At 56.1% G+C, this 458,878-nt stretch carries 447 protein-coding genes, 6 tRNA genes, 2 pseudogenes and 1 riboswitch (2 of these 456 running past the window's edge); of the genes and pseudogenes, 184 read left to right on the top strand and 271 right to left on the bottom strand.

Annotated elements, in window-relative coordinates; genetic code table 11:
* Nucleotides 1–1,966 carry the 3' portion of an efflux RND transporter permease subunit gene (locus OYT1_RS03555; RefSeq protein WP_062625301.1) on the top strand. 1,076 nt of this gene lie to the left of the window's left edge, so 1,966 of the gene's 3,042 nt are visible here — the last part of the coding sequence; its start codon lies beyond the left edge, outside the window; its stop codon occupies nt 1,964–1,966.
* Between the two features lie 9 nt (nt 1,967–1,975).
* On the opposite strand, the gene pth is transcribed toward OYT1_RS03555, so the two are convergent.
* From pth to OYT1_RS03540, 3 genes are all read right to left on the bottom strand, one after another.
* The gene (gene pth, locus OYT1_RS03550; RefSeq protein ID WP_062625302.1) at nt 1,976–2,548 is read right to left on the bottom strand and encodes an aminoacyl-tRNA hydrolase; all 573 of its coding nucleotides are present in this window, start codon (nt 2,546–2,548) and stop codon (nt 1,976–1,978) included.
* Between the two features lie 104 nt (nt 2,549–2,652).
* A complete protein-coding gene (locus OYT1_RS03545; protein ID WP_062625303.1) occupies nt 2,653–3,138 on the bottom strand; it encodes an FKBP-type peptidyl-prolyl cis-trans isomerase in 486 nt (161 codons plus the stop codon).
* Nucleotides 3,135–3,605, bottom strand: coding sequence for a peroxiredoxin (locus OYT1_RS03540; protein ID WP_062625304.1), 471 nt, complete (start codon nt 3,603–3,605; stop codon nt 3,135–3,137). The genes OYT1_RS03545 and OYT1_RS03540 overlap by 4 nt, the downstream gene beginning before the upstream one ends.
* A gap of 86 nt (nt 3,606–3,691) precedes the next feature.
* On the opposite strand from OYT1_RS03540, the gene OYT1_RS03535 reads away from it, so the two are divergent.
* Nucleotides 3,692–4,822, top strand: a complete 1,131-nt coding sequence (locus OYT1_RS03535; RefSeq protein ID WP_062625305.1) for a cupin domain-containing protein — start codon at nt 3,692–3,694, stop codon at nt 4,820–4,822.
* Here OYT1_RS03535 and OYT1_RS03530 read toward each other — a convergent pair.
* Nucleotides 4,796–6,175: a sensor histidine kinase gene (locus tag OYT1_RS03530; protein ID WP_172588505.1), complete on the bottom strand. Its 1,380-nt coding sequence runs from the start codon at nt 6,173–6,175 to the stop codon at nt 4,796–4,798. The genes OYT1_RS03535 and OYT1_RS03530 overlap by 27 nt on opposite strands.
* Before the next feature lie 63 nt (nt 6,176–6,238).
* Nucleotides 6,239–6,913 (bottom strand): response regulator, encoded by a 675-nt coding sequence (locus tag OYT1_RS03525; protein WP_062625307.1) that lies wholly within the window; start codon nt 6,911–6,913, stop codon nt 6,239–6,241.
* A 213-nt stretch (nt 6,914–7,126) separates the two neighbouring features.
* Between OYT1_RS03525 and OYT1_RS03520 the strand changes: the two genes are divergently transcribed.
* The 4 genes from OYT1_RS03520 (at nt 7,127) to OYT1_RS03500 (ending at nt 12,467) form a co-directional block, all read left to right on the top strand.
* Nucleotides 7,127–8,800: an MFS transporter gene (locus OYT1_RS03520; RefSeq protein WP_062625308.1), complete on the top strand. Its 1,674-nt coding sequence runs from the start codon at nt 7,127–7,129 to the stop codon at nt 8,798–8,800.
* An 828-nt stretch (nt 8,801–9,628) separates the two neighbouring features.
* Nucleotides 9,629–10,045, top strand: coding sequence for a hypothetical protein (locus OYT1_RS03510; protein WP_062625310.1), 417 nt, complete (start codon nt 9,629–9,631; stop codon nt 10,043–10,045).
* 101 nt (nt 10,046–10,146) lie between these two features.
* Nucleotides 10,147–10,404: a DUF4212 domain-containing protein gene (locus OYT1_RS03505; RefSeq protein WP_062625311.1), complete on the top strand. Its 258-nt coding sequence runs from the start codon at nt 10,147–10,149 to the stop codon at nt 10,402–10,404.
* A complete protein-coding gene (locus OYT1_RS03500; RefSeq protein ID WP_062625312.1) occupies nt 10,404–12,467 on the top strand; it encodes a sodium:solute symporter family protein in 2,064 nt (687 codons plus the stop codon). Before OYT1_RS03505 ends, OYT1_RS03500 begins: the two co-directional genes overlap by 1 nt.
* A gap of 2 nt (nt 12,468–12,469) precedes the next feature.
* Here OYT1_RS03500 and OYT1_RS03495 read toward each other — a convergent pair whose 3' ends face one another.
* Nucleotides 12,470–12,853, bottom strand: a complete 384-nt coding sequence (locus tag OYT1_RS03495; protein ID WP_062625313.1) for a rhodanese-like domain-containing protein — start codon at nt 12,851–12,853, stop codon at nt 12,470–12,472.
* A 196-nt stretch (nt 12,854–13,049) separates the two neighbouring features.
* Between OYT1_RS03495 and ppsA the strand changes: the two genes are divergently transcribed.
* The 3 genes from ppsA to OYT1_RS03480 all read left to right on the top strand — a co-directional run bounded on the left by ppsA (nt 13,050) and on the right by OYT1_RS03480 (nt 16,341).
* A complete protein-coding gene (ppsA, locus tag OYT1_RS03490; protein ID WP_062625314.1) occupies nt 13,050–15,422 on the top strand; it encodes a phosphoenolpyruvate synthase in 2,373 nt (790 codons plus the stop codon).
* Nucleotides 15,419–16,189, top strand: coding sequence for a hydroxyacylglutathione hydrolase (gloB, locus tag OYT1_RS03485; RefSeq protein WP_062625315.1), 771 nt, complete (start codon nt 15,419–15,421; stop codon nt 16,187–16,189). Before ppsA ends, gloB begins: the two co-directional genes overlap by 4 nt.
* Nucleotides 16,190–16,250: 61 nt before the next feature.
* Nucleotides 16,251–16,341 (top strand) — tRNA-Ser (locus OYT1_RS03480).
* 73 nt (nt 16,342–16,414) lie between these two features.
* Here the strand turns inward: OYT1_RS03480 and OYT1_RS03475 are convergent.
* The 8 genes from OYT1_RS03475 to OYT1_RS03440 form a co-directional block, all read right to left on the bottom strand.
* The gene (locus OYT1_RS03475) at nt 16,415–18,409 is read right to left on the bottom strand and encodes a UvrD-helicase domain-containing protein (RefSeq protein ID WP_062625316.1); all 1,995 of its coding nucleotides are present in this window, start codon (nt 18,407–18,409) and stop codon (nt 16,415–16,417) included.
* 120 nt (nt 18,410–18,529) lie between these two features.
* Nucleotides 18,530–19,204, bottom strand: a complete 675-nt coding sequence (locus OYT1_RS03470) for a hypothetical protein (RefSeq protein WP_062625317.1) — start codon at nt 19,202–19,204, stop codon at nt 18,530–18,532.
* A 16-nt stretch (nt 19,205–19,220) separates the two neighbouring features.
* Nucleotides 19,221–20,363, bottom strand: coding sequence for a 2-oxoglutarate dehydrogenase complex dihydrolipoyllysine-residue succinyltransferase (odhB, locus tag OYT1_RS03465; RefSeq protein ID WP_062625318.1), 1,143 nt, complete (start codon nt 20,361–20,363; stop codon nt 19,221–19,223).
* Entirely contained in the window at nt 20,353–23,223 is a 2,871-nt protein-coding gene (locus OYT1_RS03460) for a 2-oxoglutarate dehydrogenase E1 component (RefSeq protein ID WP_062625319.1), read from the bottom strand. Before OYT1_RS03460 ends, odhB begins: the two co-directional genes overlap by 11 nt.
* A gap of 12 nt (nt 23,224–23,235) precedes the next feature.
* Nucleotides 23,236–24,522 (bottom strand): citrate synthase, encoded by a 1,287-nt coding sequence (gene gltA / locus OYT1_RS03455; RefSeq protein WP_062625320.1) that lies wholly within the window; start codon nt 24,520–24,522, stop codon nt 23,236–23,238.
* Between the two features lie 38 nt (nt 24,523–24,560).
* Nucleotides 24,561–24,821 (bottom strand): FAD assembly factor SdhE, encoded by a 261-nt coding sequence (locus tag OYT1_RS03450; protein WP_232013223.1) that lies wholly within the window; start codon nt 24,819–24,821, stop codon nt 24,561–24,563.
* Nucleotides 24,818–25,513 (bottom strand): succinate dehydrogenase iron-sulfur subunit, encoded by a 696-nt coding sequence (locus OYT1_RS03445; RefSeq protein ID WP_062625321.1) that lies wholly within the window; start codon nt 25,511–25,513, stop codon nt 24,818–24,820. Before OYT1_RS03445 ends, OYT1_RS03450 begins: the two co-directional genes overlap by 4 nt.
* 6 nt (nt 25,514–25,519) lie before the next feature.
* Complete coding sequence (locus tag OYT1_RS03440) at nt 25,520–26,083, bottom strand: hypothetical protein (protein WP_062625322.1); 564 nt, start codon at nt 26,081–26,083, stop codon at nt 25,520–25,522.
* Between the two features lie 141 nt (nt 26,084–26,224).
* On the opposite strand from OYT1_RS03440, the gene OYT1_RS03435 reads away from it, so the two are divergent.
* Nucleotides 26,225–26,620: a bacteriohemerythrin gene (locus tag OYT1_RS03435; protein ID WP_062625323.1), complete on the top strand. Its 396-nt coding sequence runs from the start codon at nt 26,225–26,227 to the stop codon at nt 26,618–26,620.
* Between the two features lie 7 nt (nt 26,621–26,627).
* Here the strand turns inward: OYT1_RS03435 and OYT1_RS03430 are convergent, their stop codons facing one another.
* Entirely contained in the window at nt 26,628–27,635 is a 1,008-nt protein-coding gene (locus tag OYT1_RS03430) for a hypothetical protein (RefSeq protein WP_062625324.1), read from the bottom strand.
* 108 nt (nt 27,636–27,743) lie between these two features.
* Here OYT1_RS03430 and OYT1_RS03425 point away from each other — a divergent pair, with 108 nt between their 5' ends.
* The 5 genes from OYT1_RS03425 (at nt 27,744) to OYT1_RS03405 (ending at nt 31,645) form a co-directional block, all read left to right on the top strand.
* A complete protein-coding gene (locus OYT1_RS03425; protein WP_062625325.1) occupies nt 27,744–28,988 on the top strand; it encodes a lipoprotein-releasing ABC transporter permease subunit in 1,245 nt (414 codons plus the stop codon).
* Nucleotides 28,981–29,661, top strand: a complete 681-nt coding sequence (lolD, locus tag OYT1_RS03420) for a lipoprotein-releasing ABC transporter ATP-binding protein LolD (RefSeq protein WP_062625326.1) — start codon at nt 28,981–28,983, stop codon at nt 29,659–29,661. Before OYT1_RS03425 ends, lolD begins: the two co-directional genes overlap by 8 nt.
* A gap of 80 nt (nt 29,662–29,741) precedes the next feature.
* Nucleotides 29,742–30,332, top strand: coding sequence for a LemA family protein (locus OYT1_RS03415; protein WP_062625327.1), 591 nt, complete (start codon nt 29,742–29,744; stop codon nt 30,330–30,332).
* Nucleotides 30,333–31,148, top strand: coding sequence for a TPM domain-containing protein (locus tag OYT1_RS03410; RefSeq protein ID WP_062625328.1), 816 nt, complete (start codon nt 30,333–30,335; stop codon nt 31,146–31,148).
* A complete protein-coding gene (locus tag OYT1_RS03405) occupies nt 31,148–31,645 on the top strand; it encodes a TPM domain-containing protein (RefSeq protein ID WP_062625329.1) in 498 nt (165 codons plus the stop codon). Before OYT1_RS03410 ends, OYT1_RS03405 begins: the two co-directional genes overlap by 1 nt.
* Before the next feature lie 48 nt (nt 31,646–31,693).
* Here the strand turns inward: OYT1_RS03405 and OYT1_RS03400 are convergent, their stop codons facing one another.
* From OYT1_RS03400 to OYT1_RS03225, 36 genes are all read right to left on the bottom strand, one after another.
* Nucleotides 31,694–32,401 carry an HAD-IA family hydrolase gene (locus OYT1_RS03400; protein WP_062625330.1) on the bottom strand — a complete coding sequence of 236 codons (708 nt, stop codon included), beginning with the start codon at nt 32,399–32,401 and terminating at the stop codon, nt 31,694–31,696.
* Nucleotides 32,402–32,705: 304 nt separating this feature from the next.
* The gene (rplI, locus tag OYT1_RS03395; protein WP_062625331.1) at nt 32,706–33,155 is read right to left on the bottom strand and encodes a 50S ribosomal protein L9; all 450 of its coding nucleotides are present in this window, start codon (nt 33,153–33,155) and stop codon (nt 32,706–32,708) included.
* A gap of 10 nt (nt 33,156–33,165) precedes the next feature.
* Complete coding sequence (gene rpsR, locus OYT1_RS03390; RefSeq protein ID WP_062625332.1) at nt 33,166–33,435, bottom strand: 30S ribosomal protein S18; 270 nt, start codon at nt 33,433–33,435, stop codon at nt 33,166–33,168.
* Nucleotides 33,436–33,445: 10 nt separating this feature from the next.
* Nucleotides 33,446–33,742 carry a primosomal replication protein N gene (gene priB / locus OYT1_RS03385; RefSeq protein WP_062625333.1) on the bottom strand — a complete coding sequence of 99 codons (297 nt, stop codon included), beginning with the start codon at nt 33,740–33,742 and terminating at the stop codon, nt 33,446–33,448.
* Between the two features lie 4 nt (nt 33,743–33,746).
* Nucleotides 33,747–34,127, bottom strand: a complete 381-nt coding sequence (gene rpsF, locus OYT1_RS03380) for a 30S ribosomal protein S6 (RefSeq protein ID WP_062625334.1) — start codon at nt 34,125–34,127, stop codon at nt 33,747–33,749.
* A gap of 177 nt (nt 34,128–34,304) precedes the next feature.
* Nucleotides 34,305–35,324 carry an MraY family glycosyltransferase gene (locus tag OYT1_RS03375; protein ID WP_062625335.1) on the bottom strand — a complete coding sequence of 340 codons (1,020 nt, stop codon included), beginning with the start codon at nt 35,322–35,324 and terminating at the stop codon, nt 34,305–34,307.
* A gap of 127 nt (nt 35,325–35,451) precedes the next feature.
* Nucleotides 35,452–36,540, bottom strand: a complete 1,089-nt coding sequence (locus OYT1_RS03370; RefSeq protein WP_062625336.1) for a DUF1972 domain-containing protein — start codon at nt 36,538–36,540, stop codon at nt 35,452–35,454.
* Entirely contained in the window at nt 36,530–37,513 is a 984-nt protein-coding gene (locus OYT1_RS03365) for a family 20 glycosylhydrolase (RefSeq protein ID WP_172588504.1), read from the bottom strand. Before OYT1_RS03365 ends, OYT1_RS03370 begins: the two co-directional genes overlap by 11 nt.
* A 28-nt stretch (nt 37,514–37,541) precedes the next feature.
* Complete coding sequence (locus OYT1_RS03360) at nt 37,542–38,540, bottom strand: sulfotransferase family protein (protein ID WP_084611868.1); 999 nt, start codon at nt 38,538–38,540, stop codon at nt 37,542–37,544.
* Complete coding sequence (locus OYT1_RS03355; RefSeq protein WP_084611869.1) at nt 38,524–39,045, bottom strand: acyltransferase; 522 nt, start codon at nt 39,043–39,045, stop codon at nt 38,524–38,526. Before OYT1_RS03355 ends, OYT1_RS03360 begins: the two co-directional genes overlap by 17 nt.
* Complete coding sequence (locus OYT1_RS13965) at nt 39,042–39,653, bottom strand: serine O-acetyltransferase (RefSeq protein ID WP_062625339.1); 612 nt, start codon at nt 39,651–39,653, stop codon at nt 39,042–39,044. The genes OYT1_RS03355 and OYT1_RS13965 overlap by 4 nt, the downstream gene beginning before the upstream one ends.
* A 39-nt stretch (nt 39,654–39,692) precedes the next feature.
* A complete protein-coding gene (locus OYT1_RS03345) occupies nt 39,693–40,913 on the bottom strand; it encodes a glycosyltransferase family 4 protein (RefSeq protein WP_172588503.1) in 1,221 nt (406 codons plus the stop codon).
* On the bottom strand, nt 40,882–42,237 hold the full coding sequence (locus tag OYT1_RS03340) for an O-antigen ligase family protein (RefSeq protein ID WP_062625341.1): 1,356 nt from the start codon (nt 42,235–42,237) through the stop codon (nt 40,882–40,884). The genes OYT1_RS03345 and OYT1_RS03340 overlap by 32 nt, the downstream gene beginning before the upstream one ends.
* A 4-nt stretch (nt 42,238–42,241) precedes the next feature.
* Nucleotides 42,242–43,180 (bottom strand): glycosyltransferase, encoded by a 939-nt coding sequence (locus tag OYT1_RS03335; protein WP_172588502.1) that lies wholly within the window; start codon nt 43,178–43,180, stop codon nt 42,242–42,244.
* Between the two features lie 17 nt (nt 43,181–43,197).
* Nucleotides 43,198–43,803 (bottom strand): acyltransferase, encoded by a 606-nt coding sequence (locus OYT1_RS03330; protein WP_062625343.1) that lies wholly within the window; start codon nt 43,801–43,803, stop codon nt 43,198–43,200.
* Nucleotides 43,790–45,064 carry an O-antigen translocase gene (locus tag OYT1_RS03325; protein WP_062625344.1) on the bottom strand — a complete coding sequence of 425 codons (1,275 nt, stop codon included), beginning with the start codon at nt 45,062–45,064 and terminating at the stop codon, nt 43,790–43,792. Before OYT1_RS03325 ends, OYT1_RS03330 begins: the two co-directional genes overlap by 14 nt.
* A 6-nt stretch (nt 45,065–45,070) precedes the next feature.
* Nucleotides 45,071–46,168, bottom strand: coding sequence for a DegT/DnrJ/EryC1/StrS family aminotransferase (locus tag OYT1_RS03320; protein ID WP_062625345.1), 1,098 nt, complete (start codon nt 46,166–46,168; stop codon nt 45,071–45,073).
* Nucleotides 46,165–47,121, bottom strand: a complete 957-nt coding sequence (locus OYT1_RS13960) for a WxcM-like domain-containing protein (protein ID WP_062625346.1) — start codon at nt 47,119–47,121, stop codon at nt 46,165–46,167. The genes OYT1_RS03320 and OYT1_RS13960 overlap by 4 nt, the downstream gene beginning before the upstream one ends.
* A gap of 125 nt (nt 47,122–47,246) precedes the next feature.
* Nucleotides 47,247–48,071, bottom strand: a complete 825-nt coding sequence (locus tag OYT1_RS03310; protein WP_232013244.1) for a GNVR domain-containing protein — start codon at nt 48,069–48,071, stop codon at nt 47,247–47,249.
* 113 nt (nt 48,072–48,184) lie between these two features.
* A complete protein-coding gene (locus OYT1_RS03305; RefSeq protein ID WP_119283462.1) occupies nt 48,185–50,569 on the bottom strand; it encodes an SLBB domain-containing protein in 2,385 nt (794 codons plus the stop codon).
* Between the two features lie 175 nt (nt 50,570–50,744).
* Nucleotides 50,745–51,680, bottom strand: coding sequence for an NAD-dependent epimerase/dehydratase family protein (locus OYT1_RS03300; protein ID WP_062625349.1), 936 nt, complete (start codon nt 51,678–51,680; stop codon nt 50,745–50,747).
* Between the two features lie 27 nt (nt 51,681–51,707).
* Nucleotides 51,708–52,592: a dTDP-4-dehydrorhamnose reductase gene (gene rfbD, locus OYT1_RS03295; protein ID WP_062625350.1), complete on the bottom strand. Its 885-nt coding sequence runs from the start codon at nt 52,590–52,592 to the stop codon at nt 51,708–51,710.
* Nucleotides 52,589–53,137: a dTDP-4-dehydrorhamnose 3,5-epimerase gene (gene rfbC / locus OYT1_RS03290; RefSeq protein ID WP_062625351.1), complete on the bottom strand. Its 549-nt coding sequence runs from the start codon at nt 53,135–53,137 to the stop codon at nt 52,589–52,591. Before rfbC ends, rfbD begins: the two co-directional genes overlap by 4 nt.
* A complete protein-coding gene (gene rfbA, locus OYT1_RS03285) occupies nt 53,134–54,012 on the bottom strand; it encodes a glucose-1-phosphate thymidylyltransferase RfbA (RefSeq protein ID WP_062625352.1) in 879 nt (292 codons plus the stop codon). Before rfbA ends, rfbC begins: the two co-directional genes overlap by 4 nt.
* Nucleotides 54,009–55,076, bottom strand: a complete 1,068-nt coding sequence (rfbB, locus tag OYT1_RS03280) for a dTDP-glucose 4,6-dehydratase (RefSeq protein WP_062625353.1) — start codon at nt 55,074–55,076, stop codon at nt 54,009–54,011. Before rfbB ends, rfbA begins: the two co-directional genes overlap by 4 nt.
* Nucleotides 55,077–55,176: 100 nt before the next feature.
* Entirely contained in the window at nt 55,177–55,992 is an 816-nt protein-coding gene (locus tag OYT1_RS03275; RefSeq protein WP_062625354.1) for a class II glutamine amidotransferase, read from the bottom strand.
* Between the two features lie 7 nt (nt 55,993–55,999).
* Complete coding sequence (gene nadC / locus OYT1_RS03270; RefSeq protein ID WP_062625355.1) at nt 56,000–56,860, bottom strand: carboxylating nicotinate-nucleotide diphosphorylase; 861 nt, start codon at nt 56,858–56,860, stop codon at nt 56,000–56,002.
* 64 nt (nt 56,861–56,924) lie between these two features.
* Entirely contained in the window at nt 56,925–57,329 is a 405-nt protein-coding gene (locus tag OYT1_RS03265; RefSeq protein WP_062625356.1) for a ClpXP protease specificity-enhancing factor, read from the bottom strand.
* A complete protein-coding gene (locus OYT1_RS03260; RefSeq protein WP_062625357.1) occupies nt 57,330–57,929 on the bottom strand; it encodes a glutathione S-transferase N-terminal domain-containing protein in 600 nt (199 codons plus the stop codon).
* Between the two features lie 7 nt (nt 57,930–57,936).
* A complete protein-coding gene (locus OYT1_RS03255) occupies nt 57,937–58,944 on the bottom strand; it encodes a hypothetical protein (RefSeq protein WP_232013221.1) in 1,008 nt (335 codons plus the stop codon).
* A 15-nt stretch (nt 58,945–58,959) separates the two neighbouring features.
* Nucleotides 58,960–59,487, bottom strand: coding sequence for a c-type cytochrome (locus OYT1_RS03250; RefSeq protein WP_062625359.1), 528 nt, complete (start codon nt 59,485–59,487; stop codon nt 58,960–58,962).
* On the bottom strand, nt 59,484–60,011 hold the full coding sequence (locus OYT1_RS03245) for a DUF3341 domain-containing protein (protein ID WP_062625360.1): 528 nt from the start codon (nt 60,009–60,011) through the stop codon (nt 59,484–59,486). The genes OYT1_RS03250 and OYT1_RS03245 overlap by 4 nt, the downstream gene beginning before the upstream one ends.
* Nucleotides 60,012–61,370 (bottom strand): NrfD/PsrC family molybdoenzyme membrane anchor subunit, encoded by a 1,359-nt coding sequence (gene nrfD, locus OYT1_RS03240; protein WP_062625361.1) that lies wholly within the window; start codon nt 61,368–61,370, stop codon nt 60,012–60,014.
* A 17-nt stretch (nt 61,371–61,387) separates the two neighbouring features.
* Entirely contained in the window at nt 61,388–62,269 is an 882-nt protein-coding gene (locus tag OYT1_RS03235; RefSeq protein ID WP_062625362.1) for a 4Fe-4S dicluster domain-containing protein, read from the bottom strand.
* 2 nt (nt 62,270–62,271) lie between these two features.
* Entirely contained in the window at nt 62,272–64,470 is a 2,199-nt protein-coding gene (locus OYT1_RS03230; RefSeq protein WP_062625363.1) for a molybdopterin-dependent oxidoreductase, read from the bottom strand.
* Nucleotides 64,471–64,509: 39 nt separating this feature from the next.
* Nucleotides 64,510–65,100 (bottom strand): cytochrome c3 family protein, encoded by a 591-nt coding sequence (locus tag OYT1_RS03225; RefSeq protein ID WP_062625364.1) that lies wholly within the window; start codon nt 65,098–65,100, stop codon nt 64,510–64,512.
* Nucleotides 65,101–65,371: 271 nt separating this feature from the next.
* Between OYT1_RS03225 and OYT1_RS03220 the strand changes: the two genes are divergently transcribed.
* The 3 genes from OYT1_RS03220 to OYT1_RS03210 are packed head-to-tail and all read left to right on the top strand — an operon-like array spanning nt 65,372 to nt 67,336.
* Nucleotides 65,372–65,959 carry a GbsR/MarR family transcriptional regulator gene (locus tag OYT1_RS03220; protein WP_062625365.1) on the top strand — a complete coding sequence of 196 codons (588 nt, stop codon included), beginning with the start codon at nt 65,372–65,374 and terminating at the stop codon, nt 65,957–65,959.
* The gene (locus tag OYT1_RS03215) at nt 65,956–66,693 is read left to right on the top strand and encodes an MgtC/SapB family protein (protein WP_062625366.1); all 738 of its coding nucleotides are present in this window, start codon (nt 65,956–65,958) and stop codon (nt 66,691–66,693) included. The genes OYT1_RS03220 and OYT1_RS03215 overlap by 4 nt, the downstream gene beginning before the upstream one ends.
* Nucleotides 66,694–66,697: 4 nt before the next feature.
* Nucleotides 66,698–67,336, top strand: coding sequence for a glycosyltransferase family protein (locus tag OYT1_RS03210; protein ID WP_062625367.1), 639 nt, complete (start codon nt 66,698–66,700; stop codon nt 67,334–67,336).
* On the opposite strand, the gene OYT1_RS03205 is transcribed toward OYT1_RS03210, so the two are convergent.
* Complete coding sequence (locus tag OYT1_RS03205) at nt 67,333–68,079, bottom strand: Nif3-like dinuclear metal center hexameric protein (RefSeq protein ID WP_062625368.1); 747 nt, start codon at nt 68,077–68,079, stop codon at nt 67,333–67,335. The two genes, OYT1_RS03210 and OYT1_RS03205, sit on opposite strands and share 4 nt — an antisense overlap.
* Nucleotides 68,080–68,116: 37 nt before the next feature.
* Between OYT1_RS03205 and OYT1_RS03200 the strand changes: the two genes are divergently transcribed.
* From OYT1_RS03200 to hpnE, 9 genes are all read left to right on the top strand, one after another.
* Nucleotides 68,117–69,268 (top strand): Do family serine endopeptidase, encoded by a 1,152-nt coding sequence (locus OYT1_RS03200; protein ID WP_062625369.1) that lies wholly within the window; start codon nt 68,117–68,119, stop codon nt 69,266–69,268.
* A 141-nt stretch (nt 69,269–69,409) separates the two neighbouring features.
* Complete coding sequence (dapD, locus tag OYT1_RS03195) at nt 69,410–70,234, top strand: 2,3,4,5-tetrahydropyridine-2,6-dicarboxylate N-succinyltransferase (RefSeq protein WP_062625370.1); 825 nt, start codon at nt 69,410–69,412, stop codon at nt 70,232–70,234.
* 120 nt (nt 70,235–70,354) lie between these two features.
* A complete protein-coding gene (locus OYT1_RS03190) occupies nt 70,355–70,702 on the top strand; it encodes an ArsC family reductase (protein WP_062625371.1) in 348 nt (115 codons plus the stop codon).
* Nucleotides 70,699–71,838 carry a succinyl-diaminopimelate desuccinylase gene (gene dapE / locus OYT1_RS03185; RefSeq protein WP_062625372.1) on the top strand — a complete coding sequence of 380 codons (1,140 nt, stop codon included), beginning with the start codon at nt 70,699–70,701 and terminating at the stop codon, nt 71,836–71,838. The genes OYT1_RS03190 and dapE overlap by 4 nt, the downstream gene beginning before the upstream one ends.
* 5 nt (nt 71,839–71,843) lie before the next feature.
* Nucleotides 71,844–72,749 (top strand): 50S ribosomal protein L3 N(5)-glutamine methyltransferase, encoded by a 906-nt coding sequence (gene prmB, locus OYT1_RS03180; protein WP_062625860.1) that lies wholly within the window; start codon nt 71,844–71,846, stop codon nt 72,747–72,749.
* Nucleotides 72,750–72,761: 12 nt separating this feature from the next.
* Nucleotides 72,762–73,148 carry a hypothetical protein gene (locus OYT1_RS03175; protein ID WP_062625373.1) on the top strand — a complete coding sequence of 129 codons (387 nt, stop codon included), beginning with the start codon at nt 72,762–72,764 and terminating at the stop codon, nt 73,146–73,148.
* 2 nt (nt 73,149–73,150) lie between these two features.
* Nucleotides 73,151–73,966: a squalene synthase HpnC gene (gene hpnC, locus OYT1_RS03170; RefSeq protein ID WP_062625374.1), complete on the top strand. Its 816-nt coding sequence runs from the start codon at nt 73,151–73,153 to the stop codon at nt 73,964–73,966.
* A 1-nt stretch (nt 73,967) separates the two neighbouring features.
* Nucleotides 73,968–74,801, top strand: coding sequence for a presqualene diphosphate synthase HpnD (hpnD, locus tag OYT1_RS03165; RefSeq protein ID WP_062625375.1), 834 nt, complete (start codon nt 73,968–73,970; stop codon nt 74,799–74,801).
* Complete coding sequence (gene hpnE / locus OYT1_RS03160; protein ID WP_062625861.1) at nt 74,786–76,123, top strand: hydroxysqualene dehydroxylase HpnE; 1,338 nt, start codon at nt 74,786–74,788, stop codon at nt 76,121–76,123. The genes hpnD and hpnE overlap by 16 nt, the downstream gene beginning before the upstream one ends.
* Here the strand turns inward: hpnE and OYT1_RS03155 are convergent.
* From OYT1_RS03155 to OYT1_RS03025, 27 genes and pseudogenes are all read right to left on the bottom strand, one after another.
* On the bottom strand, nt 76,048–76,947 hold the full coding sequence (locus OYT1_RS03155) for a DUF3025 domain-containing protein (RefSeq protein WP_232013220.1): 900 nt from the start codon (nt 76,945–76,947) through the stop codon (nt 76,048–76,050). The genes hpnE and OYT1_RS03155 overlap by 76 nt on opposite strands.
* A 2-nt stretch (nt 76,948–76,949) precedes the next feature.
* On the bottom strand, nt 76,950–78,938 hold the full coding sequence (locus OYT1_RS03150; protein ID WP_084611875.1) for a site-specific recombinase: 1,989 nt from the start codon (nt 78,936–78,938) through the stop codon (nt 76,950–76,952).
* Between the two features lie 16 nt (nt 78,939–78,954).
* A complete protein-coding gene (locus OYT1_RS03145; protein ID WP_062625376.1) occupies nt 78,955–79,443 on the bottom strand; it encodes a low molecular weight protein-tyrosine-phosphatase in 489 nt (162 codons plus the stop codon).
* 48 nt (nt 79,444–79,491) lie between these two features.
* A complete protein-coding gene (gene flhB, locus OYT1_RS03140; RefSeq protein WP_062625377.1) occupies nt 79,492–80,643 on the bottom strand; it encodes a flagellar biosynthesis protein FlhB in 1,152 nt (383 codons plus the stop codon).
* Nucleotides 80,644–80,741: 98 nt separating this feature from the next.
* Entirely contained in the window at nt 80,742–82,454 is a 1,713-nt protein-coding gene (locus OYT1_RS03135; RefSeq protein ID WP_062625378.1) for a fused response regulator/phosphatase, read from the bottom strand.
* A 13-nt stretch (nt 82,455–82,467) separates the two neighbouring features.
* Nucleotides 82,468–82,776, bottom strand: a complete 309-nt coding sequence (locus tag OYT1_RS03130; protein WP_062625379.1) for an STAS domain-containing protein — start codon at nt 82,774–82,776, stop codon at nt 82,468–82,470.
* 15 nt (nt 82,777–82,791) lie between these two features.
* Nucleotides 82,792–83,880 (bottom strand): protein-glutamate methylesterase/protein-glutamine glutaminase, encoded by a 1,089-nt coding sequence (locus tag OYT1_RS03125; RefSeq protein WP_062625380.1) that lies wholly within the window; start codon nt 83,878–83,880, stop codon nt 82,792–82,794.
* Entirely contained in the window at nt 83,880–84,488 is a 609-nt protein-coding gene (gene cheD / locus OYT1_RS03120; RefSeq protein ID WP_062625381.1) for a chemoreceptor glutamine deamidase CheD, read from the bottom strand. The genes OYT1_RS03125 and cheD overlap by 1 nt, the downstream gene beginning before the upstream one ends.
* An 11-nt stretch (nt 84,489–84,499) precedes the next feature.
* Nucleotides 84,500–85,387, bottom strand: a complete 888-nt coding sequence (locus OYT1_RS03115) for a CheR family methyltransferase (RefSeq protein WP_062625382.1) — start codon at nt 85,385–85,387, stop codon at nt 84,500–84,502.
* Between the two features lie 17 nt (nt 85,388–85,404).
* Nucleotides 85,405–88,197 carry a methyl-accepting chemotaxis protein gene (locus OYT1_RS13955; protein ID WP_062625383.1) on the bottom strand — a complete coding sequence of 931 codons (2,793 nt, stop codon included), beginning with the start codon at nt 88,195–88,197 and terminating at the stop codon, nt 85,405–85,407.
* Nucleotides 88,198–88,234: 37 nt separating this feature from the next.
* Nucleotides 88,235–90,934, bottom strand: coding sequence for a methyl-accepting chemotaxis protein (locus OYT1_RS03105; RefSeq protein ID WP_232013219.1), 2,700 nt, complete (start codon nt 90,932–90,934; stop codon nt 88,235–88,237).
* Between the two features lie 18 nt (nt 90,935–90,952).
* Nucleotides 90,953–91,444: a chemotaxis protein CheW gene (locus OYT1_RS03100; protein WP_062625384.1), complete on the bottom strand. Its 492-nt coding sequence runs from the start codon at nt 91,442–91,444 to the stop codon at nt 90,953–90,955.
* 8 nt (nt 91,445–91,452) lie between these two features.
* Nucleotides 91,453–93,557: pseudogene (locus OYT1_RS03095) on the bottom strand (chemotaxis protein CheW).
* Nucleotides 93,558–93,751: 194 nt separating this feature from the next.
* Nucleotides 93,752–94,117, bottom strand: coding sequence for a response regulator (locus tag OYT1_RS03090; RefSeq protein WP_062625385.1), 366 nt, complete (start codon nt 94,115–94,117; stop codon nt 93,752–93,754).
* Between the two features lie 22 nt (nt 94,118–94,139).
* Nucleotides 94,140–95,336: a methyl-accepting chemotaxis protein gene (locus tag OYT1_RS13950; protein WP_062625386.1), complete on the bottom strand. Its 1,197-nt coding sequence runs from the start codon at nt 95,334–95,336 to the stop codon at nt 94,140–94,142.
* A gap of 10 nt (nt 95,337–95,346) precedes the next feature.
* A complete protein-coding gene (locus OYT1_RS03080; protein WP_062625387.1) occupies nt 95,347–97,197 on the bottom strand; it encodes a chemotaxis protein CheA in 1,851 nt (616 codons plus the stop codon).
* A gap of 1 nt (nt 97,198) precedes the next feature.
* Entirely contained in the window at nt 97,199–97,918 is a 720-nt protein-coding gene (gene cheZ, locus OYT1_RS03075; protein ID WP_062625388.1) for a protein phosphatase CheZ, read from the bottom strand.
* Nucleotides 97,919–97,925: 7 nt separating this feature from the next.
* Nucleotides 97,926–98,303 (bottom strand): chemotaxis response regulator CheY, encoded by a 378-nt coding sequence (cheY, locus tag OYT1_RS03070; protein ID WP_408608784.1) that lies wholly within the window; start codon nt 98,301–98,303, stop codon nt 97,926–97,928.
* Nucleotides 98,304–98,342: 39 nt separating this feature from the next.
* Entirely contained in the window at nt 98,343–99,206 is an 864-nt protein-coding gene (locus OYT1_RS03065; RefSeq protein WP_084611876.1) for a chemotaxis protein, read from the bottom strand.
* A gap of 127 nt (nt 99,207–99,333) precedes the next feature.
* Nucleotides 99,334–100,275, bottom strand: coding sequence for a chemotaxis protein (locus tag OYT1_RS03060; RefSeq protein WP_062625391.1), 942 nt, complete (start codon nt 100,273–100,275; stop codon nt 99,334–99,336).
* An 11-nt stretch (nt 100,276–100,286) separates the two neighbouring features.
* Nucleotides 100,287–101,909 (bottom strand): methyl-accepting chemotaxis protein, encoded by a 1,623-nt coding sequence (locus tag OYT1_RS03055; protein WP_062625392.1) that lies wholly within the window; start codon nt 101,907–101,909, stop codon nt 100,287–100,289.
* Between the two features lie 19 nt (nt 101,910–101,928).
* Nucleotides 101,929–103,551: a methyl-accepting chemotaxis protein gene (locus tag OYT1_RS03050; protein WP_062625864.1), complete on the bottom strand. Its 1,623-nt coding sequence runs from the start codon at nt 103,549–103,551 to the stop codon at nt 101,929–101,931.
* A 69-nt stretch (nt 103,552–103,620) separates the two neighbouring features.
* Nucleotides 103,621–104,601, bottom strand: coding sequence for a flagellar motor protein MotB (gene motB, locus OYT1_RS03045; RefSeq protein ID WP_062625393.1), 981 nt, complete (start codon nt 104,599–104,601; stop codon nt 103,621–103,623).
* 32 nt (nt 104,602–104,633) lie between these two features.
* Nucleotides 104,634–105,488, bottom strand: a complete 855-nt coding sequence (gene motA, locus OYT1_RS03040; protein WP_062625394.1) for a flagellar motor stator protein MotA — start codon at nt 105,486–105,488, stop codon at nt 104,634–104,636.
* A 207-nt stretch (nt 105,489–105,695) separates the two neighbouring features.
* Nucleotides 105,696–106,238 carry a flagellar transcriptional regulator FlhC gene (flhC, locus tag OYT1_RS03035; protein WP_062625395.1) on the bottom strand — a complete coding sequence of 181 codons (543 nt, stop codon included), beginning with the start codon at nt 106,236–106,238 and terminating at the stop codon, nt 105,696–105,698.
* A gap of 28 nt (nt 106,239–106,266) precedes the next feature.
* Nucleotides 106,267–106,587 (bottom strand): flagellar transcriptional regulator FlhD, encoded by a 321-nt coding sequence (gene flhD / locus OYT1_RS03030; protein WP_062625396.1) that lies wholly within the window; start codon nt 106,585–106,587, stop codon nt 106,267–106,269.
* 315 nt (nt 106,588–106,902) lie between these two features.
* Entirely contained in the window at nt 106,903–109,035 is a 2,133-nt protein-coding gene (locus tag OYT1_RS03025; protein WP_062625397.1) for a hypothetical protein, read from the bottom strand.
* A 104-nt stretch (nt 109,036–109,139) separates the two neighbouring features.
* On the opposite strand from OYT1_RS03025, the gene OYT1_RS13540 reads away from it, so the two are divergent.
* The 7 genes from OYT1_RS13540 to OYT1_RS02995 all read left to right on the top strand — a co-directional run bounded on the left by OYT1_RS13540 (nt 109,140) and on the right by OYT1_RS02995 (nt 117,784).
* Nucleotides 109,140–109,520: a hypothetical protein gene (locus tag OYT1_RS13540; RefSeq protein ID WP_145983661.1), complete on the top strand. Its 381-nt coding sequence runs from the start codon at nt 109,140–109,142 to the stop codon at nt 109,518–109,520.
* A gap of 59 nt (nt 109,521–109,579) precedes the next feature.
* Nucleotides 109,580–110,674: an efflux RND transporter periplasmic adaptor subunit gene (locus OYT1_RS03020; protein WP_062625398.1), complete on the top strand. Its 1,095-nt coding sequence runs from the start codon at nt 109,580–109,582 to the stop codon at nt 110,672–110,674.
* Entirely contained in the window at nt 110,674–113,748 is a 3,075-nt protein-coding gene (locus OYT1_RS03015) for an efflux RND transporter permease subunit (protein ID WP_062625399.1), read from the top strand. The genes OYT1_RS03020 and OYT1_RS03015 overlap by 1 nt, the downstream gene beginning before the upstream one ends.
* Nucleotides 113,745–114,059, top strand: a complete 315-nt coding sequence (locus tag OYT1_RS03010; protein WP_232013216.1) for a DUF3240 family protein — start codon at nt 113,745–113,747, stop codon at nt 114,057–114,059. The genes OYT1_RS03015 and OYT1_RS03010 overlap by 4 nt, the downstream gene beginning before the upstream one ends.
* Nucleotides 114,056–115,318 carry a TolC family protein gene (locus tag OYT1_RS03005; RefSeq protein WP_232013215.1) on the top strand — a complete coding sequence of 421 codons (1,263 nt, stop codon included), beginning with the start codon at nt 114,056–114,058 and terminating at the stop codon, nt 115,316–115,318. Before OYT1_RS03010 ends, OYT1_RS03005 begins: the two co-directional genes overlap by 4 nt.
* Nucleotides 115,296–115,574, top strand: coding sequence for a SemiSWEET transporter (locus OYT1_RS03000; protein WP_408608780.1), 279 nt, complete (start codon nt 115,296–115,298; stop codon nt 115,572–115,574). The genes OYT1_RS03005 and OYT1_RS03000 overlap by 23 nt, the downstream gene beginning before the upstream one ends.
* Before the next feature lie 89 nt (nt 115,575–115,663).
* On the top strand, nt 115,664–117,784 hold the full coding sequence (locus tag OYT1_RS02995) for a carboxy terminal-processing peptidase (protein ID WP_062625403.1): 2,121 nt from the start codon (nt 115,664–115,666) through the stop codon (nt 117,782–117,784).
* Between the two features lie 9 nt (nt 117,785–117,793).
* Here the strand turns inward: OYT1_RS02995 and OYT1_RS02990 are convergent, their stop codons facing one another.
* The 10 genes from OYT1_RS02990 to alr all read right to left on the bottom strand — a co-directional run bounded on the left by OYT1_RS02990 (nt 117,794) and on the right by alr (nt 128,777).
* Nucleotides 117,794–118,132 (bottom strand): P-II family nitrogen regulator, encoded by a 339-nt coding sequence (locus tag OYT1_RS02990; protein ID WP_062625404.1) that lies wholly within the window; start codon nt 118,130–118,132, stop codon nt 117,794–117,796.
* A gap of 80 nt (nt 118,133–118,212) precedes the next feature.
* Nucleotides 118,213–119,820: an NAD+ synthase gene (locus OYT1_RS02985; RefSeq protein ID WP_088178183.1), complete on the bottom strand. Its 1,608-nt coding sequence runs from the start codon at nt 119,818–119,820 to the stop codon at nt 118,213–118,215.
* A gap of 5 nt (nt 119,821–119,825) precedes the next feature.
* Nucleotides 119,826–121,115, bottom strand: coding sequence for a DNA recombination protein RmuC (locus tag OYT1_RS02980; protein ID WP_062625406.1), 1,290 nt, complete (start codon nt 121,113–121,115; stop codon nt 119,826–119,828).
* Nucleotides 121,116–121,178: 63 nt separating this feature from the next.
* Complete coding sequence (lon, locus tag OYT1_RS02975; RefSeq protein ID WP_062625407.1) at nt 121,179–123,581, bottom strand: endopeptidase La; 2,403 nt, start codon at nt 123,579–123,581, stop codon at nt 121,179–121,181.
* Nucleotides 123,582–123,670: 89 nt separating this feature from the next.
* Nucleotides 123,671–124,936 (bottom strand): ATP-dependent Clp protease ATP-binding subunit ClpX, encoded by a 1,266-nt coding sequence (clpX, locus tag OYT1_RS02970; protein WP_062625408.1) that lies wholly within the window; start codon nt 124,934–124,936, stop codon nt 123,671–123,673.
* Nucleotides 124,937–124,954: 18 nt separating this feature from the next.
* Nucleotides 124,955–125,581 (bottom strand): ATP-dependent Clp endopeptidase proteolytic subunit ClpP, encoded by a 627-nt coding sequence (clpP, locus tag OYT1_RS02965; RefSeq protein WP_062625409.1) that lies wholly within the window; start codon nt 125,579–125,581, stop codon nt 124,955–124,957.
* Nucleotides 125,581–126,879: a trigger factor gene (gene tig / locus OYT1_RS02960; RefSeq protein WP_062625410.1), complete on the bottom strand. Its 1,299-nt coding sequence runs from the start codon at nt 126,877–126,879 to the stop codon at nt 125,581–125,583. The genes clpP and tig overlap by 1 nt, the downstream gene beginning before the upstream one ends.
* A gap of 338 nt (nt 126,880–127,217) precedes the next feature.
* On the bottom strand, nt 127,218–127,385 hold the full coding sequence (gene rpmG, locus OYT1_RS02955) for a 50S ribosomal protein L33 (protein WP_035382890.1): 168 nt from the start codon (nt 127,383–127,385) through the stop codon (nt 127,218–127,220).
* Between the two features lie 13 nt (nt 127,386–127,398).
* Nucleotides 127,399–127,635, bottom strand: coding sequence for a 50S ribosomal protein L28 (gene rpmB, locus OYT1_RS02950; protein ID WP_062625411.1), 237 nt, complete (start codon nt 127,633–127,635; stop codon nt 127,399–127,401).
* A gap of 83 nt (nt 127,636–127,718) precedes the next feature.
* Nucleotides 127,719–128,777 carry an alanine racemase gene (gene alr / locus OYT1_RS02945; protein WP_119283456.1) on the bottom strand — a complete coding sequence of 353 codons (1,059 nt, stop codon included), beginning with the start codon at nt 128,775–128,777 and terminating at the stop codon, nt 127,719–127,721.
* A gap of 89 nt (nt 128,778–128,866) precedes the next feature.
* Here alr and lplT point away from each other — a divergent pair, with 89 nt between their 5' ends.
* Nucleotides 128,867–130,105, top strand: a complete 1,239-nt coding sequence (gene lplT, locus OYT1_RS02940; RefSeq protein ID WP_062625413.1) for a lysophospholipid transporter LplT — start codon at nt 128,867–128,869, stop codon at nt 130,103–130,105.
* 14 nt (nt 130,106–130,119) lie between these two features.
* Here the strand turns inward: lplT and OYT1_RS02935 are convergent, their stop codons facing one another.
* From OYT1_RS02935 to OYT1_RS02905, 7 genes are all read right to left on the bottom strand, one after another.
* Complete coding sequence (locus OYT1_RS02935; RefSeq protein WP_062625414.1) at nt 130,120–130,830, bottom strand: SAM-dependent methyltransferase; 711 nt, start codon at nt 130,828–130,830, stop codon at nt 130,120–130,122.
* Nucleotides 130,831–130,842: 12 nt separating this feature from the next.
* Nucleotides 130,843–131,250 (bottom strand): hypothetical protein, encoded by a 408-nt coding sequence (locus OYT1_RS02930; protein WP_062625415.1) that lies wholly within the window; start codon nt 131,248–131,250, stop codon nt 130,843–130,845.
* Between the two features lie 16 nt (nt 131,251–131,266).
* Nucleotides 131,267–131,704, bottom strand: coding sequence for a roadblock/LC7 domain-containing protein (locus OYT1_RS02925; protein ID WP_062625416.1), 438 nt, complete (start codon nt 131,702–131,704; stop codon nt 131,267–131,269).
* A 9-nt stretch (nt 131,705–131,713) separates the two neighbouring features.
* Nucleotides 131,714–132,232: a GTP-binding protein gene (locus OYT1_RS02920; RefSeq protein WP_062625417.1), complete on the bottom strand. Its 519-nt coding sequence runs from the start codon at nt 132,230–132,232 to the stop codon at nt 131,714–131,716.
* On the bottom strand, nt 132,229–133,134 hold the full coding sequence (locus OYT1_RS02915; protein ID WP_145983660.1) for a hypothetical protein: 906 nt from the start codon (nt 133,132–133,134) through the stop codon (nt 132,229–132,231). Before OYT1_RS02915 ends, OYT1_RS02920 begins: the two co-directional genes overlap by 4 nt.
* A gap of 143 nt (nt 133,135–133,277) precedes the next feature.
* Nucleotides 133,278–134,960, bottom strand: coding sequence for an ABC1 kinase family protein (locus tag OYT1_RS02910; protein ID WP_062625419.1), 1,683 nt, complete (start codon nt 134,958–134,960; stop codon nt 133,278–133,280).
* Between the two features lie 2 nt (nt 134,961–134,962).
* The gene (locus OYT1_RS02905; protein ID WP_062625420.1) at nt 134,963–135,604 is read right to left on the bottom strand and encodes a DUF6781 family protein; all 642 of its coding nucleotides are present in this window, start codon (nt 135,602–135,604) and stop codon (nt 134,963–134,965) included.
* A gap of 250 nt (nt 135,605–135,854) precedes the next feature.
* On the opposite strand from OYT1_RS02905, the gene OYT1_RS02900 reads away from it, so the two are divergent.
* Both OYT1_RS02900 and radA read left to right on the top strand, forming a co-directional pair.
* A complete protein-coding gene (locus tag OYT1_RS02900; RefSeq protein WP_062625421.1) occupies nt 135,855–136,577 on the top strand; it encodes a carbonic anhydrase in 723 nt (240 codons plus the stop codon).
* A gap of 98 nt (nt 136,578–136,675) precedes the next feature.
* Nucleotides 136,676–138,037, top strand: a complete 1,362-nt coding sequence (gene radA / locus OYT1_RS02895) for a DNA repair protein RadA (RefSeq protein ID WP_062625422.1) — start codon at nt 136,676–136,678, stop codon at nt 138,035–138,037.
* Between the two features lie 338 nt (nt 138,038–138,375).
* Here radA and OYT1_RS02890 read toward each other — a convergent pair whose 3' ends face one another.
* The 5 genes from OYT1_RS02890 to OYT1_RS02870 are packed head-to-tail and all read right to left on the bottom strand — an operon-like array spanning nt 138,376 to nt 142,313.
* A complete protein-coding gene (locus OYT1_RS02890; protein ID WP_062625423.1) occupies nt 138,376–138,630 on the bottom strand; it encodes a YfhL family 4Fe-4S dicluster ferredoxin in 255 nt (84 codons plus the stop codon).
* Nucleotides 138,631–138,640: 10 nt separating this feature from the next.
* On the bottom strand, nt 138,641–139,117 hold the full coding sequence (coaD, locus tag OYT1_RS02885; protein ID WP_062625424.1) for a pantetheine-phosphate adenylyltransferase: 477 nt from the start codon (nt 139,115–139,117) through the stop codon (nt 138,641–138,643).
* Nucleotides 139,110–139,604, bottom strand: a complete 495-nt coding sequence (gene rsmD / locus OYT1_RS02880) for a 16S rRNA (guanine(966)-N(2))-methyltransferase RsmD (protein WP_062625425.1) — start codon at nt 139,602–139,604, stop codon at nt 139,110–139,112. The genes coaD and rsmD overlap by 8 nt, the downstream gene beginning before the upstream one ends.
* 38 nt (nt 139,605–139,642) lie before the next feature.
* Nucleotides 139,643–140,959, bottom strand: a complete 1,317-nt coding sequence (locus tag OYT1_RS02875; protein WP_062625426.1) for a M16 family metallopeptidase — start codon at nt 140,957–140,959, stop codon at nt 139,643–139,645.
* Nucleotides 140,949–142,313: a M16 family metallopeptidase gene (locus OYT1_RS02870; RefSeq protein ID WP_062625427.1), complete on the bottom strand. Its 1,365-nt coding sequence runs from the start codon at nt 142,311–142,313 to the stop codon at nt 140,949–140,951. Before OYT1_RS02870 ends, OYT1_RS02875 begins: the two co-directional genes overlap by 11 nt.
* A 95-nt stretch (nt 142,314–142,408) precedes the next feature.
* Here OYT1_RS02870 and ftsY point away from each other — a divergent pair, with 95 nt between their 5' ends.
* The 4 genes from ftsY to rpoH all read left to right on the top strand — a co-directional run bounded on the left by ftsY (nt 142,409) and on the right by rpoH (nt 145,838).
* On the top strand, nt 142,409–143,371 hold the full coding sequence (gene ftsY / locus OYT1_RS02865; protein ID WP_062625428.1) for a signal recognition particle-docking protein FtsY: 963 nt from the start codon (nt 142,409–142,411) through the stop codon (nt 143,369–143,371).
* Nucleotides 143,368–144,021: a cell division ATP-binding protein FtsE gene (gene ftsE / locus OYT1_RS02860; protein WP_062625429.1), complete on the top strand. Its 654-nt coding sequence runs from the start codon at nt 143,368–143,370 to the stop codon at nt 144,019–144,021. The genes ftsY and ftsE overlap by 4 nt, the downstream gene beginning before the upstream one ends.
* Complete coding sequence (ftsX, locus tag OYT1_RS02855; protein WP_062625430.1) at nt 144,018–144,914, top strand: permease-like cell division protein FtsX; 897 nt, start codon at nt 144,018–144,020, stop codon at nt 144,912–144,914. The genes ftsE and ftsX overlap by 4 nt, the downstream gene beginning before the upstream one ends.
* 63 nt (nt 144,915–144,977) lie before the next feature.
* Nucleotides 144,978–145,838 carry an RNA polymerase sigma factor RpoH gene (gene rpoH, locus OYT1_RS02850; protein ID WP_062625431.1) on the top strand — a complete coding sequence of 287 codons (861 nt, stop codon included), beginning with the start codon at nt 144,978–144,980 and terminating at the stop codon, nt 145,836–145,838.
* Between the two features lie 23 nt (nt 145,839–145,861).
* On the opposite strand, the gene OYT1_RS02845 is transcribed toward rpoH, so the two are convergent.
* The 5 genes from OYT1_RS02845 to OYT1_RS02825 all read right to left on the bottom strand — a co-directional run bounded on the left by OYT1_RS02845 (nt 145,862) and on the right by OYT1_RS02825 (nt 154,359).
* The gene (locus tag OYT1_RS02845; RefSeq protein WP_145983659.1) at nt 145,862–146,959 is read right to left on the bottom strand and encodes a glycoside hydrolase family 113; all 1,098 of its coding nucleotides are present in this window, start codon (nt 146,957–146,959) and stop codon (nt 145,862–145,864) included.
* Nucleotides 146,960–146,973: 14 nt separating this feature from the next.
* Nucleotides 146,974–148,587, bottom strand: coding sequence for a hypothetical protein (locus tag OYT1_RS02840; protein WP_062625433.1), 1,614 nt, complete (start codon nt 148,585–148,587; stop codon nt 146,974–146,976).
* A 33-nt stretch (nt 148,588–148,620) separates the two neighbouring features.
* Nucleotides 148,621–150,504 carry a glycosyltransferase family 2 protein gene (locus OYT1_RS02835; RefSeq protein ID WP_062625434.1) on the bottom strand — a complete coding sequence of 628 codons (1,884 nt, stop codon included), beginning with the start codon at nt 150,502–150,504 and terminating at the stop codon, nt 148,621–148,623.
* A gap of 89 nt (nt 150,505–150,593) precedes the next feature.
* Nucleotides 150,594–152,846 (bottom strand): cellulose biosynthesis cyclic di-GMP-binding regulatory protein BcsB, encoded by a 2,253-nt coding sequence (locus OYT1_RS02830; RefSeq protein ID WP_172588498.1) that lies wholly within the window; start codon nt 152,844–152,846, stop codon nt 150,594–150,596.
* A gap of 283 nt (nt 152,847–153,129) precedes the next feature.
* Nucleotides 153,130–154,359, bottom strand: a complete 1,230-nt coding sequence (locus OYT1_RS02825; protein WP_062625436.1) for a hypothetical protein — start codon at nt 154,357–154,359, stop codon at nt 153,130–153,132.
* 378 nt (nt 154,360–154,737) lie between these two features.
* Between OYT1_RS02825 and OYT1_RS02820 the strand changes: the two genes are divergently transcribed.
* Nucleotides 154,738–155,418: a prepilin-type N-terminal cleavage/methylation domain-containing protein gene (locus OYT1_RS02820; RefSeq protein ID WP_062625437.1), complete on the top strand. Its 681-nt coding sequence runs from the start codon at nt 154,738–154,740 to the stop codon at nt 155,416–155,418.
* 36 nt (nt 155,419–155,454) lie between these two features.
* On the opposite strand, the gene OYT1_RS02815 is transcribed toward OYT1_RS02820, so the two are convergent.
* Nucleotides 155,455–157,428 carry a monovalent cation:proton antiporter family protein gene (locus OYT1_RS02815; protein WP_062625438.1) on the bottom strand — a complete coding sequence of 658 codons (1,974 nt, stop codon included), beginning with the start codon at nt 157,426–157,428 and terminating at the stop codon, nt 155,455–155,457.
* A 76-nt stretch (nt 157,429–157,504) separates the two neighbouring features.
* Between OYT1_RS02815 and OYT1_RS02810 the strand changes: the two genes are divergently transcribed.
* The 23 genes from OYT1_RS02810 (at nt 157,505) to OYT1_RS02700 (ending at nt 173,659) form a co-directional block, all read left to right on the top strand.
* The gene (locus tag OYT1_RS02810) at nt 157,505–158,491 is read left to right on the top strand and encodes a KpsF/GutQ family sugar-phosphate isomerase (RefSeq protein ID WP_062625439.1); all 987 of its coding nucleotides are present in this window, start codon (nt 157,505–157,507) and stop codon (nt 158,489–158,491) included.
* Entirely contained in the window at nt 158,491–159,009 is a 519-nt protein-coding gene (locus OYT1_RS02805) for a KdsC family phosphatase (RefSeq protein ID WP_062625440.1), read from the top strand. The genes OYT1_RS02810 and OYT1_RS02805 overlap by 1 nt, the downstream gene beginning before the upstream one ends.
* On the top strand, nt 158,952–159,575 hold the full coding sequence (lptC, locus tag OYT1_RS02800; RefSeq protein ID WP_084611878.1) for an LPS export ABC transporter periplasmic protein LptC: 624 nt from the start codon (nt 158,952–158,954) through the stop codon (nt 159,573–159,575). The genes OYT1_RS02805 and lptC overlap by 58 nt, the downstream gene beginning before the upstream one ends.
* Nucleotides 159,559–160,128 carry a lipopolysaccharide transport periplasmic protein LptA gene (gene lptA, locus OYT1_RS02795; protein WP_084611879.1) on the top strand — a complete coding sequence of 190 codons (570 nt, stop codon included), beginning with the start codon at nt 159,559–159,561 and terminating at the stop codon, nt 160,126–160,128. The genes lptC and lptA overlap by 17 nt, the downstream gene beginning before the upstream one ends.
* Nucleotides 160,125–160,847 (top strand): LPS export ABC transporter ATP-binding protein, encoded by a 723-nt coding sequence (gene lptB, locus OYT1_RS02790; protein ID WP_062625442.1) that lies wholly within the window; start codon nt 160,125–160,127, stop codon nt 160,845–160,847. The genes lptA and lptB overlap by 4 nt, the downstream gene beginning before the upstream one ends.
* A 28-nt stretch (nt 160,848–160,875) precedes the next feature.
* The gene (locus OYT1_RS02785) at nt 160,876–162,282 is read left to right on the top strand and encodes an RNA polymerase factor sigma-54 (RefSeq protein ID WP_062625443.1); all 1,407 of its coding nucleotides are present in this window, start codon (nt 160,876–160,878) and stop codon (nt 162,280–162,282) included.
* A gap of 13 nt (nt 162,283–162,295) precedes the next feature.
* The gene (hpf, locus tag OYT1_RS02780; protein WP_062625444.1) at nt 162,296–162,619 is read left to right on the top strand and encodes a ribosome hibernation-promoting factor, HPF/YfiA family; all 324 of its coding nucleotides are present in this window, start codon (nt 162,296–162,298) and stop codon (nt 162,617–162,619) included.
* Nucleotides 162,620–162,666: 47 nt separating this feature from the next.
* Nucleotides 162,667–163,122 carry a PTS sugar transporter subunit IIA gene (locus OYT1_RS02775; protein ID WP_062625445.1) on the top strand — a complete coding sequence of 152 codons (456 nt, stop codon included), beginning with the start codon at nt 162,667–162,669 and terminating at the stop codon, nt 163,120–163,122.
* 14 nt (nt 163,123–163,136) lie between these two features.
* Nucleotides 163,137–164,087, top strand: coding sequence for an HPr(Ser) kinase/phosphatase (gene hprK / locus OYT1_RS02770; RefSeq protein WP_062625446.1), 951 nt, complete (start codon nt 163,137–163,139; stop codon nt 164,085–164,087).
* Nucleotides 164,084–164,923, top strand: a complete 840-nt coding sequence (gene rapZ / locus OYT1_RS02765) for an RNase adapter RapZ (RefSeq protein ID WP_062625447.1) — start codon at nt 164,084–164,086, stop codon at nt 164,921–164,923. The genes hprK and rapZ overlap by 4 nt, the downstream gene beginning before the upstream one ends.
* 4 nt (nt 164,924–164,927) lie before the next feature.
* Entirely contained in the window at nt 164,928–165,296 is a 369-nt protein-coding gene (locus OYT1_RS02760; RefSeq protein ID WP_197714104.1) for a NusG domain II-containing protein, read from the top strand.
* 93 nt (nt 165,297–165,389) lie between these two features.
* Nucleotides 165,390–165,920 carry a Gx transporter family protein gene (locus tag OYT1_RS02755; RefSeq protein ID WP_062625448.1) on the top strand — a complete coding sequence of 177 codons (531 nt, stop codon included), beginning with the start codon at nt 165,390–165,392 and terminating at the stop codon, nt 165,918–165,920.
* A complete protein-coding gene (locus OYT1_RS02750; RefSeq protein ID WP_062625449.1) occupies nt 165,917–166,516 on the top strand; it encodes a flavin prenyltransferase UbiX in 600 nt (199 codons plus the stop codon). The genes OYT1_RS02755 and OYT1_RS02750 overlap by 4 nt, the downstream gene beginning before the upstream one ends.
* A 72-nt stretch (nt 166,517–166,588) precedes the next feature.
* Entirely contained in the window at nt 166,589–168,043 is a 1,455-nt protein-coding gene (mgtE, locus tag OYT1_RS02745) for a magnesium transporter (protein WP_062625450.1), read from the top strand.
* Nucleotides 168,044–168,223: 180 nt separating this feature from the next.
* The gene (locus OYT1_RS02740; protein WP_062625451.1) at nt 168,224–168,535 is read left to right on the top strand and encodes a c-type cytochrome; all 312 of its coding nucleotides are present in this window, start codon (nt 168,224–168,226) and stop codon (nt 168,533–168,535) included.
* A 295-nt stretch (nt 168,536–168,830) separates the two neighbouring features.
* Nucleotides 168,831–169,142 (top strand): c-type cytochrome, encoded by a 312-nt coding sequence (locus OYT1_RS02735; RefSeq protein ID WP_062625452.1) that lies wholly within the window; start codon nt 168,831–168,833, stop codon nt 169,140–169,142.
* 443 nt (nt 169,143–169,585) lie between these two features.
* Nucleotides 169,586–170,134, top strand: a complete 549-nt coding sequence (locus OYT1_RS02730; RefSeq protein WP_062625453.1) for a hypothetical protein — start codon at nt 169,586–169,588, stop codon at nt 170,132–170,134.
* Nucleotides 170,131–170,667 (top strand): response regulator transcription factor, encoded by a 537-nt coding sequence (locus OYT1_RS02725; RefSeq protein ID WP_062625454.1) that lies wholly within the window; start codon nt 170,131–170,133, stop codon nt 170,665–170,667. The genes OYT1_RS02730 and OYT1_RS02725 overlap by 4 nt, the downstream gene beginning before the upstream one ends.
* A gap of 207 nt (nt 170,668–170,874) precedes the next feature.
* Nucleotides 170,875–171,126, top strand: a complete 252-nt coding sequence (locus OYT1_RS02720; RefSeq protein WP_062625455.1) for a hypothetical protein — start codon at nt 170,875–170,877, stop codon at nt 171,124–171,126.
* Nucleotides 171,127–171,180: 54 nt separating this feature from the next.
* Nucleotides 171,181–171,807 carry an energy transducer TonB gene (locus OYT1_RS02715; RefSeq protein ID WP_062625456.1) on the top strand — a complete coding sequence of 209 codons (627 nt, stop codon included), beginning with the start codon at nt 171,181–171,183 and terminating at the stop codon, nt 171,805–171,807.
* The gene (locus OYT1_RS02710) at nt 171,807–172,490 is read left to right on the top strand and encodes a MotA/TolQ/ExbB proton channel family protein (RefSeq protein WP_062625457.1); all 684 of its coding nucleotides are present in this window, start codon (nt 171,807–171,809) and stop codon (nt 172,488–172,490) included. The genes OYT1_RS02715 and OYT1_RS02710 overlap by 1 nt, the downstream gene beginning before the upstream one ends.
* A 12-nt stretch (nt 172,491–172,502) precedes the next feature.
* The gene (locus OYT1_RS02705; RefSeq protein ID WP_062625458.1) at nt 172,503–172,919 is read left to right on the top strand and encodes an ExbD/TolR family protein; all 417 of its coding nucleotides are present in this window, start codon (nt 172,503–172,505) and stop codon (nt 172,917–172,919) included.
* Nucleotides 172,920–173,227: 308 nt separating this feature from the next.
* Nucleotides 173,228–173,659: a hypothetical protein gene (locus OYT1_RS02700; RefSeq protein WP_062625459.1), complete on the top strand. Its 432-nt coding sequence runs from the start codon at nt 173,228–173,230 to the stop codon at nt 173,657–173,659.
* Nucleotides 173,660–173,863: 204 nt separating this feature from the next.
* Here the strand turns inward: OYT1_RS02700 and OYT1_RS02695 are convergent, their stop codons facing one another.
* Genes OYT1_RS02695 through lptM form a run of 5 tightly spaced genes read right to left on the bottom strand, consistent with a single transcriptional unit; the run spans nt 173,864 to nt 180,880 of the window.
* Nucleotides 173,864–175,078: an HD-GYP domain-containing protein gene (locus OYT1_RS02695; protein ID WP_062625460.1), complete on the bottom strand. Its 1,215-nt coding sequence runs from the start codon at nt 175,076–175,078 to the stop codon at nt 173,864–173,866.
* 39 nt (nt 175,079–175,117) lie between these two features.
* Nucleotides 175,118–178,201: an efflux RND transporter permease subunit gene (locus OYT1_RS02690; RefSeq protein WP_062625461.1), complete on the bottom strand. Its 3,084-nt coding sequence runs from the start codon at nt 178,199–178,201 to the stop codon at nt 175,118–175,120.
* A gap of 54 nt (nt 178,202–178,255) precedes the next feature.
* Entirely contained in the window at nt 178,256–179,425 is a 1,170-nt protein-coding gene (locus OYT1_RS02685) for an efflux RND transporter periplasmic adaptor subunit (protein ID WP_062625462.1), read from the bottom strand.
* Nucleotides 179,426–179,465: 40 nt separating this feature from the next.
* Entirely contained in the window at nt 179,466–180,758 is a 1,293-nt protein-coding gene (gene lysA, locus OYT1_RS02680) for a diaminopimelate decarboxylase (RefSeq protein ID WP_062625463.1), read from the bottom strand.
* Between the two features lie 2 nt (nt 180,759–180,760).
* Nucleotides 180,761–180,880: an LPS translocon maturation chaperone LptM gene (lptM, locus tag OYT1_RS13615; RefSeq protein WP_197714103.1), complete on the bottom strand. Its 120-nt coding sequence runs from the start codon at nt 180,878–180,880 to the stop codon at nt 180,761–180,763.
* A 46-nt stretch (nt 180,881–180,926) separates the two neighbouring features.
* On the opposite strand from lptM, the gene cyaY reads away from it, so the two are divergent.
* Nucleotides 180,927–181,232, top strand: coding sequence for an iron donor protein CyaY (cyaY, locus tag OYT1_RS02675; RefSeq protein WP_062625464.1), 306 nt, complete (start codon nt 180,927–180,929; stop codon nt 181,230–181,232).
* Between the two features lie 1,131 nt (nt 181,233–182,363).
* On the opposite strand, the gene OYT1_RS02670 is transcribed toward cyaY, so the two are convergent.
* Nucleotides 182,364–183,017, bottom strand: a complete 654-nt coding sequence (locus tag OYT1_RS02670) for a thiopurine S-methyltransferase (protein ID WP_062625866.1) — start codon at nt 183,015–183,017, stop codon at nt 182,364–182,366.
* Between the two features lie 123 nt (nt 183,018–183,140).
* Here OYT1_RS02670 and OYT1_RS02665 point away from each other — a divergent pair, with 123 nt between their 5' ends.
* The 3 genes from OYT1_RS02665 (at nt 183,141) to OYT1_RS02655 (ending at nt 188,634) form a co-directional block, all read left to right on the top strand.
* Nucleotides 183,141–185,681, top strand: coding sequence for a cation-translocating P-type ATPase (locus tag OYT1_RS02665; protein ID WP_084611881.1), 2,541 nt, complete (start codon nt 183,141–183,143; stop codon nt 185,679–185,681).
* Nucleotides 185,682–185,750: 69 nt separating this feature from the next.
* Nucleotides 185,751–188,120 carry a DNA internalization-related competence protein ComEC/Rec2 gene (locus OYT1_RS02660; RefSeq protein WP_062625465.1) on the top strand — a complete coding sequence of 790 codons (2,370 nt, stop codon included), beginning with the start codon at nt 185,751–185,753 and terminating at the stop codon, nt 188,118–188,120.
* Nucleotides 188,121–188,160: 40 nt separating this feature from the next.
* Entirely contained in the window at nt 188,161–188,634 is a 474-nt protein-coding gene (locus tag OYT1_RS02655; RefSeq protein WP_062625868.1) for a DUF4149 domain-containing protein, read from the top strand.
* Here the strand turns inward: OYT1_RS02655 and greB are convergent.
* The 6 genes from greB to OYT1_RS02620 all read right to left on the bottom strand — a co-directional run bounded on the left by greB (nt 188,618) and on the right by OYT1_RS02620 (nt 198,148).
* Entirely contained in the window at nt 188,618–189,184 is a 567-nt protein-coding gene (greB, locus tag OYT1_RS02650) for a transcription elongation factor GreB (protein WP_062625466.1), read from the bottom strand. The two genes, OYT1_RS02655 and greB, sit on opposite strands and share 17 nt — an antisense overlap.
* 12 nt (nt 189,185–189,196) lie before the next feature.
* Complete coding sequence (locus tag OYT1_RS02645) at nt 189,197–192,115, bottom strand: bifunctional diguanylate cyclase/phosphodiesterase (protein WP_062625467.1); 2,919 nt, start codon at nt 192,113–192,115, stop codon at nt 189,197–189,199.
* 206 nt (nt 192,116–192,321) lie between these two features.
* On the bottom strand, nt 192,322–193,743 hold the full coding sequence (pntB, locus tag OYT1_RS02640; RefSeq protein WP_062625869.1) for a Re/Si-specific NAD(P)(+) transhydrogenase subunit beta: 1,422 nt from the start codon (nt 193,741–193,743) through the stop codon (nt 192,322–192,324).
* Nucleotides 193,744–193,755: 12 nt separating this feature from the next.
* Nucleotides 193,756–195,333, bottom strand: coding sequence for a Re/Si-specific NAD(P)(+) transhydrogenase subunit alpha (locus OYT1_RS02635; protein WP_062625468.1), 1,578 nt, complete (start codon nt 195,331–195,333; stop codon nt 193,756–193,758).
* Nucleotides 195,334–196,104: 771 nt separating this feature from the next.
* Nucleotides 196,105–197,550 (bottom strand): decarboxylating NADP(+)-dependent phosphogluconate dehydrogenase, encoded by a 1,446-nt coding sequence (gene gnd / locus OYT1_RS02625; protein WP_062625470.1) that lies wholly within the window; start codon nt 197,548–197,550, stop codon nt 196,105–196,107.
* 145 nt (nt 197,551–197,695) lie between these two features.
* Nucleotides 197,696–198,148 carry a four-helix bundle copper-binding protein gene (locus OYT1_RS02620; RefSeq protein WP_062625471.1) on the bottom strand — a complete coding sequence of 151 codons (453 nt, stop codon included), beginning with the start codon at nt 198,146–198,148 and terminating at the stop codon, nt 197,696–197,698.
* Nucleotides 198,149–198,334: 186 nt separating this feature from the next.
* Between OYT1_RS02620 and mutL the strand changes: the two genes are divergently transcribed.
* The 5 genes from mutL to OYT1_RS02595 all read left to right on the top strand — a co-directional run bounded on the left by mutL (nt 198,335) and on the right by OYT1_RS02595 (nt 203,012).
* Nucleotides 198,335–200,110 carry a DNA mismatch repair endonuclease MutL gene (gene mutL / locus OYT1_RS02615; protein WP_062625472.1) on the top strand — a complete coding sequence of 592 codons (1,776 nt, stop codon included), beginning with the start codon at nt 198,335–198,337 and terminating at the stop codon, nt 200,108–200,110.
* Nucleotides 200,111–200,117: 7 nt separating this feature from the next.
* Entirely contained in the window at nt 200,118–200,552 is a 435-nt protein-coding gene (trxC, locus tag OYT1_RS02610; RefSeq protein ID WP_062625473.1) for a thioredoxin TrxC, read from the top strand.
* Nucleotides 200,549–200,746: a hypothetical protein gene (locus OYT1_RS02605; protein WP_062625474.1), complete on the top strand. Its 198-nt coding sequence runs from the start codon at nt 200,549–200,551 to the stop codon at nt 200,744–200,746. Before trxC ends, OYT1_RS02605 begins: the two co-directional genes overlap by 4 nt.
* A 128-nt stretch (nt 200,747–200,874) precedes the next feature.
* Entirely contained in the window at nt 200,875–201,897 is a 1,023-nt protein-coding gene (locus OYT1_RS02600) for a diguanylate cyclase (RefSeq protein WP_062625475.1), read from the top strand.
* Nucleotides 201,898–201,956: 59 nt separating this feature from the next.
* Nucleotides 201,957–203,012 (top strand): hypothetical protein, encoded by a 1,056-nt coding sequence (locus tag OYT1_RS02595; protein ID WP_062625476.1) that lies wholly within the window; start codon nt 201,957–201,959, stop codon nt 203,010–203,012.
* On the opposite strand, the gene OYT1_RS02590 is transcribed toward OYT1_RS02595, so the two are convergent.
* From OYT1_RS02590 to OYT1_RS02570, 5 genes are all read right to left on the bottom strand, one after another.
* Nucleotides 203,009–203,614 carry an SAM-dependent methyltransferase gene (locus OYT1_RS02590; protein ID WP_062625477.1) on the bottom strand — a complete coding sequence of 202 codons (606 nt, stop codon included), beginning with the start codon at nt 203,612–203,614 and terminating at the stop codon, nt 203,009–203,011. The genes OYT1_RS02595 and OYT1_RS02590 overlap by 4 nt on opposite strands.
* The gene (locus OYT1_RS02585; protein WP_062625478.1) at nt 203,611–204,516 is read right to left on the bottom strand and encodes an AEC family transporter; all 906 of its coding nucleotides are present in this window, start codon (nt 204,514–204,516) and stop codon (nt 203,611–203,613) included. Before OYT1_RS02585 ends, OYT1_RS02590 begins: the two co-directional genes overlap by 4 nt.
* A gap of 106 nt (nt 204,517–204,622) precedes the next feature.
* Nucleotides 204,623–206,071 carry a threonine synthase gene (gene thrC, locus OYT1_RS02580; RefSeq protein WP_062625479.1) on the bottom strand — a complete coding sequence of 483 codons (1,449 nt, stop codon included), beginning with the start codon at nt 206,069–206,071 and terminating at the stop codon, nt 204,623–204,625.
* A 1-nt stretch (nt 206,072) separates the two neighbouring features.
* Nucleotides 206,073–207,449, bottom strand: a complete 1,377-nt coding sequence (locus OYT1_RS02575; RefSeq protein ID WP_232013214.1) for a homoserine dehydrogenase — start codon at nt 207,447–207,449, stop codon at nt 206,073–206,075.
* An 84-nt stretch (nt 207,450–207,533) separates the two neighbouring features.
* Nucleotides 207,534–208,787 (bottom strand): pyridoxal phosphate-dependent aminotransferase, encoded by a 1,254-nt coding sequence (locus tag OYT1_RS02570; RefSeq protein ID WP_062625871.1) that lies wholly within the window; start codon nt 208,785–208,787, stop codon nt 207,534–207,536.
* Between the two features lie 123 nt (nt 208,788–208,910).
* Here OYT1_RS02570 and OYT1_RS02565 point away from each other — a divergent pair, with 123 nt between their 5' ends.
* Both OYT1_RS02565 and OYT1_RS02560 read left to right on the top strand, forming a co-directional pair.
* Entirely contained in the window at nt 208,911–209,282 is a 372-nt protein-coding gene (locus OYT1_RS02565) for an Mth938-like domain-containing protein (RefSeq protein ID WP_062625480.1), read from the top strand.
* Nucleotides 209,283–209,351: 69 nt separating this feature from the next.
* Nucleotides 209,352–209,439 (top strand) — tRNA-Ser (locus OYT1_RS02560).
* A gap of 531 nt (nt 209,440–209,970) precedes the next feature.
* Here the strand turns inward: OYT1_RS02560 and OYT1_RS02555 are convergent.
* Genes OYT1_RS02555 through OYT1_RS02525 form a run of 7 tightly spaced genes read right to left on the bottom strand, consistent with a single transcriptional unit; the run spans nt 209,971 to nt 218,500 of the window.
* A complete protein-coding gene (locus OYT1_RS02555; RefSeq protein WP_232013213.1) occupies nt 209,971–211,212 on the bottom strand; it encodes an ATP-grasp domain-containing protein in 1,242 nt (413 codons plus the stop codon).
* Nucleotides 211,209–212,408: an acetyl-CoA C-acyltransferase gene (locus OYT1_RS02550; RefSeq protein ID WP_062625481.1), complete on the bottom strand. Its 1,200-nt coding sequence runs from the start codon at nt 212,406–212,408 to the stop codon at nt 211,209–211,211. Before OYT1_RS02550 ends, OYT1_RS02555 begins: the two co-directional genes overlap by 4 nt.
* Nucleotides 212,409–212,421: 13 nt before the next feature.
* A complete protein-coding gene (locus tag OYT1_RS02545; protein ID WP_062625482.1) occupies nt 212,422–212,928 on the bottom strand; it encodes a hypothetical protein in 507 nt (168 codons plus the stop codon).
* Nucleotides 212,929–212,930: 2 nt separating this feature from the next.
* On the bottom strand, nt 212,931–215,462 hold the full coding sequence (locus OYT1_RS02540) for a 3-hydroxyacyl-CoA dehydrogenase/enoyl-CoA hydratase family protein (protein ID WP_062625873.1): 2,532 nt from the start codon (nt 215,460–215,462) through the stop codon (nt 212,931–212,933).
* Nucleotides 215,463–215,513: 51 nt separating this feature from the next.
* Nucleotides 215,514–216,815: an OmpP1/FadL family transporter gene (locus OYT1_RS02535; RefSeq protein WP_062625874.1), complete on the bottom strand. Its 1,302-nt coding sequence runs from the start codon at nt 216,813–216,815 to the stop codon at nt 215,514–215,516.
* A gap of 53 nt (nt 216,816–216,868) precedes the next feature.
* Nucleotides 216,869–217,825, bottom strand: coding sequence for a S49 family peptidase (locus tag OYT1_RS02530; protein ID WP_062625483.1), 957 nt, complete (start codon nt 217,823–217,825; stop codon nt 216,869–216,871).
* An 18-nt stretch (nt 217,826–217,843) separates the two neighbouring features.
* Complete coding sequence (locus OYT1_RS02525; RefSeq protein ID WP_062625484.1) at nt 217,844–218,500, bottom strand: HAD-IA family hydrolase; 657 nt, start codon at nt 218,498–218,500, stop codon at nt 217,844–217,846.
* A 72-nt stretch (nt 218,501–218,572) separates the two neighbouring features.
* Between OYT1_RS02525 and rlmM the strand changes: the two genes are divergently transcribed.
* Nucleotides 218,573–219,628, top strand: coding sequence for a 23S rRNA (cytidine(2498)-2'-O)-methyltransferase RlmM (gene rlmM / locus OYT1_RS02520; protein WP_062625485.1), 1,056 nt, complete (start codon nt 218,573–218,575; stop codon nt 219,626–219,628).
* Nucleotides 219,625–220,563: a tRNA (adenosine(37)-N6)-dimethylallyltransferase MiaA gene (miaA, locus tag OYT1_RS02515; RefSeq protein WP_084611882.1), complete on the top strand. Its 939-nt coding sequence runs from the start codon at nt 219,625–219,627 to the stop codon at nt 220,561–220,563. The genes rlmM and miaA overlap by 4 nt, the downstream gene beginning before the upstream one ends.
* On the opposite strand, the gene OYT1_RS02510 is transcribed toward miaA, so the two are convergent.
* From OYT1_RS02510 to corA, 3 genes are read right to left on the bottom strand one after another with little or no spacing between them, the layout of a single operon-like run.
* Nucleotides 220,560–221,447: a TIGR01777 family oxidoreductase gene (locus OYT1_RS02510; RefSeq protein ID WP_062625486.1), complete on the bottom strand. Its 888-nt coding sequence runs from the start codon at nt 221,445–221,447 to the stop codon at nt 220,560–220,562. The genes miaA and OYT1_RS02510 overlap by 4 nt on opposite strands.
* 8 nt (nt 221,448–221,455) lie before the next feature.
* Complete coding sequence (locus tag OYT1_RS02505; protein WP_062625487.1) at nt 221,456–222,874, bottom strand: cryptochrome/photolyase family protein; 1,419 nt, start codon at nt 222,872–222,874, stop codon at nt 221,456–221,458.
* 13 nt (nt 222,875–222,887) lie between these two features.
* Nucleotides 222,888–223,853, bottom strand: a complete 966-nt coding sequence (gene corA, locus OYT1_RS02500; RefSeq protein ID WP_062625488.1) for a magnesium/cobalt transporter CorA — start codon at nt 223,851–223,853, stop codon at nt 222,888–222,890.
* Between the two features lie 234 nt (nt 223,854–224,087).
* Here corA and fliW point away from each other — a divergent pair, with 234 nt between their 5' ends.
* Nucleotides 224,088–224,528, top strand: a complete 441-nt coding sequence (gene fliW, locus OYT1_RS02495; RefSeq protein ID WP_062625489.1) for a flagellar assembly protein FliW — start codon at nt 224,088–224,090, stop codon at nt 224,526–224,528.
* 67 nt (nt 224,529–224,595) lie between these two features.
* On the opposite strand, the gene rplQ is transcribed toward fliW, so the two are convergent.
* The 55 genes from rplQ to OYT1_RS02220 all read right to left on the bottom strand — a co-directional run bounded on the left by rplQ (nt 224,596) and on the right by OYT1_RS02220 (nt 263,019).
* Entirely contained in the window at nt 224,596–224,988 is a 393-nt protein-coding gene (rplQ, locus tag OYT1_RS02490; protein WP_062625490.1) for a 50S ribosomal protein L17, read from the bottom strand.
* 12 nt (nt 224,989–225,000) lie between these two features.
* Entirely contained in the window at nt 225,001–225,975 is a 975-nt protein-coding gene (locus OYT1_RS02485; protein ID WP_062625491.1) for a DNA-directed RNA polymerase subunit alpha, read from the bottom strand.
* A 17-nt stretch (nt 225,976–225,992) separates the two neighbouring features.
* Entirely contained in the window at nt 225,993–226,622 is a 630-nt protein-coding gene (gene rpsD / locus OYT1_RS02480) for a 30S ribosomal protein S4 (RefSeq protein WP_062625492.1), read from the bottom strand.
* A 20-nt stretch (nt 226,623–226,642) separates the two neighbouring features.
* Complete coding sequence (rpsK, locus tag OYT1_RS02475; protein WP_035382813.1) at nt 226,643–227,035, bottom strand: 30S ribosomal protein S11; 393 nt, start codon at nt 227,033–227,035, stop codon at nt 226,643–226,645.
* 20 nt (nt 227,036–227,055) lie between these two features.
* A complete protein-coding gene (rpsM, locus tag OYT1_RS02470; RefSeq protein WP_062625493.1) occupies nt 227,056–227,421 on the bottom strand; it encodes a 30S ribosomal protein S13 in 366 nt (121 codons plus the stop codon).
* 59 nt (nt 227,422–227,480) lie between these two features.
* Nucleotides 227,481–227,594: a 50S ribosomal protein L36 gene (gene rpmJ, locus OYT1_RS02465; RefSeq protein WP_081908715.1), complete on the bottom strand. Its 114-nt coding sequence runs from the start codon at nt 227,592–227,594 to the stop codon at nt 227,481–227,483.
* Nucleotides 227,595–227,616: 22 nt separating this feature from the next.
* Nucleotides 227,617–227,835 (bottom strand): translation initiation factor IF-1, encoded by a 219-nt coding sequence (infA, locus tag OYT1_RS02460; protein ID WP_062625494.1) that lies wholly within the window; start codon nt 227,833–227,835, stop codon nt 227,617–227,619.
* Nucleotides 227,836–227,837: 2 nt separating this feature from the next.
* Complete coding sequence (secY, locus tag OYT1_RS02455; RefSeq protein ID WP_062625495.1) at nt 227,838–229,148, bottom strand: preprotein translocase subunit SecY; 1,311 nt, start codon at nt 229,146–229,148, stop codon at nt 227,838–227,840.
* 8 nt (nt 229,149–229,156) lie between these two features.
* Nucleotides 229,157–229,591, bottom strand: coding sequence for a 50S ribosomal protein L15 (rplO, locus tag OYT1_RS02450; RefSeq protein ID WP_062625496.1), 435 nt, complete (start codon nt 229,589–229,591; stop codon nt 229,157–229,159).
* A complete protein-coding gene (rpmD, locus tag OYT1_RS02445) occupies nt 229,592–229,777 on the bottom strand; it encodes a 50S ribosomal protein L30 (RefSeq protein ID WP_035382808.1) in 186 nt (61 codons plus the stop codon).
* Nucleotides 229,778–229,779: 2 nt separating this feature from the next.
* Complete coding sequence (rpsE, locus tag OYT1_RS02440; RefSeq protein WP_062625876.1) at nt 229,780–230,298, bottom strand: 30S ribosomal protein S5; 519 nt, start codon at nt 230,296–230,298, stop codon at nt 229,780–229,782.
* Nucleotides 230,299–230,311: 13 nt separating this feature from the next.
* Nucleotides 230,312–230,668, bottom strand: coding sequence for a 50S ribosomal protein L18 (rplR, locus tag OYT1_RS02435; protein WP_062625497.1), 357 nt, complete (start codon nt 230,666–230,668; stop codon nt 230,312–230,314).
* Between the two features lie 11 nt (nt 230,669–230,679).
* Complete coding sequence (gene rplF / locus OYT1_RS02430; RefSeq protein WP_062625498.1) at nt 230,680–231,213, bottom strand: 50S ribosomal protein L6; 534 nt, start codon at nt 231,211–231,213, stop codon at nt 230,680–230,682.
* Nucleotides 231,214–231,222: 9 nt separating this feature from the next.
* Nucleotides 231,223–231,621, bottom strand: coding sequence for a 30S ribosomal protein S8 (rpsH, locus tag OYT1_RS02425; RefSeq protein WP_062625499.1), 399 nt, complete (start codon nt 231,619–231,621; stop codon nt 231,223–231,225).
* 17 nt (nt 231,622–231,638) lie between these two features.
* Nucleotides 231,639–231,944, bottom strand: a complete 306-nt coding sequence (gene rpsN / locus OYT1_RS02420) for a 30S ribosomal protein S14 (protein WP_062625500.1) — start codon at nt 231,942–231,944, stop codon at nt 231,639–231,641.
* An 8-nt stretch (nt 231,945–231,952) separates the two neighbouring features.
* On the bottom strand, nt 231,953–232,492 hold the full coding sequence (gene rplE, locus OYT1_RS02415; protein WP_062625501.1) for a 50S ribosomal protein L5: 540 nt from the start codon (nt 232,490–232,492) through the stop codon (nt 231,953–231,955).
* 13 nt (nt 232,493–232,505) lie between these two features.
* Nucleotides 232,506–232,820: a 50S ribosomal protein L24 gene (gene rplX, locus OYT1_RS02410; protein ID WP_062625502.1), complete on the bottom strand. Its 315-nt coding sequence runs from the start codon at nt 232,818–232,820 to the stop codon at nt 232,506–232,508.
* A 24-nt stretch (nt 232,821–232,844) separates the two neighbouring features.
* Nucleotides 232,845–233,213, bottom strand: coding sequence for a 50S ribosomal protein L14 (gene rplN / locus OYT1_RS02405; protein WP_062625503.1), 369 nt, complete (start codon nt 233,211–233,213; stop codon nt 232,845–232,847).
* A gap of 139 nt (nt 233,214–233,352) precedes the next feature.
* Complete coding sequence (gene rpsQ / locus OYT1_RS02400; protein WP_062625504.1) at nt 233,353–233,616, bottom strand: 30S ribosomal protein S17; 264 nt, start codon at nt 233,614–233,616, stop codon at nt 233,353–233,355.
* Nucleotides 233,616–233,807 carry a 50S ribosomal protein L29 gene (gene rpmC / locus OYT1_RS02395; RefSeq protein ID WP_062625505.1) on the bottom strand — a complete coding sequence of 64 codons (192 nt, stop codon included), beginning with the start codon at nt 233,805–233,807 and terminating at the stop codon, nt 233,616–233,618. Before rpmC ends, rpsQ begins: the two co-directional genes overlap by 1 nt.
* Nucleotide 233,808: 1 nt before the next feature.
* Nucleotides 233,809–234,225 carry a 50S ribosomal protein L16 gene (gene rplP, locus OYT1_RS02390; protein ID WP_062625506.1) on the bottom strand — a complete coding sequence of 139 codons (417 nt, stop codon included), beginning with the start codon at nt 234,223–234,225 and terminating at the stop codon, nt 233,809–233,811.
* A complete protein-coding gene (gene rpsC / locus OYT1_RS02385) occupies nt 234,209–234,919 on the bottom strand; it encodes a 30S ribosomal protein S3 (RefSeq protein ID WP_062625507.1) in 711 nt (236 codons plus the stop codon). The genes rplP and rpsC overlap by 17 nt, the downstream gene beginning before the upstream one ends.
* A gap of 9 nt (nt 234,920–234,928) precedes the next feature.
* Nucleotides 234,929–235,258, bottom strand: a complete 330-nt coding sequence (gene rplV / locus OYT1_RS02380) for a 50S ribosomal protein L22 (protein WP_084611883.1) — start codon at nt 235,256–235,258, stop codon at nt 234,929–234,931.
* A gap of 9 nt (nt 235,259–235,267) precedes the next feature.
* The gene (gene rpsS, locus OYT1_RS02375; protein WP_062625509.1) at nt 235,268–235,543 is read right to left on the bottom strand and encodes a 30S ribosomal protein S19; all 276 of its coding nucleotides are present in this window, start codon (nt 235,541–235,543) and stop codon (nt 235,268–235,270) included.
* Nucleotides 235,544–235,556: 13 nt separating this feature from the next.
* Nucleotides 235,557–236,384 (bottom strand): 50S ribosomal protein L2, encoded by an 828-nt coding sequence (rplB, locus tag OYT1_RS02370; RefSeq protein WP_062625510.1) that lies wholly within the window; start codon nt 236,382–236,384, stop codon nt 235,557–235,559.
* Between the two features lie 5 nt (nt 236,385–236,389).
* The gene (rplW, locus tag OYT1_RS02365; protein WP_062625511.1) at nt 236,390–236,707 is read right to left on the bottom strand and encodes a 50S ribosomal protein L23; all 318 of its coding nucleotides are present in this window, start codon (nt 236,705–236,707) and stop codon (nt 236,390–236,392) included.
* Nucleotides 236,704–237,324, bottom strand: a complete 621-nt coding sequence (gene rplD / locus OYT1_RS02360; protein WP_062625512.1) for a 50S ribosomal protein L4 — start codon at nt 237,322–237,324, stop codon at nt 236,704–236,706. Before rplD ends, rplW begins: the two co-directional genes overlap by 4 nt.
* The gene (gene rplC, locus OYT1_RS02355) at nt 237,324–237,968 is read right to left on the bottom strand and encodes a 50S ribosomal protein L3 (RefSeq protein WP_062625513.1); all 645 of its coding nucleotides are present in this window, start codon (nt 237,966–237,968) and stop codon (nt 237,324–237,326) included. Before rplC ends, rplD begins: the two co-directional genes overlap by 1 nt.
* Nucleotides 237,969–238,031: 63 nt before the next feature.
* Nucleotides 238,032–238,343 (bottom strand): 30S ribosomal protein S10, encoded by a 312-nt coding sequence (gene rpsJ / locus OYT1_RS02350; RefSeq protein WP_035382791.1) that lies wholly within the window; start codon nt 238,341–238,343, stop codon nt 238,032–238,034.
* An 89-nt stretch (nt 238,344–238,432) separates the two neighbouring features.
* Nucleotides 238,433–239,623 (bottom strand): elongation factor Tu, encoded by a 1,191-nt coding sequence (gene tuf, locus OYT1_RS02345; RefSeq protein ID WP_062625514.1) that lies wholly within the window; start codon nt 239,621–239,623, stop codon nt 238,433–238,435.
* Between the two features lie 25 nt (nt 239,624–239,648).
* Entirely contained in the window at nt 239,649–241,745 is a 2,097-nt protein-coding gene (gene fusA, locus OYT1_RS02340; protein ID WP_062625515.1) for an elongation factor G, read from the bottom strand.
* Nucleotides 241,746–241,768: 23 nt separating this feature from the next.
* Nucleotides 241,769–242,239, bottom strand: a complete 471-nt coding sequence (rpsG, locus tag OYT1_RS02335; protein WP_035384667.1) for a 30S ribosomal protein S7 — start codon at nt 242,237–242,239, stop codon at nt 241,769–241,771.
* Between the two features lie 31 nt (nt 242,240–242,270).
* Nucleotides 242,271–242,645, bottom strand: coding sequence for a 30S ribosomal protein S12 (gene rpsL / locus OYT1_RS02330; protein WP_035384666.1), 375 nt, complete (start codon nt 242,643–242,645; stop codon nt 242,271–242,273).
* 138 nt (nt 242,646–242,783) lie between these two features.
* A complete protein-coding gene (gene rpoC / locus OYT1_RS02325) occupies nt 242,784–247,025 on the bottom strand; it encodes a DNA-directed RNA polymerase subunit beta' (protein ID WP_062625516.1) in 4,242 nt (1,413 codons plus the stop codon).
* Nucleotides 247,026–247,066: 41 nt separating this feature from the next.
* A complete protein-coding gene (gene rpoB, locus OYT1_RS02320) occupies nt 247,067–251,140 on the bottom strand; it encodes a DNA-directed RNA polymerase subunit beta (RefSeq protein WP_062625517.1) in 4,074 nt (1,357 codons plus the stop codon).
* 157 nt (nt 251,141–251,297) lie between these two features.
* Entirely contained in the window at nt 251,298–251,669 is a 372-nt protein-coding gene (gene rplL, locus OYT1_RS02315; protein ID WP_062625518.1) for a 50S ribosomal protein L7/L12, read from the bottom strand.
* 32 nt (nt 251,670–251,701) lie between these two features.
* Nucleotides 251,702–252,202 (bottom strand): 50S ribosomal protein L10, encoded by a 501-nt coding sequence (gene rplJ, locus OYT1_RS02310; protein WP_062625877.1) that lies wholly within the window; start codon nt 252,200–252,202, stop codon nt 251,702–251,704.
* Between the two features lie 260 nt (nt 252,203–252,462).
* Nucleotides 252,463–253,158 carry a 50S ribosomal protein L1 gene (rplA, locus tag OYT1_RS02305; protein ID WP_062625519.1) on the bottom strand — a complete coding sequence of 232 codons (696 nt, stop codon included), beginning with the start codon at nt 253,156–253,158 and terminating at the stop codon, nt 252,463–252,465.
* Nucleotide 253,159: 1 nt separating this feature from the next.
* The gene (gene rplK, locus OYT1_RS02300) at nt 253,160–253,591 is read right to left on the bottom strand and encodes a 50S ribosomal protein L11 (RefSeq protein WP_035384661.1); all 432 of its coding nucleotides are present in this window, start codon (nt 253,589–253,591) and stop codon (nt 253,160–253,162) included.
* 119 nt (nt 253,592–253,710) lie between these two features.
* Nucleotides 253,711–254,244, bottom strand: coding sequence for a transcription termination/antitermination protein NusG (nusG, locus tag OYT1_RS02295; RefSeq protein WP_062625520.1), 534 nt, complete (start codon nt 254,242–254,244; stop codon nt 253,711–253,713).
* Nucleotides 254,244–254,591, bottom strand: a complete 348-nt coding sequence (gene secE / locus OYT1_RS02290) for a preprotein translocase subunit SecE (protein WP_062625521.1) — start codon at nt 254,589–254,591, stop codon at nt 254,244–254,246. Before secE ends, nusG begins: the two co-directional genes overlap by 1 nt.
* Before the next feature lie 23 nt (nt 254,592–254,614).
* Nucleotides 254,615–254,690 (bottom strand) — tRNA-Trp (locus tag OYT1_RS02285).
* Between the two features lie 73 nt (nt 254,691–254,763).
* Nucleotides 254,764–255,954, bottom strand: a complete 1,191-nt coding sequence (tuf, locus tag OYT1_RS02280; protein WP_062625514.1) for an elongation factor Tu — start codon at nt 255,952–255,954, stop codon at nt 254,764–254,766.
* A 53-nt stretch (nt 255,955–256,007) separates the two neighbouring features.
* A tRNA-Thr gene (locus tag OYT1_RS02275) sits at nt 256,008–256,082 on the bottom strand.
* An 11-nt stretch (nt 256,083–256,093) separates the two neighbouring features.
* Nucleotides 256,094–256,167: transfer RNA gene (locus tag OYT1_RS02270), tRNA-Gly, on the bottom strand.
* 54 nt (nt 256,168–256,221) lie between these two features.
* Nucleotides 256,222–256,307 (bottom strand) — tRNA-Tyr (locus tag OYT1_RS02265).
* 50 nt (nt 256,308–256,357) lie between these two features.
* On the bottom strand, nt 256,358–257,656 hold the full coding sequence (gene hisD, locus OYT1_RS02260) for a histidinol dehydrogenase (RefSeq protein ID WP_062625522.1): 1,299 nt from the start codon (nt 257,654–257,656) through the stop codon (nt 256,358–256,360).
* 11 nt (nt 257,657–257,667) lie between these two features.
* Nucleotides 257,668–258,309, bottom strand: a complete 642-nt coding sequence (gene hisG, locus OYT1_RS02255) for an ATP phosphoribosyltransferase (RefSeq protein WP_062625523.1) — start codon at nt 258,307–258,309, stop codon at nt 257,668–257,670.
* A gap of 170 nt (nt 258,310–258,479) precedes the next feature.
* Nucleotides 258,480–259,730, bottom strand: coding sequence for a UDP-N-acetylglucosamine 1-carboxyvinyltransferase (gene murA / locus OYT1_RS02250; RefSeq protein ID WP_062625878.1), 1,251 nt, complete (start codon nt 259,728–259,730; stop codon nt 258,480–258,482).
* Nucleotides 259,731–259,785: 55 nt separating this feature from the next.
* Complete coding sequence (locus tag OYT1_RS02245; RefSeq protein ID WP_062625524.1) at nt 259,786–260,031, bottom strand: BolA family protein; 246 nt, start codon at nt 260,029–260,031, stop codon at nt 259,786–259,788.
* Nucleotides 260,032–260,033: 2 nt separating this feature from the next.
* Nucleotides 260,034–260,312, bottom strand: a complete 279-nt coding sequence (locus OYT1_RS02240; protein WP_062625525.1) for an STAS domain-containing protein — start codon at nt 260,310–260,312, stop codon at nt 260,034–260,036.
* Entirely contained in the window at nt 260,309–260,947 is a 639-nt protein-coding gene (locus OYT1_RS02235; protein ID WP_062625526.1) for an MlaC/ttg2D family ABC transporter substrate-binding protein, read from the bottom strand. Before OYT1_RS02235 ends, OYT1_RS02240 begins: the two co-directional genes overlap by 4 nt.
* Before the next feature lie 9 nt (nt 260,948–260,956).
* Nucleotides 260,957–261,424 carry an outer membrane lipid asymmetry maintenance protein MlaD gene (gene mlaD, locus OYT1_RS02230; protein ID WP_062625527.1) on the bottom strand — a complete coding sequence of 156 codons (468 nt, stop codon included), beginning with the start codon at nt 261,422–261,424 and terminating at the stop codon, nt 260,957–260,959.
* 1 nt (nt 261,425) lies between these two features.
* Entirely contained in the window at nt 261,426–262,214 is a 789-nt protein-coding gene (mlaE, locus tag OYT1_RS02225) for a lipid asymmetry maintenance ABC transporter permease subunit MlaE (RefSeq protein WP_062625528.1), read from the bottom strand.
* A gap of 1 nt (nt 262,215) precedes the next feature.
* Nucleotides 262,216–263,019, bottom strand: a complete 804-nt coding sequence (locus OYT1_RS02220) for an ABC transporter ATP-binding protein (RefSeq protein WP_062625529.1) — start codon at nt 263,017–263,019, stop codon at nt 262,216–262,218.
* A gap of 194 nt (nt 263,020–263,213) precedes the next feature.
* Here OYT1_RS02220 and OYT1_RS02215 point away from each other — a divergent pair, with 194 nt between their 5' ends.
* The 10 genes from OYT1_RS02215 (at nt 263,214) to OYT1_RS02175 (ending at nt 274,122) form a co-directional block, all read left to right on the top strand.
* A complete protein-coding gene (locus OYT1_RS02215; protein ID WP_062625530.1) occupies nt 263,214–264,239 on the top strand; it encodes a sigma 54-interacting transcriptional regulator in 1,026 nt (341 codons plus the stop codon).
* Nucleotides 264,240–264,385: 146 nt separating this feature from the next.
* Nucleotides 264,386–266,191 (top strand): pilus (MSHA type) biogenesis protein MshL, encoded by a 1,806-nt coding sequence (gene mshL / locus OYT1_RS02210; protein WP_084611884.1) that lies wholly within the window; start codon nt 264,386–264,388, stop codon nt 266,189–266,191.
* 44 nt (nt 266,192–266,235) lie between these two features.
* Nucleotides 266,236–266,877, top strand: a complete 642-nt coding sequence (locus OYT1_RS02205) for a tetratricopeptide repeat protein (protein WP_062625532.1) — start codon at nt 266,236–266,238, stop codon at nt 266,875–266,877.
* A complete protein-coding gene (locus OYT1_RS02200) occupies nt 266,864–268,558 on the top strand; it encodes a GspE/PulE family protein (RefSeq protein ID WP_062625533.1) in 1,695 nt (564 codons plus the stop codon). Before OYT1_RS02205 ends, OYT1_RS02200 begins: the two co-directional genes overlap by 14 nt.
* Entirely contained in the window at nt 268,558–269,754 is a 1,197-nt protein-coding gene (locus OYT1_RS02195) for a type II secretion system F family protein (protein ID WP_062625534.1), read from the top strand. Before OYT1_RS02200 ends, OYT1_RS02195 begins: the two co-directional genes overlap by 1 nt.
* Nucleotides 269,751–271,109 carry a hypothetical protein gene (locus OYT1_RS02190; RefSeq protein ID WP_062625535.1) on the top strand — a complete coding sequence of 453 codons (1,359 nt, stop codon included), beginning with the start codon at nt 269,751–269,753 and terminating at the stop codon, nt 271,107–271,109. Before OYT1_RS02195 ends, OYT1_RS02190 begins: the two co-directional genes overlap by 4 nt.
* On the top strand, nt 271,106–271,663 hold the full coding sequence (locus OYT1_RS02185; protein WP_062625536.1) for a hypothetical protein: 558 nt from the start codon (nt 271,106–271,108) through the stop codon (nt 271,661–271,663). The genes OYT1_RS02190 and OYT1_RS02185 overlap by 4 nt, the downstream gene beginning before the upstream one ends.
* Nucleotides 271,650–271,952, top strand: a complete 303-nt coding sequence (locus tag OYT1_RS13535) for a hypothetical protein (protein ID WP_062625537.1) — start codon at nt 271,650–271,652, stop codon at nt 271,950–271,952. The genes OYT1_RS02185 and OYT1_RS13535 overlap by 14 nt, the downstream gene beginning before the upstream one ends.
* Nucleotides 271,949–273,490 (top strand): hypothetical protein, encoded by a 1,542-nt coding sequence (locus OYT1_RS02180; protein ID WP_062625538.1) that lies wholly within the window; start codon nt 271,949–271,951, stop codon nt 273,488–273,490. Before OYT1_RS13535 ends, OYT1_RS02180 begins: the two co-directional genes overlap by 4 nt.
* Nucleotides 273,487–274,122: a PilW family protein gene (locus tag OYT1_RS02175; RefSeq protein ID WP_172588497.1), complete on the top strand. Its 636-nt coding sequence runs from the start codon at nt 273,487–273,489 to the stop codon at nt 274,120–274,122. Before OYT1_RS02180 ends, OYT1_RS02175 begins: the two co-directional genes overlap by 4 nt.
* Before the next feature lie 39 nt (nt 274,123–274,161).
* On the opposite strand, the gene OYT1_RS02170 is transcribed toward OYT1_RS02175, so the two are convergent.
* The 4 genes from OYT1_RS02170 to surE are packed head-to-tail and all read right to left on the bottom strand — an operon-like array spanning nt 274,162 to nt 277,428.
* A complete protein-coding gene (locus tag OYT1_RS02170; protein WP_062625540.1) occupies nt 274,162–275,013 on the bottom strand; it encodes a radical SAM protein in 852 nt (283 codons plus the stop codon).
* Nucleotides 275,010–276,011, bottom strand: coding sequence for a peptidoglycan DD-metalloendopeptidase family protein (locus tag OYT1_RS02165; RefSeq protein ID WP_062625541.1), 1,002 nt, complete (start codon nt 276,009–276,011; stop codon nt 275,010–275,012). The genes OYT1_RS02170 and OYT1_RS02165 overlap by 4 nt, the downstream gene beginning before the upstream one ends.
* Nucleotides 276,012–276,013: 2 nt before the next feature.
* Complete coding sequence (locus tag OYT1_RS02160; RefSeq protein WP_062625542.1) at nt 276,014–276,670, bottom strand: protein-L-isoaspartate(D-aspartate) O-methyltransferase; 657 nt, start codon at nt 276,668–276,670, stop codon at nt 276,014–276,016.
* The gene (surE, locus tag OYT1_RS02155; RefSeq protein ID WP_062625543.1) at nt 276,667–277,428 is read right to left on the bottom strand and encodes a 5'/3'-nucleotidase SurE; all 762 of its coding nucleotides are present in this window, start codon (nt 277,426–277,428) and stop codon (nt 276,667–276,669) included. Before surE ends, OYT1_RS02160 begins: the two co-directional genes overlap by 4 nt.
* Before the next feature lie 284 nt (nt 277,429–277,712).
* On the opposite strand from surE, the gene OYT1_RS02150 reads away from it, so the two are divergent.
* Nucleotides 277,713–277,985, top strand: a complete 273-nt coding sequence (locus OYT1_RS02150) for a hypothetical protein (RefSeq protein ID WP_145983657.1) — start codon at nt 277,713–277,715, stop codon at nt 277,983–277,985.
* 75 nt (nt 277,986–278,060) lie between these two features.
* Here OYT1_RS02150 and queA read toward each other — a convergent pair whose 3' ends face one another.
* From queA to OYT1_RS02125, 5 genes are all read right to left on the bottom strand, one after another.
* A complete protein-coding gene (gene queA, locus OYT1_RS02145) occupies nt 278,061–279,077 on the bottom strand; it encodes a tRNA preQ1(34) S-adenosylmethionine ribosyltransferase-isomerase QueA (RefSeq protein ID WP_062625545.1) in 1,017 nt (338 codons plus the stop codon).
* A 105-nt stretch (nt 279,078–279,182) separates the two neighbouring features.
* Nucleotides 279,183–283,220 carry a PAS domain S-box protein gene (locus OYT1_RS02140; protein ID WP_062625546.1) on the bottom strand — a complete coding sequence of 1,346 codons (4,038 nt, stop codon included), beginning with the start codon at nt 283,218–283,220 and terminating at the stop codon, nt 279,183–279,185.
* A gap of 117 nt (nt 283,221–283,337) precedes the next feature.
* On the bottom strand, nt 283,338–285,836 hold the full coding sequence (locus OYT1_RS02135; protein WP_062625547.1) for an ABC transporter permease: 2,499 nt from the start codon (nt 285,834–285,836) through the stop codon (nt 283,338–283,340).
* Nucleotides 285,833–286,222, bottom strand: coding sequence for an endonuclease domain-containing protein (locus OYT1_RS02130; RefSeq protein WP_062625548.1), 390 nt, complete (start codon nt 286,220–286,222; stop codon nt 285,833–285,835). Before OYT1_RS02130 ends, OYT1_RS02135 begins: the two co-directional genes overlap by 4 nt.
* A 12-nt stretch (nt 286,223–286,234) precedes the next feature.
* Nucleotides 286,235–286,927 carry an ABC transporter ATP-binding protein gene (locus OYT1_RS02125; RefSeq protein ID WP_232013212.1) on the bottom strand — a complete coding sequence of 231 codons (693 nt, stop codon included), beginning with the start codon at nt 286,925–286,927 and terminating at the stop codon, nt 286,235–286,237.
* Between OYT1_RS02125 and OYT1_RS02120 the strand changes: the two genes are divergently transcribed.
* The 19 genes from OYT1_RS02120 (at nt 286,926) to OYT1_RS02030 (ending at nt 305,923) form a co-directional block, all read left to right on the top strand.
* Nucleotides 286,926–287,525, top strand: a complete 600-nt coding sequence (locus OYT1_RS02120) for an arylesterase (RefSeq protein WP_062625550.1) — start codon at nt 286,926–286,928, stop codon at nt 287,523–287,525. The two genes, OYT1_RS02125 and OYT1_RS02120, sit on opposite strands and share 2 nt — an antisense overlap.
* Nucleotides 287,526–288,022: 497 nt before the next feature.
* Nucleotides 288,023–289,831: a PglL family O-oligosaccharyltransferase gene (locus OYT1_RS02115; protein WP_145983656.1), complete on the top strand. Its 1,809-nt coding sequence runs from the start codon at nt 288,023–288,025 to the stop codon at nt 289,829–289,831.
* 204 nt (nt 289,832–290,035) lie between these two features.
* Nucleotides 290,036–290,695, top strand: a complete 660-nt coding sequence (locus tag OYT1_RS13945) for a type II secretion system protein (RefSeq protein ID WP_062625552.1) — start codon at nt 290,036–290,038, stop codon at nt 290,693–290,695.
* 60 nt (nt 290,696–290,755) lie between these two features.
* On the top strand, nt 290,756–291,313 hold the full coding sequence (locus OYT1_RS13940) for a type II secretion system protein (protein WP_062625553.1): 558 nt from the start codon (nt 290,756–290,758) through the stop codon (nt 291,311–291,313).
* Nucleotides 291,307–291,762: a prepilin-type N-terminal cleavage/methylation domain-containing protein gene (locus tag OYT1_RS02100; protein ID WP_062625554.1), complete on the top strand. Its 456-nt coding sequence runs from the start codon at nt 291,307–291,309 to the stop codon at nt 291,760–291,762. Before OYT1_RS13940 ends, OYT1_RS02100 begins: the two co-directional genes overlap by 7 nt.
* Complete coding sequence (locus OYT1_RS02095) at nt 291,762–292,265, top strand: type II secretion system protein (RefSeq protein WP_062625555.1); 504 nt, start codon at nt 291,762–291,764, stop codon at nt 292,263–292,265. The genes OYT1_RS02100 and OYT1_RS02095 overlap by 1 nt, the downstream gene beginning before the upstream one ends.
* Complete coding sequence (locus tag OYT1_RS02090) at nt 292,262–292,771, top strand: hypothetical protein (RefSeq protein ID WP_145983655.1); 510 nt, start codon at nt 292,262–292,264, stop codon at nt 292,769–292,771. The genes OYT1_RS02095 and OYT1_RS02090 overlap by 4 nt, the downstream gene beginning before the upstream one ends.
* Nucleotides 292,772–292,786: 15 nt before the next feature.
* Nucleotides 292,787–293,734: a type IV pilus biogenesis protein PilM gene (locus OYT1_RS02085; RefSeq protein ID WP_062625557.1), complete on the top strand. Its 948-nt coding sequence runs from the start codon at nt 292,787–292,789 to the stop codon at nt 293,732–293,734.
* On the top strand, nt 293,731–294,285 hold the full coding sequence (locus tag OYT1_RS02080; RefSeq protein WP_062625558.1) for a PilN domain-containing protein: 555 nt from the start codon (nt 293,731–293,733) through the stop codon (nt 294,283–294,285). The genes OYT1_RS02085 and OYT1_RS02080 overlap by 4 nt, the downstream gene beginning before the upstream one ends.
* Complete coding sequence (locus OYT1_RS02075; protein WP_062625559.1) at nt 294,282–294,950, top strand: hypothetical protein; 669 nt, start codon at nt 294,282–294,284, stop codon at nt 294,948–294,950. Before OYT1_RS02080 ends, OYT1_RS02075 begins: the two co-directional genes overlap by 4 nt.
* On the top strand, nt 294,935–295,336 hold the full coding sequence (locus OYT1_RS02070; RefSeq protein ID WP_062625560.1) for a hypothetical protein: 402 nt from the start codon (nt 294,935–294,937) through the stop codon (nt 295,334–295,336). The genes OYT1_RS02075 and OYT1_RS02070 overlap by 16 nt, the downstream gene beginning before the upstream one ends.
* The gene (locus OYT1_RS02065; RefSeq protein ID WP_172588496.1) at nt 295,333–297,180 is read left to right on the top strand and encodes a secretin N-terminal domain-containing protein; all 1,848 of its coding nucleotides are present in this window, start codon (nt 295,333–295,335) and stop codon (nt 297,178–297,180) included. The genes OYT1_RS02070 and OYT1_RS02065 overlap by 4 nt, the downstream gene beginning before the upstream one ends.
* A gap of 2 nt (nt 297,181–297,182) precedes the next feature.
* Complete coding sequence (locus tag OYT1_RS02060) at nt 297,183–298,055, top strand: ExeA family protein (RefSeq protein WP_062625561.1); 873 nt, start codon at nt 297,183–297,185, stop codon at nt 298,053–298,055.
* 25 nt (nt 298,056–298,080) lie between these two features.
* Entirely contained in the window at nt 298,081–299,106 is a 1,026-nt protein-coding gene (locus OYT1_RS02055) for a tetratricopeptide repeat protein (protein WP_062625562.1), read from the top strand.
* A 3-nt stretch (nt 299,107–299,109) separates the two neighbouring features.
* The gene (locus tag OYT1_RS02050; protein ID WP_062625563.1) at nt 299,110–300,813 is read left to right on the top strand and encodes a GspE/PulE family protein; all 1,704 of its coding nucleotides are present in this window, start codon (nt 299,110–299,112) and stop codon (nt 300,811–300,813) included.
* Nucleotides 300,813–302,042: a type II secretion system F family protein gene (locus OYT1_RS02045; RefSeq protein WP_062625564.1), complete on the top strand. Its 1,230-nt coding sequence runs from the start codon at nt 300,813–300,815 to the stop codon at nt 302,040–302,042. The genes OYT1_RS02050 and OYT1_RS02045 overlap by 1 nt, the downstream gene beginning before the upstream one ends.
* A 36-nt stretch (nt 302,043–302,078) precedes the next feature.
* Nucleotides 302,079–302,996 (top strand): AAA family ATPase, encoded by a 918-nt coding sequence (locus OYT1_RS02040; protein ID WP_062625565.1) that lies wholly within the window; start codon nt 302,079–302,081, stop codon nt 302,994–302,996.
* A 6-nt stretch (nt 302,997–303,002) separates the two neighbouring features.
* Nucleotides 303,003–303,962: a DUF58 domain-containing protein gene (locus OYT1_RS02035; RefSeq protein WP_062625566.1), complete on the top strand. Its 960-nt coding sequence runs from the start codon at nt 303,003–303,005 to the stop codon at nt 303,960–303,962.
* Entirely contained in the window at nt 303,959–305,923 is a 1,965-nt protein-coding gene (locus tag OYT1_RS02030) for a transglutaminase TgpA family protein (protein WP_062625567.1), read from the top strand. The genes OYT1_RS02035 and OYT1_RS02030 overlap by 4 nt, the downstream gene beginning before the upstream one ends.
* Nucleotides 305,924–306,000: 77 nt before the next feature.
* Here OYT1_RS02030 and OYT1_RS02025 read toward each other — a convergent pair whose 3' ends face one another.
* Together OYT1_RS02025 and OYT1_RS02020 are read right to left on the bottom strand one after the other, a co-directional pair.
* Nucleotides 306,001–306,480 (bottom strand): single-stranded DNA-binding protein, encoded by a 480-nt coding sequence (locus OYT1_RS02025; protein WP_062625568.1) that lies wholly within the window; start codon nt 306,478–306,480, stop codon nt 306,001–306,003.
* Nucleotide 306,481: 1 nt separating this feature from the next.
* Nucleotides 306,482–307,858 (bottom strand): MFS transporter, encoded by a 1,377-nt coding sequence (locus tag OYT1_RS02020; protein WP_084611886.1) that lies wholly within the window; start codon nt 307,856–307,858, stop codon nt 306,482–306,484.
* Between the two features lie 181 nt (nt 307,859–308,039).
* On the opposite strand from OYT1_RS02020, the gene OYT1_RS02015 reads away from it, so the two are divergent.
* The 3 genes from OYT1_RS02015 to OYT1_RS02005 all read left to right on the top strand — a co-directional run bounded on the left by OYT1_RS02015 (nt 308,040) and on the right by OYT1_RS02005 (nt 309,735).
* Nucleotides 308,040–308,381, top strand: a complete 342-nt coding sequence (locus OYT1_RS02015) for an ATP-dependent DNA helicase (RefSeq protein ID WP_172588495.1) — start codon at nt 308,040–308,042, stop codon at nt 308,379–308,381.
* A 40-nt stretch (nt 308,382–308,421) separates the two neighbouring features.
* Nucleotides 308,422–309,033, top strand: coding sequence for a hypothetical protein (locus OYT1_RS13530; protein ID WP_145983654.1), 612 nt, complete (start codon nt 308,422–308,424; stop codon nt 309,031–309,033).
* Between the two features lie 162 nt (nt 309,034–309,195).
* Entirely contained in the window at nt 309,196–309,735 is a 540-nt protein-coding gene (locus OYT1_RS02005; protein WP_062625572.1) for a DUF1415 domain-containing protein, read from the top strand.
* A 176-nt stretch (nt 309,736–309,911) separates the two neighbouring features.
* Here OYT1_RS02005 and OYT1_RS02000 read toward each other — a convergent pair whose 3' ends face one another.
* Nucleotides 309,912–310,364: a hypothetical protein gene (locus OYT1_RS02000; RefSeq protein WP_119283450.1), complete on the bottom strand. Its 453-nt coding sequence runs from the start codon at nt 310,362–310,364 to the stop codon at nt 309,912–309,914.
* Nucleotides 310,365–310,634: 270 nt separating this feature from the next.
* On the opposite strand from OYT1_RS02000, the gene uvrA reads away from it, so the two are divergent.
* Nucleotides 310,635–313,454 (top strand): excinuclease ABC subunit UvrA, encoded by a 2,820-nt coding sequence (uvrA, locus tag OYT1_RS01995; RefSeq protein ID WP_062625574.1) that lies wholly within the window; start codon nt 310,635–310,637, stop codon nt 313,452–313,454.
* A 1-nt stretch (nt 313,455) separates the two neighbouring features.
* On the opposite strand, the gene OYT1_RS01990 is transcribed toward uvrA, so the two are convergent.
* The 24 genes from OYT1_RS01990 to hisC form a co-directional block, all read right to left on the bottom strand.
* Nucleotides 313,456–316,263 (bottom strand): EAL domain-containing protein, encoded by a 2,808-nt coding sequence (locus OYT1_RS01990; RefSeq protein ID WP_062625575.1) that lies wholly within the window; start codon nt 316,261–316,263, stop codon nt 313,456–313,458.
* Between the two features lie 2 nt (nt 316,264–316,265).
* Nucleotides 316,266–318,869, bottom strand: coding sequence for a putative bifunctional diguanylate cyclase/phosphodiesterase (locus tag OYT1_RS13935; RefSeq protein ID WP_062625576.1), 2,604 nt, complete (start codon nt 318,867–318,869; stop codon nt 316,266–316,268).
* A 32-nt stretch (nt 318,870–318,901) separates the two neighbouring features.
* The gene (locus OYT1_RS01980; RefSeq protein ID WP_062625577.1) at nt 318,902–320,056 is read right to left on the bottom strand and encodes an FIST signal transduction protein; all 1,155 of its coding nucleotides are present in this window, start codon (nt 320,054–320,056) and stop codon (nt 318,902–318,904) included.
* 80 nt (nt 320,057–320,136) lie between these two features.
* The gene (gene rfaD / locus OYT1_RS01975) at nt 320,137–321,135 is read right to left on the bottom strand and encodes an ADP-glyceromanno-heptose 6-epimerase (protein WP_062625578.1); all 999 of its coding nucleotides are present in this window, start codon (nt 321,133–321,135) and stop codon (nt 320,137–320,139) included.
* Between the two features lie 2 nt (nt 321,136–321,137).
* Nucleotides 321,138–322,067, bottom strand: a complete 930-nt coding sequence (gene rfaE1, locus OYT1_RS01970) for a D-glycero-beta-D-manno-heptose-7-phosphate kinase (RefSeq protein WP_062625579.1) — start codon at nt 322,065–322,067, stop codon at nt 321,138–321,140.
* Nucleotides 322,064–322,765, bottom strand: a complete 702-nt coding sequence (gene pyrF, locus OYT1_RS01965) for an orotidine-5'-phosphate decarboxylase (protein WP_062625580.1) — start codon at nt 322,763–322,765, stop codon at nt 322,064–322,066. Before pyrF ends, rfaE1 begins: the two co-directional genes overlap by 4 nt.
* The gene (lapB, locus tag OYT1_RS01960) at nt 322,762–323,937 is read right to left on the bottom strand and encodes a lipopolysaccharide assembly protein LapB (protein ID WP_062625581.1); all 1,176 of its coding nucleotides are present in this window, start codon (nt 323,935–323,937) and stop codon (nt 322,762–322,764) included. The genes pyrF and lapB overlap by 4 nt, the downstream gene beginning before the upstream one ends.
* Nucleotides 323,938–323,944: 7 nt before the next feature.
* Entirely contained in the window at nt 323,945–324,241 is a 297-nt protein-coding gene (locus tag OYT1_RS01955; RefSeq protein WP_062625582.1) for a LapA family protein, read from the bottom strand.
* 83 nt (nt 324,242–324,324) lie between these two features.
* Nucleotides 324,325–324,897 (bottom strand): hypothetical protein, encoded by a 573-nt coding sequence (locus tag OYT1_RS01950; protein WP_062625583.1) that lies wholly within the window; start codon nt 324,895–324,897, stop codon nt 324,325–324,327.
* Nucleotides 324,894–326,180, bottom strand: coding sequence for a sialidase family protein (locus tag OYT1_RS01945; RefSeq protein ID WP_062625584.1), 1,287 nt, complete (start codon nt 326,178–326,180; stop codon nt 324,894–324,896). The genes OYT1_RS01950 and OYT1_RS01945 overlap by 4 nt, the downstream gene beginning before the upstream one ends.
* Complete coding sequence (locus tag OYT1_RS01940; protein WP_062625585.1) at nt 326,180–327,895, bottom strand: ArnT family glycosyltransferase; 1,716 nt, start codon at nt 327,893–327,895, stop codon at nt 326,180–326,182. The genes OYT1_RS01945 and OYT1_RS01940 overlap by 1 nt, the downstream gene beginning before the upstream one ends.
* A gap of 8 nt (nt 327,896–327,903) precedes the next feature.
* Nucleotides 327,904–328,407 (bottom strand): GtrA family protein, encoded by a 504-nt coding sequence (locus OYT1_RS01935; RefSeq protein ID WP_062625586.1) that lies wholly within the window; start codon nt 328,405–328,407, stop codon nt 327,904–327,906.
* Complete coding sequence (locus tag OYT1_RS01930) at nt 328,404–329,621, bottom strand: glycosyltransferase family 9 protein (RefSeq protein WP_062625587.1); 1,218 nt, start codon at nt 329,619–329,621, stop codon at nt 328,404–328,406. The genes OYT1_RS01935 and OYT1_RS01930 overlap by 4 nt, the downstream gene beginning before the upstream one ends.
* A 100-nt stretch (nt 329,622–329,721) precedes the next feature.
* Nucleotides 329,722–330,447 carry a twin-arginine translocase subunit TatC gene (gene tatC / locus OYT1_RS01925; RefSeq protein ID WP_062625588.1) on the bottom strand — a complete coding sequence of 242 codons (726 nt, stop codon included), beginning with the start codon at nt 330,445–330,447 and terminating at the stop codon, nt 329,722–329,724.
* Nucleotides 330,447–330,821 (bottom strand): Sec-independent protein translocase protein TatB, encoded by a 375-nt coding sequence (gene tatB, locus OYT1_RS01920; RefSeq protein ID WP_062625589.1) that lies wholly within the window; start codon nt 330,819–330,821, stop codon nt 330,447–330,449. The genes tatC and tatB overlap by 1 nt, the downstream gene beginning before the upstream one ends.
* 15 nt (nt 330,822–330,836) lie before the next feature.
* Nucleotides 330,837–331,058 (bottom strand): Sec-independent protein translocase subunit TatA, encoded by a 222-nt coding sequence (gene tatA / locus OYT1_RS01915; protein WP_062625590.1) that lies wholly within the window; start codon nt 331,056–331,058, stop codon nt 330,837–330,839.
* A 14-nt stretch (nt 331,059–331,072) separates the two neighbouring features.
* On the bottom strand, nt 331,073–331,423 hold the full coding sequence (locus OYT1_RS01910; protein ID WP_062625591.1) for a histidine triad nucleotide-binding protein: 351 nt from the start codon (nt 331,421–331,423) through the stop codon (nt 331,073–331,075).
* Nucleotides 331,420–331,734: a phosphoribosyl-ATP diphosphatase gene (locus OYT1_RS01905; protein WP_062625592.1), complete on the bottom strand. Its 315-nt coding sequence runs from the start codon at nt 331,732–331,734 to the stop codon at nt 331,420–331,422. The genes OYT1_RS01910 and OYT1_RS01905 overlap by 4 nt, the downstream gene beginning before the upstream one ends.
* Nucleotides 331,731–332,120, bottom strand: a complete 390-nt coding sequence (gene hisI / locus OYT1_RS01900) for a phosphoribosyl-AMP cyclohydrolase (RefSeq protein ID WP_062625593.1) — start codon at nt 332,118–332,120, stop codon at nt 331,731–331,733. Before hisI ends, OYT1_RS01905 begins: the two co-directional genes overlap by 4 nt.
* A 97-nt stretch (nt 332,121–332,217) precedes the next feature.
* Entirely contained in the window at nt 332,218–332,979 is a 762-nt protein-coding gene (hisF, locus tag OYT1_RS01895) for an imidazole glycerol phosphate synthase subunit HisF (RefSeq protein ID WP_172588567.1), read from the bottom strand.
* Nucleotides 332,976–333,728 carry a 1-(5-phosphoribosyl)-5-[(5-phosphoribosylamino)methylideneamino]imidazole-4-carboxamide isomerase gene (hisA, locus tag OYT1_RS01890; protein WP_062625595.1) on the bottom strand — a complete coding sequence of 251 codons (753 nt, stop codon included), beginning with the start codon at nt 333,726–333,728 and terminating at the stop codon, nt 332,976–332,978. Before hisA ends, hisF begins: the two co-directional genes overlap by 4 nt.
* Before the next feature lie 14 nt (nt 333,729–333,742).
* The gene (gene hisH / locus OYT1_RS01885; protein WP_062625596.1) at nt 333,743–334,378 is read right to left on the bottom strand and encodes an imidazole glycerol phosphate synthase subunit HisH; all 636 of its coding nucleotides are present in this window, start codon (nt 334,376–334,378) and stop codon (nt 333,743–333,745) included.
* A gap of 4 nt (nt 334,379–334,382) precedes the next feature.
* Nucleotides 334,383–334,970: an imidazoleglycerol-phosphate dehydratase HisB gene (gene hisB, locus OYT1_RS01880; RefSeq protein WP_062625597.1), complete on the bottom strand. Its 588-nt coding sequence runs from the start codon at nt 334,968–334,970 to the stop codon at nt 334,383–334,385.
* Nucleotides 334,971–334,979: 9 nt separating this feature from the next.
* A complete protein-coding gene (hisC, locus tag OYT1_RS01875; RefSeq protein ID WP_062625598.1) occupies nt 334,980–336,074 on the bottom strand; it encodes a histidinol-phosphate transaminase in 1,095 nt (364 codons plus the stop codon).
* Nucleotides 336,075–336,497: 423 nt separating this feature from the next.
* Between hisC and OYT1_RS01870 the strand changes: the two genes are divergently transcribed.
* The 43 genes and pseudogenes from OYT1_RS01870 to OYT1_RS01670 all read left to right on the top strand — a co-directional run bounded on the left by OYT1_RS01870 (nt 336,498) and on the right by OYT1_RS01670 (nt 379,097).
* Nucleotides 336,498–337,604, top strand: a complete 1,107-nt coding sequence (locus OYT1_RS01870) for a DegT/DnrJ/EryC1/StrS family aminotransferase (RefSeq protein WP_062625880.1) — start codon at nt 336,498–336,500, stop codon at nt 337,602–337,604.
* A gap of 31 nt (nt 337,605–337,635) precedes the next feature.
* Nucleotides 337,636–338,319 carry a WbqC family protein gene (locus tag OYT1_RS01865; RefSeq protein ID WP_197714102.1) on the top strand — a complete coding sequence of 228 codons (684 nt, stop codon included), beginning with the start codon at nt 337,636–337,638 and terminating at the stop codon, nt 338,317–338,319.
* Between the two features lie 38 nt (nt 338,320–338,357).
* Entirely contained in the window at nt 338,358–340,370 is a 2,013-nt protein-coding gene (locus OYT1_RS01860; protein WP_062625600.1) for a tetratricopeptide repeat protein, read from the top strand.
* Between the two features lie 50 nt (nt 340,371–340,420).
* Nucleotides 340,421–341,590: a radical SAM protein gene (locus tag OYT1_RS01855; protein WP_062625601.1), complete on the top strand. Its 1,170-nt coding sequence runs from the start codon at nt 340,421–340,423 to the stop codon at nt 341,588–341,590.
* Entirely contained in the window at nt 341,583–342,551 is a 969-nt protein-coding gene (locus OYT1_RS01850) for a glycosyltransferase family 9 protein (RefSeq protein WP_062625602.1), read from the top strand. The genes OYT1_RS01855 and OYT1_RS01850 overlap by 8 nt, the downstream gene beginning before the upstream one ends.
* Entirely contained in the window at nt 342,552–343,502 is a 951-nt protein-coding gene (locus OYT1_RS01845) for a thiamine pyrophosphate-dependent dehydrogenase E1 component subunit alpha (RefSeq protein ID WP_197714101.1), read from the top strand.
* Nucleotides 343,495–344,556: an alpha-ketoacid dehydrogenase subunit beta gene (locus OYT1_RS01840; protein WP_062625603.1), complete on the top strand. Its 1,062-nt coding sequence runs from the start codon at nt 343,495–343,497 to the stop codon at nt 344,554–344,556. The genes OYT1_RS01845 and OYT1_RS01840 overlap by 8 nt, the downstream gene beginning before the upstream one ends.
* Before the next feature lie 10 nt (nt 344,557–344,566).
* Complete coding sequence (locus tag OYT1_RS01835; RefSeq protein ID WP_062625604.1) at nt 344,567–345,670, top strand: radical SAM protein; 1,104 nt, start codon at nt 344,567–344,569, stop codon at nt 345,668–345,670.
* 8 nt (nt 345,671–345,678) lie between these two features.
* Entirely contained in the window at nt 345,679–346,641 is a 963-nt protein-coding gene (locus OYT1_RS01830) for a glycoside hydrolase family protein (RefSeq protein ID WP_062625605.1), read from the top strand.
* A gap of 3 nt (nt 346,642–346,644) precedes the next feature.
* Nucleotides 346,645–347,601, top strand: coding sequence for a glycoside hydrolase family protein (locus tag OYT1_RS01825; protein WP_062625606.1), 957 nt, complete (start codon nt 346,645–346,647; stop codon nt 347,599–347,601).
* Nucleotides 347,598–348,056 carry a GNAT family N-acetyltransferase gene (locus OYT1_RS01820; RefSeq protein WP_062625607.1) on the top strand — a complete coding sequence of 153 codons (459 nt, stop codon included), beginning with the start codon at nt 347,598–347,600 and terminating at the stop codon, nt 348,054–348,056. The genes OYT1_RS01825 and OYT1_RS01820 overlap by 4 nt, the downstream gene beginning before the upstream one ends.
* On the top strand, nt 348,057–348,800 hold the full coding sequence (locus OYT1_RS01815) for a class I SAM-dependent methyltransferase (protein ID WP_062625608.1): 744 nt from the start codon (nt 348,057–348,059) through the stop codon (nt 348,798–348,800).
* Between the two features lie 195 nt (nt 348,801–348,995).
* A complete protein-coding gene (locus tag OYT1_RS01810) occupies nt 348,996–350,519 on the top strand; it encodes a hybrid sensor histidine kinase/response regulator (protein WP_062625609.1) in 1,524 nt (507 codons plus the stop codon).
* A gap of 8 nt (nt 350,520–350,527) precedes the next feature.
* On the top strand, nt 350,528–351,169 hold the full coding sequence (locus OYT1_RS01805) for a response regulator (protein ID WP_062625610.1): 642 nt from the start codon (nt 350,528–350,530) through the stop codon (nt 351,167–351,169).
* Between the two features lie 146 nt (nt 351,170–351,315).
* Nucleotides 351,316–353,622 (top strand): O-linked N-acetylglucosamine transferase family protein, encoded by a 2,307-nt coding sequence (locus OYT1_RS01800; protein WP_084611891.1) that lies wholly within the window; start codon nt 351,316–351,318, stop codon nt 353,620–353,622.
* Between the two features lie 84 nt (nt 353,623–353,706).
* Nucleotides 353,707–355,497 carry a GGDEF domain-containing protein gene (locus OYT1_RS01795; protein ID WP_062625612.1) on the top strand — a complete coding sequence of 597 codons (1,791 nt, stop codon included), beginning with the start codon at nt 353,707–353,709 and terminating at the stop codon, nt 355,495–355,497.
* A 169-nt stretch (nt 355,498–355,666) separates the two neighbouring features.
* On the top strand, nt 355,667–356,467 hold the full coding sequence (locus OYT1_RS01790; RefSeq protein ID WP_062625613.1) for a flagellin N-terminal helical domain-containing protein: 801 nt from the start codon (nt 355,667–355,669) through the stop codon (nt 356,465–356,467).
* 127 nt (nt 356,468–356,594) lie between these two features.
* A complete protein-coding gene (locus OYT1_RS01785; RefSeq protein WP_062625614.1) occupies nt 356,595–357,416 on the top strand; it encodes a flagellin N-terminal helical domain-containing protein in 822 nt (273 codons plus the stop codon).
* Between the two features lie 76 nt (nt 357,417–357,492).
* Nucleotides 357,493–357,858, top strand: a complete 366-nt coding sequence (locus tag OYT1_RS01780) for a flagellar protein FlaG (RefSeq protein ID WP_062625615.1) — start codon at nt 357,493–357,495, stop codon at nt 357,856–357,858.
* Nucleotides 357,859–357,882: 24 nt separating this feature from the next.
* A pseudogene (locus OYT1_RS14050) lies at nt 357,883–358,143 on the top strand (flagellar cap protein FliD N-terminal domain-containing protein); the annotation flags it as partial.
* Nucleotides 358,144–358,158: 15 nt separating this feature from the next.
* Nucleotides 358,159–359,865 (top strand): flagellar filament capping protein FliD, encoded by a 1,707-nt coding sequence (gene fliD / locus OYT1_RS01775; protein WP_232013210.1) that lies wholly within the window; start codon nt 358,159–358,161, stop codon nt 359,863–359,865.
* A gap of 11 nt (nt 359,866–359,876) precedes the next feature.
* On the top strand, nt 359,877–360,326 hold the full coding sequence (gene fliS / locus OYT1_RS01770) for a flagellar export chaperone FliS (RefSeq protein ID WP_062625617.1): 450 nt from the start codon (nt 359,877–359,879) through the stop codon (nt 360,324–360,326).
* Nucleotides 360,327–360,329: 3 nt separating this feature from the next.
* Nucleotides 360,330–360,650: a flagellar protein FliT gene (locus OYT1_RS01765; RefSeq protein WP_062625618.1), complete on the top strand. Its 321-nt coding sequence runs from the start codon at nt 360,330–360,332 to the stop codon at nt 360,648–360,650.
* A gap of 17 nt (nt 360,651–360,667) precedes the next feature.
* Nucleotides 360,668–361,681, top strand: a complete 1,014-nt coding sequence (fliK, locus tag OYT1_RS01760) for a flagellar hook-length control protein FliK (RefSeq protein ID WP_084611892.1) — start codon at nt 360,668–360,670, stop codon at nt 361,679–361,681.
* Nucleotides 361,665–361,988 carry an EscU/YscU/HrcU family type III secretion system export apparatus switch protein gene (locus tag OYT1_RS01755; protein WP_062625620.1) on the top strand — a complete coding sequence of 108 codons (324 nt, stop codon included), beginning with the start codon at nt 361,665–361,667 and terminating at the stop codon, nt 361,986–361,988. Before fliK ends, OYT1_RS01755 begins: the two co-directional genes overlap by 17 nt.
* Before the next feature lie 16 nt (nt 361,989–362,004).
* Nucleotides 362,005–362,763, top strand: a complete 759-nt coding sequence (locus OYT1_RS01750) for a flagellar brake protein (RefSeq protein WP_062625621.1) — start codon at nt 362,005–362,007, stop codon at nt 362,761–362,763.
* 211 nt (nt 362,764–362,974) lie between these two features.
* On the top strand, nt 362,975–363,703 hold the full coding sequence (gene rpsB, locus OYT1_RS01745) for a 30S ribosomal protein S2 (protein WP_062625622.1): 729 nt from the start codon (nt 362,975–362,977) through the stop codon (nt 363,701–363,703).
* Nucleotides 363,704–363,773: 70 nt separating this feature from the next.
* Complete coding sequence (gene tsf, locus OYT1_RS01740) at nt 363,774–364,676, top strand: translation elongation factor Ts (RefSeq protein WP_062625623.1); 903 nt, start codon at nt 363,774–363,776, stop codon at nt 364,674–364,676.
* Nucleotides 364,677–364,679: 3 nt separating this feature from the next.
* Nucleotides 364,680–365,402 carry a UMP kinase gene (gene pyrH, locus OYT1_RS01735; protein WP_062625624.1) on the top strand — a complete coding sequence of 241 codons (723 nt, stop codon included), beginning with the start codon at nt 364,680–364,682 and terminating at the stop codon, nt 365,400–365,402.
* Nucleotides 365,403–365,432: 30 nt separating this feature from the next.
* Nucleotides 365,433–365,990 carry a ribosome recycling factor gene (frr, locus tag OYT1_RS01730; protein ID WP_062625625.1) on the top strand — a complete coding sequence of 186 codons (558 nt, stop codon included), beginning with the start codon at nt 365,433–365,435 and terminating at the stop codon, nt 365,988–365,990.
* Between the two features lie 65 nt (nt 365,991–366,055).
* Complete coding sequence (locus tag OYT1_RS01725; protein WP_062625626.1) at nt 366,056–366,820, top strand: isoprenyl transferase; 765 nt, start codon at nt 366,056–366,058, stop codon at nt 366,818–366,820.
* Nucleotides 366,813–367,637 carry a phosphatidate cytidylyltransferase gene (locus OYT1_RS01720; protein WP_062625627.1) on the top strand — a complete coding sequence of 275 codons (825 nt, stop codon included), beginning with the start codon at nt 366,813–366,815 and terminating at the stop codon, nt 367,635–367,637. Before OYT1_RS01725 ends, OYT1_RS01720 begins: the two co-directional genes overlap by 8 nt.
* Nucleotides 367,634–368,821: a 1-deoxy-D-xylulose-5-phosphate reductoisomerase gene (gene ispC / locus OYT1_RS01715; RefSeq protein ID WP_062625628.1), complete on the top strand. Its 1,188-nt coding sequence runs from the start codon at nt 367,634–367,636 to the stop codon at nt 368,819–368,821. The genes OYT1_RS01720 and ispC overlap by 4 nt, the downstream gene beginning before the upstream one ends.
* Nucleotides 368,822–368,825: 4 nt before the next feature.
* A complete protein-coding gene (gene rseP, locus OYT1_RS01710) occupies nt 368,826–370,181 on the top strand; it encodes an RIP metalloprotease RseP (RefSeq protein WP_062625629.1) in 1,356 nt (451 codons plus the stop codon).
* Between the two features lie 4 nt (nt 370,182–370,185).
* Nucleotides 370,186–372,477, top strand: coding sequence for an outer membrane protein assembly factor BamA (gene bamA, locus OYT1_RS01705; protein WP_062625630.1), 2,292 nt, complete (start codon nt 370,186–370,188; stop codon nt 372,475–372,477).
* Nucleotides 372,478–372,498: 21 nt separating this feature from the next.
* Nucleotides 372,499–373,026, top strand: a complete 528-nt coding sequence (locus OYT1_RS01700; protein ID WP_062625631.1) for an OmpH family outer membrane protein — start codon at nt 372,499–372,501, stop codon at nt 373,024–373,026.
* Between the two features lie 12 nt (nt 373,027–373,038).
* Nucleotides 373,039–374,097 (top strand): UDP-3-O-(3-hydroxymyristoyl)glucosamine N-acyltransferase, encoded by a 1,059-nt coding sequence (lpxD, locus tag OYT1_RS01695; RefSeq protein ID WP_062625632.1) that lies wholly within the window; start codon nt 373,039–373,041, stop codon nt 374,095–374,097.
* Nucleotides 374,094–374,549: a 3-hydroxyacyl-ACP dehydratase FabZ gene (gene fabZ, locus OYT1_RS01690; protein WP_232013209.1), complete on the top strand. Its 456-nt coding sequence runs from the start codon at nt 374,094–374,096 to the stop codon at nt 374,547–374,549. Before lpxD ends, fabZ begins: the two co-directional genes overlap by 4 nt.
* Nucleotides 374,549–375,319 carry an acyl-ACP--UDP-N-acetylglucosamine O-acyltransferase gene (lpxA, locus tag OYT1_RS01685; protein ID WP_062625633.1) on the top strand — a complete coding sequence of 257 codons (771 nt, stop codon included), beginning with the start codon at nt 374,549–374,551 and terminating at the stop codon, nt 375,317–375,319. Before fabZ ends, lpxA begins: the two co-directional genes overlap by 1 nt.
* A 6-nt stretch (nt 375,320–375,325) precedes the next feature.
* A complete protein-coding gene (gene lpxB / locus OYT1_RS01680) occupies nt 375,326–376,477 on the top strand; it encodes a lipid-A-disaccharide synthase (RefSeq protein WP_062625634.1) in 1,152 nt (383 codons plus the stop codon).
* Complete coding sequence (gene rnhB, locus OYT1_RS01675) at nt 376,474–377,049, top strand: ribonuclease HII (RefSeq protein ID WP_062625635.1); 576 nt, start codon at nt 376,474–376,476, stop codon at nt 377,047–377,049. Before lpxB ends, rnhB begins: the two co-directional genes overlap by 4 nt.
* Before the next feature lie 10 nt (nt 377,050–377,059).
* On the top strand, nt 377,060–377,278 hold the full coding sequence (locus OYT1_RS13525) for a hypothetical protein (RefSeq protein ID WP_062625636.1): 219 nt from the start codon (nt 377,060–377,062) through the stop codon (nt 377,276–377,278).
* Between the two features lie 346 nt (nt 377,279–377,624).
* Nucleotides 377,625–379,097: a DEAD/DEAH box helicase gene (locus OYT1_RS01670; RefSeq protein WP_084611894.1), complete on the top strand. Its 1,473-nt coding sequence runs from the start codon at nt 377,625–377,627 to the stop codon at nt 379,095–379,097.
* A gap of 60 nt (nt 379,098–379,157) precedes the next feature.
* Here OYT1_RS01670 and OYT1_RS13520 read toward each other — a convergent pair whose 3' ends face one another.
* Together OYT1_RS13520 and OYT1_RS01665 are read right to left on the bottom strand one after the other, a co-directional pair.
* Nucleotides 379,158–379,454, bottom strand: a complete 297-nt coding sequence (locus OYT1_RS13520) for a hypothetical protein (protein ID WP_062625637.1) — start codon at nt 379,452–379,454, stop codon at nt 379,158–379,160.
* Nucleotides 379,455–379,466: 12 nt separating this feature from the next.
* Nucleotides 379,467–379,799 (bottom strand): hypothetical protein, encoded by a 333-nt coding sequence (locus OYT1_RS01665; protein ID WP_062625638.1) that lies wholly within the window; start codon nt 379,797–379,799, stop codon nt 379,467–379,469.
* A 224-nt stretch (nt 379,800–380,023) separates the two neighbouring features.
* Between OYT1_RS01665 and map the strand changes: the two genes are divergently transcribed.
* The gene (map, locus tag OYT1_RS01660; RefSeq protein WP_062625639.1) at nt 380,024–380,815 is read left to right on the top strand and encodes a type I methionyl aminopeptidase; all 792 of its coding nucleotides are present in this window, start codon (nt 380,024–380,026) and stop codon (nt 380,813–380,815) included.
* Between the two features lie 11 nt (nt 380,816–380,826).
* Complete coding sequence (locus OYT1_RS01655) at nt 380,827–383,364, top strand: [protein-PII] uridylyltransferase (RefSeq protein WP_062625640.1); 2,538 nt, start codon at nt 380,827–380,829, stop codon at nt 383,362–383,364.
* A 2-nt stretch (nt 383,365–383,366) separates the two neighbouring features.
* Here the strand turns inward: OYT1_RS01655 and OYT1_RS01650 are convergent, their stop codons facing one another.
* Both OYT1_RS01650 and OYT1_RS01645 read right to left on the bottom strand, forming a co-directional pair.
* Complete coding sequence (locus OYT1_RS01650; protein ID WP_232013208.1) at nt 383,367–383,969, bottom strand: response regulator; 603 nt, start codon at nt 383,967–383,969, stop codon at nt 383,367–383,369.
* Nucleotides 383,970–384,044: 75 nt separating this feature from the next.
* The gene (locus OYT1_RS01645) at nt 384,045–385,463 is read right to left on the bottom strand and encodes a sensor histidine kinase (protein ID WP_062625642.1); all 1,419 of its coding nucleotides are present in this window, start codon (nt 385,461–385,463) and stop codon (nt 384,045–384,047) included.
* Nucleotides 385,464–385,572: 109 nt separating this feature from the next.
* On the opposite strand from OYT1_RS01645, the gene OYT1_RS01640 reads away from it, so the two are divergent.
* From OYT1_RS01640 to OYT1_RS01630, 3 genes are all read left to right on the top strand, one after another.
* Nucleotides 385,573–386,019 (top strand): NUDIX hydrolase, encoded by a 447-nt coding sequence (locus OYT1_RS01640; protein WP_062625643.1) that lies wholly within the window; start codon nt 385,573–385,575, stop codon nt 386,017–386,019.
* Nucleotides 386,012–387,085, top strand: coding sequence for a tRNA 2-thiouridine(34) synthase MnmA (gene mnmA, locus OYT1_RS01635; protein WP_062625644.1), 1,074 nt, complete (start codon nt 386,012–386,014; stop codon nt 387,083–387,085). The genes OYT1_RS01640 and mnmA overlap by 8 nt, the downstream gene beginning before the upstream one ends.
* 63 nt (nt 387,086–387,148) lie before the next feature.
* Entirely contained in the window at nt 387,149–388,030 is an 882-nt protein-coding gene (locus OYT1_RS01630; RefSeq protein WP_062625645.1) for a pirin family protein, read from the top strand.
* Nucleotides 388,031–388,088: 58 nt separating this feature from the next.
* On the opposite strand, the gene OYT1_RS01625 is transcribed toward OYT1_RS01630, so the two are convergent.
* Both OYT1_RS01625 and hemN read right to left on the bottom strand, forming a co-directional pair.
* Nucleotides 388,089–389,336, bottom strand: coding sequence for a nitronate monooxygenase (locus OYT1_RS01625; protein ID WP_062625646.1), 1,248 nt, complete (start codon nt 389,334–389,336; stop codon nt 388,089–388,091).
* 80 nt (nt 389,337–389,416) lie between these two features.
* The gene (gene hemN, locus OYT1_RS01620) at nt 389,417–390,820 is read right to left on the bottom strand and encodes an oxygen-independent coproporphyrinogen III oxidase (protein WP_062625647.1); all 1,404 of its coding nucleotides are present in this window, start codon (nt 390,818–390,820) and stop codon (nt 389,417–389,419) included.
* Between the two features lie 125 nt (nt 390,821–390,945).
* On the opposite strand from hemN, the gene fnr reads away from it, so the two are divergent.
* The 3 genes from fnr (at nt 390,946) to OYT1_RS01605 (ending at nt 392,919) form a co-directional block, all read left to right on the top strand.
* Nucleotides 390,946–391,671 (top strand): fumarate/nitrate reduction transcriptional regulator Fnr, encoded by a 726-nt coding sequence (fnr, locus tag OYT1_RS01615; RefSeq protein WP_062625648.1) that lies wholly within the window; start codon nt 390,946–390,948, stop codon nt 391,669–391,671.
* Between the two features lie 66 nt (nt 391,672–391,737).
* A complete protein-coding gene (locus tag OYT1_RS01610) occupies nt 391,738–392,241 on the top strand; it encodes a hypothetical protein (protein WP_062625649.1) in 504 nt (167 codons plus the stop codon).
* A 6-nt stretch (nt 392,242–392,247) separates the two neighbouring features.
* Nucleotides 392,248–392,919, top strand: a complete 672-nt coding sequence (locus OYT1_RS01605; RefSeq protein WP_062625650.1) for a hypothetical protein — start codon at nt 392,248–392,250, stop codon at nt 392,917–392,919.
* 13 nt (nt 392,920–392,932) lie between these two features.
* Here the strand turns inward: OYT1_RS01605 and ccoS are convergent, their stop codons facing one another.
* From ccoS to OYT1_RS01560, 10 genes are all read right to left on the bottom strand, one after another.
* The gene (ccoS, locus tag OYT1_RS01600) at nt 392,933–393,142 is read right to left on the bottom strand and encodes a cbb3-type cytochrome oxidase assembly protein CcoS (protein WP_062625651.1); all 210 of its coding nucleotides are present in this window, start codon (nt 393,140–393,142) and stop codon (nt 392,933–392,935) included.
* Nucleotides 393,139–395,601: a heavy metal translocating P-type ATPase gene (locus tag OYT1_RS01595; RefSeq protein ID WP_062625652.1), complete on the bottom strand. Its 2,463-nt coding sequence runs from the start codon at nt 395,599–395,601 to the stop codon at nt 393,139–393,141. Before OYT1_RS01595 ends, ccoS begins: the two co-directional genes overlap by 4 nt.
* A gap of 11 nt (nt 395,602–395,612) precedes the next feature.
* Nucleotides 395,613–396,173, bottom strand: coding sequence for a FixH family protein (locus OYT1_RS01590; protein WP_062625653.1), 561 nt, complete (start codon nt 396,171–396,173; stop codon nt 395,613–395,615).
* A gap of 46 nt (nt 396,174–396,219) precedes the next feature.
* On the bottom strand, nt 396,220–397,659 hold the full coding sequence (ccoG, locus tag OYT1_RS01585; protein ID WP_062625654.1) for a cytochrome c oxidase accessory protein CcoG: 1,440 nt from the start codon (nt 397,657–397,659) through the stop codon (nt 396,220–396,222).
* Between the two features lie 160 nt (nt 397,660–397,819).
* Nucleotides 397,820–397,942 (bottom strand): hypothetical protein, encoded by a 123-nt coding sequence (locus OYT1_RS13930; RefSeq protein WP_269460708.1) that lies wholly within the window; start codon nt 397,940–397,942, stop codon nt 397,820–397,822.
* 61 nt (nt 397,943–398,003) lie between these two features.
* Nucleotides 398,004–398,978 carry a c-type cytochrome gene (locus tag OYT1_RS01580; RefSeq protein ID WP_062625655.1) on the bottom strand — a complete coding sequence of 325 codons (975 nt, stop codon included), beginning with the start codon at nt 398,976–398,978 and terminating at the stop codon, nt 398,004–398,006.
* Nucleotides 398,975–399,187 (bottom strand): cbb3-type cytochrome c oxidase subunit 3, encoded by a 213-nt coding sequence (locus OYT1_RS01575; protein WP_145983653.1) that lies wholly within the window; start codon nt 399,185–399,187, stop codon nt 398,975–398,977. Before OYT1_RS01575 ends, OYT1_RS01580 begins: the two co-directional genes overlap by 4 nt.
* Complete coding sequence (gene ccoO / locus OYT1_RS01570; RefSeq protein WP_062625657.1) at nt 399,180–399,977, bottom strand: cytochrome-c oxidase, cbb3-type subunit II; 798 nt, start codon at nt 399,975–399,977, stop codon at nt 399,180–399,182. Before ccoO ends, OYT1_RS01575 begins: the two co-directional genes overlap by 8 nt.
* A gap of 11 nt (nt 399,978–399,988) precedes the next feature.
* Entirely contained in the window at nt 399,989–401,422 is a 1,434-nt protein-coding gene (gene ccoN, locus OYT1_RS01565; RefSeq protein ID WP_197714100.1) for a cytochrome-c oxidase, cbb3-type subunit I, read from the bottom strand.
* Between the two features lie 284 nt (nt 401,423–401,706).
* Complete coding sequence (locus OYT1_RS01560; protein WP_062625659.1) at nt 401,707–402,426, bottom strand: pseudouridine synthase; 720 nt, start codon at nt 402,424–402,426, stop codon at nt 401,707–401,709.
* A gap of 144 nt (nt 402,427–402,570) precedes the next feature.
* Between OYT1_RS01560 and serB the strand changes: the two genes are divergently transcribed.
* Genes serB through OYT1_RS01545 form a run of 3 tightly spaced genes read left to right on the top strand, consistent with a single transcriptional unit; the run spans nt 402,571 to nt 405,504 of the window.
* Nucleotides 402,571–403,407, top strand: a complete 837-nt coding sequence (gene serB / locus OYT1_RS01555) for a phosphoserine phosphatase SerB (protein WP_062625660.1) — start codon at nt 402,571–402,573, stop codon at nt 403,405–403,407.
* The gene (locus OYT1_RS01550; protein ID WP_062625661.1) at nt 403,407–404,261 is read left to right on the top strand and encodes an ATP-binding protein; all 855 of its coding nucleotides are present in this window, start codon (nt 403,407–403,409) and stop codon (nt 404,259–404,261) included. The genes serB and OYT1_RS01550 overlap by 1 nt, the downstream gene beginning before the upstream one ends.
* Nucleotides 404,262–404,268: 7 nt before the next feature.
* A complete protein-coding gene (locus tag OYT1_RS01545) occupies nt 404,269–405,504 on the top strand; it encodes a TIGR03862 family flavoprotein (protein ID WP_062625662.1) in 1,236 nt (411 codons plus the stop codon).
* On the opposite strand, the gene hemF is transcribed toward OYT1_RS01545, so the two are convergent.
* Together hemF and OYT1_RS01535 are read right to left on the bottom strand one after the other, a co-directional pair.
* A complete protein-coding gene (gene hemF, locus OYT1_RS01540; protein WP_062625663.1) occupies nt 405,482–406,396 on the bottom strand; it encodes an oxygen-dependent coproporphyrinogen oxidase in 915 nt (304 codons plus the stop codon). The two genes, OYT1_RS01545 and hemF, sit on opposite strands and share 23 nt — an antisense overlap.
* 80 nt (nt 406,397–406,476) lie before the next feature.
* Nucleotides 406,477–407,025 (bottom strand): L-threonylcarbamoyladenylate synthase, encoded by a 549-nt coding sequence (locus OYT1_RS01535; protein WP_232013207.1) that lies wholly within the window; start codon nt 407,023–407,025, stop codon nt 406,477–406,479.
* 93 nt (nt 407,026–407,118) lie between these two features.
* Between OYT1_RS01535 and OYT1_RS01530 the strand changes: the two genes are divergently transcribed.
* Nucleotides 407,119–407,325, top strand: a complete 207-nt coding sequence (locus tag OYT1_RS01530) for a SlyX family protein (protein WP_062625885.1) — start codon at nt 407,119–407,121, stop codon at nt 407,323–407,325.
* A 61-nt stretch (nt 407,326–407,386) separates the two neighbouring features.
* Here the strand turns inward: OYT1_RS01530 and purD are convergent, their stop codons facing one another.
* The 5 genes from purD to dusB form a co-directional block, all read right to left on the bottom strand.
* Nucleotides 407,387–408,658, bottom strand: a complete 1,272-nt coding sequence (purD, locus tag OYT1_RS01525; RefSeq protein WP_062625664.1) for a phosphoribosylamine--glycine ligase — start codon at nt 408,656–408,658, stop codon at nt 407,387–407,389.
* An 82-nt stretch (nt 408,659–408,740) separates the two neighbouring features.
* Nucleotides 408,741–409,058 (bottom strand): hypothetical protein, encoded by a 318-nt coding sequence (locus OYT1_RS01520; protein ID WP_062625665.1) that lies wholly within the window; start codon nt 409,056–409,058, stop codon nt 408,741–408,743.
* A 47-nt stretch (nt 409,059–409,105) separates the two neighbouring features.
* On the bottom strand, nt 409,106–410,671 hold the full coding sequence (gene purH, locus OYT1_RS01515; RefSeq protein ID WP_062625666.1) for a bifunctional phosphoribosylaminoimidazolecarboxamide formyltransferase/IMP cyclohydrolase: 1,566 nt from the start codon (nt 410,669–410,671) through the stop codon (nt 409,106–409,108).
* 15 nt (nt 410,672–410,686) lie between these two features.
* A complete protein-coding gene (locus tag OYT1_RS01510) occupies nt 410,687–410,950 on the bottom strand; it encodes a helix-turn-helix domain-containing protein (protein ID WP_062625667.1) in 264 nt (87 codons plus the stop codon).
* On the bottom strand, nt 410,947–411,954 hold the full coding sequence (dusB, locus tag OYT1_RS01505; RefSeq protein ID WP_062625668.1) for a tRNA dihydrouridine synthase DusB: 1,008 nt from the start codon (nt 411,952–411,954) through the stop codon (nt 410,947–410,949). The genes OYT1_RS01510 and dusB overlap by 4 nt, the downstream gene beginning before the upstream one ends.
* A 184-nt stretch (nt 411,955–412,138) precedes the next feature.
* Here dusB and OYT1_RS13515 point away from each other — a divergent pair, with 184 nt between their 5' ends.
* The 5 genes from OYT1_RS13515 (at nt 412,139) to OYT1_RS01485 (ending at nt 418,249) form a co-directional block, all read left to right on the top strand.
* Nucleotides 412,139–412,348 carry a hypothetical protein gene (locus tag OYT1_RS13515; RefSeq protein WP_172588493.1) on the top strand — a complete coding sequence of 70 codons (210 nt, stop codon included), beginning with the start codon at nt 412,139–412,141 and terminating at the stop codon, nt 412,346–412,348.
* A gap of 78 nt (nt 412,349–412,426) precedes the next feature.
* Entirely contained in the window at nt 412,427–413,677 is a 1,251-nt protein-coding gene (locus OYT1_RS01500; protein WP_172588492.1) for a TolC family protein, read from the top strand.
* Complete coding sequence (locus tag OYT1_RS01495) at nt 413,674–414,810, top strand: efflux RND transporter periplasmic adaptor subunit (RefSeq protein WP_062625670.1); 1,137 nt, start codon at nt 413,674–413,676, stop codon at nt 414,808–414,810. The genes OYT1_RS01500 and OYT1_RS01495 overlap by 4 nt, the downstream gene beginning before the upstream one ends.
* 1 nt (nt 414,811) lies before the next feature.
* Nucleotides 414,812–417,913, top strand: coding sequence for an efflux RND transporter permease subunit (locus OYT1_RS01490; protein ID WP_062625671.1), 3,102 nt, complete (start codon nt 414,812–414,814; stop codon nt 417,911–417,913).
* A 9-nt stretch (nt 417,914–417,922) separates the two neighbouring features.
* Nucleotides 417,923–418,249, top strand: coding sequence for a P-II family nitrogen regulator (locus OYT1_RS01485; protein WP_062625672.1), 327 nt, complete (start codon nt 417,923–417,925; stop codon nt 418,247–418,249).
* Here OYT1_RS01485 and OYT1_RS01480 read toward each other — a convergent pair.
* The 15 genes from OYT1_RS01480 to OYT1_RS01410 form a co-directional block, all read right to left on the bottom strand.
* Complete coding sequence (locus OYT1_RS01480; RefSeq protein WP_062625673.1) at nt 418,246–418,641, bottom strand: response regulator transcription factor; 396 nt, start codon at nt 418,639–418,641, stop codon at nt 418,246–418,248. The genes OYT1_RS01485 and OYT1_RS01480 overlap by 4 nt on opposite strands.
* Before the next feature lie 101 nt (nt 418,642–418,742).
* Complete coding sequence (locus OYT1_RS01475; RefSeq protein WP_062625674.1) at nt 418,743–419,528, bottom strand: ABC transporter permease; 786 nt, start codon at nt 419,526–419,528, stop codon at nt 418,743–418,745.
* Between the two features lie 12 nt (nt 419,529–419,540).
* On the bottom strand, nt 419,541–420,455 hold the full coding sequence (locus OYT1_RS01470; RefSeq protein WP_084611897.1) for an ATP-binding cassette domain-containing protein: 915 nt from the start codon (nt 420,453–420,455) through the stop codon (nt 419,541–419,543).
* On the bottom strand, nt 420,452–421,093 hold the full coding sequence (locus OYT1_RS01465) for an alpha/beta hydrolase (protein WP_062625675.1): 642 nt from the start codon (nt 421,091–421,093) through the stop codon (nt 420,452–420,454). The genes OYT1_RS01470 and OYT1_RS01465 overlap by 4 nt, the downstream gene beginning before the upstream one ends.
* On the bottom strand, nt 421,093–421,392 hold the full coding sequence (locus OYT1_RS01460) for a (2Fe-2S) ferredoxin domain-containing protein (protein ID WP_062625676.1): 300 nt from the start codon (nt 421,390–421,392) through the stop codon (nt 421,093–421,095). The genes OYT1_RS01465 and OYT1_RS01460 overlap by 1 nt, the downstream gene beginning before the upstream one ends.
* 27 nt (nt 421,393–421,419) lie before the next feature.
* Nucleotides 421,420–422,523, bottom strand: coding sequence for a VanZ family protein (locus OYT1_RS01455; RefSeq protein ID WP_062625677.1), 1,104 nt, complete (start codon nt 422,521–422,523; stop codon nt 421,420–421,422).
* Nucleotides 422,520–423,206 (bottom strand): DsbC family protein, encoded by a 687-nt coding sequence (locus OYT1_RS01450; protein ID WP_119283448.1) that lies wholly within the window; start codon nt 423,204–423,206, stop codon nt 422,520–422,522. The genes OYT1_RS01455 and OYT1_RS01450 overlap by 4 nt, the downstream gene beginning before the upstream one ends.
* Nucleotides 423,207–423,220: 14 nt before the next feature.
* Nucleotides 423,221–424,378 carry a UbiH/UbiF family hydroxylase gene (locus OYT1_RS01445; RefSeq protein WP_062625678.1) on the bottom strand — a complete coding sequence of 386 codons (1,158 nt, stop codon included), beginning with the start codon at nt 424,376–424,378 and terminating at the stop codon, nt 423,221–423,223.
* Nucleotides 424,379–424,429: 51 nt separating this feature from the next.
* Nucleotides 424,430–425,629, bottom strand: a complete 1,200-nt coding sequence (locus OYT1_RS01440; protein WP_062625679.1) for an ABC transporter permease — start codon at nt 425,627–425,629, stop codon at nt 424,430–424,432.
* A gap of 2 nt (nt 425,630–425,631) precedes the next feature.
* A complete protein-coding gene (locus OYT1_RS01435) occupies nt 425,632–426,837 on the bottom strand; it encodes an ABC transporter permease (protein WP_062625680.1) in 1,206 nt (401 codons plus the stop codon).
* On the bottom strand, nt 426,834–427,517 hold the full coding sequence (locus OYT1_RS01430) for an ABC transporter ATP-binding protein (protein ID WP_062625681.1): 684 nt from the start codon (nt 427,515–427,517) through the stop codon (nt 426,834–426,836). Before OYT1_RS01430 ends, OYT1_RS01435 begins: the two co-directional genes overlap by 4 nt.
* Nucleotides 427,514–428,683 carry an efflux RND transporter periplasmic adaptor subunit gene (locus tag OYT1_RS01425; RefSeq protein WP_232013206.1) on the bottom strand — a complete coding sequence of 390 codons (1,170 nt, stop codon included), beginning with the start codon at nt 428,681–428,683 and terminating at the stop codon, nt 427,514–427,516. Before OYT1_RS01425 ends, OYT1_RS01430 begins: the two co-directional genes overlap by 4 nt.
* A gap of 1 nt (nt 428,684) precedes the next feature.
* On the bottom strand, nt 428,685–429,365 hold the full coding sequence (locus OYT1_RS01420) for a DUF4197 domain-containing protein (protein ID WP_062625682.1): 681 nt from the start codon (nt 429,363–429,365) through the stop codon (nt 428,685–428,687).
* 34 nt (nt 429,366–429,399) lie between these two features.
* Complete coding sequence (locus OYT1_RS01415) at nt 429,400–429,966, bottom strand: TMEM165/GDT1 family protein (protein ID WP_062625683.1); 567 nt, start codon at nt 429,964–429,966, stop codon at nt 429,400–429,402.
* 13 nt (nt 429,967–429,979) lie between these two features.
* Complete coding sequence (locus tag OYT1_RS01410; RefSeq protein ID WP_062625684.1) at nt 429,980–433,072, bottom strand: DUF748 domain-containing protein; 3,093 nt, start codon at nt 433,070–433,072, stop codon at nt 429,980–429,982.
* Nucleotides 433,073–433,340: 268 nt separating this feature from the next.
* On the opposite strand from OYT1_RS01410, the gene OYT1_RS01400 reads away from it, so the two are divergent.
* The 4 genes from OYT1_RS01400 (at nt 433,341) to OYT1_RS01385 (ending at nt 439,193) form a co-directional block, all read left to right on the top strand.
* On the top strand, nt 433,341–435,173 hold the full coding sequence (locus tag OYT1_RS01400; protein WP_062625686.1) for a sensor domain-containing diguanylate cyclase: 1,833 nt from the start codon (nt 433,341–433,343) through the stop codon (nt 435,171–435,173).
* A gap of 454 nt (nt 435,174–435,627) precedes the next feature.
* The gene (locus tag OYT1_RS01395) at nt 435,628–435,978 is read left to right on the top strand and encodes a hypothetical protein (protein ID WP_062625687.1); all 351 of its coding nucleotides are present in this window, start codon (nt 435,628–435,630) and stop codon (nt 435,976–435,978) included.
* A 75-nt stretch (nt 435,979–436,053) separates the two neighbouring features.
* Nucleotides 436,054–438,609 (top strand): toll/interleukin-1 receptor domain-containing protein, encoded by a 2,556-nt coding sequence (locus tag OYT1_RS01390; RefSeq protein ID WP_062625688.1) that lies wholly within the window; start codon nt 436,054–436,056, stop codon nt 438,607–438,609.
* An 83-nt stretch (nt 438,610–438,692) separates the two neighbouring features.
* Entirely contained in the window at nt 438,693–439,193 is a 501-nt protein-coding gene (locus tag OYT1_RS01385; protein WP_062625689.1) for a hypothetical protein, read from the top strand.
* Between the two features lie 74 nt (nt 439,194–439,267).
* Here OYT1_RS01385 and lipA read toward each other — a convergent pair whose 3' ends face one another.
* The 4 genes from lipA to OYT1_RS01365 are packed head-to-tail and all read right to left on the bottom strand — an operon-like array spanning nt 439,268 to nt 441,516.
* On the bottom strand, nt 439,268–440,212 hold the full coding sequence (gene lipA, locus OYT1_RS01380; protein WP_062625690.1) for a lipoyl synthase: 945 nt from the start codon (nt 440,210–440,212) through the stop codon (nt 439,268–439,270).
* On the bottom strand, nt 440,202–440,777 hold the full coding sequence (lipB, locus tag OYT1_RS01375) for a lipoyl(octanoyl) transferase LipB (RefSeq protein ID WP_062625888.1): 576 nt from the start codon (nt 440,775–440,777) through the stop codon (nt 440,202–440,204). Before lipB ends, lipA begins: the two co-directional genes overlap by 11 nt.
* A 53-nt stretch (nt 440,778–440,830) precedes the next feature.
* The gene (locus OYT1_RS01370; RefSeq protein WP_062625691.1) at nt 440,831–441,100 is read right to left on the bottom strand and encodes a YbeD family protein; all 270 of its coding nucleotides are present in this window, start codon (nt 441,098–441,100) and stop codon (nt 440,831–440,833) included.
* On the bottom strand, nt 441,097–441,516 hold the full coding sequence (locus OYT1_RS01365) for an OsmC family protein (protein ID WP_062625692.1): 420 nt from the start codon (nt 441,514–441,516) through the stop codon (nt 441,097–441,099). Before OYT1_RS01365 ends, OYT1_RS01370 begins: the two co-directional genes overlap by 4 nt.
* Nucleotides 441,517–441,603: 87 nt before the next feature.
* Here OYT1_RS01365 and OYT1_RS01360 point away from each other — a divergent pair, with 87 nt between their 5' ends.
* The 4 genes from OYT1_RS01360 (at nt 441,604) to OYT1_RS01345 (ending at nt 448,289) form a co-directional block, all read left to right on the top strand.
* The gene (locus OYT1_RS01360) at nt 441,604–443,547 is read left to right on the top strand and encodes a transglycosylase SLT domain-containing protein (protein ID WP_062625889.1); all 1,944 of its coding nucleotides are present in this window, start codon (nt 441,604–441,606) and stop codon (nt 443,545–443,547) included.
* On the top strand, nt 443,537–444,763 hold the full coding sequence (locus tag OYT1_RS01355; RefSeq protein ID WP_062625693.1) for a multifunctional CCA addition/repair protein: 1,227 nt from the start codon (nt 443,537–443,539) through the stop codon (nt 444,761–444,763). Before OYT1_RS01360 ends, OYT1_RS01355 begins: the two co-directional genes overlap by 11 nt.
* Before the next feature lie 2 nt (nt 444,764–444,765).
* Complete coding sequence (locus tag OYT1_RS01350; RefSeq protein ID WP_062625694.1) at nt 444,766–445,539, top strand: TatD family hydrolase; 774 nt, start codon at nt 444,766–444,768, stop codon at nt 445,537–445,539.
* A gap of 62 nt (nt 445,540–445,601) precedes the next feature.
* The gene (locus OYT1_RS01345) at nt 445,602–448,289 is read left to right on the top strand and encodes a putative bifunctional diguanylate cyclase/phosphodiesterase (RefSeq protein ID WP_062625695.1); all 2,688 of its coding nucleotides are present in this window, start codon (nt 445,602–445,604) and stop codon (nt 448,287–448,289) included.
* Nucleotides 448,290–448,397: 108 nt separating this feature from the next.
* Here OYT1_RS01345 and OYT1_RS01340 read toward each other — a convergent pair whose 3' ends face one another.
* Together OYT1_RS01340 and fliB are read right to left on the bottom strand one after the other, a co-directional pair.
* Nucleotides 448,398–452,246, bottom strand: a complete 3,849-nt coding sequence (locus tag OYT1_RS01340; protein ID WP_062625696.1) for a DUF3683 domain-containing protein — start codon at nt 452,244–452,246, stop codon at nt 448,398–448,400.
* A gap of 76 nt (nt 452,247–452,322) precedes the next feature.
* Complete coding sequence (gene fliB / locus OYT1_RS01335; protein WP_062625697.1) at nt 452,323–453,585, bottom strand: flagellin lysine-N-methylase; 1,263 nt, start codon at nt 453,583–453,585, stop codon at nt 452,323–452,325.
* 86 nt (nt 453,586–453,671) lie between these two features.
* Here fliB and thpR point away from each other — a divergent pair, with 86 nt between their 5' ends.
* On the top strand, nt 453,672–454,214 hold the full coding sequence (gene thpR, locus OYT1_RS01330; protein WP_062625698.1) for an RNA 2',3'-cyclic phosphodiesterase: 543 nt from the start codon (nt 453,672–453,674) through the stop codon (nt 454,212–454,214).
* 11 nt (nt 454,215–454,225) lie between these two features.
* Here the strand turns inward: thpR and msbA are convergent, their stop codons facing one another.
* Both msbA and OYT1_RS01320 read right to left on the bottom strand, forming a co-directional pair.
* Nucleotides 454,226–455,974, bottom strand: coding sequence for a lipid A export permease/ATP-binding protein MsbA (gene msbA, locus OYT1_RS01325; protein ID WP_062625890.1), 1,749 nt, complete (start codon nt 455,972–455,974; stop codon nt 454,226–454,228).
* Between the two features lie 73 nt (nt 455,975–456,047).
* Nucleotides 456,048–458,117 (bottom strand): TonB-dependent receptor, encoded by a 2,070-nt coding sequence (locus OYT1_RS01320; protein WP_062625699.1) that lies wholly within the window; start codon nt 458,115–458,117, stop codon nt 456,048–456,050.
* Between the two features lie 123 nt (nt 458,118–458,240).
* Nucleotides 458,241–458,442, bottom strand: a riboswitch (cobalamin riboswitch).
* 88 nt (nt 458,443–458,530) lie between these two features.
* On the opposite strand from OYT1_RS01320, the gene OYT1_RS01315 reads away from it, so the two are divergent.
* Complete coding sequence (locus OYT1_RS01315) at nt 458,531–458,728, top strand: hypothetical protein (RefSeq protein WP_062625700.1); 198 nt, start codon at nt 458,531–458,533, stop codon at nt 458,726–458,728.
* Nucleotides 458,725–458,878 carry the 5' portion of a cell division protein ZapA gene (locus OYT1_RS01310; protein ID WP_062625701.1) on the top strand. 161 nt of this gene lie beyond the right edge of the window, so 154 of the gene's 315 nt are visible here — the first part of the coding sequence; the start codon lies at nt 458,725–458,727; its stop codon lies off the right edge, out of view. The genes OYT1_RS01315 and OYT1_RS01310 overlap by 4 nt, the downstream gene beginning before the upstream one ends.

The raw sequence follows: 458,878 nt of genomic DNA, 5'->3' as shown, positions 1-458,878 counted from the left end.
CGCAGGGCTGGTGGTCGCCCTGTCCATTCCCATCGTACTGGCAGGCACGTTTCTGCTGATGAAAGTGTTCGGCATCGACTTGCAACGCGTCTCCATCGGCGCGCTCATCATCGCCATCGGCTTACTGGTGGATGACGCGATGATCGCCGTCGAGATGATGAAGGTGAAGCTAGAGCAAGGCTGGAGTCGCGCCAGCGCCGCCGTGTTCGCCTACCGCAGCACCGCCTTCCCCATGCTCACGGGCACGCTCATCACCGCCGCCGCCTTCTTGCCCGTGGGCTTGGCCAAATCTTCAGCGGGCGAATACACCTTCTCGATCTGTGCCGTGGTCACCATCGCCTTGCTGGTGTCCTGGCTGGTCGCCGTGGTGTTCACGCCCTTCATCGGCTTTCACTTACTGAGCGAGCATGCTGATCAGGAAACTCCGCAGTACCGCAGCCGCTTCTATGCGGGATTTCGCAACGTGGTGATTGCTTGTCTGCACTGGCGGAAAAGCGTCATCCTCGCCACGCTGGCCGCATTTATGCTGGCGCTCATCGGCTTCAGCAAGGTCGAGCAGCAATTCTTCCCGCCCTCTGAGCGCCCCGAGTTGCTGCTGGACATCTGGCTGCCGGAAAGTGCCAACTTCGCGCTCACCGAAATGGTCGTGGATGAAGTCGAGAAGTTGCTTAAGGACGATGCAGCCGTCGCTCAATACACCAGCTACGTCGGAGGCAGCTCGCCGCGCTTTTATTTGCCACTCGACCTGCAACCGCCCACGATCAACTACGCCCAGATCGTGATCGAAGCACACGACATCAAGGCTCGCGAAGAGGTGCTCAAGCGCATCCGCAGCACCATAGACAAGGAGTATCCAGATTCGGGTGTCCGCATCTCGCGATTGGAGAATGGGCCTCCGGTGGGTTATCCCATCCAATTCTGGATCATGGGTGACGATACCGAGCGCCTGCGTGCCATCGCCAGCGACGTGCTAGCCGTGGTCAAGGCGAATCCGAATACCAAGAACGCCAGTCAGGACTCGGATGAACCGTTGAAATCGCTGCGGGTAGAGATCGACGAAGATGCCGCACGCACGCTGGGCGTAAATACCAACGGCTTGGCCCGCCATCTGCAAGCCACGCTGTCGGGCTATCAAGTCACCACCCTGCGCGAGGGTGGGCAACAAATCGGCGTAATTCTGCGCAGTGTCGAGAGTGAGCGCACCGCCCCGAACATTCTGAGCCGACTCAGCGTCATCAGCGAAAACGGGCAGACGGTGCCGCTCGCCCGCTTCGCCAAGATTGAATCGAACACCGAAGCCGGCATCCTCTGGCGCATGAATCGCCAGCCCATCGTCACCGTGCGCGCTGACATCCCGGATGACATTCAAGCCCCCGACGTAAGCCAGACCATCGACCAGAAGCTGGCCGACATCCGCGCCAAACTGCCGCCGGGCTACCAGATCAAAGTTGCAGGCGCGATGGCCGACAGCGACAAGGCCACCGACTCGATCGTTGCCGTGCTGCCGCTCACCGGCTTTCTCATCCTGACGCTGTTGATGCTCCAGTTGCGCCGTTTCAGCGAAGTCGCACTGGTATTGCTCACCGCCCCGCTGGGCGTGATCGGCGTTGCTGCCGTCCTGCTCGCCTTCCACGTGCCGTTCGGTTTCGTCGCCATGCTGGGGATGATCTCGCTCGCTGGAATGATCATGCGCAACTCGGTGATCTTGGTGGATCAGATCGAACAGGACATGGCGCTGGGCCTGAGTCGCCACGATGCCATTATCGACTCCACCGTGCGCCGCGCTCGCCCCATCCTGCTCACCGCCGCCGCCGCCATCCTCGCCATGATCCCACTTACCGGCAGCGTATTCTGGGGACCGATGGCCATCGTCATCATGGGTGGATTGTTGGTTGCAACGCTATTGACCCTGCTTGCGCTACCTGCAATGTATGCGGCGTGGTTCCGAGTGAGTCCAGAGAAATAAACCGGAGCGTTAGGCCGTATGCAACTTCAGCATCGCGGCTTCCTGCTTGCCTTCGACGATCAGCTTAGCGACGTCTTGAGCACGCGATAGGGCGATGCCGATCAGCTCAGCCTCTTCGCGGCGCGGGTCGTTGAGTACGTAAGCGGATACCAGCGAGCGGTCGCCGGGATGGCCGATACCGATGCGCAGCCGCCAGTAGTTCGGACCGAGATGGGCGGCGATGTCCTTGAGCCCGTTGTGACCGCCATGCCCGCCGCCAAGCTTTAGCTTGACGCTACCCGGTGGCAGGTCAAGCTCATCATGCGCCACTAGTATCTGTGCCGGTTCAATCTTGTAGAACTGCGCCAACGCGCCCACTGCTCGGCCACTCAAGTTCATAAAGGTCTGCGGTTTCAACAGCCAGATTTCGTGCCCCTGCACCTGCCCGCGCGCCACAAAACCGTGAAACTTGGTTTCCATTTTGAACGTCAGACCGTGGATGCGCGCGAACTCATCCACCCACCAACATCCCACGTTATGACGGGTCGCTTCATATTCACGCCCCGGATTGCCGAGTCCGACGATTAGTTTGATTGCGCTCATGCGCTTGCCTCTGCTTCAATTACTCCATCACACCTATTCACGAAATGCCCAGACGGATGGCCAAAAAAAGCCCGCTTGCGCGGGCTTGGTCTCAAACGCAAAGCTTAGTGGTGATGACCACCTTCGCCATGTACATGACCATGCTCCAACTCTTCAGCTGTTGCCGGACGCACGCCGGTAACGGTGCAAGCGAAGGTCAGCGTCTTGCCAGCCAACGGGTGATTGCCGTCCAGTGTCACTTCCTTGTCGGTCACTTCTACCACCGTGAATAGCTCGAAATCTTCGTCATCGCCCTCTTCTTCGCCACCTTCGAACTGCATGCCGACAGCGATCTCCTTGGGAAACAGATCACGTGGCTCAACGCGCACCATGTCGTGCTCATATTCACCGAAGGCATCATCAGGCGTCAATGTAACGGTGACTTGGTCACCCACGGCCTTGCCATGTAGCGTTTCCTCAACCAGCGGGAAGATGCCGTCATAGCCGCCATGCAGGTAGCTGATGGGCTCGCCGATCTTTTCGATCATTTCGCCAGCGGCGTCGGTCAATTGGTAAGTCAGTGAGACGATGGTGTTTTTGGCGATGTTCATTCCAGTTCCTTAATCAGTTTGAGAATTTCTTGGGCGTGTCCACGCGCTTGTACGCCGTACAACGCATGGCGGAGTTTGCCCTGTTTATCGATCACGAAGGTGGAGCGTTGCAGGGCGATCTTCTTCTGCCCGTCCACGTCCTTTTCGTACAGCACACCGTATTTTTTACACACACGTGATTCGGTATCGGCCAGCAACTGCACGGACAGACCGTGTTTGTCGCGGAATGTCGCGTGACTCAAACAATCATCACGACTAACACCGACCAGCAAAGTGTCGTGCTTCGTAAATTCATCGACTAGGTCAGTGAACTCATTGGCTTCGATGGTGCAGCCCGGCGTGTCATCTTTGGGATAGAAGTACAGCACGACATTCTTCTTGCCCTGTTTGCGCGCCAAACTGAAGGTCTTCATATCAGCATCCGGCAATTCAAAATGCGGCGCTTCGGTTCCAGCTTGTAACTGCATAAATTACCTCCTGCGGGGCATTCTATCCGAATTCTTTCGAGCCAAAATTATTTTTGCGTGACGATGGCACGGCTATAATTCCGCCCATGAATACACCACTTTCTTTCCTCGGCGGGCTGACCGCCACTGAGTTCCTGCGTGATTACTGGCAAAAGAAACCGCTGCTGATCCGCCAGGCTTTTCCTGAGTTCAAGGGCTTGCTCGACCCACTCCAGCTACAAGAGTTGGCCTGCCTAGAGGATGCACAAGCGCGGCTGGTACAACAGACTCGCGGCAACTTCAAACTGGCTCACGGGCCGTTCGAGCGCGAGAAACTTTGGAAATTGCGTGGCCAGTGGACGGTGCTGGTGCAAGGTGTGAATCACTTCCTGCCCGAGGGTACGGAGTTGCTCAAGCACTTCAACTTCATCCCCCATGCGCGGCTGGATGACTTGATGGTGAGTTACGCCCCCAAGGGCGGCGGCGTGGGACCGCATTTCGATGCTTACGACGTGTTCCTACTACAAGGGTTGGGGCATAGACGCTGGCAGATCTCCACCCAAGAAGATCGCACGCTGATCGAAGGTGCGCCGTTGCGCATCTTGAAAGATTTCAAAGTGGAACAAGAGTGGGTGCTGGAAGCGGGCGACATGCTCTATCTGCCGCCACAATGCGCCCACAACGGCATCGCCGAAGACGACTGCATGACTTACTCCATCGGCTTCCGTACGCCAGCGTTTCAGGAGTTGGGTGAGCAGTTTCTGGTCTATCTGCAAGATCGCATCGAGGTCGAAGGCATCTACGCCGACCCTGCCTTGGAGTTGCAACAACATCCGTCTGAGATCGGCGATGCCATGCTGGATCAAGTGGCGGATGCCGTCAATCGTATCCGCTGGGACAAGGACGACATCGCCAATTTCCTTGGCTGCTACTTGTCCGAACCCAAGCCGCACATCTACTTCGAGCCACCCGAGCCGGCGCTTACTGAAAGCAAGTTCAAGCAAGCGGTGATCAAGCACGGCGTGAGCCTCAACTTAAAGACCCAGATGCTGTGCCGTGGCTCGACCGTGTTCATCAACGGCGAAGCCGAACCCGTCAGCGGCGAGCTTTACGAATTACTGCGCCAACTGGCCGACAACCGCGAGCTACCTGCGGCCGAGCCATCCGCCGCCCTGCTCGAACTGCTCCACCCTTGGTATCTGGACGGCTACCTAGCTCCGGGGGCCGCTAAGCTCTAACTGCTTCTCGGCTAACGGGAAACGGACCACAAAGCGGCAACCCGCCTCGCCGTTTCCCGACTCCAGACGCAGTTCGGCATCGTGGCGCTTGGCGACTTCGGCCACGATAGCCAAGCCCAGACCACTCCCGCTTTGCCCACTCCCTAGCACGCGATAGAAACGCTCGAACACCAAAGCATGATGCTCGAGCGGAATGCCGGGGCCGTCATCTTGCACGTGCAGGCACACGTGAGAGCCATCATGTTTGACGCTGACCGTAACCTGCCCGCCTCGGGGCGTGTAGCGAATGGCATTGTCGATCAAGTTGCCCAGCATCTCACCTAGGCTATCGGCATCGCCAAGAATGTCCGTTGAGGTATGCGCTTCTTCGAAGCCTAGGTCGATGTCCTTCTCCAGCGCGAACGGGACCCAGTGCATGGTGCATTCACGAGCGATTTGCTCCAAATCGAGCGGCAGAAAAGCCTCCACGCCCTGCCCGCCCGGCTCGTTACGCGCCAGCATCAACAACTGTTTGATGAGGTGACTAGAGCGTTTGGCGCTGGTCAACACGTATTCGAGGATGCGTTGCTGACGCACCGGATCGCTTTCCCTCAAAGCCAATTCGACCTGCGTCTTCAGCCCAGCCAAGGGAGTGCGCAGTTGGTGAGCGGCATCCGCCACAAATCGCTGCTGCGCCGACATCACTTGCTTGAGCCGTTCCAGCAGATCGTTCACCGCATCGATCAACGGGCGCACCTCGACAGGTGCACGCGCCTCGTCTAAGCGACTCAGATCGCCACGTGCTCGCGCCGCCACCTCACTGCGGAAGCGCTCCAAGGGCAGCAATCCTTTTTTCAGCCCGTACCACACCGCCGCCACAGCCAACAGGATCAACAACAGTTGCGGGATCACGATGTTGGCCAAAATGCCGCGTATCAGCGCCTGCCGCTGGTGCGTGGTCTCGGAAACATGGAGTTGCAGCACCCGCACGCCAGCGGGATCAGGATAGACCAAACTCACCGTGCGGGTCTTTTCGCCACCACGTTCGCCATTGCTGAACACCGCGCCGATCTTGCTGCGACGATAGGAAAGCGGCGTGGAGAGACTCGCCGTTCCCGCCAGCTTGCGCCCTTCGCTGTCACTCACGGTATAGACGATGCGATCCGGCATCACGGGGTCAGAGCCGTCGGGCAACTCCAAGACCTGCTCCAACTTTTCGTGGCCACTCCCTAACTTGAGCTGATCCGCCACCGCTTGGGCACGTTGCAGCAACACCATGTCGTAAGGCTGATTGGCATAATTGATGGTGGCGAAATACCCCACGACGGTGCTGACTAACCACAGCAGATACAAGGACGTCAGCAACCTGTTCATCAGGTAACTGCGCAAGGATGGGACGTAGCTCTCCATATTGCGTGGGATGGCGCTAGTCAGCGCTCAGGGCGGTGTTTGGTCGATGACATATCCCAATCCACGGATGGTGCGAATGGTGATGCCGGCCGCCTCGGTCTTTTTGCGCAACCGGTGGATATAGACCTCAATGGCATTGTTGCTGGCCTCTTCGGCATAACTGTATAGCCGTTCCAACAGTTGCTCCTTGCTGACCACCCAACCGGTCCGTTGCAACAGCGCTTCCAGGATACCCAACTCGCGGGTCGTCAATTCGATCAACTGATCGCCGATCAGCGCCCGGCGCGCGACCGTATCGAAGGTCAACTTTCCACAGGAAAGCATGGGATTCACGCCGCACAAACCACGACGTAACAACGCGCGCACCCGAGCCTCCAGCTCTTCCAGACTGAAAGGTTTGACCAGATAGTCATCTGCGCCCAAGTCCAAACCTTTGACTCGATCAGCGACATGATCACGGGCGGTGAGGATGATGACGGGCACGCGGCAATTACGCCCACGCAGATTGCGCAAGACCGTGAACCCATCCAGTATCGGCAAGCCCAGATCAAGGATGACCAGATCGAAAGGTTGCATCCCCTTGAGCAGTGAGTCGGCCTCCGCCCCATGCCGGGCGAGGTCAACGGCATAGCCCGACGAGCGCATGCAGCGGGAAAGTCCGTCGGCCAACACCTCGTCATCTTCAGCTATCAGTATGCGCATGATGAATGTAAGTTTCGCGTAAGTTAATGCCAGTAAGCTCGCGAGCCAGACGGAGTAGGCATATCGGCTAGGTCGAGGCGTTTGTCAGGGATTGATTGTAATTGCCTAGCGGAAAATATCCAAACGGCAAAGCATCCAAGACCGAACACCGCTCGACACACAAAAAGCGTGACCGATTTCCGTTTCTAATACCAAAACTGACAGGGGGAATAAATGACCACAGCAGCGAAACATCGCATCAGCAAGGAAGAGCGTAAGGTTATCTTCGCTTCTTCGCTCGGTACCGTCTTTGAATGGTACGACTTTTACCTATACGGCTCGCTCGCAGCTGTCATCAGTAAACAATTCTTCTCTGGCGTGAACGAAACTACCGCCTTCATCTTTGCCCTGATGGCATTCGCGGCAGGCTTCGCCGTGCGTCCGTTCGGTGCGCTGGTGTTCGGTCGCTTGGGCGATCTGGTCGGTCGTAAGTACACCTTCCTCGTCACCATCCTCATCATGGGCTTGTCCACCTTCGTGGTCGGCCTGTTGCCTAGCTACGAAAGCATCGGTATCGCAGCTCCGGTCATCCTAGTCTGCTTGCGCCTGTTGCAAGGCTTGGCACTGGGCGGCGAATACGGCGGCGCAGCGACTTACGTGGCAGAACACGCTCCGCAGAACAAGCGCGGCGCATACACTGCATGGATCCAGACCACAGCCACACTCGGTCTGTTCCTGTCGCTGATCGTGATTCTGGTCACCCGCAACATCACCGGCCCGGACTTCGACACTTGGGGCTGGCGCGTGCCGTTCCTAGTTTCCATCCTGCTGCTGGGCGTGTCGCTGTGGATCCGTTTGTCGCTGAGCGAATCGCCTGCCTTCCTGAAGATGAAATCCGAAGGTACGCAATCCAAGGCTCCGATCGCTGAATCCTTCGGCCAATGGAAGAACCTGAAGTTCGTCATCATCGCCCTGTTCGGTCTGGTCGTCGGCCAAGCCGTGGTTTGGTACACCGGCCAGTTCTACGCCTTGTTCTTCTTGACCAAGACGCTGATGGTGGACGCACAAACGGCCAACCTGTTGATCGCCGCATCGCTGATCATCGCCACTCCGTTCTTCGTGGTATTCGGCTCGCTGTCCGACAAGATCGGCCGCAAGCCCATCATCATGGCCGGTTGCTTGATCGCTGCGCTGACCTACTTCCCGATCTTCAAGGGTCTGACCCACTACGCCAACCCAGCGCTGGAAACCGCTCAGCAGACTTCACCGATCCACGTGATCGCTGATCCCGCAACCTGCACCTTCCAGTTCGACCCGATCGGCAAGGCCAAATTCCTGAGCTCCTGCGACATCGCCAAGGGCGCGCTGGTCAAGGCCGGTATCTCTTACGAGAACGAGATCGCACCGGCTGGCACTGTGGCTATGATCAAGGTCGGCGCGAAGGAAGTGCCGAGCTTTGAAGGCGCTGGTCTGGACAAGGACACCTTCAAGGCCAAGAGCAAGGAATTCGGCGATGCACTGAAAGCTGCGACCACCGAAGCCGGCTATCCGACCAAGGCTGATCCGAACCACATCGACCACGCCATGGTGCTGATCCTGTTGGTATTGCTAGTTGTGTACGTGACCATGGTCTATGGCCCGATCGCCGCCATGCTGGTGGAATTCTTCCCTACCCGCATCCGCTACACCTCCATGTCGCTGCCGTATCACATCGGTAACGGCTGGTTCGGCGGCTTCCTGCCCACCGTCTCGTTCGCGCTGGTGGCTTGGAAAGGCGACATCTACTTCGGTCTTTGGTACCCGATCTGCTTCGCCCTGATGACCTTCGTCATCGGCATGATCTTCGTGAAAGAAACTTCGCACGTGGACATCCACTCCAGCTCCGTTGGACTGGATCAAGTGCGCTAATTCAACGCACGACGCTGCGAAGCAAAGCCCCGCCGGAAACGGCGGGGCTTTTTTATTCGCCTCATAAGAAACCTCCAGAAGATTTATCTGCGACTCAGAGAAACCGCACCCGCTGTACGAGGCGGTGGGAAGTGATACGCTTACGCGCAAAGTGGTTGAGGTAGAAAGTGGGGAGTTATTTTGATGAAAACCGTGGTCTTCTAGGTGAATAAATGAGCATTCGAAAGTAAGGAGGGGGAAATTGTGCTGAGAAGGGGACTTATGCTCATGTATTTTTTGTTGTACATGGTGGGTGGCTCGGTTGCCATTACAATTAGAGGCGTGTGGATTGAAGGGATACTCGCACAGGTATTCGCTTTTTGTATTATTGGGGTGTATCTACACTTCTTCCCAAAAATCATAATCTTTCGGAGGCAGTACGTGATCTCTCAGGCCATTGGAGTGGCAGGGAGCTTGTTGGCGTATGTTTTTCCTGATTTGGATATACTGCTCGCGATGATTTATGTTGTGGCAGTTTTGGTTCTTATTATTCCGATTTCAAATGAATTAGGCCGAATATTGTCGAAGTAGATAGGGATCAGTAACACCGAGGAAATAACAGGGGATACAACACGGTATAGATCACGGTTTCCTGAAAATATTCCAGCATGAAATGCCTACCCTACCTAACCGCCCACCCAGAGCATCGTCCGCCTGTACTTCGATGCGCCTCCGTCGAAGATGCGATACGTCTAGCCGAGTCCCAAAACTATCGGGTGGTGTCATCGGATGAGTTTGCTCTGCCCTCGCGACGAAAAAGTCTCCTTCATTCCTTAGGCCAAAGAGATCATGCGTATCACGTTCATCATCATTCTTAGTGCCCTGCTTTTCGGGCTCTACGCGGTCTGGGACGAGGCCACGAAGGAAGAGCGTGCGCTTGCGACTCGGGCTGCCGAGTACATCGCGGCTCAATATGGCAATCTGCCGCTGCACAGTAATTCAGTTCCGGCGCCCGGTGGCAAGACCTATGCCTTCCGGCCAGCACGCCACGGTCTCGTCGTCTTCGTCACTTACGGGCTCACCAGCGAGAATGAAAGAAGAAAAGTCCGCGCGGCTGCCGAGCAGGCGCTTGCTCATGTCCCAGAACTTGAGGCTGTATCACTTGAGTCATATGAAGCCCATGTAACCTCCGGCAAAGCTCGCTTCCATTCAAGGGAAACCGTACTTCGCAAAGCGCCCCAACCCAAAGAAACTGGAGCAGTCTGAGCCTGATTTCCGCCGATTCGACTCAAGCCATACCCTCTGTAATCTGGTATCTTCCCGCCTCGGCGAGTGGCGCTTCAGCCGCTTGCCGCTACGGGGAAATCATGCCGCAATCCAACACACGCCACTGGCACACGAGTCGCACGCTGACAGCTTGGCTGTTGGCCGCATGGTTCGTCTCCACGTTTCTGGTGAGCGGGTTCGCGCGCGAGTTGCAAGACATCACCGTACTGGGCTTTCCGCTGCCGTTCTACATGGGCGCGCAAGGGGCGTTGCTGGTCTATGTGTTGCTGGTCGGCTACTACGCTTGGCGCATGGGCAAGCTGGATGCCGAGTGCGCTGCTGGGAGTGAGGACGATTGATGTCTGACGCAAACCAAGCCAACTTCGTGGCGCGACTCCGCCGCTATTATTCGCACTACGCGGGCGGCTTCATCGGTTTTGTGGTGATGCTCGCCATCCTCGAACAGATGGGTGTACCCAACAAAGTGTTGGGCTATATCTTCCTCGGTGCGACAGTGTTGATGTATGCGGGTATCGGCATCTTGTCGCGCACCTCCAACCTCACCGAATACTACGTCGCCGGACGGCGCGTGCCCGCGCTGTTCAACGGAATGGCGACAGCAGCGGATTGGATGTCGGCGGCGAGTTTCATCGGGCTGGCGGGTACCTTGTATCTTTCCGGCTACGACGGGCTGGCCTTCGTGATGGGCTGGACGGGCGGCTTTTGCCTAGTCGCCTTCCTGCTCGCGCCCTATCTGCGCCGCTTCGGCCAGTACTCCATTCCCGATTTCCTCGGTGAACGCTACGGAGGCAATCTGCCACGCGCCATCGGCGTATTCGCCGCCATTCTGTGCTCGTTCACCTACGTCATCGCCCAGATCTACGGCGTGGGGCTGATCGTCAGCCGTTTTACCGGGCTGGATTTCGGCATCGGCGTATTTGTCGGGCTGGGCAGCATTCTGCTGTGCTCCTTCCTCGGCGGGATGCGCGCCGTGACTTGGACGCAAGTGGCGCAATACGTCATCATCATCGTGGCTTATCTCATTCCGGTGGTGTGGCTGTCGGTCACGCACACTGGCAATCCAGTACCGCAGATCGCGTACAGCTACGCGCTGCAACAAGTCACGGCGCGCGAACAGGTGCTGAACGATCCAACCACGCCGGAAGGCGCACGCGAAGCGGAGGTGCGGACTATCCACCGGCAGACTCAGTCCGCAGCGGAAGACCGCTTGCGCGCGCTCGATGCAGGCGGCAAAGAATATCTGGCAATGGAGCGTCGTCGATTGGAGCAGCACATCGACCAACTCAAGCTCGCTTCCCCCCTCGATACGGAAGCACTAGCTGAAGCGCGCCGCAAGCTCGCCGAATTCCCTCCTGACATCGCCGCCGCCCGCAGTACTTGGCGCGCCGCTGCCGAATCCGCCCGAGCTAAAGCCGCGCCCATCACCGCACATGCCGAACCGTTTGCCGGAGCTAGCGAAGAGGCACGCGACGCCAAGCGCAACAATTTCCTCGCGCTAGTGTTGTGCCTGATGGTCGGCACCGCCGCCCTGCCCCATTTGCTGATGCGCTACTACACCACGCCTTCGGTGCAAGAGACCCGCGTCTCGGTGTTTTGGTCGTTGCTGTTCATCTCCATCCTGTACATCACCGCGCCCGCGCTGGCCGTGCTGGCCAAGTACGATGTCTATACCTTGCTGGTCGGTTCCAGTTTTTCCGAACTGCCCGGCTGGGTCTCAGCGTGGGCCTCGGTGGACAAGAGCCTGATGAACATCAACGACCTCAACCATGACGGCACGGTACAACTGGCCGAGATCAGCATCGGCGGTGACCTCATCATGCTGGCGACGCCCGAGATCGCCGGATTGCCTTACGTGGTGACGGCGCTGGTGGCGGCAGGCGGATTGGCGGCGGCGCTCTCCACTGCCGACGGGCTGATGCTGACCATCGCCAATGCACTCTCGCACGACGTGTATTTCAAGATGGTCGATCCCAGCGCCTCACCCAAACGTCGGCTGATCATCTCCAAAGGATTGTTGCTCATCGTCGCCCTGTGCGCGGCTTACGTCACCTCGCTCAAGCCGGGCGACATCCTGCTACTGGTCGGCGCGGCATTCTCTCTGGCTGCTTCGGCTTTCTTTCCTGCACTGGTGGCAGGCATCTTCTGGAAACGGGCCAACCGCAGCGGCGCGGTGCTGGGCATGACGATGGGCTTGCTGGTATGCGTAGGCTACATGCTCGCCACTTACCCACTGTTTGGCATTAACGCAGCGCTGTGGTGGGGCATCAATCCAATCTCGGCGGGCATCTTCGGGATGCCGGCGGGCATCGCTGGCGTGGTCATCGGCAGCCTGCTGACTGCCGCGCCGGATCAGTGCATGCGCGATTGGGTGGATGCCCTCCGCAGCCCCGAAAACGACTAGATTCAGCCGCCGTAACGGGTCGTGTCTTTCACCAGCGGCAGGCCTTGCTGCCCCCACGCCTCGACCCCGCCGGACATGGAAACCAGACTGGTAAAACCGATGCGTTGCAGATTGAGCACCGCCAGCGCAGAGCGTCCACCGGTCTTGCAATAGACCACCACTGGACGCGACTTATCCGCAAAGGCCGGATGCTCGCCGATGCGGAACTCGACCACGCCACGTGGCAAGTTGATCGCGCCGGGCAAACTTCCCGCTTCATATTCGGCAGGCTCGCGCACATCCAAGCAGAGCACGCCTTCGTTCAATAGCTTTGCAGCACCGGCCACATCGGTTTCGCGGATCTGCGCTTTGGCCTCGGCGACCAGTTGTTGCGGGGTAATCGTCATATGTCATCTCCTTGCAGTAGTTGATCCTCGCCAGCCGCGACCAACGCCGCGCCGACACAGGGGACGTAAACTACACCATCCACCCGCTCTCGTGCTATCCCCCTGATGGTTAGCGCGCAGGCGGGTATCATCACGATTGGGCGCATCGAGATGAGTTACGCTCGGCACCGACAGATCAACAGCACAGGAGAAGATCATGGTTGCGTACATCATTCCATTCCAGTCCCTGAGCATGGCCAATCTGCCCGAAGTAGGCGGCAAGAACGCTTCACTGGGCGAGATGATCGCCACGCTGAGTTCGTCCGGCGTATGCGTTCCCGGCGGCTTCGCGACGACGGCTCAGGCATATCGCGACTTTCTGGCTCACGACGGGCTGGATCAGCGTATCGCTCAACGATTGGCGAACCTGAATGTAGCCGACGTGACCGCACTATCAGATGCGGGAAAGCAGATACGCAGCTGGATCATCAGCGCACCACTGCCGCCGCGCCTGGAGGCGGAGATACGCGAGCATTACGCACATCTCGCGGGCTCGGACGAAGGCAGTTTCGCCGTACGTTCCTCGGCCACGGCAGAGGACTTACCCGATGCCTCCTTTGCCGGCCAGCAAGAGACTTTTCTGAACATCCACGGCATCGCCAACATCCTGCAAGCGATCCGCGCCGTATTCGCCTCGCTTTACAACGACCGAGCCATCTCCTACCGCGTCCACAAGGGGTTCAAACATGCCGAGGTCGCGCTATCGGCGGGCATCCAGCGCATGGTGCGCTCCGATCTGGGCAGCTCGGGCGTGATGTTCACGCTGGACACCGAGTCCGGTTTCCGCGACGCGGTATTCATCACGTCGGCCTATGGCTTAGGCGAGATGGTAGTGCAAGGCGAAGTGAACCCCGACGAGTTCTACGTCCACAAGCCGCAACTGGCGGCGGGATTCCCTGCGCTGATCCGCCGCAGTCTAGGCTCCAAGCAACAGCGCATGGTATTCGACGAGCAGCGCTCCACCAGTCGCTCCACCCGTATCGAGCCCGTACCGGCAGCCGAACAGTCGCGCTTTTCCCTGAGCGATGAGGACGTGCTGCAACTGGCGCGCTACGCTGTCGCCATCGAGCAGCATTACGGTCGCCCGATGGACATCGAATGGGGCAAGGACGGACTGGACGGCCAGCTGTACATCCTGCAAGCACGGCCAGAAACCGTGAAGTCGGTCATGCTGCGGGGCGGCGCAGAAAAGTACGTGCTGAAACAGCGCGGCAATGTGCTGATCGAAGGGCGTGCCATCGGTCAGAAGATCGGATCAGGCAAGGTGCGCATCGTCGCCCATGCCGCCGAAATGGATAAGGTGCGTGCCGGAGACATTCTAGTCACTGACATGACCGACCCAGACTGGGAGCCGGTGATGAAAAAGGCTGCCGCCATCGTCACCAATCGCGGTGGGCGCACCTGTCACGCCGCCATCATCGCTCGCGAACTAGGCATTCCCGCCATCGTCGGTTGCGGCCATGCCACCGACATGCTAAAGGATGGCGAATCCGTCACCGTCTCCTGCGTCGAGGGCGATACCGGCTATGTTTACGACGGCGAGCTGCCGTTCGAAATCGTCGCCCAGAGCAACGCCGAGTTGCCCACTATCCCAGTCAAGCTGATGCTCAATGTCGGCAATCCAACGCTGGCGTTCGAGTTCGCGCAACTGCCATCGGCGGGCGTAGGTCTGGCTCGACTGGAATTCATCATCAACAATCTGATCGGCATCCACCCCAAGGCCGTGCTGAATTTCAACGCGCTGTCCTCCGAATTACAGAGCGCCGTGACGGAACGCGCCGCCGGCTATTCCAGCCCAGAAGAGTTCTACGTGGAAAAGATCACCGAAGGCGTGGCTACGCTGGCGGCAGCGTTCTGGCCCAAGCCAGTGATCGTGCGCTTATCCGATTTCAAGTCCAACGAATACCGCAAACTGCTGGGCGGTGAAGGCTACGAGCCGGTCGAAGAGAACCCGATGATCGGCTTCCGGGGCGCGGGGCGCTATGTCGCCGCCGACTTCGCCGACTGTTTCGAGCTAGAGTGCCGCGCCATGAAGCGGGTACGCGAAAAGCTGGGCTATACCAACGTGGAAGTGATGATCCCGTTCGTGCGCACCGTCGGCGAAGCGCGCGAAGTCGTCGCCACGCTGGAACACCACGGCCTGAAGCGCGGCGAGCACGGCCTGCGCCTCATCATGATGTGCGAGATTCCGTCCAATGCGCTGTTAGCAGAAGACTTCTTGCAATACTTCGACGGCTTCTCCATCGGATCCAATGACCTCACTCAACTGACACTGGGCTTGGACCGCGACTCCAGCTTGGTAGCCGATCGTTTCGACGAACGCGATCCGGCAGTCAAAGCCTTGTTGTTGATGGCGATCAGCACCTGCAACCGCCTCGGCAAATACGTCGGCATCTGCGGCCAGGGGCCGTCGGATCACTTCGACTTCGCACAATGGCTGATGGAGATCGGCATCCAAACCATGTCGCTCAATCCAGATACGCTGGTGGATACCTGGCGGCGACTGGCAGAACACGGAAAATCTCGATGAGCCTCACCATCACGCCCCTGCCCGCTTTCCGCGACAACTACATTTGGACATTGCACGATGAGCGATACGCCGTTGTCGTCGATCCCGGCGATGCAGCGCCCGTGCTGGCCTTCCTGAAAGCGCGGCAACTGGAGCTCGTCGCCATTCTGGTCACACATCACCACCACGACCACACCGACGGCATCGCCGATCTGCTCGCCGCCATTCCCGTCTGCGTGGTGTACGGCCCGCGCCACGAAACCATCGCCGGTGTCAGCCATCCGGTAAGTGAGAACGAGGTCATCGAAATACCCGCATTGGATCTGAGCCTCACCGTGTGGGACATCCCCGGCCACACGCGCGGCCACATCGCCTATCTAGGCGCAGACGGCGTATTTTGCGGCGACACGCTGTTTGGCGCGGGCTGCGGCAGGCTATTCGAAGGTAGCTACGCCCAGCTCCACCACGCGCTGAACCGACTGGCCGCCCTGCCCGCCGAGACGCGCGTCTATTGCACCCACGAATACACGGAAGCCAACGTGCGCTTCGCCCTCGCCTGCGAACCGGACAATCCCGACATCCGCCGACGGCAGATCGCGACTGCCGCCCTGCGCGCCGCCGGCCAGCCCAGCCTGCCCTCGACCATCGCTCTGGAGAACGCCAGCAACCCCTTCCTGCGCTGCGCCGTCCCTGCCGTCATTCAACACGCCGAGGCACACGCCGGACACATCCTCTCGGACGAACTCGCTGTATTCACCGCATTACGGCAATGGCGGAACAACTTCTAGTCCCGCCGAGGGAATTTCGGTTGCAGTAATGGGTAATCTGGTTTATTCTGCGCGCCCTTTCGGAGAGGTGGATGAGCGGTTTAAGTCGCACGCCTGGAAAGCGTGTGTGGGGTAATACCCCACCGCGGGTTCGAATCCCGCCCTCTCCGCCAGAATCAAACGAACAAGCGCCTACCAAGGCGCTTGTTCGCTTTTGTGGTCCCGCAATCGCACACCCCGTGCGACTCAACCCTTCGCCAGCAGCGCCTTGAGATTGGCGAGTTTGGCTTTGCCTGCTTCCTTGGTGACGGCGGGTGCCGCGCCTTCCGGCATCAACCCAGCGAACTGGATGTCGCCTTGCGGCAGTTCGGCGATGAAGCGGCTGGGTTCGCACTTTTCCCATTCTTTGCCGCGACGGCGGCGAGCACAGTGGCTGATCTGCAAGGAGCGCTGGGCGCGGGTGATGCCGACATACATCAAACGGCGCTCTTCCTCGATCTGCGCGGGGGATTCGCTGTTGCGATGCGGCAGGATGCCCTCTTCCACGCCGACCAAGAATACGTGACCGAACTCCAATCCCTTGGCGGCGTGCAAGGTCGAGAGCGACACGGCATCGGTCTCTTGCTCACGCGATTCCAGCAGATTCATCAGCGCGATGGTCTGAGTCATGGCGATCAAGCTCTTGCCGTCGGCCTCGCCCTTGCGGTTGATCCAAGCGACGAAATCGCTGACGTTGCTCCAGCGCACCTCGGCCTGTCGCGGCTCTAAGCTATCGAACAACCAACCTTCGTAATCGATGGCGGTCAGCAGATCGTTCATCACCGGCGCGCAGTCTTCATTTTCGGCGCGTGATTGCATGCGGGCGATGAAGTTGCAGAACGTCAGCAGATCCTCATGCTGACGAGCGGTGAGTTGCTCAGTCAGCCCCGCCTCGAACACCGCGTCGAACAAGCTGATCTGACGCTTGCCGGCATGGCTGGCGAGCTTTTCCAGCGTGGCATTGCCGACACCGCGTTTGGGCGTGGTGATTGCGCGGATGAAGGCGGGATCGTCGTCGGGGTTGGCGATCAGGCGCAGGTAGGCGACGATGTCCTTAATCTCGGCGCGCTCGAAGAACGACGTGCCGCCGCTCACCGTGTAGGGGATATTCTGCGAGCGCAACTGCTCCTCGAACTCGCGTGACAAGTGATTGCTGCGGTACAGGATCGCGTAATCGGAGAACTTGGTCTTGTGCTCGAACTTATGCGCCGACAGTTGCAACACCACCGACTCCGCCTCGTTCTCGTCATCGCGCGCCGCGTACACCCGCACCTGATCGCCCAGCCCGTGCTCGCTCCACAGCTTCTTCTCAAACAGCTTGGTGTTGTTGGCGATTACCGCGTTGGCGCTGTGCAAAATGCGCTGCGACGAGCGGTAGTTCTGCTCCAGCTTGATGACTTTGAGGCGCGGATAGTCGTTGCGCAGGTTGTGCAGGTTCTCCACGCTGGCACCACGCCAAGCGTAAATGGCCTGATCGTCGTCGCCCACCGCCGTGAACTGCGCGCGATGCCCCGCCAGCAAGCGCGTCATCTGATACTGACAATCGTTGGTGTCCTGATACTCGTCGATCAGCAGATACAGAAAGCGGCTCTGCCAGCGTTGCAGCGCTTCGGAGTGAGTGCGAAACAGCTCCACCGGCAAGCGGATCAGGTCGTCAAAATCCACTGCCTGATAAGCGCGCAGCGTCTCTTGATAGCGGCCGTACAGCAGCGCCAGCCGCTGATCGGCCTCGGTCTCGACCAAGCTGGTCGCCTGCGCGGGGTCGATAAAGCCCGCCTTCCAGTTGGAGATCTGCGACTGCGCCTCGCGGATGTCCTGCTTGTCCGGCGAGCCCAGCAACTCGGAAATGATCTTGGCGCAATCCGCCGAGTCGAAGATGGAGAACGCCTTCTTGTACCCAAGCAACGGCGCTTCCTCGCGCAGAATGTGCATCCCCAACGAGTGGAATGTGCTGATGGTCAGCTCCTTGGCCTCGCGCGTATCCAGCAACTTAGCGACGCGCTCGCGCATCTCCTTAGCCGCCTTGTTGGTAAAAGTGATGGCGGCGATGTTGCGCGGCGCATAGCCGCACTGTCGCACCAGATACGCCAGCTTATGGGTGATCACGCCCGTCTTGCCGCTGCCCGCCCCCGCCAGCACCAACAAAGGGCCATCGAGATACTTGGCGGCTTCGCGCTGCGCCGGATTGAGTTTGTTTAACATTGAGTTCGGGAAATGGTTGGGCGAAGATTTAACGTAGGGTGCAATAAACGAAGTGCATTACACCGGATGATTCAGACATGCGGCGCAATGCACTTCGTTTATTGCGCCCTACCTTGCCGATTAGTCAGCATCAAGCGCAATCGATTTTATACGCCTATATAGTGGTGTGGTTTTCCCTTTACCACCCGTGTAGTCCCAATACGTACCGGTAAAAGTTTCATAGCAACCACTGCGATTCAAACGTAGAAGTATGGAATCAACCTCTTCTGAAGGTACACTGAGGGTTCGAGAAAGTTCTAAAACGAGAGAGTCCCAATAACGATTCGCTCGTTGCAACTCATTTTCACCGTCAATCTTTGGGTAGGCTGTTTCGTATCGATTGACGAGAATTAGTACTGTCAACTCCCGATTCGATAAGTCAATTAAGATGCCTAGAAGCTCTTCGTATTCATCGATATCTGAAAACATTCCTTGCTGCATCGATTCACTGAGGAGGCGGGCGAACATGCGGATTTTTTCAAACTGACTTGTACGGAGGGCTGCCTCAGATGTCGTATAGAAACAATGCAAGAATTCGTTGGATTCCAGCAACTCTGGGGTGAGCCTACTTTCGTTCTTGGCTAACTCATCGAAAAATTCCCTTGCTCGTTCAGCGCGCACCGTTTGAAGGCGGGTCAGCACTGCGGTATCAATCGCCGAACCCATATTAAATGGAATTAGTTGAACTAGAGCACGCAGCACCGCTTGTCTCTCATACCTTTGAGCTAAATTCTCAGCGGCCTGCGGTAGATACATTTCAGCATTCTCCAACTTACAAATCTAGCAACGCCCTACCCGGGAACTCCAACGCTTCCTTGATCGTGCCCAAGAACTGCACGGCTTCGCGCCCATCAATAATTCGATGGTCGTAGGAGACGGCGAGGTAGTTGATTGGGCGGATGACGATCTGGCCGTTCTCGACTACGGGGCGATCTTTGGTGGCGTGGATGCCGAGGATGGCGCTTTGCGGCGGGTTGATGATGGGGGTGGAGAGCATGGAGCCGAACACGCCGCCGTTGGAGATGGAGAAGGTGCCGCCGGAGAGTTCGTCTAGCGTGAGCTTGCCTTCCTTGGCGCGCGCGCCGAAATCGACGATCTGGCGCTCGATGTCGGCATACGATAGCTTATCCGCGTCACGGATGATGGGCACGACCAAGCCGCGCTCGCTGCCGATGGCCACGCCGATGTCGTAGTAGCCGTGGTAGATCACATCGGTGCCATCCACCGAGGCGTTGACGACCGGGAATTTCTGCAAAGCCAGCACCGCCGCCTTGACGAAGAACGAGCTGAAGCCCAGCTTCACGCCGTGTTTCTTCTCGAACGCATCCTTGTAGCGGTTGCGCAGGTCGATCACCGGCTGCATGTTGACTTCGTTGAAAGTGGTGAGGATGGCGGCATTGGCCTGCGATTGCAGCAGACGTTCGGCGATGCGCTGACGGATGCGGGTCATCGGGACGCGCTGTTCAATGCGGCCACCCGAAGCGGCTTGCGGCGCAGGCGCAGCAGCGGGCTGTTTCTCGATGACCGCCTTCACGTCGTCTTTGGTGATGCGACCGCCTCGACCGCTGCCTTCGATGTTGGAAACATCCACCCCAGCCTCATGCGCCAGCTTGCGGGCGGCGGGCGGCAACACCGGAGCGACAGCCGCCGCTTGCGCAGGAGCCGCGCTGGCTTGCGCCTCGGTGTCGATCAAGCCAATGACTTCGCCACTGGTGACCAGATCGCCTTCTTTTTTGAGTATCTTCGTCAGCACGCCGAATTTGATGGCGGGCAACTCCAGCACCACTTTGTCGGTCTCGACATCGATGAGGTTCTCGCCTTCGGCGACGGCATCACCCGCCTGCTTGTGCCAAGCCAGCAAGGTGGCTTCTGATACGGATTCGGACAGTTGCGGGACTTTGATCTCAACTTGCATGGCGGTTTGCTCCGGGGTTGTTGCGCTTAGTGATGTCGTCGCGGAAGGCGGCCTCGATCACGGCTTTCTGTTGTTCGTTGTGCAGCGCGAGGTAGCCCGCTGCCGGTGCAGCGGCGGAAGCGCGTAAGGCATAACCAAGCTGCATGCCGGAACGCAAATGGCGCGCCAGATAATGCTGGATGCGATGCCATGCGCCCTGATTGCCCGGTTCTTCCTGACACCACATCAGCTCGGTGGCGTTCGGATAAGCGGCGATCTGCGCGGAAAAATCCTCGTGCGGGAAAGGGTATAGCTGCTCGATACGGATGATCGCCATATCGGCTATCTCCTTGACTCGACGCGCGTTGAGCAGTTCGTAATACACCTTGCCGCTACAGGCGATGATGCGTTTGACCTTGGTCGCATCCAGCGTTTCTCGCTCGCCGATCACTGGCTGGAAGCGGCCTTCGGCCAGCTCGCTCAGCGGCGAAGCGGCATCCTTGTTACGCAGCAGACTCTTGGGCGTGAACACGATCAGCGGCTTGCGATACGGGCGTAGCATCTGGCGGCGCAGCAGGTGGAACATCTGCGCGGGCGACGACGGCACGACGACCTGAATGTTGTACTCCGCGCACAGTTGCAGATAGCGCTCGATACGTCCCGAGGAGTGCTCCGCACCCTGCCCTTCGTAGCCATGCGGCAACAGCAAGGTCAGGCCGCACAGACGTCCCCACTTGGCTTCGCCGGAAGCGATGAACTGGTCGATAACGACTTGCGCGCCGTTGGCGAAGTCGCCGAACTGCGCTTCCCACAGCACCAACGAATCGGGATCGGCGGTCGCGTAGCCATACTCGAAACCAAGCACCGCCTCTTCCGAAAGGATGGAGTCGATCACCGCGAAATCGGCCTGCTTGGGCGCGATGTGCTGCAAGGGAATGTGCGCGCCCAGCTTCCACTCGGTACGGTTCTGATCATGCAGGATGGCGTGTCGATGGAAGAAGGTGCCGCGCCCACAATCCTGCCCGGACAAACGCACCGGATAGCCGTCGTCCAACAAGCTAGCATAGGCCAGATTCTCGGCCATACCCCAATCCAGCGATAACTCCCCGCGTCCCATGGCGGAACGGTCGGCGAGGATCTTTTCGACGCGTGAATGCAGTTTAAATCGCGGCGGGATGTTCACTAGCCGCTCGGCGTAATGGCGCAGTTTCTCGGCAGGAACGGCGGTAATCACCGGCTCGTCCCAGCGCGCATCCAGCCGGAACTTACGCCAACTCACCGCATGCTCGACGCGGAAATCGCTGTCGGCAGCCTTGACCAGCTTGCCGCCACTTTCCAGCAGCTTGCGATAGTCCGCGATCATGGTATCGGGATCGGTGGCGGCGATCACGCCCTGCTCCACCAACGTCTGCGCGTAACGGGCGCGCGTGCCGGGATGCTGATTGATGTAGCGGTACATGAACGGCTGCGTGACCAGCGGCTCATCCTGCTCGTTGTGACCGAGCTTACGGAAGCACACCATGTCGATCACCACGTCCTTGTGGAACGCCATGCGGAATTCCAACGCCAGTTCGGTGACCAGCAACACTGCTTCGGGATCGTCGCCATTGACATGGAAGATGGGCGCTTCGACCATCTTAGCGATGTCGGTGCAGTAGGTCGAAGAGCGCGTATCGCGCGCATCCGAGGTGGTGAAGCCGATCTGATTGTTGATGACCACATGCACCGTACCGCCCGTGCGATAGCCTCGCGTCTGCGACAGGCTCAACGTCTCCATCACCACGCCTTGTCCGGCGAAAGCCGAATCCCCATGCAGCAAGATAGGTAAGACCTGATCACCGGCATGATCGGCACGACGATGCTGACGCGCGCGCACCGAGCCCTCTACCACCGGATCAACGATCTCCAGATGCGAGGGATTGAACGCCAACGTGACGTGCATCGGGCCGCCTGGCGTGGCGATGTCAGACGAGAATCCTTGGTGGTATTTCACATCGCCTGAGGTCAGATGGTCGTTATGGATGCCTTCGAATTCGGCGAACAACATCGACGGTTGCTTGCCGATGATGTTGACCAACACGTTGAGACGCCCACGATGCGCCATGCCGATCACGGACTCCTTCACCCCTGCCGCACCCGCGTGCTGCAACAAGTGATTCAGCAAGGGGATGACGGTTTCGCCGCCTTCCAGCGAGAATCGCTTCTGGCCGACGTATTTGGTATGCAGATAACGTTCCAGCGTCTCGGCGGCGGTCAGCTGCCATAACAATTCGCGCCGCTGCTCTTGGGTGCTCGCCCGCTGGCCACGCACACTCTCGATGCGCTGCTGTATCCAGCGTTTCTGCGTCATGTCCGAGATGTACATGTATTCCGCACCGATGCTGCTGCAATAGGTCTGGCGCAGTAGGCCGACGATCTCCCGCAAAGTCATACGTTGCGCGCTGACCAGCGAACCCGTCTCGAACGTGAGATCGAGATCCGCCTCGCTCAGGCCATAGAATGCCGGATCCAGCTCCGGCACCTCAGGCTTGACATGGCGCGCAAGCGGATCAAGATTGGCGCGACGGATGCCGAGAAAACGATGTGCATTGATGAGCTGCAATACGAACACCTGCTTGCGCGCGTGGTCGGCTTCCAGACTCACCGCAGGCTTGTTACCTGCCAGCGGAAGGGCCGCGAAGCTGCGTTGCACCGGCGAATGGGCGAGTTCGTGAGTCGCCCCCGGAGTGAGTTGCAGTCCGTCAAAATATCCACGCCAAGCTTCGGGAACACGGCTCGGATCGAGCAGATAGTCTTCGTACAAGCCTTCGATGAAACCAGCGTTCGCCCCGAACAGCCGCGAACTGTCCTGCATCGACTCAAGGTAGCTGCGCTCACCCATAGCCGCTAGGTTCTAACGCTCGGTCACGGGCATGAAATCCCGCTTGGTCGCGCCCTGATACAACTGACGCGGACGCCCGATGCGGCGTTCAGTATCGGCGATCATCTCGCTCCACTGCGAGATCCAGCCGATAGTGCGTGCCAAAGCGAAGATCACTGTGAACATATTGGTCGGGATACCCAATGCGCGCAGCACGATGCCGGAATAGAAATCCACATTCGGATACAGCTTACGCTCGATGAAATAGGGGTCGCGCAAAGCGATCTGCTCCAACTCCAGCGCCATCTTGAACATCGGATCGTCGGCCAGATTGAGTTCTTTCAGCACCTCGTAACAGGTCTCGCGCATCACAGCGGCACGCGGATCCATGTTGCGATAGACGCGGTGACCAAAACCCATCAAGCGGTATTTCTTCTCTTTCACACCCTTCATGAAATCAGCCACGCGCGACACGTCGCCGATCTCTTCCAACATCTTCAACACAGCCTCATTCGCACCACCGTGCGCCGGCCCCCACAAAGCGGCGATACCGGACGACACGCAGGCGAACGGGCTGGCACCGGACGAGCCAGCCAGACGCACGGTCGAGGTCGAAGCGTTCTGCTCGTGGTCGGCGTGCAAGATGAAGATACGCTCCAGCGCGCGCACCAGCACCGGGTTAGGCACATAGTCCTCGCACGGCGTAGCGAACATCATGTGCATGAAGTTCTCAACATAGCTGAACTTGTTCTTCGGGTACATGAACGGCTCGCCGATGTTGTATTTGTAGGCCATCGCCGCGATGGTCGGCACCTTGGAGATCAGCCGCAGGGCGGAGATCTCGCGATGTTCGGGGTTGGTGATGTCCAGCGAGTCGTGATAGAACGCCGACAGCGCGCCCACCACCCCCACCATCACCGCCATCGGATGGGCATCACGACGGAAGCCACTGAAGAAACGAGCCAACTGGTCATGCACCATCGTGTGCTGCCTGACCTTATCGACGAATTCGCTCTTCTGCTCCGCATTCGGCAAGTCACCATTGAGCAGCAGATAACACACTTCGAGGAAGTCGGAGTGCGCAGCCAATTGCTCAATGGGGTAGCCTCGGTAATAGAGCAAACCGGCTTCGCCATCGATGAAAGTGATCTTCGATTCGCAGCTGGCGGTGGCCATGAAGCCGGGATCGAAAGTGAACAGTCCCGCCTTAGCTAGATTACGGATGTCCAGCACATCCGGCCCCAGCGTCCCGTCTAGGATAGGCAATTCGATGACTCGACCATCGTCCAGTGTCAATGTCGCAACGCGCTTCTTTTCCATGTTCTTATCCTAGCCAATATTCTTAAAGCACCGCAGCATCAAGCGGCGATCAGCAAATCTAAAAGGGGACGGAATTCGTCCTTCGTTTCGATTTTACCTGTAATCATATCCAAAAGTTCGTTGTCGGGCAGATCAAGCAAAATCAGAAATTGCTCCTGCTGCTGCGCGCTCAACGTATCGAAGTGACGCACGACAAAGTGCTCCAGCACCAGATCCAGCTCTAACAATCCGCGCCGACAGCGCCACAAGAGCCGATTGTGACACGCACGCCCTATCGCAGACTCAGGCTTGCCGCTCACACCATCCTCTTGATCATCAAGTCCTTGATCTTTCCAATGGCCTCGGTGGGATTGAGCCCCTTGGGGCAGACTTCGACACAACTCATGATGGTATGGCAACGAAACAAGCGGTACGGATCTTCGAGGTAGTCAAGACGCTCGGCAGTCTCCTGATCGCGAGTGTCGGCGATAAAGCGGTAAGCTTGCAGCAATCCAGCGGGGCCGACGAATTTGTCTGGGTTCCACCAGAACGAGGGGCAAGAGGTCGAACAGCACGCGCACAGGATGCACTCATACAAGCCATCCAACTCGGCACGCGCAGCGGGCGACTGCAGCCGCTCAGTCTCCGGTGGCGGATCATTGTTGATGAGATAAGGTTTGATCGAGTGATATTGCTTGAAGAACTGCGTCATGTCCACGATGAGGTCGCGGATCACCGGCAGACCGGGCAGCGGGCGCAATTCGATGGGTTGTTTCAGGCTAGAGAGCGGCGTAATGCACGCCAAGCCATTGCGACCATTGATGTTGATAGCATCGGAACCGCACACACCTTCACGGCAGGATTTTCGAAAACCCAGACTATCGTCCTGCTCCCGCAACAACATCAGCGCATCCAGCAACATCTTGTCGCCAGACTCGAGCTCCAACTCATACTCCCGCATCGCAGGGCGATGGTCGGTCTCGGGGTTGTAACGGTAGATGCGAAACTTCATGCCAGATCAGAACAGCTCAACGTCCCCGCCCGCCTTTTCTTGCAGATTGGCGACGTATTTATTGATAGCCTCCTCAACAGGCACACCAAGCACCACCGCATCGAACATGTCCCTCTCTTCCGGCGTGGTGTACTTCGAGCGAATCAAGTCCTGCAAATTCATCCACTCCTCCGGAGAATAGATCTTGCTTCGGTCTGCAACGAGCTGACTGAGAGAGTGCAAGCTATGACAGACATGATCCAACCGCTGCCCCATGCGATCATAAAACTGGAAGGAGATGATAGCCTCATGCATCATACTCATCACATGAGAGCCCGTTTCTAGAACGCCCGCCTTCATGGCCTCACCCTCCTCCGTGGTCGGCAGCGAATGCAATGTTTCTTGCTGCGAACTGAGGAAATTCGCCATCGCGGTAAAGGTACTGGAAAGCACCTCAAAAGAAGATCGACTGTCGCGTAAGGCCGTGTCGATCTGCACCATCGACAACTCCAGCATCAGCACCGTTTCGCGCACCTGACTCCAATCCATGTCTGGATTATTCGCACGTGAGCCTAATTTGATGGTATCCATTTGCCACTCCCCAGTTCTCGATAATGACTAGACTGCTGCGCATCATATCACCGAAGACTAGCCGCAAAACTAGGAACAGGCGACGTTTTCTGCGTAAAATCGACGACACACCAACGACCTGACTAGGACGCGAAATCCGCCATGTTGAACTATCCACACGTCGCCTTAGACTTCATGAACCGTGACCATCAGGAATTTGACGCCCTTCGCGATCAGTTGCTTGAGTCATTGAACCAGTCGCCTCTCGACCTCGACAAGCTAGATGCACGGCTCGACGACTTGCTGGATCACACCCGCCACCACTTCGCCGAGGAAGAAAGCCGGATGCAGGCCGCACAGTTCCCACCCTACCCCATGCACAAGGGCGAACACGACCGCGTACTGGCCGACATGACTACACAGATGGAGGCTTGGAAACGGGGACGCGATGCAGAAGCGTTGAAAAATTGGCTGAAAAAGGATGTCGGCAACTGGTTCGTCAATCACGTCAACACGATGGATTTCATCACGGCCGCGTTCATCGCCAGCCGGAGTTAGTCACCCTCTAGCGGACAGCCTGCACCAAACCGCCGCGCCGCCAGAGCTTCCACACCGAAGCACGTTTCAACGTGTACATCCTTGCGTCACCGCCACTGCACAGCACCTGAATTTCCAGCCGAGCCAACTCGCCTCGGCGTAGCGCCGCCAATAAGGGCTGCGCGTAGCTGTACTCGAATGCCTGAATCCGCTCGCGCCACGCCTGCCAGTCACCCGCCCGCAACGCCTCACCCAAGCCGCCGTACACCAGTAACTGCGCGCCTTCGGCAGACTGCCAGCAATCCGGCCAAGCGTGCTCAGACTGCCCGGCAAGCTGGGCGAACTGTCCCGCCAGTGTCTCATCGGTAGCTACCGATTGGAGTGACTTGGACAGCGCCACCCCAGCAGCGCCTCCGCCCCACAGCCACACGCCGTTGACCGCGCGTAAGCCGCGCGCCTCCAGCGCCTCGTTGATTGGGTGTTGGTGCAGCAACATCTGAATCTCGTTGGTCAAACGATGCCAGCGAAGCGCGGCCTCACCTTGTGGCAACAGATGGCGAATGTCGCGCCCCAACACCTGAGACAGCGGTGTAGTCGTGATGCTGGGTGCCACCTCCAACCGCAGATACCAGCGCTGCGGATGAGGCGCATGGAACGTCAGTCCGTCCTCACGAAAATGCTGATTGAGGCTCCCGATCAAGGCCGCAACCTCATCCGAGGTTACGCCGCCGGTAGGCAGCGCCACGATCTTGTCTCGCTGCAATAAGAAATGCACCGGATCAGCGCGCAGCCAGTAACCACCTTGCGACAATCCATCCGCCTGCGCCGTGATCGCCGCCACCGGATCGCCGCCCTCTTCCACTGACACCCCAAAAGCGCGACACAACGCCGATTCCATCGTCGCCGACTCAGCAGCCGTCCGCTCACCCCGTACCAGCAAGGCATCCAGTGCAGGCACCGCCAAACCAGACAACAACTCCCCTGCCCAGTCCGGCGGCGGAAGCAAATCAGGAACGATCAACTGTACATTTTTCATGGCACGGAGTTTACCAGAGGGGCGCAGGATAGATTTCCGTCTCATTCCCACCGCACGCACGCCCCGCTTATGGCAAACTAGCGCCCGAACTTTTTGCCGGTCTTTCCCTTGCGTCCTTACGAACTCCTCATCGGTCTGCGTTACACCCGCGCCAAGCGCCGCAACCACTTCATTTCGTTCATCTCGCTGATCTCGATGCTGGGCATCGCGCTTGGCGTGGCGGCGTTGATCGTGGTGTTGTCGGTGATGAACGGCTTCCAGAAAGAGGTTCGCGCACGCATCCTAGGCGTGACGCCCCATCTGCAAGTCGTCAGTGAAACCGGTCAGTTACTGGACTGGCAACCGCTGTTGGCTGCGCTAGGAAAACAGTCGGAGTTGCGTGCCGCTGCGCCCTATGTGAGCGGCCAGGGCATGGTGTCGCTGAACGAGGTAGTGCAAGGCGTGATGGTGCGTGGCATCCTGCCGACGGACGAACAGCGCCTGACCGGCTTGGGCGACAAGATGAAATTGGGCAAGCTGGATGATCTGCGCCCCGGCGAGTTCGGCATCACGCTGGGTAGCGACCTCGCCCGTGCGATGGGCGCACGCTTGGGCGATTCGGTGCTGCTCATCACCCCGCAAGGTCAGATCACTCCCGCCGGGATGCTGCCGCGCCTGAAACAGTTCCGCGTAGTCGGCATTTTCGAGGTGGGCATGGCTCCCTTCGACAACGCTCTAGTGCTCATCCACCTGAACGACGCACAGAAACTGTTCCGTTTGGGTGAGGCAGTGAGCGGCATCAGCGGCAACTTGCACGATCTCGACCGCGCACCGGAAGTCGCACTCAAGCTCGGAGGCCAGTTGCCGCCCGGCATCTACGCCACCGACTGGACGCAGCAGAACGCTAACTACTTCGCCGTGGTGGCGATGGAGAAGAAGATGATGTTCATCATCCTTTCGCTGATCGTGCTAGTCGCCGCGTTCAACATCGTCTCCACGCTGGTGATGGCCGTGACCGACAAGCAGGCCGACATCGCCATCTTGCGCACCTTGGGCGCGTCGCCGTCCAGCATCATGAAGATCTTCATGGTGCAAGGCGTGCTGATCGGCCTGATCGGCATGGTGCTGGGCGTGGGCGGCGGCGTACTGATCGCGCTGAACATCGGCACCCTCATCCCGTTCATCGAACACCTGTTCGGCGTGCAGTTCCTGTCCAAGGAGTTCTACTACATCAGTGAGCTACCTTCCGATCTGCACAGCGCCGATGTGATCGTGGTCGCCTCGATGTCCTTCGTCATCAGTCTGCTGGCGACCCTTTACCCAAGTTGGCGCGCAGCCAAGGTTCAACCGGCGGAGGCGTTACGCTATGAGTGATCTGGTCATTGATTGCAAGGAACTGCGCAAGACTTACGCGCAGGGTAAGCTCAACGTCACGGTGCTGAGCGGGGTGGATTTGCAGGTAGCGCGCGGAGAGAGCCTCGCCATCCTCGGCGCATCCGGTTCCGGCAAGAGTACCCTGCTCCATCTGCTGGGCGGGCTGGACACCGCGAGCAGCGGCAGCGTGAAGATTCTGGGGCAGGATGTGCAAGCCATGAGTGAAGCGGCGCGCGGTGAGCTGCGCAACCGTCACCTTGGCTTCGTCTATCAGTTCCACCATCTGCTGGCCGAGTTCACTGCGCTGGAGAACGTCGCCATGCCACTGCTGATCCGTGGCATGAAACGCGAGGAAGCCGCGCCGCAAGCCGCCGCCATGCTGGAACACGTCGGCCTCGGCCATCGTTTGGAGCACTTGCCCGCCGAACTTTCCGGAGGTGAGCGCCAGCGCGTCGCCGTCGCCCGCGCTCTAGTCACTCAACCAGCCTGCGTGTTGGCCGACGAGCCGACCGGCAACCTCGACCGCGCCAGCGCTCAAGCACTGTTCACCTTGCTGCTAGAGCTCAACGCTCGCCTCAACACCAGCGTCATCATTGTCACCCACGACCTCGAACTCGCCAGCAAGATGCAGCGCCAGTTACGCTTGGTGGATGGAGTTTTGCAAGCTGCTTGAGTCATCACTCAGCGCGGCAGTCATTGAATTACAGCACACCGCCCCCATCTGGGCGGAAATCATTCACGAAAGGAATCACCATGCGCAATCTTCTCACCACATTGATCCTGCTTTCCACGCTCGCGCTCTCGGGCTGCGGCTACAACACCATCCAGTCACAGGACGAGGAAGTGACGGCGAAATGGAGTGAGGTGCTGAACCAGTACCAGCGCCGCGCCGATCTGGTGCCGAATCTGGTGAACGTGGTAAAGGGCTATGCTTCACATGAGAAAGAGGTGCTGGAAGCGGTGACCGTTGCTCGCGCTCAGGTCGGCTCGATCCAAGCCACACCGGAGTTAGTGAAGGACGAAGCCGCCTTCGCAAAGTTTCAGGCAGCACAGGGCGAACTGACTTCGGCGCTGTCGCGTCTGCTAGTCGTTTCGGAGAACTATCCACAGCTCAAGGCCGATGCCTCGTTCCGCGATCTGCAAGCGCAACTGGAAGGCACCGAGAACCGCGTCACCGTGGCACGTGACCGCTACATCAAGGCGGTGAAGGAGTACAACGTGACTATCCGCTCCTTCCCCAGCAATCTGACCGCAATGGTGTTCAGCTACCAGACCAAGCCCAGCTTCACGGTAGAGAACGAGAAAGCGATCTCGGCTGCGCCGAAAGTGGAGTTTGGCAAGTAAATGCGCCACTGGCTGCTGACCTTTCTGCTTGTCCTGTTACCTTGCGCTGCCACAGCGGAGGTAGCCGTACCGCCATTGACAGCACGAGTAACTGATCTCACAGGCACGCTTTCCGCCGAACAGCGCACTACGCTGGAAACCAAGCTGCAAGGCTACGAGGCACAGAAAGGTAGCCAGATCGCCGTATTGCTCGTCCCCTCGACTCAACCCGAAACCATCGAGCAGTATTCCGTCCGCGTGGTCGAGCAGTGGAAGCTAGGACGCGAGGAAGTGGATGACGGCGTGTTGCTGCTGGTCGCCAAGGATGATCGCGCGCTGCGCATCGAGGTCGGCTACGGGCTGGAAGGCGTGCTGCCGGACGTGATCGCCAAGCGCATCATCGCCGAGGTCATCACGCCACCATTCAAGCAAGGGGATTTTTACGGCGGTATCGATGCCGGGGTGACTCGCATCATGGCGGTGATCGAAGGTGAGCCGTTACCGGCTCCCGAACATCGGAGGAGTAACAACGGCTCCATTCAGGAAAATCTGTTACCGGCTCTATTCTTCGGTGCGCTCATCGGCGGCACGATCCTGCGCCGCATACTAGGAAAATTTCCCGGCGCACTGGTGAATGGCGGACTGATCGGTGGGGCAGCACTTCTGTTTGGAAGCGGGCTGATCTTCGCCATTTTCCTCGGCCTCATGGCGTTTGCAGTCGGATTAGGTGGCGGGCATCGCGGCATCGGCGGGCTGGGCGGAGGCAGCTTCGGCGGAGGTGGTTTCGGTGGTGGAGGCGGCGGCTTTGGCGGCGGCGGAGCCTCGGGGAGATGGTGATGAATATTCAACGCACACTCAACCATCTGCTGGCGGGACGCTGGCAAGTCAGGCGCCGCTTCCCTAAAGACAGCATGGCTCGCATTGAGGCCGCCATTGGCCAGTCTGAGCACACCCACATGGGCGAGCTACGCTTCGCGGTGGAAGCTGGGCTGGATTGGCCGGAACTGGTCACCGGAACCTCGGCACATCAACGTGCATTGCAAGTCTTTTCCGACCTGCGCGTGTGGGATACCGAACACAACTCCGGTGTGCTGATCTACCTGCTGCTGGCAGATCGCGATGTCGAGATCGTAGCTGATCGCGGCATCCATACCCGCGTAGGCGCAGCCAGCTGGGAAGCGATCTGCCACGACATGGAAGCTCACTTCCGCTCAGGTGCGTTCGAGCAAGGCGTACTGCACGGCATCGCCGCCATCGCCTCCCTGCTGCAACAGCACTTCCCTGCGCAAGGCAAAAACCCCAACGAATTACCGGATCATCCGGTAACGCTCTAACTCAAATGAAAAACGGCGGGAATTCCCACCGTTTTTCTTCTTGCCTCTCTAGGCCAAAGGCAATCCTGCCGTTCGATAGAAGCCAGGCAGGTCGCTCAGGTCGTCGAACACGCGCGCAGCTCCAGTGAAATCCTGATGGCGGGTGTAGTGATTGATGGTGATGTAAGTCTTAATCCCAGCAGCTAGACTAGAACGAAGACCGTTATTGGAATCCTCGAGTGCTATGCAGTCCTGCGGTGCCAGCTTCAGCTCATTCAGCACCCAGTTGTAAATATCCGGTGCCGGTTTTTTGAGCGGCACAATATCGCCACAACCGTTGGCAGAAAAATAATTCGCCCAGTCCTTGCCCAACCCTACCTCCAGCAACGCAGAAACATTTTCCGGCGTAGTGGTAGTCGCAATGGCGAGCGTGAGGCCTGCCGCATGCGCATCGACGATCAGTTGCTTGATGCCCGGACGCAAGGGGATGTGACCGCCTGCCAGCATGGTGGTGTAGTGTGCAGTCTTAACCTTGTGCAGATGCTTGACGAAATCGTCGAAATTCTCCGGCTTGGTATAGCCCGTCAGAAAATCTTCCACGAAGAATTTGATGCGCTCCTTGCCCCCCGTGACCTTGAGCAGCTTGTCATACAGAGCCGCATCCCAATTCCAGTCCAGACCGTTGTCGGCGAACGCCTTGTTGAAAGCAATACGGTGCGCGTCCTCAGTGTCAGCCAAGGTACCGTCCACGTCGAAAATGATGGCTTTAATGGTCATACTCGTATTCCTGTTACTCGTTGTTATTCCCGTTCAGGGCCCAGAAACAGAAAACCCCGCAGCAAGCTGCGGGGTTTGCCTGAGTGAATTATAACGGTATTAGAGCGGAACGGAGTGAGTCACGACTGTAAACCATTCGGCAATCGTCAGGCTAATCAGCACGAAATATTTCTTCACTTTGCATTCCTTTTCTCAATACGGGCAACATACCCGAGCAATCAGATAAGGAATATGCAGATTAGTTCCGCAAAAAATAAAAAAAGGGCTGTTGCCAGCCCTTCTTCTTTACCGAAGCAAAACAGGTTTAGTGTTCGCCCAGCACGGAAACGGTGATTTCCGCAACGACATCGGTGTGCAACGAGATGCTGATCGGGTAATCGCCGATCTGCTTCAGGTGGCCGGTGGGCAGGCGCACTTGCGATTTCTCGATAGCAAAACCAGCAGTTGCCAGTGCAGCAGCGATATCCGCATTGGTCACAGAGCCGAACAACTTGCCATCCACACCTGCCTTTTGCGAAATCTGTACGGTCAAACCGGACATCTTCTCGCCTTCGGCTTGAGCTGCCGCCAGCTTAGCAGCTTCAGCGGCGTGCAACTCGGCACGACGTGCATCGAACTCAGCCAGAGAAGCTGCAGTAGCACGCTTCGCCTTGCCTTGAGGGATCAGGAAGTTACGAGCATAGCCGTTCTTAACCTTAACCACGTCACCCAGTTGACCCAGGTTGATGACTTTTTCCATCAGAATGATTTGCATGTTCTACTCCTTAGTGCAGATCGGTGTAGGGCAACAACGCCAAGAAGCGTGCGCGCTTGACCGCTGTGCTCAGTTGACGCTGATAGCGAGTCTTGGTACCGGTGATACGTGCCGGGATCAGCTTACCGTTTTCGCTGACGAATTCCTTCAGGATGTTCACATCCTTGTAATCCACTTCAGCGATCTTTTCAGCAGTAAAGCGGCAGAACTTGCGACGCTTGAACAGTTGACGCGAAGAGTTACCCTTCTTGTCGTCTTTCTTGTTGGTGAAACGAGCCATTTGGTGCTCCTTATTCCAGAATAATGTTTTCGATATGCAGAACCAGTTGCGTACTGCGCAGACTACGCTGGGCGATGAATCCACCCGCTTTCACCTTCTGCCCGACTTGCAGCGTCGCTGCTTGCCTAGCTGTCTCACCCAAAGCCAGCGCAGTGATCTCACACTGCACCTGACGCTGTGATGCGGCTTGTTGCTGGGTCGAACTGTGCTGAATCTTCAGCTCCAGCCGCTCCAACCCTGCCGGGGTGTAGCGCAATTCATCTCGCGCCGCGATGTGTCCGCAAATAACGAACCGGTTACAACTCACTCAATCAGGCAGCAGCCGCTGCCGGTGCTGCGTCGGAAACCACGTCGCCAGCCAGCGAACGAGACTTCTCTTCCTTCATCATCGGAGAAGGCGCAGTCACAGCAGCCTTAGTCTTGATGGTCAGGTGGCGCAGAACAGCGTCGTTGAACTTGAATGCGTGTTCCAGCTCGTCCAGGGTCTCCTGATCGACTTCGATGTTCATCAGCACGTAGTGTGCTTTGTGGATCTTCTGGATCGGGTAAGCCAGTTGGCGACGGCCCCAGTCTTCCAGACGATGGATCTGGCCAGCCTTGCCGGTAACCAGTGTGCGATAGCGCTCGATCATGGCGGGCACTTGCTCGCTCTGATCGGGATGCACGATAAATACGATTTCGTAGTGACGCATTACATCTCCTTGTGGATTAAAGCCCCCCGCGAACGGCGGTGGAGCAAGGTAAACCCCGAAATCACCTAAAGGTAGATTTCGGGAGCGCGGATTATACGGGATTTACCATCGCCGTCAATCCGCAACCAACTGATTAATTTGCGAATCAAAAAACAACAGAAGAGGGTACGAACACAATCAGGCTTTGCTTTCGCGCAAACAAAGGGCCACAGAGACCACACCCAGCCAGAAGAGAACAAACATAAACCACTCAGGAACACCGTACATATTACAAACGATCGCAGTGGCAGCGAAAAATACCGCAGTTGCAAACAGCGCACCCACCACTTGATTCGTGGAATAGCCACGTCTCAGTAGAATATGGTGGATATGATTGCGATCCGCGACAAGTGGGGAGTCACCCTGACTTAATCGGCGGAAGATGACTGCACACATATCAAGTAGCGGAACTGCCAAGAGCCAAATCATCGTGATGGGCTTAATTTGCCCAGCAGATGCATCCAAAAGCCTAAGCATCAGAATAACCAGCAAAATACCGATGAACATGCTGCCTGAATCCCCAAGAAAGATAGCAGCGTGCTGCCTGAATCCATGCCGAAGATTAAATCCCAGAAATCCGATCAACGCCCCAGCAAGCGAAATCAAAATGGGAAGCTTCTCTAGATGCCCTGTCCACACAGCCAAGCCAACCATACCGGCCACTGCCACCAACATCAAGCTACCTGCCAAGCCATCCACACCGTCCACCATATTGACGGCGTTGATGATACCCAGCACGACAATCGCCGTGATGACAAAATCTATCACGCCATGCAGCTCGATTGCGCCCATGCCAAATATATTCCCTAAACCATGGATACTGGTACCTGATGAAAACACCACGCCCACGATAAGGACTTGAATTGCCAGTCTCAACTTTGCGCTTAAATGAAAGCGATCATCCAACGCCCCCACCAGCAAGAGTGCAGAGACAGCCCAGATCAGAATGGCGTCCACCCCAGCAGCCCACTGACTGAACATTGCTGGAATCAACGCCAAAAAGATAGCAATTCCCCCAATCAAGGGAATCTCACCTCGGTGCTGCTTACGCTCATTAGGCTTATCAATAAGCCTAATTCTACATGCCACAGGGGTAAGAACGTATACCCACATAACGCAGGCGAACAACGAACCAAGAAAGAAAATGCTCAATGACATCAATTTACCCAATACCTATCTACTCTACGCAGTTGACCGAACAGCTAACACTGGAAGGAATTATCTCATGCCATGCTTATTTCAAACATATGCCAATGGCCTATATCCCCCTCGGCAAAGGCATCCTCTAACCCGAAATACAGTCAAAATACTGCTTGGCAACAACCGTCCAAGTATATCGGCGCCGGGCTATTTCAAGCATTTCCTCTCCCACCTGATGAGCAACCCGATCAGAGAGCGTTTCTACAAGGCGCTGAAGTCCATTTCCATCCGAAAAAAATAGCGCCTTACCCTCTGTCGTACTGCGATTGAAATCACAATCAAATGCCAGAATCGACTTACCGAAGTGCATCGCTTCCACCAATGACGGATTTGTCCCTCCGGCAGAATGACCATGCACATACATAGCTGCCGACGACCGTAACGTCTTCAACTTGCCAATATCGTAAATCGGGTCCAGCAGAAACAAATTTGGACGCGATGCGAAGCGCCTACGCACCTCCCTGCCATACTCACTGTTATTCCAGTTACCAACCATCACCAACGGATGAGTTGGCAGTGTAGAGAATGCCTCCACGATGAGATGCACGTTGTTTTCAGGCTCGATGCGGCAAACTGAAAATGCATACCTCTCCGGCAACACATACTCATCCACATTAACCGCATCAACCGCTATCGCATGATCACCACCATACGCAATCACATGACTATCCACACCATAAGAAAGCAACACATATTCTGCAATGGCCGCATTATCCGCGACCACCTCATGCGAAAAACGCACCGCCATCCTCTCCGAGAAACGCAAAAACTGCTTCGCCAACCCCTGCCACTTCTCTCTACGCCACTCGATCCCATCAATGTTAGTGATGATGCGTGCGGAAGAGAAAAATCTAACCAAAGGCAACGCAATAGCCCCTGATACTCCAAGCAACAGAATCACATCACTTCGATTCCATACCGCCAATGCCAACGAAACGATGTCATAGGGAATACTCTGCGAGCCATTTGCATTGAGCGGAACATACTTGAGCTGCGCCGAAAGAAAAGTAGGCTCTCTGAATGGATAGCTTTTGCTGCTACAGTAAACAATGAGCGAATCCGGCAGCGAAACCGAAACATGGTATTTCACGAGATTCTCAGCCAGCGTCTCGAAGCCGCCGTAGTTGGCGGGGACACCGACAGTGCCGATGATGGAAATTAGCTTACTTTTCATCAGGAAAATCCCTATTGAATACAGCTCCAGACTCTCGGATTATTTGATAGGTCGTCTCCCAATCTTTACGCATCGGATAAACCCAAAGGGTTGCGATCATTCCATCACCTCCATTTTGTGAGGCGTATTGGCTAAAACCATGCATGGTGTTCTTGTCTAGATAAGTTGCGCCCAACACTCGAAAACCATCCGATCTCAATGCTCTCAACGAAGGGAAATCCGCTTGTTTATCCGCGTAATGCCAATCGCAAATAACAATATCTTTGGGCAGTCGGATTCGCAATTTCTTACCATAGCCCCCTGCCCCCCCATTCAGTGGACTACGCTCCATATCAGGAAACTCATCTGCTCCAAGCAGCATATCTCCCCACATCCAAGTCTCGACGCCCAGACTCCGCAAATGGGTGTAAATAACTAACACATCTTTTGTAAATAGCACTGCTGGCAACATCAATTTCCAACGACCTAACAAGGTTTTTGATTGATAGGCCCCATTCACCTCATCATGACCGATATGAATGGCAGATGGATGAAGCAACTCAACAAGCTCATCTAGAATTGGCAACACCTTCTTATACACTGCCGGATTGTTCGGATCATAAGTCTCATGATCGAACATAAGATCCGGAAAGTGTTCAGCAAAGAATAGTTTCTGATGCGAAAGTAATTTAACCTCAGGGATCACCTTGATACCAAGAGCGTTTGTGTATTTCGCCACATCACGCAACTCATCTTTGCTCCATGCCTTATCAATCACAGCGGGCAGTGAGTTAAGGGCCACCATCCCATTTATGGCGAGAATGATCGCGTTGAACTTAGCATCAGCAGCTTTCTTTATCAGTCGTTTAACTTCACTGGGCTGTAAGTATTGAAGCGGAATATGCAACACGCGCAACTTGAAAGATGGCGCAGCACCACTATTGTGCAAGGATACTTCTGCGGCAACGGCATATCTTGCACCTACCAATAGCATCAAAAACACACAAAAGCTAAACGCAGTCCTACTGAACATAATTTAGCTTGCGCATCGTTTCATTGAAAGCATTAACAATTAAAGGATGCAAAGTAAACGGCTTAACCTCACGTACTGGATGTAACGTTTTTATTCCATAGCCGAGAAATACTTTGTCCTTGGGTAGATTCAAGAACTCGCACAACTTACCAAGAGTCGATTCAGGCTCTCCGCTCAAATCCTCGAATCTCACCCCCATCACTGCGGAGGGATCACTCTCCATCAACGCCAGACCTTCGCGCATGGTCACGATCCACTCCACAGCTGCCATATCCGTTTGCTTAGTAAAACGCGCAATCTCAGCCTGATGCGGAGCCAAATCAGGATGCGCAGGAACTATCTGCTCGACCAACAACTTCCACTTGCGCTGATTCACACCCCACCAATCATGCACCTCACCATTTACCTGATCACCTAGGCGGCCCGACCAACTCTCAATTGAGTGACAAGTATCAAAACCATTGCGCATCAAAAATAGAAATTTAGCATCGGGGAAAAGTGCACGAACAAATGGCACCCTAAATATCAACTCTGGATATTTGTCCACCAAACGTCTACTGAAGGTAACTGCAAGATAAATACCATAAATCCGTTGAATCCACTTGAGCCTTATATCTGTAGCATCCGCCGCACCCAAACGATAGTGCGCAGCTTCTTGCGTATAGTTACCGATCAAATCTTCGCCCGAATAGATAGCGTGCCAAATCGCTTTGGGTTCGTTAAGGAACGCCACATCATGATGCATCGAAAGCACAATGCCCAATATCGTCGTACCGCTACGCCCAGTACCCAAAATAAATACTGGCTCGCGCACTTTCCTCAACACAGGAAGATGTTTTGCCAAACCAAACAAAGCAAACACCAAAGGGTTGATCCAGCGTCCCTTGGTGGTCAGCGGCCTTCCCTCAAACAAGGCATAACTCAACAGGCGACTATATAACTTGGTAGGTCGTGCCATAATATATGTCGAATCAATCTGTGCAACCATCACTATCCTTAGTGAGTTTTCGGTAACCGATTATTCGGGCTGGCGCACCAACCAAAATCGCCCCCGCTGGAACATCTTTTGTCACCACGGTATTAGCACCAATAATTGCCCAGTCACCAATAACTACAGGTTTAGCAATAACTGTATTCATCCCGATAAAAACATAATCCCCGATTACCACATCACCGGTATACATTCGAAACGGGCGGTTAGGCTCTGGGATAAATTGAGCATCAATAAAATGAGTTAATACCCTAACACCCGCAGTTATTCGGACAAATTTTCCAACTGATACTTTCTCCGGATGAATATCATCAAAGAAAACATCTTCACCTAGAAAAACGTGGGCTGGATCGGTAAATCTAACACCATGCCACATCTGTAATCGAACTCGCCATTTGGCAGACATAGGAAGATGTCTGCTCATAAGCTGAAATAACTTCCCCATCAAACGTCGTGTTGATCGTCGCCGCTGATTGCTGCCTTCGTTAGCATCATCTGTCATTTAGTATCCTCAATCACATTATTGCCAACTTCATTTTTTTTAGACAAATAACGTAATGTAAAGGCAAACCAGTTATCGTCTGGAGTGATAGTTTTAACCACTCGCCCGGGGACACCCACAACCACACTGCAATCTGGCACATCGTTAAGCACTACCGCCCCAGCACCAATAATCACATGATTGCCGACTGTCAAACATCCTCTCCCACGCACATTGCTGATAACGGCCGCACCGCCATTGATCGAGACGTAATCACCGATCACTACATTGGGCCCACCTATGGTGACACGCTGCAAAATTGAGCAATGGTGGCCTATGCGGGTATCAGGGTTCACCACCAAGCCACGTGGATGCCCCAACGACAATCCTGGCCCGGCGACCACCCTTGGGCCTATCCACACCCCCGTTATCAAATCGTTGAGCATGGTGCACAAATAAGCCAACGGTCGCGTAATACGCCAGTTAAAGAATAGTTGACTCAGTCGATAAATCATCACCGCCCGAAAATCAGGATAATATAAATACTTGAAAATCCCGCATTGAGGATGAGTGAGCCGAAAGACATTTATATCTTCACCCACCACTGCGAGCCATTCCTTTAATGCCATCTGCAATCCATTCTCATCGTTAATTTGGCGACAGAAATTTTAAAGCAACTCATGATAAATCGCGTTAATCTTCTCGTAGTGTGCTGCCTTGCTAAAATTTTGTTTAACAGAAGTCCAGCCTGCCAGCCCCATTTGCACTATACCTACAGAATTACAACGCATGGATTCCATTGCTGTGGCAAGCGCCTCATCTGAACCCGGCTCTACCAACATGCCTGTTTCATTGTCTCTAACCACCTCCGGCAAAGCCCCGATTCGCGATGCGATCACCGGCCTCCCCATGGCTTGCGCTTCCAATGCCGTAAGACCAAAGGTCTCATTCAACAAAGATGGATTAATGACGCACAGACAGTTTCGATATAGCTCAGTCAAGCCTAGTCCTTCTTGATGCCCCGTAAATACCACATCATTTTTCAGTCCCGCCTGCTCCACCTCGTGCTTGAATAGACCAGTGTCAATACCTTCACCAACCAAAACCAATTTAGGCCGAGGCTGCGCAAGGGATGCGTATGCACGAAGCAGAACCGGCACCCCCTTCTCCTTCACCATGCGTCCTACATACAGAAAATAATCGCCCACTACGCTTGGCGGCACAGCAATAGGTTGCGTAAAGTGGTGAACCACACTCAACTTTTCGGATGGCATCCCAAGACGAACCAATTGGTCGCGCTGATATTCACTGACTGCGATAAACCGATCTACTTTTGATTTATCGCCCATAGCTGTTGCAAGATAGCCTTCGATCGCAGACAGCGCAGAGCGCGGCACACTACCTCGGTTACACTGCTCGATCACCGCATGCCAATACGCATGTCCATGGCAACGATCACAGAATCGCCCTTGCGAATACAGCCCGTGCGTCGCACACACCGTTTTGTATTCATGTAAGGTTTGCACCACAGGAATGCCACGCTTGTGCAATGGCGACAAGACGCTGCTGGTCAGTTGCCCATAGTAGATATGCAGATGCGCTATGTCTGGTGCGAAACTGCTTAACCCAGCCTCTAATTTTCTTCTTGCCTCGATGGAATACAAAAAATGTACAAGATTTTGTATGCCCCCAGCTTCACTGGTATTCACACCATGCGGAAGGTCGCCGACCTTCCAACCGTTCAGAATATCCTGATCATGCTGACTGGCAAATGTCTTAGTTGCATGCCCGCGCTCAAGCAAGAGTCTTGTCAAATCAAAAAAATACTTATCTGACCCTCCTCTTACATAGTGAAAGTTATTTACCTGAAGGACAGATGGTCGCATCATCAATCTCCACATTGGGTACACTCGTCTGACCGGCGACCATTGCCCGCTCTAGCAACGGCAAAGTGTTTAATAATGCAATAAACATACTATTAAGTGTTGAATACAACACATGCCCCGCAGTTCCAGCAATGCCTAGCAGCAAGAGGTCAATAAACAATACAGACCTAGCAACTGATGAGTGGCGAGAGCCAATATACGCCTGAGCAAGATAAAACAACCAAAAAGCCCCTTGCAGTATCAAACCAACGAGGCCGTCAATCATGAATACATCAAAGTAATCGATTTCGACTAACTTCTCTCTACCATCATACAAGTTAGCCATCCCCTGTAAGTAAAGGGACCAGCCCCGTCCAAATAGTAAATCACCCAAACTGTAACTAGAGGTTATCAACTGAATGGCCATGCCAGCAAAATAATCCCGCCCAGTCAACACCGCAAACAAGAGCCCTTGCTGCGAATAGAAATAGAGGAATTTCTTAACAATGCCCATTTCTGCCGACACCAGCCACGACAACAAAGAAATAAGGGCGGTTAATACGAGCAGCACTATCATGAGTGGCTTTTTTCTGACCCTCAAATTAGGGAGCACCAAACCAGAGCACACCAAGGGTATAGCAGTCCACATAATGAGTATTCCTGCTATAACAGTCTTGGTCTGCAATAGTACCGCCAGCAATAATGAGACCACCCCCAAGAAAATATACTTGCCAATTTTCTTGCTCCGAGTCCAAGTCCAGAACATGGCCACTCCAGCAATCACAACAAAAGTTGAACCCACATCATTGCCAGCCTTAAAGAAACCGAGTCCACCAAAAGCGTCCTCTTCCTTACCTGCGAATTGTGCAACAGTTGAGTAGCCGACACCCATAACCCCCGCAACAATATTCGCGGCGATCACTACATAAGAAAACCAGAACAAGGAGTGTACGTAACTATTGAAACGCGTCCTACGCATCTCATGCTTTGCAATAATATTGATGTATGTTTTTAAGAAAATAAAAAAAATAAAGTGCAACATCAACCGCAATTGGAAATGCAAATCGAGAACGAGCCAAGAATTCTGACTGTAAAAGAAAGAATGGTAGGACACACATGCTAGAAGAATGAAAAAACCACCGGATAAAATCAACCAGCCATCACGTGAATGGCGAGCAAGCCAAATAAAAATCAAGCTCATAACGGAAATACGATATAACTGCGAGATACTTACCGCACTCGGCACCTCTCGAATCAGCCAACCATTCAGGGCATCGATGAGTAACGCCGGCATCATCAACCAAAGAATAATCCGAGCAATTTTCAGGCCGATGGAGTCAATGATCATTGAGTTATTTGAAATGCCAACGAACTGCTTGAGTGATCCGGAATATTCGTGGAAAAACATAGTTCAGGGACCGCTTAATCAAAAATAAGGTTACCGATGCTCGGTTTACCCACAACAAGAGTAATGGGTATTTAGTACACGCCAGCTCCTGCAATAACTCGTAGTCTTTAATCCTCACTTCCAGTCTTTTACTCAATGTAAGATCGGCGACTGGCGGCTTATTTACATCCAGCAAATGCTGCCGAGTCAACACAATCCATCTATACCAACGCCTATTTTTGCAATCATCTTTCTTTGTCGGAGATGAGGCTGAAAAGCCACCTATGCGATATTCAACCAATGGTTGATCAATAAAATATAGACCATCAGAAATCAAGGCCCTAAACCCAATTGCCTGATCCTCAATCATCAACTCAGGTTCTAGCTTACCAAATAGCTCAAACAGTTTCGTGGACCACCCATGAGATGCACCAATAATACCTTCCGGCAAGAACCCATCGCTTTTTAACGCTGGCTTTCTAATACCTAAATCGCGGCCAGATTCATCAATTTGCCGTACTGTGGTATGGATCGAAAGGGCTCCCCGCCCCATCTCCATCCACTTTCTAACTAGCACATCGGTCCTTTCAGCCTGCGAAATATCATCACCCGCCGCAATCACAACGAACTCCCCACTTGCTAAACTCATCACCTGATTGATATGCCCGCCAATACCTAGATTAGGTTTGTTGCAATTGAGCACTATCTGATGAGGGCCTTGGTATTGGCTTGCCATCTCCTGCATGATTTTAAATGTCTTATCTGGCGAACCATCGTCCGACAGAATAATTTGCAGCGGTGAATAGGTTTGCGCAAATGCACCTACAATTGCTTCGCGGATAAATTTCTCTTGCTGATAGGCGATTAAACCAAAAGTGACCAAAGGTTTTTCTTGTGCACTCAATTCAATAAGTCCTCAATTTATAAAGTGCTAATTACTTTGGCAGGAACGCCACCAGCAACTGCTCTAGCGGGGATGTCGCTAGCAACAACGGCACCAGCCGCAATGACAGCATCATCGCCGATAGTGACACCTTTCAACACCATAACTCGTGAGCCAATAAATACATTGCGTCCGATCTTAATCGGTTTACATTCGTGAGTACCTGCAACACGCCTAGCAGGGTGCAGGTCGTGGAAGTCCGAATCTGCCGCGCTAAATTCCGGCCCAATCAAAGTGTTTTCGCCAATGAAAATGGTCGTTCGCTCGGCAATAAGCACTGCATTGTTGTTGATCCTTACACCACTCTCTATCTCAATTACTGCTGAAGACTCACGTGCATCCATATGGATGTATCCACTCAAATAAAAGGGGGATGGCCAAAAACCAAGACTACATCTACCTAATTTAATTTTACCGTTTCCTGTCATCAGAATTGGCTGACGAACATTCGCGATGCTCTCGACAACAGTAACATCAGATAGCAGTATATATTTGATTATTCGTATTTTCTGAATAATCCTCATAGAAAGCCGCCCAACAAAACGAAGAAGGCGCTTAAATGTCGCAACCTTAAGATGCGGCATGACTCGCCCCCCCCATCTTGTGCATTTCCTTAATGCCAATGTATACCATCGCAAGCCAATGAATAAGATAAGTAAGCACATACGCCATCGGCACACCTTTCAAGCCATACATACCAACAAAAAGCCAGCTCAATATAACTAGGGAAATCGAGAAGAAAATTTCGGTAAATACAAAATATTTAACGAGCCCACGCCCAACCAATATGTAGCCTACGATCCACGATCCAATTTTGATCACATCACCCGTTAATTGCCACGGAAAAAGGTCGCGCATGGGTAAGAACTCTTGCGTGAATAAGCTCTGAATAATAAAGTCACGCAAGAAAAACATGCTCACTGCACCCACAATAACGAGGGGCAAGATAAATCGATAAACTTTAAAAATCTCAGCTTTAAGTTCGGTGGAGCTACGTATCTCTGCCAATCGCGGTAAGTAATATACGGAGAGTGTAGTTGTCACCAGCATAAGGTAAATCTCGCTGATTTTCCATGAGGCTTGCCAGTAGCCAGCAGCCTCCATCCCTAATTGGCTTACTAAATGATCACGAATAAACATAAAGGTGAGAGGCATAGCAATTGCAGAGGTGATACCCATTAGGCCGAAGCCCGATAGCTCGTGCAGCGCGGAGCGGTCCATTTTGCCCCAGAGAAATTGCGTTTTAAACCAATCACGCTTGGAAATCATCAAGGTCGTTGAAAGCAACACGACCGCTGGGTTTATGGTAAAAGCGACGAGCACACCATACAAGCCGAATTTATATGCAAGAATACCGGTGAGTGACATGACCAACAAGCTGCCGATGATATTGGCAGCAACATAGATGTGAACTTCTTTTTTTCCGTTGACAATAGCAAGTAGCAAAGTGTTCGCAGCCATCGCAGGCAATGATAAAGCAAGCCACACAAAGACACTCGACATCTCAGCACGGTGCAACAACCATTCAGATAGGTGGTTACCCAAAAGAAGCAGAACAAGACCAGCCACTAATGAAACCAACAGTGAAAAACGAATAGCGGTTTGCCAAATACGACGCTGTTTGGCTTCGTCATCAAAATTTTGCGCTGTGGATTTGGTGACCCCTGCCCCAAACAACCCCCCCGCCAAGCTAACAGCGATGGAAACCGCGTTCTGAAACTGACCAATAATAGCGTACCCCGCTGGCCCAACATAAACCGCCAAGATTTTGTTGAGTACCAGCGCACTTGCAACTTTGACAATGACGGAAATACCGTTGAGCAGGCTGGTTTTAACAAGGCTCATGAACAACTACGCGAGCTTGTTGCAGGCAGCAATGACTGCCGATGCACTAGCCTCATCCAAGTGCGGCCCAATCGGCAAGCTCAAGCAGTGGTTAGCAAATTGTTCAGCCAGCGGGAACTGACCATTAACGTAACCTGCATCTGCATATGCTTGTTGGAGATGTGGCGGAATAGGGTAGTGAATCAATGTCCCAATCCCTGCCTCACCCAATGCCTTTTGCAAAGCATCACGCTGTGGATGTTGAATGACAAATAAGTGCCATGCAGGCTCGGCCCATTGCGGCACGAAGGGAATGGTTAGCCCAAGACTGCTCAACTCTTTTTTGTAACGATTTGCAATTGCAGCGCGGCGCAAATTCCACTCATCCAACACCTTGAGCTTAACGCGCATGACTGCAGCTTGGATAGGGTCAAGACGGCTATTAAAGCCTCGGACATCGTTCACGTATTTAAAACGTGAACCATAGTTGCGTAGTACTCGAATACGCTCCGCCAACTCTGCATCATCTGTGGTGATTGCTCCGCCATCACCAAATGCGCCTAGATTCTTGCCAGGATAAAAACTCCACGCCACGATGTCGCCATGTGCTCCTAGACGCTTGCCTTTGTACTTCGCACCGTGCGCTTGCGCACCATCCTCCAACACTTTCAAGCCATGCTTGCGGGCAACAGCCAGAATGGCATCCATGTCGCAAGGCTGACCATACAGATGAACAGGCAAAACGACTTTGGTACGAGGTGTCAGAGCTGCCTCAATGCATGCAGGGTCTATGTTGTAAGTAGCGGCATCTGGCTCAACTGGAATAGGAGTTGCGCCACACTGGCTCACTGCCAGCCATGTGGCAATGTAGGTGTTGCTGGGTACAATGACTTCATCACCGACACCAACACCAAGAGCTAATAAAGCAAGGTGCAGGGCATCTAGACCGTTGGCAACGCTTACGCAATATTTAGATTCGCAGTAGTTAGCGTACTCATGCTCGAATGCTTCAACCTCACCACCCAAGACATACCAGCCCGAATTAAGAACTCGCTTGATAGCGGCATCTAATTCAGGCTGAAGTTCGGTGTAGGTTGCTTTTAAATCTAGGAATGAGATTGTCATTTTGCCAAGCTCTTCTCTTTCACGATATTGATAAAGTCTACGTAATTGCGAATGTAGTCTTTAGCATCATAGTGATGTGATGCAAAAACCAAGAGAACGGCATCATCAGTGTATTTGTATTGAACGCCCCACGTCATCGGTGGCAGATATATACCCTTATCTGAAGAGTCCAAAGTAATCTCAGTCCTATTATTACCATCATCGGCTAATACGCTGCAGCTTCCTCGAACACAAATCAGGAACTGATGGCAAGCGAAATGCGCGTGCTCTCCGCGGGTTTCCTTACTGGGCACGTCGAACACCATGAAGTAACGCTTCGGAGCGAAGGGAATGTGCTTCTCAAACTCCCCAACAGTTAAACTACCACGCAAATCTGGAATAAGCGGGAGCCTATGTACGGTTACTCCATTTACCGAAGTCTCGTCAGCGTAAGGCGGTTTACGCATGGCGCATGGCGTTTGCAGTGTTTCAGATATGCTATCCTTGGTATTGCTGTATCCAATAATTCGCGCCGGATTACCAACAACAATGGCATTGGGTGGTACTGATCTGGTCACCACGGCCCCAGCCCCCACCAACGCACCTTCCGCCACAATGACCCCTGGCAATATGGTTGCATTAGCACCAATTGATGCGCCTGCCTTAATCACCGTTTTTAAAAATTGATCTGGATAGACTTTAGAGCGTGGCATCAAGTCATTAGTGAAGGTTGCATTCGGCCCTATGAAAACATTGTCCTCAATGCGCACACCATCCCATAGTTGCACACCACTTTTGATCGTTACGTTGTCGCCAATAATCACATCATTTTCAATAAGAACATTTGCACAGATGTTACAGTTCCCACCAATGCGAGCACCTACAAAAACTACGCAAAATTGCCAGATTCGCGTCCCATCACCTATATTAGGCGACTTAACGTCTGCCTGCGTATGTATGAAATTATTCACCATAATGACTCTACAAAGAACCTTTGAAATTTAGACAATCTCGGAATACCCCTCTTAAGCTGAGTTACCAAAAAGCACACAAAGGAAGAGTGCGCTTCTCAGAGGAGAGCGAACTCCAACTAAGCCTCCTAACCATAAGGCTCACATGCCTTCCTATTTACTGATCGAACACCGTCACTTATAACAGCCAGAAGAACAGCAATAAAGCATCCCAGCAGTGAAGCCAACAGCACAATTAAAGCTCGCTTAGGTTTCACTTTCTGATCTGGCGTTGAGGATGCATCCAGCACTTTAAAGGCAAACTCACCATCAGCACTTGCTAGCATAGCCTTTTTTTGTTCCTTTGAAATCAGCTCAAAAAGCGATTGCCTCACTTCCTGAACTTGTGTTTTCCCCAGAGCTTCGTTCAAATATTGTAAGTTGCGTTGGCTACTTTGAACCGCACGCTGACGCAGATACTCATTCAATTGAACAATTAGAGTATTTGCTAATTTCGATGCCACCTCTGGATTTCCCCACTCGACAGAGACAGTAATCAAATCATCTTTCTTACCCCTATCAACCCCCAACACCCCATCCTTTGTAAGTAAGCGAAATGCGTCCCATAAGCTTGGCTGCTCCCTTGAATTTGTATTTTTCCACCCCTTTCGCACCGAATCCCACTCATCCACATACAAAATTGGCATCAATTCGTTATCTTGAATGAATTTCCACAAGAACGTCCTCGAGTTCAATACCGCGAGATTCTCCTCTACTGAGGATGAATTGCCGATGGATATTCCTGCCAATGATGCCAACCCACCAAATTGCGAAAGCGCAGACGAGGCGGCACTCTTCCCCGAATCAGCATCTGAAGCCGGCGCAATCAGAATCTCAGCTCGATAGATATTAGGCATCATTAACGAAATACCTGCAGCCAGAATCCCAGACATGAGAGTCGCACCAATAATCATCACTCGCCGCCTCCAGATTACAGCCCAAAGGGCGAGCAAATCAATCTCGTCGTCCCCGTCAGCCACAACGCTCACTCTAGACTCTCTCAGAGTAGTTTCAATATTTCGAGTCACTAGAGTACTCCCATAATCCTTAATGTAGCTATACTGACACCACTCTGCATCAGCACTTTAGACCATGCGATAGCACCATCCAGTACATTGACACGATTAATATCCTGCGGCACTACGATGGCATCACCGGGCTTAATTGGTGCTCCCTTGACCTTTTTCCCAGCAACAACCACTCCGCTAGCGCGAACTAAGAATATGGTGTCTTCTTTGGCAGCCTCGGTAACTCCTCCCGCCATCTCAATATAATCATCACGCTTAAGCTTGGTATCAAACGAAAGTGCAGCAGGGTTATAAACCTGCCCCATGACGATGACTTCAGCAGGAGTTTCTGGGATTTGTATTTTGTCACCATCATGCAGCACAACATCAGCACCACCCGCAATTTGCGTCATCCCTTCGGGAAACTCAATCAGCAGTCTTCCCACAGGCTCAGAGGACTCAAGTTCAGCCAAGAATCTACTTGTTTGATCGATTGTTTCTTTCTTTGCCTTAATCAAATCAGCGTCATTAAGCTTAGCGAGATCAGCTCCCAGTTGATTGAGCTGCCTACGGATCTGCCCAGCTAGGCGCTTATTATCTTCAGCCTGTTGCTTGCGAACAGACTCTCGCGTCAAGACCATCGCTGGCAAATAGGCATCCGAACTCAAGCCACCGGCACGCGCAATAAGCGATGATAAGCGATCCCCCTTAGCTACTGTATAGACACCAGGGAACCGCACTTCTCCACTTAGCGTGACCTTTTGCGACTCACCCCAGTTGGCAATCGTGCGCACCAACACCTCGTCATAGACTCGCAATGAAACATCAGCCTCAGCAACGCCCATCAGAAGCTTCTCTAAATCATGCTCATCACGAGATGTCTCGCGAATTTCGCCATCCACCACAGTATGATGAGTAACTTCAACTCGCTTCAGGTAACTCTCCGGCAGCAGACTGTCTTTAGATGCAATCAAATCCCGTAACATCATCCCCGGTTTAAAACCGTAGCGCCCGGGGCGCTTGACCGCTCCCGTAAGATCGACATAAGGCCCCGGATCCTCTGCATTCGCATGCAACAGAACTAGATCACCCGCCTGAATGGGTACGGCTTTGCCATTCAACCCCATATCTAGGTTGATTTTTTGACGACTACCGCCATTTTCTAACCGATCAATTTCGAACCGAGCTTTGTCGGCGGTATGCAAGGGGCGTCCCGCCAATTCAAGCAACTCGCGCAGACCTCGCTCGCGGCTCAACTCATAAATCCCCGGACGAGTCACCTCACCGGCAACAGCAACCACGTCACCAATGGGCGGAACAAACACCACATCGCCGGGCAACAATTGGCGGTCATTATGACCATCCCCCTTAAGCAAAAAATCGTACATGTCGATTTCGCCAACTTTTTTGCCGCCTCGTTTTAATTGCACATGTCGCAAGCTGCCGCGCTTGCTCGGACCACCCGAGGCGAACAGAGCGTAGGACAAGGTGGCCAAACTACTCACCTGATAGGCACCTGGATTTCGCACATCACCCAAGACAAAAACGCGCATTGAGCGCAAATGCCCCATAGTGATAGAGGCGGTCACTCCCGTCAGTTTTTTGCTAATCTGCTCCGCCAAGGTGGCTCGGGCGCTGTTATAGGAAATTCCGGTCAAGCCGATCTCCCCGAGATCAGGAACATTGACCATGCCATTGCGATCCACCGTCAAGGACAGCGAGTCATTGCGACTGCCGTAATACTGCACCCGCAGCTCATCGCCCGGCCCCAGCACATACTCGGGAGGAATCGGCACATCGGTCATGGGTGATAAGGTAGCCGCTGGATTCAAAAAGAGTTGATAACCATATTGCTTGAGTCGATCAGCAGACTCACCACCACTCCACAAGCCATTATTTTCAGGATTGAAGCCACCTTGGTTCATGCTTCCTTGGTTCATGCTTCCTTGGTTCATGCTTCCTTGGTTCATGCTTCCTTGGTTCATGCTTCCTTGGTTCATGCTTCCTTGGTTCATGCTTCCTTGGTTCATGCTTCCTTGGTTCATGCTTCCTTGGTTCATGCTTCCTTGGTTCATGCTTCCTTGGCCCACTCCTGAACCCCACACAGCTCCAGATAGTTGACCAACCGAAGTACGCATTCCAGACGTCATTAGACGATGATTGAATGACTTCTCAATCGCGCTGTTCTCTTCAGGCTGCGGCGGCAAAATAGTGGGCTGCGGCATCGGCTCATCAGAGTTACCCGTCGAAGTGGTTTGTTGCTGCCCCATTTTCGCAAACATACCGGCTTGACCTTTTTGCCCCAGCATAGCCGCCAAACCTGCCGAATCCTGTGCGAACGCTCCAGTCCCGATAGCCAATGCCATCAAGACAGCCGCACTCATTTTAATCAACTTATTAGTCATCACTTCTATCTCATTCCTTAGTCAACACACAAACAACCGACCAAATTCAACTTCTTCCCATGACACCGGAGCTAAGCACATACAGCTCACAGCAACGAGGCACCTATAATTTTTGCCCATTTTACCATAGCAACTCTCACGCTCCGATGCATCGACTCAGAAGACATCTACAAGTCTACAAGCGCTCCGCTACGAATTGCGCACGCATCCATTCGCTCATTTGTAATAGCCCATCGTTAAAATCAACCTGAGCCGCCCAACCCAGCTCCTCAGCGATACGCGAACAGTCCAAGTACAACTCAGGAACATCAAAATTACGGCCGGGTAGATACTTCACTTTCGCAATTTTCCCTGTAACCTCTTGCAATGCCGACAGCAGTTGATTGATGCTCAATCCGACACCACTACCGACGTTGTAAACACCGATCTTTTCGGAGTCGATCACAGCCACACAGGCTCGTGCGAAGTCAGATGCATGGATATAGTCACGCACAACCGAACCGTCCCCCCAGACCGTAATTTCCTCATTTCTCAGAATTCTGTTCATAAAGACCGTGACGGCACCTTGCTTGCCACGCGGATCTTGTCTAGCACCATATGGATTAGAAAGTCGCAATATGCTGTACTTTAGGCCATATAACACATAGAACAAGTGCAGGTAATGCTCAATCGTTAACTTTGTCACGCCATAAGAGCATAGAGGAAGCGTCGGGTGGTTTTCAGGGATCGGCTGCCGCTCAGGGATGCCGTAAACGGTTCCACCCGAGGATACAAACACAACCTTCTTAACTGCATATTTAACACACATCTCAAACAGGGCAATGGATTCCACGACATTCGACTGAACGTCAAAAATCGGATCCTCATTCGAGGTCTGAGGAACGGTGCTCGACACCAAGTGCACGACCACATCAACCCCCGCCTTGAGAATCTTCTCTAGCTCTCCTCGATTGCCGAAATCCGCTTGATAGAACTCAACTTCGTCGCGCAACGGTCTAAATCGCTCAGGATAGCGATCAAGCGACAAAACATGGTGCCCTGCTAAACATAACTCATCTACGACATAAGAGCCGAGAAAACCACTTCCTCCCAATACCAAAACTCTCTGCATATTAACTCCTCGCGCGCGCCAAGCTACTCAAGCAGCATTAGCGATACACATCGCCAACTCCACCTCCCATGCCGAGCTTTGCACGGCGAAGGTGTTTTGCAGCTTTTGATTCGACATCCTTGAGTTAGCCGGGCGGGGCGCGGGTAGCGGATATTGGTCGGTCGCGATCGGAGTCATCGTTACCTGCCGCTCGGGGAGGCCTTGCCGGACTACTTCAGCGGCGAAGCCGTGCCACGAAGTTTCACCGGCTGCAGTGAGGTGGTAAGTACCCGATCGGCTTGCCGCCAGCTCTGTGGAGATCATGGGCGAATGAAGCTGCGCCAAAATCTGCGCGGTGACTTCGGCGATGCCGCGACTCCAGGTCGGGGCACCGAACTGGTCGGCGACGATCTTGAGTTCGTCTCGCTCGTTGCCAAGCCGCAGCATGGTGAGCATGAAGTTGTGGCCGCGTGCGCCATACACCCAACTGGTGCGTAGAATGAGGTGTTTGCAGCCCACCGCACGGATGGCTTGCTCGCCAGCGAGCTTGGTCTGGCCATAGACGCTCTGTGGGTTGGGCTGATCGTCTTCGACGTAAGCTGTGGGCTTGCTTCCATCGAAGATGTAGTCGGTGGAGTAATGCACCAGCCAGGCATCCAATCGTTTGGCCTCTTCCGCGAAGACACCGGGGGCGATGCCATTGACCTGCATCGCTAGTTCCGGTTCGGCTTCAGCCTTGTCCACGGCGGTATAGGCGGCAGGGTTGACGATGATGGCGGGCTTGAGTTCGCGCACAAAGCTGCGCACCGCGTCGGTGTCGGTGATATTCAATTCGGACATATCGACCGCCACGACGTCACCTAAGGGGGCGAGCGTGCGTACCAGTTCCCAGCCAACTTGGCCTTTGGCACCGGTGACGAGTATCTTTCTCATGCGAACACCTCAGCATCCTTCAATAGTTTGGCGGCTTGGTCTTTGGCTGACAGCAAGGGGGGCGCGCCGTGGAGTTGCCAGTCGATGTTGAGCGCGGGGTCGTTCCATAGAATGGAGCGTTCGTATGCCGGCGCCCAGTAGTCGGTGGTCTTGTAGAGAAATTCGGCGGTGGCGCTGAGTACGACGAAGCCATGAGCAAAGCCCGGCGGTATCCACAGCATGCGCTTGTTCTCGGCCGAGAGGCGGAGGGCGACGGATTGACCAAAGGTGGCTGAGTTCTTGCGTATATCGACGGCAACATCAAGCACTTCACCTGCAATCACGCGCACCAGTTTGCCTTGTGGCTGTTGAATCTGGTAATGCAGTCCACGCAGTACGTGCTGGGCAGATTTGGAGTGGTTGTCTTGTACGAACGGGGTGGTGATGCCGGTCAGTTCGGCAAAGCGCTGTTGGTTGAAGCTCTCAAAGAAGAATCCACGCGCATCACCAAACACGGTCGGCTCGACGATCAGTAGGTCGGGAATGGCGGTGGCGACGATCTTCATGGGAAGTAGTCCTCTCGCAGAATGCGCTTGAGGTATTGGCCGTAGCCATTTTTAGCTAGCGGTACGATCAGCTTCTTGAGCTGTTCGGCATTGATGTAGCCCCGGGTGTAAGCGATCTCTTCGGGGCAGGCGATCTTGAGCCCTTGGCGCTTTTCCAAGGTCTCGATGAATAGGGAGGCTTCCAGCAGCGACTCGTGGGTGCCGGTATCCAGCCAAGCGTAGCCACGTCCCATCACTTGTACGTCGAGTTTGCCGCGTTCAAGGTAGATCTGGTTGACGGTGGTGATTTCCAACTCTCCGCGCGCGGAGGGTTTGATCGATTTGGCGATCTCGACGATGTCGTTGTCGTAAAAGTACAGGCCAGTGACGGCATAACTGGATTTGGGCTTGAGCGGCTTTTCTTCTAAGCTGATCGCTCGGCCTTGTGGGTCGAATTCGACCACGCCGTAACGTTCGGGGTCATGCACGTGGTAGGCGAAGACGGTGCCACCGTCAACGCCGCTGGCGGCCGCTTGTAGCTTCTTCTCAAAGCCATGGCCGTAGAAGATGTTGTCACCCAAGACGAGGGCACAGCTGTCATTGCCGATGAATTCTTCGCCGATGATGAAGGCTTGCGCTAAGCCATCCGGTGAGGGTTGTACGGCATAGCTAAGATTCAATCCCCATTGAGCGCCGTCGCCCAGCAGCTGCTGGAAGCGTGGGGTGTCTTGGGGAGTGGAGATGATGAGGATGTCCCGAATTCCCGCCAGCATGAGCGTTGACAGCGGGTAGTAGATCATCGGCTTGTCATACACGGGTAGCAGTTGCTTGGAGACGGCTTGGGTCACGGGATACAAGCGTGTGCCGGAACCGCCGGCTAGGATGATGCCTTTCATGCCTCACTCCTCTGAGAATAGTTCTGACTGATCCAGTTCTGGTAATCGCCGCTCAACACACCATTCACCCAGTCAGTATTAGAGAGATACCATTCGACGGTCTTGCGCAGGCCGGTCTCGAAGGTCTCTTGCGGCTTCCAACCCAGGTCGCGCTCAATCTTGCTGGCGTCGATGGCGTAGCGTTTGTCGTGACCAGGGCGGTCTTGTACGTAGGTCTTGAGGCGGGCATGCGGTGCGCCTTGGGGATGCAGCTCATCCAGGATGGCACAGATCGTGTCCACCACTTCTAGGTTGGTCTTTTCGTTCCAACCGCCGATGTTGTAGGTCTCGCCAAGTTTCCCGCGTTCGAGCACAAGGCGTAGGGCGCGGGCGTGATCGTCCACATAGAGCCAGTCGCGGATGTTGTCGCCTTTGCCATAGATCGGCAGCGGTTTGCCAGAGACGGCATTGAGGATCATCAGCGGGATGAGCTTTTCAGGGAAGTGGTAAGGGCCGTAGTTGTTGGAGCAGTTGGTGGTGACGACGGGGAGGCCATAGGTGTGATGCCAAGCACGAACCAAGTGATCCGAGGAGGCTTTGCTGGCGGAATAGGGTGAGTTGGGTTCGTAGGCGGTGTCTTCGGTGAAGAAGCCCTCGTCGCCCAAGCTGCCATAGACTTCGTCGGTGGAGATATGGTGGAATCGAAAGGCGGCTTTGCGCAGGCCATCCAGTCCATTCCAATAACTGCGTGCGGCTTCCAGCAGGGTGTAGGTGCCGACGATGTTGGTCTCGATGAAATCGGCTGGACCCGTGATGGAGCGATCCACGTGCGATTCGGCGGCCAGGTGCATGATGGCATCCGGCTGGTGCTCGCGGAATACCCGCGCCACTTCAGCCGCATCACAAATATCCACTTGCTCGAAACAGTAACGTGGGCTGTCCGACACCGATGCCAGCGAGGTCAGGTTGCCAGCATAGGTCAACTTGTCGAGGTTGATCACCGTGTGATCGGTCTCACCAATCAGTTGCCGCACTACCGCTGATCCAATAAAACCCGCGCCGCCAGTTACGATTATTTTTTTCATCAGTTTTCCAGTTAGTTCTATGAAACGGGCCTACTGCTGCACCATCACACCCGCCAAAATGCGGGCGAATGGTACACAACGACAACGATCTCCGAAAGGGCTATCCATCGACGCCCAGTGACTTTACAGGACTAGCCGTGGTCAGCCGCTGCGCAAGCACTTCGCCCTCATAGAATTGCCACAAACTCCCCGGCAGCATGATGATCCACGGCTCATTATCAGTCAGGGGTTGGGTAGCAATGATTGCCACACGGTCGTGCGGAGTCGTGACCTCGCTAAAATCCACCATCACGTCTTCGTCTTTCAGATGCGCCACATTGAAAGGTGCTCGGCGCACGATATAGCTTAACTCGGTGGAGCTATGAGCGAAAAGACTATCGCCATTTGAAAGCAGATAGTTGAAGATACCCATGGCCGCCAACGGATCACTCAACTGATGCAATGCATCGAATAACTCTGCTCGCTCCGGCATCACAGCACCAAAACGCTCACGCAAGCTTTGTAGTAGCCAGCAGAAGATACGCTCACTGTCCGTATTTCCCACAGGAACAAAACTGCCATCGAGTCTCGGCTGAAACTGGGGCAGGTTTCCATTATGAGCGAATATCCAATAGCGCCCCCACAGCTCACGCTGAAAGGGATGCGTATTTTCTAGTGTGACTACGCCTTGCGTCGCCTTGCGGATGTGGGCGATGACATTGAGCGAGCGGATCGGATAATTGCGCACCAACTCAGCAATAGGCGACTGCGCAGAAGGAAGAGGATCAAGGAACACGCGGACGGCTCGCCCTTCGAAGAAGGCTATCCCCCAGCCATCGGCATGTACATCGGTTGCCCCGCCACGCTTTTGAAAGCCAGTGAACGAAAAACAGATGTCCGTCGGGACATTGCAATTCATGCCAAGCAATTGACACATCAGCGCCCTACTCCTTGAATCGCATGGAAAGGTCGATCGCCTTCAAATCCTTGGTCAATCCCCCGATGGAAATGCGATCGACCCCCGTATCTGCGATGGCTCGCACGGTGGCTAAACTCACGCCACCGGAGGCTTCCAACTCTGCCCTCCCATTCGTGAGGGCGACCGCAGCTCGCATCCCAGCCAAATCAAAGTTATCGAGGAGAATCAACTGCGCACCCGCATCTAGAGCTACGCGAAGCTCATCCAAAGTCTCGACCTCAACCTGAATCGTCACGCCGGGTGATGCCAAACTGAATGCCTGAAGCAACGCCTGCTGGATACCACCGGCCGCTAGGATGTGATTTTCTTTGATTAAAATACCATCGAACAGGCCGATGCGCTGATTGCAACCGCCGCCGACGCGAACCGCGTATTTCTGCGCAATGCGCAATCCAGGCAGAGTCTTGCGTGTGTCGAGTATCTTTGCACGCGTACCCGCCACCTCATCGACATAGCGCCGCGTCTGTGTCGCCGTGGCTGATAACGTCTGCAAGAAATTGAGGGCCGCGCGCTCAGCCGTCAATAACGAACGAGCTGAGCCACGAATCTCGCAAATGGTTTGGCCAGCAGATAGAGACTCACCTTCCTGAACAAGCCAGTGAATCTCAATCGCACGATCAACAAACTGAAAGCACGCATCGAACCAAGCAACTCCGCAAAGCACCGCCGCCTCACGCGTAATGACCGAGGCATACCCCACAGCTTGCGCTGGGATCAATCTAGCCGTCAGATCACCGCCACGAACGTCCTCATCCATTGCGGCACGAACATTGGCCTGAATTTGTGCAGCAAGTGTTGGATCGAGCAGCATGAGGTCTTTCGGCATACGGAAACGACAATTAGCGGAGTCTATCACTCCAAGACTGCAATAAAAAAGCCGCTTACGCGGCTTATTTAACCACCCGCAGGTGCGGACGAGGGCTGGCTGGCGGCTCGGGCGGCTCGTCATCAGACGTCGCATCTTTGGATGCAGCACCTGCGGACTCACCACCTTGAAACACCAAACCGTTACCATTTTCCTTGGCATAGATGCCGATAACCGCATCCAAGGGCACGAACAACTGGTGCGGAGCTCCGCCGAAGCGACCACTGCACGTGATGTCATCGTTGCCAAGATGCAGGTTATTGACCGCCTGCAAGCTGATATTCAACACAATCTCGCCATTCTTGATATAGGCCAGCGGGACTCGCGTATTCCCATCCACACGAACATGTAAATAGGGAGTCAGTCCGCTGTCCGTGCACCAGTCATAAATCGCACGGATCAAGTAGGGCTTGGTTGACAGCTCGTCCACTTACTTGCGCATCGCCTTTTCAGAGGGAGTCATCGCTTCAAAATAGGCAGGGCGAGCGAATAAGCGCTCCGCATACTTCATCACCGGCACAGCTTCCTTGCCCAGCTTGACTCCATAGTGATCCAGACGCCACAACAATGGAGCAATCGCCACATCAAGCATAGAGTAGTCATCGCCCAGCATATATTTCTGCTTGGCGAAGATAGGGGCGATCTGAGTCAGTCCGTCCCGAATCGCGAGCCGCGCTTGATCAGCCTCTTTGTCCGAACCGTGCTCAATAGCGGGAATGTGGCTGAACAAATCCTGCTCGAAACGGTGCAAGAATAAACGCGCACGCGCACGAGCGACTGGATCTGCCGGCATCAGCTGTGGATGTGGGAAGCGCTCATCGATGTACTCATTGATGATATTGGCTTCATACAGGATCAGATCCCGCTCCACCAAAGCTGGCACTTTGCCATAAGGATTGATCACTGCGATGTCTTCTGGTTTGTTGAAAACATCTACATCTACGATCTGGAAGTCCATGCCCTTTTCAAACAGCACGATGCGGCAGCGCTGGCTGAATGGGCATGTCGTCCCTGAATACAACGTCATCATTAGTGGTTTATACCTTCAATAGCTGGTTCTTGCGCATGGCCGAACGAACCAAATGGTAGCCGATAGTGCTTACAACACCACCCACCACAAGAACAGCCAGCAAAGGCATCGTGCCCTTACCATCCATCCCCGCCACCCAGTTGAATCGCTCGAAAAGGGTGCCAATGATAATACAAACCGCTACGAAATTGATAGCAGATAAACTGTGACGTGGGCCGGGGAAGCAGAAAGTCACGAACGGAATGACAAACTTCAGGAAAATCATCGACCACCACAGGAAGGTGTAATTGCCATCTTGCATCGCATAGATACGGTCAGTTTCATCGGGCAAGTTACCGTACCAGATGGTCAGGTACTGTGCGAAGAAGGTATAGACCCACAGCAAAGTGAAGGCAAACAGCATCTGAGCGATGTAGTTAGGGATATGATCCTTGATGTTGACGCGCAGCTTACCGCTGGCATTCAGAAAGAACACCCACACCACCAAGAAGGACAGATACATACCGAAATTACTGACGATATTCTGCAAACCGTAAATCGCACTATGCCAGGAGGGCATCAGCGTCATTTCAAAGTCCCAAGAAACCATAGTTCCGTACAACACATAGAAGAATGGGATCCAAGTCGCGGTGTCATGGAAACGCTCTCTGTCCGCATCGCTACGATCAGCCACATCCTGACGCTTGATATACAAGGAGCAAAGATAGCCCATGAACAGCATGCCGATGATTTCACGTGCTGCCAGCAAAGGCAGAGTGTACCAACCCGGCATATGGACATTGGAACCTAAGTGGCCCAACCAAGGGAAGGTATTGGAACCGCCAGCCAACAGCACCAGCAAAAGCACAAAAGCCAGAGGGAACAAGGCAAACAAACTCTTGGCCAATCCACGAACCTCACACTGCCAACGAGCACCGACCAGATGCAGCGTCGCCGTTAGTGCGACACCCCCCAAGGACAGGGACAACACCACCAGAAAACTTACGGTCACAACTGACCAATTGTAATAGGACATAATCTCGCCTCCCCCTTACTTGGCAGCGGCTGTAGCCGCACCGCTTTGCAATGTCTTGCGGACATAGTTGACCACATGCCAACGCTCAGTGGCGCTCAAATCGTTCGCGTAGGACGGCATGATCGCACCGCCAAACGTCATATAGCCCCAGATGAAGCCATCACTGCGCGCCTTAGTCACATCAGCCGTCAAGTCGTACGGCGTGAGCACCAGCTTTGCACCGACCAAACCATCACCCTTACCCCCCGCACCATGGCAGGCAGAGCAATAGATTTCAAACAGGTGTTTACCCTGAGCGACAGACTTCTCGTCTGCTGCAATCGGGTTAGGCTTCTTGTCGGCCGCATCGGTATCTTTCACATAGGTGGAAGTTCCCGGTGCGGGTACCGAGCGCTTGGGAAAGGACTTCATGCCCCCAGCCTTGCCATCCACACTTTCTTGCGGCTTGATGCTGATCTGGTTCGCCATGTCATGATCCCACGGGAACGCTTGTGCCAGCGACGGCGCAAATAACAACGCAGTTATCAAGGATAGTTTTTTCATTTCCCAGCCTCTTCCTGAATTTCCAAAGCCTGATGCTTGGTGAACACTGCCTTGAGCGCGGCGATTGCCGAATCATCACCCTTCACCAAAATTGCAATTTGATCGACCTGCACCTTAGCGCTGTACAAAGGCGAACGCTTGGCCGGCAGACCCGCACACACCAAGAAGCCCAACACCGAGATGAACACGCCGCCCAAAATGAACATCTCGTAGGTCAGCACAAAGTTCGGGGGTAGCGGCACCAAAGGCTTGCCACCCTTGATTTGATGGTAGAAATTCGCCTGAGCTCCCGAAATCAGGAAGAAGCCCAGCAAGCCACCAAGAATCGATCCGACCAGCGTGAACCACTGCACATTGGCAGAGCGGCTTCCCAAGACTTCCTCAACATCATGATGCTCAATCGGCGACTTCATCGTCAAATCATCAAAGTTAAAGCCCTTGATGGGTGTCTCGCGCAACTCTTTGATGACCGCTTCCGCTTCATCAAAGTTATTGAATACGGCAAGTAAATGTCGTTGTGTCATTTAGTGACCTCCCTTTCCGCCCATTTTTGACGCCAAGCTGCGGTGATACACCATTTCCTTCACTTCATACATGGAGATGGAGGGGAACACCTTACAGAAAATCATGAACAACAGGGTGAACCAACCAAAGCTGCCGAACACCATGCCCCACTGCAAGAAACTGGGGAACTGATCGTGATCCCATGTCCAAGGATAGTAACCGTGCGAGAACGTTGGAGAAACAATCATCCAGCGTTCCAGCCACATGCCCATATTCAGCAACAGCGATACCGAGAACAACATTGGGATGTTGGTTTGCACCTTCTTGAAGGCAAGCGCCAGCGGAACCACCGAGCCGCAGATGATCATGCCCCACCATGCAAACGCGTAAGGGCCGGTCGCCTTCTGAATCAACACATCCTTGGACGCTTGATCATGGCTATACCACACCGAAGCGAATTCGATCGCATTCAGGTAAGTCCACACCATGGCGATCGCAAAGGTCAGACGCGCGGTCTTCTTCAGGATCGGCAGGGTCATGTATTCCTCGAACCTGAACACATAGCGCAAGATGATGAACAGCGTGATGATCGCGGCACAACCGGAATACAACGCACCCGCCACGAAGTAAGGAGGGAACGAGGTCACGTGCCAACCTGGTTGCTGTGACATCGCAAAGTCAGAAGCCACGATGGAGTGCACCGACACTGCCAATGGAATCAAATAACACGCCACAGTCAGATAGGTCACACGGAAGTTACGCCATTGACGATCCGTACCTTCCCAACCCAAAGCCAGAACGGTGTACAACTTCTTGCGCCAGCCCGGATGCAGGTGATCACGACAGATCGCCAAGTCGGGGATCATACCGATGAACAGGAAGATCACGGACGAACTCAGGTAAGTAAAGATCGCCATCGCATCCCACAGCAGCGGGGACTGGAAGTTCGGCCACAGACCACGCTCGTTCGGATAGGGAACGGAATAGTAAAACTGCCACAAACGCCCCAAGTGCACCATCACGAACAGACCCGCTGTCATCAGCGAGAAAGTCGTCATCGCTTCCGCGAAACGGTAGATCGGCTTACGCCAGTCTGCGTGCATCAAGTGCAGAATCGCTGACAACAGCGTGCCGGAGTGGCTCATACCGATCCAGAAGATGAAGGTGGCGATGTACAGCCCCCAAACGTGCGGATTGTTCTGACCCGACACCCACATCCCGTTACGGTATTGATAAATCTCGCCGCCGACAAACAAGCTGAACATAGCCAAGGCGATCGCGATGATCACCCAGTACATCGGACGCGGCGACTCCAAGCTCTTGAGCACGTCACTATTGATCTGTGCCCAAGAGATGTCTTCACGAATATCTTTTGCCATCTTATTTTCCTTTTCCCTTAAACCGCGCTCTCACGAACGCGTTCTAGGTACATCACTGATGGATAGGCACGCAGTTCTTCGAAGATACGATAACCGCGCAATTGAGTGCCACTGTGATGTTCACCTACCTCATGGCTTTCATCACCCGCATCCTTGACTTGCTTGTCTGCTGCCAAATCAACTTGTTGCGCCTTCCATTGCTTGCCAACTCTGGACTCGGGATCAACCATGTTGCCAAAGCTGATGGCATTAGTCGGACAGGACTGCTGGCACGCTGTTTGGACTTCGCCTTCTTGCACTAGACGACCCTCGTTTCGCGCATTGTGCTTGGCTACTGTCAGACGTTGTACGCAGAAAGTGCACTTCTCCATCACACCCTTGGTACGCACAGTCACATCTGGATTCAACTGCAGAGGCAGTGGATCAGCGAACACGTTTTCTTCCTTAGGGAAGTCCCACCAGTTGAAATAGCGGACCTTGAACGGGCAGTTCGCAGAGCAGTAACGCGAACCCACACAGCGGTTGTAAATCTGCGAGTTCAAGCCATCTGGAGTGTGGTTAGTCGCGCCGGCCGGACACACCGTTTCGCACGGAGCCGCTTCGCACTGCTGACACATCATCGGCAGGAATTGTGCGCCTTGATCAGGCATATCACGATTATCTTCATCCCAGTAACGCTCGACGCGCATCCAGTGCATGGCGTGGCCACGAGCATATCTATCCTTGCCCACCACTGGAATGTTGTTCTCGGCGTAACACGCAACGCTACACGCATTGCAGCCAGTACAAGCATCCAGGTCAATGGCCATCGCCCACTTGTATTCCTTGTGGAAGTCGCCCTCCGTAGGGTGAGCCTGGCGGAACTGAGACCAGTTAGCTAACAAATTTGATACAGACACGGTCAGACCTCCTTGGAAAGATCAATCTTGTTCGATGCAACGCGACCAGCAATCTTCTTGCCTGCCTGGCTACCGCCTGCGGCACCCTCATCCTTAATCACGATCACGCGTTGACCCACCTTGCTGATCTTGACGTGTGTCTCGTTGATGGCCAGTTCGCCAGTCTCTTGATCGAACACAGGATCAAGCATCTGGAACACATTGGCACCCACGCCATTGGCGTAACGACCCAAGGTCGTGTGGCCATTTCCGAACGGCACCGAGACCGCATCGGGATGAATGCCCGGGAAGATGTACGCTTGCGCTTTGATCGAACCGCTCTTGGATGCGACTTCGACGATGTCACCCTCAACGACACCCAACTTGGCAGCAGTTCTCGGATGCATCTCGACCCAGCTATCCCACACGATGGTGGTCAATGGATCGGGCGACTCTTGCAGCCAAGGCAGGTTGGCATGGCGACCGTCGCGGAAGGACGGCTGCACATACGGCAACAAACGCAAAGGGAATGCCGAGTCGGCAGCCACAGCCGCTGGCAGAGCCACCGCAGCAGCGCTTGCGCGCAACGAAGAAGACGCATTGCCAGTCTTAACGATGCCATTACTCAGCACCGTGTTCCAGAACTCGTCGTCATCCATGCCCGCGCCGCCCAACGCACCCTTGGCTTGCACCACGGCACCGCGCAGATAAGCGTAGTAGTCTTCGAAGGCCTTGTAATCATCAGCTTTTTGCTGCTTGACCAAGCTCAACAAAATATCCCCTGCGCTGCGGGTATTGTCATAGAGGCGTTCCATCAAGGGCTGCTGAATGCCGATCTGCGCGTCATCTGCCTGATATTCGGCCACCAAAGAACCCCAACTTTCCATTGCGGAGTCCAGCGGCAACACTAGATCGGCTTGCGCAGCGGTCTCGTCGATCGCATCCGTGAGAGCAACCTTGAAGGAGGCTTTCTTCAAATTATCGGACAGCTTCATAAATGCAGGCGCGGAATACACAGGGTTCGCACCCAGCGTGAACACGACCTTGAATTTACCAGCGGCCAGACCATCATTGAACGCCTTCAGACCTGTCGTACCGCCAGCGGTCGGAGCCAGTTGCGGGAACGGCACCACACTCGGAGCTTCGACAGTCTTGCCGACGTTGCCCAGCACTTGGTTGAGCAACGCAACAGCCGCAGCGTTCTGCGAGCCGTGCGCATAACCTTCAGCACCGCCACCTGCGATGACCAGACTTGGGCTACGCTCTTTCAGCACAGTCGCCAGCTTCTGGATCTGCTCGGCCGATACGCCAGTTTCCTTACTCACACGATCCACACCATATGCAGACACGGACGCAGCGATGTCGGATGGAACCGACACGCCGGCTGCGCCGAGCGCATTGATCAGACCCAGCGCCAGCACACCTTCCGTACCCGGATTAGCCGGGATCCATCGGTCAGCATTCGCGCCAGTCAGCGTCATCTTCGGTTCGATCTGCACCAACACGCCGCGACCGCCGTTGTTCACGCCCTTGCGGAACTGCGCATATTGCTGGGAGAAGTTCACCGGAGACACCCAAGAACCGAGGAAGTCCGCACCGAACGACACGATGACCTTGGCTTTATCCAAACGCAGCGCCGGCATCTCGCTGCCGTACGCCTTCTTGTTGGCAGCACGCACTACGGCCGGAGCCACTGCGTCATAAACGTAGTGGTTCTTACTTCCCAGAGCATCCATGTAGTTACCCAGCAACACCTTCAGATGCCCGCTGAGATTACCAGTCAGGAAGGCGATCTCGTCGCCGGAAACGCCAGTCAGCTTTTCCTTAACCTGCCCCAGCGCCTTTTCCCAGTCGAGCTTCTCGCCCTTACCAGTACGCGGCTCGGTCACGCGATCAGGGTTGTAGTGCGCTTGCACGCCCGCCTGCCCCAAGCCACACAAGCGACCACGATTGATGCTGGAAGCTGCATTACCCTCCAGTTTCAATACGCGACCTTCGCGCACCTTGCCGCTGATACCGCAGCCTGCGTCACACTGCGCACATGTGGAGTTGAAATACACCCCAATGCCAGGAACCATGTATTCATTGGCTTCCACATAAGAAACCACCGTTTCCGCACCATCCTGAACCGAAGTGAAGCCGCAGCCACTCACCGCAACTGCCGCACCACTCCATCCCAGAACTTTCAGGAAATCGCGTCGATTGAACTCGTTTTCGATCATCACACCCTCTCTAGCTTATTCTGTCCAAATGCCCACGACTTACTTGTGGCATTGCCAGCAATCGTTCGGCCCTTGGGCAGTCGCTTGCGCAGTCTTGTCCGTCGGATGAGCCTTCTCGTGACAAGAGACACACCAGCCCATGGAAAGTGGCTTCTGGCGGCGCGCCACCGTGCCTTCTTTCACATCACCATGACAGTAGCCGCAAACTTCCTGAACCGGCTTGTCCTGCTGCACGATGAAGCGCTTAACGTGACGTTCGTGGTTGAAACGAACATAGTCAGGCAGGTCGTGCACTTTTTTCCAGGCGATCGGCTTTTTCTCTTCCCAATGCTTGAACAGCTCCTTGATACGGGGCTTATCTTTCACGGATTCGATACCGTTGTGACATCCCATACATTTTTGCAAAGGCGGAATCCCGGCAACTGGGGCGCGACGTGCATAGGTATGGCAGTACATACAATTGATCCCCATATCCTTGGCGTGCCGGTTATGTGGGAACTCGATAGGCTGATCGACCTGAGGACCCAGGTCATCTGCCGTATTGACAGGCGGCAATGTATCGGCAGAAAAGCTTGCCGAGCTTGCAAACAGCCCGATAAGCAGAATGGACAAACGTAAAATATGCCGCATCTTAGGAGGCTCCTCCAAACAAAAAACAACAACAAAGCACTGACAGCATGGCCGCCAGCATCAATCGCAACGCACTACTGTGGAACAAATTGGAGCGCGCCACCCATTCTTATTGATCTGATTACTTTGGCAGCGACTATTTCGCCGACGCATCATCCCTGCTCCCCTTTTCAAAGTCAACACGCGCGACGTTGGCAAATTCAGACTCGAAGGAAAAAACCTTTCCGAGAAAGAGGTTGCACAAATTTCAAAAATCCCTGAAAGTTCGCAAATGGAACCAGAGAACATTTCTTGCACTGCCTGGCGCTTCATCCACCACTTCGGTGAAATGGGTAGTCGCTGGGGAATAAGCCGTACTGTCGGTCAGATTTATGCGCTGCTCTACATTGCGCCCGAACCCCTGAACGCAGATGATCTAGCGCATCTACTGACCTTTTCCCGCTCCAACGTCAGCATCGGATTGAAAGAGTTACAGAGCTGGCGACTACTCCGCTCCGAGTACCGCGCTGGGGATAGGCGCGAATATTTCCGTGCACCAGATGATGTGTGGGAAATCTTCCGCACACTGGCGGACGAGCGTAGGCGGCGCGAAGTTGAGCCCACACTGACCGTGTTACGAGAATGTCTGCTTGAGCCGGCCACCACGCCGCAAAATCAACACGTATCAAATCGCTTGCAAGCGATGTATGACCTTATCAGCTTGTCCAACGATTGGTTCCTCGACATTCAGAAGCTTTCTGCAGAAGACCTGACCTCGCTCATGCGCTTGGGATCTCAAGCGCAGAAGCTGTTGCAAGCCAAGAATCGCTTACTTTCTTTCATCCGCAGTGACGAGCAAGCTAACGACACAGCACCATGAGCGAGTCATTGCAAGGCTTTTGGACCCTTTCGGCACTTCATGCCAATCTGCTGATCATTCTTAACTTGATAGGTGCACTTGCACTTGGCTTGTTAGTTGGTTACGAACGGTCCTATCATGGTCGCGCCGCTGGGATGCGCACCTATGGCTTGGTCTGCATGGCCTCTGCCGCACTCACTGTTGCTGTTGGCCACCCCCATTTCTGGTACGGCGGCGGCAACACCTTGGCACTGGGCGCTGACCCAACTCGAACCATTCAAGGCATCGTGACCGGCATCGGTTTCTTAGGCGCGGGCGTCATCATGAGGGAAGGCTTAAACATCAGCGGCCTGACGACAGCAGCTTCAATCTGGGCGGCATCGGCCATTGGCATCATGGTTGGCCTTGGCTTCTACCTTGCGGCCATCTCCTTTGCCTTACTCTCCACATTCAGCATGATGTGGGGGTCACGACTGGAAGAGTGGCTACCTTCACGCAAAGCCATCGCCATCGTGTTGCACTTCAAAGCCGAACACAAACCGCATCGCGACAACCTACACCAATTGCTATTCGATTACGGCTACCAGATTGCCGAAGGCTCCCTCAGCGTCGCCCATCAAGATGGAAAAATAGAATGGCGATTCGTTGCCATCGCCACCTCGCACAGCAAAATGGCCGATCTCAACCTGCTCGCTCAACGACTCACTCAGAAAGAGGGTATTGAGGAGTTTCAACTCTCCCACGCCCGCAACTAGAACCATGAACGAAGAACAAGCTGTACTCGATTTTTTTGCCCAACCCGAAAATCTACCGCTAGCCCTAGCTGTCGCCGATCAAGTCGATAACATCCGCATGCGCCTCAACAACAACTTCTGGCTTGCCACTCGCGCCGGAGTTGATGAGCTGATCAATAGCCATGCCTTGACTTGGGAAAGCGAGCTGACCGAGGATCGCAACACCGAGAACTGTCTGGTCGGCGTGTATCTGCAACCTCTAGGTGGCGCGCGAATCTACCTGCGTCCTTTCATGGAGCAGCAACTGATGGGCGATGCCTTCCGCATCTACTGTGGATTGATGTGGAGCACCACGCCCACGCCCGAGCAACTCCGCTTGCCGGCCGTCGCCGATTTGCGAGATGCCATGCTCGCCCGAGGCTTTAAGAACAACGAAAGTTTTCTTGCTTGGCAATGGACAGGACTTTACCCGCGCCGCAAAAACTTCCTGATGCAACTGTCCGAACACAAGGACACTTTGCTGGAACAAGTCATGGAGTTATGGCAAGGCTTGCTGATCGAGCACGGTGCCGCGCTGCAAACAGCCAACTCGGCATTGAACGAACAGCCGCCGCTCGCCACTTTTTCGCTGGATCAACTACGCACCAGTTTGAAGAAATCCTAGACCGGCACGTCCATATCGAAGAAGTGATGCTCCAAGCCAAAGCGCTCGGCCAGATGGACGCCTAGCGCTTGTACGCCGTAACGCTCGGTCGCATGATGCCCAGCCGCGATGAATGCCACGCCCAATTCTTCCGCCAGATGCGCGTGGCGCTCAGATATCTCACCCGTCAGATAAGCATCCGCCCCCAACGCCGCCGCTTGTTCGAAATAATCTTGTGCCCCGCCGCTGCACCACGCGATTCGACGGATGGATCGGCTGCCATCACCGATCACCAGTGGCACACGCTGCAACGTATCGGCGACCTGTTGCGCCAAGGCATCCAAAGATTGAACCTGCACTAACTCCCCACTACAAGCCAACTCCTGCTCGCCGAATCTCGCATGCTCAACAAAACCAAGCCGCTGCGCCAGTTGCGCGTTATTGCCTAACACAGGATGCGCATCCAGCGGCAAATGATAGGCCAGCAGACTGACATCGGCTTGTAACAACTTGGCGATGCGCTGCTTCTTGATGCCAGTAAGCGTAGCGTCCTCCCCACGCCAGAAGTAGCCGTGATGTACGAGGATCGCATCCGCCCCCCATGCCAGCGCCGCATCGAGTAGGCGTTGCGAAGCCGTTACACCGGTAGCGATACGAAAAACCTCCGCCTTACCTTCGACCTGCACACCATTTGGGCTGTAATCGCGAAAACGGCTGACTTCCAGCAAGCTTCCGATATAATCGCGCAACTCGTTCAACAACATAATAAAACTCCTGAATCTCGGGTTACGTCATCATACCATGCGCAAATTCTGGCTCCTGTTCGCCCAAGCCACCACCATCGGCCTCGCCATGCTGTTTATCATCCACACGCTGCGACCGGAACTCCTGCCGAAAGCAGCCAGCAGCGGCGGCGTAGTCACGCTACGCGAAGATGCTTCGGAAAGCGGTAGCAGTCTGCCCGGCACCGGCTTCAGCGCCTCGGCGAAAAAAGTCATGCCTTCCGTGGTCAACATCTACACCAGCACCGAAGTCAAGGCCAACCCCTTGCTAGATGACCCGCGCTTCCGCTTCTTCTTTGGCGATCAATATGACGACGCTACCGAACGCAGCAACAGCTTGGGCTCGGGTGTCATCGTCAGCGAAGATGGCTACATCCTGACCAATCACCACGTCGTTGAATCCGCTGACCAGATCGAAGTCGCATTGGCTGACGGACGCAACGCTCGCGCTCGCATCATTGGCTCCGACCCCGAGACTGATCTGGCGGTCATCAAGATCGACCTGCCTGGCGGCCTGCCCGCCATCACCTTCGGCCACTCCGACAAAGCTCAGGTCGGCGATGTGGTGCTCGCCATCGGCAATCCTTTCGGCGTCGGCCAGACCGTTACCATGGGCATCGTCAGCGCACTCAAACGTAACCATCTCGGCCTGAACACCTTCGAGAATTTCATCCAGACCGATGCCGCCATCAACCCCGGCAATTCCGGCGGCGCATTGGTGGACGTGAATGGCAACTTGATCGGCATCAACAGCGCGATCTATTCGCCCAACGGCGGTTCGCTCGGCATCGGCTTCGCCATCCCCGTGAGCACCGCCAAAAAAGTGATGGAACAGATCATTCAAACTGGAACGGTCACGCGCGGCTGGATCGGCGTTGCCATTCAGGAAATCACTCCTGAACTGGCCGATTCGTTCAAGTTAGGCAACCGTAGCGGCGTATTGATCTCCGAAGTGGTCCGTGGTGGCCCCGCCGATCAAGCGGGCGTGCGCGCTGGCGACATCCTGTTTGCCGTGGGTGACAAGGAGCTGACCGATTCCACCTCCATGTTGGAAGCCATCGCCGCCTTGCCTCCAAGCAAGCTGGCCGTCCTGCACCTACTGCGCAACCAGAACGAACTGGTCGCACAAGTCAAGGTTGGGAAACGCCCTAAACCTCAAACTAAAAACTGATAGAGATACACCGCGCTGCACGTCAGGCAAGTTCAGCGCGGCTTGATTTTATGTGCTCAGCGGCGTGAGGCTATAATGCAGGCCATCGCTGAACCGAATAGCTTGTCGCAACCCGATTAATTCAACCATCAGGAATCCACCATGCAAGACTTACAGAACATCATCGAAGAAGCCTTTGAACGCCGCGCCGAGATCACCCCGCGCACTGTCGATTCCAAGCTCAAGGAAGCCATCAACACCGTCATCGCCGGGCTGGATTCCGGCAAGCTGCGTGTCGCCGAGCGCGTCAGCGTCGGCAACTGGATCACCCACCAGTGGATCAAGAAGGCCGTGCTGCTGTCGTTCCGCATCGAAGACAACGCCTTCATCAAGGGCGGTTTCACCAACTATTTCGACAAGGTGCCTTCCAAGTTCGCCGACTACAACAGCCGCGACTTCCGTGAAGGCGGCTTCCGCGTCGTGCCTCCGGCCGCTGCGCGCCGTGGTTCCTACATCGCTAAGAACGTGGTGCTGATGCCGTCTTACGTCAACATCGGCGGCTACGTGGATGAAGGCGCGATGGTGGATACTTGGGCCACCGTCGGCTCCTGCGCCCAGATCGGCAAGAACGTGCACCTGTCCGGCGGCGTCGGCATCGGCGGCGTGCTGGAACCCGTGCAGGCCAACCCCACCATCATCGAAGACAACTGCTTCATCGGCGCGCGCTCCGAAGTGGTCGAAGGCGTGATCGTGGAAGAAGGCTCAGTGATCTCCATGGGCGTGTACATCGGCCAATCCACCAAGATCTACGACCGCGAGACCGGCGAAGTCTTCTATGGCCGCGTGCCTGCTGGCTCGGTCGTGGTGTCCGGCAACCTGCCCTCCAAGGACGGCAGCTACAGCCTGTACTGCGCCGTGATCGTGAAGAAGGTGGATGCGAAGACACTGGGCAAAGTCGGCATCAACGAACTGCTGCGCGGGATTTGACACACCTCCCCTCTTCGTCATTCCGTGCTTGACCCGGAATCCAGCCATCAACAAACTGGCGAGCCTTGCTCGCCACTAGATTCCGGCCTTCGCCGGAATGACGAACACTTAGAGGAAACGATGAAACTCTACGGCATTCCCAACTGTGACACCGTGAAGAAGGCGCGCACCGAGCTGGCAGCGCGTGGTATCGCCTACGAATTCCACGACTTCAAAAAGCACGGCGTGACCGAGGCCATGCTGTCCGGCTGGCTGAAACAAGTCGGCTGGCAGAAGTTGCTAAAAAAGACCGGCCCAACTTGGGGCAAATTGCCGCAGGAAGTGAAAGACAGCATTCAGGATGATGCCTCCGCTCTTGCCCTGATGCTGCAACAGCCCAACGTCATCAAGCGCCCAGTGCTAGAACAAGACGGGCAGGTGCTGGCGACTGGCTTCAAACCTGAAGAATACGAATCGATCAAGCCATGAGCAAAACCCTAGAACTCACCCAACAACTCATCGCCCGCAAGTCGCTCACCCCTTGGGATGACGGCTGTCTGGACATCATCGGTGCGCGTCTCGCGCCGCTGGGTTTCGACCTTGAAAAGATGCGCCACAGCGAGGTGGACAATCTCTACGCGCGGCGCGGCCATACCTCGCCGGTGATTTGTTTCGCTGGACACACCGATGTGGTGCCGACCGGGCCGGTGAACCGCTGGGACAGCGATCCGTTCACGCCCACGGTGCGCGACGGCATGTTGTACGGACGCGGCGCGTCGGACATGAAAGGTTCGCTAGCGGCGTTTGTCACGGCCATCGAAGGCTTCGTCGCCGACCATCCTGAACACGCTGGCTCCATCGCGCTGTTGCTGACTTCAGACGAGGAAGGCATCGCCACGGATGGCACAGTGCGTGTGGTCGAGGCGCTAGCCGAACGCGACGAAAAGCTGGATTACTGCATCGTAGGTGAGCCGACCTCGGTCAGCAAGACCGGCGACACCATAAAGAATGGCCGTCGCGGCTCGCTCTCCGGCAAGCTCACCGTCAAGGGCGTGCAAGGCCACATCGCCTACCCGCATCTGGTGAAGAATCCCATCCATCTCGCTTCCCCCGCCATCGCCGAACTGGCCGCCACGGTGTGGGACGAGGGCAACGAGTACTTCCCGCCGACCTCATGGCAGATCTCCAACATCCACGGCGGCACCGGCGCGACCAACGTCGTGCCCGGCACGGTGGAGATGCTGTTCAATTTCCGCCACTCGACGGCGAGCACAGTGGACAGCCTGAAGTCGCGCTTCACCGCCATCCTCGACAAGCACGGGCTGGAATACGATCTGGAGTGGGAGAACTCCTCCGGCAAGCCCTACCTCACGCCACGCGGCGATCTAGTGGACGCGGTGGCGGCGGCGATCAAGCAGGTCACCGGCCTCGACACCGAGCTTTCCACCAGCGGCGGCACCTCGGATGGCCGCTTCATCGCTGACATCTGCGGCCAGATCATCGAACTCGGCCCGCTCAACGCCACCATCCATAAGGTGAACGAATGCGTGGCCGTGGCCGATCTGGATGCGCTTTCCGACATCTACCGGCTGACGTTGGAAGCCCTGCTGGTAAAGAAATCGTGAGCGCCCTGCACGCCTTCGACGACACCCACGAGCTGCGTACCCTGCGCGACTGGCTGCGCTTTTCCGTGAGCGCCTTCAACGAGGCCGAGCTGTCGTTCGGCCACGGCAGCGACAACGCCTACGACGAAGCAGTCTATCTTGCTCTGCACACGCTGCACCTGCCGCTGGATACGCTGGAGCCGTTTTTGGACGCACAACTCACAGCGCGCGAGCGCCAAGCTCTGCTCGATCTGTTGCGCCGCCGCGTCGAGCAGCGCGTCCCCGCCGCCTATCTGACCAATGAAGCTTGGCTGGGAGAATTCCACTTCTACGTGGACGAGCGCGTCATCGTGCCGCGCTCCTTCATCGCCGAACTGCTGCGCGACGGCCTCGCACCATGGGTGGACGATAGCGAACAGATCATCAGCGTGCTGGATATGTGCACCGGCAGCGGCTGCCTCGCCATCCTCGCTGCGCATGCGTTCCCGAATGCCGAAGTGGATGCGGTGGATTTATCAGCAGACGCGCTCGATGTCGCCGAACGCAACGTAGCCGACTACGGCCTGCAAGACCGCGTGCGACTGGTGCAATCCAACTTGTTCGAAGCGCTTGAGGGCGAACGCTACGACATCATTCTCAGCAACCCGCCTTACGTGGACGCCGAATCGGTGGATGCGCTGCCGCAAGAATACCTGCACGAGCCAGAACTGGCGCTGGGCAGCGGCGCAGACGGACTCGATGCCACCCGCGAAATACTCGCCCGCGCCGCCGACCACCTGCATCCCGGCGGCCTGCTCATCGTCGAGATCGGCCACAACCGCGAGGCGCTGGAAGCCGCCTATCCCGACTTGCCCTTCACCTGGCTGCAAGTCGCGGCGGGGGACGAATTCGTGTTCCTTCTGCGGCGCGAAGAACTGTTGGAAAAATATTGAATCCAGATAGACATGGAGCGACTAACACTTCGCATAGCCTTTGGATTGGCACTATCCATAGGCTTATTGGGATGCACACCGAACAATAAAGGCTCTAGGATCTATTGGGCATCATTACAACTCCCCGGAAAATCACTAGAACTAATTGACCCCTCAAGAATAGAGGCTTATCAATTTCTCGAAAACGGTTACATCGCAGCCTCAATCGGAAAGAAAGGAAGTGAAATAGCAGCCCCTCTCCTCTACTGGAAAATTGAGAACGAGAAATTGCTGATTGCCTCAGACCTAGGGTTTGAGAATTCTGAAACTTTTTCAGTGCCTTATTTCAAAGATTCTGTCATCACAGTAAAGCGGGGATGGTTTGAATGGGATCAGTTCAAACTAACAATCACTAATTAACCATGCCTGTCGATCACTACGAAAACTTCCCCGTCGCTTCCATCCTGCTGCCCAAGCGGCTGCGCAGGCCGGTGGAGATCATCTATAACTTTGCGCGCCAAGCGGATGATTTTGCCGATGAGGGCGATGTTCCAGACGCAGAGCGACTGGCCAAGCTGGATGACTTCCGCGCCGAGCTGAATCGTATCGGTTCCGGCGAAACGCCACTCACGCCGCTGTTCCGCGATCTGGCGGGCATCGTCAGCGAGTACGGCCTGCCGCTGCAACTATTCCACGATCTCCTCGATGCTTTTTCGCAGGACGTGGTGCAGAAGCGCTACGCCGATTACGCCGAGCTGCTGGATTACTGCCGCCGCTCGGCCAATCCGGTGGGGCGTTTACTGCTGCATCTGTACGAGGAAGCCACGCCGACCAACCTCGCCTATTCCGATGCCATCTGCACCAGTTTGCAGCTCATCAATTTCTGGCAGGACGTGGCCAAGGACATCGCCATCGGTCGCATCTACCTTCCGCTGGATGAGCTGGCGCGTTTCGGCATGATGGAATCTGACATCGCCCATGCCCCAAACTCCGAGGCTTGGCGCAAGCTGATGCGCTTTCAGGTGCAGCGCGCCCGTGAGCTGATGCAAAATGGCGCGCCGCTGGGCAGCATTCTGCGTGGCCGCATCGGGCTGGAGATGCGGCTCATCATCGCCGGTGGGCTGCGCATCCTGGACAAGCTGGACGCGGTGGACTACGACGTGTTCCGCAGCCGCCCAGTGTTGAAGCCGCTGGACTGGGTTATCATGCTAGCCAAAAGTGCGCCGTTCTCTTTCTGACATGACTCCCGACCAATATTGCCAAGACAAAACCGCCAGCAGCGGCTCCAGCTTCTACGCCAGCTTCCGCTTCCTGTCGCCCGAACGCCGCCGCGCGATGACGGCGCTGTATGCGTTCTGCCGTGAAGTGGACGATGTGGTGGACGAGTGCTCGGACGAGAACGTGGCGCGCATCACGCTGGCTTGGTGGCGCGGTCAGGTAGAGGAAATCTACACAGGTAAGCCGCAGCATCCTGTGTGTCAGGCGCTGGTTCCAGTGGTGCGGCAGTACAAGCTACCGCAGGAACATCTGCTGGAGATCATCGACGGTATGGAGATGGATCTCAACCGCCACAGCTACGACGATTTCAAGTCGCTGCAACTGTATTGCTACCGCGTCGCCTCGGTGGTCGGCCTGCTGGCGGCGGAGATCTTCGGCTACACCGATCGCAAGACACTGAAATATGCCCATGATCTGGGCATCGCTTTCCAGCTCACCAACATCATCCGCGACGTGGGCGAAGATGCACGGCGCGGTCGCATCTACCTGCCGCTGGACGAGCTGGCGCAGTTCGGTGTGCATACCAACGACATCCTCGACGCCAAGGAGACGCCGGAATTCCATAAGCTGATGGAGTTCCAGATCGAACGGGCCAAGCGCTATTACCAGCAGGCGTTCGACCAACTTCCCAAAGCTGACCGCAAGGCGCAGCGCGTCGGTCTGATCATGGCCGCCATCTATCGCGCTGTCCTCGACGAGATCGTCGCCAGCGGCTGCCACGTGCTGAAAGAGCGCGTGTCGCTCACGCCGCGATACAAACTGTGGCTGGCGTTCAAGGCGTGGCTGAAGAACTAAACCCGGCCATCATCGGCGGCGGCTATGCGGGTATGGCTGCGGCGGTAGAGTTGGCGCGACGCGGCATTCCCGTTACGGTATTCGAAAGCGCCAAACAGCTGGGCGGACGCGCGCGCGGCGTCAGTTACAACGACACTCAACTGGACAATGGCCAACACCTGCTACTGGGTTGCTACCACGACACACTGCGCCTAATCGAGCTGGTTGGCGGCAACATCGCGCAGGACTTCCTGCGACTGCCGTTGCAACTCGACCTGCATGGTCATTTCACGCTTCGCGCTCCGAAACTGCCCGCCCCGTTGCATCTGCTGGTCGCGCTGATGCGGGCGGATGGGCTGACTTGGAATGAACGACTGATGGCCGCTCGTTTCATGCTGGCGATGCGCAGCAACGCCTTCACTCTCCCCTCCCACGCTTTCGAGGGAGGAACTGGGGGAGAGGGTAAGGATTGCACAGTGCTCGAATTGCTGCGCGCCTACGGCCAAGATGCAAACCTGACACTCAAGCTGTGGGAACCGCTCACCCTCGCGGCGCTGAACACGCCCATCGCCCAAGCGTCGGCGCAGGTGCTGCTCAACGTGCTGCGCGACTCGCTCAATCAGGCGCGCGCTGATTCCGACATGCTGCTGCCTCGGCTGGATTTCACCGCGCTGTTCCCGCAACGCGCGGCGCGCTTTGTCGAACAGCGTGGCGGCATGGTGCATCTGTCCTGCGGCGTGGAACATATCACGCCGATTGAGGGCGGTTTCGAGCTGGAAACAGCGCTGGGCGTGCAACGCTACAGCCACGTCATCTGCGCCACGTCTCCGGTGGTCACCGCACGTTTGCTAAGCACTATCCCCGAACTGGCGGAAACCGTTGTGCAGATCGAGGCACTGGAGCATCAGCCGATCTACACAGTGTATCTACAATATCCGGCGGATGTCATCCTGCCCCATGCCATGCTCGGGCTGCACCAGCGCGTCAGCCAGTGGCTGTTCGACAAGGGACGAATCTCTGGGCAGCATGGGCTGATCGCCAGCGTCATCAGCGCGGAAGGCCTGCATCAGCAACTGGGGCAAGACGAGTTGGTGCACAAAGTCATCGCAGAACTGCGTGTAGAGTTCGGCATCGTGCAAGCGCCGCTCTGGTACAAAGTCATCGCGGAGAAGCGCGCCACCTTCTGCTGCGCACCCAACCTCAAACGCCCCAGCCAACGAACCGCCTTGACCGGTCTGTATTTGGCAGGCGACTACACGGCAGGCGATTATCCAGCGACGCTGGAAGGTGCGGTGCGCAGCGGTTTGCACTGCGCTGAACTCTGCCTGCCGGAGCGGAAGTAGTGGGTGTTGTCGTAATACGCAGCACACTCGTTTTCTGCCGCCCAGCCCGGCACACCCAACAGCGGCACCGGCGAGAGCTCGCGTGTACTCCGGCAATGCGCGGGTACGGACAGATACGCGGCCAACGACTCGTCCACGTACGCCAACTGTTGCTCCAGCGGCCAAGCAAAGAAATCGGGCTCGACGCGCAATAACCAGCCTTGGCCAGTCATACCCACATAGGGTTGCAGCGCCTTTTCGTACAGACCGTGGCCGAATAGGAAGAACCCCATACGACTGCGCACTTGCTCACGTCGCTGCCAAAACAGCTCTTTCCAGCGAAAATCACGCAACAATCTGGCCACGTCATCATCGGCATAGACGACGATCACACCGGACTCGTCCAACAAGGTATTGGTGTCGCGTATCGACCCGCGCTGGCTGCTGAGGTCGTTTTGCTGCGCTCCCTCGGTCAGCGCACGGTAATGGCGGTCATTGATCGCCGCTTTGGATTTTGGGAAGGTCAGCCACACCAGCGCGTTGAGCAGATCGTGCCAGTTGTCGGCGCGGGTCTGTACCTCGCCGGAAAGATGGCAACGCGGCTCGTACTGCGCCTCGAAGGCCAGTCTGCCACGTGCCTGCGGCACAAACTCAATCCGATGGCCATGACTGACAGTGATGGCAGGTTGCCGTACCGCTAACAGCGCGTTGAGATCGTCCAGCGTCGGGAATCGGCTCGCGGGCATCTGACGAATGACAGCAGCCAAAGCCGCGAACAAGGGCGATGCCAACAAGGACTGTGGCTCCCACGTGTGATCGGAGCTAGAGCGGCCCATTTTGGCCATGACTAATCTCTGCGCGGCGGCATCAGGAATTCACGAGGAGATTGCCAGAAGCGTTGCAGCACTTTGCGCAGCAAGTGCCAACCGCCTTGCTCAACACTGACCTGCCGTGCTTTGAGCGCTACGGTAAGTGCGAACCCAAAACTGACGGCCAAGTTCACGAAACCAATCATCAGGACGCCGACTAGCGCAACAATCACGGTCTGCCATTCCACAGCAAAATCTAAGGCAACCAACGAGAATCCCCAATATCCGCCCGAAATCGTGACGTGACGAACGTCAAACGGCAGGCCAAACAGTACGCCTATCGATGCCATGCCGCCCAGCAAAAAGCCGAAATAGAAGTTACCCGCTAAGGCACCCAGATTGCACTCGACATAGGCTGCCATGCGTCCTAAACGCTCCTCACCCAGCAAGCGGCTCAACCATCGCAATTGTTTTAGCCGCTCTGGAATGCGGTTATAAACGCAAAGATTGTCGTAATAGCCGGCGATTTGCCCCGCTAAGAACAAGCAAACACCGGCGATAGCGGCATAAAACAAATTCAAGCCCAATGGGCTGATACTTTCCAGCAAGTGATCGGCTTTTTCCGGCGGGATGAAATGCTCGCCCGCCACCCAATAGAACGCCGCTCCTATCAGCATGGCCATTGGAACCACCATGCCGACATTGCCTAGGGTGGCGACGATCTGGCTGCGCACGGTGCGTGCGATCAGGGTCACTAGGTTGTCCAGATTTCGCGCCCGACCGCCAGATTCATCGATACTGGCGGCAATCGCCGCCGCCGTCATCGCTGGCTGCTTGGTTGCCACGGTAAAGCCAAATATGTGTATCAACATGAACCCGATGCCATAGTCGAGCGAGAATGCGATGGCCTCGTTCAACGGTGCCATGTGCTGTTTGGCTAGGGTCAGCTTAAGCATGGCCATGAATGCAATGATTAAACCACCGCCGATCGCTGAGCGCAGCATGGAGAAATACTCGCTACGAGTCTCGGTGATGTAGTGCTCGCCTGTCCGGCTAGCATTCTCGGTAACGCGCAACGCTAGAAGATCCAGCGTCTGCCGGAAATGGTCGCGCAGGTTGTTCTTGCGATTTTCTTCGCGCACCAACTCACACAACAACGTCACCGAACGCATGAACAGGGATGCACCCTCCTCGGCGCGCCAATCGGAAAGCACGCCGATCAGCGACTCCATGCGTGCGATGTTCTGCTCCAATCGACGCAGTTTGTAAGTTAGCGTGATGCTGGTGCCGCGTTGCAAAGCGATACGTCGGACCTTGGTCAGCGCATCGCGGCATTGCCCCAGCAAGACATGGATATGCTTGTCATCCTGCGGTACATAGTTCGAGTCTAACAACCAGCACTTGTAGTCTTCCAAATAGTTACGAATCTCGCCGTTCTGGGTGAGGAACGGTGATTCGAACTCCTCCAGACTCGGCTCATTGCGCAGCAACTCAGGATCAAGGCCAATGGAGGCGATGCGAAACGACAGCACTTGCACGGCTTCCAGCATCTCGTAACGGGTACGCCCCAAGGCTGCGCTCACCTGCAAGCTGGGGAGACTGAGCGCAGCGTAAAGTACCTGCCACTGTTCGAGTGTGATGCTCTCCAACCACTGAAAGTCGTCGGAGCGGGCAAAAACCACGCTCAGCATATCCTTGAGGTAGCGACGATCGATCACATCCGGCAAGAAGAAGCGGCTAATGCGGCGCGACAGTTCAGAGAAAAAGCCCGTGTTGGGCAGGATGCCCGACTCCGCGTACAAGCTGATCTGGCGACCGTGCTCCAGCACGCTCATCAATACCTGCCGCAAGCCCTGACGGTAGTCAGCGCGCTCCTCCAGCAACCAGCACAGATCCTGCAAACGCAGCGCCAACTCCTCGTGATTGGTGGGCGAAGCTGGGCGAATCGCTGCGATCAGCGCAGCCAGCGCCATTTCCGGCACGACCTCAGCCTGAAGAGACGATCGCAAAGCCTGTTCGAGAGTCATCCCCAATTTATCCACCTCATCCCAAGCGCTGCCGGACGTGCGTCAGCAAACCTTCGGCAGCATCCTCGACCATATCCAACACCCGCTCAAAACCATCTGCACCGCCGTAGTAAGGGTCTGGAACTTCCCGTTCAGCGTGGCTGCGAGCAAATTCCAGGAACAATCCAAGATGGCTGTCAGCCTGCTCAGGACGCAAAGCGCGCAGGATGGAAAGGTTGGCGTGATCCATCGCCAACACATAGTCGAACTGAAGAAAATCGTCCCGCCCCACCTGTCGCCCGCGCAATCCGCTCATATCGTAGCCGCGCTGCCGCGCTGCACGCTGCGTGCGAGCATCCGGTTGCTCGCCGATGTGGTAATCATGCGTACCTGCTGAGTCGATAGCGATGTGCTTGGCCAGCCCTGCCGCCTCGACACGTGCACGAAACACGGCTTCAGCTGTCGGCGACCGGCAGATATTGCCCATGCAAACGAACAGCACGGACGTTTTGATGTTTTTTCCCATAAACCGAGTTGAATGATGCAGAGTGAATATCCTACCTTATCCGGCACGTCAGGCCGGAGAATTATCCAGCGCACCGGGGTCCATACCATCGGGAACCGGCAACTCGTGCGGCAACTCAGGAGCGGCTCCGCCCAGCTTCTTGTAGTTGCGCAGTTGATAGACGTAGGCCAGCACTTGCGCCACGGCGTTGTAGAGTGCTTCGGGGATCGACTGCTCCAACTCACAGTGCTTGTACAAAGCACGTGCTAACGGTGGCGCTTCGAGGATAGGGATGTTGTGCTCGGTGGCGACCTCGCGGATGCGAGCGGCCATCAGATGTGTGCCTTTGGCAACGACAATGGGGGCGCGCATCCCCTTCTCACTGTATTTCAAAGCGACAGAGAAGTGGGTCGGGTTGGTCACCACCACATCGGCGGTCGGGATCGCGGCCATCATGCGGCGGCGCGCCATCTCGCGCTGCATACTGCGAATACGTCCCTTGACCTCAGGATTGCCTTCGCTTTCCTTGGCTTCCTGACGCACCTCTTCCTTAGTCATCTTTAGCTTCTTGTGGTGCTCATAGAGCTGAAATGGCACGTCGATCATGGCGATGATCGCCAGTGCGCCCATGATGGCCAAAAAGCAACTCCACATCATCGTTGCCAGATGCGGAATAGCCACTTTCGGCGCTTCGGTGGAAAGTAACAGGTAAACCTCGCGGTTCTTCCAGATCACCCAAGTTGCGATCCCGCCGATCAGCAGCGCTTTGGCAAGCGCTTTGCCGAGTTCAATCAGGCCGTGACTGGAGAACATCCGAGCGATGCCGGAGAAGGGATTCATGCGAGAGAAATTTGGTTGCAGCGCTTTGGTACTGAATACCCAGCCATCCAACAACATCGGGGCAAATAACGCCACCACTAGCAGTAACAACAACAACGGTGCAAACGCCAGCAGTGCCGACGTAGCAAGGTCGAACAGGTGTGGCAACAACAGCTCAGGCTTGAACGCCAGCTCAGGAGTCACACTCAAACCATCATGCAGTAACTTCACCATGCTGGTGTTAAGCGAAGATCCCATCAGCCACAGCCCTGCCCCGCCCGCCATCATGACCGCAAAGGTATTCAGCTCGCGCGAACGCGCAAGCTGCCCCTCTTCGCGCGCTTGCTCTAATCGTCGTTCTGAGGGTGATTCTGTTTTTTCTAGGTCGCTATCTTCTGCCACTGCCTACTCCTTCAGTGGTGAGGATTGTCGCTGAATCCTATCAACTTAAAGCAGAGAACAAGGAGGGAAAGTTCAGCTAATTGAGTGCAGGGTCAGTATCAGCTCAAAGACAAGTTGACCTGAACTTCAGAACCGCTCCCTACAAAAGCCATATCGTTGCCGAGACTGCGCACGAGCGCGATGCCGCGACCATGACGTCGCTCATCGCTTTCGTCATTTTCGTGCTTCAGTAAGTGATGGTCGAATCCATCCCCACTATCCCGAATCGTCACGCGCACAAACAAGCCAGACTCGCTACGCACTTTTTCCAGCCCAATGAATACCTCGCCCGTTTCAAGCTGCTTTAAGCTAGAGATACGCTGTTCGTAGTAACGCTCCATCCCTGTCGAGTCATGTTTCAACGTCGAGTCTAGCTTAAGCAGACCGTGATCCAACGCATTATTGAACAGCTCTGACATGACCAAGAATAACTTGCCCGCAATTGATACATTATCTGGCTCGATCTGATTGACGAGACTAAGCAGCAGTGGCACAACATCAAGCCGCTTCAACTGCGGCGCAGTCAAAGTCAGATCAAACTGCCACTCGATGCTCTCAACCCCTCCCTGCTTATCCTCGACTAATGGCACAGGAGTGTTAGCCACTAACTCGACGCGCGCCTCAGCAGGGCAATCGACAAAGATGAGGGCGATGTCGTCACGCGACTCCATCTCTTCCAGCTGCTCTTCCAGCATCTCGAGCATGGCCTCCAGTCGATCAGCCGGGGCAGCCTCTCGAGCAGAGTGCAGCAAGCGCTCCATACCACGCTCCAAACTCGTGTGATCCGCACAGTCCACCGCGCCATCTGAGGACAACAATACCTGACACGGCATTTCTCCATAGCAATAGCGCTCGACCGTACCGTCAAACTGATCTGATGAGAGAATGCCCAAAGGTAGTTGAGTCGAGTTAAATTTCCACTCAACATCACCCACGGAGTTCATCAGGACTGCTGGCGGACAGCCACCATTCCAGACTTCGACCAGCCGATTCTCGATATCCAGCGAAAGCAAAATTGCTGCGACAAAACGATTCTGCGGTAGGTATTCTTTGACCTTGCGATTGATCTCGCCGGCAATCGCCGCAATGCTAAAGCCCTTTTGCGACATGACTTGAAAGGGCTGCAACACGGGCATCACTGCCAGCGCAGAAGTCAATCCGTGACCGGTACTATCGGCCAACATCACGTGCAACTGTCCTGCGGGGGTCCGGGCCACTGCAATCAAGTCGCCGCTAAAGTCTTCCGCAGGCAACAGATGCAACTTAATCAAGGGATCGTGAATTTTGTCGAGAGCCGCCAGTCGCCGCATGAACTCTTGCGCCAACTGCCCTTCTTCTTCCGTCTTAGCTTTATGCTCAATGAGTTGGCGATTCTGCTCCGCCAACTGCTCGGCCATACGGATACGCTGATGCAGCATCTCCAGTTTGACTTCAAGGATGCTGTAATTGACCGGTTTTATGAGGTAGTCGTCAGCACCAACCTGAATGCCGCGTACGATATGCTGGCTATCGCCCATGGCACTGACAAAAACAATGGGGATCCAAGTATCGGCGACCCGCCTCAACGCCCGCACCGTCTCATAACCATCCATGACCGGCATCATCACATCCACAAGCACTACATCTGGCTGATGCTCGCGGAACAGGGTTATGGCCTGCTCTCCGCTTTCGGCGACCATGGGCAGATGTCCCATTTTCTTGAGCATGGTTTCCATCAGCACGCGATTTGTTCGCGTATCGTCCACCACCAACACTCGCAATGCCTGACTCACAGTGATCTCGACTTTATTTAGAGATGGGAAACAGCTTGGCGAAATTAGCAATGTCTAGGATCTGCGACACAGTATGGTTGGGCCTGCTCAATGTCACTTTTTTATTCACTGCTTGAGCTCGCTCACGCAGCATAAGCAACATACCCAGCGCCGAGCTATCCATATAGTCCACCCCAGAAAGGTCAATGACAAAAGACGTTACACTTCCATCACTAAGTAAAGGATCGTAAGCTTCCTTGAAACCTCGATGCGCACTAAAATCGAACCTGCCCATGATATCCACGGTGGCTATTCCACCTGATACAAGCACACTTGTTTGCATTTGCCGCTCTCCTCGTCAAACCCTTGTTACCCCACCGCCCACCTGCGCTAGCTTGGCCAGCACTTTTTGCGCCATTTCGTGTATAGGTACGATCTCATCCACGGCGCCCACCGCAATCGCTTCACGCGGCATTCCGAATACTACACAAGTCGCCTCATTTTGAGCGAAGTTGTAAGCCCCAGCCTGACGCATCTCCAACATCGCCAACGCCCCATCCTTCCCCATACCCGTCAACATCACCCCAAGTACATTCTTACCCGCGTGCTGAGCACCAGAACGAAACAAGACTTCGACTGACGGTCGGTGATGATTCACAGGGGCAGCCTGACTCAGCTCAGTGACGTAGTTCGCACCACTACGTTTAATGAGCAGATGGGAATGGCCGGGTGCAATATACGCATGGCCGGGCAACACTCGCTCCCCATCTTCTGCCTCCTTCACTGTGATGCGACACAATCCATTCAAACGATCAGCGAATGATTTGGTAAATGCCTCCGGCATATGCTGAGTAATCAGGATCGCTGGGGAATCCGCAGGCATCGGCATCAGGAATGCCTTGATCGCTTCGGTGCCCCCCGTAGAAGCCCCCACTAATATGACTTTTTCCGTGGTAGAGAATTTGCTACCCAAAGATGGCAGCACTTTGGCACTCGGGGCTGTCGTCCGGCTATGGCGAGAAGGATTAGTCACATAAGCAGTGCGTATCTTTTCAGCGATCTCATCGGCATATCCACGCAAGCCATCAGCGATTCCCAACTTAGGTTTAGCGACAAAATCCACGGCCCCCAACTCCAAAGCCTTCAGCGCCGCCTCGGAGCTGCGCTCGGTCAAGCTGGAAATCATCAGCACTGGCATGGGGCGTAAACGCATCACCTTGTCGAGGAAAGTCAGCCCGTCCATCTGCGGCATCTCAACATCCAGAGTCATCACATCCGGGTTTAGCGTTTTGATCAACTCACGCGCCTGCAAGGGGTTGCTAGCAACGCCGATAGTTTGCATATCGGGGAAGCTATTGATGACCTCCTTTAGAATGCTACGCACCAATGCCGAGTCATCAACGATCAACACTTTGATTTTAGGTTTCGCTATTGCCTCTAAAGTCATCAGAACAACTCCACATCACCCTGAACATTCGCAGCTTTCAGCTTGGAGCTGTAGGACTGTTCGCGCTCAATGATGGTGTCATTATGAACGTTGCGCAGTTTCTTCATTTTCACCTTGCCGGTGCGCGGAAAGAAATAGACTTTACGTGGATAGATATCCAGTAAATCCTCGGCTACGATGGGGATACCTTCAGTTTGCAGGTACTCAAGCACGAACTCCACATTGCGGGCACCGACATTCGCCGTGGTAAATCCACGCAACACGCTACCACCACCAAATATCTTGGCCTCCAGATTTGAGCGACGCGCACCGATCTTCAGCAACTGATTGATCAACACCTCCATCGCATAAGCACCATAGCGTGCCGATGCTCCTGCAACCGGATTGGAGTCGAGCTTGTTATCCGGGAGCATGAAGTGATTCATTCCTCCTATGCCACTCACTTTGTCGCGGATGCAGGCTGCCACGCAAGATCCCAGTGTCGTAACCAACAACATGTCGCGCGAGGTGATGTAATACTCGCCCGGCAGTATCTTGACTGCCTCGGTATTAAAATTACCGTCGAAATACAGATTCGGCGATAGAACTTCCTCTACAGCTCTGTCCATGAAATCCCCTTTCAGCTGCGTTGTCGCGCCTCATCTACCCCATGCTGGGCTTTGTACTTTGGAGCCAACTCGTACACCGTTTTACCTCGTAACCTGAAGTAGTCTTCGGCGTGATGGAAACTTTCGGAATGCCCAGCGAATAGCAAACCATCACTGCGTAACTGCGGCACGAATTTCTTCAAGATGTCCAATTGTGTAGATTTGTCGAAATAAATCATTACATTGCGACAGAAAATCGCATCCAGCGGCCCCCGCACCGGCCAATCCTTCGCCAACAGATTGACCTGTCGAAAGGTGATCAGATTGCGCAACTCCTGCCGCACCCGCACATAACCTTCCTGCTTGCCTGTACCTCGCTGAAAATATTTTTTGATCAGATCTGGATTCATCTTGCTGATGCGTTCTTCCAAATAGACGCCCGCTCTGGCTTTTTCTAGCACATGAGTATCTAGATCGGTTGCGATGATTGTCACCGGAGGTGTCAATGTACCAAAGGTCTCTGCCGCTGTGATCGCCATCGAATACGGCTCCTCACCCGTTGACGAGGCCGAACACCATAAGCTGATCGGCCCTTTGCCCTTACGCGCCCGCAAATGTTCGGCCAGTAAGGGAAAATGATGCGGCTCGCGGAAGAATGCCGTGAGATTCGTGGTCAGCGAATTGGTGAATGCCTCCCACTCCTCTTCATTACCACTCTCCAAGAGCTTTAGATATTCGCCAAACGTCGTAAGCCCCGTAGCCCGCAAACGACGAGACAAACGGCTATACACCAACTCTTGTTTACTTTCGTTGAGTGAGATACCCGCATGCGCATAAATCAACTTGCGAATACGATCAAAATCCCGCTCCGTGAACTCGAACTCGCGCCCACTCTTGAGTGATGCTCCGACATCAGCCATGTTACCCACCTATCCGATCAAAATTCTTCCCACTCTTCTTCGCTGGACTGGCTGATCGCAGGCCGTGCCCGTGCGGCACCACGCCGCTCAGCAGAAGGAGGTGCAGACAGAGCCTTGGGAGCACGACTACGTTGAGCAGATTCGCCCGCCAGTTTGAACGTGGACATCATGGCCGCCAGCTGCTGTGCCTGTTCTTCCATCGATTCGGCTGCTGCCGCTGCTTGCTCGACCAATGCCGCATTCTGCTGGGTCACGTCATCCATCTGACTGATGGCCTGATTGACTTGCTCGATACCGGCGCTCTGCTCAGCCGAAGCAGCACTGATCTCAGCCATGATGTCGGTCACGCGCTTCACTGCGGTAACCACTTCTTCCATAGTTTTTCCGGCCTGATCCACCAGCGCCGTGCCCGTCTGGACTTTGTCCACTGAGTCGCCGATCAGTCCCTTGATCTCTTTCGCTGCTGCGGCCGAGCGCTGAGCCAAATTGCGCACTTCGCTCGCCACCACCGCAAAACCACGGCCTTGCTCACCCGCACGAGCCGCTTCCACTGCCGCATTCAGTGCCAGAATGTTGGTCTGGAACGCGATGCCGTCGATCACCGAGATGATGTCCACGATCTTCTTCGAGCTTTCGCTGATCGAGCTCATGGTGTGGACCACTTTACCTACCACTTCACCACCGCGCACAGCCACATCGGAGGCTCCTGCTGCTAGTTGATTAGCTTGGCGCGCGTTGTCGGCATTCTGCTTCACGGTGGAGGTGATCTCCTCCATGCTGGAAGCGGTTTCTTCTAGACTGGAAGCTTGTTCTTCGGTACGTTGCGACAGGTCGGTGTTGCCTGAAGCGATCTCCTTCGAAGCCGTGTTGATCGTTTCTGCTGCCTCCTTGATGCGGCTGATCGTTTCCGTCAACTGAGCTACCGTGGCATTCGAATCATCTTTCAACCTACCGAATGTGCCTTGATAATTACCACTGATGGTCTCTGTCAGATCGCCTCGGGCGAGCGCACCTAGCACGCGCACAACCTCATCCAAGCTCCGCGAAGTGGTGTCCAGCAAACGGTTCATATCTTCCGCCAGCTTGAGGAAGAAGCCCTCTTTACCTGCCACTTCAATGTGGCGGGTAAAATCCCCTTGAGACGCCGACTCGATGATTGCAGCGATCTCGCGTTCGACAGCGACCTCGGTGGTGCGGTCCATCCACTGAGTGACTCGCCCCAGATACGTGCGCTGGCTGTCGTAGATCGGGCTGGGCTGCAATCGCATATCGCGCCCGCCCATCGGCACATCGAACGTCTTGGGGGCATCCAATGGCGCAGCATAAGCCGTGCGTAGATCCTCACTTTCGAAGAAGACCCCCACTCGCTTCCCCATGATTCCATGTTCATTGAAATCAGGGAACTTCTTCGTCATTTCTGGCTGCATCCTGCGAATCTGCCCCCGCATGGCTTCGTTGAAGTAAATCACTTCATTGCGGTCATCAGACACCGTCACTGGCGACGAGACCGAGTCCAGAGCCATCTTCATGCGCAATGCATCCGAAGTTGTCTGCTGCGACTGTTTGATCGAGTACCCCATTTGAATCTGCATAGCCTTGAATGCGTCGAGCAGCACACCCAGCTCGTCACCGCGCCCTTCGGCATCGATACGATGTGCTAGATCCCCGCCACCCACCGCGGCAGCCGCACGCGTAGCCTTGCGTACTGGCACCAGTATATTCCTGACCATCAAAAAGGCTAGGAATGCCCCCAACAGGAAAGCAGTTATGACCACGACCAGCATATTACGATTACCCTCACCTATGCGATGATCGATCGTATCGGTACGCTGCTTACCCTGAACTCCGATGCCTTGATCCAAGACATCAATACCCGCTGCAATCGACTTGTCTGCCCCCTTGATCGCGCTATCGATCTCACCAATACTCTTGTTGAGTGATTTCAAATGCACCATATCATCCATGGCTTTCAAATAGTTGATGCGCCCCTCATTGATCTGCGCCAGTGCCTGCGACTCAGCCTCAGTCAAACCAGAGGTAGCCTTGAACTCAGCCACTGTCTTTTCCAGTGCAGCCATATCCGCAACAAACTTCTCTTTGTAGTCGCCACCTCGAATCAAGTAATTCTTGAAATGGTGGATACCGTCACCCAGTTCTATTCGAGCGTGATCCATCAGCACTCGCTTCTTAGAAACAGTGGCGCGATATTCATGCCACTGCTCTCCGAATTCCTGCATGTTGCGATAGGCCATAACACCCGTTATCGCTAACAGCACCAACACGGCCGCAAAAGCCGCTGAAAGACGTTGAGCAACCGTCAGATGGTTGAGCCAGACACGCACGCCTGCTATCACACCAGTCTTTACTACTTTCCCCTCTCTGATCGACAATCCTCTGGCCTGACCATTGCGGAAATTACGGTATGCACTTTCAGCTTGTGACACTTGATCATGGGTCGGCTTGCTGCGTACCGACATATAGCCGGTAATTTGACCATTCTGCTGCAACGGCGTGACATTAGCCAATACCCAGTAGAAGTCGCCATTTTTACGCCTATTCTTTACGACGCCCGTCCAAGTTTTGCCCAGCTTAAGCTGATGCCACATATCCGCGAATGCCTCAATAGGCATATCGGGATGACGAATCAGATTGTGCGGCTGCCCGATCAGCTCTTTTTCAAGATAGCCGCTCGCCTCAACGAAGTTCCTCTCACAAAAGGTAATCACGCCCTTGGTGTCAGTCCCTGACACCAACATAGCGTCCTCTGCAAGCACATATTCGTTGTTCGTCACTGGCAAATTTGTACGCATCTTCACTCTCCTCAGAGCTTAATTCATCCGTCTATTATTAAAACTCTTCCCAGTCTTCTACCTGAGCGCCTTGATTACTACGCGGCTTCGTCACAATTTCTGTCGATGCACCTGTAGTGACCCTAGATTGTAATGATTTGATAGCTTTAACCGTCTGATTGGAAAGCTGGAAGAACTCACCGCCCAATCGACTCATCGCTTCTTCCTGTTGATGGTCATGCACGCACTGTACGATGCCACCGACACAGCGATGGAACTCGGCATGGGATGCTTTCAAATCACCATACTCTGACAAATTGGCATGGGATTTGGCCGGGCCGTACAGCCACTTACCCAAGTCACACTTGTCATCGCAAGAGACTTTAGCCACCTCCAACTGTTCCTTACTTTGTCCCCGTATATAGTCAATCAGACGCGACTTCCATTTGATATGAGCGTTCACCGCATCATTGAATGAGAACTTGTCAGCCGATGGGGATGATTTCGACACAACTGCCAAGCCCCTAGCTTGGGAGCCGCTATGTAATCGAAAACTTTCCATCATGGCCGCCAACTGCTGCGCTTGCTCTTCCATGGATTCGGCAGCGGCCGCTGCTTGCTCGACCAGTGCCGCATTCTGCTGCGTCACGTCATCCATCTGACTGATGGCCTGATTGACTTGCTCGATACCGGTGCTTTGCTCAACCGAAGCGGCACTGATCTCAGCCATGATGTCGGTCACACGCTTCACAGCGGTGACGACTTCTTCCATGGTCTTGCCCGCCTGATCCACCAACTCGGTACCTACTTTGACTTTGTCCACTGAGTCACCGATTAGCCCCTTGATCTCTTTCGCTGCTGCGGCCGAGCGCTGAGCCAAATTGCGCACTTCGCTCGCCACCACCGCAAAACCACGGCCTTGCTCACCCGCACGAGCCGCTTCCACTGCCGCATTCAGTGCCAGAATGTTGGTCTGAAACGCGATGCCGTCGATCACCGAGATGATGTCCACGATCTTCTTCGAGCTTTCGCTGATCGAACTCATGGTATGGACAACTTTACCTACCACCTCTCCGCCACGCACCGCAACTTCAGAAGCACCAGCCGCCAGCTGATTGGCTTGACGCGCATTATCAGCATTCTGCTTCACCGTCGAAGTCAGCTCTTCCATACTAGAAGCCGTTTCTTCCAAACTAGATGCCTGCTCTTCAGTACGTTGTGATAAATCAGTATTCCCTGTTGCGATCTCTTTGGATGCAGTGTTGATTGCCCCCGCCGCCTCTTTGATGCGACTGATCGTCTCGGTCAATTGAGCGACCGTCGCATTGGAGTCATCCTTCAACTGCGCAAAGATGCCTTGGTAGTTCCCACTCATGCTTTCCGTCAGATCGCCCTTGGCAAGCGCCGCCAATACGCGCACCACTTCGTTCAAGCCGACGAAGTTAGTCTCCATCAGGGAGTTCATGGACTGAGCCAACTGCAAGAAAAATCCAGACTTTCCATTGACCGAAAGACGACCCGTGAAATCGCCTGAAGCTGCCGCTTGTACGATTTCACCCACCTCTTCCTCGGCGCGAATCTGATCCGTCAGGTCGATCCACTGGCCCACTGTGCCCAGTCGCTCACCATCGGATGAAATCACCGGCGTGGTGATCACATCATACTGACGCCCCCCCAATTGTAATCGTGCATGGGTCGTAGAACTCAAGCGGCGCAAGCGTTCAATGGCCGACTGGGGATCTGCGTAAAATATACCTATACTCCCCCCCACGACCTTATCTGCAGCAAAAGCAGGATTTTCTTGTTGGAAGGCTTTTTCGTATTTGTACAAAGTGTCGCGCAAGGCGTTATTGATGTAGATAACCTTGCCATCGTTGTCTGCCACGCGAACACACATGCTCACATTATCCAGCGCACATTTGAGTCGCAGCATCTCACGAGCGGTCTGCTGATCAGACTCCTTGCGCTCCCACAGTTTATCCTGCATAGCTTTCAGTGCCGCCATCATGCTGCTTGAGTCACCCTGAGCAACCTCAACATTCACAGTAAGATCATCATCTGCAATGCGGCGCGCAACCTCAACGGCAGCCCCCGGCTCCCCACCAAGCTGCTTGAGTAAACTTCGAGCGATCCACAGCCCAAACACCAATGCAATAGCACCACTGGAAAGCATAAGCCCTAACAGCCACAACGTTCTGCTCTGAATCACAACTGCTGTATCCCGCTCATCCAGACTCGTCTTTTCGTTGGCTTTGACAACCAGCGCATCAATCGCTTGACGATGAGCAAGATACTTTTGCTCCATCACCGGTAACAAATTTGCTGCTGCCTGCTTATCACCCCGCAATAGGGCTGGAATAAGCTGTTGATCACGCAAGTCCAGAAACTCCCTACCCGGCTGATAGGAGCTGACCAGCATCAACTCCTTAATCGCGCCATCGGTCAGATTCTCCGCCCAAAAACGATGGCGGCTTTCGTACTCCTCTCGGAGCTGCTTGCTCTTTGCGATCAACGCAGGAATATCTCTGGGCTCGGCACGCGCCAACTCCAGCGCATTAAGCTTCGCTTCGATCAAATACTCGGGAGGAGGAAGAATGTCCGCGACCAAGTCTTTTTGCAAAACGATATTGCTATAAATTGAGCCACCCACCTTGACCAGATTAAGGGTACTCATCGCAACCCAGCCTGCAGCTAAGAAACTGACGGTAAAGACAGACAGCAACAGGATGAATCGGGTATTCACACGAATATTGTTCATTTTTTTCTCACCTTTCTGTCAAGCAACGACTTCGTCAGTCAACGCCATCTCGGAGCTAACCATCAGCCGTTCGATCTCTACGAGGATCAGCATCCGCTCACTTACGGTCCCCAATCCCATGATGTAGCCGGTATCAATCGTCGCTGATAGTTCAGGCGCGGGTTTAATCTGCTCCACCGAAAGTGTCAGCACATCTGATACACCATCCACCACCACGCCGACTACGCGAGTGCCGATGTTAAGTATGATGACCACGGTGAACTGGTCATATTCGACAGTACCCAAGCCGAATTTGATGCGTAAATCGACGATAGGCACGATGGTGCCGCGTAGGTTGATGACCCCTTTGATGAATGCGGGGGTGTTCGCAATCGGAGTCACCGCATCGTAGCCACGTATCTCCTGCACCTTGAGGATGTCGATGCCATACTCCTCTTTACCCAAGGTAAAGGTCAGAAACTCCCGCCCGATCGCGTGACTATTCAAGCTTACTTCCTGTTGCGTCGCCATAGCTCCTCCTATCCTGCCATTGTCTGATGCTGCGCGACCAAAGCGCCCAGCGCATTCACATCGAGAATCAGCGCCACTCGCCCATCGCCCATGATGGTGGCGCCGGAAATACCGTGTACCCTGCGGAAATTGGATTCCAGACTCTTGATAACCACTTGTTGTTGGCCGAGCAACTCATCTACGAACAGTGCCGTTTTGCGACCTTGGTTCTCAACGATGATGACGATACCTTGCTCCAAGGAGGTCGCTTTCGGCGAAATATTGAACACCTCATGCAGAGGCAACAGCGGCAAATATTCGCCGCGCACCTTGAGTAAGCGCCCATCACGACCAACCGTCTTAAGATCAGCTTCGCTGACTTGCAACGATTCAATGATCGAATTCAGCGGTGCGATATAGACTTCTCCGCCAATAGATACGGAAGACCATCCAAAATCGCCAGCGTCAGTGGTAGGCGGATGGTAGTTCGCGTTCCAAGTCCTTCGTGGGAATCCAACTCGATACGCCCGCCCAGTTCGGCGATATTGCGCTTCACCACATCCATACCTACACCGCGCCCAGATACATCTGTCACCACCTCGGCGGTAGAAAATCCAGCCTCGAAGATAAGCATCCACACATCCGCGTCCGGCATATCGTCACTCACTTGAAAACCGCGCTCTCTGGCTTTACTTAATATTCGGGCGCGATTCAGTCCACCGCCATCATCCGACACTTCGATAACGATGCTGCCACCTTGATGGAAAGCATTCAGTGTGACCGTACCTTTGGGATTCTTGCCTGCGGCAATGCGTTTTTCCGGGATCTCGATGCCATGATCCAGACTGTTGCGGATCAAGTGGGTCAGCGGATCGGCGATCTTTTCGATCAGACCTTTGTCTAGCTCAGTGCTTTCACCCAAGGTCTTGAGTTCGATCTGCTTGCTAAGTTTGCCAGCCAGATCGCGCACTACGCGCGGGAAGCGACTGAACACAAAGGAGATCGGCAACATGCGAATAGACATCACGGCTTCTTGCAGATCCCGTGTATTGCGTTCGAGCTGGCGCAAGCTCTGCTCCAAGCGCTCCAACACCACGCCCTCGGCGGCAGTTGCAGCCTGCGTCAACATCGCTTGGGTGATCACCAACTCACCCATCAGATTGATAAGTTGATCTACTTTTTCCACACTGACGCGTATCGACGTGTCACTTTGGGCCGCCACCACTTTATCGGTAGCTCGTTTCCCTGCTCGAGCACCTTCAACCGGATGAGGTGTGTCGATCGAGCGCCGACCTTCGCTGGAGGTTTGGGATTGAGCCACTGCCTGCGCTTGAGCTTTAGCGACCAAGGCGTCTTCGTGCTCTTCATAGACACCATAGCCCTGTTTATTCTCTCGAGCCGAGCGCTGCGCGGGTGTCTCGCGAAAGAAACCGTAGCCACGACTATTCTCAACTTCTGCCACCACGCCTGGGGCATCTTCGAAAATACCGAAACTCTCACCTTGCGCGACCACATTGACTTCTGGAGTGGGTAAATCATCGAAAAATCCGTAGCCCGGATCTGCTATAGCTACCTCAGGGAGGTCATCGAAAAAACCATAACCCAGATCGGCAGGTGCAGGCTCCGCATCAAAGAAGCCATAACCTTGATCTGCAGTTGGCGTAGTCGGTTCTACATCGAAAAATCCGTAGTCTTCGCCGCTACTGGGGGCTGGCTCGGCTGCTACAGCAGTTGGTGGAGCTTTCGCTCCGGCCGCCAGCGCGTTCAGCTCAGCGCACACGGCCTGAACTTCGTCGGCATCCACCTCATTTTCACCACGATGTGCGGCAAGCTGCATGGAGAGCACATCCCCAGCCCGCAAAAAAGCATTGACCATCTCGTCGGTCAACGTCATCTCCTGCTTACGCAGCCGATCCAACAATGTTTCCAGAACATGGGTGACTTCGGTCATATCGGTAAAACCGAAGGTTCCGCTACCTCCCTTGATTGAGTGTGCCGCGCGAAAGACCGCATTGAGGTCATCCATGGACGGATCGCTCACATCCAACTCAAGCAACAGCGACTCCATCGCCGCCAGATGCTCGGCAGTCTCTTCGAAGAAGACTTGGTAAAACTGGCTTAGATCAAGGCTCATGGCAGCTCTTCAATAAGAATTAAGTAAGGAAGCTTTCCTCTTCATCTTCATGATTTCGGAGATGGCGAATCGGGATGCCTTGAAAGAAACACCGAAGCACAATCAGCCGCCCATCGGCGCCCCCCTCGTTGCCCGTGGCATGAGCATCAATCGCAGTTCCGAAACTCATGGCTATCATCTCGATGCCGCGATGGTCAGCCGATCACTTTCTTCACCACTTCTAGTAGTTTTGATGGGTCGAAAGGTTTGACCAACCAACCCGTTGCTCCAGCCGCTTTACCTTGCATCTTCATTGCATCACTGGACTCAGTGGTCAGCATCAAAATCGGCACGGTGCGATAGTTCGGCATCGAGCGCAGAGTGCGGATCAGTGTCAACCCATCCATGATCGGCATGTTCTGGTCAGTCAGCACAAGATCCACTGTCTTCATCTTCGCCTTATTCAAACCATCCTGCCCATCCGCAGCTTCGATCACGTCATACCCCGCACTTTTCAGGGTGAACGCCACCATCTGGCGAATGGAGCTGGAGTCATCAACACTTAGTACCGTCTTTGCCATGGCTATCTCCCACTAAAATAAATCAAAACAACTCAATATCGCCGGTGTCCATCTTTTGCTGGTTCACCGATTTGCTGATGATAGTACGACTGTGCTTGGAAAGCAGATCATCGATCTCGCTTTTCATCTGTTCAGTCTGCTGACGAGAAGGAACCTCTCCTCGGCTTGACTCACGTGCCCAACTGCCCAATTTAATCCATGCCTCTTGCATCGTATCGACGCGATCACGTGAGTGTTGCAATAACTGATTAACCATATCCTGGAACTGCAACGAAGTGACTGCGCGCCCGACCACTACATCAACCTCTCGTGAGATGGTTTGTTGCTGCTCGATTACGTGTGCCATCCCTGCATTCATTTTCTGAACATTGCCCAGAGTCAGCTCTAGTTGGTTCTTGGACTTGACGGCGAAATCCATATCTAAGGTCGCCATCAGCGTAATGGCGTGCTCGGCATCCGCGATCGCATCATGCACTTGATTCACATTGGCTCGAATCTGCTGGCTAAAATGTCCTGCCCGCCCAGATAGTTTGCGCACCTCATCGGCCACGACAGCGAAGCCTCGTCCAGCCTCGCCCGCACGCGCGGCTTCAATCGCGGCGTTCAGTGCGAGCAAGTTGGTCTGTTTGGAAATACCATCAATCTCTCCCAGCACGTTAAGAATACCCCGCACCTGAAGACTGACCGCATCCATCTTGTCCACCAACTCCATACCAACCTTGCTGTTATTGATAATGCTACCGACCAACTGTTTAAGGGTATTGGAGGTGTCGTCCAGAAAGCTTTCCATGGTTGTATCGCCAACTTGATTGCTCTGGGACTGTGTGACCGATATGGCTGCATCTCGCTGACTCTGAATCAATTGCTGCATCCCGCCAAAACTCTCCATCAGCTTACCAATCGCATCTGCCAGCAACACCTGAACCTGACTCATATCATCATTGGCACTCGAGAACTGGTTGGCAAATTGTGGATAGGTCTGCATCAGCACATTTTCGACAGCGCTCTCTCGAACGCTGTCGTGGCCGGCCTCAACCACCGAGTTCCGACTCCCGCCAGAAACCAGCATGATGAAAGCTGCGGCCAGTGTGATGACCGCATTGAGCACCACGGCCATATCCCCTAAACCCAGTGAGGCGATCCCCCAGTGCAGCAACAATGCAACCGCACCTAGCCCGAGCAGCACCCCAACACTATTTTTGCGTTTTTGCTGTTCCATGATGACTACCTCATATACTGGAGTAACCCAGCAACTCCTTGATGTCCAGAATCAACACGATTTCCCCTTCGCTCGACATGGTAACACCTGCTACACCTTTCGGACGGAAGGTATCCAGAGACTTGATGACTACATCGTCGTGCCCTGCAAAGCCGTCTGCGGACAGAATAAAGCTGTTCCCCCCCATCTGCATCAGTACGCCGACTTCGGGCTGTCCGTTGTCTTCCCAGCCAACCAAACGAGCTAGAGACATGACTGGTAGCACTTCACCGCGTACCACTAGAGTCGCCTTGCCCGCCACTTGCTGAATTTGATCTGGCATGATGGACAAGATTTCGCGCACCATCGATAGCGGTACCGCAAAGGGCTGATCACACAGGCGTAACAGCAACACCGGCAAAATCGCCAAAGTAAGCGGTAGCGCAATGGTGAACACGGAACCTTTGCCCGCTTCGGATTCGATGGTGATGGAACCATTCAGTCGCTGGATATTAGTTTTCACCACATCCATGCCCACGCCGCGACCAGACACGCTGGATATCTGATCCTTAGTGGAGAAGCCCGGCAGGAAAATCAACTCTAGGCTTTGAGTATCATCCAAACCATTGGCCTGCTCCACGCTGATCAGGCCTTTTTCCACAGCTTTACCCCGAATTACATCAGGGCGCATCCCTTTACCGTCATCCTGAATGGTAATCAGAATATGATCACCCTCTTGGCGTGCGCCAAGATTCACCATACTCTTCGTCGGCTTACCCACTGCAGTACGTTGCGCGGTGTCTTCGACACCATGATCGACGGCATTACGGATCAAGTGCACCAACGGATCATTGAGGTCTTCGATCATGGTCTTGTCGATTTCAGTTTCCTCTCCGGTCAGCACCAGCTCGACATCTTTACCCAACTGTCGCGCCAGATCGCGCGCCAAGCGTGGATATTTTTTGAACAAACGACCGATTGGCTGCATCCGCGTTTTCATCACTGCATTTTGCAGATTCACCACTAGCATATCCAACTGGCTGACCGCCTCGTCCAACGCCTTCAAGGTGCCAGGGTCTGAGCGGCCTTGCAAAATATCACTGCGTAGATGGGTGAGCCGATTCTTGGTCAGACCAATCTCACCGGAAAGATTAAGCACTTGATCCAAGCGATCCGTATCGACACGGATCGTATTGTCTTTTGCGGCATCGCCGTCACGACGCGCCGCAGCTGGGGTAGGCACCCCCCCAGGTACATCTGTAGTGCGACGACCGAATGCACTTGATTTTAGTTTTGCCTCATCTATCGCAGGGGCAGGGGCAGTCGTTGACTCAGCCGCGACGGGAGTGGGACCACTCGCAACCTCAGGCTCGGTCCCTGTAACGGCATGAAACAAACCGTCCCAATCCAATCCAGATGGCACAGGTGCCGACTGAGTAGCGGCGACTGAAGTCGCTTTCGCGGACACAGCCTTAACACTCTCAACGTCCTCGCCATTGAGGGCCGCTTGCAGGGCTGCAATCAACTCAGGAGGGGCTGCTTTTGGCTGAATGCTTTGTCCTAACACATCGAACATCCCTCGCACCTCGCCGGTTGCTGCCATGATGGCATCCATTAGGCCAGCGCTCATATCCAGCTCACCGTTGCGCAACTTATCAAACAGATTCTCTGTCAAGTGGCACAAAGTCACTAACTCCGTAGCATTAAGAAATCCTGCTCCTCCCTTGATGGTATGGAATCCGCGAAAAATATCATTGAGCAGGCGGTGGTCGCTGGGGGATTTTTCCAACTCCACCAGTTTGCCGTCCACATCGGACAACATTTCGGAGGCTTCCGTGAGAAAGTCCTGTAGCAACTCTTCCATGCCTGCAAAGTCGTTCATTTTAGAACCCCAAGCTATCCAGCAAATCGTCCACCTGATCCTGACTGGTGACCACATCGGTACGACCAGCAGGTTTTATAACAGGGCCATTGAGCAGCCCCGAATCCACTTTCAGTGCCGTAGCCGGAGCGTTCTGCACCAACAAGGTGACCAGTTGCTGCTCCAGCTGTTGCGTCACCTCCATGATCTTTTTGATGACTTGGCCAGTCAGATCCTGAAAATCTTGCGCCATCATGATTTCACGCAGATACGCGCTCGTCTGCTTGGTTTGCTTGGGCACCTCAATCAGGTAGGCATGGGTCTGTGTTGCCAAACTCTTGAATTGCTCTTGCGTCAACTGCTGGTCGAATAGCATCTGCCACTGCGCTGCCAGTCGATGCGCCTCATCCTCGATCTTGTTTACCACTGGCTGCGCAGCCTCAGTTGCGTTCAGCACACGTTCCGCCGCCTGCTCGGTCATCGCTGCGACATAGTTGAGGCGATCTCGTGCATCAGGAATGGCAGCTGCCGCCTTTTCCAGATTCTTGTCAAAACCTAGCTCGCGCAGACTGTCGTGGAGAGCACGCGTCATCTGACCGATCTGATTGATGACATTGTTATCCATTACCGGCTGATCGGCAGGATTGTCCTGAGCGTTAGTCGGGGCTTCGTCCTCATGGGTCGCTGACACGATGCTATCGAACAGCGCTTCCAAATCATCTGAATCTTGAGTGGCACTCATTTTGGCCTCACTTTTGTGGCATTTTTTCAAAAATCTTCTTCAGCTTTTCATCCAGTGTCGCAGCCGTGAACGGCTTAACGACATAACCGGAAGCGCCGGCTTGTGCTGCTTCGATAATGTTTTCGCGCTTGGCCTCGGCAGTCACCATCAACACTGGCAAATGCTTCAGGGCAGGGTCTTTTCGGATATTTTTCAGTAAGTCGATACCCGTCATGTTGGGCATATTCCAATCAGACACTACAAAATCGAAGCCCCCTGCACGGAGTTTATTCAAGGCATCCACGCCATCCTCTGCTTCTTGGACATTAGCGAATCCTAACTCCTTCAGCAGGTTGCGAACGATACGGCGCATGGTCGAAAAATCGTCCACCACCAAAAATTTCATATTCGTATCAACCACGATTGTTCTCCTTGTTACAACTTGTCATACCAGCAACGGGCGCAAGGTCTCCGCCAGCGCTCCGCCATCAAATTTAGGTACGTAGTAATCCACACCGACCCGTCTGCCCATCGCCCGATTCGCATCCGAAGATAGCGACGAATGCATCACTACCGGAATGCCATCAAAACGGCGATCTGATTTGATGTTTTGGGTCAACACATAACCATCCATTTCTGGCATTTCGGCATCCGCCAATACCACCTGAATCTGGTCGTGCAAACGTACCCCACTGCTTTCTGCACCATCCGCCAAGGTCTTCAGACGCTCCCATGCTTCCAGCCCGTTATGTGCCTGAATGCTCTTGACGCCCATCTTATCTAGCAGTTCCGCTATTTTCTTTCTTGCCACGCCCGAGTCATCCACGAAAAAGACACACATTTCATGGCCATTCTCGACCCGCTCAACAGAGCCCACCACCGCCTCACCAAATGCAGTCGCCAAAATCTGCTCCACATCTAGGATGGACACCAGTTTGCCATCGGGCAACTCCGTGATGGCTGTGATCAAGTTAGCATTGTTGGACAGCATGCCCTCGGTCGCACGGACCTTGTCCCAATCCACACGAATAATGTGTTCGACGTGATGCACTAAGAAACCCAAGATATGACGGCTGTACTCGGCCACCATCATGGTGCGCTGCTCACTCGCGATCGTTCCATCAAAACCGAGGAAGCTCGCTAGATTGAGCACGGGGATGATATGCCCACGCAAGCTGACGATCCCATCCACACCGTGCGGCATGTTCGGCGTGCGGGTGATTTTCATGGCGCGACACACTTCCTTCACCTTGAATACATTGATCCCAAACAACTCCTGAGATCCAAGAGAAAACAACAGAATCTCCATCTTATTGGAGCCAGCCAAGTTAGTTCGCGCATCTACTCGATCAAGCAGACTGCCGTTCCCCCCCCCCAGCGCTGAATCGGATGGTGACGAAGTGGAAGATAAGTCATCGTACATAGCATCTATCCTTTCAGGTCAACAGACGAGTCAGGGTCTGCGATAGTTTTTGCGGCTCGAATTTAGGTACATACTCATCCACACCGACTGCCTTTCCCAACTGCTGATTAGACATACTGGATAAGGACGAATGCATCAGCACTGGGATACCGATAAACCTTTTATCCTCCTTAATTTTGCGAGTCAGCATATAGCCATCCATTTCAGGCATCTCGACATCAGTCAGAATCAGCTGAATCATTTCTCGCAACGGAGTGTGGGATGCGTCCGCATAATCGGCCATGCGCTGCAACTCCTGCCAAGCCTGCCGTCCATTGACAGCCGAAATATGGCGAACTTGCATCGCATCCAGCGTGCGCTCAATTTGCTTGCGGGCTACAGCAGAATCATCAGCAAAGAACACCGTACGCCCTGAAACAGAGAGTGGCTTGACACTCTTAAACATGAATTCGTCATCGAAGTGCCCTGTTTCAGCGAGGACTTTTTCTACGTCCATCATCATCACCAGTTTGCCATCAGGAAGTTCGGTCACCGCAGTGACCAAACCGCCCATTTTGGCTGACAACATCGCCGGCGGCACTCTCATCGACGACCAGTCCAATCGCAGAATGGTATCCACCGCTTCGACCAAGAAGCCTTGAGTGTGGCCGTTGTACTCAGTAATGATCATGATCTCCGGCCTAGCCCCAGTCTGTATGCCTGCATATCTTGCCAAATCAATGACTGGCACCAGCACGCCACGCAAACTCACCATACCCTCAACTGCGCTAGGCATCTCAGGTGCGTGAGTAATTGGGGGCACCCGCATCACCTCTCGCACCTTGAACACATTGATGCCGAACACTTCGCGACGTTCAGTTTGGCTATTCTTGCCCAACGTGAACATCAGAATCTCCAGCTTATTGGTTCCCGCCAACTTGGTACGAGCATCGATATTTCTAAGTAGTTCGGACATGACGCCCTCCGTTACACTTTGAATCGGCTGACTGATGCCTGCAATTCGCTCGCCAGTTGCTCTAAGCGTTGAATGTCTTGCTCAGTATGCTCAATTGCAGCATGGTTCTCTTCCGTCATCTGAGCGATGCTCTCGACATGGCGCGCAATGTCATTGCTGGCCTTGCTCTGCTCGCTCACTGACGCGGTAATGTCACTCACTCCGTTGCTGGCACGCTCGACCGAATCTCCTGCATCCGCCAGCACAGCAGATACTTTACCGATATGTTGTTGAGTGGACTGTATCGACCGCAGGCCAGCTTCAATTGCATGCTCGACACGCTCCGACTGCTCACTCAACGCCAAGGTTGTCTGATCAATCTCATTCGCGGAATGCGCTGACTTCTCTGCCAGCTTGCGCACCTCATCTGCAACTACGGCGAATCCTCGCCCCTGCTCACCCGCCCGAGCCGCTTCAATAGCTGCATTCAAGGCCAACAGATTTGTTTGATCAGCAATATCTTTAACTTGCTGGGTCATCCCGGAGATGGTGTTGGCACTGACAATGAATGCCTTCACTGACTGCGCGATCTGGTTGACGGCCTGCTCGATGTGCATCACCTCGTCGATCATCTGAGCAGCACGCTCATTCCCCTCGCGCGTACGCGCCAAGCTTTGCTGCGAAAGACGGTGCACTTCAGCTGCGCTCTCTGCTACCGAGTTGATACTGACAGTCACTTCTTCTACTGCGGCCGCGGTAGAGGCAGCCGACTCACTCTGAGCCTGAGAACTCTGAGTAATTTGCAAAGATGCTGAAGATATCTGCTGAGCAGAAGCCGCCACATTGGAAGAGCCACTCACCACCATTGCAACACTTTGAGCAAAACTCTCCAACAAGGTATTTACCGCCGCTCCTGCTCTGCCTATCTCGTCGCCACTGCGCACTCGAACTCGGCGGGTCAGATCACCATCGGCGGCTGTATTGCCCAACACCGTGCACATTTCATTAGCAGGCCCAGACACGCTGCGATTGATGTTCCACGACAATATAAAGCCAATTAGCGAACCTATCACCAGCATCAGAATAATCGCCATACGCTGAGTTTCATGCGCGTGATCGTTTTTCTCATAAACTTGCTTTGCGGCACTAACCTGCATATTCATCAAGTTAAGCATGCTTGCATGTACCGCTGGATACAGCGATCTAACTTTTTCATCCAAAATACTACGTACTTTGGCGAAGTCACCTACTTTGGCTGCCTCTTTTGCTGGAATGATTGCCTCATTCAAATAACGACTGCGATCTTGATCTACTTTTTCAACTAAAGCTTTTTCATCATCAGAGAGATTTCTCGCTACAAAAGTAGCCCAAAGCTCCTTACTATCACTTAAATTATGCTCAATGGTTTGTACGTACTTGTCACGCTCATCAGGATGCAGTAGCAAGCCATTAACCATTGCACGATTCTCTGCCACTCGCCGCTCCAGCACCGCCAACTGACTTAAGGGAACCGCTCTGCTTTGATACAGCTCTTTGATAGCAGAATTACTTTTTTCCGCCATCACCAAACCTTGCACTGCCAAAACCACAGCAAGTAGCTGTAAAGTAAATGACATCAGATAAAGTCGATTCTTGATGCTCAAATTGTTCAACATATTACACTCCTACTCTGCTCTAAACCTTGAAGTGGCCGACCACCTGCTTTAGGTCAATCGCCAGTTGTTCGACATCCTTAATTGCTTGCACCGTGCGCAAAATGACATTGTTATTACTACCCGCCATCGCAGCGATGTGGTCAACGTTCTCGCTAATATGGCGACTAGCTACTTTCTGTTGATTGACTGACGTGGAAATCTCTTCCACTCCTGCATTTACCTTACTCACGGAATCATTCGACTGTGCCAATACATCGGCAACCGTTCCCATATGGCTTCGACTAGTTTTCAAGGACTGCAGGCCATTGGCAATGCTGACCTCCACCTGATCACTCTGCCCGCCTAGATCGCGAGTCACCACATCAATCTGACTCGCCGATTGGGCCGATTTTTCGGCCAACTTACGCACCTCATCTGCTACCACAGCAAAGCCTCTCCCTTGCTCACCGGCGCGCGCAGCCTCAATGGCGGCGTTCAGCGCCAGCAGATTGGTTTGCTCGGCGATGTCACGCACCTCTTTAGTCATATTGGTAATGGTTTGTGTGCTCTTTACAAAAGCCGCAACGGAACCCGCCATAAGTTTGACCGCAACCTCAACATGCTCAATTTCCGCCATCAACTCTTGCAAGCTCTTCTGCCCACTTTCCGCTTGTTGCAGACTCTCCAAAGACAGGAGGTGTACATTGCTCGAAGTATCTGCAACCAATCCGATACTACTGCTCATGGTATCCACTTCGTGCGCCGTATCGAGAGCTGCATCACTTTGTCGTTGCGAACTAGTTGCCACCATGTCTGCATTACTAGCCAATGCAGAAGCCGAACTTGAAACCTGCCCGGCATAACCATGTACTTGGCTGACAATACTTTGAAAGCTTTTCGCCAGTTCGTTGAAGGCCCTCCCCATTTGACCAACCTCATCATTACTACGCACAACTACTCGCAATGACAAATCACCTGCGCGCTGCATCTGCTGCATGACGTTCTTCAATTCACGGGTGGGAGCTGTTACTTGCTTGATGATGCCGCCAATCACAAAAAACAGCATGACCTGCAATACAACTTGCCCCGCCCATAGCGACATTTCCAAGCTTTTTAACTCAGCAAAAGCATCCTTTAGACCGATGCGAACACTAACCGCACCATTGATCGTGCCCTCATTACCCGCATGACACTCTAGGCAATTGACACCGTGATAATCGTGCTGCGATAAAAATGGAAACACCACGCGCATGGAAGGGGCACTTCCGGGCGAAAACTCCACTAATTCCTTGCCAGTACTTAACACCTGCCTTTCCAACTCATCTTTCGCCTGTTCATCCGGCAAACCTGGACCATACTGATCTATCAATGGCTTACCACGAAAGATGCGCAACTCATCCAATCCCTGAGTCGCGGCCATTCTCTTAACTAGGCCGACACGCTGCTCTTTATCGCTGATCAGACCAGAAACCATCATTGTATTTAGGCTATTGAACAATGCTTTAGCAGCGATTTCGGCTCTACTCTTCGCATCATGCTCAATGTTGGCCTCAAAGTGGCCGACCATCCAATTCTGCGCAAACACCAGAATAACCATCAGAATCACCTGAATTGGTATCTGCAATTTATTCTTAAGGGAAAGAGAACTCCACCAGCTATTCATGATCATTATTCTCGCTGTAAATAAGCATTGCCAAGCAACACTCCGTAGACCATCTAACGACAAACCCGCCTAATTCTTTAACATCCTAGGACGAGGTGCGCCTGGCATCTGGCTCACCTCCTCTTGAATCGTCAACTCGATCTCACTACTCCCTGCCTCTATCTCGACAGTGCCGCCATCATGGCGAGCCGCCTCTTCCGCCTTTTTATTCATCACGATTATGCTAATACGGCGATTGATCGGATTTTGAGGGTCATCCTTATCAAAGGGCACAGCCGAGGCCAAGCCAACGACGCGCACAATCTTGTCTTCACTCATTCCGCCGTTGATCAGCTCGCGGCGGGAGGCATTGGCGCGATCCGCTGATAACTCCCAGTTACTGTAGCCTTTGTCACCCATCGAATAGGCCTGCGCATCGGTATGACCGGACAGACTGACCATATTCGGCACTTCGTTTAGTGTCTTACCGATTTCGCGCAAAATATCGCGGGTATAGGGCTCAAGTTGCGCACGACCTGACTGAAACATAGGCCGATTCTTCTCGTCCACAATCTGCACCCTCAAACCTTCACTAGTTAGGTCGAGCAGAATCTGGCTCTTAAACTTCTTTAGCTTTTCATTAGCATCAACGGCCTGCTCGATATTCGCCTTCAATTGCTGAAGTGTGGCCATTTCCTTAGCTTGCTGTAAGCGCTTGAATTCCTCGTTGGTGGCCTTCAAATTGACGGTGCGCTTCTTGCTGTCCACATCGCCTTCTTTGACTTGGCCAGTAGAGCGAGTCAGATCTTTACCGCCACCCTTGATGACACTGGAACTGTCTCCACTACCAGAACCACCTTCCAGTGCGACTTTCAGGGGAGTCTTGAAATATTCAGAAATCCCGTTCAAGTCCCCCTTTGCTGTTGAGCCTAAAAGCCACATCAGCAGAAAGAACGCCATCATCGCAGTCACGAAGTCAGCGTATGCAATCTTCCAAGCGCCACCGTGGTGCCCCCCAGCGACCTTCTTGATACGCTTGACCACAATGGGTCGTTTATCGTCCCCTGCCATACCCTTGCTCCGCCGTAATTATTATTTGCCGATCAGCGTTTGGTTTTGACGTGCTCTTCCAGCTCAGCGAAGCCTGGACGCTCTGTGGAATTCAATACTTTGCGACCAAACTCAACCGCCATCGCCGGCGCATATCCGTTCAGATTAGCCAGCAAAGTTACTTTGATGGTCTGAAACATTTTGGTGGACTCATCTGCCTTTTGCTCTAACACAGAAGAAAGTGGGCCGACGAAACCATAAGCTAGCAAGATACCAAGAAAGGTCCCCACCAACGCGTGAGCAATCAACATCCCCAACTCTGCCGGAGGCGCCCCTACCGACTCCATGGTATGCACAACCCCCATAACCGCCGCCACGATACCAAAAGCCGGCATACCGTCACCGAGCTTGGCAATGGTGTGCGCGGGAACCAACTCTTCGTGATGATGGGTCTCAATCTCAACATCCATTAGATTTTCGATTTCCATGGCGTTGAGGTTGCCGCTGACCATGATGCGGAGATAATCGGTGATGAATTCAACTAGGTGATGATCAGACTGAATTTTGGGGTACTTAGAGAACAACGGGCTTTCGTCTGGCTTTTCGACATCACCTTCAATAGACATCAGACCTTCTTTGCGAATTTTCCCAAGCAATTCATAGAGTAGCGCCATCAGCTCCATGTATGTATCTTTAGTGTATTTCGCCCCCTTGAACACCAAGGGCAGTCCCTTGACTGTGGCTTTAACCGCCTTAGGTGTATTACCCACAAAGAAGGCACCTAGCGCACCTCCTCCAATCATCAATAATTCAAGTGGCTGAAAGAGTGCCGCTAAATGACCACCCGCCATCGCAAATCCGCCGAACACACTCCCCAGAACTACCACATACCCGATAATTACAAACATAACCGCCCCCTGCTTATCGTTTCTGTCTCACTGGCTAGCAAATTATCACCAGCCCGCTAAACTCAATCACCCAATTAACCGGATTTATTCTTACTTGTTCTTCCGTTGCCCCCAAGCCCGCCAAGAAGAAAGCCGTTACCACTCAAAACTTATATCGGTGGTAACGGCCAATGGGGTGAAAACTTTAGGGGATTCTCCTAGCCTGCATCAGACAACCAAAGCCAGTTCTTCAGCAGCTTTTTTGGTCTTGCCAGCACGAGAAGGTGGGCGACATATCCCACAGGTATAGTGACCACAGAGCTCATTCGTATGTACAACGAAGTTGCCGCCACATTCGACACAAGTCGTAAGCTGCAACATGTCGGCCTCAAAGAAGCGAATCAGGAACCACGCACGAGTAACACTCAGCACCGCATCTCCGCCGCTGAAGCCAATCTGCTCCAAATACAAGCGGTAGGCCTTAATCAGCGCCTCAACCCCTTTTATTCCAGCATTTTTTAGCAAGAACTGATGAATGCCGATGAACAACGACGAGTGAATGTTTGGCTGCCAACTCATAAACCAATCAGTCGAGTAGGGCAGCATACCTTTGGATGGGGATACGCCCTTCACTTCTTTGTATAGTTTAAGCAAGCGCTCACGGCTCAGTGCAGTCTCTTCCTGCAAAAGTTGCAAGCGGGCGCCCAGTTCGATCAACTCCACCGCAATATGAATCTCGCGCGCCTCTGTGACTACACTCTTGTTTCGCATGACACCCTCCAGACAGATGATGAATGAATCAGGCTGCCAGAGCCTCGACTGGACGTCCAGCCATCAGAATGGCTGCGTGCGCTTGCGACATCATCCTATCCTTGTTGTAGTCAGTCACCATATTCAACAACACATTCTCGTCCAAGCGGAAGCAGCACAGCAGCATATTAGCTGACGCCATCTTCAACAGCTGAGCCGGAGTCAATCCAGAGATAAGATCAGCAGTCTCTTCGCTGACACCCAAGCGAAAGATCGCAGATGCCTTATCTTCCTGAATCATTTGCTGAGCCAGCAACATGTAGGAAAGATTTGTTTCCTTAATTTCTTCGTGCAGTTGATGAGCGTTCATTTTCGTCCCCTTGGAAGTTGAACAACGTCTTTATCGACGACTGCATTCTGCGGGACGTGCATGTAGGAAAAAATCAGAGGGCTTCTGTATTTTTTGTAGTCAATGTTCCTACATGAAAGAAGGGAAGACTCCCTCATTATGGAGCAAGTCCATGAATTAGAAGAGGAAGCCTTCAAAGAACACGAATTTGCAAGGGGACAAACTCATGCTTACGACTGATGTATCGGCACCCACAAATAAAACTTTAGTGTTTTTTTAAAAAATTTAATCGTTTTTTTCGTTAGCTCAAATTCAACCAAAAATGTGCAGAATGGATCAACGGAACAATAATGCACTCCAGTGCCAGCTCGCCCAAGCCATCCCTATAAGCAACAATGCACCAACATAATACGGCCAGCGCTGTTTCTTTTCGGCAAAGGGATCAACCATATGCAGAGCTGAAGCGCCTTCTGGCAGTCTAGCCAAGCCAGTCAGTGACGTTCCAAACGGGATATTGATTCGAGCGCGCGCATTCACTGCCCAGCCATTGGCATCCAGCAGCGGCCCAAGATTGCGCTGTTTCAACTTGAACCAAGCAATCAGCATAGAAGGTCCTGACACTGCCAGCAATGCTCCAATCAACACCAGTGGCATCTGCCACCAGCGTAGGTCGAGCAAGCCCGTCAGCACCGAGGCTAGCGCCGTCCCCAACGCCCCCACCGCCAAGCCAATGGCCGCAAAAATACCGGCAAATTTACCCACATCGAACGGAGGAGGTGGAGCCTTGGGCGCTTCAGCAGGAGCCTTCCCAGCCTCAAGCGCTGAGGTCACCAACTTGGTTTCTGCCGCCTGAGAGCGAGCGGCAGCAAACTTCTGCAACTGCTCACCAATCATTTTCCCAGCACGCTTGTATGGTGACCAGAACGCCTGACGTATGCTAATCGGATGCTCTAGGATGCGGATGATGGTTGCATTCCAGTCCTGCCCCTTGCGGTCGTAGAAGATACCATTGCGCCCAACCATCAACTGATCCGAGTCGCCAGCAGTAAAAGCGGCGGCGATGGTCTGTTTAGCCGAGCCATTCACACACTCACAATAGACCAGACAGACACGACTCAGATTTGCCAGCGTGGAGTGCTTACCGGCATCATCAACCTTGATGCACAACTCGCAACTCCGACCATCCAAGTACAATGTCCCCGCCTGAAACACCGCTTTATCCACACCGGTGTAAAAATTACGGAAAGAGACAAAGTTATTGACCAACGCCCCCAAGTCGCGCACATAGTGAACCAGCCTATCCACCGAAGCGATCGCCTCAACTTCGGAGGCCAGCGCCGTATCCTGCGCAATCAGTTCAAGTAAAGCAAGCTCGTGGCCACCGCTCAGCACCATGCGCAAATGAGCCGAACCCAACGCTTCCACTTGCGTCTCTGGCTTATCTGCCAACCAGCCTTCGTAAGCAGCAAAACGACCAGAAATGTCAGCCCATTCCTCCGCACTTAACTGATCACGATTGCCCAATAGCGGCAACACGACTTGTTCGCGAAAGGCAACGATAGCGGCTGACCACGCTGGATTGATTCCGTTGCGCAACGGCAAGGATTGTCCCGCAGCCACCAAAGCCAAAGGAAATGCCGCCACCTCACTCGCCCCTGCACTCAACTCTTTCCCCGCCAGCTGCTGATAATCTTCGATAGATCGGCTCAGAGGCAGCGCTGCTCGCGCATCGTAAGCCGCCATCTGGCAACGAGTGAAGTAATCATCAACCTTGGTACGCACTGCCCGCCAAGCAGTGGCCGCCAACTGCGTATCTTCCTTTAGGCACAAGATGGCCTGATCTTGCTCAGCACGCAGACTCCACGTATCGAACTCCCTCGCTTGATCGAAGAAACGCTCAACCAGATCCTTGGTAACCCCCTTCTCTCCACCCGCATCGGTAACGGAGCCCAAACTAGCGATGATGCTTTCCAGCACGCTCTTCGTCACGGCATCTTCCACTGCAGCGGGGGCGATGATGCCGTCGCCATTAAAACGCAGTCCAGCCATCAGCCTTGCTGTATCGGTGGTGTCAGCCGCACTGACCGAGTCCGCTTCGGGTTTGCCTAGGCTAACGAGAATATGGCGAGCTGCCGCCAATAATTTGGCACCTTCATCCGTTGCCTCGTTGATCGCCACCAGCGGCAGTGTCGCCGACCCTTTGGCTAGCAGATCGCAATCTTTCAACAGCCTAGCTGCCCAATTCACCGCCGAGATGACTTCGGGTGCGCGCACATGCCCGTCATTATCGGAGTCGATCAGATCGAGCGTATGCGCATCAAATTCGATACCGCGTGTCGGGCAGCTCAATGCCACCCAAAGTTTCTGATCAAGATCGCCCAGCGCCAGCAAATCAGCACCGGTATCAATACGCACCTGATCGAAACCGCCTGCGCGAAAGAAACGCCATTCATGTGCCTTGCGATTCATGCCCTTATCCCTCGATTAATTGGTGATTGATTCTATCAGGGAATTATTTTTGCAGCTTGTTGTCTGACCGAGCCTCAGACACCAACCGTGCTACCATCGGTGCCATGAAACACTGGATCAGAATCCTACTCATCTGCCTGTTTGCCCTGCTACAAAGCGTGGCTCCCTTGGCACATGCACATATCAATGGCGACCACGCCAATGGCAGCGTCCATGCAGTAGAGTTGGAACACGCACTGTTCGGCGAACTCAACTTTGCTGAGCCAGCGTTCAGTACGCCAGACTCCCCTTCGATTGGAATGCCACATGAGTTACAGCGTGAGATTTCGCTAGACTTATGCGGCACTGCTTTATTTTCACCGACACCGCCCCCCGAGGCGAGCCGCCTCCTGTATCTCATTGGCGGGAATCACCACGCTCTACTCAATACCTCAGTAACTCCCTACGAAATACCTTTTTCGCACGCCCCTCCTGCATTAGCATAAGCACCCACCATGTGCGAGCCACCCGCTCGCACCGTCTAACTGTATCATGGAGTATCGCAATGAAGGTTTCCTATCTCACCGGATTGAGTTTGCTGGCGCTATCCACATTGGCTTTAGCCAATGACGAACTGATCTTATCTGCCAAGCAGATCACTACTTTAGGTATTCGCAGCGAAACCCTACCCACCAAACAAGCGGGTGAAGTTTCGGGACTGCCCGCTCAAGTCGTCGTCCCAGGCGGACAGTTGTTCATTATCAGCACCCCTCTACCTGCGATGGTCGAACAGACCTTGGTCGGCGTGGGCGACAGTGTCAAGCAGGGGCAGTTACTAGCCAAATTACAAAGTCCAGCGCTAGCAGAAGCCCAGCGTGGCTTACTGCAAACGAGCACGCAAGCGCAACTCGCCAAAGAAAACCTCAGTCGCGACGAGCAACTCTGGAAGGATGGCATCATCTCGGAAAGCCGCTACCGCACCACGCGCGGCTTGCAGATCGAAGCCGCCGCCGCATTAGCTGAACGCAAGCAGATGCTTCGTCTGTCTGGCATGTCGGAGGGCGCGATCAGCCAACTCCAATCTGGCAAAGCCTTGAGTAGCCTGCTGTCGATCACCTCACCGATAGACGGCGTCATTTTGGAAAAAAACGTCAGCGCAGGTCAACGTCTGGATGCTGCGGTGCCTATCCTAAAAGTTGCTCGACTGAATCCACTGGCGCTGGAAATCCAAGCTCCGCTGGCACACACATCCAAGCTGCAAATAGGCGCACTGGTGACCATCCCAAAATTCCAAGCCAGCGGTAAGCTTATTGCCGTCGGACGCAATTTGAGCGGCAACAATCAAACCATCCTGTTGCGCGCCGAGATTAACAAAGGCACAGAGAATCTACGCCCTGGTCAGTTCGTCGAAGCCAGCGTTGCCGTTTCTGGCAATCAGGCACAATGGAACCTGCCGAATAGCGCGCTGGCACGTGTCGCTGGAAAAACACTGATTTTCGTCACTTCCGAAAAGGGCTTTCGCCCCGTCAACGTCAGCGTGATGAACGAAGGTGCACAAACCAGCATGATCAGCGCCACCCTCAAGGGCGATGAGAAAGTCGTGGTTCATGGCGTCTCCTCGCTCAAAGCCCAAATGATGGGCATCGGCGGAGGCGAGTGATGCTGTCCAAACTCGTCGAATTCGCCCTCACCCAGCGATTGCTGGTACTGGTGCTCACCCTGCTCGTCATCGGTGCGGGGATCATCTCCTTCCGCGAGCTGCCCATTGACGCGTTTCCCGACGTTTCCACCACGCAGGTAAAACTCATCATGAAGGCGCCGGGCATGACGCCAGAGGAAGTCGAGGCACGCATCGTTGCGCCGATCGAACTAGAGATGCTGGGCATCCCCAATCAGCGCATCATGCGCTCGATCTCCAAGTACGCCATCGCCGACATCACCCTGAACTTCACCGATGGCACCGACATTTATTGGGCGCGGCAGCAAGTTGCGGAGCGCCTGAACAACGTGCTGCGCGATCTGCCCGCTGGGGTCGGTGGCGGCTTAGCGCCGATCACCACGCCACTGGGCGAAATGTTCATGTTTACCGTCGAGGGCGACAACTACACGCTGGAGCAGCGCCGCAGCGTGCTCGACTGGGTGATCCGCCCTGCCCTGCGCACTTTGCCGGGAGTCGCCGATGTCAATTCGCTGGGCGGCATGGCTCGTACCTTTGAGGTCATGCCCGACCATCTGGCACTGGCCGCTCGCGGCCTGACCATGGTGCAGTTGCAACAAGCATTGGAGATGAACAACCGAAACGACGGCGCAGGCCGCTTGACCGATGGCGACGAAGCGCTGCTGGTCCGAGCCGAAGGCAGCATCAAAACGCTAGACGACGTACGCAACATCGTCATCGCCAGCACCAATGGCAGCCCGACGCGCATCAGTGACGTAGCCGAAGTACGCATCGGCGCACTCACCCGCTACGGCACGGTCACCATGAACGGACAAGGAGAAGCGGTCGAAGGCTTAGTACTCGGCCTGCGTGGTGCCAATGCGCAGAAAGTGGTGGAAGGCGTGCATGACAAGCTGGCAGAACTCGCACCTAGCCTACCGCCAGGCATGACCACGAAGACGTTCTATGATCGCGGCAGTTTGGTTGAACGCGCCGTCGGCACGGTCTCCAAAGCCCTGACCGAAGCCATCGTGCTAGTCGTCATCTTGCTGGTGTTGTTCCTCGGCAACTTGCGCGCTGCGCTGGTGGTCGCGCTGGCACTTCCGCTGGCTGTGCTGATCACGTTCATCTTGATGCAGCAGTTCGGCATGTCGGCCAACCTGATGTCGCTGGGCGGATTGGCGATCGCCATCGGGATGCTGGTCGATGGCGCCGTGGTGGTGGTCGAAAACATCATCAATCATCTCGCCAATACGCGCCGCCATTTGCCGCACCTGCACGTCATCTACCGCGCAGTAAAAGAGGTCATCACGCCGGTAGCGGCGGGCGTCGCCATCATCATCATCGTGTTCCTGCCTTTGATGACGCTAGAAGGGCTGGAAGGCAAGCTGTTCATTCCAGTGGCGCTGACTATCGTATTCGCATTGGCAGCCTCTTTGATCCTGTCGCTCACCATCGTGCCGACGCTCGCCTCCTACCTGCTCAAGACCGCCAGCCATGACGAACCTTGGCTGGTGCGCAAATCGCTGGCGATCTACGAACCCATGCTCAAGCTGGCGCTGGAAAACGAACGCAAGGTGCTGATCACTGCCGTGGCCTCGCTGGTGCTTACTGCTGGCGTTTACACCCTGATCGGCAAGACCTTCATGCCAGAAATGGATGAAGGTGATCTGGTGATGCAGACCGCCAAGCTGCCCTCCATCAGCCTAGCTCAGACCGCCGACATCGACGAGCGCATCCAACGCGCCATCATCAAGGCCGTGCCTGAAGTACGCCAGATCATCTCGCGCGCCGGAGCCGACGAGCTCGGCCTTGATCCGATGGGACTGAATGAGGCCGACAACTTCATCGTGCTCGCCCCGCGTGAAGAATGGCGCAGCCCGAACAAGACTGCCATCATCGACGAGATCCGCAAGGTGATGGACGACTTTCCAGGTATCGAATACAGCTTCACCCAGCCCATCGCAATGCGCGTTTCCGAAATGCTCACCGGCTCGCGCGGCGACGTGACGGTGAAGATATTCGGTACCGACATCACCAAACTTAACGCTATGGCTGAGCAAATGGTGAAACTGCTCGAAGGCATTCAGGGCAGTGAAGATGTCTATACCGTCAAAAACAGCGGCGTGCAGTATTACCGCGTGGTGGTCGATCGGCTCGCTGCCGGTCGTTTCGGGCTGTCGGTGGATGAGATCAGCAATGCCCTGCGCGCCCAAGTTGAGGGCCAACGTGTCGGCACAGTGATCGAGGAAGGTCGCCGCACGCCGCTGCTGATCCGAGGCGAACCCGATGTACAGCAATCTCCAGCGCTGTTTTCCGCACTTACGTTACCGCTAGCCAACGGCCAGAGCGTACCGTTGTCGGTGGTGGCGCATATCGAGCGTAGCGACGGACCAGTCAGCGTCAACCGCGAGAACGGCACGCGCATGGTGGTGATCCAAACCAATGTACGTGACCGCGATCTGGTCGGTTTTGTCGATGAAGCCAAGGCTGCGGTCGCCCAGCAAATGAAACTCACGACCGGTTACAGCCTCACTTGGGGCGGACAGTTCGAGAACCAACAACGCGCTGCTGCTCGTTTGGCCGTAGTCGTGCCAGTCGCGCTCGGTCTGATCTTCATGCTGTTATTCGCCACCTTCGGTTCGGTGCGTCAAGCCGTGCTGGTGTTGACCAACATCCCATTCGCCTTGATCGGTGGTGTATTCGCCCTGTGGATATCGCGTGAGTATCTGTCGGTGCCCGCCTCGGTCGGCTTCATCGCCCTGCTCGGTATCGCCGTACTCAACGGGGTGGTGATGGTGAGTTATTTCAATCAGCTTTATGCCCAAGGCATGAGTTTGGCAGAGGTTATTCGTGAAGGTGCGAAACGCCGTCTGCGTCCGGTGCTGATGACGGCCAGTATCACTGCCTTCGGCCTACTGCCGCTTCTGTTCGCTCACGGCCCTGGCTCGGAAATTCAGAAACCGCTGGCTATCGTTGTCACCGGCGGCTTGATCAGTTCGACTCTGCTCACACTCATCATGCTGCCCATTCTATATCGCCGCTACGGCATTAAGATCGTGGAGAGTAAAAAGTGAGAAAACCACTCGATTGTTTGTTAACACTGGTTTGCCACCAGTCGATGGAGGAGCTCTTGGTCAGTTTGCTTTTGGAACACCCCGAGCTCGTCTCAGGCTTTTCCGTGCGCCACATCGAGGGCGGCAGCCAAAAAGAGATTCTGCACAGCATGCTGGAGCAAGTGCGTGGCCGCTCACGCCGTGTGGAGCTCTGCTCAGTGATGAACCTAGAGGATGCACACGAATTGATCGCCCACCTGAAGGCGACTGCATCCAACCCAGAAGTGGCCTATTGGATCACGCCGGTGATTGAATTCGGGAGACTCGCTTGAAACCTATCGTCTTAGCATTAGCCCTAGCATTCGCCGCGCCTATTATGGCTGAAGAGATTTCCTACCCCGACCTACCGCCTCCAGCGCAGGCCGAAGCGGCGATCAGTCGCAGCATCACTGTGCTGACCGCCGAAAGCGGCATCAAGTTCGAGCAAAGCAATCGCCGTCGTTGGAGTAGCGGCAATTACGAATTCAACGTGCGTGCAGGATCAGCACAGCGACGCATCGCCAGTACCGGCCAAGCCTTGAAGGAATGGGATGTAGCCATCGAGCGTCCTGTTCGCCTGCCCAACAAGATGCTGATCGATCAAGAGATCGGGGCAGAAGGCGTGCAGCGTGCCGAATTTACGCTCGGTGATGCGCGCCATGAAGCTGGTCGCCTCCTGTTACGTCTCTGGTTCACTTGGCAGCGAGAGCAGGCACAAGTCGCGCAATGGCAACAACAAGAATTGACGCTACAACGCTTGGCTGCGATGACGGAAAAACGTGTGAAAGCCGGAGACGCGCCCAAGATGGAGCATAACCAAGCGCTCGCCGCAGCCGCACAAGCAGGCGTATCGAGGCGTCAAGCCCTGATGCGCGCACAGCTAGCGGCCAACGAAATCGTGCGCCAATTCCCCGGGCTCGAATTACCTGAAAACGTACCTCGCAGTACGCCTCAAGCCATCCAAAATGATTTCACCTACTGGAAAGATCAAGTGTTCCAGCACAACCACGAATTGGGCATGGTGCGATCCGACCGGCATTTGCAGCAGTTATTGGCGCAACGCAGCCGAGCTGACCGCATTCCTGACCCGACCGTTGGCATGCGTTATTCCAGCGAAATGGCCGGTAACGAAAAGGTCACCGGTGTGTATGTATCCGTGCCGCTTTCTTTCGGATTGCGCAGCGCTCAAGCCGAGGGCATGCAACATCAAGCCGAGATCGCTACCAACCGCGAAGCGTTTGTGCAGCGACGCCTCGAAGGCGATGTTTATGCTACACATACCCAAGCAGTCAGTAGCTTCACGACTTGGCAACAAGCTGCTGATGCAGGTAACAGCATCCGGCAAAATGCAGAACTGGTCGCCCGAGCTTACGCACTGGGAGAGAGCAGCCTGTCAGATACACTCACCGCCCGCCGCATCGCACTGGAATCCACCTTAGCCGAAGCCACCGCACAACTAGATGCCAACGAAGCCCGTTACCGGTTGCTGCTCGACGCTCATCAACTCTGGCCGCTAGATAGCGACGAAGATGTCACCCACGACCACTATTGAGATGAGCACGTTGAACTGGGTCGGCAGCGCCGCTGCCACCTTGACCACCGTTGCTTTCGTACCGCAAGTCTGGCAAGTTTGGCGCACCCGCCATACTCAGGACATCTCGCTGGGCATGTATGCCACGTTCACATGCGGCGTGGCGATGTGGCTGGCCTATGGACTACTGCTCGGCGCTTGGCCGATCATCATTGCCAACTTGATCACTCTGCTCCTTGCCGGTGCGGTGTTGGTGATGAAACTAAGATTTGGCTGAGCCTCTGTGCAACAATGGTTAAGCATGGGATGCGTAAAGTGCTCGCGACTTTTCGCATCGCCTGATCATATAACTCCGTTGGGATCAAAATGAAAAACCGACTTCGGTGGCTTTTACTCGCTCTCGCCGTGTGTGTGCTCAATACCGGCGAGGCATTGCCGCAGCTCCACCCACAACCGGAACAGTCGCAAGCTGCGAATATCTCTGCCGCGCTGTTGACTCGCCACCATTACAAGAAGATTCCACTGAACGATGAGACTTCGGCGCAGATATTCGACAACTACCTAAAGTCGTTGGATAGCGAAAAGCTGTATTTCCTTCAATCAGATATCGACCAGCTCGTACGTGTGCGCAGCACGATGGATGACGTCCTGCTCAAAGGTGATCTGCGCATCCCCTTCGCTATCTATGATCTGTATCAACAGCGCATCGCCGAACGCATCAACTTTGCCCGCTCCCTGCTTACACACGGCTTCGACTTTACAGCACAGGAAAGCTACCAATATGTGCGCAAGAACGCACCTTGGGCTAGCTCTCAAGATGAGTTGAACGAGCTATGGCGTAAGCGAGTAAAGAATGACTGGCTTCGACTCAAATTGGCGGGTAAAGATGACGCGCTCATCTCGACCACCTTGAGCAAGCGCTACGACAATTTGCTAAATAGTCTCGCCAAGATCAAGAGCGAGGATGTATTCCAGAGCTTCATGAACGCCTACGCCACGTCGATCGATCCGCACACCAACTATCTAGGCGTACGCGCATCGCAAGACTTTGATATTTCGATGAAGCTATCGCTCGTCGGCATCGGTGCGGTACTACAAACCCGCGATGATTACATCACCATCCGCGAATTAATGGCCGGCGGACCTGCCGCACGCTCAGGGAAGCTGAGCGTCGGAGATCGGATCGTCGGTGTAGGTCAGGGGCCGAATAGCACGCCTACCGATGTCATGGGTTGGCGCATCGATGATGCCGTCGCCCTGATTCGCGGCGAGGAGAACTCGGTGGTGCTACTAGACGTTATTCCAGCCGCATCCGGCACGGATGGAGAACACAAGTACATACAGCTGGTACGCAAGAAGGTCAGTCTGGACAACCAAGCCGCCAACAAATCCATCATCGAAATCAAAAATGGCCAACCCCGTCGTATCGGGGTGATCTCCCTACCTGGTTTTTATCAGGATTTCGAGGCGCGCCAAAAAGGGAATAAGGACTTCAAGAGCGCAACGCGTGACGTAGCGCGCCTGCTGGCAGCGCTGAAAAAAGAGCAGGTCGATGGCGTGATTGTCGATCTGCGCAACAATGGCGGCGGCTCATTAAGCGAGGCAATTGAACTGACCGGTCTCTTCATCGACCAAGGCCCTGTCGTACAACAGCGAAATTCAGCAGGAAAAATAACGGTAGCTAGTGACGATCATGCTGGCGTGGCTTGGAGCGGCCCACTGGGTGTACTGATCAATCACGCATCCGCCTCGGCATCCGAGATATTTGCCGCAGCGATTCAGGATTATGGCCGTGGCATCGTGATCGGAGAGCCAAGCTTCGGCAAGGGCACCGTGCAAAGCGTGATCGATCTGGACCAACTGGTAAAGAGTCCTAACCATCAGTTCGGTGAACTGAAGATGACCATCGCGCAATTCTTCCGCATCAATGGTGGCACCACCCAGCTACGCGGTGTCACACCAGACATCAGCCTGCCCTCCTTCACTGACCTCGATGAATTTGGCGAATCAAGCTATGACAATGCCTTACCGTGGACACAGATCTCAGCTACAGATTACACGCCGGCTGGGAACGTAGCAGACATTCTGCCTTTGCTGAAAACTCGGCACGATGCACGCATCAGCACGGATGAGGAGTTCAAGTATCTGAGCGAAGATATTGCCGAACTGAACGCCCGACGCAAAAATAGCCGAATCTCACTGAACGAGGCCGAGCGTCGCAAGGATCGTGCAATGCAAGAAGCAAAATTGAAGGCACGCAAAGCCGACCAAGCGACAGCGGCGGACGTTTCCGCCGCGCTTCAAGATGATGGCTTGCAATCGAATGAGCGCAATCTGGCATCAGACTTGGCCATCGAGAGCGCGCGCAAAAAAGCCAAGGATGTGCTGCTCAACGAAGCTGCACACATACTCAGCGATGAGATTGAACTGCGGATAACCGATGCCAGACTTGTCTCTGGCGTAGTGCGGAAATCAGAGGTGCACTGAAACAGCGGCTTACAGCGCTGATTCGTCGGTCTCGCCAGTACGGATGCGGATGACTTGTTCGACTGAGGTGACGAAGATCTTGCCGTCGCCGATCTTGCCGGTGTGAGCCGCTTTCACAATAGCATCCACAGCGGTTTCCAGTTGTTCGCTGGAGACAACCACTTCCAACTTGATCTTGGGCAAGAAATCCACCACATACTCCGCACCGCGATACAGCTCGGTATGCCCCTTCTGCCGCCCGAAACCCTTGACCTCGGTCACGGTCAGGCCACTGACACCCAATTCAGACAGCGCTTCGCGTACTTCGTCGAGTTTGAACGGTTTGATGATGGCTTCGATCTTCTTCATTTTGGCTCCCGTAGGTTTAGCGATTCATGCTGCCATTATAGCTGTTCCAGTTTTTAGGCTCGACACACTCTTCTGTATTTTCAGAAATCGTCCTGATAACGTGCCGTGATCGGATAGCGCCAGTCCTTGCCGAAGCTGCGATCAGTGATGCGCACGCCGACAGGCGACTGGCGGCGTTTGTATTCATTGATGCGCACCAGCTTCACCACGCGACGGACATCGGCTTCGGCGTAGCCGCGCGCCACGATCTCGGGGATCGACAGGTTGCGCTCGACGTAGCAGGCCATAATGCCGTCTAGATCATCGTAGGAAGGCAGGCTGTCCTGATCGGTCTGATCGGGACGCAGCTCAGCGCTGGGAGGACGAGTGATGATGCGCTCGGGGATGGCGTAGCCCAGCGAATTCCGATAGTTCGACAGCCGATAGACCAGCGTCTTGCTCACATCCTTGAGCACCGCAAATCCGCCTGCCATGTCGCCATACAAGGTGGAGTAACCCACCGTCATTTCGGACTTGTTGCTGGTGACCAGCACCAGCGAGCCCGTCTTATTGGACAGCGCCATCAGCAAGGTGCCTCGAATGCGGGCTTGTAGATTCTCCTCAGTGGTGTCCGCCGCCCGCCCGATAAACAGCGGTGCCAGCGTCTGCTCGAAAGCGGCCAAGGTCGGCTGGATGTCCAACTCGTCATAGCGCACACCCAGTATCTGCGCCATCTCGCGCGCGTCATCCAAGCTGATCTGCGCAGTGTATGGCGAGGGCATCATCACCGCACGCACCTTATCGGCACCCAGCGCGTCCACGGCTACCGCCAGCGTCAGCGCTGAGTCGATACCGCCGGACAAACCCAGCAGCACGCCGGGGAAACGGTTCTTCAGGATGTAGTCGCGTACGCCTAGACACAGCGCCCGATAAACGCTGGCTTCAGTATCCAGCGGCGGCTGCAACTCGCCTGACTTGGGCTGTCCATGCTCGAACTCGACCAGCCCAAGCACTTCCTCGAACGCGGCAAATTGGTGAGTCAACTTGCCGTGCGCGTCCATCACGAAAGAGGCGCCGTCGAACACCAGTTCATCCTGTCCGCCCAACAGGTTGGCATACAACACAGGGATCCCATTCTCATGGGTACGTTCACGAATGACCGCATGACGTGCAAGCTGCTTGTCCAGATGATAGGGCGAAGCGTTCAGCACCAGCAGCACCTCGGCACCGGCCCCGCGCGCCGCCTGCGCAGCCCCCGCCTCCCAGATGTCGGCGCAGATGTTGATACCGATGCGCACGCCCTCATGTTCGAACACGCACGGCTGGTCGCCCGGCGTAAAGTAGCGCAACTCGTCGAACACGCTGTGATTGGGCAACTCGTGCTTATGATAGGTGGTGATGATCGCGCCGTCGCGCAACACCGAGGCGGCATTGAAACGCAAACCATCCACCTGATGTGGATGCCCCACCACCAGCGTCATCCCAGCAGGTGCTGCGCAGGCTAATTGCTGCAGCTCATCGTCACAGGCAGCATAGAAGCCATCACGCAACAGCAAGTCTTCCGGCGGATAGCCGCACAAACTTAATTCTGGGGTCAACAACAGCGAAGCACCTTGTGCATGTGCTCGTTCGGCCGCCTCTAATATCTTGGCGGCGTTGCTCGACAGGCAGCCCAGCGTGCAGTTGATTTGTGCGATGGCAAATTTCATGGGATTCATTCAGCAACCGTGTTGGCGGGGATACTACCATCGGCCAGTGCTTCCGTGCCAGCCAACTCCACCCGCTCGATGCTGGCGAAGCGCTGGCTGATCTTGCGGCTAGAAATCTCCACCTGCCCGGCTTCTTCATGAGCACGACGGATGTTGTCGGCCAGCTTCTTCATGCGCTCGTCGAAGCGTCCAAAATCCTTACCCAGCTTGCCGAGCTCATCCTTGATGATGTGAATCTGCTTACGCGTCTCAACATCCTTGATGACGGCACGAGCGGTGTTGAGCACCGCCATCAACGTGGTCGGCGAGACGATCCATACGCGGCGCTGCATGGCGTAATCCACCACTTCGGGGTGATGGGCGTGGATCTCGGCGAACACGGCTTCGGCGGGAATGAACATCACCGCCCCGTCGGAGGTCACCCCGGGCAGGATGTACTTGCCGCTGATGTCGTCGATATGCTTCTTCAGGTCGAGCTTGAACTGGCGGACGGCGACATCGCCGCCTTCACCGAACATTCGGTGATAGTTCTCCAAGGGGAACTTGGAATCCACCGCGACCATGCCGGTCGGCTCAGGCAGCATCAGCACACAGTCGGCACGGCTGCCGTTGGGCAAGGTGTATTGCATCTCGTAGGAATGCGGCGGCATGATGTTGCGCACCAGCCCTTCCAGTTGCACTTCGCCAAATGCCCCGCGCGAACGCTTGTCGCCAAGCAGCTCCTGCAAACTCACCATATTGGTAGTCAGGCCGTCGATCTTCTTCTGCGCTTCGTCGATGGTCGCCAAGCGCGTCATCACACTGACGAAGGTCTCGTTGGTCTTCTTGAAACCTTCGTCCAGCCGTTCGCTGACCTTGCCGCCGATCTGCTCTAGGCGCCCATCCACCGTCTTGGAGAGACCTTCCATGCTGTTCGCCAGATGCTGTGTAGCGTTGCGGAACGAGTTCTGGATCAATTCCTGATCGGCTCTGCCCTGCTCCGCCAGCTTCTCCAATGTCTGCGTCAACATCTCGCTGCGCAGCAGCTCCTGCTTGGCTTGCAGCGCGTGAATGGCATCGCGCGTAGCACGCAATTCCTCGGCAACCGCCGCGCGCAAACGCTCGGACTCGCTCGCCTGTGCCGCAATCAACCGGTCGCCCTGCTTGTTCAGACCGTCATGCAGATCAGTCAGCATGGCGCGATGCTGCTGCTCCAGCACGGCAGCGGTTTGCGCGGGCGAACGCCGCTGCGACAACACCATCACAATGACCAAAATTAACGTCAGCGCTGAAAGCGCCAATATTGCCATTTCCATTTCGTTCGAGTCCTATAACGCCAAAGGGCGCTTACGCGCCCCTTGGTGATTCTGCTTAGTTAATTAGTGAGTCACCGGTGCAGGCTCAACCACCACGGGCGCGACCGGCGTAACCACCACCTCAGGTTCCGGCAACGGTTCCGGCTTGCTTTCAAGTGCCACGCTCAACACTTGGTCTATCCATCTCACCGGATGGATGTCGAGCTTGCTCTTGATGTTGTCGGGAATCTCGACCAGATCCTTCACATTCTCGTGCGGTATCAACACAGTCTTGATACCGCCGCGATGCGCCGCCAGCAGTTTCTCTTTCAAGCCGCCGATGGGCAAAACTTCGCCACGCAAAGTGATCTCACCGGTCATCGCCACATCCGCACGCACTGGGATACCAGTCAGAGCGGACACCATCGCCGTCACGATACCTGCGCCCGCACTCGGGCCATCCTTAGGAGTTGCGCCTTCTGGCAGGTGGATGTGCAGGTCGTTCTTCTCGTAGAAATCAGGTTTGATACCCAACGACTTGGCACGGCTACGCACCACTGAGAGCGCAGCTTGAATAGACTCTTGCATCACCTCACCTAGCTTGCCAGTGGTGGTGGTCTTGCCCTTGCCGGGCAACACAGCAGTTTCAATAGTGAGCAATTCCCCGCCCACTTCCGTCCATGCCAAACCGGTAACCTGACCGACCTGATTGTTCTTCTCGGCCATACCGTAGCTGTAGCGACGCACGCCCAGATACTTATCCAGATTGCGCGCAGTGACCGTCACCTTGCCGCCCTTGGCTTCCTTGGTCAGCAACGCCTTCACCACCTTGCGGCAGATCTTGGAGATCTCGCGATCCAGCCCTCGCACGCCCGCTTCACGGGTGTAATAACGCAGAATATCGCGGATTGCGCTTTCCGAGATGCTTATCTCTTCCGCCTTTAGCCCGTTGTTTTTTAGAGACTTTGGAATCAAATAGCGCGTTGCGATATTGACCTTTTCGTCTTCGGTGTAGCTGGAGACGTTGATGATCTCCATCCGATCTAGCAATGGGCCGGGGATGTTGTAGCTATTCGAAGTGGCAACAAACATCACGTCGGACAAGTCGTACTCGACCTCGACGTAATGATCGACGAAGGTGTGGTTCTGCTCGGGATCGAGCACTTCCAGCAGCGCCGACGACGGGTCGCCCCGGAAGTCCTGCCCCATCTTGTCCACCTCGTCCAGCAGGAACAGCGGATTCTTCACGCCGACCTTGCTCATGTTCTGCAACACCTTGCCCGGCATGGAGCCGATGTAGGTGCGGCGGTGGCCACGGATCTCGGATTCGTCACGCACGCCACCGAGTGACATACGCACGAACTTGCGATTGGTGGCGCGAGCGATGGATTGCCCAAGCGAGGTCTTGCCCACGCCGGGAGGACCGACCAGACACAGTATGGGCGCTTTCAGTTTGTCCACGCGCTGTTGCACCGCCAGATATTCGACGATACGTTCCTTCACCTTGTCCAGACCATAATGATCGGCTTCGAGGATCTCTTCCGCTTTCTTCAGGTCACCGCTGATCTTGGTCTTTTTCTTCCAAGGCAGGCCGACCAGCACGTCGATGTAGTTGCGCACCACGGTCGCTTCGGCAGACATCGGCGACATCAGCTTAAGCTTCTTCAACTCAGCTTCAGCCTTGGCTAATGCCTCCTTAGGCATATGCGCAGCCTTGATCTTCTTTTCCAGCTCCTCGATGTCGGCACCTTCTTCGCCTTCACCCAGCTCTTTCTGGATCGCCTTGACCTGCTCGTTCAGGTAGTACTCGCGCTGGCTTTTCTCCATCTGGCGCTTGACGCGACCACGGATGCGCTTCTCGACTTGCAGAATATCCAACTCAGCTTCCAGCAAGCCCAGCAGATGCTCCAAGCGCTTTTGCACATCAAAGATCTCCAGCACTTCCTGCTTCTGCTCCAGCTTGAGCGGCAGGTGTGCGGCGATGGTGTCGGCCAGACGACCAGCATCATCGATGCCTGCCAGCGAAGTCAGAATCTCTGGCGGTATCTTTTTGTTCAGTTTCACGTACTGATCGAACTGCGACAGCAACGCGCGTCGCATCGCCTCAGCTTCGGGCGCCAACTTACCATCTGCCGGAACTAGCTCGATGCGAGCATCAAAATGTGACTTATCGTCCACCACGCCAACCACCTTGGTGCGCTGCGTACCCTCGACCAGCACCTTGACCGTGCCATCCGGCAGCTTCAGCATTTGCAAAATGTTAGCGAGACTACCGATGCGGTACAGATCTTCGATGGAAGGCTCGTCTTTGGCAGCAGATTTCTGTGCCACCAGCACAATACTCTTGCCCTCTTCCATCGCCGACTCCAATGCCTTGATAGACTTGGCGCGCCCGACGAAGAGCGGAATGACCATATGCGGAAAAACCACCACATCACGCAGCGGCAGCAGTGGATACAGGATTTCAGATTGGTCGCGTTCAGACATGGCAGTACTCTTCTGGTTGACAGTTGAAGCGGGAGGTGCGGGCGACAGCGCTATATTTCAAGGGCTGTCGCCGCAATTTGATGCAGATTCTACGCGGCTTTGTATTCGTCCGCATAGACGAGGATGGGCTTGAGTTCGCCTTCGACAGCGGTTTCTTCCAGCACCACCTTAGTCACATTGTCCATCGAAGGTAGATCGAACATGGTGTCAAGCAGCGCCTGTTCCAGAATCGAACGCAGGCCGCGAGCGCCAGTCTTGCGCGCCAAAGCCTTTTTGGCGATCGCGTGCAGCACCTTTTCACTGAACTCTAGTTCGGCACCCTCCATCGCGAACAGCTTCTGGTATTGCTTCACCAGCGCGTTCTTGGGTTCGGTGAGGATCTGGATCAGCGCCGCCTCATCCAGCTCAGTCAGCGTCGCCACAACAGGCAGACGGCCGACGAACTCAGGAATCAGGCCGAACTTGATCAAATCTTCGGGTTCCACGGTGCGGAACACTTCGCCCACGCTCTTGGTGTCATCGCGCTTGGCGAGATTCGCACCAAAACCGATGCTAGCCTTTTCCGAACGGTTGCGGATGACTTTTTCCAGACCGTCGAATGCACCGCCGCAAATGAACAGAATGTTGCTGGTGTCCACTTGCAGGAATTCAGTGTTCGGATGCTTGCGCCCGCCTTGTGGAGGTACCGATGCCTTAGTGCCCTCAATGAGCTTGAGCAGCGCTTGCTGCACGCCTTCGCCCGATACGTCACGGGTGATGGATGGGTTGTCCGACTTACGCGAGATCTTGTCGATCTCGTCGATATAGACGATGCCACGCTGCGCTTTGTCCACATCATATTCGCAAGCTTGCAGCAGCTTCTGGATGATGTTCTCGACATCCTCACCCACGTAACCGGCTTCGGTCAGCGTGGTCGCATCGGCCATCACAAACGGCACGTTGAGCAAACGCGCCAGCGTCTGCGCCAGCAATGTTTTGCCAGAACCAGTCGGACCGATCAGCAAGATGTTGCTCTTGGCCAGCTCGACACCGTCCTTCATGTCCACATTCTTAAGGCGTTTGTAGTGGTTGTACACCGCCACCGAAAGGATCTTCTTGGCTTTTTCCTGACCGATCACGTACTCGTCCAGCTTGGCGCAAATCTCTTTAGGCACTGGCAGATCACTAGTCGAATCGCCATTCTTCTTGCCAAGATCGGCCTGAATCTCTTCGCGGATGATGTCGTTGCACAGAGCCACGCACTCATCACAGACGAACACCGATGGCCCAGCGATCAACTTCTTCACTTCGTGCTGGCTCTTGCCGCAGAACGAGCAATAGAGCAGCTTCTCGCCCTTGTTTTTGTCTGATGGCATTGATTTTCCTTTAATTAATCAGCTGCGCTTATCCAGCACCTGATCCAGTAAGCCATATTCCTGCGCCTGTTGTGCGGTGAGGAAGTTGTCGCGCTCACTGTCGCGGGCGATCTCTTCGACCGTACGCCCCGTATGCTGCGCCATCAATGAGTACAGCTTCTCGCGCAGACTCAGGATGTACTTTGCATGGATCTCGATGTCGGTCGCCTGCCCCTGGAAACCACCCAACGGCTGGTGGATCATCACGGTCGAATTGGGCAAAGCAAAGCGCTTGCCCTTCTCGCCTGCTTGCAACAGGAACGCGCCCATTGAAGCGGCCATGCCGATACACAAAGTCGAGACGTTCGGCTTAATGAACTGCATGGTGTCGTAAATCGCCATGCCTGCCGAGATCGAGCCGCCGGGCGAGTTAATGTACAGATGGATGTCCTTGTCTGGATTTTCCGACTCTAGGAACAGCAGCTGCGCCACCACCAAGTTGGCAACTTGATCGTTGATCGGGCCGACCAAAAAGATCACGCGCTCCTTCAACAGGCGCGAATAGATGTCGAACGCCCGCTCGCCACGCCCGCTGGTCTCGATGACCATCGGGATCAGGCCGGAATTCTGTGGCTCCAAATTGCCAGACATGGCGGTGTGATTCATCAATTGTTCTCCATCAACTCTTTAAATTCGATGGCTTTGTCGGACACTTTTGCGTGCTTTAGCACATAAGCAACAACATTGTCCTCTAACGCCAAATTCTCCACTTCCTGAGTACGCGCTGGATCAGCCGCATACCACTTGACCACTTCTTCCGGCTGTTCGAAGCTCGCCGCATACTCTTGAACCAGTGCTTGAACCTGCTCAGGCTTAGCCGCCAAGCCATTTTGCTCAACAAGGACATTCAATATCACGCCCAACTTGACGCGCTTAACCGCACGCTCGGCAAACAACTCAACAGGAAGAGTGGCACCCTTTGGCACCTTGATGCCACGCCCTTCCATATCGCGCATTGCTTGCTGTTGCAAATTCTGTGCCTCCCAGTCCAACATAGTCTTGGGCACTTCCAGTTCGCCGATATTCAACAGGGCATCCATCGCAGCTTCTTTGTTGCGTACCTTCAGGCGACGCTGAATTTCACGATCAAGATTCGTACGAATCTCGGCCCTCAGTTCGGCGATGTCGCCGCTGGCCACTCCCAAGGATTTTGCAAACTCGGCATCCACCTCTGGAAGAACGGGCGCCTCAACCGCATTCACGGTAATAGCAAAGGTCACTTGTTTGCCCGCCACATCTTTCCCGTGGTAGTCCGCGGGGAAAGTCATGTCGAAAGATTTGGATTCACCTGCTTTCAAACCCAGCACCGCGCTCTCAAAGTCAGGCAACATGCGGCCTTGACCCAGCACGAATGGATAATCCTTGGCTTCGCCACCGGAGAATACTTCACCATCCAACGTGCCACGGAAATCAATCTTTACCTGATCGTCGTTCTGTGCTGCACGGTCAGCAGCCACATAGGTAGTACGCTGTTTACGCAGTGTGTCGATTGTATTGTCCACATCAGCATCGCTCAGCACATAGTTCACACGAGTCACTTCCTGAGCGGACAGATCACCCAACGTGGCTTCGGGATAAACCTCGAAGGTAGCGCTGTAGTCAACATTCTCAGCAGAAGCCTGCTTCACTTCAAAGTTAGGGTAACCCACTACCTTCAACTGCTCAGCCTCAGCCACATCGGCGAACGACTTTTGCAGGGCATCGCCCAACACTTCTTGATAAACCTCAGCGCCATACTGCTGCTCAAGAATCTTGAACGGCACTTTGCCTGGACGGAAGCCGGCCACTTTGGCGGTACGCCCGATACGCTTAATGCGCTTCTCAACTTCGCCGCGTATCAGTTGTTGTGGGATGGTGGCATTCAGACGGCGCTGCACGGCGCTCAGAGTTTCTACGCTAGACATTACGGTGTTCCTTGATTGAATTGACTAAAATGGTGGCGCATCACACTTCGCCTCAGCGCGGAATCGCGCCGATCTGCCTTGTCGGCCAAGCGGACAGCCAGAGACGCGGAGCATATCACGAAACCCCCGCCACCCAAAGGCAAGCAAGAAGGATAGTCATGATACATAGGCTGCTAACGACATAGACATCTAATGAGGCTGACCGATATATAGAGCATCTGCGCACCTGACTAAATCTTAAACGGGAAAATAAAACGCCTCACAAGTGAGGCGTTTTATTTGGGACTTTTTAGCATACACACTGCTTACAGTGTAAGCCTCAAGGGCGCACCGAGGAATTACTTCAGCTTAGTTTCCTTATAAGGAACGTGCTTACGCACCACTGGATCGAACTTATTGAACTCCATCTTACCTGGAGTGTTACGTTTGTTCTTGGTGGTGGTATAGAAGTGACCTGTACCCGCAGTGGATTCCAGCTTAATCTTTTCGCGAATCTTGCTTGCCATTTTCCATTACCCCTTAAACGTTTTCGCCACGAGCGCGCATTTCAAACAAAACCGCATCGATACCATTCTTGTCGATGGTACGCAGCGCGGCATTAGTCAGACGCAGAGAAACCCAACGGTTCTCACTCTCGACCCAAAAGCGGCGGCGTTGTAAATTCGGCAGAAAGCGGCGCTTGGTTTTGTTGTTCGCGTGGGAAACATTGTTTCCAACCATGGGGCCCTTCCCCGTAACCTGACATACACGTGCCATGACAATTACTCCAACCAATTTTCAAAGAGGCGCGATTCTACCCGAAAGTTCGCGCGCTGTTCAACTCATTTTGCAGTTTAGATTCACTTTAGGGGGACGCGTCGCGCCAAGGCACACAGCAACTCGTAACTTATGGTATCGGCGGCATGCGCCACATCATCCACCGACAACCCCTTGCCCCACAGGGTGACTCGACCTCCCACTTCGGCATCGGGATGTTCGCCCAGATCGACACTCAGCATGTCCATCGACACTCGCCCCAACGTACGGGTACGCCGACCATTAACAAGGATGGGCGTACCGGTTGGCGCGTGGCGCGGGTAACCATCAGCATAACCGCAAGCGACCGTGCCGATGCGCATCGCGCGCTCCGCCCGAAACGTTCCTCCGTAACCGATGCTATCGCCCGCCATTAACTCTGTCACGGAGATAATCTCGCTGGCCAGCGTCATCACCGGACGCAAACCAAGCTGTTCGGCGCCGACATCCGCAAATGGCGATGAGCCATATAAAGAGATGCCCGGGCGCACCCAGTCAGCGTGAGTCTGCGGATAGCGCAGCAAGGCCGCAGAGTTGGCCAATGATCGTGGCAGACGATACGCCGAGGTCATCGCATTGAATCGATCCAACTGCGCAACCACGCCGACGGGATCATCCGCATGGGCGAAATGCGTCATCAAGGTTACCTCACCCACTGCCGGATGGCGACGCACTGCCTCCAGCGCCTGCGCGAATTGATCCGGCGCAAAGCCAAGTCGATTCATCCCCGTATTGAGTTTAAGCCACACAGCAAGACTGCCACGACGTGGGTAAGCACTCAACATGGCCAACTGCTGATGACTATGAATAACGCTGGAAATTTCATACTCTGCCAGCAGCGGCAGATCACTCGCCGAAAAATAGCCTTCCAGCAGCAAAATAGGCTGCCGAAATCCCGCCTCACGCAGCTTCACAGCATCCTGAAGATCGAGTAAGGCGTAACCATCCGCATCTCTCAACGCCTCAGCAGAACGCAACAAACCATGTCCATAAGCCTCCGCCTTGATAACCGCCATCACACGCGCATCCGTGCGATGGCGAATCACGCGGAGGTTGTGCTCCAGCGCGGAGTAGTCAAGTTCGGCGTATATCGGACGAGGCATGGAGCTAATGGGTAATTGCTGGGGTGCGAATGATAGCAGGCCTCCCCTTTTCATGTTATAAAGCGCGCTCACTGAACAGCGGCTTTCGCATGAACTTCGGCTTCTACATCATCCTCGCGGCGCAATTTCTTTCCGCGCTTGCCGACAATGCTCTGCTGTTCGCTGCCATCGCCCTTCTGAAAGAGCTGCAATCCCCCACGTGGCACACGCCAGTATTACAGGAGGCTTTTGTACTCTCATATATAGTACTAGCTCCCTTCGTGGGCGCATTCGCCGACTCTCTCCCCAAGGGGCGCGTGATGTTCATCAGCAACGGCATCAAACTCACCGGCTGTCTCGCCATGCTAGCCGGAGTCAATCCGCTACTTGCCTACGGCATCGCCGGATTCGGCGCAGCTGCCTACTCTCCCGCCAAATACGGCATCCTCACCGAATACTTGCCCCCATCCAAACTGGTGATCGCGAATAGCTGGATGGAAGGTTTGACCGTGGCCGCCATCATCCTTGGCGCAGTGGTCGGTGGCTTGCTGGTCAAACCCTCCATTGCCATCCCAATGCTGGAATGGTGGAACTCATCCGTTTCCGGCCTCCACCTCAATTCAGCACCAGAACTAGCCATCTCCGCAGTGGTGCTCATTTATATTCTGGCGGCGGCTTTCAACCTCTACATACCGCGCGTACCCATTGATCACAAGCCCCTAAGCCGCAGCCCGTCATTCTTATTAAAAGACTTCATCCATTGCTTCAAGTTGCTGTGGAAAGATCCACTGGGACAGGTTTCGCTAGGTGTGACCACCTTATTCTGGGGGGCTGGCGCGACGTTGCGCTTGATCGTGCTAGCTTGGGCGGCCGTGGCATTGAACTTCGAGTTTGATAAAGCGGCGCAACTCACCGCTTGGGTCGCCGTCGGCATCGCCATCGGTTCGGTACTCGCGGCTAAGTTCGTCAAACTAGAGCATTCGGTGAAAGTGCTGCCAGTCGGCATCGCGATGGGGCTGGCAGTTCTAGCAATGATTCCAGTGTCCAGTCCGGTAGTCGCCACCCTACTGTTGATTGCCATTGGCGCGATGGGCGGCTTCTTCGTGGTACCGATGAATGCCCTACTGCAACATCGTGGCCATCTGCTGATGGGCGCAGGTAGCTCGATTGCCGTGCAGAATTTCAATGAGAATCTGAGTATTCTGGCAATGCTGTCGCTCTACGCCGTAATGGAAAAACTGGAATTCAGCATCTATGCGATCACGCTGGTATTTGGCCTACTGCTCTCCAGCATCATGACTTTGCTATACAAGAAACACGGGCACGACCAAGACAACGGTCGAATCTGATCTTTAGAGGCCATTCAGGCCTGAAGCAGAAAGATGCTCGGTCGCTTGTTCAGGTCGGGAATCGAACTAGACTTCCACTCGGAAACCTTACAGGTACGCACCCACTCAGTCGGCAGCGTCAGATCGGTCGCCACACAAATGCGCGTACCTGGCCGGCATTGCGCCAGTAGCGCCGTCAGCAACTTGTGATTACGGTAAGGCGTTTCGATAAAAATCTGCGTCTGTTTTAGCCGAGCCGAGTCCACCTCCAAAGCAGCAATCGACTTGCCGCGCGCCACCTCATCCACTGGCAGATAGCCGCGAAATGCGAAGCCCTGTCCGTTCAGGCCGGAAGCCATCAGCGCCAACAGGATCGAGGACGGGCCGACCAGCGGCACTACGCGCACGCCACGTTGATGCGCCAGCGCCACCAGCTCGGCACCAGGATCAGCCACGCCAGGACAACCCGCCTCCGACAGCAATCCGGCATCACGCCCCGCCAACAGCGGCGCGAGCAAAACGGGTAACTCCGTTACTGCCGTGTGCTCGCTCAATTCAGCCATTTCGAGTGACTGGAGCGGCGTTTCAGTTTGGATTTGGGAAAGGAATCGACGCGCCGACTTGGCGTGCTCAACCACAAAGTAGTCGAGCTTACGTGCAGTTTCTATGGTGTGAACAGGTAGTACGTCCGCTGGAGGAGCCTCCCCCAGCGTGTTGGGGATGAGATACAGGATGCCGGTCGCCATACGCAAAGCGACTTATGGACAGTGCGGAGCGATCTCCGACAGCGCTCCACGCAATGCTACCCAGCCCATACCAAGATTGGTTTTACGAGCGGTAACCATTACCAGCAACATGTGGGGCTTGCCAGGCACGGGTGCCATAAAGATATAAGTGCTATTGGTGCTAATTTGCACTTCATTGATGAGGTTGCTTACTTGCTCACCACGCTGATCCGACAACAATTTTTCAATAGTCACCACCGTGCGACCGCGGAAAATATCCACCGCCGCTGCCGCTGCCGACTCGACAAAGTATTCGTCAAGATAGGAAACATTGTGCGCTACCGAGATCAACAAGCCAGACTCGATCTCAACCACGCCCACGCCCATACAGCCGCTGACTTGTTTGAGCAGACGCTGGGTCACTCCGTTGAGGTCAGACATGGTTTCTCCTTGCAGATCAGTTAGTAGAATCGGAAGTCAGATTGAGGCGTTTCTGGATGCGGTGCGCGCACTGGCGACCATTCATCAGCAACATGCCGAACGGTGTGCTGTTGTCAGCAATCACCAGCAGCACCAAGCGGCCATCGGTACCGGGCAGGCTCATCATGATGGTCTTTCCGCCGGAGCTTTCCACGATCAAGCTGCCACAGTCAGGATAATCGGCCTCTTTCGCTACCGCACCGGCCAATGCCATCATGCTGCTCGCCATAGCGGAAAGACGAGCGGGTGAGTAACGCTTGTCCGAACACACATCGGCAACATCGAAACCGTCTGCTGTAGCGATAATCGCAGCCTGTACACTAGGCGTACTAGCGCGCAGCTCATCCATCTCAGCGCGGCACACTGCCTTGAAAACGGGACTTTCGCGCCAAACGCGCAGGGAATCGTCGTGCATATTTTCTCCTTAGCAGACCGTCAACAACACATCAAGCACAGTCAGCACATCGTCTTTCTTACGTGGATCACACGCCATCACCGGCAACGGAGTGCCGCGATCCATCAACATCTTCACATAATCCTCTTCGGCGGGATGCGGGTGGGTTTCCAGTCGATTGACCACGACTACCGCAGCGCCACGCTTGACGAAGGAATCAAAACCTTCGAGATAAAACTGCAACTCCGCCATCGGATCTTCGAGCGTATTATCCGCGATCAGAATCACGCCCAACGCCCCCCGCGCAGCAATCTCCCAGATGAATGAGAAGCGATGCTGACCGGGAACCCCATACAAACGCAGTTTCTCTCCACCATCAAGAGCCAACTCACCAAAATCGATAGCAACCGTGGTCGTCGCCTTGCCATAACGCAAGTCGGAGTTGGCGACATCGGTACTAACTGGGGGCTTCTCGGAAATCTGTGCGATTGCTGTAGTTTTGCCCGCGCCGGTCGGGCCGGCAAAGATAATTTTATGTTCGCGACTCATAGCAGTCCGAGTTTGCGGCGGATAAGGGAAATCAAGCCCAATTTAGCCGGTTTAGCTTCCGCAGCCGCTGCTGCGCCGCTACTGACTTGAGCACTCGTTGCGCCAATCAAGAATTCAGCCATCACGCTGGCATTAACAAACTCGATCGCAGCAGCGCGATTGCCACCACAAAAAGCTATCAGATCATCCAGTGTCATTGGTTGCTTCATCGCAGCAGCAGCCATGCGGGGAAAAGTTGGGTAGTGTGGCAACTTGAAAAAACTAGGCCAAGTCTTAAGCTTCCAAGGCGTAGCAACATCTAGCCAAGGCAGAAGCTTGCCGCGTCCCGACAACATGCCACTGATCCAATACAGTCGAAACAAAGGCTGCGCTTCGCGCTCAGACTGCAAACGCTGCAGCTGTTCGCGTGGCTCTTGCCTCCACTCCAGATGGGAGATTTCTTGATCGAGCTTAGTCAATAGATTATCGCCACCATCTAGCCAGTAGCTATTGCGTTTGGTACAAACCCACAATCTATCGTTAGCCTCAGGCAAACCCAAGCTCCACACCGCCTCGCTATGTGCCAAATCGTTGCGCAACTGCACCAGCGATGCCGCCAAGCTACCCGAGAGGGAGGCCTGATTCGCCAATGCACTCGCAGCCGCGTTCAGTGCCTTGATGAAGTCAATATGCTGAAAAGGGCGCTTCAACTGAAGTAGATTGGGATTGATGCTTGCCGCACTATTCCCTGGACGCATCAGCAACAGGCTAGCGCCATCGCTATTAGCCATCAACACAGCATCAGAATCGCCGCCACTATTGAGCCGCCATTTAGATGACAGCTGCACCTCTGCCAGCGTAAATAACGCTGACAACACCAGCCGATCATTGTCGGGCAGTCCACTGAAAGATAAAGTAAGCACGGTTCCCATTTTATTGTAATTTTATTGTAATTATATAAGTTTCATTTCCCCTGAACTCGGCGTGATGCTATCACAAATCCCCTCTCACAAAACATAGGCTAAAACCCTAAGGTGGGAATATTTTCAGACCACGATGCTGAGACTCATTCCTTGTTGGAGTGCCAGATGGAAAGAACGATCACCACACTATTGAAGAATGCGATTAGATAGCCGATCAAACCAAACAAAGGAAGTCCGAACAGCGTCGGGCCGCTCTGCACCGTCATCACGATGGACGAACCGATGAACAATGCGGCTGTCAACACCCCCATCGTCAAGCGGTTAGCACTGTGATCGATCTGATGACCAAAATGATCCAACCGCTTGATATCCAGATCAATCTTGACCCGTCCCCGCCTTGCTTCCTTGATCAGCCGAGCGGCATCACGCGGCAATCCACTGAGAATCGACATGACCTCGTGCAGATTTTGCTTACCCCTGCGCATTAACACATCCGGACGATAGCGGTTTGCAATCGCCACCTTAAGGAAGGGGGAGACCTGATCGGCCATACGCAAGGTCGGGTCGAGCTGACTAGCCAAACCCTCGAGGGTAATCAACGCCTTGAACAGCAGCACCAGATCCGAGGGCAGCACGATATGGTGCTCTCGCATGATAGAAGTGATATCGCCTAGCACAGCTCCCAGTCGAATATCGCTAAGCGGCACATACTCAAAATTAAAGATCAGCTCATTCACATCATGGACAAGTCTCGCCTCATCCACATCACTGTCGTCCGTCCAGTCCAACAGCACGTCCAACAACAACTGCTCATCGCGCTGCACCAGCGCCATCAACATATCCACAATCTGCTTGCGGCGCACATCCGACAATCGCCCCACCATACCAAAATCCAGCATGGCGATACGATTCCCCGGCAAGTAAAACACATTACCTGGATGTGGATCTGCATGGAAGTAGCCATCAATAAGGATCATCTTCAGCACGGCATCAGCACCTCGCCGCGCAAGCAAAGCACGATCCAATCCGGCAGCTTCTACTCTAGCCAACTGATTACCGGGGATGCCATCGATAAATTGCTGCACGTTCATCCCTTGGCTCGACCACTCCCAATAAATAGTCGGGATAATGATATGCGGGTCGCCAGCAAAATTCTTACTGAAACGCTCTTGCGAACTAGCCTCCTGCGCCAGATCGAGTTCGCGCTGCAAGGAACGTCCAAACTCCTTCACCAATTGCACCGGTTGGTAGCGACGAGACTCTGGGATTTCCAGCTCCAGCAAGCTGGCGATACTTTTCAGAATACGAAGGTCGGCCTCGATCTTCGTTTGAATGCCCGGACGACGTATTTTCAGAACCACATCGGTACCGTCAGCCAACTTGGCGCGATGCACTTGCGCGATGGAGGCAGAACCGCAAGGAATTTGATTCAGCTCGCTAAACACCTCGAACGGCGATTTTCCGAGCGCTCGTTCGATATCAGGGAGCAGCACCTCGAACGGTAGCGGCGGAACACTGCTCTGCAATTTTTCGAACTCAGCGATCCAGTCAGGTGGAAAGATGTCCACTCGAGTCGCCATCACCTGCCCCAGCTTAACGAAGGTCGGCCCAAGCTCTTCCATTGCTAAGCGAATACGCTGCGGAGTCTCCAGCTCCACCCGGGACTCTGGCGGCGAAGGACGATGCAAAATCTGCCCTGCCCGCTCCAGCATAGATACCACGCCGATGCGGCGCATCACATCACCGAAGCCGTAATGGAACATCACGGCGGTGATCTCGCGTAAACGCGGCAAGTCCCGCATCGCACTAACAGCTTCGATGAGCATAGTTACTTACTGTTCGTCTCTTTGATCGCTTCGGTAATACCGGCCAAGATGCCGCTCGCCACCTGCACGAAACGCGAACTCAGCTGACGCACTGCGCCGCCCCCAATCACCTTGGTATCTTGCGCAACGCTACCGATACGCTGTGAGAATTCGCTCACCGTATCCGCCACCTGTCGACCGGTATCCGTACCGGCACGAGCGGCATGGGTGACTAACTCATGCCAGTCGGCTTTCACTCGTTCGCTGGCAGCACCCGCCACTTCACTGATCGTTGTCAGAAACTCTCTTTCTGTCTGCTTGAGATTTTCGATTGCGATGGTCAACTCGACATCACTGAACTCTTTGCCATGATCACTAAGTTGCCGCAGCGCCAGATGGGTCGCTTCAGCCGATTTTTGTAGGGCATCATCCAACCCAGCAAAGGCTTCGCTCATCGCCTCTTTAGAGTCTTGCGCCCGCTTTTCCAAGCCAAAGTTGACACCCGCCGTCAGCGCCTTGACGACCTCGCGCACTCCTACCGCCTCCAGATGACGTTGCTTGATCGCACTCAGCGTGAGATCACGAACTCGACTACGAATATCCGTCGCCTCAGCAACGGTTTCTGTAGCTACTCGCGTGATTATTTCGTTGGTCAGTTCGCTCATGATGCCCTCCTTGTATTGGTAAAGCTGCTCAACTAGGCAGCGGGTCTGGTATGAAATCACTGCGTCACAATGTTAGCGCGAAGCGGTTAGCAATGCAGCGCTTTCGTGAGCGATATCGACAGGAAATTCAGCGTGGGAGGCCCCACACAACTCATAAATATCCCCCCCACTAGAACAAAGTTTTCTGCTACATTTTCGCCCGCGTTCAATAAGTCACGCGAACAATTAAGTTAAAACTCAGGGAGAAACCATGTTCAAGAAGCAACTCGCATCCATCATTGCCGCCGCCTTCATCGCAGCTCCAGCATTCGCCGACGGGCACTCTCATGGTGATGCTGCTGTAGCACAAGCATTCATCAAGGAAATCTCGAAAACTGAAGCGGCATATGCCAAGCAGCACGGCGCAAAGTTTTTTGCCGAGCTAGCCAAAGGCCAACATCCTCGCGCCACCGTGGTAACCTGCTCGGACTCCCGTGTCCACACCAACATGCTGGATACGACACCAGAAGGTGATCTATTCATGATCCGCGATATCGGCAACCAGATCGCCACTGCGACGGGCTCCGTTCAATATGGCGTGAATCACCTAGCTTCCTCCCTGCTGATCATCATCGGCCACTCCAAGTGTGGCGCCATCTCTGCAGCTGCACTCAACGATGCCGACAAAGCCAAGCTGGAGGTCCCAGTCCAGAAGGAACTGGCCACTATCGGCAAAGTGACTGGCGACATCGACGGCGTGAAGCTGAACGTGAACAACCAAGTCAAACAAGCCATGGAACTGTTCGGTGACAAGGTTGCCGAAGGCCACCTGATGATTGTCGGCGGCGTGTATGACTTTGCGGATGACATGAAGCAAGGCCCGGGCAAGCTGAATGTGATCAACGTAAACGGCGAAACCGATGCAGCCAAGGTGACCGCCGCTCTGGCCGCCGCCCCTGCAGGTAGCCATGGCGAACACGAGCACCATCACTAAGTCGCAAGACTGAAGTATGTAAAAGGCGGCGCAAGCCGCCTTTTTTGTTGCCCGTCGTTTCCCGCTGCGCTATCGTGCCGGACAACTCAGAGGACACCATGGCAAAAGCTAAAACGATCTATTCCTGCACCGAATGCGGTGGACAAACGCCCAAGTGGCAAGGGCAATGCCCGCACTGCATGGCGTGGAACACGCTGGTTGAATCAGTGGCGGAGGCACTACCTACGGCAGGCAAGAACCGCTACAGCGCGCTCGCCGCTTCCGGCCAGTTGCAGAAACTGGCCGAAGTGGAAGCCGCCGAAGTGGCGCGCACGCCCACCGGCATCAGCGAATTCGACCGCGTACTGGGCGGCGGCCTGGTGGAGGGCGGCGTGGTGCTGATCGGCGGCGATCCCGGCATTGGCAAATCCACCTTGTTGCTGCAGACGCTAGCGCATCTCTCGCAGACAAAAAAAGTGCTCTACGTCAGCGGCGAAGAGTCGGCCCAGCAGATCGCCCTGCGCGCGGTGCGACTGGCGCTGGATGCGCGCTCGGTCAACCTGCTGCCCGAGATCCAGCTCGAAAAGATCCAGTCCACCGTCGCCCACGAAAAGCCGGACGTGGTAGTGATCGACTCTATCCAAACCGTATATTCCGAGCAGCTCACCAGCGCGCCCGGCTCGGTGGCGCAGGTGCGCGAGTGCGCAGCCCAACTCACCCGGCTGGCCAAGAGCAGCGGCGTGACCATGATCCTGGTCGGCCACGTCACCAAGGAAGGCGCGCTGGCCGGACCAAGAGTACTGGAACACATCGTGGACACCGTGCTGTATTTCGAGGGCGACACCCATTCCAGCTTCCGCCTGATACGCGCCTTCAAGAACCGCTTCGGTGCGGTGAACGAGCTCGGCGTGTTCGCCATGACCGAGAAGGGATTGCGCGAAGTCAGCAACCCGTCGGCACTGTTCCTGTCGCAACACGGCACGCAGGTCGCCGGCTCCTGCGTGATGGTGACGCAGGAAGGCACGCGACCCTTGCTAGTGGAAGTGCAGGCCCTGCTCGACGAAGCCCACTCGCCCAGCCCACGCCGCCTGTCGCTGGGCTTGGAGCAGAACCGCCTCGCCATGCTGCTTGCCGTGCTGCACCGCCACGCGGGCATCGCCTGCTTCGATCAGGACGTATTCATCAACGCCGTCGGCGGCGTGAAGATCACCGAACCGGGCGCGGACCTAGCGGTACTGCTCGCCATCGTCTCCAGCCTGCGCAACCGACCGCTACCGGAAAAACTCGTCGTATTCGGCGAAGTCGGTCTGGCGGGCGAAGTCCGCCCCGTTCAGCGCGGCCAGGAACGACTGAAAGAAGCCGCCAAACTCGGCTTCACTCACGCCATTATCCCCAAAGCCAACGCTCCCAAACACATGATCGAAGGCATGACCATCATTGCCGTGGAGCGGGTGGAAGAGGCGGTGGAAAAGGCGCGATAAAGATGATAAGTATCGCTGTGCTCCAGCTATCCTACGAGAATGGCACTACGTTTATTGAGTGAGGACCGGACGACCGTGCATCTCGGCATCAACATTTTAGAGTCAAGAAATCGGAATCATCGCATCCTAACAATGACGACACTAGGTTATTGAGGAACCTAAACCGCCGGCACTTAACGCAAGTCGTAGGTGAAGAATTTACAATCCCTAGTGCGCCGTTCGGTGCATATCTCCAGCGACATGAGGTGCTTTACTCTGCCCGAGGCAATCGATGGCACAGCAACAAGTCATGAAAAAAGCCGGGCAAGCCCGGCTTTAAACTTTTGACGAATTCCAAATCAGCCTTTGGCCGCGATCAGCTTTTCGTATTTGGCCTGCAACTGCTCTTTGCTTTCGACGTGATCAGGGTCGTGAGGAATGCAATCCACCGGACATACTTCCACGCATTGCGGCGTGTCATAGTGACCGACGCACTCAGTACATTTGCTCGGATCGATGATGTAGATGCTGTCGCCTTGGGAAATCGCCTCGTTCGGGCATTCCGGCTCGCACACGTCGCAGTTGATACATTCGTCGGTAATTAACAGTGCCATGCTTCTCTCCTCAGTTTAGTTTCTTGCTTTCCAATCTTGCCGCCACCACGGGCGAAACGAATTTTCCCACGTCACCGCCAAAGCGCGATATCTCGCGCACCATGGTCGCGGAAATGAACGTGTATTGCTCTGCTGGGGTAAGGAACACTGTCTCCACCTCAGGGTCCAGCTTGCGGTTCATACCCGCCATCTGAAACTCATACTCAAAATCCGATACCGCGCGCAATCCACGCAGCACCACGCGCGCATTCTGCGCTTGCACGAACTGCATCAACAGGCCAGAGAATCCTTGCACCGAGACATTAGGAAGCTCAGCAAACACTTCGCGTGCCATGTCCACTCGCTCTTCCAACGTGAACGCGGTTTGCACTCGGCTCTGCGCCACCGCCACCACGACTTGATCGAACAAACCTGCGGCACGGCGCACCACATCTTCATGTCCGCGCGTGATCGGGTCGAACGTTCCGGGGTAAATCACTTTAATCATCACGTTCCAACAACTGGTAATTCACTTGTCCGGCGCGTTTGCTCTTAAGCACTCGCCAACCCTGTGGTGGCTCATACGCCACCCCGGTCTCCACATACACCCGCCCGCCTTCGTTCAGCTTTTCCTTCAACAATTCCAGCGCCTTGGGCAGATAATCGCTCTGAAACGGCGGATCGAGAAACACCACGTCGTAACGCCCTGTTTCGCTGCGCGCGAATTCTAGCCCATCTGCCCAGTGCAGCGCCACATTAGCGAGGCGCAATTTTGCGACATTCGTTGCCAAGGCTTGATGAACTTGGCGATTTTTCTCCACCATCACCACCTGATCTGCTCCGCGCGAAGCCGCTTCGCAACCCAATGCGCCGCTGCCTGCGAATAGATCGAGGCAGCGCAAACCATACAAATCCTGCCCCAGCCAGTTGAACAGAGTCTCGCGTACGCGATCCGGCGTAGGACGCAAGCCGGGCGCATCCGGAAAATCCAGCATCCGGCTGCGGTGGATGCCGCCGATGATCCTGACCTGATTTATTTTGGCTCTCCCACACCACCGCCCACAATCACCGTAGCCATCTTACTGGGATCGAGATGACGTGCGAATGCCGCACGGATCTGCGCCGTCGTGACTTGCTCTACTCGGAGGGTAAAGTCATCCAGATAACTCAAGGGCAAGTGATAGAAACCGATCACGCTGAGATATTCCAAAATCTTGCGATTGCTATCCACGCGCAGCGGGAAACCGCCGACGATGTTCTGCTTCGCAGCGACCAGCTCCTTTTCGGTCGGCCCATTCGCGATAAAATCCGCCACCACTTTTCGCACCAGTTCTAGCGCCTGATCCGCCTGCTCGCCCTTGGTCTGCAAGCCGATCTGGAACGCACCTGCTTGCTGCATCGGCACGAAGTAGCTATGCACGTCATAGGCTAAGCCGCGCTTCTCGCGCACCTCCTCCATCAACCTTGACACGAAACCGCCGCCGCCCAGCACGTAATTACCGACGTATAGTGCAAAATAGTCCGGATCGGTGCGCGACATGCCGGGCGCTCCGATCAATAGATGGCTTTGCGTAGCTGGATGGGTGATGCGCTGCTCACTGGCTGCGGCGAGCGGCAGCACCTGTGGCACGGTGAACACAGAGCCAGATTTCGGCAGGCGCTCAGTCAAACGCTGGGCGATCGCTTCAGCTTCGGCGCGGGTCACATCGCCCATCAGCGTCACCACAGAGGTTTGCGCGACATAATGAGCCCGATAGAACGCCTCGATCTCAGGGCGACTCAGCCTGCTCACCGTCACCACCTCCCCTGAACCAGACAAGGCATAGGGATGCGCGCCGAACACCGCAGTACGGAACGCCTTGTCAGCCAGATGTTCGGGATGCGTCTCGGCCTCTTTCAATCCGGCAATGATGCGCGCTTTCTCGCGCTCGACCACGGTTTCAGGGAACACCGGCTGCTGCACCACCTGCGCCAGAATGGACAAAGCCTGTTCGCGCTCAACCGGATGGCTCAAGGTACGCAAAGAAATGGCTGCGCGATCCGAGTCAAAACCACCGCCAAGTTGCGCCCCCACATCGGCCAAGCGCTTGGCCACTTCGTCTTCACTCAAATCCGCCGAACCGTGATCCAACAAGCCATGTGTCAACGCTGCCAAACCGGAATTCTCTATCGAGTCGTGCGCGCTACCAGCCGCAAAGTTCACCGCCACATCGAGCATCGGCAGATCATGATTCTCGACGAACAGCACCTGCGCGCCGCTGGGCGCCTGCCAAGTTTGGATCTGCGGGCCTGCCCACGCGCTAGCCGCGCTGAACAGCCCGATCAAAGTGATGAGAATCTTAGTGCGCATGGAAACCTCCTGCCGGAGCGGCGCGCTTCGGCTTGCCGGAAAGCGGCTGCGGATCAAGTGTCGCCACCGTCAGGTTATCGTCCTTGAGAAATTCCTTAGCCACTTCAACTACCTGCTCCGCTGTCACCGCCTGTAGCTTCTTCAACATCACCGGAATGTCTTTGTGCGACAGACCAATGCTTTCGAGCTGACCGATCTGCATCGCCTGATAGAACACGGAATCGCGCTGATAGACTTCGTTCGCCAACACCTGCGCCTTGACGCGCTGCAACTCCTCCGCGCTCACGCCCTCCGCCACCAACTGGGCGATCTGCACACGCAACGCCGTTTCCAGCTCAACGACTGATTTTCCCTCGGTCGGCGTACCTTCCAGCACGAATACGGACGGGCCACGGGCGATGCTGTCATAGCCCGCACCCACGCTACTGGCCAAAGCCTGTTCACGCACCAGCGCCTTGTTCAAACGCGCCGACTCGTTGCCATCCAGCACGCCCGCCAACACTTCCAGCGCGTAGGGCTGCCAATCTTTAGCCACATCACGTATCACTGGCGTGTGGTACGCCATCACCAAATAAGGAAGCTCGGCTGGAGCCTTCACCACCAGACGTTTAATGCCAGTCTGAGGTGGCTCGGTAAATACCCGCCTCTGTGGCAGCGTCCGCGCAGAAATTTTGCCGTAAGTCTGTTTGGCCAGCGCAAACACTGTACTGGCCTTAACATCGCCCGCGATCACCAGCGTGGCATTATTTGGCACATACCAGCGCCGATACCAATCGCGCGCATCCGCGCCTTTCATGGCTTCGAGGTCGCTCATCCAGCCGACCACCGGATGCTGGTAGGGGTGCTCCAGATAAATGGCCGCGCCCAGCTTCTCTTCCATCAAGGCACGTGGCTGGTCGTCGGTGCGCATCCGCCGCTCCTCCATCACCACTTGGATCTCCTTGGCGAACTCGGCATCGGTCAGATTGAGATTGTGCATCCGGTCAGACTCCAGCTTCATCGCCAACGGCAATTTGGACTTATGCAGCTGCTGGAAATACGCCGTGTAGTCGTTGCTGGTAAACGCATTCTCGCGCCCGCCCGCTGCGGCGATGCGCCGCGAGAATTCGCCCGCCGGAACGGATTTCGTGCCTTTGAACATCATGTGCTCTAGCACATGCGCCACGCCGGTCGTACCGGTCTTTTCGTCCATACTGCCCGCGCGGTACCATATCTGCTGCACCACCACAGGCGCACGATGGTCTTCCTTGACCACGACTTTCAAACCGTTCGGCAGAGTTTGCTCAAAAACCTCGGCGGCCACCGGTGTTCCTGCCATCAACACCGCGCAAGCAATCAATAATCGCAAGTTCATTCTTCTGGCTCTACTCCATCAATCCGAATAAAATGCGCAGCGGCATCCCGCCTGCATGAGGCGCGCATTATGCGCCATTTCACTACGGTTCGACTATGTTTGGCTTCCTGAAAAAAACCCCTTCCAACAGCACGGAAAAGCCCGTCAGCACTGGCTGGCTGGGCAAACTGAAACGTGGATTGGCGCGTACCGGCAACCAGTTAGTCGATCTATTCAGTGGGGGCGGTAAGATTGATGACGAGCTGTACGAAGAGCTGGAAACCATACTCATCACCAGCGACGTCGGCATGGATGCTACGCGCCATCTACTGGCCGATCTGCGCCGCGAAGTAAAAGAACAACGACTGACCGAAGCCAGTCAGATGAAGGAAGCGCTGGCACATTGCCTATTGAAATTGCTCAAGCCGCTGGCTCAGCCACTGGATACCGGCACACATCAGCCTTTCGTCATCATGCTGTGCGGCGTGAACGGCGCAGGCAAGACCACCTCCATCGGCAAGCTGGCCAAGCATTTCCAATCTCAAGGCAAATCGGTACTACTGGCAGCAGGCGACACCTTCCGCGCCGCCGCACGCGAACAACTAATGACCTGGGGCGAGCGCAACAACGTCACCGTTATCGCCCAGCAAAGTGGTGACGCCGCCGCCGTGATCTACGATGCCGTGCAAGCGGCCCAGGCGCGCAAAATCGATGTGGTACTTGCCGATACCGCCGGTCGTTTGACCACCCAAGCACACCTGATGGAGGAGATCAAAAAGGTCAAACGCGTCATCGACAAAGCCCTGCCCGGCGCGCCGCACGAAGTGTTGCTGGTGCTGGATGCCAACACCGGCCAGAACGCGCTGTCGCAGACCAAGGCTTTCGATGATGCGTTAGGCGTGACCGGGCTGGTACTGACCAAGCTCGATGGCACGGCCAAGGGCGGCGTGATCGCCGCCATCGCTAAAGCTCACCCGATTCCCGTACGCTTCATCGGCGTCGGCGAAGGACTAGACGATTTACGCCCCTTTGTGGCCGAAGAATTTGTTTCTGCTTTGCTGGGATTCGACGAAGAATGATCCGCTTCAATCAGGTCAGCAAACGCTACCCCGGTGGCCATCAGGCGCTCAGCAACGTCTCGTTCGATATCGCCGAGGGCGAGATGGTGTTCCTCACCGGGCACTCTGGCGCAGGCAAAAGCACACTTCTGAAACTCATCGCCGCCATCGAGCGCCCCAATGGTGGCAGTGTGATAGTGAACGGTCAAAACGTCGGCGCACTCAAGCCCGCCGCCATTCCCTATCTGCGCCGCAATCTGGGCCTGATCTTTCAGGGACAGAAGCTGCTGTTCGACCGCAACGTGTTCGACAATGTGCTGCTGCCCTTGCAGATCTGCGGCTTCAACCATCGCGAGAGCGCACAGCGCGTGCGTGCTGCGCTGGACAAGGTCGGCCTACTCAATCGCGAGAAGATCAACCCCATCGCGCTTTCCGGCGGCGAGCAGCAGCGCCTGTGCATCGCACGCGCCATCGTCAACCGCCCGAGTATCTTGTTGGCGGATGAGCCGACCGCCAATCTGGACACGGAGTACGCCGGCGAGATCATGAACATCTTTCGCTCCTTCCATCAGGTCGGTTCGACGCTGCTGATTTCGACTCACGACGAGTCACTGATCCGTCAAGGCGACGGGCGCACGATTGCACTCAAACACGGGGAGCTGGCGGCATGAGTCAATTTTTGTCGCAACTGAGCGCCACCTTCCGGCGTTTCTTCGCCACGCCGGTCAGTAGCCTGCTCAATGTCCTGGTGATCGGCATTGCACTTAGCCTGCCCACCGGCCTGTATGTGTTGCTACAGAATGCGCAGGGAGTAATCGAAAGATTCGCCGCTGCGCCGCAACTGAGCGTGTTCTTGACGGTGGACACCAAAGCTGACGAAGTGGGGCAACTGCGTAAGCGACTGGAGCAGCACCCTGCCATTGCCAGCATCGAGTATGTTTCGCGCGCGCAGGCGCTAGAGCAACTCAAGCAAGGCAGCGGCTTGGGAGATGTGATCGGAGGATTGGAGAACAACCCCTTGCCCGACACGTTCATTGTCCACCCCAAGACCAGTAGCGTGCAGGCACTGGAAACGCTGCGCGACGAGCTGAAAGGTTGGAAAAAGCTGGAACGAGTACAACTCGACTCGGACTGGGCGCGCCGCCTAGAAGCCCTGCTCGATTTTGCCCGCACCGCCCTATTGCTGCTGGCTGCCCTGCTAGCACTCTCGCTAGTCGCCATCACATTTAACACCATCCGGTTGCAGATCTTGACTCGCCGCGACGAGATTGAGGTCTCCAAGCTAATCGGCGCCAGCAGTGGCTTCATCCGCCGCCCTTTCCTCCAGTTCGGCCTGCTTCAAGGACTGCTCGGTGGTTGCGCCGCATGGGGCATCATCGGCGGAGCCTTGATGCTACTGAATCTGAGCTTGGCCGACCTAGCCAAACTCTACGACAGCAGCTTCATCCTCAGTCACTTGAGCCTAGCGGATGGCTGCACTTTACTCGCCTTCTCCGCGTTCCTCGGCTGGTTGGGCGCGTGGATGTCGGTGACTCAGCACCTCCGAAAAATAGAACCTCGCTAAACTTTTTCGACTATTGGCACTCATAGGCAGCGAGTGCTAATATCCGCATCAGGAGGAACCACCATGAGCCATAGCCTAACCTTACCGATGCCATCTGCCGTAGGCAGTCTGGATAGCTACATCCATTCGGTGAATACCATCCCCATGCTAACGCAGGAGGAGGAATTCGACTTGGCCACACGTTTCCGCCGCGAAAACGATCTGGAGGCTGCGCGCGGCTTGGTGTTATCGCATTTGCGCCTAGTCGTCAGCGTTGCCCGTGGATACGCAGGATACGGCCTGCCGCAAGCCGATTTGATTCAGGAGGGGAATATCGGCCTGATGAAGGCGGTAAAACGCTATGACCCGGATCGTGGAGTGCGTCTAGTGTCGTTCGCCTTGCATTGGATCAAGGCTGAGATGCACGAGTACATCCTGAAGAACTGGCGCTTGGTGAAGATCGCCACCACCAAGGCGCAACGCAAGCTGTTCTTCAATCTGCGTAGTATGAAGAATGGGCTGGACACCTTGCGCCCTCAGGAAATCGCCAACATCGCCAAGGAGCTGAACGTCAGCGAGCACGACGTGGTGGAGATGGAGACGCGCTTCAGCGGCCACGATATGGCGCTGGATCCGACCTCCCAAGACGATGAAGATAGCTATTCGCCAATCTCATGGTTGGCCGCCAATGAAAATGACGAACCTTCGCACCTGCTAGAACACAGCCAAACTGAACAGCGCAAAACTGAAGGATTAAGTGCGGCACTGGCAGCCTTGGATGAGCGCAGCCGCCGTATCATTGAGGCTCGCTGGCTGTGCGAGAATGATGCAGCCACGCTGCACGAGTTGGCTGCAGAATTCAATGTCTCAGCAGAGCGGATCCGCCAGATCGAACAAAAAGCGCTGAGCAAGATGCAGGCTCTGCTCGCCCCCACTGTCGCTTAACTTCCGATAAAGCCCGGCGGGCTTTAGCCCGCCGGAGTCAGTGAATCTTTGCAAGAAATCCCCCAGCGGCAGCGTAACACGGCCTCAGCAGGCTTGTTCTGAACCGTGTAATCAGTATCGAAACGCCCTCCTGCATAAGGGTCGCTGTACCAATTCCACACCAGCACACCACTGATCCATGATTTATTGAGCGCCTCCAGCCATAAATCCAACACCATAGCTTGTAGGTCAACGTCGGCTGGAGCATCACACTTCTTTTTTGAGTAATCCCACGGCATCGTCTGCGCACCATACACCGAGGGAATGCCAACTTCCGTCACCAATACGAGCTTACCATGTTGCTCATGGAGTTTATTCAGCCCGATAACGACCTGCAGCATGGCGTCGCGCATCACCTCACGGTTAACCGTGTTACCTAACGGTGGGTAAAGCGTCACCCCCATCATGTCGAGCAGATCCCAATGAGCATATTGCTCTATACCATCAAGGTTATGCGCCGCATAAGTTATCTTGCCGGTGTACACCTTACGCACCTCTGCAATCAGGCCACGCCAGTAAGGGAGTTTATCGGCTTGTTTGAGTTCAGTACCAATGACAAACAGCTCAACCTTATTGGCCTGAGCTATCTCAGCGTAATGGATGATCTTTGTTTGATAACTTGCGAACCAGCGCTCCCAGCCTTGTGGGTTGCCTGGGTTGACGGCCCCCGCCCAAGATCCAGCAATTAGAATCTGCGGCTTGAGGATAACCTGCATTCCTGCCGCATGGATGCTCTGGATACCAGTGATTAACTGCGTATCGGTGACTTCCCCGCTAAAATCCACATGATCCGTCTGAGGTTTTTCTTGGCGCAGGAATGGCACAAGCACCGCCGAGTTGGCTCCTAACAACTTGAGCTGCTCGAATGACTCACGCGCCAACCCCGAATCAAGCTTGACTTCATTAGTTTGCAGAACCGTAGCGCCATACAGTGCTGGCAATGGACGGGCCAACTTAGACTGACTCTGCTCGGACGGGGCGGCAGCCTTACTGGGATCGGTTTGCTTTCCACTGGGCTCACATGCAGACAGCAGGAAGCTAAACACCAGCATCCAACATAACGACGCAGGATGCATCGCCATGAATCGACTCAAGATCATTTGATTCTCAACGACTCAGCCTGAGTTAGAGTAAAACTATCACTACCATCAAGCGGCGAAGCCTCATTGCGTCGATAGACTCGCCAATGACCTTGATCGTAAACCAGATGGTAGCCATCCATGCCATGACTGTACATGTCGTGATAACGCTGCGTCACGCCATCGGGTAAGCGCTGAGTGAACACTTCGCTGCCATACGATGTGCGGTCGCCATGGATATACTGAGGATCTCTCACGACCACTTGATCTGCCGTGGGCACATCTTTTTGCAGCATCTTCTTAAAGTCTTGAGTAAAAGAGAGCATCAAGCCATCAGAATCACCACGCGTCACCAAAGCACGGAATGCTGCATGCTCATCAACCATAGTGGGCATCCGATTTTTATCTAACCAGTGTCCTAATGCGACATCCTCTGGAAAATAAGAGGGGAGGACTTCCCCACTCATCGCCTTAGTCCAGCGTTGCATTTCAACCGTTGGCTTCCAAGACAAACTGACCCAGCCTCCGATTGCGCTGATCAACAACATCAGAAATAGTCCGCCCCGGTACCATCTGATCTCACGTGGCAGCAACACGATGGCGGCCATCACTCCAGCCGCTGTCAGATATAGCATGTCGGCAGGGTGAGCCAAGAAGAAGGTCGCGGTTGCCAATGCTGTTGCTGTACTTAAATGAACCAGCAATGCCTCAATGTCTCGCAACAACTTAATGTGACGTCGTGCACGCCATACCAACCATAAGACAACTGGATAAGAAATCAGACCGACAACAATGCTGGCTAACAACGAGGAGAAGAATGATCCGCCGTAATCACGCAACCACTCGATCTCTGCCACCTGGTGCCATGCGCCACGGAAGGACTCACCCGGTGAGCTCATGTAATGCCATGCGCCCTCATCAAGCACAAAGCTTAGATAGACCACCCAAGAGACCACAGACAACACCAAGGGCATCGCGATGATCAGATAGACAGAAGATGGAGATGCCTTCAACATGTTGCGCGGCGCAATCAGCGGCAACAGAGGCAAGAACGCAACAAAAATGAACAGGGTTCGCTCATCCACAAAGAAATACACCCCAAACACCACACCCAACATAATGAAGGAGCGCGCATCGGCCTCTTTGATCAGCCGCACGGATGACAAATACAAGAGATAGAACATCAACAAACTCAGGCCACCGAGTAACCCGTCAGTGACGCCCCATAAAAAATAGGGGTGTATGGCGACCAACGCCATCAAGATGATGCGGTCACGCAAAGTATAGTTCTTCTCACGCAAGTGAAAGTTCCACAGCGCTAACAGTCCTGCCCCAAAGATGCACGAGATGAGATAGGGTGCAGCGAACTTGATCAGCCCCGTGGTGGGATAAAACAACAGCAACAGCAGATTGGTCAGATGCGGGTAAAGCAGCCGAATATCCTCAACTCGAAAGTCTTCACTAGCATAGGCCTCGATAATCTTCGACCAACGATCAATCGCCAGCTCACTCACAAAGTTATGATAGATCGGCCACCACGATGCGATACCCAACGCCGCCAGCGCGAACATGAACACCAGTCCAGTTTGCGGATTGATAAAGAATGACTCTTTTTCTTGCTGTTTACGCATGTCTTTTCGTTAACTAATAGCGGACAGTTTTCATCACAAAGGAGCAGACTGCGCTGCGGTCGGCTCTTCCGTCACATCCTGATGACTAGAGATTCCATGCACCGTCTTTTCCCAATAGAACGGATTGTAAATGAGCTGCCAAAGCGCCTTATACGAGGCAAAAGACATCAACAACCAGTAAAACGGAACGGTCAACGCATAAGGAATAAGCTTGAAGTTGTTACGCTTGAACGCTCCTACCATCAGCAAATAGATAAGATAGCCATTACCCAAAGTGAGGTTGAAGATTGAAATCGCCAGCACGATGGGGGGGAAGATTGGATTGAGAAGCTCTGCGCCGCCAATCAGCCAAATCACAAATGTGGCATAGAGGAAAGGAGCAATCAGGTAGCTAATAATTGCACCTGCAAAGAAGAACTGAAATCCCCAGAAGCCGACTCCACCAATCGCTCGGTACAACTCAACCGGATCGCGCATATGCACCAGGTAGGTTTGCATATAACCTTTGATCCAGCGCGAGCGTTGGCGAATCCAGTTCGGGATGTGGTTATTGGCCTCTTCGAATGTGGTTGAATTCATAACTGCCACATTGAATCCGCATTGGGTGAATCGGACGCCCAAGTCGGCATCTTCAGCCACATTGTAGGGGTCCCATCCATCGAACTGGATCAGAGGTTCAATCTTGAAATGGTTTGAAGTTCCGCCAAGAGGAATGGGAATACGCAATGCCTCAAGTGCTGGCAAGAAGAAATCAAACCACAGCGAATATTCCAAAGTGAACATTCTAGTCAACCAGTTCTCATATGCGTTGAAGTAGTTCAATCGCCCTTGAATGCAAACGACGTTCTCGGCAGCGTGCTGGAATGCCACCACTGCTTTCTTCAACTGGTCTGGCTCGGGTCGATCTTCCCCGTCATAGATAGTCACAAACTTGCCGCGCGCAAAGTTCAGCGCGTAGTTACATGCCTTGGGCTTAGTCTTCGGAAAACTGGTTGGCACACGAATGATCTCGAAAATCGCCTCAAGACCGAGTGCTTTAGCAGCATTGATCGTACCTTCGTCGTCTTCTTCCAGCACCAGCTTAATGTCAAGCTTTGAAAGTGGATAATCCAGACTTCGCATCGCCTTAGCCAAATAAGGCAGAATCGCTTCCTCTTTGTACATCGGCATCAATACCGTGTAGATAGGGAGATCGATATCTCTCAGCATCTTGACCTGATGATCAGTCACCTTGATGTCAATATGGCGGTCACTGCCAACCCATGCCAAGGTGGCACGAAAAGCAAAAGTCAGCATCAACAACGAGGCAACCACCAGATTCAAAGAAACCACGGTGTACATCGGCCAAATTGTCAACGCGATTAGGAACAGCATAATCACCGTTGCAAAAGCAATAATCTGTGGACGTGTAAACACCACACTCGCAGAGTGCTCGGGCATCTGCTCCGCCAGTTTGCGGATCGCGTTGTGAGTAAAGTAATCGTCGTTACTGTTTTGCAATAACCACAACACGTCAAACTTTGAGGTAATCACGAAATCAACAATGCCAAAACGCTCACGGGCGTGACGCATAGCTGCCTCGCTTGGGTCAGCAATTGCGATATACGTTACGCCATCCCGGACTTGCCACGGAAGATAAAGAAGCGAGTTGTAATAGGTAATGTCGTTTGTATCGATCAGTGCAGGATCGGGGGGTTGCTTCAGGAGATCGACGAAAGGCTTGTGAAAGTGATCGGCCAGCATGCGATAGAAATCTAAAGGCTTGACCCAGCCTTTGGCCAATACAATATCGCCGACCCGCGTACCCCATTGCTTCTGTAACTGAAGTGCGGCTTCTAGTTGCTCCCGCGTAATCAAGCCGCGCTCAATCAGCATTTCGCCAACTAGCACTCTGGGGATTGCATTTTCACCGGTCATATCGTCTTCCTGATGGTAGTTCAGAAGGCGCAATCGCCGTGCTGCACCAACTCTGGCTCAACACGGCGCGCGCAACCCCTATCCGACAATTATTCGCCGCTTGGAGCACCCGACTGACGAGTACGGCGGAACAAGAACACCACGAGCAGCGTTAGAGCTACCCAAGCGGCTAGCAACAGCCAGTATCTATATTCCTCAATCCACTCCAACAGAGACCGCTGCCCCGGGTAGTACAAGCGCACACCACCCGGATGGCGAGAGTTCAAAGTCAACAAGACGCCAGATCCATCTATAAAGGACACATCATCATGATCAAACTGAAAATTGCTCGCTGTCAGGGTAAGACTATCCTGTCCTGGCGCAACCCACAGACCGGATACACTGCTAGTTCTTACAATCTGAGCGATGGCAACTCCCGGCAAGCGATCCACATCCAGCAACTTAGCACCATTCTCACCTAATACCTGAATATGGCCTTTATCGAAGCGAACCGGCTGATAGTCCAAATCAATATTGGCACGACCAAGCACAAGGAAAGGTTTCTCAGGCTTAATTGCCGCACCCGCCTCATAAAACTGAACTCGCTTCACATCGACGGCTAGCGCCTGATCAATGACTAGACGTGTCAGGAGATTGAGCACTTGCGCTGGGTTTTGCAGGTAACTCTTTGGTAGATAGGTATCAAAACCCTCTCGAAAGTAAGTACCCAACTCCAAGAACTCCTTGGGAGCCTCGCTTGCTTGTCGCGTCACGACCATCGAGCTGGTAGGCATGATTTGCACGGGGAAGCGCGGCAAGTCACCACGACAGTCGCCCTCAAGGTACTCACGTTGTGTTACCAGACGAATCGCATTATGTCTTGCCAAACCCTCTTTTGGAACAGAGACACTTACGCGATGAGTCTTACCGTCATTTTCCAGACGTATCGCTTGTTGCAGCACGTCATTCAGATAGACATAAAACATCGCCGGATGCTCGACACTTGCCGGCGTGGCCGTAACATCAAACTCAAGGCTTTGCGGCGCATAACCAGCTGGAAGTTTATCGGCGGAATATACAAAATTCCACTCGACGATTCGATCAACATAGTGAGTCTCGGTACTCAGACCCATATCACCCAGCAGCATGCGATACTTATCGTCGCTACCAACCTTACCTTGCTCTAACGGGAAGATTTGATACTGTGAACCCGAAGCCAAACTGCGCCATTTCGAAGACAACAAATAAAACGGCGTCACATCAAATGGCTCAGAAAGTGCAATTGCATTTCTACGTCCATCACCCACGCCGATCAATGAAACATTGGAGCCAGCAGCCACTTGATGAAATACCGACTGAATCTCAGCATCAGGTGCAATTACGATATCACCAACCTCCGGCAGGCGCACAAATGACACTTTTTTATTTTGGCGCGCCAACAATTCATCCAACGCCCAAGCCGCCGAGAATACTTCTTGCGTAACTGCACCGGAAGGCAAACCGACCTTAACCTCTTGCGGGAGCAAATCCCAAGCACCGCGCAAGGAGGATGCCTCATCACGCAAAGTTACCAGCAGCGAAGTTTCGGGCTTAACGTAGAAATAACCACCATTAATACGCTCATCCAAACAGCGATCATCAGAGAACAACATCGAAACTTTTATTTCAACACGAACAAATCCGTCCTTAGTTACCAGGTCACTTTTTCTGACCGGCACATCGAGAACCTGATCGCCATCACTTGACAAGCTAGAAGCGACCATAGGAACGTGATTCACATAGACACGAACATTGGATTGTTTATGCAGCATCGCCGAAGCGCGATAGTGCAAACGCACTCGACCAGACTGGATATTGGCATCCTTGGGGACAGGGAAAAATACCGCCTCGTCGTGTATGGACTGAACACCATCAAACTGAAAACCGTTCCGATAACCAAGGTCAGACAAAGAAGTCTCGATTTCGACTTGACGAACACCCGACTCAGGAGCCTTCTTTTCCGCAGTCTTCTTTTCCGCAGCAGCCTTCACTTCCAGCTTCTTGGAAGCCACCTTAGCCACTACTGTCTTTTTTGCAGGGGACACAACCGACTTAGCCACCGAAGCCTTCGCCGCAGCTGGCGCACTCACCACCTCGACTTTACCTCCGGGTGCAACGATGGTCACAGTAGACAAAGATGACTTATCTTTAGGCACACCCTTCGCAGGAGTCGAGACCTTGGCAGGAGACTGCGCAGCAACAGCAGGAAGCGAAACATCGATACCCTTCACATCGGCAGCCAACGACTGCCCTATATGAACGAGCAGAAGCGCAACTGGCACTCCAAGTGCCATCACAAACCCAGTCCGACTGATTTTCGCCAATTGATTCCCCTTTATTGCAAATATTCCTGCCACTCTGACAGCTGCGCTCACGCCAAAACGGCGGAGCATCCCTCAATCTTACCTACGGATTTGGACTAGAAATGTCCATTAAAGCTTGTAGGAATTATTCTATAGTTGACTCAAAACTGCAACAACATTAATTCAAATAAACAAAGGGTAATTCGACTTACCAATAAAAAAGGGGAAGTTTCCCTCCCCTTTTTACATCACCCTATCATTTCAGACAGATTCGTCGAAACTCTGAAAAATCCGTCTGTCGTGATTAGAACAGGGTTTCGAGCAGCAAGGTAACTGCATTCTTGCCAATCGGATTTGCATTCCATGCAGAACCGGATTGGGTAGTGTAGTGCAGTGTCAACTCTTGATTCATGGACAGCTCGTAAGTTGCGCCGATCATGAATGCATTGTCACCATCAACACCTGCGCCAGCACCATTCTTACCGGAACGAATCGCAGCTTGAACAGTTGCATGACCTGGCAGAACGCCCAATTCAGCGGCAATGTTGAAGGAGCTTCTTGTAGCAATGCCAAGGTTGAAGTTGTTAGGATTGATAGCATCTGCACCGGCAGTACCGTAAGAAGCATACAAGCCTAGTGGCATACCAGCTACTTCACCTTGCATCTGCGCATCAATCACAGTTGCCTTTTCAGTTGCTGCGCCAGCCAGTGCACTTGCCTTACCGCTCCAATTTTGGATGCCGAAACCAGTTTCGAAACCAGCCACATCGACGATACCAGCAGCACGGATATAGGTGAATGGCAGGCCAACACCATTAGTACCACCAGCAACGCCGTTACCCACGTTGATGTAACGGGAGATATTCACGAAACCGTTCGGGTGCGCAACAACAGCTGCGGCACCAGTTGCGCCAGCCTCAGCAGCAACGTATTGACGCGCCGAGTAAGCCATGATGTGCTGACCACCCATACCGCCATTACCCATCAGACGATGGATGGAAGTAGCGCCAGTATTCAGCAGTTCAAACGCACCAGCTGCATCTTGACCGATGGAGTACAGCACCAGACCGCCACGGATGTCGCCAGTGATTTCAGGCAACATCAGAATCTTGCCGCTACCAGCGGAAGCAGCACCAGCGGTACCGAATTCGGACAGGAAACCAGCGAAGTCATTGATACGACCACCCCAGAACAATTGCATTTCGCCACCAGTACCTGGAACGAAGATATTTTGATTGGATGCAACCGCACCAGCAGCCTTGGATTGATCTTCATAGCCAGCAGTCACCAAAGCACCGAAGTTCAGGTTTGCCGGGATGGACAGATGTTCGCCTTCCACTTGAGCTTGAGAGATTTGGGTGTAACCCGATGCCTTGAACGAACGGCCAAAAGCATTCAACAAAGGAAAGTGTTGGAAGTGACATGCGGAACATGCTGCGCCAGTTTGGCGAGCGAATACTGGCAATGCGGATGCTTCTGGAGCAAACGCTGCAGCGGCCAGAACACCAGCCAGAGTCAGAGCTACTTTTTTCATAATTTCTCCTCGAGAAAAAGTTTATTTGGACAACCCACTTGGGATAACTGCGAAAACCCCTCTGCAGCTACGGAGCGCACCTTAACGATATGCATACAACCCTGTCAAAACTTTCGCCTTAAAGTGTTTCATTTTTGCAACAAAGCCACCCCCTAGGTAAATTGAGATCCAACCCGCTACCGCCAACCCAACAAAGTTACCCTAACCAACTTTCGCCACTTCGTTAACGAGATATCGTTAACTTCGGTCATTTCCCACAGCTCTAGTTTTACTAATTTCCTTTAAATACAAGGTGTCGCACAACTCAACAAAGACCGGCATAAGTTTTGCAATCTGTGTGAGTGCAACCAGTTCGGTTGCGCTCACAAGGAGAACATCATGAATCGCAATCAATCCGGCTTCACCCTGATCGAAATCGCTATCGTGCTAGTCATCATCGGCTTACTACTCGGCGGCGTGCTTAAAGGCGAAGAGCTCATCAGTAGCGCCAAGGTAAAGAATCTGGCGGGGGATTTTCGCAATACTCCACTCTTCATCTACAGCTATCAGGACAAATACCGCGCTCTGCCCGGCGACGATGCGGCGGCCAGCACACACCTAACCGGAGGAACAGCCGCCACCACGCCCACCAATTCAATAGGTAATGGCGTAATCAACGGCAACTGGAACAGCACAACAGTAACTGACGAGTCATATTTGTTCTGGCAGCACATTCGACTAGCCAATCTGGTTGCCGGAGCCACATCAACATCCGCCGCCGAATACCTCCCCACCAACGCTACGGGCGGCACGATTGGCATCCAAAGTGGCACAAGCACAGCCGCCAACTCACCGATCAAGGACGGCTCAAGCAATGCCATCCGTGGGAGTTACGTCATCTGCTCTAGCAATATTTCAGGTAAATACGTCAAACAACTGGATTTGCAGATCGACGATGGCAATACGGCGACCGGCGCAATGTTAGCCACGCCAACCAGCGGCTACGCCATCGGCAATGCAGCAACCGCTACGAATAGCGTGGAGGACACAACTAGCTACACCGTTTGCATGGGAGTCTGAACTGACCGAACTCCTCTCTCTGAATGGGAGAGGAATTTACTTGCCGCTGCGCAATAATTGCTCGGCCTCTGCCAAAGCAACCGTCTGACCCAATAGAACAAGCACATCACCAGCTCGCAACACCATATCGCCCGAAGGCCGACTGCCCAACACTCCATGACGACGAACGGCATTCACTTCAACCTCCAGCGCTTCCAGATTGATTTGCTCCAATGACATTCCCACAGCACTGTCCAGCACATCCAACAACACACTGTGCAAACGCAACTGCAAATCTTCATCCACATCATCCGTCTCACCGTCGGATGAACGCAAAAAACCATCGAATGCTCGATAGCTACGCGCCCGACTCTCGCGCAAGCGCCGCATCACACGATTCAGCGGCACACCAGACATCAGCAAGGCCTGCGTCGCCAACATCACGCTGCCTTCGTGTATTTCCGCCACCACCTCTGCCGCGCCAGCCCGCCTGAATACATCAATCTGACTTTCATCATGGGCACGCACCACCACCGGCAAACCTGGTCGCAGCTCTTGCGCCAAATGCAAAATCTTAAGCGCCGAAGGCTTATCGTTGTAACTCACGACCAGCGTTTTAGCGCGCATCAAGCCTGCTGCCAGCAGCGCTTCTCGCTTAGACGCATCACCAAACACCACTTCACCGCCTTCAGCATCGGCGCTGCGCACTCGACTGGAGTCAGTATCCAACGCAATAAAACGGATGCCTTCATCGCGCAAAAATTTAGCCAGCGTCTGACCGCTACGCCCATAGCCGCAAATGATCACATGTCCCTGTGAACTCATGCTACGCACCGCAATTTGATGCATCTGCATGGCGCTATACATCCAAGCATCTGGCGACAGACGACGCACAATGCGGTCAGCATACATAAGCAGGAATGGCGCAATCAGCATGGACAGCAACATCGCCGCCAAGACGATCTGCCCCACCCATTCGCTCATCAAGTGTGCGTTAGCTGCATCCGTGAGCAACACAAAACCAAATTCACCAGCTTGCGCCAAGCCCAAACCGGTATGCAATGCCACCCCCCAGCCTACCCCAAAAATGCGAGCCAAACCTGCCACGATCACCGCTTTGAATATCAGCAAGGCCAACAACACCAAGAGTATCCAGCCAATATCCGAAATCATCTCGCGCACGTTCAGCATCATGCCTATGGTGATGAAGAACAAACCCATCAACACATCACGGAATGGGCGAATATCCTCTTCAACCTGCAAGCGATACTCAGTCTCCGCAATCAAGATGCCCGCAACGAATGCCCCCAGTGCCATCGACAACCCAGCCAGATCGGTCAGGTAGGCCAATCCCAACGTGATGAGCAACACGTTGAGCATGAACAACTCAGGGGACTTTTGACGTGCAACCACATGAAACCACGGACGCATCAGTCGCTGACCGAATAATAGTAGCGCCGACAGCGCCAGCGCCCCCTTGATCAAGGCCGCCACTAATGTATAGGTCAAATCACCGCTCGCGCTCGCCAGCGCTGGGATGACAATCAGCAGCGGCACAACTGCCAAATCTTGAAACAGCAACACGCCCATAATCTGCTGCCCGAATGGCGCATTCAGCTCTGCGCGCTCAGCCAGCATCTTGCTTACGATGGCGGTCGAAGACATCGCCAACACCCCTCCCAGCGCCACGCCGGTACGCCAATCCAATCCAAACAGCACCGCCACCCCAAGCACTACCGAGAGTGTGACTATGACTTGCGCGCTACCCAGACCGAATACGATGCGGCGCATCGCACGAAGTTTTGCCAGACTGAATTCCAGCCCGATACTGAACATCAAAAACACCACACCAAACTCAGCCAGATGTCGAGCCTGCGGGGCATCAGCAACCCATCCCAGCGCATGCGGACCAATCAAAATACCGACCGCGATGTAACCCAATACCACCGGCAAATGAAGTACGCGACACAGCACGACCACCATGACAGCGACCGCCAACAACACCAATACGACTTGCAATCCATGATCCATGCCCCGATGATGCCGGAATTACGGGATATTTTCAAAACTTCACCACTAAAAACCCCCGCTGCTATAATTCCCCACCATGAACCCTCCGCTTTCCGCCGCACCGCACGCTCTTACTCTCGCGCGCGAAGTGCTCCAAATCGAAGCTGCCGCAGTGCAAGCACTCTCCGAGCGCCTAGATGAGAATTTCGTCAGTGCGGTAAACACCATTCTCGGCTGCCATGGGCGCGTCATCGTCAGCGGCATGGGCAAGAGCGGCCATATCGCGCGCAAGATCGCAGCGACACTCTCCAGCACGGGTACACCAGCTTACTTTGTGCATCCGGGCGAGGCCAGCCATGGCGATCTAGGCATGATCACCTCGCAGGATGTTTTCATCGCACTATCCTACTCAGGCGAAAGTTCCGAGCTGCAAACCATCATTCCGGTTATCAAACGACAAGGTGCCAAGCTCATCAGCTTGACCGGCAATCCACGATCCAGCCTAGCGTTAGCCGCCGATGTACATCTAGATGGCGCCATCACCAAAGAAGCCTGCCCGATGGGTCTTGCACCAACGGCGAGTACCACGGCCGCATTGGCTTTGGGCGACGCGCTGGCGGTCGTGCTACTCGATGCCAAGGGCTTCGGTAAAGAAGACTTCGCCCGATCTCACCCCGGCGGCAGCTTGGGGCGGCGCTTGCTCACCCACGTCCGCGACATCATGCACACGGACGCACAAATTCCTGCGGTTGGCGAAGCCGCCACATTAGCCGATGCTGTATTGGAGATGTCACGTAAAGGCTTAGGCATGACCGCCATCGTAGATGGACAACAACACGTCCTCGGCATCTACACCGACGGTGATCTGCGCCGCACTCTGGAAAAGCAATTCGACTTCAAGGCCACACCCATCGCCAGCGTGATGTCGCACAATCCGCGCAGCATTCACCCAGACGACTTAGCGGTCGCCGCAGTGGAACTGATGGAGCGCCACAACATCAGCCAGATGCTCGTAGTGAACACAGACAATGTACTGGTTGGTGCACTCAACATGCACGATCTACTGAAAGCGAAAGTCATCTGATGTCCATAGCAATCGCCAAACAGATCCGTCTCATCGCCTTTGACATTGACGGCATCATGACTGACGGCGGCCTCTATCTATCGGACTCCGGTGAGGAGTTCAAGCGCTTCAACTCGCTCGATGGCCACGGCTTGAAAATGCTAAAAACTTCCGGCGTCGAGCTGGCCATCATCACCGGGCGCACCTCGCATTGCGTCGAACTGCGCGCCAAAAATCTCGGCATCACCAACGTCTATCAAGGCGTACATGACAAACGCGCCGCCATTAAAACACTGCTGGCCGAATTGAATATTGCGCCTGAGCATGCCGCGTTCATGGGCGATGACGTGGTCGATCTACCCGCCATGCGCCACGTCGGATTAGCGATCAGCGTTCCCGCCGCGCCCCAGATCGTGCAGAGTCACGCTCAATACGTCACGCAACGCCAAGCAGGGCACGGCGCAGTACGCGAAGTCTGCGAATGGCTAATGTCAGCGCAAGGCACGCTGGACGCACAACTCGCCCCCTACCTCGCATGATCGAAAAACTGCGCAACTGGTTGCCGCTACTGCCTCTGCTTCTGGTATTGGCTGGCACCTACTGGCTGGACCAGCAAGTGGGGCCACTGCTCGCCCAAGCCGACAGCAGCAAGCGGCACGATCCCGATTTCATCGTCAATAACTTCCGAGCCACCGCACTGGACGAACAAGGCAAGCCTCATCATCGCATCAACGCCCACGAGATGAGACATTACCCCGATGATGACTCGCTGCATCTAGAGCAGCCCGAGATCATCGCCCTTACACCTAATCGCCCGACACTACACACCACCGCTCAAACTGGCACGACTTTCCATCGCGACGAAACCATCTTGCGTGGCGATGTGCGCATCGTGCGCGCTGCTAGCACAGCCGCCAGTGAGCGCGTCTTCACCACCACGTATCTGCGAGCTCTGCCGAGCGAAGACTACGCGGAGACCGACCGCCCCGTCACCATGCGCGATGCTCACAATCTCGTGAGTGCCATCGGCATGACCTTAGATAACAAGACGCAGACCATCAAGCTGCTGTCACACGTAAGAAGCGAACATGTTGCTGCGAATTGATGCTCTCTTGCTCTGCCTCCTACTACTTGGCGCATCGTCGGCTTGGGCGGAGCGTGCTGATCGCAACCAACCGATGTATTTGGATGCCAACACCGTCAACATTGACGATGCGAAGCAGATCAGCATCTTTGAAGGCAACGTCAGACTCATCCAAGGCACGCTAATGATCACGGGCGACAAGATCGTAGTCACAGAAACCGCCGCTGGTGACAAGCATGGCACCGTCACAGGCAAACCCGCTCAGTTCAGACAGAAGCGCGAAGGCGTGGATGAAATCATCGAAGGTAACGGACAGCGCATCGAGTACGACACGCAGAATGAATTCCTAGAACTCTTCGGCGAAGCCAGCATGAAGCGCAGTAACGACGAAGTTCATGGCGATCACATCACCTATGACTCCAAGACCGAGATATTCCATGTGGACAGCTCGCGAACTCCGAATTCCGGCCAGCGAGGCCGAGTTCGCGCAGTCATTCAGCCTAGGAACGAGAGCATCCCAGCCCCCACGGATCCAGTGTCCATCCGGCCTTCGACCAGTTTAGGTAAGCCATGAGTGAATTGCGCACCACCTCGCTGAGGAAGCAGTACCGCGCCCGCACTGTGGTGCAAGACGTATCTCTATCCGTGCACAGCGGCGAAGTGGTCGGCCTGCTCGGCCCTAACGGTGCAGGAAAAACCACCAGCTTCTATATGATCGTAGGCTTGGTTGCAGCAGATGGCGGAGACATCTACATCGACCAGCACAAGATCACTCATGCGCCCATTCATCGCCGTGCCCAATTAGGACTAGGCTATCTGCCACAAGAGGCCTCGATTTTCCGTCGCTTGACGGTGGCCGAAAACATTCGCGCCGTACTGGAGTTGCGCGGACTCCCTCTCGCCCAACAGGAATCGACGCTAGAAACCTTGCTAGACGAGTTACATATCAGCCACATACGCGACAATCCCGCCATGAGTCTCTCTGGAGGCGAACGACGGCGCTGCGAGATCGCACGCGCGCTGGCCACCGATCCGCGTTTTATTCTGCTGGATGAACCCTTTGCCGGCGTTGACCCCATCGCCGTGCTAGATATCCAGAAGATCATCCGTTTTCTCAAAGAACGCGGCATCGGTGTGCTGATTACCGACCATAACGTGCGGGAAACCTTGGGCATCTGCGACCGCGCCTACATCATCAACGCTGGCGCAGTGATGGCGGAAGGCAAGCCCGAGGAAATCATCTATAATGAAGCCGTGAGGAAAGTGTATCTCGGCGAGCACTTCAAACTATAAAAGTGACGCCCACCTAATAATCGTTGGCATGAAAGCATCACTACAACTCAGGCAATCCCAGCAACTGACGCTCACACCGCAGTTGCAGCAATCTATCCGCTTACTGCAACTCTCTACCTTGGAGATCAATCAGGAAACTGCGCGACTGCTGGATGAGAATCCGTTCTTGGAGCGCGAGGAAGACGAGATCACCTCGTTTGCCACGAGTACGGCAAGCACCACCTCCACCAGCCCCGAGCAGCCTGAAAGAGAATCATCCAAGGCCGAGGAAGACTGGAGCGAGCTGTCTTATAGCCCTAGCTCAGCCAGCTCTGATGACGAAGATGACCACTATCCCGAGACAGCCGCCAGCTCCCCAAGTCTGCGCGAGCATCTCCTGACCCAACTCAGCCTCAGCCAACTCGACCACCATGACCGCCAACTGATTGCACTGCTAATTGACGCGCTAGATGATGGCGGCTTTCTGGCACAGTCATTGGAAGACATCTTCGAGATGCTACCGGAAGAGTTAGATGTCACGCTAGATGATCTAGAAACTGCACTCGTCCAGTTGCAACATCTAGATGAGCCTGGCATCGCGGCACGCGATTTATCTGAGTGTTTGTCCTTGCAGCTGCGCGCCCTGCCAGCCACCACCCCGAGTCGGCAACTAGCGATACAACTCACGGACAAGCATCTCGATCTCCTGGCTGCTCACGACTACACCCGCCTCAAACGGCTGCTACACTGTGACGAAGATGGTCTGCGTGCGGCTCAAGCCCTCATTCTGCAACTCAATCCGCGCCCAGCCGCGCGTTACGAGCAACGGGTCAGCGATTACGTCGTGCCCGACGTCATCGTCGAGCGCCAGCGTGGTCGCTGGGCGGCCCGCCTCAACCCAGAAGCTATGCCACGTTTACGCGTGAACCAACTTTACGCCAACATCATGCAGCGCCGTGATGAGCAAAGTTCGCAACAGATGACTGGGCAGTTACAGGAAGCACGTTGGTACATCAAGAATCTGCAACAGCGCTTCGACACCATCTTGCGCGTATCGCAAGCCATCGTGGAGCGGCAGCGTATGTTCCTTGAGCATGGCGAAGTCGCCATGCGCCCGCTCGTGCTGCGCGAGATCGCTGAACAGCTTGAATTACACGAATCGACCATTTCACGAGTCACCACACAGAAGTTCATGCTAACTCCACGTGGTATCTTTGAACTCAAATATTTTTTCGGCAGCGGCGTCTCCACCGACAGCGGCGGGGCATGTTCCTCCACCGCCATCCGCGCCTTAATCAAGCAACTGGTCTCTCAGGAAGATGCTCATCATCCGCTGAGCGACAGCCGTTTGGCAGAAATCCTCGTGTCGCAGGGCATACAAGTCGCTCGGCGCACTGTGGCAAAATACCGGGAATCGCTAAATATCCTCCCGGTCAATCTTCGTAAATCACTCTAACAAAGGAGCAACCATGAACCTCAACCTCAGCGGACATCATCTAGACATCACTCCCGCCATTCGTGAGCATGTGGTCAGCAAACTGGGCAAGATCAAGAAACACTTCGACAACGTGCTGGATGTCACCGTAATCCTATCGGTGGACAAGCTCGAACAAAAGGCAGAAGCCACCGTCCATATCAGCGGCAAAACAATCTTCGTGGAATGCCAAGATGCCAACCTGTACGTCGCCATCGACGAGCTGATCGAGAAGTTGGATCGCCAAGTGTTGAAGCACAAGGAAAAGAACACCGCGCGTCGTCATGACGACTCCGGCAAGATCGTTGAAGCAGAATAACCTTTAGTGGGCGGTCTAATGGCCGCCCTTTTTCATGGGAACAAACCATGGGTTTAATTAGTAACCTCCTGCCGCCCGAAAATGTCATGGTGGATGCCGAATCCACCAGCAAGAAGCGTGTGTTCGAACGAGTCGGCATCTTATTTGAGAACACTCGCAACATCGGGCGCAGTCAGGTATTCGACAGTCTGTTCGCGCGCGAGAAACTCGGCTCGACCGGGCTGGGGCAAGGCGTTGCCATTCCACATGGCCGCGTCAAGGGACTGCGCGATCCAATCGCCTGTTTCATCCGAACCACCACCCCGATCCCCTTCGATTCACCGGATGGGCTGCCGGTGAGCCTGATCTTTGTCCTGCTGGTACCGGAACGGGCGACCGATCTGCACCTACAGCTGTTAGGCGAACTAGCACAGATGTTCTGCGAAAAATCCTTCCGAGATCAACTGCTCGCCAGCGATGACCCAGCCGTTCTTTACCAACTGTTCGCCAACTGGCAAGCCTAGGCGGAGGCTTTGATATGGCTCAGGTAGATATTCGGCGGCTGTTCGAAGACAAGCAAGAGCGACTAGGTTTGGTATGGGTCGCTGGAGAAGGTGGCGCCGACAAGATCCTCGACAGCGAGCTCGTCAATGCGTCGAACAAAGGCTTGATCGGCCACATGAATCTGATCCACCCGAACTGGGTGCAAGTATTCAGTAGCATCGAACTGGACTATCTACACAGCTTAGATGCCGAGGCGATGCAAGCCTCGCTGCAACTACTCGATCATGGCAGCACACTGTGCCTGATCATCGCCGGCACGGACGAGATTCCGCAAGCGCTGGTCGCCTACGCCGACCAGACGCACACGCCGCTGTTCCATTCGCCCAAGAACAGCGTCCACCTGATGTGGCTGGTGCGCCACTACATCGTTGCCGCATTGGCTGAATCGACCACGCGCCACGGCGTATTCCTCGACGTGATGGGCATCGGCGTACTCATCACCGGCGACAGTGGCGTGGGCAAAAGTGAACTCGGCTTGGAACTCATCACGCGCGGCAGCAGCCTAGTTGCCGACGACATCACTGAGTTCTATCGCACCTCGCCGGACACACTCGAAGGAAAATGCCCTGATCTGCTACGCGATTTTCTTGAAGTGCGCGGTCTAGGCATGCTGAACATCCGCACCATGTTCGGTGAAACTGCCGTGCGCCTACGCAAATCACTCAAGCTCATCGTCCACCTCCACCGCCCGCCCGGTGGAGACCTGTCCAAGCTGGAGCGGCTGCCTCTCAATGCCAGCCACCAAGAGATTCTTGGCATACAGATCAACACCGTCAGCATTCCGGTGACGGCCGGACGCAACTTGGCTGTACTGGTCGAAGCGGCCGCACGCAACTACGTGCTGCAAGAGCGTGGTATCGACACCATGAAGGAATTCTTCGATCGCCATCAAGCCGAAATGGAACGCGATCTGGAAGACCGATGACCCAGTTATTCCTCATCAGCGGCCTGTCTGGCTCCGGCAAGAGCATCGCCATCAAACTATTGGAAGATAACGGGTTCTACTGCGTGGACAATCTGCCCGCCGAATTGCTACCCACATTGATCGCCAATCTGCAGCAGGCCGGAAATCGGCAGATCGCCGTAGCGGTCGATGTGCGCAGCGGAGGCAGCGTGCGCGAACTGCCCGCACTGATCGAACAGTTTCGCGAGCAAGGCATCGACGTCCGACTGTTGTTCCTAGACGCCAACAACGACGAACTCGTCAAACGCTACTCGGAGACTCGGCGGCGCCATCCTTTAAGCAACGATACGCTGACGCTCCCGGAATGCGTACAGCAGGAACGCGACCTGCTGGCGGACATCGGCAGCATCGGCCATCGCATTGACACCAGCGACCTCAATCCGAACGCCCTGCGTGCTTGGGTCAAATCGTTCATTCAGCTCGACCGCGCCCGACTCACGCTGCTATTCCAGTCTTTTGGCTTCAAGCATGGCATCCCGCTCGATGCCGATATGGTGTTTGATGTACGTTGCTTGCCCAACCCGCATTACAACCCGTTCCTGCGCCCGCTGACCGGACGCGATGCTCCGGTCATCCAATTCCTCGAACCGCTACCTGCCGTACAACAGATGTACGACGACATCCGCAGCTTCGTTGAACGCTGGTTGCCCGCGTACGTCGCCGACAATCGCAGCTACCTGACGGTCGCCGTCGGCTGCACCGGCGGGCAGCATCGTTCGGTCTATCTGACCGAGCGGTTGGCTCACCACTTCGCCCCGCAGCAACAGGTGCTGGTGCGCCACCGCGAGTTGGGCTGAGGCCGTGCTGAACGCCATCCGCCTCGGCGATTGGCTGACGATGCTGGCAGGTGCGCTATTCACGGCATGGCTAGTGCTGGTGTGCTGGAATGGCGGAGCAGCAGATCGCGCCATCGTGCGCAGTGGCGGAAAGATATTCCGCGAACTACCGCTTTCCCCTGACACCAAACTGCACGTCCCCGGCCCGCTGGGTGTCAGCATCATCACCATCCACAACCGCCAAGCCCGCATCGAATCCGATCCCAGCCCGCGCCAATATTGCGTGCGCCAAGGCTGGCTCAAGCAGGCGGGTGAGATCGCTATCTGCCTGCCGAACGAAATCAGTGTAGAAATGGCTGGACGAAGTAAAAACTATGACAGCCTCAACTATTAAGTCAGTTGTACGTGCTAAGTACCGAGTGCTGAGTAAACTCCCAGCCACCGGATTTGCTCAGCACTCAGCCCTCGATACTCAGCACTCGTAAACATGAGTACGATAAAACTAGAGACTTCGACCGAAGATCACCATCTGGCGCGCATGGCAGCGGCAGCATTTGGACTATCGGTGCTGGAAGCGGCGATTCCATCGCCGTTGCCGGGAGTTAAACCAGGGCTGGCGAACATCGTCACCTTGATCGTGCTGACTCGGTATGGTTGGCGCGCGGCGGCATGGGTCTCGCTGTTGCGCGTCATTGCTGGCAGCTTGTTGTTCGGCAACTTCCTCGCACCGGGCTTCTTTCTCAGCCTATCCGGCGCAGTATGCAGCTTGCTTGTACTGGCTGCGAGTCGTCATCTGCCACACCGTGTCTTCGGCCCAGTCAGTCAAAGCATCCTCGCCGCATTCGCGCACATTAGCGGCCAAATGGTCGTGGTCTATGTCTGGCTGATCCCACACGCTGGGCTGGCTTGGCTGTTACCCATCTTTGCGGCGGCGGCACTGTTGTTCGGCACGGTGAACGGTATAATCGCCACCCGCTTCCTGTCTCCGGACTCCGCCCCCGCGACACATCCGACATGAAAACCATCACCCTAGCCCTCACTGGTGCATCTGGCCTGCCTTATGCTTTTCGCTTGCTTGAGTGCTTGCTGCACAGCGGTCATCGCGTCCAGCTGGTCTATACACAAGCCGCACAGATCGTTGCCACTCAGGAGATGGGCTTCACGCTCCCCTCGCGCCCGCAGGAAGCCCAGCTATTGCTGCTGGAGCGGCTGGGTACATTCACTGGAGAGTTGGCGGTGTATGGGCGTGACGACTGGTTCGCACCGATGGCTTCCGGCTCGAACCCGGGAGATGCGATGGTGATCTGCCCATGCACCATGGGGATGCTCGCCGCCGTAGCGACTGGAATGTCCGACGACCTCATCGCCCGCGCCGCTGACGTGATGCTCAAGGAAAGACGCACGCTGATTCTGGTACCCCGCGAAACCCCGTTCTCTGCCATTCACCTAGAGAACATGCTCAAATTGACGCACGCTGGCGCCGTCATCCTGCCGCCCAATCCCGGCTTTTATCACCATCCGCAATCGGTGCAGGACATCGTCGATTTCGTCGTCGCACGCATCCTCGACCATTTAGGTGTCGCACAGAATCTAGTCACCCCTTGGGGTAAGTAGCATCGAGTGCATTTTTCGCACGGCCTAAGTGCATTTTCATTAGAATAGCCGCCACTTTGGAGCGGGCGCGCAATGACCGAGAACCACGAACACCACTACACTGAGGATGTACAGCATCACCTGAAACAGGTCGAGGCGCTGTTGCATCGTCACGAACTGGTGGCAACGTTGGTTCACAAACAAGAAATGCCGCGCGAAGAGCGCCATGAGTTGGTCGAAACCATCCTGCACAAACGCCATTTGGCCGAACTCAGCGATAAGCTGGAGACGCTACACCCCGCCGACATCGCCTACATCCTTGAAGCGCTGCCAATTGAGCAACGTTTGATCGTCTGGGATCTAGTCAAAGCCAACCGCGACGGCGAAATCCTGATCGAAGTCTCAGATGCGGTGCGCGAATCGCTGATTGCGACCATGAGCCGCGAGGAGCTGTTTGAAGCGACCGAGCAACTCGATACCGATGAGATCGCCGACTTAGCGCCCGACCTACCGCAAGCGGTGATGCGTGACGTATTCAAGTCATTGCCAGTGGAAGAGCGCGAACAACTGCGCGCAGCCATGTCGTATCCCGAGGACTGCGTAGGTGCGTTGATGGATTTCGACATGGTCACCATCCGCGAGGACGTGACCCTCGAAGTGGTGTCGCGCTACCTGCGCCGCTTCGACGAATTGCCCGACCACACCGACCAATTATTCGTCGTTGACCGCGAAGATCGCTTCAAAGGCGTGCTGCCACTCAACCTCTTGCTGGTGAACGAGCCGGAGTTGGATGTCGCAACCCTAGTCAAGCATGAGACAGTTACGCTGCACCCTGACGATCAGGCCGAACAAGCTGCACAGGCCTTCGAGCGTTATGACCTAGTCTCAGCTCCTGTCGTGGATGAAGATGGCAAACTGGTCGGCCGCGTTACTGTGAACGCGGTGGTGGACTTCATCCGTGAGGAGTCCGAAACAGACTTACTGAATCAGGCCGGTCTGCGCGAAGAGGAAGACATCTTCGCCTCGGTATGGAAATCGGCGCAAAACCGCTGGATGTGGCTAGCGCTCAATCTGTGCACCGCCTTCTTCGCCTCGCGCGTCATCGGCAGCTTCGAAGACACTATCGAAAAATTCGTCGCTTTGGCTACGCTGATGCCCATCGTCGCAGGCATCGCAGGCAACTCCGGCAACCAAACCACCACCATCATCATCCGCTCGCTCGCCTTAGGGCAAATCACTCAGGCCAGTGCTCGCCACTTGCTCATCAAAGAGTTAGCCATCAGCGGCTTGAACGGCTTGGTATGGGGCAGTGTCGCAGGACTATTTGCCTATGCGCTCTACCACAGCATTCCGCTGGGTTTAGTCATGGCCAGCGCCATGCTACTCAACCTGCTACTCGGCGCCATCGTCGGTTTGGTCGTCCCACTTGCCATGCAACGGTTTGGACGTGATCCGGCCATAGGCTCCAGCGTCTTACTCACGGCCATCACGGACAGCGGCGGTTTCTTCATCTTCCTTGGCTTAGCGACGATCTTTTTGATCCACTGATCACCCACCAAAAGGTGAAGCGAATTATCGGAAATTTTCCGAATTTTTTGTCAACCCATCATATTCTGTTTGCGTTAATATCCCGTCGTCTAGTTTTTTGCATAAGCTGAAACTGGCGAAATGGTAGCAAGGGACGGGGGACATCCTCCACTGACAATGTTGATTTTCACGGAGAAGAATATGAAATCTATTTTCGCAGCAGTAGCAGTTGCAGGTTTGATGGTAGCTGGCAATGCAATGGCAACTGATATGCCTGCTGATGGCAAGGCCAAGTGTGGCGCTTGCCACAAGATCGACACCAAGTTGGTCGGCCCAGCATGGAAAGATGTTGCAGCTAAGTACAAGGGTAACAAAGATGCTGAAGCAACTCTGGTAGCCAACATCACCAAGGGTGGTCAGTTTGGCTGGAAGATGGGTCAAATGCCAGCTAAGGGCATGGGTGCCAACGAAGCTCAGATCAAAGATCTGGCCAAGTTCATCATGACTCTGTAATTTCGTTACAGCATCAACAAAAAAGCCAGCGTATGCTGGCTTTTTTGTTGCCCAACTCAAAGCCTAGTATTTTACGTGCGACAAAATGCCGCATTCCAACGTTAGATATATTTAGGTAGATTACGCCCTGCCCAGTCGGTGGTGGCTTATCAATATCTCATCCCAGAATCTTCCCTGACTTCATCGACTGGAATATCTAATCGTCTGGTTCTTATCCTAGTCTCGAACTGGCGACTTAGTAGCAAGGAACGGAGGAATCCCCTCCACTGACAATGTTGATAACACGGAGAAGAATATGAAGTCTATTTTCGCTACAGTAGCAGTAGTTGGTTTGATGTTTGCAGGCAATGCAATGGCTGTTGATATGCCTGCTGATGGCAAGGCCAAATGTGGCGCATGCCACAAGATCGACACCAAGTTGGTCGGGCCAAGCTGGAAGGATGTAGCCACGAAATACAAGGGCCAGAAGGATGCAGAAGCAACGCTGGTAGCCAATATCACCAAAGGTGGTCAGTTTGGCTGGAAGATGGGTCAAATGCCAGCTAAGGGCATGGGTGCCAACGAAGCGCAGATCAAGGACCTAGCCAAGTTCATCATGACCCTGTAACTCGATCTCGGATCGAAACAATAAAGCCGACGCAAGTCGGCTTTATTGTTTGCCCCATTTCTGGGGTGCGACATTTTGTCGCGCGACAAAATGCCACATTCCGCACATCTGGGTTTTTCTGTAGATTACGCTCTGCCTAGTCGGTGGCAGATCGATAAGGTCTCCTCCCAGAATCCGTAAAACCTCCTGCCATCGACGGGTACTGATCAACACCATCTTCGGAGTAGATATGCGGCTTCCCCATAGGCTAGGGCACTCAAGATTACTGATCATTGCAATCACTCTGATCGGCTTTGCAGGACTTTCCTATGGAGCGAGGTATTACTTTCCCGCACTCTCCACCAGTAAACCTCACTCCGAAATGTGTCGAGCCAAAGGTTAAATTAGTTGAACAAACCCCCCTCGAACCGCTTAAAGAGGCCGCGTTGAAACAAGGATGAGCCATGCCAACAATACAACCAGAAAACATCGCTCCAAGTCCGTCAAAAACCGGCTTACCTACTCAGCAGCTACTATTCCAAAGTGCCTACTCTGAGATTGAGAATGCCCTAGATTCGCGACAATTCGCTGAAGCTATCGCCTTGAGCGAAACGGTCATGTCGTACTACCTTGCTGCGCGAAAAGCCAGTCTGCAATCCCAAGATGCAAGTCGAATCCGACTTACCTGCATAGGAGCACTTGTGTTCGAACTATCAGGCATCAAACTCCATGGCGTGCGTGAAACTAATAAGATTGCCCTGTCCCTATATTTGAAAGTAATGGATTGGAGCGAGGAAAAGAATCGCTTACTGCACGAATTACTGACAGCGAACGATTCCGCACCGTGGAGCGAACGCTATGCAAATCTTGAGGATGTCGCGACGCGAGGTGCGGCCTTAGTCGCCGATCTGCTTGTCATTCAGGCTGATGAATGGTCAGCAAATGGGAGCCTATTTGACGCACCCATCCCAAATACCAATGCAACAGCAACTTCCAGCATCGAAACCGTATGACCATGCAAGCCACCACTGAAAAAGTACTACTTCTGGTGGACAACGATGTCTCGCAATCACGCACATTGGCACAATCGTTGAAACGCCAAGGATACAGCGTACACCACGCCATCAGCGCCGAAGAAGCACTGCCGTTGATCTTAGAGCTGCGTCCCGATTTCGGCGTATTCAACCTGAAGCTGCCCGGTGCCAGCGGCATGGTATTAGTCGATCTACTGCATCGCAGCAAGCCCCAATCTCGCGTAGTCGTGCTCACTCACAATAGCACGCTCCCGCCAACACTCAGCGCCATCCACTGCGGTTCGGTGCAGTTCCTCGCCAAATCCTCCTCTGCCGAACAAATCTCAGCTACTCTCTCTGGCACCACTTCATCTGAGCCCGCACTCCCCCTAAACTCCCAACCGACTAATGAAGCTGAATTCCTGCATCGCAAGTTGGGTGAGCATCACGGAAATATCACGGAAACTGCGCGCGCGCTGAAAATGCATCGTCGCACTTTGCAGCGAAAGTTAGCGAAAATCCCTGCGGCTTAGGTACCCTCACCGAGCCCCATCGGCTACGACAATTTGTCACCTTCTCACCGTATCAGCTATTGTTTATCGAGTGTGTTCAACTCGTCGAGTCGCGAGATACATCTGATCTGAAACTATCTCCATCCGATCAAACAGAAAACTCCGGCTCCCACCTTAATCTCTGTCACGCCAACCACCACGTCCGAACAGAGTCCCGATCATCTTGAAATGCAATTCGTACAGAACATCGTGACTACCCGCATCGATTTTTGGCTCAAGATCGCTGCGCTGCTCACCAGCGAGACCTATGCCCAAGCGATCCAACTCTATCTCGAATACGATCCGCAACCGCCCTTCGATGCAGGCTCGCCAGAGAAAGCGCCTCCAGTTGCCGTGCAATTCCTGAACGATATGTTTGCAGGCATGGTGCAAACTGCTACTGTTACGGCACGGCGAGCAAAAGCAAGGCTCTCCAAGTGAACAAAGGCTACAAAGCTAGGTTTCAAATCGACTTGCTCTACCTGTAAAGATTGAATGTTCGACGCACTGCGCAAATTGACTCCAGAACAGTGGTTCGGATTGACCTTAGTGATCGTGCTGCATGGTGCGGCGCTGTTTGTGCTTTGGAGCTACCGCATCCTGCCCACACCGGATGCTGCGGTGACGCTGATAGTCAACCTCATCAATCCGCCCGCGCTGGAAAAACCCCAACCCGAACCACCGAGACCGCAACCCAAGCCGCGTCCGATCGAGCCGCCCAAACCGCAGCAGCTCGTCGCACATGCACCCGTGTTGGCCGATGAGCCAGTCGCCCCTCCTCCTCCGCCCGCACCGATAGTCATCGAAGCTCCGCCGTTGCCGCCACAGCCGGTGATGTTGAGTGGCGAGTTGTCCGTGAGTTGCCCAGAGCGCAGCCCGCCCAGCTATCCTGCCCATTCCATGCGAATGAATGAGCAAGGACGTGTGGTGCTGCTGGTCGAGTTGAGCACGGAGGGGCGCGTCTCCAACGTGCACGTCAAAACCACGTCCGGCTATCGTCTTCTTGACGAGGCTGCTGTGAGTGCGGTGAAAGGTTGGCGTTGCAAGCCAGCCATCCGCGATGGGGTCGCCGTCATCACAGCTGCGATCCAACCCTTTGTTTTTGTACTGGAAGGAAGATAATGGAACAGAGTCTGGGCTTTGCCCATTTCCTCGCACAATCAGATATGTTGGGCAAGATCGTGCTCGCCTTGCTACTACTGCTATCGATGGCAAGCTGGTATCTGATCATCACCAAGGCGCTGGCCAACCGTAGCGAGCGTCAACGGGCCGACGCCTTCCTCAAGCGCTTCTGGGAAGCGCCCTCCTTGCAGGCGATGCAAGTCTCGCTGGGCACAGCACCCACCGACAACGCCTTCGCCGAACTTGCACGGCAGGCGCTACTGGTCAACGCAGAAAATCAGAGTGGCGTGCAAAAGCTCTCCGCAGCGGGCGGCATGTCGGAATACCTCACGCGCGTGCTGCGCAATAGCATCGACCAAGAGTCAGCCAAGGTTGAATACGGACTGACGGTGCTCGCCTCGGCAGGCTCTGCTGCCCCCTTCGTCGGCCTGTTCGGTACGGTTTGGGGCATCTACCACGCGCTGGTGCAGATCGGTATGAGCGGCCAGGGTACGCTGGACAAGGTGGCCGGGCCGGTGGGCGAGGCTCTCATCATGACGGCGGTCGGCTTGGCCGTGGCGATCCCGGCGGTGCTGGCCTACAACTCGTTCACCCGTCGCAATCGGCTATGGTTAGCCAAACTCGATAATTTCGCCCACGACGTGTACGCCTTGATCACGCTCGGCGACAAGCACGCCGAGTGACAGGAGAATCGCATGGCATTCGGAAGTTTTGATTCAAAGCGGCATCAAGGGCCCATGGCCGAGATCAACGTCGTGCCCTTGGTGGATGTGATGCTGGTGCTGCTGGTGGTGTTCATCATCACCGCGCCACTGCTCACCAACGCGGTCAAGATCGACCTGCCCAAGGCCTCCAGTACGGCCAACCTCACCCAGCCGGAGCATATCGAATTCGGTATCCGTGAAGACGGCAGTCTGTTCTGGAATGGCGAGAAGGTGGAAGAGGCGAACCTGCACCAACGCTTCCTCAAAGAAGCCAGCAAGCAGCCACAGCCGGAGTTACACCTACGCGCCGATCGCTACGCTCACTACGAATTAGTCGCCAAGGTAATGTCCGAGGCTGCTAAAGCAGGCATGATACGGATAGGGTTTGTGACCGATCCTCGGCCGTGAGCCGTCGGAAATCCCGATAGCGAGTATTCAACGGACGGACAGTTGACCGCTGAGCGCCAGAAGCGGAAATTTTCATTTAGTAAAGGAGACCCTAGATCGAGTATCTAGATACTTCGGTCTATGTGCCAAATCAAGGCAATATGGTTCAATACGCATCGGGCTTTGCGTCTCCTTACTAATAGTGTAATAAAGAAACGCAGGAATTCATAAATGCAAATTATTCATAAGGGTAGGTGCGGAAAATGTCTGCCTCTATATTAAAAAATGTCCGGGCCCATGGGTCTCTACAATAACTGTTAGCCCGCACTATGGACGATCCGCGCAAGTACTACAAAGACACAACCATGCGCTTGCTTGGCAGCTTTCAGTTGCTTGATCTTGCGCTAAAGGTCTACGTCGGCCTCAACTACAAAGTCATACAAACCCGCGTAGAGGGCCTACTCGACTTTGGGTACACCGAAGATGACCTGAGTGATCTTCCACTCGGAAGGCTGCTCACTCTCTTCAAAAAGTTCAATACAAACGCGGAGCTTCACGCCCGCCTTCAGAAGTTGCAAACCGAGCGCAATCACATTGCTCATCGCTCCTTGCTAATCACAATGGTGTCTCTGTACGACAGAGGAACCGTCGAAGACAAATACATCGAGTATTCGATGCTTGAAGACGAACTGACTGAGTGCCTCCAGGCTGTGAATGCCGAAAGCACGCAACTCATGAAACGAGTGCAAGGTGCGGCCTAACCCTTCCATAGAGAGGAATGTCCAACGTTGAAAGTCCGCCCTGGGTCTAAGTCGGAAGTAAAGCGCCGTAGCCCCACGGTTGATCCTGCGCGAGCCTTAATCAACTCTAGATTTCCGATGTCCGCATGGAGAACTGCTCTATCCGTTGCTGCGGGAGATTCGCTACATCAAAAAAGATGTCGATGAGTTTGAGAGGGGACGCGGCTATATCCCAGTGAGTTTCTTGATGTCAGCGGCCCACTGCGTGGAGTCTTCCATGCCGGCGATGCTTTCAGCTGACTTGGCCAGATCGACTATTTCGACGGGGATGCGGGTGTTAGAGCGTGTGGAGAAGAATACTTTGACCACGGGCGTGAGCAGGCTCTTGTCGGACTGGTCCAGCACCACGGCTAGGCGCCCCGATTTGAGTTTCACCACGGTATTGGTCGGATAGATACCCACGGTCTTGACGAAGGCGTGGAACACTGCCTCGTCGAAATGGCCGTTGCGCCATTCGGCCATCTTACGCAACGCCTCGCCTGGCTCCCAGCCACTCTTATAACAGCGGTTCGAGGTCAACGCGTCATACACATCGCACACTGCGCCCATGCGTGACACCAACGTCAGCGCCTCGCCCGATAGGTGATCGGGATAACCTGAGCCATCTACTTTTTCGTGGTGATGCAAACAAACTTCCTGCGCGATGGCGCATACGTTTTTCGAAGCTTTGAGCAGCTCCCAACCCTTGACCGGATGCTGCTTGACCTGCTCGAACTCCTCGTCGGTCAAACGCCCCGGCTTGTTGAGCACTTCTTCTGGGATCAGCATCTTGCCCACGTCATGCAGCAAGCCAGCCATGCCGACATCGCGCAATTGCTCACCCTTCAAGCCGAGCTGTCGCCCCAGCGCCACCATCAACGCGCATACGGCCACCGAGTGTAGATAAGTGTAATCGTCCTTACCTTTCAGCCGCGCCAAGCTGAGTAATGCGCTCGAATTACGTGCGATGGACTGATTGATCTCGTCCACCAACTCACCCGCACCCGCCACATCCACCGCCCGTCCTAGCCTAGCCTCGCCAAACATGGAAACGACGGCTTCACGAGCCTTTGCGTGGATCTTACGCGCTCTAGCTACTTCGTCATTCAAGCTGACGCGATGAACCTCTCGAGTTGGCTCACTCGCGATCTGTTCCAGTTCAGATTCGATCTTTTGCTCTTCGTCCTGCTCAGAGGAGACCTCCGCACCCGCTGAGACATCCAGCCCCTTTTTAGTGTCGATCCAAACATCGGTGACCCCGCACGTCTGCAAGGTCTTTAGATCAGCCGCATCTTCGAGCAAGAACGACTTGCGCCAGAACGGATGATCCATCCAACTGGCGCAAATCTCCTGGAGGTACATGCCCAGGCGCACATCGGGAACTTTGATCTTCTTCAGCATGAGGCACTACGCTTTGAATGAGGTGATCATCATAGCAAATCAAATAGCAGTTGCCGACTCTGCCGCCAGCCGTTTTGCTCGGCGACGTTCAATTGCCCCCTCGACCAGCGAGTACACCGACGGCACCACCACCAACGTCAACAAAGTGGAAGAGATCATGCCGCCGATCACCGCGACAGCCAGCGGGCCGTTGGTCTCAGCACCGGCACCTAAGCCCAACGCGGCGGGGAACAGGGCCAGAATGATGGTCGCGGAAGTCATCAGCACCGGACGCAAGCGGATCGGGCAAGCATTACGCAGCGCGTCGTCGATGGCTAGGCCTTCGACACGGCGCTGGTTGGTCAGATCGATGAGCAGGATGGAGTTCTTCGCCACCAGACCGATCAGCAGCACCAAGCCGATCATCGAGTAGATGTTCAGCGTATGGCCGATCAGCCACAGCGACATCACGCCGCCGATAATGGCCAGCGGTTGCGCCACCATAATGATGAAGGGCTGCACAAAGGAGTTGAACTGGCTGGCCAGCACCATGTACAGCAGCACGATAGCCAGCGAGAAGGCGAAGATCATGTAGCCGACCGTCTTACCGAACTCCTCCGCCTGCCCGATCAACTTGACCTGATACCCAGCGGGCATCATGGACGCGCCGATCTCTTTCACCTTGTTCGCCGCATCGCCCAGCGGCATGATCGGCGTGGCGTAGAAGATGCCGGAGTACTTGAGATCGTAACGTCCCACCACCGCTGGCCCCAACTCCTGCTCGAAGCTGGCTACGCTATCCATGCGCACCATACTGCCGTCGCGAGCGCGCAGGAAGATACGCTTCAGATCATCCGGCTTGGTCAGCGCACCTTCCGCCGCCTTCAGGCGCACGTCGTAACGCTCACCGTCGCCCGGCTCGTCGCTGTACGCCGCCACATTGACGCCGCCGGTCATCACGTTCAACGTCATCGCCACGTCTTGGGCAGACAAGCCCAGCACCGCCGCCTTGGCGCGATCAAGGTGCATGGAAAGCTGCGGCAGATCCAGTTGCAGATCGGTATCGACGCGCCCCAATCCCGGCACTTCCTTGTTCAACTTGCGCTGCAACTCAGCCGAGAGTCGAGCCACCTCGCCCAGATTCGGCCCAGTCACCACGAACTGCAAAGGATCGCCGCGCTGGCCCTGCATCATCGACACCGGCGCGGGGAAAGCACGGATGCCGGGAATCGCCGCCAGCTCTATGCGCAGCTGTGCCAGCAATTCCTGCTGACGCACCTTGCGCTCGTGACGCGGTGTCATGCGCACATACGAGAACGCCTGATTCACCTGCCCCGCCGAACCGATGCCGATACCGGAGAAATTGCTCAACACTTCGGGATGGCTAGCCAACACACGTTCCACCTCGGCCAATTTTCCGCTGGTGTACTCAATGGATGAGCCGAGCGGCGCTTTGGTAAGCACCATGAAGCGCCCTTGATCTTCGTCCGGCGAGAACGCCTTGCCCACGTTGGCAAAGAAGAAACCACTAGAGAACACCGCAACCACGGTGAAGCCGACCACTTTCCAGCGATGCTGCAAGGCCCAGCCCAGCAGCTTGCGGTAGAAATTGTCCAGCCAAGTGAACGCCGCTTCCAACCGGTAATAGAACTTTCCATGCTGCTTCTGCACCTTGAGGTAGCGCGAGCACAACATCGGCGTGAGCGTGAGCGAGACAAACAACGACACCAGCACGCCGAACGTCACCACCACCGCGAACGACTTGAAGAACATGCCGATGATTCCGCTCATGAAGATCACCGGTGCGAAGATGGACACCAGCGACAAGGTGGCCGCAATCACTGCAAACACCACTTCGCGACTGCCGTTCAACGCCGCATTGATCGGATCAGGATCGATCTCTTCGCGGTGGCGGAAGATGTTCTCCAGCACCACGATAGCATCATCCACCACCACACCGATGAGCAACAGCAGCGCCAGCATGGTCATCGAATTCAGCGTGTAGCCAGCGAAATAAATCACCGCGATCGCCCCCAGCAAAGACACCGGAATAGCGACCGAAATAATGAGAGTCGAACGCACGCTGCGCAGGAACAACCAGACGACCAGCCCGGCCAGCAAGGTGCCTTCGATCAAGTGTTCTTTCAACGCACCGATCATTTCCATGATGTAGGCCGCGTCGTTGGTAGCGACTTTCAGTGTCATGCCGGGCGGCAGTGACGGCACGATGTCTTTCGCCAGACGGCGCTGCACTTCATCGGCGATAGCCACGGTGTTGGCTCCCGACACCTTGACGATGCCGATGCCGACGGCAGGCGCAACATTGAAACGGGCCATCTGGCGATTGTCGGCCAGCCCGTCTTCGATCTCGGCCACATCCGCCAGACGGATAGCCGAACCATCGCGGTAGGCGACCACCAGCTTGCCCAGATCGTCGATGTGATGGAATTCCATGTCCAGCTTGAGCAGGAACTCACGTTGATCGCTGACTAGGAATCCACCCGGCAATTGCAGATGCTCGCGATTGAAGGCGGCCATCAAGTCTTGCGTAGTGAGGTTGCGCGAGGCTAGCGCCGCCGGTTTCAGATTGATGCGGATGGTGCGGTCACGCCGTCCGCCCAAGCGCACTTCGCCCACGCCACTGATCGTCTCCAGTTTCTTTTTGATGACGTTGGCGGCGTACTGGTTAAGCTGCTGCGATGTGCGGTCACCCTGCAAAGCCAGCCACATGATGGGGCTGGAGCCGGTATCCATCTTGGCCACCACGGGCGGATCGGTGCCGCTAGGCAAACGACGCAAGGCCTGATTGATCTTGGCCTGCACCTCGTTGAACGCGATGTCGGTGTTCTTTTCCAGACTGAAGGTGATCGCCACCACCGACATGCCCGGCGACGAGGTGGACATGACGTGCTCGATGCCCGGCACGCTATTCACCGCCGACTCGATCACGTTGGTCACGCTCATGTCCACATTGTCTGGGTTCGCGCCCTTGATGCTGGTGCTCACCGAGATGATGGGAAATTCGATGTACGGGAACTGGTCCACGCCGACGCGCTGGTAGCCGATCAGGCCGACCAGCATCAGCACGCCGCTGAGCATGAAGGCGAAGACGTGACGTTTGATGGATAACTCTGGCAGATTCATGGGACGATTCCGTGGTTGCAGCTACGCTTCCCCGTTAGCGGGGAAGCCATGACATCATTTCTTGGGAGCAGCAAAAACGGCACTAACCGGCGCAGCTACAGCACTCGCAGGTACGACCGCACTCGCCGGAGCCACCGCCGATTTGCCCGGCGTTTTCTCCTGATGCGACACGACCACCGGTGCCTGATCGGTAAGGAAGCCCGCGCCATCCACCACGACCGTCTCGCCCGCCTTTAGGCCGGAGACGATCTCCAGCATACCGTCGGCCTGCTTGGTGCCGACCTGCACCACACGTTGCGCGACCTGTTCGCCCGCCAGCACATACACCACCTTGCCAGCCGGACGCAGCACCACGCTTTGCTCAGGCACCACCACCGCATTCGCATGGCGGCCCAGCACCACCGCGCCAGTGACGGTCGCACCCGGCTTCCAGCCAGGATTGTCAAACACGGCAAAGGCATCGAAGGAGCGCGTGGTCGCACCCGACATCGGACGCACTTCGTCGATCTTGCCATTCCGTACCCCGACCACACCGGGGCTGGACACGTGCACTTCCATACCGGGAAGAATGCGCCCCGCCAGCTCCTCGGGGAACGGCAAGCGCGCACGCAGCTTCTTCATATAGACCAGACGGAAGGCAGGATCGCCGACTTTGAGATATTGGCCGGGCACGATGAATTGGCGTTCCAGACGACCATCGAACGGCGAAACGATGCGCGTCTTGCCGACGTTGCGCTCGGCCAGCGCCAGTTGCGCCTTGGCTGAAGCGAGCTGGTTCTGCGCCGAGGTCGCTTGGGCAGTCACGTCGTCCAAGCCAGACTGGGAGATGAAACCTTGCTCACGCAGTTGCTTCATCCGCTCAAGACGACGCGTCTCGTTCGCACTCACGCTTTCCATGCGACGCACCTCGGCCTGCGCTGACTGACGCAGCAGACTGGTGTCCTGCGGATCCAGTTCAGCCAGCACCTGTCCGGCCTTGATCTCGGCACCTTCCATCACCTTGAGCGTCAGCACCTTGCCCGCCACTTCGGCCGCGACCACCGGGTCAGCCGGACTATCCAGCGTACCTACCGACTCCTCGACCTGCTCCACCGTGCGCTGCTCGGCCACGACCACCGACACCGGCGTACCACTCGGTCCGGCCTTTTTCGCTTCCTCTTTTTTGCCGCAGGCGGACAGCCCCAGCAAGCCCAGCAACAGCAAACTCAATCGAACTTTGTTCATGTCAGTCCCAGAATCAATGCCAGATAACGGCAGGCTTAGATCAAACCACCCGCTCGTTCGCAAACAGCGAACGTATCGTTTCGCGCTCACGAATAAGATGCGCATCGCCCTCGCGCACCAGCACCTCGGCTGCGCGTGGGCGAGTGTTGTAGTTGGAGCTCATGCTCATGCCATACGCGCCCGCCGACATCACGGCTAGCACATCGCCCGCCGCCACGGCCAGTTCGCGGTCGTGGCCGATGAAATCGCCAGTCTCGCAGACGGGGCCGACAACCTCGTAATTCAAAAGTTGCCTCTCACGTTCGCCTCCTCCCCCGCTCGCGGGGGAGGATTGAGGAGAGGGCTCAAATCGGATTACCGGCAAAATTTCGTGATATGCGTCATACAGCGCAGGCCGCATCAAGTCGTTCATCGCCGCATCGACCAGCGCGAAGCTCTTCTCTTCGCCCTGTTTTAGGTATTCGATCGTCGTCAGCAGCACGCCCGCGTTGCCGACCAAGCGGCGACCCGGTTCGACGATCAACTTTTCGCGACGCCCCGCCAGCGCACCCAACAATGCCTCGGCATACTCGGCGACGGACGGCGGCGTTTCGTCTTTGTAACGGATGCCCAATCCGCCGCCCAGATCGAGATGTTCCAGCACGATACCGTCTTCTGCCAGTTGGTCAGCCAGTGCCAGCACCTTTTCCGCCGCTGCCACGAAGGGACTCACTTCGGTGAGCTGCGAGCCGATGTGGCAATCCATGCCGGTGACTCGAATGTGCGGCATCGCCGCCGCGCGACGGTACAGCGCCCGTGCTTCGTCGTAGGCCACGCCGAACTTGTTCTTCTTCAGCCCGGTGGAAATATAGGGATGCGTCTTGGCATCCACGTTCGGGTTCACGCGCAGGCTGATCGGCGCGATCTTGCCCAAGCTGCCCGCCACCTCGTTCAGCCGCTCCAGCTCCGCCGCCGATTCCACGTTAAAACACAGAATCTCCGCCTCCAGCGCCAGCTTCATCTCAGCCACCGTCTTGCCCACGCCGGAGAACACCACCTTGTTCGCCGCTCCGCCCGCCGCCAGCACGCGCTGCAGTTCGCCACCGGACACGATGTCGAAACCCGCACCCAAACGTGCGAACAGATTGAGAATGGCAAGGCTAGGATTCGCTTTCACCGCATAGCAGATCAAATGTTCGCGCGACTTGAACGCCTCAGCGAACTCGCGATAACCGTCTGCCAGCGCCACCTGCGAATACACGTAACACGGCGTTCCGAAGCGCTTGGCAAGCTCGGCCAAGGGCATAGTTTCGACACAAAGCTGGTCTTGCTGGTAACTGAAATACGAAGTCATGGTCAACGATTCTGGCTGAGTTGGGCGGGCTGGCTTTGCGGTAGATACAACGCACCTTTATGACCGCAGCCTTGCAGCAACAAGGCCAACAGCAACATAATGCCGGTCAATACACGCATCATCCATCCGATAGAAAATTCAAGAAGCGCGATTATAAAGGCTAACGACATGACCGAAAGCGAATTTAACCAACTGGCCGACTCGGTCTTTCAACGCATCGAGCAAGCCGCCGACAACGCCGGCATCGACGCCACGCTCAATGGCAACGTACTCGAACTGGAACTCGACGATGGCCAGAAGATCATCGTCAACCGCCACGTACCAACGCAGGAAATCTGGGTCGCCGCCAAGTCCGGCGGATTCCACTACGCCTGGGTGGACGGACGCTGGTTCAGCCAGCGCGATGGCAGCGAGTTGTTTGGGAAACTGACGGAAGTCACCGCTAGCACGGACGGAGATGCGCTCGCGTTCTAATCAACTTCCGCGCTCTGTCGGCTTTCGACCCAGAGCGGACTTAACCCACTAGCATAGAGCAACACATGTGCATATCGAATTATTCGATTGGTACATCATTAATTTTGAGTTGCAAATCAACATCAACAACTTTCGTTTCATAATTTGGTCTAGTTGATGATTTGAATGTACGCCTATTGCCCTTTGATGATTTCAGCCAGTATGGCTCATTATTAATGGTTATCAGTTTATCACTTAGCGTTAATCGTCCATTTCTCACCATAGACCGGCAATCTGGGACAGGAAATTCAACTTGACCAAGTCTACTATCTGAAGTCGAGAATATGCTTGTTTGTGATTCGTGATCCTTCCCTACCTCACGTAACGACCAGTAGTTTCCTCTCTCGTTACACATGGCCTCGTAATACTCCTCGCATCTAACATTCATACTCATCGATTTACCGTTCAGTATGAGTTGAATATTGAAGTCTTTGTTTACTGGTTTTGTCGGCCTCACTATCTTTGAGTCAAGACATTCTGATATGCCACATCCACCCAAGGTAATAATTGTCAGAATGGTGAGTAGATTTCTTACGCTGTTGATTATCATTTATCAGAATCCATATTGATGAATGTCAGAGATCGACCCAGAGCGGACTCTACAATGTTTGAACTAAGGTGCGCCGTCATGCGTCCCGCATGATTGAGGGGCCGCGGGGAATCCATGGCACAAGTAATTCTCATATTTCCTTACCGCAATGTGGACAATTGTCTCCGATAAGCTTTCGAAAAGGGGTTGTGGAATTAGGAGTTGTTTCCATGCCACAATGAGGACAAATAAACAAACCGCCACGAAGAGCAACGTACACAATTACTACAATACATAGCAATGTAATGGCGATGGGCATCAAATAGCCAGATATATACTCGAAAGAAAAAATAACGCATATAAACAGTATGGTAGAGGTAAAGTGGTAAAGCTGCCATCTATGTTTATGCCTCATGGATACTTGCTCCCATAACGTTTAACGTAACCAGTTCATCGCAATTTCATCGTGCAGTGTAACTGCGTACCATCAACCGTCTGCTTTTGGCACTAAGCCGATGTAATCACATCCTAGCTCAACCCTATGAACTGCTACTTTATGGGGCTTATAAAAGCTTCAATACGAAGATATTCTCATGCAACCGACTCATGCCGCGCGTTTGAAAGCGTGGGTTCTGTGCCAGCACATCCAGCCGCGCCAGGAGTTTGATCTCGGCATAAGGCCGGTACAGGGCTTCGACTTCTTCTACGGTGACGGCGAATGGTGGGCCGGACATTTCTTCTTGCGGATAATCGACGGTGACCAGCAATATCTGCGTGCCCGAGGGCAAGATATTGACCAAGTGCCGAGCGTAGCGTTCGCGCATTTCAGGTGGCAGAGCAATCAGCGAGGCGCGGTCATACACCGCTGTCACCTGCGTCATGTCGGCTGGGGTCAAGTCAAAGAAATCGCCGCACAGTAGGCGGATACCGTTCGCCTCGCAGCGCTTGAAACGGCCATCGTCGGTGTGTTGCGGGGTGTAGCCGTTCTCGGCAAAGAATTCCTGCACGGCCAGCGGACTCAGCTCCACACCCAGCACGTTATGCCCTTGCTCGCGCAGCCAGACCATGTCCAGACTCTTGCCGCACAGTGGCACGAACAGCTCGCCACCCGCTGCTTGAAATTCCGGCCAATGCTCGCGCAGATAGGGATTGATCTCGTCTTGATGAAAACCGATCTCTTTGCGCTCCCAGCGCTCCAGCCAAAACTCTTGCTTCATGCCCTTCCCCCTTTGAGTCGCTAACAAAAATGCCTCCGGCTTCGCCGCAGCCAACTTGATCTGTTGTGAGTGTATAGTAGCCACGCACTTCAAGAAACCCATCCACCACCCGGCCCTCCAATAATGATGACCATCGACCGCCCCGCCGAGCCACGTGGCCTGTCACACGCTGAAGCTAAGGCACGGTTGCATCAGGAAGGTGCGAACGAGTTGGCGATGACTGGGCAGCGCAATATTCAAGCGATTGCGCTGGAAGTATTGCGCGAGCCGATGTTTTTGCTACTGGTCGGCGCGGGGGCGATCTATCTGCTGTTGGGCGATGTCAGCGATGCGCTGATGCTGCTCGGCTTTGTGTTCGTGGTGATGGGCATCACCATCTATCAGGAGTACAAGACTGAACGCGTTCTGGAAGCGCTGCGCGACCTGACCAGCCCGCGCGCGCTGGTGATCCGCGATGGCGTCGAGCAACGCATCGCCGGACGTGAAGTGGTGCGTGGCGATGTGTTGATTCTGGCCGAAGGCGACCGCGTTCCGGCGGATGCGGCGTTGCTTTCCTGCAACGATTTTGCCGCCGATGAATCGCTACTCACTGGCGAATCGGTAGCGGTGCGCAAGCTGGCACAGGCAGAGATCGGGGAATTGCAGCCGCCCGGCGGCGACGATCTGCCCTTCGTCTATTCCGGCACCTTGGTGGTGCAAGGTCGCGGCGTGGCACAGGTATTGGCAACTGGCGCGCACACCGAGATCGGCAAGATCGGTCGCGCCTTGCAGGAGCAGGAGACCGAGGCCACGCCCTTGCAACGGGAGATCGCCAAACTGGTGCGTAAGCTGGCTATCCTCGGAGTGCTGCTGAGCCTGTCGCTGCTGCTTATTTACGGCCTGTCTCGCGGCGATTGGCTGCGCGGACTGCTTTCCGGCATCACACTGGCGATGTCCATCCTGCCGGAAGAATACCCGGTGGTGCTGACCATCTTCATGGCGATGGGCGCTTGGCGCATCTCGCGCCATCGTGTGCTGACCCGCCGCGTGCCCACCGTCGAAGCGCTGGGTTCCGCCACCGTGCTGTGCGTGGACAAGACCGGCACGCTGACGCAGAACCGCATGGTGGTGCAGCAACTCATCGCCGCAGAAGCCAGTTTCAGCATCCATGCTGACACCACGCCGCTACCCGAAGCCTTCCATGAGCTAGTCGAATTCGGCATTCTGTCCAGCGAGACCGAGCCGTTCGATCCGATGGAAAAGTCCATCCACGCGTGTGGCACGCGCTATCTGGCGAATACCGAACATCTGCATGGCGACTGGGCGCTGGCACACGAGTATTCGCTGTCGCCCGAGTTGCTCGCCTTGTCGCACGTGTGGAAAGCCAAGGATCGTAAAGAGTTCGTCGTCGCCAGCAAAGGTGCGCCCGAAGCCGTCGCCGATCTCTGCCATCTGGATGCAGCGCAATTGGCGCAACTCGCTGAGCAGGTGAACAGCCTAGCCGCACAAGGGATGCGTGTACTGGGTGTCGCCCGCGCCCGCTGGCAAGGTGACGCATGGCCGGACATCCAGCATGATTTCGAGTTCGAGTTCCTCGGTTTGATCGGGCTGGCCGATCCGGTGCGCCCCACCGTCACTGCGGCACTCAAGGAATGCAAGGCGGCGGGCATCCGCGTGGTGATGATCACCGGCGACTACCCCGCCACCGCAGCCGCCATCGCGCAGCAGATCGGTCTAGATGCGGGCAGCGGTGGAGTCATCAGCGGTAGTGAACTCAACTTGATGGACGAGTCCACGCTGCGAGCGCGCATCGTCCACAGCAATATCTACGCACGCATGGTGCCGGAGCAAAAGCTGCGACTGGTGAATGCGCTCAAAGCTAACGGCGAGATCGTGGCGATGACCGGCGACGGCGTAAACGATGCACCCGCGCTGAAAGCTGCCCACATCGGCATCGCGATGGGCGCACGCGGCACCGACGTGGCACGCGAAGCCGCCGCGTTAGTGCTGCTCGACGATGACTTCGCTTCCATCGTCCATGCTGTGCGTATCGGACGCGGCATCTTCGACAATCTGCGCAAAGCGATGGCCTACATCTTCGCCGTCCACCTCCCCATCGCTGGCCTCTCACTGATTCCATTGCTGCTCGGCTGGCCGCCCGTGTTCGCCCCCGTCCACATCGTGTTTCTGGAAATGATCATCAACCCCGCCTGCTCTATCGCCTTCGAGGCCGAACCTGCCGAACGCGGCGTGATGCACCGCCCGCCGCGCTCCCCGCAAGAACCCCTGTTCGGCCAGCGCATCGTCCTGCTCAGCTTGCTGCAAGGCGTGTTCGTTCTGCTCGCCGCCCTCGCTGTACTCGGCTATTCGCTCGGACAAGGCGTGTCAGAAAACGAAGCTCGCGCACTGACTTTCAGTACGCTGGTGGTTGGAAGTTTGGGCTTGATCCTGACCAATCGTTCATGGCAACACAGCCTGCTGCACACCTTCGACAGCCCTAACCCTGCGCTGTGGTGGGTCATCGGCGGCGCGTTCAGCTTCTTACTGCTGGCGCTCTCCGTACCCTTCTTACGCGACGTGTTCCACTTCGCCCCGCTCACCCCGCCGCAATTTCTACTCAGCTTCGCCTCCGGAGCCGCCAGCATAGTTTGGTTCGAGTTATACAAACTCCTGCATCGACACTAACAACTCGAACATTCCGGTTTTTTTCATTCTGGTCTTACCTTGTAAGCCATTCAGCGCTACGCTACGCGCATGATTTCCTTCGTGCTTTTCTTCGCCGCCGGCGTCTGGTGGCTACAACAGCAGGCTGTCTTACCGGAGCCAGCGGTCGGCTGGTTGGCGGCAGCGCTAGCACCGGCGTGGCTGCTGTCGCGTGATGGATGGCAACGCTTCCTGCGCTGGCCGCTGATGGCGGCGTTCGCATTTTCCCTAGGCATCTTTCACGCAGCCTTCTTCGCCGGGCAACGGCTGGACGATGCCCTACCTACCGACTGGCAAGGGCGCGACATCGAGCTAGTCGGCGTGGTGTCTGAGCTGCCACGTCAGCACGAACGCGGCTTGCGTTTCGCCTTCGATGTCGAGAAAGTGCTGACACCCGCTGCACACGTGCCCGCACACATCCAGCTCGCCACTTACGAATCCGACAAAGATGCTCCTCTGGCTCTGCATGCAGGTGAACGCTGGCAACTGACTGTGCGCCTCAAACAACCTCACGGCAGCGCCAATCCTTACGGTTTCGACTACGAAGGCTGGTTACTGGAACGCAAGCTGCGCGCCACCGGCTATGTGTATCGCAAGGGCGTGAATGCGCGCGTGGATGAGCGGGCGGCGGGCTGGGGCTATCAGATCGAGCGTTGGCGTGAAGCTGTCAGATTACGCTTCGAGCGGCTACAGCCGCTCCTCTATCTCGGCGTGCTTACCGCGCTGGCCATCGGCGATCAGGACAGCATCCCCGCCGCACAGTGGCAGGTATTCACCCGCACGGGCGTGAATCATCTGATGTCGATTTCCGGCTTGCACATCACCATGCTGGGTGGACTGGCATTCGCCGTCGCATACTGGCTGTGGCGGCGCAGTCATAGGCTCACGCTGCACTTCCCGGCGCGCAAAGCGGCAGCCATCGCCGGTCTGCTGGTAGCGCTGGCTTACGCGCTACTCTCAGGTTTCGCCGTGCCCGCACAACGCACGGTCTATATGCTGGCGACAGTGGCTGCGGCGCTCCTGCTTTCGCGCAATGTCGCCCCTTCACAACTGCTGGCGGCAGCGCTATTGACCGTCCTGATCGCCGATCCGTGGGCGGTGCTGGCACCCGGATTCTGGCTCTCGTTCGGCGCAGTCGGCCTGATCCTGTATGTCACCGCCAACCGCCTCGGCCATCGCGGCGATCAGGCCTCGCGCCGGATGCGTCTGTTGATCGCCTTGCGTGAATACGCTGTCGTACAGTGGGCGATGCTGATCGGCCTCATCCCAGCGCTGCTGGCGCTGTTCCAGCAAGTCTCGCTGGTCTCGCCCATCGCCAACGCTTTTGCCATCCCGCTGGTCAGCTTCATCGTGGTGCCGCTCACGCTACTGAGCGCAGCGCTGCCGTTCGACTGGCCTCTGTGGCTGGCGCACTGGGTAATGAGCGGCATCGGTGCTGCGCTGTCATGGCTGGCAGCACAACCCGCTGCCGTGTGGGCGCAACACGCACCGCCAGTCTGGACTGTCGGGCTCGGATTCTTCGGCGTGTTGTGGACGCTGCTGCCACGCGGTTTCCCATCACGTTGGCTGGGGCTGCTCATGCTGCTGCCTATGTTCCTCATCCGCCCAGAGCCGCCACCAATCGGCACCATGAAGGTGATCGTGTTCGATGTCGGCCAAGGCACGGCGGTCGCGGTGCAGACACACAACCACGCCCTGCTCTATGACGCCGGTCCCGATTACTCCGGCGAGGCCGACAGCGGCAACCGCATCCTCGTACCTACCCTGCGAGCGCTGGGCATCAGCCAGCTCGACACGCTCGTGCTCAGCCACGACGACATCGACCACACCGGCGGTGCGGCCTCGGTGATGCAAGCGATGCCGGTCGGCAGAGTAGATTCGTCCCTGCCTCTAGGCCATGCGCTACTACCCTCCCACTCCAGTCGCTGCGCCGATGGCCAGAACTGGGCATGGGACGGCATCGAGTTCCAATTCCTACATCCGGCAACGAACGCGCAGCTTGGCAAAAAAACCCACGACAACGACATGAGTTGCGTGCTGCGCATCCGTACTGGGACACAGAGCGTGCTACTCACTGGCGACATCGAACAAAACTCTGAATGGCGCTTACTGAACGAACATGCCGCTGAGCTGCCCGCCACGCTATTGGTCGTGCCTCATCACGGTAGCAAAACCTCTTCCCACGCCGAGTGGCTGGCTGCCGTACATCCCAAGTACGCCGCGTTCACCGTCGGCTACCGCAACCGTTTCGGCCACCCCAAAGAGGAAGTCGTCGAACGCTACCGCGCCGTAGGCAGCGAACTGCTGCGTTCAGACCAAGACGGCGCGATCATCGCCACGATGGATGGGAAGCAGGTGAGGATCGAACGATGGCGGCAGGAACATGCGAGGTATTGGTGGAACGATTCAAATGGCTATTGATTCCGCTACAATCTGGCCCTTCCAAATCTCCACTACAGCCATGTCTCGAATCACTGAAACACTCGCTTTGCTTGCCATCACCGCTTGGGTCGGTGCGTTGTGGGCGGTCGGCTATCTGGCGGTGCCGGTGTTGTTCTACTCGCAACCGGATCGGCAATTGGCGGGAATGTTGGCGGGCGTGATGTTCAGCCGAGTGGCGTGGCTGGGGCTGGCTTGTGGGGGATATCTGCTGGCGTACTGGCTATTCACGGCGGGAGCGGCGGTTTGGCGACAGACGGGGTTCCGACTGGTGACTGCGATGCTGTTGCTGACGCTGGTCGCGCATTTCGGGCTGCAACCGATGATGAACGACCTCAAGCTACAGGCGCTGCCGCTAGAAGTGATGAAGAGTCCACTCGCCCACCAGTTCGGCCTATTACATGGCATTTCCAGCATTCTGTACTTGCTGCAAGGGCTGCTCGGCGCAGCGCTGGTGATCTACGCCCGTTCCCGCACCTTCACCCGCCGAGGATGATCTCTCGGTATTCGACCACCAGCACCACCAATTCCTCCACCCCCGCTGGGCCACGTAGCGTCACCACGTCATCCTCGCGCGCCTTGAACAAGGTCTGCGCCAGCGGCGAAACCCAGCTGATCAAGCCGCGACCGGCATTGGCCTCATCCACGCCAACGATACTGTAAGTCGCTTCCACGCCATCGCCACGCTCCACCGTAACAGTCGCGCCGAAGAATATCTGCTCACAATCGCCACGCGTGGCGGGATCCACCACGAGCGCGTTTTCCAGCCGCTTGCGCAGAAAGCGCACACGCCGGTCGATCTCACGCAGACGTTTCTTGCCGTAGATGTAGTCGCCGTTCTCGGAGCGGTCGCCGTTGGAAGCCGCCCAAGTGATGGTCTTCACTAACTCTGGACGCTCGCGCTTCCACAGATGATCCAACTCATCCTGCAAACGCTGGTAGCCCGCTGGGGTGATGTAGTTCTTGGTGCCGACCGGCAGTTTCAGCGCGGGGTCGAGATCGTCGTCCTCATCGCCATCGGACTCTTTGGTAAAGGCTTTGCTCATGCCTGCATTGTACTAGGCCAGACGAGGATTACTGTGAATGAAGCGCTCAAATTCGTCGGCAGGTAGCGGGCGACTGAAGTAGTAACCTTGGATCTCGTCACAGCCGCGCATGCGCAGGAAGTCCAGCTCGGCCAGCGTCTCCACACCTTCAGCGATGACGCGCAGGTCAAGTCGATGGCCAAGGCTGATGATGGAGCGAACGATGGCGGCATCGCTGCTGTCAATCTCGATGTCGCGCACAAAGGATTGATCGACCTTGAGCTTATCGACCGGTAGATTTTTGAGGTAGTTCAAACTGGAATAGCCCGTACCGAAATCATCGATGGAGAGTTGCACGCCCATCTCGTGCATGGTCGAGAGGAATTCCAACGCAGCTTTTGCATCGCCCATCATGATGCCTTCAGTGATCTCCAGCTCCAGATCGACAGGTGCCAAGTTGTTCTCGGCCAGCACCTCTCGTACCAGATCGACCAGCGATGGCTGCAATAACTGGCGGATCGACAAGTTCACCGCCACAGGAAACACCGCCATCCCGTTCTTCCGCCAATAAGCCAGCTGCGCGCAGGCAGTACGTAGTACCCACTCACCCATCGCCACGATCTGACCGGTCTCTTCCGCCACGGGAATGAATTCGGCTGGCGAGACACGCCCACGTTCAGGGTGATTCCAGCGAATCAGCGCCTCTGCGCCGCATGCACGGCCACTGGTAAGGTCAGCCTGCGGCTGGTAATGCAGTTCGAACTCTCCGTTTGCTAGAGCATTGTGCAGGTCGCGCTCCATGCCAAAGATGCGGTTTGCGCGGAAATTCATCTCCGGTTCGAAGAATTGGAAGTTGTTGCGACCGTCCTCCTTGGCGCGATACATCGCCACATCGGCATTCTTCACTAAAGTATCGCGATCTCTAGCGTCGTCTGGATACAGACTGATGCCGATGCTGGCGTGAGTAGAAATCTGCACACCATCGATGTGATAAGGATCGCCAATAGTCTTGATGAGTTTTTCCGCAACCTTGGTCGCGCCGCTGCTATCGGCCTCGCGCAGCAACACCACGAACTCGTCTCCGCCCAAACGCGCTACCGTATCGCCTTCACGCACACAATCAAGAATGCGCTGAGCGACTGACTGCAACAGTTTGTCGCCGATGGTATGCCCCATCGAGTCGTTCACATACTTGAAGCGATCAAGATCCATGAACAACAGCGCGAAATGGCCTCCATCTCGGTGAGCCGCCGCAAACATCTGCTCAAGGCGATCACGCAACAACGTGCGATTGGGCAAGCCCGTCAAGACATCAAAGAAAGCCAGCTGCTGAATCTCCTGCTCCGCTTTCTTGCGGTCGCTGATGTCGCTGGCGATGGAGACATAATGCGTGATCTCGCCATCTTTGCCACGCACGGCATTGATCGACATCCACTTCGGGTAGATTTCACCGTCTTTGCTTTTGTCCCAGATCTCGCCCTGCCAGTGGCCGTGAACATGGATGGCATCCCACATCGCATGGTAGAACGATTCGTCCTGGCGACCCGACGAAAGCAGATTGGGATTACGCCCCAACACCTCTTCGGGCAAGTAGCCGGTGATACGGCAGAATGCTTGATTCACTGCCACAATATTCGTGTTAACGTCAGTAATCAGAATCGCCTCGCTGCTGCACTCGAATACCTTTGAGGCGAGTAACAATTGTTCTTCCGACGTTTTCTGCGCCGACATATCCTGCACCACACCAACTGCGCGTAAGGGCGTTCCGGTCGGCGAAAAATCTATCTCCGCCGTTTCTCGCACCCAGCACGTCTTGCCCCTAACAACGATACGGTGTTCGATGTCGTAAGGCTCCCCCTTCAGTACCGCTTGCCAAGCCTCGCGCACTCGTACCAAATCGTCTGGGTGGATGGAGTCAAAGAACATTTGCAAAGTCAGCGGGGTATGTAAGGGCAGACCAAAGATGCGATACGTCTCGTCCGACCACTCAAGCTTTTCGCTGCCGATGTCCAACATCCAACTCCCCATGCCCGCCACTGACTGGGCACGTTTGAGGCTGGCCTCACTTTTGAGCAGCGATTCACTGGCCAGAGTGCGTTGGTAATTGAACACTGCCAAGAACAGCGCCGACACACCCATCACAAGGTTGTAGATCCAGAGCTCACGGATGGTCTCTAACGAAACCGGAGAGAACACCCCCTGCTCGAACACCATGCCCAGAATCGAGAACAGGAACACCATCGACGATGACATCATGGTGTAGCGCATATTGAAGCGCAGAGCTGCCCACACAATTAAAGGCAGTAGGATGAAGGGGCCGACCGCCGTCTCGAGCAACAAACGGGAAAGATCGCTGAATACCAGCGCGCTGAACAGCGACAACAACAAGATATGAAGCGTTGCCTCACGGAGCAGTAAGAGAGTCGAGTGCATGGGTTTGTGCTTGACCCAAGCCAGCAACTGCGACGTGAATAAGATGATGCCTAGCGTATCGCCCATCCACCAGTAGGTCACGGTGGAAAGAAAATCACTCCACGGCAAGAATCCGCTCACCGCCAGCCAAGAGACCCCATTGAGTCCGCTGATCAAGGCGCTGAATGTAGCGGCAATCAGCAACAGGAAAATGTCCCGATTCTGCTGCAACTCGACGTTGAAGCGCAGTCTCCGCAACAAGGAAGCGGCGAGCACCGCAGCAAGCGTCGCTCCCAGCGAAATCTCGGTCGAGACGAGCCAACCGGAAGCTAAGTTACCCAGCAGCGCACCGAAAAACACGCCCGGCCACATCCGGTTTCCGTACAGTAACAAGGCAGCCAGTGCGATGCCGGAAGGCATCCAGAACAACGTCACTGCGTCGCCTACCAGCGCGAACAACAGCCCGATTTTGGCACCGACGAAATATAGCGAGGCGGTCGTTAGCAACCGCTGCCAGTCTTTCCCTGTGTAGTGAAGCATGTGGCTCAAACAATCTCCGAAAAACGAAGGTTAAGGGTTCTCGCACCTATCGGCAGAACCCTCAGGAACTTTACCTGAATTGTCATATTTCTCGAACATAACAACGCCCGCTGAAGCGGGCGTTGTGCTTAGCCATGAAGGCCAAGTGAAATAGGCGTTGATCAGACCGGCGAACCTGCATGTCGAACAAGATGCCGGTTGTTTCGTTATGACTTCAACGCAGTGAGAACTTCTTCCAGCATCTTCTTGGCATCGCCGAACAACATGCGATTGTTCTCTTTATAGAACAATGGATTATCCACACCCGCATAGCCGGTCGCCATGCTGCGTTTCATCATGATGGAGGTCTTGGCTTTCCATACTTCCAGCACCGGCATACCGGCGATGGGGCTGCTTGGGTCTTCTTGGGCTGCTGGGTTCACAATGTCGTTGGCACCGATCACGATGGCGACATCGGTATCCGAGAAGTCGGCATTGAGCTCGTCCATCTCCATCACGATGTCGTAAGGCACTTTAGCCTCAGCCAGCAACACGTTCATGTGACCGGGCATACGGCCCGCTACCGGATGGATGCCGAAGCGCACGTTGACACCTTTTTCGCGCAACAGCTGGGTGATCTCGTTGACCGTGTGCTGCGCCTGCGCTACGGCCATGCCGTAACCGGGCACGATGATGACGCTCTTGGCTTCGCGCAGCAATTCTGCCGTTTCAACGGCATTGATCGCGACCACTTCGCCTGCTGGTTGTGCATCACCGTCAGCCTTCTTGGCCGGTTTGCCAGCGCCGCTACCGAATCCACCCGCGATGACGCTGATGAAATTGCGGTTCATCGCGCGGCACATGATGTAGGACAGGATCGCGCCGCTGGAACCGACCAGCGCGCCGGTGACGATCAGCAGGTCGTTGTTCAACATGAAGCCCGTCGCTGCCGCCGCCCAACCAGAGTAGCTGTTCAGCATGGACACCACCACAGGCATATCCGCACCGCCGATGGCCATCACCATGTGGATGCCGAACAGCAGGGCGATCACGGTCATCACCGTCAAAGCGGTCATGCCCGCACTGATCGTTTCAGCGTGCATGAACTGCCAGCCGAAGGCGATGACGATCAACAGACCGGCCAGATTCAAGAGGTGCCGTCCCGGCAGCAATAGCGTCTTACCGCCGATCTTGCCCGACAGTTTGCCGAACGCGACCAGCGAGCCGGAGAAAGTCACCGCCCCGATCAAGATGCCGACATAGACTTCGATCTCGTGGATGGCTTTTTCAGCACTGGACAGATTCAATGCCGCCATCGGGTCAATGTAATTGGCGAAACCGACCAGACACGCGGCCAGACCGACCAAGCTGTGCATCAGCGCGACCAGTTCTGGCATCTGCGTCATTTGTACCTTGCGCGCGGCGTAAAGCCCGATGCTGCCACCCACCACCATCGCACCGATGATCCACGGAATGCCCGCCGCCGAAACGCGCGGCCCGAACACCGTCGCCAGCACGGCGAGAGTCATGCCTATCATGCCGTAGAGATTGCCGCGACGCGAAGACTCAGGGTTGGACAGCCCGCCTAGGCTCAGAATGAACAGAATAGTCGCGCCGATGTACGAGACGGTCGCCAGACTTGAAGACATCATGATTTATCCTTATTTGCGGAACATCGACAACATGCGCTTGGTCACCGCAAAGCCGCCGAACATATTGACCGCAGTGAGCACGATACCCACTACCGCTAAGCCGAGTATCCAGCCATCCGGCCGATCCAGCCCCAGCGCCATCGGTGGCGCGACCTGCACCAGCGCGCCAATGGCGATGATGCTGGAGATCGCATTGGTGACACTCATCAGCGGCGTGTGCAGCGCCGGAGTGACGTTCCACACCACCATGTAGCCGACGAAACACGCAAGCACGAACACGGTGAAGTGGCCCAAGAAGGCCGCAGGCGCATACGCACCGATGAGCAGGAACAGCAGCGCGGCTGCGCCGAAGATGGCCGCCGTCTTGCCCGCCGAAGCCGGTGCGCCACCACCGCCATGACCATGCACAGCAGGTGCAGCCATCGGCTTCGCCGCTGGTTTAGCCGCAGCAGCGGGCAATTTAGGCGCAGGTGCAGGCCAAGTGATCTCTCCATCCTTGATGACCGTCAGTCCACGGATCGCATCGTCGTCCATATTGACGTTGATGATGCCGTCCTTGGTCTTGCACAGCTCTTCGGCCAGACGGAACAGATTGGTGGAATACAGCGTAGAGGACTGCTTGGCCAGACGCGAATTCAGGTCGGTGTAGCCAACGATGGTCACGCCATGCTTCACCACCACCTGACCCGGCTCGGTCAGCTCACAATTGCCGCCGCGCTCCGCCGCCATATCGACGATGACGCTACCCGGCTTCATGCTCTGCACCATCTCAGCGGTGATCAGCCGAGGCGCAGGTTTGCCCGGAATCAGCGCAGTAGTGATGATAATGTCCACTTCCCTCGCCTGCTTGGCGTACATCTCGCGCTGCGCCTGCTGAAAGCCTTCCGACATCACTTTGGCGTAACCGCCGCCGCCGCCGCCCTCTTCTTCATATTCGACTTTGACGAACTCGCCGCCCAGCGATTTGACCTGATCGGCCACTTCAGCACGGGTGTCGTTGGCGCGCACGATCGCACCCAAGCCTGCCGCCGCACCGATCGCCGCCAAGCCAGCCACGCCAGCACCCGCGATGAACACCTTGGCCGGAGGAACCTTGCCCGCCGCCGTGATCTGACCATTGAAAAAGCGTCCGAACACGTTGGCAGCTTCGATCACAGCGCGGTAACCGGCCACACCCGCCTGCGAGGTCAGCGCATCCATCTTCTGAGCGCGACTCAACATCCGTGGCAGGCAGTCGATAGCCAACACGGTGACCTTCTTCGCCGCCAGTTGCTGCATCAGCTCGGGATTCTGCGCAGGCCATACGAATCCGATCAACACGCCACCTTCGCGCATCAAATCAACCTCTTCGCTGGTCGGGACAGTCACCTTGAACACGATATCGGACTCAGCCCACAGCTGAGCCGCGCCAACGATGATCTCAGCGCCTGCGGCGCGATAACTGTCGTCACTGAAATTGGCTGCGTCACCCGCGCCTGATTCGACCGCGACACTGAAACCCAGCTTGATGAGTTTCTCAACGATCTCGGGAACTGTCGCGACGCGCTTCTCGCCTGCACGCGTTTCCGCAGGTATGCCTATGCGCATGAAGCCTCTCCTCTGGTATTTGGAAAAACGCCCGGAAGACCCGGGCGGATTTAGTTTTTATGGCGCGGGATTATACGACCTTTTTTGGGGGATGGGCGGGTGGTATGCGGCGGTCTAGGCGGCGCGAACAACGCCCATGTCTAATTTCACTTGATTGGCAAAACACTCACTTTCCACAAACCGACTAGAAACATGTCAGCTAAAACCCACCGGCCAATTCGATTCTGAGGGGACTCGCCGTGGGAAAAGGCTAGCGGGGGAATGGGTGGTTGCAAGATCCCATTGCATTCTTTACTTAAAGTTATTAAAGACAGGGGGATTCGGTGCACTATCGAATGCGTCCTACCTTGCTTACACCTTTACATTCAATAAAAAATAGATATAGAACCCAAGAGCTGCAATATCAGAGATTGTCTGAATCACAACATTAAGGTCCCTGATCCCTGGATTAAGAAAGAATAGTTTCCCCCCAAGATATCTCAACTGAAAATAGTATGTTGCCCATATCATCCAAAATATCGAAACCATGTTCTCAGGTAAAAAGATTGCCGCCGCATTTACACTCTTAATTTCAAAGTACCCAACGATAGTGATGAGTGCTATCCACAACAAAACAATTGGAAACCTTCTCTTGCAGACATTCATTTTGCTTTACCCTGGAAAACGAGGTCTTGCATTCACGCATATCTCCTCGCTTAACTGCCCTGCTGACCGTGACGTAATGTACGCCGAAGGCGTGGAATCGGGGACAGGCTGCCCCCTATTCTTCCATTAAACCGTATAAGTCGTCGAAGCCACTTTGCCACCCGTTCCCGTCCAGTCAGTGTGGAAAAACTCGCCGCGCGGTTTGTCGAGACGCTCGTAGGTGTGCGCGCCGAAGTAATCGCGCTGGGCTTGCAGCAGGTTGGCGGGCAGGCGGGCGGTGCGGTAGCCGTCGAAATAGGCCAGCGCTGCCGAGAACGCCGGGGTGGCGATGCCAAGTTCCACGCCTAGGATGATCGCCTTGCGCCATCCAGCTTCGGCCTGACGCATCGCGTTGGTGAAGTAATCGGCCAGCAGCAGGTTGTCCAGCTCGGGGTTCTTTTCGTAGGCGGCTTTGATGTCGCCGAGGAACTGGCTGCGGATGATGCAGCCGCCGCGCCACATCAGCGCGATCTCGCCGTAGTTGAGTTTCCAGCCGTATTCCGCCGCCGCTTCCTTTAGCAGGCGGAAGCCTTGCGCGTAGGAAATGATCTTGGCCGCATACAGGGCATCGCCGATGGCGGCGATCATCGCCTGCTTGTCGCCGGAGAACGCGACTTGGGTTTTCGGCAAGACGGCCGCCGCTTTCACACGCTCGTCCTTCTGCGCCGACAGGCAGCGCGCGAACACCGATTCCGCGATCAGCGTCAGCGGCATACCCAAGTCCAGCGCGTTGATGGCCGTCCACTTGCCCGTGCCTTTTTGCCCGGCAGTGTCGAGGATCTTGTCCACCAGCGGCGCGCCGTCGGTGTCCTTGTAGCCCAGAATATTGGCGGTGATCTCGATCAGGTAGGAACTCAACTGCCCCTGATTCCACTGCGCGAACGCCGCCTGCATTTCGTCCGCGCTCAGACCCAAGCCTTCGGATAGCAACTGGTAAGCTTCGCAGATCAGCTGCATGTCGCCATATTCGATGCCGTTGTGCACCATCTTCACGTAGTGCCCCGCCCCCTGCTGCCCTACCCATTCGCAGCACGGCGCGCCGTCGGCCTTGGCGCTGATGGCTTGGAAGATCGGCTTCACCGCCGCCCACGCATCGGGATTACCGCCCGGCATGATGGACGGGCCGTTGCGCGCGCCTTCTTCGCCACCGGACACACCGGTACCGATGAACAAGATGCCCTTTTCCTTCAACGCGTCGGTGCGACGATTACTGTCGGTGAACAGCGAATTGCCGCCGTCGATGATGATGTCGCCCGGCGACAGCAGCGGTACGAGCTGGGCGATGTAGTCATCCACCACCGAACCCGCCTTGACCATCAGCATCACCTTGCGCGGAGATGCCAGCAGGCCGACCAATTCTTGCAGCGTCGCCGCGCCGACCACTTGCGTGCCCTTGGCCGCATCCGCCAGAAATTCGTCCGTCTTGCTTTTGCTGCGGTTGAACACCGCCACCTTGAAGCCGTGGTCGTTCATGTTCAAAACGAGGTTTTGCCCCATCACCGCCAAACCGATCAAACCGATATCTGCCTTCATTTCGACCTTCGTAGGGAGTTAAGTTGCGAGGGATACTATCACGACAAGCGATGGGGAAAATTAGCGCAGGTCAAAGGAAGACAAAGTTTGCTGAGCCAATAAAAAACCGCCGAGATTGCTCGGCGGCTCTTTACGGGTATAGCAATCACCCCACCAATTTCTTGCATTCCTTGTAGCAAGCTGCGCACGCTTCCATACATGCCTTGCACTCGGGGTGCTTCTCAGTCTTTTTACATTCCTCTTCGCAGTCCTTGCAAATATCCATCGCCACTTTGGCGTAGGCAGCGAGGCGCTTGGAATTGAGGGCGGCGAGTTTTTGCAAGGTCGCGCATGTCGCCTCGACTTGGCTGGCGCTGTTGGCACACGCAGCCAGATCGGTCTCGCCCTTGCCCATAGAAACGATGCAGTGGCTCAAACAAAGCTGCGCCTTGCTCACGCAGTCCGCCGCCGCATCGATCAATTTCTGATTGGGATTGCTGACGTGGTCATGCGCCATGTGGGTATGATCCATGTGCTCATGGCTTTCAGCAAAAGCACGGCCTGTGGTGATCGTCGCTGCCGCAGCTGCGACGCCCATCAACATTTCCCTACGATTCATATCGTTCTCCTTCTCGTGATTTGATTTACATGGACACTTTGCCTCATGGGGCATGAACCATTGCCTCCGTGACAGTACGTGAGTTTACCCACTCCAGCGTTTTGTGCAATTGCCACGCACTTGTCGTGATGGGCGCGTCGTCTCGTCTAGGCTGGCAGAGCGCAGGCTTCCGCTATAATCGCGGCCATGTCCACCATCCGCCCCCTGCCCGAACTGCTCATCAATCAAATCGCCGCTGGCGAGGTGATCGACCGCCCTGCTTCCGCACTTAAAGAGTTGATGGAGAACAGTCTGGATGCGGGCGCAACCGACATCGCGGTGCAACTAGAAAGCGGCGGCATCAAGTTGCTGCGCGTGCGCGACAACGGCGGCGGCATCGCCAAGGATGAACTGGCACTGGCCTTGCAGCGCCACGCCACCAGCAAGATCGCCACGCTGGACGATCTGCAATGCGTCTCCAGCATGGGATTTCGCGGCGAGGCACTGGCCAGCATGGCGGCAGTAGCACAGCTATCGCTGAGCAGCCGCACCGCGCAGGAAGCACACGGCTGGAAGGTCGAGACGATGGACGGACATCTCTCCGAACCCGCGCCCGCCGCGCATCCGCACGGAACCAGCATCGAGCTACGCGAGCTGTATTTCAACACCCCGGCACGGCGCAAGTTCCTCAAGTCGGAACCGACCGAGTTCGCCTGGTGCGAAGAGGTGTTCCGCCGCGTCGCGCTGTCGCATCCCGAGATCAGCTTCAGCCTGACGCACAACGGCAAGACTATCTGGCAGTTGCCTCCACACACGCCCGCCGGACGCGTTGCCGCGATTCTGGGCGATGAGTTTGGCCTAGCTGCCGTGGCGGTAGAACGTCAGGCGGCGGGATTCACTCTGACCGGCCTCGCCGCCCTGCCCGCTTATTCGCGCAGCAGCCGCGACGCGCAGTATTTTTTCGTCAACGGCCGATTCATCCGCGACAAGGTGTCCAGCCACGCGCTGCGCCAAGCGTATCAGGACATTCTGCACGGCCAGCGCCATCCGGCTTTCGTGCTATTCCTCGAACTGCCGCCGGAGCGGGTGGACGTGAACGTACATCCGGCCAAGAGCGAAGTCCGCTTCCGCGACAGTCAGGCGATCCACTCCTTCTTGTTCCACACAGTACAGGACGCGCTGGCTGCGCCGAATGCCGAGGTCGCCGCACCGCAACCAGCCGTTGTGCAAAGCCCTGCACCCAACTCGGCCAGTTCGTGGCTGCCGCCGCGCCAGCAGACCATGCCACTGCAAGCTGCCGAGCCGCTGGCTTTTTACGACGCGCTGTTCGGTCGCCGCGACACCGCGCCTCAAGCCAAACCCCAGATCACCCCGCCCAACGAGCCCGTCGAACACGGCGCGCCTCCGCTGGGTTTCGCCCTAGCTCAACTTTCCGGCATCTACATACTGGCGCAGAACGCACACGGGCTAATCGTGGTCGATATGCACGCCGCGCACGAGCGCATCGTCTATGAGCGACTGAAGACCGCCTTCGACGCGCAGGGCATTCCCACCCAGCCGCTGTTGATTCCGGTGACGTTCGCCGCCGAAGCGTTGGACATCGCCACCGTGGAAGAAGCGCAGGATGCGTTGCGCCAGCTCGGTTTTGACCTCGCCCCGATCTCGCCCACCGTGCTGGCAGTACGCGCCATGCCCGCGCTGCTCAAGCAGGCGCAAGCCGAAGCCGCCGCACGCGAAGTGCTGCACGAATTGCGCGAATTCGGCGTCAGCCGTGCGCTGACCGAGCGCCGCAATGAACTTCTGGCGACGCTAGCCTGTCACAGCGCCGTACGCGCCAACCGCCAGCTGACCCTGCCCGAAATGAACGGCCTGCTGCGTGACATGGAACAGACCGAGCGTGCCGATCAGTGCAATCATGGTCGCCCGACTTGGTTCCAGTTGACCATAGCCGAGTTGGACGCGATGTTCATGCGAGGAAAGTGAGGAAATCATGAGTAACGGAATCCATATCGTTTGCCCCCATTGCGAGGCGATCAACCGCGTTCCAGCCGACAAGCTGGGCGATCAGCCGACTTGCGGCAAGTGCAAGTACCTGCTGTTCTCCGGACATCCGCTGGAGCTGAACGAAAGCAACTTCGAGCGCCACATCAGCCGCAACGACATTCCAGTGCTGGTGGATTTCTGGGCACCTTGGTGCGGCCCATGCCAGATGATGGCGCCCGCCTTCGCCCAAGCCGCACAACGTCTGGAGCCCAATTTCCGCGTCGCCAAACTGAATACCGAAGAAGCCCAGATGCTGGCTGGCCGCTTCAATATCCGCAGTATTCCCACACTGGCCTTGTTCAAAGGTGGCCGTGAAGTGGCACGCCAAACCGGTGCAATGGATGCCAACGGCATCGTCAACTGGAGCAGATCTAAATCATGAGAACTGCACTTGGCATCGCACTCCTCGCCCTCCTCATCGGCTGCGCCGAAGATCCCTATCGTGCCGTCTATGATGGCGTGAAGAATCGCAATGAAGCGCTCAAAACACCGAGCGACCGAGCCATGTCATCTCCTGCGCCCAGTTACGATGCCTACCGAAAAGAGCGCGAGCAACGCGAAAAATCAAGCGAATAACCCTGAAGTTCCCCTAAGTATTGTCGATACCACGTATTCGGAGTAGGGTTCAGTCCACTTTGATTCTTCACGAGTAGCGCATCGATTCGTTTTGCGCGCCTTGACGAACATTTCCCGGGGAGGGAGTCATGAAGTACGCACAGGAACGCACCGCCAGCGGCGAGATTTTGCGCTTGGTCATCCAAAAGATGGCCGCGCAACCCGCCGCTTTTGCACCGCTGAACTATACCGTCTGGTACGAACATCTGGCGGGCATCAACCCCGAGTTGTCAATGGCAATGGAGCGACTGCTCAGTGCGGACAAAAAGCTGGATGATGCTGTAATTGAAAAGCTCTACGCCCAGTTCATTTCCGAGTCTGATCTCAAAGCTGAACTTGCATTCCAAGATGGCATGAAGCAGCTACTAGGAAAAGTCGCCAGTTTTGCAGAGCAAGCTGACCAACAGGTCAGCCAATTCGGCAACAGCCTGCAAAACTATAATGATGCGTTGCGCCCCGACATCGATCTGAGCAAATTAGAAGCCATGATCGGCAATATGAGCCAAGATACCCAGAAGATGCACGGCTCCATGCAACATCTGCAATCGCAACTGGAGGCCAGCAAGCAAGAAGTCGAGAAACTGAATAAGGAACTTAAGTCAGCGCAAGGTGAGGCATTGACCGATCCACTCACAGGCGTGGCCAACCGCCGAGGTTACGAAACCAAAGCCAAGGCCATCCTCGCCGACTCCGCCGTTGTCGCCAAAGGCATTTCCATGCTGATGCTGGATATTGACCACTTCAAAAAGGTGAACGACACCTTCGGCCACTTGTTCGGTGATAAAGTGATTCAGGCCGTCGCCTCCATGCTCAAGACCAAGGTCAAAGGGCAAGACATCGTTGCCCGACTCGGCGGTGAAGAGTTCGGCGTGCTCTTGCCAGAGACTGACATCAAAGGCGCGTTTGTAGTTGCCGAGCAGATTCGGCAAGGCATAGAGAAAAGCAAGATACGCCGTCAAGATGCGCAAGACCCCATCGGTGGCGTCACCATTTCCATCGGTGTAGCATGCTTTAGTGGCGATCTCACGCTACTGATGGATCAGGCCGACAAAGCACTTTATGCCTCCAAGCAGGGTGGACGGAATCGCACCACTGTTTTTGGTCAAAAATAAGCTCAAGCCAGACTAGCGACTGCCGATAATCAGGCGTATCTCTCTACGTGGAGGCCGCCATGAAAATCTCCAATTCGACTCTGGACTTACAGTCTAGCCATGCCCAGTCCAGCCGACTGGAAGTCAAAGAATCCCTGCGCATGTGGGTCGGACAGCGACCGCCACAACGCGGAGAATCGGCTCCACCTCCCCCTCCACCAAGAAGTACCGTGAACATTTCGGATGCTGCACGAGCACGCCAAGCTGGAGATGCGAGCGCGATCGAGAATGCGGCCCAAGATGCCCAAAGCCAACCCGAGATGCAGCTATTGATCTCGCTGGTCGAAGCCCTGACTGGTCATAAGGTCACGCTGTATAAACCCGAGAGCCAAGGAACCACAACCGCTAGCGATACGCCCGTCGCCGCTGCCGCATCCAATGAACAACAGCCGCAGCGTCCCGCCGGATACGGCGTGGAATATGACCACAGCGAGACCTACAGTGAGTCGGAATCGACCACTATGCACGCCAGCGGCACGGTCAAGACCAGCGACGGCAAGGAGATTTCTTTCCAGATTGATTTATCCATGCAGCGCCAATACACCGAAACCAGCAGCGAGAGCATCCGACTCGGTGATGCCGTACGCAAGACCGACCCGCTGGTCATCAATTTCAACGGAACCGCTGCGCAACTGCAAGACCAACGCTTCGCTTTCGACCTCAACAGCGACGGACAGAACGAGCAGATCAACATCCTCGCTTCCGGCAGCGGCTATCTGGCTCTGGACAAGAATGCCGACGGCAAGGTCAACAATGGCAACGAACTGTTCGGCACCCTCAGCGGTAACGGCTTTGCCGACCTCGCCAAATACGACAGCGACCAGAACGGCTGGATCGACGAAAGTGACCCCGTGTTCAAACAACTCAAGGTAATGACGCAGGATGCCAAGGGTGTAGCGACACTGAGCTCACTCGCTGAGAAAGGCGTAGGTGCAATCTCGCTCGGCTCTATCGCCACTCCGTTCGACATCAAGAACACATCCAACCAGTTGCTGGGCAGTGTGCGTAGCAGCGGCGTGGTGTTGAATGAGAACGCCACCGCAGGCACGGTGCAGCAGATCGACCTGACGGCTTAGGCCAGCGGTTTCCTCGCCACCAAGTCGATCAGCGCCGACATGCCGTCGTGCCCTGCGCCTTCGTGGATGATGCTGTCGTGTTCCCGCAAAAGCAGAATTTCCATGTCGGAAAACTCGGCGCGCAACATCGCTTCGGTGTAAAGATTCTCGGCCTGTGACGGCCCGCCAGTGCGGTATTCGAGCTGGCGCGGCGTGTAACCTTGCAGCAACAACAGCCCGCCAGATTTCAGGCAGCGCTTAATATTGGCAAACATCTGCTCACGCAAACCGGGCGGGGTGAACTGAATGAAAATCGCCACCACCACGTCGAAGCGGGCGACTCCCCAATCCCATTGCATCAGGTCAGCCTGCTCGAAAGCCACCGCCACGCCACGCTCTCCGGCCAGCTTCTGCGCCTTGGCGATGGCGACCGGCGAGCTGTCCACCGACAATACATTCAGTCCGTGCTCAGCCAGCCAGACTCCGTTGCGGCCTTCGCCATCAGCCACCGCCAAACAACTCATGCCCGAATGTAGCCGCTCATGCTGCGATTGTAGAAATGCGTTCGGCTCGGTACCAAAATGGTAATCCTCGCCAGCATAACGCTCGTTCCACACACTCATACGCCCCCCAACAGGTACCACCACGCACTGAGCGTGAAAAAAGAAAGGATCAATCCGACCGCCACCATCAGCGTTGCCAGCGGCGGATCGAGATCGTGTTCGCTGGCCACGATGGCGGCAGTGATCATCGGCGGCATGGCAGCCTCGAACAGCGTCACTTGAATACTTTGCCCGTGTGCGCCCAGCAGCGGAACGTAAAGCAGATAGATCGCCAGCGGCGCAAGAATGAGTTTGAAGCCCAGCCCAAGGGCGAGGTTGCGACGATGCTCGGCAATATGCCCGAGGCGCAGTTGCAGGCCGACCGACAGCAAAGCAAGTGGTGCTAAGGTATCGCCCAGCCGCTTGAGCAAAGCGCTGAACCAGTCCGCATATTCCACGGGGATCAGCAACAAAGCCAACAGCAGCGAGATGAACGGCGGGAACAGCACGATGCGCTTGACGATCTGCGCCGCCGTCGGTCGCCCTGAGGAATAGATGCCCGCGAAGGTGATGCCCAATACGGACAGCGCGAAGAATGAACCCAACTGGTCGGCGATGATGGCCGTGGTCAGCCCCTCCTTGCCATAGAACGCCTCGACCATCGGCAGCCCGAAGAACGAGGTGTTACCCAGCCCGCCAACTAGGATCAGCGCCCCCACCGTCGCGCGCGGCAAGTTGAGCCAGCGCCCTACCAGCCAGAAGAACCCCGCCGACAAGCCGAACTCCAGCCAGGCCATCATGCCCGTGAGCAGCACGTCGCCGGAAAGTTTGAGTTGATGGATGTAGAGCAGCGTCAGCGCGGGCAGCGAAACGTGGATGATGAAACTGTTCAGCGTCGCCGGCGCGTTGTCGGGCATCCGCCGGAATCGCTTCAACAACATCCCGGCGATAAAACAGAGAATGAGCAGGAGGAGGTTGTTCAACCCTCTCCCCTTCCCCCTCTCCCGCAAGCGTGAGAGGGGTATGAGCGGCTACGACCCCTCGCCCCGAGAGGAGAGGGAGCAGGGAGAGGGTGCATCATATTGCGTGTTACGCCGGCACGTTCGCCGAAATGAACGCCTTCAGTATCGCCACGTCCGCATCCATTTTCACACAGCGTTGCGGCAGGTCTTCGATGCCTTCCAGTGCGGCGGGACGTTCGGGCTGACGACCCAAGGCTTCGACGATGGTTTCTTCGAATTTAGCGGGCAGCGCGGTTTCCAAGCAGATCAGTGGCAAGCTGGGGCGGCGTTGCTCTAGGCCGACCTTGAGGCCATCGGCCGTATGCGTATCAACCATTACGCCGTATTCCTCCCACATCTCGCGGATGGTCTTGAGGCGATCTTCGTGCGTGCTCTTGCCGGAAGAAAAGTGGAACTTCGGCAACGCGTGCCAATAATCCGTGCCCTTGATGGTGAACGCGGCTGCGTCAGGTGCCGCACCCGCATCTACCTTGCTCCAGAATTCGCGTACTTTCGCGCCGTCGCGCCCGACCAGATCGAACACGAAGCGCTCGAAGTTGGATGCCTTGGAAATATCCATCGACGGACTGCTGGTCTCATAAGTGTGCGCCGTGCCGCGTGGACGATACACACCGGTGCGAAAGAACTCGTCCAGCACGTCGTTCTCGTTGGTCGCCAAGATCAACTGGCCGATAGGCAAACCCATCATGCGCGCGATGTGGCCTGCGCAGATGTTGCCGAAGTTGCCGGACGGCACCGAGAACGCCACCTGCTCATCGTTGGACTTCGTCGCAGCGAAATAGCCCTTGAAGTAGTACACGATCTGCGCCGACACGCGCCCCCAGTTAATGGAGTTCACCGTACCGATCTTGTGCGCAGCTTTGTAAGCATGGTCATTCGACACCGCCTTCACCAGATCCTGCGCATCGTCGAACATGCCGTTGACAGCGATGTTGAAGATGTTCGGATCTTGCAGCGAATACATCTGCGCACGTTGAAACGACGACATTTTGCCGTTCGGCGACAGCATGAACACGCGGATGCCGCGCTTGCCGCGCATCGCGTATTCCGCCGCAGAACCGGTGTCACCCGAAGTCGCACCGAGGATGTTCAACTCAGCATGGTCTTTCGCCAACGCGTACTCGAACAGATTGCCCAGCAACTGCATCGCCATGTCTTTGAACGCCAGCGTCGGACCGTTGGACAGCTCCAGAATGTACACACCGTCCGTCACCTTGCGCAGCGGCGTGACATCGGCAGCATTGCTGTCGGCACGGCCATTGCAATACACCTCGGCGGTGTAGGTCTTGCTGATGATGGCGCGCAGGTCATCCACCGGAATGTCGGTAGCGAACTTGGACAGCACCTCGAACGCGAGATCGGCATAGGACAGATTGCGCCAAGCATCCAACTCAGCTCGCGTCACCTGCGGATAGTGCTCCGGCAGATACAGCCCGCCATCCGGTGCGAGCCCGCCGAGCAGAATTTCGGTAAAGGTTTTGGCGGGGCTATTGCCGCGTGTGGAGATGTATTTCATCTTACTTTCCCAGCTCTTCCAGCCTCAACTTCGTCACTTTCCCTGCCACCACACCCAGCGCTTCAATCTTAACAATCGCTGCATTTATACGTTTCTCGCGGGTCTGGTGGGTCAGCATGATGAGGTCGGTCTGGGTTTCGCCTTCGCCGGGTTCTTTTTGGATCACGGCGTCGATGGAGATTTGCTCGTCGGCCAAGATGCGGGTGATGTCGGCCAACACGCCGGGCTGGTCTTGCACACGCAGGCGCAGGTAGTAGCTGGTCGTCACGTCGTCCATCGCCAGAATCGGCAGATCGGCCATGGCATTGGGCTGGAAGGCCAGATGCGGCACGCGATTCTCTGGGTCGGCGGTGTGCATGCGGGTCACGTCCACCAAGTCAGCAATGACAGCGCTGGCGGTCGGTTCGGCCCCTGCTCCTTTGCCGTAATACAGTGTCGCGCCGACGGCGTCGCCCTGCACCAGCACGGCGTTCATCGCGCCTTCGACATTGGCGATCAGGCGCTTGGCCGGGATCAGCGTCGGATGCACGCGCAGCTCCACCCCTTCCGGCGTGCGTTTGGTGATGCCCAGCAGCTTGATTCGGTAGCCCAGTTGTTCGGCGTACTTGATGTCGGCGGCGTCCAGCTTGGAGATGCCTTCGATGTAAGCCTTGTTGAACTGCACCGGCGTGCCGAAGGCGAGCGCGGACAGAATGGTGATCTTGTGCGCGGCGTCCACGCCTTCGATATCGAAGGTCGGATCAGCTTCGGCGTAACCCAGACGTTGCGCTTCTTTCAGCACGGTGTCGAAGCTCAGGCCCTTGTCGCGCATCTCGGACAAGATGAAGTTGGTGGTGCCGTTGATGATGCCGGCGATCCACTCGATGCGATTGGCGGTCAGCCCTTCGCGCACCGCCTTGATGATGGGGATGCCGCCCGCGACCGCCGCCTCGAACGCGACCATCACGTTCTTGTCTTGCGCCGCCTTGAATATCTCGTTGCCGTGCGTCGCCAGCAGCGCCTTATTCGCCGTGACGACATGCTTGCCATTCGCAATCGCCTTCATCACCAGCTCTTTGGCCACACCGTAGCCGCCGATCAGTTCGATGACGATGTCCACTTCAGGGTCGGCCACCACAGAAAAAGCATCATCCGTCACGCGGCAAGCGCCACCAGTCACCTTGTTGGCCAGCTCCAGATTGCGATCCGCCACCACGGTGATGCGGATGGGACGACCGGCACGGCGAGTGATCTCTTCCGCGTTGCGCTGCAATACGGTGAATGTGCCACCACCGACGGTGCCGATGCCTAACAGGCCTACATTGATTGGTTTGGTTGCGGCATAACCTTCGCTATGCTCAGGTGAGCCTTCACCGAAACTCGCTTTGCTCGTTTTCATTTTGATGCCTTTAGTTGTAGGGTGGGCACGTATTCGTGCCCACCGTTAATCCGCGTGAGCACGAAGCGTGCCCACCCTACTTTCTTAATTTGAACCGTGACGCTTGCGATAGCTTTCCAGAAAGCGTGCGATGCGGCTGATCGCATCGGTCAAGTCATCTGAATTGGGCAAGAACACAATGCGCAAATGATCGGGGCTCTTCCAATTGAAACCGCTACCCTGCACCACCAGCACCTTCTCGGTTTCCAAGAGTTCGAGGATGAACTTCTGGTCGTCTTCGATGGGGTACATCTTGGGGTCGAGCTTGGGGAACAGATACAGCGCCGCCTTCGGTTTGACGCAGGTCACGCCGGGAATCTCGGTCAGAAGCTTGTACGCGAGATCGCGCTGTTTGGCTAGACGTCCGCCGGGCGCGACCAGATCGTTGATGCTCTGATAACCGCCCAGCGCCGTCTGGATCGCGTACTGCCCCGGCACGTTGGAGCACAGGCGCATCGAAGCAAGTATGGTCAACCCGTCGATGTAGTCTTGCGCCGGTTTCTTGTTGCCGGAGACCACCATCCAGCCCGAGCGGTAGCCGCAAGCGCGGTAGTTCTTGGACAGGCCGTTGAGCGTGACGAACAGCACGTCGTCCGCCAGCGAGGCGATGGAAGTGTGCATCGCTGCGTCGTACAACATCTTGTCGTAGATCTCGTCGGCGAAGATGATGAGATTGTGCTCGCGGGCGATCTGGATGATGTCGTGCAGCAGCGCGTCGGAATACAACGCGCCGGTCGGATTGTTCGGGTTGATGATGACGATGGCGCGTGTGTTCGGCGTGATCTTGCTGCGGATGTCAGCCAGATCCGGCATCCACTCGTTCGCCTCGTCGCAGATGTAATGACGCGCCGTACCACCGGCCAGCGTCACTGCCGCCGTCCACAGCGGATAGTCAGGCGCAGGCACCAGCACTTCGTCGCCGGTATTGAGTAAGCCCTGCATCGCCATCACGATCAGCTCGGATGCGCCGTTGCCGATGAAAATATCTTCCAGACCCACACCCTTGATGCCCTTCTGCTGGGTGTAGTGCATGATGGCCTTGCGTGCAGCGAACAGCCCTTTGGAATCGGAATAGCCAGAGGAATTCGGCAGATTGAAGATCACATCCTGCTGGATCTCTTCCGGCGCATCAAAGCCGAACGGCGCCAGATTCCCGATGTTCAGCTTGATGATGCGATGACCTTCTTCCTCCATCTGCTTGGCTCGCGCCATGACAGGGCCGCGAATGTCGTAGCAGACGTTGGCCAGCTTGGCAGATTTCAGCACTGGGCGCGAGACGGGATCGTTATTGGCTTGCATGACTTCTTTCATTCAAACGCAGCCCGAGAACACGGTGGTAAAATCCGCCGCAATCAAAAACGGGAACTGCAAAGGTCGCGATTTTACCGCGCCAGAACCCCGCACAGCAAATGGAGTCAGCAGATGAAGCTACATCTCACCAAAACCGGCAATCAAAACACCTTCACCGGACACGGCCCAGGCTACGTTGCCGTCAACGGCCTGCACTACGAACAAGCACTGGTGGTCATGGCTGGACAGGTGCGTACAGACTGGAACGTGAGCGACTTCGACGCACTCACCGAAGCCCATTTCGACTACTTTCTGGAACTAAAACCGGAAGTCCTGCTGCTCGGCACCGGCAACCAACAACGCTTCCCGCACCCGCGTCTGTATCGCCGCCTGATCGAGGCGGGCATCGGCATCGAGTGCATGGACACCGCAGCCGTCTGCCGCACCTACAGCATCCTCGTCGCCGAAGACCGCCACGTCATCGCCGCCGTTCTGATGCGTTAATCGCCAGTTTCGGTTACCATACGCGCCCGCTGCAAGTTCACCCCAGCAGCGGCACACCTGAAACACCTCGGAAGCTTGGCAGAGTGGTCGATTGCACTAGTCTTGAAAACTAGCATACCGAAAGGTATCCAGGGTTCGAATCCCTGAGCTTCCGCCAGAATCTGGCTCAAAACAGAACGGTTCCCACAGCCTCACGTCAGACTGGGCAACAACCGAGCCCACCAAGTTGCCCCCCATATCGCCCTCGCAATTAACCTTACTTATCCTTTTTGCGGTGTACTACTCTCACATTCATTAGAACAGAGCGTAGGCGAACCCAATGAGCAATGCTCCGGCCAGAATATCGGACCACACTTGCATCCACAAAGGCGGATTAGACATAGAAATTGGACCAAACATGTAATTGACACCACGAATCCGACTTGAGTAATAGTCCACGCACAACAATACTGCCAAAATTTTACCTACATTATCAAACATGTAGACATACCCAGATTGTGGCGACAGTGCCCATGCCAAACCAAATAGAAAAAAATTGCACACCATAAAGCAATCAATAAGTAAGTTTGAAAAGATAGTTTAATTGTCACTTTCATTCACAATGATCAAGAAACACCCGAGGTATCCAGGGTTCGAATCCCTGAGCTTCCGCCAGAATCTGGCTCAAAACTGAGCCGCTATATCCGCCTCACGTCAGACTACGCACACAACCGAACCCACCTCCCGGCGTGCGGAAATTGGTGGTCTGGCCCTGATAGAGCCGCGCCGCGACCAACTGGATCTGGCCGTCATAGACGTAACAACGCACATCGTATTTGAGCGCGGCATCGCCCTCCGCTTGCGGGACAAGGCGCTCACCGGGCACAGCCAGCCGCTGCGCGACGTAGTCGCCTTGCAATATCTCAGCGAACACCCGCTTAGTCAGCTTGTCGCCACGATACGCGCCCTTACTACCGTAGCCACTATTGGGCTTGAAGAACCACTGCTTGCGCTCGGCCCAGAGCTGCTCCTCCATCTCAGGTTTTACCATCAATGTCTGCGGCACACCTGCTTGCAGCATGGCGATGTCAGCAACATCCGCACCCAGCGCGTGCAACGCAACCGCATCTGTTAGCCGCGCCAGATTACGCTTATCGGCATAGCGGGCATACGCCTCGGGATGGGGTGTCAGCACCACGCGCCCAGCCGACATCGCCTCGAGCAAGTTGGGGGTGCTTGCCAGCGAGAAATCGGTCAGCCGGTTGTAGATCAGATCGATCTTAGCGGCCCCGAGATACAGACCGTCGCTGCGCAACTCAAAGGCCGACGGATCAGCGATCATCGCTGTGATGCCCGCCCGCTCGAACATCGCCTTAGCCAGCAAGAATTCGGGATAGAGGTATTGCGACTCAGGCTGTTCGTCCACAATGGCCACCGTCTTGAGCGGCACATCACCCCGCGCCCGCCGCCACTCGTTCAGAAACATCTCAAGGAAAACCTGCTCGGGGTGAGGCACTGCCAGCGACGTACCGGGAAGCACCGGTGCCTGCTGGCTCTCAAGCAACAAGGCATTCAGAAAACCGCCGCCCGCATTGGTGTTGATCTCGATCAAGTGCGCGCCGTCGGCATTGAGGTGAAAGTCGTAACCGAAGAACACGCCTTGAGCGCCGCTCGAAGACGCCACCGCCGACCACCCCGGCAAGCTCACCACGCGCTCCACGGCCGCAATCACCGCGCGCATCTGCTCCACCTGAGTTGCCGAGGCAAACACCATCACATCTGAGTACAAATGTGGGCAGCGTTCAGCGACCAACTCCGCGATCCCCGCCTGTTGCAACTGCGACTCCAGCGCCGCCCGATCGATCAGCGCCGACCGACTCTCGGCATTCAACGACATCACCTGCATCTCATCCACCACGTCTTCACCCAAAATCCACTCGCTACTTATCAAAGTGACTCGAAAATCCCCGCCGCGCCCATGCCCGTGCCGATGCACATGGTCACCATGCCATAGCGCTGTTGGCGACGGCGCAGGCCGTGCAGCAAGGTCGCAGTGCGGATCGCGCCAGTCGCGCCCAGCGGATGACCCAGCGCGATCGCCCCACCCAGCGGATTGACTTTGGCGGGATCAAGACTGACCTCCTGCATCACCGCCAGCGCCTGCGCGGCGAACGCCTCGTTCAGCTCGATCCAGTCCATATCGCCAAGTGCCAACCCAGCCTGCGCCAATGCACGCGGGATCGCCTCTTTCGGGCCGATGCCCATGATCGAAGGTTCCACGCCCGCTACGCTATAGCTGACGAAGCGCGCCAGCGGCGTCAGATCATAGCGCTTCAGCGCCGCTTCCGAACACAGCAGCACCGCCGCTGCGCCGTCCGACATCTGCGAGCTATTGCCCGCCGTCACGGAACCCTCGCGAGCAAACGCCGGTTTAAGTTTTGCCAAGGCTTCCAGCGAGGTATCGGCGCGCGGACCTTCGTCCTGCGCCACGTCACGCACCTTGAGCGAGGCTAGCCGGGTCAGCAGATCAGCCGTTCTTTCTTCGATGCGAAAGGGTGAAATCTCGGCGACAAACTCGCCGTTGGCCTGCGCTGCCAAGGCACGCTGATGGCTGCACAGCGCGAATTCGTCTTGCGCCTCGCGCGACACCTGCCAGCGCGCCGCCACTTTTTCCGCCGTCAGCCCCATTCCGTAGGCGATGCCGAGATGCTCGCTACCCGCAAACACCGCAGGATTGTAAGACGGCTGGTGGCCGCCCATCGGCACCAGACTCATGCTTTCGACCCCGCCCGCCAGCACCACCTCCGCTTCACCCAAGCGGATACGATTGGCCGCCTGCGCCACCGCCTCCAGCCCAGACGCGCAGAAGCGATTCACCGTCACGCCCGGCACGCTATTCGGCAACCCAGCCAGCAACAACGCCATGCGCGCCACGTTCAAACCTTGCTCCGCTTCCGGCATGGCGCAGCCAACCACCACATCGGCGATCGCCGCAGGATCAAGTGACGGCGCTTGCGCCAACACGCTGCGCAACACATGCGCCAGCAAGTCGTCTGGACGAGTCGCGTGGAACATCCCGCGCGGCGCTTTACCCACCGGCGTGCGCGTTGCGGCAACGATGTAGGCTTCCTGAATCTGTCTGTTCATGCTCGCCCCCGCATCACTTTGCCCGTATCTCGTTCAAACCCCAGATCCAGTCTGACAAGCGCATCTTGCCTTGCAAGGCCAACTGCTCTTTTTGCGGCCACAGCAGGATGAACGGGCCTTTGTCGGCATAGCTGATGGGACGGCCATTCAAGCGAGTCGCCAATATCGCCGGGCTGGACTCGATGTCCGATGCGGACAGATTGTCGCGGTAGCCGTCGAGGGCGACGAGAGAGAGCGGCCGCCCGATGAGCTTTTGTGCCTTGAGTAAGTCCGTCAGCAACACGCCCTGAAACGTGCCGCGCTGCCCCCAATGCGTCGTCAGCGTGGTCTGGTAGATCGGCAGGCGCTCGATCTCTGCTTGTGTCAGCTTGACCGGCTTGCTCCCTCCAGAAATCAATAGTTCGGCGACGGAACCGGTCAACGATGCGAGCGGGTTTTTTAGCGCCGCATAGTCAGCCGCGCTAGCCGACGGTAACCAAGCAAGTAGTGACAGTGCAAACAGTGTGCGCAGAAAAGTCATGCTCAATTCCTCAACGGTTTGCTGTGTTTCAGCATGTGTTCGATACGCGCCTGAGTCTTGTCGGTGGCGAGCAGCTCCATGAAATGGCGGCGTTCGAGGTCGAGCAGCCATTGTTCATCCACCCGCGTGCCCGCATCCACGTCGCCGCCACACATCACTTCGGCGATGCGGCTGGCGATGTCGTGGTCGTGCTCGGAGATGAAGCCACCTTCGAGCATGTTCACGATGCCCACCTTGAGCGTCGCCAATGCACTGCGCCCTGCGACGGGGAACAGCTCGGCTTGTGGCGGACGGTAAGCCGTAGCGGCAAGCGCGGCAATCTCTTGCTTGGCGACGTGCAGCAGCTCGTAACGATTCATCACGATGTGATCGCCGGGACGCAGATAGCCCAGTTCGCGCGCCATTTCGGCACTTTTTGAAACGTCGCTCATGGCGATCTGCGTGAAATTACGTTTGAGGAAATGAAACACGTCGCCACCTTGGGCAGCCTGCGCAGCGCGCAGCGCCATTTCTTTACAGCCGCCGCCCGCTGGCAGCAAGCCGACGCCGATCTCGACCAGCCCGATATAGCTTTCCAGCGTGGCAACGATGCGCGCGCAGTGAATAGCCACTTCGCAGCCACCGCCCATCGCCAGGCCATCCACTGCCGCGATCACCGGCACCTGCGCGTACTTGAGGCGCATCGTGGTGCGCTGGAATTGGGCGACGACTTCTTCCACGCGCGGCACGTTGCCGACAGCTGCATCAAGCAGCTCACCCACCCCACCGCCACCCGCCACGGTGTATTTGACTCGGCTGGCGACTTGCTTGAGCTTACCGAGCAGACCGGCTTCGGGCGGATCCTCGCGCACGCCTTGCATCACTTGCAACAGATTCGCGCCCACCGAGAACGGCGGCTCGGCCTGCCAGATCACCAGCCCGCTGAAATGCGCCTCGGCCTCGTCCACCGCACGCTGAATGGCGTCCAATACGCCACTGCCGATGGTGTGCATCTTGGAATGAAAGCTGAGAATGGCGATGTCGTCGCCCATGTGCCACAGCCGCGCATCCTCCGTCTCGAAGATGGTTTCGCCGTACTGGCTCGTCTCGCCATAGAGTTGGGCGGGGAAAAGCTGGCGGCGATAGACGGGGAGCGTAGAACGAGGCTGCTGACTGGCGTCCACAGGCGCATAGGATCCTTCTTGTGTATGCACGCCCGTCCGATCCGCTTCCAGCGCCCAGCCCGGCAATGGCACGTTAGCCAGTGCACGGCCTGCGGCGATGTCCTCGGAAATCCAGCCGGCCACTTGCTGCCAGCCCGCCGCCTGCCATATCTCGAATGGCCCTCTATCCCAGCCAAAGCCCCAGCGCATGGCGAAATCAAGGTCACGGGCGTTGTCGGCGATGTGTTCGAGCTGCCAGGCGCAATAGTGAAACACGTCGCGGAACACCGCCCACAGGAACTGCGCCTGCGGATGGTTACTGGCATGCAGCGCGGACAATTTCCGAGTCCAGTCGCGCTCGCGCAGAATGTTCTGCACCTCGTCCGCCGCTTTGCCTGCGGACAGCCGATACTCGCCGCTGTGTCGGTCGAGCACGTGGATATCCTTGCCAACCTTGAGATAGACGCCGCGCTTGCTCTTCTGCCCCAGCGCGCCTTCCGCCACCAGCCGCTCGAACCAGTCCGGCAGCGCGAACATCGCATGCCAAGGATCGTCGCGCAGCGTCTCACGCATCATGGCGACAACGTGAGCGAAGATATCGAGGCCAACCACATCCAGTGTGCGGAAGGTGGCACTCTTGGGACGACCAAGGTAGCGCCCGGTCAGCGCATCCACAGTGTCGAAGCTCAGCCCGAACGTCTGCGCGTGATGCTGGGTGGCGCGCATGGAAAATACGCCAATGCGATTGGCGATGAAGCTAGGCGTGTCCTTGGCGCGCACCACGCCCTTGCCCAACGAGGAAACAAGGAAGGTTTCGAGCTGGTCGAGCATCGCTGCTTCCGTGTCACGGCTGGCGATCAGCTCGACCAGATGCATGTAACGCGGCGGGTTGAAGAAATGGATGCCGCAAAAACGGTGGCGAAGCTGTTCAGGGAATGCCTGCGCCAGCGTGTTGATGGACAAGCCAGAGGTATTGCTGGCGAAGATGGCACGTTCGCCGAGGTAAGGTGCGACCTTGCGGTAGAGATCGGACTTCCACTCCAGCTTCTCGGCGATGGCCTCGATCACCAGATCGCAGCCGCGCAACTTGTCCAGATGGTCGGCATAGTTAGCTGGCTGGATGATAGCCAGCTTGGCAGGACTAGCCAGCGGCGCGGGGTCGAGATTTTTCAAGACATCCAATGCCTTGACCACATTGGCATTCGAATCGCCCTCGGCAGCACCCGCAAGGAGTACGCCGGTGGGTTCCCCGCCGCTACGCAGCGAACCTTCCGCAGGAAGCTCGAACAGCAGCGTCTGCACACCGGCATTGGCCAGATGCGCCGCGATCTGCGCGCCCATCACTCCCGCTCCCAGCACCGCCGCACGGCGAATAAAGAAACCTGATTTCATCTGCAACGCTTTCAATAGCGCCCTCCCGTGATCGGGCGGGCGAAAGTACGATCAGAAACCGTGACTGTATTGCATTCCCAGAATGTTCGACGACAGCGAAGTGAACGTTCCCACCAGATTACCCGATGCTGTAGCGGTTTTATTGTCGGCGATCGGCGCATTGGCCATGAACAAATGGGCGTAACTCACATCCAGCGCATTATTCTGATCAAACTTGTATTGGCCACCCAGCGCCAGCCAGATGCGATTTTGATCGGGCATACGAGCAGTGCGGAACGTATCAGATACAGGCGTCTGATCGTAAGCCACCCCGATACGGGCGGTGCGCTGTGTGTCGTAGTGGTAGTTGGCTCCGACCGCCACTCGCGTGGTATCACGCCAATTTTCCGGTGTTGTGGAGAGTGCTACTCCATTCGCACCCCGCACGACCAGACTCTGCACAGAACTCCAGCCAGTACGGGTGATGTCAGCCATCACATCCCAGTGATCGTTCATCTGGTGAAACAAGCTAAGCGACAGCGTATCAGGCACTTTGAGCGCCAGCGTCGCGGGAGCGTTACTCACTAAACCTGCCAGCGCGGGCGGCACAGCAGTAAAACTGACCGTGCCACTGAGGGTGTACTTGATGGCGGAGCGATAAGCCAAGCCGAATCGGGTCTGCGGTGTGACGTCCAGCATCAAGCCAAAGTTGTATCCCCAAGCGTTGTCGCTGCCACTCATGGTAGTTATACCTTGCAAGTTTGGTCCCAATCCACCGCCAGCCAGTGCGCTGTAATTCACCTGATTGCTCAACTCGCCCTTAATGCTCTGGTAATTCAATCCAGCCGCCAGCGTCAATGCATCGGTTGCCCGCCAAGATAGGGCCGGGTTTAGATTCATGGTGGAGATCGCAGATTTGGTCGCCTGAAAGCGCCCCACCCAAGTATCGCCATAATCCGTCTGCAAGCCAAAGGGGACGTTCACCCCGAAACCGGCGTGCCAAGTCGGGGAAAGCTCGCTCGATAAGAACAGGGCGGGGATGTAGTTCATTCCACCGGGATCACCGCCATTACCACCCACCGTTTGCAATGGCGCGTAATTCGCTGCGGTCATGTTGGGTGTGAACGAAGCGGAAGGTCGCACGGCGCTCGCCATCACCACGAACTGGCTACCATGCAAATGACTCATACCCGCCGGGTTGGAGTAAATCGTGCTGGCATCTTCGGCACTGGCCGTACCTGCGTAGGCCGTACCTAAACCACTAACGCTGGATTCAGACACGGCGAACCCACCTGAACCAGCGACTGCCGAAGGTATAGCTAACACCCATGCCAAACTCACCAGCAAGATCGAACTTTTTGATGTGTGTCGCATCATCCCTCCATTCTCAATGACAGACGGAGATAGTCTGCCTGCGCGCATCACCGCTACTGCAATCCAGTCTTGCCTAGCTTGGTCATAAAGCCTGGAATCGCACTCGCCACACCTGCGCCAAAGCGCTGCGCCAAACGGTCAGCCAGACCCTCATGCACGGTGAAATCGACGATGTTCTCCGCCTTGATGATGTCGCGCGCCACAAAATCCAAACTACCCACAGCATCAGCCAAGCCCAGTTCGATGCTACGCTCGCCCGTCCACACCAAGCCGCTGAACATCTCGGGGGATTGCTTCAGCCGGCTGCCTCGCCCCTGCCGCACCACATCGATGAATTGCTGATGGATCTCGCCCACCATCTGCTGGGCGTACTCCTTATGCGCTGGACTCGCTGGTGAGAAAGGGTCAAGAAAGCCCTTGTTATCGCCCGCCGTGATCAAACGCCGCTCCACGCCCAACTTCTCCATCGTGCCGGTAAAACCGAAACCGTCCATCAACACGCCGATGGAACCGACCATGCTCGCCTTATTGACGAAGATCTTGTCCGCCGCTGCTGCGACGAAATAGCCGCCGGAAGCACAAATGTCCTCGACCACTACGTACAAGGGGATATTGGGATACTTGGCGCGCAGACGACGAATCTCGTCGTTGATGTAACCGGCCTGCACCGGACTGCCGCCAGGACTATTGATACGCAACACCACGCCCTGCGTGTGCGCATCCTCGAAGGCATTTTGCAGGCTGCTGATGATGTCGTCGGCATTCGCCGCCGTATCCGAAGCGATCACGCCATGCAGATTGACCAAGGCTGTGTGATTGCTACCGCCGATGCCCGCCTCTTTCTTGGTTTCGCCCCAACCCATGAGCAGATAGAGCAGGATGAACAGATAGCCGAAGGTCAGCACCTTGAACAAGATGCTCCAGTGCCGTGACCGACGCTGCTCCTGAATCGCCGACATCGCCAGTTTCTCCAGCACACCACGTTCCCAATTATTGTTTTGCTCAGACATACTCACCTCATTTCGCCGCTAGGCATTCTCGCGCAACCAGATGCGCAACGCCACAAAATCATCCACCAACGCCAAGGGCTCAAGCGCACGTAGAGTCTCTTCGGGATGCGCGCCATGCGTCATGCCTAGCGCATCCACTCCGGCATTGAGCGCCAGTTGCAGATCGTGCGTGGTATCGCCGATCATCAGCACGCGCTCGGGTTGCACCTTCAACTCATCCATCAGCTCGATCAACATCGCCGGATGCGGTTTGGACTGCGTTTCATCGGCAGTGCGAGTGGCGTGAAAATAGTGGCGTAAACCGCTGGAATCCAACACCCGATCCAGCCCGTTGCGATTCTTGCCGGTCGCCACAGCTAGCAGATAGTTCGCCGCCTGCAACTCCTGCAAGGTCTGCTGCGCACCTGCGTACAGCGGGATCGCATCGCCCCTGAGTAAATAGTGGTGACGATAGCGCAATGCCAGATCACCATACTGATGCTCCGGCAAGGTCGGCACCGCCTGACGCAGGGCCTCGTTCAAACCCAGTCCGATCACATGACGCGCCGTCGCGTCATCCGGCTCGGCCACCCCCAGATCGCGGCAAGCCGCTTGGATGGAATCGGCGATGACGGCCGTGGAATCCATCAGCGTGCCGTCCCAATCGAACACTATCAAATCGTATCGTTTGCTCATTGCTATCCTTCAAAACAGGCGTGGATATTAACACGTAGCTCAAAATCGCCGCCCCTGTGCGACAATCCGCGCATGAACTCTACCCATGCCCCCACCACTTTTTTGCTGTATTGCCGTCCCGGTTTTGAGCGCGACTGCGCTGAAGAGGCGCAACGCCACGCACCGCGTAGCGAGATCGTCGAAGCCACTGAGAACAGCGGCTTCGTGCGTCTGCGCACCGCAGGCAAGCCGGATTACAACGCGCTGATCTTTGCCCGCCAGGTGATACGCGAGCTAGGCCATGTCGAAACCCTGCCCGAGCGCGATCGGCTCACGCCCATCCTTGCCGCACTCCCGGTAGCGCCGGAGAAGTTCAGCGCACTGTGGCTAGAAACACCGGATACCAACGAAGGCAAGGAGCTGTCGAGCTTCACCCGCCGATTTGCCCCGCTACTGGAAGAGGCGCTGAAATCCGCTGGACGGCTGGCTGAGTCCGCCAGCTTGCCGCGCTTGCACCTGTTCTTCCCCAATCGCCAGCGCGTCATCGTCGGCAGTACCGAACCCAGCAAGAGCGCAGCTTGGCAGATGGGCATCTTGCGCCAGAAGATGCCGCCGGAAGCGCCCAGCCGCTCCACCCTAAAACTCTCGGAAGCGTTCGAAGTGCTGCTGGGCGCAGACCAGACACGCTTGCTGCGTACCGGCATGACGGCGGTGGATTTAGGAGCAGCACCCGGAGGCTGGAGCTGGCAGTTGATCCGGCGCGGCATCAAGGTCATCGCCATCGACAACGGCCCGCTCAAAGGTGCGGTGCTCGGCCATCCGCTGGTCGAGCATCTGCGTGTCGATGGCTTCCGCTACCGCCCGCGCCGTCCGGTCGATTGGCTGGTGTGCGACATGATCGAACGCCCGCAGCGCGTTGCCACCTTGATGGCGGACTGGATAGGCAGCGGCACAGCGCAACACGCCATCTTCAACCTGAAGCTGCCGATGAAGAAGCGCGTCGAAACGGTCTATACCGCCCTCGCCGACTTGCGCAAACAACTGGACGAAGCTGGCGTGCGCTACCGACTGGTCGCACGCCAGCTCTACCACGACCGCGAAGAGATCACGGTGTATCTGGGACGAGCAGGCGGAGGACGCAAGAAGTGAGTTCGCTGCCACCTGCCATCTTTCTGATGGGCCCCACCGCCAGCGGCAAGACCGCCGTGGCGGTGGAGTTGGCGCAACGCTTGCCGGTGGAGCTCATCAGCGTCGATTCCGCCTTGGTCTATCGCGGCATGGACATCGGCACGGCCAAGCCGGATGCCGCGACGTTGGCACATGCTCCACACCATCTGATCGACATCATCGCCCCCACCGAAAGCTATTCCGCTGCCGCCTTTCGCCATGACGCGCTGCGGTTGATGACCGACATCACCTCGCGCGGCAAGATACCGCTGCTAGTCGGCGGCACCATGTTGTACTTCAAGGCGTTGCGCGAAGGACTGAGCGAGTTGCCGCAGGCCGATCCGGCGATACGCGCCCAACTCGATGCCGAGATCGCCGCACACGGCATCGAGCAGATGCATCAAAAACTGGCCGAGATCGACCCCGAGACCGCCGCCCGTCTGCACAACACCGACACCCAGCGCATCCAGCGCGCGATGGAGATCTATCTCATTTCCGGGCAATCGATGTCGTCGCTGTTCGCCCGCCAGACCAGCTACGCACTTCCCTACTCCGTCACGTCCATCGCCCTGATTCCCAGCGACCGCGCCGTGCTGCACGCCCGCATCGCTACGCGTTTTGAAACCATGCTGAAGCACGGATTGCTGGAGGAATTGAGCCAACTGCGCAAGGATTACCCCGCGCTGCATCCCGACCTGCCGTCCATGCGCTGCGTCGGCTACCGGCAAGCTTGGCAATTTCAGCAAGGTGAGATCGACGAACAAGGCTTGCAGGAAACTGGCATCGCCGCTACCCGTCAACTGGCGAAGCGGCAACTTACCTGGCTGCGAGGCATGGATGACGTGATTGGAGTTGATTGTCTGCAAGCCGACCTCACTCAGCAAGTGTTCAAAACCGTGCTGAATCAGCCAAACTAGAATAAAGCGCGTAAAGCATCGGTCAAGTGGCGATAGTGAAATGCGTAGCCAGTCGCCTCGATACGCCTAGGCAGCACTCGCTGCCCGTCGAGTAACAAGCTGGCGCGCTCGCCCAAGGCAATACGCAACAGCGGTGCTGGCGCGGAAAACACTACGCGACCTCCCGTCAACTGGCTCAAGGTGCGCACAAATTCAGCGTTGCTGACCGGCTCTGGGGCAGTCAAGTTGTAAGCCCCGTGCGCTTGAGCATCGTTCAACAGACGCAGCACGATCTGCACATAATCGTCGATATGTATCCAACTCATCCACTGCTCACCGTGCCCGAAGCGCACGCCGATGCCAAAGGGCAAACGCATTTTGGCTAGCAAACCGCCATCATCACTCAGCACCAAACCGGTACGCAGCAAACACACCCGCACGCCTAAGGTGGAGGCCGCAAGCGCAGCGTGCTCCCACGCAGCACACAATTCTGCCGAGTAACCGCTGCCGCCTGCAGCCGCCTCATCCAGCGTGAGTGCCTGCCGATTGCCGTAGTAGCCTATCGCCGATCCACTCAACAGCACGCTCGGTCGCACGTGTGCGGCCGCGATCTTTTGCACCAACTGCTGGGTGAGTGTGACGCGGCTATCCCACAGAGTTTGCTTGCGCTTGGCCGTCCACGCAGCATCCGCGATCGGCTCACCCGCTAGGTTGATCACGGCATCGAATGCCTGCTCCGGCAACCATTCATCCAGCGAGGCCATCGCTGCCACCGCTGCACCACAGAGACGCGCCACAGTCTCAGGATGCCGACTCAATACCGTCAACTGATGGCCTTGCGCCAGCAAGGTACGACACAGGCTACGTCCAATCAAGCCCGTGCCGCCGGTCAGTAAAATTCGCATAGAACTCCTTAGGCCAATTTGAACATCGCCAAAGTCAATTCGCGTGCTACAGCGTGATCGACGATGGGCGGCGGGTAATCCTGCCCCAATACGACACCGCTGCGCCATTGCTCATCCGCACTCATTTCCCACGGTGCATGCAAGTAGCGAGCGGGACAACCAGCGAGTTCAAGTATATAGCGGCGGATGAATTTTCCGTCGGGGTCGAAGTTCTTCGACTGAGTGACCGGATTGAAGATGCGAAACCAAGGTTGGGCATCGCAGCCGGTCGAAGCCGCCCACTGCCAGCCGCCGTTATTCGCCGCCAGATCGAAATCCAGCAGATTCTCTGCGAACCACGCCTCGCCCCAGCGCCAGTCGATCTGAAGATCCTTGACCAGGAACGAGGCCGTCACCATGCGCAAGCGGTTGTGCATGAAGCCGGTCTGCGCGAGCTGGCGCATTCCGGCATCGACCAGCGGATAGCCCGTCTGCCCAGCTTTCCAAGCGGCGAACCACTCCACATTGTTGGTGAACGCCAGATGCTCGAACTGCGGCTTGAACGCGTGGCCAACCACGCGCGGGTGGTGGTAGAGCAGCATCTGGTAGAAATCGCGCCAGATCAGTTCGGACAGCCAAGTTTGTGCGCCCTGACCGCCTCGGCAGTACGCCTCGCGTGCCAGACTGCGGATGGAAATCGTACCGAAGCGCAGATGCGGCGCGAGGTAGGACACGCCCTTCACCGCCGGAAAGTCACGCTGCTCATGGTAACGCGCCATCCGCTGCTGGAAATCCTCAAACAAGCGCATCGCGCCAGACATGCCGATCGGCATCTTCAGTTGCGATAGATTGGTCGGCTGAAAGCCTAGTTCGGCCAAACTAGGCAAGCGTAGCGGCGGCACCTGAGCCAGCGCAGCGAAATACTGCTCGGTCGGATAAGCGCGCAGATGATAGTCCGTCAGCCGTTTCAGCCAAGCATTCTTGTACGGCGTGAATACATTGAACGGCGTACCGCCGCCGGTCAGCACCTCGTCGCGCTCGAAGATCACTTGATCCTTGAAATCAAGCAGACCAATCCCCGCAGACTGTAAACGCTCCCGTACTGCCTCGTCCCGCGCAATCGCCTCCGGCTCGTAGTCGTGGTTCACATACACCGTCTGAGCGCCCAGCTGCACAGCCAGTTGCGGAATGAGTACTCGCGGATCACCGTGCAAAACGTGCAAGGCACTGCCCTGCGCGTGCAAGGCCTCGGACAGCTCGCGCACCGCCTGCCAGATAAACTCCACCCGCCGATCAGATTTATAGGGCAGCGTGTCTAGGATCGTCGTATCGAACACGAATACACAATGTGTCGCATCGCTGGATTTCAGCGCATGGTAAAGCGCGGCGTGGTCATGCAAGCGCAGGTCGCGCCGGAACCAGCATAACGAGATTCGCGAGTCTGGCATGGAAGCTCTCTGACTAGAGCCAGCCAGAGCGTTTGAAGCGGTAGTATAGAAAACCGCAGGTAGCAGAGATGATTAACAGCGCGTACAGGTAGCCATAATCCCACGCCAGCTCAGGCATGTGTTGGAAGTTCATGCCCCAGATGCCGACAAAGGCGGTCGCAACCGCAAAGATACCCGCCCAAGCGGCGAGTTTCTTGTTAACGTCGTTCTGCTCGATACTGACAGTGGACTGGCACACGAGAATGGCGGTGCTGATGGTGTCACGCACGATGTCCAGCGATGTGTTGATGCGCATCAGATGGTCATACACATCGCGGAAGTATTCCTGCGTATTTACACACGGCGGAGGTACGCGCCCGCCATGCAACTTTCCAGCGACCTCCATCAGCGGGGCAACCGCATGTTTGAGCAGTACCACCTTGCGCTTGAGTTGGTACAGATGTTCGATGTTGGCTAGCGCACTATCCTTTTCAAACAGATGATCCTCGATAGCTTCGAACTGCGACTCCAACTCATCCACCAGTGGAAAATAGCGATCAACTACAGCATCCATCAGCGCATACAGCACAAAACCTGAACCGAGTCCCAACAATTCTGGCTCACGTTCGCAACGCTCACGCACACTCTGAAAGCTCTGCTCGCTACGATTGCGCACCGACAATACGAAATTGCGGCCAACGAAGATGCTGAACTCGCCCACCGACAGCCCCACCTCTTCTAGTTCGGGCAGATGTATGACCACGAACAATTCATCGCCGTACTCTTCGATCTTGGGACGCTGGTGACCGTGCTTAGCATCTTCGACTGCGAGATCGTGTAGGCCAAACTCTTCCTGCATTTCATCAATCTCAGCATCCGTAGCATCACGCAGCTCAACCCAGACAAAACACTCAGGGCGCTCCATGTAGTCACTAATGTCAGCGACTGGAAGGTCGGCGAGTTTGACACCCTCATGGTAGGCAGCGCAGTTGATCAGCATAGGGACGTAGTTAAGAAGGTAGCTTAGTTCGTTTTGATAGTGTCAGTCATCGAAATGATACAGTAGAAACAAACCAGCGCTTGCACTGCCGTGCTGGGAGCAAGTCGATGTGCAGCATTGAACAGATGATCAAGCCGATTGAATAAGCTAAAAAAACCTGTCATTTCACTGTATTGTCCTGCGCATTCAGGCGTAAGATAAACCCCTCAATAACCACAATACTAGGAGGCCGCCATGAAACTCACCCTTCCACGCTTCGGTTCCCAAGAAGTGTCATTCTCGCAAGATTCCATCATCGAATTCCCCAATGGCTTGCCAGGATTTGAGGACTGCAAGCGCTTCAAGCTGCTGCACCGCGATGATGGTCACGAGCCGCGTGTGTTCTGGCTGCAATCGATCGACGAACCTGAAGTTGTGTTCTCTATCACCGATCCTTCTCAGCTCAAGCTGGCCTACAACGTAACTCTGAGCGATGACGAAGCTAGCACGCTGCATGTCGGTGAGAATGATGATATCTGCCTAGCTGTGATGCTCTCTCACCCACTCGAAGAGAGCGGTGAAGTGGCAATGGACAAGATTGCCGCGCTGACCCGCTCGCCGATCGCCATCAACATCACTAAGCGTCGTGCCATTCAAAAATCACTGGTCAATCCAGAGTTGACGATACACGGCTGATTTAACATACGCCAAAACAAAAAAGCCGGGATTACCCGGCTTTTTTGTTTGGTGCATCTAGCTACGATTACTCGTCAGCCACTTCCACCGCTTCAGTCACTTCTGGACGATCCACTAGCTCGATCAGAGCCATCGGAGCATTGTCGCCCTGACGGAAACCGAACTTGAGGGTACGAGTGTAACCGCCGTTACGGGTAGCGTAACGTGGGCCGATTTCATCAAACAGCTTGCCGACGATCTCACGGTCACGCAGACGGGAGAATGCCAAACGACGATTCGCCAAGCTGGGGTTCTTGCCCAAAGTGATCAGCGGCTCTACCACACGGCGCAGTTCTTTGGCCTTGGGCAGGGTGGTCTTGATCGCTTCGTGACGCAGCAGCGAAACGCTCATGTTGCGCAACATTGCCAGACGGTGGCTGCTGGTGCGGTTAAGTTTTCTCAATCCTAAACGGTGACGCATGATTTTCCTCTCTTACTTCTCGGCGGCGACAGGCCAGTTTTCCAGCTTCATGCCCAGCGACAAGCCATGTTCGGCCAGCACTTGCTTGATTTCGTTCAACGACTTGCGACCCAGATTAGGGGTACGCAGGAGGTCGGTTTCGGTGTACTGGATCAAATCACCGATGTAATGGATGCTTTGTGCCTTCAGGCAGTTGGACGAACGCGGTGTGAGTTCCAGATCATCGACTGGACGCAACAGCATAGGATCGACCTTCGGTGCCTTGGGCTTCTCGACCGGAGCCGGAGTGCCTTCCAGCGCAGCGAATACGCTGAACTGCTCGACTAGAATACGAGCTGCAGAGCGAATCGCCTCTTCTGGATCAATCGCGCCATTGGTCTCGATGTCGATCACCAGTTTATCCAAGTCGGTACGCTGCTCAACGCGGGCACTTTCGACTGCGTAGCTGACGCGGCTGACCGGACTGAACGAAGCGTCCAGAACGATGTTACCAACCGAACGTGTCTCGCCAGGAACCTGACGGGAGATCGCAGAAACGTAACCACGGCCTTGTTCGACCTTGATTTCCATATCCAACTTGCCGCCCGCTGTCAGGTGAGCGATAACGTGAGATGGGTTCAGCACTTCAGTGTCAGCATCCACTTCGATGTCACCGGCAGTTACTACGCCCTGACCTTCTTTCTTCAGGTGCAGTGTCACTTCGCGGTTGGTACCATGCTGCTTGAGTACCACACCTTTGAGGTTCAGGATCAAGTCAACGACATCTTCCTGTACACCATCAATGGTGGAGTATTCGTGCAGAACATCAGCGATCTTGACCTCGGTCGGCGCAGAGCCAGGCATCGAGGACAACAGGATACGACGAAGGGCATTGCCCAGCGTGTGTCCATAGCCACGCTCGAACGGCTCCATCACAACTTTGGCCTTAGTGGCCGAGATGTTTTGGACGTCGATGATGCGTGGTTTCAGAAATTCGTTATTTGCCATGTCCAGCTCCGCGTGGATTACTTGGAATACAACTCGACGACGAGGTGCTCGTTGATTGTGGCAGGCAATTCAGAGCGCTGTGGCTTAGCCTTGAAGGTACCCTTCAGTGCCTTGGTGTCCACTTCGATCCACTCCGGGAAGCCGCGCTGTTCAGCCGCTGCCACCGATGCCTTGACGCGCAACTGAGACTTGGCACGATCAGCCACCTCAACCACGTCGCCAGTGCGCACTTGGTAGGAAGGGATGTTGACACGCTTGCCATTCACGAGAATACCGTTGTGACGAACCACCTGACGCGATTCAGCGCGGGAAGCTCCGAAACCCATGCGATAGGTAACATTGTCCAAACGGGATTCCAGACGTTGCAACAGGTTTTCACCGGTGATGCCACGTTCGCTTTCAGCTGCTGCGTAAGTCAGACGGAACTGATGCTCAAGCATGCCGTAGATACGGCGAACTTTTTGCTTCTCACGCAACTGACCGGCGTAGTCGGAAACACGTTGATTCTTCTTTTGACCGTGCTGGCCGGGTGGATAAGCGCGACGTTCAACCGAACATTTGTCAGTGAAGCACTTCTCGCCCTTCAGGAACAGCTTTTCGCCTTCACGGCGGCACTTACGGCACTTTGCATCAAGATTTCTAGCCAAGATCTATACTCCTACAATAATTAGATACGGCGCTTCTTGGGCGGACGGCAGCCGTTGTGCGGTACTGGGGTGATATCAGAGATGCTGGTGATCTTGAAACCCGCAGCATTCAGAGCACGCACAGCGGACTCGCGGCCTGGGCCTGGACCCTTGATACGCACTTCCAGATTCTTCACACCAAATTCCTGAGCAGCCTTGCCAGCAGCCTCAGCTGCGATCTGAGCTGCAAACGGTGTGCTCTTACGCGAACCCTTGAAACCTTGACCGCCGCTGGTGGACCAGGACAGCGCATTACCCTGACGATCAGTGATCGTCACGATGGTGTTGTTGAAGGAAGCGTGAACGTGAGCGATACCTTCCGCAACGTTCTTCTTGACTTTCTTGCGCACGCGAGTGCTGCTGGGCTTAGCCATGTCTCTATCCTCTTAACGAATTACTTCTTGGCGCCGGCGATAGCCTTGCGCGGTCCCTTACGGGTGCGTGCATTAGTGCGAGTGCGCTGACCACGGCACGGCAAGCCGCGACGATGACGCAAACCACGATAGCAGCCCAAGTCCATCAAGCGCTTGATGCTCATAGTCACTTCACGACGGAGGTCTCCCTCAACCGTGAACTTGCCTACTTCTTCACGCAACTTGTCCATCTCAGCATCGGTGAGGTCCTTGATCTTAGTGGACTCAGCGATACCTAGCGCCGCACAAATTCCTTTAGCGCGCGTGTCTCCGATGCCGTAAATCGCGGTCAACGCGATGACGGTGTGTTGATGATTCGGAATGTTTACCCCTGCAATACGTGCCATGCAGCTACCCTATCACTTGAAAAGTCTAAAATTAACCATACAGTTTTGATTGTTTCCAATCAACCCTGACGCTGCTTGTGACGCGGATCAGTGCAGATCACGCGCACGATGCGATTGCGCCGAATAACCTTGCAGTTACGGCAAATCTTTTTTACAGATGCTTGCACTCTCATGATGCTCTCCTTAAAACCAAATCTACTTGGAACGGAAGGTAATCCGCGCCTTGCTTAAATCATAGGGCGTCAACTCAACCATTACCTTGTCGCCCGGCAAAATACGAATGTAGTGCATCCGCATCTTTCCTGAAATGTGTCCCAGAACTATGTGGCCATTTTCCAACTTAACGCGAAAGGTCGCGTTCGGCAGGGATTCAATTACTTCGCCCTGCATTTGAATCGCATCTGCCTTACTCATCTTTATCGCGCCAATCCACCTTTGAAGTTCGCCTTCTTCAGCAGGCTTTCGTACTGGTGTGTCATCAAGTAGGACTGCACTTGAGCCATAAAGTCCATGGTCACGACTACCAGAATCAACAACGAGGTACCACCAAAATAGAACGGTACGTTCCATTTAACGACCAAGAACTCAGGCAGCAAACACACCAAAGTGATGTAGAACGCACCCACCAGCGTCAAACGCAGCATGATCTTCTCAATGTACTTCGCAGTCTGCTCTCCTGGACGAATACCCGGCAAAAATGCGCCGCTCTTCTTCAGGTTGTCTGCCGTCTCCTTCGGGCTGAATACCAGCGCTGTATAGAAGAAACAGAAGAACACAATTGCTGCTGCGTAGAACAACACATAGATCGGCTGCCCTGGAGACAACTTCTCGCTGATGTCCTTCAACCACCCCATACCCGAGCCGCTACCGAACCAGCCTGCCAGCGTCGCTGGAAACAGGATGATAGAAGAAGCGAAGATCGGTGGGATCACGCCAGCCATATTCAGTTTCAATGGCAAGTGTGAAGCTTGACCACCGTAGATCTTGTTACCCACCTGACGCTTAGCGTAATTCACTAGCACCTTGCGCTGGCCGCGCTCAACGAATACGACCAAAGCAGTGACAGCGAACGCACCGATCAGCAGGAACAGCACCAACGGGATCGAGAACGCACCAGTACGAGCTAACTCCAGCGTGCTACCAATAGCAGTAGGCAGACCCGCTGCGATACCCGCGAAGATAATCAGAGAGATCCCGTTACCCAAACCGCGCTCAGTGATCTGCTCGCCCAGCCACATCAGAAACATCGTACCCGTCACCAAAGTCACCATCGTGGTCACTTGGAACATATAACCTGGATTGATCACCAACCCTGCCTGAGCCTGCAAAGCTACCGCAATACCAAATGCTTGGAACACCGCCAGAGCCAGCGTCCCGTAACGGGTGTACTGGGTGATCTTGCGACGACCGGCCTCACCTTCCTTCTTCAACTGCTCCAACTGCGGTACAGCGATAGTCGCCAACTGCATGATGATGGAGGCTGAAATGTAAGGCATGATACCGAGCGCAAAGATGGTGAAACGCGAAAGCGCTCCTCCCGAGAACATGTTGAACATGCCCAAGATTCCACCTTTTTGCTGCTTGAACAAATCCGCCAAGACGACTGGATCGATCCCAGGTACCGGAATATGCGCACCGATACGATAGACCACCAGCGCCCCAAGCAGGAACCATAGTCGTTGACTAAGGTCACCGTACTTGTTATTGCTCTTGACCGGTGCGCTCACGAACTTCCTTACTCAGCGAAGCTGCCGCCCGCTGCTTCAACAGCAGCACGTGCACCCTTGGTTGCAGTCAGACCTTGCAGAGTGACTGCACGAGTCAGCTCGCCACACAGAATCACCTTGGCAGCCAATGCAATCGCAGGAACGATGCCGGCTTGCTTCAACGCCAACAGATCAATGGTGTCAACCGGCAACGCCTGCAAGTCAGACAGACGCACTTCGGCAGTGTCATTGCGAGTCAGCGAAACGAAACCACGCTTCGGCAGGCGACGTTGCAAAGGCATCTGTCCGCCTTCAAAACCAACTTTATGGAAGCCACCAGAACGAGACTTCTGACCTTTGTGACCACGACCAGCCGTCTTACCCAAACCAGAGCCGATACCACGACCGACACGACGTTTGGAATGCTTGGAGCCTTCGCCAGGCTTGATGTCATTCAGTTCCATTTACGCCTCGCACTTAACCAAGTAATACACTTTGTTGATCATACCGCGCACAGCTGGAGTGTCTTCCACTTCAACGGTGTGATTCATGCGGCGCAGACCCAGACCACGCACGCAATCGCGATGCGACTGCTTTGTGCCGATAACGCTCTTGACCAGCGTCACTTTCAGTTTTTTTGCTTCAGCCATGATTACCCCTGAACTTCTTCAACGCTCTTGCCGCGCTTAGCAGCGATCTCGCTAGGCGAATTGAGCTGCATCAAGCCATTCAGCGTAGCGCGAACCACGTTGTACGGGTTGCTAGAGCCAATACACTTGGCCAACACGTTATGCACACCAACTGCCTCGAACACAGCACGCATTGCACCGCCTGCGATAATGCCGGTACCCTCAGAAGCGGGCATCATGAACACTTTTGCTGCACCATGACGACCGATCACTGCGTGATGCAACGTGCCGTTCTTCAGATTAACCTTAACCATCTTACGGCGGGATTCATCCATCGCCTTTTGCACAGCCACCGGCACTTCTTTCGACTTGCCCTTACCCATGCCGATACGTCCATCAGCATCACCGACTACGGTCAGCGCGGCGAAACCCATGATGCGACCACCCTTGACCACTTTGGTCACGCGATTCACATGGATCATCTTCTCGATGAAATCGTCGCTACGCTCTTCCTGCTGTGCCCTACCTTGCGCTTTAGCCATCATCTACCTCGACTTAGAACTGCAGACCGTTTTCACGCGCGGCATCTGCCAGCGCCTTGACACGGCCATGGTATTTAAAACCGGAACGGTCGAATGCAACCTGAGAAACTCCAGCAGCCTTCGCCTTTTCAGCGATGAGTTTGCCGACAACGGCTGCAGCAGCAGCGTTACCACCGTTCGACAGATCCTTGCGCACCTCAACCTCGATGGTCGAGGCAGATGCGAGAATCTTGCCGCCGCAAGCGGAGATCACTTGTGCGTAAATGTGCTGATTGGTGCGATGAATCGCCAGACGCACAGCTTTTTGTTCAGCGATTCTGGCACGGGTTTTACGTGACCGGCGCTGACGTGCTTCAATCTTATTAGACATATCCGCCTCGATTATTTCTTCTTGGTTTCTTTCAGGATCACCACTTCGTCGCTATAGCGCACGCCCTTGCCCTTGTAAGGCTCAGGAGAACGGAAGGCGCGAATCTCTGCGGCAACCTGACCAACTTGCTGCTTATCAGCACCGGTCAACACAACTTCGGTTTGCGTAGGTGTCGCCACCTTCACACCTGCTGGCATTTTATATGCCACCGGATGCGAGAAACCGAGAGTCAGATTCAGCGTATCACCAGCTGCTTGGGCTCGATAACCCACACCAACCAGATTCAGCTTACGCTCAAAACCCTTAGTAACACCCACCACCATGTTGGCTAGCAGCGCACGAATGGTGCCGGACATAGCATTGGACTGACGCGATTCGCTGTTTGCCTTGCTCAACAGCGCATCACCTTCGCGAACAACAGACACATCGCCGTTCAACGCTTGCGTCAACGAACCTTGCGGCCCCTTGATAACGATTTGATCTGCGCTGATGGTTACTTCCACGCCCGCTGGAACAACTACTGGATTCTTGGCTACTCTAGACATGCCTACCCCTTACGCGACGATACACAACACTTCGCCACCGATACCATTGGCGCGTGCTTTGCGATCAGTCATCAAACCCTTGGAGGTAGAAACAATGGCAATACCCAAACCATTCATCACCTTAGGAATATCATTGCTGCCCTTATACATACGCAGGCCTGGGCGGCTGACTCGCTGAATTGTCTCAATAACGGGACGACCAGCGTAGTATTTCAGAGCGATTTCCATCGCAGCCTTACCGCCTTCAGACGCAGCAACACTGAAATCATCAATGTAACCTTCGTCCTTCAAAACCTGTGCAATAGCTGACTTCAGCTTGGAGGAAGGCATCTTAACTACAGCCTTTTCCGCCATCTGCGCATTACGGATGCGCGTCAGCATATCGGAGATTGGATCACTCATGCTCATAACTTACTCCTACCTGCTTACCAGCTTGCCTTGACGACACCGGGGATTTCGCCACGCATCGCGTACTCACGCACCTTGATGCGACCCAGACCAAACTTCCTGAACGTGCCACGTGGACGACCAGTCAGTGCACAACGATTACGCAAACGAACCGGGCTAGCATCGCGCGGCAAAGCTTGCAACTTCAAACGAGCTTCAAAACGCTGCTCATCGCTCGACTTTACATCCTCGATGATCGCCAGCAAGGCAGCGCGCTTGGCAGCGAACTTCTTGACGATTTCGCGGCGCTTCAAGTCGCGGTTAATCACGGATAACTTAGCCATCTCGTTCCTCAGTTCTTGAAAGGGAATTTGAACGCAGCCAGCAAGGCACGCGCTTCATCGTCGGTCTTAGCTGTAGTGGTGATAGTAATATTCATACCACGCAGCGCGTCGATCTTGTCGTACTCGATCTCAGGGAAAATGATCTGCTCTTTGACACCCATGTTGTAATTTCCACGACCATCAAACGACTTGGCAGAAATCCCACGGAAGTCACGAATACGTGGAATAGCCACGGTCACTAGACGATCCAAGAACTCATACATGCGCTCTTTGCGGAGCGTAACTTTACAGCCCACTGGATAGCCTTCCCGAATCTTGAAGCCAGCAATGGATTTTTTGGAGTTGGTCACAATAGGTTTCTGACCTGCAATCTTCTGCATATCACCAACTGCATGCTCCATTACTTTCTTATCCGCCACCGCTTCGCCCACACCCATATTCAAGGTGATCTTCTCAATGCGAGGAACTTCCATCACAGACTTGTAACCGAACTTAGCCATCAGTTCAGGCGCTACGGAGTCTTTGTAAACATCATACAAACGTGCCATGTTTCATCACCCCTTAAGCGTCAATCTGTTCGCCACTGGATTTGAACACGCGCACCTTGCGACCGTCTTCCAGCACCTTAATCCCAACACGATCACCCTTCTTCGCAGCGGCATTGAAAATTGCCACATTGGAGATATGAATCGGCTTTTCCATCTCAACGATACCGCCAGACACACCCTTCACCGGATTCGGTTTTTGATGCTTCTTGACCTTGTTGATTCCACCAACCAACAGGAACTCACCAAGTACGCGCTGCACGCTGCCGCGATTACCTTTGTCCTTGCCAGCGATGACGATCACATCGTCGTTCTTTTTAATCTTTTGCATGATTTATCCTTGCAATTGCGGCGGTTACAGCACTTCCGGCGCCAGGGACACGATCTTCATGAACTTCTCAGTACGCAATTCACGCGTAACTGGCCCGAAGATGCGAGTACCGATTGGCTCCAGCTTGTTATTCAGCAACACCGCAGCATTGCTATCGAACTTGACCAGCGATCCATCCGAACGACGAACACCCTTGGCAGTACGCACCACCACAGCATTGTATACATCGCCCTTCTTGACGCGACCACGAGGAGCAGCATCACGAATGCTGACCTTGATCACATCACCAATGGCTGCGTAACGACGCTTGGAACCGCCCAGCACCTTGATGCACATGACGGAACGCGCGCCGGTATTGTCGGCCACTTCCAAAACTGACTGCATTTGTATCATTATCAATCTCCAACTTTGTCCGCTCAGAAGCGGCTAGTTTTGGAACCCGTTCGGGTTAGGTCGCCACTTAGAGCGGCGATTTACGAAGCCGCGCATTCTATTCAAACTTGCGCCGTAGCGCAAGCTGAATTTGAAATTATTATGCAGCCTCTGATTTTTCCACCAGCTTTGCCACGCGCCACGCCTTGGTTTTAGCCAAAGGACGGCACTCTTCGATCACCACAACATCGCCTTGACGGAACTCGTTGTTCTCGTCGTGAGCGTGGTATTTCTTAGAAACGCGGATAATCTTGCCCAGCAGCGGATGCTTGACCTTACGTTCGATCAGAACAGTCACGGTCTTATCCATCTTGTCGCTGGTCACAGTGCCGGTCAGAGTACGCTTCAGATTAGTCGTAGTCATTACTTAGCACCCTTCTCAGTCAAAACAGTTTTCGCACGAGCGATGTCGCGGCGAACCTTACGCATCTGGCTGGTATTGCTCAGTTGCTGGGTAGCCTTCTGCATACGCAGGCCGAATTGAGCCTTGGTCAGGGACAACACTTCCTGATTCAACTCTTCTGCGGACTTTGCTCTCAGTTCACTTGCCTTCATGTTAAGCCCCTACTTGTCTAATCACGAACGAAGTCGCGATTGGCAACTTGGCAGATGCCAGGCGGAATGCCTCGCGCGCCAACTCTTCTGCAACACCATCCATTTCGTACAGCATTTTGCCCGGCTGGATCTCGGCTACGTAGTACTCCGGATTACCCTTACCGTTACCCATACGCACTTCAGCTGGCTTCTTGGAAATCGGCTTATCTGGGAATACACGGATCCAGATGCGTCCACCACGCTTGATGTGACGGGTCATCGCACGACGTGCCGCCTCAATCTGACGCGCCGTCAGACGACCACGACCCATGGCCTTCAGACCAAACTCACCGAAACTCACTTTGTTGCCGCGAGTCGCCAAGCCAGTGTTTCGGCCCTTCTGCTCTTTGCGGTATTTTCTTCTAGCTGGCTGTAGCATGTTTAGCTCCCGACTTTCTTACTTTCTTTTCCGGTTCAGCGGCAGGTGCAGCCACTTCTTCCAGGCCAGTATGCTCGCCCTTGAATACCCAGACCTTGACACCAATGATGCCGTAAGTGGTCTTAGCTTCCGAGGTACCGTAATCAATATTCGCACGCAGGGTGTGTAGTGGCACACGACCTTCGCGATACCATTCGGTACGTGCGATTTCGATGCCATTCAAACGACCCGAGCTCATGATCTTGATGCCTTGAGCACCCAGACGCATTGCATTCTGCATCGCACGCTTCATGGCGCGACGGAACATGATGCGCTTTTCCAGTTGCGAGGTAATGCTGTCAGCGATCAACTGAGCATCGATTTCAGGCTTGCGCACTTCTTCGATGTTCAATGCCACGTCAGGCAGACCCATACGCTTCTTCAGCTCAGCACGCAGAGCGCCGATATCTTCGCCCTTCTTGCCAATCACTACGCCCGGACGAGCCGTGTAGATAGTTACCTTGGCATTCTTGGCCGGACGCTCGATTACCACCTTGGAGATGCCAGCATTAGTCAGCTTCTTCTTGAGGTAGTCACGAACTTCGATGTCCTTGTGCAACTGCTCGGCAAAGTGCTTGCTGTTAGCAAACCACTTGGACGACCAGTCCTTGCGCACGCTCAACCGAAAACCGGTTGGATGAATTTTCTGTCCCATAATCTATCCTCAGTTCCCGACGGTGATCGTGATGTGACTGGTCTGCTTTTCGATGCGATTGCCGCGACCCTTAGCACGGGGCGACATACGCTTCAGAGAAGCTGCCTTATCCACATAAATAGAAGCGACCTTCAATTCGTCGATGTCGGCACCGTCATTGTGCTCGGCATTGGCGATTGCGGACTCCAGCGCCTTCTTGATGATGACGGCGCCTTTCTTCGGGCTAAAAGTCAGGATATTCAGTGCTTGACCGACTGGCAGACCGCGAATCTGGTCAGCGACCAGACGTCCTTTCTGCGCCGACAGGCGAACACCCTTCACTTGTGCTGTTGTGTTCATCATGTCTCCTTATCTCTTCGCCTTCTTGTCCGCTGCGTGACCCTTGAAGGTGCGCGTCAGCGAAAACTCGCCAAGCTTGTGACCCACCATATTCTCGGAGATGTACACCGGAATATGCTGCTTGCCATTATGAATGGCGATGGTCAGGCCGACGAAATCAGGCAACACTGTGGAACGACGCGACCAAGTCTTCAATGGACGCTTGTCGTTGGTTGCACGCACCGTTTCAACTTTCTTCAACAGGTGAGCGTCAACAAACGGGCCTTTTTTAATGGAACGTGCCATGTTTATCTACCCCTTATTTCTGAAAGCGACGGCGCACGATCATCGTATCGGTACGCTTATTGTTACGGGTGCGGAAGCCCTTAGCCGGAGTACCCCATGGGCTTACCGGATGACGGCCAGCTGCGGTCTTACCTTCACCACCACCGTGCGGGTGATCGACCGGGTTCATCACTACACCGCGAACGGTAGGACGAACACCGCGCCAGCGCATCGCACCAGCCTTACCGATAGAACGCAGCGAATGTTCGCCGTTACCGACTTCGCCCAGGGTTGCGCGACAATCAACGTGCACCTTGCGAATTTCACCAGAGCGCAGACGCAGCTGAGCGTAAGCCCCTTCGCGAGCCAGCAACTGAACCGAAGTACCAGCGGAGCGTGCCAATTGCGCACCCTTGCCAGCCAGCATCTCGATACAGTGAATAGTGGAACCGACTGGGATATTACGCAGTGGCAAGCAGTTACCCGACTTGATCGGCGCTTCCGAGCCATTCATCAGGGTTGCGCCAGCAGCAACACCCTTGGGGGCGATGATGTAAGCGCGTTCGCCATCGGCGTAGCACAACAGAGCCAAGTGAGCACTGCGGTTCGGATCATATTCGATACGTTCGACAGTCGCCGGCACGCCATCCTTATTGCGACGGAAATCGACCAGACGATAGTGCTGCTTGTGTCCACCACCCATGTGACGGGTTGTGATGTGACCGTTATGGTTACGACCAGCGGTCTTGGTTTTCTTCTCGACCAGCGCAGCAACGGGACGACCCTTGTGCAAGCCAGGGGTGACCACGCGCACAACAGCGCGCTGACCAGGAGTAGTTGGTTTTAGTTTGATGAGTGCCATGATAATTATCCTTGCTCACCTACGGCGAAATTGATCTCCTGACCCGGAGTTAGGCACACATAGGCCTTCTTCCAGTCATTGCGGCGACCCATGAAACGGCCAAAACGCTTTTGCTTACCCTTCACATTGGCGATCTGCACACTATCCACGGTGACTTTAAACATCATCTCGACCGCAGCCTTGACTTCAGGCTTGGTAGCATCAGTCGCAACACGGAAGATCACCTGCTCATTTTTCTCGGCAACGAAGGTCGCTTTTTCAGAGATCTGTGGTGCCAACAGCACTTTCATCAGACGCTCTTCACTGAACTTTAGTGTGCTCATGCCAGCATCTCCTCAATTTTCACCACAGCACCGCGAGTCACCAGCACGCTGGGGAAACGAACCAGACTGACTGGGTCAGCTTGATGCGGCTCCAGAACCAGCACGTTCGGCAGGTTGCGGGAAGATAAGAACAGATTCTCATCAAGGTTGTCGGTGATGATCAGCACGCGATCCAAGCCCATCGCCTTGACCTTATCGGCCAACAGCTTAGTCTTAGGTGCATCCACATTCAGACTGTCAACTACGGTCAAGCGGCCTTCAGCAACCAGACGGGAGAAAATAGAAGCCAGACCTGCGCGATACATCTTGCGATTGACCTTGTGGGTGTAGTTCTCTTCACCAGTGTTCGGGAATATCTTGCCACCACCACGCCACAGCGGGCTGGATGCCATACCGGCACGCGCACGACCAGTACCCTTTTGGGCGAACGGCTTGCGAGTGGACTTGGCGATCTCACTACGACCCTTTTGCTTGCTGTTCGCAGCACGGGCATTCGACTGATACGCCGTCACCACTTGGTGAACCAACGCCTCATTGTATTCACGACCGAACAGCTCATCAGAAGCACTAATGCTTGCTGCAGCCTGACCGTTTTCGTTAATGACCTTCAGTTCCATCATGCACCTGCCTTCACTGCCGGACGCACGACAACATCACCACCCTTGGCACCAGGAACTGCTCCCAGAACCAACAGCAACTGACGCTCGGCATCGATACGGACGATTTCAAGATTCTGAACGGTGCGCTGCACATCACCCAGATGACCGGTCATGCGCTTACCAGGGAATACGCGACCTGGATCCTGCGCCATACCGATAGAACCCGGCACATTGTGCGACTTGGAGTTACCGTGAGTAGCTCGACCCGACTTGAAGTGGTGGCGCTTGATGGTACCGGCATAACCCTTACCAATCGTCACGCCTGTCACATCAACTTTTTGGCCGACCTGGAACACATCAACACTCACCACCGAACCAGCCTGGAAGCCAGCCAACTGCTCAGCATCAACGGTAAATTCTTTGAGTACACTACCCGCCTCAACGCCCGCCTTTGCGAAATGACCCGCTGCAGCCTTGGTCACTCGACCAGGACGGCGCTCGCCATAAGCAACCTGAACAGCAGTGTAGCCGTCAGTTTCTGCGGATTTGATCTGGGTAACGCGATTATTAGACACGTCCAGCACAGTCACCGGCAACGAAGAACCGTCTTCAGTGAACACGCGGGTCATGCCAATCTTGCGACCGACAAGTCCTAAGCTCATTTTCTATCCTTATTTAAGGGGCTGACTACAATTGGCCAGCCGATCCAATACTACAAACTACGATTACTGCAACTTAATTTCAACATCCACGCCAGCAGGCAGATCCAGCTTCATCAATGCATCCACAGTCTTATCTGTAGGATCGACAATATCCATCAAACGCAGATGGGTACGGATTTCAAACTGATCTCGCGATGTCTTATTAACGTGCGGGGAACGCAACACGTCGAAACGCTCAATACGGGTGGGCAACGGAACCGGGCCCTTGACCACAGCGCCGGTGCGCTTGGCAGTATCAACGATCTGCAAAGCAGACTGGTCGATCAAACGATAGTCAAACGCCTTCAGGCGGATGCGAATTTTCTGACTTGCCATAATTTTCTCTTGCAATGAGCGGCGAACCGCTACGTTAAAGAACGAAAGCGCGGCAGTATACACTGCCGCGCTGATTTATCAAGTGCTTATTACTCGATAACCTTAGCAACCACACCGGCGCCGACGGTACGACCGCCTTCACGGATGGCGAAACGCAGACCTTCTTCCATCGCGATCGGAGCGATCAGTGCCACAGTAATGGAGACGTTGTCGCCTGGCATCACCATTTCGGTACCCGCTGGCAGTTCGATCGCACCAGTCACGTCCGTAGTACGGAAGTAGAACTGAGGACGATAGCCGTTGAAGAACGGGGTGTGACGACCGCCTTCATCCTTGCCCAGTACGTAGATCTCGGCAGTGAACTTGGTGTGCGGCTTGATGGAACCGGGCTTGCACAGAACTTGGCCACGCTCGACATCTTCACGCTTGGTGCCACGCAGCAGTACGCCGACGTTGTCACCTGCTTGACCTTGGTCGAGCAGTTTGCGGAACATTTCCACGCCAGTACAGGTGGTCTTGACGGTGGGCTTGATGCCGACGATTTCGATTTCTTCGCCAACCTTGACGATTCCGCGCTCGATACGACCCGTCACAACGGTGCCACGACCAGAGATGGAGAATACGTCTTCCACTGGCATCAGGAAGGCGCCGTCGATGGCACGCTCAGGAGTCGGGATGTAGGTGTCCAGTGCTTCAGCCAGGCGCATGATGGCGCCTTCGCCCAAATCACCTGCGTCGCCTTCGACAGCCTTCAGTGCAGAACCCTTGATGATGGGGATGTCGTCGCCAGGGAAGTCGTACTTGGACAGTAGCTCACGCACTTCCATTTCGACCAGCTCCAGCAGCTCTTCATCATCAACCATGTCGCACTTGTTCAGGAACACGATGATGTAAGGTACGCCCACTTGGCGTGCCAGCAGGATGTGCTCGCGAGTCTGTGGCATCGGGCCGTCAGCTGCGGAACAAACCAGAATCGCGCCGTCCATCTGTGCTGCACCGGTGATCATGTTCTTCACATAGTCGGCGTGGCCTGGGCAGTCAACGTGTGCGTAGTGACGGTTGGCTGTTTCGTATTCAACGTGGGCGGTGTTGATGGTGATGCCGCGCGCCTTTTCTTCTGGCGCTGCGTCAATTTGGTCATACGCCTTTGCTTCGCCGCCAAACTTCTTCGACAATACGGTCGTGATCGCCGCTGTCAGCGTCGTCTTACCGTGGTCAACGTGACCAATCGTGCCTACGTTTACGTGCGGCTTGGTCCGCTCAAATTTGCTCTTTGCCATATCAGTTCTCCAAAGATTAAGTTAATTATTTCTTGCTGTTCATCACGGCTTCAGCGACGTTACGCGGAGCCTCGGCATAGTGCTTGAATTCCATCGAATAAGTCGCACGACCTTGAGTCGCGGAACGCAGCGCAGTGGAGTAGCCGAACATCTCGGACAGCGGAACTTCAGCCTTAATCGCCTTTCCGCCGCCCATCATGTCATCCATACCCTGCACCATACCACGACGCGAGGACAGATCACCCATCACGGTACCAGCATAGTCCTCAGGCGTTTCCACCTCAACCGACATCATCGGCTCCAGCAACACTGGATTAGCCTTGCGCATACCGTCCTTGAACGCCATCGAGGCAGCCATCTTGAAGGCATTTTCGTTGGAGTCAACATCATGGTAAGAACCGTCGAACAAAGTAACCTTCACATCGACAACCGGGAAACCGGCCAACACGCCATTCGGCAGCGACTCACGCAAGCCCTTTTCCACAGCAGGAATGAATTCACGCGGAACAGTACCACCCTTGATCGCATCAACGAATTCAAAACCCTTGCCAGCCTCGCTCGGCTCCATCTTGATCCACACATGACCGTACTGACCGCGACCACCAGTCTGCTTGGCATACTTACCTTCGACCTCGACCAGCTTACGAATCGCTTCGCGGTAGGCCACTTGAGGTGCGCCCACATTAGCTTCGACGCCAAATTCGCGCTTCATGCGATCGACCAGAATTTCCAAGTGCAACTCGCCCATACCAGACATGATGGTCTGACCAGACTCTTCGTCAGTTCGCACGCGGAACGACGGATCTTCTGCAGCCAAACGTCCTAGCGCGATGCCCATTTTCTCTTGGTCAACTTTGGTCTTTGGCTCAACAGCAACGTGAATCACTGGCTCAGGGAAAACCATGCGCTCAAGAATGATGGCCTTGTTTGGGTCACACAAAGATTCACCAGTGGTGACCTCCTTCAAACCGATACATGCCGCGATGTCGCCTGCCAGAATCTCGTCGATCTCTTCACGATTATTGGCGTGCATCTGCACGATACGACCGATACGCTCTTTTCTGCCACGAATCGGGTTGTAAACGGTATCGCCTTTTTTCAACACACCGGAATAGACGCGCACGAAGGTCAACTGACCCACGAACGGATCGGTCATCAGCTTGAATGCCAATGCAGAGAAATTCTCATTATCATCAGCCTTACGACTTGCAGGCTCACCTTCTTCGGTTTCACCTGTCACATCAGGAATATCCACGGGTGAAGGCAAGAACTGAATCACCGCATCCAGCATACGCTGCACACCCTTGTTCTTGAACGCAGTACCGCACAACATCGGCTGAATCTCACAAGCGATGGTACGTGTACGAATGCCCAAGATGACTTCTTCTTCGGTCAGATCGCCATTTTCCAGATATTGATTCATCAACTCTTCGGAAGCCTCGGCAGCCGACTCGACCATCTTTTCGCGCCATTCGGCAGCGGTGTCCGCCAATTCAGCTGGAATATCACGATAGTCGAACTTCATACCTTGCGAAGCCTCGTCCCAGTAGATCGCCTTCATCTTGATGAGATCGACCACACCAGCAAAACCTTCTTCGGCACCGATAGGAATCACCGTAGCCACAGGATTGGCCTTTAGGCGAGTCTTCATCTGATCATAGACCTTGAAGAAATCCGCACCCTGACGATCCATCTTGTTCACAAAAGCCAGACGTGGCACCTTGTACTTGTTCGCTTGACGCCAAACAGTCTCGGATTGTGGCTGCACACCACCCACAGCGCAGTACACCATGCAAGCGCCATCCAACACGCGCATAGAGCGCTCCACTTCGATCGTGAAGTCAACGTGACCCGGAGTGTCGATGATGTTGAAACGATGCTCAGGGAAGTTGTTCTCCATACCCTTCCAGAAACAGGTGGTCGCAGCAGAAGTGATGGTAATACCACGCTCCTGCTCCTGCTCCATCCAGTCCATGGTGGCTGCGCCGTCATGCACCTCACCAATCTTGTGATTCACACCTGTATAGAACAGGATGCGCTCGGTGGTAGTTGTCTTGCCTGCGTCGATGTGCGCGCTAATACCGATATTACGATAGCGCTCGATGGGTGTTTTACGTGCCACGGTGTACCTAACCTATCTGAGAATTAGAAACGGAAGTGCGAGAATGCCTTGTTGGCTTCTGCCATGCGATGAACTTCTTCACGCTTCTTCACTGCACCACCACGACCCTCGGAAGCATCAATCAACTCACCGGCCAAACGCATCCCCATAGACTTCTCACCGCGCTTACGTGCAGCTTCTTTCAACCAACGCATGGACAGAGCCATACGACGGGATGGACGCACTTCAACTGGCACCTGATAGTTAGCACCACCCACGCGGCGACTCTTAACTTCAACCATCGGCTTGGCATTATTCAAAGCAGTGTTAAACACTTCGATCGGGTCCTTGCCAGACTTCTTGCCCACTTGCTCCAGCGCGCCATACAGGATGCGCTCGGCCACGGACTTCTTGCCGGCTGTCATCAACACGTTAACAAACTTGGACAAGTCCTGGTTACCGAACTTTGGATCCGGCAGAACTTCGCGCTTGGGTACTTCTCTACGTCTTGGCATGGTTAAACCCTCTCAACTCTAAATTCTGAAATTACTTCTTAGGACGCTTCGCGCCGTACTTGGAACGCGATTGCTTACGATCCTTAACGCCCGCCGTATCTAGCGAACCGCGAACCATGTGATAACGCACACCTGGCAAATCCTTTACACGACCACCGCGAATCAACACAACGCTGTGCTCTTGCAAGTTGTGACCCTCACCACCAATGTACGAGATCACCTCGAAACCGTTGGTCAGGCGCACCTTAGCCACTTTACGCAGCGCAGAGTTCGGCTTCTTCGGAGTAGTGGTGTACACGCGGGTACATACGCCGCGCTTTTGCGGGCAATTGGCCAGTGCTGGCACCTTGCTCTTTTCCGGGGTGGCAGCACGAGGCTTGCGCACTAACTGGTTAATCGTTGGCATTCTAGTGTCCTAAAAAAATGTTTTCTGTCAAACCGTTAAAACATCCATCCCGGCCATAACGGATTCTGCCCGCCGAGGTGGCTATAAAAAGACCGCGCATTCTAGTGACGAAGCGCGACCCTGTCAAGCGAACGAAAATCAAACCGTCTGTTCGCTGCCCGATTCGCTGCTTGCGCCCCCACTGGTTTCAGCCAGTAGTTCGCCCAGCAATTCGCGTCCTTCCGCCATATCAATACCCAAACGCTGCTTGCGACGGGTATTGTGGTAGGCCATCCCGGTACCCGCTGGGATCAGGCGACCAACAATGACGTTCTCTTTCAAGCCACGTAGTTCGTCACGCTTGCCCATGATCGCCGCTTCGGTCAATACGCGGGTAGTTTCCTGGAAGGAAGCCGCCGAGATGAACGAGTCGGTGGACAAGGAGGCCTTGGTGATACCCAACAGCATGAAGTCATACACTGCAGGCAGCTTACCTGCGGCATCGACACGCTCATTCTCGATCAGCACATCAGCGCGTTCAACTTGCTCACCCGTGATGAAGTTCGTCTCACCTGCATCACGAATTTGTACACGGCGCAGCATCTGACGCACGATCACTTCGATGTGCTTGTCGTTGATCTTCACGCCTTGCAAGCGATACACGTCCTGCACTTCGTCGGTGATGTAGCGAGCCAACGCATCCACGCCCAACAGACGGAGGATGTCATGCGGATCAGCGGGGCCATCCACGATCATTTCGCCCTGATTCACCACTTGACCATCGTGTACCAACACATGCTTATCCTTCGGAATCAGGAACTCGTGAGCGATGCCGTCCACGTCGGTAATGACCAGACGCTGCTTGCCCTTGGTATCCTTACCGAACGAAGCTGTACCGGTAACTTCTGCCAACATGCCAGCATCCTTAGGCGAACGAGCTTCAAACAATTCAGCCACACGTGGCAGACCGCCGGTAATGTCGCGTGTCTTAGAAGACTCTTGTGGAATACGTGCAAGCACATCACCCACACCCACATGTAGTCCGTCTTCGACAGTGATAATGGAGCCGGTCTGGAATGCAACGGAAATCGCTGTATCAGTACCTGCCAGCTTGATCTCGACGCCTTCATCGTCCAGCAGACGCACCAAGGGACGCAAGCCCTTGCCGGTCGTGGAACGCTTAGGATCAATAACCACCAAAGTGGATAGACCGGTCACTTCATCGATCTGCTTAGCAACGGTGACGCCCTCTTCGACATTCTCGAAGCGGACTTTACCTGCGTACTCGGTAATGATCGGACGAGTGTGCGGATCCCACGTGGACAGGACTTCACCTGCACGTACCGGAGCACCTTCGCGCAGGGTCAGCAACGCGCCGTAAGGCACCTTGTGACGCTCACGCTCACGGCCATGATCATCGGTCACCAAAACTTCGCCGGATCGCGCCACCACGACCAGCTCGTTACGCGCCGTGGTCACCGTACGCATGTTCGGGCTGTACTTGACGATACCGTTAGACTTACTTTCTACCTGACTTGCCACCACGGTACGCGAAGCCGCACCGCCGATGTGGAAGGTACGCATAGTCAACTGAGTACCAGGTTCGCCGATGGACTGGGCAGCGATCACGCCGACGGCTTCGCCCACATTGACCAGACCACCACGGCCCAAGTCGCGGCCATAACACTTAGCGCACAAACCAAAACGAGTCTCGCAATTCAGCGGGGTGCGCACGCGCACTTCATCGATACCAAGTGCTTCGATGTTCTCCACCGCAGCTTCATCTAGCAACGAGCCGGCTTCATAGACGGTTTCACCAGTCTCAGGATTGACGACATCTGCAACAGTCGAGCGACCCAAGATGCGCTCACGCAGCGCCTCGATCACTTCACCGCCTTCGACCAGCGCCTTCATCGCAGTACCATTCAAGGTACCGCAATCATCCTCAGTCACCACCAAGTCCTGTGTCACATCCACCAAACGACGCGTCAAGTAACCCGAGTTAGCTGTCTTCAACGCCGTATCCGCCAGACCCTTACGAGCACCGTGGGTGGAGATGAAGTATTGCAACATGTTCAGACCTTCGCGGAAGTTCGCGGTGATCGGTGTCTCGATGATGGAACCATCCGGTTTCGCCATCAGACCGCGCATACCGGCCAACTGACGGATCTGGGCGGCAGAACCACGCGCACCAGAATCGGCCATCATGTAGATGGAGTTGAACGATTCCTGCGTGACTGGCTTCTTGCCTTCCATGCGCATCTTGCCAGTCGCATGATCGATCACCGGCTCACTACCCAGTTGTTCCATCATGGCCTTGGCAACCAGTTCACCGGTACGCCCCCAGATATCCACCACCTTGTTGTAGCGCTCGCCCTGAGTCACCAGACCCGAAGTGTACTGAACGTCGATCTCTTGTACTTCCTTCTCAGCAGCAGCGATCAACAGATCTTTCTGCGGCGGCACCAACATATCATCCACCGCAATGGAGATACCAGCACGGGTCGCATAGGTGAAGCCGGTGTACATCAACTTGTCCGCCATGATCACCGTATCGCGGGTACCGCAACGACGGAAGCTGGCATTGATCAAACGCGAGATCTCCTTCTTCTTCATCGATTTATTGATGCTTGAGAAAGGCAGATTCGCAGGCAGTACTTCCGACAGCAGCGCACGACCAACAGTCGTTTCGTAGCGAGTCAGCTTTTCCTGCACGGCATTGTTCTCGTCGGTGTACAACTCCTTGATGCGCACAGTCACCTTAGCTTGCAACTCAACTTGCTTCGCATCGTAAGCACGGCTCATTTCGGCGATGCTGGAGAACATAGAACCCTCGCCGATCGCACCGACGCATTCGCGGGTCATGTAGTACAGACCCAGCACGATATCCTGCGACGGAACAATGATCGGCTCGCCGTTGGCAGGCGACAGCACGTTGTTCGATGCCAGCATCAGGGTACGCGCTTCCATCTGCGCTTCCAGCGACAGCGGAACGTGGACGGCCATTTGGTCACCGTCGAAGTCGGCGTTGAATGCCGAGCAGACCAGCGGATGCAATTGGATGGCCTTACCTTCGATCAAAATAGGCTCGAACGCCTGAATACCCAAACGGTGCAGCGTTGGTGCGCGGTTCAGCATCACCGGATGCTCGCGAATGACCTCTTCTAGAATGTCCCAAACCACAGGCTCTTCTGCTTCCACCATGCGCTTGCCCGCCTTGATGGTCGATGCCAGACCCATCATTTCCAGACGGTTGAAGATGAACGGTTTGAACAGTTCCAGCGCCATCTTTTTGGGCAGACCACATTGATGCAGCTTGAGCTGCGGGCCCACCACGATCACGGAACGACCCGAGTAGTCCACGCGCTTACCCAACAAGTTCTGGCGGAAGCGACCGCTCTTGCCCTTGATCATGTCAGCCAGCGACTTCAGCGGACGCTTATTGGCACCGGTCATGGCCTTTCCGCGACGACCGTTATCCAACAGCGAGTCAACGGACTCTTGCAGCATGCGCTTCTCGTTGCGCACGATGATGTCCGGTGCCTTCAGCTCCAGCAAACGCTTCAGACGGTTGTTACGGTTGATGACGCGACGATACAGATCGTTCAGATCGGACGTGGCGAAACGGCCACCATCCAACGGCACCAATGGACGCAACTCTGGTGGCAACACAGGCAACACCTCCATCACCATCCAGTCAGGCTTGATGCCCGACTGTTGGAACGCTTCCAACACCTTCAGACGCTTGGAGTATTTCTTGATCTTGGTTTCGGAACCCGTTGCGGCCAAATCGGCTCGTAGGCGTTCAACTTCAGAAGGAACGTCTAGATTGCGCAACAGTGCACGCACACCTTCCGCACCCATCAACGCGGAGAATTCGTCACCGTACTCTTCGACCTTGGCGATGTAATCATCTTCAGTCAGCAACTGACCACGGTTCAGCGGAGTCAGGCCAGGCTCGGTCACCACGAAGGCTTCGAAATACAGCACGCGCTCGATGTCACGCAGCGTCATGTCCAACACCATGCCCAGACGCGACGGCAGCGACTTCAGGAACCAAATGTGTGCAACCGGCGAAGCCAGTTCGATGTGGCCCATGCGCTCACGACGCACTTTAGACAGCGTGACTTCAACGCCGCACTTTTCGCAGATCACGCCGCGATGCTTGAGGCGCTTGTACTTGCCGCACAAGCACTCGTAATCTTTCACTGGGCCAAAGATCTTGGCGCAGAACAAGCCATCACGCTCCGGCTTGAAGGTACGGTAGTTGATGGTTTCCGGCTTTTTAACTTCGCCGTAGGACCAGGAACGAATCTTCTCGGGAGAAGCCAGACCGATCTTGATCGCGTCAAACTCTTCCTTTTGCGTTACCTGCTTGAACAGATCCAGCAATGCTTTCATCTCAAACTCCTTAATCGCCTAATTCGGTCAGATGTGCGCGCTTAGTTGCGCTCCAGATCCATATCAATGCCCAAGGAACGGATTTCCTTGATAACCACGTTGAACGACTCCGGCATACCGGCGTCGATCTTGTGATCGCCCTTGACGATGTTCTCGTACACCTTGGTACGGCCATTTACGTCATCCGACTTCACGGTCAGCATTTCTTGCAGGGTATAAGCCGCGCCGTACGCTTCCAGCGCCCACACTTCCATTTCACCGAAGCGCTGACCACCGAACTGTGCCTTACCGCCGAGTGGCTGCTGTGTCACCAGCGAGTACGGGCCAGTCGAACGGGCGTGCATCTTGTCGTCCACCAAGTGATGCAGCTTCAGTACGTGCATGTAGCCCACGGTCACCTTACGATCGAATGCATCACCGGTACGACCATCGTGCAGTTGAATCTGACCGGAAGTCGGCAGACCTGCCAACTCCAGCATGGCCTTGATCTCACTCTCATCGGCACCGTCGAACACCGGAGTGGCGAACGGCACACCTGCGCGCAGGTTGCGGCACAGCTCGATAATCTCGTTGTCATCGAGAGACTTCAGATCAATGGTTTCGCCGCTGCGGTTGTAGATCTTATCGAGGAACTCGCGCACCTCAGCGATCTTCACCTGCTGTTCCAGCATCGTAGCGATCTTCTGACCCAAGCCCTTTGCGGCCCAACCCAGATGCACTTCCAGCACCTGACCGATGTTCATACGCGACGGCACGCCCAGCGGGTTCAACACGATATCGACCGGCATACCATCAGCGCTGTACGGCATATCTTCCACCGGCACGATGCGGGAAACCACACCCTTGTTACCGTGACGACCGGCCATCTTATCGCCAGGTTGCAAACGACGCTTCACGGCCACATAGACCTTGACCATCTTCTGCACGCCAGCTTGCAGCTCATCGCCTTGCGTCAGTTTCTTCTTCTTCAGTTCGAACGCGGCATCAAAGTCGATGCGCTTCTGTGCCAGACCGTCCTTGACCGATTCCATTTGCGCGGCGACTTCGTCGTCGGACAGACGAATATCGAACCACTGGTGATGCTCTACCGAAGCCAGATACTCAGCAGTCAACTTCGCGCCCTTGGCCAGCTTCTTAGGGCCGCCATTGACAGTCTTGTCCAGCAGCAGCTTTTCCAGACGGGTAAAGGCATCCGCCTCCACGATACGCATCTGGTCAGCCAAGTCTTTCTTGTAACGATTCAGCTCATCATCAATGATCTGCTGAGCACGGGCATCACGTTGCAAGCCTTCACGAGTGAACACTTGCACATCGATCACCGTACCGGAGCTACCGGCAGGCACACGCAGAGAAGTGTCCTTCACATCGGAAGCCTTCTCACCGAAGATGGCGCGCAGCAGCTTCTCTTCTGGAGTCAACTGAGTCTCGCCCTTAGGTGTGACTTTACCCACCAGCACGTCGCCGACCACCACTTCTGCACCGATGTGTACGATGCCGCACTCATCCAGACGGGCGATCTGCGCTTCAGCCAGATTCGGGATGTCGCGGGTGATCTCTTCTGGACCCAGCTTGGTATCACGCGCCACCACGGTCAATTCTTCGATGTGAATGGAGGTAAAACGGTCTTCCGCAACCACGCGCTCGGAGATCAGAATCGAGTCTTCGAAGTTGTAGCCGTTCCACGGCATGAACGCAACCAGCATATTCTGGCCCAACGCCAATTCGCCCATATCGGTCGAAGCACCGTCAGCGATCACGTCGCCGCGTGCCAACTGATCGCCCACCTTCACCAACGGACGCTGGTTGATGTTGGTGTTCTGGTTGGAACGGGTGTATTTGGTCAGGTTGTAGATGTCCACACCGACTTCACCGTGCGTAGTTTCATCGTCATTGACGCGAATCACGATACGACCCGCATCCACGTAATCGACACGACCGCCACGCTTGGCTTGAACCGCAGTACCCGAGTCAACTGCGACGGTACGCTCAATGCCAGTACCCACTAACGCCTTTTCAGCGCGCAAGCAAGGCACTGCCTGACGTTGCATGTTGGCACCCATCAACGCACGGTTCGCATCGTCGTGTTCCAAGAACGGAATCAGCGAAGCCGCAACGGACACCACCTGCGACGGTGCCACGTCCATGTATTGAATCTTGTCCGGGCCAGCCAGCACGAATTCATTGTGTTGACGTGAAGAGATGATGTCGCTTGTGAATTTGCCATCAGCATCTAAATCAGCGTTTGCCTGAGCGATGGTGTACTTGCCTTCTTCGATCGCGGACAGGTAATCGACCTCAGTCGCAGCTTGACCATCGGCCACGCGGCGGTACGGCGTTTCGATGAAACCGTATTCGTTGGTGCGTGCATACAGCGCCAGCGAGTTGATCAGACCGATGTTCGGACCTTCCGGGGTTTCGATCGGGCACACACGGCCATAGTGGGTCGGGTGCACGTCGCGCACTTCGAAGCCGGCACGTTCGCGGGTCAAACCGCCTGGGCCCAGCGCAGAGATGCGACGCTTGTGGGTCACTTCGGACAGTGGATTGGTCTGATCCATGAACTGCGACAACTGCGACGAACCGAAGAACTCCTTCACCGCCGCCGAGATCGGCTTGGCGTTGATCAGGTCATGCGGCATCAGGTTGTCGGTCTCGGCCTGACCCAGACGTTCCTTGACAGCGCGCTCGACGCGAGCCAGACCAGCTCGGAACTGGTTCTCAGCCAGTTCACCCACCGCACGAACGCGGCGATTACCCAAGTGATCGATGTCGTCAATCTCGCCTCGGCCATTACGCAGCTCGACCATGATCTTGATGACGGCAGCGATGTCCTCGTTGGACAGCGTACCCGAGCCAGTCAACTCATCGCGGCCCACACGGCGATTGAACTTCATGCGGCCTACACGCGACAGATCGTAAGCATCGCTGTTGAAGAACAAGCGCTGGAACAAAGTCTCGACCGCTTCTTCGGTGGGCGGTTCGCCAGGACGCATCATGCGATAGATCGCAACACGCGCCGTCCACATATCCACGGTTTCGTCGATGCGCAGAGTCTGCGACATGAACGCGCCGTGATCCAAGTCGTTGGTGTACAGCGTCTGAATGCTGCTCACGCTAGAAATACTTAGCTTCTTCAACAGAGCTTCAGTGATCTCGTCGTTGGCATTGGCGATGATCTCGCCGCTATCGGTGTCGATCACGTTCTTAGCCAGCACGCGTCCAAGCAAGAAGTCATCACCCACGGCCAGACGATCGATGCCGGCTTCAGTGATTTCACGGACGTGACGCACCGTGATGCGCTTATCCTTAGCAACGATGACCTTGCCCGCTGCGCCAACGATGTCGAAGCGCGCTGTCTCACCACGCAAACGCTCAGGAATCACAGCAAACTGGATGCTGCCATTGTTCAGATGGAATGTATCGAAGTCGAAATATTCGGCCAAGATCTGCTCAGGCGTATAGCCCAAGGAGCGCAGCAGAATGGTGACGGGCATCTTACGGCGACGGTCAATACGGAAATATACGTAGTCCTTGGCATCGAATTCGAAATCCAGCCATGAGCCACGATAAGGAATGATACGAGCGGAGAACAGCAACTTGCCGGAGCTGTGGGTTTTACCGCGATCATGCTCAAAGAACACGCCTGGCGAACGGTGCAGCTGCGACACGATGACGCGCTCAGTACCGTTGATGACGAACGAACCGTTGTCTGTCATCAGTGGGATTTCACCCATATAAACTTCTTGTTCCTTGACTTCCTTTACAGTCGGCTTGGAGGCTTCGCGATCCATCAACTTCAGGCGCACGCGAGCACGCAAAGGTGCAGCGAAAGTCAGGCCGCGCTGTTGGCATTCCTTCACATCGAAGGGAGGCGTGCCCAAGGTGTAGCTGACGAAATCCAGATAGGCATTCTTGCTGTGGCTCTCGATCGGGAAGATCGAGTGGAAAGCCGCTTGCAGACCTTCAGTTTTACGCTGGTCGGGAGCCGTGTGCTCTTGCAAAAAAGCTGCAAACGACTCTAACTGAGTGGACAACAGAAAGGGAACCGGCAAAGCACCAACGCGCTTGGCGAAGTTCTTGCGGAAGCGTTTTTTTTCTGTAAACGAGTAGCTCATGGTATCTCCACAACAGAGGAAAAAGACAGGGGACAGATCACGACAGCAGTCTGTCCGCTGGCTTCTTCAGTTCAACACGGGTTCCTGAAAACTCAGGAGTTATCCAGCGCCAAAAGGCTGACGGGGTTTCCGTCAGCCTTTTGAACAGCACTAATGCTTACTTGATTTCAGCAGTTGCGCCCGCTTCGATCAGTTGCTTAGCAACTGCATCAGCGTCAGCCTTGGAAATGCCTTCCTTGACTGGCTTCGGTGCGCCGTCAACCAGGTCCTTAGCTTCTTTCAAGCCCAGACCGGTGATTGCACGAACAACCTTAATCACGTTGACCTTGGCTTCGCCAGCGGCCTTCAGGATCACGGTGAATTCGGTTTGCTCAGCAGCGGCAGCAGGAGCAGCGCCAGCAGCAGCTGGGCCAGCCATTGCAGCAGCGGATACGCCGAACTTTTCTTCGATTGCCTTGACCAGGTCGTTCAGTTCCAGAACGGACATTGCGTCCAGGGATGCCAAAAATGCGTCTTTATCAAATGCCATTTTGTTCTTCCTAATTTAAGAGTTTGTTAAGGTTAAGCAGCGACCGCTTCAGACTTCTGAGCGGACACGGCAGCAACTGCACGTGCCAAGCCAGACATCGGCGATTGCAGCAAGCCGCACAGTTGTGCCAGCAGAACTTCCTTGGAAGGTACGGTAGCCAGCGCGTTAACGCCTGCCGCATCCAGAACCTTGCCATTGTAGGAGCCTGCCTTTACGACCAGCTTGTCGTTCGTCTTGGCAAATTCGTACACCACCTTTGCAGCTGCGACGGGGTCAGCACTGATGCTATACACCAGTGGGCCAACCATGCTATCCGCCAAAGTTTCAAAGGCAGTGCCCTGTACCGCGCGACGAGCCAGCGTGTTCTTCAACACGTGGAAGTAAACACCTGCATCACGTGCATTCGCACGCAATTTGGTGACGTCGCTGACTTTGATGCCACGGTACTCTGCCAGAACGACAGTCTGAGCCTGCGCCACTTGTGCGCTGACTTCGGCGACTACCGCCTGTTTTTCTTGCAGATTCAGACTCAAGTCTTTCTCCATCCAGAATCGAAACACCTTGCGATGTCTCTTGGTTAACAACAGCGACCTTAAGTCAGGATGAACCTAAATACGTCCGCCCTGCTTGCGGGCACACCATCTACGTGGGCAGGTGAATCACTCCACCGATTAAGCCGCCAGTCCTGCGACTGTTGGCACCAACGGTCTTTGATGCTGCCATTCCTGCAGCAGTACAAAGCCTGAAAGCGACAGGGTACGCCCACGCACCCTGTCGCCGAATTTGAAACTAGTTACGCAACCAGACTGGCTTGTTCGACGCGGATACCGACGCCCATAGTGCTGGACACGGAGATCTTGCGCAGATACACACCCTTGGAAGCTGCTGGCTTAGCCTTGTTCAGCGCGTCAATCAGCGCCAACAAGTTTTCACGCAGCGCTTCAGGCGCGAAAGATGCACGACCGATAGTGCACTGGATGATACCGTTCTTGTCAGTACGGTACTGAACCTGACCAGCCTTGGCATTGCGCACAGCGCCCGCCACATCAGGAGTAACAGTGCCGACCTTAGGGTTAGGCATCAAACCACGTGGACCTAGGATCTGACCCAGTTGGCCTACGATACGCATCGCATCAGGAGAAGCAATCACCACGTCGAAGTCCAGATTGCCCGCTTTGATGGTTTCAGCCAGATCGTCAAAACCAACGATCTCTGCACCCGCAGCCTTAGCTTCTTCAGCCTTGGCGCCTTGTGCAAACACAGCCACGCGCACGCTCTTGCCAGTGCCCTTAGGCAACACAACAGAACCACGAACTAGCTGGTCAGACTTACGTGCATCCACGCCCAGATTCACAGCAACGTCGATGGATTCATCGAACTTGGCCACGGCAGTTTCTTTTGCCAGAGCCAGTGCATCGTTGAGCGGGTACAGCTTGTTACGATCAACCTTGGCAGCCGCTGCCTTGTAACGCTTGGAAACTTTAGCCATGTTATACGCCCTCCACGGTGATGCCCATGCTGCGCGCGCTACCAGCGATGGTACGCACTGCTGCATCCATGTCAGCCGCTGTCAGGTCGGGCTGCTTGGTCTTGGCGATTTCTTCAGCCTGAGCGCGAGTCAGCTTACCCACCTTGTCGGTGTGTGGCTTCGGGCTACCCTTCTGAATACCGGCGGCTTTCTTGATCAGAATAGTCGCAGGAGGAGTCTTCATCACGAAGGTGAAGCTCTTGTCTGCAAACGCAGTGATCACCACTGGAATCGGCAGACCTGGCTCTACGCCTTGAGTCTGGGCGTTGAACGCCTTACAGAATTCCATGATATTAAGACCGCGCTGACCCAGTGCTGGGCCAATGGGAGGACTTGGGTTCGCCTTACCGGCGGGAACTTGCAGCTTGATATAGCCGACAATTTTCTTTGCCATTTTACTACTCCTGATTATGGGTCATACGCACACCGCTATTGCGGCACGCTCCCCGGTTAATACTGAGCAGGAAAAAGAGGGAAAGGCAAACACCTTTCTCCCTACCCCCTCCTCCGCGTTTAGGCCTTTTCGACTTGGCCGAAATCCAGCTCTACCGGTGTGGCGCGACCAAAGATTGCCACCGACACCCGCAGTTTATTCTTGTCGTAATTGACGTCTTCCACCATGCCATTGAAGTCAGTAAATGGGCCTTCTTTGACACGCACAGACTCGCCAACCTCAAACAGCACCTTGGGACGCGGCTTCTCTACCCCAGCCTGCATCTGCTGCATGATGTTGTCCACTTCCTTCTGGGTGATCGGAGTCGGCTTCATCGCGGTACCACCGATGAACCCAGTGACCTTCGGCGTATTCTTGACCAAGTGCCAAGAATCGTCGGTCATCTCCATCTCGACGAGCACATAGCCGGGGAAGAATTTTCGCTCAGAAATACTCTTCTGACCCATCTTCAACTCAACCACTTCTTCGACTGGAACCAGAATTTGACCGAATTGCTCCTGCATTCCGGCGCGTGCGATGCGCTCTACCAGCGCACGCTGCACACTCTTCTCGAACTGCGAGTAGGTGTGAACCACATACCAACGCATAGCCATCACTCGCTCCGTCCCATCAATTTATTGACCATCATCAACAGACTAGCATCCACCGCCCACAAGAACAGCGCCATAGTCACAGCAAATGCCACGACCACCCCTGTAGTCTGCAAGGTTTCCTTGCGCGAGGGCCACACGACGCGCTTGGCCTCAGCCACCGACTCCTTAAAGAAGACAGCGAATTGCTTACCTTGCTCGCTAGTCAGTGCAACGGCCACACCCGCAGCGACGCCCACCAGCACAGACAGCGCCCGTAGAACTGAGGCGCTTTCTTGCAGTACGTAGAACCCCGCCACCCCTGCTGCAACCAGCAGAAATGCCGCGACTAATTTCAGCTTATCCGACATGCGTGATTGTCCGTGTTAAAACTTGGCAGGCCAGGAGGGTCTCGAACCCCCAACCCTCGGTTTTGGAGACCGATACTCTACCAATTGAGCTACTGGCCTAAAACTCAGGAACAGCAAAGAGAGAAGGGAGAAGGTCAACCCTTCCCACTTCCCTCTTTTGCTTTCATATTTATTACTCGATAACCTTAGCAACCACACCGGCGCCGACGGTACGACCGCCTTCACGGATGGCGAAACGCAGACCTTCTTCCATCGCGATCGGAGCGATCAGTGCCACAGTAATGGAGACGTTGTCGCCTGGCATCACCATTTCGGTACCCGCTGGCAGTTCGATCGCACCAGTCACGTCCGTAGTCCGGAAGTAGAACTGAGGACGATAGCCGTTGAAGAACGGGGTGTGACGACCGCCTTCATCCTTGCCCAGTACGTAGATCTCGGCAGTGAACTTGGTGTGCGGCTTGATGGAACCGGGCTTGCACAGAACTTGGCCACGCTCGACATCTTCACGCTTGGTGCCACGCAGCAGTACGCCGACGTTGTCACCTGCTTGACCTTGGTCGAGCAGTTTGCGGAACATTTCCACGCCAGTACAGGTGGTCTTGACGGTGGGCTTGATGCCGACGATTTCGATTTCTTCGCCAACCTTGACGATTCCGCGCTCGATACGACCCGTCACAACGGTGCCACGACCAGAGATGGAGAATACGTCTTCCACTGGCATCAGGAAGGCGCCGTCGATGGCACGCTCAGGAGTCGGGATGTAGGTGTCCAGTGCTTCAGCCAGGCGCATGATGGCGCCTTCGCCCAAATCACCTGCGTCGCCTTCGACAGCCTTCAGTGCAGAACCCTTGATGATGGGGATGTCGTCGCCAGGGAAGTCGTACTTGGACAGTAGCTCACGCACTTCCATTTCGACCAGCTCCAGCAGCTCTTCATCATCAACCATGTCGCACTTGTTCAGGAACACGATGATGTAAGGTACGCCCACTTGGCGTGCCAGCAGGATGTGCTCGCGAGTCTGTGGCATCGGGCCGTCAGCTGCGGAACAAACCAGAATCGCGCCGTCCATCTGTGCTGCACCGGTGATCATGTTCTTCACATAGTCGGCGTGGCCTGGGCAGTCAACGTGTGCGTAGTGACGGTTGGCTGTTTCGTATTCAACGTGGGCGGTGTTGATGGTGATGCCGCGCGCCTTTTCTTCTGGCGCTGCGTCAATTTGGTCATACGCCTTTGCTTCGCCGCCAAACTTCTTCGACAATACGGTCGTGATCGCCGCTGTCAGCGTCGTCTTACCGTGGTCAACGTGACCAATCGTGCCTACGTTTACGTGCGGCTTGGTCCGCTCAAATTTGCTCTTTGCCATGATTTTTCCTCATCAACAACCGAATTAACGAAAGAACCACTATCCAATAAAACTGGTGCCCATGGCGAGAATCGGACTCGCGACCTCTCCCTTACCAAGGGAGTGCTCTACCACTGAGCCACATGGGCATAACCTAAACTGGAGCGGGTGAAGGGAATCGAACCCTCGTCGTAAGCTTGGAAGGCTTCTGCTCTACCATTGAGCTACACCCGCATATCCTGCTTTCAACTTCAGGCGACTCAACACCTGCTCGTACAACTTAAATTCTGGTGGAGGGGGACGGATTCGAACCATCGTACTCATAAGAGGGCAGATTTACAGTCTGCTGCCATTAACCACTCGGCCACCCCTCCGTGAAGAGGGCGGGATTATCCTGAAACCCCCGCCCCCTGTCAAACACTAATTACGCATTTTTCCTGAATAGCGCCGACTGTGCGTGAGCTTGCAGACCCTCACCAAATGCTAGCTCGGCAGCGATCGCGCCCAGCGTCTGTGCGCCTTGCGCTGACACCTGAATCAGACTGCTACGCTTTTGGAAGTCATACACACCCAGCGGCGAGGAGAAACGTGCCGTACCGGAGGTCGGCAGCACGTGATTTGGCCCGGCACAATAGTCGCCGAGCGATTCGGAGGTATAGCGCCCCATGAAGATCGCACCCGCATGCTTCAATTTGGGCAGCATAGATTGCGGATCAGCCACCGACAGCTCCAAGTGTTCTGGTGCGATGCGATTGCTGATATCGCACGCCTCGTCCAGATCAGCGACATGGATTAGCGCGCCGCGATTTTCCAGCGCTGTCTTGATGATCTCTTTGCGCGGCATCTGTTCCAGCAGCTTGTCGGCACTGGCGGCGACCGCCTCGATGAACGCCGCGTCCGGTGACAACAAGATCGCCTGCGCCAATTCGTCGTGCTCGGCCTGCGAAAATAAGTCCATCGCCACCCAATCTGGATTAGTTTGGCCGTCGCAGATCACCAGAATCTCGGAAGGCCCCGCAATCATATCGATGCCGCAGGCGCCGAATACGCGCCGTTTGGCCGAAGCAACATACGCATTGCCGGGGCCGACGATCTTATCCACCGTGGGAATGCTCGCCGTACCGTAAGCCAACGCCGCCACCGCTTGCGCGCCGCCGATGGTGAACACGCGATCCACGCCGGACAGATGCGCCGCCGCCAGCACCAACTGGTTCTTCACACCATCCGGCGTAGGCACGACCATGATGAGTTCGGCCACGCCCGCCACTTTAGCCGGCAGCGCATTCATCAGCACAGAAGATGGATAGGCCGCCTTGCCGCCCGGCACATACAGACCGACGCGATCCAGCGGAGTGACTTGCTGGCCAAGCATCGTGCCGTCGTCATCCAGATAAGTCCAGGATGACTGCACTTGTTTCTGGTGATAGGACGTGACGCGCTGCGCTGCACGTTCCAAGGCAGTACGCTGCGCGGCGGGCAACCCCTCGAAGGCCGCTTGCAATTCCGACTTGGGCAGCTCCATCGCTGCCGCATCGGCCAAGGGCAAACGGTCAAACTTGCGGGTGTAGTCCAGCACCGCCGCATCGCCACGTTTCTTCACATCGGAAAGTATCGCCGCGACAGTCGCTTCCAGCTTCTCATCGGCAGTCTCTTCAAACGCCAGCAGCTTGCTCAGCTTGGCATCGAAATCAGTATCGCGGGTAGAAAGACGGGTGATATTCATAGCCTGACCTCTTACTTGTTCACAGCTTGCGCGAACGCATCCAGCATCGGCTGGATCGCACTGCGCTTTAATTTGAGCGATGCCTGATTCACGACCAGACGTGATGAGACATGACTGATCTCTTCTACCGCCTTGAGATTATTGGCCTTCAAGGTACCGCCGCTACTCACCAGATCGACGATGGCATCAGACAACCCAACCAGCGGCGCCAACTCCATCGAACCATAGAGTTTGATCAGATCGACGTACACCCCCTTGGACGCAAAGTGTTCACGCGCCGCCCGCACATACTTGGTTGCCACGCGCAAACGCGCACCTTGCTGCACGGCGGACGCGTAATCAAAATCATTGCGCACCGCCACCATCATGCGACACTTGGCGATATTCAGGTCGAGCGGCTGATACAGCCCTTCCCCGCCATGCTCGTTCAACACATCCTTGCCCGCCACGCCGATGTCCGCCGCGCCGTATTGCACATAGGTCGGCACATCCGTCGCACGCACGATAATCAAGCGCACATCGTCACGATTCGTCGGCAAGATCAGCTTGCGCGAAGACTCCGGGTCTTCCAGCGGTGTAATGCCCGCTGCCGCCAACAGCGGCAAAGTCTCTTCAAAGATACGGCCTTTGGATAGGGCGATGGTGATAGTCATGCTGGTTCGCTTGTTTTTGCAAAGGTGCGCATTCTACCGTTAAATACAATGCGACGTGAAACTCACCCACGCCCTTAACCAGAGGAAAGGCATCGTCCGCCTGAGTCGGCAACTGTAGACGGGACCCTGTCGCGAGCCCTGCAAGCGCATCCGGTAGTGTGCCTAGACCCTCACTTGATCCTGCGTATCTGCGCGCCCAGTTTCGACAGTTTTGCTTCGATGTGTTCGTAACCGCGATCCAGATGGTAGATGCGGTCGATGACGGTTTCGCCCTGGGCAACCAGAGCGGCGATCACCAGCGAGGCGGAGGCGCGCAGGTCGGTGGCCATCACGGCGGCACCCTCCAGTCGCTCGACACCGCGCACTAGGGCGGTGTTGCCTTCCACGTCGATCTGCGCGCCGAGGCGGCGTAGTTCTTGCACGTGCATGAAGCGGTTCTCGAAGATGGTTTCCACCACCATCGCAGTGCCGTCGGCGATGCAGTTCAGCGCCATGAATTGCGCCTGCATGTCGGTGGGGAACGCGGGATGTGGGGCGGTGCGCACATTGACCGATTTTGGACGCGCGCTCATGTCCAGACGTATCATATCCGCATTCACTTCGATCTTGGCACCTGCCTCAGCGAGCTTTTCCAGCACGGTTTCCAGAATGTCGGCGCGGGTGTTGGTCAGTGTGATACTGCCCCCCGTGGCCGCAGCCGCGACCAGGAAGGTGCCGCTCTCGATACGATCCGGCATGATGCGATGGCTTGCGCCGTTTAACTTCTCGACGCCGGTGATGGTGATGGTATCCGTGCCATCGCCCGTGATCTTTGCACCCATAGCGCGCAAGCAGTCAGCAAGGTCGATGACTTCCGGCTCACGTGCGGAGTTTTCCAGCACAGTCACGCCGTCGGCCAGAGCCGCAGCCATCATCAGGTTTTCCGTGCCGGTGACGCTGACGATATCGAAGAATATCCGCGCGCCTTTGAGACGCTTGGCTTTTGCGTGGATATAGCCGTGTTCGATGGAGATCTCGGCACCCATCGCTTCCAAGCCTTTGATGTGCAGGTTGACTGGACGCGAACCGATGGCGCAGCCCCCGGGCAGGGAAACCTTGGCCTCGCCGAAACGCGCGACCAGCGGCCCCAGCACCAGAATCGCGGCTCGCATGGTTTTCACCATATCGTAGGGCGCCTCCAGCTTATTCACGTGTGTACCGTTGAGCGTGATCTCGCTCTCGCCCAGCGTTGCAACGATGCCCATCTGTTCCAGCAATCGCCGCATGGTGATGACATCATGCAAATCTGGCAGATTGGTCAAATGCAGGTCGTCCGCCGTCAGCAGGCCCGCGCACAAAATCGGCAGCGCCGCATTCTTAGCGCCAGAGATGCGAACTTCCCCACGTAGCGGCGTGCCGCCGATGATTGCTAGTTTTTGCATAAATTCGGTGATAGCTAGAGCCACTAATCGTGGGTGAGCCGCGCTCAACCACGCATTAACGACTTGCGGCCAATTCCCATTCCTGTGGAGTAAATGTTTTCATGGACAGAGCGTGGATTTCTTCGCGCATCCGGTCGCCCAAGGTTTGATAGACGCGCTGATGCCGTTGCACTCGACTTTTACCGGCAAACTCTTCGCTCACCACCACCGCCTCAAAATGCTGACCGTCACCGACCACGGTCAAGTGGCTGGTCACCATACCGGCAGCAATGCCCTGCTGGATGCTTTCTGGGGTGACCATGTTCAGACGGGTAGGAGTTCAGCAACGCCGTACATCTGCGCCAAACTGACCAGATTCGAAGGAAGATTCGTGTAGCTCAGGGTCATGCCGCGCTCTTGCGCTTGGCGCAACCAAGCGAGCAGTAGGCCAACAGCAGCGGAATCGACCGTTTCAACCTTAGCCAAGTCGATCACCAAGGCTGAAGTCTCGTCAACGGACACATCCAAGTCGCGCAAGGCGGCAACCGTCTCCATGGTCAATGCGCCGGAAACATAGAGCAGATTGCCCTCCCGCTCAATCATTTCTCAACTGCCTTCTTAGCTGTAGCGGCGGTCTGATTGTTATCTTTCAACCACTGAATCAAACCATCAATGCTGGATTGATCGATCTTTTCGGCGAACTGCTTCTTATAGGTGCCGACCAAGCTGATCTCTTGAATAGATACGTCATATACCTTCCATCCGGTAGCAGTCTTGTACAGATCGTAATCCACCTGAACTGGCTGAGCACCAGCCTTGGTAATGACGCTCTTGACCGTGACCTCATCATCGACAGGTGCTTGTTTGAGTGGCTTCACTTCCACCTTCTGTTCCTTATAGGAAGTGAAGGCTTTGGTATAGAAACGTACCAAGAAGTTGCGGTACTCGCTAGTCAGAGCAGTGCGCTGCTCCGGTGTGGCAGCACGCCAATTCTTGCCGCCGACGGTCTTTTGCGTCAAACGGGTGAAATCGAATTGCGGCAGTATCTTGGCCTCGACCAAAGCCTGTACTTTCTGCTGATCGCCATCGTGCAGCGCCTTGTCCTTGGCAACTGCATCCAGCACCTCATTGACCACATCGCGGATTAACGCATCTGGCGCTTTCAACTCTTCGGCCTGCGCCAATACGCTCGCACCCGCCAACCAGACACCCAACAACATCGACACAATCTTGTTCATATAATTTCCTTATTCAGAGCTACTACTTGCTTTGCTGTATAAAAACCTGCCAATCAGGTCTTCCAGCACCACAGCGGATTGAGTCCTACGTACCTCATCACCATTCGCCAGCATTTTCTCATCTTCACCCGGCTCAAACCCAATGTACTGTTCGCCAAGCAGGCCAGCGGTCAGAATCTTAGGCACGGTGTCCTTGGGAAATTGATAACGTTTATCCAGACTCATCGTCACTTTCGCTTGATACTCATGCTGGGGATCCAGCCGGATGTCCGTCACCCGCCCAATCAACACGCCTGCGCTCTTGATCGAGGCTTTAGGTTTTAATCCCCCGATGTTGGTGAAGTAGGCTTGCAATTGGTAGGACTCGGACACGTTGTACGTGCTTAGGTTCCCAACCTTCAAGGCCAACACCACCAGTGCGCCGATACCAGCCACAACGAATGCGCCAACCCAAAGGTCTAAAGTAGTGCGCTCCATCTCAATTACTCCCAAACATTAGTGCGGTCAAAATAAAATCCAGAATCAGAATCGCCAGTGACGATTCCACGACGGTGCGGGTCGTCGCGCCAGAAACACCTTCTGCCGTGGGCGGCGCATCGTAACCCTCGAATAGGGAGATTGCCGTCACTGCCAAGCCGAACACGAAACTCTTGATGACACCGTTCATCACGTCATGACGGAAGTCCACCGCGCCCTGCATCTGCGACCAGAACGAACCTTCATCCACGCCGATCAGCACAACGCCGACCACATAGCCACCCAGCACGCCCATCGCTGAAAACAGTGCCGCAAGCAAGGGCATCGAGAACACGCCCGCCCAAAAGCGCGGCGCAACCACGCGGGCGATGGGGTTCACCGCCATCAGTTCCATCGCAGCGATCTGCTCTGTGGCTTTCATCAAGCCGATCTCAGCGGTCATCGCTGAGCCAGCGCGGCTGGCAAACAGCAGTGCGGCCAGCACCGGCCCAAGTTCCCGCACCAGTGACAAGGCCACCAGCGACCCCAGTGCCGACTCCGAACCATAGCGTTTCAGTGTTTCATAACCTTGCAAGCCCAACACCATGCCGACGAACATGCCCGCCACCAGAATAATGATGAGCGACATCACGCCAGAGAAAAACATCTCCTTGATGGTCAGATGGAAGCGACGGAAGCTGGTGCCCGAGTAGAACAGCGTCATCGCAAAGAAACGTGTCGCGAAGCCAATGCGCCAGACCGCGTTGATGGTGCGATGCCCGATGGTTCTTAAACTTGAGGGAATGGACATATCAGGCTCTGAGATTCAGGTCTTGGGAATAGTCCCCGCCCGGGTAATGGAACGGAATCGGCCCATCGGTCTCGCCGTGAACAAACTGGCGCACAAAGGGCACCTCGGAGGCACGAATCTCATCTGCCGTGCCTTCGGCAATGATCGCACCATCCGAAATAAAATAGACGTAATCGACGATCTTCAGTGACTCCTGAATATCGTGAGTCACCACGATCGAGGTCGCGCCCAACGCATCATTCAGCTGGCGGATCAGATTCCCCACCACCGACAACGAAATCGGGTCCAGCCCGGCAAACGGCTCGTCATACATGATGAGCATAGGATCAAGCGCCACGGTGCGCGCCAGTGCCACGCGCCGCGCCATCCCGCCAGAAAGCTCCGCCGGCATCAGCTTGTGTGTACCGCGCAACCCAACGGCGTGCAGCTTCATCAGCACCAGATCGTGGATGATGTCTTCCGGCAGATCAGTGTGTTCACGCATCTGGAACGCTACGTTGTCGAACACCGACATATCGGTGAACAGCGCGCCGAACTGAAATAGCATGCCCATCTTGCGCCGCATCGCATACAGCCCTTCCTGATCCAGCTCGTGAATGATCTTACCATCCACTTTGACGTGCCCCTTGGTGGGCTTCAGCACGCCACCGATGTGACGCAGCAACGTCGTCTTACCGCAACCGCTCAAGCCCATGATGGCGATCAGCTTGCCCTTAGGAAAGGACATGTTGATGCCTTTCAGAATGGCACGATTGTCGTAGGCGAAGTTAAGGTCGCAAATTTCGACCAACGGTTGTGAGGGCACGTAACGGCACCTTAAGGTGAAGGGGCGCTGATTCTAAACTACGGGGGCGATACACCACAAGCGAACTTCCTGTCCGGCAAACATCGACAGGCCTAGCCGACAAGCAGCTCTGGCACGTCCGGCTAGTTCTATCGACATATTGAATCCATTGATTCTGCGTTCTATTCTTTGGCTTAACTGACGCACGAGTCGCCATGACCAAGCACACCTCCAGCTCCGCCCTCAACTCTATGGGCACCACAGAAGCCGATGCCGAATTTGGCATCGTCGGCCAAAGCCTAGCTATCCAATCACTGCGCCAGCAAATCAGATGCTACGCCCATAGCCACCACACCGTGTTGATCGAGGGCGAAACGGGCAGTGGCAAAGAATTGGTCGCTACCGCACTTCATCACGCAGAGCACGATGGCAGCACTTTTTATCCGGTCAATTGCGCTGCCATTCCCGCGTCCCTACTCGAAGCTACACTATTTGGACATACTCGCGGCGCGTTCACTGGCGCACAGCATGATCGCTGCGGCTTGTTTGAGAAAGCAGGGAGCGGCACATTATTTCTGGATGAAATCACCGAACTCCCGCTGGAGCTTCAAGCCAAATTGCTGCGGGTTCTGGAAAATGGCGAATTCCGCCGTATCGGCGAAACCACGTTACGACATAGCCATGCTCGGATTCTGGCCGCCAGCAACCTTGATCTGCAACATGAAGTAGCCTCCGGACGCTTCCGCGCCGACCTCTTTCATCGTCTCAACATCCTCTCCATTCGCATACCGCCCTTGCGTGAACTGGGGTCAGACAAACAGTTACTGCTCAATCATTTCCGACATCTCTTTGCAGCCCAAGCGGGTCAAGCGCCTTTCGAACTAGATACGCTGGCGCTGCAATACTGGGACAGCTATCCGTTCCCTGGCAACATCCGTGAGCTGCGCAGTCTGGTCATTCGACTACTCACCAACTACTCAGGAAAAGTCGTGAGTGCGGAACAATTAAAAGCCGAGTTACCACAGCTACGCACCAATGCCCAGCTCCTCTGGCCACAACTTCACGAACAAGCCGCCTCCATGCTCAGCTTTGATGAAGTCATGACCCGCCACGCACGGCAATACATCGCCTCAGCTCTGGCTAAGACCGAAGGCAACATCAGCACTGCTGCTCGCCTACTCGGAATCCCTCGCTCCACATTATGCAGTCGAATGACAGCGCTAGACATACCCCGAAGATAGTCTATATCTAATACCTGATCGGCTAGCCCAGCCCGAAGATAACCTAGCCTTAACGGCTAAGCCTAAGAGATCATTATCTATATATTTCAGCATATTGAATGCGACCCATAGCTGGCGTACCCTGCCTGCGTGACTCAGGAGGGCATATGAGACCGACCCACCCATACTTGATTTTTCTCAGCTTAGCGGGACTAACTGGGTGCGCGACACTGGCAGTCGCCCCTTCGACGCAGCATTTGCAACGCTCAGCATCCGAGACCAACATCGTCGAGACTAGCGACATCCCGCCGCTGGCCACTCGCTCACTTCCGCTACCTCCTCCTCAGCCCAGCCGCAAACCGGAAACCTACAGCGTGGTGGTCACTCAAGTTCCAGCACAGGAAATCCTGTTTGCTCTGGCGCGTGATGCCAAAATCAATCTCGACATCTATCCTGGCATCACGGGCAACATCACTATGAATGCGCTGGATCAGACCTTGCCTCAGCTGCTCGACCGCATCGCCCGCCAAGTTGATATGCGCTACGAGCTGCACGGCAACAGCCTGCTCGTACTGCCCGACTCACCTTATTTGCACCACTACAAGATCGACTACGTCAACATGTCGCGCGATGCTGAAAGTGCCATTGCCAATGCCACGCAAGTCAGCGCTAGTGCGGCTCCCGCAACTACCAGCACTCCCTCGCTGCCGAACAACAACTCGTCGATCACGATCCGCAATACCTCGCATAACCGCTTCTGGGAAACCTTGACTCAGAACATCAAGGATTTGTTGCATGAGACCGACAAAATCCTGCCCGAAGGTTCAAGTGAAACGGTCGTGGAAGAAAAAAGCTCCATCAGCACCACAGGAACCGGCTCGCCCAACGCGCAGTCCTCTGGCAAGAAGGCTGCGCTCAAATCCAATGGCATCGAAGCCAGCCCCAATCCCGCCTCGCTACAGGAGGGTGGCACCACAATCACCCGGCGCAGCACTTTCCGCGAGGCCGCCTCGGTCATCGCCAATGCCGAGACCGGCTTGCTCACCGTGCGCGCCACTCGCAAACAGCACGAGAAGGTGCAGGAGTTCGTTGATCGAGTGATGAATAGCGCGCGGCGGCAGGTGCTGATCGAAGCAACGGTGGTTGAGGTGAGGCTCAGTGACCAATACAAGCAAGGCATCAACTGGTCGATTCTGCAACGCAATGGCACCGGCTTCCAGTTGCGGCAAATGGGTACGCAGAATCTGCCTACTGCCAACAACAGCGGATTGTTCATCTTAGACTATCTCAATCCAACTTCACCGCTGGGTAATCTGAGTGCCCAAGTGTCGTTGCTGGAATCCTTCGGCAACGTGAAAGTGCTATCCAGCCCAAAACTGAGCGTACTGAACAACCAGACCGCCATGCTGCGCGTCGTGGACAATTTGGTGTATTTCACCGTCAAGGCTGACACGACCACCAACCAGACCAACTCGATCACGACTTACACCACCACACCGAATACGCTGCCCATCGGCTTCACCATGAGCGTGACACCACAGATCGACGACAGCGATACGGTGCTACTTAACCTCAAGCCGTCCATCTCACGGGTCATCGGCTTCGTCAACGACCCCAATCCCGATCTGGCTAGGATGGGCGTCATCAGTCGCATCCCACAGACCCAAACACGCGAGATGGAGTCTGTACTCAAGATCGACAGCCAGCAGATCGCCGTCATGGGTGGTTTGATGCAGGATCAAATCAACAATCTGACCGATGCTGTACCTGGGCTATCACGGCTACCCGTGCTAGGAAATCTCTTTACCCACAAAAACGACACCAGCGAAAAGACCGAGCTAGTGATATTCCTGCGTCCCCTAGTCATCCACAATGCTAGCCTGAACGGCGACTACCTCACCTTTGGCCAAGCGCTCCCTGATGCTGATTTCTTCAAACATGACATCTCCCCATCCGCTCCGATACGGCCATGAGACACCTAGCCAAACTACTCTCGATCGGGATATGCGCGCTCGCAATGACGCCAACGCCAATCGCTGCTAGCGAAAGAGCCTCGATCCACATCGAGCGCCGCCCCAGCAGCCTAGTGCTGCACACTCGACTATCCAGCGCTTGGCAAACTTGGCACCAAGGTGATTTAGCCAGTGCCCAACGACAATACCTTGATGTACTACACACTGAGCCTCGCAACCGTGACGCTCTGCTCGGCCTCGCCGCCATCGCCCTACAGCAGAATGATGATCGCCTCGCCAGCAACTATTTCGGACGCACATTGGCGCTAGATCCACGCGATCCCATCGCTCACTCAGGATTGACGCTAATAGGCAACGATGAGTCTGCGGAAAGTCCGCTCAAGCTACTACTGGAGCAACACCCCGATAGTGCCGCACTGTATTTCGCCTTAGGTAAGCTGTACGGCGAACAGTCGCGCTGGAGTGAGGCGCGAGATGCCTTCAAGCACGCCCATCGCCTCGCCCCCGACGAAGCCGCACCTTTGCTCGATCTCGCCATTTGCCTCGACCATCTGAATCAGCCGCGTGCGGCGACAGAGAATTACCTGCGCGCCTTGCAATTGGATAAGTCGGGCAACACCTTCAACCACGGGGCCATCACGCTGCGACTCCAGCAACTGAATCCTGAACGCCATGACTCCCACTGAGCCACTAGGGCATTTACTACGGCAACTCGGTCACATCAGCGACGACCAGTTGCACATCGCCATGCAGGAGCAAGGCAAACACCACCAATTGCTAGGCAGTCTGCTCGTACAGCTCGGCTTCGTTTCGGAAAGTATCCTGCGTGACGTGCTGGCAGAAAAACTGGGGCAGGAAAGCGTCGATCTCACTTGCATCGTGATCTCTCCGGCGGCACTACGACTGATCCCACGCGAACTGGCGGTACGCCATCACCTACTGCCACTGGCCGTGAATCTGGACAGCAAGCATCTATCGCTGGCAGTGAGCGACCCCAATGATGTCGTGGCGCTCGACCAGTTGCGCGCCTATCTACATAACGAATTCCGTCTCAGCACGCGCATCGCCAGCCCGTCCGACCTTCAGCGCGCCATCGCACAGCATTACGGCGCAACACATTCCATCGACGGCCTGCTACATGAGATCGAGCCGGAGACCTCGGCGACTCAGACATCGGTCGCAGTCAGTCACGACTCCGCCCAACCGCTCGTGAAGCTGATCGATGCGATGCTCAACGAGGCGGTACAACAAGGAGCTTCCGATATCCATTTCGAGCCGGAAAGCAGTTTTCTGCGCATCCGTTACCGGCTGGATGGCGTGCTGCGCCAGATGCACAACGTCCACCGCAGTTTTTGGCCGACCATGCTGGTGCGACTGAAAGTGATGAGTGGCATGAACATCGCCGAAACGCGCGCGCCGCAGGATGGGCATTTCTCACTGAATTTATCTGGCCGCGCCATCGACTTCCGCGCAGCCACTCACCCCACCCTGCACGGCGAGAATCTGGTGCTGCGCATCCTCGACCGGCAAAAAGGCATCGTGCCACTGGATCAGCTCGACCTAAATGTCGCCGCGCTGACTACCTTGCAGCAGATCATCGCCAAGCCGGAAGGTATCGTGCTGGTCACCGGCCCTACCGGCAGCGGCAAGACCACCACGCTGTACTCCATCCTCAGCCACATCAATCGTGCGTCACTCAACATCATGACGCTGGAAGACCCGGTGGAATACCCCATCGCGCAGATACGCCAGACCTCGCTGAACGAGACCGCCAAACTGGATTTTGCCAATGGCATCCGCTCGATCATGCGGCAAGACCCTGACATCATCTTGGTCGGTGAGATCCGCGACCACGCCACCGCCGAGATGGCCTTCCGCGCCGCCATGACCGGCCATCAGGTGTATGCAACCCTGCACTCCAACTCCGCCATCGGTGCACTTCCGCGCTTGCTCGACCTAGGCATCCTGCCCGACATCCTAACGGGGAATCTGATCGGCATCCTCGCCCAGCGGCTGGTGCGAGTGCTGTGCCCGCATTGCAAACAGCCGTACTCGCCCAATGCTGAAGAAAATCGCTTGCTGGGTTTGCCCGCCGAGCAACAGGCCATCGTGTTTCGTCCGACAGGATGCGAGCATTGCCAGCAACAAGGCTATTCAGGGCGGCGAGCGTTGATGGAATTGCTCAAGCTGGATGGGGAATTGGATGAGCTGATCGCACAGCGCGCCAGCCCGCGCACTATCAAGCGTCTAGCGCAAGAGCATGGCTTTCGCCCACTGGCACAGGATGCCCGCCAGCAAGTTTTGGCAGGCATCACCTCACTCGAAGAGGTGATGCGCGTGGTCGATCTCACCGAACGAGGCGTGTGATGGCGCACTACGCCTACAAAGCGATGGATGCGAACGGCCAACTGAGTCGAGGCTGGCTGGAGGCCGCCGATTTGGGCGAACTGGATCGGCGCTTGCGCGACCTTGGCCTGCAACTCATCCGCGCCCGCCACAACCCACTCAGTTTTCTCCGCCCCAAGGTCAAGCGCAGTGAACTCATCACTTTTTTTCTCACGCTGGAACAGCTCAGCCGCGCCGGTGTGCCGCTATTGGATGCGCTGGGTGGACTGCGTGACAGCGTGGATGGCCCACTGCGCTTAGTCGTGGCAGACGTGCTGGAAGGCGTAACCAACGGCAAACCTCTGTCGCAAGCCTTGGCACGACATACGACCACCTTCGATCCGGTCTGCATCAGTCTGATCCACGCAGGCGAAGAGAGCGGGCGCTTACCTGAGGTGTTCCGCCAACTCGCTGATACGCTGAAATGGCAAGACGAACTCTCAGCTCACACCCGCAACTTGCTGCTCTACCCTACCTTCGTCGCCATCATCGTGGGCGCCATCACCCTGTTCCTGCTGATCTGGCTGGTGCCGCAACTAGCGAGCGTCATCCAAAGCTTCGGCCAAACGTTACCGTTGCAGACTCGCCTTTTGCTGACCGCCTCCGAATGGCTCCGCCAGTTCTGGTTCGTGCCGCCCATTACTCTCGTGGTGCTAGTCGTACTGCTCAGATTTCAGTGGTCACGCCATGCTGATTGGCATGTGCGGTTGGATGCGATGAAGCTGCGCCTATGGCTGCTCGGCGGCATTCTGCGCAAGATCATTCTGGCGCGCTTCGCCAATACCTTCGCCCTGCTCTATGCCGCCGGCATCAGCGTATTGGATTGCCTCGCCCTGTGCCGCGATCTGGCGGGTAATCGCGTCATCGCCAACGGACTGAAGCGCATCGCCGACGAAGTCGAATCCGGCCAAACGCTGACGCAAAGCTTCCAGCACACTGGCCTGTTTCCGCCGCTCGTGTTGCAGATGCTCAAGGTGGGCGAAGCCACCGGCAACTTGGATCAGGCACTGCTCAACGTCAGCTATTTCTACGGACGCGAAGTCCACGATTCCATCCGCCGCCTGCAAACCCTGCTCGAGCCGGCGCTGACGGTGTTCCTCGGTCTGATCCTAGGCTGGGTCATGCTCGCCATGCTGCTGCCCATCTACGACATCATCAGCCAAGTGAACATCCGATGAAACGCAAGACGCTACTTCTACTCACCGACCACCAGCTCACCGCATGGCCATGGACGCCGGAGGGCTGTGCCGCACCGACCCCCTTCAGCACAGTGGCTGAGTTTGACACCTACTTGACGCAGCATCGCCATCCGATCTGGATGCTGGTCGATCTGACCGAGGAAGAGTTCCACTACGAAGGTTTGCCGCACATCAACGATCAGGATCATTACGCCGCCGCGATACAGCGCCTCGCCAGCCACTTTCCCGACACGCCGTTGCGCATGGTGGTGAAGCAGTTCAAGCAGACTCAGATCGGTAAAGATGACGAGATGCTGTATTCGGCGCTGACACAGCCGACGCGCTTGGCGCCTTGGCTGGAGGTCATCGAAGCTCGCCGCATTCCCTTGGCGGGCATCTACTCGGCAGCGCACCTGACCAGCCTCCTAATGAAAGGCAGCGAGTTGGAACGCCAACTATTGGTCACGCTGGACGCCGATGCGGGACTGCGCACCAGCTACTTCTATAAAGGCAGACTGCGCTTCTCGCGCCTAGCTCCCGGTAACAGCCTAACCGAACGAGCGAAAGCGGAAGCCTGGCAGACTCGCCCTTATCTACTCAACCGCCGTCTGCTACCACGCGACCAAGCACTGCCATTGACAGTGCTGTGCCGCGACGACGTCTGGCAGGAGCTGATAACCAGCGCGCCCCCCGATCCCGACTTACCCTTGCTGCATCTGGACATCACCGAGGTCGCACAACGATTGGGGCTCTCGACCCCGTTAGCAAGTTCGGATGCCACGCCACTGTTCCTGCATCTGCTCGCCACCCAAGCGCCCACGCGCCAATATGCTCCCGATCCGCTGACCCTGCGTTTTCGCCAACGCAACACCCGTCGAACCTTGCAGGTGTTAGCCGCTCTGCTCGCTGCCGCCGGGATCCTCTGGGGAGCATCCAATCTGTGGCACGCTCAACGGCAAAATGGCGAGATCGCAACTCTGCGGCAACAGGCGCAGCGCTTGCAGTCTCAGGCAGCCCAGATCGAACAGAGCATCGGCGCGTTACCCTCTTCCGCCGCAGACATCCGAACCACGATCACGCTACTGCAATCACTGGATCAAGCGCCACCGCAGGTCATATTGACCGGCCTCGCGCAAACACTGACCGAATTCCCCGCGCTGCAACTGAATACACTGGAATGGCAGAACGATGCGCGAATTTCGACCCTGATGCTCTATCTGATGACTGAGGCCGAAGCCACCGAACAACTGAGCCAATTTCGAATTACTTTGACGAGTCGCGGCTACCAAGTCACCGAGTTGCAGCGTGGTGATACGACTGCCGTACTGCAACTACGCTGGAATATGGACGGATGATGTCGCGCCTGCCTAGACTTACCGATTTGCGCGGCAGTTTGCTCGCCGTGTCGCTGGCTGTGGTCATCGCAGCTACCAGTGTCGTGCTCAGTCAACGGCAACTTGAACACGCTCGACGACAACTTCAGTCGGCACACCAGCAACTCAGCGCCGCCCACCACGCTCTCGCCACCGCCCGCAACGATGCTCTCGTCTTGCCCGCCTACGCGGCGCTCTATCGCAGCTTACAAGAGAGGCATGTCCTCGGCGAAATCTCCCCGAACTTTGGCATCGTCATCGAACAGCAACGCCCTTTCGCAATCGATATGCACTACAACCTGTCCGCGCCACATCCCTACTCAGCACAAGCAAGCACACCCTTCGAACTGACGCTGCTCCCCGTGAATCTTCAGCTCGAACTGTTACACGAAGGTCGCTTGCTGGACTTACTCGATGGGCTGCGTGCGCATGGCTGGTTCATGCTGGAACGCTGTTCCATTGAGCCTGCCGACGATGCTCTGCATGCCGACTGCTCCGGTGGCTGGCTCACGGTGAAATCCCATGCGAACCATTGAGTGCGTCTGTATCAGTCTCGGCATCTGCATAGCGAGCCACTCGCATGCCCAAGAACTTGGACGCCTGCTCTATACCCCAGAGCAACGCCAACAACTTGAACGAGGCAAAGCGACCACCTCATCCTCGCCCATGCTCAACGGTATCGTACAAAAGCACGGCAGCGGGCGCACGATCTGGCTCGATAACCAAGCCGAACTACACGCCAGCGATGTTCAACCAGACAGTCAGCCTTTCGCACAGTCGGGGCATCCCGCCGTGCGCATTAAGGTCGGCGAACGTGTGCCATGAGGCAGCGTGGCATGGTGCTGATGGTCTTGCTGTGCTGTTTGGTGCTGGGCAGCATGAGCGCACTGCTCGCCACACTCGGTCATGCTGCCCAAGCCAGCCAGCGACAGCAGCGCAGTGCTGCGATGCTCGCTGAGGTCAAACGTGTATTGCTAGGACGCGCGGCTGCGGATGCCAGCCTGCCCGGCAGTTTGCCCTGCCCCGATGCGAATGGGGATGGTAGCGCCGACCTACTTTCCGGCAACGACTGTCCGTATTACATAGGCCGAGTACCGTACAAGACGCTAGGCATCCCCGAGCCTCTGGACGGTGATAACGAGCCCTTGTGGTATGCGCTCTCCCGCAATTTTCGTGACGACAACTCGAACGCCATCAACAGCGACAGGATCGGCGATCTGACCTTGAGCGGCTGGCCTAGCGATAACGCGCTGGCCGCCGTACTGTTCGCCGCCGGTCACGCGCAGTCCGGCCAAAGTCGTTCTGCGAGCAACTCCGCCGCATGCGTGACCACGGGTAGCACACTGGCAGAAACCTTGTGTGCCGCCAACTATCTCGACGCTGGCAACGCGGCACTCAACACCAAGAGCAGCCGCAATCTGAGTTTTCAATCCCTCATCCACGATGCTGACTATAACGATCAAGTCCTACCGATCTCCAGCCAAGAACTGCTAGCACTCACCGCCCAGCGCATCGCCCGCGAGGTCAAAGCCTGCCTCGACAGTTACGCCGCCGTCTCATCGGCACGTTACCCGTGGGCAGCCTCGATCACCGATACTTTGAGTTATCGCGCCACAGTGAGTAAGCACTATGGCCGCATCCCATCCCAGCCGAGACCGCTCAAGGCCGAGATCTCCGATAGCAATGTGAACGCCCTGCTCGATGCGCTAGCCACACTACAATTCGCTCTGGATCGCTACGCCACCAGCAACACCATTGCCAGTCGCAGCGCGCTACAAGCGGCTGGACTCTCGCTAGTAGGCAGTGCCCTCGCCATCAGCACCAGTTCATCGCCCGCCCTTCCCAGCAGCGTTACCACCCTCGCCAACGACACGGGCATCGCCACACAAGCGCTCGCACTCTCACCGCCGAGCAGCACGATCGCCACCGTTCGCGCACTTCTGCAATCCACCATCAACGGTTTGATCGTCAACGGCATACCACTCGACAGCGGCATGTCGATCGGCTGGCCGACCAGTTGTAGCCATGTCGGCAGCAGCTATTGGAACCACTGGCGCAACGAAGTGTTCTATCAAGTCGCCGAAGGGGCTCATCCTGATGGCAGCGGCTGTGTCGCGGGTGCGACCTGCCTGCGCCTCAATGGCGACGGCGAATATCGTGCGATGGTGGTGGTCGGTGGATCAGCGCTGGCAGGACAAACGCCACGCCAACCCAGTGCCGAACCGCCCGTGACTTGGCTGGAGGGCACCAATCTACACACCTCGCCCGCCCTTAGCTTTGAGAGTTACCGTCGCATCGATACGGAAAGTGGGCGGGTCAATGACTTGGTTGTGTGTCTGGATGGGAAGAATTTATGCCGATGAGACCAATTCGCGGCTTCAGCTTGGTCGAGTTATCGATCGTGCTACTCATCGTCGCCCTCCTCGGTGCCAGCTTGCTTCTGCCGCTGGCCGCACAACGGGAGCAACAGCACCTCAACGAGAGCCGCTTAGCCTTGGAAGATATCCGCCATGCGCTACTGGGCCACGCGGTGATCTACGGTTTTCTCCCCTGCCCCAGCACCGTGAGCGATCCGGCCAATAGCAGCTACGGAGTTGCTCCCACCAGTTGCAACAGCGCCCCCAGCACAGAAGGGCGACTGCCGTGGAAGACGCTAGGCGTTACGGAAACCGATGGGTGGGGCAACTACTGGCGCTACCGAGTGGATCGTAACTTCGCCGGTGCGGCCATCACACTCAGCACCAATTTCTCGGCTGACGCTCTGAGCATCCTCGATAGCGCTGGCAACATTCAGACCACCACGACCGAACGCCCACTCGCCATCATCTACTCTGCCGGCCAGAACTCACAGCCAGATGGCCACAATTCGAACTTCGAGCCCAGCAGCGGCATCTACCAGAACGATGATGTGTCACCTGACTTTGACGACCAGCTGATCTGGCTATCCCGCCCGCAACTGTATGAGCGACTGGTCGCAGCGGGGCGCTTACCGTAAAGCCCTAATAACCAAAGCGATGCAGCCCACCAACACGGACTAAGCGCTGACTTGACAGCCGACTCCGACAGAACGGATACGCTCCGCGAACCGTTCCAGATGCGCCAACGACAACGCCGAGAGGCGCGCTGCTTCCGGTTGCAGCGAAGGGCGCGCCAAACCATAGAGCAAGACGCCTTGTGGGCGGATGCCGTCGCTCAACAGGCCGAAAAGAAAGTCCAGATAGGCATCCTCTTCTTCCGCCGCAGGTGCATTCCCATCGCAAGCGAACCAGCAAGTTTGTATCCAAGTCGGGCAAAGTGAGATGGCCGTGCTGAGGTTTTCGCGGACTTTAGTCAGCGTGGTGCGGGTGTCGTTGATGGCGAGCATTCCGGCTTCGTTGGCGCGGTCAAGTTTGAACCAGACTGCGCCATTGCATTCGGCCATGCGCCGCAAGCCTTGCTGCACATTGTCGCGATGGATCAGGCTGCCATTGGTGATGAGCACCAGCTTCTGCTCGGCCAGCCCGAATTCGGTTTTCAACTTACCGACCAACGCGATGACCTCAGCGAATTCCGCTGCACTGGTTGGCTCACCGTTACCGGACAGCGCGATGTCGTTGATACGGCGCATGCCTTCCGGCACACGGCTTGCCATGAAATCGCCGTGCAGCAACTCGTGCAGAAAACCACGCAGTTCCTGTTCCAGCAACGGCAGATCCACCGGTGGTGCGCTACCTAAGCTGAGATTTGGAACTTGGCAATATAGGCAGCGCCAGTTGCAGGCATTGTTGGGATTGAGGTTGATGCCGACCGAAACGCCGCCCGCGCGACGCGAGATGACGGGATAGACGTAACGCAGTCCGGCGCTATCGCGGTCGTGATCGGTAGTGGAAAGCGCTTGCTCGCTCAAGGCTTGATCGGCGGCAGCAGTTTGGACGGGTCGATCGGTTTGCCGAACTTGCGAATTTCAAAGTGTAGCTTCACCTGCTCGGAATCGGAATTACCCATCTCGGCGATCTTGTCGCCCTTGGCCACCTGCTGGCGTTCCTTGACCAGAATCTTGTCGTTGTGGGCGTAAGCGCTGATGTAAGTCTTGTTGTGCTTGATGATGATGAGCTTGCCGTAGCCGCGCAGTCCGCTGCCGCTATACACCACTTTGCCCGCCGCGCTGGCATACACCGGCTGCCCCGCTTTGCCCGCGATGTCCACACCTTTGCGGTTAGCACTTTCCGAGTATTCGCCGATGACCTTGCCGCTGGTCGGTGCCAGCCAAACGAGCTCATCGCCAGAGCCAGAATCCTCGGCCACTGGCGCAGCTTCGGACTTAGGCAAGGTCGCCGCAGGAACGGCGACTACGGGCGGAGTTTCCGGCTTAGCTTCAACCGCAGGCTTGGCGACGCTCACGGGCGCGACTTGGGCAGACTTACTCCAATCCGGCATAGCTTCGAGTTGCGCCAGCGCTTGTTCGGAATACGGCAACTTGATCGCCTTAGGCGAGGTCTTCACCAAGATCTCCGCCGCAACCGGCTTCGTGACCGGTTCGCCCCCCGCTGGCGACTCCTCGCCCGCCTTGGCTAGTGCACCCTTGCCTTCTGGGAACAAGCGTATCTCTTGTCCAATGTTGATCTTGGATGGGTTTTCGATGCCGTTCAGCTCAGCCAATTCGCGGTAATCGAGGCCGTAGTTGAAGGCGATGCTGTACATGGTGTCGCCCTTCTTGACCACATGCACGTTCGGACGCCAGTCGCTAGCGGCAGGGTTGGCTTTTTTCGGCATAACGGAAGACACAGGCGAACTCGGCTTCGCAGCCTCGGTGCGATCGACCACCACCGCACGCTGTTTGCTGCTACCGCAGGCGCTCAACGCCAATGCACTCAACAGAGTCAAAGCGATCAGTCTGATTTTCATACTCACGATTTCCCTGCCAGCAAAGGAACGAACTTCACCGGTTCCAGCGCGGTCTGGCGGAAGCCTTGCTCCTCGCGCTCGATCAAATACAACATCTGTTCCTGCGAGCCGAGCGGCAACACCATGCGCCCGCCCACAGCCAGTTGAGCCAACAGTTCGCGCGGCACATGGGTGGCCGCCGCCGCCATGATGATGGCATCGAAGGGCGCGATCTCCGGCAAACCCATGCCGCCATCGGCATAACGCAAACTGACGTTACGCGCGCCCAGCTCGCGCAGACACAGCACGGCGATGTCATGCAGCGGTTTGATGCGCTCGACCGAAAACACCTCGCGCGCCACTTGTCCCAGCACCGCCGCCTGATAGCCGCGCCCAGTACCGATCTCCAACACGCGATTGAGCGAACGACCGTTGCGTAGCACTTCGATCATGCGCGCCACGATGTAAGGCTGGGAAATGGTCTGGCCGTGACCGATGGGCAGGGAGACATCTTCATACACCCGCGTCGCCAAGGCTTCGTCCACGAACATGTGGCGCGGCACCGAGTTCATCGCGGCTAGCACCACCTCGTCGGTGATGCCCTGCGTGCGCAGACGCTCGATCATACGATTGCGCGTGCGCGCGGAAGTCATCCCTATGCCGCTGTGGCGCACGTTCATGCGACATCCTTTCCAGCATTCATCCAGTGACGCACGGCATCGAGTTGGCTGTAATGCGTCAAATCGATCTGCAACGGCGTGATGGAAGCGAACCCATGCTCGACCGCGAAGAAATCGGTGTCCGGCCCAGCGTCCTGCGCCTGTCCTGCTGCGCCTACCCAGAACATCGCCTCACCGCTCGGACTGTGACATTTGACCGCCGATTCGGCCTGATGGCGCTTGCCCAGCCGGGTCACTTGCATGCCGTGCAGTTGTTCGTAAGGTACATCGGGCACATTGACGTTGAGCAGCCAAGGCACGCTATGCGTATTCAGCTTGACCCGATGCACCAGTTCGACCACCACGCGCGCGGCAGTTTCGTAATGATTCAGCTTGCGCCCACCCACCAGCGACACCGCAATGGACGGCACGCCAAGCAGATAGCCCTCGGTCGCTGCCGCAACTGTGCCGGAATAGATCGTGTCATCGCCCATGTTGGCACCGGCATTGATACCCGAGATCACCATGTCCGGCTTCCTTTCCAGCATCCCGGTCACGGCCAGATGCACGCAGTCGGTCGGCGTGCCATTGACGTAGTTGAAACCATTGAAGGCGCGGCGCAGCACCAGCGGGCGATCCAGCGTCAGCGAGTTGGACGCTCCCGAGCGATTCTGCTCCGGCGCCACCACCGTCACCTCGGCGATCTCGGATAGGAAATCCGCCAGACACTCCAGTCCGGGCGCGAAATAACCGTCGTCGTTGCTAATCAGAATGTGCATCGGAAAAGTGCAGGATTGCCGCTGTTTTTATTGCGCGCCATTGTACACGGTCGCGCGTGCGCCACGGAACTTATGCCGTGCGAACTTGCCGCTCGATCAGCATGGCATCGCCGCGGTAGGCGACCAGAAACAAGGTTGCTGCATAGGCCACTGGTGACGATACAATGCAGAAAATGGTGAATCACTTCGGCGTACCGTGCGCCACGGTCAGCTGGGCAATTAAGCGGGGAGACGGGCGTGAATGTAAGACTTGCCTCCAATTTTTTCTCCTGAGAGGAGGTGCTATGAACAAGCAAAAGATAGTTTACCTGCTAAATTACTTGAGTGACCTTAAGGCGTTCTTATTTGTTTTTGTCATGTGGGTGCTTGGACTGGGCATAACTGCGAAGCTTGATATACCAGCGCCTGTACTGGCATTCAAAATTGTATTTATTATTTGCTTTACAGCATTTCTATTAAGGCTGTTTATTCAGAACGGATGGGGTGGGAGAGTGATGCTTTTAATATTCATCACATTTGTGATACTGGATTTATCTAAAAAGGCTGGCTTGCTATAACCTGAATCCTGAGCAGCAGGGGCAGTTCTTACATCCCAACATTCCCATGCCGGTGTGTATCAGCACGTTCCAAACTCACCGTTCGATCAGCATGGCATCGCCGTAGCTGAAGAAGTGATAGCCCTGCGCCACAGCCTCAAGGTAGGCGGCCAGCAGGTTGTCCATGCCGCCGAAAGCGCACACCAGCATCAGCAAGGTGGAGCGCGGCAGGTGGAAGTTGGTCAGCAGCACGTCCACCACTTGGAACTGGTAGCCGGGGGTGATGAAGATGTTGGTCTCGCGCTCGCCCGCTTGCAATTCGGCCTGAGCCGCTGCGCTTTCCAGCGCACGCAAGCTGGTCGTGCCCACCGCCACCACTCGCCCGCCACGGGCGCGGGTTTCGCGGATGGTGTCCACCGTGGCTTGTGGAATGGAATAGCGTTCGCTGTGCATCACGTGCTCGCTGACGTTTTCGGCACGCACCGGCTTGAACGTGCCCGCGCCCACATGCAGGGTGACGTGGGCGCTGCGCACGCCTTGAGCGCGCAGCTTCGCCAGCATCGCGTCATCGAAATGCAGTCCGGCGGTGGGCGCGGCCACCGCGCCGGGTTCACGGGCGAACACCGTCTGGTAACGCGACTCATCCTCCTCGCCCGCCGCGTGGGTGATGTAGGGAGGCAGTGGCAGCTTGCCATAACGCTCCAACAATTCGTAGGCCGAATCGTCGCTCAAGAAGCGCAAGCAGAAGAACTCGCCCTCGCGCCCCAGCACTTCCACCTCCAATTCGCCTGCCAGTACGATGCGACTGCCCAGCTTGGGCGACTTGCTCGCGCGCACCTGCGCCAATACCTCATGCTCGCCCGTGACCCGTTCCACCAACACCTCCACCTGCCCGCCGCTCGACTTCTGTCCGAACAGCCGCGCCTTGAGCACGCGCGTGTCGTTCAGCACCAGCAAGTCATCGGGACGTAGCAAAGTCGGCAGATCGGCGAACTGCCGATGCGTCAGCGCCGCCCCCGCCACATGCAGCAAACGGCTGCCGCCGCGCTGCGCCGGGGGGTGCTGGGCAATGAGTTCTTCGGGAAGGTGAAAGTCAAACAGGTCGGTGCGCATCACTACAAAGCCAGCGCGAAGCTGGCTGGAAAAAAGTGGCCGTATGTTATCAAATCAAACCGGAAGCCGCCGATGCAAATATCCCTCGCGCGCCGTCATTCATAGTCACGGTCTGTTATCGAGTAACCAGCTTTTGAAATCGGCTTCAGGCAATGGCCGAGCAAAGAAGTAGCCCTGAGCAAAATCACAGCCGCAGGCTTTCAGAATTTGCAATTGCGTGCTTGTTTCCACGCCTTCCGCAATGGTCTTGATGTCTAGCTTATGAGCCATCGCAATGATGGCCTCGGTCAGTGCCAGATCGCTGTTGTCTTGCCCAAGATTGCGGACGAAGGACTGGTCGATCTTCAAGTAGTCGATGTCGAATTTCTTGATGTAGGCTAGGGATGAGAATCCCGTGCCGAAGTCGTCGATGGAAACCTGCACACCCGCATCACGGAATTGGTGCAAGCGGTCTTGGACCACGTTATCGGAATTCAGGATCAGGCCTTCCGTGATCTCTACTGCGACAATTTCCCCCGAAACAGCCTGTGCTTCAAGGAATTTCAAAAAATCGAACTCTTCTGGGTGGCGACTGAACTGAATCGGCGATTTGTTCACGCTGATCTGCACTGCAATACCCAGCTCTTGCTGTATGCGACTCGCCGTAGAAACAGCCTGCTTGAACACCCAATTCCCAATCGAGTGAATCATTCCCGTTTCTTCTGCCAAAGGAATGAACTCGACCGGACTCACCATGCCGAGACGCGGATGCTTCCAGCGTAGCAGGGCCTCTGCCTTGAAGGTACGGCCAGTGGCGATCTCGACGATAGGCTGAAAATACACTTCCAATTCGTTCTTAGCTAAAGCCAGACGCAGGTCGTTGCTAAGCCCCTGACGCTCAAGCACGAACTCCTGCATCGACGGGGTAAAGTAAGAGTATGCGTTGCGACCGCTATCTTTAGCTGCATACATGGCCTGATCAGCACACTTCAGTAGGCCCTCTACATTCTGCGTATCGTTCGGATAGATAGTGATGCCGATGCTGGCCGAGACATAAGCGATGTCCGCCCCCAACTCGAACGACTTCGACAGCTCGTCAATAATGGCGCTGGCTACACGTTCGACACGACTACTCTCGTTCAGATCAGGCAAGATGACGGTGAACTCGTCGCCCCCCAGACGCGCCACGGTATCCGACTCCCTCACACACAGGCTGATACGTCGTGCGGCCTCGATCAGCAACAAATCGCCAGCCTGATGTCCGAGCGTGTCATTGATCTGCTTGAAGCGATCCAAGTCGATAAAGAACAAGGCTAAGGTACTGCCGTTGCGATGTGCTTTGCGGATGTCTTGCTCTAAGCGATCGATGAACAATCGCCGATTAGGCAGCTGGGTCAAGGCATCGATATTGGCCTGATGCCAGATCACCTGGTCAGATTTCTTTTTCTCAGTGATGTCGGAAAACAATGCGATGTAGCGACTGATCTTGCCCGACTTGTCACGGATGGTATTGATCGTCAGTTGTTTGGCGTAGGTCTCACCGTTCTTGCGCTTATCCCAAAGCTCGCCGAACCAAGTGCCCCGTGTTAGCAGCGTCTCCCACATCGCGCGATAGAACGCCTGATCGTGCACTCCTGAACGGAACATACGGGGATTCCTCCCCTTCACCTCGTCCAGCGTGTAACCAGAGATTTTGGAAAATGCCGGATTGACATCGATGATATTGTTGTCTGCATCCGTGACCAGCATCGCTTCGCTACTGGCCTGATACACCAAGCTGGATATCTTCAACGACTCTTCTATACGCTTGCGCTCAGTGATATCACGCGCCACACCCGTAGTACCGATCAACTCCCCATCTTCATTGATAATCGGCGACTTGAATGCCTCAAGCCATATCTCGTTACCATTGCTGACGCTCTTCACCTCCAGCATGAGTTGCTTGCGGGTCGAGATCACTTCCAAATCATCCAAGTGGTAACGGGCCGATAGTTCATTTGGCCACACCTCTGTATCCACCTTACCTATCAATTCATCGATACTTGCCAGACCTGCGGCTTCGGCGAACAAGCGATTCGCCGCGACATAACGCCCCGACATATCCTTCAGCCAGACCATATAAGGCATGTTATCGAGAATCGCTCTGAGCTTGGCCTCGCGGTCGCGCAATTGAGCCTCTGCCTGTTTACGCAGCGTGATGTCCTGCGCGGAGCAGTAGATCATTTGTTGATCGTCGATGACCAGCCGAACGGCGGAGATCTCGGCATCAATGACCTCGCCATTCTTTCGACGCTGCTGAGTTTCAAAGGTAGCGCCTTCCAAGGGAAAGCTGCTGACCTTATCGACAAAATCTTCGAGGGATTTCAGCTCAACATCCCAGCTCAGCACGTTTGCGCCCTTAAGTTCATCAGCCTGGTAGCCCAATAAGCGGCAAAATGAGTCACTGGCCTGAATCAAATAGCCGCGACTATCGAGGATATGTAACCCATCGCTCGCTGCCTTGAGTAACGCAGCATTCTTTTGACTCTCGCTCAACAGCGACATCTCGGTCTGCTTACGCTGCGTGATGTTGGTGTTGATTCCGATGATGCGCAGAGCTTGGCCATGCTCATCGCGCTTAACCACCTTGGCCTTACCCAATACCCATATCCACTCGCCACTCTTATGACGCAACCGATGCTCGAATTCGTAATGAGGTAGCTCACCCTTGAAATGGGCTTCCAGTAAGCGCTTGGCCTCAGGCATATCTGCTGGATGGCAAAGAGATTCCCACACCGAGATATTCTGCGGCAACTCTCCCGGCTGATAGCCCAACATGGCCGACCATTGCAGTGAGGTGAGCAGCTCACCGGTGACGATATCCCAGTCCCATGTCCCCGCCTCGGCGCTTTCCAGCGCCAGCTCAAGCCGTTCCTCGACTTGCAACATGTAGGCTTCCCACTGTTTGTGTTCAGTGATGTCGTGGAACACACACTGGAAGATTGGCTCGCCCCCCGGCAGCTCGACGATCACCACCGAAGCATCGATATCGATGATGCTGCCATCACGTTTGCGATGCTGCGTGATAAACCGATCTCGGCCAGTCTTCATGATCTGGCGTTTATGTTGCTCGACTCGCGCAGGATCTTCCTTAGCCTCGAAATCAGGGACATGCAGCTCGAGCATCTCGGATTCGCTAAAGCCATATTCACGCAAGGCGGCTTGATTGCAACCAATGACCTTCCCTGAAATATCGATCAGCACCACACTATCAGGCAGCTCATCGAACAACAATTGATAGCGTTGGCTCAATGACTGGATGCGTGCGGCATCTTTCACACGGTCGCTAATATCCTCGATCAATGACCACGTGTAATTCACCCCATCGCGCTTTAGCTGGAACCCACTCAAGCGCACCGGCAACAGACTGCCATCTTTACGGATCAGCTGTTTCTCGTAGGGGCCATAACGGCCGGTCTGCCACAGAACATCGAGTTGAAGTATGTCCTGCACTTGGAAGTCAGGGGGTGTCAGCGCCCAGAAATCGCCCTCTTTGAGTTCTTCCTCGCTATAGCCAGTCAGGCGCAGGAACGCCTCGTTGAACTCGATGTACTTCCCATTTGGATCAGTGAGTGTGATGCCCAAAGGCGATAAGGCATACAGCTCACTGAGGATATTTTCTCGCTCGTGGATACCCGCTTCATCATGAACGATGGATGTCACATTGGATACTTCGACAAAGAATCCCTGCACCTCTCCCGCCACCACATCGGGGATATAGTGCACCAGTGAATACCGCTTGATGCCATCCGGTGACGGTATCTCCCGCTCGAACTCTTGGGTTTCGCCACGTAATGCGCCCTGGATATAGGGCAAATTGAATTGATAACGCTCGTGGCCGATGACTTGGATCATGTGCTGCCCAATGACCTGCTCGGGCCTGAGACCGAACCAGTCCATATACGTCTGGTTCGCATAGTGGTTGATCAGATGCTTGTCCCAATAGCCGATCATGGACGGCATGTGGTCGAGGATCTTACGCAGATCGTGATTCTGGATGAAATCCAGCGCCGCATCGTTCGTCTGCGGGGAACGCGCCTTATGTTGCTCGATCTGTGCGAGTAGCCATTGATTCTCGCGCTCTAACTCGCGGAGTCTGCGCTCAAGATCATACGCATCAGTCATTTTCGAAGTTGGGTCAGATGCCTAGCTGCAAGCAGAACCTGAACCCGTAGCCCTTTCAGCTCAATCAATTCAACGCGACCGTGTCAGTATCGGACAAAAACCCCCGCATCCGCAAGCTCAATCAGCCAATAAACGACGCGGGGAATAATTGATCAATTTTCTCGAATTAAGCCACCCAGCCAGCATCACGATCACCATACCACCGAGCACTCCCAGCAAAAAGACGTGTCCGTCTAGCTCATACGGCAGATCGAGCACTTGCCGAGCCAGCACGTAACCTAGCAACTCCGCGCCCGCCGCTGCGAATGCGCCGCTCAGTCCGCCCAGCACAGCGAATTCGGTCAGATGCAGCCGCCGCAGGTAACGACTGTCCGCGCCCAGCGTGCGCAGGATGGCGGCTTGCTGGATGCGCTCGTCCTGCGTCGCCAGTAGCGCGGCGTACAGCACCGACAGTCCGGCCAGCAAAGTGAACAGGAACACCGCGCCCAGCGTCTGCGTGATCTGGTCGATGATGGCGCGCACTTGGGCGAGCACCGCGCCGGTATCGATTACCAGCACATTGGGGAAGCGCTCCAGCAGTGCGACTTCGGCGGCCAATTTGACCGGCGGCAGATGGAAGCTGGTGATGTAACTGGCGGGGAAGTTTTCCAACAAGCCGGGTGCGGCGATGACGAAGAAATTCACCCGCATCGAATCCCACTGCACTCGGCGCAGATTCACCACCTGCGCCTTGAACGACTCGCCCGCCACATCGTAAGTGAGCGTATCGCCGAGGCGGATGTTGAGCGTTTTGGCGATGCCTTCTTCGACGGAGAGTTGGCCACCCGTGGCAGGTGGATTGGTCCACCACGCGCCACTCACCATCTCGCTGCCCACCGGCAATGTGTCGGCCCAAGACAGATTGAATTCGCGCTCGACCAAGCTGCGCGCACGCGGCTCGGGGTAGTCGTCGCCTGTCACCGGACGCTGATTGATCGCCACCAAACGTCCGCGCACCATAGGAAACAAATCCGGTATAGCTAAGCCTTGCTGTACGAACAGCTCACGCAGACCATCGGTTTGATCTGACTGAATGTTGACCAGAAAACGGTTCGGCGCGTCCGGCGGTAGCCGTCCCTGCCAGCTTTGCAGCAAGTCGTCGCGCACCAGCGTCAAACTCAGCAGCGCCATGCCGCCCAGACTCAGCGCCACGATCTGCACCGCATTGCTGCGCCCGTGACGGGCGAGGTTGGCGAAAGCGTGGTGTCCAGCCAGTGGCAATTTCGCCAACCCGCGCAACAGCAGCCAAGCCAGCGCACCAAATCCCAGCAGCCCGACCACCAGCCCGCCCAGCACCGAAAACCCCAGTTTCAGCGAACCGGCCTGCCACAAGAACAGCGCACTCAGCACCGCCGCACCGGAGAGGTAGAGTAAAGTCGTGCTGCCGCTCGGCGCACCGAGTTCACGACGGATGACGCGTAGCGGCGGCACTTGTTTCAACTGCCACAGCGGCAAGAAGGTGAAGCCCAGCAGCAGCGCCATGCCGCTGGCGGAAGCTTGCGCCAAGGGCAAGCCGCCGGGCGCGGGCAAGGCCGCTTCGCGCATCGAAGGAATGGCTTGCACCAGCGCCGCCTGCGCCGCATAACCGAGCAGATTGCCCAACAGCACTGCGCCCAGTCCGAGCAACAGGAATTGCAGCAAAAAGATGCCCAGCACCTGCGACTGACTGGCGCCGAGGCAGCGCATCACCGCGCAGGTATCAAGGTGGCGGGTGATGAAGCGGCGCGCCGCCAGCGCCAACGCGACGCCGGCCAGCACCACAGCGGTGAGCGCGGCCAGCCCAAGGAAATGCTCTGCGCGTTCCAGCGCGATGCGGATCTCGGGGCGTGCATCGCGCACATCCTCCAGCTTCTCGCCTACGCCCAGCCGCGTTTCCAACCAAGCGCGCAACGCTGACACCTGCGCCGCGTCACCCGCGAACAGCAGTCGATGACTGATGCGACTGCCTTCCTGCACCAGACCGCTGGCAGGCAAGTCGGCGGCGTTCAGCGTCACGCGCGGCGCAAAACTGGCAAAGCCTACCGACTGATCCACATCGCGCACCACGCGCGCCGAAAGACGCAGATGCAGCGCCCCAACGTCCAACGTATCACCCAGCTGCAAACCTAGACGACGCAGCAAACGCTCGTCCGCCCAAGCCGTGCCGGGCTGGGGAATAATGCTGTCGCTCCCTCTCCCATTGGGAGAGGGCTGGGGTGAGGGCGCAGCCATACCGTTGCCCGCATCAATCACAATATTGCCGCGCAACGGATACCCAGCCTCCACCGCCAGCAATTCGGCCAGCACGCTCTGCTGCCCATGCCTCACCACGCTGGGGAACGTCGCCGTCGCCACCACTCGCAAGCCGCGCCGCAGCGCCTCATCCCGATACGCCGCCGGAATCTCCCGCGTCGAACTCAGCCGCAGATCAGCTCCCAGCAAGGCATGCGCCTCGGACTGCAAAGCCTGCCGTACCCGATCAGCGAACAAACCGACCGTAGCGATGCTGGCCACGGCAAGCACCAGCGCAACCAGCAGCACGCGCCATTCGCCAGCACGAAAGTCACGGCGGAGGAGATTGAGGGAAAGTACTATCATTCGGAGTGCGCCTCCCCTCTCACACTTGTGGGAGAGGGGCTGGGGGAGAGGGTACTACTTTCCACCACCAACCGAATGCGCTCCAACACGGCTTCCATCTCATTCACCAACTGGTTATTCCAAAATCGCAACACCGTAAATCCCTGGCTTTTCAACCACGCATCTCTCACCCGATCGTAGCCAACCTGCTCCATGTGTTGCCCTCCATCGAGCTCAATCACCAGTCTTGCCTCCAAGCACACAAAATCGACCACATAGCGCCCGAGAGGCTTCTGCCGCTTGAACTTCAAGTCCATAAAGCGATGGGCGCGCAGGTGATACCAGAGCCGTTGCTCGGTATCCGTCTGGTTACTGCGTAGTGATTTAGCATTATCCAGCAGACTCATCGCCCCTCTCCCCTACCCCTCTCCCGTAAACGGGCGAGGGGAAACTACCCGCCCCGCTTCCAGTCGCAATTGTCGGCCGCAGCGTTGGGCCAATGCTTCGTCGTGAGTCACTAAGATCAGCGTAGTCCCCTGCGCGCGATTGAGTTCCAGCAGCAGTTCGATGATCTGTGCGCCTGTGTTGGCGTCGAGGTTGCCGGTGGGTTCGTCGGCGAACAGGATCTTGGGTTGGACGACGAAGGCGCGGGCGATGGCGACGCGTTGCTGTTCGCCGCCGGAGAGGTGCTTGGGCAGATGATGTAAGCGGTGCGCGAGGCCAACGCGTTGCAGCACGGCTTCGGCTTGTTGACGAGCGTCGCGCTGGCCGCGTAGTTCCAGTGGCAACATGACGTTCTCCAGCGCGGTGAGTGCAGGCAGCAGTTGGAAGGACTGGAACACGAAGCCGGAAAGTCGGCCACGCAAACGGGCGCGCTGATCTTCGCCGTAGGCGAAGATGTCTTCGCCGTCCAATTCCACCGTGCCGCTGCTAGGGACATCCAGCCCGGCCAACAATCCCAACAAGGTGGACTTGCCGGAGCCGGAGGCACCCAAGATCGCCAGACTTTCGCCCGCCTCGATGCTGAAACTAACCTTATTCAGGGTGACCAGCGGCTGTCCGCCACTTTCCACTTGCTTACCTAGATTGTCTGCCCGCACAATCGTCGCCATGAGACTCCCCATCTTCAAATTACTGCTGTTTTTCGTCGTGTGCCTGCCGACGCTCGGCGCCGCGCAAACCCTTCTCGTCTTCGGCGACAGCCTTTCCGCAGCTTACGGCATTCCGCGCGAAAAGGGGTGGGTGGCCTTGCTGCAACAAGCGCGACCGGATCTTCAGGTGATCAACGCCAGCGTCGGCGGCGAAACCACGGCGGGTGGGCTGCGCAGGCTGGATGCAGCGCTGCGCCAACATCGCCCCGACATCGTGATCTTGGAGCTGGGTGCGAATGATGGACTGCGCGGTCGGCCCATCGCCGAGATCGAAACTGATCTTGCCGAACTCATCCGCCGCTCACAACGCGCCAAAGCCAAGGTCATGCTACTGGGTATGCAGCTACCGCCAAACTACGGCGTGGACTACACCGGCGCCTTCCGTCAGCTTTATCCGACACTAGCGGAACGATACCACGCTGCGCGCGTTCCATATTTGTTGGAAGGCGTACCGCCAGAGCAATTCCAAGCCGACAATCTGCACCCGACCGCCGCCGCGCAAGCGCAGATAATGCGCAATGTTCTGAAGGAACTTCGCACGCCGACCGCCACACATTAAGCATTTGAGTGGGTGCGACAATATGCCGCATTCCCAAAAGGATTTTCTACCCGTATAGTTCACCCCACTCGCAGACGGCAGATGATTTTAGTAGTCTCCTCCTGACCTCATCTGCTCGAATGGATGCCGTCTGCGAGTTTTCTCCTGTAGTTTGTTATACCGTGCCTAAGCGTCCGTTATCACCGGGGGCGGACGCTGAAGCACCCCATTAGCCGAGTCGTCGAACGACGACTTAGCCCAACGAGTCGGCGCAGCCAATACCAAGCCGCCGAATCTCGACCAGCCCGCTCCTCGATTCCGCCGTTAAGGCAACAGCCACTGAATCAAGTGGCTGTCATTTTTTCGTCGCCTGCGACAATTTGCCGCATTCCCAAACGCCGAAGTTACAGTTAAAGTCCACACCGCCAAGTCGCCGTCAACCCCCTAAGGTCTCCTCCCGACTCCCTTTCTGGCGACAGACTTGGCTTTTCCAACTCTCTTGCTGAATCTCGACCAACTTGAACATCCAACGCCTCCGCTCCCTTACGCTGTTTTCCTCGCTGCAAACCTTTAGCTTACTGTGCGTCGGATTGATGTGGGTGTTGCCGGGACTGGATTTCCGCCACTTCCGCCCACGCGCCTCGTTCTATCCCGAGTGGGATGCGTTTGCGCTCGGGTTGGCGGCACTGGTGCTTCTGCTATTGCCCAAGAGTTGGGACAAACAAGACATTCCACGTAGTGTGTTCCTGCCTGCTGGGCTGATCTTGCTAGTGTTCTTGCAACGTTGGCTGGGACTGATCCCGTACACTGGACATGCGCTCACCGTCGCGCTCTATCTGCTGTGGGCGATCCTGCTGATACTGCTGGGACGCCGCCTGCGCGAAGCCTTGGGCTTGTCCGCACTAGTCAATACGTTGGCGATATTTTTGCTGGTCGGCGCTGAATTGCAGGCAGCAACTGGCCTCTTCCAGCATTTCCACTGGAACACACCGCTGAACCGCTTCGTACTGTGGGGCGAAGCAACCGGCACCGTGAACGGCAATTTCGGCCAAGCCAACTCCTTCAGCGATTACCTTGCGCTCGGCTTAGTTTCGCTGGGATTGCTGCATAGCCGCCCCCTGCTCAAGCCTTGGCTGACCACCCCTCTAGCCTTGCCCTTGCTCTACGGCATGGTGCTTTCCGGTTCGCGCAGTGGTTGGCTCTATTTAGCCGCGCTTGCATGTGCTGCTTACCTTTGGCAGCGACGCGATCAAGCCTTGCGCCCGCTGTTCATCTACTCCGCCTTACTGCTTCCCATCTTTGCGCTGCTGCACGGCGCGGTGCAACTCGAAGGCGGGCTGACCACCCCGTTAGCCAAAATGAGCCAAACCGACGGTTACTCGGTGCGCCTCTATCTCTGGCGCGAGGCGGCAACCATCTTCATGCACTATCCGTGGTTCGGAGCAGGCTTCGGGCAATTCGCATGGCAACACTTCTTGCTAGGTGCGCAACTACACAATCCCACTCCTGACGAAATGGGCAGCAACGCCCACAACTTCGTGATGCAACTGGCGGCTGAGACGGGTTTGGTTGGATTGGCTTTGCTCGTGATCGCCCTCTTCTTCTGGTGGCAAGGCCAGCGCAAACAGCCCACCACACTCGACCACGCTTGGGGCTACGGCCTGCTGCTGGTACTCGGCATCCATTCCTTGCTCGAATACCCGCTGTGGTACGCCCCTTTCCTCGGCATCGCCGCCATCCTCTTGGGCGTGTTCGACAACGCCAGCTTCAAGTTCGAGATGAAACGCATCGGCGCAGCGATGGCCGTGGTGATTTTACTGGGTGGAAGCTGGGCGCTGTACCAGACCCAACTCGGTTACGGTCATCTGGTACACCTGACCGAACCCAAGATCGAAGGCCATCCCGAAGAATACGAACAACGTGTCGAAGCCGCGATGAAAGTCATGGATGCCGACCTGCTGATGCGTCCCTATGCCGACCTGTTCATGTCCTCGTCCGCCCCCTTCGGCATCAACGACCCCGCCGTGCGACTGCACTACAGCGAACCGGCCTTGCGCTTCGCGCCCGTGGACACGCTGGGCTATCGGGTCGCCGTATTGCTCGCGGTGCAAGGACGCATGGACGAAGCCCGCGCCATGATGGAACGCGCCATCTGGGCGCACCCCAAACGCTACCCAGTCGTGCGCAACGCCTTGCCGTTCCTGATCTTCCAAGACCCGGAGCACCTCGTCCCTCTACGCGAATTCGCCGATGCCAAGTTCATCGAACGCCAGCGCCTCATCGGAGCACCCAAACAAACAGCGCCGACCGAGCAGTCAGCCAAGTGAGGCACCAATCCGCAAGAAATGCCTAATTTCGCGCCCACCCACCAAAAGAATCAACAAGTTAAACAGGGTGCGACAATATGTCACATTCCCAGCCAAAAAAAGTTTAGCTATATTCGGTCCGCCTGACGCTGGCAGTTCCTGTGCAAGGGGGTTCTTACGCTGGAGCGGCAATAACAAATCCAAGACTAAATTAGGAGATTAAAGATGCAAATGCAACGCAAACAACAAGGTTTCACCCTGATCGAACTGGTCGCCGTGATCGTCGTTCTGGGCATTCTGGCTTCGGTCGCTTTGCCTAAGTTCTTTGGCATCCAAGGCGAAGCCCGTGCTGCCGCAGTGAATGCAGCCAAGGCCAATCTGGCGGGTTCGGCAAACATGGCGCACGCCAAGATGTTGGTAACGAATACCATGCCATCTACGTTTGACGGCGTGGGTCCGATCCAATGGAGTGCTCACAACCCAACTGGCGAATCCGCTGGTCTGATCGCTGGCCTGAACACCGTTTCCGGGACGCCAGGCATGATGTCAATCAGTGCATCCTTCACCGGTGTACCGAGTGCCGATTGGGAATACATCGCCCCAGGCGCTACTTTTGGTAAGGCAGGAACTGTTGGTGGAGTTACAACTGCAACCGTTACTTTGGTAAGTACTGGTGATGTAGCTGGCGGTAATGGCAACGAGCACGCATGGGTGCCACGCTCTGCTGCAGGCGCGCAAGGTACAGGCGCACTTTCCTACAATGCTTCCGGCTGTTATGTGAAGTACACTGACGCGACTCTGTCCGGCACAATGGGCGGTACGCAAGTGGTTAACGGTCCATTCGTGACCGCAGTCACCTCCGGCTGCTCGGCAACTGGCATGTAATCTAAGCTAATCCCAAACGGGCAGAGTGACCTCTGCCCGTTTTTGTGTTTCAGGAACCCGATGAAAATAGCTCGTTTCGCGCCGCTACAGCGCGGATTCACTCTGATCGAACTGATCGCCGTGTTGGTGATCCTTGGCGTGCTGGCGGCACTGGTTTTGCCGCGCGCTTCAGTCGAGCGCAGTGATGTCGATGCCCGCGTTTTCTACGATCAAGTCATTAGCAGTTTGCGTTACGCACAGAGAGCCGCTGTCACCCAACAGCGCTTTGTGTGCGTCGCGTTCACTCAAACGAACACCCAGACTCAACTGGTTTACAGCTTCGGCGACTCCAACCTTTGCGGAACGAATTTGCCCGCACCGGACAATGCACTGGCGCAGTATTCCGTAAGCACGCCAGCCTCTGATGCTCCGCTAGGCAGTTCGCCTTTGGCCAGATTTTCGGTAAGTCCGACCCCATTTTATTTTTCCAAAGAGGGCAGTTCCAGTTACGTCGGCTCACTCAACATCTGCGGCGTAGATGTGGAAAGCAATGCCACGAACGGCGCGTGCCGCACTCTGTGCATCGCCCCTGAAACCGGGCTGATCTACCCCCTGCCAACAGGAGCAAGTGCATGCTAAACATGGCGCAACACCAGCGTGGCCTCACACTGATCGAGCTTATTGCTGCCATTGTCATCTTAGGTGGCGCGATGGTCAGCATGGCGGCGGTGATGCAGGCCAACGCGCACAGTAGCGCCAACGCCACCCGCCACACGCAAGCAGTCGCTTTGGCGCGTGGCGTGCTGACTCGGCTCGAATCCCTGCCTTTCGCCAACTTGCCTGCCTGTGATCCAACACCTGTCGTTCAAGCCCTGAATGATGGCGCTGGCAATGCAATTCCCGGCTACTCGGCTTCATTGTTGGTCAGTTGCCCGACCTGGCCGAATGTCGCTACGGCTAACGACATCAAGCAATTGACCCTGACCGTCAATATCCTTGCAGCAGATGACGGCGGGACGCTGGGTCGCGTGCAGTTGGATAGCTACCGCGCCAACTATCCTGCTGGCAAAGTGACGAGGTTGCCCTGATGCGCCAGCGCGGATTCACTCTGATCGAACTCATCGCCGTGATCGTCATCCTCGGCGTGCTGGCGGCGATCACGCCGAACTTCATTTCTCTGCCCGCCCAAAGTTACGCCAACGCAGCTAGCCGCGCCGAGTTGAGCTACGCAGGTACGACCGCGCTGAGCTGGCTCAAGGCCGATCTGTCACAGGCATCAGGTGTACCGATAGTCACGGGGACAAGCAGCCTGAGCATCCCAAAGCCCACAGGCGCAACAGTGACCTACAGTTTTACTGGCAATCAGTTACTGCGCAGTGACAGTTCGCTTTCGGGAGCCAATAAATTGCTAGTCGCAGGCGTTTGCCCAAGTGCGGAAGTAAACACTAACCCAGCCTTCTTTCTGGACTCCGCCAGCCAGTCGATCAAAGTCGATTTGCCGCTGATCGCTCGCTCCAATTGCTCGGACACCAGTGTCGGCAACGAGACGATGGAATTCCACGACACGATTTCGTACCGGGGGACGTGGTGAACCTAACTTCACATAAGCAGCGCGGCTTTGCGCTGGTGATCGAAATCTTCGCACTGGTGCTGATCGCAGCTTTGGCGGTGGCGGGGCTGAGCTTGGCAGTTTCGCAGCAGGCGGGAGTCACGCAGGATGTACGCGCCACTGAGGCAGAGTTAGCCGCCCGCGCTGGGCTGGAATGGGCAACGTATCAAACGCTCAAGAACGACTGTGGTAATTTCGCCATCGGTGCTCGATCAGCCCCGGTTTCGGCAGTAGCGCCGCTGGCGGGTAGCTTGGCTGATTTTCAGGTGGTGGTCACAGCCAGCGCCGTGACCGCCGCTAGCGCAGTCGATTGCACGCCCCCAGCCAGCGGCGTTGCACCAGCGAGTGCAGTCGGTTGGGCGTATGCGGTATCGGCAGTCGCAACAACGGTGACCGTGGGTAGCGGCGTAGCTGAAGCGGCCAGCACCCAAGCGGGACGCGCGGAATATGCCGAGCGTACTTTGCGGGTGCGGATAGATAGAAACTAATCAGGGATAAATGGAATGGCTATCGGTTTCTTAACTAGACTCTTCAGTCGCGCCGACACCGGATGGGTTGCCATCGGGATCAGCGGCGGGGGCGTGAGTCTGGCGCAGGTGGAATTCACGGGGGGGATGCCACGCGTGGTGCAGTGCAGTTATCACCCCATGCCCAAGGTAAGCAGCGGCGCGTTGGAAAAACTCGCGGGGGAGTTCCGCTTGAGTAGGCAGCGCGTGACCACCTTGCTGGCTGCGAACGAGTACCAGATCATGCCGGTGGAAGCACCCGCCGTGCCTGCCGACGAGTTGAATTCAGCCATCCGTTGGCTGATCAAAGACGGGCTAAATTTCGACGTGGATGCGGTGACGCTGGATGTGATCCGCATCCCGTCTGGGCATAGCCGCGAGGGTCAGGGGCAATCGTATTACGCCGTGGCCGCGCCCAACGACACGATACGCAAACGCACCACTTTGCTGGAAAGCGCGCGGATTCCCTTGCGCGTGATCGACGTGCCGGAGATGGCGCAGCGTAATCTGGCGACCTTGTATGAGAGCGCGGGCGAGGCGGTGATGATGCTGGTCGCCGATAACAGCGGCACGGCGCTGACGGTGAGCAGCGACGGCGAGCTGTATCTGTCGCGGCATGTCGATATCGGAGTTTATAAACTCGACGATGGCAATACGTATCAGCGGCAACAGGCGTGGGATGGGTTGGCCCGCGAAGCCCAGCGTTCGCTGGAGTACTTCGAGCGCCAGTTCGAGTTGAAAGTGGGCAAGCTGGTGATCTCGCTGCGCGGCGAGATGTATGGGCGCGAGATGCTGGAGGAGCAGTTAGGCATTCCCGTGGAACGAGTGCGGCTGGCCGATGTATTGGATATTTCCGCCGTACCGCGCTTGGCTGATCCCGACTTCGCTTCGACGATGTTGTTGCTGATCGGCGCTGCGCTGCGTCAAGAAAGGCGGGCGCTATGAGTCAGCAGATCAATCTATTCAACCCGGTCTTTACTCGGCAGGGCAAGTATTTCTCCACCGTGATGATGGTGCAAGGGCTGGGCATGTTGGCGCTCGTGTCGGCACTGGGCTGCGGCTTTTTGTATTACCAGACTGAGCAGGCGAAGGCGCGGTTCGAGATCGCCAAGCAACAGCACGACAAACTCCAAAAGATGGGCGGAGATCAGCTAGGCAGCAAAACCAAAGCCCAGCTACAAGCGGAGTTCGACCGATTGCAGGCAGAAAGCAAACAACAGGGGATGCAATTCTCGGCCTACCTGCGTGCGTTCGCCCGTCAGGGTATGGACGGCGTGTGGCTAAGCGGCATCGAACTGAAAAACTCGCCGATCAGCTTGGTCGTCACCGGCAATGCGCTCTATCCCGCACTGGTGACACATTACCTTCAGCAGTTGGGGCAAGAGCCTTTGTTCCAAGCGGTGCAGGTTGAGATGCCGAGTCTGAATAAGGTGGATGGCATGGCCACTCAGGATTACGTGACCTTCAAGCTGAACATCACGGGGAAGGAAAAATGAAGCAGAATTGGGATAGGTTCACCGACAAAGTCGATGGTCTGGAGCTGCACTGGCGCGCGCTGATCTTCGCTACGCTGGCAGGTCTGCTGATATGGGGAGTGATGAGATTCGGGGCAAACCCCATGTTGGAGCAACAACACAGTTTGACGCAGCAGCAAGAGGCGCTGACAGCAACGGCCACCAGCATACAAAATGACGGACGCCGCGAGCTGGAAGACAAGATCAACGGTCTCAAGCAACAACTGGCGCAGCGCAATCAGGGCATCAACGCACTGATCACCCAAGAGGTGAATGGGCAGCAGATGGTGCAATTACTGGATCAGTTGTTAAGCAAAAGTCAGGGATTGACGCTGGTCAAGCTGGAAAAAGACCCAGCAGATGTCGTGCTCGGACTGTCGGTAGCAAGTACCGCCACCTCCGCGCCCGCTGCCGCTTCATCGGTCGCCAGTACGGAAACCCTCCCCTCGCTCGGATCACACAAACACGTTATCCGCATCACCTTGCGCGGCAACTATTTCGATCTACTCAGTTATCTGGAGCGCGCCGAACAGCTACCTTACAAGATCAACTGGGTCAAACTCGACTATGCGGTGGAGCACTATCCGACCGCGCTGCTGACTTTGACGCTCTACACTTTAGGAGATACATCATGGCTAGCCGTCTGATCGCGTTGACGCTAGGCGTGGGACTAGCGATTAGCGCGATGTCAGTCAACGCGCAAGAACTACGCGACCCGACCCGCCCACCTGCCGGCATGAGCGCACCCAGCGCGGATTTCCGAGCCGATGGAGGCGGTCTGCAAGCCGTGATGATCTCGCCCACTCGCCGCGCCGCCATCATCAACGGCCAGACCGTCGTCTTGGGCGGCAACTATGGCAACGAACGTCTGATCGAGGTCAGCGAAGGTCGCGCCGTGCTTGAGAACGAGCACGGTCGGCGCGAGCTGCGCGTGTTCTCGAATCTGGGCATGCAGCGCCGCGCCGCTGCACCCGCAAAACAGCATCTACGAATCAAACCGGCGGGAGTAGCCGCCGACAAGGGGAAACCATGAATAAGTCACTTGCAAGCATCGCACTCATCGGCCTGACGGCCTGTACCGCGCCGAATGGCCCCGGCGCGACACCACGTGAATCCATCCGTCAGGAAATGAATGCTGCTATCGCTGCCCCTGCTCCCGCACCGGAAGCGATCAACGCCGCGCTGATGCCGCGACTGGAATCTACCGCCCCCGCCAAACCACGCGAACCGCGCTTCAGTCTAGAACTGAACGACACGCCCGCTGCGCAAGTGTTCTACGCCATCGCTGCCGATAGCCGCTACAGCATGCTGGTTCATCCCGAAGTCTCCGGCAACATCTCCATCCGGCTCAAGGATGTGACCGTACTCGAAGCCCTAGACGCGATCCGCGATATGTTCGGCTACGACTACAAACTGGATGGACGGCGCATCTCGATCATGCCCAAAGAGATGCAGACGCGGATGTACAAGGTTAATTATTTGACGGGCATTCGCAATGGAACATCGAATCTGCGGGTAACCTCTAACTCTCTGGCTAGTGGCGTAGCAGGAACCCAAACTCAAACTGCAGGCCAAAGTGCAGGCGGGGGAGGAACTGCAGTAGCTGGCATGGGGATTGGAATGGAGTCCGCCCGAGTGAATACCACCTCAACTAGCGATTTCTGGAAAGAGTTGAAGGAAAGTTTAACGGCCATAGTTGGGGATGAAAATGGGCGCAGTATCATGGTCAGCCCGATGACTGGCGTGATCGTAGTCAAGGGCATGATGGACGATCAGAGAGCTGTTTCAGCCTACCTGAAGGCTGCTCAAATAGCGATTGAACGCCAAGTGATACTTGAAGCCAAGATCATGGAAGTGCAATTGAGCGACAGCTTTCAGTCTGGGGTGAATTGGGGTTTATTTGGTCAAAATAATATTGGTCAGCTTTCACCAAACTCCAGTCTGGCGCCACGACTCAACAACAATCTGGCAACAGGAACATTGCTACCCTCCGGACAATATGTCCCCAACGTGAATATAACTGGAGGACCAGCCACCTTCAGTTATACCAATGCAAATAACGGGGTGACCTTCAATAACCTCACCGGAACCGTAGCAAATCCAAACGGCGCTGCAACCACCCTCACCAACGGAAGCATTACCTCTCTAGCTGGCGCCGCCATGTCTGCGGGAGGGAACTTAGGCACCATGATAGGCATGGCCTTTCAGACTGGCAATTTTGCGGCCATGCTGAATTTCCTTGAAACGCAGGGAGAGGTGCATGTGTTATCCAGCCCACGTATCGCCACGCTCAACAATCAAAAAGCCGTCTTGAAAGTGGGCACCGAAGAAACCTATTTCTCGGGTGCCAATCCGCAAGTAGTACCGAGCAGCGTCGTAGGCATGGCCCCGTATGTCACCAGTGGCGTGACTATGCAAAATCTGTTTGCTGGCATTCAACTCGATGTATTGCCGAACATCGACGAGCACAACAACGTGACTCTGCACGTTCACCCCATGGTGAACAGCATCAATACCGTAGTCAAAACTGCACAGGTCAGCGGTACATCGATTAGTTTGCCACTTGCCACCATGAGCATCTCCGAAACCGACAGTATCGTGCGTGCAAAAGACGGCCAGATTATCGCCATCGGTGGTTTGATGCGGCAGGCTTCGACAGATGATCGTTCTGGCTTGCCGGGGATGCCAAAAAGCATCTTTGGGCAAACCAGTAAGGCAACCCAAAAACGTGAGCTTGTAATTCTCATCAAGCCAACCATCGTGGATACCGACTCCGATTGGTCTGAAGATATCCGCAAGAGCCGCGACAGAATTGAAAAACTGGAGCGCTCCGATGCTAAGGCAAGCACCAACGAAACCGCACCGTCGCAGCCCTGAGCATGTATCTCAAACACTTCGCCCTCGCTGAGCTGCCGTTCAGCCTGACACCGGACACCGGCTTTTTCTTTGCCGGAGCGAGTTACCAGCAGGCGCTGAACATGCTGCGCGTGGCGGCATTGGGCGGCGAAGGGTTCATCAAAGTGGTGGGCGAAGTGGGCAACGGCAAGACGTTGCTGTGCCGCCAGTTTCTGGACGAGCTGGAGCAGGCGAACGCCGCCGCGCCGAAGTTCGTTTCCGCCTACCTGCCCAATCCCTACCTTGATCCGCGCAGTCTGCTACTCGCGCTGGCGGGAGAGTTGGGCCTTGAGTTGGCCAGCGATGCCCCGCAACACCTGCTAGTGAACCGACTCAACGAGGCGCTGCTGAGTTTCGCCGCCCGCGACATGCAAGTGGTGGTATGTCTGGACGAAGCACAAGCCTTGCCGCTGGAGACACTGGAAGTGCTGCGTTTGCTGACCAATCTGGAAACGGGCAAGCGCAAATTGCTGCAAGTGGTGCTGTTCGGTCAGCCGGAGTTGGATGCTCATCTGAATCAACATTCGGTACGGCAATTGCGCCAGCGCATCACGTTCCAGTGTGAGTTGGGCGGTTTGCAAGCGAGTGAACTGGCGAACTATCTGGATTTTCGCTTACGGGCTGCGGGGTCGAACGCTGAACGTGTGTTCGAACGCAGTGCGGTGAGTGCGCTGTACCGCGTCACACGCGGCACGCCCAGACTAGTCAACATCGTGGCGCACAAAGCGCTGATGCTGGCTTACGGCACGGGCCAAAAAACAGTCTCGGCGAAGCAGGTACGGCTGGCGGCAAACGACACGCCGCAAACACTCAGCGACTGGTTCGGCTGGATGCAGCCAGCGGCATGGTGGGGGTGAGTCCAATGGACAAATTAGGTTAAAAATGAGCGTAATCAATCAGGTGTTGCAGGATTTAGACCGACGCGGCGTGGCGGTGAATGTGGGCGAGCAGACGCTGGCCAGCGTCCCAGCGCGGTCGAGTCGTTGGCCGTGGCTTGTCGGTGCGCTAGCAGTCACCCTCTCTGCGGTATGGGTGATGCGTCCGCCCATGAGTGTGCCATCCCCCGCACCCGTGGTGAGTGCGCCTGTGGCTGCAAGTGCGCCCGCTCCGATAAGCCCAAAGCCAGCGGTGACGCGGGTAGTCGCCCCAGCCACCAGCGCAGTTGCGGCAGTCAAGGTACAGGCGGCAAGTTCGGTCGAGAAGGCCAAGGTTGAGCCGGCGAAATCCGACGTACCTATCTCCGTCCCCTCACTCTCGCAACAGATCGTGGCACCGGCATCGTTGCCGGCGACGCTAGCACCCGCTTCCGGCAAGAAGATGAACGCGCAGAATCAGGCCGATGCCGAGTATGCACGGGCGGTGATGCTGGTCGAGCAAGGACGCAACGACGAGGCGCAAACTGCACTGACTACAACGCTGAAGCTGGATAACGGACATCGAGAAGCGCGCACCTTGCTGGCACGACTGTTGATTCAGGCGCGGCGCTCGACTGAGGCCGAACGGCTGTTGCAAGACGGGCTGAGTCTGCATCCCGATGCGAGTGCCGATGCAATGTTGCTAGCGCGGCTGCGCGTGGAGCGCGGCGAGGTGAATGCTGCGCTGGAAACCTTGCTCGCCGGTGCACCGCACGCGCAACAGAAACCGGACTATCGCGCGTTCATGGGCACGTTGGCACAGCGTTTGGGCAGACACGAGGAAGCCGTCACCGACTATCAAGCGGCACTGCAACTCGCACCGGATAGCGCTGGTTGGTGGGTAGGTTTGGGTATCTCGTTGCAAGCAGCGGGACGCGAAGCCGAGGCGAAGACAGCATATCAACGCGCGCTGACGCTGGGCACGTTGACACCGGAGATGCAGCGCTTCGCCGAACAGCGTTTGAACGGCGCACAGAAACGGCAGGGAGAGTAAGCAATGGCACGTTACGGAAAAGCTCGCTTGGGCGATATGCTGGTGCAGTTGGGCCACTTGCTGCAAGACAATCTGGGGCAGGCGCTAGAGCAGCAACGGCAGAGCGGCGAGCGGCTGGGCAAGGTGTTGGTCGAGCGTAAATTCGCCACCGAAGTGCAAGTGGCTCAGGCATTGTCCGCCCAGCTTAGCCTGCCCTTCATCGACTTGCGCCATTTTCATCTGCGGCCAGAGATAAGCCGCCGCTTGTCCGAATATCAATCGCGCCGACTCCATGCCATCGTACTGGAGGAACACGATGGCGGGCTACTGGTCGGCATGGTCGATCCGACCGACTTGCTGCTTTACGACGAGCTGAAGCGCTTGCTGCGTAGCGAATTGACGCTGGCCGTGGTGGCCGAAAGTCAGTTCATCGAAACGCTGGATCGCGTTTATCGCCGCACTGAAGAGATCAGCGGCTTAGCGCAAGAGTTGTCGGACGACATGGGCGAGGCCATCGTCGATCTGCACGAGATGGACGAAGCGGCCAGTCTGGAAGCCGCGCCGGTGGTGAAACTGTTGCAGACCATTTTCGACGATGCCATGCGCATCCGCGCGTCCGACGTACACATCGAACCGATGGAACGGCAGTTGCGCATCCGCTTTCGTATCGACGGCGCGCTGCACTTGCAGACCGAGGCCGACCCCAACATCGCGCCCGCCTTGGTGCTGCGCCTCAAGCTGATGTCCGGGCTGGATATTTCCGAGAAGCGCCTGCCGCAGGATGGCCGCTTCCACATGCGCGCCCGCGATCAAGTGGTGGACGTGCGCGTCTCGTCCATGCCCACGCAGTACGGCGAATCGGTGGTGTTGCGTCTGCTCAATCGCAGTGGCAATTTCCTGTCGCTGGAAAAGCTAGGGATGCCGCCGGAGATGCTCAAGGAGTTCCGCAAGATCATCCATCGCAGTGAAGGCATGGTGCTGGTGACGGGCCCGACCGGTAGCGGCAAGACCACCACGCTGTATGCCGCGCTGGACGAGATCAACAGTATCGAGCAAAAGATCGTCACCGTGGAAGACCCGGTGGAATACCGCTTGCCCGGCATCAATCAGGTGCAGGTGAACGAGAAGATCGACCTGACTTTTGCGCGGGTGCTGCGTTCGGTGTTGCGGCAAGACCCGGACATCATCCTAGTCGGCGAGATGCGCGACCCAGAAACGGCGCAGATCGGCCTGCGCGCGGCGATCACCGGCCACCTGGTGTTTTCCACCTTGCATACACGCGATGCGGCAGGCACGCTGGCGCGGTTGGTGGATATGGACGTGCCGCGCTACATGGTCGCCTCGTCCGTGCAAGTATTGCTGGCGCAACGTCTGCTGCGCCGCGTCTGCGAAAGTTGCAGCCAGCCGCATACGCCCAGTGCCATCGAAGCGGAATGGCTGTTGCAGGCGGGCGTGGCCGAAGTCGAATGGAGTCAACTGCGCACCGGAAACGGCTGTTCATATTGCAACAAGACTGGCTACAACGGACGGCAAGCCATCTATGAAATGTTAGTGATGAACCGAGAACTGATCGACCTCGCCGCCCATCACGACTCGACGCGTTTTATCCAAGCGGCTCGCCAACAATTGGTCGGCCGCACCTTGCTCGACGATGCCATCTCCCGCATGAAGAGCGGCGGCACCTCAGTCGCCGAGGTGATGCGCATCAGCAATCAGGTGGATGACTGATGGCGGAATTCCACTACAAGGGGCGCAACGAGCGCGGCGAGTTGGTGAAGGGCACGCTGGAAGGTGCCGACAGCAATGCCGTCGCAAGCCAGTTGTTCGGGGTCGGCATCATTCCTGTGGATATTCGGCCAGCGCGTCAGCTCATCCAGTGGAAGCGATGGTGGGACAAGGCAGAGCGCGCATTGCGTCACGTTTCCCCGTCCGAAATGATGCTGTTCAGCCGCCAAATGTACAGCCTGCTCAAGGCGGGCGTGCCCATCATGCGGGCGCTGACCGGCTTGCAGGAGTCCACCAACAACGCTTCGCTGCGCCGCATCCTCAGCGAAGTGCGCGACGACCTCGACAGCGGACGCGATCTCAGTACCGCGATGCGTGCGCACCCCAAAGCGTTCAGCCCGTTCTACATCAGCATGGTACAGGCGGGCGAAGCGACCGGCACGCTGGATACGACGTTCCTGAGCCTGTTCGGCCATATCGAATTCGACAAACGCACGCGTGACAGCATCAAGGCAGCGATGCGCTACCCCAGCTTCGTGATCGTGGCGATGTCGGCGGCGGTCGTGATCGTCAACATCTACGTCATCCCATCGTTTGCCAACGTGTTCAAAAGCATGGGCGCAAAACTGCCGCTGATGACGCAATACCTGATCGCCTTCTCCGATTTCATGGTGCATCACTGGCCGGTGATGCTGGGCGTGCTGGTCGGTGTGTTCGTGGCCGTTCAGATATTCATCGCCACGCGGCAGGGGAAATACCTGTGGGATCGTTACAAGATACGCATCCCCATCATCGGCAAGATCGTGCTGAAGTCCACCGCCGCCCGTTTTGCGCGTAGCCTCGGCCTGTCGTTCAGGAGCGGCGTGCCCGTAGTACAAGGCATGGACGTGGTCAGCGTGGTGGTCGATAACGGCTATTTCCGCGAAAAGATCGAGCAGATGCGCGGCGGCATCGAGCGTGGCGAAAGCATCTTGCGCGTCGCCAGCGCCGCGAAGATCTTCGACCCCATCATGCTTCAGATGATTGCGGTGGGCGAAGAGACCGGCGACCTCGATGGCATGATGTTCGAGATCGCTGACATGTACGAGCGCGAAGTCGAGTATTCGGTGAAGAACCTGAGCCAGCAGATCGAGCCGGTGCTGATCGTGGTTTTAGCGGGCTTCGTCCTCGTGTTCGCCCTCGCCATCTTCCTACCGATGTGGGATTACAGTCAGGCGGCCTTGCATCATTGATGCGAGACTCAGTAAATTCGTGAATCGGAAAATGCGATGAATCCATCTCTGCAAGCAGTCGTTTCCCAAGTCGAACAATTCATTCTGGGCAAGCCGCATCAGATACGTCTGGTGTTGGCCTGCCTGCTAGCACGCGGCCATGTGCTGATCGAAGATCTACCGGGGGTGGGCAAGACCACGCTGGCTCAGGTATTGGCGCGTTCGCTGGGGCTGCAATTCCAGCGCATCCAGTTCACCAGCGACATGCTACCGGGCGATATTCTGGGCGTGTCCGTGTATCAGCGCGACAGCGGAAAATTCGAGTTCCACCCCGGCCCGCTGTTCACCCAGATGTTGTTGGCCGATGAGGTGAATCGAACTACGCCCAAGACGCAAAGCGCCTTGCTCGAAGCGATGGAGGAACAGCAGGTGACCAGTGAGGGCGTGACCCGCATGTTGCCCACACCATTCTTTGTGATCGCCACGCAAAATCCTGCCAGCCAGATCGGCACCTATCCGCTGCCCGAATCACAACTGGATCGCTTTCTGATGCGCATTCGGCTGGGCTACCCAGATAGTCAGGCAGAACGGCAGTTGCTGTCTGGCGTGGAGCGGCGTGAGCTGATGTCGGCGATCAAACCACAGATCGAACTGGAGGAGCTGCTAGCCTTGCAACAGCAGGTCAAGGAAGTCATTGTTGCCCCCCCTTTGCTCGATTACGTGCAGGCGATCTTGCGCCACTCGCGCGAATCCGGGCGCTATGTGCATGGCTTGTCGCCGCGCGCCGGTATCGCATTGCTGACGGCGGCACGTGCTTGGGCGCTACTGGACGGGCGCAATGCCGTGGTGCCCGAGGATATACAAACTGTACTGATGGGCGTGGCCAGTCACCGCCTGCAAGCCGTCCACGAGCAGCACTCAGGCAACTCGGATCGACTGGTGATGGAGCTGATCCGGGCCGTCCCGATCTACTGATCCGACATGTTCGACTGGCTCCAGCGTCGCAGCCATGCCTGGTCGATCCGTCGTCAGGGGGCAACGGACAACGTGGCGCGACTGACCGCAGGACGCATCTTCGTCTTGCCCACCCGCCAAAGCTTGGTGCTGGGCGCGACCTTGCTGATACTCTGGATCGGAGATATCAACTACAACCTCAATCTCGGTTTCATGCTGACCTTCCTGCTGCTGGCCGTGGCCTTGCTCAGCCTATTCCACACCTACCGAAATCTGGCTGGACTGGAGGTTCGGGCAAGCCGTATCGAGCCGATATTCGCGGGCGACACCGCCGAATTCGTGTTCCATGTGCGCAACCCATATCCGATCGCGCGCTACCGAATCACCTTGAGCGAAGTGCTGGGCCACACGGCCACCTTCGATGTGGCTGCGCAGACCGAAACCGAGGTTCGCTTACAACTACCCAGTTCGCAACGGGGCTGGCTGGAAGCGCAACGTCTGGAGTTGCGCTGCAATTTTCCGCTGGGATTGTTCCACGCTTGGGCTTATCTGCCTCTGGAAACCTTTTGCCTGGTCTATCCACGCCCTGCGGAGTCGTGTCCGCTGCCGACCCTACTGACCGACGAGGACGGGGAACGCACGCATCCGAACGGAGTGGAGGATTTCGCCGGTTTGCGCGGCTATGTGCCGGGTGACGGCATGAGCCGGATCGCTTGGAAGACGCTGGCACGCGAACAGGGCTTGCAGGTAAAACAGTTCGAGTCCCCCAAAGGTACCCTAGTCTGGTTGGACTGGGATGCCTTGCCCCGCACCTCGGAAGAGCGCTGCCTAGAGCAACTTACGCGCTGGGTGCTGGACGCCGACCAAGCCGGTTTAGCCTATGGTTTACGCCTGCCGGGACAGGAGTGCGGCATCGCACAGGGCGAGGGACATCGTGCCGAATGTTTGCAGATGCTGGCGTTATTCGACCACCGGGAGCTGTTTTGAAAGAGCCGCTGCCTCTGGCTTTTCTATTAGTCGCGTGGGTGTTCGCGGTCATCCCGCATTTAGGGAACCTCCCACTCTGGATCACGGTCGCCTGTCTGGGCATGGTGATTTGGTGGATACCTAGATTGCGGCGCACGTCCTACCAAGCGCTTTCGCGCTGGGTCGTGCTGGCGATGTTGCTAGTGGCGCTGGTCGGTGTCTGGTGGGAATACCGAACGCTCTTTGGACAAGCGCCCGGCGTCGCCATGCTGAGCCTGTTCACCGGCCTCAAACTATTCGAAGTCAAATCTCGCCGCGATGCGCTAGTGCAGATCTATTTGACTGGCTTTCTGCTATTCACAGCGGTTCTGTTCTCGCAAACGATGCTGATGGCGATGCTGCTCTTGCTGGGGCTATGGGTGATCTTGCTCGCTTGGTTGACACTCATCAACCCGAGTACACCTCGGCGAGAGATGACGCACTTTGCTGGCCGGATGTTGTTGCAAGCGTTGCCGCTGGCGTTACTTTTGTTCCTGCTGTTCCCGCGCATCTCCGGCCCGTTGTGGGGTAGTGCTGCGCAAGAAGCTCCGCCCACGCGCAGTGGCCTTTCCGACACGATGACGCCGGGCAGCCTGAGTGAACTGTCCTTGTCGGATGACATCGCCTTCCGCATCAACTTCAGCAGTCCCGCACCGGCAGCCGCAGAAATGTACTGGCGCGGCCCCGTGCTCACGGCGTTCGATGGCCATACTTGGCAGTCCCGTGGCTCATTCCGCGCGGGGCAAGCAGATGTGCAGTTCTCCGGCAAAGCGGTTGACTACACCGTGACACTGGAGCCGCATCAGCGCATGTGGCTGTTTGCGCTTGAGTTGCCCGAGCAGTTATCGATCCCCGTACTGATGAGCAGCCGCTTCGAGTTACTCAACCCGACTCCGGTGACTTCAAAGCTGGTGTACACAGCACACTCCAGGCTCCAATATCGTGCCAATGTCGAAGAGTCGCCGCGCCGTTTACAACGCGCGCTGGAGTTGCCGGAAGGGGTCAATCCTCAAGCGCGTGAACTGGCTCAGGGTTGGCGGCAAAAAAGTGCCAGTGATGCTGCCATCGTCGATGCGGCAATGCAGTATTTCCACACACACCCCTTCCGCTATACCCTCAAGCCCGTGCCACTGGGAGCGAATGAAGTGGATGACTTTCTTTTCCAGAGCAGGCAAGGCTTCTGCGAACACTACGCTTCCGCCTTCGTCTTCCTGATGCGAGCGGCAGGCGTGCCCGCGCGGGTGGTGACGGGCTATCAGGGCGGAGAATTCAATGCGACCGGCGGCTATTGGATCGTGCGTCAATCCGATGCGCACGCATGGGCTGAGGTCTGGCTGCAAGGCCGAGGCTGGCAACGCATAGACCCGATCACCGTGGTCGCCCCCGAACGTTCGCAACATGGTCTCGAAGCGGCCCTTCCGCAGGAAGATAGCGCGATGTTGTCTCATGCGGCCAAAGCTGCTTGGATGCACGATGTTCAATTACATTGGGATGCGTTGAGCAATTACTGGGATAGCCGAGTCTTGGCTTATTCAACAGAACAGCAGAAGCAATTGCTCTCCCGTTTTACGGGTGTCTCTGGGATATCGCAAAGCCTAGGGGCGATGTTGACCTTGCTGCTCGCCATCGGGCTATTGGCGCTGGCCATCCTCTATCGTTTGAAACAATGCACAGCAGATCCAACACAGGCGGCTTGGCTGAGATTTTGCGACAAACTGGCTAGCCTCAAGCTGCCACGTGCCGACCATGAAGGTGCCAGTGACTACGCTGAACGCCTAGCTAAGGTGCGCCCAGATCTAGCCGCTCCCATTCAGTCGATCTGCCAGCAATACCAAACGCTGCGCTACGGCCCCGCCCCAGCAACAGCAGACATCCAGCGATTTGAAGCGGCGGTACGTTCATTCAAACCAGCGATACGAAGCATCAATCAGCAGGCTCAATAAAAACATACAAACAATAAAAAACCCTGTCTATACAACGATAGACAGGGTTTTGTTTACAAAATTACTCTAGGTACACCTCAAAAAGGAATGTCGTCGTCGAAGTTGTCGAAGCCGCTGCTCTTGGCTGGAGCGGGTTTGCTTGCGGCGGGTGCAGGCGCTGCGGCGGCGCGTGGCGCGTAGGACGGCTGATTATTGTCCACCACTTCGAAGTTTCCGGTGCCGCTCTTCTTGTCGCCCAGCATCTGCATCTGGTCAACGATGATCTCGGTGGTGTAGCGGTCTTGACCGCTGGTCTTGTCCTGCCACTTGCGAGTCTGAATCTTGCCTTCGATATAGACCTGCGCACCTTTTTTCAGGTACTGCCCGGCGATCTCGGCTAGCTTGCGGTAGAACACGAGGTTATGCCACTCTGTCTTTTCCTGCTTCTCGCCGCTCTTGTCCTTCCAGTTCTCCGAAGTCGCCAGCGTGGCGTTAGTCACGGCCTCGCCGCTGGTCATGTAACGGGTCTCTGGGTCTTTGCCCAGACGGCCTACCAAAATCACTTTGTTCACTGACATCTCATTCTCCCTTTACCAAATTCTCGACCGTGGCTTCATCGAACCCGGCCATTTCCACCTTGAGGCAGGCGATCCCCTCCGCCGCCACGACCAATACTTCGCGCACTCCAGCCAGCTGCGACAACTGCTGCTGCAATACCGCGCCCTGCGCCTCGTTCAACGAGGGCAGATGATACAGTTTTGTGCGCACGGCTGCAGGCGGCTTCATGCCGCTGGCGACTAGCAGCCATAGCAACAGCAGTCCGATGGCGAAAGCAAACACGGCGTTGCCGCCCGCGTTCTGCATCAACATGCCGCCCATCGCCGCGCCGAAGAATGCACCGAGGAACTGCACGCTGCTATACACCCCCATCGCCGTGCCCTTGGCTGATAGTGGCGCGATCTTGCTGATGAGAGAGGGCAGAGTCGCTTCCAGCACATTGAACGCGGTGAAGAACAACAGCAGTGCGATCGCCACGCCCCACACGCTGCCTTGCAATAGCAGCAGCGACAACTGCGCCAGCGCCGCCAGCCCGACTGCGCCCATGAACACTTGTTTCATCTTGGCCTTCTTCTCGGCGATGATGATGGGCGGCACCATCAGACCAAAAGCCAGCAACATCACCGGCAGATAGATTTGCCAATGCTGCTCGGCTTCCAGCCCGTTGTTACGCAAGACGAACGGCACTTGCATGAACACCGACATCAGAATGGCGTGCAGCGAGAAGATGCCAAAATCCAAGCGCAGCAGATCAGGATTGCGCAGCACTTCGCCCAGCTTACTGGTGCTGGCCTCGGTATCGGTGTGGAAGCGGGTAATCTTGGGTTGCGGGATGAACCACAGCACCACCGCGATGGCCACCAGCGACAGCACGCCAGTCAGCGCGAAGATGCCGGGGACGCCGATGTGCTGGTACAGCAGCGGCGACAGGATCAGCGAAATGGAGAAGGTGATGCCGATGGTCATGCCTATCATCGCCATCGCCTTGGTGCGATGCTCTTCGCGCGTCAGATCGGCGGTCAGCGCCATCACGGCGGCGTTGATCGCGCCCGCACCTTGGATCACACGGCCAGCGATGATCCAGTAGATGTCGTCCGCCGAGGCTGCGATAAAACTGCCCAGCGCGAACAACAGCAAACCGATCACGATCACCGGCTTGCGCCCGAAACGGTCAGACAGCCAGCCCGCCGGAATCTGCAAGATCGCCTGCGTCAGCCCATATGCACCGAGCGCGATGCCGATCAGCAAATGACTTTCGCCACCCGGCAGATGCTCGGCGTAGAGCGCGAAGATCGGCAAGATGATGAACAGGCCGAGCATCCGCAGGCCATAGACACTCGCCAAACCCATACTGGCACGGCGTTCGGCGGGATTCATCTTTTCAGGTGTAGTTTGCATCGAAAGGTATCTTGACTGATTAACTCGCGCATTTTAGCAGGCCGACACTCCAACCGACAGACTTGTTCACCCTTACCAAGCAGCCCAAGCCTCAACTCGCATCGAATCGATATAGCCACTCGCCATGCTCTCAGGCATACTCCCACCCCGCCTCAAACAATCTTTTGACCTAGGTTTTTCCATGAAGAGATTTTTACTTGCCATTGCCATAGTCAGCTCGCTCTCAGCTTGCTCATTGATTCCCTCCCAAGTGCCGCCAAAGCAAGACCCAGGCCGCGTCGATCGTGACCGTGCAGAGCGCGCACGTGCCGAGCAAAAACGCATCGAGCAAAAACGCGCAGATCAAGAGCGCATCGAACGTGAACGCGCTGAACAAGAGCGGCTAGAGCGTGAACGCTTGGAGCGGGAACGCAATGAACGCGAACGGATAGAACGTGAACGCGTTGAACAAGAGCGTCAAGCCGCAGAGAAGCGGCTCATAGAAAAGAAGATCGAGGATGCGCGCGATCGATTGCATCAATAACACGCCAACCGCTGGAACCCATTGCTGACCGGAGATCACCATGAAAAGATTGCTCATTTCTGTAGCCGTAGCCACCGCACTTTCAGGTTGTTTGTCTGGCGGGGAGCAAGTTCAACGAAGAGTCCCCGACTACCGCCAAAATCAAGACCGGAACCACGCCGAATATGATCGCTTGGAATATCAGCGCATGGAGCGTGAACGGATGCAACATGAACGGATGGAGCTCGAACGCGAACGGCTACAGCACGAAAGAATGGAGCATGAGCGGGAGAGGCTACAACACGAACGGATGGAACGCGAGCACGAACGTATCGAACGTGAGCGAGAACGTGAGGCTGAAGAGCATAGGCGCATGGAAGATCGCCGTGAATATGGTCGCCCACAAACACCGCAGCAACAGGTTCGTCCGTTAGCACCGCAGCAACACGGTCGCCCACTAGCGCCCCAACAACAGATGCGCCCACAAGCACCACATCAACAAGTTCGCCCAATGGCACCGCATCAACAACCTCGTCCGCTAGCACCCCATCAACAGGTTCGCCCACGCGAAGCCCAACGTCCAGTACCTCCGCACCAACCAGAGTCCCGCCCACGGCCAGCTCCGACTAAACCCGCAGCGCAACCTGCCCGCCGCCCCGCTGATCGAGACTAGCAACACCCGATGTACATCCCATCCTAAATTCACCGGGATGGGATGTTTTGTACCTCCCTCAAGCAGCACCACCAACCAGCACTCCACCCGACTTAAGCTTCCTTACTAGTTTGAATCCATTAAAACTGGCAAGCAGCCTCTCAACCTGACCGGAAAGTCACCATGCCCAAAGAAACCATCATCGCCGCCACCCAACTCTGGTTGGAAAAAGCCGTCATCGGCCTCAACCTCTGTCCCTTCGCCAAAGCCGTGCATGTAAAAAAGCAGATACGCTATGTCGTCAGTTCAGCGACCACGCCGGAATCGCTGCTGGAAGAACTGATCGCCGAGTTGCGCACCTTGCAGGACACCGATCCCGAGCAGATCGACACCACCTTGCTGATTCACCCTGACGTGCTCACCGACTTCCTCGACTACAACGATTTCCTCGACACGGTGGATCTCGCCACCGCCGAACCGGAGTTCAACGACGAATTCCAGGTCGCCAGCCTGCACCCGCACTACCAATTCGCCGGAACCAAGTTCGACGATATCGAGAACTACACCAACCGCTCGCCCTACCCCACCCTGCACCTGCTACGCGAAGCCAGCGTCGATCGCGCCGTCGATGCCTTCCCCGATGCCGACCACATCGCAGACGTGAACATCGAAACGATGAACAAACTGGGACATGAGGGATGGGAGAAACTAGGACTGAAGTAACCCTAGCGCTTGCCTTGCTGCTAATAAGGGAACTCGCCGTGGGGAAAGACTAGAGGTGAAGCTGGATTGCAAGACCTAACCCCATAGTAGGCGGTGCCGCAAACTCCAGTTTGCTGAGCTGATGCCATAACAGAAGAAAACCCCGTTTACAAAATTTGGGGGACATCTCTTAAAACTTAACAGGCTTGGTCACTCTTGTACTGCTTAACTGAAAACTCAAGCCCCAAAAATCCAACTTCACGGGCAGTGAATACACTAGCACGATATTTATCTTTACAAAGCGAAACGCTCGTTTTCACCGACGATAAAGATAAAAGTTTCCAACCGTTATGATGCAAAGATTTGACTACTGCTTCTTCATAACCCGTTTTCTCCAAATACGGAGTCAGTTCGGCCGATACAACTAGTGAGTTACGCTTCCGAAGAGTTTCACTAACTTGCCACACCCCGATATCATCAGTTGAGCTGACAATTAATGCTAATTCCTTTTCCAAAAATTGTTGATCACGCCAAGAAGCGGGCTCTATTGGTCGAAAAACTGTCTGATCTAGAATTAACAGTACCAAGATGCACAGCGTAACCAGTATGTATGCGACTAGCCGAATTTCATTTTTACTTTCAATAGACATATACACCTGCGAACAACTCAAGCCAAGCAAGGCAATTAGCGTCATCGAGGAAAGTATCCTCGCACCTGTCGCCGCGTGTAGTCACATGATAAAGCCCACCGGTCAATTCGACCCTAAGGGGACGCGCCATAAGAAAAGGCTAGCATGGGAAATGCTCAGATACACGGCCAGACCTCTTTGCCGTACCCACTAGTCCAGTCGCTTTAAGCGGTTGGGATTCCAACAAAACTCGCGTATATTCTCAGGTCGTTTTCACCTCCTACGGCCAGCATGGAATACATCAAGATTCGCGGTGCGCGCACCCACAACCTGAAGAACATCGACCTCGATCTGCCGCGCAATCAGTTGGTGGTCATCACCGGCTTGTCGGGGTCGGGCAAGTCTTCGTTGGCGTTCGATACGCTTTATGCCGAGGGGCAGCGGCGCTACGTGGAGTCGCTGTCGGCGTATGCGCGGCAGTTCCTGCAACTGATGGAAAAGCCGGATGTGGACTTGATCGAGGGCTTGTCGCCCGCCATCGCCATCGAGCAGAAGGCCACTTCGCACAATCCGCGTTCCACTGTCGGCACCGTCACCGAGATCCACGATTATCTGCGCCTGTTGTTCGCCCGCGCGGGCGATCCGTATTGCCCGGAGCATGATCTGGTGTTGCAGGCGCAGTCGGTCGGCCAGATGGTGGACACGGTGCTGGCGCTGCCGGAAGGTACGCGGGTGATGATCCTGTCGCCGCTGGTGGTGGATCGCAAGGGCGAGCAGTTGGATTTGTTCGACGAATTGCGCGCCCAAGGTTTCGTGCGCCTGCGCGTGAACGGCGAGGTCTATGACATCAACGAGCTACCTAAGCTGGAGAAGAACAAAAAGCACACTGTCGAGATCGTGGTGGATAGGCTGAAGGTCAGCCCTGAGGCTAAGCAGCGGCTGGCGGAATCGTTCGAGACGGCGTTGCGCCACGCGGAAGGACGCGCACTGGCGGTGGAGATGGATTCCGCCAAGGAGCACTTGTTCTCCGCCAAGTTCGCCTGCCCAGTGTGTAGCTATGCGTTGCCAGAGCTGGAGCCGCGATTGTTCTCATTCAACAATCCGATGGGCGCCTGCCCGCGTTGTGACGGGCTGGGCAACATCAATTTCTTCGATCCCAAGCGCATCGTCGCCTTCCCTACTCTGTCGCTAAGTTCTGGCGCGATCAAAGGCTGGGACAGGCGTAACCAGTTCTATTTCCAAATGCTGTCTTCGCTGGCGAAGCACTACGATTTCGACCTGGAAGTCGCTTTCGAGAGCTTGCCGGAAAAGATACAGAACGTGCTGCTCTACGGCAGCGGCAAAGAGGCCATCGGCTTCACCCATTTCAACGAGTTCGGCAAGCCCACCCTGCGCGAACACCCGTTCGAGGGCATCGTCCACAATCTGGAGCGGCGCTACAAAGAGACCGATTCGCCCACGGTGCGCGAAGAACTGGCGAAATATCTCAACGGCTGCGTGTGCCCAGAGTGCAAGGGTGCGCGTTTGCGGCTAGAAGCGCGTAACGTGCGCGTGGCCGACCGAACTTTGCATGATCTGAGTCACTTACCGCTGAAGCAGGCACTCGCTTTCTTCCAGCAAGTGAGCCTGCCGGGACACAAGCAGGCCATCGCGGAAAAGATCGTGCATGAGATCGCCAGCCGCCTCACCTTCCTCAACAATGTCGGACTGGATTACCTGTCGCTGGAACGCTCCGCAGAGACCTTATCGGGCGGCGAAGCCCAGCGTATCCGGCTGGCTTCGCAGATCGGCTCCGGCTTGACCGGCGTGATGTACGTGCTGGACGAGCCTTCGATCGGCCTGCACCAGCGCGACAACGACCGCCTGCTGGAAACGCTCAAGCGCCTGCGCGACATGGGCAACAGCGTGATCGTAGTGGAGCATGACGAAGACGCTATCCAGACCGCCGACTACGTGGTCGATATGGGGCCGGGAGCGGGCGAGCATGGCGGCGTAGTCGTCGCGCAAGGTACGCCAGCCGAGATCTGCGCCAACACCAACTCGCTCACCGGCGATTATCTGGTGGGGCGCCGCCGCATCGAAGCGCCGTCCGCACCGCGTCTGCCCGACCCGGAACGGATGCTGCGCATCATCGGTGCGTCCGGCAATAATCTGAAAGATGTCACGCTGGAGCTGCCGGTCGGCCTGCTAACGTGCGTCACCGGCGTGTCCGGCTCGGGCAAGTCCACGCTGGTCAACGACACGCTGTACCACGCCGTCTCCAAGCACTTGTACGCCAGCCACGCCGAGCCGTCGCCGTATGCCGATATCCACGGACTGGAATTCTTCGACAAGGTCATCAACGTCGATCAGTCGCCCATCGGACGCACGCCGCGTTCCAATCCGGCGACCTACACCGGCCTGTTCACGCCCATTCGTGACCTGTTCGCCAGCGTGCCATCGGCGCGCGAGCGCGGCTACGGGCCGGGGCGCTTCTCCTTCAACGTCAAAGGTGGACGCTGCGAATCCTGCCAAGGCGACGGGGTGATCAAGGTCGAGATGCACTTTTTGCCGGACGTGTATGTGCCGTGCGACGTGTGCCACGGCCACCGCTACAACCGCGAAACGCTGGAGGTGCAATACAAGGGCAAGAACATCCACCAGATTCTGGAGATGACGGTGGAGCAAGCACACGAGTTCTTCCAGCCGGTGCCCATCATCGCGCGCAAGCTGCAAACCTTGCTGGATGTGGGCTTGGGCTACATCACGCTGGGACAGAGCGCCACCACGTTATCCGGCGGTGAGGCGCAACGGGTGAAACTGTCGCTGGAGCTGTCGAAGCGCGACACTGGCCGCACGCTGTACATTCTGGATGAGCCGACCACCGGCCTGCACTTCCACGACATTGCCCTGCTGCTGAAGGTCATCCACAAACTTCGCGATCAAGGCAACACGCTGGTGGTGATCGAACACAATCTGGATGTCATCAAAACGGCGGACTGGCTGATCGACTTGGGGCCGGAAGGCGGCGATGGCGGCGGGAGGATCATCGCCTGCGGTAGCCCGCAAGCCGCGGCCGACGATCCGGCCAGCGTCACCGGAAAATATCTGAAGCAGGTGATGAGTAAGTAAGTTAGGGCAACAACGACCGCTCCAGCTCTTCCACGGGCTGGGGTCTGCCGAACAGATAACCCTGATAGGCGCGGCAGCCACGCTGTTCAAGGAACGCGCGTTGCACTTCAGTCTCCACCCCCTCGGCGATCACCTCTAGACCGAGGTTGTGTGCCATGGCGATGATGGTCTGCACAATGGCCGCATCGTTCTGGTCGGTGGCGATGTCACGCACGAAGGACTGGTCGATCTTGATCTGATCCAGCGGCAAGCGCTTGAGGTAACTCAGGGAAGAGTAGCCGGTACCAAAGTCATCCATCGAGAAGCGCACGCCCAAGGCTTTCAGCTCGGTCATCTTGCGTATCGTCTCTTCGACATTCTCCAGCACCATGCTTTCCGTTAGCTCCAACTCCAGCTTGGCGGGATCTGCACCTGTGCGCAACAACTCGGCCTGCACTTGCGCAACGAAGTCCGGCTGGCGGAACTGTCGGGCACTGACGTTGATCGCCAGCCGCAGGTTGCGCGTCGCCGGATTCTCTTGCCATGCTACCAATTGCCGACAAGCCGTTTCCAGCACCCAAAGGCCGATGAAAATAATCATACCGTTCTCTTCCGCCAAGGGAATGAACTGAAGTGGTGAGACCATACCGCGCGTTGGATGCACCCAACGCGACAACGCCTCCACCCCTTGCGGTCGCCCAGCGACATCTACCTGCAACTGGTAGTACAACTTGAATTGATGCTGCTCCAAGGCGATACGCAGGTCTTTTTCGATAGCAGCGCGCGTCTCGATGGAAGTTTGCATCTTGGGATCGAAGAAACGGATGACGTTGCGCCCAGCCTCCTTGGCCTGATACATCGCCATGTCCGTCCAGCGCAACAACTCTTCTAGGGCGTCATCCTGACCACGGAACACGGTCACGCCGATGCTGGATGAGCAGTGGTGCTCAATGAGCTCAGCCTCGCCGGTCACTCCAGAACGATTCAGCAGATAAGGCTCGGACAGTGCGGCGCGGATCTTTTCCGCCACCAGCTCGGCCTGCAACACGGCAGCTTCGAGATTCTCAGACAACCCCTCCAGCATCACCACGAACTCATCGCCGCCCAAACGGGCAACGTTATCCTCTTCGCGTATGCATGCAAGCAGACGCTTCGACACTTCGATCAACAACAGATCACCGATATCGTGGCCATGTAAATCATTGAGTCGCTTGAAATGATCCAGATCAAGAAACATCAACGCGCCATGCCGATGACTACGGGTCGAGGAAGCCAGCAGCTTACCTAGACGATCAACCAACATGCGGCGGTTAGGGAGCCTAGTCAAAGCATCGTAAAACGCCAGATCATGCATCTGCGCTTCCATCTGTTTGCGCTCGGTAATGTCATGCATGATGGAGAACAGCAGTTCCTTGCCGCCCACCTCGACCGGCGAAGCATAGACTTCGACGGTGCGCATCTCTCCATTCGACAAGCGATGATTGCAGATGAAATAGTTACGCTCATTGCGACGCGCCATCTCACGCTCCTCCTCATCATGCTGGGGAGAATCCACGTTGATTTGCGTGATGTGCATGGTGCGCATCGCTGGCGACGTATAACCGTAGAACTCGGCAGCCGCATTATTTCCATCCACGATATCGCCACTCTGCGGATCGACCAACATCATGGGAGAAGCATGGTGCTCGAACATGTAACGGAAACGCGCCTCACTACTTTGCAATTCGCTGGTACGTTGGGCAACCTTATCTTCCAGCGTAGCGTTGGCCTGTTGCAAAGCGCGGGATAGATCCTCTCTGTCGATAAGACTGGCTTGCAGGCGCGAGCGGGTACGCACCAAATGCATTGCCACTCCCAACGCTGCCAGCAACGATACCAGCGCACCACTCAACAAAGGCACGGCATATTTGCGAGAAACATCGAGCAGATCGAACTCATACGCGCGCTCAGGATTGACTTTCAATCGCGCCATTATGGCTTCGACCTGAGCATAGTTCCCCGCCGGAGAGAAACCATAATACTTACCCTGCCGTGCAGCTTGATCCTGTGGCTGGATGTTCAACAAAGTCAGTGTGATTTGCTTTACCAAGGAGTCAGGCACCGTAGGCATCGACGCGATTGGCCACTCTGGATATAACTCGCTCGAAAGCATCTGTGGATACATCCCCACAGGTTGCAGGTTAAGCACTTTGATTTGATCTAGACGGACTTTTCCCTCTCGGGCCATACCTTCTAAAATACCCGTACGCACAAAACCGACGTCTGCTTGACCATTTAACACCTCCAGCACGACTTTATCGTGAGGCATCCCCGTATAGCGAACTCCCGCCAAGTCCCTCAATCCGATGCCTTGCTTGTATAGTTCCCAGCGTTGCATCAAATAGCCGCCCAACGACTGTTCCGCAGGAGATGCCACCACCTTGCCTCGCACATTTTTCAGGGAATTTATATCGTCTCGATCAGCCCGAGTAATAATCACGCCGCCGAAGGTGGTCACTGGTCGCCCTTCCGCCAAGGGCATCACGGTAGCCAGCGCTCGAATACCAAAGTCTGCGCGTATCGTAATGTAATGCTCAGGATTGGTCAGTACGAGATCGAACTCGCGGCGATTCACCGCAAGATCGAGTTCCTTGTAATACATGGGAATGACGGTAAAACGGTAGCCCGATACATGAGCACTCAAATAGTCGGCCGTCGCCTGCCATTGCTGTTGGGTTTGCTCTAGAGGTCGGAAAGAAAGCACGCCGATACGGACCTCCTGCACTGCCTGCGCTTGCGCGCCCCCAACCAGCAGCGCGAACCACACGATCCACGTCAGTAATTTACGCATCGCTATTTCTCCCGTTGCAGCAGTGCCGCCTCGAAGTCTTGAACCTCGACGGGTCTGCCGAAAAAGTAGCCCTGATATGCACGGCAACCACGCAGTTCGAGGAACTCGCATTGTGCCTGAGTTTCAACGCCCTCGGCGATCACATCCAGCCCCAAGTTTTGCGCCATAGCGATGATGGTCTGCACGATGGCCGCATCGTTCTGGTCAGTGGTGATGTCGCGCACGAAGGATTGGTCGATTTTGATCTGGTCCAGCGGCAAGCGCTTGAGATAGGTCAAAGAAGAGTAGCCTGTACCAAAATCGTCCATCGAAAAGCGTACACCCAGCGCCTTGAGTTCACCCATCTTTCGGATAGTATCCTCGACATTGTCCAGCACCAAACTTTCCGTCAACTCCAGCTTCAAACGAGAGGCCGTAACGCCACTGGTCAGCAAAATTGAATGCACCTGCGACACAAAGTCTGCCTGACGGAACTGTCGGGCGCTGACATTGACTGCAATGGTCAGCTCGGAAAACTCAGGCTGAAACTGCCAGCACGCCAGTTGCGCACATGCCGTCTCCAACACCCATTGCCCCAACGATAGGATCAGACCACTTTCTTCTGCGACAGGAATGAAACGTGCTGGCGATACCATACCTAAAACCGGATGCTTCCAGCGCAGCAAAGCCTCTGCTCCAATGTGCCGCCCCTGCTCTGCCACTTGAACTTGATAGAACAATTGAAGCTCATTACGCACCACCGCCCCGCGTAACGCAGACTCCAACTCACTGCGAGCCTCTAGCACGGCCTGCATATCAGGATCATAGAAGCGGATAGTGTTGCGACCACCCGCCTTGGCCTGATACATAGCCATATCGGCATGGACGAACAGCGCTTCCATCGGTTGCTCGTGGCCATTGAATAACACGATGCCGATACTGGCCGAGGTATGGTAATCACTGCCCTCGATCGAGTAAGGGCATCCCAATTCGCTCCGCACCTTTTCGGCCACCAACTCGGCTTGCTCTGTGGCCTCAGCCTCATCAGCGCTCAGGTCTCCCAACACAACAACGAACTCATCCCCGCCTAAACGGGCCACACTGTCACCCTCGCGTACGCAGTAATGTAAACGCCGTGCGACTTCGACTAATAGCTTGTCACCAACGGTATGGCCACGCGTATCGTTCACGGTCTTGAATTGATCCAGATCCAGCAGCACCAACGCTCCATAGCGACCGCTGCGAGTGCTATTTGCAAGCGCTTGTTGAACCCGATCATGCAACAAGCGTCGATTGGGCAGCCCTGTGAGCGGATCGAAAAATGCCAACTTGTGGATCTGAGCTTCCGCCTGTTTTTGCTCAGTGATGTCATCGTAGATACCGAGCACGCCGATGACCGTGCCATCGCTTCCATGAAGCGGCACTTTGGAGGTTCGCAGCCATATCTCTTGACCATCGGGTGTGCTTTGCGGCTCTTCAAATCCCAGCTTAGGCGCATCTGCCGCCATCACGCGTGCATCATCTGCACGATAAAGCTCGGCCTGAGCACGCCAACCCATCGAGTAATCGTCTTTACCAATCAATTCGTCTGGACTCTTTAGGCCCGCATCTTGGGCGAACAAGGTATTGCAGCCCAGATAACGCGACGCGACATCTTTCCAGAAGACGCGCAATGGCACATTTTCCAGCACGGAATGCAACATCTCGTTCGCCGTCCGCAATTCGTATTCGGTCTGTTTCTGACCGGTCAAGTCGATGAAGAAGGTAAAGGTCAGCGGGCCTTCCGGCAACTCCACGCGCTGCGCAGACACCAGAAACGGAAACTTCGATCCATCCTTGCGTAGCCCCACCGTCTCGTAAACGCTCTCCACTGGCCGGCCGGTGGCACGCCGCCTGATCTTTTCCAGAATCTGAGAGTGACGCTCAGGAGCGACCTGCTCCAGCAAGGGGCGCCCTTGCAACTCCGCCACATCGTCATAACCGAACATGTGCAGATAGGCAGCATTCGCATCGACCGTGATGCCGTCGCGCGAAAACGCCACGCCGATGGGGCTAAGTTCGATCAGCGCACGAAAGCTGAGTTCACTCCGTCGCAGCATCTGCTCTAACTGCCCGCGCTGCGCTGCTACCGCAGCATTATGCTCATCGTTCTGGCGGCATAGTTGAATTGCGTTGGCGAGGTTCGCCATCACCGGCTGGAACATCTGGGTCAACGGCAATTCACTTTCCGGCATCTGCGGTGCCAGCAAAATGATGACGCCGCTATCACCGATCGGCAAACGCAAGAATGCGCGGTAACGTCCGGCCACGATAGGCAGCATTTCCAACAGCGCGCTGGCATCCTCTTGACGCTGGCCGTAGCCACTTAGCAACGCCGCCGGAAAGTGCAGCGTCTGACCACTCATCTGTGCCAGTTCGTAGTCACCCACGACGGCATCCAGCCGAACGGCTAACATCTCATCCGGCGCAGCCTCCTTGGGCAGATCGAGACAGGCGAAACCAGCGGGGTAGGACGTGTAGTAAAGCAGACGCTGCAAGGTGCGCAGCAACAAGGGATTCAGGCTAGTCTCGCCCCCGATGACCAGCGCCATTTCGTACAGGATGGGGAGGACTTGTTCGCGCTGCATCTAGTGAGTGATGAACCGTGGCGTTGGCAACATCACCACAGCGCAGCGACCAGCGTCGCGTTGTGGAACAGCGGATAGCCCCATAGCGTGGAGCCACCAATCTCACCCAGCGACAAGGCTCCAGCCACTTGCGCCGCCCCCGTGCGGCGGGCGAACTCTTCCACTTCGGTCGTGGCGGCCTCGACTCCCATGTGCAACCGACGTCCGGCACAGTAGAACAGCATCACGTCCTCATCAATGGAGCCGTCGTTCAAATCGGCCAGACCTTTGGTTAATGCTTCGAGTGTCTGCACGGAATCGACTTTCGGCGCTTCCAGCAGCGCCAGCACCGCGTGCGCCGGAACTTCGCCCACGCAGAACAGCGAGCCGTCATCGCCCAGCGCGACCGGGATGCGCACCACTACATTGTGGTTAGCGCGAATGATACCGAAGGGAAAATGTACACCGTACTGGTAGAAGTTCTCGCGAGTGATCTCGACCCCGAACTGCGCCCGCACCAACTCCTGATAGACCTCGAATGCGGGTCGCCAATCGATCTGTAGAATGCGGTTGCCATCCGTGGTGGTGGCCGTGATGTTCTTGGGTGGCACACAATAGCCATGTTCGAGGATAGCGCCGTGATGAGGGGTAAGCAACATCACCAGCACGCCGTTCTGAATCAGCCGCTCGTTATTGAACAAGCAGGGCATAGGCTGAAAGGTCTCGCTACCCGCATTGGCTCCAGCGTAATGCACGCGGTTAGCCAACTGTAGATAGATCTCATCGAGCATCGTAGCGATGTTGGGGACTAGCGCATCGAACAGCATGAACAGGGTGGCGGATTTTGAGCTGTCGCTCAACTGGGGACGCAGCCCAGCAACGATCTCCACTGAAGCCCGTATCGCACCGGCACGCCCAGCTTCAAGATCTTCATATAGCGCTACGTAAGGCATCTCATCGAAGCGTAGTAGCCAGACACCCTCACGAGTGAAGCCATTGTCCGCGATCAACTCTGGGAAGATGCCCCCCGCCAGCGGAATCTTGCGCTGACGACATAGGGATTGCAGAACCGACACCGATTCCCGACAGGCTTCGGGAAACAAGGCAAGGATGCCCACCGAGGGATTAGCTGACTGCCACTCGTCGAGTGTGTGTGCCAACTCGACCACATCTATCGTCGCAAAGTAGCGCATGTACGGCTGCACCATCGAAATCTCTCCCGTCAATTTCTAAGCCCTGCTCATTATGCGGTCTTGCGCCAGCTGCGGCAACCTCGGTGTGCCGTCGCTTAGCCTGCCGATTTCAGCATATGTGCCACATAACGCGACACGCCCTGGTCAACATTCAGGAACTCGTCGGCATAGCCGATCTTGCGCAGCGCCGCCATATCGGCTTGGGTGTAGCTCTGATACTTGCCCTTGAGCGCATCGGGGAACGGGATGTAGCGGATCAGTTCGCGGCTGTGCATTTCTTCTAGCGTCAGCGGTGCTTCGCCCTCGGAGGTTCTCAGGGCATTGAGTGTCGCCACCGCCACATCATTGAAACTCTGCGCGCGCCCTGTGCCCAAGTTAAAGATGCCGGATTTATCTGGATTCTCCAAAAAGAACATGTTCACGTTGACCACATCTTCCACCGATACGAAGTCGCGCAACTGGCCGCCGTTGGCGTAGCCTTCGCAACCCTCGAACAGCTTCACGTAACCGTCAGCGCGATACTGGTTGAAGAAATGGAACGCCACCGAAGCCATGCGCCCCTTATGCTGTTCGCGTGGGCCATAGACATTGAAGTAGCGCAGACCGACGACTTGCGCGCTGCGCTTGTCCCAGCGGCGGCGCACCACCTGATCGAACAGAAACTTGGAATAGGCATACACGTTCAGCGGCGACTCGAACTCGCGTGATTCGGTGAAGTTCGGCCCCATGCCATAGACCGACGCAGACGAGGCGTACAGGAAGGGAATGTCCTCGTTCTGGCAATGGTTCAACAGCTCCAGCGAATACTGGTAGTTGTTGTGCATCATGTAGCGACCATCGGTTTCCATGGTGTCCGAGCACGCGCCCTCATGCAGCACGGCATCCACCACGCCATCGAAATAGCCGGTCTCCAGCTTGGCCATAAACTCTTCCTTATCGAGGAAGTCGGCGATCTCACAATCCACCAGATTGCGAAACTTGTCCGCCTTCTTCAGATTGTCCACCGCGATGATGTCAGTGACGCCGCGCTCGTTCAGCGCCTTGACCAGGTTGGAACCAATGAATCCGGCTGCGCCGGTAACGATGTGATACATGCTCAAACTCCTTCCAATTCATCCCGGCTGACCACTGCCGTACCCAATTTACCCACGACGATACCACCGGCGCAATTCGCCACGTGCACCGACGATGCCATATCCGCACCGCTGGCCAGCATCACCGCCAGCGTAGCGATCACCGTGTCGCCTGCCCCGCTGACATCGAACACTTCGCGCGCCTGCGCCGCCTCGTGATAGACATCGCCGTCGCGGAACAACGTCATACCTTCTTCGCTGCGCGTCACCAGCAATGCCTCCAAACCCAGTTCGACACGCAGTTTTTGCGCCTTGGCCGTCAGCTCGTCGTTGCTCTTCCAGCCGCCTGCTACCTCGCGGAACTCGCTACGATTCGGCGTGAGCAAGGTCGCGCCGTGATAGCGCGCATAGTCGTCGCCCTTGGGATCGACCAACACCGGCTTGCCCGCCGCACGCGCCAGCCGGATCATCTCGGCGATATGGGCCAGCCCGCCCTTGCCGTAATCCGACAACAGCACCACGTCGGCATCGACCAGCCGTGCCCGATATTCCACCAGCTTGGCGTTCAACACCTCATGGCTAGGGGCCGTCTCGAAGTCGATACGCAACAACTGCTGCTGCCGCGCCACCGCACGCAACTTGACCGTGGTGGAGATACCCGCGTCGCGGTGCAACAGCGCATTCACGCAGCCCTGCTCCACCAGCAATTTCTCCAGACAGCGTCCCGCCTCATCGTCGCCCACCACCGATAGCAGCGTCGCTTGCGCGCCCAAGGCCGCGATGTTTCGTGCCACGTTAGCCGCACCGCCGGGACGCTCCTCGACGCGCGATACCTTCAACACCGGCACCGGTGCTTCCGGCGAGATGCGTTCGACATCGCCGAACCAGTAACGGTCCAGCATCACATCGCCCACGACCAGCACACGGGCGTTCTTGAATGATGGCAGCTTCATGCCAGCCCCTCGATATCTCTGGAAATGATTTGCAGCGCGGCCAGTGGATCTGCCGCTTGGGTGATCGGACGCCCGATGACCAGATAGCTGGAACCCGCTGCCAGTGCGGCGCGCGGGGTCATGATGCGAGTCTGGTCGTTGGCGGCGGCGTCTGCCGGACGGATGCCGGGGGTGACGAGACAGAAATCTTTACCGCGCTGCTGGCGCAATAGCGCGGCTTCCTGCGCGGAACAGACCACACCGTCTAGTCCGCTATCTGCCGCCAGTGCGGCTAAGCGCTGCACCATCTCGGCGGGGGTGGCGCTGAGGCCGATGCCGTTCAAGTCGTCCTGCCCCATGCTGGTGAGCACAGTAACGGCAATCAATTTGGGGCGATGGGCGACATGTTCCAGTGCCTCACGCGCAGTCTCCATCATCTTGCGTCCGCCCAAGGCGTGGACGTTGACCATCCACACGCCCAAGCTCGCCGCCGCTTTGCAGGCGTGCGCCGTGGTGTTGGGGATGTCGTGGAATTTGAGATCGAGAAATACGTCGAAACCGCGCTGTTGCAAGGTTTCCACGAGTTGCGGCCCAGCGCTGGTGAACAGTTCTTTGCCGACCTTCAAGCGGCACAGCGCAGGTTCGAGGCGCGCGACCAATTCCAGTGCGGGCGCGGCGGCGGGGTAATCAAGGGCGACGATGATCTTGGGGTCGTTCATAAGGGGAATCCTGCTTCTTCGGTACGGCGCGGCGGATACGTGTCCCATCCGTGACAGGCTGGGCAATGCCAATAGAATTGACGGGCTTTGAAGCCACATTGGGTGCATCGATACATGGCCAGTGAACGGGTGCGCTGATGCACTAGGTTTTTGACCAGCTCGACATCGGCTCGGCGATCATCGGGCGCATCCAGCAAACGCGCTTCCAATAATTTTTCCAACCCGAGCAAGCTGGGGTTGCGATGCAACTCTTCACGCAGCAGGGCGTAAGCCGCTTCTAATCCCTGACGCTTGAGCGTGGCATCGAACAATACATTCATCAGATCGAGTGAGGGGTAACTTTGCTGGTAGCGCTGCAACAAGGCTAGCACTTCGTCTTCACGCCCGACCGCGCGATACGCGTTGAGCAAGCGTTCAGCCACCAGCGGAAGGTACTGCGCATCCTGTTGCTCGATGCGCTGCCAAGCGTCAATGGCTTGCTCCGTGCGAGCGCAGGACAACTCAAGGTCGCCCAACATCAGAGAGGCATGCACCGCTAACGGCCATGTGACCAAGGCTTTTTCCAGATGCTGACGAGCAAGCTCAGTCTGCTGCTGAGCCACGGCCTCTGCCGCCAGTTCGCAATAGAAAGCCGCAGCTTCGCGCCCTTGCTGCTGCCCCGTGAGCAACCCCATACGTTGCGTGACCACGATGGCTTTCTGCCAATCTTTTTCCTTCTGGTAGATTTCCAGCAGGAAATCTAGCGCCTGTTTGGCATAAGGCGAGTCATGCAAGTCTTGGAAGGTCTTTTCGGCGCGGTCCAAAATCCCAGCGCGGAGGTAGTCCTGTGCCAGCTCGAACAGTGCCTGCTGTTTCTTGTCCTTGTCCAGATCGGCGCGCTCGACAAGATTCAGGTGCATGCGCAAGGCGCGATCCACTTCGCCACGACGACGGAACAAGCTGCCTAGTGCGAAGTGCAACTCGATGGTCTGCGGATCGACCTTGACCACTTCGATGAAGGCATCGATGGCCTTGTCCTGCTGCTCGTTGAGCAGGAAGTTCAAGCCCTCGAAATACGAGCGCGGCAAGGCACTGGATTCATCTACCAGTTGCTTGATGTCGATACGTGCCGCCAACCACCCCATGCCGAAGAACAGGGGGAAGATCAACAGCATCCAAAGTTCAAATTCCATAATTCATTCAAGAAGGCTGAACGTGCGATCGTTGCATCTGCTCCACGTCCGCCAGAGTATTTTTCAGGCGCAGCTCGCGCTCCAGCCGCAATATCTCACGTCGCTGCCGCAACAATTTACCCAACAGCGCCAGCATGCCCACAATCACACCGGCAACGAAGAACACCAGTAGCGCCACCACCAGCGAGGCGCTCCATTCGTAACCCATGAAATACCGCAAGACCACGGCTTGGTCGTTCTTGACTGCGAATCCCAGCACCAGCAGAAAGATCGCCGCCCGTAGCGGCCACAGCAGAAATCGCATGATTCACCCGCTCCAAAAACCGACAGCAAAGATAGCACGAAAGCCGCTGAATCGCCTCAATTACCTTACGCTGCAACGCCGCTTCACCTGCGTTGCAGCGGCCGCCCCCGCCTAATGATCAGCTGCAACATGGCATAGATGGAAACCCAAGGATCGAGCAGATAGTCCCAAAGATTAGCGGATTCGTAGCCGCCGACCGCCCAAGCCAATACGGCCAGTGCGATCACCAACACCAGCAACGTGTAGTGACGTATCCAACTCAGCAAGGTGAGCAACAGCATGCCAATCAAAAAGTAATGGTCGCCATAACCTAGTCGATACGGATCGAAGCTACCGATTCCAAGCGCGAAAGGATAAAGAGCCACCGCCGCCACAAGCACCATCAACAACACACCCTGCTGCTGCGATTCGACTTTTTTCCTGCGCAGCACCATACCGAGCAACAGCAAGGACGTGACACTCAAGTCGCCCGACACGCCGCGCACATACCCTGCGATGGATAAACCAGAGATCGGCATCAAGGCCAGCGCCATGATAGCCGCGACCAGCCAAAATCTCGCCACCGCGAGCCGCGCAACCACGGGCAGACCACTGAGCATCACGCCGAGTGCGAAGGCCACGCCCGCCAGTCCGGTGATGTCGGTGTATGCGATCATGGTCTAGCCTCGCTCAGACGTTGTGCGATCCAAGCTTGATCGAAGCGCAGATGTTTGATGAGCACGCGATTCCAAGTGTAAAGCAGATGGAAATCGCCGCCCTGAGTCTGGATTAAGTAGGGGTAAGAGAATTCAAAATTGCACGCACCGCCGCCCCGTACCTTGACCTTGGCCGATTCTCGATATTCAGCGAACACGGTGGGCGCGGCATTCGCCACCGCCGCATCCGACTGCGTCAGCGCGGAGTCGATGCGCCGTTCGCAATCTGTCGCACCTTGCCCGCGCTGGTCCTCAAGCACGTGCAGTTCACGCCAACTCGCGCCACGGTCTGCCGACAACATCAAAGACAAGCTGTCCCGCCCTGATTCCTGATTGTTCAACACCGCCAGCCAGCGCCCATCGGCCAGCACCACGGCGCTCAAGGCCGCGTCGGAATTCGGCAGCGCTGAGCTGGTTGGCGAACTCCAATGAATACCGCCATCCTGCGTGCTCATGGCCTTGGAGCGGCGCGGCGTCTCACTGCCGGAATAGCGCGTCAGCACTGTCGCCTGTTGTGCGTTCTGCACCAGCACTACCGGCTGCAAGGTACCCTGCCCGCCCGCCGCCAGCCGCTGTTTGTCGATCACGACACTGCGCCGGTCCAAACGCACGATCTCGGCGAACTTGCTGAAGAGCTCGTGATAGACCGGCAAGCCCAGCGTGCCATCGGCGTACATAAACGGCGCGCTCTTAACCAAGGTGCTGATATTGGCGAAAGGCGAGGTGATCAGGCGGCGCGGCGCGCTCCAGCTCATGCCTTCATCGTCCGAGCTGATTGCCGTGATCGAGCTGCCCGCCCAACCACCCAGCGACACGGTGACGTAGTACAACCACAGCCGCCCATCAGCGGTACGCGCCGGCACCGGATTGCCGACTTTGCTCACATAGCGATGCAGCCCCTGCTGCGACGATTCGCGGCTAGCCACCACCGTCTCCACGCCCCAACGGCCAAGCTGCGTATCGAATACGGCGCTGTGGATAGTCACATCTGCCGCGCCTTCGCGACTGCCAGAGAACCAGAACGCTCGCACCTTGCCATCTTTCAGTTCGATGGCTGAGGCGGCGTGGACTTGCGTGTGCAATTTGGACGAGGCGAATCGGCTCTCGGCGTAGGCTGACGACGAGACGGTCTGTACTGTCGGCGATACTTTGAACGCCGATGCGCTAGAAAAACTGCCCGCCTTGAGAAAACCCGCGCCGAATGCGACCGCAAGCAAGGCCAGCAGCGCCATCCTAGAGCTCATCAACGGCACCCTTCTTTGAGTGGTTGCACAGGCGCGGCGTTCGGTGCAGCCAACAACAACTCCTTCACGAACAGCAGTTGGAACACCTCGCCGCTCAACATGCGCTTGATCTCGTCCGAGCTATGCCGACTGCGTAGCTCCAGCCGTTGCCCCAATACCTGACAGCCAGGACATTCGGCCTTGAGCGGCAATTGCACGGCGAACAGTGCGTAGCTCGACGACAGTTCCGCCACGCCGAGCGATGGCAGCGCTTCGTAGCCGTGCGCCTTGGCTCCCGGCAACAGGAAGCGGTAACCTTCATCGACCGCGCGGAAGTTACACGGCACCCACACGTCGCGGCCCTGCACCAGCCGCTGCGATTCGACACTGAAATTCCCACGAGCACCGTCGAACGGATTCAGGAAAGCCGCCAGACTCAGCATCGTCAACATCACAACGACGTTCACCACCGCACGGGTGTAGCGAGCAGAAAACACGCCGAACAACAGCAGCGCAAACGTCATCGTCAGCAACCACCAAAAACTCACTGGATACAGACCGCCGACTTCGTGCTGAAGACGCATGGACAATACAGCCAGCAAACCTAGCACGGCAGCAGAGAACACCAAGCTGGCGACGAAGAAACCGCGATGGATACGCTGCCAGTGCAGCGCGCAGATCACCGCCAGCCCCGGCATCGCTTCCAACAAGTATCGCGCTGACCGCTGGCTGGGCGCGCAGAACACGATGAACAGCGCGAACATCCATATCCACAACATCGTTTCGGCAACGCCCAAGCGCCCGCGTTGCGACCAAGCTACGAAAAACACCGCCGCCACCGGGAAGGCCAGCAGTCCAGCGTTCATGGGATAACCGACCAGCAGCGCCCACACGCTGCTTCCGCCCCATAACAGGCTGGCAAGATAACCGCGACCATGCGGATCGAACTTGCCCGCGTTCTCGCCGACCACGAACTCCTGCCAGATGGCCTGCGGGTCGGGATCGAGCACGAGCCACAGGCTGAACAGTGCCAGCGACACCACCAGCGCCAACATGATCTTGCTCGCATCCGCCCGCAAGAAGTGCATCAGCCGATAGTCGCGCCCATGCAGATACCACCAACTCAAGGCCAGACCAATCGGTGCGACCAGCGCGAACGATTTGTACAGCAAGCCGATGCCGATCTGGACACCCAATAGCAAGGGGACGACGAGACGTGAGTCAAAGCTGGCTGGTCGCCAATACAGCAAACTGAAGAACGGCAAGAAGAACCAGAACACTTCCGGTGGATTGACCAGAAACGGGCGGCCAAAGCGGTAGGTGCTGAAGAATGCGAGGAAAGTCAGCGCAGCGATGAAACCGGTCTCAGTCGGCGAGGCTTCGCTTCGTGCCGTGCGTTGCTGCGCCAGACGTTTTGCCAACAGGAACGTCAGCAATGCGGTCAGCAGTGTGTAGATCACGCTGGGATAGCGTAGCTTCCATAAGCTCCACTCCGCCCCGCCTTGGGTGGAGGCGATACCCTGCCAGAACAGCAGCGGTGGCTTGGTGTTGCGCATATGGTCGAGCTCGGATTGCAACGGCAGCCAATGACCGCTGGCCGCCGTCAGCCGCGTGATGTGGGCATAGACCAGTTCATCGCCATTCTTGGGGATGTGCGGACTGTCCAAACCATAGAAGTAAGTAACCACCGCCAGCACAGTGGCGAACAGATACCAGAGCAAACGCCGCGTGCTCATCGCCAGGGCTATTTCGGCTGCCGCACGGCAGCTTTCCCCAACAGCTTGACGCGGCCGAAGGTCCAGATATCGTTGAGCAGGAAGTTCAGCACGCTGGTGACGCCGATGGCGATGAAGTTGGCGATCAAGTAATACACATGCGGTGCCAGCAGGTTGGTGAACATGAACTGCAAGGCGATGCTCACGCCGCAGGCCAAGGTGTATTGCCCGAACTGCACGATCCACGGACGGTGCTGATGCTGCACGCGATCCTTCCAAGTCCATAGGCGGTTCCAGAAGAAGTTGTTCAGCGTCGCTAGGAAGATCGCCACCGACAGCGAGGCATTGAGCAGCAGCCAGTCCACCTGCCCTACCACGTTCGCCACATGGAAAACATGCTCCTGCATAACATACAGCACGCCCTGATTGACCACGATGCCGGAGACGCCGACAGTGCCGAATTTCAGGAAACGGATAGAGAAGATGCGTCGCAATAGCGACGCCGCGCGCATGCGGAGCTTGAACGGCGTCATGCGGCAGCTTGTTCCTGCAGCAGGGTACGCGCGCGTTCCAGCACTTGCGCTGAGGTGATGCGCTTCAGGCACTGGTTATCACCGTCGCACGGCGAGTTGCGGTGGTTGTAGGCGGTGAGACAAGGCGAGCACGACAGCGCCGTGTACAAACAATGGATGTTGGGCGCGAGCGGGCTGTACAACGCGGGCGTTTCTGGGCCAAAGAACACTAACGTCGGCAAACGCGTCAGCGCGGAGAATTGGCCGGGGCCACCATCGTTGGTGATGAGCAGGTCGGCATGATTGAAGATCGCCAGCAGATGGCGCACCGACTTGGTGTAGCCGGTCAGATCGATGCAATGGGGATGGGCGCAGTGCGCCACGATGGACTGCGCCAGCGGCTTGGCATCCGGCAAGCCGATCAGGGCGACCGCATGGCCTTCGAGCAACAGCGCCGCGCACAGCTCCTTGTAATATTCGGGTGGCCAAGCGCGGATCGGCAGCAGCCCACCATCGGGATAGACCAGCACCAGCTTCTTGCCCACAAGCACGGGAAAATCCCCCAGTAGTTTACTTCCCACCTGCTCCAGCTCGCCCGCCGCGTATTTCAGCAAGGGCGGAGCTTGCAACTCAGCAGCCGCCGCTTTGGCGACCGGCGTGCCGCTGGATTCGATGGCGGCGACCATGGTCAGGAATTGCTGCGACAGATGGCGATAGGGGTTGTACATCACCGGTCGGTTCATGTAGCTGCCGCGATACAGTCCTTCCTGCGTGTGCGGATAAAAGCCGACACGGATGGGCGCACCGGCCAGATAGGTGAAGATGCTGCTCACTCGTGTGAACAACTCGCAGTCGATGACCACATCGAACTTGAGGCGGCGCATGGTACGTATCGCATTCAACGCGTCCGAGGCGAAGCCGCCCAGAGATTTGTCGTTGATGGTGATGACGTGCTCTGGCGGCATCACGCCCAGCAGATCGAGCACTTCGCGATTCTTGGCAAACATCAGGATGTGCAATGAGGCTTCGGGATACTGCTCTTTGAGCTTGGCGAACATCGGCTGCGCCAACACCAGACTGCCCATCTCCGACAGCAGCACGATCAGGATGCGCTTAGGTCGCGCCGGTTCGACAGCGCCGAACAGCGAGCGCCGTACGCGCTCATAGCCGGACAGCAGGGCACAGACGGGAACTCCGACCATTCGGTCTAGCGTGCGTTGGAGGTTGATATTCAAAGAAGCGAGATCCAGTTATCGTAAGCCCGCCGGACATGCCTGAAGCCAGCACCCAGCGCGGCGCGATTATCGGTGAAAGCGGGGCATTTCACAATGCAGCTTACGCGGCAGCGGACGATTTCCCCATCATCCCTGCCACCACGATGCCTGCCTCATACAACAGCCACAACGGCATCGCCAGCATGAACTGCGAAACCACATCCGGCGGAGTGAAAATGGCACCCAAGACGAAAGCACCGACGATGACGTAAGGGCGAATCTCCTTGAGCTTGGTGATGGTAACGAGATTCATCTTGACCAGCACAACCACCACCACCGGCACTTGAAACGCAAGCCCGAAGGCGACGAACATGGACAGCACAAAACTGAGGTACTTGTCGATGTCGGTCATCACTGCCACACCCACGGGCGCCGCCGCCGTGATGAAGCCGAACACCACTGGGAACACCGCGAAATAAGCGAACGCCATGCCGAAGAAGAACAGCATCAGGCTGGAAGCGACCAGCGGGAATACCCACTTCTTTTCGTGCTCGTACAAACCGGGAGCGATAAAACGCCAGACCTGATACAAGATGTAAGGTAGCGCGATCAGGAAGGCCGCCATCAACGCCACCTTGAGCGGCACGAAGAACGGTGTAGTCACGTCAGTGGCGATCATCTGGCCACCCTTGGGCAGCTTGGCCAACAGCGGGTGTGCCAGCACGGCGTACAGATCGGCAGCCCACGGGAACAGGCAGACGAACACCACCAGCAAGGCCACGACCGAATTGAGCAGGCGATTGCGCAGCTCGATCAGGTGGGAGATAAAGCTCTCATTGGTACTCATCAATCAATCGGGAATTTTTGCTGCTGGGGTGACGGGGTAGGCTGCAACTCGAAGGTCTCAACAGCCTGAACCTGAGTCGGCGCGTTGACGGCGGCACGATTGACCAACTCCACCTGCTGATCGAGCGTCTGAGTGAAAGTGCGTGCCGACTGCTCGACTGCCGTTGCTTCTTGTTGCACTTTCTCTTTCAACTGCCGCATCTCTTCCATCGCCAAATCACGGCTGATGTCATTCTTGATGCCATTGATGTAGCGCTGGGCGCGTCCCCACAACAGCCCCATCGTGCGCGCCACTTTGGGCAAACGCTCGGGGCCGATGACGATGAGAGCGACCACTAGGATCACCATCATCTCGGACAGACCTACGTCGAACATCGTGCGTCAGACCGCTCAGGTATTCGAGTGAGTCTTGCTCTTCACTTCGCCTTCGATGGTCTGACCACCTTTTTGCTCGACTTGTGGAGCCGCATCTTCGCTGCTCTTCATGCCTTCTTTGAAGCCCTTGACCGCGCCGCCCAGATCTTCGCCGACGTTACGCAATTTCTTGGTGCCGAATACCAATAACACGACTACCAATACGATCAGCCAATGCCAAATGCTCATGGAACCCATTTCTCTCTCCTCGATTAACTACGTTTTACCATGGGCGGAATATTGCCGCCGCCGATGATGTGTACGTGCAAATGAAACACTTCCTGCCCGCCGCCCTTGCCGGTATTGATGACGGTGCGGAAGCCGTTGTCCAGCCCCTGCTCCTTCGCCAGTTGCGGTGCCAGCACCAACATCTTACCCAACAGCGCGGCGTGGCTGGCATCAGCCTCGGCCAGCGAGGCTAGATGCAGCTTAGGGATCAGCATGAAATGCACGGGCGCGACTGGATTGATGTCGTGAAAGGCAAACACCTCGTCGTCCTCATACACTTTGCGGCAAGGGATCTCGCCACGCACGATCTTGCAGAAGATGCAGTTGTCGCTCATTTTCGACTCGCCTTCTCGGTGATGCCCGACACGCCCTCGCGACGCGCCAATTCGTTGAGGATGTCGTCGCTGCTCAGCCCTTTGTGCGCCAGCAACACCATAGTATGGAACCACAGGTCAGCCACTTCGTACACCAGATGCGCGTTGTCGCCATCCTTGGCCGCCAGCAGCACCTCGCCCGCCTCCTCGATCACTTTCTTAAGGATGGCATCGTCGCCTTTAGCGTACAGCTTGGCGACATAGGACGAATCCGCCGCCGCGCCCTTGCGCGATTCCAGTGTCTCGATCAGTCGTTGCAAAATGTCGTTCATTTCTTATATATCTCGTCAGGATTCTTCAGCACGGCATCGGTCGCCACCCAGTGGTCGCCATCCAGCTTGCTGTAGAAGCAACTCTCGCGCCCCGTGTGGCAGGCGATGCCGCCCTGCTGTTCGATCTGTAACAGCACCACGTCCTGATCGCAGTCGGTGCGGATCTCGCTCACTTTCTGGATGTGGCCGGACTCTTCTCCCTTGTGCCACAGCTTCTTGCGCGAGCGCGACCAGTACACCGCCTCGCCCTTTTCCGCCGTCAGTTTCAGCGCCTCGCGGTTCATCCACGCCACCATCAGCACGCGCCCCGTCACCGCATCCTGAGCGATGGCGGGCACCAGCCCGTCGTCCGACCAGTTGACTTTGTTGAGCCAGAAATCACTCATTACAGCCGCACCTCCGCCACTTTTGCTACTAACTCAGCCGCTTTCTTGTGGAGGTGCGATGCGATTATTCCCGCACCCACCGCTTGCGCGCACCGTGTCATAACCGCACCTCAATTCCCTGCTGCGCCATGTACTGCTTAGCCTGACGCACGGTGTATTCGCCGAAGTGGAAGATGCTGGCGGCTAGCACGGCATCTGCGCCGCCCAGCTTCACGCCTTCGGCCAGATGTTGCAGGTTACCAACGCCGCCGCTGGCGATGACCGGGATCTCCAGCGCCTCGGTCACGGCGCGGGTCAGGCCGAGATCGAAACCCTTCTTCTGGCCGTCCTGATCCATGCTGGTCAACAGAATCTCGCCTGCGCCCAGCGTCTGCATCTTCTTCGCCCATTCGATGGCATCCAGCCCGGTGGCTTTGCGACCACCGTGAGTAAACACTTCCCACTTACCGGGCTGCACTTGCTTCGCGTCGATGGCGACTACGATGCACTGTGAGCCGTAGCGCGCGGCAGCGTCGGCCACCAGTTGCGGATTGACCACGGCAGAGGTGTTGATGCTGACCTTGTCTGCCCCAGCATTCAACAGGTTGCGCACGTCTTGCACTTCGCGCACGCCGCCTCCCACCGTCAACGGGATGAAGACCTGCGAAGCGACTTGTTCGATGATGCGGAAGATAATGCCCCGGTCATCTGAGCTGGCAGTGATGTCGAGAAAGGTCAGTTCGTCCGCGCCCTGATCATCATAGCGCTTGGCAATTTCAACCGGATCGCCCGCATCGCGCAATTCAACGAAACTGACACCCTTCACCACACGACCAGCGGTCACGTCCAGACAAGGAATGATGCGTTTGGCTAACATCAGATCGGCAGCGGCGGCGACAACTCATCCGCCAGCGATTGCGCTACGCGAAAATCCAGCGTGCCTTCGTAAATGGCGCGCCCAGTGATCGCGCCCATGATGCCTTCGCTTTCGACTTCGCACAGCCGTCGCATATCGTCCAGATTGGTGATTCCGCCACTGGCGATGACCGGAATGTGCAACGGGCGCGCCAGCTCTACGGTAGCTTCGATGTTCACGCCGGACAGCATGCCGTCGCGACCGATGTCGGTATAGATGATGGCTTCCACGCCGTAGCCTTCAAAGCGCTTGGCCAGATCGCACACCTCATGGCCGGTCAGCTTGGACCAACCATCCACCGCCACCTTGCCGCCCTTAGCATCTAGGCCGACCATCACGTGGCCGGGGAAAGCATCGCAGGCCTCGTGCAGGAAACCAGGCACCTTGACGGCAGCGGTGCCGATGATGACGTAGCTGATGCCGATGTCGAGGTAGCGCTCGATGGTATCCAGATCGCGGATGCCGCCGCCAAGTTGCACAGGCACATCGTCGCCAACGGCCTTGACGATGGCTCGGATGGCTTCTTCGTTCTTAGGTTTACCGGCGAACGCGCCGTTCAGGTCAACCAGATGCAGGCGGCGTGCACCTTGTGCCAGCCAGTGTTGCGCCATGGCCGCAGGGTCATCGGAGAACACGGTCGCGCCCTCCATCTCGCCCTGTTTAAGGCGAACGCATTGTCCATCTTTCAAGTCAATCGCAGGAATTATCAGCATGGCAGATTCTTTAGTTAAAGCGGGTTCCAGTGGACGAAATTGTGCAGCAGTTTGAGCCCTGCTGCGTGGCTTTTTTCTGGGTGGAATTGCACCGCGAACAGCTTGCCGCGCGCCACAGCGCAAACGAACGGTTGCGGATAGTCGCTAGTCGCTTGCGTCAGCGCAGGATCGCGCGGCTGCACATAGTAACTGTGGACAAAATAGAAACGCGCGTCCTGTGCGATGCCATCCCACAAAGGATGATCCGCATGATGAACAGAGTTCCAGCCCATGTGCGGCACTTTCAGCTTGCCGCCTTGCGCATCACGCAGCTCATGGGCAAACCGCACCACCTCGCCGGACAACACACCGAGACCGGGAATATCGCCTTCGGCACTGTGCTCGAATAGCATCTGTAAACCGATGCAGATGCCGAGAAAAGGCTTGCTCTGCGCGGCTTCCAGCACGGCGGTGCGCAGGCCGCGTGAGTCGAGCTCGCGCATGCAATCTGGCATCGCGCCCTGACCGGGGAACACCACGCGTTCAGCGGCAGCGACCACGGCGGGGTCGTCCGTCACCACGATGTCATGGTCAGGGGCGACATGGCGCAAAGCCTGTTCGACCGAGCGCAGGTTGCCCATGCCGTAATCAATGATTGCGATCTTGCTCATCAGCTTACAGCGTACCTTTGGTTGATGGCATCACTCCAGCCATGCGCGGGTCGGCTTCCACCGCCATGCGCAGTGCACGTCCGAAGGCCTTGAACACGGTCTCGGCCTGATGGTGGGCGTTGCAACCAGCCAGATTGTCGATGTGTAAAGTCACGAGCGCATGGTTGATGAAGCCCTGAAAGAACTCACGTACCAGATCGACCTCGAAGCTGCCGATGCTGCCGCGCACGAAATCGACATTGAACACCAAGCCGGGGCGGCCAGACAGGTCGAGCACCACGCGCGACAGCGCCTCGTCCAGCGGCACATAAGCATGGCCGTAGCGACGGACACCCTTCTTATCGCCAATGGCTTTAGCAAAAGCTTGCCCCAGCGTGATGCCGATGTCCTCGACGGTATGGTGCGCGTCGATCTGTAGATCGCCCTTGGCCTGAATCTCGATGTCGATCAGGCCGTGACGGGCAATCTGATCCAGCATGTGTTCGAGGAACGGCACGCCCGTGGCAAAACTGGACTTGCCGGTGCCATCCAGATTGATGGAGACGCTGATCTGCGTTTCCAGAGTGTTGCGGCTAACTTGCGCGGTACGCATGATGTGTCCTTATGCCGATTGGTGGAGGCTGTCTTGCAGCGCCCGTATGAACAACTCGTTCTCATCCTCAGTGCCCACCGTCACCCGCAGGCAATCGGCCAGCGCGGGATGGCCGCCGTCCAGATTCTTGATGAGCACACCGCATGCCTTAAGGCGCTCAAAGATCTTGGTCGCATTGGCGATACGGAAAAGGATGAAGTTGGCCTCGCTGTGCCACGCCCGCACATCCACGGTGCCGACGAGGCGCTCGTACAGCCACAGGCGGTCGCGCTTGATCTGTTCGGCTTGCGCCAGCAGCACATCGTGATGTTCTAGCAACTTTTCCGCGACCAACTGCGGCAATACACCGACATTGTAGGGTAAACGCAATTTTTCCAGCTCACCCAGCCATGCCTGACTACCCGCCAGAAAGCCCAGCCGCAAACCAGCCATGCCAAGCTTGGAGAAGGTGCGCATCACCAACAGATTGGGGAATTCGGTCAAGCGTGGCAAAAAGCTATCCGCAGCGAACGCGTAATAGGCTTCATCCACCACCACCAAACCCGACGTGGCGCGAATGATGGCCTCGACAGCAGCGGCATCAAACAAGTTGCCGGTGGGATTGTTCGGATAGGCGAGCAACACCAGCGCCGGTTGATGTTGCTCGATGGCCGACAGCATCGCAGGCAGATCGAGTTCAAAATCCTCGGTCAGCGGCACGCCGACGTAGTCCAGCCCAGTAAACACCGAGATCATCTTGTACATCACGAACGACGGCTCGACCGACAGCAGCGTCGCACCTGGCTTGGCGATGGCCATCGCCAGCAGTTGGATGATCTCGTCGGAACCGTTGCCTAGCAGGATATCCATGCCCGCAGGCAAGTCAGTTACTCGACGGATAGCTTGTTTCAGCGTAGCCGCAGACGCATCGGGATAACGATTGATGGCCGCCTCCGCCGTCAATTGGGCGATCTCGGCGCGCAACTCCAACGGCAAAGGATAAGGATTTTCCATCGCGTCGAGCTTGACCATGCCACTGCTGGGCGGCACGTGATAGGCGCGTAAGGCCAGCAGCTCTGGGCGCAGCAAAGATTCAGGAGTCACAGCAGATTCAACGGGAGACATGGGGTTCTAGCACTAAAAAACACGGGCATTCTACCTGAATCATGAGTTTGCGTAAGCGCTAGAAAGCAATTCTCGCGGGATTTAAGCCCCCTCTCAACTCACCCCGATTACACCACAGGAAGCATCAGCGGGTAGTAATAAGGCACGCCCTGACCAAGATGCAGCAAGCTTCCATCACTGACCAGACACAGCACTTACCTCCAAAATTCTCTCATCTCCAGAAATTGAGTCAATATCCAGCATCTTTTCCCTGCTTTGCAACTCGGGCAAGCCGCGTATTCTCACGTCCAATTCACGATGGATGCAGCATGTCCAAGTTGCGCAGAGGTGTTGCGCCCACCAAGATAACTCAAGGCTGGTCAAATTGATGTGCCTGCTATCCATAACATCGACGGCGATCGATCTTTCTCCGAAAGCGAAGCAATGAGCACCCCCACCTTTGTCACGCAACCTTATCTCCCGCCCCTTGAGGAGTTTCTCCCTTATTTGGAGAAGATTTGGGAGAGCAAGCAGCTTACGAACTGCGGGCCATTTCACCAACAACTTGAAGCGGCACTTTGTGAGTATCTGAATGTCGAGCACATTGCTCTGTTCGCCAACGGTACGCTGGCACTCGTGACAGCGCTGCAATCGTTACGCATCACCGGTGAAGTCATCACAACCCCCTATTCCTTTGTCGCCACCTCCCACTCCCTGCTGTGGAATGGGATCAAACCAGTGTTCGTGGATATTGAGCCAAACACCCTGAATCTCGACCCAGCCCGCATCGAAGCAGCAATCACACCGCAGACCACCGCTATCATGCCGGTACATTGCTACGGCCACCCCTGCGACGTGGAGGCCATCCAGAAGATTGCTGACAACTACAATCTCAAGGTCATTTACGATGCCGCCCATGCCTTTGGTGTACGCGACGCAGGCGGTAGCCTGTTACGCCACGGTGATTTGTCGGTGCTGAGTTTTCACGCCACTAAAGCTTTCCACACCTTTGAGGGGGGCGCCATCGTCTGCCCAGACGCCAAGTCCAAAAATCGCATCGACCACCTGAAGAACTTCGGCTTTGTGGACGAAACCACTGTCGTCGCCGCAGGCATCAACGGAAAAATGGGTGAGATAAATGCCGCCATGGGTTTGCTGCAACTGAAAAGCTTTGACCAGATCAAAGCGCGCCGCAAAACCATCGCCAACACTTACCATGAGCTACTGCGCGACGTGCCCGGAATCTTCTGCCTGCGGGAAATGGACAGAGAAGATGCAAACTACGTCTATTTTCCGATTCTGGTCGGACCGGAATACCCGCTTAGCCGTGATGCGCTATATCAAAAACTGAAGGATCATGACATTCACCCGAGACGCTACTTCTATCCACTGATCTCCGACTTCCCGATGTATCGTAGCCTGCCCTCCTCTCATCACGACAATCTGCCGGTGGCAAGCAGGGCATCGCAGCAAATTCTATGCTTGCCGATTTACCCCGATCTGGAACTTACCAAAGTTGCAGAAATTACCGACCTGATCGCACGATTCTGACAGCGGCCCGAACACAATGAAGCTGGCTATCATGCAACCTTACTTCCTTCCCTACATCGGCTACTTCCAGCTGATAGCAGCGGTGGACGTGTTTATCCTTTATGACAACACCAAATACACGAAAAAAGGCTGGATAAATCGCAATCGATTATTACTCAATGGCACAGACTCCACGTTCTCGCTGCCACTAAAACATGACTCAGATGACCTAGACATTTGCGAGCGTGAGCTAGCTACTGCCTTCAAGCGTGACAAATTACTAAACCAATTCATCGGCGCCTATCGACGCGCCCCATATTTCGAACAGACTATGCCGCTGCTCGACCAGATCGTGCGTTATGAGGACACGAATCTATTTCGCTTTTTGCACCACTCCATTACCAGAATCTGCCAGCAGCTAGGTATTACAACCACGATAGAAATATCCTCCAATGTTGCCATCGACCATACGCTACGGAGGCAAGCCAAGGTACTCGCACAGTGCGATGCGATGCACGCGAGTATCTACATAAACGCTATCGGCGGCGTCGATCTATACGAAAAAGAGGCTTTCCAAGAACGGGGCATCCAGTTGAATTTCATTCGCTCGAAACTGCCCGAATATGCTCAATTTGGCAATGCTTTCGTGCCGCACCTGTCCATCATAGACGTCATGATGTTCAACTCGCCTGATGTTATACAAAGCTATCTCTACAACGCCTATGAGCTCATCTGAATCCAGCTCGCTCGGACCGAACCCAGCAAGGAAAAACCATGAATCGTGAAAAATCGCCAACCTCTGTCGCGGCATCATTTCTGCTCAATCAATTCGCAGATCCAAGGTTCCAGGAAGCGCATGCACTGGCCGCGCAGGGCTCGATAGACTTGGCAGTGAAGATGTACTCCGAGATCAGCGACTCACAAGCAGAGCGACATTATCAAGATGCACTGGTACTCAAACAGCGGAATAACATTCAAGCGGCCGTAGCCTTTCTTGGGAAGGCTGTTTTAGCAGACCCTTTCGACATTCAGGCATGGATGGAGCTTGCCAACCTCCAAGCAGGTGCTGAGGCAGAGAGAGCCTGCCGCAAGGTGCTTGAGCTATCACCAGGAAACATCGCCGCCAGCGTCAAACTCGCCAATCTGCTCCTTGGCAAAAATCAACGGATCGCTGCTGCGCGCATACTCGCTGCCGCCCAGACCACGGCCGGCGATGATTTCAGCGCCATCTTCCCCTTAGCCAGTCTGGTTTGGCAATTAGGTGATTTCGCTACAGCAGAGCGCCATCTGCGCGACTGCATCCAACTGAATGTGAGCGATCTGCGTGCTTACCATATGCTGCTAGATCAGCTGCATCGTCAGGACAGACTTACCGATGCGGAACAGTTATGTCGTGACTATCTGATGTTCGACACTAAAAATACTCAGATGCGCATCTGGCTGGCACAGGTCCTTATCCGCCAACAACGCTGGGACGAAGCGAAAACCAACCTCACACAGCTATTGAACGAAGAGCCGAATTCGGTCCCGCTACGTAAACTATATGCGGACATGTTAGCCAAGTCGGGAGATACCGAAAACGCACTTGAATTACTTAAAGGGAACGTGAACATTAAACCCAACGATTCCGAGGTCTATCTCAATTGGGCTGACATGCAACACCAAGTCGGCGGCGATGCGGCGGCGTTCGATGTGTGTCAACTGGTTGCAAATAGCTTTAGCCGAGAAGGAGCTTGGGGGCTGAACTGCCTACCTGGTGACGTAGATAGTCGATTGACTTTCTATCAACTAGCAAGCATTGCCGAACAGTTCTGCACTGGAGAGCGCGCACTCATCGACCATACCGGATTAGACATTCAGAATGATTCGTTCGAGCTGGGGCAGATCGTCGAGTTATTTTGCATCGTGATCGGACAAGAGCACATAGACTACCTTGAGCACATTGCCTACCCCGCCCTTGCCGCGACGGAAGGCTTTGACAAACTCTTACAAGAGCGCTCCGTCACCTACAACATTTACACCACACCCGCCGACCTAAAACCTCTGCAAGGGTTTCTGCATAAGATCACTCAGCGCGGCATAAAGTACCGAATCAACGTCGAGCTTCTCGCTTTCTCGCAGGATATTTATCCTATCCTCACGCTCCCTATCATTGATCAGGTTAAACGATCTCTGGCACTAAAGTCCGTAGTAGTCATGGCCTTGCCTGATGCGATCATTTCCGGTTCGATTCATCGAGTGATCATGGATATGACGCCCTTTGAAACGGTGGCGTGTGCTATGCCTAGGATCAACTCTGAAGTCGCTTATCCAGAACTAAAGCGAATGCTATCCGACGATGCTGACTCTGGGCTCGACTCACGGATGTTTGTCCGCAAATCCATGACTGACTTCATCCACCCACAAAGCTACTCCGCCCTAGTCAGCGAAAACAACTGCCTCCGCTATCGCGACCACGGCAGCTACTACTCAGCTCAAAATTGGGTTCCACCTCCCTTGTGTTTCTATGCGAGGGCTGAAATGCTGGATCACATGATTCGCCATCCACTCTGCGGCGCTAACTCGATTGCGAGTTTCTATGCCATCGACCACGACTTTATCGACTCAGCGTTCCGTACCGAGAATCTTCGCCTCATTCAAGACAGCGATTATTTTTTCTGGGCCGAGTTCACCCACCCGGCCAGACACACTGACTTTCTCGCAGGCAGAAAAGCCGAGGACTACTATGCGCCTGAATCCACGAAGGAGATATTCAAGCATGAATTCAAGTGGGTTTATAGTGATTAGGGCGGCCGATACCACCAACCTCAGCTCATCTCTCAGGGGTAGCTAATCGTATGACATTGTCATCGCTCAAACTACCTGATGAGCTGAACTACATCGGCGTGTTCTTAACGCTGGAATGCAGTCTGAATTGCAGCTATTGCATCAACGATCCAGAGCAATCTGGACGGCGCAGCAGCTTATTCCCGATCGAGGCGAAGTCCGTCCGCAAGGGACTATCGCCCGCCGAATGGGCGACAGCGCTGAGCCGCATCCCCTTTCGTTCAGATCTCCCGATCACCCTTCAGGGTGGAGAACCCATGTTGTATTGGGGAGGCAAAGGCCTGGGGCTGATCTTGACCGAGGTGCCGCACTACTTCGATCTGCTAACGAATTTTGCGCTACAGCCGGACGTGTTCGTGCGCAATCTGAATGGACAGCAGGCGAAACTCCAGCGCGACGCACCGTATCCCTCGATTCGTGTGAGCTACCATGCCGATGAGATGAATCGGACTTGGCACGGTCGCGGCTTCGATGAGTTAGTGTCACGGTGCGAGGCACTCAAAGACCTTGGTTTTAAAGTCTCGTCCCTCAAGGCTGACAGCGATGTCGGTATCTACATGGTTGAGCACCCTGACAATGTCGTCACACCGGAGATGCGAGCGACGTATGCGGAACGTGTTCCATTTGAGACCAAGGAGTTCCTTGGAGTACATGCGGGCAAGCTTTACGGACGTTATCTATACCCGTTCTCGGCGGATCTGATTTCGCGTGGCATTCATCCGACCCCGCTTGCTTGCGAATGCAAGACCACCGAGCTACTCATCGATCCCATGGGCTTTATCTGGGGCTGTCACTTTTACCTGTATGACGCTTGGCGGCAGGGAGGCCTAGTGCAAGAGTTTGCCGCCATCGAGGCCGTGAATTTCCAATATATCCATCATGGTGCGCAGATATTCGCCGGGCGCCCCATCGCGCCGATCGGCCATATCCTTGACCCTGATTTCTCGATGGATAAGTTGGATACGTTCCGCCCTTGCTATCAGTACGGGCGTTGTATAGGCTGCGATACCAAGATCAAAAATGACCGTTTTCAAAGCTATGCGGATCGTGGTGTACCACACACCTCGGTGAAGATAAGGAATATTCGGATGCCTGCACACTTGCTGGGGAAGATAGAGAATCTGGAGCAGTGTCAGCCGTTCATCGACCCTTTGGCCTGGGATGAGAGTAAACATGGATAGCGAAAAACCTGTGTCCGCCGACAACCGGAAGCGCGTGCTCATCATCAAGCCGGGGTACAGCGAAACGCTGGATGCCGATACCAGCGGGATCGTCAGTCTGGGCGATATTCTACGTACGACGGTGATCCTGCATCTTTACCCACCTGAGCAGTACCACGTCACTTGGCTGGTCGATCAAAAGGGCGCTCCGCTGCTGCGAGGCAACCCTTTTATTGCGCGCGTGCTGGTGATCACGCCTTTCACACCACATCTGCTGCTCTCGGAGTGGTTCGACATCGTGATCAACTTTGAAAAGCAGCCAGATATCTGCGCAGTTTCGGATCGCATCCCCGCTTGGCGGCGCTACGGTTTCCGGCTCGACCATCAGACGCATACGGCCGTTTCTTACGATCATGCCGATGAAGCCCTGAGCTTCAGCACCAACCAAACGGCCAAACGCAGCAAAGCCAAATCATGGTCTTGCGTGTTGTACGAGATGCTCGGCCACCATTACGCTGGCCAACCCTATGTGTTGGGCTATCAGCCACATGTAGAGGTCATCCACGACATCGGACTGAATCATCTGATCGGTGCGAAATTTCCATTGAAGCGCTGGCCCGAAGCCAACTGGCAGGCGCTGTACGACGATCTGTCCGCAGACTACTCGGTGTGCTGGCAGCAGGGAACCAGCGATATTGAAAGCTATATCGACTGGATCGCCAGCTGCCGAGTTCTGGTCACCAACGATTCGCTCGGTCTGCACCTCGCGTTGGCGCTCGGCAAGCCAGTGATAGCGCTGTTCGGGCCGACCGTTGCCAGTGAAGTCGAAGGGGCGCGATTGGTCAACATCACGCCCGCCGTGTCGTGGGATTGCATCCCCTGTTTGGAGTCATCTTGCGTGCAAGCCTCGCCTTGTATGCAACATATCAGCGTGCCAACGGTGAGCGCCGCCGTGCGTGCCAAGATCGCAGGAGTCCGCTGAGTGCATCCTTTTGAACTCTATCGCAACATGTTGCGCATCCGTCGGGTCGAGGAGGCCATCGCGCAGCGCTACACGGCGCAGAACATGCGCTGTCCGGTGCATTTGTCCATCGGACAAGAAGGCGCGGCTGTCGGCGTGTGTCTGGCGTTGCAGACTAGCGATGGCGTGTTCAGCAACCATCGCGCCCATGCTCACTATCTGGCTAAAGGCGGCGATCTAGTTGCCATGCTGGCCGAGATTTACGGCCTGCAAAACGGCTGCTGTCATGGCGTCGGTGGCTCGATGCATATGATCGATTTGGCCGCAGGTTTTCTTGGTGCCGTACCCATCGTAGGCGCGACCGTTCCGCTGGCGGTGGGCACGGCCTGGGCAGCCAAATTGCGCGGAGAGAACACCGTGGTCGCGGTGTTCTTCGGCGATGGCACGTTCGAGGAAGGCGTGGTACACGAGTCCATCAATTTCGCATTGCTCCACGAACTGCCCATCTTATTCGTGTGTGAGAACAATCTATATGCCTGCTATACCCGACTCAACGAACGTCAACCTGCTCGCCCGATCCACGCCGTAGCGGCCGCTTATGGTTGCGAGAGTGTGCATGTCGCTGGTAACGATGTGCAGGCGGTGTTCGCTGCGGCACAGCAGGCCGTATCGCATCTGCGTGCGGGCGGGAAGCCGGTGTTCTTGGAGTGTTCGACCTACCGTTGGCGTGAGCATTGCGGTTCAGAATTCGACGATCATCTGGGCTACCGCCCTGAGGGCGAATTGGCGGAGTGGATGGCACATTGTCCGGTGCATCATCTGGCTGACATATTGCGGCAGACGGACGACGGCGCTCAGTTCGTCGCAATGGCTGAGCAGGCGATCACCGCTGAGATCGAAGCCGCTTTTGCACAGGCATTGGCCAGCCCGTTACCGGATCGCGCCGATCTGGCGGGGTATCTGTATGCGTAAGCTCTCGCAGGCGGAGGCGATCCGCGAAGCACTCGAACAGGCGATGAGTGAGGATGAACGCGTCATTCTGGTGGGCGAGGGCGTGCCCGATCCCAAGGGCATATTCGGCACCACCAGCGGCTTGCAGCAACGCTTTGGCAAGGCGCGTGTGTTCGATAGCCCACTTTCGGAGAACGGCATGACCGGTATTTGTATCGGCGCCGCCATCTCTGGGATGCGTCCGGTGATGGTGCATCAGCGCATCGACTTCGCCTTGTTGGCGATGGATCAGATCGTCAATAACGCCGCCAAATGGCGCTATATGTTCGCCGGACAGGTAAGTGTGCCCTTGGTGATCCGCGTGATCGTCGGACGTGGCTGGGGACCGGGGCCGCAGCACGCACAGAGCCTGCAAGCCTTGTTCGCCCATATCCCCGGACTGAAGGTCGTGATGCCGACCAGTGGGCGCGATGCCAAGGGAATGTTGTTAGCGGCGATCCGCGATGACAATCCGGTGATCTTCATCGAACACCGCTGGCTGCAAGGTATCGTCGATCACGTGCCGCAAGCGTCTTATGTCGTGCCGCTGGATAAGGCGCATGTCTGTCGCTCAGGCAAGGATGCCACGCTAGTCGCGTTCTCGTTCATGGTGGTCGAGGCCTTGCTGGCGGCCAAGGTGCTAGCCGAGTTCGGCATCGATCTCGAAGTGATCGACGCGCGCTCGGTGCGCCCCTTGGATATTCCAGCCTTCGCCGCCTCGGTGCGACGTACCGGTCGATTGATCGTGGCGGACACCGCGTGGAAGACGGGCGGCATCGCCGGAGAGGTGATCGCCAGTGTCACGGAGTGTGCCTTCGATGCCTTGCGCGCTGCGCCCTTGCGCATCGCACTGCCTGATCTTCCCGTGCCTACCTCGCACCATCTGACACGCGACTTTTATCCCGATGCGCTGCATATCGCGCGCGCGATCAGCGCGCATCTGGGGCGCGATATTCCCGATGAGGCGCTGGTCAGTCGGCTCGCCCGTTCAACACCACACGATGTTCCGCAACTGGAATTCCGTGGCCCATTCTGAAAGCGCCGCCATGTCAGATCGCTACGCCATCGATAGTCACAAGCTCATCTACCATCCGCAACGTGTCGCGCAATTCCTCGACGCGGGCGACGATTGGGCGCGCGCAAAAAGCGTCTATCCGCTGTATGTCGAGCTTTCTCCTGTGGGGGCCTGCAACCATCGCTGCACGTTTTGCGCAGTCGATTACATCGGCTACAAACCGACGCGATTGGCGCTGGAGGTGGTGGAGCGTTGCTTGGCCGAGATGGGGCGGCAGGGCGTGAAAAGCGTGATGTTCGCGGGCGAAGGTGAGCCGATGTTGCACAAGGACATCCATCGCATGGTGGTGGCTGCCGCCCAAGCTGGCATCGACACATCGATGACCACCAATGCCTCGGTGTTGTCCGAGGCTTTTGTCGAGCAAGCCTTACCGCACCTGTCGTGGATCAAGGCCTCGGTCAATGCAGGCACAGCAGAGACCTACGCCAATGTCCACCAAACCAAGGCCGCCGATTTTGACAAAGTGATTGCCAATCTGAAGCGCCTAGTGGACGCGCGACGAGCGCATGGTTATGCCTGTGTGCTGGGCGCACAGATTCTGCTGTTGCCGGAGAACGCCCACGAGATCGAAGGATTGGCACGTCTTTGCCGCGATGAGGTCGGTTTGGATTATTTGGTGGTTAAGCCTTATTCCCAGCATTCATATAGTCTGACCACCCAATATCAGGACGTGGCGTATCAGCAGTATCAGGCGCTGGGCGCACGATTGCGTGAGCTGAATACCGCCAATTTCAGCGTGGTGTTCCGCGACAACACCATGAAGAAACATGATGCGGGCGATGCGTCACGTTATCAGCGCTGTAACGCTACGCCTTTCTTCTGGGCTTACGTGATGGCCACCGGCGCGGTGTATGGTTGCAGCGCCTATCTGCTCGACCCGCGCTTCGAATACGGCAACCTGAACGATCAGTCCTTCAGTGATATTTGGGAAGGGGAGCGCCGCCGCGAGAATCTACGCTATGTACGCAGCGAGTTGGACATCCATCAGTGCCGTGTCAATTGCCGGATGGATGAGGTGAATCGCTATCTGGATCGCCTAATCCGGCAGGATGTGCCCCACATCAATTTCATCTAGATCGCCCTATGTTCCATTGGAAAAAACTTGGCAAAGTATTCACGCCACAGGAAGTCGAAGGGCGTAGCTGGCTGAAGGAGTTCGCTCAAGCGCCAGCGACATTGGTGTTCGACGACTTTGTGCGCGTCTATTTCTCCTGCCGTCCTCCGGCTGATGAGCATGGCCAGTACGTCAGCTATTCGGCCTATGTCGATTTGGAGCGTAGCGATCTGTTCAAAATACGTCATGTGGGCGAGCAGCCCATTCTGCCTTTGGGCGGCTTGGGCGAGTTCGACGAATTCGGTACCTATCCGGTATCGGTGACGCGCGAGGGTGACGAGGTGCGCGCCTATTACGCGGGTTGGACACGTTGTGAATCGGTGCCATTCAATGTCGCCATCGGTAGCGCGGTGAGCCACGATGACGGTCAGTCGTTCGCCAAGTTGGGTACGGGGCCGGTGCTGAGCTACAGCCCGGATGAGCCGTTCGTGTTGAGTGGGCCGAAGGTGCGCCGCTTCAACGAAAAGTGGCAATTGTTCTACATTGCAGGGCGAAAATGGAAGATGGTCGAGGGAAGAGCCGAGCCTATCTATAAGATTCGCATGGCAACTTCCGAGGATGGTATCCATTGGCATAAACTCAATCGTGACTTGATCGAAAGCCGCATCGAAGAAGATGAGGCTCAGGCCAGCCCAGATGTGTTCTACGCCAACGGCAAATACCACATGTTCTTTTGCTACCGCTACAGCAGTCATTATCGTGGCAAGCAAAACGGCTATCGGATCGGCTATGCCTCCAGCACGGACATGGTGAACTGGGTGCGCGACGATGCCAAGGCCGGCATCGACGTTTCAGAACAGGGCTGGGATGCGGAGATGATCAGCTATCCGCACGTATTTGAATTGGATGGTCGGATATACATGGCCTATCTTGGCGACCAAGTGGGGCGTTACGGCTTTGGCTTGGCAGTACTCGATGGAAAATTGGAGTAGGCGATGAAGTGGCAAAAGCTCGGCAAGATATTCGACCCGACTCAGCACACGCTGCCGAACGGTTGCGTGCAGTTCGCTCAATCGCCCCAAGCGTTGGTGTTCGACGACTTCGTGCGCATCTACTTTTCCACGCGGGCGGTCGATACGAATGGCAAGTTCCTAAGCCATATCGCTTTCGTCGATATGCGGAAGAACCTGCGCGAGGTGATCCGCGTCTCCGATCAAACGGTGATCCCGCTCGGTGGCTTGGGATGTTTCGACGAGCATGGCATTTTCCCGATGAGCGTGCTGCGCCACGGCGATTCGGTGTACGGCTATACCTGTGGCTGGAATCGCCGAGTATCGGTGTCGGTGGATACGGCCATCGGCCTAGCCATCAGCCATGACGATGGACTGACTTTCCAACGGATCGGCGATGGCCCCGTGCTGGCGGCTTCAATGCAAGAACCTTGCTTGGTCGGCGATGGCTTCGTCAAGGTCATCAATAGCGTGTTCCACATGTGGTACATCTTCGGCACCGGTTGGCATAAATACGCGCCTGACGCCGCACCTGATCGCACCTATAAGATCGGCCACGCGACTTCGAAAGATGGCATCACCTGGGTGAAGGAGGAGGCTCGCCGCATCATCTCGGACAAGTTGGGCCCAGACGAGAGTCAGGCGCTGCCTACGGTGATCGGCATCTCCGGTCGTCATCACATGTTCTTTTGTTATCGAGAGTCGTTCGATTTTCGTCTGGGGAAGGGGCGCGGCTATCGCATCGGCCACGCTTGGTCGGACGACTTGACGAACTGGACACGCGATGACGATGATCCACTGCTGGAAGGTAAGCTGGGCGAGTGGGATAGCGACATGCAATGTTACCCGCATGTATTCGAGTGCGATGGTCGCATCTATCTGCTCTATAACGGCAACCAGTTCGGCCGCTATGGCTTTGGTTTGGCCGAGTTAGAAATATGAGCCAGCGTCTTCGATTCGCGTCGAATGAGGCTGGTGCGGCACAAATTGCCGCTCACTTTCGTGAGTGTGATACGGTCTTTGTGCCACCGCTAAGCGGGCGAGTGGACATCGACGACTATGCACATAAGATCGTCACCCACGGACAGCGCTTCGAGGCCTGGAGCGGCGAGGTGTTAGTTGGCTTGGTGGCGGTGTATTGCAATGCGTCAGATAAGCGCACAGCGTTCATTACCAGTGTCAGCACACTGCCGAGTTGGCAAGGCCAAGGAGTCGCGGCACACGTGTTACGTGATTGCATCGCTCATGTGCGAACGCAGGACTTCGCGCGTATCGAACTAGAAGTGGATGGTGATAATCTTGCTGCGTTGTCGCTATACGAAAAGAGCGGATTCATGCGAAGCCACGCGAGCCGCCATCCGACGACCATGACACTGGATTTACGAAAGGATGGATAGATGAGCCAGCAACGTGATTACAACATCGAGATCCGCGATACCCGTGATCATCAGTATGCCTACGGTTTTGATTTCGACGTGATGCACCCGTACATGATGCGCTCGTTTGAACCGTTCTTCAGGGTGGGCAGTTTGTTGGAATTGGGGAGTTTCAAGGGCGATTTCACTCGCCGCTTTCTCACCCATTTTGATGATATCACCTGCGTCGAGGCTTCCGGAGAGGCCATCGCGGAAGCTAAACAAAAGCTGGGTACTCAGGTCAGTTACATCCATTCGCAGTTCGAGACCGCGCCCCTGCCCAAGCGTTACGACAACATCGTGCTGACTCATGTGTTGGAGCACCTCGATAACCCAGTGCGCGTGCTGCGCCGTATCAACGACGAGTGGCTGGCCGATGGCGGGAGATTCTTTTTGGTCTGCCCAAACGCCAATGCGCCTTCGCGCCAGATCGCGGTGAAGATGGGCTTGATCTCGCACAACACGGCAGTCACACCAGCCGAAGCCGAACATGGGCATCGCTGTACTTATACGCTAGACACGTTAGAACGAGATGCGGTCGCGGCGGGATTGCGCGTCGTCCATCGCTCCGGCATCTTCTTTAAAGCCTTAGCCAACTTCCAATGGGATCGGCTACTTCAAACCGACATCATCTCCCCAGAGTATCTAGAGGGCTGTTACCAGCTTGGGCAGCGGTATCCCGATCTCTGCTCCAGTATCTTTTTGCTGTGCGAGCAAGGCGACTGATCGTCGAATTCTCTGCCCCCCTCACCCGCATCACAAAAAGTCAGCCACACATCCCCTGTGAGCGGCCTGATTTAAGTTGGACGCTAAGCTCATCGAACCTTGCTCCACCCGCTGGCAGGTTGCCCCATTAGCCAGCCTTATAGTAATCTGCCTGTCCGTCAAATGCTGTACTCCCATTCAGGACCGTCCCTTGCCATGACGACAGAAAAACTACGGGTATTGTTGGTTGAAAGTGCTCCGACCGATGCCCAAAAGACCTTGAGCAAACTCGCGCTGAGCGGCTATCTGGTCGAGCATCTGCGGGTTGATTCCGCCGAAGGGATGAAACGCGCACTGGCCGAACACCCCTTGGACTTAATCCTGTGCAGCTATGATCCGCCCGGCTTCGGCGGCCTTGAGGCGTTGCACGTGCTACATGACTCGGGTATCGACCTGCCCTTTTTGTTCCTCTCCCATGATCTACGCGAAAAGACCATCATCCACGCCATGCATTCGGGCGCAGATGACTACATCCTTAAGGGCAGCTTGAATCGACTGGCACCATCGATAGAACATAATCTACGTGAGGCGCGTATCCGCCGCGAGCACCGAGAAGCACAGATTGCCCTGCAAGAAAATCAGATCCGACTGCATGCTTTCATCGCCAACTTGCCCGGACTGACCTATCAGATCTTGCAGACCGATGACGGCAAGCTGCACTTCCCCTATGTCAGCGAAGGTTGCCACGCTCTGCTCGGCATCAACCATGAAGCTTTGGAGCAGGACGGTAATCTGTTTCACCAAATGTTGCACAGCGATGATCGCGCCAGCTATTTCGAGTCCATGCAGCAATCGCTACAGCAAATGAGTTTCTGGAACTGGGAAGGACGCATCCAGCTGCCACCCGGCAATGAAGTGAAATGGGTCAACCTGCGCTGCACTCCTCGCCAGCTCGAAACCGGTAATGTGCTGTGGGAAGGCATCATGTTCAACATCACCCAAAGTAAGCTGGCCGAGATCGAGATCAACCGCTCGCGCGAACAGCTACGAGCGCTTTCCATGCACGTGCAAGATGTGCGTGAAGAGGAACGGCTCAACATTGCCCGCGAAGTACACGACAATCTGGGCAGTTTGCTCACCGCCATCAAGCTCGACATCGCTTGGTTAGGCGGACGATTAAGCGGCGAAGGTCACAAGTTAGCCGAAAAAGCACAAGACATCGCAAGCACCACCGATAAGTGCATCGCCGCCGCCCGCGACATCTCTCGTACCTTACGCCCCAGCGTGTTGGATAATTTCGGCATCGTCGCCGCCATCGAAATGGAGGCTGGCGAATTCGAGCGCCGCACGGGTATTCCCTGCAAACTGGAGCAACTGGACGATGCCATCAGCCTCTCGCCCGAGGTGTCGATCGCGCTGTTCCGCATCTTGCAGGAAGCACTCAACAACATCATCAAACACGCTCGTCGCGCCAACGAAGTCAAGGTCAAACTCATCAACGGTAACGAATGTATCGATTTGATGGTGAGCGACAATGGTTGTGGTATCGCCCAGCGCGATAGACAAAAGCCGCGCTCTTTTGGACTGCGTGGTATCCAAGAACGAGTGTCGCACTTTGGCGGCGATCTGCGTATCGACAGCGCACCAGGAAAAGGTACTACTATTGCAGTCTGTATCCCGCATAATCCGGAGCCGCGCGATTTGAGTTCGCTTGTAATGCCGCAACAAACTTTGTTCTAAGGACCATCATGCTGAATACCGTGAAGATTCTCGTCGTTGACGACCACGCCATCCTACGCAAGGGGCTGAAACAAATCCTAGATGACACGCCCGACCTGCGCGTCACGGGCGAGGCCGGCAGTGGCATGGAAGCCATCCAGCAAGTTCAGAGCGAAGAGTTCGACATGGTGTTGCTGGACATCAGCATGCCGGACAAGCACGGTATCGATGTGCTCAAGCAGATCAAGCAGATCCATCCCAACTTACCTGTACTGATGCTGAGCATGCATGCGGAAGACCAGTACGCGCTGCGCTCGATCAAGACCGGCGCGGCGGGATATCTGAATAAACAAAGCGCGCCAGCGCAACTGGTTACAGCCATCCGCCAAGTCGCCAGCGGCAAGAAATACATCAGCAGTGAACTTGCGGAGCAACTCGCCGAAGGTTTGACCCAAGGCTACCAAGAGTTGCTGCACCAAAAACTTTCCAACCGCGAATACCAGACGTTGTGCTTGATGGCCTCAGGCAAGACGCTCACCGAGATCGGCGAAGCCATGTCGCTCAGCGTCAAGACAGTCAGTGTTTATCGCGCTCGTCTTCTGGAGAAGATGAATCTGCGCAACAACGCCGAGGCCATCCATTACGCCATCAGCAACCACCTGCTCGAATAACAGCGAGAAAGCCGCGCTATTCACAACTTGTTCCCAGTTGCGATTGGCCATAATTGGTGCCCTCTGAAGCGACGAGCTCCGTCGTGACATGCAGATGCTCGGCGTTCTCCCATAAGGGAAGTCCATCTGCCTTCTGAAGGAAATTGATGATGCCCGCACTCCCATCCACACCGACCACTCAACGCAACGATCCCTGCCCTTGTGGTAGCGGTAAGAAATTCAAGCATTGTTGTATTTCCAAGCAGACACTCCAACCCGCGAACAACACCGACCTCATTACGCTGTTTCAACTCGCCGTTCGCTCCTTTGAGCGAGGACAGCTAGATCAAGCCGCTACGGAGTTCCGTAAGATTCTTGAGGTTAAGAAAACTCATGCCGATGCGATTCACTATCTTGGACTGATTGACTACCAACAAGGCAAAACTGATAGCGGGATTGCTTTGTTAGTTCGGTCGCTGACGCTCGACCCAGAAAATGCCTCCTTCTTAAGCAACTTAGGCGCAGCCTATAACGAAACTGGGCGATTCAAGGAGGCGATCCCAGTGCTACGCAAGGCGATCCATCGCAACCCGGAATACGCTAACGCACACAGCAATCTAGGTATGGCGCTCCAGCACGCAGGGGAGTTCGACTCGGCCATCTCATCTTACCGACGTGCCATCGCGTTGACCCCGAATCATGCCAATGCACTATACAACCTAGGAGTTTTATTATTCTCTCAAGATCAGTTCAGTGAAGCGATCATCACCCTACTTAAAGTGGTCGAACTTGTACCGCAACACGCCGATTGCATTTTCCATCTGGGATTACTGTCGGACAAGATGGGCGACCCCAGCAATGCTATCGATCTGATAAGCCATGCCATTTCTCTGGCTTCGAATCAGCCGATCTATCACCTTAACCTAGCGTTGATCTACGACAAGAAAGGCATGCCCGAGCGAACCATCGAGCACATGAAACTAGCCGCCGCGCTTCCCATTCCCCATACGGCCACGATCCTCGGTGAGATTGGCTTGTTATACGCCAAATTAGGGCGATTCTCAGAGGCGCTGTCCTATGCAAAAGAGGCGTTAACACTCAACTCAGAATTGCTCTCCGGCCATCTAGCATTAGGATTGACCAACTACGCAACGGGCCACGAAGAAGAGGCCATCGCCCACTACCAAATTGCGACCAAGCTGGCTCCAAACAATGCAACGATCCAAAGCGATCTGCTGTTCTTCCTACTTCGCAGCCGGAAAATCGACGATCAGGCTCTGTTCAATGCCCACTTAGAGTTCGCCAGAACATTTGAGCAGCCACTCAAAAAGCTCTGGAAAAAGCAGAGCAACTCCACGTCCTCAGATCGAAAATTAAAGATAGGCTACGTCTCCGCCGACTTTTGCGATCACTCGGTCGCCATGTTCATTCGCCCCATCTTGGCCCATCATGATCGACACGACTTCACCGTGTATTGCTACTACAACCATACACGGCAGGATGCAGTTTCCCAAGAGCTTAAGAGCTATGCTGACCACTGGAGACCCTGCCTGCAACTCAGTGATGACGAGCTTTTTGCCCAGATCCAACGTGACGAGATCGACATTCTTATTGACCTTTCAGGACACACTGCACTTAATCGGCTATTGGTCTTTGCTCGGAAACCCGCACCGATTCAAATTACATGGTTAGGCTACGCGGGCACGACCGGCCTCAGTAGCATGGACTATCGCTTCACCGATCAGTATCTCGACCCACCCGGCATGACCGATCAGTTCCACTCGGAGCAACTCATTCGTCTATCGGCTTCATATACTTTTGGCCTGCACTTTCAGCCACCGGAAGTCACTCCCTTGCCCGCGCTTTCAGGCCAAGCATTTACCTTTTCCTGCCTCAATGCGCACTCCAAAATCTCGGACGAGAACATTGCACTATGGGCAGAAATACTCAAACGTACGCCTGGATCACGCATCATGTTTGGCAATTCCGAAGAGGAAGCTGTGCAACACAGGCTAATCAATACATTTGCCTCGTACGGCATCGATGCCAGTCGCCTGATCTTGAAACCCCGAGTCACCACTTACGACTTCCTAGCATTGCACCAATCGATCGATGTCGCGCTGGACCCGTTTCCTTACAATGGCGGCACAACCACAGTATTGGCGACACTGATGGGCGTGCCAGTCATCACGCTCTCCGGCTCGCGTACAGTTTCGCGCTGCGGCGCCGGAATAATGGGAGCGGTCGGACTTTCCGACTGGGTGGCCACAAGCCCAGATCAATATGTCTCGATCGCAATCAAGTATTTTCATGACTTAGAAGCGCTTTCACGCATACGCCAAAGCCTACGTGATCGATGGCACCAAAGCTCAGTAGGCAATCCAGCGGCCTACACGCAAGAAATCGAATCGACCTATCGACAACTTTGGAGCCACTGGTGCTCGCAGCAAACGCAGAAAGCGCCTGAAAAATAGGCTAGTATTCTCCAGCTATTCGTCAGATACTCAACCTGAGAATCCATTGAAAATTCGACCATTGATAGTCGCTCATCGAAGAAAATGAACAATCCCGCAGAGATCGCCCGCGAAACCCTCAAGTTACTCGCTTCACGCAAACTTGCAGCGACGCCCAATAACTACACTGCGGTGTACCAAGAAATTAGCGGCGAGCCAGTCGAGGCGAGCGGAGCAGAAACGATTTTGGTCGGAGTTGCACAGCGGTTAGTCAAAGAGTCCCCTAAGACCAGCGCCATCGGAAAGTCCCTCAAACAAGCCATTTCCAGCCGAGATTGGGCGCGCTGTCAAAATGAGCTACAGCATTTTTTGTTCCCTCCTGCTGAGCAGACTAAGGCTGCACCTCTCGCATGGTCTGATCTCATCCGTGATCTGTTACGACAGTTGGAAACTACGCACAAGGGCCTCACCATTGCGCGCAAGAGGGAAGGTCTAGAAACCGTCCTAGGACGATTCAGCTCCGACCCCGCCGTACTATCAGAAAAGCTACAAGGATTGATCAGATCATGGTCTAGCGGCCAAACCGAAACACTCGACGCCAAGGTAAGCAATGAAACAGAGATTACCGCGCCCCAACTCAGCGCTGCCCCCGCAGTCATAGACACAGCATCTCCCGGAGCGACCATGCCCAATCTGGCCGACCACGCATTACTTGGTCAACTGGGCGAACTGTTGGCACAGACGCTGGAAAGTACATTGCAATTACATCCAGAACTATCGGGGGAAGTCACGGCATTGATCGGGCAAGTCCGTACCGCCCACAGTCACGATCAGATTAATCAATTAGCAGAAAAATTGCGCCACTTTTGGCTGCACATGGAGCTACATGGCGGCGACAAAATCAAGGTGCAAGAAGGTTTGATCCGCTTGTTGCGGATGCTAGTAGAAAACGTCAGCGAGTTGGTTGCCGATGATAAATGGCTGCACGGACAAATTGGCATGTTCCAAGAAATCATCGCCAACCCCATCGATAAGCACATCATTGCCGATGCTGAACGTAGTCTGCGAGATGCCATCATCAAACAAGGGCTATTGCAACAAAGCTTAACTGACGCCAAGAGCACGTTAAAAACGCTAATGTCGAGCTTCATCGACCGTTTAGGTGAACTGACCGACACTACTGGCGAATACCACACAAAAATGGAGAGCTACAGCCAAAAGATCGGCGGCACAGACAATCTGGCGGAGCTTGGCCACATCCTTGATGACATCATGCAGGACACACGTACTATTCAGGAAAGCGCCTTACGTTCGCGTGACGAACTGCTGGCCACCCGCAAGCAAGCGGATGAAGCCGAGCGCCGCATCCATGAGTTGGAAACCGAGCTAGAACATGTGAGTGAGTTAGTGCGGGAAGACCAACTCACTGGGGCGCTCAACCGGCGCGGCCTTGACGAGATCATGGAGCGCGAATACAAACGAGCTGATCGCAACCCTACACCCATCATCATCGCACTACTCGACGTGGACAATTTCAAGCGTCTTAATGACACTCTTGGTCATCAAGCGGGGGATCAAGCCCTCATTCATCTCGCCAGTGTCATCAAAGACGCCCTGCGCCCCAGCGACTCCGTCGGACGCTACGGTGGTGAAGAGTTCATCATCGTGCTTCCCGACACCGCTTTGGAGGAAGGTATCGCCACCATCTCGCGTCTCCAGCGCGAACTGACCAAGCGCTTTTTCATGCACAACAATGAGCGTCAGCTCATCACTTTTAGCGCAGGCGTGGCACTACGCAGCGAGAACGAAACAGCGGATGACACGATCGCCCGCGCTGATCAGGCAATGTACCTCGCCAAGCAGACCGGCAAAAATCGTGTGGTAGCGGCGGACTAATCCCGCTTTCTAATCACTCGCTTAAATAGTTCATCCCAACTATAAAGTTTGACGAGAAAGCACCGATAACTAGCTCATCAGTAGTTGATTAAGTCTAGAAAACCAAGACACAACTGCAGTGAACGGTGGAACACACCGGAGTTTGAAATCAAAGTTAAGGAGAACCAAAATGGCTTCCTATATCAACACCAACATCGCCGCCTTGAATGCACAACGCAACCTGACCCAATCTCAGGGTGCGCTGAATACTTCGCTGCAACGCCTGTCTTCCGGCTTGCGCGTGAACAGCGCCAAGGACGATGCAGCAGGGCTGGCCATCGCCGAGCGCATGAATGCGCAAATCAAGGGGTTGAATGTTGCGGTACGCAATGCCAACGATGGCATTTCTCTAGCCCAGACCGCTGAAGGTGCACTTGGCATCATCGGCAACAATCTGCAGCGGATGCGTGAACTGGCGGTACAAGGAGCCAACTCCACAGCGTCGGGCGACTTGACTTCGCTAGACTCTGAGTACAAGCAACTCGCCGCTGAAAATACGCGCGTAATCGGCGCAACAAAATTCAACGGCACTTCGCTGCTGAATGCTGCTGCCACGCTGTCGTTCCAGATTGGCGCAAACGCTGCCGACACGGTTTCGGTCACCACCACCGTCGTTGCGATGACAGGAACCACTTTGGGAACCACTACAGCATTGGCTTCGGCACAAATCACCTTGCTGGATGCTGACATCGCCACCATCAACTCGACTCGTGCAACCTTTGGCTCCACTCAGTCTCGGTTCGAAGCGATCATCAGCAACGTATCCAATGCCGCAGAGAACCTGACCGCTGCCCGCAGTCGCATCATGGACACTGACTACGCCGCAGAAACTGCCAACTTGACTCGCGCCCAGATTCTGCAACAAGCAGGCACTGCGATGCTGGCACAAGCCAACACCGCCCCGAACAGCGTGATGTCTTTGTTGCGCTAGGCTAAGTTGGTTTAATTATCGAACTGAACCCTAAGTATTTTAGCGCAAGAACCGATAATAGATTCAACAGCGATTGCTTATGCAGACCAAAGCATAATCGCAGTGATTAATGTAAAGGAGAACGAAAATGGCTTCCTATATCAACACCAATATTGCGGCTCTGAACGCACAGCGCAACCTTAATAGCTCCCAAGGTGCCTTGAACACATCACTGCAACGCCTGTCTTCTGGCCTTCGCGTGAATAGCGCCAAAGACGATGCAGCAGGACTAGCCATCGCCGAGCGCATGAACGCCCAGATCAAGGGACTGAATGTTGCGGTGCGCAATGCCAACGACGGCATCTCACTTGCTCAGACTGCTGAAGGCGCGCTTGGTATCATCGGTAACAATTTGCAGCGGATGCGTGAATTGGCAGTGCAGGCGTCTAACGCCACTGCCTCCGGCGACTTGGCTTCCCTGAATTCTGAGTATCAGGCACTGGATGCAGAAAACCTTCGCGTGCTTGGAGCTAGCAAATTCAACGGACAGGTTTTGTTGACCGGCGGCACCTCGCTGACCTTCCAGATCGGTGCAAATAATGCCGAAACGATTACTGTGACCACGGGTTCGCTATCGACTGCTGCTGGTAGTGGTGTGATTGCGACAGCAGCTGGCTTGGCTTCGACCGCTGCCGCCCAGACCGAAATCACCACGATGGATACAGCGATAGGTAACATCAACTCGCTACGCGCAACCTTTGGTGCCACCCAGTCGCGCTTCGAGGCTATCATCAGCAACGTATCTAATGCTGCAGAGAACCTGACTGCTGCTCGCAGCCGCATCATGGACACTGATTACGCTGCAGAAACAGCCAACCTGACTCGCGCGCAGATTCTGCAACAAGCTGGCACCGCGATGTTGGCACAGGCGAACACCGCCCCCAATAGCGTGATGTCTCTGTTACGCTAAACTGGTTAGGCTGGTAGCTAAAAATCCCAGCCGAAACCGATGTTTCGGCTGGGATTTTGGTTAAAGGAGAAGCAAAATGTACATCCAGAATGCGACAACTAGTGTATCCAAGTCAGGATGGGCTGGCGTAGAGGGGGTAAATCCCTCGCCCCCAGCGGCATCTTCGACTGAGGCACAGAGCGCCACTGCCGTAACGCAAAAATCAGTCGAGCCCACTCCAGCTCAACTGCAAGGTGCGGTGGACAAGATCAACAGTTCAATGAAGGAGATCAACTCCAATCTGCAATTCAGCATTGATAACGACACGAAACGTGTTGTCGTTAAAGTCGTTGAATCAAAGACTGGAGAAGTAATCAAGCAATTCCCCTCCGAAGAGGCACTTTCTATAGCTAAGGCTATAGACCGCTTCCAGCAGGGATTGCTCGTTAAGCAAAGTGCGTAACGAAGAAAGGTAAGGGTACTCATCATGGCAACCACTACTAGTATCACTTCGGGTGGCATGATAGATGTTAATGGCTTGGTCACCTCGCTGATGGGCGTTGAAAGACGTCCGGTCACTTTGTTGACCGCCAAGCAAACTAGCTATCAGGCCAAGCTGTCTGCAATGGGAAATATCAAGAGCGCAGTCTCTGCATTCCAGACTACCGTTGGCTCAATGGCGAGTGCCAGCAGCTTCCAGACGACCTCTGCCACTTCCGGCGACACTTCGGTGTTTTCGGCAACGGCAGGGAGTTCGTCCACTTTGGGCAGCTATTCAGTTGAAATCACCAAAATTGCACAAGCGCAAAAGCTCGCAACGGCAGGGCAACTCAGCACAACCACCGCTATAGGTAACGGGACCCTCACCTTCGACTTCGGTAGCATCAGCGGCGGAACCTTTGACTCTGTCACCGGGAAATACACAGGGGCGAGCTTTACCAATAGCGGCGCAAGCAGTGGTACGGTCACTATTGATGCCACCAACAATTCTTTGCAGGGCATCCGTGACGCAATCAACACAGCCAAAATCGGCGTTACTGCATCCATCGTAAATGATGGAAGTGGCACTCCCTACCGCTTAGCGTTAAGCTCCAACAATATGGGCAGCAGTAACAGTGTGAAGATTTCTGTTGCTGGCGATGCCGGCTTGAGTAGTCTGCTCGCACACGACCCCGCCGGCACCCAAAGCCTAGCCGAAACCGCTACCGCTCAAAATGCCTTATTCAAGGTTGATGGCATTAGCATCAGCAAAAGCAGCAACATCATCACCGATGCAATTGCCGGTGTCACTCTGACGCTAAAAAAACCAAGCACTTCGCCAGTTTCGCTAGATGTAGCCACAGATAATAGTGCTGCCACCAAATCCGTTCAGGGCTTCGTGGATGCTTTCAACACGCTGAACAAGTCTTTGAGCAGCGCTCTAGCTAGTGGCGTGGTTGGCTCTACTGCACCGCTACATGGCGATGCTCTGATCCGCTCATTACAAAGCCAAATTCGTAGCGTCCTGAGCACCCCTCTCTCCAACAATGGCAGTACGGTCAATACGCTGTCTCAAATTGGGGTTAGCTTTCAGCCTGACGGGTCGCTGGCGCTCAACTCCACAAAATTAAGCGCAGCCATCAGCAGCAATGCGAAAGACGTCGCCAGCATTTTTGCCGCTTCTGGCAGCGCTACTGATAGCTTGGTCAGCTTTAGCTCCGGCAGTGTATCGACTAAACCAGGGAGCTATGCAGTTAGCATCAGCCAGTTGGCTACGCAAGGCAGCTTGACCGGCTCTGCTGCCGCAGGCACAACCATCACAGCGGGAGCGAATGACACCATAGATTTGACTGTAAACGGTGTTGCGTCGTCGATTACCTTAAGTGCAGGGACTTACACCGCAACCTCGCTCGCCGCCGAGGTACAAGCAAAAATCAACGGTGTCAGTGCGCTATCTGCCGCAGGAGTCTCGGTTGGCGTTGGGCAAGCCAGTGGTGTAATTAGTATCACATCCAATACCTATGGCTCCTCTTCCAGCGTATCCGTCACTGGCGGCAACGGAGCAAGCAACCTGCTTGGAGCGACACCAACCTCGACTTCAGGGCTAAATGTCGAAGGCAGTATTGATGGCACCAGCATTATCGGCTCAGGCCGTTCGCTAGTTTCGACCACAGGAAACTCAAATGGATTGTCATTGACTATCAGCGGAGGAGCGCTTGGATCACGCGGCACCGTGAGCTATTCGCAGGGCTACGCCTACCAACTGAACCAAATCGCCACGACTGCACTTGCCTCGAATGGCTCCTTGACCTCTCGCACCGATGGCCTCACCAACTCAGTCCGTGATATAGGCAAGCAAATCGACTCGATGAATGTACGCATGACCGTCATTGAGGCACGCTTACGCAAACAGTACTCATCTCTTGATGCCATGCTTGGCAAAATGAGCACTACCAGCAGCTACCTCTCACAACAATTAAGCAAGCTCTGAGGGAGACAATCATGGTCGCAACACAAGGAATCAATGCCTACAACAAGGTTGGCGTAGAATCGAATATCGCTGGAGCATCTCCGCATGACCTGATCATCATGCTTTATCAAGCCTCCGTAGCAAGCATAGACAACGCCAAGCGTCAGATCGCCCAAAAGGAAATTGCAGCCAAGGGGGCGTCTATTAGCCGCGCTATCTCTCTGATTGGTAGTGGGCTGCAGGCAAGCTTGGATCGTGAAGTCGGTGGCGAAATCGCGCAGAATCTGTTTGATCTCTATGGCTATATGATTCAGCGCTTGGTCCAAGCCAACATCAGCAACGACTTGGCCATTTTGGACGAAGTCGAAAGACTACTGATTGACCTGCAAGGCGCTTGGGAAAGTATCAAACGTCCAGCTGTTCAAACCGCTGCGTATCCAACCGCTCCGAGTCGCGCAGCAATGACCTACGATAGGATCTGAGTCATGAGCGCCGTACTCGACAATTACGAATATCTGTCTGGGATCACTGGACAGATGCGTGATGCCGCCAAACAAGGCGAATGGGATCATCTGGTCGAGTTGGAGCACAAGTGTAGTGAACGGGTAGAGGTAATGAAAGCTCAGCCATCGCCTCCTACGGATGAAGAGACTCGTCAGCGCAAGGTGGCGCTCATCAAAAAGATCTTGGCAGATGATGCCGAGATTCGCAATCGGACCGAAGTGTGGATGGAACAACTCCAGCGCATCATGACCAGTGCCCGTAGCGAGCGCCGCCTACAACAAGCTTATTCCGCTGGACAGTAGTCACGTGATGGACGGAGATGCTACCTACCCAGCTATTTACCTCCATTCAGCAACTCGCCCTTAGCCAGCGTCCGCTGGTCACTGGCGTGACGGATGTCGCGCCAGTCAGCACCAATTTTGAAATCGGCCAGAAGATGCAAGGCCACGTGCAAGCACAAGTTGCCGCCGGCATATTCCGAGTTCGAGTTGCAGACCACTCCCTTCAAATGTCTCTGCCCTCGAATATGCGTACGGGCGACCAAGTCGAACTGGAGGTCGTCTCGCTCCAACCTAAGCTGACATTCACCATGTCGGCCTCGACCAACCCCCTATCCACACCAGATCAACTCAGTCTTGCTGCTCGCCTATTCTCGGCTTTGTCGCAACAGCCACCGGAGCGTGCGAAGGTGCAGGCCGCCCAAGGACAGGCGTTGTGGTTACAATCACAGCCGCCAGATGTACCGCAACTCGCGGGCAAGCTACTTGATGCGCTCAGCCAAAGCGGCCTATTTTATGAGTCGCACCAAGTGCAATGGCTGGAAGGTAACCGCAGCACTGCTCAATTGTTGCAAGAACCCCAGAACCTAACGCCCGAGCAGGCAAAGCTATCCAACGGTGCGGAATCCGCTCGCCAAATCCTAGCGCAAACAGATCACAACATAAGCAGCCACTTATCGAGCACCCCCAACCATGTACAGAATCTAGTACAGCAACAACTCAATGCACTGGATACAGGCCAAGTGATGTGGCAAGGGCAAGTCTGGCAAGGGCAAGAGATGCAATGGGAAATTCATGGAGAAGCACCGCGACAAGCCAATGACGAAAGCGAACACCAGTGGGTAACGCAAATCCATCTAGAGTTACCGAACCTAGGGGAGGTCTCAGCACAGCTTAGACTGACTGATCGGGGGCTTAGTTTGCAACTAGCCTCCCCCGAAGGGCAGACGCGCACTACCTTGGGCAACGCCAGCTCAGAACTAGTCGCAGCACTCACCGAACGCGGCATTTCCGTCATCAGCACACAAGTGAGCGAACATGGTACAGCCGAATAAACGGCAGATGGCGGTCGCCCTCGCTTACCATGGCAATGACACAGCACCTAAAGTAGTCGCCAAGGGGCGCGGCCTCATCGCCGAAGCCATCATTGAGCGCGCAAAAGAAAGTGGCGTGTTCGTGCACGAATCAGAAGATATGGTCGGCCTGTTAATGCAAGTGGAGCTAGATCAGCAGATCCCGCCACAACTATACCTAGCAGTAGCCGAGCTGCTAGCTTGGCTATATCGGTTAGAGCATGGGAAAATCCCCTCTGATCTCACAATTGCAGAACAAGTCAGCAAGTCACAATCGAAACAAGTCTAAGTGGAATGAGAAAACGATGTACAAAGAACCTGAAATCCCGCTCAATATCGCACGACTCTCCCATGAAGAGGAGCAGCAGTTCCTGATAACTTCGCAGAAGGAGATTCTATTCATTCTGCACACCATCGAACACAAGCAAAGCCGCTCGGCGCTGTTCTTTAACGATGGCGCGAATTTCCTACTCACCACCGTGCTCGACGTCAATGAAAGTGGCTTATGGCTAGGAGCCAGCAATTTGGACTCAGAGAACAGCGCCGCTCTGGAGAGCAAGGATGCGATCTTCGTCAGTTCACACTATCAGGTAAGAGTGCAATTCAGCGCAAGTAAAGTGGAAACTGCTCACCATAATGATCAGAATGCGCTGTACATTCCACTACCTAAATCCATCTTGCGCATGCAGCGGCGCGACTACTTCCGCTTACCTACTCCATTCCAAAATCCGCTCCAGTGCGTGATTACAACTTCCGACCCACAGGTCATCCCGCCGGAACAACAAGTCACCATCATGGACATCAGTGTCGGCGGCGTCGCCTTGGTGTGTGAAGAGCACAACATCGAGTTACTTCCTGGCAACATCTACCCAAACTGCCAAATTGAATTGCCCGATGTAGGCACCCTCACCGCCTCCATCAAAGTAAAAAACTCGTTTGAAGTCCTCGCACCAGATGGCTCGACACAAAAACGTGCTGGCTGCGAATTCCAGAAACTGGATGGCGCAAGTGAAATCATGCTGCAACGCTTCATTTCTCTGATGCAGCTACAGCGTGACGACTAAACACCGCCCCCCAGAGCTGCCCGAACCTAGCGCAAAAGCGCTAATTTATTGAGTCACATCCGCTGCTTGGGGTATAATCCGCGCCCTGCTTGGCCACCGATCATTTTTAGTCGGTAAGGCGGCAGAATTCACACACTGATCCGGTTGGGGTGCCCGCAAGGGTCTAGCGGAACAGTGGAAAGAGCTAACCCTTAACAATCATGGAGTAAGTATGTCTGTAACGATGCGTCAAATGCTGGAAGCCGGTGTCCACTTCGGTCACCAAACCCGTTTCTGGAACCCGAAGATGGCTCCGTTCATTTTCGGCCACCGCAACAAGATTCACATCATCAATCTGGAAAAGACCGTACCGATGTTCAACGATGCGCTGAAATTCGTGCGCAAGTTGTCCGCCGATAAGGGCTCAGTATTGTTCGTCGCTACCAAGCGCCAAGCACGCGAAATCATCAAGGAAGAAGCGCAACGCGCAAGCTGCCCTTACGTTGACCATCGCTGGCTGGGCGGCATGCTGACCAACTTCAAGACCGTGCAACTGTCTATCAAGCGCCTGAAGGAACTGGAAAGCATGATGGAAGATGGCACCATCGACAAGGTTTCCAAAAAGGAAGGCCTGATGTTTAAGCGCGAACTGGAAAAGCTGGAGCGTAGCTTGGGCGGCATCAAGGATATGCCTGGCCTACCACAAGCGATCTTCGTGATAGACGTTGGCTACCAAAAGGGCACCATCGTTGAAGCGCAGAAGCTGGGCATCCCAGTCATCGGCATCGTCGATACCAACCACTCACCGCTGGGCGTGGACTTCATCGTTCCGGGTAACGATGACTCCAGCCAAGCAATTCGCCTGTACGCACGCGGCGTGGCTGATGCTGTATTGGAAGGTCGCGCTCAGGCACTGAGCGATCTGGTGGCTAAAGTCGCCGATGCGGAAGTAGCAGCTTAATTCCCCGCAGATAAACAAGGGGGCGCAAGCCCCCTTTTTTGTAACTATTCAACGAGTCAAGGAGTTAAAGATGGCGGAAATTACCGCAAGCATGGTGATGGCACTACGTGGGGCGACTGGCCTCGGCATGATGGAATGCAAGAAGGCCCTGATCGAAACCAATGGCGATGCCAAGGCAGCTGAAGAGCTGCTGCGCATCAAGAGCGGCGCGAAAGCCACCAAGGCTGCCTCTCGCATCACTGCCGAAGGCGTGGTCAGCGCATTCGTAAGCACCGACGGCAAGTCCGGCGCCGTAGTCGAAGTGAACTGCGAAACCGATTTCGTCGCCAAGAACGACGACTTCAATGCCTTTGCCCGCAATGTCGCACAAACTGTGACCGAGCAAGATCCGACTGACATCGCCGCCTTGTCCGACCTAGCTATTGCCAACGGCACCGGCACTATCGAAGAAGCTCGCAAAGCACTGGTAATGAAGATTGGCGAGAATGTAACTGTGCGCCGCTTCACCCGCTACGCGACCACCACAGGCAAGCTGGCCACCTACCTGCACGGCAGCAAGATCGGCGTAATGGTTGAATACGCTGGCGGCAGCGACACGTTGGGTCGCGACATCGCGATGCACATCGCCGCAAGTAAGCCCAAGGCCATCGACGCTTCCGGCGTGAATGCGGAAGACATCGAGACCGAGCGTCGTATCGCCATCGAAAAGGCTCGCGAAGCTGGCAAACCCGAAGCGATGCTGGAAAAGATCGCCGAAGGTACTGTGCAGAAATTCCTCAAGGAAATGACGCTGCTGGGCCAAATCTTCGTCAAGGCTGAAGACGGCAAGCAAACCATCGAACAACTGCTGAAAGCTCAAGCCGCTTCCGTAGCCGCCTTCCAGATGTTTGTCGTGGGCGAAGGTATCGAAAAAGTGGTGGAAGATTACGCCGCTGAAGTCGCCGCCACCATTGCCGCAGCCAACAAGGGTTAAACCATGACGAATACCACCCCAGCCTACAAGCGCATCCTGCTCAAACTTTCCGGCGAAGCCCTGATGGGCGATGATAGCTACGGTATCAACCGTGGCGTGATCGAACGCATCGTGGCCGAAATCGGCGAGGTGGTCGCGCTTGGGGTGCAGGTGGCCATCGTCATCGGCGGCGGCAACATCTTCCGGGGAGTAGCACCTGCTGCTGCCGGGATGGATCGCGCTACCGCCGATTACATGGGCATGCTCGCCACCGTGATGAACGCGATGGCGTTGCAGGATGCCATGAAGCATCAAGGACTGGAATGCCGCGTGCAGTCCGCGCTGAATCTGGAGCAAGTCGCCGAGCCGTTCATTCGCGGCAAAGCCTTGCGCTACCTGGAAGAAGGCACGGTCGTCATCTTCGGCGCAGGCACCGGCAACCCCTTCTTCACCACTGACACCGCTGCCGCACTCCGCGGCGTGGAAATGTCAGCGGATGTCGTCATCAAGGCGACCAAGGTGGACGGCATCTACACGGCCGACCCAAAGAAAGACCCGAGCGCGACACGCTATGAAAAGCTCAGCTTCGATGAGGCGATCGCCAAAAATCTCAAGGTGATGGACGCCACCGCACTGACACTGTGCCGCGACCAAAACCTGCCTATCATCGTGTTCAGTATCTTCAAACTGGGCGCGCTCAAGCGCGTCGTCATGGGTGAAGGTGAAGGCACGCTGGTACACTTGTAATCAAGCATTGCTGGCTCAAGGAGACACACGATGATTTCTGATGTCAAGAAAACCGCCGAACAGAAGATGACCCGTTCGCTGGAAACGCTAAAAACAGACTTCGGCAAGGTTCGCACCGGTCGCGCCCACACGGGCATTCTAGATCACGTCACCGTGGATTATTACGGTAGCCCGATGCCCATCAATCAGGTTGCGAGTGTGACCTTGATCGACTCGCGCACCATCGGTGTACAGCCCTTTGAAAAGAACATGAGTGGCCCCATCGAACGCGCCATTCGTGACTCCGATCTAGGCCTGAACCCCGCATCACAGGGCAACATCATCCGCGTCCCGATGCCGATGCTGACCGAAGAACGCCGCCGCGACCTGATCAAGGTGGTACGTGGCGAAGCCGAGAACGGCAAGGTCGCCGTACGCAATATCCGTCGTGACGGCAATGAGCAACTTAAAAAGCTGCTCAAGGATAAATCCATCAGCGAAGACGACGAGCGTCGTGCACAAGACGACATCCAGAAGTTGACCGATCGCTTCGTTGCCGAGATCGACAAGGCACTGCAAGTCAAGGAAGCCGACCTGATGGCGGTTTAAGGTAGCAGATAGGCACGTTACGTGCTTTCTGCTTGCAGGTACAGATACACACAAGGTAGGCATCCATGGCACTGTTCAAAAGCCCCACCCTCACCATTCCTGATGCACCTAGCGTGCCGCGCCACATCGCGGTCATCATGGATGGCAATGGGCGCTGGGCCAAACAGCGCTTCCTACCCCGAGTTGCAGGACATCAGCGTGGCGTGAAAACATTGCGCGAATTGGTGCTGACCTGCCTCGACATGAAGATTGACTACCTGACGGTTTTCGCCTTCAGCAGTGAGAACTGGCGCCGCCCTGCGGACGAGGTCTCGTTCCTGATGGAGCTTTTCGTCAAGGTACTTCAGCGCGAGTTCAAACATCTGCACAAGGACAATGTCCGCCTGAAGATCATCGGCGACCGCAGTCGTCTGGGCGACAAGCTCAATCAGATGATCGAGGAGACCGAAGCGCTAACTGCCAACAACACCGCACTTACCTTCACCGTAGCCGCTAATTACGGAGGCCGCTGGGACGTGATGCAGGCAATGCAGACCTTGCTTAAGGAGCACCCAGAAGCCTCAGCCGGATTCGATGAGGAAGCTCTGACCCCCTATCTATCCATGAACTACGCACCGGAGCCAGATTTATTCATCCGCACCGGTGGCGAGCAACGCATCAGTAACTTCCTGCTCTGGCAACTGGCTTACACCGAACTGTATTTTACCGACACGCTATGGCCCGCATTCAACCGCGCCGAACTGGACAAAGCCATCGCTTCCTACCAGCATCGAGAGCGACGTTTCGGACGTATCAGCGAACAACTCAAGCAGGAAACGCCGGGTGCTTAAACAGCGCGTCCTCACCGCAATCGTCCTACTGGCGCTGCTGCTGTTAGCGCTATTCGCCTTACCCAGCTGGGGCTGGGCGATTTTGGTGGGGGTCATGCTGATGCAAGGTATCGCAGAATGGACGACACTTGCCAAGCTGGAGGGCGGTGAAGCTAGCAAGTTCCGCGCAATTTCTCTCTTATTGGTTCTCGCCTTACTCGCTTTCGAGTTATTTGCACCCGCCCAATCTCAGTTTCTCCCCAAGCTTGCGCTCTATATCATCTCTGCACTGCTGTGGATATTCATCATTCCTGCGTGGATGATCGCGAACTGGAAACCAAGCAACCCCTGGCTAATGGGCATCACCGGCTGGGCACTACTGCTGCCTACCGGCCTTGCCATGCTCGACTTGCGCACCATCAGCCCGTGGCTATTGCTCGGCTTGATGGGACTCGTCTGGGTTGCCGACAGTGCCGCCTATTTCGCCGGAAGACGCTTCGGCAAGCACAAACTCGCTGCCGCCATCAGTCCCGGCAAGACATGGGAGGGTGTGGCTGGTGCCATGCTCGGCGTCACGATCTATGTAGTGGCTGTCGCTTGGTACAGCGGCCTATATCATCAGTACCTGATCTTCCCCTCCGTAGTCGTAGCGGCTTGGTGGTGGGTCGGCCTGTCTGTCATAGGTGACTTATTCGAGTCACTCATCAAACGCCAAGCTGGTGTAAAAGATAGCGGGTCACTCCTACCCGGACACGGCGGCCTACTCGATCGTATCGACGCATTGACCTCCACTCTACCCCTGGCCGCACTGGTCATTTTGTTACAGACACTGGCATGAGCAAGCTCACCACACTCACCGTACTCGGCTCCACCGGCAGCATCGGAAAAAGCACCCTAGACGTTGTCGCCCGCCACCCGGATCGCTATCGCATCTACGCACTCACCGCCAACCAGCAGGATGGCATGCTGCTTGAGCAATGCCAGCAATTCGCACCCAAATTCGCCGTATTGCTAGACGAAGCTGCTGCCGAGCGGCTGTCTGCCAATTTGCGTAGCGCAGGCTCTGCCACTCAAGTCCTGACGGGCGTTGCTGCATTGGAGCAAGTATCCGCTGCCGCCGAAGTCGATGCCGTGATGGCGGCCATCGTTGGCGCCGCCGGATTACGCCCAACGCTCGCTGCTGCCCACGCAGGCAAAAAGATCTTGTTGGCAAACAAAGAGACATTAGTGATGGCGGGCGCTGTTTTCATGGACGCCGTACGCGCCAGCGGCTCCGTGCTACTGCCCATCGACAGCGAGCACAACGCTATCTTTCAATCGATGCCGCACAACTATGGCGGAGACCTAACCACCTCAGGCATCAGTAAGATATTGCTCACCGCCTCTGGCGGCCCGTTCCGCAACACGCCACTATCCGAGCTACACCATGTCACGCCGGAGCAAGCCTGTGCCCACCCGAACTGGAGCATGGGTCGCAAGATCTCGGTGGACTCCGCCTCCATGATGAACAAGGGGCTGGAAGTCATCGAAGCACACTGGCTGTTCAACGCACCTGCTGACAGCATCCAAGTCGTGGTACATCCGCAAAGCGTGATCCACTCGCTGGTGCAATACGTGGATGGCTCGGTGCTGGCGCAACTTGGCAATCCAGACATGCGCACGCCCATCGCCTATGGGCTGGCCTATCCAGAGCGCATCGATGCGGGAGTCGCGCCACTCGACTTGTTCAAAATCGCCCAACTCAATTTCGTCGCGCCGGATTTCGAGCGTTTCCGCTGCCTCGCGTTGGCCTATCAGGCGTTGCGCGCAGCAGGAACTGCGCCTTCCATTCTGAATGCAGCAAACGAAGTAGCCGTTGCCGCCTTCCTAGATCGCCAGATTCCATTCCTTGCCATCCCGCGTTTGATCGAAGCCGTGCTGGAACGCTTGCCGGTCAAGGCAGTGACCGCAGTAGAAGACGTGCTAACCGCCGATGCAGATGCCCGCGCCACAGCGCTGGAACTGATGCCATCGTTCCATTGAACATATGAACACCCTGCTGTCCTTCCTGCTCACCATCGCGGTACTGGTGGTGTTCCATGAGCTGGGACACTACTGGGTAGCGCGTTGGTGCGGCGTGAAAGTGCTGCGCTTCTCGGTCGGTTTCGGCAAAGTCATCTACAGCAAACGCTTTGCGCACAGCGACACGGAATGGACGCTCTCCGCCCTGCCGCTAGGCGGCTACGTCAAAATGCTGGATGAACGCGAAGGCAACGTCGCCGAGTACGAGCTGCCGCGCGCCTTCAACCGTCAGTCGGTGTTCAAGCGCATGGCCATCGTCGTCGCAGGACCGGTCGCCAACTTGCTGCTAGCCATCGTGCTCTACTGGGCGATGTTCCTGCACGGCGTGCCCGGACTCAAGCCCATGCTGGGAACGATCCCGCCGCAGACCCCTGCCGCCAGTGCTGGGCTGTTAGAACGAGAAACCCTTAGCAGCATCAATGGTGAAGCCGTACCAACGTGGCAGGAAGCACGCTGGATGTTGCTGGATGCGGCTCTGAAAGACGCCCCAATTGAAATTGAGGCACTCACCGCAGAAGGCATGACGCTTCGCCACCGACTCGACGCATCCAGCCTCAAGCCAGCTGATCTGGATGGTGACTTCCTGAAGAATCTGGGCTTACAACCCTGGCAGCCGACGATCTACCCCGTCTTCGGCAAACTCGCGGACAACAGCGTCGCTCAACGTGCTGGCCTGCAAACGGGCGATCAGGTCTTGCGCGCCTCAGGCAAAGAGGTGAAGCTCTGGGAAGAGCTGGTAACGATCATTCGCAGTCACCCCGGCCAGCCACTCGCACTTGAACTGCTGCGCGCCGGTTCGCCATTGACGATCACCCTGACACCGGAGTCCGTCAACGAGGCTGGGCTGACCGTGGGCAAGATCGGTGCCGCACCGCAGGTGGATCGGAAACTGTTCGAGGCGATGTTGACCGAAGTCCGCTACAACGCCGTGGAAGCGCTGCCGCAAGCCATACGCAAGACTTGGGAAACCGCCGTAGTCAGCCTGAAAATGATGGGAAAGATGCTCGCGGGCGAAGTGTCGATGAAGAATCTGAGTGGCCCGCTCACCATCGCCGACTATGCGGGACAATCCACCCAGATGGGCTTGATTGCCTACTTAGGCTTTCTTGCCCTGATCAGCATCAGCCTAGGCATCCTCAACCTGATGCCGGTTCCGTTATTGGATGGAGGGCATTTGCTGTATTATACCGTCGAGTTGATCAAGGGTAGCCCAGTGTCCGAACGGACATGGGAGATCGGACAGAAAGTGGGCACTGCCCTACTCGTCACCATGATGGCGATGGCGTTATACAACGACATCAGCCGCCTGATTTTAGGTTGAAATAATGGATTTTAAGAAACTCGCGCTTCTTCTTTCGCTGCTGTACGCCACCCCTAGCCAAGCCATTGAGCCGTTCGTCGTCAAAGACATACGTGTCGAGGGAATCCAACGTACCGAAGCCGGCACCGTGTTCAGTTACCTACCAATCAAAGTGGGCGACACGCTTGACGACACCAAATCGGCCTCTGCCATTCGTGCCTTGTTCGCCACTGGCTTCTTCAAAGACGTACGTTTGGAAGTCGAGCAAGGTGTGCTGGTGGTCTTAGTACGCGAACGTCCAGCCATCGCCAGTGTAACTATCGAGGGCGTCAAAGACTTCCCCAAAGATCAGCTAAGTAACTCGATGAAGATGGTGGGACTGGCTGAAGGCCGCATCTTCGACAAATCAGCACTCGATAAGGCCGTGCAGGAATTAAAGCGCCAATATGTAGCTCGCGGTAAATACGGAGTGACCGTCAAGGGAAGAGTCACGGAACTAGAGCGTAACCGTGTCGCCGTCAATCTGGATGTTATGGAAGGCGGCGTTTCCACGATCAAGCAGATCAACTTCGTTGGCAATCACGCGTTCCCCGGGGACGAGTTGCAAGACATGATGAAGCTGAATACGTCGAATTGGAAAAGCTGGATAACCAAGGACGATCAGTATTCCAAACAAAAGCTTTCCGGCGACTTGGAAACTGTACGCTCGCACTATCTAGATAACGGTTATCTCGAATTCACCATCGACTCTACCCAAGTCTCGATCAGCCCAGACAAACAAGACATCTACATCACGGTGAATGTCACAGAGGGTGATAAATACACCGTCTCTGAAATCAAGTTCTCAGGCGGAGAGAAGGTTCTCTCTCATGATCTGGCTCGCACTCAATTGACCATCAAGCCAGGTTCGGTCTTTTCACGAAAAGAAATCAGCGAGTCCACCCGCAAGATCACCGAACAGTTTGGTGATCTCGGTTACGCTTTTGCCAATGTGAATGTCATTCCCGAACTAGATAAAGAGAAGCACACCGCATCGTTGACCATCGTCAGCGAACCGGGGCAACGAGTCTATGTTCGCCGCATCAATGTCGCGGGCAATACCAAGACGCGTGATGAAGTGATCCGGCGGGAGTTTCGTCAAATGGAAAGTGCGTGGTATGCCACGTCCAAGCTAAAGAAATCGAAGCAGAAAGTCGATCGGCTAGAGTACTTTAGCGCAGTCAACATCGAGACGCCGCCGATTCAAGGTACGGCGGATCAACTCGATGTAAATATCACAGTGAAGGAAAAATCCACCGGCAGCTTGAATGTCAGCGCCGGCCTGTCCAGTGGTGAGGGACTCATCTTGGGCGGTTCGATCTCGCAGAGTAATATTTTTGGCTCCGGCAATTTCCTTTCGACACAAGTCAATACGAGTAAGATCAACCAAGTCTATTCCGTCTCGTACACCAACCCATACTACACGGATACCGGTATCAGTCGCGGCTTTGATGTCTATAAACGCACCACCAAAACCGTCAACGGCACCGTCATGGCACGCTACCTATCGGACACAATAGGTACAGGCATCCGTTTTGGTGTTCCGCTGGACGACGACGACTCCCTACAATATGGATTAAGTGCCGAACGCACGACATTGGGCATCACAGCGCTAACCCCCCAACGTTACATTGATTACATCAACACCTTCGGGGCGACCACTAGCAATCTATCGGCCACCATAGGCTTAAACCACGACAGTCGAGACAGCGCGATCTACACAACGCAAGGCACGGTACGCCGTGCTTATACCGAGATCAGCATGCCGATCTCCAGTCAGCAATATTACAAACTCAATTTCCAACAACAATGGTTTTATCCGGTAGCCCGAGACGTGACCTTCATGCTGAATGGCGAGCTTGGATTTGGTAATGGTTATGGCAATAAGACCTTCCCGTTCTTCAAGAATTTCTATGCAGGCGGCATCGGGTCGGTGCGAGGATATCAGCCCAACTCACTCGGCCCCATCGATGCGAGCGGTTTTTCCACCGGGGGCACCAAACGTGTCGTAGCTAATGCCGAGTTGCTTTTCCCCATTCCAGGACAAGGTCGTGACCCCTCATTACGGATGAGCGCCTTCGTCGATGCCGGTGCGGTCTATGGCCAAACAGGGGGCGGCGTCACCGCTGGCGTAGCTGGCTTCCGCTACACCACAGGGGTAGCCTTGGCTTGGTTGTCGCCCGTCGGCCCACTTAAAATCAGCGTGGGTACGCCCATTAATAAACAGCAGGGTGATAGACTGCAAATGTTCCAGTTCACGCTGGGTTCGCTGTTCTAGCCGTCAGATCAGGAGTCAAACATGTTAAACATAGCGAAACCCTTATTTTCCGCGCTGCTGCTGATCACTAGTTCTCAGTTAGTCGCGGCAGAGTTTCGGGCAGGTGTAGTCGATACCGAACGCATTTTGCGCGAATCGGTTCCGGCAGCAAGAGCTGAAAGCAAGCTTGAGAAAGAGTTCTCGACACGCGATCAGGAAATCAAAAAGCTGCTAAAACAGGCTAAGGAAATCCAAGCCTATCTGGAAAAGGTAGCTGGCACGCCTCCCGATGCAGCCCATCGCAGCAAGGAGCGTGAACTGGCCAACTTGAACTCCAATCTGCAACGCATGCAGCGCGAATACAACGAGGATTTGAATCTGCGCAAGAGCGAGGAATTAGCCATCGTGCTCGAACAGGCCAGTAAAGCCCTGCAAATCATCGCCGAGGCCGAGAAGTTCGATCTAGTGTTGGATGTGCAATCGCGCGTATTCCACACACCGAAAATCGACATCACCGACAAGGTGCTGAAATTCCTAGCTGCTGAAGAAGACAAAGCTGCCAAAAAATAGGCCGCCGCACGTATGAGTTCCATTTCTTACCGTTTGGCAGAGCTGGCCGAACGTTTCGGCGGACGAGTGTTGGGTGATGCCGACACCACCATCCACCAAGTAGGCACGCTGGACAGCGCCAGCCACGGACAGATCAGCTTCCTCACCAACAGCAGATACCGCACACAACTCGCAGCCACACGTGCGAGCGCGGTCATCGTGAGCGAGGCCGATGCCGATGCCACAGGGCTGCCGCGCCTAGTCAGCCCCAATCCTTACGCCTGCTTCGCCAAGGTCTCAGCGCTGCTCAATCCTTCGCCGGCTATTGAGCCGGGCAACCATCACTCTGCCAGCATTGAAGAGTCCGCCGAGATTGCTGAAAGCACCGAGATCGGCGCAAACGTGGTCATCGGCAAGCATGTAAAGATCGGCGAACACTGCGTCATCATGGCTGGCTGCGTCATCGGCAACGGCGTAGTCATAGGCGATCATTGCCGCTTGTACCCCAACGTCACCGTCTATCATGGCTGTGTCATCGGTGACCGGCTGATCGCCCATTCCGGCACCGTGATCGGCGCCGACGGCTTCGGTTTGGCTTGGGATGCAGGTAACTGGCTGAAGATTCCGCAGATCGGCCGCGTAATCATTGGCAACGACGTTGAGATCGGTGCTAACACCACCATCGACCGGGGCGCGCTGGACGACACCGTGATCGGCGACGACGTAAAGCTGGACAACCAGATTCAGATCGCGCATAACGTGCGCATCGGCGATCACACCGCCATCGCCGGTTGCGTCGGTATCGCAGGCAGCACCACCATCGGCCAATATTGCTGCATCGGAGGTAGCGCGGGCATCATCGGCCACTTGAACATCGCCGACAACGTGGAGATTTCTGCCTTCTCGCTGGTGAGTAAATCCATCACCGAGTCGGGCAGCTACACCGGCATCTTCCCCTTGAGTCGTAAAGAAGAGTGGCGCAAGACTGCCGCACAATTGCGCCACTTGGACGACTTCGCCCACCGCATCAAACAACTGGAAAAACAACTGGCCGCGTTGCAGAGCCAGCACAACAACGAGGAGAAAGCATGAGCACCCCCATCTGCATGGATATCAACGAGATTCTGAAGCGTTTGCCGCATCGCTACCCCTTCCTGCTGGTGGATCGCGTGATCTCCATCGATCCGGGTAAGGAAATCGTCGCGCTGAAGAACGTCTCCATGAACGAGCCCTTCTTCCCCGGCCACTACCCGCATCACCCAGTGATGCCCGGCGTGCTCATTATCGAAGCCATGGCGCAGACTGCCGCGCTGCTCTCCTTCGCCGCCATGGACGGTGGCGGCCCAGATGAGAACTCGGTGTACTATTTTGTCGGCATCGACGGCGCACGCTTCAAGCGCCCCGTGGTGCCGGGCGACCAGCTCATCCTGAAAGTACAGCCGATCCGCAACATGCGCGGCCTGTGGAAATTCAAGGCGACCGCCGAGGTGGACGGCCAACTCGCCGCCGAGGCCGAAATCATGTGCACCATGAAGGCCAAGTAATGCGCCATCCGACCGCCATCATCCATCCCAGTGCAAAGCTGGCCGACGACGTTCAGGTCGGGCCGTATTCCATCATCGGCGAGCACGTCGAGATCGGTGCAGGCACGGTGATTGGCCCGCACGTGGTCATCACCGGCCACACCACCATCGGCAAGCACAACCAGATCTTCCAGTTCTGCTCATTAGGCGAAGTACCGCAGGACAAAAAATACGCCGGCGAACCAACTCGGCTGGAGATCGGCGACCACAACGTCATCCGCGAAAGCTGTACTTTTAATCTTGGCACCGTGCAAGATCGCGGCGTCACCAGCGTCGGCAGCCACAACTGGATCATGGCCTACGTCCACATCGCGCACGACTGCGTGGTGGGCAATCACACGATCTTCGCCAACCAGTCCACGCTGGCTGGCCACGTCATCATCGACGACTACGTGATCCTCGGCGGCTTCACCGGCGTGCACCAGTTCTGCCGCGTCGGCGAAAGCGTCATCACTGGCATCGCTGCCGTGGTACGACAGAACGTGCCGCCTTATCTGACCGTTTCCGGCACACCCGCTGCGCCGCACGGCATCAACGCCGAAGGGCTAAAGCGTCGCGGCTTCTCGCCGGAAGCGATTCTAGCCGTCAAGCGTGCCTACAAAACGCTGTACCGCAACGGCCTGTCACTGGAACAAGCGCGTGTAACCATCGCCGCCGACGTACCCGCCCACCCCGAACTCGCCCTGTTCGTCGAAGCGCTGGCCCACTCCGAACGCGGCATCGTCCGCTAAACGGCGATGGCGCAGGTCAAAACCATCGCGCTGGTCGCGGGTGAAGCTTCGGGCGATCTGCTCGGCAGTCACCTGATCGCGGCCATCCGCCAGTATTCGCCCAATGTGCGTTTCGTCGGTATCGGCGGCCCCAAGATGAAATCGGCAGGCATGGAGGTCTGGTTTCCGATGGAGAAACTAGCAGTGCGCGGCTACGTCGAGGTGCTCAAGCATTACCACGAGATCGTCGGCATCCGCAAGCAGCTGCGCCGCCGCCTGCTGGACGCGCCGCCCGATCTGTTCATCGGCGTGGACGCGCCCGACTTCAATCTTGATCTGGAACTGGCGCTGAAGCAGCGCGGCATCCCCACCGTGCATTACGTCAGCCCCTCGATCTGGGCTTGGCGCGGCGAGCGCATCCATAAGATCAAGCGCGCCGTGTCTCACATGCTGGCGCTGTTCCCTTTTGAAGAGCCGCTGTACGACCGCGAGGACATTCCCTGCACCTACGTTGGCCACCCGCTGGCCGACATACTGCCCGCCATTCCCAACCGGCAAGCTATGCGCGAGCAAATGCGTTTATCGCTGGACGCGACCATCATCGCCCTGCTGCCGGGCAGCCGCCAGAGCGAAGTGCAGCATCTGGCCGACACCTTCATCGCCACCGCCAAGCTCATCGCTGACAAGATTCCCAACGTGCATTTCCTCGTGCCGCTGGTCACCCGCGAAACGCGGCAGATCTTTGAAGAAGCGCTGTGGCGCGGCGAAGGCGGCCACCTACCGCTGACCATGTTATTCGGCCACGCCCACGACGCGATGATCGCCGCCGACGGCATCCTCATCGCCTCTGGCACCGCCACACTGGAAGCCGCGCTACTCAAGCGCCCGATGGTCATCACCTACAAAGTGCCTAAGTTCACCTACTGGCTGTCCAAGCGCAAAGCCTACCAACCGTGGATCGGCCTACCTAACATCCTCGCCAAGCGCTTCGTGGTGCCAGAGATTCTGCAAGACGATGCCACGCCGGAACACCTCGCCCAAGCGTTGCTCAACCTGATGGGCAGCAAACTCGCGCTCGAAGGACTGGAGATCGAGTTCGGCAAAATGCACGACCAGCTGCGCCAGGACACCGCGCACAAAGCCGCGCAAGCCATCTTGCCGTATCTCAGCCGGACATGAGTACTCAGATTCTTATCTGCGGCGTAGATGAAGCCGGGCGTGGCCCGCTTGCCGGGCCTGTGTATGCTGCTGCGGTGATTCTGAACGATGCTCGCCCGATCATTGGACTGAACGACTCCAAGAAACTCAGCGAGAAAAAGCGCAAGAAGCTGGCGCTGGAGATACGCGAACACGCCCTCGCCTGGGCCATCGCCACCGCCAGTGTCGAAGAAATCGACCGCATCAACATCCTGCGCGCCAGCCTGCTGGCGATGAAACGCGCCGTCGAAGCACTCAGTCTCACGCCGCACGAGGTGCTGGTGGACGGCTTGCACTACCCCGACACCGGCCTGCCCAGTAGCGCCATCGTCAAGGGCGACAGCACCGTGGCCGCGATCTCCGCCGCCTCCATCCTTGCCAAAACAGCGCGTGACGCTGCGCTGCTGGAGCTGCACGAAACCTATCCGCACTACGGTTTCGCCATCCACAAAGGCTACCCCACCGCTGCCCACCTCACCGCCCTGCGCGAACATGGCCCCTGCGCTGAACACCGCCGCAGCTTCGGACCGGTTAAGGCTTTACTCACCCGCTGAAAGGACACTCATGGCCGTCATTAAATGTCACGTTTGCAAAAAAGAATACACGCCCTCTTCAGTGAAATGCCCCGGCTGCGGCACGCTGAAACCGGAGAATGCCGAACTAGTCGAGCCGGACATGCGCTACATCCAAGCCAAATCCAACGCCGTGCTGATATTCGCCGGACTGATCGTCCTCATGTTGCTGAGTTTCATTGGACTGGCCCTGTACATGACATTTCGCTGAATACTCCGCTCACGACGGGTAGAACGAAGCAGGCCACGAGCATCGTTGCTAACTCTAAAAACCAAGCAAACATACTCCAGCTCAAAAAGGTGCCGCGCAGACTTTGACCAGCATTTTCTAAATTTCTCTTGCTATTTAATCGCTTGCCCCTATAATGCGCGCCTTGCCGCTCATTGCGGCATTGGTTCATCGTTATCTGACCCCCTGCGTCCCCCGTCTTTTCGGATTGCGCCTCGATTCACCGGTTAGCGACGATGTGTTTGCGCCGGTAGAACTTACCCCCTACTGAATTTTGCTGTGTGGCCTAGCCGCACAGTGCGCCATTGCTTGTATGTAAGGAATAAACATGTCCGTAGAAAATACCCCGGCAGTCAACACTGCCGCTGAGATCACTTTTGCCTCGATCGGCCTGAACCCACTCATCCTGAAGGCTGTCGAAGAGTCCGGTTACACCGTTCCCACCGCGATTCAGGCACAGGCTATCCCTGAAGTCATGGCTGGCCATGATCTGATGGCTTCCGCCCAAACCGGCACCGGCAAGACCGCTGCCTTCATTCTGCCTGCGTTGCATCGTCTTGCCGAACCTTCGGCTGTACGCAGCAAAGGCCCACGCGTGCTGGTGCTGACACCGACCCGCGAACTGGCTCAGCAGGTTTCCGAAGCCGCTGCCAAGTACGGCAAGAATATGCGCGTCAAGGTGGTGAGCATTTTGGGTGGTATGCCCTACCCGCTGCAAAACAAGCTGCTGTCGAATCCGGTGGACATTCTGGTGGCGACTCCGGGTCGTCTGATCGACCACATCCAACGCGGTCGTATCGACTTCTCGCGTCTGGAAATGCTGGTGCTGGACGAAGCCGACCGCATGCTGGACATGGGCTTCTCGGAAGACGTAGAAAGCATCGCCAACGCGACGCCCAAGACTCGCCAGACTCTGCTGTTCTCCGCAACGCTGGATGGCGTGGTTGGCGCACTGGCTGACCGTCTGCTGAAGACACCGAAGCGCATCAGCGTCACCGCACAACACGCCAAGCACGAGAACATCGAACAGCGTTTGATGTTCACCGACGACATGGCGCACAAGAGCCAGTTGCTAAGCCACTTGCTGACCGACATCGACCTGAATCAAGCCGTGGTGTTCACCGCCACCAAGCGCGATGCCGACATGCTGGCCGACCAACTGCAAGCACAAGGCCACTCCGTGGCTGCTTTGCACGGCGACATGAATCAGCGCGAACGTAACCGCACTCTGACCAATCTGCGTCGCGGCCAAGTGCGCATTCTGGTAGCGACTGACGTGGCCGCTCGCGGCATCGACGTAGCCGGAATCTCGCACGTGATCAACTTCGACCTGCCCAAGTTCGCTGAAGACTACGTGCACCGCATCGGCCGTACTGGTCGTGGCGGCGCGTCCGGCATCGCCGTGTCGTTCGCTTCCAACCGCGACACCATGTTGCTCAAGCGCATCGAACGCTACACCGGCCAGCCCATCACCCAGCACACCGTTCCGGGCATGGAGCCGAAGTTCAAGCCACGTCCAGCCTCGTCGGCCAAGCCACAAGGTCGCGGCGGTTTCGGTCGCCACACCGCACCGGACAGTCGCCACGGTTTCCCGCGTGATGACCGCAACGGCAGTGCGCCACGTCGCGAAGGTCACTCCCACAATCGCTTCACCAACCCTAACGGCAACCGTCCGCAAGGTGCAGGTACTGGCAACGGCGGCGCTCCCGCCGGTGCAGGTGGTCAACGTCGCCCGAGCAGCGGCAACAGCTTCAGCCTAGGTCGCGGCCACAACAGCGCGAACAACGGCAACAAGCGTTAAGACCTTTAGCAAGCAATAAAAAAGCCCGCAGATGCGGGCTTTTTTATTAGACTTGATAACTTAGTCTCGATCACGTCGGCGATCATGGTCATGCTCACGTCCACGATAGCCGCGATCATCATAATCACGACCTCGAGGTTGATACACCGGCTGTTGTTGTCCACCCGTGCTTACTGCCGCACCAACTGCACCGCCAATAGCCCCACCCAAGATAGCACCACCTTGGCCACCGACCGCTTGGCCAACGCCAGCACCGACTCCACCACCAACCGCACCACCAAGCACTGCTTGATTCTGATTCGGATTAACACATGCCGCCAATAGCAACAAAGAACCCACCACCAATATCTTTTTCATTTTCACGCTCCTTTAGTCTCTGTCACCGCGATGACCACGCTCACCGCGATCGCCATGATCGTGATGATGCTCGTGCTCATGCTCTCGTTCATAACCATTCCCGCGCCGCTGTTGCTGGCGTGGGGCTGGTGCCACTTGCTGACGACCACTAGTACCCACTGCCGCACCCGTTGCACCGCCCAACGCGCCACCAATGATGGCACCATTCTGCCCACCCAGTTGCGAACCGACTGCTGCGCCCACTCCACCGCCTAGCGCGCCACCCAAAATCGCGCCGGAATCAGCCGCGTAAGCAGCACCGCTTGCCGTCATGGCAGCCAACAATACAAAACTCGAAACTTTCATGCCATTCTCCTTGTTGAGATAAGCGCACCGAATGCGCCGTACTGAGAGTCATCGCAACCGATTTGGTTCCGCGATGGCAGGTATTGTAATCCAGACTACGGCGATAACCTATCACTCAACTCATATACTTTTTTGCAGCTAATCGCCGCATGGAATATCCATCGGCAGGACGAAATCGCCGCATCCTGCTATCCTCACGCCCCAGTAAATTACGAGTTAGCATCATGGCCGTCAGCATCAAAACCTCAGAAGAAATCTCAAAGATGCACCTTGCCGGACGCTTGGCAGGCGAGGTGCTCGATTACATCGCACCGCATGTGCAGGCAGGCATCACCACTGACGAGCTGGACAAGCTCTGTCACGACTATATGGTGAATGTGCAAGGTTGCGTGCCCGCACCGCTCAACTATGCGCCCTCGGGACACAATCCCTACCCCAAGTCGATCTGCACCTCGATCAACCATCAGGTTTGCCACGGTGTCCCTAGCGACAAAAAGCTAAAGAATGGCGACATCGTCAATCTTGACATCACCACCATCAAAGATGGTTTCCACGGAGACACCAGCCGCATGTACTACGTCGGCGAGCCGTCTATCCAAGCCAAGCGGTTGTGCGAAAGTACCTATCTGGCGATGTGGCGCGGCATCCGTGCGGTCAAGCCGGGGGCCACCTTGGGCGACATCGGCTTCGCGATCCAAAGTTATGCCGAAAGCTTGGGTTATAGCGTAGTACGCGAATTCTGCGGCCACGGCATCGGTCGTCGCTTCCACGAAGAACCACAAGTGCTGCACTACGGCAAAGCTGGCACTGGCCTGCGCCTTGAGCCAGGCATGATCTTCACCATCGAGCCGATGATTAACGCGGGCAAAGCCGGCATCAAGCAATTGGGCGATGGCTGGACAGTGGTCACCAAGGATCACAGCCTGTCGGCACAATGGGAGCACACCATCCTCGTCACGGAAACGGGCTTCGAGGTGCTGACGCTATCTGCTGGAGCACCCGAGATTCCAGCTTAAGCGCACCTGCTGTGACTCCCGCCGACATCCGCATCAGCCTGAAAGCCGCCCGTGAGGCGCTGCAACAGCGCTACGCCGCCAAGGCGATGTCGCCGCAGCGTCTATTACGTGCGCACTCCCATCTGGTGGACGAGCATCTACGCCTAGTCTGGCAAAGTTTAGCGATGCCACCGGAGCTGGTACTGGCGGCGGTGGGCGGGTACGGTCGTGGCGAGCTTTTTCCTAAGTCCGACATCGACCTGCTGATCCTGCTGCCGGATCAGCCCGACGCTCCCTTGCAAGAACTTCTGCGTCAGTTGGTCGGCATATTGTGGGACATCGGGCTAGAGGTCGGCCACAGCATCCGTACCGTCGGCGACTGCATGGCTGAATGTTCGGATGTCACGGTGCAAACCAATCTGCTGGAGGCGCGCCTCATCACTGGCGCCCCTCGGTTGTTCGAGGAAATGCGCCTAGCTTTAAGCGACCACCTCAATCGCCGCTCCTTTTTTCTCGCCAAACAACAGGAACAGGCAAAACGCCATGCCCGCTTCCTAGACAGCGATTACAACCTCGAACCGAACCTGAAGGAAAGCCCCGGCGGACTGCGTGATTTGCAAACGGTGTTGTGGATCAGCCGCGCCAGCGGCTACGGCAGCACGTGGCGAGAGCTGGCTGATGCTGCACTGATCTCGCCCTCCGAAGCGCGTGCTATCGCTCGCCACGAAGCTTTGCTACAAACGCTGCGCATCCGTTTGCACTATCTGTCTCGGCGCCGCGAAGATCGACTGCTATTCGACCACCAAGCCGCACTGGCCGAGCAAATGGGCATCCGCGCACCCAATGCGCGTCGCGCCAGCGAGCAGTTGATGCAACGCTATTACCGCACTCGCCGTGCCGTACGCCTGCTCAACGAAGTCCTGCTGCAAGCCTTGCACAGTCGCTTGTTCCCAGAAAGCGGCGCGACCTACCCGCTGAACGCACGCTTCATCGCCCGCGATACGCTGCTGGAAGCACGCGACGAAGCGCTGTTCGAACGTGAGCCGTCAGCCTTATTGGAGTGCTTCCTGCTGCTACAACAACACCCGCGCCTGACCGGATTTTCCGCGCCTACACTACGTGCGCTATGGCGCGCGCGTCCGCTCATCAACGCCCAGTTCCGCCGCGATCCGCACAACCGCGAACTGTTCATGCGCATCTTGCGCCAACCGCAAGGGCTGACTCACGCACTGCGACTGATGAACCGGCTGGACGTACTCGGTCGATACCTGCCGGCGTTCGGACGCATCGTCGGCCAGTTGCAGCATGATCTGTTCCACATCCACACCGTGGACGAGCATATCCTGATGGTGGTGCGCAATCTGCGCCGCTTCACCGTACCGGAGAAAATGCACGAGTTCCCGCTGTGCAGTCAGCTGTTGCGCGACTTCGCCCGCCCGGAAGTGCTCTATATCGCGGGGCTGTTCCACGACATCGCCAAGGGGCGCGGCGGTGACCATTCACAGCTCGGACGTGCTGATGCCGACCGTTTCTGCCGCCAGCATGGCCTGAGCAGTGAAGACCGCGAGCTGGTGATCTGGCTGGTCGAGCAGCATCTGGCTATGTCGTCCACCGCACAGAAGCAAGACTTGAGCGATCAAGACGTGATCGCCGCCTTCGCCGGCCGCATCCGCAACGAACGCCACTTGGTCGCGCTCTATCTGTTGACCGTGGCCGACATACGCGGCACCAGCCCTAAAGTCTGGAACGCATGGAAAGGTAAGCTGCTGGAAGATCTATTCAACGCCACACGCCGTTACCTGACAGGTGGCAAGATCGCCGACCAAGTGGGCGAAGCGCGCGAGGCAGCACGGCAAACGCTGGCGTTGTACGCCATTGCACCAGAAAGCTATCAATTGTTGTGGGCGCAGCTGGAACACGACTATTTCCTACACCACGAGCCGCATGAGATCGCTTGGCATTCGCGCCTACTGGCACACCGCGTCAACTCAGCTGAGGCTGTGGTTAAAGCACGGCTGTCGCGCATCGGCGAAGGCATTCAGGTCATGGTCTATAGCCCGGATCGGCCCCACTTGTTCGAGCGCATTTGTAGTTTTTTCGCTGGCATGAACTACAACATCGTCGAAGCCAAAGTACATACCACTCAACATGGGTATGCCTTGGATAGCTTTCTGGTGATGGATGCTTCGGGCGACAAGACACCCTACCGCGACGTAATGAGCTATATCGAACACGAACTGGCACAGCAGATCATCCAAGGCGGCGCACTGCCTTCTGCTCGGGGTGGGCGCGTCAATCGCCAACTCAAGCACTTCCCCATCACACCGGAGGTCATCATCGAGCAGGACGAGAAAGGTCGCCATCTCTTGTCACTGATCGCAGGCGATCGCCCCGGCTTGTTGGCGCGCATCGCACGTGTACTCACCAGTCACGACATGACCGTCCGTAGCGCAAAGATCAATACCTTGGGTAGCCGCGCAGAAGATAGTTTCTGGATCGCTGGGCCGGAATTGGTAACGCCTGCTCGGCAGCAGGCGTTACGGGAAGATCTACTCGCCAACCTAGCCTAAACTCAACTCTTGGCTTCAGCACTCCCGATGGGCGACACCAAGTTGATGGCAAAGTGGGTCAGCTGACTAGCCGAACTAAGATTCAGTTTACGTTTGATATTGGCGCGATGGGATTCGATGGTCTTCGAACTGCGCATCATCTTGAACGCAATCTCGCCCGTCCCCAAACCAAGACCGATCAGGTGCAACACCTCGAATTCAGTCGGGGTCAAACTGCTTATCGGCGAAGCTTCGCTCTTTCCACCGGTCATCTTCTGAACCAATCGAGTACGCAGTTGATCGCTGATGTATATCTCGCCACTCAATATCAGCCGAATGGCATGCAGAATGGTACTGGTCGCCACTTGCTTCATCAGATAGCCGCGCGCGCCCGCCTTCAGCGCCAACTCCGCATAGACTGCCTCGTCATGCATGGACATGATGAGTACCGGCAAGTCAGGAAAGTCCACATGGAGTTTTTTTAACAGATCGAGGCCAGACAGCCCAGCCAGTGACAAATCGACGATAGCCAAGTCGTGCTTGCACTCTTTGTTCGCCAACATCGCTTGATTGATATCACTCGCTTCATGGCAGACATGCAATTCCGCTTCGCGATTGATCAACATGGATATGCCCTCGCGCACGATTGGATGATCATCTACGATAAGGATGTGAGCCTTATTTGTCTCAGTGTATTGCATCTACTTCCTCCCAGTTTGTAGCAATTCGATCTTCACACACAGGCCTCCATTGACGACTGCGTCCATAGCTAGCGAAGCTCCTATCATATCTGCGCGATAACGCATCGTGTGCATACCCAAGCCACTGTTCGTTTCCAAGCTCGATAAATCAACGCCACTACCGTTATCACAGATCATGATAGCGATGCCGGCACTCGTCTTGGCAACCGTCAATTTAATTTTCGTCGCACGGCCATGTTTAACGGCATTGCTGATTGCTTCTTGGCAGATCCGGTAAAGATGGATCACTTGATTGGAGTCATCCACCTCGCAAGTCTCATCGAATACCAATTCGCATTCTAGCTGGAAAATAACGCTCACTTCACGGCTCAGCTGCCCCAACATCTCGCGCAAGCCATACCCCATCAATTCCACTGGATACAGGCTATGGGCCAAGCGACGCGTCTTCGCCACCGCGTCATTGACCAAGTCGGTGATCTTGGCTGCCGCGAGCTCCTCGTCCGGCAACTGCAAGGCCATCAATTTCTGCGACAACACCTGAGTCATGAATGCGATACCTGTCAACTGCTGCCCAAGATCGTCATGCAACTCCTGACCGATGCGCTGCTGAGTCTCTTCGCTGATACTGATAATGCGCCGCTCCGCCATGCCAGCCCGCTCCAAGGCCATCTGAGCTGACTGCCGTGCTGCACCCATCTCACTCACGGCTTTTTTGAACTTCGAAATATCATTGAACACCAGCAACAAGTAGTTGCCTTGCTTCAGTTCGATCTGCCCAAGCGTGGCGATACACCAGATATCTTTGCCGAACTTCGTATGTATCTGCTCCTCGAACTGCCTAGGCACGCCGGTACGCAGCACCTCATCAGCCATCGGCACTAAGCCCGTACCTCGCCACGAGGAAAACCGACGTAAATCTTCCTGCAGCAGATGGCTCAACGTAGTGCCCAATATTTTCGCAGCTGCATCATTGGCCAAGACACACTGACCGCGATCATCAAACACCTCAATGCCTGAGTCAGCCTTACGAATGATCGCTTGATACATTTTAGATAAGTCATCGAGAGCCGCCTCCGCTCTAGCACGCGCCGACAGTTGCCCATCCATCAAGTAGCAAATCAGCAGGTTCACCGTTACATTCGAAAAGAATATCTCCGCGCTTGGCTTCACCTGATGATCGATATTGAACAGCCAAAAAGCATACGTCCTACCCAGCGCAGCAAAAACGGCCATCAAATAAGCAAAGCTTCTATCGACGTACCTCAGTGCGAACAAGGTGGTCAATGCGTACAACAGTGACAAGGGAAGGTCGGGGCCGACGTGGTTGTCAAGAAAGAACAGAACAAACTCAAACGCGAGCACACACAGCGCCAAGTATATCTTGGGTATCTTTGCCATGAGCGCGTCGAACTGATTCATGCTCACATCATACCTCGCACAAGCATGTTTTGCCGCCGAAGCTGCGGACGAGCATCAGTAGTACAATATGCAGGCGGGGTCTCCCGCCTTTTCTTTTGAACATCGAACTATGATCTGGAAACCCAACGTCACTGTGGCCGCCGTGCTAGAGCAGGATGGCAAATTCTTGCTGGTTGAGGAAGAAACCTCCCAAGGTGTATTGTTCAACCAGCCCGCCGGCCATCTTGAAGCAAACGAATCGCTAATCGCCGGTGTAGCGCGCGAAGTTCTGGAGGAATCGGCCTACCACTTCACACCGCGCCACCTGATCGGTGTTTATCGCTGGCACTCCGACGCCTCGAACGTCACGTATCTGCGCTTCGCCTTTTCCGGCGACATCATCAACCATGAGCCGGAACGCAAGCTGGATGAAGGCATCCTGCGTGCAGTGTGGATGGAGCCGGACGAGATCCGTGCCACGCAGTCCCGCCATCGCAGCCCACTGATCTTGCGCTGCGTGGAAGACTATTTGGCGGGCAAGTGCTACCCACTCGATCTGTTAGTTCATTATGATTAAACACGTAGTCGTCGGCATGTCCGGCGGGGTGGATTCCACCGTCACCGCACTGCTACTCAAGCAGCAAGGCTATCAGGTCACCGGCCTATTCATGAAGAACTGGGAGGATGACGACAATTCCGAATATTGCTCGTCGCGGCAAGACCTGATCGACGCGGTGTCGGCGGCCGACCAGATCGGCATCCCCATCGAGGCAGTGAATTTCGCCAAAGAGTACAAGGATCGCGTGTTCAGCTATTTCTTGCGTGAATACGAGGCTGGACGCACGCCCAACCCTGACATCCTGTGCAACTCCGAAATCAAGTTCAAGGCTTTCCTCGACCACGCCATCGCGCTGGGCGCGGATGCCATCGCCACCGGCCACTACGCGCAAGTGCGCGAAGTCGATGGTCTGTTCCAGTTGCTCAAGGCGAACGATGCCAGCAAAGATCAGAGCTATTTTCTGCATCGGCTGAATCAGGCGCAGCTGTCGCGCTCCATGTTCCCGCTCGGCCATCTGCTCAAGTCGCAAGTGCGCGCCATCGCCCGCGAACACGGCCTGCACAACCACGCCAAAAAGGACAGCACTGGCATCTGCTTCATCGGCGAACGCCCGTTCCGCGAGTTCCTCAATCGTTACCTGCCGACGCAGCCCGGTCAAATGGTTACGCCCGAAGGGAAAGTGGTTGGTCAGCATCAAGGATTATCGTTCTACACACTAGGGCAACGGCAGGGGCTGGGTATCGGCGGCGGCAAGGACTCTTCCGGTGAGCCGTGGTTCGTCGCCGCTAAGGATATGGCGAACAACCGCCTCATCGTTGTTCAAGGCCACGACCATGCCGCGCTGCAAGCACACGATCTGACCGCACTGGACATGCACTGGATCAGCGGCGCGGTGCCCGATCTGACCTTCGACTACGCTGCCAAGACGCGCTACCGCCAGCAAGACGCAGCCTGCCGCATCACGCTGACGACGCAAGGCCAGCCACACTTCCACTTCCCCGAAGCGCAGTGGGCGGTGACGCCGGGGCAGTCGGTGGTAGCCTACGATGGGTCGGTTTGCTTGGGAGGCGGAATCATCACTTAAGTGGTGAGCGCAGCCTCCCGCTCATAACGACAAACGATTCATGAAAATTGACAAGGTGACCCTATGAGCCAGCCTACTCAGAATTCAACCAAGCCCTCCTCCGTTCAGCGAACTCGGAGTATCGAGCGCATCGTTCAGGGCGTCGCCACCTCGGACGGCGCAGGAGTTAGCCTCACCCGAGTGCTCACCGGCAAGCTGCAACAACGCCTCGACCCTTTCCTGATGCTGGATGCGTTCGGTAGCGATGATCCCAACGACTACATCGCCGGCTTTCCCGACCACCCGCATCGTGGCTTTGAGACCATCACCTACATGCTAGCAGGGCGGATGCGCCATCGCGACAGCGCTGGGCATGAAGGTTTACTGGAAAATGGCGGGGTACAGTGGATGACAGCCGGGCGTGGAGTGATCCACTCCGAGATTCCCGAGCAAGAGGAAGGCGTAATGGAAGGCTTCCAGCTCTGGCTCAACCTGCCCGCGCGCAACAAAATGATCGCGCCTTGGTATCAGGACTTTGCCTCTAGCGAAATTCCCGAGTTCGTCACAGCGGAGGGTGTCACGGTACGAGTGATCGCTGGCTCCAGTCACAGCATCGCGGGGGCGGTCAACCGCGAGGTGACCGAGCCCATCTATCTGGATGTGCATTTACCCACGGGCAGCACTTTTTCCACCAGCCTGCCAGCCGGCCACAACGCATTCCTTTACGTCTATCGTGGTTCAGCCACCGTAGCTAACACCCAACTGGCATCGCAGCGCATGGGGATTCTGGATAACCCATCTGACAGCGATGGAGTAACCATCAGCGCTAACGAAGCTGCACGTTTGATCTTGGTCGCAGGCCAGCCGCTGCATGAGCCGATCGCCCAATACGGCCCTTTCGTGATGAATACACAGGAAGAGATCCAGCAGGCAGTCGCCGATTTCAGGACAGGACGCTTAGCCTAGGCTCCAATGAAACAGCCCGTGACTAGCACGCGGGCTGATCGATCGGCACACGCGTCCGTTATTCCGGCAACGCGACCTTATTGTCAGTGCTGAACTGGTAGTCTTTGAAGATATGTTCGGCAGTCAATACTTGATAGCTTCCGTCATCTAGCTTGCGGCTGGTGTCTTTCAACCGATAAGTGTAGTGACCGCAGGTCCACAGTTTGAAGTTACGCATGTGGGTACACAGACAGGTCTTGTCCATCACCGAGATCTTCTTCTCGTTAGGGTGCAATTCGACTTCGCGGTTGTACGAATCGATATAGGAGCACTTGCCGTTCGCATCCAAGATGTAGCCATAGGATTCGCAGCCAGGACGAATGCCAGAGCCGATTGCCGGACTTCCCTTTAACATCCGCATCGGATAGCCGGTAGGGGAAACGCCATTGACCTCGATGTCATCCTCACTGGCCTTGAAGTATTCCTGCTGCACGTCTTTAGGCAGGCCGCACTCTGCGGCAACCGTGAAGCGTGTCGCCACTTGTACGGCAGCGGCACCCATCTCTAGGAAGTTGGTCGCGTCGGTGCCGGTGAAGATACCGCCCGCAGGGATGACCGGAATGTCGAGCTGTTCGGCCTTAAGATAGTCGATCACTTCCTGCGTAATGGTACGCAGATCGTATTGCGCCCAATCCATGCCGAAGCCCAAGTGACCTCCGGCCAGCGGACCTTCCACCACCACAAAATCGGGCAAGCGGTTGGTACGGGCATTCTTACGCAAGAAGAGTTGCAATGCGCGCAAGCTGGAGACGATGATGCCCAGTTTGGCATCGCGGAAGCGCGGGTGATCTTCGATCAGCGCGAACGAGCCAAGGTGCAGCCCAGCGGCCAAGGTAATGCCATCAATGCCTGCCGACAGCGCTTCCCACAGGCGCACTTTAAGCGTCTCCTTGGGGGCATTCATGGTCAGCTTTTCCATGCAGTTGATGAACACCATGCCCGTGCCGCGCTTAGCCTCCATCGTCTTACCGACGTGCAATCGAGTGGACTCGGCAATATGACCGAGATCAAACTTGATGTCAGACTTATCGGAATTATTCAGGTTGTACTTGTACTGCTGGAGTTTTTCTTTGACGAAATCGGTGTCATAACGACGATCAGAAACCGTAGGCAACATAGCGTCCGAGATATGCCCCACTCCTCCCAACCGCGCTGCTTCCAGTGCCAACTCTGCGGAAGAAATATCAACGCCCATACCGCCGATCATGATAGGCACCAACTCCTGCTTACCCCAATGCAAGCGGAAATCATCTACTTTTTTGGTCATTATGCGCCCCGAATAGCGGGCTCTCCTCCGTGCGTTGCGAAGGTCCCAGCCCCCGCAATCATTATCAAAATTTGCAGGCGCTATATTACCTTGGAATAGCGGGCGTGTTGCTCTCTGGTGCGCAAGTAATGATCGAACACCATGCAGATGTTGCGAATCAACATGCGTCCGCGCGGAGTAACTCGAATAAACTCTGGAGTCAGCTCCAACAGCCCTTCGGTGACGCGCTGGGCCAACTCGCCCAACTCAACGGCGAAGTATTCATCGAAACGGATGTCCCACTCGCGCTCCAATGCCGCTTTATCCAACTCAAAATGGCACATCAGATACTGGATGATGGCACGGCGCAGCTCGTCGTCACGGCTCAACTCCATGCCTCGCATCACCGGCAACTCGTCACGATCCAGCGCAGCGTAGTAGTCGTCCAGCTCGCGGAAGTTCTGACTGTAAGTCGCGCCGATCTGACCGATGGAGCTTACGCCCAGCGCCAGCAGATCGCAGTCGGAATGGGTGGAGTAGCCTTGGAAGTTGCGATGCAAACGGTGCTCGCGCTGCGCCACTGCCAACTCGTCGCTCGGCTTGGCAAAGTGATCCATGCCAATGTACAGGTAACCGGCATCAGTCATAGTCTGCACGGCCAGACCGAGAATCTCCAACTTCACTTGTGCGATGGGCAGATCAGCCTCATTGATACGGCGCTGCGGCATAAACACCGTCGGCAGGTGGGCATAGTTATAGATTGATAGGCGATCAGGGTCTGCGGCGATGACCTTTTCTAGGGTACGCTTGAAACCTTCCACAGTTTGCTTGGGCAGGCCATAGATCAAGTCGATGCTGACCGACTGGAATCCATTGGTGCGCGCAGCATTGATGACACGCAGCGTCTCTTCCTCGCTCTGGATACGATTCACCGCCTTCTGAACTTCGGAATCGAAATCTTGTACGCCAATGCTGATGCGATTAAAACCAAGTTCGGCCAGCAATTCGATGGTCTCATCGCTTACCTTGCGCGGGTCGATCTCAATGGAATACTCGCCGTCATCGACCAGATCGAATAGACGACGGGTCGCGCCCATCAAGGCGCGCATCTGCTCGTGGGTAAGGAAGGTCGGCGTACCACCGCCCCAATGCAGTTGCTCGACGCGCTGGCGCTCTCCACCCATGATGGCCGCCTGCATTTCCATTTCCTTGATGACGTACTGGATGTACTTCTCGGACTTGCTAAAGTCTTTGGTGATGACCTTATTGCAGCCGCAGTAGAAGCACAGCGTGTTGCAGAACGGGATATGGAAGTACAGCGACAAAGGACTGCGTTTCGCATCCGCTCCGCGCTTCTTCAGCCACGCGATGTAATTGGAAGGACCGAACTCTTTGCTGAAACGATCAGCAGTCGGGTAAGAGGTGTAACGTGGGCCATTACGATCCAGCCGCCGTATCAATTCCAAATCCACTTCAAGTGGCTGCAAGGCAGCTGTATCTCCCACTTAATTACTCCTGATAACCTGATTTTTTGAACCGGGCACTATGCCAGCGCCATTCGTTTACGAATTTGATGTAAATCAAAATCCGTGTCATATTACCATCCACCTGAGAAGTCACGGAATTCATCTTGCAACAAATCGTCGGTCGCTCCCATCTTAAAGTCACCTGTTCAGTATGTAGTCTGCGTGAATTATGCATGCCACTCGGCCTAAGCGATGCCGAAATGGAGCTCCTGGAATCGCTTTCCAGCCCTAAGAGCACCTTCAAGCGTGGGGATTTTCTATATCGAAGCGGAGATCGATTCACTTCGCTCTACGCTATCCGCATGGGCTTTTTCAAGACCCAAGTACTGCATGAGGATGGACGGGAGCAAGTGACCGGCTTTCAAATGGCTGGAGAGATTATCGGATTAGATGCGATCAGCTCAGACATCCATGCCTGTGATGCGATCGCACTAGAGGATTGCGAAGTCTGTGAGTTGCCATTTGCCCAACTGGAAAGCTTGAGTCGAGACCTACCCATACTGCAACGCCATCTACATAAACTGATGAGTCGAGAGATCGTGCGCGACCAGAGCATCATGCTACTCCTAGGCTCCATGCGTGCCGAAGAGCGTCTCGCTGCCTTCCTACTCAATCTATCCGAACGCTTTACTGCACGCGGCTACTCACCCACACAGTTCCAGTTGCGTATGTCACGCGAGGAGATCGGTAGCTACCTAGGCTTGAAACTGGAAACCGTCAGCCGAGCCTTCTCTCATTTCCAAGAAATCGGACTGATCAAAGTCCAAGTAAAGTCTATTCACATTCTCAATCCAGCAGGTTTACAGGAATGCTTGAATAAGTCGCGTTAAGTTTGACAGCCAAAGGGGTTGAGTGGATTATTCGCCCCTTGATTTAATCACCGGAGACTATACAAAATGGAACAGCAAGTCAGCGCCGATGAAATTGTCCGTGCCAAGCAATTGCACTCGTATTTACTGTTCGACTTTATCGTCGTACACGTTTTCATCTTTGTACTCGCGCTCAGTCTTTTTAAGACCAGCCCGCTCCCGATCATTCTCATGCCCATCCTTTCCATCGCCTTGCTGGGCAATGTGATCTTTCGTGCACAGCGTGCACTCACCCAAGAGACATCAGAGTTTGTGCTATGCCACAAACTCCTCGCCGGCAAACGCGCCAAACTCTTTCTGATCCTTTTTCTCGTTACAGGATCATTCACGGCGTTCTGTATTTTTGGCGGCGCTCAGTTTGGCATGAGCAAGATCACCAGTTATGCGCTAGCTGGCGGCATCGGGCAACTACCATTTATGGTCGCCTTGTTGGCTCTAGTGGTTCTAGAGTTTGACGCAGAGCATCAATGCAAGAGCGGCAAGATCCCAGCCGCAGCTTTGGCGCTTCGCCCCACCCGTCAGGACGATTAACAACTCATGGATAAGAAAATAATTTTGGGCGTAGTCGGCTTGATTGCAGTGACGATCACGCTGCTGCTTGCTCTACCCGACAACTCGGTCAGCACACCTGACACCTTGCCTTGGCACATCACCCACCCTACGCCTGACACCACTCGCGTCTTTGGCGTCACACTCGGAGTCGCTTCGCTCGCCGAAGCCGAGAAGCAGTTCAAGGAAGAAGCTGAGATCAGTTTGTTCAAGCCCCAAGATGGCGAGATGAGTGTGGAAGCGTTCATTGAGGAAATCAACTTCAATGGCCTGAAAGCCAAACTGGTACTTACCGTTGCCCTGTCTGCCGAGGAGATGACGGGCATGTTCAACCGAGGGCTGCGCATGAACAGCACCGGCAGCGGCAAACGCATCACGCTAGCTCCCGACGATCTGGAAACAGTTCGTAAATCAACCGTTGTTAGCCTGACCTACCTGCCTAATGTCCGATTGGAAGAAAGCATCCTCGCCAAACGCTTTGGCGAACCGGCAGAACGCATCTTGGAAACCAAGAACGGCGTGACCCACTGGCTTTATCCGCAGCACGGCCTCGACATCATCTTGGGCGGAAAAGAGAAACCTGTCCTTCAATACCTGCCACCTAAGAACTTCGCCTTGCTGCGTACACCGCTACTGACAAATGGTGAAGTTGTAAAGTAACGCTAGGTACGTATTACTTAGGCGCAGCCGAGTCATCACTCGGTTGCGCTTTTTTCTTGGGCTGACTCAGCAGCATCGCATCTTCATCATCGTCCAACAGAATGCGACTGGCATTACCTTCCATATCTTCGTACTGCCCCTTCTTCACCGCCCAGATCAGAATAGCAACAAAGACTAGACCAAAGAAGGTCATCCCTGGGATGAGACTGTAAATCACGTTCATTGTGTCTTTTCCTTGAATAGATTGCGTATGCGCGCTGCATTACCGATCACCAACAGTGAGCTCAATGGCATCGTGATCGCCGCCATCAGTGGAGTCACATGACCAAGCATCGCCAGCGGCACCATAATGCCGTTATACACGAACGATAAGCCGATGTTCTGCTTGATCGTACGCAAGGTACGGCGCGACAACAAGGTGGCCAGACGCACCTTATCCAGCTCATTCTGCATCAGCACAATATCGGCACTCTCTACCGACACATCGGTGCCTGAGCCCAACGCAATGCCCACATCCGCGCGGATCAGCGCAGGCGCATCGTTCACGCCATCGCCCACCATCGCCACGACCTTGCCTTGCTGCTGCAACTGATGGATCACACTATCCTTGTCTTGAGGCAGCACTTCTGCAATCACCTCCATACCACCCAATTGGCGCGCGATCGCTTCCGCCACCGCTTTGCGATCACCGCTCAACAAGGTCATACCTATCCCCGCCACCCGCAAGGATTCAATCAAGCCTTGCGCATCAACGCGCAACGTATCGGCCAGCACGATCACCGCCATATGCTGTCCGGCCACAGCCAGATGGACGCAGGTCTTAGCTTGAGCTTCCAAATCGCCCAAGGGGTGCAGGAGTGAGTCATTCGGTGCCACTGACATCTTTGCCAGCCACTCTGCCGTACCGATGAGCACCGTGCGACCATCGACGAGGGCCTCAACGCCCGCCCCCGGTGTCGCATGGAAGCCTTCGACTACCGCCTTGCGATAGATCAGCTCCCGCTCGTCAGCCTCTCTGACGATCGCGTGTGCCACACTGTGCTCAGAATAGCGCTCGACACCTGCCGCCAAGGTAAGCAGCGCCGCCTCATCTTGCTCCGCCGCCACCAGAATCTGCTCCACACGCATCTTGCCCTCGGTCAGAGTGCCGGTCTTGTCGAACACGAAATGAGTCACCTTGGACAAGGTCTCTAGCACCACGCCATTCTTGACCAGAATGCCATGTTTGGCTCCCAAACCTGAGGCGACCGCAATCGACATCGGCGTCGCCATGCCCAACGCACAGGGACAAGTGATGATCAGCACGGAAGTCGCAGCCATCAGCGCGATCTCGAAATGTTCCGACCAGAAGTAGAAGGTAAGGCTGGCACAAACCAGCGTAGCCAACACGAACCACGGCACGATGGTATCGGAAATGCGCTGGATGGGCGCCTTAGAGGACTGCGCCTCCTCGACCAAGCGAATGATCTTGGCCAGCATGGAGTCTTGCGAGGCGGCACGTACCTCAACCACCAATACGCCGCTGCCATTGATAGTGCCTGCGGCCACGCGATCACCGACTTGCTTGCGAACTGCCATTGACTCGCCACTCAACATTGATTCATCGACCGAGCTCTGACCTTCGCGTACCAAGCCATCCATCGGCACCTTGTTGCCCGGCTTGACTACAACGCTCTCACCGATCTGCACTGCACGCACTGACACGATCTTCTCTTCGCCGTCGCGCAACACCGTGGCAACGCGCGGCTGCAAATCCATCAGACGGTTAGTGGCCGCCACGGCCTGATGACGATACATCCCTTCTAGGTAACGCCCGATCAGAATCACAAACGTCAGGTTGGTGACCGTATCGAAATACACCTCTCCCGCCCCACCCAAGGTCACATAAAGTGAATAGATGTAGGTAACCGACAGCCCAATGGCGATAGGTAGATCCATGGTCAAGCGCGCGTTACGCAAGCCACTCCACGCGCCTTTGTAGAACGGGAAGCCCGAATACAGCAAAGTCGGAGTCGCCAGTGCACACGCCATCCAATGAAAGAAGCTGACGAACTGGCCACGATCCGCGCCACTGTAAAGTGCAATGGCGATCAAGTTTAGGTTCATCATGGCAAAGCCAGCGAAGAACAAACGGAACAGCATCGCCCGATTGCTGCGCTTCATCGCCCCTTCCGCCGCCTCTGGATCGTAAGGAATGCCTGAATAGCCTATTTTGGAGAGTTCATGAATGACAGTCGAGAGCTTGAGACGACTATTGTCCCAACGCAAATGCAGACGCTTGCCCGCCAAATTGACGTTTGCCGTCAGCACTCCTGGTAAACGCATCATGCTGCGCTCGATCAGCCAGACGCAGGCAGCACAGTGGATACCCTCAACCAAGAGGTGAGTGTCACTCAGCTCGCCTTTTGAGTGAACGAAGTCTTCCTGCACTTCGTCGAGATCGTACATCTCGATGTCTCTAGGCGGCGTGGGAGGAGGTGCCAACAACGTGCCCTGTGGGGTACGCTGATAATAGCCTTGCAGATTTGCTTGGTAAATAGCCTCGCACACCGACTGGCAGGCGAAGCAGCAGAAATCACGACTTGCTCCGTCGAGTTGACTCCGAAACTCAGCGTCATCCGCTATCTTCAGCCCACAGTGAAAGCAATCCAGATTGTGTGGTGCGGCGGAAGTTTGTGGCATCAAGCGTACCGCTATGGTTGTTTTGGAATCTCGACAAAGACCTTCTGTTCCATGTCGAACTGGCGGCCCTCATGCGTAACCTTGATGAGCAAATCCCAATTCCCAGCGCGGGAGAAACTCACCCCTCCCTCGTAATGTCCCGGTGACTTTTCAAACAGCTCAGCTTTGGTATCAAAGCTGGGATCGCCGGGCCATTGTGCGTTGATGATTACCTGCCCACCCTGAATCGGCTTGCCTTCACGACTCGTCAAATCGAACCTAAGATCGGCAGGGCTAGCCAGCAGTATGAATTTTGCCGCTCCCGGATCCGCCAGTGGGTCATTCTGCAACTGGTGGGGCGAGTATAGCTTGGCCTGCCAGCCCAAGGTCGAGCGCTCTGCCTGTTGCTGAACCCACTTAGCGTCGTATTGATTGTGAGCTCGAACATTGTAATCATCGTCCAGAACGCGCACGGGGTGTTGCGTCACATTCCAGTAGAACTTGATGTTGATGACCACACCCGCCAGAACCACGGCAAGCAGTCCGAATACCCAAGGATTGCGCCAGCCTTGCTTGTTCTTTTGCGAAATCATTTCAATACCTCGACTCGTAATGCTTGCACTGTAGTTGAATCTAGAATCAACGCTTCGGCCCTGTGAATACCGTATCGTACTCAGCCTTCATGTTTGGATCTTCGACATTCTCAACGCGGAACTGCAACTTAGTAACTTCGCGTGTCAGATTCTCCTCGGGAGCCTTGACGAAAATCGTGAAGCCCGATGCCTTGCCGTGATGCACCAACTGCTTTTTATCACTATCAACAATGACCTGCCCCTTCACTCCACCCTCAGCGCTCACCTTCACGTACAAGTCTTTGTCGGTCTTATTAAGCACCTTGAACATGTACTTATTCTGAATCGAACCATCACTCATGCGCACGAACAAGGGTTGACGTTCCGGTGCCACACGCAAGGTCAGCGTACCCAAATGGCTTAGACCATAGACGATACCCATCAAGGCGATCAGTAGAATCCCGATGTACACCAAGGTTCTAGGGTGTTGATACAGCTTCTTGACCGGCACGCCATTCACTTCATCCAGAGTCATGTAGCGGATCAGTCCGCGAGGGCGATCAATCTTGTCCATGATGGAATCGCAAGCATCTAGGCAAAGACCACAGGTGATGCAGCCTAGTTGTTGGCCCTGACGAATATCCACACCTGTCGGACAAACTTGAACGCACTGGAAGCAGTCGATACAGTCTCCCTGCTTAGGTTCATCAGCACTCGCAGCGCCTTTACGTAGACGACCACGAGGCTCACCGCGCTTCTCATCATAGGTAGGCATCAATGTCTGCGCATCACACATCACCCCCTGAATACGAGCATACGGACACAACCACAAACATGTCTGCTCACGTAGGTGGCCTGCCAAGAAATACGTACCCAGCGTAAAGGCAACTAAAGTGGCGCCTTCAATCATCGACAAATTGAAGTGCAGCAGATTTCCCCAGAATACATGAGCATCTTCGAACCAGATGATGACACTGATCCCAGTTAGAAGCGAAATCAACAGCCACAGGGTGTGCTTGAATGCCTTTTTGCCGAACTTGGCACCGGTCATCGGGGCTGCATCCAGCTTATGACGAGCGTTTGGAGCACCTTCAATCTTCTCTTCGATCCAAGTGAATAAATCAACCCAGGTGGTCTGGAAGCAGAAATAGCCGCAGAACACGCGCGACGCCACTGAAGTCACTGCGAACAACGTCATGGCAAGTAGCAGCAATAGCAGAGATACCATCCAGATATCTTGCGGCAGAATGGTCAGCCCAAAGATATGGAACTGGCGATCATTGACGTCCAGAATCAATGCTTGCTTGCCATTCCAGCGCATATACGGAGCAAGAAACAGGATCAGCCAGAACGACTCCGTGAAGTATTTAATCGAGCGATAAAAGCCAGGCATGCGTTTGGCATGAATGGTCTTCTCTCCCATATTGACGGCCCACTCCTCATGCTCGCTATACAGTCCAGTTTCGTTACCCACACCAGAGTTTGATTTCTGCACCGGCTCGCTCATAACTGCTCCTAAATTGTGTTAATGCCTATTTTCTAGACTAGTCCGAAGAATACGCTGCGCAAACTCTCAAGCGAAAACTGGCGCAGTGTATTCCTGCCAAATAATAAATCAAGAATAAAAAAGGAGGAGGCTAGCCTCCTCCTTTTGGGGAACAATAGTATTACTTGTCGCCGCGATTCTTTACTTTCGCGTTGTAGAACAACCAACTCAACGCAGCAATCACCGCGCCGAATGCGCCGGCTGTGCCGATCATCAAGCCCCAATATACGAAGTCATGTGACATATCAATTTTCCTTTCAAAAACCCGCACAGCTCTCACCGTGCGGTTATAGACCAATGGATACTTACTTGGCTACGGCTTCGGCTGCAGGAGCATCAGAAGCAGCGGCAGCAGCTTCAACTGGAGCAGGAGCTGCTTCAGGTGTACCACCACCGAACTTGTACACGTACACAGCCAGTTTCTTCATCTCAACAGCAGACAGCTTACCGCCTGCGGTGAAACTAGGCATCACAGCAACGCGAGCATCCTTGTCGCCGGAGTTCACGCCATAAGTGATGGTTTGCTTGATCCCTTCCACAGACCCATCGAAACGCCAGATCTTGTCGGTCAGGTTAGCAGAACCCATGGCTTGAATACCCTTACCATCTTCACCGTGACATGCCGTACAACCTTTCTCTGCGAACAGAGGGTTGGCCGTAGGAGTACCCGCTGCAACGGAATTAGCCAGCGAGTCGATTTCAGCTGCGGACAGCATGTCCTTATGGGCAACCATCATGCCTTGACGACCGCCGGTGATGGTTTCGTGGATAGTGTCCACGGTACCACCAAACAGCCAATCATCGTCATTCAGCACAGGGGCCATCAGACCTTGCTCACGCATGGCGAACTTGCCAGCCTGAATCGTACCCACGCCGTTCTGACCGTGACATGCAGCACAATTGTCACTGAACAGAACCTTGCCGGAACGAATCACATACTCAGACAGTTCAGCATCAGCCAAAATTGCAGCCGGCGTCATGTCCTTCAGCTTGTTTTCGTACTTGGCACGTGCGTCATCCAATACCTTTTGATCAGCAGCCAACTCATTGATCGCTGTCCACTTACCAGAACCTGGCAAGCCGACACCTTCAAAGAACGTTCCAGAAACGGCAATTGGAACAGCCGGATACATCAAGAAGTACACACACACCCAAATTGCACTAGCAGTCAGACCAAGCATCCACCACTTAGGTGGCTGATTGGTAAAGTCCGCCAAATCATCATCCCATACATGTCCCGTGGTAGGCACGCCACCAGCAGGGTTGTGATTGTCACTCATTTTTTATCTCCCGAATTGTTGTACTCGCCGTCTTCTCGCAGAGCCATATCGCTCTGCGAGTTGAACGCATCCTTGTTCCTAGGATTGAACACCATCACATAGACCACAACCATCGCAACGAACGTGCCCACGGCAAAGAAAACACCCAGCCAGTCGTTACTGGTCATTGCTGCCCAGTCCGTGTGTAGGTAGTCCATCAATTTAGTCACGGTAGTTCACGCCTTCTTCAAACTTCACGTGATTACCCAAGGATTGCAGGTATGCGATGACTGCATCCATCTCAGTTTTCCCTTCGACAGAGGCTTTAGCACCAGCGATTAGCTCGTCGGTGTAAATTGTCTTCGGCACTGGGTTGAATGGCATCTTGGTCATTACTTCCATAGTCTTGGCAAGCTTATCGCCATCAACCGGTGCATTTTCCAAGAAGAAGTAGTTCGGCATCACAGATTCAGGAACCACATCACGCGGATACTTCAAGTGCTTGCGGTGCCATTCATCGGAGTATTTACCACCAACACGTGCGATATCCGGCCCAGTACGCTTAGAACCCCACTGATAAGTGTGATCATACATAGACTCTTCAGCGATTGAGTAGTGACCATAACGATCCTTCTCATCACGGAACGGACGAATCATCTGCGAGTGACACAGGAAGCAACCTTCGCGAATGAATACTGCACGACCTGCCAGCTCTAATGGCTTGTGAGGACGCACGCCATCGCCAGGCTGCCAGTCATCCATAGTCTTATGCTCGGATGTAGCTGGATTCCAGACGATCTTATCCATCGGGATAACATTGCCATTGGTGTCTTTGTGCTGGGTACCATTAAAAGTACCGTCGCCACCCGACATACCTGTGTTAGGCAGATAAAACAGAGGCACGATTTCCACGATACCGCCAACTGCAACTGCAACAGCGGTAAGGATGAACATCAAGAGCGTATTTCGCTCAATGCTGTCTTGGAACTTGGTTGAATAAATGTGATCGTGATCAGACATGTCTCTCTCCCTTATGCTCTTGCCGCAGTAGCGCTAACGCCGCGTGCAGCACCTGCTTGACGCACGGTCATGATCACGTTGTACAGCATGATCCATGTGCCCAGATTGAAAATCGCACCGCCAACAGCACGCATCACGTAGTAAGGATGCATTGCGGATACAGATTCAACGAAGGTATAGGTCAATGTGCCGTATTCGTCATAATCACGCCACATCAGACCTTGCATAATGCCAGACACCCACATCGCAACGATGTAAGTAACTGCACCGATCAAGGCAACCCAGAAGTGCACGTTCACCAGCTTTTCAGAATACATCTCGGTATTCCACAGCTTCTTGACCATGTGATAGATCGCGCCGAAGGAGATCATGGACATCCAGCCCAGAGCACCTGCGTGTACGTGACCCACGGTCCAGTCAGTGTAGTGAGACAGCGCATTCACAGTCTTGATCGCCATTACAGGACCATCGAATGTGGACATCGCGTAGAACGCCATCGCAGTCACCAAGAAGCGCAGGATGTAGTCGGTACGCAGCTTGTCCCATGCACCGGACAGAGTCATCATACCGTTCATCGCACCACCCCAAGATGGGATGATCATCGCCAGAGACACAGCAGCACCCAAGGAACCAGTCCAGTCAGGCAGTGCGGTGTATTGCAGATGGTGAGCACCCAGCCAAACGTAGCCGAAGGTCAGTGTCCAGAAGTGCAACACAGACAAACGATACGAGAACACAGGACGACCGGATTGCTTAGGAATGAAGTAGTACATGATACCTAGGAAACCACCGGTCAGATAGAAACCAACCGCATTGTGACCCCACCACCATTGAATCATCGCATCTTGTACGCCAGAATAGATTGAGTACGAAGTCGCCCAATCCACTGGAATTGCCATGCTATTCACAACGTGCAGGTAAGTGATCATAACGATCATACCCATCGTGAACCAGTTAGACACATAGATGTGCGAAGTCTTGCGAATCGCTGTGGTCATGATGTGATTCAGACCAAACGACAACCAGACAACGGCGATCATGATGTCACACCACCAAGGCAGCTCGGCATACTCCTTACCTTGGGACAAGCCCATAGGCAAAGTGATGACCGCACTAACGATGATCAGATTCCAACCCCAGAACGTGAACCATGCCAAGCCATTACTCCACAGCTTGGTCGCTCCTGTACGCTGGACGATGTAAAAACCAGTCGCCATCAGCACACAGCCGCCAAACGCAAAGATCACTGCATTGGTATGCAATGGGCGCAGGCGTCCAAAAGTCAGTTGCGGAATATCAAAGTTCAAAAATGGCCATGCCAGTTCTGATGCAACATACACGCCGATTAGCGTGCCTACAACACCATAGATAACAGCCGCAATGGTGAACCATCGGACTATATCCATGTCGTACTTTACCGGTGTCGCTTCTTGAGTAGCTCCCACAGTAGTCTCCTCCCTAGAGAAATTAAATCAAACCAATGAATTATTCACACTTCGCAGTTCAATGAACTGTGAATGATTCACCCTCTTACCTACACAGCTTTACTAGCCGCGACATAATGTCACACCCCGCCGCGACAAGTAAAGCATAAATTGGTTCCAAAATGATCGACACCCGAGTGAAATTCTCCGGTATTACTCACCTTGAGACCGGCCGATACTATTGGATTTCACCTCGGTCATGTTTGATATGGGTCAAGCTTCAGAGATCGATTCCCTAGCGATACTCATTCGGTCGCTACAAGTTTTGCAAGTTGCTCAACTGTCAAATGAGCCCACCCACCCTCAGCTAACTGCAACTCATCCAAGCTAAGTCGCCCAATAGCCACCCGTGACAGCGCTGCGCAATGATTACCTGCGGCAGCCAGCATCCGCTTTACCTGATGGTACTTTCCCTGCTCAAGCACGATTTCCAGTTGATACTCACCTACCGCACTGCATTTTAGTGCAGACAGCGGCGCAGGCTCATCATGCAGCTTGACCCCCTGCAATAGCCTGGCTATCAACTCAGGCTCTATTCGATCATGAGTCGTGGCTACGTAAAGTTTAGGAATATGACTTTTCGGGGATGATTGAGCATGAATGAACGCCCCATCATCCGACATCAACAACATTCCGGTCGTATCGTGATCGAGTCGGCCCACGGGCTGAACATCCCGCCTTCCATACTGTTCCGGCAGCAAACTGAGCACGCCGGGATGATGGCTCGGCTTGCGTGAACATTCGTAGCCCGCAGGCTTATTCACGACCAGATAGACTCGCTCCCGATACAGCCATGACTCCCCATAGACAGAAAATATCAGGCCATCCGTTGCAAACTCGGCTCGATAGTCATCCACGAGTTCACCGGCAACAGCCACCTCCCCCGACTCAAGTAACTCGCGGCACCATTTGCGTGTGCCAAAACCTTGTGTTTGTAGAACACGATCTAAAGTCATTTTTTTCATGCGCGCACTTTAGCAGATGCCATAGAAAAATCCTCCCTTCGCACCTCACCATATTTCTCTCCGGCCAACTTGATAGATTAGATTAAAATCAAATCCTCACCAGAACCGCGTAACCGCACTTCAGGAACCCTGCCTAGCCTCCTTATGAATTTAATCATCCAAGCCACCCACACCATTCCCGCCAACATACTCAACAAATTGGCTGGATTGACGCTCTCCACTCGCACCGAACAGATCGGGACTCACACCTTCCGTTTCTGCAACGCACGTCCACAAGACGATGTCAGCAGCGTTTGCTTCGAGCACCAACTTGATTATGGCTATGTTGATGCTCGCCTGAGCCTATCCGATTTCGGCCTTGTGGTCATGGACATGGACTCAACCCTCATCAATATCGAATGCATCGACGAGATCGCCGACATGCAAGGACTGAAGCCACAAGTCTCCGCGATCACCGAGGCGGCGATGCGTGGTGAGCTAGATTTTTCCCAAAGCCTGACCCGCCGCGTCGCATTATTGGAAGGTTTGGACGAAAGCGCACTTCAGCGCGTCTATGACGAGCGCCTGCGACTTAATCCCGGCGCCGAGGTCATGCTGGCGGAACTGAAGAAGCACGGCATCAAAACCCTGCTAGTTTCCGGTGGTTTCACTTTCTTCACCGACCGCCTCAGGCAGCGACTCGGCCTCGACTTCGCCCACTCCAACACACTGGAGATCATCGACGGCAAGCTCACTGGCAAGGTACTAGGCAAGATTGTCGATGCGCAAGGCAAAGCCGATTGGCTCAACCATGTCCGCGAGGAATTCGAGCTACATCCGCAACAGGTCGTCGCCATCGGCGACGGTGCCAACGACCTCAAAATGATGGCCGAAGCCGCCACCAGCATCGCCTACCATGCCAAACCGGTGGTACGCGCACAAGCCAGTTTCGCGCTCAATTTCGTCGGACTCGACGGCGTGCTTCCCCTACTCGGCCACTGATGGATAAGCTGGATCGTTTTCTGGATCGAGCCGAGGCGCTGCTGGCGCGGCTTGAGCCGCTGCTGCCTAGCGCCAGCTCCTCGACCTCGATAGATTGGAACGTGCACGCCTTCCGCTGGGAGCGCAGTCAACTCCTGCCCTTGCAGCATACGCATCGCATCGGCTTGGCCGACCTCCTCGGCATTCATGACCAGAAGCAACTAATCGCGCAAAACACCCGCCAGTTCGTGCAAGGCCATCCCGCCAACAACGTGCTATTGACTGGCGCGCGCGGCACCGGCAAGTCCTCGCTGGTAAAAGCCCTGCTCAACGAATTTGCCGCTGATGGCCTGCGCGTCATCGAGATCAGCAAGCCAGCGCTGGCCGAACTTCCGCAGATCATCGCCCTAGTCTCAGGCCGTCCCGAGCGCTTCATCCTGTATTGCGACGACCTGTCGTTCAACGCCGAAGAGCCCGGCTATCAGGCGCTCAAAGCCGCGCTCGACGGCTCGTTAACCAGTTTCAGCGACAACTTGCTGATCTACGCCACCTCCAACCGCCGCCACCTGATGCCGGAATTCATGGCCGACAACGCCGCCACGCGCTACGTCGGCGACGAGATCCATCCGGCCGAGAGCGTCGAAGAGAAGATTTCCCTGTCCGAACGCTTCGGCCTGTGGGCCTCGTTCTACCCCTTCAGCCAAGACGATTACCTCGCCATCGTTGCGCATTGGCTGCACCATTTCGGCCTATCCGCCACGCTGGATGGCGACACGCGCCAAGCCGCACTGCAATGGAGTATCCAGCGCGGCTCGCGCAGTGGCCGCGTCGCGTGGCAGTTCGCCCGCGATTGGGCGGGCTCCCGCGCCGTCTGACCTTTCCATGAACACCACCCCACCCGCCAAGACCGTTGCCGTCATCGGCGCAGGCCCCGCTGGGCTGATGGCCGCTGAAGTGCTGGCGATGGGCGGCGTACAAGTCACGGTGTACGATTCCATGCCCAGCGCCGGGCGCAAATTCCTGATGGCGGGCAAGGGCGGGATGAACATCACCCACTCGGAATCGTTCAGCGCTTTCCTTGCCCGCTACGGCTCGCGCAGCCAAGAGATCGATCCGCTGCTGCGCGCCTTCCCGCCTGCTGCCTTACGCGAGTGGATACACGACCTCGGCGTGCAGACGTTCGTCGGCACATCCGGTCGCGTCTTTCCCACCGAAATGAAAGCTGCACCGCTGCTGCGCGCTTGGCTGCATCGCTTGCGCGAAAGCGGCGTGCGCTTCGCCATGCGACAACGCTGGCATGGCTGGGCGGAGGATGGCGGTTTGCGCTTGGTAACGCCCGAGGGCGAAAAAGTGATCCAGGTCGATGCCGTCGTGCTAGCGCTGGGCGGCGGCAGTTGGGCCAAACTGGGTTCGGATGGCACATGGCTGCCGCTATTGGCGGCACGCGGCGTGGAGGTCGCGCCGTTACGCCCGTCCAACTGCGGTTTTGAAGTGCCGTGGAGCGAGCATTTCCGCAGCCGTTACGCTGGCGAACCACTGAAGTCGGTAGCCGCCAGCTTCGGCGGCGTGCGGCGCCTAGGCGAGTGCATGATCGATGCCAGCGGTATCGAGGGCGGACTGATCTACGCGCTGTCCGCCGCGCTGCGCGACGAGATCGAATGCTCAGGCAACGCCACGCTGCATCTGGATCTGCTGCCGGACTGGTCAGCAGAAAAAGTTGCCGCTGCCGTCACCCACCCGCGCGGCTCTCGCTCACTTTCCAGCCACCTTCAAAGCCGCCTAGGGTTAAAAGGTGTGAAAGCCGGACTGCTGCGCGAATGCCTGACATCGGAAGAATTCAACGACCCAGCCCAACTCGCCGCCGCCATCAAAGCCCTGCCGCTACAACTACTCGCCCCGCGCCCGCTGGACGAAGCCATCAGCAGCGCAGGCGGCGTACGCTTCGAAGCGTTGAACGAGAATTTGATGGTGAAAAACCTGTCCGGCGTGTTCTGCGCCGGCGAAATGCTGGACTGGGAAGCGCCGACCGGCGGCTATCTGCTTACCGCCTGTTTCGCGTCCGGCCGGGTGGCCGGACAAGGGGCGCTAGACTGGCTCAAACCCAGTCGCGCGGCTTGAGGAAGGTGTCGTACAGTTCCGCTTCCGGCGTACCTGCTTCCGGCTGCCAGTCGTAGCGCCACTTCACTAGCGGCGGCATGGAAAGCAGGATGGATTCGGTGCGGCCATTCGACTGCAAGCCGAAGATGGTACCGCGATCCACCACTAGGTTGAACTCGACATAGCGCCCACGCCGATACAGCTGGAAGTCGCGTTCGCGCTCGCCGTACGGCGTGTTCATGCGCTTTTCCAGCAGCGGGACGTAAGCGGAAAGGTAATGGTCGCCGACGCTCTGCTGGATGGCGAAACTGGCCTCAAAGCCCGGTGCATTCAGATCGTCGAAAAAGATGCCGCCCACGCCGCGCTGCTCGTTGCGGTGCTTGAGGTAGAAATACTCGTCGCACCACTTTTTGTACTTGGCGTGCAAATCATCACCGAAGGGATCGAGCGAGTTTTTGCAGATCTGGTGGAAGTGCACAGCGTCTTCCTCGAAGCCGTAGTAGGGCGTGAGATCCATTCCGCCGCCGAACCAAAACACCTTGTCGCCGTCCGGCTTGTGCGCCATGAACATGCGCACGTTGGCATGCGAAGTCGGCGCATACGGATTGCGCGGATGCATCACCAGCGACACACCCATCGCTTCCCAGCTGCAGCCCGCCAACTCGGGGCGGTGCGCCGTGGCCGACGCTGGCATCTTGTCGCCCTGTACATGTGAGAACGCCACACCGCCGCGCTCCAGCACATTGCCTTCCTCGATGATGCAGCTGATACCTTCGCCTTTGCCGATGCCGCCCGAACCCGTGGCGCGCGTCCACTTGTCGCGGATGAACTTCTTGCCGTCCACCTGCTCCAGACGATCGACGATGAGTTCCTGCAATTCGAGCAGGTAGGTTTTGACGGCGTTGCTATCCATTGCTTCTCCTCCGGTGTTGGCTCCCCTCGCCCGTTTGCGGGAGGGAACACGATGAGAATCGCTTGCTGCGATTCGATTAATTATTGGCGCACGATTCTACCATCCGCCCACCCCCGAATGCTCGACGGCTGCTTGCGTTTTCCCACCTGTCCCGGCAGCACTCGCACACTCGCTCCGAACAGGTGGCGGCACTCTGCGTAGGTCTTGGCTGGACGCCGACCGCTGAAATTCGCACTCGTCGAGACTAACGCCATACCCGTGCTGCGACACAATTCTCGAGCGACCGGATGCGCCGTCATCCGCACCGCCAGCGTGTCATGTTCGCCACGCAACCAGCGCGGGCAAGTCGGCTTCACCGGCATCAAGTAAGTGATCGCTTGCGCGCCATCCACCACCAGCCTGTGCTCTGCCGCCACATCCAGCGGCAACAAAAAAGGTCGCAACTGGCGCGGCGAACTCGCGATCAGAATCAGCCCTTTCCGTTGTGGCCGCCCCTTGAGCTTCAACAAACGCAGCACCGCCCGCCGATTGCGCGGGTCACACCCAAAGCCGTAGCACGACTCGGTCGGATAGGCGACGAGGCCGCCGCGTTTAAGATGGGCAATCACTGCCGGAGATGGACACACCACAGAAGGCTCCTGAAAACTGCGCGAATGATACCGGAATCGCTCCGCCGCCCGCGTTACAATGCCGCACAATCCACCCAACATTCGGATCACCGCATGACAGAAGAACGCCTCGCCGACCTCGAAACCAAGATCACCTACCAAGAAGATCTGATCGAGGAACTGAACAAAACGGTCTTTCAACAACAGCAAATGCTCGAACGACTTGAAGCGATGTGCGAGACACTCGCCAGACAAATCCGCTCACTGGCCGATGCCGGAAGCGAAGGCAAAGTCTCCAACGAAAGACCGCCGCATTATTGAGATGTAAAAAGGGAAGCGTTACCGCCTCCCTTTTTACACAAACCTGCGTCAATAAGGCAGCTTACTTCCGCCCGATTGCCCGATAGCCGATGTCGCGGCGCATTTGGCTGCCGTCGAAGTGGATGCCGTCGGCGACTTCGTAGGCGCGTTGTTGGGCGCGTTTGACCATGTCGCCCAGCGCGGTGACGCAGAGGACACGACCGCCGCTGGTGACCACTTTGCCGTCTTGCGTGGTGGTTCCGGCATGGAATACGTGGGCATCTTCCTGCGGTTTGGGCAGGCCGGTAATGACGTCGCCTTTGCGCGGGGTTTCGGGGTAGTTGGCGGCAGCCATCACCACGCCCAGCGCAGTGCGTCTATCCCATTCGGCTTCGACTTGATCCAGCGTTCCGGCAATGGCGTGTTCCATCAGCACCGACAGATCGCTCTTCAGGCGCAGCATGATGGGCTGGGTCTCGGGGTCGCCCATGCGGCAGTTGAATTCCAACACCTTGAGGCCGCCGTCTGGCGAGATCATCAGCCCAGCGTAGAGGAAGCCGGTGTAAGTGACACCTTCGGCTTCCATGCCGCGCACGACCGGCATGATGACTTCGCGCATGGCCTTGGCGTGGATGGTCGGCGTCACCACGGGAGCGGGAGAGTACGCACCCATGCCGCCGGTGTTGGGGCCGTGGTCACGGTCGAGCAGACGCTTATGATCCTGACTCGTCGCTAATGCCAAGACATTTTTGCCATCGACTAAGACGATAAAGCTGGCTTCTTCGCCTTCAAGGAACTCTTCGATCACCACCCGCGCACCGGCATCGCCGAGGCTGTTATCGGCCAGCATCATGTCGATGGCGGCGTAAGCTTCCATCTCGGTCATTGCCACTACCACGCCCTTGCCAGCAGCCAAACCATCGGCCTTGATGACGATGGGAGCGCCGTGTTTGTCCACGTAGTCGCGCGCAGCTTCGATGTCGCTGAAGGTCTCGAAAAAGGCTGTTGGGATATGGTGACGAGTCATGAAGCGCTTGGCGAAGTCCTTGGAGGATTCAAGCTGCGCAGCGGCCTTGGTCGGACCGAAGATCTTCTGCTTCTCGGCACGGAACGCATCGACGATGCCCGCCGCCAGCGGCGCTTCTGGGCCGACCACGGTGAATTCGATACCTTCGCGTTTGACGAACTCGATCAGCTCAGGGATGCCGGTGATGGGCAGATTCTCCAACCCGTCTTCCAGCGCCGTACCCGCATTGCCCGGCGCGACAAACACCTTCTGCACCCGCTCGCCCTGCGCCAAACGCCATGCCAGCGCGTGCTCACGACCACCCGAACCTACGACCAGAATCTTCATAACACCCTCAAACGTAGGGTGGGCATCCTTTGCCCACCGTTCATAATTCCGTGTGGGCAAAGATTGCCCACCCTAACCAATATCAGCGGCTCAAGCGATAAATGATCGCGATCGGCGTGCCGCTGGAGCCTGTGCCTGCATCTTGCAACACGAACTCGGCTGCAATGGAAAAGCCCTTGTCCTGCAACTGTTTGAGGAACAAGGCGCAGTTCTCTTTAGCCGCCAGTTCGGGTGTCGCCACCAATGCTGAATTGGAGATGGAGAACGAGCGCAATACGACTGGGCCGCCAGGTTCCGCGTTGCAACGCAGGATGGCTTGCTCACCTGCCAGACTGCTGGTCGCAGCAAGCAAGGCAACCAGCCCGACTATCGACCTCATTGCATTCTTCATCATACTCATGCGTCCTCCTTCGATCTAAACGTGCCTATCGCCCGACGGGCGGGCGATCAGTGACGGAAATGGCGGAAGCCGGTCAGCACCATGGCGATGCCGTGCTCGTCTGCCGCTGCGATCACGTCAGCATCACGCATCGAACCGCCGGGCTGGATCACTGCCTTGGCACCGGCGGCGGCCAGTACGTCGATGCCGTCGCGGAACGGGAAGAAGGCATCCGAGGAAACCACGGAGTTCTCCAAGCTCAGTCCGGCGTTCTGCGCCTTGATGCTGGCGATGCGGGTGGAATCGACACGGCTCATCTGGCCCGCACCCACGCCCAAGGTCTGTCCACCCTTGCAGAACACGATGGCGTTGGACTTCACGTATTTCGCCACGCGCCAAGCAAACAGCAAATCGGTCAGTTGCTCAGGTGTCGGCTGCGCCTTGGTGACGACCTTGAGCTGCGCCAATTGCACGTTCAACGCGTCTGGGCTTTGCACCAGCAAACCACCGCTGACGCGCTTCACGTCCCACTGGTTGTGGGCGTTGGACAGCGGCACGGTCAGCACGCGCACGTTCTGCTTAGCGGCAGTGACCTTCAATGCGGCCTCGGAAGCGGAAGGCGCGATGATGAGTTCGACGAACTGGTTGGCGGTGATCTGCGCGGCAGAAGCTTCGTCCAACTCGCGGTTGAAGGCGATGATGCCGCCGAACGCGGAAGTCGTGTCAGTGGCGTAAGCCAGCTTGTAGGCGTTCAGCGCGTTGTCGGCGATGGCCACGCCGCACGGGTTGGCGTGCTTGACGATGACACAGGCGGGCTGATCGAAAGTCTTGACCAGTTCCCACGCAGCGTCGGCATCGCCGATGTTGTTGTAACTGAGTTCCTTACCCTGCAATTGGGTGTAGTCAGCAATTCCGCCCGCCACGGGATTGAGGTCGCGGTAGAACGCGGCGCTCTGGTGCGGGTTCTCGCCGTAGCGCATGTCTTGCACCTTGGCGAAATTGAAGTTGATCTGCGCGGGGAATTCGCTCTTGCTACCGTCGCTGCCGATGGCGGTCAGGTAGTTGCTGATCATGCTGTCGTACGCGGCAGTGTGCGAGAACGCCTTCTTCATCAGGTCGAAGCGTGTCGCGTCGGAAACCGCGCCGCCGTTGGTTTGCATCTCGGCCAACACGTCACTGTAATCCGCCGGATCGGTGACGATAGCGACATGGCCGTGGTTCTTGGCCGCTGCGCGCACCATGGTCGGGCCGCCGATGTCGATGTTCTCGATAGCGTCTTCCAACGTACAGCCGGGCTTGGCGACGGTTGCCGCGAAGGGGTACAGATTCACCACCACCAGATCGATGGTCGGGATGCCGTGCTTTTCCAGCGTGGCCACGTGCTCGGGCAAATCGCGACGCGCCAGAATCCCGGCGTGAACCTTGGGTTGCAGCGTCTTCACGCGACCATCCAGCATCTCGGGGAAGCCGGTGTAATCGGCGACTTCGGTGCAGGGCACGCCGTTGTCGGCAAGCAGCTTAGCCGTACCGCCAGTGGAGAGGATGTTCACGCCGAGCTGGCTCAGGCTACGGGCGAATTCGAGTACGCCGGATTTATCGGAAACGCTGATGAGGGCTTGTTTGATGGCTGCCATGATTGCTTTCTGTGGTTACTTGATTTTCAAATCTTGGATCTTTTTACGCAAGGTGTTGCGGTTGATGCCGAGCAGCTCGGCAGTGCGCGTCTGATTGCCGCCCGCGTGATGCAACACCGTCTCGATCAGGGGTTTTTCGACACAGCGGATCACCATGTCATAAATAGAACTGGAGGGCTGCTCGCCCTCAAGGTCCTGGAAATATTCATTTACCGAATCTCGCACGTAGCGAGCGATATCATTCTCGCTGACCACGCCACATCCACATTCTTCGCTCATGCTGCCAGCTCCTCCCCGTAATGCAGGCGCTCTCCGCGCTCTAGTTGTAAGTCAAAAAACTCGCAAACCGCTGCCATTTGCGCTTCCGTGGAAGGCAGCTGGTTCATCAGATGACGGAAATGCGCCGAACCGGGCAAACCGCGTGTGTACCAAGAGATGTGCTTGCGGGCGATGCGGGTACCGCTGTATTCGCCATAGAACTCGTACAAATCGCGCAGATGCGCCACCAACACATCACGAATCTCGGTCACGGCTGGCGATGGTAGATGTTCGCCGGTCGCCATGAAATGGGCGATCTCGCGGAACAGCCAAGGACGGCCTTGCGCGGCACGGCCGATCATCACCGCATCGGCACCGGTGTGTTCCAGTACGAATTTCGCCTTCTCCGGCGTAGTGATGTCGCCATTGGCGATGATAGGGATACGCACCTCGGCCTTGACCGCCGCGATGGTGTCGTATTCGGCATGACCGGTGTAAGCACAAGCGCGAGTACGGCCATGAATGGCCAGCGCTTGAATGCCGCAGGATTCGGCGATCTTGGCGATACTGATCGCGTTACGATGGGCTTTATCCCAGCCGGTACGTATCTTCAACGTCACCGGCACGTCCACCGCACCCACCACCGCTTCGAGTAAGGTTTTGACCAGCGGCTCATTTTGCAACAACGCCGAACCTGCCATCACATTACAGATCTTCTTGGCCGGGCAGCCCATGTTGATGTCGATGATCTGCGCACCGTTATCGACGTTGAAGCGCGCCGCCTGCGCCAGCATCTTGGGATCAGCCCCGACGATCTGCACCGAGATCGGATCGACTTCGCCTTCATGGTTGGCACGGCGCCTGGTCTTCTCTGAGCCGTACAACAAGGAGTTAGACGCCACCATCTCGCTCACCGCCATGCCTGCGCCCATCTTCTTGCAGAGGATGCGAAATGGACGATCCGTCACCCCCGCCATAGGGGCAACGATCAGATTGTTCTTGAGTTGGTAAGGGCCGATGCGCATCGGGATTCTCCAAAAGGGGCTGAATTATAAACGAAACTCTTGCCGCTCCCGAAGATGCAAACAGCTATTTTTCGCATAGGTTATAATGACAGCCATGCCCCTATTGCAATCATCCCTATTTCGTTACTGCCTAGCCGCACTTGTGCTGCTAGCGCTTTGGGTGGGCGGCACAGAAATCCATCAAATGCAAAGCACTCAGGATGCTTGCGCCATTGCGCTATCACTCGATGCCGACAGCCACTACGACGACTCTTCGGATCGCGACGTTCCGCTCACTCGGGTTTATTTCACTCATTCAGACTCACTCGCCGACCCTCATTTACAGGATAGAGTGCAGGCCTTTATTCCTAGCCGCTCCTCGCCACCAGATCACCCGCCGCCCGAATCCGTCTGATCCCTTATAGACGCGCAAGCTGACTGGCGTTGTGCGCTGCTGTCCTAGGCGGCACCTTGGATTTTTATGGATTCGATTATGCAAAGAATACGTTACAAAACATTTCAGCTAACCTGCCTGCTTTTGAGCTTATTTGCCCTGCCCGTCTATGCGCAGGCGTTGACCCTGCCCGAAGCGTTGATTTTGGCAGAGCAACACAGCCCTGCCCTCAGAGTTGCCAGCGGCCAACAGCACAGTAGCGTAGCCGCACTGGATACCGCGCGCGCCTTCCCCAATCCCGAGATCGAATACGGCTCTGGTCGGTCGCACTTGATGCCGACCACTCCGCAACCTGGGCGCAACCGTTTGCTGGCATTTTCCCAGCCACTAGAACTTCCGTCGGTACGCGGCGCACGTCAACGGGCAGCAGAAGCCGGCATCGTCTCTGGCTCCGCACTTTTAGACGACGCGCGACTCAATGTGTACGCGCAAGTGAAGCAGGCGTTCCTTGATATTCAGCGTCGCGAAAGTGAGTCGCAACTGGCCGAGGAATCGCGGGCGTTGCTAGGACAAATTCACAGTCGAGTAAAACTCCGGGTCGAAGTCGGTGAAGCATCGCGCTATGAGCTGATCAAAGCCACCGCCGAAATGCTGGCCGCTGAGAATGTCGCACAAAGCGCCGAGATCAAGGTCACGCAGGCCAAAGATCGTTTGCGCGCTTTGCTGGGTACGCCACTGGGCGACACCTTCGACATCACTCCTGCACCACTGCTGCCTGAGGACTTGCCCGCAATCGCATCGTTGCGCGAAGAGCTGCTGACCCACCAGCCACTGCTCAAGGCGGCGGTTGCCGAGACTCAGCGCGCCACCGCAAAATTGGAACAAGAGCGCAGTCTGCGCATCCCACAACCCACGCTGAAATGGAGTGCCGAGCAGCACCCCGATGTCAACCTGTGGCGGATCGGCGTGGCGCTACCGTTGCCCTTATGGGATAGGCGTGCCGGTCCGATCGGCGAGGCTCAGGCCAATCTCGAGCGCGCCGAAGCCGAGCAAGAACGCATACGTTTTAACGTACTGAACGAGCTAGACCAAGCCTACGGCCGGTATCAGATCGCTCAGCGCCAGTTGTACATCTTTGAAACCGGGCTGATGCAAGGCGCAGAGACCGCGCTCAAAGTCGCCGAAGCCGCCTACCGCTACGGCGAACGCGGCATCCTCGACTACTTGGATGCCCAGCGCGTTGTTCGCAGTACGCGCATGGACTACCTGAACGCCCGTTATGAATTGCAATTCGCGCTGGTCGATATCGAACGACTGCGTGGCACCCTACTTGCCGGAGAACACCCATGATGTCCAAGAAGATTTCCATCCTGCTGATAGCCGTCTTACTGTCCGCGTGCCAAGGTAAACAAGAAGCCCCCACCAAAGTAGCCGAAGATCCCACCATCGTCACCGCCACGCCTGAATTACTCAAGCGCCTGACCGTCGCTGCCGTCGGCGAAGGCGAAATGGTCGAAACCTTGCGTGTGCCCGCACGTATCGCCGTGGATGAACAACGCGTCGCACGCATCGGCGCCGCCGTGACCGGACGACTGACCGACATTCGCGCCGAGCTGGGTCAGCGCGTACGGCGCGGCGAAGTGCTCGCCACCCTGCATAGCACCGAGCTTTCTGCATCACAACTGACCTATCTCAAAGCACTGTCGCAAGAGGGTTTGCAACAGCGCGCGGTCAGCCGCGCCAAACTGCTGTTCGAGTCCGACGTCATCAGCGCGGCTGAGCTGCAAAAACGCGAGAGTGAGTTGTTGCAGGCACAGGCCGAGCGCCATGCTTCGCAAGACCAACTCAAGGTGCTGGGCATGACCGAAGGCGACATCAACAAGTTAGGTGCGACACGCTCAGTGCATTCTCTATCATCGGTCACGTCCACGGTAGACGGCGTGGTCATCGAACGAAAAGTCACGCAAGGCGAAGTGGTGCAACCCGCCGATGCCTTGTTCACCGTGGCCGATCTTTCGCACGTTTGGCTGGTGGCCGAGATCCCCGAGCAGCAAGCTGGGCTGATCCACACTGGCGACATCAGCGAAGCCGAGATATCCGCTCTGGAAGACCAGCGCATCAACGGCAAACTTATCTTCGTGTCAGACACGGTCAAACCTGACACCCGCACGGTCACTGCCCGCATGGATGTTGAGAATCCGAAGCACACCCTCAAGCCAGGCATGCTGGCCTCGATGCTGATTCACGGTGCTCCACATCAGCGGGTGATGGTGCCGGTTGTCGCCGTGGTGCGTGACAACAATCGCGACTACGTCTTCGTCCAACTCGACGCACAACGCTTCCAGTTACGCGAGGTGAAACTGGGCCAAGAGAGCGCTGGGGTCGCGCCCGTGCTAGAAGGCCTGCTCGAAGGGGAAAAGATCGTTACCGAAGGTGCTTTCCATCTGAACAACGAGCGTCGCCGCAAAGAACTGGAGGGCTGATATGCTGACTGCCATCATTCGCGCTGCGATCAAGCAGCGTTTGGTACTGGTCGTAGTCGCCGTGTGCTTGCTGGCGTTCGGCCTCAACGCCACCAGCAAACTCTCGGTCGATGCCTTCCCCGACGTAACCAACGTCCAAGTACAGATTGCCACCGTGGCACAAGGCCGTTCGCCGGAAGAGGTCGAGCGCTTCGTCACCGTACCGCTGGAGATGGCCATGACCGGCCTACCCGGCATAGAGGAGATGCGCTCACTGAACAAGCCCGGCCTGTCGCTCATCACGCTGGTGTTCACTGACGCCACTGACGTGTATTTCGCCCGGCAGTTAGTGATGGAGCGACTGATCGAAGCGGGTGGACGCATGCCGGAAGGCGTGACCCCAACGCTGGGCCCGCTTTCTACCGGTCTGGGCGAGGTCTATCAGTACACGCTAGATCGAGCTGATGACGGTAAGCGAGTGCTCACCAAAGAAGAGCTGACCGAGCGCCGTATCGCTCAGGACTGGGTGGTACGCCCCTTGCTGCGCGGCATCCCCGGCGTAGCCGAGATCAACTCGCAGGGCGGCTACATCAAGCAGTATCAGGCGCTGGTCAACCCAGACCGGATGCGCTACTACCACCTGACCTTGCAAGAGATCTATCAGTCGCTGGCACGCAACAACGCCAACTCCGGCGGCGGGGTGCTACCGCACTACGCCGAGCAATACCTGATCCGAGGCGTCGGGCTGGTGAAATCACTGGACGACATCCGGGCCATCGTACTCAAAGAGCAAGATGGCGTGCCGGTACTGATGCGCGATGTCGCCGAGGTGACTATCGGTGCAGAAGAGCGTTACGGCGCAGTCATCAAGAACGGCGACACCGAGGCAGTCGGCGGCATCGTGATGATGATGCGTGCGGGCAACGCCAAGGAGATCGTCAGCCGCGTAAAACAGCGTGTGCAGGAGATCAACGACAAGGGTATGTTGCCCGGCGGCCTGAAGATCGTGCCCTATTATGACCGCAGCGAGCTAGTCGATGCCGCGCTACACACGGTGGTAAAGACGCTGATCGAAGGTGTGATTCTGGTCGTCGTGGTGCTATTCCTATTCCTTGGCGACGTGCGCTCGTCACTCATCGTTGTCGCCACATTGGTGCTGACACCGCTCATTACGTTCATGGTGATGAATCACTATGGCCTGTCTGCCAATCTGATGTCATTAGGTGGTTTAACCATCGCCATCGGCTTAATGGTCGATGGCTCAGTGGTGGTGGTCGAGAACGCCTTCCAACGATTGGCTGAACGACGTGGCAGCGGCGTGAGCCGACCGCGCGTGGTAATGGAAGCCGCAGCGGAAGTCGGCACACCGGTAGTATTCGGCGTGTCGATCATCATTCTGGTGTTCCTTCCGCTGATGACGCTGCAAGGCATGGAGGGCAAGATGTTCGCCCCGCTGGCCTTCACCATCGCCATCGCCCTGTTCGTTTCGCTGGTGCTTTCGCTCACGCTCACGCCGGTACTCAGCTCTTATCTGCTGATCGGCAAGGACGAACACGACACGCGCTTGGTCGCGCTACTCAAAAAGCCGTATCTCAAGCTATTGAATCAGGCGCTGGCAAACAGCAAAAAGACCGTATTCGTTGCCGGTGGTGCATTCGTCACGGCAGTGGTGCTGCTACCTTTCCTCGGCTCAGCCTTCATTCCAGAAATGAAGGAAGGCTCCATCGTGCCCGGCATCAACCGCGTACCTAACATCTCGCTGGCAGAGTCCATCAAGATGGAGATGGAGGGGATGCGCTTAGTGATGCAGGTGCCCGGCGTGAAGTCAGCGATCTCCGGTGTAGGTCGTGGCGAAAGTCCTGCCGACTCGCAAGGGCAGAACGAATCCACGCCTATCGTCAGCCTCAAACCGCGCAGCGAGTGGCCAGATGGCTGGACGCAAGACAACATCGCCGAAGCGATCCGCACCAAGCTGAACACCTTGCCCGGCGTGCAGGTGGTGATGGCACAACCAATCTCTGACCGCGTGGACGAGATGGTCACCGGCGTGCGTTCCGATGTGGCGATCAAACTGTTCGGCGACGATCTCGACCTGCTCAAGCAAAAGGCCGACTCCATCGCCAAGGTCGCCTCCACCGTGCAAGGTGCGCAAGACTTGCGCGTGGAGCGCGTCACCGGCCAGCAATACCTCTCCATCGAGGTGGATAGGCAGGCGATCGCCCACTACGGCTTGAATGTGGCGGATGTGCATGATGTGATCGAGACTGCCATCGGCGGCAAGCAGGCCACCGAGATCTACGAAGGTGAGCGCCGCTTCAGTGGCGTGGTGCGTCTGCCGCTCGTGTTCCGCGACAACGTGGCGACCATTCGCAGTCTGCGCGTCACCTCGCCTAATGGTGCGCAAGTGGCACTGGAGAATCTCGCCAACATCCGCGTGATCGATGGCCCAGCTCAGATCAGCCGTGAAAGTGGCAAGCGCCGCATCGTGATCGGCGTGAATGTAAAGGACCGCGACCTTGGTAGCTTCGTGGCCGAGTTGCAACAAGCTGTCGATCACAAGATCAAGCTGCCGGATGGCTATTATCTGGAGTGGGGCGGACAGTTCCAGAACATGGAACGCGCGATGGGGCACTTGATGATCATCATCCCGGTCACGGTGGCGGCGATCTTCTTCTTGCTGTTCATGCTGTTCGGCAGTTTGCGCTTCGCCACGCTCATCATCACCGTGCTGCCCTTCGCCTCCATCGGCGGGGTGATCGGCCTGTTCGTCACCGGCGAATACCTGTCGGTGCCTGCCTCGGTCGGCTTTATCGCCCTGTGGGGTATCGCCGTGCTCAACGGTGTCGTGCTGGTGTCCTACATCCGCAGCCTGCGCGATGATGGGCTGTCGCAAGAAGAGGCTATCGTGCAAGGATGCCGCCAGCGTTTCCGCCCTGTGCTGATGACCGCCACCGTGGCCATGCTGGGATTGATCCCCATGCTGTTCGCCACCGGCCCCGGTTCGGAAGTACAACGGCCACTGGCCATCGTAGTGATCGGCGGACTGGTCACGTCCACCCTGCTCACGCTGGTGGTGTTGCCCACGCTGTATAAATGGTTCGAGGAAAAACCCGTCGAGGCCTAGGAGAGAGACATGAAAGAGATCAAAGCCATCATTCAACCCAAGCGCCTAGAACGCATCCGCGATGCTTTCCGTAATCTGCCGGGCTTTCCCGGCATGACCATCCTGAAAGTACAGGGATGCAGCGGCCATCAGGGATTGGAACGTCACAATTCACTGCGTGCGGAGCTAACCGAGTTCTCGGACAAAGTTCGACTGGAGATCGTGACCCCAGACGAGCATGTGACCGAGATCGTGAAGTTGATCCATCAGCATGCCTACAGCGGCAAGCAGGGCGACGGGCTACTGTGGGTCACTGAGGTGGGCGAGGTTCACCGCCTCTCGCTGCCACCGAATTAGTGGTCAGCCAGCAACGGATCGGATGACAGTAAGCGATTGATCGCGTCGAGAAGCTCTCCCGTTCTCACCGGTTTGCGCAATATGGCATTCGCCCCCAATTTGGAGGCCAAATTCAGATACAGGTCGCCATGTTCCGGCCCCATACCGGAAATGGCAAGAACTGGGATCTTTGGATATTCGGTACGGATAGCTTTTAATACGCCGATACCATCCAACTCCGGCAACACCATGTCAGTGATGATGATATCTGGCGAGCTCGCCTTGATCGCCCGCAATCCTGCACTACCATCATTGGCTTGATCCACTGCATAGCCACGAAACTCGAGCATCAACTGAAGCGCATCAGCAACTTGGCGATCATCTTCGATGATGAGAATTTTGGTCTGACTCATGATGTGTGCCCCTCTAAATCACATGCGCATTGTTTCAGTCACCTTTACCTAAAGCAATATACCTAACGGCTAGGCCATCGCCATAGTCGCATCAGCAAAGCTTACCGCCCCAGCCGTCGCCGGAAAAGCACCAGTGAGGTGTAGTAACCTGCCAGCGTATATGTGATCAGCACCCAGAGGTGCAGCTGTACTTGCGCCGGAACCGTTCCGCTGAGCAGCGGACGGGCGAGATCGATGGCGTGGGACAGCGGCAGAATGGCGGAAACCGTCTGCAAGACTTCCGGTAGTTGCGCCACGGGAAAGAACACGCCGCACAGCATCATCATCGGGGTGATGACTAGCGTGAAGTAATACAAGAAGAAATCGTAGCTGGGAGCAAGCGCGGTCATGATGAGTCCCAAACTAGCGAAGCACAGCCCCACCAACAGCGACAGCGGGATCACCCACAGCGCCAGCCAAGTGTGTGATAGGCCAAACAACCAGATCACGCCGAGCACCGCCAAGCCCGCCATCAGACTCTTAGTCGCCGCCCACAGAATCTCGGATAGCACGATGTCATCTAGCGTCACTGGCGTGTTGAGGATCGCCTCCCAGGTGCGCTGCTCGTGCATCCGTGCGAAGCCGGAATACAGTGCTTCGAAGCTGGCGCTGTTCATGGTGCTGTAGCACACCGTCCCACCCGCGAGGAAAAGCATGTACGAGGTGCCACCCATCTCCGGCACCAAGCTACCAAGGCCGTAGCCCAGCCCGATCATGTAGATCATCGGATCGGCAATATGCCCGATCACCGATGCCGCCGCGATCTTGCGCCAGACAAGAAAGTGCCGCTGCCAGATGGGGAAGAAGCGGCGACTCAGTCGCGGAAGGGCAAAAATATCAAGACGCATCAGCCAACCCCGTCATTCCCGCATCTCCCGCCCCGTCAATTTCAAGAACACATCTTCCAGATTCGCCGGACGGTGCAAAAAGCGCAGCGTCGGATGCCCATGCAGATGGGCCAGCAACGGCGCAGCATCGGTGACGTAGCAGAACGCGGTTTCGCCGCTGATCTCGTAGCGCGCGGCGTAATCGGCTGCGTGTTCGGCCACCCACGTTTCCACGCCTTCGCCGAACACTTCCACCACCTGCGGCTCGATGTTTTGTTCGATCAACTCGCGCGGGCTGCCTTCGGTGATGAGGCGACCGTGATCCATCACCGCCAAGCGATGACATAGGCGCTCGGCCTCGTCCATGAAGTGGGTGGTGAGTAGCAGCGTCTTGCCCTGCGCGGTGAGTTCGCGCAGGCGCTGCCAGATCAGGTGACGTGCCTGCGGGTCGAGGCCGGTAGTCGGCTCGTCGAGGAAGATGATGTCGGGATCGTTGACCAGCGCACGCGCCAGCGTCAGCCGCCGTTTCATGCCGCCGGAAAGCGTCGGCACTTTGGCATCACGTTTATTGGTCAGATTGGCGAATTCGAGCAGCGCGGGGATGCGCGCTTCGATCTCGGCGTCCTTCATGCCGAAGTAGCGGCCATATACCAGCAGATTCTCGGCCACGGTGAAATCCGGGTCGAGGTTGTCCATCTGCGGCACCACGCCGATCTTCAGCCGCGCCTCGCGGGCGCGCTCGGGTACTGGCTCGCCCAGCAACGACAGCTCGCCACTATCCGGCTGGATCAGCCCCAGCAGCAGACGCAGCGTTGTGGTTTTGCCTGCACCGTTGGGGCCGAGCAGGCCGAAGCACTCGCCACGCCGGATGGTCAAATCAAGTCCATCCACCACAGTCAGGCCAGCGTAGGCCTTGCGCAATTGGCGTGCGGTAATGACATTATTCACAGCGCTACGCCTTCAAAATGTCGTCGAACCAGTGAGGCTAGCAGTGGCAGCCGCTTGTGGAAGAAGTGGCCGGTATCGGGCACGACCACGACCGGAAACTGTTGCGGGGCTGCCCACACCAGCACATCGGCGAGACTGACGATCTCATCTTTTTCGCCGTGGATAAGCAGCGTTTCCTGGGCAACGTGTGGCATGTCGGAACTGAGCTCGGTCATGGGTGCGGCAAAGCGATGGACAGCTGGGCCGACCAGCACCAGATGGCGCGGCTTGAGCGACTGCGCGGCACGGGCGGCGACGTTGCCGCCGAAAGAGAAGCCGGACAAGATCAGCGGCAGGTCGCCGAATTGGTCGTAAGCGAAATGCGCCACTGCGATCAGGTCGTCCAGCTCGCCATCACCGCCGGTGAACTCACCCGCGCTGCCGCCCACGCCGCGAAAGTTGAAACGGAACGCAGCGCAGCCGAGATCAACAAAGGTGTTGGTCAATGTCGTCACCACCTTGTTGTCCATCGTGCCACCGTCGATCGGCAACGGATGTGCGACCACCGCGATGGCGCGCGGCTCACCTTCCGGCAGATGAACGACCCCTTCCAGCGCACCCGCTGGGCCGGGAATGGTGAACTTGCGGCGCTCTGCCATCAGACCTTCAGCCGCTCGACCACTTGGCCGTTCTTCAGATGGGAGTCAATGATCTCGTCCAGATCGGATTCATCCAGATAGGTGTACCAAGTCTCTTCGGGATAGACCACGAGCACGGGCCCGAGATCGCAGCGCCCCAGACAGCCCGCCGAGTTGATGCGGATGTTAGGCAGGCCGAGTGCTTTGACCTTATCCTTGGTGTAATCGCGCATGCCTTGCGCGCCGAGGTCGTTGCAACACCCTTCACCGGGCTCGCGCTGATTGGTACAGAAGAACACGTGTTTGTCGTAAAAGCTCATCTCAACTCCTAATCCTAGTCGGCGGGATTATATCGCGTCGTCCTGCTCATTCCGCCGATGCCACAAGTACGCCAGCAACAGAAAGGGAAATACCAGCGCCACCGTTTGCGTCAAGCCGTTGTAATTGAGCAGATGCAGATAGCGCCATTGGTACAAGGGCATGGCCGATGACGGCGCAGAATCGTCCAACACCCAATGGGTCAGCAGCAGATAGGCAGCGCAACTGAACCAAGCCAGTCCGCGCACACCGCGCAAAGGTAGTAACAGCGCTGCCGCCAGCAGCAGCAGACCAGACGCGATGCCGAGCATGGCTTCGCTGTTGAGCCAAAGGAACAGCGCCCAAGACTTGAGCAAGGCTGCCGCCGCGACGAATTTGGTCAGTGACACGGCGCACAGCAGCAGTACCACGCCGATCACCGCGTGACGACGTTCTCGCAGCAACATCAACAGCAAGCTTCCCAGCATCAATAAGTTGAGCATGACCGCAGCACTTTCCAGCCAATTGAACACATCCGGCGGCGGAGGCAAGAATGGTTTGCGTACCACTTGGCTAATGAATACGTTACCCAACATGGGCAGCGAAGGATTGATCTGAGCAAACACCCACAAGGCGATCAATGCCAGACCAAAATCATTGCCATGACCGAACAAACTATAGCGTACGCGAGCCAAGTGATAGGCGAACCAAATGCGTGGAGCGATACTTACCGCCAGCAGCGCACCGCCCAAAGTCCCGCCGACATTGGTCAGCAGATCGAGGTTGGAACTGGTGCGTGAGGGCAGGAAAAGCTGAGTGAATTCCATCATGCTCGACAAGGCAGCACCGCCTAACAGTGCCAGCACAACGCTCCATCCTGTGCCCAGATAGGCACGCAGGATCAAGCCCAGCAGCAAACCCAGCGGCAGATATGCCAGCACGTTGACGAGCGCATCGAACCACGTGTAGGTCTGAAGCAGCGGCGCGACCAACACATCATGAAACGACAGCCCCAAATCCTTCCAATGCGAGAATGGGGATAGGCTCACATAGACGATGAACAGGATATAGGTCGCCAGCAGATAGAGCCGCAAACGGGTGTGCGGCAAATCGGGAAGTTCGGCGGCGTGCTGGCGCTCAAACACCTCGATCATTGCAAGGCTTTTTCCAATTCAGACGCGGGCAAAAAGCCCGGCACCAGTTGGCCGTCAGCGAAGATCAATGCTGGTGTGCCTTGTAAGCGCAATCTCCGTGCCAACTCTTGGACTTTGGCGGTCGGCGTAGCACAGGTCGCAGCAGCGGGCTGGATGCCGCTCAACATCAAGTCATCCCACGCTTTGACCTTATCCTTGCTACACAAAACGCCTTGAACCTTCTCATCCGAGCCGGGAAAGATCGGATACAAGAACATATACAAAGTGACGTTATTGACCTTCTGCAACTCGCGCTCCAGCTTCTTGCAATAGCCGCAGTTTGGATCAGTGAAGTAAGCTAGTTTGCGACTGCCGTCGCCCTTGACCTTCTTTACCGCCAATTCGAAGGGTAATTTTTTGAAATCAAGGGCGAACAGAACCTTAGCTCGTTCCTCCGTAAGATTGCGCATCGATTTCAGCTCGATCATATTGCCAACGATCAGATACGACACCTTGTCGTCGGTGTAAAACAACTGGCTTTCCGTCACCACCTCGTATAGTCCGAGGATGGGCGACTTATTGACTTGCATCACTTTACCCACTTGCGGATAGTTCTTTTCCAACGCAACTTTCACTTCGACCTCACCGGCGTAGGCACACACGGCAGCAAGCAATAACAGCACAGTAACGAGCGATTTCAACATGGGATTCCTTGGAACTAGATTAGAGCGTGACGCGCCAACATACGCTTGGCTGGCGTTAAATGGTTGGTCGCGGACAAGCCGAGGTTACGCACTTTGCGTAGCAAGGGGTCAGCGTTGCAAAATAACTTTTTCAGCGCGTCGGTGGTGGTCAGCATGGAAAAGATATCTTCCTGCCGCGCACGGTCGTAGCGACGCAGTAGCGCGTAATCGCCGCAATCGCGCTGCGGGCCGCGCGCCAACAAGGTCTGCGCCAATTCACGCGCATCACGGAAGCCGAGATTCACTCCTTGGCCCGCCAGCGGATGCACGTTATGTGCAGCATCGCCCACCAGCGCCAAACGTGGCTTGACGATGTGCGGCAAACGCAGGATGCGCAGCGCAAAGGAGGAGGGAGGCGTCACCAACTCCAGCTCACCCAAGGTGTGATGTCCGGCAGCGGCAACCTGAGCACAGAGGTCTTCAGGCGAGAGTTTGAGCAATTCCGCCGATTTCTCCGGCAACACCGACCACACCATCGACATCATCTGCTGCGGCAAAGGGAGATAAGCGAGGATGCTGTCGGGGCTGAACCACTGGTAGGCCACGCCGCGATGCGGCTTTTCGCAGCGGAAATTGGCGACCACGCCGTGCTGCTGATACGGTGTCGGCGCTTCGTCCATGCCCGCCTGCTTGCGCACCCACGAGTCGCGACCATCCGCGCCGACCACGAGTTTTGCACGCAGTTCGCGCCCGTCCTCCAGTGTGAGCGTAGCGGCATCTAGGCCAAGATCGAGTGCGGCACAGCGGGCGGGGTTGAACAGGGTCAGGTTGTCTTGGTCGAGGATGGTTTCCCACAGCGCTTCCTGCATCAAACGATTTTCGAGGATGAAGGTGAGTTCCGGCGCGCCGATCTCGTAGGCGCTGAATTCCAGCTCGGAGTCATCATCACCGAACACGCGCATCGCCTCGACCGGCTGCACGCGGCTCATATCCTGGCGCTGCCAAGAGCCGCACTCCTTGAGGAATTCGACATTGCCGGGGGTGATAGCATAGATACGGCTGTCCCAGCCTGCATGGGAGAACGCCGCCGTTTGCCCCTCGACCAGCGCCAAACTCAAGCCACTGGACTTGAGCGAGGCCGCCAAACTGGCACCGACCAGACCGCCGCCGACGATGATGACATCGAACTCCATCGCTAAATTCCCTCCCAAAAAGACGGCGGCATCATACCACGCAGGCTGCGGCTACTCGGTGCGCAGCGCTTCCACTGGATCGAGCTTGGCCGCGCGGCGGGCGGGCATGACACCGGCGAACAGACCGATGATGATCGCGCTACTTTCCGCCAGTACGGCAAAGCCCAGTGGCGTGTGTACCGGCAGCGCTGGAAAGATCGCATGCAAACCCTGCGCGATACCGACACCGAGCAACAATCCAGCCAATCCACCCGCCGCCGCCAATAACATCGCTTCGCCGAGGAACAGCGCCAGCACTTGCTTTTGCTGTGCGCCCAAGGCTCGCAGCAAGCCGATCTCGCCCGTGCGCTCGGCCACCGCCATGGTCATGATGGTGATAATGCCGACACCGCCGACCACCAACGAGATGCCGCCCAGCGCTCCCACTGCGAAGGTCAGCACATCCAGCACCGAACCGAGCACCTCCATCGCTTGTTGTTGCGAAGTCAGCGTGAAATCTTCGCGCCCGTGGCGGGCGATCAGCACGCTGCGGATCGCCTCTTCCACCCGCTCCAGCGACATGTTCTCGGGGTAGGTCAGGTGGATCTCCATCAGGCCGGGACGGTTGAACAACTCCATCGCCCGCGCCGTGGGCACGTACACCGCATCGTCAAGATCGAAACCCAGCATCTGCCCTTTGGACTCCATCACGCCGATCACCCGATAACGCACGCCGCCCACATGCAGATACGCTCCCAGCGGATTCTCGGCACCAAAGATCTCGGTTCGCACCTTGGAACCCAGCACCACAAAAGCACGCGCCTGCTCAGCATCGTCGGCAGGCAGGAACTGGCCGCTGTCCACCTTCATCTTCCACACGTTAAGCATGTTCCCGCCCACGCCATACACCATCGTGCGGCGGCTGCGGGTGTTCGCCCGCACTTCCGCATTGCCCGTGACTGTCGGATCAAGCGCCTCGACCTGCGGTAAGCGCGCCAGCGCCGCCGCATCCTCCAACGACAACTGCCGCACCGAGCCGAAGATACCCACGCTGCCACCCTGCGTCTGTGTCTTGCCCGGCTGAATAGAGATGAGATGCGTGCCGAACTGCGAGAACTCAGCCAACACGAAACGCTGCAAACCCTCTCCGATGGAGGTCAGCAAGATCACCGCCGCCACCCCCACCGCAATGCCCAGCCCAGTGAGGAAACTGCGCATCCGGTAGGACAGGAAACTGGACGTGGTCAGACGAAGCAGGTCAGTGAAGTGCATGATCACCTCCGCGCCAGCGCCAACACCGGATCGAGCTGTGCGGCGCGACGGGCGGGCATGACGCTGAACAGGATGCCGGTGCCGAGTGCCGTCACGAGTGCGGCCAGCACCGCCCACCAAGGTGCGCCAACCGGCAAGGTCGGATAGAGGCGGCCGATGATGAAGCTGCCGATCTCGCCCAGCACCCATCCGGCCAAGCTGGCGAGCAACGACAGCAAGGCGGCTTCGATGAAGAACAGCTTCCGTATCTGCGCGGGCGGCGCGCCCAGCGCCTTGAGCAAGCCGATCTCTTGCGTGCGCTGCGACACGGCGATCAGCATGACGTTCATGATGAGGATGCCGGCCACGGCCAAACTGATGCTAGCGATGCCGCCGACGGCCAGCGTCAGTGCGCTGAGGATGCGGTCGAAAGTGGCGAGCACGGCGTCCTGCGTCACCACGGTCACGTCGCGTTCGCCGTGGCGCTCGGTCAGGATGCGCTCGGCCTCGTCGCGCGCCGCGATGATCTGGTCGCGACTCTTGGCTTCAATCAGGATGCGCAGCAGCGAACGGGTGTTGAACAGTTGGTGGGCAGAGGCGACCGGCACGATGACGACTTCGTCGGTGTTGAAGCCCATGGACATGCCCTGCCCCGCCAGAATGCCGATGACGCGATAGCGCCGGTCGCCCAGCCGCAGCCAGCTCCCCACCGCGCGCTGGGTGCCGAACAGTTCGCGGCTGATCTTAGTGCCCAGCACGCACACCGGCGAGGCGATGCGGGTGTCACCTTCCGGCAGGAAGCTGCCCTCGCCCATGACCATGTGGCGGATCGCCAGTAACGAGGCGGTCGAGCCCAGCACCACGACTTCGCGGTTGAGCGCGCCGTTCGAGGCTTGCGCCACACCGATGGCGAGCGGGGCATAGCGGCGGATAGCGGTGCTGCGCATCAGGGCTTGAGCATCCTCAAGGATCAGTTCGCGCGGGATCTGTCCGAGCAGCATGCCGGGCGATACGCCTGCTGTTTCGGTGCGCCCGGGGAACACGATCACCAGATTGCTGCCCAGAGATGAGAATTGCCCGACCACGTAGCGCCGCGCACCTTCGCCTAGCGCAGTGAGGATAACGACTGCCGCTACCCCGATGGCCATCGCCAGCATCATCAGCAAAGTTCGCGTGCGCGCGCCGCGCAAACTGCCGGAAGCGAACTGGAGGGTGTCAGCGAAATTCATGGCGCGACGCGCTTCGAGTCCGACTCCAGTTGCCCGTCCACCATCACCAGACTGCGCCCAGCGCGGTCGCCGATCTCGTGATCGTGGGTCACCAAAATCAGCGTCACGCCGCGCTCGACCAAGCCTTCCAGCAGCGCCATCACTTCGCGGCCCGTGGCACGATCCAGATTGCCGGTCGGCTCGTCGGCCAGCAGCACGGCGGGGCGCATGATGGTGGCGCGAGCGATGGCGACGCGTTGGCGCTGGCCGCCGGAGAGCTGTTCGGGACGGTGATCGGCGCGATTGCTCAGGCCGTAGCTGTCTAGCAACTCAGCCACGCGCGGCTTACGCTCCTCTGGCGGCACGCCCGCCAAGATCAGCGGCAACTCGATGTTCATGGCAGCAGACAAACGCGGCACGAGATGGAAGAACTGGAACACGAAACCGATCTTGTCGCGCCGCACCCGCGCCTGCTCCTCTTCATTCAGCGCGGTCACATCCATCCCGTCCAGCCGATAGGTACCGGAGGTCGGACGGTCGAGCAGGCCGATCATGTTGAGCAGGGTAGATTTGCCGGAGCCGGACGGCCCCATGATGGACACGTATTCGCCCGCACCGATGTTCACACTCAGGTCGCGCAGCGCGGCGACTTGCTGGTCGCCGACCGTGAAACTACGGCAGACGTGCTCCAGTTCGATCATTTGGCAGGCAGCGCGGTTTCCGCTTGGGCGCGCGCGCCCGCTTTCACACCCTCGCCGTCGAACGAGGTGACGATTCGATCGCCAGCTTGCAATCCGGCGCTGATCTCGGTGTGGCTCCAGTTACCCAGTCCAACCGTCACGATGCGATCTTCCAACACGCCATCGGCGCGCAGTAGCAACACGCGCTTGCCGTCCTGCAAAGCCTGTGTGGGAATACGCAACACGTTGGGATGGCTCTGATGCACGAGTTCCACATCGGCGCTGTAGCCTACCAGCAGCGTATCGGTCGCGGGCGGCGGGGTGAACTCGACCTCGACTTCGACCGTGCGTGCCTGTTTCTCGATCTCGGTGACATACGGCGCGATGCGGCGCACACGGCCTTCGTAGGATTTGCCCTTGAGCGCATCCAGCGTGATGCGTCCGATCTGGCCGACTTTGAGATGCCCCGCGTCCACTTCGTCGATGGGCGCGCTGACGTAAAGACAGCTATCGTCGATCAGATCGACGGCGGGCAACGTTGGGATTCCGGGCGGCGACGGCGTGGCGTATTCGCCCAGCTCGCCGCTGAGGTCGGCCACGATGCCGTCGAACGGTGCACGCAGCACCATGCGTTCTAGCGTCGCATCAGACAAAGCGATGCGCGACTGCGCCTGCTTCAGGCCGTTCCTAGCCACTTCGCACGCCGCCACTCGTGAACGCGCTTCAGCCTCGGACCGGTCCAGTGATTGCGGGGAGTAGAAGCCTTGCTTGGCCAAGTCGCGCGCACGCTCGACATCCCGATGCGCCGTATCCGCCAAAGCGCAGCTATCGCTCGCCTGAGTCTTGGCCGCCAGCAATTGCTCGGCAGCCAGACCGCGCTGTGCTTGCAGGTCAGTGTTCCACAGCTCCAGCAACACCTCGCCCGCTTTCACTCGCTGGCCTTTTTTCACCTTCATCGCGGCAATCTGGCCTCCGGCAGGCGGAGCTAGCTTGGCGCGGCGGCAGGCTTTCACCGTCCCGGCGCGAGTGTTGCTCACCGACGCTTCGACTGTGCCGCGTTCAACCGTCGCCACCGCCACCTTCAGTGGCTCAGGACGCGAAACGAACCACGCGCCGCCGATCACGCCGACCAGCAACAACGCTGCCAGATATTTCCTGCGGCCCGACAACACGCTAGACAGTCTCACGCTATCTCCCGATGGCTCCGAACACCTTGGACAGCAAGCTGCTGGCCTGCCCGACCGGGTCTTTGCGGATGGCTTTTTCCTCTTCGGCGATCATCAGGTACAAGCCATCCAACGCCTTCTGGGTGACGTATTTCTCGATGTTGGCCTGATTCTCGTCCAGCAAACCGTAGCTCGCCGCCTTGCCTGCGAACTGGTCGTATTTCTGGGCTAGACCGACCTTGGCGGTGGCTTTTTGCACGATAGGCAAGAACTTCGCCGCCAGCGGTGCGCGCGTCTTGCCACGGAAATATTCGGTCGCCGCCGTATCGCCGCCGGTCAAGATACCTTTGGCATCCTGCACGCTCATGTCCTTGACCGACTTGATCAACAATGCCTTGGCTTCCGGCACGGCAGCTTCAGCGGCACGGTTCATGGTTAGCACCAGCTCGTCGGCATACTTGCCGCCGCCGAAAGTGCGCAGCAGGCTATCCACCTGTTGCAGCGAATCTGGCAGCGGGATCTTGACCTTGGGATTGCCCATGAAACCATCGGCCTTGCCCAGTGTGGCGACCGCGTTGCCCGCACCCTGAGTAAGCGCCTGCTTCAGACCGGAGGCGGCGTCCTTGTTGGAAAGGTCGGCAAGGCCGAGTGCATTGACGAATGGACTGGTGAGCAACAGAAAACATAGCAACAAGATACGCATGGGAAGCTCCTCAAAAAGTGCGTGGGATTATGCCTCAGTTTCCGCCCCAGCCGAACAACACGGCCAGACCGAGAACGACGAAGATCAAGGCGGCGATGGTGTGGATCTGCTTGCCCGGTAATTTGCGGGCGAGGCGCTCGCCCAGCAGCACGACCGGCGCGTTCGCCAACATCATGCCGACCGTGGTGCCCATCACCACCGCCGTGAGCGAGTCGAACTTAGCAGCCAGCGCGATGGTGGCGATCTGTGTCTTGTCACCGATCTCAGCGAGGAAGAACAGAATCAGCGTCGTGCCGAACACGCCCAGCTTGCGGAAGGTCGGCTCGTCGTCGTCCAACTTGTCGGGCACCATGATCCACGCCGCCATCGCCAAGAACGACAGCCCCAGCACCCAGCGCAAAATCTGCTCGCCCATCAATTGCGCCAGCCAGGCACCAAGCGCACCGGCCAAGCCGTGATTGAGTACGGTCGCCACGAAGATCGCGGCGATCACCGGCCAAGGTTTCTTGAAACGCGCTGCCAGCAACAGCGACAGCAACTGAGTCTTGTCGCCGATCTCGGCGATGGCAACGATGCCGGTTGAAACGAAGAATGCTTCCATGATGCCCTTTAGATTAACGAATAGAGAAAGAAACACGACTAGGCGGCAGGTCCTTGTCCGCAGTACCGACGTGGCTGCTCAACAGGAACACGCGCTCGACCGCCACACCGCCGGTCGAGGTCAGCCAATTTTGCACGGCACGCCCACGGGCATCGGCCAGTTCGCTCAGGTCAGCATCGGTCACGCCGATGTGCGCCAGCAACAGCGCCTCCATCTCGGCCACGGAAATGCTCTTCTGCATACCAATGGCGTTGCGCGGTTTCGCCTTGATGTCTTCGTCGCTATAGACCTTTTCCAGCAAGTCCGGGTACTCCTCGGGCGTGACCACGACCTCGTCCACCGACACGCTGGATTTGCCGCGACGAGCGCTATCGCCCAGCTTGCGCGCCTTCACCTTGCGCATCATCAGCTCGTGCTTCAGCCCCTCACGATCCGCCACCACATCGGCCACGCCGGTGATCTCCATCTTCAGTCCCGGCCTATCCGCCATCGCCTTGCTCAGCGACTGCAACGAGCCGTCCATCTCCGGCGTGAGTCGGCTCACACCTGCGGCGAACGCTAGATTCGACAAGTCCTCGCCGCTACCGAATAAGGAACCCAGCAGGGCGAACGGCGCGGTCACCGCTTTGACCACCAGATTGACCAGCACCTTGACCACGATGCCGCCGATGCTGAACTGCGGATCGTTGAGCGAGCCAGAAAGCGGCAGGTCGAGGTCGATCTCCCCGCGCGAATTCTTCAGCAAAGAGATAGCCAGCCGGATCGGGATGTCGAGCACGCTGGAATTCTCCAGCTTCTCGCCCAGCGTCAGTTGGTCGAGAAAGATCTTGTTCTGCGCCTTCAGCTCGCCCTTGTCGATGAGGTAACTCACGTCCACCGACAGTTTGCCCTTCTCGATGGGATAGCCGAGATAGTGGCCGGAATAGCCCGACAAGGTGGGCAGATCGAGCCCGCGCGCGCTGGCTTGCAGATTGAGCGAAAGCTGCGCTGCAAAGGGATCGACCCAACCGGCGATGTGCAGCGGCGCGCTCTTATCGACCTTGCCCGAGATCTCCACGCTGCTCTGCTTGCCCGCCGCCAGCGTACCGATGTTGCCCTTGAGACTGGACAGGCGCACCGAGTAGTTGGGCTTGATGAATTCATCGTTGAAATCCACCGCGCCGTTAGCCAGCGTGATCTTGCCGATGCGGATCGGCAACGCGGGGGCAGGTTTCACCGATGCCGTCGAAACAGGCGCGGGCGTTGCCGCTGCCACGCTGGACGCAGGTGCCGGAGCGGCCACTGGTTCAGCCGGTTTGTTGACGATGCCTTTCAGATTCAGTTGGCCCTTGGAGTTCACCAGCAGTTGCGCGTAAAAGTCGCGCAGGGAAACCTCGCCGATGTTGACTGAGAACGGCTGGGTGTTGAGCGCCAGCTTGTCCACCCGCAACTGTTTCCAGCGCAACATGTCCTCCGAATTGAGGGGATCAAGCACGTTGAAATCGTTCAACACCACGTCGCCATCCAGTTTGACCTGACCGCTGGCGGCATGGATGTCGCCGGTAAAACTAGCATCGCCGCGCGTCAGCACCGCGTTCAAACCTTCCGTCGCCCAGCCTTGCAGAGCGACCAGGTCGAAGCGCTGTGCATCCAGCTTGAGATCGGCCTGCCCCGCCAGAGTGACATTGCCTTCCGCAGCCAGCGAGCCATGCTCGTTCACCGTAGCCTTGAGCTTCACCGGAATAGGCGGCGGCGCGAGGCTGGTCAGCTTGCCAGTCTCGATCTGCAAGTCAGCCAACGTCAGCGCGTGCGCGCCCTTGCGGCCTTGATCCACGAATTGCAGCTTGCCAGCTTCGAGCACGAACTTATCCAGCGACCAGTTCCAGGCAGGCGCGGCAGCGGGTGCCTCGGTCTTTTCTGCCTTGGCCAGTTTAGCGGGCGGTGTAGTCGCGGGCGCGGCGAAGGTCTCGACGATGTCCAGCTTGCCCGCAGGAGTGCGCGCCAGATCCAGTTCCGGCGCGGCCAGCTTCACCCCGCCGACTTGCGCCAGTTTCGCTTTCAAATCCACCGCCAAGGTGTCCAGACTCAGCGCTTGCCAGCGCAAGAAGCGGGTTCCCGTACGGCTCAACGCCGGAGCCGCGTCTGCCTGCGCTTGGATCGCAATGTGTTGTACCGCCACTTTCTGGGCAAACACGTCGGCGTTGATGCCGCTCAAGCTGAGCAGCGGCACATCGATGCCCAGCTTCTGCGCGGTCAGCGTGCCCTTGAATTTCTTCACCGCCAGATCGCCCGCCACATTCAGCGAATCCGCACCACCGTTGCGGCGCTGGAACTGTACTTGCAGCTTGGTGCTGAGCAGCGCGGATTCCAGCGCGAGCGGCGATTTGACGTAGCCGCTGATGCGCGTCAGATCGAAGTCATCCAACTCCACCGCCAGTGACGCATCCTGCCCCGCCGAGAATGGGCGCACTTTGCCAGACAGACTGAAATCAGCCCCATTGAGATGGGCGCTGAACGCAGGCTGCACATAGACCTCTTCCTGCGACGGCGTGTTGGCGATGAACGGCACGCCGAGATGGATATGGCTGACGGTCTGCGTCTCGTTGACCACCTGATCGACCCACTCCACCTGCCCTTCGTTCAGCGTGATGTTGCTCACCGAGAAATGCGGCGTCGGCTCGTTACTTGTAGGCTTCGCCGCCCATTGATCGAGCAGATCGGAGATGTTCAAACGGTTCTCGGAAACGCGCACCAGATGAAACTTAGGCTGATCGATAGTCACTTCGGACACGATGGGCATCAGCCGGAACAGCGAGGTCGACGACAGATTCACCCGCACACTGCCCACCGACACCACATCGCCCACTTTGAAACCTTCAACGGTGACCGTCAGCGCGTATGGCGAAACGACGATGCGCTCGACCGTCACCGGACGCTTGAACTCCGCACTCAGCGCCGTCTCCAGTTGCGACTTGGCATAGCCCGGCAGCCAGAAGTAGCCGACCAAGCCGAACAGCAGCATAAGTCCACCGAACGCGATGGACGTGCGCTTAGCGATGCGCCGCACGCGCTCGTTCCGCCATAAGGTACTCACGGGATTGCTTGCGGGGGAATTGGTCTGTGTCATAACTTTCTCTTCGATGATAACTGTGCGGCTAGGCTAGGTTCAGTAGTGAGCGACCCATGCCGCCCGAACGCGATTGGGCGATTCTGCTTGAAATCGGCGATGAGGTCGAGAGATACGAGGAGCGACCAAGAGAAGAAGCGATGACTTGCGTGGGATTGCGGGCGAATCAGCTTGCAACCATACCTGCTCTGATGACGCTACGCCTATGCGATCGAGTCAGCGGCGTTATACTTGCCGCCACTTTTTTCATGTTTTGCAGATAGCTGCCATGCGCACATACCTCTGGGTCGGATTGCTGGTGTCGTTGCTTGTGAGCCTATCACAGAGCCAGCTCGCCCTTGCTCAAGACAGGTTGCTGGATGCCAGCCTCGCTGGTCAGCCGTCCGTTTCGCTCACTGGATATTTCGCCTCTCTGGAAGACGCTTCCACCGCACTGACACTGGATGAGGTTCGCAGCCCGGCGATCGCGCCGCGCTTTGAAACTAGCGCCCCCTCTGCCGCCGCCATCAACCACGGCCTGACGCGCTCGGCCTATTGGCTACGGCTGACGCTATCGAATCCGACCGACCAGCCGCTGGCGCGGATGCTACAGATTGACTATCCCATCCTGTCCTCGGTGCGATTTTTCAGCCCGCTGGCGGACGGCGGCTATCGCCTTGTGGACACTGGCAACGCTCAGCCTTTCGACACGCGCGGCTACGCCAATCGAGGATTCGTGTTCCCGCTGGCCTTGCCGCCCCATGCCGAACAGACTTACTACCTGCGGGTTCAATCGCTCACGCCCCTCATCGTCCCCGCCACATTGTGGGAGCCAACCGCCTTTCACCACCACGAGCGCAACGACTATCTCGCGCAATCGTGGTATTTCGGCATGGCGACCGCGATGATCCTGTTCAACCTGCTGCTATTCATCGCCCTGCGCGACAGCATCTACCTGCTCTACGTCACCTTCGCCGTCAGCACCGTGCTGGCGTTCTCCGCCGAGTACGGCATGGCCAAGGAATTCCTGTGGCCGGAGACCACCTTCTGGGCGGACATCTCCAGCGGCGTCTTCTTATCGCTGGCGGTAGCGAATGGCTTGCTGTTCATGCGCCGGATGCTCGATACCACCCGCAATCTGCCTAAGCTCGACCGCCTATTCAAGGCGCTGATCGCCCTGTTCTTTTTGGCCCCGCTAGGTTTTTTCTTCTCCCTGCGCGCGCTCATCCCACCCACCATCGCGCTGATCGGTCTAACCATGCTGCTGGTGCTGGCCACCAGCCTATATTGCGCGGTGGTCAAACGCCAACGCAGCGCGATCTTCTTCGCGCTGGCCTTCTCCATGTTGCTGCTGGGCGCGGCGGTGCTTGTGATGCGCGGCCTAGGTTTATTGCCGACCAACCTACTCACCGCCTACGGCGTGGAATACGGCTCCGCGCTGGAGATGTTACTGCTGGCATTGGCACTGGCTGATCGCTTCAACACCCTGCGCCGGGAAAAAGCCGCCGCCCAGCAACATCTGGTCGAACACCTGCAATCGCACGAGCGCGTGCTGGAAGCGCGCGTGTTGCAACGCACCGAAGAACTCAAGGCCGCCAACGAACGACTGGAGACGCTAAGCGTCACCGATGCCCTGACCGGCATTGCTAACCGCCGCCGTTTCGATGAAGTGCTAGCCAGCGAATGGAGTCGCGCCGCTCGCGCCGGACATCCGCTCGCGGTGGCGCTGCTGGACATAGACTGGTTCAAACGATACAACGACCACTACGGTCATCCGGCAGGCGACGAATGCCTGCGCCGCGTCGCCGCCGTGTTGCGTGACCAAGTCTGCCGCACGGGCGACTTAGTTGCACGCTACGGCGGCGAAGAGTTCGCCTTCATCGCCCCCGCCTCGAACGGCGAAGACGCACTGGCAATAGCACGGCGCATCTGCCTCGCACTCGAAAACCTGGCACTGTCCCACCAACCATCCGAATTCGGCTGCGTAAGCTGTAGCATAGGCGTAGCCGCTCTGACACCCGCCGAAGGACGCAGCCCAGACCAACTCGTCAAAGCCGCAGACGAAGCGCTATACCGCGCCAAGGAGCAAGGACGCAACCGAGCGGTACTCGCGGAGGCGTAAGAACGCGATGAGCCTATTAAGAATTTCGACTAAATCGCTTCGCTAAGGATGCGCAAGGGCGACAGGTCCACGCCCCATCACTCATCACTCATCACTCATCACTCATCACTCATCACTGCAACCAGCGTGACCGCCCTCTATTTGAAGTCTTGCCATCCGCATTGACACAAACCCGCCAACTCAAATAGAGTTCACCCCGCTTGCAGAACTGCCGAATGCACATCCCGCCACACGAATGGCGCGAGGCTCACGGCAGAATCCCCCAGGTTAGGAGCTGGCGCAAGACAGAACCCGCACAGCGGGCGGCCAGCACATGAACCAAGGGGGCGCACTGAGCATGATCACATCAGTATCGAGGATGTTTCGTTTGAAATCACAACCTGTGATCTCAAAGACAGGACGCCGACAACACTCGAGATACTTATCCTACGCCTTCACCGAGCAAGGTGTCGCCATGCAAACCCTATTCGGCGCACTGCGCGCCATCAAGCCCGACCTGCCGCAACCGCAACGCTCCGTCACCACACTGGAAAACCCCGAACGCTTCAAACAAGAGATGGAAAAAGCCGGATTCCGCAACATCGAGATACGCAGCGTCACCAAAGCCTTCCCCGTCGGTAGCACTGGCGAATTCTGGGACAGCATGGTCAAGGGCAGCGCGCCGATACAGATGATGAAGAAGGGATTGGGCGAAGAGATGTGGCGCGAGAAAGAAAAGCTCGCACTGGCTTGGCTGGAAGAGACACTGCCTAAGCTGAAGGGGGCGCTGACTTCGGATGCTTGGTTGGGGGTGGGGGTGAAGTGATGACTGCTAAGAATCAATGATTCTGTCCCCGTTTTATCGCAATATTTGCTGTCAATAATTTACGAAAGCCAAACCATGTCAATTAAAGTATTTATTAGCTATTCCCATAAAGATGAACAGCACAAGGATTCACTTGATGAACATTTGGCCATGCTGAAAAGAAATTGCATCATCGATGCATGGCATGACAGAAAAATAGTTGCTAGTGAAAAATGGGCAGAGGAAGTATCTGAAAATTTGGAGCAGTCTGAACTCATCTTGTTTTTAATAAGCTCCAGTTTCTTGGCGTCTGACTATTGCTTCAGCAATGAAATGAAACGTGCAATTTCCATGCACGAAGAAGGAAGAGCCAAACTTATCCCGATTTTAGTTCGACCATGCGACTGGTCATGCTCTGAATTGTCAAAGTTTCAAGCCGTACCTAAAGACGCCAAACCAATTACTACGTGGCCGAATCCAGATGAAGCGTGGCTGGACGTAATTTCTGGGATTAAGCGCCAACTTGATACTTTCAAGCCAGTTGCCCCCAAAGAGATTGCAGTATCCGACCTGGATATTCACAAAATATCAAAAGCTACACTGGAATGGATTGATGACACAGAGGTTGTATTAACACACCGCAGAGTCGACAAAGTTTTGTTGGGGGATGTGTACATCTCACCAGATTTGGAATCCGACGATCGAGACGACACCAACAAACTTAAAATTGTTACTTCAGAAGTGATCATAAATGAACCAAATAAATACTTGATATTTGGGGAAGAGCAACAGGGAAAGACGAGCTTATTAAAGAACGCATTCAAGCAACTGTTGAAATCGGAGATTTATCCAGTTTATTTGGATGCGAAGGAAGTCAATCAGTCAGACATCCTTAAGTCATTAGCCGCCGCATTAAAACATCAATACGATAATTTTGAGCTAACGCAGTATTTGGCAATGCCAAATACTGCGTTGATTGTTGATGATCTCGATGGTGTTGGCTTGAATCCGAAATACAGGGCAAATTTACTCGCCTCCATAAATGCAAAGTTTTCCCATGTTGTAATGGTAAGCCACTCATCATTGCGGTACCTCACGCCAGAAATAGAGGAACTCGACGATTACAAAAAGTATGAATTACTCGGGTTCGGACATTTAAAAAGAGCCGCTTTAGTAGAACGATGGATTTCTCTTGGGATTGAAGAGTCCATTGGTGAGACAGAGCTATATGAGCAGAGCGACGAAATTAAATCGAGATTGGACAACATAATTAGAAGAAACATTGTTCCCCCAAAGCCGATATACATCCTAATGCTTCTGCAAATGTTCGAGGCATATACACAGCATAATCTTGAGTTATCTTCGCATGGGTACTGCTACCAGCAGCTTATTTATCAAGCTTTTGATCACGCCAAGATTCAAAAAAAGGATGTGGACAAATATCTCAATGTGCTTACTGAATTAGCTTGGGCGCTATATAGAAATGGCGGCACATTAAATGCGCATCATCTGGATATATTTTTTACCGAATATGAAAAAACATTCCTTGCTGTTGATGGCGACACAATTATTCGCAAGCTGAAGTCAAATTCGATTCTGACTGAAAAAGAATTCAAGATTCAGTTTAAATACCCATACCTATATTATTTTTTTATCGCAAAAAAGATTGCCGATTCATACTCAACAAGCAGTGAGGTACGAGAAGAGGTAAGAACATTAATCGCGAATCTTCATCGTGAAGATTATGCAAATATATTGGTTTTTGTTACGCATCACACAAAAGAAGCTTGGGTTCTTGATGAAATTCAAAAAGCTCTTGGATTGTTATTCATCGACCAATCACCTGCAACTTTATCTAAAGAACAATTAACTTTCATGGATGAATTCCTTTCGCAGATACCAGAGCTAGTCATGGAACAACGTGTAATTAGCGAAGAACGTATGAAGCACAATAAAAACTTGGACGATATTGAAAGAAACGGGAATGAGGTAGACGAGAAGCAATTACAGAGTATTGACGCAGTGGCTTTCCTTGCAAATATAAATAAAACTTTTAAAGGAATGGAAATATCTGGGCAGATTATTCGAAATAGACATGCATCTCTTACCCGCAATGCAATATACGATTTGGCAAACAATGGAACTTTAACCGGCCTTCGATTCTTGAATTTCTTTATTCATATATCAGATACGGCGAAGCTGGAAGTAATTAAGTACATTGAGCAGAAACTCAAGGAGCACCCAGGCCTTACCAATGAAAGAGTGCAGGAACAGGCCAAAGATATTTTTTTGCTTATGACCTACGGAGTAATCAATGGTGTCATTCGAAAGATTGCGTCTTCAATTGGTTCAAAAGAGGCGAGTGAAATTTATGCCAGCATTCAAAAGCAGAATGAAACCCCTGCTTTAGTTTTGCTGAATCAAGCGATTGATCTCCATTTTAATGGAAAGCTAAATATCCAACTCGTAGCGCAAACAACGGAAAAATTAAAAAATAATGTGGTTTGTACTAGGATATTGAAGGAAATGGTCATTCAGCACACATATATGTTTCCCGTTGAATATAAAGAAAAGCAACAATTGGCAGAATTGCTAGGCTTGTCTGTACAAGGTCAAAGGCTGATGGATAGAAACAAACTTGCTAAAGCATAGCCTAATTAAAGGGGGCAGCGCCGCATATCAAAATACAATACGATGCCAACCACGTTAAATTTCCAACTCTGCAAAGGTTCACCATGTACCCCGTTCACGACGACGATGCCGCCCTGCTGTTGTCCCTCACCGTTGCGGCCAAACGTCGCCCGGCCGCGCTGGACGAGATCATCACCGCGCTGGCCATGGCCAAACAGGGCGAGATTCCGGCCAAGTCGAAACTGGTAGATGCGTTTGCGCGCATGGGCGTTTGTGGCCTGATCACCGAAGCAGAAGGTGGCTATACCCTCTCTGCCGAGGCGCAGGCGATGATGACGGTGCTGCGAGCCAAGGACGACAGCGCCACCCAACTGGCTCGCATCAAGCAACAACTCACCGACTTTGATGCCAAGGACAAACACCCGAACATTCGGGTCACCCAGGAGCAGTTGCTGACGGCGATCCAGAGCTACAAGGCGGCGCAACGCAGCCATCAGGGCAAGAACATCCAGACCGACAAGCCCAAGACGAAGACCAACTGGATTCCGACCAAGGATCTGGTGCAAGGCAAACAGCACCTACCCTCCAAACTCCGCAAACCGTAAGTCTGCCAGAGAGACTAAAGTGGGATACCTCAGCGACAGACTACGGTTTTCATCAAAAATCCCCTTTTTCCACCTCAGTTAACTCCAGCCTGTGCCGCTTGTTCGTCCGCGAAGTAACTCGACCTAACCATCGGCCCACACGCGGCGTGCGAGAAACCCATGTCCAGCGCGGCGCTCTCGAACTGTTTGAAGGTTTCCGGGGTGACGTAGCGCAGCACTGGCAGGTGGCCGTCGGAGGGTTGCAGGTATTGGCCTAGGGTGAGCATTTCGACATCGTGAGCGCGCAGATCGCGCATCACTTCCAGCACTTCTTCGTCGGTCTCGCCCAAGCCCAACATCAGGCCGGATTTGGTGGTGACGTGCGGGAAACGCGCTTTGAAATCCTTGAGCAACTTCAGCGAGTGCGCGTAGTCGGCACCGGGACGCGCCAAGGTGTACAAGCGCGGCACGGTTTCCAAGTTGTGGTTGAGCACGTCGGGCAGGCTGCGCGCCATTTCGTCCAACGCCACCTCTAGGCGACCACGGAAGTCGGGCACTAGGGTTTCCAGCCGAGTCTCGGGTGAGCTGGCGCGGATGGCGGTCAAACAATCAGAAAAGTGCCCCGCGCCGCCATCGCGCAGATCGTCACGATCCACACTGGTGATAACCACGTAGCGCAATTTGAGCAGACCGATGGACTGCGCCAGACTGGCCGGTTCGTTGACATCGGGCGGCAGCGGTTTGCCGTGCGCCACGTCGCAGAACGGGCAGCGGCGGGTACACACGTCGCCCAAGATCATGAAGGTGGCCGTGCCCTTGCCGAAGCATTCACCGATGTTGGGGCAGGACGCTTCCTCGCACACCGTGTGCAGCTTGTGTTCGCGCAACATGCGCTTCACTTCGTGGTAACCCGCGCTGCTGCCGGATTTGACGCGTATCCATTCCGGCTTGCGCAGCCGCTGTTGCAGCGGAACGATCTTGATCGGGTTGCGCGCAGTCTTGGCGGCGCCGGTCTGTTTTGCGGGTTTCTCAGTGCTCATGTTTGCTTTCTAGATGCTGTTGCAAGCGCGAACTCAGAAGCTGCGCCAAGCGTTGTTCAAGTTCAGCCAGCGGCGTGGTGATGCCGACTTCGCGGGCTTGGGTCACGCGCAATCCGGCGTAACCGCAGGGATTGATGTAGCTGAACGGGGTCAAGTCCATTTCGACGTTGAAGGCGAGGCCATGATAGCAGCAGCCGTTCTTGATCTTGAGCCCGAGCGAGGCGATCTTAGCGTCGCCGACATACACGCCCGGCGCATCTTCGCGCCCTGCCGCCGTCACGCCGCGTTCGGCTAACACGTCGATCACGCTGTTTTCCATCAGCCGCACCAGCTCGCGCACGTTGATCTTCCAGCGGCGCAAGTCGAGCAACAGGTAAGCGACGATCTGGCCGGGGCCGTGATACGTGACTTGTCCGCCCCGGTCGATCTGCACCACCGGAATGTCGGTGAGATTCAGCAGATGCTCCGGCTTGCCCGCCTGCCCCTGCGTGTAGGTGGGCGGATGCTGCACCAGCCAGAGTTCGTCCGGCGTATCCGCCGTGCGCTCGGCGGTGAAACGCTGCATCGCGCGCCAAGTCGGCTCGTATTCGACCAGACCGAGATGTTTGACGATCAACGTCACAGCGCCATCTTCACCATCGGGTGCGAGGTCAGCTCGCGGTACAGCGCATCGAGCTGTTCCTTGGAGTCAGCGCGGAAAGTGCAGGTCAAGCTGAGGTATTTCGCGCCGCTGCTGCTGCGCATCTCGATGGTCGCGGCGTCGAACTCGGGGGCATGACGCTGCACGACTTCAGCGATGGCTTGGGCGAAACCGGGCTGGGCATGGCCGAATACCTTGAGCGGAAAGGCGCACGGGAACTCGAACAGGGTCTCTTGTGACTCGCTCATGGGGCCTCGACGATCTCGAAATCGTGGGTCATCGCCGCCGTTGCGCCCAGCATGATGCTGGCCGAGCAATACTTGGTAGCCGATAGCTCGATGGCGCGCGCGACTGCGTCGGATGCCAAGTTGCGGCCCGTGACGACAAAGTGCATGTGTATCTTGGTGAACACCTTAGGCTCGGTCTCGGCGCGTTCGGCCTCGATCTGCACTTCGCAGTCATGCACGTCCTGACGCTTCTTCTTGAGTATCAAAATCACGTCGAACGAGGTGCAGCCACCTGCGCCCAACAGCAACATCTCCATCGGACGTGGGCCGAGGTTGCGCCCACCCGCTGCCGGTGCGCCATCCATCAGCACCGCATGTCCACTCTCGGTCTCGCCGAGGAACGACATCTGCTCTACCCATTTCACTCGTGCTTTCATGCTTAGTCCTTGGTAAATTTGGTTCGGCGGATTCTAACCGATAGGCGTGTGATATGCTTCCCGCCGTTGATGTGGCCGCCCTTTCCGATGAGATTTTTCCTGTTTGCCCTACTGCTGTTACCCGCTCTCGCCCATGCCAATGAAGAGGCGGACTTTCTCGCCGCGCGGGATGCGTTTCGCGCTGGCAACAAGATCAAGTTGGAACAGTTGGCCGAAAAGCTCACCCGCTCGCCGATGGAACCCTATGTGACGTATTACCGTCTGCGGCTGAATCTGACCACCACCGACCCTTCCGATATTCAGGCTTTTCTCGCCCGCCCTGCCGACACGCCGGTGATCGACAAGTTGCGCAGTGAATGGTTGAAGCAACTCGGCAAGACGCAGCAATGGAACACGTTTCTGGCGGAATTCCCGCGCCTGCTTACGCCCGAGGTGGAGCTGACCTGCTACGCGCTGCAAGCTCGCGCGCAAGTTCAGCCGACTCAGGCACAGGCCGACGAAGTGCTGCGTGAGGTGCGCCCGCTGTGGTTGGTCGGACGCGAGCAGCCACAAAGCTGCACACCCTTGTTCGAGGCCGCGCTCAGCCGCAATCTCATCACCGAGCAAGAGGTCTGGCAGCGACTGCGCTTGGCTCTGGAATCCGGCAATGTCTCGCTGGCCAAGCGCCTGTCCACGCAACTTCCCGCCCACTTGCAGATCGCTCCCGCCACCTTGGAAAGTGTTGCGAGCAACCCCGAGCGTTATCTGGAACGCGCCGAGCTGGATCAGCCGAATGAAGTGCAACGTCTGGCGGCACAATTCGCTGTGTTGCGTCTGGCTAAGCAATCGCCCCCCTTGGCCTACAGCCGCTGGCAGGGTATCGCCGACCATTTTCCCGAGGACGAGCGCGCCTACATCAGTGGCTGGCTGGCTTATGAGGCCGCGATGAAGTTGGATACCCGCGCGCTGGAGTGGTATCGGGCGGCAGGGAATGCGCCGCTGAATGATGTCCAACGCGAGTGGCGAGTGCGCGCAGCTTTGCGCGCTAAAAACTGGCGCGAGGTCGGTAACAGTATCGCCCTGCTCTCACCCACCCAGCAGCAGGAAGCGCCTTGGCGTTACTGGAAGGGACGCGCGCTGAAAGAACAAGGTAAGGCGGTCGAAGCCAATAAGTTGTTCATCGACCTAGCACGCGAGTTCAATTTCTACGGACAGATGGCGCGCGAAGAGCTGGGCACCGTGATCGCCACGGACAGCAAATCCGAGAGTTTCAAGCCGGGCAAAGCCGAGCTGGATGCGGTCGGCAAACTGCCCGGCATCCAGCGCGCATTACTGTTGTACCGCTTGGATATGCGCACCGAAGCCGCCAGAGAGTGGTCATTGACCTTGCGCAGCTTGAATGACCGGCAGTTGATCACTGCCGCCGAGATCGCCCGTCGCAACGAGATGTACGACCGCGCCATCAGCGCCGCCGACCGTACTCAAGTCCAGCACGACTTCAACCTGCGCTACCTCGCCCCCTACCGAGAAGAATTGCGCGGACATCTGCAAGACAACGGACTGGAAGAGGCATGGGTCTATGGCTTGATGCGGCAAGAGAGCCGGTTCGTAACGCAGGCAAAATCGACCGTCGGCGCGGCAGGACTGATGCAGATCATGCCCGCCACCGCCAAGTGGGTCGCCAAAAAACTGGGGCTAAAATCCTACAAGGAAGCGCTCATCCATCAGATGGAGACCAACCTCAAGCTCGGCACCTACTACATGAAAACCGTGCTCGACTGGTTCGATGGCAGCCCGGTACTTGCTTCCGCCGCCTACAATGCCGGTCCCGGACGGGCGCGCCGCTGGCGTGGCGACGTACCGCTGGAAGGCGCGATCTACGCCGAGACCATCCCCTTCAACGAGACGCGCGATTACGTGAAGAAAGTGATGAGCAACACCGTGTATTACGCCGAACAATTCGGCCAGCCGGGTGCCTCGCTCAAACAGCGCATGGGCGTGATCGCGCCTAAGAGTGCGGCCAACCAAACGCCGATCCCCGATGAAAAATAAGCCCGAAATCTACTGCGTTGGCGGCGCGGTGCGTGACCGCTTGCTCGGCCTGCCGGTGCAAGACCGCGATTGGGTGGTCGTCGGCACTACGCCGGAGGCGATGGAAGCGCAAGGTTTTCAGCCCGTCGGTAAGGATTTCCCGGTCTTCCTGCATCCCAAAACGCACGAGGAATACGCGCTAGCGCGCACCGAGCGCAAGACGGCGCGTGGCTACAAAGGTTTCGCCGTCCATGCCGCACCGGACGTGACGCTAGAGCAAGATCTGCTGCGGCGCGATTTCACCATCAACGCCATCGCCGAAGCGGCAGACGGCACGCTGATCGACCCTTACGGCGGGCAGACCGATCTCGCGGCGGGCATCCTGCGTCATGTCAGCGACGCATTCGCCGAAGACCCCGTGCGCATTCTGCGTGGCGCGCGTTTCGCCGCCCGCTTCGGCTTCAGCTTTGCACCCGAGACGCTGGGACTGATGCGCGCCATGGTGGAAAACGGCGAAGTCGATGCGCTGGTGCCAGAGCGCGTTTGGCAAGAATTGGCGCGCGGGCTGATGGGTGAGCAACCCTCGCGCTTCATCTCCACCCTGCGCGACTGCGGCGCGCTAAAGAAGGTTCTGCCCGAGGTGGACGCGCTGTTCGGTGTGCCACAGCCGCCGCAATACCATCCCGAGATCGACTGCGGCATCCACGCCATGATGGTGTTGGACGATACCGCCCGCCACAACTATGCGCTGGAAGTCCGCTACGCTGCGCTCGGCCACGACCTCGGCAAGGGCAACACGCCGAAAGACATTTTGCCGCGCCACATCGGCCACGAGCTACGCAGCGTAGATCTACTCAAAACGGTGAGCGAGCGCTTGCGCGCACCGGCGGATTGCCGCGATCTGGCGCGGTTGGTGGCGCGCTACCACGGCGACATCCACCGCGCCAAACAGCTACGCGCCGATACCGTGGTGCGCCTGTTCGACAGTTGTGATGGCTGGCGCAAGCCGGAACGTTTCACCCAGATACTGCAAGCCTGTCAGAGCGACGCGCGCGGTCGCACCGGCCATGAGCACGACGATTATCCGCAAGCGGCTTATCTGGAAAGACTGCTGGCCGCCGCCCGTGCCGTGGATGCGGGAGCCATCGCCCGCGAATGCGGCGACCCAGCGCGCATCCCCGAATTGATCCGGCTGGCGCGCATCGCAGCGGTGGAGCGCGCCTCGGCTGGCACCTAGCCATGTTCATCGACACCCACTGCCACCTCGACGCCGCCGAATTCGGCGCGGATCAAGCCGAGTTGGTCAGCGCGGCGAATGCAGCGGGCGTCAGCCGCATCGTCGTGCCCTCGGTGGAGCGCGCTAACTTCGCCACCGTTGCCGAGCTATGCCAAGGACATGCTACTTGCTTCCCCGCTTTCGGCATCCACCCGATGTACGTGGATAACGCCACACCCGAGGATTTGCCCGTCTTGCGTGAGTATCTGACCTTGCCGCACACAGTCGCCGTCGGCGAGATCGGGCTGGACTTTTTTGTCGAACACTACGACCGCGCTCGACAGGAATTCTTCTTCGTCGAACAACTGAAACTGGCGAAGGAATTCGATCTGCCGGTGCTGCTACACCTTCGTCGCGCCCAAGACATCGTGCTCAAATACTTGCGCCAACATCGGGTGTGCGGCGGCATCGCGCACGCGTTCAACGGCAGCCACCAGCAGGCAGAAGAATTCATCAAGCTCGGTTTTAAGCTGGGTTTCGGCGGAGCGATGACTTACCCACGCGCCCTGCGCTTGCGTGAACTGGCAGCGACGCTGCCGTTGGAATCCATCGTGCTGGAGACCGATGCGCCGGACATCCCGCCTGCCTTTCTGGAGCATGGCCAGCCCAATCGACCGGAGTATCTAGCGCGCATCGCAACCACCTTGGCCGAGCTGCGTGGACTCTCCATTGAGCAAGTCGCACAGGCGACCTCACAAAACACATTCGCGGCCTTGCCCCGACTGTCTCAGATGTAATTCCAACAGCAACGCAAGTAGGGAAGTCGTAGAATGATGAGACATGGATTCCCTCTATCCCCATGAAACAGACTCTGCTCAATCTACTGCCCTTCACTCAGTCCTTCGCTGATCACGAACGACATTTGAAGTACAAGGTCACGTTCCTGAACAGCGTGTTCCTGATGGCCGCACTGGTGGCTTTCGGTATGGGCTTCTACCGCTGGCAGATCAGCCCGCTGATGGGTGCGATCGATTTTGGATTCGCTGCGGTCAGCTTCGCTGCCCTGCATTACCTCAAGCATCACCGCGACAAAGTCGAACTGATCAGCACCATCGCCATCGTATCCAGCTTCTTCCTGTTTCTTTCCATCTATCTGTTGGCACCGTACAACTCGATGCGGCTGTCTTTGTTTTTCCTACTTTCTGCGGGGGCGTTCTACCTGAAGGGACGCACAATCGGCTTGCGCTGGCTGTATGCCATTCTGTTCGCCATCGTCGCAGTGCATTTCCTGACCGGCTTCCAAACCGGCTATTCGCACATCGACATCTTCACGACGTGCATCTATCTGGTCGCACTGTTCTTCATCTTCTGGAACTACGAGACCGTCAAGGAAGAGCAACGCCAGCGGGAACAAGAGTACGAGCTGGAGCGCCAAGTCGGTGAACGCTGGCGGCTGGCCTTGGAAAGTGCGGGCGACGCCATCTGGGACTGGAACCTGCAAACCCGCAGTCTGCTCTATTCCAGAAGCTATACCGAAATGCTGGGCTACACAGAAGAGGAGCTGGGTCACGACTCATCGGTGATCGATAGACTGATGCACCCCGACGACAAGCTTGCCGCATTGCAACATCTCACAACAACACTCAAAGGCGCGACTCACGACAAATTCGTTTCTGAAGCACGCCTACGTTGCAAGGATGGCAGCTACCGCTGGATACTGTGCCGAGGACAGATTCGGGAGCGCGATTCCCAAGGCCGGGCACTACGTATGGTCGGCACCAGCATCGACACCACCGATCGGAAACTAGCGGAGCAGGAGCTTGAGAACTCACGCCATGAACTCGAAATCGAGCGCAAGCTATTCCAGAGCATTCTGGACAACGCACCGTTGGGCATCTGGATGCTGCAAGCAGATGGCCGTGCGCGTTTCGTGAATAAAAGCTACTGCCTAGCTCTGGGCATCCCTGAGGAAACATTCCTCGCAGCTCGCCACTATTCTGAGGTTATGCCGCCCTCCACCATTGCCAGTTGCATGAAAGCCGATGAGGAGTGCCTAGCTCAAGATCGCCCGCATCTTTCTTGGGAATGGGTGCCGTTTGTTGATGGCCGCGACCACTTGCTGGAGATCACCAAGGTGCGCTTGCTCAACAACGATGGCAGCATCTGTGGCTTGATCGGCATTGCGGCGGATGTCACCGAGCGCAAGGAACACGAACAACAACTCGAACACATCGCCCATTACGACTCGCTAACTGGCGTACCTAACCGCGTGTTGCTGGCTGACCGTTTGTCGCAAGCACTGGCGCGAACCAAGCGCGAAAAAGGCCTGATGGCCGTGTGCTATCTCGATCTGGATGGCTTCAAGCCGGTCAATGACACCTACGGCCACGATACCGGCGACCAAGTGCTGATCGAGATCACGCGCCGCATCAAGGAAGTCATCCGCGAAGATGACACCGTGGCTCGCTTGGGCGGCGATGAATTCGTGGTGCTGCTGGTCGGGCTGGAAGTGCCAGAGGAATGCGCAGGCAGTCTGAATCGCTTGCTGGAGAGGATCAACCAGCCGATCGAGATTCAGGGAAAACATCTACACATCAGCGCCAGTATCGGCGTATCGCTCTATCCAGAGGATGAACAGGATGCAGATACACTACTGCGCCATGCCGATCAGGCCATGTACATCGCGAAGCAGTCGGGCAAGAACCGCTACCACTTGTTCGACGCCGCCAACGACTTGCGCGCCCGCTCCCATCACGAACTACTCCAGCAGATCCGTCACGGCTTAGCGCACGGCGAGTTCGAGTTGTACTACCAGCCCAAAGTCGAGATGAGCACCGGGCGGCTGGTCGGCGTGGAGGCATTGATCCGCTGGCACCATCCGACGCGGGGTTTCCTGCTACCTGATGAGTTTCTGCGTGTCATCGAAAATACTGAGCTAGAGATCGAACTGGGCGATTGGGTGTTTTCCCAAGCCTTCCAGCAGTTGCAACGGTGGCGGCAGGCAGGTGAAGATTTTGAAGTAAGCATCAACGCCTCGGCCTACCACCTGCAATCCGCCAACTTTGTGCCCAAGCTGAAATCATTGATGGGGCACTATTGTGCTCAGACTTGCCGTCGTTGCGTGCAGATCGAAGTGTTGGAAACCGCCGCACTGGACGACATCGCCCGCGTCAGCGCCATCATCAAATCGTGTCACGAATTCGGCGTCGGCTTCGCGCTGGATGACTTTGGCACCGGGTATTCTTCACTCACGTACCTGAGCAATCTGGACGTGGATACGCTCAAAATCGATCAGTCGTTCGTGCGCGGGATGCTGGAGGATAAGGGCGACCATGCCATCGTGCAGGGCATCATCGCATTGGCAAAAGCCTTTGATCGCGACATCGTGGCGGAAGGCGTGGAGAATGATGCGCATTACCAAGCACTGTTGCAAATGGGCTGCGAAGTCGGTCAAGGCTACGGCATCGCTCGCCCGATGCCAGCGGGAGATTTGATCGAATGGAGCGAACACTGGAAGCCCAGCAAAACAACCTTGGGTGAGGCTTAGAAAGCGGCTGATTTGTTCGGTCTGATCGTTCCGGCGAAGGCCAGAACCCGGTTAAGTGAAGACGCTGGATACCGGCCTTCGCCGGTATGACGAAAAATCAGCGTTCCCTTAAAGAAGCACGCGCTCGATGCCGCCGTTGTTGGCCTTGGCCACATAATCCGGCAACCAGTTCTCACCCAGCAGATGCTTCGCCATCTCGACCACGATGTAATCCGCCGTAGTGCCAGAATCATCATCGTAGCGTGACAAGCCTTGCTGGCAGGACGGGCAGGAGGTCAGTATTTTCACCTCGCCCACAAAACCATCGGCGCGCAGCGCATCCGCCCCCTTGCGCATCTCTTCTTCCTTGCGGAAGCGGATCTGCGTCGATATGTCGGGGCGGCTGGCTGCCAAGGTGCCGGACTCGCCGCAGCAGCGCTCGCTCAACGTCACCGGCACACCCATCAAGGTATTCGCCACCTTCAGCGGCGCGTGCGTCTTCATCGGCGAGTGGCAAGGGTCGTGATACAAATACTTGGTGCCTTGCACACCCTCTAGCTTCACACCCTTCTCCAGCAGATATTCGTGGATGTCGAGCAAGCGGCAGCCAGGGAAGATCTTGTCGAACTGGTACTGCTGTAACTGATCCATGCAGGTGCCGCACGACACCACCACGGTCTTGATGTCGAGATAATTCAGCGTGTTGGCGACACGATGGAACAGCACGCGATTGTCGGTGGTGATCTGGTTGCCCTTGTCCGCGAAGCCGGAAGCGGTCTGCGGATAGCCGCAGCACAGGTAGCCCGGCGGCAATACGGTGATTGCGCCCGTCTCGTACAACATCGCCTGCGTCGCCAATCCGACTTGACCGAATAAGCGCTCGGAGCCGCAGCCGGGGAAATAGAACACGGCCTCGGAATCTTCGTTCACCTTGTGTGGATTGCGGATCACCGGCACGACCGTGTTGTCCTCAATGTCCAGCAGCGCACGCGAAGTCTTTTTCGGCAGATTGCCCGGCATTGGCTTGTTGATGAAGTGAATCACTTGCGCCTTCAGCGGCGGGCGTCCCAGCGAGGCCGGTGGATGCGCCACTTGTTCGCGGATCAAGCCGAAGCGCTTGCCCAGTTGGTAGCCCAGTCGCTGCGCCTTGTACGACCACTCGATCATCACCTTGCGCACCAGCTTAATGGTGGCCGGATCGGTCGCGTTGAGGAAGGCCATCGATGCCGCGCTGCCGGGATTGAATTTCTTCTTGCCCTGCTTGCGCAGGAAATTGCGCATGGCGATGGACACGTCGCCAAAGTCGATATTGACCGGGCAGGGATTCGCACATTTGTGGCACACCGTGCAATGGTCGGCCACATCGTTGAACTCGTCGAAATGCGCCAGCGAAATACCGCGCCGCGTCTGCTCTTCGTACAGGAATGCCTCGATCAACAAGGACGTGCCGAGAATCTTGTTGCGCGGGGAATACAACAGATTGGCGCGCGGAATGTGGGTGTTGCACACTGGCTTACACTTGCCGCAACGCAGGCAATCCTTGATCGAGTCGGAGATTTCGCCCAGCTCGCTCTTTTCCAGAATCAGACTTTCCAATTCCATCAAGTTGAAGCTAGGGGTGTAAGCGCGTTCGAGGTTGCTGCCAGTAAGCAACTTGCCCTTGTTGAAACGACCTTCGGGATCGACGCGGCGCTTGTAGTCGGCGAACGGTTGCAGCTCGCTCGCGTCCAGATAATCGAACTTGGTGATACCGATGCCGTGCTCGCCCGAGATCACGCCGCCCAGATCTTTCGCCAACTGCATGATGCGATCGACCGCGCCGTTCGCCTGTTGCAACATGGCGTAGTCGTCGGAATTGACCGGGATGTTGGTATGCACGTTGCCATCGCCCGCGTGCATATGCAGCGCCACGAACACGCGGCTCTTCAGCACCTGCTGGTGGATAGTGCTGCACTGCTCAAGGATGGTCTGGTAAGTGCGGCCACTGAAGATGTGGCGCAACTCTTCACGCACTTCGATCTTCCAGGAGGCGCGGATAGCGTGCTGCTGCAAGGCGAGGAAGACGGTTGCGTGCTGAGTGCTGAGTGCTGAGTGCAGGGTCGCCCACTCAGCACTCAGCACTTTGAATTCAGGACTTTCGACGCTCGCGTCGAGGTTATCCAGCAGCCACTGCCAGCGCTGGCGCACCTTGGCCAGCAACTCGCGCGCTTGTTGAGGCCGATTTCCCAACAGTTCGGCATCACCTAGTTGTGCATCATCCTGATAGAACAGCGGCAACTCGCCCGCAAAGAACTCGTCCAGCGCATCCAGCAGCTTAAGCTTGTTCTTTAACGACAACTCGATGTTGATGCGCTCCACACCGTCGCAGTAGTCGCCCATGCGCGGCAGTGGGATGACCACGTCTTCGTTGATCTTGAAAGCGTTGGTGTGCTTGGCGATGGCGGCGGTGCGGGCGCGATCCAGCCAGAATTTCTTGCGCGCTTCGGCAGCCACGGCGATGAACCCTTCGCCGTGACGCAGGTTGGCGAGGCGGACGATCTCGGAAGCGGCCTCGCCCACGGCACGTTCGTCGTCGCTCACTACATCGGCGATCAGCACCATCTTCGGACGCGTGCCTCGACGGGATTTAGTGGCGTAGCCCACGGCCTTCAGATAGCGTTCGTCCAGATGTTCCAAGCCCGCCAGCAATACCGATTTGTCGCCGCGATTGTCCAGCAAGGTGGTGATCTCAACGATGGCGGGTACCGCCTCGCGCACTTGACCAAAAAACTCCAGACACACGGTACGGGTATGCGTATGCGCGCGATGCAGGATGAAACGCGCCGAGGTGATGATGCCGTCGCAGCCTTCCTTTTGGATGCCGGGCAAGCCGGACAAGAACTTGTCGGTAACATCCTTGCCTAGGCCAGCCTTGCGGAAGGCGCTGCCTGCGATGGTCAGAATCTCTGGTTCGCCATGTGCTGTCTTACCATCCACCTCGAAGCGGCGGATACGGAACTGCGCATTGGCTACGTCGTGAATCTTGCCGAGATTGTGGTCTAGGCGCTCGACTTCCATCCACAGCCCATCTGGTGTAACCATGCGCCACGAAGCCAGATTATCCAGCGCCGTACCCCACAGCACGGCTTTCTTGCCGCCCGCATTCATCGCTACGTTGCCGCCGATGCAGGAGGCGTCCGCCGAGGTCGGATCGACTGCGAACACAAGGCCGTTGGCCTCTGCCACTTCCATCACCCGGCGCGTCACCACACCCGCGCCGCAATGGACAGTGGCATACGGCTGCGTCAATCCGGGCAAGGTCTGCACTTCGACTACCGACAGTGCATCCAATTTTTCAGTGTTGATGACGGCAGACAGCTTGGTCAACGGCACTGCGCCGCCGGTGTAACCCGTGCCACCGCCGCGCGGGATCAAGGTCAGACCCAGTTCAATACAGGTGCGCACCAACGGCGCAACTTCGGCTTCGGTATCTGGGGTCAGCACCACGAACGGGTATTCGACGCGCCAGTCGGTCGCGTCGGTGACGTGCGACACACGCGCCAGTCCGTCAAAAGCGATGTTGTCGCGGCGAGTATATTTGCCAAGTGCGCGCAAGGTACGGCGGCGCAGTTCCAGCGTCTGCTCGAATTCAGCAGAGAATTCATCCACGGCCTTGTTGGCCAGTTGCAGCAGGCGCGCCACAATCTCGTTACTCTGGCGACGCGACTCGATCTCGTTCAGGCGATGGCGCAAAGCGCCGACCAACGCACTGCGCCGATCTGGGTTGCCCAGCAGATCATCTTGCAGATAGGGATTGCGCGTCACCACCCAGATGTCGCCTAGCACCTCGTACAACATGCGCGCCGAACGGCCAGTACGGCGCTCTTGGCGTAAACCGTTGATGATGTCCCACGCCTCGTCGCCGAGCAGGCGGATGACGATCTCACGGTCGGAGAACGAAGTGTAGTTATACGGGATTTCGCGCAGTCGGGCGGTCATGCGAAGGTCAGGATGCAGGGCAAGGCGCGCATTCTACCGCAAGGTAACGATTTGCTCGACCCCGCCGCCATCAGGCCTATGATTCCTTGAGCATCCACATCACATCTACGAATTGCCCCGGCCCCGTCGCGCCGATGGCGGCGAGCAGCTTTTCTAGATAAGCCGGATTGTGATTGGTCTTGCGGGCGAAGGACTGGAGCAGTTGCACCACACGCTCATCGCTCAGACCTTGGTCATGCGCAGCCATGCCGACCAGCAAGACTTGGACGATGGCAAGGTTGCATACCAGCTCACGATAGAGATCCAAGAAATTGCGCAGAGCGAATGGGAACAAACGGGTCAGCACCTGATTCACCAGATAGTTCTCAAGTATGTAACCGTTGCTTGCAAAGTAGGGGGTGTAGTGATCGTGATAGCCCGCACGATAACGCGCCAACACTTCGGTGTCCGCAACGGGTTTGTCGGTCTCGCCAGCCAGCAGTCCACTCGAAGCTGCGATCAGGCATTCGCGCATACGCGGCGTAGCTCGCTCAGCCAACAGTTGCGCCAGCACATTACCGATCGTCCCGATCTTACGCGGCAGATCGCCAACGATCTGGGCGAACTGAGCCTCCACGCTGGCAGGATCGGAAACAAAATCAGCGTAGCCTTTAAGTATCGGCAACAACTCCGAAGCGTGGCTGAATTTGGCCGATGATGCCACTTTGTCCACATCTTCCAGCAGGAATCCCAGCACCATCAGCCGCGCACCCAGCGTCAGCTCGCGGAACTGCAATAAGCCGATGACGAGGGCGCGTAATTCATTGAGGATGGCCATCTGCGCCGGGTCGCCCTCTCCCTGATTCGGGAAACGATGGGAAACAAAGCCTCGCGCTTCAATCGAGGTGTCGGCATCGACCAAGTCGAAGCCTATGGGTTCGGGGTGCAGCAACACCCGCCTAGCCGCCTCGGGGCAAGCGATCCCGAGCGAAAGCTCCATTTTCCCGCCAAAAAGATTGACGTAACGCGGAAAGGTTGCGCAGGTATTGGACAAGGCTTCTTCACCCAACAGACGATGGATGGAGCACAAGCCGTCGCTTTGAAGTAACAAGCAGCGTCCATCAGAGGAACATTTGAGCGCAGCCACATTTTCTTTGCTGCGCGTCTGCACATCGGTGTTCTCGATCAGCGCTTCACGAAACAGCGGAGTCAACTCTTGATGGCGGCACGCTTGGTAGCGGCGATAACTGACTTCATCCAAGGGTATATTCCAGCCGACACAACACGACTCCTCGCACGCACTGCCGATACAGTGAAACTCGGCGTAGTAATCGGGCACCAGCATGCTTTTCTGTTCCATATCGACCGCTCCTGAATGAGTGGCGATACTGTGCCACAGCCGCTGGCGACGCGCCATCTATAAACATTCTTCTCTACAATAGCGCCATGAATCCATCCCCTGCGGGCGCGCAAGCGCGAGTGTTCTTTGCCCTGTGGCCGAACGATGAAGAGCGTACGGCACTAGCTGTTTGGCAGGTACCGCTATTGAACGTCTGCGGAGGCCGCGCGATGCGTACCGACACACTCCATAGCACTTTGGTATTTCTGGGTGAGATCGAGCGAACGCGACTCGAAGCACTGCGACTGGCCGCACACGAAATTGACGGCGCGTGCTTCGAACTCAGTTTTGAGGTAGCGCGCTACTGGGGACACAACCACATCGCCTATGCCGCACCGACGCACATTCCGCCCGAGTTACCTCGCTTGGTGCAGCAACTAGAGCAATCCCTGCGACGACATCACTTTCGCTTCGAGCTGCGTGAGTTCAAGCCGCACGCCACGTTGCTGCGCCATGCCGTATGGACGGATGCACCGCTTCCCGAAATGACTCGGGTGAGTTGGCAGTGCAAAGAGTTTGTGTTGGTGGAGTCGCAGCAAAATGCGCAGGGCGCGCATTACCAAGTGTTGGAGCATTTCCCGCTGCGTTAGTTGGGAATGCCTTACTGAGTGGCGCGCGGCTCAGAGAACTGAATGCGGTGCAGCTGCGCATAGACACCGTCGTGCGCCAGCAACTCGCGGTGAGTGCCGACTTCCACGATCTCGCCTTTTTGCATCACCACAATACGGTCGGCGCTCTCGATGGTGGACAAACGATGCGCGATCACCAGCGAAGTGCGGCCTTGCATCAGCGTTTCCAGCGCCGCCTGCACGTGGCGCTCGGATTCCGAATCCAGCGCAGAGGTCGCCTCGTCCAAGATCAGGATGGGTGCATTCTTGAGGATGGCGCGTGCGATGGCGATACGCTGACGCTGTCCGCCGGACAGTCGCACCCCCTTCTCTCCGACCAGCGTGCTCAAACCTTGCGGCATCTCGCGGATGAATTCCATCGCATGGGCGGCCACCGCTGCCGCGACGATCTCAGCTTCAGGCACTACACGCATCTGGCCGTAGGCGATGTTGGCCGCCACGGTGTCGTTGAACAGCACCACTTCTTGACTGACCAGCGCGATGTTGGCGCGCAAACTGGCCAGACTAAGGTCGCTCAGGTCGTGGCCATCCAGCGTGATGCGCCCGGCCGTCGGCGTGTAGAAGCGCGGAACCAGATTCGCCAGCGTACTTTTGCCGCTACCCGAAGCACCTACCAACGCGACCGTCTGCCCTGCCGGGATCGCCAGATTGACAGCGCGCAACACCTGCTTTGCGTCGTCGGTTTGATAGGAAAAATCCAAGTGCTCGAAAGCTAGGTTGCCTTGCGCACGACCAATAGCCACCTTGCCCTGATCGACTTCACTCGGCGTATCCAGCAATTCGAACACGCTTTCCGCCGCCGCCAGTCCGCGCTGCATGTGTTCGCTGACCGCCGTGATACGCTTGATCGGCGCAGTCAACATCAGCATGGCGGCGACGAAAGACAAAAAGCCGCCAACCGTGGTCTGATCGGTGCGCGATTGTTCGATGACCAGATAGATGACGATGGACAAGGCCACCGCCGCCACCATCTGCACGATGGGCACATTCGCCGCCGAAGCCGCCGCCTGTCTCATGGTGTGGCGGCGCAGGCCATTGGAATACTCAAAAAAGCGGCGACTCTCGTAGGTTTGTCCGCCGAACAGCTTCACCACTTTATGCGCGGTGACGCTCTCCTCAATGGTCTGCGTGATGTCGCCCATCGCCTGTTGCGAATCACGGCTGGCACTGCGCAAACGCCGACTGATCGTGGTGATGATGAAGGCGATCACCGGCGCCATCACCAGCGACAGCAGCGTCAGCTTCCAGTTGAGGTAGAACAGCCAGCCGAGCAGACCGATGACAATGATCGTGTCACGAATGGTGATGGTCACCACGCTGGTCGCCGCCGCCGTGACCTGCGTCACATCGAACGTCAGCTTGGAGATCAGATTGCCCGTGGCGTGATCGTCGTAATAGCGCGTCGGTAAGGACAGCAGCTTGGCGAACATCGCCTCGCGCAAATCCATCACCACTTTGTTGCCGATCCAGCCAATGGCGTAAGTACCCACGAACGACGCTGCGCCACGTACGAAGAAGATCACCAGAATGAAGATGGGCGTGAGCCGGATGACCGTATCGTCCTTATGCACGAAGGTGCCGTCGAGCATGGGCTTGAGCAAGGCTGGCAGCAGCGGCTCGGTCGCCGCCGATACCATCATGCCAAGGATGGACAGCGCGAACACGCGCCAATAGGGTTTAACGTAGCCGAGAAGACGGCGATAGAGCTGGCTGCTGGTCATGGAATTCATGGCGCGCACTGTAGCAGAAAAGCAAAAGGGCGGCATCGCCGCCCTCGTGCAGAGTCCAACAGGATCAGAGCTGGTAGCCCAACCCCACGAACAGCGTCCGTCCCGGCAAAGTGTAAGCATTGAATCTGCCCGGCGTGAACTGGCTACTGACGGCGTAGTTGTAGTACTTGTGATCGAACAAGTTGTTCACGGAGGCATTCAGTTGCAACGCGCCCACCTGATGCACCAGCTTAAGATCGACCAGCGTGTAGGCTGGAATCTTCATCCCCAAGGTATTAGCCTCGTCGTTCTCCATGAACTGTGAGCCGACATAGCTTGCCGCCGCATTCAACCGGGTCTGCTCGCTCACCGCCCATGACGCACCCAGATTCACTTTCTGACTAGCCACCAGTGGCACGTGCTTGCCTGCGATATTGACGTTGGTTTGCGTGAAGGCGCTGCCCGGCCAAATGCCTGAAATGAAGCGTGCGTCGGTGTAGCCATAGGTCGCACTCAGCGCCAGTTGCGACAACGCCTGCCACCTGCCTTCCAGCTCAATGCCCTGACGACGCGACGGCGGCAGATTGGTGTTACCTACGCCGGTACTGAACGGGTCGAGATGGATCTCGTCACGGACTTCGTTGCTAAATACGGTGGCCCGCCAGCTAGCGGCCTGCGTCCGCTGCCCCAACCCGAACTCCAATCCATCCACCGTTTGCGGGCGCAAGAATTGGAACTGGTTAGTGAAGGCGGGACCAGATTCATAGATCTCATCCACATTTGCAAAGCGGAAACTACGCCCAGCCTTGCCGTTGATGGCCAGTCCCGAGTCGAACTGGTGGCGCAGCCCCAGCTCATAGGCATTCTTTGACGCAGAAAATATTCCAGCAGGTGCCGCCGAGCCAAAGAATGCGCCAGGAGCAGCTGCGTTGTAGGTATCCGAACCACTCATTGCAATGCGCTCGTTGCGGAACCCCGCCAGCAGCGTGGTCGCGGTTGAAAGATGCGTGGTGTTTTGCAGATACCAAGCGTCGTTACTCTGCGTCATGCCGATACGATTGATAGGCTGGGCGATGTTCGCCGCTGCATTCGATATGCGTTGAGCATAATCCCATCGATGGACATCGACACCCACCACCAGTGAACTCTCGCCCCCCAACGCGTGCGGAACTCGCACGCGCGGCGTGAACGAATCTACCGTCAGATCACCATCGCGATAGGTCGGAAAACCACCCAGATCGAAATACGACTTCTGGTTCTTGGTGCGGCGCGCCAACCCCAGATTGATGTCCGCCCCCGCTAGGTTCTGCTGCCACTCCAGCGCCACTTGCCCCCCATCACGGCTGGCATAGTCCAGCGGCGTGGCTGCACCGCGCGGATCGGTCGCCACTTGGTCGATGCCCAACGCAGGTTGCACCGTGCGTGCGCCCGGCAAACGAATAGTCTGTTGATCCACGCCCAACTTGAGGGCAAACTCACCAGCCTCGGTCAGCCAGCGTGCGTTGGCCTGTGCATTGGTCTGATCGTTGCTGTTATTGGCGCGATAGCCGCCTGAGTGCAGCTTACTGGCGGTGACATCCACGCCAACTTCGCCGGTGAAATAGCCGCCGCTGGCTTGCACTTCATTGGTGTCGTAGCTGCCACCTCGCACGCTGACTTGCCCACTGCCGCCCATTTTCGTTGGCGTACGTGTGATGATGTTGATGACACCGCTGCTGGCGCCATCTCCATACTGCACGGCACCACTGCCGCGCAGAATCTCGATGCGCTCGATGGCCGCAAATGGGATCGCCGCCCACTGCACGCCCGACAGGTCCGAGTCAGTGATGCGCCGACCATCCAACAGGATCAGCGTGTTCTGCCCCGCCGCCGCACCAAAGCCACGCATATCCACCGTGGAGGAAGCCGCGTTGTTGCCAAAAAAATCGCGCATGGCGATGCCCGCCTGCCCAGCGAGCAATTCCGGCAAAGTGCGAGCGCTGCTTTGCTGGATGTCGTCGCGACTGATGATCGTGGCATTGATCGGCCTGTCAGCCGATTTATCCTTAAATCGCGTGGCCGTGACCACGACTTCGTCCAGCATGGCTTCGGATTCAGCGTGCGCCAAGGGAGTGACCGCACACAGCAGTGCGGCCAAGAGTTGCTTTTGTTGCATGATGATTTCCTGAAGTAAGTTCCAAGCGACCCCGTTGGAACGGATAAAACAGGAAAAACCCGAGAGAATGGAGGGCGCGGCTGGGTTGCCGAAATCGACCGTCCATGCGCCTCCCGCAGCATTTCCTAACCAAACTCCTAGGCCGGTATCCGGGCTCACAAGGTCGTCATCGCCGACTTGGACACATCGCCTTCCCATGATTACTCACAGTGGCATGTTGACGCGCCCTTCCTTGCTTACCGTTGCGGGGGCAGCACAGGTATCACACCTGTTTCCCGTTTAACCGAACGATGGCTCGTCCGGCACCTTGAAGCGCGCGGATTCTACCAGCAAGCGAGCTAAACTCGAGGCTACCTGCAAAAACTTTCGTTACCGTTTGACGCAGTTGAATTGCTTAAACTATAGTTCGCCCCATGCAAAACGAATTCAACACACTGGAGCAAAAACTGGGACAGTTGGTAACACTGACTTCGCGCCTGCGCTCCGAGAACCATCAACTGCGCCAAGAGCTGGCCACTGCCCTCAGTCAGAATCGCCAATACAGCGACAAGATCGAGAGCGTCTCCGATCGACTGGAAAACTTACTGACCCAACTACCGGAAGAAGCATGAGCGACAATACCGTGAAGACACTGGAAGTCACCCTGCTCGACCGCGAATTTCGCGTCGCCTGCCCGGAAGAGGACGAAGCTGACCTGCTCGCAGCGGTGACCTATCTCGACAAGAAAATGCGCGAGATCCAAGCCGCCGGTAAGACCGCGT

The sequence above is a fragment of the Ferriphaselus amnicola genome, from assembly GCF_000974685.2.
Classification (GTDB): Bacteria; Pseudomonadota; Gammaproteobacteria; order Burkholderiales; family Gallionellaceae; genus Ferriphaselus; species Ferriphaselus amnicola.
The sequence above is the reverse complement of the archived record's forward strand: the minus strand, read 5'-3'. Positions and strand labels throughout refer to the sequence as shown.

What these genes read in the sequence shown, in the direction of transcription:
- pth (WP_062625302.1), bottom strand. Translation starts at nt 2,548, where the DNA reads ATGAGCGCAATCAAACTAATCGTCGGACTCGGCAATCCGGGGCGTGAA.
- OYT1_RS03545 (WP_062625303.1), bottom strand. Translation starts at nt 3,138, where the DNA reads ATGAACATCGCCAAAAACACCATCGTCTCACTGACTTACCAATTGACC.
- OYT1_RS03540 (WP_062625304.1), bottom strand. Translation starts at nt 3,605, where the DNA reads ATGCAGTTACAAGCTGGAACCGAAGCGCCGCATTTTGAATTGCCGGAT.
- OYT1_RS03535 (WP_062625305.1), top strand. Translation starts at nt 3,692, where the DNA reads ATGAATACACCACTTTCTTTCCTCGGCGGGCTGACCGCCACTGAGTTC.
- OYT1_RS03530 (WP_172588505.1), bottom strand. Translation starts at nt 6,175, where the DNA reads ATGAACAGGTTGCTGACGTCCTTGTATCTGCTGTGGTTAGTCAGCACC.
- OYT1_RS03525 (WP_062625307.1), bottom strand. Translation starts at nt 6,913, where the DNA reads ATGCGCATACTGATAGCTGAAGATGACGAGGTGTTGGCCGACGGACTT.
- OYT1_RS03520 (WP_062625308.1), top strand. Translation starts at nt 7,127, where the DNA reads ATGACCACAGCAGCGAAACATCGCATCAGCAAGGAAGAGCGTAAGGTT.
- OYT1_RS03510 (WP_062625310.1), top strand. Translation starts at nt 9,629, where the DNA reads ATGCGTATCACGTTCATCATCATTCTTAGTGCCCTGCTTTTCGGGCTC.
- OYT1_RS03505 (WP_062625311.1), top strand. Translation starts at nt 10,147, where the DNA reads ATGCCGCAATCCAACACACGCCACTGGCACACGAGTCGCACGCTGACA.
- OYT1_RS03500 (WP_062625312.1), top strand. Translation starts at nt 10,404, where the DNA reads ATGTCTGACGCAAACCAAGCCAACTTCGTGGCGCGACTCCGCCGCTAT.
- OYT1_RS03495 (WP_062625313.1), bottom strand. Translation starts at nt 12,853, where the DNA reads ATGACGATTACCCCGCAACAACTGGTCGCCGAGGCCAAAGCGCAGATC.
- ppsA (WP_062625314.1), top strand. Translation starts at nt 13,050, where the DNA reads ATGGTTGCGTACATCATTCCATTCCAGTCCCTGAGCATGGCCAATCTG.
- gloB (WP_062625315.1), top strand. Translation starts at nt 15,419, where the DNA reads ATGAGCCTCACCATCACGCCCCTGCCCGCTTTCCGCGACAACTACATT.
- OYT1_RS03475 (WP_062625316.1), bottom strand. Translation starts at nt 18,409, where the DNA reads ATGTTAAACAAACTCAATCCGGCGCAGCGCGAAGCCGCCAAGTATCTC.
- OYT1_RS03470 (WP_062625317.1), bottom strand. Translation starts at nt 19,204, where the DNA reads ATGTATCTACCGCAGGCCGCTGAGAATTTAGCTCAAAGGTATGAGAGA.
- odhB (WP_062625318.1), bottom strand. Translation starts at nt 20,363, where the DNA reads ATGCAAGTTGAGATCAAAGTCCCGCAACTGTCCGAATCCGTATCAGAA.
- OYT1_RS03460 (WP_062625319.1), bottom strand. Translation starts at nt 23,223, where the DNA reads ATGGGTGAGCGCAGCTACCTTGAGTCGATGCAGGACAGTTCGCGGCTG.
- gltA (WP_062625320.1), bottom strand. Translation starts at nt 24,522, where the DNA reads ATGGAAAAGAAGCGCGTTGCGACATTGACACTGGACGATGGTCGAGTC.
- OYT1_RS03445 (WP_062625321.1), bottom strand. Translation starts at nt 25,513, where the DNA reads ATGAAGTTTCGCATCTACCGTTACAACCCCGAGACCGACCATCGCCCT.
- OYT1_RS03440 (WP_062625322.1), bottom strand. Translation starts at nt 26,083, where the DNA reads ATGGATACCATCAAATTAGGCTCACGTGCGAATAATCCAGACATGGAT.
- OYT1_RS03435 (WP_062625323.1), top strand. Translation starts at nt 26,225, where the DNA reads ATGTTGAACTATCCACACGTCGCCTTAGACTTCATGAACCGTGACCAT.
- OYT1_RS03430 (WP_062625324.1), bottom strand. Translation starts at nt 27,635, where the DNA reads ATGAAAAATGTACAGTTGATCGTTCCTGATTTGCTTCCGCCGCCGGAC.
- lolD (WP_062625326.1), top strand. Translation starts at nt 28,981, where the DNA reads ATGAGTGATCTGGTCATTGATTGCAAGGAACTGCGCAAGACTTACGCG.
- OYT1_RS03415 (WP_062625327.1), top strand. Translation starts at nt 29,742, where the DNA reads ATGCGCAATCTTCTCACCACATTGATCCTGCTTTCCACGCTCGCGCTC.
- OYT1_RS03410 (WP_062625328.1), top strand. Translation starts at nt 30,333, where the DNA reads ATGCGCCACTGGCTGCTGACCTTTCTGCTTGTCCTGTTACCTTGCGCT.
- OYT1_RS03405 (WP_062625329.1), top strand. Translation starts at nt 31,148, where the DNA reads ATGAATATTCAACGCACACTCAACCATCTGCTGGCGGGACGCTGGCAA.
- OYT1_RS03400 (WP_062625330.1), bottom strand. Translation starts at nt 32,401, where the DNA reads ATGACCATTAAAGCCATCATTTTCGACGTGGACGGTACCTTGGCTGAC.
- rplI (WP_062625331.1), bottom strand. Translation starts at nt 33,155, where the DNA reads ATGCAAATCATTCTGATGGAAAAAGTCATCAACCTGGGTCAACTGGGT.
- rpsR (WP_062625332.1), bottom strand. Translation starts at nt 33,435, where the DNA reads ATGGCTCGTTTCACCAACAAGAAAGACGACAAGAAGGGTAACTCTTCG.
- rpsF (WP_062625334.1), bottom strand. Translation starts at nt 34,127, where the DNA reads ATGCGTCACTACGAAATCGTATTTATCGTGCATCCCGATCAGAGCGAG.
- OYT1_RS03375 (WP_062625335.1), bottom strand. Translation starts at nt 35,324, where the DNA reads ATGTCATTGAGCATTTTCTTTCTTGGTTCGTTGTTCGCCTGCGTTATG.
- OYT1_RS03370 (WP_062625336.1), bottom strand. Translation starts at nt 36,540, where the DNA reads ATGAAAAGTAAGCTAATTTCCATCATCGGCACTGTCGGTGTCCCCGCC.
- OYT1_RS03365 (WP_172588504.1), bottom strand. Translation starts at nt 37,513, where the DNA reads ATGCTATTGGTAGGTGCAAGATATGCCGTTGCCGCAGAAGTATCCTTG.
- OYT1_RS03360 (WP_084611868.1), bottom strand. Translation starts at nt 38,540, where the DNA reads ATGGTTGCACAGATTGATTCGACATATATTATGGCACGACCTACCAAG.
- OYT1_RS03355 (WP_084611869.1), bottom strand. Translation starts at nt 39,045, where the DNA reads ATGACAGATGATGCTAACGAAGGCAGCAATCAGCGGCGACGATCAACA.
- OYT1_RS13965 (WP_062625339.1), bottom strand. Translation starts at nt 39,653, where the DNA reads ATGGCATTAAAGGAATGGCTCGCAGTGGTGGGTGAAGATATAAATGTC.
- OYT1_RS03345 (WP_172588503.1), bottom strand. Translation starts at nt 40,913, where the DNA reads ATGATGCGACCATCTGTCCTTCAGGTAAATAACTTTCACTATGTAAGA.
- OYT1_RS03340 (WP_062625341.1), bottom strand. Translation starts at nt 42,237, where the DNA reads ATGATCATTGACTCCATCGGCCTGAAAATTGCTCGGATTATTCTTTGG.
- OYT1_RS03330 (WP_062625343.1), bottom strand. Translation starts at nt 43,803, where the DNA reads ATGCCGCATCTTAAGGTTGCGACATTTAAGCGCCTTCTTCGTTTTGTT.
- OYT1_RS03325 (WP_062625344.1), bottom strand. Translation starts at nt 45,064, where the DNA reads ATGAGCCTTGTTAAAACCAGCCTGCTCAACGGTATTTCCGTCATTGTC.
- OYT1_RS03320 (WP_062625345.1), bottom strand. Translation starts at nt 46,168, where the DNA reads ATGACAATCTCATTCCTAGATTTAAAAGCAACCTACACCGAACTTCAG.
- OYT1_RS13960 (WP_062625346.1), bottom strand. Translation starts at nt 47,121, where the DNA reads ATGGTGAATAATTTCATACATACGCAGGCAGACGTTAAGTCGCCTAAT.
- OYT1_RS03310 (WP_232013244.1), bottom strand. Translation starts at nt 48,071, where the DNA reads ATGATTATTGGTGCGACTCTCATGTCTGGGATTCTGGCTGCAGGTATT.
- OYT1_RS03305 (WP_119283462.1), bottom strand. Translation starts at nt 50,569, where the DNA reads ATGACTAATAAGTTGATTAAAATGAGTGCGGCTGTCTTGATGGCATTG.
- OYT1_RS03300 (WP_062625349.1), bottom strand. Translation starts at nt 51,680, where the DNA reads ATGCAGAGAGTTTTGGTATTGGGAGGAAGTGGTTTTCTCGGCTCTTAT.
- rfbD (WP_062625350.1), bottom strand. Translation starts at nt 52,592, where the DNA reads ATGAGAAAGATACTCGTCACCGGTGCCAAAGGCCAAGTTGGCTGGGAA.
- rfbC (WP_062625351.1), bottom strand. Translation starts at nt 53,137, where the DNA reads ATGAAGATCGTCGCCACCGCCATTCCCGACCTACTGATCGTCGAGCCG.
- rfbA (WP_062625352.1), bottom strand. Translation starts at nt 54,012, where the DNA reads ATGAAAGGCATCATCCTAGCCGGCGGTTCCGGCACACGCTTGTATCCC.
- rfbB (WP_062625353.1), bottom strand. Translation starts at nt 55,076, where the DNA reads ATGAAAAAAATAATCGTAACTGGCGGCGCGGGTTTTATTGGATCAGCG.
- OYT1_RS03275 (WP_062625354.1), bottom strand. Translation starts at nt 55,992, where the DNA reads ATGTGTCAATTGCTTGGCATGAATTGCAATGTCCCGACGGACATCTGT.
- nadC (WP_062625355.1), bottom strand. Translation starts at nt 56,860, where the DNA reads ATGCCGAAAGACCTCATGCTGCTCGATCCAACACTTGCTGCACAAATT.
- OYT1_RS03260 (WP_062625357.1), bottom strand. Translation starts at nt 57,929, where the DNA reads ATGATGACGTTGTATTCAGGGACGACATGCCCATTCAGCCAGCGCTGC.
- OYT1_RS03255 (WP_232013221.1), bottom strand. Translation starts at nt 58,944, where the DNA reads ATGTCCTATTACAATTGGTCAGTTGTGACCGTAAGTTTTCTGGTGGTG.
- OYT1_RS03250 (WP_062625359.1), bottom strand. Translation starts at nt 59,487, where the DNA reads ATGAAAAAACTATCCTTGATAACTGCGTTGTTATTTGCGCCGTCGCTG.
- OYT1_RS03245 (WP_062625360.1), bottom strand. Translation starts at nt 60,011, where the DNA reads ATGACACAACGACATTTACTTGCCGTATTCAATAACTTTGATGAAGCG.
- nrfD (WP_062625361.1), bottom strand. Translation starts at nt 61,370, where the DNA reads ATGGCAAAAGATATTCGTGAAGACATCTCTTGGGCACAGATCAATAGT.
- OYT1_RS03230 (WP_062625363.1), bottom strand. Translation starts at nt 64,470, where the DNA reads ATGATCGAAAACGAGTTCAATCGACGCGATTTCCTGAAAGTTCTGGGA.
- OYT1_RS03225 (WP_062625364.1), bottom strand. Translation starts at nt 65,100, where the DNA reads ATGCGGCATATTTTACGTTTGTCCATTCTGCTTATCGGGCTGTTTGCA.
- OYT1_RS03220 (WP_062625365.1), top strand. Translation starts at nt 65,372, where the DNA reads ATGGAACCAGAGAACATTTCTTGCACTGCCTGGCGCTTCATCCACCAC.
- OYT1_RS03215 (WP_062625366.1), top strand. Translation starts at nt 65,956, where the DNA reads ATGAGCGAGTCATTGCAAGGCTTTTGGACCCTTTCGGCACTTCATGCC.
- OYT1_RS03210 (WP_062625367.1), top strand. Translation starts at nt 66,698, where the DNA reads ATGAACGAAGAACAAGCTGTACTCGATTTTTTTGCCCAACCCGAAAAT.
- OYT1_RS03205 (WP_062625368.1), bottom strand. Translation starts at nt 68,079, where the DNA reads ATGTTGTTGAACGAGTTGCGCGATTATATCGGAAGCTTGCTGGAAGTC.
- OYT1_RS03200 (WP_062625369.1), top strand. Translation starts at nt 68,117, where the DNA reads ATGCGCAAATTCTGGCTCCTGTTCGCCCAAGCCACCACCATCGGCCTC.
- dapD (WP_062625370.1), top strand. Translation starts at nt 69,410, where the DNA reads ATGCAAGACTTACAGAACATCATCGAAGAAGCCTTTGAACGCCGCGCC.
- OYT1_RS03190 (WP_062625371.1), top strand. Translation starts at nt 70,355, where the DNA reads ATGAAACTCTACGGCATTCCCAACTGTGACACCGTGAAGAAGGCGCGC.
- dapE (WP_062625372.1), top strand. Translation starts at nt 70,699, where the DNA reads ATGAGCAAAACCCTAGAACTCACCCAACAACTCATCGCCCGCAAGTCG.
- OYT1_RS03175 (WP_062625373.1), top strand. Translation starts at nt 72,762, where the DNA reads ATGGAGCGACTAACACTTCGCATAGCCTTTGGATTGGCACTATCCATA.
- hpnC (WP_062625374.1), top strand. Translation starts at nt 73,151, where the DNA reads ATGCCTGTCGATCACTACGAAAACTTCCCCGTCGCTTCCATCCTGCTG.
- hpnD (WP_062625375.1), top strand. Translation starts at nt 73,968, where the DNA reads ATGACTCCCGACCAATATTGCCAAGACAAAACCGCCAGCAGCGGCTCC.
- OYT1_RS03155 (WP_232013220.1), bottom strand. Translation starts at nt 76,947, where the DNA reads ATGGCCAAAATGGGCCGCTCTAGCTCCGATCACACGTGGGAGCCACAG.
- OYT1_RS03150 (WP_084611875.1), bottom strand. Translation starts at nt 78,938, where the DNA reads ATGACTCTCGAACAGGCTTTGCGATCGTCTCTTCAGGCTGAGGTCGTG.
- OYT1_RS03145 (WP_062625376.1), bottom strand. Translation starts at nt 79,443, where the DNA reads ATGGGAAAAAACATCAAAACGTCCGTGCTGTTCGTTTGCATGGGCAAT.
- OYT1_RS03130 (WP_062625379.1), bottom strand. Translation starts at nt 82,776, where the DNA reads ATGCAAACAAGTGTGCTTGTATCAGGTGGAATAGCCACCGTGGATATC.
- OYT1_RS03125 (WP_062625380.1), bottom strand. Translation starts at nt 83,880, where the DNA reads ATGACTTTAGAGGCAATAGCGAAACCTAAAATCAAAGTGTTGATCGTT.
- cheD (WP_062625381.1), bottom strand. Translation starts at nt 84,488, where the DNA reads ATGGACAGAGCTGTAGAGGAAGTTCTATCGCCGAATCTGTATTTCGAC.
- OYT1_RS03115 (WP_062625382.1), bottom strand. Translation starts at nt 85,387, where the DNA reads ATGGCTGATGTCGGAGCATCACTCAAGAGTGGGCGCGAGTTCGAGTTC.
- OYT1_RS13955 (WP_062625383.1), bottom strand. Translation starts at nt 88,197, where the DNA reads ATGCGTACAAATTTGCCAGTGACGAACAACGAATATGTGCTTGCAGAG.
- OYT1_RS03105 (WP_232013219.1), bottom strand. Translation starts at nt 90,934, where the DNA reads ATGAACAATATTCGTGTGAATACCCGATTCATCCTGTTGCTGTCTGTC.
- OYT1_RS03100 (WP_062625384.1), bottom strand. Translation starts at nt 91,444, where the DNA reads ATGGCGACGCAACAGGAAGTAAGCTTGAATAGTCACGCGATCGGGCGG.
- OYT1_RS03090 (WP_062625385.1), bottom strand. Translation starts at nt 94,117, where the DNA reads ATGGCAAAGACGGTACTAAGTGTTGATGACTCCAGCTCCATTCGCCAG.
- OYT1_RS13950 (WP_062625386.1), bottom strand. Translation starts at nt 95,336, where the DNA reads ATGGAACAGCAAAAACGCAAAAATAGTGTTGGGGTGCTGCTCGGGCTA.
- OYT1_RS03080 (WP_062625387.1), bottom strand. Translation starts at nt 97,197, where the DNA reads ATGAACGACTTTGCAGGCATGGAAGAGTTGCTACAGGACTTTCTCACG.
- cheZ (WP_062625388.1), bottom strand. Translation starts at nt 97,918, where the DNA reads ATGAGTGCCACTCAAGATTCAGATGATTTGGAAGCGCTGTTCGATAGC.
- cheY (WP_408608784.1), bottom strand. Translation starts at nt 98,303, where the DNA reads ATGAAATTTTTGGTGGTGGACGATTTTTCGACCATGCGCCGTATCGTT.
- OYT1_RS03065 (WP_084611876.1), bottom strand. Translation starts at nt 99,206, where the DNA reads ATGGAGATTCTGTTGTTTTCTCTTGGATCTCAGGAGTTGTTTGGGATC.
- OYT1_RS03060 (WP_062625391.1), bottom strand. Translation starts at nt 100,275, where the DNA reads ATGTCCGAACTACTTAGAAATATCGATGCTCGTACCAAGTTGGCGGGA.
- OYT1_RS03055 (WP_062625392.1), bottom strand. Translation starts at nt 101,909, where the DNA reads ATGTTGAACAATTTGAGCATCAAGAATCGACTTTATCTGATGTCATTT.
- OYT1_RS03050 (WP_062625864.1), bottom strand. Translation starts at nt 103,551, where the DNA reads ATGAATAGCTGGTGGAGTTCTCTTTCCCTTAAGAATAAATTGCAGATA.
- motB (WP_062625393.1), bottom strand. Translation starts at nt 104,601, where the DNA reads ATGGCAGGGGACGATAAACGACCCATTGTGGTCAAGCGTATCAAGAAG.
- motA (WP_062625394.1), bottom strand. Translation starts at nt 105,488, where the DNA reads ATGTTTGTAATTATCGGGTATGTGGTAGTTCTGGGGAGTGTGTTCGGC.
- flhC (WP_062625395.1), bottom strand. Translation starts at nt 106,238, where the DNA reads ATGCGAAACAAGAGTGTAGTCACAGAGGCGCGCGAGATTCATATTGCG.
- flhD (WP_062625396.1), bottom strand. Translation starts at nt 106,587, where the DNA reads ATGAACGCTCATCAACTGCACGAAGAAATTAAGGAAACAAATCTTTCC.
- OYT1_RS03025 (WP_062625397.1), bottom strand. Translation starts at nt 109,035, where the DNA reads ATGAATCGCAAGGCACATGAATGGCGTTTCTTTCGCGCAGGCGGTTTC.
- OYT1_RS13540 (WP_145983661.1), top strand. Translation starts at nt 109,140, where the DNA reads ATGAAACACTGGATCAGAATCCTACTCATCTGCCTGTTTGCCCTGCTA.
- OYT1_RS03020 (WP_062625398.1), top strand. Translation starts at nt 109,580, where the DNA reads ATGAAGGTTTCCTATCTCACCGGATTGAGTTTGCTGGCGCTATCCACA.
- OYT1_RS03015 (WP_062625399.1), top strand. Translation starts at nt 110,674, where the DNA reads ATGCTGTCCAAACTCGTCGAATTCGCCCTCACCCAGCGATTGCTGGTA.
- OYT1_RS03000 (WP_408608780.1), top strand. Translation starts at nt 115,296, where the DNA reads ATGTCACCCACGACCACTATTGAGATGAGCACGTTGAACTGGGTCGGC.
- OYT1_RS02995 (WP_062625403.1), top strand. Translation starts at nt 115,664, where the DNA reads ATGAAAAACCGACTTCGGTGGCTTTTACTCGCTCTCGCCGTGTGTGTG.
- OYT1_RS02990 (WP_062625404.1), bottom strand. Translation starts at nt 118,132, where the DNA reads ATGAAGAAGATCGAAGCCATCATCAAACCGTTCAAACTCGACGAAGTA.
- OYT1_RS02985 (WP_088178183.1), bottom strand. Translation starts at nt 119,820, where the DNA reads ATGAAATTTGCCATCGCACAAATCAACTGCACGCTGGGCTGCCTGTCG.
- OYT1_RS02980 (WP_062625406.1), bottom strand. Translation starts at nt 121,115, where the DNA reads ATGGAAATGGCAATATTGGCGCTTTCAGCGCTGACGTTAATTTTGGTC.
- lon (WP_062625407.1), bottom strand. Translation starts at nt 123,581, where the DNA reads ATGTCTGAACGCGACCAATCTGAAATCCTGTATCCACTGCTGCCGCTG.
- clpX (WP_062625408.1), bottom strand. Translation starts at nt 124,936, where the DNA reads ATGCCATCAGACAAAAACAAGGGCGAGAAGCTGCTCTATTGCTCGTTC.
- clpP (WP_062625409.1), bottom strand. Translation starts at nt 125,581, where the DNA reads ATGAATCACACCGCCATGTCTGGCAATTTGGAGCCACAGAATTCCGGC.
- tig (WP_062625410.1), bottom strand. Translation starts at nt 126,879, where the DNA reads ATGTCTAGCGTAGAAACTCTGAGCGCCGTGCAGCGCCGTCTGAATGCC.
- rpmG (WP_035382890.1), bottom strand. Translation starts at nt 127,385, where the DNA reads ATGGCAAGCAAGATTCGCGAAAAGATTAAGCTGGAATCCACTGCGGGT.
- rpmB (WP_062625411.1), bottom strand. Translation starts at nt 127,635, where the DNA reads ATGGCACGTGTATGTCAGGTTACGGGGAAGGGCCCCATGGTTGGAAAC.
- alr (WP_119283456.1), bottom strand. Translation starts at nt 128,777, where the DNA reads ATGCCTCGTCCGATATACGCCGAACTTGACTACTCCGCGCTGGAGCAC.
- lplT (WP_062625413.1), top strand. Translation starts at nt 128,867, where the DNA reads ATGAACTTCGGCTTCTACATCATCCTCGCGGCGCAATTTCTTTCCGCG.
- OYT1_RS02935 (WP_062625414.1), bottom strand. Translation starts at nt 130,830, where the DNA reads ATGGCGACCGGCATCCTGTATCTCATCCCCAACACGCTGGGGGAGGCT.
- OYT1_RS02930 (WP_062625415.1), bottom strand. Translation starts at nt 131,250, where the DNA reads ATGTCTGACCTCAACGGAGTGACCCAGCGTCTGCTCAAACAAGTCAGC.
- OYT1_RS02925 (WP_062625416.1), bottom strand. Translation starts at nt 131,704, where the DNA reads ATGCACGACGATTCCCTGCGCGTTTGGCGCGAAAGTCCCGTTTTCAAG.
- OYT1_RS02920 (WP_062625417.1), bottom strand. Translation starts at nt 132,232, where the DNA reads ATGAGTCGCGAACATAAAATTATCTTTGCCGGCCCGACCGGCGCGGGC.
- OYT1_RS02910 (WP_062625419.1), bottom strand. Translation starts at nt 134,960, where the DNA reads ATGCTCATCGAAGCTGTTAGTGCGATGCGGGACTTGCCGCGTTTACGC.
- OYT1_RS02905 (WP_062625420.1), bottom strand. Translation starts at nt 135,604, where the DNA reads ATGAGCGAACTGACCAACGAAATAATCACGCGAGTAGCTACAGAAACC.
- OYT1_RS02900 (WP_062625421.1), top strand. Translation starts at nt 135,855, where the DNA reads ATGTTCAAGAAGCAACTCGCATCCATCATTGCCGCCGCCTTCATCGCA.
- radA (WP_062625422.1), top strand. Translation starts at nt 136,676, where the DNA reads ATGGCAAAAGCTAAAACGATCTATTCCTGCACCGAATGCGGTGGACAA.
- OYT1_RS02890 (WP_062625423.1), bottom strand. Translation starts at nt 138,630, where the DNA reads ATGGCACTGTTAATTACCGACGAATGTATCAACTGCGACGTGTGCGAG.
- coaD (WP_062625424.1), bottom strand. Translation starts at nt 139,117, where the DNA reads ATGATTAAAGTGATTTACCCCGGAACGTTCGACCCGATCACGCGCGGA.
- rsmD (WP_062625425.1), bottom strand. Translation starts at nt 139,604, where the DNA reads ATGCTGGATTTTCCGGATGCGCCCGGCTTGCGTCCTACGCCGGATCGC.
- OYT1_RS02875 (WP_062625426.1), bottom strand. Translation starts at nt 140,959, where the DNA reads ATGCGCACTAAGATTCTCATCACTTTGATCGGGCTGTTCAGCGCGGCT.
- OYT1_RS02870 (WP_062625427.1), bottom strand. Translation starts at nt 142,313, where the DNA reads ATGAACTTGCGATTATTGATTGCTTGCGCGGTGTTGATGGCAGGAACA.
- ftsY (WP_062625428.1), top strand. Translation starts at nt 142,409, where the DNA reads ATGTTTGGCTTCCTGAAAAAAACCCCTTCCAACAGCACGGAAAAGCCC.
- ftsE (WP_062625429.1), top strand. Translation starts at nt 143,368, where the DNA reads ATGATCCGCTTCAATCAGGTCAGCAAACGCTACCCCGGTGGCCATCAG.
- ftsX (WP_062625430.1), top strand. Translation starts at nt 144,018, where the DNA reads ATGAGTCAATTTTTGTCGCAACTGAGCGCCACCTTCCGGCGTTTCTTC.
- rpoH (WP_062625431.1), top strand. Translation starts at nt 144,978, where the DNA reads ATGAGCCATAGCCTAACCTTACCGATGCCATCTGCCGTAGGCAGTCTG.
- OYT1_RS02845 (WP_145983659.1), bottom strand. Translation starts at nt 146,959, where the DNA reads ATGGCGATGCATCCTGCGTCGTTATGTTGGATGCTGGTGTTTAGCTTC.
- OYT1_RS02840 (WP_062625433.1), bottom strand. Translation starts at nt 148,587, where the DNA reads ATGCGTAAACAGCAAGAAAAAGAGTCATTCTTTATCAATCCGCAAACT.
- OYT1_RS02835 (WP_062625434.1), bottom strand. Translation starts at nt 150,504, where the DNA reads ATGACCGGTGAAAATGCAATCCCCAGAGTGCTAGTTGGCGAAATGCTG.
- OYT1_RS02825 (WP_062625436.1), bottom strand. Translation starts at nt 154,359, where the DNA reads ATGAAAAAAGTAGCTCTGACTCTGGCTGGTGTTCTGGCCGCTGCAGCG.
- OYT1_RS02820 (WP_062625437.1), top strand. Translation starts at nt 154,738, where the DNA reads ATGAATCGCAATCAATCCGGCTTCACCCTGATCGAAATCGCTATCGTG.
- OYT1_RS02815 (WP_062625438.1), bottom strand. Translation starts at nt 157,428, where the DNA reads ATGGATCATGGATTGCAAGTCGTATTGGTGTTGTTGGCGGTCGCTGTC.
- OYT1_RS02810 (WP_062625439.1), top strand. Translation starts at nt 157,505, where the DNA reads ATGAACCCTCCGCTTTCCGCCGCACCGCACGCTCTTACTCTCGCGCGC.
- OYT1_RS02805 (WP_062625440.1), top strand. Translation starts at nt 158,491, where the DNA reads ATGTCCATAGCAATCGCCAAACAGATCCGTCTCATCGCCTTTGACATT.
- lptC (WP_084611878.1), top strand. Translation starts at nt 158,952, where the DNA reads ATGGCTAATGTCAGCGCAAGGCACGCTGGACGCACAACTCGCCCCCTA.
- lptA (WP_084611879.1), top strand. Translation starts at nt 159,559, where the DNA reads ATGTTGCTGCGAATTGATGCTCTCTTGCTCTGCCTCCTACTACTTGGC.
- lptB (WP_062625442.1), top strand. Translation starts at nt 160,125, where the DNA reads ATGAGTGAATTGCGCACCACCTCGCTGAGGAAGCAGTACCGCGCCCGC.
- OYT1_RS02785 (WP_062625443.1), top strand. Translation starts at nt 160,876, where the DNA reads ATGAAAGCATCACTACAACTCAGGCAATCCCAGCAACTGACGCTCACA.
- hpf (WP_062625444.1), top strand. Translation starts at nt 162,296, where the DNA reads ATGAACCTCAACCTCAGCGGACATCATCTAGACATCACTCCCGCCATT.
- OYT1_RS02775 (WP_062625445.1), top strand. Translation starts at nt 162,667, where the DNA reads ATGGGTTTAATTAGTAACCTCCTGCCGCCCGAAAATGTCATGGTGGAT.
- hprK (WP_062625446.1), top strand. Translation starts at nt 163,137, where the DNA reads ATGGCTCAGGTAGATATTCGGCGGCTGTTCGAAGACAAGCAAGAGCGA.
- rapZ (WP_062625447.1), top strand. Translation starts at nt 164,084, where the DNA reads ATGACCCAGTTATTCCTCATCAGCGGCCTGTCTGGCTCCGGCAAGAGC.
- OYT1_RS02755 (WP_062625448.1), top strand. Translation starts at nt 165,390, where the DNA reads ATGAGTACGATAAAACTAGAGACTTCGACCGAAGATCACCATCTGGCG.
- OYT1_RS02750 (WP_062625449.1), top strand. Translation starts at nt 165,917, where the DNA reads ATGAAAACCATCACCCTAGCCCTCACTGGTGCATCTGGCCTGCCTTAT.
- mgtE (WP_062625450.1), top strand. Translation starts at nt 166,589, where the DNA reads ATGACCGAGAACCACGAACACCACTACACTGAGGATGTACAGCATCAC.
- OYT1_RS02740 (WP_062625451.1), top strand. Translation starts at nt 168,224, where the DNA reads ATGAAATCTATTTTCGCAGCAGTAGCAGTTGCAGGTTTGATGGTAGCT.
- OYT1_RS02735 (WP_062625452.1), top strand. Translation starts at nt 168,831, where the DNA reads ATGAAGTCTATTTTCGCTACAGTAGCAGTAGTTGGTTTGATGTTTGCA.
- OYT1_RS02730 (WP_062625453.1), top strand. Translation starts at nt 169,586, where the DNA reads ATGCCAACAATACAACCAGAAAACATCGCTCCAAGTCCGTCAAAAACC.
- OYT1_RS02725 (WP_062625454.1), top strand. Translation starts at nt 170,131, where the DNA reads ATGACCATGCAAGCCACCACTGAAAAAGTACTACTTCTGGTGGACAAC.
- OYT1_RS02720 (WP_062625455.1), top strand. Translation starts at nt 170,875, where the DNA reads ATGCAATTCGTACAGAACATCGTGACTACCCGCATCGATTTTTGGCTC.
- OYT1_RS02715 (WP_062625456.1), top strand. Translation starts at nt 171,181, where the DNA reads ATGTTCGACGCACTGCGCAAATTGACTCCAGAACAGTGGTTCGGATTG.
- OYT1_RS02710 (WP_062625457.1), top strand. Translation starts at nt 171,807, where the DNA reads ATGGAACAGAGTCTGGGCTTTGCCCATTTCCTCGCACAATCAGATATG.
- OYT1_RS02705 (WP_062625458.1), top strand. Translation starts at nt 172,503, where the DNA reads ATGGCATTCGGAAGTTTTGATTCAAAGCGGCATCAAGGGCCCATGGCC.
- OYT1_RS02700 (WP_062625459.1), top strand. Translation starts at nt 173,228, where the DNA reads ATGGACGATCCGCGCAAGTACTACAAAGACACAACCATGCGCTTGCTT.
- OYT1_RS02695 (WP_062625460.1), bottom strand. Translation starts at nt 175,078, where the DNA reads ATGCTGAAGAAGATCAAAGTTCCCGATGTGCGCCTGGGCATGTACCTC.
- OYT1_RS02690 (WP_062625461.1), bottom strand. Translation starts at nt 178,201, where the DNA reads ATGAATCTGCCAGAGTTATCCATCAAACGTCACGTCTTCGCCTTCATG.
- OYT1_RS02685 (WP_062625462.1), bottom strand. Translation starts at nt 179,425, where the DNA reads ATGAACAAAGTTCGATTGAGTTTGCTGTTGCTGGGCTTGCTGGGGCTG.
- lysA (WP_062625463.1), bottom strand. Translation starts at nt 180,758, where the DNA reads ATGACTTCGTATTTCAGTTACCAGCAAGACCAGCTTTGTGTCGAAACT.
- lptM (WP_197714103.1), bottom strand. Translation starts at nt 180,880, where the DNA reads ATGATGCGTGTATTGACCGGCATTATGTTGCTGTTGGCCTTGTTGCTG.
- cyaY (WP_062625464.1), top strand. Translation starts at nt 180,927, where the DNA reads ATGACCGAAAGCGAATTTAACCAACTGGCCGACTCGGTCTTTCAACGC.
- OYT1_RS02670 (WP_062625866.1), bottom strand. Translation starts at nt 183,017, where the DNA reads ATGAAGCAAGAGTTTTGGCTGGAGCGCTGGGAGCGCAAAGAGATCGGT.
- OYT1_RS02665 (WP_084611881.1), top strand. Translation starts at nt 183,141, where the DNA reads ATGATGACCATCGACCGCCCCGCCGAGCCACGTGGCCTGTCACACGCT.
- OYT1_RS02660 (WP_062625465.1), top strand. Translation starts at nt 185,751, where the DNA reads ATGATTTCCTTCGTGCTTTTCTTCGCCGCCGGCGTCTGGTGGCTACAA.
- OYT1_RS02655 (WP_062625868.1), top strand. Translation starts at nt 188,161, where the DNA reads ATGTCTCGAATCACTGAAACACTCGCTTTGCTTGCCATCACCGCTTGG.
- greB (WP_062625466.1), bottom strand. Translation starts at nt 189,184, where the DNA reads ATGAGCAAAGCCTTTACCAAAGAGTCCGATGGCGATGAGGACGACGAT.
- OYT1_RS02645 (WP_062625467.1), bottom strand. Translation starts at nt 192,115, where the DNA reads ATGCTTCACTACACAGGGAAAGACTGGCAGCGGTTGCTAACGACCGCC.
- pntB (WP_062625869.1), bottom strand. Translation starts at nt 193,743, where the DNA reads ATGTCTTCAAGTCTGGCGACCGTCTCGTACATCGGCGCGACTATTCTG.
- OYT1_RS02635 (WP_062625468.1), bottom strand. Translation starts at nt 195,333, where the DNA reads ATGCGCATAGGCATACCTGCGGAAACGCGTGCAGGCGAGAAGCGCGTC.
- gnd (WP_062625470.1), bottom strand. Translation starts at nt 197,550, where the DNA reads ATGAAGGCAGATATCGGTTTGATCGGTTTGGCGGTGATGGGGCAAAAC.
- OYT1_RS02620 (WP_062625471.1), bottom strand. Translation starts at nt 198,148, where the DNA reads ATGAATCGTAGGGAAATGTTGATGGGCGTCGCAGCTGCGGCAGCGACG.
- mutL (WP_062625472.1), top strand. Translation starts at nt 198,335, where the DNA reads ATGTCCACCATCCGCCCCCTGCCCGAACTGCTCATCAATCAAATCGCC.
- trxC (WP_062625473.1), top strand. Translation starts at nt 200,118, where the DNA reads ATGAGTAACGGAATCCATATCGTTTGCCCCCATTGCGAGGCGATCAAC.
- OYT1_RS02605 (WP_062625474.1), top strand. Translation starts at nt 200,549, where the DNA reads ATGAGAACTGCACTTGGCATCGCACTCCTCGCCCTCCTCATCGGCTGC.
- OYT1_RS02600 (WP_062625475.1), top strand. Translation starts at nt 200,875, where the DNA reads ATGAAGTACGCACAGGAACGCACCGCCAGCGGCGAGATTTTGCGCTTG.
- OYT1_RS02595 (WP_062625476.1), top strand. Translation starts at nt 201,957, where the DNA reads ATGAAAATCTCCAATTCGACTCTGGACTTACAGTCTAGCCATGCCCAG.
- OYT1_RS02590 (WP_062625477.1), bottom strand. Translation starts at nt 203,614, where the DNA reads ATGAGTGTGTGGAACGAGCGTTATGCTGGCGAGGATTACCATTTTGGT.
- thrC (WP_062625479.1), bottom strand. Translation starts at nt 206,071, where the DNA reads ATGAAATACATCTCCACACGCGGCAATAGCCCCGCCAAAACCTTTACC.
- OYT1_RS02575 (WP_232013214.1), bottom strand. Translation starts at nt 207,449, where the DNA reads ATGAAAACGAGCAAAGCGAGTTTCGGTGAAGGCTCACCTGAGCATAGC.
- OYT1_RS02570 (WP_062625871.1), bottom strand. Translation starts at nt 208,787, where the DNA reads ATGCAAGCCAATAACGATCCCGTCTCGCGCCCAGTGCTGAAATCTGCC.
- OYT1_RS02565 (WP_062625480.1), top strand. Translation starts at nt 208,911, where the DNA reads ATGAAGCTACATCTCACCAAAACCGGCAATCAAAACACCTTCACCGGA.
- OYT1_RS02550 (WP_062625481.1), bottom strand. Translation starts at nt 212,408, where the DNA reads ATGAACAGACAGATTCAGGAAGCCTACATCGTTGCCGCAACGCGCACG.
- OYT1_RS02545 (WP_062625482.1), bottom strand. Translation starts at nt 212,928, where the DNA reads ATGACTTTTCTGCGCACACTGTTTGCACTGTCACTACTTGCTTGGTTA.
- OYT1_RS02540 (WP_062625873.1), bottom strand. Translation starts at nt 215,462, where the DNA reads ATGAAATCAGGTTTCTTTATTCGCCGTGCGGCGGTGCTGGGAGCGGGA.
- OYT1_RS02535 (WP_062625874.1), bottom strand. Translation starts at nt 216,815, where the DNA reads ATGCGACACACATCAAAAAGTTCGATCTTGCTGGTGAGTTTGGCATGG.
- OYT1_RS02530 (WP_062625483.1), bottom strand. Translation starts at nt 217,825, where the DNA reads ATGTCTGAGCAAAACAATAATTGGGAACGTGGTGTGCTGGAGAAACTG.
- OYT1_RS02525 (WP_062625484.1), bottom strand. Translation starts at nt 218,500, where the DNA reads ATGAGCAAACGATACGATTTGATAGTGTTCGATTGGGACGGCACGCTG.
- rlmM (WP_062625485.1), top strand. Translation starts at nt 218,573, where the DNA reads ATGAACTCTACCCATGCCCCCACCACTTTTTTGCTGTATTGCCGTCCC.
- OYT1_RS02510 (WP_062625486.1), bottom strand. Translation starts at nt 221,447, where the DNA reads ATGCGAATTTTACTGACCGGCGGCACGGGCTTGATTGGACGTAGCCTG.
- OYT1_RS02505 (WP_062625487.1), bottom strand. Translation starts at nt 222,874, where the DNA reads ATGCCAGACTCGCGAATCTCGTTATGCTGGTTCCGGCGCGACCTGCGC.
- corA (WP_062625488.1), bottom strand. Translation starts at nt 223,853, where the DNA reads ATGCTGATCAACTGCGCTGCCTACCATGAGGGTGTCAAACTCGCCGAC.
- fliW (WP_062625489.1), top strand. Translation starts at nt 224,088, where the DNA reads ATGAAACTCACCCTTCCACGCTTCGGTTCCCAAGAAGTGTCATTCTCG.
- rplQ (WP_062625490.1), bottom strand. Translation starts at nt 224,988, where the DNA reads ATGCGTCACCGTTTAGGATTGAGAAAACTTAACCGCACCAGCAGCCAC.
- OYT1_RS02485 (WP_062625491.1), bottom strand. Translation starts at nt 225,975, where the DNA reads ATGGCAAATAACGAATTTCTGAAACCACGCATCATCGACGTCCAAAAC.
- rpsK (WP_035382813.1), bottom strand. Translation starts at nt 227,035, where the DNA reads ATGGCTAAGCCCAGCAGCACTCGCGTGCGCAAGAAAGTCAAGAAGAAC.
- rpsM (WP_062625493.1), bottom strand. Translation starts at nt 227,421, where the DNA reads ATGGCACGTATTGCAGGGGTAAACATTCCGAATCATCAACACACCGTC.
- rpmJ (WP_081908715.1), bottom strand. Translation starts at nt 227,594, where the DNA reads ATGAGAGTGCAAGCATCTGTAAAAAAGATTTGCCGTAACTGCAAGGTT.
- infA (WP_062625494.1), bottom strand. Translation starts at nt 227,835, where the DNA reads ATGAGTAAGGCAGATGCGATTCAAATGCAGGGCGAAGTAATTGAATCC.
- rplO (WP_062625496.1), bottom strand. Translation starts at nt 229,591, where the DNA reads ATGGAACTGAATGACATCAAGCCTGGCGAAGGCTCCAAGCATTCCAAA.
- rpmD (WP_035382808.1), bottom strand. Translation starts at nt 229,777, where the DNA reads ATGGCTGAAGCAAAAAAACTGAAAGTGACGCTGGTCAAGAGCGTTATC.
- rpsE (WP_062625876.1), bottom strand. Translation starts at nt 230,298, where the DNA reads ATGGCTAAAGCGCAAGGTAGGGCACAGCAGGAAGAGCGTAGCGACGAT.
- rplR (WP_062625497.1), bottom strand. Translation starts at nt 230,668, where the DNA reads ATGTCTAATAAGATTGAAGCACGTCAGCGCCGGTCACGTAAAACCCGT.
- rplF (WP_062625498.1), bottom strand. Translation starts at nt 231,213, where the DNA reads ATGTCTAGAGTAGCCAAGAATCCAGTAGTTGTTCCAGCGGGCGTGGAA.
- rpsH (WP_062625499.1), bottom strand. Translation starts at nt 231,621, where the DNA reads ATGAGCATGAGTGATCCAATCTCCGATATGCTGACGCGCATCCGTAAT.
- rpsN (WP_062625500.1), bottom strand. Translation starts at nt 231,944, where the DNA reads ATGGCTAAGTTATCCGTGATTAACCGCGACTTGAAGCGCCGCGAAATC.
- rplE (WP_062625501.1), bottom strand. Translation starts at nt 232,492, where the DNA reads ATGGCACGTTTGTATGATGTTTACAAAGACTCCGTAGCGCCTGAACTG.
- rplX (WP_062625502.1), bottom strand. Translation starts at nt 232,820, where the DNA reads ATGCAAAAGATTAAAAAGAACGACGATGTGATCGTCATCGCTGGCAAG.
- rplN (WP_062625503.1), bottom strand. Translation starts at nt 233,213, where the DNA reads ATGATACAAATGCAGTCAGTTTTGGAAGTGGCCGACAATACCGGCGCG.
- rpsQ (WP_062625504.1), bottom strand. Translation starts at nt 233,616, where the DNA reads ATGACTACGACTAATCTGAAGCGTACTCTGACCGGCACTGTGACCAGC.
- rpmC (WP_062625505.1), bottom strand. Translation starts at nt 233,807, where the DNA reads ATGAAGGCAAGTGAACTGAGAGCAAAGTCCGCAGAAGAGTTGAATCAG.
- rplP (WP_062625506.1), bottom strand. Translation starts at nt 234,225, where the DNA reads ATGCTACAGCCAGCTAGAAGAAAATACCGCAAAGAGCAGAAGGGCCGA.
- rpsC (WP_062625507.1), bottom strand. Translation starts at nt 234,919, where the DNA reads ATGGGACAGAAAATTCATCCAACCGGTTTTCGGTTGAGCGTGCGCAAG.
- rplV (WP_084611883.1), bottom strand. Translation starts at nt 235,258, where the DNA reads ATGAACACAACAGCACAAGTGAAGGGTGTTCGCCTGTCGGCGCAGAAA.
- rpsS (WP_062625509.1), bottom strand. Translation starts at nt 235,543, where the DNA reads ATGGCACGTTCCATTAAAAAAGGCCCGTTTGTTGACGCTCACCTGTTG.
- rplB (WP_062625510.1), bottom strand. Translation starts at nt 236,384, where the DNA reads ATGGCACTCATCAAACTAAAACCAACTACTCCTGGTCAGCGCGCTGTT.
- rplW (WP_062625511.1), bottom strand. Translation starts at nt 236,707, where the DNA reads ATGAGCACACTAAAGTTCAGTGAAGAGCGTCTGATGAAAGTGCTGTTG.
- rplD (WP_062625512.1), bottom strand. Translation starts at nt 237,324, where the DNA reads ATGGAACTGAAGGTCATTAACGAAAACGGTCAGGCTGCAGCAAGCATT.
- rplC (WP_062625513.1), bottom strand. Translation starts at nt 237,968, where the DNA reads ATGAGCTTAGGACTTGTCGGTCGCAAGATTGGCATGACCCGCGTGTTC.
- rpsJ (WP_035382791.1), bottom strand. Translation starts at nt 238,343, where the DNA reads ATGGCAAGTCAGAAAATTCGCATCCGCCTGAAGGCGTTTGACTATCGT.
- tuf (WP_062625514.1), bottom strand. Translation starts at nt 239,623, where the DNA reads ATGGCAAAGAGCAAATTTGAGCGGACCAAGCCGCACGTAAACGTAGGC.
- rpsG (WP_035384667.1), bottom strand. Translation starts at nt 242,239, where the DNA reads ATGCCAAGACGTAGAGAAGTACCCAAGCGCGAAGTTCTGCCGGATCCA.
- rpsL (WP_035384666.1), bottom strand. Translation starts at nt 242,645, where the DNA reads ATGCCAACGATTAACCAGTTAGTGCGCAAGCCTCGTGCTGCCACCCCG.
- rpoC (WP_062625516.1), bottom strand. Translation starts at nt 247,025, where the DNA reads ATGAAAGCATTGCTGGATCTGTTCAAGCAGGTAACGCAAAAGGAAGAG.
- rpoB (WP_062625517.1), bottom strand. Translation starts at nt 251,140, where the DNA reads ATGAGCTACTCGTTTACAGAAAAAAAACGCTTCCGCAAGAACTTCGCC.
- rplL (WP_062625518.1), bottom strand. Translation starts at nt 251,669, where the DNA reads ATGGCATTTGATAAAGACGCATTTTTGGCATCCCTGGACGCAATGTCC.
- rplA (WP_062625519.1), bottom strand. Translation starts at nt 253,158, where the DNA reads ATGGCTAAAGTTTCCAAGCGTTACAAGGCAGCGGCTGCCAAGGTTGAT.
- rplK (WP_035384661.1), bottom strand. Translation starts at nt 253,591, where the DNA reads ATGGCAAAGAAAATTGTCGGCTATATCAAGCTGCAAGTTCCCGCCGGT.
- nusG (WP_062625520.1), bottom strand. Translation starts at nt 254,244, where the DNA reads ATGGCTATGCGTTGGTATGTGGTTCACACCTACTCGCAGTTCGAGAAG.
- secE (WP_062625521.1), bottom strand. Translation starts at nt 254,591, where the DNA reads ATGTCGGATAAGCTGAAATTAGTCGCGGCATTTCTGCTGGTTGCAGCA.
- tuf (WP_062625514.1), bottom strand. Translation starts at nt 255,954, where the DNA reads ATGGCAAAGAGCAAATTTGAGCGGACCAAGCCGCACGTAAACGTAGGC.
- hisD (WP_062625522.1), bottom strand. Translation starts at nt 257,656, where the DNA reads ATGAATATCACCCGTCTTTCTACCCGCGATACTGATTTCGATGCCAAG.
- hisG (WP_062625523.1), bottom strand. Translation starts at nt 258,309, where the DNA reads ATGACTATCACCATCGCCCTATCCAAAGGCCGTATCTTTGAAGAGACT.
- murA (WP_062625878.1), bottom strand. Translation starts at nt 259,730, where the DNA reads ATGCAAAAACTAGCAATCATCGGCGGCACGCCGCTACGTGGGGAAGTT.
- OYT1_RS02245 (WP_062625524.1), bottom strand. Translation starts at nt 260,031, where the DNA reads ATGGTCACCCCAGAAAGCATCCAGCAGGGCATTGCTGCCGGTATGGTG.
- OYT1_RS02240 (WP_062625525.1), bottom strand. Translation starts at nt 260,312, where the DNA reads ATGATTGAGCGGGAGGGCAATCTGCTCTATGTTTCCGGCGCATTGACC.
- OYT1_RS02235 (WP_062625526.1), bottom strand. Translation starts at nt 260,947, where the DNA reads ATGAACAAGATTGTGTCGATGTTGTTGGGTGTCTGGTTGGCGGGTGCG.
- mlaD (WP_062625527.1), bottom strand. Translation starts at nt 261,424, where the DNA reads ATGGAGCGCACTACTTTAGACCTTTGGGTTGGCGCATTCGTTGTGGCT.
- mlaE (WP_062625528.1), bottom strand. Translation starts at nt 262,214, where the DNA reads ATGTCCATTCCCTCAAGTTTAAGAACCATCGGGCATCGCACCATCAAC.
- OYT1_RS02215 (WP_062625530.1), top strand. Translation starts at nt 263,214, where the DNA reads ATGACCAAGCACACCTCCAGCTCCGCCCTCAACTCTATGGGCACCACA.
- mshL (WP_084611884.1), top strand. Translation starts at nt 264,386, where the DNA reads ATGAGACCGACCCACCCATACTTGATTTTTCTCAGCTTAGCGGGACTA.
- OYT1_RS02205 (WP_062625532.1), top strand. Translation starts at nt 266,236, where the DNA reads ATGACGCCAACGCCAATCGCTGCTAGCGAAAGAGCCTCGATCCACATC.
- OYT1_RS02200 (WP_062625533.1), top strand. Translation starts at nt 266,864, where the DNA reads ATGACTCCCACTGAGCCACTAGGGCATTTACTACGGCAACTCGGTCAC.
- OYT1_RS02195 (WP_062625534.1), top strand. Translation starts at nt 268,558, where the DNA reads ATGGCGCACTACGCCTACAAAGCGATGGATGCGAACGGCCAACTGAGT.
- OYT1_RS02190 (WP_062625535.1), top strand. Translation starts at nt 269,751, where the DNA reads ATGAAACGCAAGACGCTACTTCTACTCACCGACCACCAGCTCACCGCA.
- OYT1_RS02185 (WP_062625536.1), top strand. Translation starts at nt 271,106, where the DNA reads ATGATGTCGCGCCTGCCTAGACTTACCGATTTGCGCGGCAGTTTGCTC.
- OYT1_RS13535 (WP_062625537.1), top strand. Translation starts at nt 271,650, where the DNA reads ATGCGAACCATTGAGTGCGTCTGTATCAGTCTCGGCATCTGCATAGCG.
- OYT1_RS02180 (WP_062625538.1), top strand. Translation starts at nt 271,949, where the DNA reads ATGAGGCAGCGTGGCATGGTGCTGATGGTCTTGCTGTGCTGTTTGGTG.
- OYT1_RS02175 (WP_172588497.1), top strand. Translation starts at nt 273,487, where the DNA reads ATGAGACCAATTCGCGGCTTCAGCTTGGTCGAGTTATCGATCGTGCTA.
- OYT1_RS02165 (WP_062625541.1), bottom strand. Translation starts at nt 276,011, where the DNA reads ATGAAAATCAGACTGATCGCTTTGACTCTGTTGAGTGCATTGGCGTTG.
- OYT1_RS02160 (WP_062625542.1), bottom strand. Translation starts at nt 276,670, where the DNA reads ATGAACGTGCGCCACAGCGGCATAGGGATGACTTCCGCGCGCACGCGC.
- surE (WP_062625543.1), bottom strand. Translation starts at nt 277,428, where the DNA reads ATGCACATTCTGATTAGCAACGACGACGGTTATTTCGCGCCCGGACTG.
- OYT1_RS02150 (WP_145983657.1), top strand. Translation starts at nt 277,713, where the DNA reads ATGAACAAGCAAAAGATAGTTTACCTGCTAAATTACTTGAGTGACCTT.
- queA (WP_062625545.1), bottom strand. Translation starts at nt 279,077, where the DNA reads ATGCGCACCGACCTGTTTGACTTTCACCTTCCCGAAGAACTCATTGCC.
- OYT1_RS02140 (WP_062625546.1), bottom strand. Translation starts at nt 283,220, where the DNA reads ATGACTGATGCGTATGATCTTGAGCGCAGACTCCGCGAGTTAGAGCGC.
- OYT1_RS02135 (WP_062625547.1), bottom strand. Translation starts at nt 285,836, where the DNA reads ATGATAGTACTTTCCCTCAATCTCCTCCGCCGTGACTTTCGTGCTGGC.
- OYT1_RS02130 (WP_062625548.1), bottom strand. Translation starts at nt 286,222, where the DNA reads ATGAGTCTGCTGGATAATGCTAAATCACTACGCAGTAACCAGACGGAT.
- OYT1_RS02120 (WP_062625550.1), top strand. Translation starts at nt 286,926, where the DNA reads ATGAGACTCCCCATCTTCAAATTACTGCTGTTTTTCGTCGTGTGCCTG.
- OYT1_RS02125 (WP_232013212.1), bottom strand. Translation starts at nt 286,927, where the DNA reads ATGGCGACGATTGTGCGGGCAGACAATCTAGGTAAGCAAGTGGAAAGT.
- OYT1_RS13945 (WP_062625552.1), top strand. Translation starts at nt 290,036, where the DNA reads ATGCAAATGCAACGCAAACAACAAGGTTTCACCCTGATCGAACTGGTC.
- OYT1_RS13940 (WP_062625553.1), top strand. Translation starts at nt 290,756, where the DNA reads ATGAAAATAGCTCGTTTCGCGCCGCTACAGCGCGGATTCACTCTGATC.
- OYT1_RS02100 (WP_062625554.1), top strand. Translation starts at nt 291,307, where the DNA reads ATGCTAAACATGGCGCAACACCAGCGTGGCCTCACACTGATCGAGCTT.
- OYT1_RS02095 (WP_062625555.1), top strand. Translation starts at nt 291,762, where the DNA reads ATGCGCCAGCGCGGATTCACTCTGATCGAACTCATCGCCGTGATCGTC.
- OYT1_RS02085 (WP_062625557.1), top strand. Translation starts at nt 292,787, where the DNA reads ATGGCTATCGGTTTCTTAACTAGACTCTTCAGTCGCGCCGACACCGGA.
- OYT1_RS02080 (WP_062625558.1), top strand. Translation starts at nt 293,731, where the DNA reads ATGAGTCAGCAGATCAATCTATTCAACCCGGTCTTTACTCGGCAGGGC.
- OYT1_RS02075 (WP_062625559.1), top strand. Translation starts at nt 294,282, where the DNA reads ATGAAGCAGAATTGGGATAGGTTCACCGACAAAGTCGATGGTCTGGAG.
- OYT1_RS02070 (WP_062625560.1), top strand. Translation starts at nt 294,935, where the DNA reads ATGGCTAGCCGTCTGATCGCGTTGACGCTAGGCGTGGGACTAGCGATT.
- OYT1_RS02065 (WP_172588496.1), top strand. Translation starts at nt 295,333, where the DNA reads ATGAATAAGTCACTTGCAAGCATCGCACTCATCGGCCTGACGGCCTGT.
- OYT1_RS02060 (WP_062625561.1), top strand. Translation starts at nt 297,183, where the DNA reads ATGTATCTCAAACACTTCGCCCTCGCTGAGCTGCCGTTCAGCCTGACA.
- OYT1_RS02055 (WP_062625562.1), top strand. Translation starts at nt 298,081, where the DNA reads ATGAGCGTAATCAATCAGGTGTTGCAGGATTTAGACCGACGCGGCGTG.
- OYT1_RS02050 (WP_062625563.1), top strand. Translation starts at nt 299,110, where the DNA reads ATGGCACGTTACGGAAAAGCTCGCTTGGGCGATATGCTGGTGCAGTTG.
- OYT1_RS02045 (WP_062625564.1), top strand. Translation starts at nt 300,813, where the DNA reads ATGGCGGAATTCCACTACAAGGGGCGCAACGAGCGCGGCGAGTTGGTG.
- OYT1_RS02040 (WP_062625565.1), top strand. Translation starts at nt 302,079, where the DNA reads ATGAATCCATCTCTGCAAGCAGTCGTTTCCCAAGTCGAACAATTCATT.
- OYT1_RS02035 (WP_062625566.1), top strand. Translation starts at nt 303,003, where the DNA reads ATGTTCGACTGGCTCCAGCGTCGCAGCCATGCCTGGTCGATCCGTCGT.
- OYT1_RS02025 (WP_062625568.1), bottom strand. Translation starts at nt 306,480, where the DNA reads ATGTCAGTGAACAAAGTGATTTTGGTAGGCCGTCTGGGCAAAGACCCA.
- OYT1_RS02020 (WP_084611886.1), bottom strand. Translation starts at nt 307,858, where the DNA reads ATGCAAACTACACCTGAAAAGATGAATCCCGCCGAACGCCGTGCCAGT.
- OYT1_RS02015 (WP_172588495.1), top strand. Translation starts at nt 308,040, where the DNA reads ATGAAGAGATTTTTACTTGCCATTGCCATAGTCAGCTCGCTCTCAGCT.
- OYT1_RS13530 (WP_145983654.1), top strand. Translation starts at nt 308,422, where the DNA reads ATGAAAAGATTGCTCATTTCTGTAGCCGTAGCCACCGCACTTTCAGGT.
- OYT1_RS02005 (WP_062625572.1), top strand. Translation starts at nt 309,196, where the DNA reads ATGCCCAAAGAAACCATCATCGCCGCCACCCAACTCTGGTTGGAAAAA.
- OYT1_RS02000 (WP_119283450.1), bottom strand. Translation starts at nt 310,364, where the DNA reads ATGTCTATTGAAAGTAAAAATGAAATTCGGCTAGTCGCATACATACTG.
- uvrA (WP_062625574.1), top strand. Translation starts at nt 310,635, where the DNA reads ATGGAATACATCAAGATTCGCGGTGCGCGCACCCACAACCTGAAGAAC.
- OYT1_RS01990 (WP_062625575.1), bottom strand. Translation starts at nt 316,263, where the DNA reads ATGCGTAAATTACTGACGTGGATCGTGTGGTTCGCGCTGCTGGTTGGG.
- OYT1_RS13935 (WP_062625576.1), bottom strand. Translation starts at nt 318,869, where the DNA reads ATGCAGCGCGAACAAGTCCTCCCCATCCTGTACGAAATGGCGCTGGTC.
- OYT1_RS01980 (WP_062625577.1), bottom strand. Translation starts at nt 320,056, where the DNA reads ATGGTGCAGCCGTACATGCGCTACTTTGCGACGATAGATGTGGTCGAG.
- rfaD (WP_062625578.1), bottom strand. Translation starts at nt 321,135, where the DNA reads ATGTATCACATCGTTACCGGCGCAGCCGGATTCATTGGTTCCAACCTG.
- rfaE1 (WP_062625579.1), bottom strand. Translation starts at nt 322,067, where the DNA reads ATGAAGCTGCCATCATTCAAGAACGCCCGTGTGCTGGTCGTGGGCGAT.
- pyrF (WP_062625580.1), bottom strand. Translation starts at nt 322,765, where the DNA reads ATGAACGACCCCAAGATCATCGTCGCCCTTGATTACCCCGCCGCCGCG.
- lapB (WP_062625581.1), bottom strand. Translation starts at nt 323,937, where the DNA reads ATGGAATTTGAACTTTGGATGCTGTTGATCTTCCCCCTGTTCTTCGGC.
- OYT1_RS01955 (WP_062625582.1), bottom strand. Translation starts at nt 324,241, where the DNA reads ATGCGATTTCTGCTGTGGCCGCTACGGGCGGCGATCTTTCTGCTGGTG.
- OYT1_RS01950 (WP_062625583.1), bottom strand. Translation starts at nt 324,897, where the DNA reads ATGATCGCATACACCGACATCACCGGACTGGCGGGCGTGGCCTTCGCA.
- OYT1_RS01945 (WP_062625584.1), bottom strand. Translation starts at nt 326,180, where the DNA reads ATGAGCTCTAGGATGGCGCTGCTGGCCTTGCTTGCGGTCGCATTCGGC.
- OYT1_RS01940 (WP_062625585.1), bottom strand. Translation starts at nt 327,895, where the DNA reads ATGAGCACGCGGCGTTTGCTCTGGTATCTGTTCGCCACTGTGCTGGCG.
- OYT1_RS01935 (WP_062625586.1), bottom strand. Translation starts at nt 328,407, where the DNA reads ATGACGCCGTTCAAGCTCCGCATGCGCGCGGCGTCGCTATTGCGACGC.
- tatC (WP_062625588.1), bottom strand. Translation starts at nt 330,447, where the DNA reads ATGAGTACCAATGAGAGCTTTATCTCCCACCTGATCGAGCTGCGCAAT.
- tatB (WP_062625589.1), bottom strand. Translation starts at nt 330,821, where the DNA reads ATGTTCGACGTAGGTCTGTCCGAGATGATGGTGATCCTAGTGGTCGCT.
- tatA (WP_062625590.1), bottom strand. Translation starts at nt 331,058, where the DNA reads ATGGGTTCCATGAGCATTTGGCATTGGCTGATCGTATTGGTAGTCGTG.
- OYT1_RS01910 (WP_062625591.1), bottom strand. Translation starts at nt 331,423, where the DNA reads ATGAGCGACAACTGCATCTTCTGCAAGATCGTGCGTGGCGAGATCCCT.
- OYT1_RS01905 (WP_062625592.1), bottom strand. Translation starts at nt 331,734, where the DNA reads ATGAACGACATTTTGCAACGACTGATCGAGACACTGGAATCGCGCAAG.
- hisI (WP_062625593.1), bottom strand. Translation starts at nt 332,120, where the DNA reads ATGAGTGATTTCTGGCTCAACAAAGTCAACTGGTCGGACGACGGGCTG.
- hisA (WP_062625595.1), bottom strand. Translation starts at nt 333,728, where the DNA reads ATGCTGATAATTCCTGCGATTGACTTGAAAGATGGACAATGCGTTCGC.
- hisH (WP_062625596.1), bottom strand. Translation starts at nt 334,378, where the DNA reads ATGAGCAAGATCGCAATCATTGATTACGGCATGGGCAACCTGCGCTCG.
- hisB (WP_062625597.1), bottom strand. Translation starts at nt 334,970, where the DNA reads ATGCGTACCGCGCAAGTTAGCCGCAACACTCTGGAAACGCAGATCAGC.
- hisC (WP_062625598.1), bottom strand. Translation starts at nt 336,074, where the DNA reads ATGTCTCCCGTTGAATCTGCTGTGACTCCTGAATCTTTGCTGCGCCCA.
- OYT1_RS01870 (WP_062625880.1), top strand. Translation starts at nt 336,498, where the DNA reads ATGAGCACCCCCACCTTTGTCACGCAACCTTATCTCCCGCCCCTTGAG.
- OYT1_RS01865 (WP_197714102.1), top strand. Translation starts at nt 337,636, where the DNA reads ATGCAACCTTACTTCCTTCCCTACATCGGCTACTTCCAGCTGATAGCA.
- OYT1_RS01860 (WP_062625600.1), top strand. Translation starts at nt 338,358, where the DNA reads ATGAATCGTGAAAAATCGCCAACCTCTGTCGCGGCATCATTTCTGCTC.
- OYT1_RS01855 (WP_062625601.1), top strand. Translation starts at nt 340,421, where the DNA reads ATGACATTGTCATCGCTCAAACTACCTGATGAGCTGAACTACATCGGC.
- OYT1_RS01850 (WP_062625602.1), top strand. Translation starts at nt 341,583, where the DNA reads ATGGATAGCGAAAAACCTGTGTCCGCCGACAACCGGAAGCGCGTGCTC.
- OYT1_RS01840 (WP_062625603.1), top strand. Translation starts at nt 343,495, where the DNA reads ATGCGTAAGCTCTCGCAGGCGGAGGCGATCCGCGAAGCACTCGAACAG.
- OYT1_RS01835 (WP_062625604.1), top strand. Translation starts at nt 344,567, where the DNA reads ATGTCAGATCGCTACGCCATCGATAGTCACAAGCTCATCTACCATCCG.
- OYT1_RS01830 (WP_062625605.1), top strand. Translation starts at nt 345,679, where the DNA reads ATGTTCCATTGGAAAAAACTTGGCAAAGTATTCACGCCACAGGAAGTC.
- OYT1_RS01825 (WP_062625606.1), top strand. Translation starts at nt 346,645, where the DNA reads ATGAAGTGGCAAAAGCTCGGCAAGATATTCGACCCGACTCAGCACACG.
- OYT1_RS01820 (WP_062625607.1), top strand. Translation starts at nt 347,598, where the DNA reads ATGAGCCAGCGTCTTCGATTCGCGTCGAATGAGGCTGGTGCGGCACAA.
- OYT1_RS01815 (WP_062625608.1), top strand. Translation starts at nt 348,057, where the DNA reads ATGAGCCAGCAACGTGATTACAACATCGAGATCCGCGATACCCGTGAT.
- OYT1_RS01810 (WP_062625609.1), top strand. Translation starts at nt 348,996, where the DNA reads ATGACGACAGAAAAACTACGGGTATTGTTGGTTGAAAGTGCTCCGACC.
- OYT1_RS01805 (WP_062625610.1), top strand. Translation starts at nt 350,528, where the DNA reads ATGCTGAATACCGTGAAGATTCTCGTCGTTGACGACCACGCCATCCTA.
- OYT1_RS01800 (WP_084611891.1), top strand. Translation starts at nt 351,316, where the DNA reads ATGATGCCCGCACTCCCATCCACACCGACCACTCAACGCAACGATCCC.
- OYT1_RS01795 (WP_062625612.1), top strand. Translation starts at nt 353,707, where the DNA reads ATGAACAATCCCGCAGAGATCGCCCGCGAAACCCTCAAGTTACTCGCT.
- OYT1_RS01790 (WP_062625613.1), top strand. Translation starts at nt 355,667, where the DNA reads ATGGCTTCCTATATCAACACCAACATCGCCGCCTTGAATGCACAACGC.
- OYT1_RS01785 (WP_062625614.1), top strand. Translation starts at nt 356,595, where the DNA reads ATGGCTTCCTATATCAACACCAATATTGCGGCTCTGAACGCACAGCGC.
- OYT1_RS01780 (WP_062625615.1), top strand. Translation starts at nt 357,493, where the DNA reads ATGTACATCCAGAATGCGACAACTAGTGTATCCAAGTCAGGATGGGCT.
- fliS (WP_062625617.1), top strand. Translation starts at nt 359,877, where the DNA reads ATGGTCGCAACACAAGGAATCAATGCCTACAACAAGGTTGGCGTAGAA.
- OYT1_RS01765 (WP_062625618.1), top strand. Translation starts at nt 360,330, where the DNA reads ATGAGCGCCGTACTCGACAATTACGAATATCTGTCTGGGATCACTGGA.
- fliK (WP_084611892.1), top strand. Translation starts at nt 360,668, where the DNA reads ATGCTACCTACCCAGCTATTTACCTCCATTCAGCAACTCGCCCTTAGC.
- OYT1_RS01755 (WP_062625620.1), top strand. Translation starts at nt 361,665, where the DNA reads ATGGTACAGCCGAATAAACGGCAGATGGCGGTCGCCCTCGCTTACCAT.
- OYT1_RS01750 (WP_062625621.1), top strand. Translation starts at nt 362,005, where the DNA reads ATGTACAAAGAACCTGAAATCCCGCTCAATATCGCACGACTCTCCCAT.
- rpsB (WP_062625622.1), top strand. Translation starts at nt 362,975, where the DNA reads ATGTCTGTAACGATGCGTCAAATGCTGGAAGCCGGTGTCCACTTCGGT.
- tsf (WP_062625623.1), top strand. Translation starts at nt 363,774, where the DNA reads ATGGCGGAAATTACCGCAAGCATGGTGATGGCACTACGTGGGGCGACT.
- pyrH (WP_062625624.1), top strand. Translation starts at nt 364,680, where the DNA reads ATGACGAATACCACCCCAGCCTACAAGCGCATCCTGCTCAAACTTTCC.
- frr (WP_062625625.1), top strand. Translation starts at nt 365,433, where the DNA reads ATGATTTCTGATGTCAAGAAAACCGCCGAACAGAAGATGACCCGTTCG.
- OYT1_RS01725 (WP_062625626.1), top strand. Translation starts at nt 366,056, where the DNA reads ATGGCACTGTTCAAAAGCCCCACCCTCACCATTCCTGATGCACCTAGC.
- ispC (WP_062625628.1), top strand. Translation starts at nt 367,634, where the DNA reads ATGAGCAAGCTCACCACACTCACCGTACTCGGCTCCACCGGCAGCATC.
- rseP (WP_062625629.1), top strand. Translation starts at nt 368,826, where the DNA reads ATGAACACCCTGCTGTCCTTCCTGCTCACCATCGCGGTACTGGTGGTG.
- bamA (WP_062625630.1), top strand. Translation starts at nt 370,186, where the DNA reads ATGGATTTTAAGAAACTCGCGCTTCTTCTTTCGCTGCTGTACGCCACC.
- OYT1_RS01700 (WP_062625631.1), top strand. Translation starts at nt 372,499, where the DNA reads ATGTTAAACATAGCGAAACCCTTATTTTCCGCGCTGCTGCTGATCACT.
- lpxD (WP_062625632.1), top strand. Translation starts at nt 373,039, where the DNA reads ATGAGTTCCATTTCTTACCGTTTGGCAGAGCTGGCCGAACGTTTCGGC.
- fabZ (WP_232013209.1), top strand. Translation starts at nt 374,094, where the DNA reads ATGAGCACCCCCATCTGCATGGATATCAACGAGATTCTGAAGCGTTTG.
- lpxA (WP_062625633.1), top strand. Translation starts at nt 374,549, where the DNA reads ATGCGCCATCCGACCGCCATCATCCATCCCAGTGCAAAGCTGGCCGAC.
- lpxB (WP_062625634.1), top strand. Translation starts at nt 375,326, where the DNA reads ATGGCGCAGGTCAAAACCATCGCGCTGGTCGCGGGTGAAGCTTCGGGC.
- rnhB (WP_062625635.1), top strand. Translation starts at nt 376,474, where the DNA reads ATGAGTACTCAGATTCTTATCTGCGGCGTAGATGAAGCCGGGCGTGGC.
- OYT1_RS13525 (WP_062625636.1), top strand. Translation starts at nt 377,060, where the DNA reads ATGGCCGTCATTAAATGTCACGTTTGCAAAAAAGAATACACGCCCTCT.
- OYT1_RS01670 (WP_084611894.1), top strand. Translation starts at nt 377,625, where the DNA reads ATGTCCGTAGAAAATACCCCGGCAGTCAACACTGCCGCTGAGATCACT.
- OYT1_RS13520 (WP_062625637.1), bottom strand. Translation starts at nt 379,454, where the DNA reads ATGAAAAAGATATTGGTGGTGGGTTCTTTGTTGCTATTGGCGGCATGT.
- OYT1_RS01665 (WP_062625638.1), bottom strand. Translation starts at nt 379,799, where the DNA reads ATGAAAGTTTCGAGTTTTGTATTGTTGGCTGCCATGACGGCAAGCGGT.
- map (WP_062625639.1), top strand. Translation starts at nt 380,024, where the DNA reads ATGGCCGTCAGCATCAAAACCTCAGAAGAAATCTCAAAGATGCACCTT.
- OYT1_RS01650 (WP_232013208.1), bottom strand. Translation starts at nt 383,969, where the DNA reads ATGTTGATCAATCGCGAAGCGGAATTGCATGTCTGCCATGAAGCGAGT.
- OYT1_RS01645 (WP_062625642.1), bottom strand. Translation starts at nt 385,463, where the DNA reads ATGAATCAGTTCGACGCGCTCATGGCAAAGATACCCAAGATATACTTG.
- OYT1_RS01640 (WP_062625643.1), top strand. Translation starts at nt 385,573, where the DNA reads ATGATCTGGAAACCCAACGTCACTGTGGCCGCCGTGCTAGAGCAGGAT.
- mnmA (WP_062625644.1), top strand. Translation starts at nt 386,012, where the DNA reads ATGATTAAACACGTAGTCGTCGGCATGTCCGGCGGGGTGGATTCCACC.
- OYT1_RS01630 (WP_062625645.1), top strand. Translation starts at nt 387,149, where the DNA reads ATGAGCCAGCCTACTCAGAATTCAACCAAGCCCTCCTCCGTTCAGCGA.
- OYT1_RS01625 (WP_062625646.1), bottom strand. Translation starts at nt 389,336, where the DNA reads ATGACCAAAAAAGTAGATGATTTCCGCTTGCATTGGGGTAAGCAGGAG.
- OYT1_RS01610 (WP_062625649.1), top strand. Translation starts at nt 391,738, where the DNA reads ATGGAACAGCAAGTCAGCGCCGATGAAATTGTCCGTGCCAAGCAATTG.
- OYT1_RS01605 (WP_062625650.1), top strand. Translation starts at nt 392,248, where the DNA reads ATGGATAAGAAAATAATTTTGGGCGTAGTCGGCTTGATTGCAGTGACG.
- ccoS (WP_062625651.1), bottom strand. Translation starts at nt 393,142, where the DNA reads ATGAACGTGATTTACAGTCTCATCCCAGGGATGACCTTCTTTGGTCTA.
- OYT1_RS01595 (WP_062625652.1), bottom strand. Translation starts at nt 395,601, where the DNA reads ATGCCACAAACTTCCGCCGCACCACACAATCTGGATTGCTTTCACTGT.
- OYT1_RS01590 (WP_062625653.1), bottom strand. Translation starts at nt 396,173, where the DNA reads ATGATTTCGCAAAAGAACAAGCAAGGCTGGCGCAATCCTTGGGTATTC.
- ccoG (WP_062625654.1), bottom strand. Translation starts at nt 397,659, where the DNA reads ATGAGCGAGCCGGTGCAGAAATCAAACTCTGGTGTGGGTAACGAAACT.
- OYT1_RS13930 (WP_269460708.1), bottom strand. Translation starts at nt 397,942, where the DNA reads ATGTCACATGACTTCGTATATTGGGGCTTGATGATCGGCACAGCCGGC.
- OYT1_RS01580 (WP_062625655.1), bottom strand. Translation starts at nt 398,978, where the DNA reads ATGAGTGACAATCACAACCCTGCTGGTGGCGTGCCTACCACGGGACAT.
- ccoO (WP_062625657.1), bottom strand. Translation starts at nt 399,977, where the DNA reads ATGTCTGATCACGATCACATTTATTCAACCAAGTTCCAAGACAGCATT.
- OYT1_RS01560 (WP_062625659.1), bottom strand. Translation starts at nt 402,426, where the DNA reads ATGAAAAAAATGACTTTAGATCGTGTTCTACAAACACAAGGTTTTGGC.
- serB (WP_062625660.1), top strand. Translation starts at nt 402,571, where the DNA reads ATGAATTTAATCATCCAAGCCACCCACACCATTCCCGCCAACATACTC.
- OYT1_RS01550 (WP_062625661.1), top strand. Translation starts at nt 403,407, where the DNA reads ATGGATAAGCTGGATCGTTTTCTGGATCGAGCCGAGGCGCTGCTGGCG.
- OYT1_RS01545 (WP_062625662.1), top strand. Translation starts at nt 404,269, where the DNA reads ATGAACACCACCCCACCCGCCAAGACCGTTGCCGTCATCGGCGCAGGC.
- hemF (WP_062625663.1), bottom strand. Translation starts at nt 406,396, where the DNA reads ATGGATAGCAACGCCGTCAAAACCTACCTGCTCGAATTGCAGGAACTC.
- OYT1_RS01530 (WP_062625885.1), top strand. Translation starts at nt 407,119, where the DNA reads ATGACAGAAGAACGCCTCGCCGACCTCGAAACCAAGATCACCTACCAA.
- purD (WP_062625664.1), bottom strand. Translation starts at nt 408,658, where the DNA reads ATGAAGATTCTGGTCGTAGGTTCGGGTGGTCGTGAGCACGCGCTGGCA.
- OYT1_RS01520 (WP_062625665.1), bottom strand. Translation starts at nt 409,058, where the DNA reads ATGAGTATGATGAAGAATGCAATGAGGTCGATAGTCGGGCTGGTTGCC.
- purH (WP_062625666.1), bottom strand. Translation starts at nt 410,671, where the DNA reads ATGGCAGCCATCAAACAAGCCCTCATCAGCGTTTCCGATAAATCCGGC.
- OYT1_RS01510 (WP_062625667.1), bottom strand. Translation starts at nt 410,950, where the DNA reads ATGAGCGAAGAATGTGGATGTGGCGTGGTCAGCGAGAATGATATCGCT.
- dusB (WP_062625668.1), bottom strand. Translation starts at nt 411,954, where the DNA reads ATGCGCATCGGCCCTTACCAACTCAAGAACAATCTGATCGTTGCCCCT.
- OYT1_RS13515 (WP_172588493.1), top strand. Translation starts at nt 412,139, where the DNA reads ATGCAAAGCACTCAGGATGCTTGCGCCATTGCGCTATCACTCGATGCC.
- OYT1_RS01500 (WP_172588492.1), top strand. Translation starts at nt 412,427, where the DNA reads ATGCAAAGAATACGTTACAAAACATTTCAGCTAACCTGCCTGCTTTTG.
- OYT1_RS01495 (WP_062625670.1), top strand. Translation starts at nt 413,674, where the DNA reads ATGATGTCCAAGAAGATTTCCATCCTGCTGATAGCCGTCTTACTGTCC.
- OYT1_RS01490 (WP_062625671.1), top strand. Translation starts at nt 414,812, where the DNA reads ATGCTGACTGCCATCATTCGCGCTGCGATCAAGCAGCGTTTGGTACTG.
- OYT1_RS01485 (WP_062625672.1), top strand. Translation starts at nt 417,923, where the DNA reads ATGAAAGAGATCAAAGCCATCATTCAACCCAAGCGCCTAGAACGCATC.
- OYT1_RS01480 (WP_062625673.1), bottom strand. Translation starts at nt 418,641, where the DNA reads ATGAGTCAGACCAAAATTCTCATCATCGAAGATGATCGCCAAGTTGCT.
- OYT1_RS01475 (WP_062625674.1), bottom strand. Translation starts at nt 419,528, where the DNA reads ATGCGTCTTGATATTTTTGCCCTTCCGCGACTGAGTCGCCGCTTCTTC.
- OYT1_RS01465 (WP_062625675.1), bottom strand. Translation starts at nt 421,093, where the DNA reads ATGGCAGAGCGCCGCAAGTTCACCATTCCCGGCCCAGCGGGTGCGCTG.
- OYT1_RS01460 (WP_062625676.1), bottom strand. Translation starts at nt 421,392, where the DNA reads ATGAGCTTTTACGACAAACACGTGTTCTTCTGTACCAATCAGCGCGAG.
- OYT1_RS01455 (WP_062625677.1), bottom strand. Translation starts at nt 422,523, where the DNA reads ATGATCGAGGTGTTTGAGCGCCAGCACGCCGCCGAACTTCCCGATTTG.
- OYT1_RS01450 (WP_119283448.1), bottom strand. Translation starts at nt 423,206, where the DNA reads ATGTTGAAATCGCTCGTTACTGTGCTGTTATTGCTTGCTGCCGTGTGT.
- OYT1_RS01445 (WP_062625678.1), bottom strand. Translation starts at nt 424,378, where the DNA reads ATGGAGTTCGATGTCATCATCGTCGGCGGCGGTCTGGTCGGTGCCAGT.
- OYT1_RS01440 (WP_062625679.1), bottom strand. Translation starts at nt 425,629, where the DNA reads ATGCACTTCACTGACCTGCTTCGTCTGACCACGTCCAGTTTCCTGTCC.
- OYT1_RS01435 (WP_062625680.1), bottom strand. Translation starts at nt 426,837, where the DNA reads ATGAATTTCGCTGACACCCTCCAGTTCGCTTCCGGCAGTTTGCGCGGC.
- OYT1_RS01430 (WP_062625681.1), bottom strand. Translation starts at nt 427,517, where the DNA reads ATGATCGAACTGGAGCACGTCTGCCGTAGTTTCACGGTCGGCGACCAG.
- OYT1_RS01420 (WP_062625682.1), bottom strand. Translation starts at nt 429,365, where the DNA reads ATGCGTATCTTGTTGCTATGTTTTCTGTTGCTCACCAGTCCATTCGTC.
- OYT1_RS01415 (WP_062625683.1), bottom strand. Translation starts at nt 429,966, where the DNA reads ATGGAAGCATTCTTCGTTTCAACCGGCATCGTTGCCATCGCCGAGATC.
- OYT1_RS01410 (WP_062625684.1), bottom strand. Translation starts at nt 433,072, where the DNA reads ATGACACAGACCAATTCCCCCGCAAGCAATCCCGTGAGTACCTTATGG.
- OYT1_RS01400 (WP_062625686.1), top strand. Translation starts at nt 433,341, where the DNA reads ATGCGCACATACCTCTGGGTCGGATTGCTGGTGTCGTTGCTTGTGAGC.
- OYT1_RS01395 (WP_062625687.1), top strand. Translation starts at nt 435,628, where the DNA reads ATGCAAACCCTATTCGGCGCACTGCGCGCCATCAAGCCCGACCTGCCG.
- OYT1_RS01390 (WP_062625688.1), top strand. Translation starts at nt 436,054, where the DNA reads ATGTCAATTAAAGTATTTATTAGCTATTCCCATAAAGATGAACAGCAC.
- OYT1_RS01385 (WP_062625689.1), top strand. Translation starts at nt 438,693, where the DNA reads ATGTACCCCGTTCACGACGACGATGCCGCCCTGCTGTTGTCCCTCACC.
- lipA (WP_062625690.1), bottom strand. Translation starts at nt 440,212, where the DNA reads ATGAGCACTGAGAAACCCGCAAAACAGACCGGCGCCGCCAAGACTGCG.
- lipB (WP_062625888.1), bottom strand. Translation starts at nt 440,777, where the DNA reads ATGCAGCGTTTCACCGCCGAGCGCACGGCGGATACGCCGGACGAACTC.
- OYT1_RS01370 (WP_062625691.1), bottom strand. Translation starts at nt 441,100, where the DNA reads ATGAGCGAGTCACAAGAGACCCTGTTCGAGTTCCCGTGCGCCTTTCCG.
- OYT1_RS01365 (WP_062625692.1), bottom strand. Translation starts at nt 441,516, where the DNA reads ATGAAAGCACGAGTGAAATGGGTAGAGCAGATGTCGTTCCTCGGCGAG.
- OYT1_RS01360 (WP_062625889.1), top strand. Translation starts at nt 441,604, where the DNA reads ATGAGATTTTTCCTGTTTGCCCTACTGCTGTTACCCGCTCTCGCCCAT.
- OYT1_RS01355 (WP_062625693.1), top strand. Translation starts at nt 443,537, where the DNA reads ATGAAAAATAAGCCCGAAATCTACTGCGTTGGCGGCGCGGTGCGTGAC.
- OYT1_RS01350 (WP_062625694.1), top strand. Translation starts at nt 444,766, where the DNA reads ATGTTCATCGACACCCACTGCCACCTCGACGCCGCCGAATTCGGCGCG.
- OYT1_RS01345 (WP_062625695.1), top strand. Translation starts at nt 445,602, where the DNA reads ATGAAACAGACTCTGCTCAATCTACTGCCCTTCACTCAGTCCTTCGCT.
- OYT1_RS01340 (WP_062625696.1), bottom strand. Translation starts at nt 452,246, where the DNA reads ATGACCGCCCGACTGCGCGAAATCCCGTATAACTACACTTCGTTCTCC.
- fliB (WP_062625697.1), bottom strand. Translation starts at nt 453,585, where the DNA reads ATGGAACAGAAAAGCATGCTGGTGCCCGATTACTACGCCGAGTTTCAC.
- thpR (WP_062625698.1), top strand. Translation starts at nt 453,672, where the DNA reads ATGAATCCATCCCCTGCGGGCGCGCAAGCGCGAGTGTTCTTTGCCCTG.
- msbA (WP_062625890.1), bottom strand. Translation starts at nt 455,974, where the DNA reads ATGACCAGCAGCCAGCTCTATCGCCGTCTTCTCGGCTACGTTAAACCC.
- OYT1_RS01320 (WP_062625699.1), bottom strand. Translation starts at nt 458,117, where the DNA reads ATGCAACAAAAGCAACTCTTGGCCGCACTGCTGTGTGCGGTCACTCCC.
- OYT1_RS01315 (WP_062625700.1), top strand. Translation starts at nt 458,531, where the DNA reads ATGCAAAACGAATTCAACACACTGGAGCAAAAACTGGGACAGTTGGTA.